This window comes from Pectobacterium colocasium (assembly GCF_020181655.1).
GTDB classification, from domain to species: domain Bacteria; phylum Pseudomonadota; class Gammaproteobacteria; order Enterobacterales; family Enterobacteriaceae; genus Pectobacterium; species Pectobacterium colocasium.
Genome location: NZ_CP084032.1, coordinates 1,842,544 through 2,303,916, shown reverse-complemented (window position 1 = coordinate 2,303,916; position 461,373 = coordinate 1,842,544). Strand labels below are relative to the sequence as shown.

Sequence of the window (461,373 nt, the reverse complement as noted above, 5' to 3'; positions counted from 1 at the left end):
ATCGCCAGCCCGTTACTGCTGTTGACCGTCATCGAACTGGCCGATCACAAGCAATCAGAATCCTGGGCACATTACGCCGCGCAACTGGCGGGCGTTCTGTTTGAACAACATTTCCATCGTGGGCTGTTTGTTCGCTCCTCAAAGCATCGTTATGTTCGTCTGGATGATACCTATCCGCTGGCTTTACTGACTTTCGTTGCCGCTTGTCGCAACAAATTAAACGATATCCCGCCGTATCTGACACAGGGTGGATATGTTCACGGTGATTTTCACGTTAACGGGGAAAATAGAATTGTTTATGACGTGGAATTAATTTATCCAGAGTTATTAACAGCTTAATTTTATATTTTTTTAATGGTTCACAATTAATCAATAGGTAAGCATTATGAATGAAAACAGAATGCTGGGGTTAGCCTATATCTCCCCCTATATTATAGGGCTGATAGTTTTTACCGCTTTCCCCTTTGTTTCGTCATTTATCCTCAGTTTTACTGAGTATGATTTGATAAATTCGCCTGAATTTACGGGGCTAGAAAACTATCACCGTATGTTCCTGGAGGATGACCTTTTTTGGAAATCAATGGGCGTTACCTTCGCCTATGTATTTCTGACCATTCCATTGAAATTAATCTTCGCACTGTTAATTGCGTTTGTACTTAATTTCAAATTACGTGGTATCGGCTTCTTCCGTACTGCTTACTATGTGCCTTCAATTTTGGGCAGCAGCGTGGCAATCGCCGTACTGTGGCGTGCACTGTTCGCTATCGATGGCTTGTTAAACAGCTTCCTCGGTGTGTTTGGCTTTGACGCTATCAACTGGCTGGGCGAACCGTCGCTGGCACTGATGTCGGTAACCCTGCTGCGCGTATGGCAGTTTGGTTCAGCGATGGTTATCTTCCTGGCTGCATTGCAGAACGTTCCGCAATCACAGTATGAAGCGGCAATGATCGACGGTGCATCCAAATGGCAAATGTTCCTGAAAGTAACGGTACCACTGATTACGCCGGTTATTTTCTTTAACTTTATCATGCAGACCACTCAGGCATTCCAGGAGTTTACGGCACCTTACGTCATCACTGGCGGCGGTCCAACGCACTACACCTACCTGTTCTCGCTCTATATCTATGATACGGCGTTCAAGTATTTCGATATGGGCTACGGTGCTGCCTTGGCATGGGTTCTGTTCCTGGTTGTTGCGGTATTTGCGTCTATTTCCTTTAAGTCGTCGAAATACTGGGTGTTCTACTCCGCTGATAAAGGAGGAAAAAATGGCTGACATGCATTCAAATCTGACGACAGCACAAGAAGTTGCTGCTGCAGAAGTACGCCGCACGCTGCGTAAAGAAAAACTCAGTGCCGCTATCCGCTACGTGATACTGCTGTTTGTTGGTTTACTGATGCTTTATCCATTAGCGTGGATGTTTTCGGCGTCGTTCAAACCGAACCACGAGATCTTCACGACGTTGGGTCTGTGGCCTGCCCACGCCACCTGGGATGGTTTCGTTAACGGTTGGAAAACCGGTACGGAATACAATTTCGGTCACTACATGATTAACACTTTCCAGTATGTGATTCCGAAAGTGGTTCTGACCGTCATCTCCTCGGTGATTGTGGCTTATGGTTTCGCTCGCTTTGACATTCCGTGGAAGAATTTCTGGTTTGCCACGCTGATTGCCACCATGCTGCTGCCAAGCACCGTGTTACTGATTCCTCAGTACCTCATGTTCCGTGAAATGGGCATGCTGAACAGCTATCTGCCACTGTACTTGCCGGTCGCGTTTGCAACACAAGGGTTCTTTGTGTTCATGCTGATCCAGTTCCTGCGTGGTGTACCACGTGATATGGAAGAAGCGGCCCAGATCGATGGCTGTAACTCTTTCCAGGTTCTGTGGTATGTGGTCGTGCCGATTTTGAAACCAGCCATCATCTCTGTTGCGCTGTTCCAGTTCATGTGGTCAATGAACGACTTCATCGGTCCACTGATTTATGTTTATAGCGTGGATAAATATCCGATTGCGCTGGCGCTGAAAATGTCTATCGACGTTACTGAAGGCGCTCCGTGGAATGAAATCCTGGCCATGTCCAGCATCTCCATTCTGCCATCCATTATTGTTTTCTTCCTGGCACAGCGCTACTTCGTACAAGGCGTGACCAGCAGCGGAATTAAAGGTTAATAGAGGATTTATCATGGCTGAAGTTATTTTCAATAAACTGGAAAAAGTATACTCCAACGGTTTCAAAGCCGTTCACGGCATCGACCTGACGATTAAAGACGGCGAATTCATGGTTATCGTCGGCCCGTCTGGCTGTGCGAAATCCACCACGCTGCGCATGCTGGCAGGCCTGGAAACCATTAGCGGCGGCGAAGTTCGCATCGGTGAACGCGTTGTTAACAATCTGGCGCCAAAAGAGCGTGGGATTGCGATGGTGTTCCAGAACTACGCCCTCTACCCTCACATGACGGTAAAAGAGAACCTGGCGTTTGGTCTGAAGCTGAGCAAAATTCCTAAAGAGCAAATCGAAGCGCAGGTAGCAGAAGCGGCCAAAATCCTGGAGCTGGAAGAACTGATGGATCGTCTGCCGCGCCAGTTGTCTGGTGGTCAGGCACAGCGTGTGGCCGTAGGCCGCGCCATCGTTAAAAAGCCAGATGTGTTCCTGTTCGACGAACCGTTGTCAAACCTGGATGCCAAACTGCGTGCTTCCATGCGTATCCGTATTTCCGACCTGCACAAACAGTTGAAGAAAAGCGGTAAAGCGGCAACCAGCGTATATGTTACCCACGATCAGACTGAAGCCATGACCATGGGTGACCGTATCTGCGTGATGAAACTCGGTCACATCATGCAGGTTGATACGCCGGATAACCTGTACCACTACCCTGTCAACATGTTCGTTGCTGGCTTCATTGGTTCACCAGAAATGAACATCAAGCCATGCAAACTGGTTGAGAAAGACGGTCAGGTTGGCGTTGTTGTGGGTAATAACGCACTGGTGTTAAGTGCTGAAAAACAAGATAAAGTCCGCAGCTATATCGGACAAGACGTATTCTTCGGCGTTCGTCCAGACTACGTTTCCGTGTCAGATACGCCATTTGAAGGCAGCCACTCACAGGGTGAGCTGGTTCGCGTAGAAAACATGGGCCACGAATTCTTTATGTACATTAAAGTCGATGGCTTTGAATTAACCAGCCGTATTCCTTATGACGAAGGTCGGCTGATTATCGAGAAGGGACTGCATCGTCCGGTATATTTCCAGTTTGATATGGAAAAATGCCATATTTTTGATGCAAAAACAGAAAAAAATATCTCTCTTTAACAGGAGTAGTAACCGATGAAAAAAGCGATCCTACACACGTTAATAGCTTCATCTCTGGCGTTAGTGGCAATGCCGTCTTTGGCCGCTGATAATGTGGAATTGAGAATGTCATGGTGGGGCGGCAACAGCCGTCACCAACAGACGCTCAAGGCCATTGAAGAGTTCCATAAGCAGCACCCAAACATCACCGTGAAAGCGGAATACACTGGCTGGGATGGTCACCTGTCTCGTCTGACAACACAGATCGCCGGTAATACCGAGCCAGACGTGATGCAGACCAACTGGAACTGGCTGCCGATTTTCTCTAAAAACGGCGATGGTTTTTACGATCTGAACAAAGTGAAAGATTCTCTGGATCTGACCCAGTTCGAAACCAAAGAGCTGCAAAACACCACGGTCAACGGCAAACTGAACGGTATTCCAATTTCCGTTACGGCTCGCGTGTTCTATTTCAACACCGAAAGCTGGAAAAAAGCCGGTCTGGAATATCCGAAAACGTGGGACGAGTTGCTGAACGCCGGTAAAGTGTTCAAAGAAAAACTGGGCGACCAATACTATCCTATCGTGTTGGAACATCAGGATTCTCTGGCGCTGCTGAACTCTTATATGGTTCAGAAATACAACATTCCAGCGATTGATGTAAAAGCTCAAAAATTCGCCTACAGCGATGCGCAATGGGCTGAATTCTTTGGCATGTATAAGAAATTGATCGACAGCCATGTCATGCCTGATGCGAAATACTACGCCTCTTTCGGCAAGAGCAACATGTATGAAATGAAGCCATGGATCACAGGCGAATGGTCTGGTACTTACATGTGGAACTCCACCATTACCAAGTACTCTGACAACCTGCAACCACCAGCAAAACTGGAATTGGGTAGCTACCCAATGCTGCCAGGTGCGAAAGATGCCGGCTTGTTCTTCAAACCTGCACAGATGCTGTCTATCGGTAAATCGACTAAGTATCCTAAAGAATCTGCCCAGTTGATCAACTTCCTGCTGAACAGCAAAGAAGGTGCTCAGGCTCTGGGTCTGGAACGTGGTGTTCCGTTGAGTAAAGCGGCTGTTGCTCAGCTGACTGCTGATGGCGTCATCAAAGACGATGCACCAGCGGTTGCCGGGTTAAAACTGGCGCTGTCTCTGCCACATGACGTTGCCGTTTCTCCTTATTTCGACGATCCGCAAATCGTTTCTCTGTTTGGTGATACCATCCAGTCTATCGATTACGGCCAGAAATCTGTGGAAGACGCAGCGAAATACTTCCAGCGTCAATCTGAGCGTATTCTGAAACGCGCAATGAAATAATGTAGTACTAGATTTACCCGGTAATTAATCCCTGCCGTACTGACGGCAGGGATTTTTCATTTAAATTAAAACAACCGCTATATTCAATTCGATCTCCCTCACAATTTGAAACCCCATTTTACTTTTTGTCACTCAAGACGATCTCGATCACAGAACGCAGTTTAATAATAAATAAAATAGAACTTGTCCCAAAAAGCATAATGCGCGTTTTTATTAAGCAATATCCAAACCAATAGGGAATATAACAATGAAATTTAAATTACTAGCTCTGGCTGTTACGTCATTAATTAGTGTGAATGCAATGGCTGTAACAATTGATTACCGTCATGAAATGCAAGATACTGTCAAAAACGACCATAAAGATCGTCTTTCAATGTCTCACCGTTTTGCTAATGGTTTCGGTTTATCTGCTGAAGCTAAATGGAAACAGTCTGGTTCAGATAACACGCCAAATAAACCATTCAATGAAACCGTCAGCAACGGTACAGAAGTGGTAGCCAGCTATGTTTACAACATCAACAAAACGTTCTCTCTGGAACCAGGTTTCTCTTTAGATTCAAGCTCTGATTCCAACAACTACCGTCCTTACCTGCGTGGTAAAGTCAATATTACTGACGATCTGTCAACCTCTCTCCGCTACCGCCCTTACTATTTAAGAAAAAGCGGCAATACAAATAAAACTGGCGCTACCAACAGTACTCAAGAGAATGGTTTCAACCTGACTGCAGTTGTTAGCTACAAATTCCTGAAAGATTACCAGATTGATTACGAACTGGATTACAAAAAAGCTAACAAGGCCGGTGCTTTCCAAGCAGATAAAGAAAACTGGAAAATCGAGCATGATGTTAAATTGGCTTATAAATTAGACAAAAACTGGAAGCCTTATATGGCTATCGGTAACGTTGCTGGTGATAAAAACACGGACGAGCGTCAAACTCGTTACCGTGTTGGTGTGCAATACAGCTTCTAATAACGGCCTTATTATTTAAATAAGCGTTATGAGGTAGCAAAAGGGATGTTAGTGTTAATGGATTCACCGGTTTTATTTTTATCATTAACATCTCTTTATTATGTCCGTCGTAGGTTTAGCAAGTTAGTTACGTTTCATTGTTACATGTAGTGTCGTTAGCTGCGATTTAGCTACATACGTTTTAGCTGTTGGAATTGCTGTGTCTGATTTACCCTCTTCGTGTATGAATGTTATTTCTTTATTAAAATTTGCGGTTCAGGGTGGTCATTTTTTCTCCGATGTGATGGCTACCCTATTTTTTTACCACCGCCCAACGATTTCTCCCCTCCTTCCCTTTGTCAGGTGATCTATCATGATTGTTCGTTCTCTGCTTGTCGGGGCCATTATGATGTCTGTAAATGGATTCAGTTGCGCCCAACCTGTTTTTCCTGTCTGGCCACACGGTGAAGCTCCGGGCGCCTCTTCGTCAACGGTACAGCCACAAGTGGTCGAACGCAGTAAAGATCCTTCTCTTCCCGATCGGGCAGCAACCGGTATTCGCAGCCCCGAAATTACCGTTTATCCCGCAGAGAAGCCTAATGGCATGGCATTGCTCATCACGCCCGGCGGTTCTTACCAACGCGTCGTGTTGGATAAGGAAGGCAGCGATCTGGCCCCTTTCTTTAATCAGCAGGGATATACGCTTTTCGTGATGACCTACCGTATGCCCGGTGAAGGCCATAAAGAAGGCGCTGACGCCCCATTGGCCGATGCGCAGCGAGCCATCAGAACACTAAGAGCCAACGCTGAGAAATGGCACATTAATCCACAGCGCATCGGTATTATGGGATTCTCCGCCGGTGGTCATGTTGCTGCCAGCCTCGGAACCCGTTTTGCGCAATCCGTTTACCCTGCGATGGATGCGATTGATAGCGTAAGCGCACGCCCTGACTTTATGGTGCTGATGTACCCCGTGATTTCGATGCAGGCAGATATTGCGCATGCAGGTTCGCGCAAGCAGTTAATCGGCGAACAGCCGACGGAAGCGCAGGTGCTACGTTACTCTCCGGAGAAACAGGTTACCGCACAAACGCCTCCTACGTTTCTGGTGCATGCGGTTGACGATCCATCAGTGTCGGTTGATAACAGTCTGGTGATGTTCAGCGCGCTGCGGGCAAAACAGATTCCGGTTGAAATGCATCTCTTTGAGAAAGGTAAGCACGGTTTCGGCCTGCGCGGTACCAAAGGGCTGCCCGCCGCTGCCTGGCCTCAACTGCTGGACAACTGGCTACGTGTTTTACCGGTAAACAACGAACAGCCGAAAGCCGCGCCATAAAAGGCGTCACACACCCTAGCCGAAATAAATCGTTACGCCGTCACCGCTTCCGCAGGCAGGAATAATCTCTTATACTGTATAAAATAACAGTTTTATTTGAGACGTTTCATGACTGCGGAAGGACACCTGCTGTTTTCTGTTGCCTGCGCGATTCTGGCTAAGAAAGTTGAGCTATCGCCAGCGCTGGCTACCGGAGACTGGTGGCACATTATCCCCGGTGCACTCCTTACTGCGCTACTGCCCGATATCGACCACCCCAAATCCGTCCTCGGGCAGCGCCTGAAGTGGCTTTCCGCGCCTATTGCCCGCCTCTTTGGTCATCGTGGATTTACCCACAGCCTTCTTGCCATCGTCGCCGGTATTTTCTTTATCCAGACGCGCCTACCGCCAGATTGGCCGATTCCGACGGATGCCTACCATGCCATGATCGTCGGTTATCTGAGCCACATTCTTGCCGATATGCTGACACCCTCCGGCGTTCCTCTGCTCTGGCCCTGTCGCTGGCGTTTCCGCTTACCGCTCTTAAACAGCCAAAAAGGCAATCAACTAGAGCGCTTTCTGTGTATTGCCTGTATCGGTTTTTCGCTGTATCAGCCGCAGAAGAATTTAAATTGCTGCACCTACGAGCAGTCATTTCGCTTTTTGCAATCCGCGCAAACCTACCTCTTCCAATACGTGAAATAACCACGTTGCCTAGCGTAATACCCTTGTATCTTGAAGTTTAGATATTATTGACAATGTAAGTTTGGCACGGTTCATGTAGCCTGTTTTACTCTGGGGTTTCTAAGCCCGTTATTTAGCTCATTGCGCATGAACCGCGCCACTCATCTGAAACCCGAACAGTTGTTTGACCTCATTTCGTATTTGCAAGGAGGGGTAAAAATGAGTCTGCCAGATTTACTTCACATCGGTATTGATGTTTCCAAAGCCTCCCTCGATATCGCTATGGGTTCTGCATTGCCGCCCTTTTCCGCCAGTAATGACCTCGATGGCTTTGACGCTATTCAGGCTGAACTGGCAAAACATTCAGTTTCTCTTATCCTCATGGAGGCCACCGGCGGACTCGAAGCTCCACTGGCTTGTTCGTTACAAGCTGCTGGTTTTGAGGTCGTCGTTATCAATCCCCGCCAGGCAAGAGACTTCGCTCGCGCCATGGGATATCTGGCTAAAACCGACCGCATTGACGCCAAAGTATTAGCGCAAATGGCTGAGGTCATTGACCGACATCCTGAGCGTGAACGTTTCATTCAACCCCTGCCAGATATTCAACGTCAGGCTCTGGCCGCTCTCGTCACGCGGCGACGTCAACTCGTTACCATGCTTGTGGCAGAGAATAACCGACTTGCTTCGGCTCACCCTCAGTCCCGCAAGAGCATAAAGACGATCATTAATGCCCTGAAACACGAACTCGCTCGAATTGACCACGACATGAACAAACATGTTCAAAGCCATTTCAAAGCGCTTTCTGATTTACTTGGCAGCGTCAAAGGCATTGGGACGACCACCATCTCTACCCTTCTGGCTGAGTTGCCCGAACTGGGGACACTTTCCCGTCGGCAGATAAGTGCGCTGGTAGGCGTTGCCCCTTTAAACCGGGACTCTGGGAAAATGCGTGGCAAACGGACAATATTTGGCGGAAGATCCAGCATACGTAGCGTGTTGTATATGGCCGCGCTGGTTGCCACACGTTTTAATCCGGTGATTAAAGATTTTTATACCCGCCTTGTGAACGCGGGTAAGCCGAAAAAAGTCGCGCTTGTCGCGTGTATGCGTAAACTTCTGACTATTCTGAACGCGATGCTCAAAACGGGTCAGGCTTGGGACAACGATTTTCATCGAGCTACCCCATGAAAAAATGTTGTTCAAGACAGTTGCTAAATAATTCGAGTTTCATGCAGGCGGCAAGAGAAGGACAAATTCGTCGGGAACGAATTTGACCAGCCAACGGCTGGCCTTCGGTGAGAGACAGGATGTCTCTCATTTCATCCCGATGAGCTTACTTAAGTAAGTGATTCGGGTGAGTGAGCGTAGCCAACGCACATGCGGCTTGAAGTATGACGGGTATAGACATATCTCTGTAACATGATGGCAAAAGACCTGCTATCCTGTGCGCGTTTGTTATTTTTTATCGCAAAAAATCACACTGCCCCTACCGACTTACGCTGCCGTGCTGGGTTGCGGGCAATGTGGCGCGATTCACTGATAGGGAGCAAAGCCGGATGAATTTTCCGCTACTCATAAATATTCTGCTATTTGTCGTATTACTACTCGGGCTTGGTTACGCCAACCGTAATGCCTCCTGGAGTCTGGCAAAGAAAGTGTTGCTGGGTTTGGTTGTCGGGGTGTTATTTGGCCTGGCGCTGCATCTGATTTATGGCGGAGACAACCCGGTCATTAAGCAGTCCATCTCATGGTTTAATATCGTCGGTAATGGCTATGTGCAGCTGTTACAGATGATCGTCATGCCGCTGGTCTTTATCTCCATCCTGAATTCCGTTGCCAAGCTGCATAATGCGTCGTCATTAGGGAAAATCAGTCTATTAACCCTTTCCACCCTATTGATCACCACGCTGATTTCTGCGCTGGTCGGCGTCTTTGTGACTAACCTGTTTGGCCTGACGGCGACCGGGCTGGTACAAGGTGCGCAGGAAACCGCGCGATTAACGGCGATTGAAAACAACTATGCGGGTAAAGTTGCAGACCTTAACGTGCCTCAACTTATCCTGTCATTCATTCCTAAAAACCCGTTTGCTGAGCTGACTGGCGCGAACCCGACATCCATCATCAGCATCGTCGTCTTCGCGGCGTTCCTGGGCGTTGCGGCTCTGCAACTGCTGAAAGATGACGCGGTGAAAGGCGAACGTGTGTTAACCGCCATTGACACGCTGCAATCCTGGGTGATGAAACTCGTTCGTCTGGTGATGAAATTGACCCCTTACGGCGTCATGGCGTTAATGACCAAAATGGTCGCCAGTTCTAACCTGCAAGACATCCTCAAGCTGGGCAGCTTTGTTGTCGCCTCCTATCTGGGGCTGGCGATTATGTTCGGGGTCCATGCACTGATTCTGTCTTTCACTGGCATCAATCCAGCACGTTTTTACCGCAAAGTCTGGCCGGTGCTGACGTTCGCGTTTACCAGCCGTTCCAGCGCGGCGACGATCCCACTCAGCATTGAGGCACAAACGCGCCGTATTGGCGTGCCGCAATCTATCGCCAGCTTTGCCGCGTCTTTCGGTACAACCATCGGTCAGAACGGCTGTGCGGGGCTTTACCCAGCCATGTTGGCCGTCATGGTCGCCCCAACGGTCGGCATTGACCCGTTGGATCCAGTCTGGATCGCAACGCTGGTCGGTATCGTCACCATCAGTTCCGCTGGCGTAGCCGGTGTGGGCGGCGGCGCGACCTTTGCCGCGTTAATCGTCCTGCCTGCAATGGGGCTGCCGGTGACCCTGGTTGCGCTGCTGATTTCCATTGAGCCGCTTATCGATATGGGCCGTACGGCACTTAACGTCAGCGGTTCGATGACAGCCGGTACCGTCACCAGTCAGTTGATGAAGCAGACAGATAAAACGGTTTTCAATGCGCAGGATGACGCTGAATTGACACACCGCTAGGCCACGTTTGTCATACAAAAGAAAACGCCGACTGCTAATGCTGTCGGCGTTTTTTTATGACGGACATCCTGGTTCGTCACCCTACGGGCCGTTGCTACACAACGTTGAAAAACGTTCCCTACGCTTTTTTATGACACTTTTCTAATGACGGTATTGTACAGTCAGGTGACTTAACGCTGTGGGTTAGTGTCGTAAGCCTGACAGCTCTGGAAGCCTTTATTGAGAACATGTCCCGTGTCGTTGTAACTCACAAAATAGTTCTGCGCGGTGCCATCGCGATTTTTCAGCAGATAATCGCTACAGGTTCCTTTGGCATTCACCAGACGTTTTTCCGTACCGCCACTCCCGGCAATTTGGTGAACCTGCTGCTTCGTCATTCCCACTTTCACATCTTTCACCACGGGCTCATTGACATAACTTTCTGCTTTGTTATAAGCCGAACATCCCGCCAGCATGACAGCACCCGCTGCCGCAATACATACCAGTAATCTGTTATTCTTCATTTCATCACCTCATTATTATGGGTCACCCTAAGGCTAGTAGGCAGCGACCACTTTTTCAAATCATAACGCAGGTATGTAACATATTGGTCGATAGTCAAAAACCGGTTATCTATAAGGAAAATGACTACCTGACAGCTTGTTCTTTTTCTTCACACCAATTCGTTTTACACTCAGGTAATCGTAATAATTCTTTTGCAGTATCAATAAGTTCAGGAGGGAGATGGCATGTCATTACAAAACGACATTATCCGTGCGTTGGGAGTGAAAAGCAGCATCGTTCCAGCACAGGAAATCCGCGTTAGCGTTGATTTTTTAAAGAATTATCTGAATGCTCACCCGTTCGTTACGTCGTTAGTTTTGGGCATCAGCGGCGGTCAGGATTCCACGCTGACCGGCAAATTGTGTCAGACGGCTATCACGGAATTACGCAATGAAACGGGGAACGCGCGCTATCAGTTCATCGCCGTTCGACTGCCTTACGGCGTACAAGCGGATGAAGCCGATTGTCAGGACGCCATCGCATTTATCCAACCGGATCGCGTGTTAACCGTCAATATCAAGCCCGCCATTGAGGCCAGTGAGGCCACCTTGCGCGCCATTGGCGTAGAGCTGTCCGATTTTGTCAAAGGCAACGAAAAAGCCAGAGAGCGCATGAAAGCGCAGTACAGTATCGCGGGGATGAACGCCGGGTTGGTCGTCGGTACCGATCATGCAGCAGAGGCGGTCACGGGCTTCTTCACCAAATACGGTGATGGTGGTACTGATATCAACCCAATTTTCCGACTGAACAAGCGTCAGGGCAAAGCGCTACTCCGTGAACTGGGTTGCCCTTCTCATCTTTATACAAAAGCCCCTACCGCCGATCTGGAAGACAATCGACCGTCCCTCCCCGACGAGGTTGCGCTAGGCGTCACCTATGAAAAGATCGACGACTATCTGGAAGGCAAACAGGTCGATGCGAAGGATGCCGCCACTATTGAAAGCTGGTATCGCAAAACCGAGCACAAGCGCCGTCCGCCGATTACCGTTTTTGATGATTTTTGGCGGTAAACCATCGCGGTAAGCACCACCGGACGCGGATAACAGCGTCCGGTTTGCCCTTGGTTTTTTCTGCACAGGCAATGTGAAGGATGACAGGAATAAAGATGACGCCACAACGCGCCACACTCACGGGCTTGCTGGCCATCATGCTATGGAGCACATCCGTCGGGCTGATCCGCAGCTTGACAGAAGCGCTTGGCCCCATCGGCGGCGCGGCGATGATTTATTCCACCAGCACACTCTGTCTACTGGCTTTTTATGGTCTTCCCCGCATTACAACGCTGCCCCGAGTCTATTTGTTCGCAGGCGGTGCGATGTTTGTCTGCTATGAGATTTTTCTGTCGCTCTCCATCGGGTTAGCGGATAGCCGCATGCAGGCGATAGAAATAGGGATGATTAACTATTTGTGGCCCAGCTTGACCATTTTCTTCTCACTTTTTATCAATCAGCAGAAAAGCCGTTTTCTGCTCTGGCCGGGTCTCGCACTCTCGCTGGGCGGCATTGTGTGGATTATGAAAGGCGACAACAACTGGACGCCAGCACTCCTATGGAACAACATTCTTGCCAACCCACTCGCCTACAGTCTGGCGTTTTCTGCGGCTTTGACCTGGGCGCTCTACTGCAATATCACCAAACGTTACGGACAGGGAAAAAGCGGCGTATCGTTGTTCTTTTTCATCACGTCCCTCGTACTATGGATAAAATATGCCTTGAGCGCTGAAAGCGCCATTTCATTCACGTTACCCAGTTCACTGCAACTGCTCTTTATGGGCGCCTCAACGGCTCTGGCCTATTCTGCCTGGAATGCCGGCATTCAGCATGGCAATCTGACGCTGCTGGCAACCGCCTCCTACTTTACACCCGTGCTTTCCACCTTGCTGGCCGCGATCTGGCTCAACATCACGCCCGCTATTTCATTCTGGCAAGGCGTCGCCATGGTCACCGCTGGCTCACTACTCTGCTGGTATGCGACGCGTTCTTCTACTGGTTGAAGGCTGTATCACCCTGATGTGCGATCGCGCTTCCAGGTCAATAAAACCCTAATCTGCGCGCGGTCACATTCTTCGCGCTAACCTGTTATAGTCACATGCACATTTCGTTACCTAAAAAAAGTCACACATGTTAAGGCGTTTCTTTTCTTACTATTCCCCTTACAAAGGGTTATTCGTCCTCGATTTCGGCTGTGCCATTATCGCTGGGCTGCTTGAATTAGGGTTCCCGATGGCGATTAAAGCGTTCATCGACAAGCTGCTACCGGCTCAGGACTGGTCGCTGATCCTGCTAGCGTCGGTGGCGCTATTGGCGGTCTATTTGCTGAATACCGCGCTGATGGCCATCGTCAACTATTGGGGACATGCACTGGGTGTGGGTATTGAAACCGATATGCGGCGGCAGGCCTTTGAGCACCTGCAAAATTTGCCGTTCCGTTACTACGACAATATGAAGACCGGGCATATCATCACCCACGTCACCAAAGATCTGGAGGAAGTCGGGGAAATCGCCCACCACGGCCCGGAAGACCTCTTTCTCGCGATCATGACGTTTATCGGTGCCTTCATCCTGATGGCAACCGTTCACCTGAATCTGGCGCTGTTGACGATCATTATCGTGCCTTTTATGACGTATCTCGTCAGCCGTTATGGCGCCCGCATGACGGAGACATGGCGTCAGCTCTTCGGTCAGGTTGGTAACTTCAACGCCCGCATTGAAGAGAGTGTTGGGGGCATTCGCGTCGTGAAAGCGTTTGCTAATGAAGCACATGAGAAGAAACTGTTCTCCCACGATAACGAAAACTACCGTCGAACCAAATTACAAGCCTATCGCATCATGACCGCCAGCATGACGCTCAGCTACCTCAGCACGCGTCTGATACAACTTATTGTGATGCTGGCAGGTATTTGGTATGTCATTCAGGGAGAACTCAGCTACGGCGGTTTTATCGGCTTCCTGCTGCTAATTGAAGTGTTCTTCCGCCCGGTAGCCAAGATTACTTCGGTGCTGGAAAGTTACCCTAAAGGCATTGCAGGCTTCAAACGCTTTACCCAATTGCTCGATACCGTTCCTGAGATTACCGATGCTCCCGACGCGCACGATGCCGGGCCGTTGAAAGGTGATATCCGGTTCAATCAGGTGAGCTTTGGCTATTCCGCCGAGCGCCCAATTCTCCGTAATATCGATCTATCGATTCGCGCCGGGGAAACCGTGGCATTTGTCGGTCCATCCGGCGCAGGCAAAACCACGCTTTGTTCTCTGCTCCCCCGCTTCTACGATTTAACCCGCGGAGCCATCACCATTGACGGCACGGATATCCGCCAGATGACACAGGCGTCGCTACGTAGCCAAATTGGCATCGTACAGCAGGATGTCTTCCTGTTCGGCGGCACCATTCGTGAAAATATCGCCTACGGCAAACTGGATGCCAGCGATGACGACATCATGGACGCAGCGCGACGCGCACGGTTAGATGAACTGATCGAGAATCTGCCCGATGGGCTGGATACCGTGGTGGGTGAGCGCGGCGTTAAACTGTCGGGCGGGCAAAAACAGCGTTTGTCTATTGCGCGCATCTTCCTGAAAAACCCGCCGATTCTGATTCTTGACGAAGCCACATCCGCGCTGGATACGGCAACGGAGCAGGCAATACAACAGTCGCTCAGCGAACTTTCCGCAGGGCGTACCACACTGGTCATTGCTCACCGGTTGGCAACCATACAGAATGCCGGGCGCATTGTGGTGGTAGATAACGGCACCATCATTGAGCAAGGTAGTCATCAGGTACTATTAGAACAAAGCGGCATCTATGCCCGGTTACATCAGGCACAGTTCGGTCAGGCCTGATTTTTCTCTTCCTTCGGCGAGGTTTACCCTCGCCTTTTTCTTTCCGTTTTTCTCTCTCTGCCTTTTGCGCATAGATGTGACTTCAGTGGTTCCCCTTGCAATAAATTGTATTTAAAATACATCTATTATGATTTCATCAGGACATGTCGCACATGGCGAGAAAGCCCCTGGGAAAATACCGACAGCGGGAGATCCGTACCGTCGGATTGATGATCGAGTTGTATGAAAAGCATCATCCTGAAACTGGTGATAACGTGCAGTATAAAGACTTAGTCAACTACGCCATCAAGCGTCTGGAACGCTGTCATTTCGGTGAAGATAAACCCGCCTGCAAGCATTGCCCTATCCACTGCTATCAACCCGCCAGACGCGAGGCGATAAAAGCGATTATGCGCTGGTCAGGGCCACGGATGCTGTTACGTCACCCAATTCTGGCAATACGCCACTTGATTGACGATCATCGACCAGTGCCGGATTATCCAAAAAAAGAAACCGCGTCAAAAACGCCAACCGAGCGGGCAACCCGCTTAGCCGCACAGCAAACTGCCCCCGCGGATACCGACCCAACGTTGAAAGAGATAAAATGAAGACGAATTCAATAGGAAAAGGCCGCTTGCGCGGCCTTTTTGGGTGACACGATTACTCTTTGGGAGAGGCGTTCTCTACCCTGCTTTTTAGCTTTTGCCCCGGACGGAACGTGACCACACGGCGCGCCGTAATCGGAATATCTTCGCCAGTTTTTGGGTTACGTCCCGGACGTTGGTTCTTGTCTCGCAAATCAAAATTGCCAAAACCTGACAACTTGACCTGCTCGCCATTTTCCAAAGCGCGACGAACTTCTTCAAAAAACAGCTCGACTAGCTCTTTGGCATCCCGTTTGCTCAGCCCGAGCTTCTCAAACAGGTATTCTGACATTTCAGCTTTAGTAAGCGCCATAGGTTCAATCCCTCAAGGATGCTTGGAATCGCTGTTTTAATGCTGCTACGCATTCTGCAACGGTAGCGGCAATTTCCTCTTCTGCCAGTGTACGCGTGGTATCTTGCAGGGTCAGACTGATAGCCAGACTCTTATAACCTTCCGCTACGCCCTTCCCTCGGTACACGTCGAATAAGTTTACGCCAACTAACTGATTTGCGCCAACTTTCTTACACTCGGCCAAAATATCTCCTGCGGGGACATTTTCAGCGACCACAACGGCAATATCACGACGGTTCGCTGGGAAGCGGGAAACCTCGCTCGCCTCAGGCAATACGCGGTCTGCAACCTTGTCCCACAACAGTTCGAACACCACGGTGCGCCCGTTAAGATCCAACTTGCGCTCCAGTTCTGGATGAATAACGCCAATAAATCCAATACGTTCGTCGCCCAGATAAATAGCAGCACTTTGTCCCGGATGCAATGCCGGATTATTTTCGGCTTTGAATTCGATTTCAGACAGTTTGCCCGTCAATGCCAGTACCGCTTCCAAATCGCCTTTTAAATCATAGAAGTCAACAGCCTGACGCGCCAGATCCCAATGCTCTTCATAGCGAGTGCCGGTAATGACCCCCGCCAGCATCAGATCCTGACGAATACCCAGGTCAGCACTGCTGTCCGGTACAAAACGCAGGCCGCTTTCAAACAGACGCAGACGACTTTGCTGACGGTTTTGGTTATACACCGCCGCGCTCAGCAAGCCACTCCACAGCGACAAACGCATCACCGACATCTCTGCGGAAATGGGGCTCGGCAAACTCAACGACGCTTCATCAGGGTGGATTAATCCCTGAATTTTCGGGTCAACAAAACTGTAAGTAATTGCTTCCTGATAACCGTGATCGACTAATAAGGTCTTCACACGCTTCAATGACAATGACGCTTCGCGATGCGCAGTCATGACCAACGGTGCCTGAGTCGGAATATTCGGAATGTTGTTGTAGCCGTAAATACGCGCGACTTCTTCAACCAAATCCTCTTCAATTTCCATGTCGAAACGCCAGCTCGGTGCCGTCGCTTGCCAACCTGCGTCGGTTTTCACGACGTTACAGCCCAGACGTTGCAGGATATCGCTAACCTGCTCATCGGCAATCACATGTCCAATCAGACGATCCAGCTTCTCACGACGCAACGTAATCGTTGCACGCGTCGGCAGGTCTGCTTCGCTGGTCACATCAACGACCGGGCCCGCTTCACCACCACAGATATCGATCAGTAAACGAGTCGCGCGCTCAATGGCTTTGTGCTGCAACGCCGGATCGACGCCACGCTCGTAGCGATGAGAAGCATCGGTGTGCAAACCGTGACGACGTGCGCGTCCGGTAATCGACAGCGGATTAAAATAAGCACATTCCAGCAGGACGTTTTGCGTCGCTTCATTGACGCCAGAATGCTCGCCGCCAAAGATACCGCCCATCGCCAACGCATTCTGCTGATCCGCGATCACCAGCGTATCCGCATTCAGCTTTGCTTCGTTGCCATCCAGCAGCGTCAGCGCTTCGCCCTCTTTCGCCATCCGCACGATGATGCCACCATTCAGGCGGTCGAGATCGAACGCGTGCATCGGCTGTCCTAGTTCCAGCAGAACGTAGTTCGTCACGTCAACAACCGGATCGATAGAGCGAATACCACAGCGGCGCAGCTTTTCACGCATCCACAGCGGCGTTGCCGCCTTAACGTTGATGCCTTTCACCACACGGCCTAAGTAACGCGGGCATGCCTGCGGCGCATCAACCTGAATCGGGAACGTATCCTGAATAGTGGCAGTAACGGGTTCAATCGCTGGTTCATTCAACGCCAGTTGGTTCAGCACCGCCACATCACGCGCCACGCCGATGATACCGAGGCAATCAGCACGGTTTGGGGTCACGCTGATTTCAATCGCGTTGTCATCCAGCTTCAGATAGTCACGAATATCCGTGCCAATCGGCGCGTCTGCTGGCAGTTCGATGATGCCATCGTGATCGTCGGAAATACCCAATTCGGAAAACGAGCACAACATGCCTTCAGACGGCTCGCCACGCAGCTTGGCGGCTTTGATTTTGAAATCGCCCGGCAACACGGCTCCCACCGTCGCTACCGCCACTTTCAGGCCCTGACGACAGTTCGGCGCACCGCACACGATGTCCAGCAGGCGATCGCCGCCTACATTAACTTTCGTCACACGCAGTTTGTCTGCGTTCGGGTGCTGTCCACATTCAACCACTTCACCCACAACCACACCGTGGAATGCGCCAGCAACTGGCTCAACACCATCCACTTCCAGCCCTGCCATCGTGATTTGCTCGGATAGCGTTTCACTATCAACCGCCGGGTTTACCCACTCGCGTAACCAGAGTTCACTGAATTTCATGATGTATACCCGCCTTACTTAAACTGTTTGAGGAAACGCAGATCGTTTTCGAAGAATGCACGCAGATCGGTCACGCCATAGCGCAGCATCGTCAGGCGCTCCATACCCATACCGAACGCGAAGCCGGAATACACTTCCGGATCGATACCGACATTACGCAGGACGTTCGGGTGCACCATTCCGCAACCCAGGACTTCCAGCCATTTGCCGTTTTTACCCATCACATCCACTTCAGCGGACGGCTCGGTAAACGGGAAATAAGACGGACGGAAGCGAACCTGCAAATCTTCCTCAAAGAAATTACGCAGGAAATCATGCAGCGTACCTTTCAGGTTGGTGAAGCTGATGTCTTTATCGACGATCAACCCTTCCATCTGATGGAACATTGGCGTGTGGGTCTGATCGTAATCGTTACGATAAACACGGCCTGGCGCAATGATACGAATAGGCGGCTGCTGCTTTTCCATCGTACGAATCTGCACGCCAGACGTCTGCGTACGCAGCAGGCGTGTCGCATCGAACCAGAACGTGTCGTGGTCAGCTCGCGCAGGGTGATGCCCTGGGATATTCAGCGCATCAAAGTTGTGATAGTCGTCTTCGATTTCTGGTCCGGTTACAACGGAGAAACCCAGCTCGCCGAAAAAGGTTTCGATGCGATCGATAGTGCGCGTCACTGGATGCAAGCCACCATTTTCAATCGTGCGGCCCGGCAGCGAGACATCGATGGTTTCTTGCGCCAGACGCGCATTCAACTCGGCGGATTCCAGCGTTTGCTTACGGGCGTTCAGCGCGTCCTGAACGTCTTGCTTCGCCTGGTTAATGACAGCACCGGCAGCAGGGCGTTCTTCAGCCGGCAACTCGCGCAGCGAGGTCATCTGAAGGGTTAAGTGACCTTTTTTACCCAGATATTCGACACGCACATTTTCCAGTGCGGTAACATCCTGGGCCTCTTCTATAGCTGTTCTGGCTTTAGCAACCAGCTCTGCGAGATGTGGCATTGTGTTCCTCTTTTTCTGCCTAAGTGGCCAACGGTCATGATTGAAGAATATCGTTTTACTAAAGCGATAAATATTACTAAAAACAATAGCAAAAACCGATTGTCGTAAACAAAAAAGCCTCCCTAAGGGAGGCTTAAGCGCTACTTTTCGTTTCTTTTCTTACGCGCAAAGCCCCCTGAGTTCAGGTGCTAAAGTAAAAAAAGAAACGGAAAATAGCAGCATTCATGCTTGCGTTACCTTGTTTTAAAAGTCAACGTTTTGAGAATCACAAGAAGCCTTGTGAATAAAAAAGTGTTGAGAAAAATAAAAAATCTGTGACGTTGGACGAAAAGAGGGAGCCAAAGCTCCCTCTCTCAACTGACTTACGCCAGTGCTGCTTTCGCTTTTTCGACCAGAGCGCTGAACGCTAATTTGTCGAATACAGCGATATCAGCCAGAATCTTACGGTCAATTTCAACAGAGGCTTTTTTCAGGCCGTTGATGAATTTGCTGTAAGACAAGCCATTTTGACGGGCTGCTGCATTGATACGTGCAATCCACAGCTGACGGAATTGACGTTTACGTTGACGACGGTCGCGGTAAGCGTACTGACCAGCTTTGATTACTGCCTGGAAGGCAACACGATAAACGCGCGAACGGGCACCGTAGTAACCTTTCGCTTGTTTCAGTATTTTCTTGTGACGTGCACGGGCAACTACACCACGTTTTACGCGAGCCATATGCTCTCTCCTAAAGTCTTATTCTGAATTAAAAAAAGGTTACTTATGCGTACGGCAGACATGCGACAACCAGGCCCAGATCTCCTTTGGAGACCATGCCTTTCGGACGCAGATGACGTTTACGTTTAGTCGACTTTTTGGTCAGAATATGACGCAGGTTGGCATGCTTACGCTTGAAACCACCACCGGCAGTTTTTTTGAAGCGTTTAGCGGCGCCGCGTACTGTTTTAATCTTTGGCATTTTTATTTCCACTTCGCATTGTTAATAAAACGAATCAGATAAGGCGAACAAAACCGCACAGTTTTTTGCTTAACGCAAAATAAAAGCAGCGCGGTTCTGTTACTTGAGTGCCTTACTGTTTCTTCTTCGGTGCTAGCACCATGATCATCTGACGGCCTTCGATCTTCGTTGGGAAGGATTCGACGACAGCCAGTTCACTCAGATCGTCACGAACGCGGTTAAGCACTTCGATACCAATCTGTTGGTGCGCCATTTCACGACCGCGGAAACGCAGTGTGATTTTGGCTTTGTCACCATCTTCCAGAAAGCGAACCAGGTTGCGTAGTTTGACCTGATAGTCGCCATCATCGGTACCAGGTCGGAATTTGATTTCCTTGACCTGAATAACTTTTTGCTTCTTCTTCTGTTCCTTTGTGGCCTTACTCTTCTCATAGAGGAACTTGCCGTAATCCATGATTCGGCAAACCGGCGGCTCGGCGTTCGGACTGATTTCAACTAAATCAACACCTGCTTCCTCGGCTTTTTCTAATGCTTCATTCAGACTGACAATGCCAAGCTGTTCGCCTTCGACGCCTGTCAGGCGTACCTCATGTGCGCGAATTTCTCTGTTGATGCGATTAGGACGCGCCGGTTGAACTCGTTTTCCGCCTTTAATACCTTATTCCTCCAATTGATGAAGACTACGGCTGCGAATCTCTTGCTGCAGCTTACTGATGACTTCACTGACATCCAGACTCCCCAGGTCTTTACCGCGACGAGTACGGACAGCAACTTTTCCTGCCTCAACTTCTTTGTCGCCACAAACCAGCATATAGGGAACACGCCGTAAAGTGTGCTCGCGGATTTTAAAGCCTATCTTCTCATTTCTCAAGTCTGCTTTTACGCGAATGCCCGCTTCTTGCAATTTTCGGGTCAATTCGTTGACATAGTCAGACTGGGTATCGGTGATATTCATAATCACCACTTGAACCGGAGCTAACCAAGTTGGGAAGAAACCGGCGAATTCTTCGGTCAAAATACCGATGAAGCGCTCCATTGATCCCAAAATAGCCCGGTGAATCATAACCGGCACCTGACGTTCGTTGCTTTCACCAACGTAAGACGCATTCAGGCGACCCGGTAATGAAAAGTCGAGTTGCACCGTACCACACTGCCACGCACGATCCAAACAGTCATGCAGGGTAAATTCAATTTTTGGACCGTAGAACGCCCCTTCACCCGGCTGATAGTCAAATTCGATGTTATTTTCAGTCAACGCTGCGGCCAAGTCGGCTTCAGCGCGATCCCACATCTCATCGCTACCGATACGTTTTTCAGGACGCGTAGACAGTTTCACCACGATTTTTTCAAAACCGAAGGTGCTGTACATGTCATACACCATCTTGATGCAGCTGTTCACTTCATCACGAACCTGCTCTTCCGTACAGAAGATGTGCGCATCGTCCTGAGTAAAGCCACGCACGCGCATTAAACCATGCAGAGAGCCAGATGGTTCATTACGGTGACAGCTACCGAACTCGGCCATACGCAGCGGCAGATCGCGGTATGATTTCAATCCCTGATTGAAAATCTGTACGTGACCCGGGCAGTTCATCGGCTTGATGCAGTATTCACGGTTTTCTGATGAGGTCGTGAACATCGCTTCTTTGTAGTTTTCCCAGTGACCGGTTTTTTCCCACATCACGCGATCCATCATGAATGGACCTTTGACTTCCTGATACTGGTACGACTTCAGCTTCATGCGCACAAAGGCTTCCAGCTCGCGGAAGATCGTCCAACCGTCATTGTGCCAGAACACCATACCCGGCGCTTCTTCCTGCATGTGATACAGGTCCAGCTGTTTGCCGATTTTGCGATGGTCACGCTTCGCCGCTTCTTCCAGACGTTGCAGATAAGAAGCCAACTGCTTTTTGTCCGCCCACGCTGTGCCGTAAATACGTTGCAGCATTTTGTTTTTGCTGTCGCCACGCCAGTAAGCGCCCGACGTTTTCTGCAATTTGAAATGGTGGCAGAAACGCATATTCGGTACGTGCGGGCCGCGGCACATATCGATGTATTCTTCATGGTGATACAGACCCGGACGATCATCGCGGCTGATGTTCTCATCCAGAATCGCCATTTTGTAGGTCTCACCGCGCGCAGCGAACGCATCGCGCGCTTCCTGCCAACTGACTTTTTTCTTAATGACGTCATAGTCAGTGTCAGAAAGCTCGTGCATACGCTTTTCGAGCAGCTCAATATCTTCCTGAGTCAGGGTACGGTCGATATCTACGTCGTAGTAAAAACCGTTATCGATAACCGGACCAATCGCCATTTTGGTATCTGGCCACAGTTGCTTGATCGCATGACCCAATAAGTGCGCACAGGAGTGGCGAATAATTTCCAGACCCGCTTCATCTTTGGCAGTGATGATAGCTAACTGCGCATCGGTATCGATTTTATCGCTGGCATCAACCAGCTCGCCATTGACGCGTCCGGCGATACAGGCTTTTGCCAGACCGGGACCAATATCAAGTGCAACATCCAGGGGAGAAACGGCGTGGTCGTAATGACGCTGACTTCCATCAGGAAGGGTGATAACTGGCATTATAATTCCCTTATTTACAGTGGTGAGCCACACGAAAGCTCACATGCAAAAAATCGTCTATCAATTGAAAATCAAAAGTGTTAACCGTGCTATTTCTCTGTACTCTGTGAAATATATACACATGGTGCACACGACTAAAGGCGTGCACTAGCGTGACATGGATAACGTCGGGGACAATAATACACCTTATAAGTGGTGTATTAAAGCTGGATGGGTAGCCTGAACATCGTTACCGTATGATGAACAGGCCACGGGCATGTTTACTGTGTTTGCGTCAACTTCAGCGCCGCGTTATTTTTACGGGAAAGTCTGAAACCCAGCCAAATAACGGCAATCCAGAATGGAATTAAAATGACCGAAATGCGAATACCCGGCGACAGCAGCATAATCACCAAAATCCCCGCCAAAAACGCCAGACACAGGTAGTTGCCCCACGGATACCAGAAGGCTTTGAAGGCAGGAACAATGCCCTTCGCCATCATCGCCTGACGGAAACGCAGATGTGCAAAGCAGATCATGATCCAGTTAATCACCAGCGTCGACACCACCAGCGCCATCAACAGCTCAAACGCTTTGCCTGGCATCAGGTAGTTGATTGCTACACCGAACGATGTCGCTAAGGCTGACAACGCAATAGAGCGGACAGGTACACCGCGTCCGTTAACCTTCGCGAGAGATTTCGGCGCATTCCCCTGCTTTGCCAAACCGTACAACATCCGGCTATTACAGTACACGCCGCTGTTGTAAACCGATAACGCCGCCGTGAGTACCACAATGTTCAGTACGTTTGCCACCAAATTGCTATTCAGCGCATGGAAGATAAGAACAAACGGGCTACCGCCATCAACGACATTTCCCCACGGATAAAGCGATAACAAAATAGACAGCGCGCCGATATAGAAAATCAGGATGCGATAGACCACTTGATTCGTCGCCTGAGGAATAGAACGTTTCGGATCGGCAGCTTCTGCCGCGGTGATACCGACTAATTCCAGACCGCCGAATGAGAACATGATCACCGCCATGGCCATGATCAATCCACTTGCACCATTCGGCATGAATCCGCCATGAATCCATAGATTACGTATCGTTGCCGTTTCGCCGCCATTACCACTCAGCAGCAGCCAACTGCCGAAGACAATCATCCCGACGATGGCCAGCACTTTGATAATGGCGAACCAGAATTCCGTCTCCCCAAACATCCGCACATTCACCAGATTGATCAGGTTAATGAGCACGAAGAATATCGCGGCGGACAGCCAGGTTGGCGTCTCGGGCCACCAGTATTGGATATAAATCCCCACTGCCGTCAGTTCAGCCATCCCTACCAGAATAAACATCGCCCAGTAGTTCCAACCGGCCAGAAAGCCCGCAAAGTCGCCCCAGTATTTATAGGCAAAATGGCTGAACGAACCTGCTACTGGCTCTTCCACCACCATCTCGCCCAGTTGTCGCATAATCAGAAACGCAATCATTCCGGCAATCGCGTAGCCCAATAAAACGGACGGCCCAGCCATTTGGATAGTCTGCGATATCCCTAAAAACAAGCCAGTACCAATCGCGCCACCCAACGCTATCAGTTGAATATGCCGGTTTTTTAACCCTCGTTTTAAAACCAGTTCCTGTTGATCGCTTGCTCTATCTTTTTGATTGCTTGCTATGTTGTTTTGCGCATTTGCCATGTTGTTTTTGTGCTTCCTGTAAAGCCTTCTTCATTTTTATAACTATGCCTGCTCACGCCATCAGTATGAAAAATGACGTGAACAGGCAAAGAGATCGGGGTTAAACGCGACACAGTGATGGCGTATTAACGTTCAGGAATGACACTTTTAAACGTTAACTCCACGTCATCACGCTCTAACTCGGCGGTAAGCGTTTCAGGCTCACTTTTCTCTGCATTCTGGGGCAGCAATTTTTTCAATAATGCTAACTGCTGGCGTTGCTGCTCTACGATCTCTTGCAGCAATTTCACTTGCTCATTGGCTCTGACGCTCGCCCGATTAACAAAAAACCAGATCAGCGCGGCTAGCAGCACAACCAGAAAGACAAAAACCACTTCTAATATGTTCACAACGACTCCACTTATAACCACTTATGACAGAACCTGTGGGCTATCTTAACACCGTGACGTAGCCAAGTTCGATACCCAACCCTCTCCGCTCCCCATATCGTATTGATATGCAGCGCTATCGTATTGGTGCAAAAATAAAAAAACGTGGGGAGCATTTTTCAACATCGCTGGCGACGGCCCGAATGGTGGCGGACAGAGATGGATGACCATAAAAAAAGCCTGTCGGTCAGGACAGGCTTAGGTATCGATAGAGAATATCAGAACGGGTAATCGTGGTAGCCCATTTGCTCAGAGATATTTCTGGCGGCCGTATGCAGCGTAGCCACATATTCGTGTTTGTTTTCTTCCGAAAAACGAATTGTCGGGAAAGAAATACTGAGGCCAGCAATCACCACGCCAAAGCGATCGAATACTGGCACAGCGATACAACGCAACCCTTCTTCCTGCTCTTCGTTGTCTTCTCCGTAACCTTGTCCGCGGACAACGTCTAATTGATTGAGAAGATCTTCAGCAGTACACAGCGTGTGTGGCGTACTGCGGGTGAATTCAACCGTCGACAGAATCTCTTCTACTTCGCCACGATCGCGCCATGCCAACAGCACTTTACCAATTGCAGTACTGTGCAGCGGATTACGGCGACCAATACGCGAATACATCCGCAGGTTATACATCGAATCAATCTTGTGGATATAAACGATGCCGTCTTCATCCAACGCACCAAGGTGGATCGTTTCCCGCGTCAGGGCAGACAACTCACGCATCTGTATATCCGCACTGCGGATTAAATCGACGTTCTGCAATGCTTTTGCACCAAGTTCAAATAACTTGAGCGTTAACGAATATTTCTCTGATTCACCTTCCTGCGCGACATAGCCCAGGGATTTCATCGTCTGCAAGAAGCGGTAAACGGTACTCTTGGACATCATGACTCGCTGAGAAAGCTCGGTAATACCAATTTCTCTCTCTTCACCTAATGCCTGCAAAATACCAAAAACCTTTAAAACGGACGACACGGAATCGGGTTGTTTATCTAAATCTGCAATAGCCATTTTTGTGGTTACCCTACTCAGGTTTTTTTGTTTTAAAAAAAATAGAACAATGGTTTTAGTATAAAGGGAACGCTTTGATTATGGCAATGGAGCAACAACGATAATCAAGTTAAGTTTGAGAAATAACCGCGTCAGAGACTTAATAAAATAATATGTAAGTAAATATTTTAAAATAATCCGCGCCATAAAATGTGACGCGGATTTATTAGTATTATTAATTCCAGACGGAATCAGGAACCTTCGCCAGATACAGCGCAGGTTTGCCATCTACGTCAGAAGTAAACAGGACTTGTTTATTATCCGGCGTGAAAGAAGGATGTGGGTGAGTCACCTGACGGTCCCCTTCCAACACTTCCCAGGATGTATTGTGCTGTGCAATACGATGTTCTTTGCCCGTTTTCAGGTTGAAAACATACAGGAACGGATCGTTCTCGATTTTATAGCCGCCATCGTCCTGCACGTCGACCGGCGCATCGGAACCATCACCGACCAACAGCGTGCCATCATAGTTACTCATCAGGTGAGAACACGGCGGCATGACGCGCAGTTGACGATCTTCAAGCGTAACCGGATCGATGCTGCGGATATAGCGATTGCTATCGTCTTTCAGGTAAGAGACGTAAATCATCGCTGAACCATCCGGCACCCAGAATTCGTGGGTGCAGCTTTCGCCTTCAGCATGCTCTTTCACTTTACGCATGTTGGTCCCATCTTCGTTGATAAACCACATACGGGCATCAACCAGGTCATGCGGGCCTTCGTGGCAGAAAGCTACGGTGTTGTCATCACCCGGACGGTAGATTGGGTGACCCAGCCACTGGTTTTCCTGAAGGATAGTCTGCGCTTCGCCCGTGACCAAATCGACACGAATCAGGCGACAGCAAGGATTAGTGAAGTAGAATTCCTGGAATTTTTTCCAATCGGTCAGTGGTTTCCAGTCTTCTTTTTTGATCTCAATACCGACCATTTTGGTGCAATCGGAGTTGGCGACCCAGGTACCGTAGCCGACCCAGTCGTCAGGCACCTGATAAATCGTTTTCTCTTCCAGTGTCTCCAGATCGACACGCATCAGATTACGGGTATTTTTAACGTAATACAGCGCATCGTCATTCGGGGACAGGAAGCCACCGAAGGTGTTGTCGCCTTTGCCTTCCGTCAACTGTGTGGCGCTCTGCTCTTTTAAATCCAGCAGATAGTAGTTCCACGGGCCATCAAACGCAGCGCCAAACAGCAGCTTGCTGCCGTCATTGAAGAAACACTTCTGGTAGAAATAGTTGCGATGGCAGATAACATCGGGCGGGGTTAAACGCACAACTTCGGTGCCGGTTGCTGAATCCTGGTAGGTATGAAACGTTAGGGGGATCTTGTTACCTTTGGCCATCCGTAAATCCTTAGAACTTATCATGAAGAATCTGACGCCACACGCGCATACTCTTCGATAACCTGACATTCCGATCGCCCAGCAAGCGGGTTACCCCGACACCGGTTGTTCAAAAGTCAGGCCACCAATCTCACGCGAGACGCCTGTTATATCGGCATTATAGAAACAATGTTTCATTTTTCCGTGATCGTGGTTTTATTTTATAAAACATTCTTCCTATTTTCACCACCTGTTTCAGATCTAATGAAAACACACGAACGGAGAAAACGCAGGTTTGTTGGATCAAGAAACGCAGAAATAACAAAGGCCCGAACGGGCCTTTGGGAAGAAAATATCGTGAGTTACTTCAGGTAATCGCCGGAGCGCAGCGCTTCAATGCGCTTATCCAACGGCGGGTGAGACATAAACAGTTCGCTGAAGGATTTCGATTTTCCGTTAATGCAGAAAGCCATCATGCTGCTCTCTTCCTGCGGTTCATAGCTGGTCTTCAGGCGTTGCAGTGCAGCGATCATTTTCTCACGCCCCACCAGCTTGGCTGACCCCGCATCCGCGTGGAATTCACGGTAGCGTGAGAACCACATGGTGATAATGCTGGCGAGAATACCAAACACCAGTTCCAGCACGGTCGCGACAGCAAAATAAACCAGCGGGTTGCCGTTACTGCTTTCCCCTTCATCACGGTTGCCGGACAGGAACCCGGAAACAACCTGAGCGATCAGACGGGAAACGAAGATAACGAAAGTATTCACTATCCCCTGAACCAACGTCATGGTCACCATGTCGCCATTCGCAATGTGGCTGATTTCATGCGCGATAACGGCTTCTGCTTCGTCACGACTCATGTTTTGCAACAAACCGGTACTGACCGCCACCAGCGATGCATCACGACGAGCGCCCGTCGCAAAGGCATTGATGTCCGGAGCATGGTAGATAGCCACCTGCGGCATCGCGATCCCCGCCTGCTGTGACTGTGTACGAACGGTTTCCATCAGCCAGCGTTCGGTTTCGTTACGTGGCTGTTCAATGACTTCACCGCCAACGGACCGTAACGCCATCCATTTAGACATCAGCAGTGAAACAAACGCACCGCCAAAGCCAAACAGCCCAGCCATAATCATTAAGCCCTGGACACTGCTGGACTGAATTCCCGTCAGGCTGAGTACCAGCCCGAAAACCAACATCACCGCCAGGTTGGTGATCAGGAAAAGCGCAATACGCATCATAAAGGTCTGATTTCCTCTCGCAGAAAGATAAAGTTTGCAACACATACATCGTATGGGTTGCCGTGGCATTTTCAAGCATTCTTAACTTTTCAGTTACTAAATCCACATAACTTTACACTTTTCAAAAGGAAAGCGGCGTCCTATCTGATGTTAATCCTGCTGCGTTATCACAACAGCGTTGATCGAAAATCGATAAATGCGTCGACGTGATCGACCTGAATCGCGCCCGCCCCAGCACGAATTAATGCTCCCCATACGGCGTCAGGATCCGCTAAGGCGTGCGTATCGCTATAGTCGAGAGAATGCGAGCAATCCAGCGTGTTCACCCAAATCCGCACCCCAAGCCGTTGAAACTCGGCATACGCTTCGGTCACCGCATCAATATGATCAAAATTAGCTTCCACAATGGCGATGCCAATATCATCAACCTGCCGCAGAATATCGACGGTTTCCCCCCGTTTGAGATGGACCATCGGCATATAAGGTATCTGGGTATCCCACGCTGGGGAAGCAATAGGAAAATGAGTAGCCGCAAGATCAACGGGACTTTTCATGATCGCGCCCGCGCTTAGACCTTTATCGCGAATATCGCGGGCGATCACGCCAAATTCACGTTCATGTTTTACATCTACGTTGATGACAACCCGCCCTCGCGCCTCTTCGAGGATTTCATACAACAGCGGCACCTTTTCATCACCCAATGGCCATGCCGAGCCGCCGTCACTCCCGCGCAAACGCGCCTGACGGATTTCCGCCAGCGTCATCTGGCTAATGCGACCGCGCATATCGCTCGTGCGATCGAGCGTATCATCATGAATCACGACAACGTGGCTATCTGCCGTCAATTGCGCATCAATCTCCACAACATCAACGCCCAGACGAATCGCCTCGCGTAACGCCGCTAGCGAATTCTCTGGTGCCGATGCCCAAACGCCGCGATGTGCCACAGCCAGAACCGTCGCGTTTTGCGTCGCGATCACGTCCTGAACCCTACCTTTATTTTGCTTTGTCATCAGTCGAAAGCTCCAAATAAACGGGGAATATCACGAATGACGGGAAACCGACTGCGCGAAATGCTGCAACAGGCGATCGCCCCGCGAAACCACATTGTCCAGCGCCTGCTGTGGTGTTTCCTGTTCTGCCCAGACCTTCTCCAGCTCTTCATCCATGATGGTGCGAATTTGCGGCATATTACCCAAACGGAAGCCGCGCGTATAAGGCAGTGGCGGTTTGTTGGTGAGCTGTTTCATAGCGACATCGCTACCGGGGTATCTGACATAAAACCCTTGCTCGCGCGTGAGTTCGTAAGCGGGTTGCGTCACCGGCAGATAACCTGTCATCTGATGCCATTCAGCGGCATTTTCTGGCAGCGTCAGGAAATGCAAGAATTCAGCAATACCTTGATAATGCGAGGCCGCTTTGCCTTTCATGACCCAGAGGCTTGCTCCTCCGATGAACGAATTCTGCGGCGCACCTTTGGCCTCTTCGCTGTAAGGCAACATGCCGACACCGTAGTGAAATTTGGCATAGTTCTGAATCTTGCGTAATCCACCCGATGAGGCGGTCAATATGCCGCAGTCGCCGTTATAAAAGCGGGCGGTGCCTTCATCATTGCGGCCGAAATAACTGAATTCATTCTTTTTCATCATCTGCGCAAGCTGGGCAATGTGTGCGACCTGCAACGGACCGTTCACCAACAGATGCGCATCGACACCGTCGAAGCCATTGTTTTTCGTCGCGATCGGCAGTCCGTTCCACACGCTAAACGCTTCCAGCAATATCCAACCCTGCTGCCCTGCGTTCGTATAGCCGCACGTCATTCCACTCTGACGCAGCCGCGCCGCGTCGTACGCCAGCTCCGTCCAGGTCCGTGGCGGCTTATCAGGATCGAGCCCTGCCTTACTAAATGCATCTTTGTTGTAGTAGAGAACGGGGGTTGAGCTGTTAAATGGTTGGGAAATCAGATGTCCGGTCTGGCTGTCGCTGTAAAACAGCGCCACCGCGGGCAGAAAGGCCTTTTCGTCATTCTCGATACCAACCTGCTTGAACAGCTCGAACACCGGGATGATCGCCCCGCTATGTATCATATTCGGTGTACCGACATCATAAACCTGCAAAATATCCGGTGTGTTACCAGTGCGATACGCGGCAATTCCCGCAGCCAGCGTCTGCTCATAGCTGCCTTTATAGATGGGTTCAACGTGGTATGTCGTCTGAGATTCATTAAATCGGTTAACCAACCGAATCAGTTCCGTATTCAAATTGCTGTCCATGCCATGCCAGAACGTCAGTTCAACGGCCGCTCTGGCAGACAGCGGGACGAACAAGAGCATATTTAACAGCAGCAGAAAAATAGACGTGAACCTAAACCGAATTGTCATGATGTTTTCTCCGGTACAATTTTTAGGAAAAAATCGTGGCGTTAAGGAAAGCCTCGTTTGGGAAAACGTGTTTTAGGAAAACGCAGTACTGGTAGCGACGCTAGGATTCGCCTGTGACACGTTGATGACCGGAGAAGTGATGAACTGTATCGCGATATTTCAGCAGAGAAGAGAAAGGGTGTATGTCAGCACAATCTTGTGGCGAGCAGAACATCGGCTGCCCGCCACGGTATTCGATTAGCTTTGAGCGTGAGCCATATCTGCACGCAGTGAAGCACTAACCGGTTGATGTTTAGGTGGCTTGACCCACAGAGTAATCAGCAGCGAAACGACAGACATGATGATGATTGCCGTAAATGTGGCCTGGAAGCCTCCAAGCTGCGCCGCGATAAACGAACCCGACAGCGCGCCAATGCCGAATCCCTGATAAATGACGCCATAGTTTTTGCTGTGATTTTTCAGGCCAAAGAAGTCACCAACAATCGCTGGGAACACGGTGATATTGCCACCAAAGCAGAAAGCAATCGCGCTGACACAGATAAAGAACAGCAGCGGATTCAGCGGCAGGAACGTCATTACGGAGACCGCAAGAATCGTCACGAACAGCGTAAAGCTGATGACCCGCATACGCCCGACACTGTCGGAAAGCGCGCCAAGGACTATGCGGCCCACGGTATTAAAAATCGCAATCGCCGACACCGCATTGGCCGCCATCGCCCTATCCATTCCGGCCATTTGCACGCCGATATCTTTCACAATACCGATCAAATACAGCCCGCTCATGCACGCGGTGAAGAAGATAATAAACAGCAAATACGACTCTTTCGTTGCCAACATTTCAGCCAGCGAGAAATCACGTGTCTGCCCCTGAACCGCAGTCTGCTGAGCTGGCACCGCAGCAGGCTCTTTCAGCAATGAACTCCCGACCAGAATCATCGCCATGACGATAACGCCCCAGTAGAAGAAGGCTTCTGACACGCCCACTTCCGCAATCAGAAAACTGTTGACGTACTTGAACAGCAAGCTGCCGGTACCAAAGGCACCAACAGAAATGCCTGCTATCAGCCCTTTACGATTCGGGAACCATTTGATCAGATTGGATAACGCCGTGATATAAGCCGTACCGTCAGCAAAACCGACAACCACGCCCATCAGCAAATAAATCAGGGTCAGCGACGGGCTCACCGCACTCGCCATCAGCCCCGCGCCCAATGCGATACCGGCAATCATGGTCAGGCGGCGCAGGCCAATCCGCTCCTGAAACTTACCGGCAAACAACGTAGCAAAGGCCAGGCAGAAACTGGTGATGGAAAACGTCGTCGCCACTGAACTCAGCGTCCAGCCAAATTTGTCCACCAGCGGCTGGTTGAACAAACTCCAGGTGTAAATCGTGCCGAGTCCCATTTGGGTGATAATGGTACCGAGAACGATTAATCCCCGATTAGCAGGTTTGGTATTCATGGGTTTTCCCCTACATCAAAAAGTGGTCCGATTCACTCGGTACGCTAAAAAATATAAGCTGATGTGGAGAAGGAAAAATCCATCAAAACACTGTCAGCTTATGGGCTGAAGCCAGTATACAAGCGGGCTGACAGTGATTGATCGAATGGGGAATGAGATGCCTGAAACGCGGAATGAAATGCCTTTAAAGGCGCATCAATGACCTGAACGCCTTTATCTTGCTCCGGCTTACCGGCACTTCAAAATCCAGGTCGTTCAATCGCAGAATATAGGTGTTGTTAAACCACGGCACAATTTCACGGATTTTTGTCAGGTTGACGCAATAAGAACGGTGACAGCGGAAAAAGTACTCTTCCGGCAAACGGCTACAAAACTCCGTAATATTCATCGGCATGATGAATTCCTCACGTCGGGTATAAACCAGCGTGACCTTTTCCTGCGCCGCGGCATAGTAGATATTGTTGATATCCGTGACGATAATGCGTTCGTCTTTCATCAGGTTAATGGTGTGCTGCGCACTTCTCGGCGCACCAGAAGACGCGCCAGTGTCGACAGCGGGAGCCATTTGCCGCTGTTGCCAGGTCGCTTCCAGCTTACGCAGCATCGTGACGATGCGTGATTCATGATACGGCTTAAGAATGTAATCAAAGGCTTCGACTTCAAAGGCCTCCACCGCATGCTCTTTGTACGCCGTAATAAAAATGATGTAGGGCTTATGCGCAAATTTGCTGATATTTTGCGCCAGCCAGACGCCGTCCAACGAGGGAATATTGATATCCAGGAAGATCGCATCGACCTCGTTATGCTGCAAATACTTCAGTACATCCAGCCCGTCATCAAATGTCGCCTCAATCGTAATATTACTGTGTTGTTTGATGAGATAACTCAGCTCTTGCTGCGCGAGGAACTCATCTTCAACAATAATGGCTTTCATGGGTTGCCTCCGGTTTGTTCAGCAGCAGAATATCCCGACGACGGCACCTGAATGGTATCCGGCAAGGCCGACGGTATTTTCTCTTCTCGTGGAATGTAGAAATAAATTTCAGTGCCGGGTTCCAGACGACGAATATGCAGGCCATCGCCATAAAGCAGGCGAACCCGGTGATGGACATTCAGCAAGCCAATTCGATTCCCCGGTAACTCATTACGCGCCACGCGATCCATCGTTTCCTGACTAATACCGTGCCCCGTGTCTTTTACCGCCACCAGCAGCCTATCACCCTGCTCTTTCACGGATAGCACCACCGTGCCTTTCCCTCGACAAGGCTGAATACCATGCACAATCGCGTTTTCCACCAGTGGCTGAATTAATAAGCTGGGAATCTTATACGCCAGATCGTCATCGATATCGTAAATCACCGTCAGCTTGGCGCCAAACCGCGCCTGCTCAATCGCGATATAATCCTGTATCTGGTACAGCTCTTTTTTTATATCGATCAGCGCATCATCATTAAGCTCGAGGTTATAGCGTAAATAGCGTGACAGATTGATCACCAACTGACGCGCGGTATCGGGATTAATACGAATAGACGAGGAAATCGCATTCAGCGCATTAAAAAGAAAGTGTGGGTTGATTTTACTTTGCAGCGCTCTCAATTCCGCCTTATTTGCCATATCACGTAGCTGTTCGGTGCGGGATACTTCAATTTGCGTTGACATGATTTGTGATAAACCGACGGCCATCACGCGTAATGAATAGGTAATTTTGTGGGCATGGCGATAATAGATTTTTAGCGTACCCGTCACCTGCCCGTGCTCCCACAGCGGAATGACAATCATCGAGTGGATTTCCGGCGTCAGGTGCTGTTCATCATTATTTTTAATGATGATTTTTCCGTCATGAATCGCCTGTTGCGTCATTGGGCTGATAATGTCGTGGCCAATATTATATTTTTCTTCCCCAATCCCCACATAAGCCTGAATATGCTGCGTATTCGTTATCGCCACCGCGTCCGCATTAATTTCAGTACGAATGATGCGACAGATAGCCGTCAGCGAATCACTGTTGATATTGCGGAAATACGGCAGTGTTTTATGTGCAATATCCAACGCAAGCTTGGCCTGTCTGGCCGCAATCACCTCTTTTTCATTCGCCACACTCTGCACCAGCAACACAATCAGGCCAATACAGACAGAACCGAGAATCATCGGCACCGCAATTTTTGAAACAATATCCAACCCTAACGCGATCGGCGTCGCCCATGCTACCACCAGCAACATCGTTAACGATTCACACAGCATCCCCCCCAGGATTCCAATGCTCCACTGCTGCTCTTTTTTGACTTTCTTATTGATGTAGCCAGAAGTGATACCGGCGATGATGCTGGTAATCAGGCAAGGTACGGAGGTGATGCCATCAATATCAATGAGATAGCGGTGCACTCCCGCAATGATACCCGTCGCAATTCCCACCCAGGGGCCGAAGAGAATACCGCCAGACATCACGGCAATGACGCGCACGTTGACGAGCGACCCTTCAACATTAATACCGGAGTAAGTACCAAACAGCGCAAACAGTGAAAAAATGGCTGTCACCGTCGCACGCTCTCCCGGCGAATGCTGCTCTTTTTGCAGCAATTGCCGGAACTGACGTGTTCGGGTCAGGAAAAACAGGCAAATCAGCATCAGTGCGGCGCGGTCGAAGACTGCAAGGAGCATCTCAAATATTTCGTGCACGGGACATCCGGTACAGGTTTACAAGCCTGCACTATAGAAAAAATGTGATCCGGATTCCACTTTTTAGTCTGTTAGCCGCGTGTACCGTACGGAATTATGAAAGCCAGCGGACGCTGGCCTTTAAGAAAGAAAGACATACCACAACCGTTATCCGTCTATTTACTACCTTAAACGTCTATGGGCTTATTCAATTTCAGTAGCTGAGTAAATTCCTCCGCAGGCATCGGATGCCCAAACAGGTATCCCTGCGCTTCCTCACACCCTTTACCCCGCAGTCGTTCGCTCTGTTCTAATGTTTCTACCCCCTCTGCAATCACGCCCAGGCCAAAACTTTTCCCGAGATACAGGATCGCCCGGACAATCGCCGCGTCCGGAGGAGATTCACACATGGTTCTGACAAAAGTCTGATCGATCTTCAACCGAGTCACCGGGTAATTTTTCAGCATACTCAGCGACGCGTAGCCCGTTCCATAGTCGTCAAAAGCAATACCGATCCCCGCTTCGCGCAGCGCCTTCAGCGGTTGCAGCATGTTTTCATCGTAACGTAGGATGATATTTTCCGTGATTTCCAGCTCCAGCGAGCTTGGCTGCAATCCTGTACGCGCAAGAATATCCATAATCTTCTGCGCCAACATACCGGTACGAAACTGTGCGCTGAAAAGATTAATGCTGATGCGAAAATAGCTGTCGTTTTCCCGACACCATTCCGCCGCCTGCCGACATGCCGTTTCGACGATCCAATCACCGACTCGCTCAGCCCACGGGCCATTTTCCAATGCGGTAAGAAAGGCAGCAGGACCAAGTAACCCTCTTTCCGGGTGACGCCAGCGCAGCAGCGCTTCTGCACCAACGATCTCATTTGTCGCCAGTTTTACCTGTGGCTGGTAGAACATCTCAAATTCATTCTGCTCATAAGCGCGCACGAACTCTAGCTGAAAGGCATGTTTGGCCTGAAAGACTTCAAGCAACTCGCGCGTAAAAAAGCGGTAACAGTTTCGACCTTCGGATTTCGCCTGATACAGCGCTAAATCCGCGCTGGTCAAAAGATCCTGCACAGTCAGGCCATATTCTGGGTACAGCACCGCCCCAATGCTGGCGCTAATATTGATTTGATGATCGTCAATAATCATCGCCTGCGAAATTTCATGGATAATTTGCTCAGCAATTTTTCCCGCGACTTTTTTATCATTCAGGCCGGGAAACAACAGCGCAAACTCATCTCCACCCATGCGTGCCACAACATCACCGGAGCGAACCGTGGCTTTTATTTTTTTAGCGACGTGCACCAGAATATTGTCGCCACTGGAGTGCCCCAGGCTGTCATTCACATCTTTAAACCCGTCCAGATCGACCATCATGATGCAGACCGCGGGTTCATTCTTTAGCGCCGTTTCCAGATTGGATGTCAGTAACGTCCGATTTACCAGCCCGGTTAGCGGATCCAGATGCGCCAGCAAAAACAGGCGTTCTTCATTGCGCCGCCGCTCTGTAATGTCGCGCAATATTGCGCCATAGCTAACATTGTTGTTGTCTTCCCACATCGAAACTGACAGTTCGACCGGAACTAGGCTACCGCTTTTGGCTTGCACGTTCAGTTCCAGCGTCACGCCTTTCATCAGCGAATCACGATCGGCAACCAGGTGATTAAGCTGTACAACAAAGGCATCGGGTACAATGGTATTAATACTGCGGCCAATGATTTCCTCATCAGTGTATTCCAGCATATGCTCCGCGGCAGTATTCCAGAAGGTAATCATCCCCTTCTCATTAACGCACAGAATGGTATCAGGCGAGGTATTGGCAATATTTTCAAAACGAACCTGACTGGCTTTACGCGCCAGTTCCAAACGCCGCATTTCCAGCTTATCCATCACTAATGAAGCCAGATCCTGCAAATTGTGCTCGTCACGTTTGCTGAATGTCGCTCTGGGTTTCAAATCGATAATACATAAGGTACCAATGGCATGTCCGGACGGCGTAATTAAGGGAATACCGGCATAAAAACGAATGTAGGGAACCCCCACAACCAGAGGATTATTTTTAAAACGCGCATCCTTGAGTGCATCAGGCACTACCATGATTTTTTTCTTCAGGATCGTATGCGCGCAAAAAGAGATATCACGAGGGGTTTCGCAAAAAGGAACCCCCACGCTGGCAGCAAACAGTTGGCGCTCAGCCTCCACCAACGACACCAAAACGATAGGTACGCTAAAGATGTTAGCGGCCAGACTAATCAGGTTACTCAAACTCGGGTCAAATAATACGTTCTTAATTCCATACTCACGAAGAGCAGCAAGACGTTTGTCTTCATCTTTGCTTACCGGGGCACGGCTCATGGGTTCCCCCCTCCCATCGTATTTAATGTTCAGATTAGACAAAAATTTAGCTATAAATCCAAAATGTTGCAGCAATGAGCACGATAAGAACAGCGGGCCAGCGTTATCAAACCAAAGCCCCTTCTCTTGCCTAGAATCACGACACATGGTGGCTGAGTGTTGAGTATGGCAAAAGATCCAGACTCTATCATCCCTGCAAATCATTAATAATAACAAGTGGAAGTATCAATTAAGATGATAGATGAAAAGCGAAATAGAAAGATAGCGACGCACTCACAACGTTGCAGGATGGAAGCAAAAAAGAAAGGGGGACGGTTGGTATATTCAAACTTTCACGACTGGATAACGAAACATATTATCAAGTTATTAACAGAATATAACCAACCGGGAAATCATCAGGCAGGAAAATAGGTTATGGAATGCTCAGGCGTGTCGTTTTTTGCTCGGATGACGACATCCCAAATCCCGGTATAAGGCACCGTTAAATACACCTCGCCTTCCGCATGACGACAAATAGAATCCTGCGTAGCACTATTCTCTTCAGCCAATGCTTCCTGTTCACCATTGCTCATTTGCACTTCAAATGTATTTGCACACCGAACTATTACCGTATCACCACCAAACAGACTTAAACACGTGCGAATTACAGACATACATCCTCCGCGACACGCAGTCATGCGCATGCTTAATGAAACGAATTTATTGGTTATATTTCCCACAACGGGATTTCCATAAAAGCAAAATGCATACCGTCGGATTGTGATTTAGATCAAGTGACACACACGTTTAGAGTAAATCAGGGGGTGGAATAAGATGATACTATGACCGCCTGATACTTATTAGGATTTTTGATAGTCGATCAATCGCACTTCTGTATGCCGACGTTATCTCACCTATTCAAATGGGCTTGCCGCTATAGATAACAACTTAAATCGTTTTCAAAGTTGTATTCATGCGTGTTTTTTGCGCACAGCAAGGAAAGATAACGGGAGCTTTTTTTAAACAAGATTAATACGCGCTTGATAAGTGACAACCTAAGTTGTACATTGAACGGATGAAAACGACACTTGCAGAACGATTAAAGACCGCCAGAATCGCACAGGGGCTTAGCCAAAAAGCGCTTGGCGACATGATTGGCGTATCTCAGGCCGCCATACAGAAGATCGAGGTGGGGAAAGCGTCGCAGACAACCAAAATTGTTGAGCTTTCCAATGCACTACATGTTCGCCCTGAATGGTTGGCAAACGGCGAAGACCCAATGCGTAGCGACGGGGTGACTAGACCTGTCCAGGAATCGAGCATTCCGCCAAAATCAGAATGGGGCACCGTATCAGCTTGGGACAGCACGACAGAATTATCAGAGGACGAGGTGGAAGTGCCCTTTTTAAAGGATATTGAGTTTGCCTGCGGCGACGGACGCGTTCAGAGCGAGGATTACAACGGCTTTAAGCTCCGTTTTTCTAAAGCTACGCTGCGTAAGGTTGGCGCAAATACGGACGGTTCAGGGGTACTTTGTTTCCCGGCAGCGGGCGACAGTATGGAACCCATCATCCCTGATGGAACCACCGTCGCGGTTGATACCAACAACAAGCGCATCATTGATGGAAAGCTCTACGCCATCGCTCAGGAAGGTGGCGGTAACGATAAGCTCAAGCGAATCAAGCAGCTTTACCGCAAACCAGGCGGCCTTCTCGTCATCCATAGCTTTAATCGCGAGGCTGACGAAGAAGCGTACGAATCAGAAGTCGAGATCATTGGCCGCGTGTTCTGGTATTCGGTTCTGCTGTAGTCCCGATACTGGCGATATCCCGGCCATAGCCGTCTTCATCAAAACCGGTGGGCCGATACGGACACCGTTTTTGTGTTGGTGTTGCGGTTCGCCACGTTACGAATAAACCCTGCGTCGCTAAAAAACGTTTACCCTCGCCCAAATAACCTTACCCACGCGCCACAGTTTTATACAATCACCATGCTATTGTTTCATCAACCCTTGTTGATGTTGTGTTATTCATCCTGTCTATGTGTTCCTTTCCCGCCCTATGGCGGGATTTTTTTGCCCTTCATCTGGCCTCTTCTGCGCGCCGCCCCGCAGGTTGTCATTTCTTTTTACAACCAAAAACAACCCAAATTAAAACTAAAGATGTTGACACGAAAACAACTATAGTTTTAAATAAACCCATAGCAGCAGAGCAATCTCTGCAAAGGTAACAACCCAGTTTTCACGTCAGTAACAACACTCATGCATAACAATAAGGTGATTTATGACTGAACCACAATTTCGCAGTAAAGGTCCTGAGCTTCTGGTCGAACTTTCTCAACACGTGGCCGATACGGTCAAAAACGTCACCGAGCTCGATCCGCAAACAGCCGAGTTAGTCGGTAATGCCGTTGCCAAACATATGATGACCGTATGGGGCGGACAAAACGTTTATTTCCCAATGGGGATATCCTGGCGCGCTTCTCAACGCGATCTTCAAATCTATGAAGAATTTGACGGACGCAATCACAGCGCGTTGGCTAAAAAATATAATGTCTCGCTGCAATGGATTTATAAAATTGTCAGAACAATGCGAAAAGAGGAGTTACAGGCAAAGCAACACTCTCAGGCATAATGCCAAACGTCATAAATTAACAACCAGGTGGTAATTAAAGGAACAGACTAAAAATAGATAATTGACTAACAGCGATAACCTCTGATTTTAATAACATATAACTTAAATCATTCGAGTTGTGGAAAAGCATTCCTCTACGCTGACGCCGACCAACGCACGCCGTTTGAAGTATGATAGAGAAAATAAAAGATAATACCATCTGGCAATTAATATAATGGGTACGCTTTTGTACCCATTATTTCTATATCGCTAAGGCTTTATTCTTAGACATCGCTCTTCAGTAAACTATCCCCGATGCGATGAATACCGCGTTATCTCCCCTTCTCTTATTTAAATCGCCCTGCTAAAAAAAACAAAAACATGCATTTACAATGCGCAAATCAATTTTTGACCGCTAAGGGCATGATAACGTAGCCCCACGATCCCTTCGGTACGTTGAAAGCGCCGAATGAAAAAATAAATGGGAGACATTGAGAGCAATGAGTGAGAAAGCAAGAAAGCGGTGGCAACGGCGTCCCGGCACCACCGGAGGCAAACTTCCCTGGAACGACTGGCGCAATGCTCTGAGCTGGCGCAGAGCAACACAAATTCTGCTATTGGCGCTCAACATTTATATCGGCATCACCTTCTATTTTTGGGTACGCTACTTTGAAACTGGCGGTACGAGTCTTTATATGCCGAGACCGGGTGGTATCGAAGGCTGGCTGCCCATTGCCGGATTGATGAACGCAAAGTTCACATGGGAAACCGGCAATTTTCCCCCTATCCACCTTGCGTCAATGCTATTACTTGCCGCATTTATTCTTATTAGCCTGTTGCTCAAGAAATCGTTCTGTTCCTGGCTGTGTCCTATCGGCACGATTTCAGAATGGGTAGGTGCATTGGGGGGGAAAATATTGGGTCGACATTTCATTCTTCCTAAGTGGCTGGATATTCCACTGCGCAGCCTGAAATATCTGTTATTAGGCTTTTTCCTCTATATCGCCTTATCAATGCCGACACAGAGTATTTATATGTTCCTGATGTCGCCCTACGGCCTGATCGCCGACGTTAAAATGCTCGGCTTCTTTCGCAATATCGGCACCATCACGCTGGTCTGCGTGTTTCTCTTCACGTTCGCCAGTCTGTTTGTCCGTCATTTCTGGTGTCGTTACCTCTGTCCTTACGGTGCACTCATGGGGGTCTTTTCGTTGCTGTCCCCCTTCAAGATCCGTCGCAACGCCACCAACTGTATCGACTGCGGCAAGTGCGCCAAAGCCTGCCCATCTAACATCCCAGTGGACAAGCTGATTCAGGTGAGAACGGCGGAATGTACGGCCTGCATGACCTGCGTCGAATCCTGCCCGGTGGCCTCAACGCTTTATTTCTCCCTGACGAAACCCTCAGGCTCGCAGGCAAAAGTCAGCAAAACAACCAAACCACTATGGCGACAAACTGCGTTGTCCGGTATTGCGATGACGATACTGGTACTCTGCATTCTTTTTGGCATGATCGGCTTTGCGATGTACATCGGTGGCTGGAACAGCCCGATTCCCGACCACATGTACTTCCGACTGATTCCCGGTTCACAAAGCATTGGTCACCCATAAAGAAAAAGGGGCCAAATTGGCCCCTGATACTCATCTGCATTGAATAGCAGATTACATATTATCGATGATGTCCTGCGCAAACTCACTACATTTCCGTAGCTTAGCGCCTTCCATCAGACGTTCAAAATCGTAAGTCACGGTCTTGTTCTTGATCGCACCCTCAACGCCCTTAACAATCAGGTCAGCCGCTTCGAACCAGTGCAGGTGACGCAGCATCATTTCAGCAGACAGAATCACAGAACCTGGGTTCACTTTATCCTGACCCGCATATTTCGGTGCCGTACCGTGCGTGGCTTCAAACAGTGCACATTCGTCACCAATGTTCGCGCCAGGGGCGATACCGATACCGCCAACCTGTGCCGCCAGGGCATCAGAAATGTAGTCACCGTTCAGGTTCATACAAGCGATCACATCGTATTCAGCAGGGCGCAGCAGAATTTGTTGCAGGAACGCATCGGCGATTACGTCTTTTACTACGATCTCTTTACCGGTGTTCGGGTTCTTGATCTTCACCCACGGGCCGCCATCGATCAATTCACCGCCGAATTCTTCACGCGCCAACTGGTATCCCCAGTCTTTGAACGCGCCTTCGGTGAATTTCATGATGTTGCCTTTGTGCACCAGCGTGACGGAATCACGGTCGTTGGTAATCGCGTATTCGATTGCGGCGCGAACCAGACGTTTAGTGCCTTCTTCCGAACACGGCTTCACGCCGATACCACACTGCTCAGGGAAACGGATTTTGTTAACGCCCATTTCTTCACGCAGGAACTTGATCACTTTGTCTGCTTCAGCAGAACCCGCTTTCCACTCGATACCTGCATAAATGTCTTCGGCGTTTTCGCGGAAGATCACCATGTCGGTCAGCTCAGGCTGTTTAACCGGGCTAGGTGTACCTTCGTAGTAGCGTACCGGACGCAGGCAAACATACAGATCCAGCTGTTGACGCAGTGCAACGTTCAGAGAACGAATACCACCGCCGACTGGCGTTGTCAGCGGGCCCTTAATCGCCACACGGTATTCACGGATCAAATCCAGCGTTTCGTCTGGCAGCCAGACATCTTTACCGTATACCTGCGTGGATTTTTCACCCGTATAGATTTCCATCCAGGAAATCGCGCGCTTGCCCTGATAGGCTTTCTTCACGGCGGCGTCAACGACGTTGATCATGGCAGGCGTTACATCGATACCAATGCCGTCACCTTCGATAAACGGGATAACCGGATTGTTTGGAACAACCAGTTTACCTTGAGCATCAACCGTGATTTTCTGACCTTCTGTCGGTACAACTACTTTGCTTTCCATTAACCTCTCCTTCGAGCGCAATTTTGTTAATGACTTGTAAGATGCGTGTCAATACTACTTGAATATTTAGCCCGCGCCAATCGCAAACCATTTCGAGTATAATGCTTTTGTTTTCCGCGACTATAAAGATGATGAATAAATTCCCTGTTAAAAATCACAAAGTTAAACGATTCAGCTCACAGCCGGCAAGAAAAAGGCAACCTGACAATGCGCCGCGCCGAATCGTTTTGTTCAATAAACCCTTCGATGTCCTGCCACAATTCACTGATGAAGCCGGGCGCCGCACGCTAAAAGACTACATTCCGGTTAGCGGTATTTATGCCGCCGGTCGTCTGGATCGCGACAGCGAAGGCCTGATGATTCTGACCAATGACGGCAAACTTCAGGCTCGACTGACTCAGCCAACGCAAAAAACAGCCAAAATTTATTATGTTCAGGTCGAGGGTATTCCTGACGATGCCGCCCTGATGCGCTTTCGTACCGGTCTGGATCTGAATGACGGCAAAACGCTGCCCGCAGGGGCGGAAATCGTACCGGAACCCAACTGGCTGTGGCCGCGTAATCCCCCCATACGCGAACGTAAAAGCATTCCTGACTGCTGGCTAAAAATCACGCTGTATGAAGGGCGTAATCGGCAAGTCCGTCGTATGACGGCGAATATCGGGTATCCTACCTTGCGTCTGATTCGATACGGTATGGCCAATCAGACGGTAGAAAACCTGTTACCCGGAGAATGGAAGGAGATAGCGGATGTTTAAACCCCATGTGACAGTCGCCTGTGTGGTACAGGCCGAAAACCATTTTCTGGTCGTCGAAGAATTAATTAACGATAAATTATTGTGGAACCAACCCGCAGGGCATCTGGAGGCCGACGAAACGCTGATTCAGGCGGCGAGCCGTGAACTGTGGGAAGAAACCGGTATTCAGGCCACACCGCAGAGTTTCTTGCGTCTGCACCAATGGATCGCACCTGACAGCACGCCATTTTTACGCTTTTGCTTCGCGCTCGATCTGCCTGCGCGGGTCGCTACCCAACCGCACGACAGCGATATCGAATGCTGTCGCTGGTTGACCGCCGAGGAAATTCTGCATTCTCGCCAGCTTCGTTCGCCGCTGGTGGCCGAAAGCATTCGCTGCTATCAGCAGCCAGAACGCTATCCGTTAACCGTACTGGGTGCGTTCAACTGGCCTTTCTAGGCATCCTGTTATTCCTGCCATACGTGAGCGAAGCACCGCACAGCAGGAATAGCGATGCAGCCCGCGGTTCAACATGCTAAAATATGCCGCTTGTTTTTCGCATCAATGCGTCAGTAAATTTCAGTTCGTGAGACTTCCATGTCAGATAACAGCCAGAAAAAAGTGATTGTCGGTATGTCCGGCGGTGTCGATTCCTCCGTTTCCGCTTACCTGTTACAGCAACAGGGCTATCATGTTGAAGGCCTGTTCATGAAGAATTGGGAAGAGGACGACGACACGGAATATTGCTCGGCAGCCACCGACCTTGCCGATGCGCAAGCCGTTTGCGACAAGCTGGGTATCGAATTACATACCGTCAACTTTGCCGCTGAATATTGGGACAACGTTTTTGAACTCTTCCTTGAAGAATACAAAGCGGGCCGTACCCCCAATCCCGATATCCTGTGCAATAAAGAAATCAAATTCAAAGCCTTCCTGGAATTCGCCGCCGAGGATCTCGGTGCAGACTATATCGCGACAGGCCACTATGTTCGTCGCCATGACGTCGACGGCAAGAGCCGTTTGCTGCGCGGCATGGACGGCAACAAAGACCAGAGCTATTTTCTTTATACGCTGAGCCACGAGCAGATCGCACAAAGTCTGTTCCCGGTCGGTGAGCTGGAAAAACCACAGGTGCGCAAGATCGCCGAAGAGCTTGAGCTGGCAACCGCCAAGAAGAAAGACTCTACCGGTATCTGCTTTATCGGCGAGCGCAAATTTACTGATTTTCTGGCGCGCTACCTGCCCGCACAGCCGGGTCCGATTCTGTCCGTCGACGATAACAAACCGATGGGACAACATCAGGGGCTGATGTACCACACGCTGGGGCAGCGTAAAGGTTTGGGCATCGGCGGCGTCAAAGACGGCGGCGAAGATCCCTGGTACGTGGTGGATAAAGATGTCGCTAATAATATTTTGTATGTCGCGCAGGGGCACGAACACCCTCGCCTGATGTCCTACGGCTTAATAGCACAACAGTTGCATTGGGTTGACCGTCAGCCGCTCACCGCTGAATTACGCTGTACGGTGAAAACCCGTTACCGTCAGGCGGATATCCCTTGCACCGTTACGCCACTTGGCGACGATCGCATTACCGTACGTTTTGATGAGCCCGTTGCAGCCGTGACGCCGGGTCAATCCGCCGTTTTTTATCTGGACGACGTGTGCCTTGGCGGCGGCATCATTGAAGAACGCTTACAGGAGTAAACGTGGCTAAGAATTATTATGAGATTACGCTGGCGTTAGCGGGTATTTGCCAATCAGCGCATGTCGTCCAGCAGTTGGCCCATACGGGTCAGTGTAATAACGCTGCACTGCACACCTCGCTAAACAGTGTATTGAACCTCAACCCGGCATCCACGCTGGCCGTTTACGGCAATGACGAGCAAAACCTGAAAATTGGGGTGGAAACGCTGTTAGGTATTCTGAACACCAGCAGTAATAAAGGTGCCGGTGCAGAATTATCACGCTATGCCTTCAGCCTGATTGCGCTAGAGCGCAAGCTGAAAGCGAAGCCTGCCGCGCTTGATGAATTAGGTAAACGCATTGGACAGTTGGAGCGCCAACTGGAGCATTTCGAACTACTTTCCGAAACGATTGTCAGCGCGCTGGCGGCAATTTACGTGGATGTCATCAGCACACTGGGTCCGCGTATTCAGGTTACCGGTTCGCCGGAAGTGCTGAAAAACAGTCAGGTGCAGGCAAAAGTGCGTGCTGCTCTGCTGGCCGGTATCCGCTCTGCGGTACTCTGGCAGCAAATTGGCGGCGGACGCCTACAGCTGATGTTCTCACGCGGCCAGTTGGTTAAAGAAGCGAAACAGATATTGGCGCGTTGCCCATCCGTTTGATGCTATTCTTGCCGCTATGACTGACGCTGGTGTGATTCACGCCAGCGTCACAAAATCGGTTGCCGTTATTTAAGTCATTGTTTTTATTGAAATTAATCGTTATTGAAACCAATCTCAGGAGTTGCTTGCGATGGAATTATCCTCACTGACCGCCGTTTCCCCAATTGATGGACGCTACGGCGATAAAGTCAGCACGTTGCGCACCATTTTCAGCGAATTCGGTTTGCTGAAATTCCGTGTGCAGGTTGAAGTACGTTGGCTGCAAAAACTGGCAGCCTGTGCAGAGATCCAGGAAGTTCCTGCATTTGACGCGGACGCAAACGCTTTCCTTGATAAAATCGTCGCCGAATTCAGTGAAGAAGATGCGGCCCGCATTAAAACCATCGAGCGTACGACCAACCACGACGTGAAAGCCGTTGAATACTTCCTGAAAGAAAAGGTGGCCGCCATTCCTGCGCTGCACGCCGTCAACGAATTCATCCACTTCGCCTGTACGTCAGAAGATATCAACAACCTGTCTCACGCGCTGATGCTGGACAGCGCTCGCCGCGATGTCATCCTGCCGCACTGGCGTCAAATCATTGATGCGCTGAAAACGCTGGCGCAGGAATACCGCGATATCCCGCTGCTTTCTCGCACACACGGTCAGCCCGCTACGCCCTCCACCATCGGTAAAGAGTTCGCTAACGTAGCCTATCGTATGGAGCGCCAGTATCGTCAACTGCAACAGGTTGAGATTCTCGGTAAAATTAATGGCGCCGTCGGTAACTATAACGCCCACCTGGCTGCCTACCCGGAAGTGGACTGGCACCAGTTTAGCGAAAGCTTTGTCACCTCACTGGGCATCAACTGGAACCCGTATACCACGCAGATCGAGCCGCACGATTACATCGCCGAGCTGTTCGATTGCATCGCGCGTTTCAACACGATTTTGATCGACTTTGATCGTGATATCTGGGGCTACATCGCGCTGAATCACTTCAAACAGAAAACCATTGCAGGCGAAATCGGTTCCTCCACCATGCCGCACAAAGTGAACCCGATTGACTTCGAAAACTCAGAAGGCAACCTGGGTCTGGCGAACGCTGTTCTGGCGCATCTGGCCAGCAAGCTGCCGGTTTCTCGCTGGCAGCGTGACCTCACCGACTCCACCGTGCTGCGTAATCTGGGCGTAGGCGTGGGCTATGCACTGATCGCCTATCAGGCTACGATGAAAGGCATCAGCAAACTGGAAGTGAACCGCGATCGTCTGGCAGATGAACTGGATCACAACTGGGAAGTTCTGGCAGAACCGATCCAAACGGTCATGCGCCGTTACGGGATTGAAAAACCGTACGAGAAGCTGAAAGAGCTGACGCGTGGTAAACGCGTTGATGCCGCGGGCATTCAGGAATTTATCGATGGTCTGGCATTACCAGAAGCAGAAAAAACGCGTCTGAAAGCCATGACGCCAGCCAATTACATCGGCCGCGCTATCGCTATGGTCGATGACCTGAAATAACCGTTCTTGAATCCTATCACGACCTCTCTCTGGCGGGTGTCCTGCCCGCCAGTTAACTGCCATTTTCAGACCGTTTAAACCCGGTTTATGCTCCCTGTGGATAATTTAACAAATAAAATAAATCACTTTCTCTGCGTATAATGTTGATACGCGGGAGCGATATACGTGACAGATGAAAGATAGGATATATAAAAATATTTCGATAAATATGCCCCCTATCTATTCGACAGAGGATATAACGATGCGGATTCTGGTCATTGAAGATAATGTATTACTGCGCCATCACTTAACCGTTCAGATGAACGAAATGGGGCATCAGGTTGATGCCGCGTCTGACGCCAAAGAAGCGGATTATTTTCTGCATGAGAATATGCCGGACATTGCCATTGTCGACCTCGGGTTGCCTGATGAAGATGGTATGAGCATGATCCGTCGTTGGCGTGCGCATCAGGTCAAACTCCCGATTCTGGTGCTGACAGCGCGTGAAGGCTGGCAGGACAAAGTGGCGGTGCTGGAAGCCGGTGCAGACGATTACGTGACTAAACCATTCCATATGGAAGAGGTCGTCGCGCGGTTGCAGGCGCTGATGCGGCGCAATAGCGGGCTGGCCTCTCAAATCATCAGCCTGCCACCCTTTGAGATCGATTTGTCACGCCGCGAGCTGGTGATCCACGGCGCGCCTATCAAGCTCACTGCGTTCGAATACACCATTATCGAGACGTTGATTCGTAACAAAGGAAAGGTCGTCAGCAAAGAGTCGCTGATGCTACAGCTGTACCCCGATGCAGAACTGCGGGAAAGTCATACTATTGACGTGCTGATGGGGCGACTGCGTAAGAAAATTCAGCAGGCAGAAGCACCGGATGTGATCACGACCGTGCGTGGACAAGGATATCGTTTTGATATTGATACACCTTCAGGCTCAGTATGAGCGATAAGAAGCCCCCCTTCTCGCTTCGCATTCGTTTTTTACTCGCGACAGCGGCCATCGTGTTGGCGTTGTCGCTAGCCTATGGCGTCGTCGCCATTATCGGTTACAGCGTCAATTTTGATAAAACCTCATTCCGCCTGCTGCGCGGCGAGAGTAACCTCTACTACAGCCTTGCACAGTGGCGCGATAACCAACTGAACATCATCACGCCGCCCGACGTTGATATCAACTTTCCTACGCTGGTGTTGATATACGATGAGCATGGCAACATGCTCTGGCGTGAAAAGCACGTTCCCGAGCTGGAAGCGCTGATCAATCCGGAATGGCTGAATAAGACGGCCTATCATGAATTGGATACCGACACCGATACCAGCAGCGCGGTATTAACGGGCAATACCTTGTTACTGGGCAGCCTGCGAGCACTGAATGGCGCACACAGCAATGCGTTAACGCATTCCATCGCCGTGAACGTTTATCCGAAGACCGAGCATCTCCCCTCCATCACGATTGTTGTCGTCGATCGCATTCCACAGGAGCTCCAGCAGGAAGACGTCGTGTGGGAGTGGTTCAGCTATGTTCTGATCGCCAACCTTCTGCTGGTGCTTCCTCTGCTGTGGCTGGGCGCTCACTGGAGCCTGCGCCCTATTCAGCATTTGGTAAAACAGATCGCCGAGCTGGAAAAAGGCACGCGTGAACAGCTGGATGAAAATCCGCCGCGCGAGTTGTTCAGTCTGGTGAAAAACCTGAATATCCTGCTGAATAACGAACGCCAGCGCTACCATAAGTACCGCACGACGCTCACCGACCTCACGCACAGTTTGAAAACGCCGCTGGCCGTCTTACAGACCACATTACGTGCGCTGCGTACCGGTAAAGAGATCACTATCGATCAGGCTGAGCCTATTATGCTGGCCCAGATCAGCCGCATCTCGCAGCAGATTGGCTATTACCTGCATCGCGCCAGCGTACGCTCCGAACATAATTTACTGATACGCGAAGTGCACTCGGTTCCGGCGCTGCTGGATGGCCTGTGTTCCGCGCTGAACAAGGTGTATCAACGCAAAGGCGTGGTACTGACGCTCGATATTCCCCCCGAACTGACCTTTGTCGGTGAGAAGAATGATTTCATGGAAGTGATGGGCAATATTCTTGATAACGCCTGTAAATACTGTCTGGAGTTTGTCGAGATTAGCGTGCAGTACTCCGATCACAAGCTGCATCTGATTGTTGACGACGACGGCCCCGGTATCCATGAGAGTAAGCGCGAAATGATTTTCCTGCGAGGGCAGCGTGCCGATCGCATGCGCCCTGGGCAAGGTATCGGCCTCGCCGTGGCCGTCGAAATTATCGAACAATATCAGGGCGAGATCCTGATCAGCGACAGCGCACTGGGCGGCGCCCGAGTCGAAGCTATTTTCTCCCGCCAGAACCTGAGCCAGAATGAGGGGTGAAAGGCAGTACAGCGCGTGATGCTTCCGCTATACTTATTGCCACAATGCGGATTGTTTTAAAATACTGATTATTTCAAGAAAAATCATGTCTTCAAGAACAGTCATTTCCTCAAAAACGAGTTTCTGGAAAACGGTATGGACTATCAGCTCAATCTCGACTGGCAGGATTTTTTAGCGAACTACTGGCAAAAGCGCCCACTCCTGATTAAAGGCGGCTTCACGCATTTTATCGATCCGATTTCACCTGACGAACTCGCCGGTCTGGCATTGGAAAACGAGGTCGATAGCCGTCTGGTCAGCCATCAGAACGGGCGCTGGCAAGTCAGCCACGGCCCTTTCGAGAGCTACGATCATCTGGGGGAAAGCAACTGGTCGCTGCTGGTACAGGCCGTCGATCACTGGCATGAGCCCTCTTCCGCCTTGATGCAGCCATTTCGACAACTGCCGGACTGGCGTACTGATGATTTGATGATTTCATTTTCCGTTCCCGGCGGTGGCGTAGGGCCGCATCTGGATCAGTATGATGTGTTCATCATTCAGGGTACGGGGCGCCGCCGCTGGCGCATCGGTGAAAAAATACCGATGAAACAGCACTGTCCGCACCCAGACCTGCTACAGGTCGACCCGTTTGATGCCATTATTGATGAAGAGCTGGAACCGGGCGATATCGTCTATATTCCACCGGGTTTCCCACATGAAGGCTATTCGTTGGAGAACTCGCTGAACTACTCGGTGGGTTTCCGTGCGCCAAATGCGCGCGAGCTGGTTAGCGGTTTTGCAGATTATGTGCTTTCCCGTGAACTCGGTAGCCATCGCTACAGCGATCCCGATATTCCCTCTCGTGAACATATCGCTAGTGTGCTGCCGCAAGAACTGGATGCGCTGCAAAAAATGATGCTGGATCTGGTACAACAGCCGGAACATTTCCAAAATTGGTTTGGTGAGTTTATTTCCCAGTCCCGCCATGAGCTCGATCTTTCACCGCCGGAACCACCTTATCAGGCGGGCGAAGTGTATGAATACCTGCAACAGGGTGAGCCGCTGCGCCGTTTAGGCGGCCTGCGAGTCATCTGCGTTGGGGATAGCTGCTTCGTTAACGGAGAGAAAGTGAACAGCACGCACAAGACAGCGCTGTTTGCATTGGCTGAGCATCCTACCATTGATGCGGAACAGTTGGGCGATGCACTGGAAGATCCATCCTTCCTCGCGCAGCTCACGGTACTGATCAACAGCGGCTACTGGTACTTCGCGGATTAAGGCCAAGCCTGAATAATAGTTAGCACAATAATAAGGCGGGAATGTCCCGCCTTATTCATCTCTTCAGGATAGAAGCTATTACGGCTTCACACGCAGCGCCGTCAGTTCAGCAATACGCATAATCACAGAGACCGCCTTTTCCATACCTTCCAGCGTGACAAATTCATGTTTGCCATGATAGTTGTAGCCGCCGGTAAACAGGTTCGGGCACGGTAACCCCTGAAATGACAGGTGTGCGCCGTCAGTGCCGCCACGAATCGGTTTCATATTCGGCTCAATATCGCAATCCCGCATCGCCTGCTGCGCCAGTGCAATAATGTGCGGATGCTGCTCAACTTGCTCACGCATGTTGTAATAGGTATCGGTAATCGTGACTTCAATGTAGCAATCTGGGTGCAGCCCCGCGCCGACCTTTTCCGCAATATCCAACATCGTCTGTTTACGCTGCTCAAAGCCGTTGCGATCAAAATCCCGAACGATGTAATGCAAATCCGCACGCTCCACAGAGCCTTTCATGCTGTGAAGGTGGTAGAACCCCTGATAGCCGTCCGTTTGCTCCGGCGATTGGCTCTCCGGCACGTGCTGATGATAGCGTGAGGCGAGCGTCAGCGCGTTAACCATCACGCCTTTGGCGCTACCGGGGTGCACATTGTTACCCACAATTTTCACCTGAACTGACGCGGCGTTAAAATTTTCATACTCCAGTTCGCCAACACCGCCGCCGTCCACGGTATAGGCCCACTGCGCATTAAAGGCTTTAACATCAAAAAACTGTGCGCCCTTGCCAATCTCTTCATCCGGCGTAAAGGCAACGCGAATATCGCCATGCGGGAGCTGGCTTTTTTTCAGGCGCACCAACGCGGTCATAATTTCCGCAATGCCCGCCTTATCATCTGCCCCCAACAGCGTTTTGCCATCGGTGGTAATCAGCGTCTGCCCCAGTAACTGGTGCAGCACCGGGAACATCACAGGTGACAACACTTCGTCCCCCACTCCCAGGGCAATATCGCCGCCGCGGTAGTTTTCCAGAATCTGCGGATTAACATTTTTACCGCTAAAATCCGGCGACGTATCCATATGTGAAATGAAGCCGATAGCCGGGACGGGCCAGGCAACGTTAGTCGGAAGCGTCGCCATCAGGCAGCCCTGTTTGCTGAGCACAACCTGTTCAAATCCCAGTTCGAGCAATTCCTGCTGCAACGCACGCGCCAGTTTCAGTTGGCCGTCGGTGCTCGGCACCTGACGGACGCCGGATTTAGACTGTGTATCGAATGAAACGTAGTTCAAAAATCTGTCGAGTAATTTATCCATCTTATTTATGCCCCCTGAACCCTGAAAGGCATTATGGATAGGGCTACCCCGGTAGATATTGCGTCAGGTCAGTTTTTTCCCGATTTAACAAATCGTCATACCAGAATTCAGGCCCAAAAGCGGCAGCGGGGTCACGAAGAATGACCCAATCAGGTAACAATCAAGAAACATTTGTGCTAATTCAGTGACTGAATCACCGCCATTCAGTCGTCAATCGGCCGGAAGTGGAGCCACACAAGTTGGCGTTAAGCAACGTTTCCCGTAAAATGCCGCCCTTAACTGCGCACGCTGTCTGAAAGGTGATAACCCTTGGTGCGATGCAACGGAGATGCCGTTGGTCGGCCAAATCAGGAAATAGAGCCAGACCTTAATGAAAGAAAACGCCCTGACTATGCCGGTCATTGATATGCCGGTCATTGAATTGCTCAACGTCCATAAAAGCTTTGATGGCAAAGACATCATTTCCCATTTTAATCTCACCATTAATAACGGTGAGTTTCTGACGATCCTCGGGCCATCCGGCTGCGGTAAAACCACCGTACTACGCCTGATTGCCGGTCTGGAAACGGTCGATAGCGGTACTGTCATGCTGGAAAAGCAGGACATCACCCATCAGCCCGCCGAGCAGCGGCACGTTAATACCGTATTTCAAAGTTATGCCCTATTTCCTCACCTCAGCGTGTTTGAGAACGTGGCGTTTGGCCTGCGCATGCAGAAAACGCCCGCCGCAGAGATTGCGCCACGCGTGATTGACGCGCTGAAAATGGTGCAGTTAGAGGAACTGGCGCAGCGCCGTCCGCATCAGTTGTCCGGCGGCCAGCAACAGCGCGTGGCCATCGCCCGCGCCGTCGTCAATCAGCCGAAAGTGCTACTGCTGGATGAATCCCTGTCCGCACTCGATTATAAGCTGCGTAAGCAGATGCAGAACGAACTGAAGGCGCTGCAACGTAAGCTGGGCATCACCTTTATTTTCGTCACGCACGATCAGGAAGAAGCGCTGACCATGTCCGACCGCATCGTGGTGATGCGCGATGGACGCATCGAGCAAGACGGTACGCCGCGTGAAATCTACGAAGAGCCGAAAAACCTGTTCGTCGCCAGCTTTATCGGTGAAATCAATATCTTGGATGCCGTGGTACTCGAATCGCTGGACGAACAGCGAGTACGCGCGCAGGTCGAAGGCCATGAGTGCGTTATCACCGCCAGTTTTCCGGTCACCGTCGGCCAACATCTCAACGTGCTGCTGCGACCAGAAGATTTACGCGTCGAAGAGCTGGGCGCTGGTATGCCAGCGAAAGGGATGGTGGGCTATGTGCGTGAACGCAACTATAAAGGCATGACGCTGGAATCCAACATCGAGTTGGAAAACGGCAAAATGGTCATGGTCAGCGAGTTCTTTAACGAAGACGATCCCGACTTCGATCATTCACTCAACCAGAAAGTCGACGTCACCTGGGTGGAAAGTTGGGAGGTCGTCCTGCACGATGAAGAAGTCGCGTAAACGCTTTCAAAACATCATTATCACACTCATCGTTGCCTGGCTGGTGCTGTTTGTTTTCCTGCCCAACCTGATGATCATCGGCACCAGTTTTCTGACGCGCGATGACACGCATTTCGTCAGCCTGGTCTTTACGCTGGAAAACTATACGCGACTGGCCGATCCGCTTTATGCTTCCGTCCTGCTGCATTCGCTGAATATGGCCGTTATCGCCACGCTCTGCTGCCTGCTGCTGGGCTATCCGTTTGCCTTTATTCTGGCGCGCTTACCGAAAAAAATTCAGCCGCTGATGCTGTTTCTGCTGATTGTGCCGTTTTGGACCAACTCGCTAATCCGCATTTACGGGCTGAAAATCTTTCTGAGTACGCACGGCCATCTGAATGAATTCCTGCTCTGGACTGGCCTTATCGATACGCCGCTGCGGATTATGTACACCTCTGAAGCGGTGATTCTCGGTCTGATTTACATCCTGCTGCCGTTCATGGTGCTACCGCTCTACTCCAGCATTGAAAAACTCGATAAATCCTACCTTGAAGCCGCGCGCGATCTGGGTGCCAATAAGTGGCAAACCTTCATTCGCGTCGTCATCCCGCTAACCATGCCGGGGATTATCGCCGGCTGCCTGCTGGTGCTGCTGCCCGCTATGGGCTTGTTCTTCGTTGCCGATCTGATGGGCGGTGCCAAGAATTTGCTGATCGGTAACGTCATTAAAAGCCAGTTCCTCAATATCCGCGACTGGCCGTTTGGTGCCGCCACCAGCATCTGCCTGACGCTGGTCATGGGCGTGCTGCTCTTTATCTATTACCGCACGGCCCGCCTGCTGAATAAAAAAGGAGAGCTGGAATGACCGGACGCTTAATCCGCGGTGGATTTATGTCCATCATTTACGCTTACCTGTACATTCCGATCGTTATTCTGATCGTGAACTCGTTTAATCAGGCGCGTTTCGGCATCAACTGGCAGGGATTTACACTGGACTGGTATCGGTTGCTGATAAACAACGACAGCCTACTTCAGGCCGCGCAACACTCACTGACGATGGCCGTTTTCTCTGCAACGTTCGCCACGCTGATTGGCTCCCTGACGGCCGTGGCGCTGTATCGCTACCGCTTTCGCGGCAAACCTTTTGTCGGCGGCATGCTGTTCGTGGTGATGATGTCGCCGGATATCGTGATGGCGATTTCACTGCTGGTGCTCTTCATGCTGCTGGGCATATCGCTTGGATTCTGGTCGCTGCTGTTTTCCCACATCACGTTCTGCCTGCCGTTTGTGGTGGTGACCGTCTATTCGCGCCTGAAAGGCTTTGACGTGCGGATGCTGGAAGCCGCGCGCGATTTGGGTGCTAGCGAAGTGATTATTCTGCGCAAAATCATTCTGCCGCTGGCCATGCCGGCCGTGGCCGCCAGTTGGCTGCTCAGCTTTACGCTGTCGATGGATGACGTGGTGGTGTCCTCGTTTGTCACTGGGCCCGCGTATGAGATTCTACCGTTGAAGATTTACTCGATGGTGAAGGTCGGCGTCTCCCCTGAAGTCAACGCGCTGGCAACGATTTTGCTGATTCTATCGCTCGTGCTGGTGCTCAGTAGCCAGCTGATTTTACGCGACCGCACCGGAAAATAAGGTTGCGGCTAACATGATTCACATCTGATTTTCATGCCCGCTGAAAACAACGGGTATTTCCTTTGGGACTAGGAGGTAAACATAATGAAAAAGTGGCCACACCTACTGGCAGCCTGCGCAATGGCGTTTGGCATCAGCACCGCCAATGCCGACGACAGCAAAACGCTCTATTTCTACAACTGGACCGAATACGTGCCGCCGGGTCTGTTGGAACAGTTCACTAAAGAAACGGGCATCAAGGTGATTTACTCCACCTATGAATCCAACGAGAGTATGTACGCCAAGCTGAAGACCTATAAGGATAGCGCTTACGATTTAGTCGTGCCTTCAACTTATTTCATCTCTAAGATGAGCAAAGAAGGCATGCTGCAAAAGATTGATACCAGCAAGCTCAGCAATTTTCATAATCTCGATCCGAACCTGTTGCACAAATCCTTCGACCCAAATAACGACTACTCCATTCCCTATATTTGGGGCGCAACGGCGATTGGTATTAATCATGAAATGATTGACCCTGCCAGCGTCACCCGTTGGGCCGATCTGTGGGATACCAAGTACAAAAACAGCCTGCTGCTGACGGACGACGCGCGTGAGGTGTTCCAAATCGCCCTGCGTAAACTGGGTTACTCCGCGAATACCACCGACCCCAAAGAGATTGAGGCGGCCTATAAAGAGCTGCAAGCCCTGATGCCGAACGTGCTGACGTTCAACTCAGACAACCCCGGCAACCCGTTCATCGAAGGTGAAGTCAATCTGGGGATGGTGTGGAACGGTTCTGCCTACGTGGCGCGTCAGGCAGGTACCCCACTGGATGTCATTTGGCCCAAAGAAGGTGGTATCTTCTGGATGGACAGTCTGGCGATTCCGGCCAACGCCAAAAACGTTGACGGCGCGATGAAGCTGATCGACTTCCTGCTGCGCCCGGAAGTAGCAGCACAGGTCGCGGAAACCATCGGCTATCCGACACCGAATCTGGCAGCGAAAAAATTACTGCCGCCGGAGGTTTCAGGGGACAAAACACTATACCCGGATGATGAAACCATCGCGAAAGGCGAATGGCAGAACGACGTCGGCAGCGCCAGCACGCTGTATGAAACCTACTTCCAGCAGCTAAAAGCGGGTCGTTAATCGCGCACGCTATCGCGATGCAGATCGGCTAAGTCACGGCGGCTTCCCTTATCGGAAGCCATTTTTTTCATATCGATTAGCGAGCAATAATATCTCAAGCCCTCAAATTGACAGCTAAAAGCATTATCCTGACGGTATTAGGAAAATAATTATGTTCAGCTTCTTCTATAATGATTCCACACCCACCGGAATCACGATAAGGAGCACCACCATGCTGCAACTCTTCAGCCACAGTTTTCAGGACGGCGACACGATCCCAGGCGAGTTCGCCTTTGCCGTACCGGATGCAAACAGCCACATTGCGCTGTCTTCTAACCATAATCCACACCTTGCCTGGCGCGGCGCTCCCACAGGGACACTGTCTTTCGTATTGGTTTGCCACGATCCGGATGTACCCAGCCGCGGTGACGATGTGAATCAGGAAGGTCGCGAGGTTAGCGCGTCTCTGCCGCGTGTCGATTTCTACCATTGGTTATTGCTGGACATTCCAGCCAACGTCAGTGAGATTCCCGCCGCCTCTCATTCCACTGGCATCACTCCGCGTGGGAAGGCAGGTCCAAATGCCCCCACCGGGCTCCGACACGGCGTCAACGATTACACCGTCTGGTTCGCCAGCGATGAGCAGATGAAAGGTACCTACTATGGTTATGATGGCCCTTGCCCACCGTGGAACGATGCGATCGTCCATCATTACATCTTTACTCTCTACGCTCTCGCGACGCCTGCTTTAACGATAGAAGGTGAGCTTAATGGAGCGAATGTCCGCGCTGCGCTGGCTAGCGCGCCAGTATTGGCAGAAGCGACACTCACCGGGCTGTATACGCTGAATCCCGCATTGTTGTGATAACAATAAGTTATGATGATGACTTGTTATAAGAATGGCTGGCTATGAGCGTGACCGCTTTACGCTCCGCTTCTCCGTCTCTCATTGTAGAGGCGGACTGGCGACTGCCATCAGGCCAGCCGCTGCAACGGTATGGCCTGTGCGCACTCGCTCAGCCCCACTTGCGTACACCGCAGCAGACAACGTGCTTCCATTTCTATGAGGCCACGCTCCTGCTGGTTCTCTCTGGTCAATTAACCATTCTTGAGCAGAGCGGCACGACAGTTATCGACACCCCGTCTCAACTTTGCCTGATTACGCCTGATGCCAGTGCTGATTTGACGAAAACGCCCGGCGGTCATGACGCCGTCTTTCGGTCACTCTTTCTGACATTTTCATCCACGCTTCTGGCGCAGTTTTATCACCGCTATCCCGAAAAATTGGCTCCTGTACATCCTCCTGCGCCTTTCACGCACCTTTTACTGGATGACGATCTGACTCATACCTTGCAGTATCTGGTTGAGGGAATGACGAGCAACACGCTCACTGAATCGCGCCTCGAACTGCGTCTGATGGATATGCTGTTGGTGCTATCGGAACGAGGATACCATTTTGGCGCGCCACCGCAGCCTGGCATTACGGCACAACTGCGTGCGCTTATCAGCGAAGAACCGGAGCGTCACTGGACCGCACAGTCAGCAGGGCGGCAATTGGCGATGAGTGAGGCTACGCTGCGTCGAAGGCTATCTGCCGAGCAGACTCGCTTTGAAGTACTATTACTGGAAACGCGAATGCAACACGCGATGATGCTGGTACAAACGACATCGTGGAGTATGCAGCGTCTGGCTGAAGCCTGCGGGTATAAATCCTCGGCACGTTTTTCGGAACGGTTTAAAACCCGTTTTGGCTGTTCGCCAACCAAGATTCGTTAATTCGTCATTGACGGTACAGCGCGGTCATCCTATAACACTCAACAACAACCATCGTCAAAAACAACGATTATGTTCAAAAAAAGCGCCCTGTCGGATAACCCACAGGGCGCTTAACGATCTCAGACAATCAGAGCGATTTTAGCGTATCAGTCTTTCTGTTCCTGCGCTAAATCGTGAGCGATTTTCACCGTTTCATCCAGATAAGGATCGGGTGCCTGATAGTCTTTCGGCAGATCTTCCAACGATTTGAGCGGCTTTTTACCTTCTCTCGCCAGTCGATCGTTAATCCGCTTCAGACGCATCGCTTCATCATCGTCATTCTCTTTCTCGCGCTGAGCAAGATTGAGCGACACGAGGTTTCGCTTATCCTTCATCGCGTTGTAGCGGGCAATATCCTGCGCCACATACTGGAATTCAGGATCTTTGGCGATACGCTCCTGATGATGTTCATTCAGTTTGCTAATCAGCGCCTTCAGATCGCCGCTCTTCGTGTAGTTGGCCGCTTTGATACTGTCCCACGGTAGCGCGTTGTCTTCAAACTTCTCACCGGTATCTACCGTTTCCGTGCCGGTTGGCATCATCACGTCAGGCGTCACGCCTTTCATCTGCGTGCTGCCGCCGTCAATGCGATAGAATTTCTGAATCGTATATTGCACGGAACCCAGTGCTGGCCAGTCAGGACGCAGCATCTGATCGTAAATTCGATTCAGCGAGCGATACTGCTGCACGGTGCCTTTACCAAACGTCGGTTCACCCACGATCAAAGCGCGGCCATAATCCTGCATTGCCGCGGCGAAGATCTCAGAAGCGGAAGCACTGAAACGGTCTACCAGCACCACCAGCGGGCCTTTGTAATACACAATGCCGTCGGTGTCGCTGTCTTCGCGCACTTTGCCATTGTTATCACGCACCTGAACCACAGGGCCGCCGGGGATAAACAGACCAGAAAGCCCTACTGCTTCCGTCAGCGCGCCGCCGCCGTTAGTCCGTAAGTCAATCACAATGCTGCTGACGTTTTGTTTTTCCAGCTTCTGGAGCTGAACTTTCACGTCATCCGTCAGGCCGACATAGAAACCGGGGATATCCAGCACGCCGACTTTATCCTTGCCGACCGTCTTGACGGACATTTTAACCGCGCGGTCTTCAAGGCGAATGCGTTCACGCGTCAGCGTGACAATGCGGGTTTTCGTCCCCTTGCCAGCAGGCAGGATTTCCAGACGTACCTTACTGCCTTTCGGCCCTTTAATCAGCGCAACGACATCATCCAGACGCCAGCCGATAACATCGACCATCGGTTTGCCGTTTTGGCCTACGCCAACGACACGGTCACCAACGGTGATGTTTTTACTTTTCGCTGCCGGACCACCGGGCACCATGGAATTAATCATGGTGTAGTCGTCATCCATTTGCAGCACCGCACCAATCCCTTCGAGCGACAGGCTCATTTCGGTATTGAATTGCTCGGTGTTACGCGGTGACAGGTAGCTGGTATGCGGATCGATTTCACGCGCGAAAGCGTTCATGATGAGTTGGAAAACATCTTCGCTGTTGCTCTGCGCCAAACGGCGAATCGCAAACTGGTAGCGCTTGGTCAGCGTTTCTTTGATGTCTTTATCATCTTTACCGGTCAGCTTCAGGCTGAGCCAGTCATATTTTACCTTGGCATCCCACAGGCGGTTAAGTTCACCGACGTTCTGCGGCCAGGGAGCTTTGCTACGATCGAGCTCAAACGTATCATTGCCCGTCAGATCGACAGGTTTATCCAGCAGCGACAGCGCATATTGAAAACGCTCAAACCGGCGCTTCTGCGCCAGATTGTACAGCGCGTACGGAACATCCAACTGCCCCGATTTCAGCGCATCGCCCAACTGGGCTTTTTGCCCGGAAAATTGCGCCACATCAGAGGCCAACAGCACATTGTGGCTGTAGTCCAGCATGTTGAGGTAGCGGTTAAAAATTTTCTCTGAGAACTGCGCATCCAGCATAAACTGGCGATAATGCGAACGCAGGAAACGTGAGGCCACCCTGTCGCTCACAGTAGCATGTTGAGGTTCCTGATGTAGCTGAGGGATCTGCTCAACACGCGTAATGTTTTCATTTGCAAAACTAGAGCCCGCCAGCAGTAAGCCTGCGATGGCGGTTATTCTGACTAAGTTGTTCATGCCCAGGTTGGCCTCCGTATCAGAACTGCAAATGTTCTGCGCGTACAATCATCGCCAGTCCAGAAGCCAATTGTACTCTGACTTCGCCTTTGGCAATTTCAAGCACGGTAGCATCCATGGCGTCTTTGCCGGCTCTGACTTTGATTTCCTGACCGATTTGCAGTTTGGAAACATCCGTAACCGCTACCCGCTGACGCTCATTGCTGGCAGGCTTTGCCTGACGAGATTGAGCATTAGCAGATGGCTGCGAAGAGGACTGCGATGGGTCGGAAGAAGACTGACGAGGTTTACGCTGTGCATGGTTTTGAGAAGCACGGTTTTGAGAAGCATCGCGACGTGGCGCGCGTTTCTGAGCGGGACGAGGAGCACGTGCCGCGTCTGCCGATTCTCCGGCTGCTTCACGTTTTTTCGCCTGCTGCTCAGCACGCTGAGCCTGAACTCGCGCTTTCGCTTCTTCCAACTGCGTGCGAGCATGATCGACATGCTGCTGTTCCAACTCGCCACACGGATTACCATCCAGATCGACACGTTGGGCACCCAATTTTACACCGTACAGATAGCGCCAGCTTGAGGTGTACAGACGCAGCGCAGAGCGTAATTGCGTCTTACTGACGTTATCGGACTCCGGTACACGCTCAACAAGATCCTGAAAAATACCGATCTTTAACGGACGCGTTTCACCTTCAGTGGTGAAACAAAGCGGGAACCGCTCTGCCAAAAAGGCAATAACTTCTTTACTACTGTTCAACTTAGGTTGATTTTCCATGAAATTTCCTGATTACAACGGGTTTGCCAACCGGCGCAGGCATGAACAGGCGTCATTATAATGACGCCATCGGCAATTGCCACGTTAACCTTGTCTCAACATGAGAGAATTGATGAATGTCATCACATCGCTCGCTTCCAGTTGAGCACAAAGTACGCTAACTACGGCCTTCAGTCCTTCTTCATCATCCGCGTCAAAACGCCGATAAAGGGTGCTGTCAATATCCAGAACGCCAATCACTTGCCCGTTCACGACAAGCGGTAGCACGATTTCCGCGTTACTCGCGGCATCACAGGCGATATGACCGGGGAACGCATGGACATCATCCACACGCTGAATGCGATTTTCAGCTATCGCCGCACCGCATACACCTTTGCCAACAGGAATACGCACACAGGCAACCTTGCCCTGAAACGGCCCCAGGAAAAGCGTGTCGTTATCCAACAGGTAAAACCCTGCCCAGTTAACCCCATCCAAACGCTCAAACAGCAGCGCACTACTGTTTGATAAGATCGTAATAAAACGGTTTTCATCCGCGATAAGCGATGACATGTCGCGAACGAGATCCTGATAAAATTCTTGTTTATTCATAACGTATTATTCATAACGTATAGCGTTGTCTTTTCAAAACCGTGCGAACAATTCCCGCACAGACTGCATTAGCATCGGTTACAGAATGCCATAAGATTAGCGCCTTCGCGCGAAGAATCCTTCGCTTTACTGTACTGCTGTCACGCATATCGTGCTATTTCCACCAGAAAAATAATATCGGGCAGAGATCAGAGCCTTATTATGAATTTATCATTCGTTGAGCCTTCAGTTACACTAAATAGCTGTGAATACGTTATCTATCGTGAATATAACGGAACTCAACACCTTCTACCGGATCGCAGGGAAAATGAAAATACATAATATTGCCAGTCCTGCGCCGTTTCCCTCTCCCCGACCGCCGTTAACCGAGGGGGCGAAAAGTGCCATTCCCGCGATCGATCGTTATCATCGCTGCCCGGAATGTGATGCCTTTTTTGCTCTGCCGCCGTTGAAGCGGAACCAGACAGCGAACTGCCCGCGCTGCGATGCCAGAGTCAGTTCAGGCAGAGACTGGCCCATTTCCCGGCTTGCTGCGATGGCCGTTGCCATGCTGGTATTGATGCCGTTTGCTTTCACGGAACCGTTAATCAGCATTCGTCTTCTGGGCGTCACCATCAATGCCAGCCTGTTTGAAGGCATTTGGCAAATCACCCGTCAGGGGCATCCACTCACGGCAAGTATGGTCGCCTTCTGTACCGTAGGCGCACCGCTCACTCTGGTCTTTTCGCTGTTATATCTGTTCTTTGCTCCCCGCATCGGCATGAATTTGCGCCCCATCCTGCTCATGTTGCAACGGTTAAAAGAGTGGATGATGCTGGATATCTATCTGGTCGGCATGGCCGTCGCCGCGATCAAAGTTCGTGAATTCGCGGATGTTCAGGCGGGTATCGGGCTGGTCGCGTTTCTGGCGCTGATGAGCTTAAGCCTGCTGACGCTGATTCATTTAAATACCGACCAACTGTGGCAGCGGTTTTACCCGCGCATGAGGCCGTTGATTGCACCGGATCGCTATCGTATCTGTCTTTCCTGCCATTTCACCAGTTCGCCCGACAATCGGGGGCGCTGCCCTCGTTGTCATATTCCGCTCCGCTTACGCCAGCGGCACAGTCTGCAAAAATCCTGGGCAGCACTGATTGCTTCCATCATTTTACTGTTCCCCGCTAACCTGTTACCGATATCAATTATTTATGTCAATGGTGCCCGCACAGAAGACACGATCTTCTCCGGTATTCTTTCGCTCGCATCAGGCAATGTTCCTGTTGCGCTGGTGGTATTTATTGCCAGTATTCTGGTGCCGTTTACCAAAGTGCTGGTGTTGTTCGGGCTGCTGGTGAGTATCCATCTCCGGTCAGAAGGCAATATCATGATGCGCATGAAGATGCTGCGTATTATCCGCTGGATTGGCCGCTGGTCTATGCTCGATTTATTTGTGATTGCCTTGACGATGTCGCTCGTCAATCGCGATCAACTCCTCGCTTTCACCATGGGGCCTGCTGCCTTTTACTTTGGCGCGGCGGTGATTCTCACTATCCTTGCCGTTGAATGGCTGGATAGCCGACTGATGTGGGATAACACTGATGTGGAATAACAATGCAAGATAATACGTCCGGGACACCAACCGAAGCGACGGTGAAAAACAAGCGTCGCCTGTCGCCATTCTGGCTGCTGCCGCTGATTGCGCTGATGATTGCCGGCTGGCTGATCTACACCAACCAGCAGGAACGCGGTACCACGGTCACCATCGATTTTGTCTCCGCTGACGGTATTGTCGCCGGGCGTACGCCTGTGCGCTATCAGGGCGTTGAAGTCGGCACTGTGCAAAATATCAAACTGAGTGAAGATCTGCGCACCATACAGGTCGAAGCCAGTATCAAAAGCGACATGAAGGAAGCGTTGCGCAGCGGCACGCAGTTCTGGCTGGTTACCCCGAAAGCCTCTCTCGCAGGCGTTTCTGGGCTGGATGCACTGGTGGGCGGTAACTACATCGGGATGATGCCCGGTTCCGGCGAGGCGCAAGAGCACTTTTCTGCATTGGATACACAGCCCAAATACCGCGTGAATACCGGGGAACTGCTGATTCATCTCCATGCGGACGATCTGGGTTCACTAAATACCGGCTCACTGGTTTACTACCGTAAAATTCCAGTAGGGAAAGTCTACGATTACACGGTTTCTCAGGATCGCCGCGGTGTGATGATTGACGTGCTGGTGGAACGCCGTTTTACCCATCTGGTGAAGAAGAACAGCCGCTTCTGGAACGTGTCTGGCTTTAATGCGGACATCAGCGTCAGCGGTGCGAAAATTGAGATGGAAAATCTGGCGGCGTTGGTGAACGGCGCGATCGCGTTCGATTCACCGGAAGAGAGCGAGGACGCAAGTGCCGAGCAATCTTATCGCCTCTATCCCGATCTGGCACAGAGCCAGCGCGGAGTGAAAATCGCGCTGGACTTACCTTCCGGTGACAGCCTCTCCGAAGGCCGTACCCCACTGATGTATCAGGGGCTGGAAGTCGGTACGCTAAATAAAATCACGTTAAATCCAGACGACGGCAAGGTCAGCGGAGAGCTAATCATCGATCCTTCCGTCGTGTCGCTGATGCGTGAAGGCACACGTATCGAACTCAGCAAACCCCAGCTTTCGCTCAGCGACCTGAATGTGTCACGCCTGCTGAGCGGCCCAACGTTGACGCTCATCCCCGGCGAAGGCGAACCGCGCCAGCATTTTACCGTGCTGGATAGTGGACAACAGCAGCTTAGTCAGCCCGGCGCGCTGTCTATCCAGCTCACGGCGGCACAGAGCTATGGCATTGATAGCGGTCAACCCGTGCTGCTGCACGGTGTGCAGATCGGTCAGGTGGTGAAGCGCACGCTGGATGAACAAGGCGTCAGCTTCATTTTGGTGATCGAGCCACGATATCGTCAGTTATTGCACCGCGACAGCAAATTCATCGTTAACAGCCGCGTAAATGTGAAGATGGGGCTGGATGGAATTCAAGTGCTGGGTGCCAGCGCGCAAGAGTGGGTCAGCGGCGGTATTCAGGTTTTACCAGGCAGCAAAGGCGACGTGCAAACCCGTTACCCGCTGTTCAGCGATCTCGAAAAAGCCGAAGAAGGTATTCGTGGTTCCACCCCCTCACCGACCCTCACCTTAGTGACTGATAGCCTGCCGGATATTCAGGACGGTTCCATCGTGCTGTACCGTAAATTTCAGGTAGGTGAAATCATGCGGGTGCGGCCAAAGGCAGATACCTTTGAGGTTGACGTTTATATTCGTCCCGAACACCGTAAGCTGCTGACGGAAAACAGCGTGTTCTGGGCAGAAGGCGGCGCCCGTGTGCAGTTGAATACCTCAGGCTTGACCGTGCAGGCTTCCCCGTTGAATCGGGCACTTAAGGGCGCGATCAGTTTTGATAATCTGGAAGGCGCACCGGAAATTAAAGGCGGCAAGCGCGTCCTGTACAACAACGAAACGGCGGCGCGCGCCGTGGGAAGCCGTATCATTCTGCGCACCTACGACGCCAGTAAACTCGCGCCGGGCATGCCGATTCGCTACCTGGGCATTGATATCGGTCAATTGGATTCGTTGAAGCTGTCCGAGCAGCGTAACGAAGTGCTGGTACAGGCCGTGCTCTATCCTGAATATGTGCGTAATTTCGCCCGTGCCGGAACGCGTTTTTCCGTCGTCACACCGGAAATTTCCGCCGCTGGCGTGAACCATCTGGAAACACTATTCCAGCCTTATATCAACGTCGAACCGGGTAACGGCAGCGTCACACGTAATTTTGAGTTGCAACAGGCCACGATCTCCGATTCTCGCTATCAGGACGGCTTGAATATCAGCGTTGACGCACCGGAAGCTGGCGCGTTACAGGTCGGTACGCCAGTGCTGTTCCGCGGCATAGAAGTGGGTACGGTAACTGGCCTGTCGCTGGGTACGCTTTCCGATCGTATCGCGGTGTCGCTGCGGATCAGCAAGCGCTATCAGCATCTGGTGCGTGACAATTCCGTCTTCTGGCTCGCTTCTGGCTACAATCTGGAGTTTGGCCTGACGGGCGGCGTCATCAAGAGCGGAACCTTCCAGCAGTTCATCCGCGGCGGTATCGCGTTTGCCACACCGCCCAGCACGCCGCTCGCGCCTAAAGCGCAGGAAGGGAAACATTTCCTGCTGCGAAACGAGGAACCCAAAGAGTGGCGGCAATGGGGTACGGCGATTCCGAATCCTCCCAATAATTAACGCTCATACCCGACAGGGCGGCAACGATCGCCCTGTCGTTTTCACGCGCCATCTTGTCGTTTTCGCATGATGCATGAAAGAACCGTGCTACACTTCGCCGCTTCTTCCCCTCGTTTTACTGAATAAACTGTACGGAACCACGCCGTGGCAAAATTTACCCCAGCCAGCCTGCCAGCTGAATTTCTCGAAACGATGCGGGACATCATGCCTTCATCGCTTTCGATGGACGATTTTATTTCCGCCTGCCAGCGCCCACTGCGCCGGAGCATCCGCGTCAATACGTTAAAAATCAGCGTCGATGCCTTCTTGCAGCTCGTACAACCCTATGGCTGGCAGCTCGAACCGATTCCCTGGTGTCAGGAAGGCTTCTGGCTGCTGAATGCGGAAGAGGAAAACACGCGGCTAGGCAATACGCTGGAGCACCTAAGCGGGCTGTTTTACATTCAGGAAGCCAGCTCCATGCTGCCCGTCAGCGCTCTGTTCCATTGCAACGATACGCTGGAAACGGTGTTGGACGTCGCGGCCGCACCGGGTTCTAAAACCACGCAGATCGCAGCACGGATGAATAATGAAGGGGCCATCATCGCCAACGAGTATTCGGCCAGTCGGGTAAAAGTGCTGCATGCCAACATCAGCCGCTGCGGCGTCAGCAATACCGCGCTGACACACTTCGACGGGCGGGTTTTCGGCGCAGCGCTGCCGGAATATTTTGATGCAATACTGCTCGATGCCCCGTGTTCCGGTGAAGGCGTGGTGAGGAAGGATCCGACGGCGATGAGCAACTGGTCTCAGGAGAGCATTACCGAGATAGCCGCCACGCAGCGCGACCTGATTCTGAGCGCATTCCATGCCCTGAAGCCCGGCGGCGTGATGATTTACTCCACCTGTACGCTGAATCGGCAGGAAAATCAGCAAGTTTGCCATTGGTTACAGACACAGTTTCCCGAGGCGTGTGAATTTGAATCGTTACGCGACCTCTTCACCGATGCCGAACGTGCCACAACGGAAGACGGTTTCCTGCACGTCTTCCCACAAATTTATGACAGCGAAGGCTTCTTTGTTGCCCGTTTGCGCAAGACGGCCAGCGTGCCGCCGCTGCCGCGCCCGGGTTATAAAGTCGGTAAATTCCCGTTCTCTCCGGTTGCCCCCAAAGATTGCACACCACTCATACAGGCGGCACGTAAGCAGGGCATTTACTGGGATGAGACGTTACTGCAACTGTGGCAGCGTGATAGCGAGATCTGGCTTTTCCCTGCGGCGCTAACCTCTGCTTTTGGCAATATCAAATTCTCGCGGATTGGCCTTAAACTCGCCGAGCGCTTCCCTAAAGGTTTCCGCTGGCAACATGAAGCGATTGTCGCGCTGGCCGATCCACACGCAGACAATGCCTACGCGCTGACCGATAACATCGCCTGCGAGTGGTTCCAGGGCAAAGACTGTTATCCAGAACAGATCCCTGCTGCGGATGAGCTGATTTTAACCTACCAGAACACCCCCGTCGGTCTGGCCAAACGCATCAATAGCCGGATAAAAAACAGCCTGCCACGCGATTTAGTGCGGGATGGCGCCTCTTCTGCTCAACCTTTGGCTAAAGAATAAATACGGTTTCTGCATCAGGTGGCGATAAAACCACCTGATGAACCATGCGTTCCCTCTTTCCCCGCGGATTTTAATCTATCCTCTCTAGAGAGGATCAGTAATGTCTGGAGAACAGCATGTTTGCGTTAGTGATATTTGTTTGTTATCTCGGGCATGGCTGTGACGATGTGGTCGTCGGTGCCTACAATACCGAAGCGCAGTGTCTGCAAGCGATGGATGAACAACGCCTGCGCCGCGCGGGCTGTTTCCCCATCGAAGAGTATATCGATGGCTTCTGGATCCCCGCTCAAGAGCATGCTGATTTTTAGTTTTCCCATCTGCGTTTTCTCATCGACACACGCCAAAACCGCGCATACCAAAGTGAAAGTGATTAGCGTGTGCGGCGTTGTATTCCGGCCCCAGCGAGTTATTGAAAAATAGCGATTCTTTTCTCCTGAGTAATATTATGCTATTAGCGTAAACTCAGCCGGATTCATCCCCAGAGAGACACCCGCCTCCACAATTTTCTGCCACTCCTGATCGGACAGATAAATACCGTCTGCGTGGCGCTGCGCCTGAGAAATACGTTCTGGTTCACCAGCCATTAAAATGGGCTGTGCCGGATCGGGTGCCGTTGAAGAACGAACATAATCCAGCATCGCATCATATTCTTTTTGCAACCATGCCATCGACACCATGCTGGCTGGGTCGATAACAATCGTCGTCATGTTATTGACGATCGCCCCCTGACGTTCGTTCTCCGGTTGAATGGTTCCACCACCGGAGAGTAATCCCGCCAGCATTTCAGCCGCTAAAATCAATCCGCCACCTTTATGTTTCGCAATCGGTTTTAAGGCCCCGTGCTTCTCGCCTTCCCACATGACTTTAGGATCGTTAGTAGACACGCCGTTGCAATCCAGCATGACCTCTTCATCAAAGGTTTTACCTGCCAGATACGCAACACGGGTTTTCCCCAACGCCACCACGCTGGTGGCGAAATCCAGAATAAAGGCCGCATTATGCGCCGTGGGCGGAAACGCAATGCAGATAGGGTTCGTCCCAAAACGCGCCTCACTGCCACACCAGGGCGCCACAATCGGGTCAAGATCGTTGACGTTGACAAAATGTATCGACACGAGCCCGGCGTCCGCCGCCATTTCCCCATAGGTACCGATGCGTCCCAAATGGCAGGTAGACGACAGCGTCATTAAACACACGCCCGTCGTTTTCACTCGGTCAATGGCCGCCTGCATCGCTTCTTTACCTGTACGCTGACCAAACCCACGATCGCCAGTAAATTGCAGCACCGCTCCGCTGTCGCGCAGTAAACGCGCCGGGGTATTCGGGTGCATGATGCCTTTCCCGATAAACTCCACATAGTGTGGCAACATCCCCACTCCGTGGCTGTCATGCCCTTTCAGATTCGCGCTCACAAGGTGTTCGGTGACAATACGGGCTTCGTTTTCTTCACATCCTGCTTTTTGCAATACGCTTTGCATCGTCGCCATCAGACGATTGGCTGAAATCTGCATATCTCTTCCCTTTATCTACTGATGAGTATTCACAGGTTTCATCCTACTGCGGAACGGGAATGAATGGCACAGCCAATAAAGAACAATATTTTTGAAATAGAATAGCAAATCTATCTGGTATTCATTGCCAGAACATGGCGCTATCATTTCTCACATCAAGGCAAATCGCCTAATTAACATCATAAAACGTGAAGGAATGAATCATGAAAACCATCAAAAATTTTATCGCAGTTATCGCACTTTCTACTTTGTCTTTCGGCGCTTTTGCAGCACAAGAAATCGCGACGGTTTCCGTTAGCGGTGCAAAAACGTTAGACGGTTTCGAAGCACAGGTTGCGCAAAAAGCCAAAAAAGCGGGTGCATCGTCATATCGCATCGTTTCTGCTACCGGTAACAATCAATTACGCGGCACCGCGATTCTGTATAAATAAACCGTGCCAGACGTCAGGGAGCCTCAGGGCTCCTCTGTCGCATCGCTTTCCCCATCTTGCGCCCACTTGCCGATTCCCCCTCCCATTTTGAATAAAATACAAACAAATCAAGCGCGATACCAATCAGTGCGATTGCTTTAACCATCTGGTGAAGGATCTCCCCCAGCAGTACCATCCCCGACGTTGTAAGACGTACACAGAGACGGCTGACATAGATAGGGTTTTGCCTGCTCATCGGACATAGATAATATGGATTTTATTTAAATGAAAAAGACATCGCGTTTTCTTCTGGCGCTTGCCGGATTATGGTTTTCCGCTACGGCTTATTCGGCTGCGCCTCCTTCGACTCACGCTGAGGAAGCACGGATACCGGCCATCAAACTAATCAATACACCCGACAATCACTCGGCCTTCGTGACAGGCAGCGTGCCCGCGCTGGAAAAAATCACCGCGCAGAAATTTTGGCTCAGTAATGCCACTGAAGCCTGGGAAATGAATGTCCACCCAGCACCGCGCAAGCAATATGTCATCACGCTGAAAGGCACGCTGAAATTTCGGGTCAGCGATGGTTCTACTTTCCTGCTTTCTCCCGGAACGGTTTTGATTGCCGCCGATACGCAGGGGGAAGGACATAGCTGGGAGATGGTTGAAGGCACCGAGTGGGTCAGAATTTATATTCCGATTGTCGACGACAACGATTATTTCACCCCTGACGCATTGGGTGCTGCGACGGCCAAAACGCACTGATTCTCTTTTCCGCATGACATTGGCGACAGAAATCTGTCGCCAACCTATTAATCCTTATTCGCATCAAACGGATCTTCAACATCGTCTTTGCTGTCATCGCGTTTGCGAGGAATCTCTCCCCGATCTTTCGGCGCCTCTTTTGCCGGATGATCCTTTTCATCCTTATGTTTGGTGTCTGCATTTTTCTCAGTCATCGTTTCCTCCTATCACGTCGTGTTTTATTAACGTTGTCTTCTATTAACTTAGTCGATAATCGCTACAAACGGGGCATGAATCTTCCGATTCCGTTGTGACAAAGATATTTTATATAAGAGAGAACAATTATTTTCGCTATTTATAAAATAGCTAACGAAGGGGAATATCTGTAGGTGATACGAAGCAAGATATATTTTCCGATGATTTCTGAAAATAACATCTGCTGAAGATACAGTATGAGGTTTAAACAAAAACCCCCAGCTTCACGCCAGGGGTTCTTTATTACTTCTCTTGACTGCTCCGGCTTAAACCATCATCGCTATCGCAAGAAAAGCATCACTTCAAATTTATAGTGCAGCTTAGTGTAGCTTTATTACGGCGCGGCGTCTTACAGTGCGACAACGTTGCCAGCTGCTGGGCCTTTCTGGCCATTTTCAATGGTGAACTCAACCTTTTGGCCTTCGTCCAGCGTTTTGAAATCATTGCTCTGAATAGCAGAGAAATGTACGAATACATCTTTGCTGCCGTTGTCAGGAGTAATGAAACCAAAACCTTTACCCGCGTCAAACCATTTTACTAAACCAGTCATTTTATTAGACATAGAGATTACCTTAATTTGTATAGCGCCTTCCGGCAAATAGGGCCTGTGCACAGAATTTAATTAGCAACGAGAAGGAGGCTCAAAAGAAGGGATATCTATGGATAACACTTGGAGATGAGAACTGCTTTACTAAACTGCTTTTAGGTCTGCGAATCAAACCGACGAGCTATTAACGCACGTCTAACAATCTTTAGCAAGATATTATTTTCAGGCATGCTATAAAACAGCCCCGTTGCAGCCAATTTTTCTCTTTTTTAAAGAAAAAACAAATCAGAAAATAGACGACTGAACGCCGTTTTTCATTCATTAGGGTTTTAAACCAAAAAAAAGACCGAATACGATTCCTGTATTCGGTCTAGGGAAATGGCTCTTGGGAGAGCCGTGCGCTAAAAGTTGGCATTTATACAAGCTGTGCTAGCCCTGTAGATTTAAGCTTAGCCAACTCCCCCACGTTTTCCAGCCTCAACCCGCGCGTAATTATCACAAATGGAACAGATTTCACACTTTGTTTTAACCATTAAGAAGTAACTGGTTAACATCAATAGATAAATCAATTACTTCATGGTGTCGCCTCTGGCTGACACAGTTGTTCTGCACGCTCGATAAATGGCTGAAGACTTTTCTTCTGGCCGGGATGTTTAGGATCGTCCAACCAGATTGCATCTATCGGCTGTGCACTCACCTGCCCGGACTTCATCTGTGCGATAGCAACATCGTTCAGCGGATACTGCATCAGCGTCCCGGTGTGTAAGGCGTACAGAGCATTACCTGGGCGGCAAATCAGTTGAACTTCTTCACGGGTGAAAGCCCAACGATCGCCGTATTCCAACCGGCTGATATTGGCCAGTTTCGCAGCAGCAAAAGCATTCACAGAAAGTGAGGTAAGCACGATAGATAGCAAGAGTTTCTTCATCATGGTATTCCCGACATGGCGTATTCAGACAATGATGTGTGTAAGTTTTGCAGTCTTATCTAACTCAGAGAAAGACGGCACAAACCTTATAAAACAGAATGTTGTATATCACTACTGAGGCGATCATAGCGACAGAGGCAGATGAAGTCGAGCGCGACGTCAGGAATAACATCGGCGGTTTGATACCGGCAGAAAGGTCGTTCAGAAGGGGAAAATTGCGGGATAAAGAGAACAGTATCCCGCATCATTCAAGTCATCATTGGCCGACAGAAGCGTCGCTTGTCGTTAGGCTGACGGTGCCGCCGCAGACATTTTTTTCAGGTCCTGATCGATGAAGAACAGGCCGCCTTCGCTGGCTTTGACCAGAGCCAGTTTGTCCAGAATGGAACGGAACAGTTTCTCTTCTTCGTGCTGTTCAGCAACGTACCATTGCAGGAAGTTAAATGTGGAGTAGTCTTGCAGCGCCATCGCCTCATGCGCCAGCTCATTAATTTTTGCAGTGATCAGTTGTTCGTGTTCATAGGTCAGCTTGAAGACATCAGCCAATGAATCAAAATCAATCGGCGGTGCAGCAATCGCGCCTAATACAGGCAGGCTTCCGGTGTCGTCCAGATAGTCAAACAGGCGCTGCATGTGCTGCATTTCTTCCTGAGAATGCGTCTTCAGGAAACTGGATGCGCCTTCAAAACCTTTGTCACCGCACCATGCGCTCATCTGCAGATACAAATTTGCGGAATAAAATTCCAGATTAAGTTGCTCATTCAGCTTCTGAATCATTTCTTTTTTTAACATATTAACTCCCTATTTTCCCGGCAGGTGAAATTATTCAGGGCATTATGCCTGAAAAAATAAAATAAAAAACACTTTATTAACATCACAAGTTAATTAATAAAATAAACAACAAAAACAATGCATTACGAATATTGTTATTGATATTTATTATCAACTACCTCTTAGGGGAATATATTATTGCGAATCATTTTTATTATCAAAAATAACAACCGCGTTTTATATCACTTATGAAATTTCCGTATTAAAAATGATTCCTATTTCGTAATAAGAATAATAAACATCCACATGATAAGGCGAACACTTGCCATTTTCCTGCCACTACTTTACCGTGGCGCACATCAGTCTGTGATCAATCGGCAGGAGAAAATGGTATGGGCTATAGTCTGGCGGAGTTGTCCAAAGAGGAGATGGATAAAGTTAACGTGGATTTGGCGGCATCAGGCGTTGCCTTCAAAGAACGTTACAATATGCCGGTCATTCCAGAGGCCGTTGAGAGAGAGCAGCCCGAGCACCTACGTAACTATTTTCGCGAACGCGTAATGTTTTATCGCCAGCGCTCACTTCAGTTCTCGCGTTTACCCTACGAGCCCAAGGCTAAATAGCCTTACCTCCTCGTTCCTGTCTATGCCGTCTGTACCGTGGAAACCATCCCTTTCCACGGTTTACATTCTTACAGAGCAAAAACCATTTTCTACTTGCATATCGGCCCGCACAGGAGGTTAATGGAGTGGCAACCTAACCTTTTATCAAGCGAGGCAAGATATGAGTAAAGGACTGGATAGCAAAAAAAACAGCAAGAAGAAACCGCTAAGAACAGCCGCCGAAAAGCGGGCTGACAAAAAAGCGAAAAAAACGCAGGCTGATATTACCTAGGTATTCATTGATAACCTAAATTTTGGTAACCGAAGTAATGCACCGTGCCAATCGGGTAAACCCGAGATTGGGTTTACCCTCATAGCTACGCTTTATCTCTTATCCACGATCGCCCTCAGGTATTTCAAGCACCATCAGCAGAAAAGCATATTCCAACGCGATATCATCATAGCGTTTAAAACGACCAGATTTTCCGCCATGCCCGGCATCCATGTCGGTGTACAGCAACACCAGACGATCGTCGGTTTTGACCTCCCGCAATTTCGCGACCCACTTCGCAGGTTCCCAATACTGCACCTGAGAATCGTGCAACCCGGTCGTCACCAGCAAATGTGGATAACGCTGTGCGATAACACCGTCATAGGGGCTGTATTGTTTGATGTAGTCATAGTAGGTTTGCTCATTCGGATCGCCCCACTCGTCATACTCGCCGGTCGTCAATGGGATAGACTCATCCAGCATCGTCGTCAGCACATCAACGAATGGAACCTGAGCGACAACGCCTTTAAACAGTTCAGGCGCCATATTCACCACCGCGCCCATCAATAATCCTCCCGCACTGCCTCCCATTGCGAACATGTTTTTCCTGTCGCCATAGCCTTTTGCTATTAATGCCTGCGATACATCGATGAAATCCGTGAAGGAATGCATTTTATTGAGCAACCGGCCATCGTCGTACCACTGTTGCCCCAGCTCACCACCGCCGCGAATGTGCGTTAAGGCGAAAATGAACCCTCGGTCCAACAGGCTCAAGCGACTCACACTGAAATCCGGATCCAAACTATGGCTATAAGCGCCGTAGCCGTAGACCAGTATCGGATTCTTACCTGGGCTGAAATGATCGCGATGGTAAACAAGAGAAACAGGAACCTCGACGCCATCTCGAACTGTGATCCATACGCGTTCGCTCCGGTAATTGTCCGAAGAGAAGTCTTTCACTTCAGCTTGTTTAAGTAACTGCTGTTCGCCCGTATCCAGATTCAATTCATATTGCGTGCTGGGGGTTGTCATTGACGAATAGCCATATCGCATCAAGGCCGTGTCTGGCGTCGGGTTGTAAGACAGCCATGTCACATAACTCGCGTCATTAAAGGCGATCGTTTTTTCTTCCTGCGTATGCCAGTGAATCTGGCGCAGGCTGGTCAAACCGCGCTCCCGCTCTTCGACCACCAGCCAGTCACGGAACAGCTCAAACCCTTCCAACACACGGCTTTCACGTGGTGCAATCAGCGTTTCCAGCGTCTGCTCATCGGGTTTGTCCGAACGGTAGAGACCAAAGTTTTTACCTTCCCGATTAGAACGCAGATAAAACTGGCCCTGATAGTGGTCGATACCATATTCATGATCTCTCCGGCGTGGAATGCAGACCTGCGGCACAGCATCCGGGTGCGTCGCATCGAGCAACAACACTTCCGTCGTCGTCGTGCTGCTGAGATAAATGGTGATGTAGTGCTCTGATGTCGTTTTACTCAGGCTGACATAATAGGTGTCGTCTTTCTCTTCATATACCAGCTCATCCTGTGCCGGATCGCTCCCCAGACGATGACGATAGACCTGATACGGCAATAACGTTTGCTCATGCTTGCGCACGTAATACAGAACCGTCGAATCCGCCGACCATTCCGCCCCCGCCGTGACATTTTCGATCACATCCGGCAGCCACTCACCGCTGTTCAGATCGCGAAAACGAAGCGTGTACTGCCGACGGGATAAAAAATCCTCCGAAAGTGCCAGCAGCGCATTGTTCGGGCTAACTTCAAGCGCTCCGAGGCTATAAAATTCGTGCCCTTCTGCTCGTTGATTTCCGTCCAGCAGCGTTTCCCATCCGTCTGTTGCCTGCTCGGGCTGGCGCAGATAAATGGCGTACTCTTTGCCCGGCTCATAACGACTTTGATAGCGATAACCCTTTCTGACATACGGCACAGACATATCCGTTGACGGGATACGCTTAACCATTTCGTCATACAGTGACCGCTTGCGCGCCTCATGAGGTGCCATTACCGCCTCGCTATAGGCATTTTCCTGTTCCAGATAGGCCAGCACCTGTGGATCGGCACGCTTGTCATCACGCAGCCAGTAATAATTGTCGATACGCGTATCGCCATGCGTGCTCATCACATGGGGGCGTTTTTCAGCTTGCGGTGTCTTCATCGTGTCGGATCTCGTTGTCTTAACATAAAATTTTCACTCTGCAAGAAGAGTGGCACGATTGCCCAGTAATGCCAAGCCACCGCCTTATCTCTTGGTGCGCTTTTGCGCACCGCATTCCAATGCACGCCCTCTTTAATGCGCACGCAAACGTTTTCGTTTATACTGCGGCCATTTTTCACAACCCGATCAGGTATAAGGTTATGTTAACGATTGGAACCGCCCTGCGTGCGGATGCCACACGAGTGATGCTGCTTGGCTCCGGTGAATTAGGCAAAGAAGTGGCGATTGAATGTCAGCGTTTGGGAATCGAAGTGATTGCGGTCGATCGCTATGCCGATGCGCCAGCCATGCAGATTGCGCATCGCAGCCACGTCATCAATATGTTGGATGGCGATGCATTGAAAGCGCTGGTTGAAGCCGAACGTCCTGATTATATCGTGCCGGAAATTGAGGCTATCGCCACCGACATGCTAGTCACGTTGGAAAAGCAGGGTCACCATGTTGTTCCCTGCGCCGAAGCCACACGCCTGACGATGAACCGTGAAGGTATCCGCCGTCTGGCAGCCGAAACGCTCGGCGTTCCTACCTCCACCTACCGTTTTGCCGATAGCGAAGAGAGTTTTCGTCAGGCAGTAGATGCGATTGGCTATCCCTGCATTGTGAAACCGGTCATGAGTTCATCCGGCAAAGGGCAAAGCCTGATTCGCTCTGCGGAACAATTAGCGCAAGCGTGGAACTACGCCCAACAGGGCGGACGCGCAGGCGGTGGGCGCGTCATCGTGGAAGGGTTGGTGAATTTCGATTTTGAGATCACGCTGCTAACCATCCATGCGGTTGACGGTATTCATTTCTGTGCGCCTATCGGGCATCGTCAGGAAGATGGCGACTATCGTGAGTCCTGGCAACCGCAGCAGATGAGTGCACTGGCGCAAGAACGCGCGCAAAAAATGGCAAGCGATGTTGTGAAAGCGCTCGGTGGCTATGGTCTCTTTGGTGTTGAACTGTTCGTTTGTGGCGATGAGGTCATCTTCAGCGAAGTGTCCCCTCGTCCGCACGATACTGGCATGGTGACGATGATTTCTCAGGCTCTCTCCGAGTTTGCCTTGCACGTTCGCGCGTTTCTGGGGTTACCCATTGGCGCAATTCGTCAATATGGCGCATCGGCTTCTGCTGTGATTTTACCGGAACTCGATAGCAATAATGTGCGCTATCAGCGGCTGGAAAGTGCACTACTCCCTCATACGCAAATTCGCCTGTTTGGTAAGCCGGATATTAGCGGTAAACGTCGCATGGGCGTCGCATTAGCCAGCGCAGAAACCACGGACGATGCAGTGGCAATCGCTAAGCGCGTCGCGGCAGGTGTAAAAGTCAGCGGCTGATAGACTGCCACCAACCGGGTAAGGCATGAGATAAAAAAAGGCCACTCACTACGAGTGGCCTTTATCATTCAGTCACGAGCAAACTTAGGCTTTTGCACCTGCAACGGCTTCACGCGCCAGTTCGGTAATACGCGCGTAATCACCGCTTTCCAGCGCATCGTTCGGCACCAGCCATGAACCACCCACGCACAGCACGCTCTTCAGCGCCAGATAATCGCGGTAGTTATTTGGCGTAATGCCACCGGTTGGACAGAAACGGAGCTGAGCAAACGGACCCGCGATCGCCTGGAGGGCTTTCACACCACCGTTAGCTTCCGCAGGGAAGAATTTGAACTCACGCAGGCCGTAATCCATACCCAGCATCAGTTCAGACACCGTGCTGATACCTGGAATCAACGGGATGTTGCCTGCTGTCGCCGCTTTCAGCAACGGTTCAGTCAAACCAGGGCTGATGGCGAACTGGGCACCGGCTTCCACTACGGCCGCCAGTTGTTCAGGGTTTGTTACCGTACCCGCACCTACGATGGCTTCGGGTACTTCTTTCGCAATCGCGCGGATCGCGTCAATGGCGCAGTCGGTACGCAATGTCAGTTCCAGAACGCGAACGCCGCCCGCGACTAACGCTTTTGCCATCGGCACCGCGTGTTCCAGTTTGTTGACTACAATAACAGGAACAACGGGACCCGTTGTCAAAATCTGTTCCGCGCTCGTTTTCCAGTTTTTCATCAAAAGTTATCTCCAGTCATGCCCGAAGGCATCATTAATTATATAGCGCGCCCCTGCCACAGGGATCTGCGTCACCGCAGATGTCCGACCGCACCGTTAGCCATACATTAAAACTGTGAGATGCCGAGCGATCTCGGCATCTCAATTACTGACGCATTATCAAAAAATTATTCAAACTCATTCCAGGAACGGCCATCGCGGGTAATCATCGCCACGGATGCCACAGGCCCCCAGCTTCCCGCCTGATACGGTTTCGGCGCATCGTTGTCCATACCCCATGCATCCATGATGGAATCCACCCATTTCCAGGCTTCTTCCACCTCATCACGACGGACAAACAGTGCCTGAATACCACGCATGGTTTCCAGCAGCAGACGCTCATAGGCATCGGCCAAATGCTGCTGATTAAAGGTTTCCGAGAAGCTCAGATCCAGTTTCACCGTTTGCAGGCGGTGTTTGTGCTCTAATCCTGGGATTTTATTCAGAATCTGGATTTCTACACCTTCATCAGGCTGCAAACGAATGATCAGCTTGTTTTGCGGCAGTTGTTGGTAAGAATCGTGGAACAGATTCAGCGCAGGGTTTTTAAAGTACACGACAACTTCTGAACATTTGGTCGGCAGGCGTTTACCGGTACGCAGGTAGAACGGCACGCCGGACCAGCGCCAGTCGTCAATGTCGACACGAATCGCGACAAAGGTTTCCGTGCTGCTGCTTTTGTTCGCGCCTTCTTCTTCCAGATAGCCCGGCACTTTGTGTCCCTGAACAAAACCAGACGTATATTGGCCGCGCACGGTCGTTTCATGCACGTTGGAACGATCAATACGACGCAGTGAACGCAACACTTTCACTTTTTCATCTCGGATACGGTCGGTCGTCAGGTCAGATGGCGGTGACATCGCGATCATCGTCAAAATCTGTAACAGATGGTTCTGGATCATGTCGCGCATCTGGCCAGCTTTATCAAAATAGCCCCAGCGCCCTTCAATCCCGACTTCTTCCGCTACCGTAATCTGCACATGGTCGATCGTCCGGTTATCCCAGTTTGAGGAGAACAGCGAGTTGGCAAAACGCAGCGCCAGCAGATTCAGTACGGTTTCTTTACCGAGATAGTGGTCGATACGATAAACCTGGCACTCATTGAAGTATTCCGCGACCTGATCGTTAATGACGCGAGAAGACGCCAGATCGGTACCCAGTGGTTTTTCCATCACCACGCGCGCCGGCTCTTTATTCAGCCCAGCGGTTCCCAGCCCTTTGCAGATCGCGCCGAATGTGCTCGGCGGCATCGCAAAGTAGTTAATGGTGGTACGGTTTTTCTGGTCAAGCATCTTGCCCAGTTTGTTGAACGCTTTCGTGTCTTCCACATCAAGATTGCAGAAATCCAGCCGACTGCTTAGCGTCTCCCACAACTTATCGTCGATGGCTTCTTTCATAAAGGTGTCAAGCGCTTCGCGCACGACGCGGGTATACTCCGCTTTATCCCAATCTGCGCGGCCCACCCCGATAATTTTGGTGTCCGCATGGATGTGGCCTGCTTTTTCCAACTGATACAGGGAAGGCAGCAATTTACGGCGCGCCAGATCGCCCTTGGCACCGAAAATAACCAGATCGCACGCTTGGGCTGTTGAAGTTACCGCCATGTTCATCTCCTCGTTGCAGGATGCTGTAATTTTATTACAGCGATAATGTACTCTTTTTGACTACAGCCAGTAAACCCATCATAAAAATGCCAAATAATGGTCGCTATTGGCTGAAAACCACACATAAATCGGTCTGTGCAGCGGCTGAAATCACTTATGCATTCGCCCTAAAGCGAAATTTTTCGTCGTTTCTGACAGTCGATTACTTTTCTGAAAGTTAGACACATGTCATGTTCTGGCAAAAAAAGGACCTAACTTAACGTGTTGCCCGCTGCCAACCAGTACAGGGTCGTAGTATATTTTCACGTAATGCATGCCAGTTGTACCTTTAGTTGAAATTGGAAAAAACTTACATGGCCCTTGTCGTATGAATATGCTGGAAAAAATCCAGAGTCACCTAGAACTCTTGAGCAAATCGGAAAGAAAAGTTGCTGAAGTGATCCTAAGCACTCCGCAGACAGCCATTCACTCCAGCATCGCGACCTTAGCCAAAATGGCCGACGTCAGCGAGCCAACGGTCAATCGTTTCTGTCGCCGCCTTGAAACGAAAGGTTTTCCCGATTTTAAACTACATCTGGCACAAAGTCTGGCAAACGGTACGCCCTATGTGAACCGTAACGTTGAAGAAGATGACAGCGTTGACGCCTACACCAGTAAAATCTTTGAATCCGCAATGGCGGGTCTGGAACAGGTGAAATCCAGCCTGGATGTCACTGCCGTCAACCGCGCCGTGGATTTGCTGACGCAGGCGAAAAAAATCTCTTTCTTCGGTCTGGGCGCCTCCGCGGCTGTCGCACACGATGCGATGAACAAATTTTTCCGCTTCAATATTCCCGTCGTTTATTTTGATGACATCGTTATGCAGCGTATGAGTTGCATGAATTCCAGCGACGGCGACGTGGTGGTACTGATCTCCCACACTGGCAGAACCAAAAGTCTGGTCGAAATGGCACAGTTAGCACGTGAGAACGACGCGACCGTCATCGCGATCACCTCAGACGGCACGCCGCTCGCGCGTGAGGCCTCGCTGGCGTTGCGGCTTGATGTGCCTGAAGATACCGATGTCTATATGCCGATGGTGTCTCGCATCGCCCAGTTGACGCTGATCGACGTTCTGGCGACTGGTTTCACACTGCGCCGCGGAGAGAAGTTTCGTGATAACCTGAAGCGGGTCAAAGAGGCCTTGCGCGAATCTCGCTTTGATAAAGACGAGCGACTGATTAATCCCTTCAGGTGATAGATAAGTTTATGTTGTGCTTTGTTTTTGAGTTATACCTATGAAAAATGAGCGGTATCATCTACCCGCTCATCTTGAATGGCCACAGACGACGGGCATGGAAAGATGACGGGGATTACCTGTACAGTATGATAATCAGACTCAACACGATGTTCGGATAACGCAGGTGAAATAGTTTTGTTGTAAAGTGACATTTTGCACCGTTATTCGACGCTTAATCGCAACACTACAGCTTCACAAGTGAACGGAGTTATACATGTCCAGACGGCTCAGAAGAACCAAGATTGTCACCACCCTGGGGCCCGCTACCGACCGCGATAATAATCTCGAAAAGATTATCAGTGCGGGCGCTAACGTAGTACGCATGAATTTTTCTCACGGCACACCAGAAGATCATCTATTACGTGCCAACAAAGTTCGTGAAATTGCGGCTAAATTGGGCCGCCACGTTGCCATTCTTGGCGATCTACAGGGTCCAAAAATTCGTGTTTCTACCTTCAAAGAAGGTAAAATTTTCCTGAATGTCGGCGACAAATTCTTGCTGGATGCCAACTTAGCGAAAGGCGAAGGCGATAAAGAAAAAGTTGGGATCGATTACAAAGGCTTACCGAGCGACGTCGTACCTGGCGATATCCTGTTACTGGATGATGGTCGTGTACAACTGAAAGTGCTTCAGGTTGAAGGCCTGAAAGTGTATACCGAAGTCACCGTTGGTGGCCCGCTGTCTAACAACAAAGGCATCAACAAACTCGGCGGCGGTCTGTCTGCTGAAGCCCTGACGGAAAAAGATAAAGCCGACATTATTACTGCCGCAAAAATTGGCGTCGACTATCTGGCCGTTTCTTTCCCCCGTACAGGTGAAGACCTCAACTACGCACGCCGCCTCGCGCGCGATGCGGGCTGTCACGCCAAGATCGTATCAAAAGTTGAACGTGCTGAAGCCGTCTGCTCAGATGCCGCGATGGATGACATTATTCTGGCTTCCGATGTGGTGATGGTGGCGAGGGGCGATCTGGGCGTTGAAATCGGCGATCCAGAGCTGGTGGGCATTCAGAAGAAATTGATTCGTCGCGCCCGTCAGTTGAACCGTGCCGTCATTACCGCCACGCAGATGATGGAATCGATGATCACCAACCCGATGCCAACGCGCGCAGAGGTGATGGACGTCGCCAACGCCGTGCTAGATGGTACCGATGCGGTCATGCTGTCGGCAGAAACCGCTGCGGGTCAATATCCGGCTGAAACCGTCGCCGCCATGGCGAAAGTCTGTTTAGGCGCGGAGAAAATCCCAAGCATCAACGTCTCCAAACACCGCCTTGATGTGCAATTTGATAACACGGAAGAATCCGTCGCGATGTCTGCGATGTATGCCGCCAATCACCTGAAAGGGGTGACGGCGCTGATCGCTATGACGGAGTCAGGCCGTACCGCGCTGATGATGTCTCGTATCAGTTCCGGATTGCCGATTTTTGCCATGTCTCGTCATGAACAAACGCTGAACCTGACGGCATTATATCGTGGCGTTACTCCCGTGCATTTCGATAGCTACACGGATGGCGTGGCTGCCGCTAACGATGCGGTGATTCGCCTGCGCGATAAAGGATTCCTGATGTCTGGGGATCTGGTTATCGTCACACAGGGTGACATCATGGGTACCGTAGGCACGACCAACACGATCCGCATCCTGCGCGTGGAATAATCGTTACCATAGCCGTCCGCTAGCAGGCAGACAGTTCATTCCAGTAAAAAGCCGGACGATTTCTCGTCCGGCTTTTTTATCTATGCGGCCAGTGAGTAAGGGGAGCCAACGCACAAGCAGCTTGAAGTATGACGGGTATAAGCTAGTTGCGGTATAAATCATCCCGACAGTACGGTTCAATCTCTCCCGGCTTGCGGGTTTTCAACAGTTTCAGAATCCAGGTGTACTGCTCAGGATTCGGCCTGACCAGAATTTCCACCTCTTCATTCATGCGTCGAGCAATATAGGCGTCATCTGCTTCAGCCAAATCATCCATCGGCGGGCGAATAAACACATCCAGACAGCCGTCTTTCGCGTTATACACCGGAAACAGCGGAATGATATCAGCACGGCATACTTTCATCAGCCGTCCGACAGCAGGCAGCGTGGCTTTATAAGTCGCAAAGAAATCAACAAATTCGCTGTGTTCAGGGCCGTGATCCTGATCGGGAAGGTAATAACCCCAGCACCCAGAACGCACGGAGCTGATAAACGGCTTAATGCCGTCGTTACGCGCATGGATACGACCACCAAAGCGACGGCGTAACCGATTCCACCAATAATCCACCAGCGCATTTTTCTGATTGTGGAACATGGCTGCCATACGCTGCCCGCGCGAAGTCAGCAGCATCGCCGGAATATCTACGCCCCATCCGTGCGGCACCAAAAAGATCACGTTCTTATCTTGTTCTTTAATACGATCCAGAATGTCTTCACCGTGCCAGCGAACATATTTCTCGATTTTCTTTGGGTTACGAATCCCGACTTCCACCATCATGATCATCGACTGAGGCGCTGTCGCAAACATGTCATCGATGATGGTTTCACGCTGTGCTTCCGTTAACTCCGGCATGCAATACAGCAGGTTAATACGGGCACGGCGGCGGGCGCCTTTTGATATTCTCCCGACAAAACGCCCTAACCCACCCAACACCGGATTTCTCAATCGCGCCGGAATATAGGCGGCGAGCGCCATTACGCCAACACCTAACCAAACGCCCCAATAGCGCGGATGAAAAAAGGCGCGTTGAAACTGGGGAACAAATTCAGCGTTCGATTTTTTTTCTTTTTCCATGCCTAAACTCTTCAGATCAATCAGTAAACATCATCATCGTTGCCGCTTAGCGTTTAGCAAACTCGCCGACAATACGTAAAAGCTCGCCCGCTTAGCAACAAAAATCAGGAGACCGCGTTCTATAACATGAACCTGTTTTATAAATGAAAATGCCGGCAGCAAGCCACCGGCATAATATGCAGTCGATATCGTTAATCAAACTTAAGCTGCGGCACGACTTCTTTCACCTGCGCCAGATAATCACGACGCTCTTTGCCCGCAAGTCCTTCAGAACGCGGCAGTTTAGCCGTTAGCGGGTTTACTGCCTGCTGGTTAATCCAGAATTCATAATGCAGGTGCGGGCCAGTTGAACGCCCGGTGTTGCCAGACAATCCGATACGATCGCCACGTTTCACTTTCTGACCGGATTTCACCAATATACGATTCAAGTGCATAAAGTGAGTGGTGTATTGACGACCATGACGGATGACAACATAGTTACCCGCCGCGCCACTGCGTTTGGCAATCACGACTTCACCGTCTCCGACGGCCAGAACCGGTGTACCGACTGGCATAGCAAAGTCGACACCGTTATGCGGCGCAACGCGCCCTGTCACCGGGTTCAAACGGCGCGGATTAAAGTTGGAGGAAACACGGAATTGTTTCATCGTAGGGAAGCGCATAAAGCCACGCGTCAACCCTGAACCTTCACGGTCGTAGAATTTTCCGTCTTCAGCGCGAATGGCGTAATAATCTTTGCCTCCGGTATTCAAACGAACGCCGATCAGCTCACTCTGTTCACTTTTACCATCGAGTATTTCGCGAGACATCAAAACAGAAAACGTGTCGTCCTTGCGTAACTTACGGAAATCCAGTTGCCATTGCAGCGCTTTGATGACGTCACGCACTTCTGCGCTGGTCAAACCGGCATTTTGCGCACTGCTGACAAAACTGCCCGTGACTCGGCCATTCAGAACGCTGTTACGCCACTCACCTTTCAGCGTTTCAATGCGTTCTTTGAAATCGTCACCGACGCGCTCATAAATGCGCGTTTCACGGCGAGACATCTGCCAGGTCAGGCTTTGCAGATCGCCATTTTCACCCAGTGACCATGAAATTTGCTGACCAATTTTCAGGTTACGCAAATCTTTATTCTGATCGGCGAGTTGGGTAACGTCCGCCATATCGATACCATATTGCGTTAAAATGCTGCTTAAGGTATCGCCCGTAGACACCACATACTCATGTGAACTGCCTTCATCGGCAACTCTATCATCCAGCTCATCTTGTGGAATATCGTCATCTGGCGAGGGCTGGTCTATAGGTTCACTGGCTTCTGGCGTCAGCGTACGGAGTTGGTTAGTTTCCAGATCGATATCTTTCACGATCACAGGAGCATCATCGACGTGGGGATAAACAAAAGGTCGCCAAACAGCAACGGCCAATGTCACAACGGTAAGCGACCCCAGCATGACGCGATGGGGCCGAGGTAAGCTGTTATACGCCAGAGCGATAGTTCGGACTATCTGCTGCACTTATTCGTATCCTCATGATTTTTCCTCCAGACAGCTCACATACTGGTTCGATAGCTGCAACAAGAAATCGGCATAGCTATCTCTACCCAGTGCAATATTGCTTCCCAATGGATCGAGCACACCCGAGCGCACGTCGGTTCCCTTGGCAACAGCATTAATAACGGCTGGCCTGAATTGTGGTTCAGCAAAAACGCATACGGCTTTCTGCTCAACCAACTGTGTTCGTATTTGATGTAAACGCTGTGCTCCAGGTTGGATTTCGGGGTTAACCGTGAAGTAACCCAAGGGGCTTAATCCGTAGTGTTTCTCAAAATAGCCATAGGCATCATGGAACACGAAATAGCCTTTACCCTGCACAGGCGCTAGCATCTTAACAATTTTTTCATCTGCTTGCGCGATTTTATCCGTGAAATAAAGCAGATTCGCGTCTAGTTTGTCCTTATTCTGAGGCATAAGTTCCAATAATTTTGCATGAATGGCAATTGCCGCCTGTTTTGTCATCTCCGGCGACAGCCAAATATGCATATTGAATTCGCCATGATGGTGGCCATCGTCGCCGTCATCATGGGCGGCATGGCTGTGATCGTGGCCTTTTTCATGGTCATCATGCACCTGTTCATGCTCAGCCTCATGATCGTGCCCAGCCTCTTTTTCCAGCTCAGATTTAATGGCAGGCAACTCGGAAAGTGCAATCTGCTTTGCGGGTGGAATTTTCGCTAACGGTTTTCCAAGGAAGGCTTCCATTTCCGGACCAACCCAAATCACCAGATCGGCGGACTGTAAATGCTGGACATCAGACGGGCGCAAGGCATAATCGTGGGGCGATGCGCCATCAGGTAACAAAACCTCCGTTGGCGTTACGCCATCGGCAATCGCCGACGCAATGAATCCCAAAGGACGAATTGACGTAATAACCGCCGCGGATGCCGCACTAATTGACATCCCGCTCGCGAATAGCGCGCTGGCAACAAACACACTTTTTAACCATTTTTTTTGCTGAATAGCTTTTTTTTGTTGAATAGATTGCTGCATGAAAATCGCTCCCATCGATTTTTATCGTGTTACCTGTTATAATATAACGTTACATGGGTTGTGCAAGCCGAATTATATGTCCACATTGGTATCACTTAATAATATTTCCGTTACATTTGGCAGCCGAAAGGTCTTGTCAGATATTTCTCTTACCTTGCAGGCAGGTCGAATTCTGACACTGCTGGGGCCGAATGGCGCAGGGAAATCGACACTGGTGCGCGTCGTTCTAGGGTTACTGTCCCCCACTTCCGGTTCGCTGACCCGGGATCCCGCACTGCGTATCGGCTACGTTCCGCAGAAGCTGCATCTGGATACCACGCTGCCGTTGACCGTCAGCCGCTTTATGCAACTGCGTCCTGGCGTGAAAAAGCAGGATATTTTACCTGCCCTTAAGCGCGTACAGGCAGCACACCTGCTGGAACAGCCGATGCAGAAACTTTCCGGCGGCGAAACCCAACGTGTGCTATTAGCGCGCGCACTGCTCAATCAACCTCAGCTTCTGGTGCTGGATGAGCCGACACAGGGTGTCGACGTCAATGGGCAATTGGCGCTGTACGATCTCATCAATCAACTACGGCAGGAATTCCACTGCGGTGTGCTGATGGTCTCGCACGATCTGCATTTGGTGATGGCAAAAACTGATGAAGTTCTGTGCCTTAATCAACATGTTTGCTGCTCCGGCACGCCTGAAGTGGTCTCCCTTCATCCTGAATTTTTAGCGATGTTTGGCCACCGCGGCGCGGAGCAATTGGCGATTTATCGCCACCACCATAATCATCGTCACGATCTACAGGGACGTATCATTCTGAAAAGACAAGGTGGAAACGACGCATGATCGAACTGCTGTTTCCCGGTTGGCTGGCGGGGATATTACTGGCTATTGCGGCAGGTCCGCTGGGTTCGTTCGTCGTCTGGCGGCGAATGTCTTACTTCGGCGATACGCTGGCACATGCCTCCTTACTTGGCATCGCTTTCGGCCTGCTGCTGAACATTAATCTGTTTGCTGCCGTCATCGCCGTGACACTCATTCTGGCTCTGGGGCTTGTCTGGCTGGAGCGGCGTCCCTATCTGGCCGTCGATACCTTACTCGGCATCATGGCACACAGTGCCCTGTCGCTGGGGTTAGTTGTGGTTAGCCTAATGAATAACGTGCGCGTGGATCTGATGGCTTACCTGTTTGGTGATTTGCTCTCCGTCACGACAGAGGATCTGTGGGTCATCGGTGGCGGTGTGATTGTCGTTGTGGCCATTATGCGCTGGCAATGGCGCGCGCTGCTTTCGATGACGATTAGCCCGGAGCTGGCGCACGTCGACGGCGTGAAACTACAGCGTACCAAGCTGCTGTTGATGCTAACCACTGCGCTAACCATTGGTATTGCCATGAAATTTGTTGGTGCGCTGATCATTACGTCGCTGCTGATTATTCCCGCCGCAAGCGCCAGACGATTCGCGCGGACACCAGAACAAATGGCAAGTATCGCAATGATTGTTGGCATGATTGCCGTGACGGGTGGTTTGGCCTTCTCGGCTGGCTACAATACGCCGGCCGGACCATCAGTGGTGCTGTGCGCATCGCTGCTATTTATTATCAGCCTGCTGAAGCGACAACCCGTCTAACAGACGTACAAGATGAAAAAAGCCCTTCTGAAATAGCATTCAGAAGGGCTTTTCTTTTTGCCGTGAGGGAGAACCGTGTTTATTGCCGGTTCGCCATATCGGGAATGATTAAATCACCCCGCAAGACATACGAACCCAGCACGTCCTGTGTTTTCTCATTGAGCCAGGACACGATTCTCGCCGCCACCGCATCCATCGAATATTCAATTGCCGGTATCGCCGGAATGCCCGGAATATCGAGAGATCCCGCCAGGCTGAATACCATGATGTCTTTTGGCACAGATTTATTAAACGCCTGAAGCTGCGTAATAACACGTTTGGCTTCCAGCTCATCCGCCACCAGCAACGCATTGAAGTTCAGCGTCGTGCTGTTATTGAGCAATACTTGCAGCGCCACCGACGACGATGAAGACGCATCCATAAAGATCAGGTTACGGTTAAACGGCAAGAAGTTATTTTCCAGCGCCCGTTTATATCCTAAGAGCACCTGTTCCGCGGAACTGCTGGCGGCGGGATTAATCAGCGCGATTTGCCGTCTTCCTTGTCTGATCAGGTAATTGCACGCCGTTTCTGTGGCAAAAGCGTGATCGAATTGCAGACTGTTCGCCGTGTCCGTCTCCATGCAATCGATCAGAATGATATTCTTATCGGACAGATTCAGCGGAAAACGCGCGCCGATGATTAAGATGTCATCGCACAGGCCGCTGGTCAGTTCATCCAGCACGCTCATGACTTCTGCTCTGCTGCTGGCAAACCGCAACAAGAGATGCTTTTGATGCCGGCTAAAGTGTTTTTCCAGCGCATAAAGATAGCCAGTCGTCTGGTTGATGTTGTCCTGAGCACAAATGACGCCAATACAGCCAGTTGACTGACTCAGCAGCGATTGAGCGATGACGTTCGGCCGATATTTAAGCTCATCAACCGCTTTTAACACCGCGAGACGGCTGGCTTCCTTTACGCCGCGCGAACCGCTCAACACCCGGGAGACTGTGGCTTTAGACACCCCAGCTAAACGCGATACATCGTTGATTGTAGACATCATTTGCCCCTGGAAAACGCTAAATCCGACTTAAAACCCTGAACACCAACAGCGCTTTGTATTGTCCGGCAGTATAACCCTTTCTATCCGGCATGGAAACCGATTATCCGTTTCACATCCAATAAGTATTTCTACCCATAAGATATGATGTAAATCTAATTAATACCGCCAGAAATCATCACACATTGACCGCCATCACACTTTCTTTTCTTTGTATGGAAAACGGTTTCCATATGATATCCAATCATCGTGGCAATAACTTTTTACATTCTGCTTGGCAGAAAATGCGGTCCGCCGCGGAAAAAATAACGGGTATAGACTCACGTTCATAACAGGCGGCCATTCGCGATATCGCCGTAACGCATTGAGATACCATGCATCACGGCATAAAACGTGGCGATAACATACTTGGTGACGATCTGCAGCTGCTGCGGCGACACACAAGAAAGGTGTTCACATGGGTTCCTTATATCAATCAACGATTGCTGCGATCGAACAATCGATTACCCCGCTGGCCGGGCGTTTAGGACAACAAAAATATGTGATCGCTATCCGCGATGGCTTTACCGCCGCACTCCCCTTTATGATCATCGGCTCATTTATGCTGGTGTTTATTTTCCCTCCCTTTTCCGCCGATACCACCGTCGAATTTGCCCGTACCTGGCTCGATTTTTCTATCACCTATCGCGCACAGCTGATGCTGCCTTTCGAACTGAGTATGGGGCTAATGACATTTTTCATCTCCGTAGGTGTGGGTGCCAGCCTGGGACGACAGCTTAATCTCGACTCCGTCATGTCCGGTCTATTGGCGTTTATGGCTTTCCTGCTCGTCGCCGCCCCTTACGCCGATAACAAAATTTCTACCGAGTACCTGTCAGGACAAGGGATCTTCACCGCCTTACTGACGTCCATCTACGCCACCCGTGTTTATGCGGCGCTGAAGCAGCACAAGATTACCATCCGCTTGCCAAAAGAAGTGCCGACGGGGGTCGCCCGTTCGTTTGAAATCCTCATTCCCGTGTTAGTGATTGTCGCGACGCTGCACCCGCTCAATCTTTTCATTGAAGCAAAAACAGGCATGATCATTCCCGAAGCGATTATGCACCTGCTGGCACCGCTGGTGTCCGCCTCCGACTCGCTGCCTGCCATTCTTCTGTCTGTGCTGCTGTGCCAGCTTTTCTGGTTTTCGGGGATCCACGGTTCTCTGATTGTCACCGGCATCATGAACCCATTCTGGATGACCAATCTGGCCGTGAATCAGGCCGCGCTGGCAGCTGGCGACGTCTTGCCACATATCTATTTACAGGGCTTTTGGGATCACTATCTATTGATTGGCGGCGTCGGTTCAACGCTACCGCTGGCCTTCCTGCTGTTACGTAGCAAGGTAACGCAGCTGCGAACCATCGGCAGAATGGGCGTCGTTCCGAGCTTCTTTAACATCAACGAGCCGATCATGTTTGGCGCGCCCATCATCATGAACCCAATGCTGTTCCTCCCCTTTGTTTTCGTACCGATGGTCAATGCTGTACTGGCTTACACCGCAACCAAAATGGGGTGGCTGGCACAGGTGGTATCGCTCACGCCGTGGACAACAAAAAAATAGGTCATATGATGATTACATTAGAAGATGCAGTAATGGAAATTATCGTCAATGCTGGACAGTCACGCAGCCTGTGTTTTGAGGCGCTACACGCTGCGCGTAAAGGCAACATTGATGAAGCCAAAAATCTGCTGAAGGAAGCCGATAGTTACGCGCGTAAGGCTCACCAGATGCAAACTCAGCTGATCGAACAGGATGCAGGAGAAGCCAGACAACCGATTACATTGATTATGGTTCATGCTCAAGACCATTTAATGACATCCCTGCTCGCCCGCGAATTATCAGAAGAGATTATTCATTTATACCAAAGAAGTGACAATAAAGGATGGAAACTGACGCTTTCCCAGAATGTCTCGATCGCGATGGGGCCGGAATTCAGACCGATGCTACGCTTCTATGTCACTGGCGGAGAAGTGGATAACAAACACACCGCGCGGACAACCACCGGCGTCAACACGAAGCTCGATTCGTTCAACGTTGGGGCAATGTGGGAAGCCTGGTTCTAGTCCCATAAACTCAGGGAGACCATATGGTCTCCCTGAATGTGGGCAATGTAGGAAAACGTGCGCAGATGACGCTACTCCTCGCGCGTTAAGCCAAAGTGCCGATAGGCATGCTGTGTCGCCATCCGACCGCGCGGCGTACGCTGAATGAACCCTTGCTGAATCAAAAACGGTTCCAGCACGTCTTCAATCGTTTCACGTTCTTCGCCAATAGCGGCTGCTAAGTTGTCCAGCCCAACGGGGCCGCCCATGAATTTATCGATGATCGCCAACAGCAGCTTGCGGTCCATGTAGTCAAAACCTTCGGTATCCACCGCCAGCATATCCAGCGCCTGCATCGCCACGGTTCCGGTAATTGCTCCTTCTGACTTAACCTCGGAGAAGTCTCGCACCCGACGCAATAATCGGTTGGCAATACGCGGTGTACCACGCGAACGACGCGCCACTTCAAGTGCCCCATCCGACGTCAGATCCAACCCTAAACACTGTGCACTGCGGCCAACGATATACTGGAGATCGGTGACGTTATAAAACTCCAAACGTTGCACAATGCCGAAACGATCGCGCAGCGGCGAGGTTAACGAGCCAGCGCGCGTCGTTGCACCAATCAGCGTAAAAGGCGGCAAGTCGAGTTTAATCGACCGAGCAGCGGGCCCTTCACCGATCATGATATCCAACTGGTAATCTTCCATCGCCGGATACAACACTTCTTCCACAACGGGCGACAAACGATGGATTTCATCAATGAACAGCACATCATGCGGTTCGAGGTTGGTCAGCAGCGCGGCAAGATCACCGGCTTTTTCCAGCACCGGGCCTGACGTTGTGCGCATATTTACGCCCATCTCATTGGCGACAATATTCGCCAGCGTCGTTTTCCCCAGACCAGGAGGACCAAAAATGAGCAGATGATCAAGCGCATCCCCGCGTTTACGGGCCGCCTGAATAAAAATTTCCATCTGTTCACGCACCTGCGGCTGCCCCACATATTCGGTCAGCAGCTTGGGTCTCATCGCACGGTCAAGAAACTCTTCTTCTGGAACGGCGTCAGCGGAAATTAAACGATCGGCTTCTATCATGAATACCTCACAGCGCCGCGCGCAGTGCATCCCTGATCAGGGTTTCACAGTCAGCGTCGGGACGCGCAATCTTGGAAATCATGCGGCTGGCTTCCTGCGGTTTATAGCCCAACGCAACCAATGCGGCGGCGGCTTCCGCTTCAGGATCGCTGGTGCGGCTCTCTGCGCTCGCAGGCGACGCCAGCGGAATATCACTGACAGGATTAAACAGATCGCCGCTCAAGCCCTTGAAGCGATCTTTCATTTCAACAACCAGTCTTTCCGCCGTTTTCTTACCGACACCAGGGAGCTTAACCAGCGCACCGATTTCTTCACGCTCAACCGCGCTGACAAACTGCGTCGCGGACATGCCTGAGAGAATCGCCAGCGCCAGCTTCGGCCCAACGCCATTCACTTTGATCAGCTCACGGAACAGCGCCCTCTCCTGCTTATCATTAAAACCGAACAGCAGTTGCGCATCTTCACGGACAACGAAGTGGGTAAAAATAATCGCTTCCTGATTGAGCTCAGGGAGTTCGTAAAAGCACGTCATCGGCATATGGACTTCGTAACCCACGCCGTTAGCTTCTATCAGCACCTGCGGCGGCTGTTTTTCCAGGATAATGCCTCTGAGACGACCTATCACGTTGCGCTTCCTTTTACTTAGGGAATGAATGGCTTGAAGTATGACGAGTATATAACATAAAAAAGGCTGGATGAATATCCAGCCTCCTGTTTCAGCGCAGTCGTCCTGCCAGCGGATTCGCTTTCGCCGCCGATGTACGCAGCAGACTTTGACTAAAGTGGCAATGGGTGATGGCAATCGCCAGCGCGTCGGCGGCATCCGCCTGCGGGCTGGCCGACAATTTCAGCAGCGAGCGAACCATATGCTGCACCTGCTTTTTATCCGCCGCACCCGTCCCTACCACGGTTTGTTTAACCAAACGCGCGGCGTACTCAAATACCGGCAGATCCTGATTCACCCCTGCGACGATAGCCACACCGCGCGCCTGCCCCAGTTTCAAGGCCGAATCTGGGTTTTTCGCCATGAAAACCTGCTCAATCGCCATACAGTCTGGGCGAAATTGCGTGATGATTTCACTGACGCCAGCGTAAATCAGCTTCAGTCGCGTGGGCATATCATCCACCACGGTACGGATACAGCCGCTGCCGAGATACGTCAGATGACGCCCCTGCTGACGAATAATGCCATAGCCCGTCACGCGCGAACCGGGGTCAATGCCGACTATTATTGTCATCGTGCCGCTCCGCCGATTCGCCCGTGTAGATAGCCGTTGCTACTCTGCATTACCGACCTGCCATTACAGCAGTTCAGCCACCTCATCGGAGATCTCACCGTTGTGGTAAACCTCCTGCACATCGTCGCAATCTTCCAGCATGTCGATCAGACGCATCAGCTTCGGTGCCGTTTCCGCATCCATATCCGCTTTGGTGGACGGGATCATGGAGACTTCAGCCGACTCCGCTTTCAGACCCGCCGCATCCAGCGCATCTTTCACGTTACCGAACGTTTCCCACGGCGTGAAGACGTCAATTGCGCCGTCATCGTACGTCACGACATCGTCCGCGCCCGCTTCCAGCGCCGCATCCATCACCGCATCTTCATCCAGACCTGGCGCGTAAGAAATAACGCCTTTCTTGGTGAAAAGGTACGAAACGGAACCATCAGTTCCCAGGTTACCACCGGTTTTTGTAAACGCATGGCGTACTTCGGAAACGGTGCGGTTACGGTTATCACTCAGGCACTCCACCATGACAGCCGTGCCGCCCGGGCCGTAACCTTCATAAATGATGGTTTCCATGTTGGCATCTTCGTCACCGCCGACGCCACGGGCAATCGCGCGGTTCAGGGTATCGCGCGTCATGTTGTTGGACAGTGCTTTATCGATCGCGGCGCGCAGACGTGGGTTAGAACCCGGATCGCCACCGCCCAGACGGGCTGCGGTAACCAGTTCGCGGATAATCTTGGTAAAGATTTTACCGCGTTTGGCGTCCTGTGCTGCTTTACGATGCTTTGTGTTAGCCCACTTACTATGACCTGCCATAAAAATCTCCGAAAAAAGCCTGTTCAGGCCGGATAAATAACAAATTCCTCAATCGCCTGCCGGTTGCTCCAGGACTTGGTCAACTGTGCCGCGTGGGGCACATCCAACCACAGGTAGGCAAGATGCTCGGATAATTGCACCTCGCGCTCAGCAGGTAACGCCAGACAAAACCAATATTCGGTATTGTGCGTTACTCCCGGCGCATAGCGACGTCTCAAATGAGCAAATAGCTCAAACTCAATACAGCGCTGACAATCAAAGAGTGATAACGCTTCTGCGGATATATCAATGTTAACTTCTTCTTTGACTTCACGCTGTGCGGCATACGGCGCACTTTCCCCTTCTTCTATGCTGCCGGTTACCGACTGCCAGAATTCAGGATCGTCACGCCGCTGCAACATCAGCACCCGCCCAGTGTCACGGGCATAGATCACCACCAGAACCGAAACGGGTCGCTTATATACCATCTTATTCGTTCTCGGATTTTCCATCCTGAGCCGCTTTCCCTTTTACGACAACCGCAATGGCAAGCTCTTCCAGCGAGGCCGGGTTGGCGAAACTTGGCGCTTCCGTCATCAGACAGGCGGCTGCCGTTGTTTTCGGGAAGGCGATAACATCACGAATGTTATCGGTGCCCGTCAGCAGCATCACCAGGCGGTCAAGACCAAACGCCAGACCGGCATGCGGCGGCGTACCATATTTCAGCGCGTCCAGCAGGAAGCCAAATTTCTCACGCTGCTCTTGTTCGGTAATGCCCAGAATGCTGAACACGGTTTGCTGCATGTCACCGTTGTGAATACGCACAGAACCGCCGCCCACTTCATAACCGTTAATCACCATGTCATAGGCGTTGGCAATCGCCGAAACTGGGTTAGCAGCCAGTTCAGAAGGCAACATGTCACGCGGTGCAGTAAACGGATGGTGCATCGCAGCCAGGCCGCCTTCGCCATCTTCCTCAAACATCGGGAAATCGACGACCCACAGCGGTTCCCAGCTATTGTCTTTCGTCAGGCTCAAATCGCGGCCCAACTTGAGACGCAGCGCACCCAGCGCATCGATCACCACTTTCGCGCTGTCTGCGCCAAAGAACAGGATGTCGCCATCTTGCGCCGCGGTACGATCCAACAGCGCAGACAGGATGTCTTCATTCAGGAATTTCGCGACGGGGCTTTGAACGCCTTCCAGCCCCTTGGCGCGCTCGTTGACCTTAATGTAAGCCAGGCCTTTCGCACCATAGATTTCAATAAACTTGCCGTATTCATCAATCTGCTTACGACTCAACTGCGCGCCGCCCGGAACGCGAATAGCGGCAACGCGGCCTTTGGCATCGTTTGCCGGGCCGGAGAACACTTTAAAGTCGATGTCTTTCACCAGATCGGCGACGTCAACCAGCTCCAGCGGGTTACGCAGATCGGGCTTGTCGGAACCGAAACGGCGCATCGCTTCTGCGAACGTCATGATCGGGAAATCGCCCAGATCGACGCCTTTCACGTCCAGCCACAGTTCACGCACCAGTTTCTCCATCACTTCACGCACCTGAGGCGCGGTCATGAAAGAGGTTTCCACATCGATCTGGGTAAATTCTGGCTGTCTGTCAGCTCGCAGGTCTTCGTCGCGGAAGCATTTGACTATCTGATAGTAGCGGTCAAAACCAGACATCATTAGCAGCTGTTTGAACAGCTGTGGAGACTGCGGCAGCGCATAAAACTTGCCTTTATGTACGCGGCTCGGCACCAGATAGTCGCGCGCGCCTTCCGGCGTCGCCTTCGTCAACATTGGCGTTTCGATATCCAGGAAGCCGTGATCGTCCATAAAGCGGCGAACAAAACTGGTGATACGTGCGCGCGTTTTCAGGCGCTGCGCCATTTCAGGGCGGCGCAAATCCAGATAGCGGTATTTGAGACGGGCTTCTTCGGTGTTGGTTTGATTGGAATCCAACGGCAACGCTTCAGAGCGGTTAACAATAGTCAGCGCACTGGCAAAAATCTCGACTTCACCCGTCGCCATATCTTTGTTGATCTGGCTTTCTGGACGGGCGCGTACCACACCGGTAAGTTGGATGCAGAACTCGTTACGCAGCTCGGATGCCAGTTTAAATGCGTCCTGACGATCCGGATCAAAAAACACCTGAACCAGCCCTTCACGGTCACGCATATCAATAAAAATCAAACCACCCAGATCGCGGCGGCGGTTAACCCAACCGCACAATGTCACTTCCTGGCCCACATGGGACGAATTCAACTGCCCGCAATAATTAGTACGCATCACGATGTCCTTTTACTCATCCGCCAGCTCACACGTTTTCACGGTAGATCACAGTGCAAAAACAGTGGCATTTTCGCTGCACGGCATGGTTTTTCTGGGTTACTGTCCGATGAAAAAAGGCGGCTATTATAAAGGATATTCGCCCGAACGATAAGCATGAAGGTAACGCTCTGCGACGCTGCCGCCTACTCTTTTTACGAAATTTCCGTTCCGGTTAACGGAATGTTCATCAATCAGCATAAAGTTGTTGCAAAAGTGAGCAAAAGAAGAAGCCCGAGTCATCAGCTCAAAGCGGTAAAATTTGCCAGTGTGCATCACATGAGGATTTAGGGAAACCGACCTTCCTTTTTAATAAAACCTGCTAGAATTACCAAGTAATTGCTGATTTTTATAAAAATTTTAATAAAAAGCGCTTTCCACTACTGGCAAATGCGTATGATTTACATGGAGAACAGCTATGTATTCATTTGTTGCCCGTCAACCCATTTTAAATAGCCATCTTCAAACGGTCGCCTACGAGCTCCTTTTTCGCATGGACATCACCAATAAATTTCCTGACGTCAGTCCTGAATTTGCGACCGCACAGCTTATTTCCGATCAGTTCTTAACCAACCCACTAACAAAATCCGTGGTTGAACAACCTTACTACATTAATTTCCCCCATCAACTGCTGATCAATGGTCAGGCAGAGGTCTTGCCACAAGAAAAAGTCGTTATCGAGATTCTTGAAAATTCGCCCCCCAACAACGATCTCTTGGTGGCCGTAAAAAAGCTAAAAAGAAAGGGCTTCAGAATTGCACTGGATGATTTCTCGATGGATTCAGAGTGGGATCGTTTTTTACCTTACGTTGATATCATCAAATTCGATTTAACCCTGTCGACGTTTGATGATATTGAAAACTTCATCAACAGAACCTCGCAGCGTAAATTAACTTATCTGGCCGAAAAAGTAGAAACACATGAGCAATACCTGCAAAGCAAAAAGCTGGGGATCTCACTTTTTCAGGGATATTTTTTCAGCCGTCCTGAAATGATTAAATCGAAGAAGCTGGCCAATAACTCCAGTAATACCATCAGATTACTGAGAGAAGTCAATAAGCCCGAAATCAACTATGCCACGATCGAGGAATTAGTGTGTGCGGATCTGTCGCTTTATTATAAATTGATGCGCCACATCACCAACATCAAATACAACACCCGTTTTGGCATCACCGCAACCTCAATGTCGTTCCGTTCTATGGCCATGCTGCTTGGGCAACGGGAACTCAAACGTTTTGTCTCGTTAATCAGCATTACCAACAGTAATGAAAATAAACCCAGCGAGCTTTATCGAACCAGTTTAATTCGCGCCAGATTCTTCGAATTATTGTATGCCTCTTTTAATGTAAAGGAGGATACCACCGAGGCATTTTTGTGCGGATTATTGTCGCTGCTTGATGCCGTATTAGACTCGCCAATGCCCCTGCTGCTCTCACAAATCGCGCTATCCGAAAAAATTAACCAAAGTTTATTGGATCATACTGGCGAACTCGCACCTTATCTGACGCTAATTTCTAAATATGAACAGCAAGAATGGGAAGAACTTGAACCGCTTTTAACGCAATTAGGTCTCAATGAAGAAGACTTCTTTACCATGATAAGAGAAGCAACGCAGTGGGCCGATGAGATTTTATAAACGATGTCTCCAGCTCACTCGCACGGTGCTGACAATTGCGCGATAATCAGCGCCATTCTATTGAGGTTTAATGACGTGATGGTGCGATGATGTACATCGGATTACCGCAATGGCAGCACCCGGCATGGAGTCGGTTAGGACTCAACGATCTTGCCGATTACAGCCGCTACTTTACCTGCGTTGAAGGCAATACGACCTTTTATGCGTTACCTTCACGTGAGATCGTCGGGCGCTGGCGTGATATGACGCATGACGATTTCCGCTTTTGCTTTAAATTTCCTTCAACGATCAGCCATAAAGCCGCCTTGCAGAACTGTGACAGCGATGTCGGCCTTTTTTATCAATGCATTGAACCCATTGCACACCGTATCGGGCAGCTCTGGCTGCAACTCCCTGCCGCTTTCGGCCCTGCGCAACTCCCCGTTCTATGGCGTTTTCTCGATGCCTTACCGCAGGGATTTGGCTACGGCGTGGAAGTGCGTCACCCGCTATTTTTTGCCAAAGGTGATGAGGAGCGCGCGCTGAATCAGGGATTGCAGCAGCGCGGCATTAACCGCGTGATTCTCGACAGCCGTCCGGTTCACCATGCCGCGCCAGACAGTGCAGCCATGCGTGAGGCCCAGCGTAAGAAACCTCGCGTGCCAGTACACGCCGTGCTCACCGCCACACAGCCGCTTATCCGCTTTATCGGTAGTGAAACGCCGGAAGAAAATCTTCGCTGGTTCGAGTCGTGGCGTAACAAACTGCCGCAATGGAACGAGGCCAATCCCTTCTTCTTCATTCACACACCGGATATTGGTGATGCTCCTCCACTGGCGCAACAGCTTTGGCCGCTACTCGCTGAGATCGACCCAACCTTGCCGCCCCAGCCGGATTGGCCACAGCAGGCAACGCTCTTTTGATCCACCCGCTCAGGCAGGTGTTAGCCCGTTTGGTTATAAACCATTTGGCAACGCAACGCATTTCCGCTAAAAAAATCGGCCTTTATAGGCGACAGTTGCGTTAGGTAAAGCTATTATTCTGCAAGCCGTTTTCGGTTAGGTTACGGAGTAAAACATGGTAAGTGCGCTCTATATCGTGCTTGGCGCAATCTTGTTGATAAAGCTGTCTATTGATGTTGTGAAACTCAGAATGCAGTATCGCGTGGCCTATGGCGACGGCGGATTTTATGAATTGCAAACCGCCATCCGAGTACATGGCAATGCGGTTGAATATATCCCGATTGCGGCGATTTTGCTGGTGCTGATGGAAATGAACGGCGCCCTTGTCATTATGATCCATTTCTGCGGCATCTTATTGATTACCGGACGTTTAGTTCACTATTACGGCCTTCGGCACCGCGAATTTCGCTGGCGGCGTTCAGGTATGGCGGCAACGTATGCCTCGCTTATCCTGATGATTGCAGCAAACCTCTATTACCTCCCCTGGGATCTGGTTTTCACGCTGTATTGATGGCGCGAAACAAGAACGCCAACTGCCTTCCCGGTCGCACGAACATTCCTGCGCCCGGGAATCAAAAGCCGCGTCCATAATCCTACGCCGACACAATGTGAAAGGTGAAGGCTACGGCGTATTCTGCTAGAATACGCGCCTCTTTATTACTCTCAGTACAACTTTCCGCCATGCCAAACCGCGATATGCTTTTTTCTGTGCCAATTGCCAATTTAGGCGACTGGACATTCGACGAACGCGTTGCTGACGTATTTCCCGATATGATCCAACGTTCTGTTCCCGGCTATTCCAACATCATCTCGATGATTGGCATGCTGGCAGAACGCTTCGTCCGTCCAGATAGTCACGTCTATGATCTGGGATGCTCGCTGGGCGCTGCGACGCTGTCCATGCGACGCAATATCTCTGTTCCCGGTTGCAAAATTATCGCGGTCGACAATTCTCCGGCCATGGTGAAACGTTGCCGTAGCCATATCGACGCTTTTCGTTCCGATACGCCCGTCGAGATTATCGAAGCCGATATCCTGAACATTGATATCGAAAATGCGTCGATGGTGGTGCTGAATTTTACGCTTCAATTTCTGGAACCTTCTCAGCGCCAGGTACTTATTGAACGTATTTATCAGGGATTAAATCCCGGCGGTGTGCTCGTCCTCTCTGAAAAATTCAATTTTGCAGACAAAGACGTCGGCGAATTGCTGTTCAACATGCACCTCGATTTCAAACGGGCAAATGGCTACAGCGAGTTAGAAATCAGCCAGAAGCGCAGCATGCTGGAAAACGTCATGCTGACCGATTCGGTAGAAACTCATAAGGCTCGGCTGGCGAGCGCCGGTTTTGAGCATAGCGAAACGTGGTTTCAATGTTTTAATTTTGGTTCGTTATTAGCCGTGAAAGCAGAGGAAAAGGCGTGATCGATTTCGGCAATTTTTATCAGCAAATCGCAAAAGGCCCGCTCAGCCACTGGCTTAACACGCTGCCTTCACAGCTCAGCAGTTGGCAGCAGGAATCCTTGCACGGTAAGTTCAAACTCTGGTTTAACTCGCTGGAACATCTCCCCTCGTTGACGCCAACCGCCCTGGATTTAAACGACAGTGTCACCGCGCGCATGGAACCCGATATTTCCGAGGGGCAACGTGAAGGTATTGAAAAGCTGCTGCGTAACCTGATGCCCTGGCGTAAAGGGCCCTTTTCGCTTTACGGCGTAGATATCAACACAGAGTGGCGCTCTGATTGGAAATGGCAGCGCGTTTTGCCACATATCAGCCCGTTGAAGAATCGTCTGATTCTGGATGTGGGCTGCGGCAGCGGCTATCACCTGTGGCGGATGGTCGGTGAAGGCGCCACGATGGCAGTCGGCATCGATCCGATGCAGCTATTCTTATGTCAATTTGAAGCCGTACGTAAACTGCTTGGTGACGATCAGCGGGCGCACGTTCTGCCACTCGGCATTGAACAACTCCCCGAACTTGCCGCTTTTGACACCGTGTTTTCGATGGGCGTGCTGTATCACCGTCGTTCCCCACTCGATCACCTGTGGCAATTGAAGAATCAATTGGTAGCGGGCGGTGAACTGGTGCTGGAAACCCTCGTCATTGAAGGCGATGAAAACCAGGTGCTGGTGCCAGGAGAACGCTACGCGCAAATGCGCAATGTGTATTTCATCCCTTCCGCGACTGCCTTGACCACATGGCTTGAGAAATGCGGATTTGTTGATGTCCGCGTCGTCGATATTTGCACCACGACAACGCAGGAGCAGCGTCGGACAGACTGGATGATCACAGAATCGCTGGCTGAGTTCCTCGATCCTGAAGATCCGACCAAAACGGTGGAAGGCTACCCCGCACCGGTACGAGCCGTACTGGTTGCTCGTAAACCCGGTATCTACCAGCCCTAAATTACTGTGCTCGACAAAAAAAGCCCCAACAACACGTTGGGGCCTGGTACTTGCCATGCAAACCGAAGGGTATGCTGCGCGGCAAAATTGAAGAATGATGATGCCGTGTTGATTGCGATGCTGTTTACACACTACGTCTATCGCCACCCCACGACATGCCTGAGGTTATGACACGTACTGCATTTCACGATCCGGACTGACCGCCCGTTTCATTGCAGCCACTACATCGCCATCCACGCAATACAGGCTAAATTCATCTAGCTCTGTATCAGAACACATCGACACGCCAATTTTTCGGTAGCGCATAGGGGATGGGGTCCATTGACCAGCGGAACTGTGCAGTTCGCGAATACCGGCCTGCTGAAATTTGTGCAAGTTAGTCAACCGCACGCCAGAGCCCGCCATAATAATTGGACCGCGACTGGCCTGTGTTAGTTCACGCAATAGCCGCAGCCCATTCTCCGCCGTCTGCTGCTGTCCGGAGGTCAATATGCGCGATACGCCGAGTTCAGTGAGTTGTTCCAGCGCAATGTAAGGGTTCAGGCACATATCGAACGCGCGATGAAAGGTTACTGCCATGCCTTGCGCTACCGCCATGATTTCACGCATTTTGGGCAAATCAATATGTCCTTCCTCATTCAGCACACCGACAACGACGCCGGGGAACCCCATTTCGCGAATCTGCTCAATGTCGTATTTGATGGCAGCCAGTTCTGTCGAACTGTAGCAAAAATCACCGCCTCTCGGACGCACAATCGGGTGCACGGGAATCGCGACCTTTTCACGAGCACCACGCAGCGCACCATAGGAGGGGGTTAATCCGCCTTCCCGTTGTCCTGCACAGAGTTCAATCCTGTCAGCCCCAGACTGCGCTGCTGTTATGGCACAATCAACGCTATAACAGCATACTTCCAGTTTCGTCATCGCTGCTCCTCCATGTAAACTCCCAGACTACTTTTCTTAATTAGCGAAGAATCGGCGAATCATCAGGCCGATTAAAGTAATAACTATGGCATTCACATCCATATCGTGAGGAGACAGGAGTCACAATGAGCGCGATAGATTGCCGAAATAAACATGACATAAACCACAGTTTTATTAATCTGTTCTATACCCGTCATACTTCAAATTGCAGGTGCGTTGGCTACGTTCACTCACCCGAATCACTTACTTGTGTAAGCTCATCGGGATTCACTCGCTTGCCGCCTGCCTGAAACTCGAATTATTTAGGGTATACAGTAAAAGAAAATGGCATGAATAACGTGACATGCCATTTTAACTTTCAACCAATGTTATCTTTCTGATTACTCTACGTACACATTCTTCACTATTTTCATTGTGAAGACATTTCGCTCGCGACAACATCGCGTATATCAAATGGATGGAATTTTATTGTCACTTTCCCATTGGTTACCGCCAGCGTCGGATTAGGTATTCGTTCTTTTTCACCTTGTGGAGAACTGAATTTCAGCTTGATACCCGGCGTACGCAGCGCATCATCAGACAAACAGGCCAGCGCACGCTGATGCAGCGTTTCCGCCTCCCCAGGCAGCACCAGTTCTACATGCTCCCATCCTTCATGCGGATAATGTTTTTTCCCCGGCCACGGTAGCTCGATACACGTCATTTCCCAAGGGCCGACCGATATAGCCTTATCCAGTATAAACAAGCAGATTGGGCGACCATTGATCTGGTTTTCAGACAGTAGGCGGCCCGTCTTTAGCAGCGCCGCTTTCCAGGATTCAGCCGTCGTATTTTGGTTACAGCGCAGAGAAATATGGTCAGCATGAAATGCGCCTAAATCCAGCTGTAGTACATCGGCCAATTCCTGCAACGCGTGCTCAAAACGCGCTAAATCCGTTATCAAATCATTGGGTAACATATCGGGTAAAACTCCTCGCGGCATCTCACATTATCACTAACCATTCGCGCGGTGAGAATATCACACCCGTGACACATTCTAATTAAATTCTACTTTTCTTCCTGTACATTTATTTACACCTCCGTTACGTGAAACGCATTAAATGCAAAGAAAAGACAACCATGCTGCTTGATTAATAAACGGAAATATTTTTTACCCGGCGTTAATCTGCGATACTTCTCGCAATCTATTCTGGGAGGAATCTTAAATAAGAGTTACCCCATTGAACGCCTAAAAGAAAACGTATAAATTAAGAAAACAAATAATAACGCAGAGATATCATCATGGTTTTACTCATTATATCCATCGCGCTTATCGCTATTGCGGCATACGCTATTTTTCGTCATTTTAAAACCAGAGACTCACATAAAATTGGTGTAAATAATCGTTCAAGAAAACGTTAAGATCGTAATTTTTATTTATTTTAATTCTACCTCAAGCCACATTTTCTTTTTTGTCGTGTTCTCCTTATCTCTTTTTTCCTTCTCATCGTTCCCTTTTCCTATCCCGCCAGGCGGGCATTTTTTCGCCTGAACATCCCGCTCCCCCTCCCCGTCTGCTGACGAAGAAAGGCAAATATGGTATAAGCAAGGCTTAATTTTTTATTTAAGGTAAACCGGTGAATATTCAGGCTCTTCTCTCCGAAAAAGTCAGCCAGGCGTTAACCGCCGCGGGCGCGCCAGCAGACAGCGAAGCTCAGATTCGTCAGTCGGCAAAAGCACAGTTTGGTGACTATCAGGCCAATGGCGTTATGGCCGTGGCAAAAAAACTGGGCATGCCGCCGCGACAATTGGCCGAAAAAGTCGTCCAGCTTTTGGCGCTGGAGGGCATTGCAGAAAAAACAGAAATCGCAGGCCCGGGATTTATTAATATTTTTCTCGATAAGCAGTGGGTTGCGAGCCAGGTTGAGAACGCCCTGAATGCACCAAAACTGGGTTTAACGCAGGTTGAACCACAAACGATCGTGATTGACTATTCTGCCCCCAACGTCGCGAAAGAAATGCACGTCGGCCACCTGCGTTCGACCATCATTGGTGACGCCGCGGCCCGTACGCTGGAGTTTCTGGGTCACAATGTCATTCGTGCCAACCACGTCGGTGACTGGGGTACGCAGTTTGGCATGCTGATTGCCTATCTTGAAAAAATGCAAAACGAAAACGCCAGCGAGATGGATCTGTCCGATCTTGAAGCCTTCTATCGTGAAGCGAAGAAACACTACGATGAAGACGCCGATTTCGCCGAACGCGCACGCGCTTACGTGGTAAAATTGCAGGGTGGCGATGAATATTGCCGCCAGATGTGGCACAACCTCGTCGATATCACCATGACGCAAAACCAGATCAACTATGAACGCCTCAATGTCACGCTGACCAAGCAGGATGTGATGGGTGAAAGCCTGTATAACAGCATGCTGCCGGGTATCGTCGCCGATCTGAAGGCCAAAGGTCTGGCGGTAGAAAGTGAAGGCGCTACGGTGGTTTTCCTTGATGAATATAAAAACAAGGAAGGCGAACCGATGGGCGTCATCATCCAGAAAAAGGATGGCGGCTACCTCTATACCACAACGGATATCGCCTGCGCCAAATACCGTTATGAAACCCTGAACGCCGATCGTGTGCTTTACTACATCGACTCCCGCCAGCATCAGCACCTGATGCAAGCCTGGACCATCGTGCGTAAAGCGGGCTATGTGCCTGATTCCGTCAGTCTGGAACACCATATGTTCGGCATGATGCTGGGCAAAGACGGTAAGCCATTCAAAACGCGTGCAGGCGGGACGATTAAACTGTCCGAGTTGTTAGATGAAGCCTACGATCGTGCTCTGAAGCTCATCGCAGAGAAAAATCCACAAATGGAAAGCGATGAGTTAACCGCGCTGGCGAAAGTGGTTTCCATCGGTGCGATCAAATACGCCGATCTGTCGAAGAGCCGTACCACGGACTACGTTTTCGATTGGGACAACATGTTGGCGTTTGAAGGCAATACCGCGCCTTACATGCAATACGCCTACACCCGCGTCGCGTCTATTTTCAAGCGTGCAGGCATACAGGAAGACAGCTTAACGCAGCCGATTACGCTGAGCGATGAGCGCGAATTTGCCCTTGCCACGCGTCTGCTGCAATTCGAAGAAACTATCACCACCGTCGCCCGCGAAGGCACACCGCATGTAATGTGTAGCTACCTGTATGATCTGGCAGGTCTGTTCTCTGGTTTCTACGAGCACTGCCCGATTCTCAATGCCGACAGTGACGACGTGCGTCAAAGCCGTCTGAGACTGGCGCTGCTGACGGCGAAAACGCTGAAGCAAGGTCTGGATACGCTGGGCATCGAAACCGTCGAGAAGATGTAAGTCTCCATCGACTGAAAACGGATGCATTGAAACACAAACGCCATTGGTGCTGCCACCAATGGCGTTTTGCGTTACAGGCAAAGACAGTCACGCGGCGATAATGGATAGATCGTAAAGACGCTGTAAATACATCCCTGTACGCTCGGCTTGCGCCATCCATGGCGCAAACGCTTTACTCTTCTATTCCATTATCACCGTTGTATTCAATAACGTTGTTACACGCTACGGCGGGCAAAATCCCGCGGACGGAATCCCAACAGCGCCAGCGTGGCAAAATAAGAGCCCGCCCCCGCGACCACCACCAGCAGCAAACGCAAGATTCGCATCGTCATATTGCCGTCATCCCACGCGGGCATCCACCACAGCATCCCCAGTAAAACCAGCGACATCACGATAACCGCGGCCAGCAGGCGTATCAGAAAACGCCGCCAACCTGGCTGTGGCTGGAAAATATCCTGCTTACGCAGTTGCCAGTACAGCAGCCCTGCATTCAGGCAGGAGGCCAGACCGATGGACAACGCCAGACCGGCGTGTTGCAGCGGGCCGATAAAGATCAGGTTCATCACCTGCGTCAGAATCAGCGTGACTATCGCGATTTTGACTGGCGTCTTGATATCCTGTCGGGAATAAAAGCCAGGTACTAACACTTTAACGACAATCAATCCCATCAGCCCAACCGAGTAAGCTATCAGCGCCCGCTGGGTCATCAGCGCATCAAAGGCGCTAAATTTGCCGTACTGGAACAGCGACACCGTCAACGGTTTAGCCAAAATACCTAATGCGACCGCACTCGGCAGCGCTAACAGGAAACACAGGCGAAGCCCCCAATCCATCAGACGGGAGTATTCATCATGGTTACCACTGGCAAAACTCTTCGCCAGAGACGGAAGTAAGATCGTTCCCAGCGCCACGCCCAGAACACCGGATGGGAACTCCATCAGGCGATCGGCGTAATACATCCATGACACCGCACCTTCACTGAGGAAGGACGCGAAAATGGTGTTGATGATGAGTGAAATCTGGCTTACCGAGACGCCCAGAACCGCAGGCCCCATCAGCTTCATGACTCGCCAGACGCTCGGTTCCCGCCATTTCAGACGTGGCAATACCAGCATGCCAATCTTTTTCAGATGCGGTAGCTGGTAGCCGAGTTGCAGTAAACCGCCAACCAACACCGCCCAGGCCAACGCCATTACCGGCGGGTTAAAATACGGGGCGGCAAACAGCGAGAAGCCAATCATGCTGACGTTAAGCAATGTCGGAGCAAACGCCGGTACCGAGAAACGGTTCCAGGTATTTAGCACCGACCCCACCATAGAGGTCAGCGAAATCAGCAGGATGTAGGGGAACGTGACTCTTAACAGATCCGAGGTAAGTTCAAAGCGCTCTGGCGTCGCGGCAAAACCGGGAGCGGTCACCATAATAACCCAGGGTGCGGCAACCATTCCCGCAACGGTGACCAACGCCAGAATCAGCGTCAGCATACCGGAAACATAAGCGAGGAACGTTCGCGTGGCTTCTTCACCCTGCTGGCTTTTATATTCAGCAAGAATAGGCACAAATGCCTGTGAGAATGCGCCTTCCGCGAAAATCCGCCGGAGCAGGTTAGGCAGTTTGAACGCCACAAAGAAGGCATCCGTCGCCATGCCGGCACCAAAAATACGGGCGACGATCGCATCGCGCACGAATCCTAAAATGCGCGATAGCATGGTCATGGAACTGACGGCAGCCAGTGATTTAAGTAAATTCATCCGATTATGTTCTGAATGGTTCAGGACCGATTAGTAACCCGTTGAGGTCATCCTGATTGCGAGGTGCGACTAGTCTACGCATTGCGCGAGCAATAGCTACCGCGCATTGTCATAACCGCTGAACTTTTCAGCTTTTTCCCAGCAATTTTTCAATCATGCGCTGGGACAGCAACGCCTGGTTACCGGATGTTTCCGCTGGTTTCCGTTGTTCAATCGCCGCCATAAAATGCTGCACCGCACCGACAAATCCGCGCTGTTCCAGCGTGGTTTGCCAGGATGGCACGGCAGGGCGGAGCGTCACACCGTCGCGGTCTTCACGCCATTCACGCATCTCATCCACCTGATAGAGACCGCCATGGGTAACGGCCTGAACCCATTCCCGCTGGCTGCCAGCCTGACGATGCATGCTGGTCGTTACCTGACAGCTACCACTCTGGAAATGGTGCTCGGCATACAGCAGTTGGCCTTCCGCATTCGCATGCAAAACGCCATCAATCAGTTGGACCTCGCCTCCCGCCAGCCAGAGCGCCGTATCCACCACGTGCAGGTAGTCATCCAGCAGAGTAAAACGCACATCCTGCGGCCCAACACCATTAACCCGATGTTTATCCATGCGTAGCGATGCGGGCTGATCCAGCCGCTGTTTTAGCTGCTGATAGCACGGCGCAAACCGACGATTAAAGCCGACCATCAGAATTTTTTGTCGTTGCTCTGCCAATTCAACCAACGCTTCCGCCTGCTCCAATGTCTCTGCCAGCGGTTTATCCACATAAACATCGACGCCAGCTTTCAGCAGTTGGCTCACAACAGAAAAATGGCTGGCGGTGCTGCTGTGCACGAAAACGGCATCACATTGTGCAGCCAGCACGTCCAACGCAGAGAAACTCGTCATCCGATAGTGCTGACAAATCCGCTGTGTCTTTTGCTGGTCGGGAGAAAATGCGCCAACCAATTCCCAGCGTTCGGCTTGGCTAAGAATCGGCAAATACGCTTTCTGCGCGATAGAACCCAGCCCGACAACGCCGATACGGGGACATTGGCTAACACCGCTATTCTCCGAGACGCTTTGCGCAGACGTAAGCTGAGGCTTCATCATTGATTTTTCTCCCTGATACCGATTGATTACGCTAACAGCGCGGCAAGCTGACGTTTGAGTTCAGCGACCTCTTTTTCCAACGCCTCAACCCGTTCGGTCAGCGTATGTGAATCATCGTTTGCGCTTTCCGCATCAAGCGTCGCCGCATCAGTGGCTTCACCGCTGAAAAGGTGTCGATAGCGGCTCTCTCGCTTACCCGCTTCCCGCGCCAGTCGGACGACAAACGGCCCATCGTCGCGCTGCTGTAGTTGTTCAAGCGTGGATTCAGCCTCGCTGACATCTGAAAATTCATACAGTCGGGCCGCGCGCGTACGCAGTTCACCTGGCGTCTGAGGGCCTCGCAAAAGCAGCGTTGTCACCAACGCCACTTCCGCTGGTGACAGTTTCAGGTCGCCAAATTCAGAATTGCAAAAACGATGTTCATACTTCACGACACGATTACCAAAACCGCTGAGCGTGCGCAGAAAATGCTTCTTCACGAGTAAATCCAGCGTTTGCTGCACCTCGCTTTCACTCAGTTCCATCACAGGTTCGCGGTTGGTTTTCTGATTACAAGCCGTGGTGATGCCGTTTAACGACATCGGATATTGATCCGGCGTGGTGATCTGCTTTTCCAGCATGCAGCCAATCACGCGGGCTTCACGAGCATCCAATTGGAATTTCATCATTTTTCCTTAACGCGGAGACTTCCACTCGGCGTTGGTCAGCGCGGTTAATACATGATCCTGCCATTTGCCGTCAATCAGCAGATAATCCTTCGCATAACCCTCACGTTCAAACCCCAAACGTGCCAGCAAATTCCCACTACGCTGGTTATGCGGCATATAGTTAGCCATGATGCGGTGCATATGCTGCTGACGCTGCATATAACGTATTGCCGGTTGCAGCGCTTCGTACATCAGCCCCTGTCCCTGCCATTTTTGGCCAAGCGAATAGCCCAGATAGCAGGCATGAAACGATCCCCGTAGCACGTTGCTGAAATTCGCCACGCCGTACACTTCGTTTTCATTCGGATCCAACAGGAGGAAGTAATAGGCGCTGCCCTGCTTATGCATATCGTTAATCACGCTCAGCCGCGCCTGCCAGCCTGATGGATAGCAATGGCTGGCGTCTCTCACGGGTTCCCACGGCTTAAGGAAATCACGGTTTTCAGAATAGTATTCAGCCAGACGCCATGCATCACGTTCATGGGCCAGACGCACCACCAGCCTGTCGGTTGTCAATTGCACTCTTGCTGGCGTTGAACGATAGCCAAACATTTTTCCCCCTGCCTCTCCATGTTATCGATAAGTAAAATTAATCGCCGCTGAAAAAATCACTATTCCACATAAGCAGAAAATATCGGCATTTCCGATAATCCTTACTATAACCACATAAATTCAGAGACGTAAAATCCTCGTCGCCGAGTTATTGCGCAGTTGAATCAGGAAAGCCATTTTTTCTCGCCGAAATGCTACTCGGATAACGTTAAATCGATAAAAAAATATTATCCAACAATAGGCTATACCAAAGTCGAATTAGAGTACAAAATAGTCACGTCTGTTATTTTCCTCCTTTCTTCGTTGTGGTGAAACATGCCTCTGATGTCGCAAGCTCGGAGCTTGGGTAAATATTTTTTATTACTCGATAATATGCTGGTGGTTCTGGGATTCTTTGTTGTCTTTCCCCTTATTTCCATTCGTTTTGTCGACGATCTCGGCTGGGCGGCATTATTAGTCGGTATCGCGTTAGGATTGCGCCAGTTTATTCAGCAAGGGCTCGGTATTTTCGGCGGGGCCATTGCTGACCGTTTTGGTGCCAAACCGATGATTATTACCGGGATGCTGCTACGCGCCTCCGGTTTTGTGTTCATGGCAATTGCCGACGAGCCTTGGCTACTCTGGCTGTCTTGCGCACTGTCCGGTCTCGGCGGCACGCTCTTCGACCCGCCGCGCACCGCACTGGTTATCAAACTGGTGCGCCCGCAGGAACGTGGCCGTTTTTACTCGCTGTTAATGATGCAGGACAGCGCAGGTGCCGTTATCGGCGCCCTTATCGGCAGTTGGTTGCTCCAGTACGATTTTGAGATCGTCTGCTGGGCGGGTGCCGTCATCTTCGTGCTCGCGGCAGCGCTCAATGCCTGGCTGCTGCCAGCCTATCGCATCTCAACGGTCAAAACGCCGATAGTGGAAGGTTTGACGCGCGTTATTCGCGACCGTCGTTTTCTCATGTATGTATTAACCCTAACAGGCTACTACATGCTGGCCGTGCAGGTGCTGTTAATGCTGCCGATTATGGTCAACGAAATCGCCGGAACGCCGTCTGCGGTGAAATGGATGTACGCCATTGAAGCAACGCTGTCGTTGACGCTGCTGTACCCTATCGCCCGCTGGAGTGAGAAACGTTTCCGGCTGGAACAACGTCTGATGGCGGGGCTTTTTATCATGTCCGTCAGCATGTTCCCCATTGGGATGACAACAGAACTGCAAACCCTGCTGCTGCTAATCAGCCTGTTTTACGTTGGTTCGATTATCGCCGAACCCGCGCGTGAAACCTTGAGCGCCTCGCTGGCGGATTCCAGAGCCAGAGGGAGCTATATGGGGTTCAGTCGGCTTGGGCTGGCGCTCGGTGGTGCGATTGGTTATAGCGGCGGCGGTTGGCTGTTCGATACCGGACATGCGTTGAACCAGCCGGAACTGCCGTGGTTCATGCTCGGTACTATCGGGTTCCTGACGTTAGCCGCCCTGTATTGGCAGTTCAATCAACGCCGCATAGAGCCTGCGATGTTGGGTGGTCATTAGTCTGAATTTTACCGGCGAGTTTGATCTCGTCGGTAAAGCCCTCCTATACTTTCCTAATACATTCAAACAATTGTTTCGTCGCGAGCCTTCTCGCACGTTCGGTTCACCTTGTTTGATGATGGGTTACACGCGTGGCCGCCCTGCGGTCTTTGTCTAAAACCTGTAATTTAGGAGACGACGTATGAAGCTCTACATTTACGATCACTGTCCCTACTGCGTTAAGGCGCGCATGATCTTCGGCCTGAAGAATCTCCCTGTCGAACTGCAAATACTGGCGAATGATGATGCCGCAACACCAGAGCGGTTAATCGGCCAAAAAATGGTGCCTATTCTGCAAAAAGACGATGGCAGCCACATGCCTGAAAGCATGGACATTGTTCATTTCATTGATCATTATGACCGCAAGCCGCTGCTGACCGGTTCCACCAACCCCGCCATCGCCGCATGGCTGCGTAAAGTTACCGAATATACGCCACGCCTGATTATCCCCCGCTTTGCTCAGGCAGCCTTTGAAGAATTTGCCTCCGCTTCCGCCCGGCAATACTTTATTAATAAGAAGGAAGCCCAGCTAGGCAGTTTTGCCGATCACCTGAGCCATTCTCAGGGGCTGATTAAGAAATTGAACAATGACTTACAGGATCTGGATCCGCTGATTGTCCAACCAAACGCCTGTAACGGCGAGCTATCGACAGATGATATCGACCTCTTCCCACTGCTCCGCTCGCTGTCTATCGTGGCGGGCGTCACGCCTCCTTCGCGCGTTGCAGACTATCGGGATAACATGGCGAAACAGACTCAGGTAACGCTGCTCAGCAGCCTGGCAATCTAATCCTTCGATTTACTCCGCCGCTTCGTCCTGAAGCGGCGTTTCTCTGCTGTTTCAGTGCTATCCTATTGTTTACCCTGTGCATCAGGCGCACGCTGCCGATGCGTAATCGTGTTGGTTGCTAACACAAATAGATTGCCCGTATGAACACACGCCACCGATGGGTGGGTTGTGCGCGTCAATAGCATTAAGAGGTCAGAATAATGAAAAAATCAGGATGGATGGCCGCGGCCGCAGTGCTGCTGGCTTTTACACTCAGCGGCTGTAATAAACTCACGCAATACACGCTCAGTGAACAGGAAGTGAATGAGTACCTGCAAAAACACAATGATTACCAGAAAGAGCTGGGCGTGCCTGGCGTGGTGGATGCGCATATCGTTTTAACCGAGCTATCCAGCCAGATTGGTCGGGCAGAACCGGGGAAAGTCACGTTAGCGGGCAATGCAAAGGTCGATATTTCATCCCTGTTGGGCAATCAGGCCGCCGATATGAAACTGACGCTAAAAGCGCAGCCGGTATTTGATAAAGCGCAGGGCGCGATTTACCTGAAAGACATGGAATTGGTTGATTACACGGTACAGCCTGAAAAAATGCAGACGATAATGAAAACGCTAAGCCCTTACCTCAATCAATCGCTGAAAAGCTATTTTGACCAAAAACCGGCTTACGTGTTGAATGCGGATAAGAGCACAACAGAATCACTGGCGAAGAAGATGGCGAAAGGCATCGAAATCAAACCTGGCCAGATCGTTATCCTGTTTACTGACTAATGCCTACTCGCCGATAGCACACATCGTGTCTGCTATCGGCGTACTCGTTTTCATACTGCGAGGTTTCATACCCGCGGATTATTCTTCTGCTTCCGACTCGTCTTCTTCTTCATCGCTTTCACCCAGTTCATCTCGCATGGCTTCCAGCGCTTCACGGCACACTATTGCCAGCGTACGATAAAATGCGGTGGTGGCGTGGCTTTCCACTTTCCCGAGAAAACGATCGCTCCACGGCAAGAGATACTCATCAAACAGGGTAATCTGCGCCGCCGTTTCGTCTTCTTGTGCCTGATCTTCCAGCCATGACGCCGCAAGAAGCAAGCTGCCGAAATGACCAACCGCGCCGTCATTTAACGGCATACCGCGCTGTTGTAGAAAAGTACGAATTTCCGCATCATCCGCATCGCTGTCATAGGATGAGCGCAGCGGCGACACCGAGCCGTTTTCACTATCAAACAGTGCCTGATAATCCGCCGCCATTGCGGGTAAATCCAATCCCTTTTGCAAACGGGCCAACAAGGCATCCTGCTCCAGCGGCCAATGCTGCGCCAATTTCCCCTCTTTAATCAGCGTGAACAGCGGCGTCAGCAAAGGATCCTGCGGCTGGCGATAAAACAGCGTGCCCAATAGGCGGCACACAATAGAAAACTCGTTCATTGATAACCCTATTTATTTTTAAGTGACGATGCCTTTATGTGACGATCCCTTTAAGTGACAGCGTCACAAATCAGCAAGCTCAGCGATAACCGGCATTCCACGCTGTTCGAGGAAATCCAACACGCGCCGAGGGCTTACATTCAATATCCGATCCTGCGGGAAATTCACTTCCTGCAAAATACGTTCACAGTGGGTAAAGTCTCCCAGAGAAAACGCAATATGGGAATCAGAACCTAAAGAAAGTAATCCACCTGCATCACGAACGGCTTCCGCAATCGCCCGACAGTTTGGTTCACTGCCTTTGCGCGAATGCATGAAAGAGGAGTTATTCAGCTCCAGTGCCACATTGTATTTCGCCGCGGCTTCCGCAATTGCGCGGATATCGACAGGAAATTTTGGGTTACCGGGGTGGCTAATGATATGTGCGTCGCCGCGTGCCATAGTCGCGATCATCGCCGTAGTGTGCGTATCTTTATCCTGTGGTGGAAAAACCGGCTCATGAAAGCCCGCGATAATCACATCCACCTGATCCAACATGGGGCCGGTGCAGTCGATCTCACCTTCAATGTTTTTAATATTCGCTTCGATACCGCGCAGGATACCTACGCCATCAACCAGACGAGGCCAAACGCGCATATTCATGAAGTGCCAGTAATGCGGTGCATCCGCCATATCCGGGCCATGATCGGTAATGGCGAACAGGCGGATATTCTTCTGCTGAGCTTCAGCAATGTAATCATGCAGGGTACTGTAAGCGTGCGTACTGGCAACGGTGTGCATATGTAAATCGACGGGATACATAGATTCTCCTGAGTCAACGTTTGCAAGGCAGCATACCATTTTCAGGGATATTCCGCAGCCAGTGAGCGAAATTACAACGCATGATTAACACAAATGAAACATCAGTTTTTTGCGTCACGACGGGGAATGAATGGAAGGCGAGCGCAAAAACGGTGAGCAAAGCAACAAATTGCGTTAACTTTAGCTAATTGCGCGCATTGAATGCAGAAGTTTGTTGACGCTGTTCGGCAATTTACCTACATTAGCGCCGTCCGCTGAGATGTAAGACGGCGAGACCCCGGTGAGGTGTCCGAGAGGCTGAAGGAGCACGCCTGGAAAGTGTGTATACGTGAAAACGTATCAAGGGTTCGAATCCCTTCCTCACCGCCATATAAAAGAAAACGCCCTTGACGCAAGTTAAGGGCGTTTTCTTTTATGGTGCTGGAACGGATGAGAAGCCTTGACAGGGTTCGACAAAACGACAGGATTGGCGTTTTGGACCGCCACCGGCGGCCCGCAGGGCGAGCGGCAGGACGCCGCGAGTCAATCCCCCCAATATACTCATCCCAAACGCCCTTGACGTAAGTCAGGGGCGTTTTCTTTTATGGTGATGGGACGGATGAGAAGCCTTGACAGGGTTCGACAAAACGACAGGATTGGCGTTTTGGACCGCCACCGGCGGCCCGCAGGGCGAGCGGCAGGACGCCGCGAGTCAATCCCCCCAATATACTCATCCCAAACGCCCTTGACGTAAGTCAGGGGCGTTTTCTTTTATGGTGATGGGACGGATGAGAAGCCTTGACAGGGTTCGACAAAACGACAGGATTGGCGTTTTGGACCGCCAACGGCGGCCCGCAGGGCGAGCGGCAGGACGCCGCGAGTCAATCCCCCCAATATACTCATCCCAAACGCCCTTGACGTAAGTCAGGGGCGTTTTCTTTTATGGTGATGGGACGGATGAGAAGCCTTGACGGGGGTCAGCCGGATACCTGAACCCCGCCAGTTTATGGCAACTATCTTGCCCCCAACGCCAGATAGCTGCCTGCGGATTCATCAACGCGGAACTGTTCAACGGTGCGTGACAGCTCCTGCGCCTGTTCACTCAGCGATCTCGCTGCGGCCAGCGCTTCTTCAACCAGTGCCGCATTCTGCTCAGTGCTTTGATCCATCTGCGATATCGCGAGATTGACCTGTTCAATCCCAGAGCGCTGTTCTGCGCTTGCCACACTGATTTCGCCCATCATAGACGTGACGCGATGCACGCTTTCAACCACCTCATTCATCGTATCGCCCGCCTGCTTCACGAAATCCGTGCCCTCGCCCACCTTGGCCACAGAGTCATCAATCAGGCCTTTAATTTCCCGGGCAGCAGATGCTGAACGCTGTGCCAGCGTGCGAACCTCACTCGCGACCACGGCGAAGCCCCGGCCCTGTTCACCAGCGCGTGCCGCTTCTACCGCCGCATTCAACGCCAGAATGTTGGTCTGGAAAGCTATGCTGTCGATAACACCGATGATATCCACAATTTTGCGTGATGATAGGCTGATGGAATCCATCGTCACGACAACGCGGCTGACAACGTCACCACCGCGCACAGCCACATCCGACGCCGATACCGCGAGTTCATTCGCATAGCGTGCATTGTCCGCATTCTGTTTCACTGTCGCGGTCAGCTGTTCCATTGCCGCCGCCGTCTGTTCTAATGCGCTGGCCTGCGATTCGGTACGAGCAGACAAATCGCCGTTACCTGATGCGATCTGCGTTGAAGCGGTAGCAATGGAATTGGTACTGCTGCGCACCTGATTAACCAAATGAGACAGGTTGTCGCGCATCGCGCGGATAGCGTAAAGAATACTGGTTTGATCGCCCGGCTTTGTTTCAACATCGACGCGTAAATTACCTTCCGCAATTTCGCGTACAACATCCACGGCATACTGCGGCTCACCGCCGAGCTGGCGCATCAGCGTACGCAACATGTTCCACGCAAACGCAGAGATGATTAACAGCAGAACCAACCCTAAGGACAACAGGATCAGTGCATTACGCCAGAATGTTTGCTGGATATCGTCAATGTAATCACCGTAGCCAATCGTCCAATCCCACGGCTCGAATTTCATGACGGCATAAAGTTTCTCAACCTTATTCTGCTGCCCCGGACGCGTTCCTTCTGCAATCACGGTGCCGATCGTATTGCCCTGAAGCGAAGCGCGGTAGCGTTCTCCTGCTTCTTTGCCGCCATTGGCGTCGACGATGCCAATACGTTTAGGGTTAGGATGAACGTAGTTCACATCATTCGTATAACCGCGCACAAAGAAATAGCGATCGCCCTGATGGAAACGGCCGATCGTGCGCTTGGCCTCTTTTTCCGCTTCCTCATGCGACAGTTGACCGCTTTTCTCAAGATCATACGCCTTTTGTGCCGCCGAATGAGCCAGTTCAACTAAGGTAGAAAGCTGACCGATGCGTTCGCTCATCATCGTGTTATAGAGCGTATTCAGCGCTACCGCAGATAAAATTAACATCCCTAATAAGGTTGTACCGCATAGCAGTGCAATTCTGGTTCGTAATTTCACTATATATTTCTCCCTAACCGCTTTTCAGAAAATTCCGAACAAAAAATTACACTACATTGCCGTCCTGAACCATACCATCCAGAGAGTAATGATAGATTTTTTAACAATAAATAATGAAAAATTATCCTATTCGCTCAATTTAAAGACGATATCGAGCAGTAAAGACAGAAAAAAGTGATAAAAATGATCGAAATCGAAATTAACAGGTAAATAACGTTACAGAAATGACCAACGCCCCAGATTGTTATCTGAGGTCCCATCGGTTTGCCGATCGTGTTTATCTATCGCGTTCGTTGATGGTGTTCATGAGTCGTATCTATCGATGGATCGACATCGATGAACAGAGAGAAGAAGAATCAGCGTATTTCGCCGCTAAAAAACAAAAGCCTCCGCAAAAGCGGAGGCGTTCCTTCTAATGACAAGGCGCGCTAAGCGGTAACAGCCCTGTCTTCCATGGCTTTTCGCCAGCCTCCCAACCAGTAAGACCGGGCATTAATAGATTGATAAGGACAAAATTCCTTCGGTCTACCGACAATACCTGCTTGATAACCACGTGAATGAGCCCGTTCCAGGCGATCGCGTTTCTGTCTCTTCATGCCTTATTTCCCTCATTATTTATCTGGTGGAAAGAAAACAATGATTACTTTATAAGCAACCACAGACTATCAATACCGATTCTGTCGCCAAAGGTCAAGGCGCAAAATTCACGCCAGTGTCATATTTGTGATCCAAAATAGGAATTTTCCTCACTCAACAGTAGAAAATCGTAACTAATTGAAAATAATAAAAAACCTCTAAAAACGTAATGCAATCACAGCATTACATCTTTAGAGGCCTGCTTTTTTAGAAACGCCGCTGTTTCAAATTATGATCGGACGATACCGAGCACCTGCAACGATTATTGCCAAGTAACAGCTAGTTCAGCGTCGCGGCCTGCTGGGCAACCGACTGAGAAACCTGCTGCCAACCTTGCGCCAACGTTCTGACCAGCGCGTCATAACCGTCTTCCGTTTGTGGCAGCACGACGCTAAAGGGGCGCTTAACCACTTTCCCCTGATAGGTCAGCATCCACTCTCCACGCACGATGACATTGCCATCATAACGACCGTGAAAGCCCGTAACCGCAACGTTCAGCACTGCCTGATCGCTTCCCTGCGGCTGTGTGGTCACGACCCAACCGGGCAGTTTATGCCCCAGGTTCGTCACCAGTGCCTGCTGTAATTGCTGATCCAGAGGGCTGGCCCACAGGTTGTTGCTGGCAATGACATACTGCACATCGTTAGTCTGGTAGACCAAGCCTGCATTGACGAGATAGTCCGCCACGCTGACATGTTCAACCCAAAGCGGGTGTCCCTGAGTCACCGCAGCCTGCGTCGTGTTGGTATCTGCTATTGTCGGTAGCTGATAATACGTTTTCTGGGTATTGCTACTGCTGCACGCGCTCAATACCAGCGCCAAAGCCAGTGTCCATGCTTTCATCATTATTTTGCCCTCTTCGGCTGAGGATCCTGACTACCCGAGGCTTCAAACACCAACGCGTTACTTTTCTCATTCAGGGTGCGTAGCACAGGCTGTAGCTCCCGTAACACCTGATCCAAGCGCTGCATATCCGCCACCATCTTGTTATACGCCGGCGAGCCGGGTTGGAAGCCTTTCATACTGCGATTCAGTTCAAGCAGCGTTTTTTGCATGTCTTCAGGCAGATCCTGCATCGCTTTGCTGGACGTCAGCTTGTTTAACGTCGCCAGCGTTTTCTGCATTTCACGCAGCGTGGCCTGACTTTCCGTCAGTGTCTTCGTCGCTTCATTGACCATCGGATTCAGCGGTAGGTTGTTCACCTTATCTAACACCGCCATAAGCTTCTGCTGAATCTGCGACAGGCCGCCGTCAATGGTCGACAGAACCGGGTAGCCATCCATAACGAACAGCGGTTTATCCCCTTTCTCTTTTGGATAAAAATCGAGATCGATATAGAGCGCTCCCGTGAGGAGGTTAGCCGACTTCATCGAGGCGCGTAGCCCCAGCGATTGCGCCTGCTTCAGATGCTGTTCAAAGTCGAAAGAGCCACCAATCTTCTTCTCGAAGCGATCAGGTTCAATACGAATCAGTACCGGAATACGATAATCATCATCCAGATCCTGCTTCATATTTTTTGGGAAAAATGGCGCTTCGGCAACCGTGCCCAGACGAATACCACGAAATTCAACCGGCGCGCCCGCCTGTAGACCACGAATCGATTCGCTGAAGAACAGCAGATACTCTTTATATTCGGTGTATAGCGAGTCCTGAATGCTGCGCTGGCTATCAAACAGTCGATACTGCGCCATGGTCTGGGCTGCATCGCCCAGTTCCCATCCAGCAGGCACGTCAAAACTGACGCCCCCGCTGAACAACGTGGTCAGCGAGCCCATTTCGACACGCATTCCCTGTGCCGACATATCAAACGCGACGCCGCTGTCTTTCCAGAAACGAACATTGGTCGTGACCAGACCGTCATACGGTGCAGAGATAAACAGCTGATAGCGCATCTTACGCGCTTTCGGATCAAATGCGCTGGTTTCCACCGACCCCACCCGATAGCCGCGGAACAGAACCGGATCGCCCGCATTCAATTGCCCGGATTGTTCACTGTCCAGTATCACCCTGATGCCTTTCGCATCCGGCGAGGCCAGCGGCGGAGCATCCAGCAGGGTAAACTCGCGTTTATCTTCCTGATGGACTCCGGGCTGCAACTCGATATAAGCGCCGGATAACAGAGTCCCTAAACCGGAAACCCCTTCGCTACCAATTTTCGGTTTCACCACCCAGAAAGCAGAGTCCTGCTTTAACAGTTTCTCCATGCCGTCATTCAGACGAGCTTTAATCTGTACCCGATGAAGATCGTCGCTCAGCACCACGCTTTCAACCACCCCAACATCTACGCTACGGCTCTTGATCGCGGTTTTGCCCGCTTCAATGCCTTCAGCGTTGCTGGTAATCAACGTAATTTGCGGCCCCTGATGACTGAAATGGTAAAACAGTATCCAGGCGCCGATCAGCACCGTGACAATCGGCACAATCCAGACCGGCGACCAGCGTTTAATCGTTTCTACATCCGCAACGGCATGATTATTTTTCGCCAACGGCAGGCTCCTTATGAAGAACATCATTGCGACGATCCCACAACAGACGGGGATCAAACATCATCGCGGCAAACATGGTCAAAATGACCACGGCCGCAAACAACACCGCCCCAACGGCGGGATAAATACTCATCAGTCGACCAATCCGCACCATCGCAGACAGGACGGCAATCACGAACACATCAATCATCGACCAGCGTCCGACAAACTCAACCATCTCATAGATGACATGCATCCGCTCGCTGTCCTCCGTGTTTTTGGTTTTGCCGTTGGCCTGCCAACAAAGCCAACCTAGCGCCAACATTTTTAGCGATGGAACCATGACGCTAGCGACAAAAATGACCATTGCAACGGGGTAAGACCCCATCCCCCACAGTAGGATGACGCCCGACATGATCGTCGATCCCATGCGATCGCCGAAGGCTTCGGTCACCATAATCGGCATCAGATTAGAGGGGATATACAACATCACAGATGTGATCAGCAGAGCCAGTGTCCATTGCAGGCTATGCTTCTTACGAGCATGTCCACGTGAGTGGCAGCGCGGGCAAGTTAACTGGTTGGCTGGCAGGATAGCGGTGCAGCATGAGCACGAACGCAGCCCTTGTGACAGCCCACTTTCCCCCAAGACAGGGGGCGCAGGCAAGGAAGGAGGCGGCACGATGTCATTCCATAACCAGCGACGGTCGAGACTTTGGAAAGCCAGCAGTTGCAATACACAGAACAGGACAAAAGGCATAAAACTGGTGCCGATACCGATATCGCCATAGGACATCAGTTTAACAAAACTGACCAGCACGCCAGCCAGAAAAATCTCCGCCATACCCCAGCTCTTAAGATGGAATAGCATCTTGCCCATGCTTTTTTTCAACGCCAGCGGCAGCGAGGCATGCAAGCAAAGCAGAATAAGGGTCGCCATACTTAAGGCCGGAACCAGTTGCACAAATAGCATAAACAGCGTCGCGACGCTGGCATAATTTTCTGCCACCATCACTTTAGGAATCTGTATCAGGGTAATTTCGCTAGTGATGCCCGCCACGCGCATAGAAACGAAGGGAAAGAGGTTTGCCAGCAATAGCATGAATAGCGCGCTCAGCGCGTAGCCAACCGGCCGTTTGCGCGGTTCCGTCTGTCTGCTGGTTAGCGCCGTTTTACAACGCGGACAGGTCGCCTTCTGACCGTGCAAAAGTTCAGGCAACTCCACCAGCAGGTCACACTGCGGGCAAAGCATATAGTCATCATGATGAGGATCGTGTTGAAGATGACAGTCATGCCGATCGTGATGGGAACACATACATCCTCTCCTTCAAAACTCGTCAGCTTCTGACTGAAAGCATCGTCACCAATGCCATAAGTGCACAGGTAAAGTACATCGTGCGGTGATAATGGGTAGATCGTAAAGACGCTGTAAATACGTCCCTGTACGCTCGGATTGCGCAGATATGAATCTCATCCCTGAGATTCACCCTTTTAGGGCCGTCGCTAGCGACGTTCAAAAACGTTCCTGACGTTTTTGTCCCTGGCGCAAACGCTTTACTCTTCTATCCCATTATCACCGTTCTCGTTCGAGAAATAAGCTTGCCAGAAATCTGAATGAATTAGCCGTTTTTCTGTGCTTCCAGCTCTTCCCAACGTTCGAAACAGGTTTCCAACGCGCTTTCCGCTTCCGCCAGCGCGTTTAAGACTTGCTGTGTCTCTTCACGTGGACGGCTAAAGAAACCCGCATCATTCATCTGCGCCTGTAGCGACGCAATGTCCTGCTCCAGTTGCTCAAGGCGCTGTGGCAACTGCTCTAATTCGCGCTGCTGGTTATAACTTAATTTTCCCGTGCTTCGTTTAGCGGACGGTGCGGTGCTCGTTGCCGTCGTGCTTGCCGCTGGCGTTGGCGCTGCTGCCGTTCGCAGTGGCGTTGCTGTGGCACGCTGCTGCTGTGCATCGTAATACCCGCCGACAAAACGAGAAATCTTGCCTTCACCTTCAAAGATCCAGCATTCGGTCACCGAGTTATCAACAAACTGACGATCGTGGCTGACCAGCAAAACGGTTCCCTGATAGCTTTCGATCAACTCTTCCAGCAGTTCCAGCGTTTCCACGTCCAGATCGTTGGTTGGTTCATCAAGAATCAACAGGTTGCTGGGCTTGAGGAACAAACGCGCCAGCAGCAGGCGGTTACGTTCCCCACCCGACAACGCTTTTACCGGCGTCATCGCGCGTTTCGGATGGAACAGGAAGTCCTGTAAATAGCCCAATACATGACGTGAGCGGCCGTTGACCATCACTTCTTGTTTGCCTTCCGCCAGGTTGTCCATCACCGTACGTTCTGGATCGAGTTCGGCACGGTGCTGATCGAAATAGGCCACTTCCAGCTTCGTGCCACAGTGCACGCGTCCACTGACCGGTTCCAGGTCACCCAGCATCAATTTTAGCAGCGTGGTTTTACCGCAGCCATTCGGCCCCACCAACGCAATTTTGTCGCCGCGCTGTACCTGAGCGGAGAAATGGCGCGTCAGGACTTTCTTATCCCCCTGCGCACCCTGATCGACATGATAGTTCACGTCTTCCAGCTCAAACACAATCTTGCCAGAGCGGGCGGCCTCTTCAACCTGCATTTTCGCCGAGCCCATCACTTCGCGGCGCTGTGCGCGTTCCTGACGCATGGCCTTCAGCGCACGCACACGGCCTTCGTTACGGGTACGGCGGGCCTTGATGCCCTGACGGATCCACACTTCTTCCTGCGCTAGCTTGCGATCGAATTCCGCATTTTGCAGATCCTCCACCCGAAGCGCTTCTTCTTTTCCTTCCAGATACTTATCGTAGTTACCCGGCCAGGAAACCAGCTTGCCGCGATCGAGATCGACAATACGAGTCGCCATATTGCGAATAAACGAGCGGTCATGGGAGATGAAGATAATGCTGCCCTGGAACGTTTTCAGGAAAGTTTCCAGCCAGTCAATCGTCTCAATATCCAGATGGTTAGTCGGTTCATCTAACAACAGTACACGCGGCGAACTCACCAGCGCTCTGCCGAGTGCGGCTTTACGCAGCCAGCCGCCGGAAAGTGACGCCAGCGGCGCATCAGCGGACAGGCCAAGCTGTTCCAGCACTTCGTGAATGCGACTTTCCAATTGCCACAAACCCTGATGCTCCAGAACGTCCTGTAACTTAGCCAGTTGATTCAGGTTCTTTTCGCTCGGGTCGCTTTCTACCAAACGCAGCATGGCGTGATAATTTTTCAGGTAGTCAGCCTGTGCAGCGACCCCTTCGGCGACAAAATCAAAGACGCTGCCCGCGACATCACGGGGAGGATCCTGTTGTAAACGTGCAACAATCAGATCCTGTTCATAGGTAATGCGGCCATCATCCAGCGGAATCTCTTTGGCCAGAATTTTCAGCAGGGTTGATTTGCCCGCACCGTTGCGCCCAACCAGACAAACGCGCTCATTCTCTTCGATATGGAGTTCGGTGTTATCCAACAGCGGTGCATCGCTGAACGACAGCCACGCACCTGAAACACTGATTAAAGACATCGGTTACTTTTCCTCACCGGCGTGCGTCAGCAGCCAGCAGTTATGAATTTGACGATTACGGGCAAAATCCTGTGACTGGGTCTGCGCGGTGATTTCTTTCGCGCTCAGCCCCAGCGCGGCCAAACCAGCGCTATCCATCTGGAAGCCACGTTTATTATTCGAGAACATGATGGTGCCGCCACGACGCAGCAGACGTTTGAGATCCTTCATCAGCGCCAGATGATCGCGCTGGACATCAAACGATTCTTCCATCCGTTTTGAGTTAGAAAAGGTCGGCGGGTCGATGAAGATCACATCAAACTGTTCATTCGCATTATGCAACCATGACAGGCAATCCGCCTGAATCAGGCGGTGCTGACGTCCGGTCAGGCCATTCACCCGCAGGTTTTTCTCCGCCCATTCCAGATAGGTACGTGACATATCGACAGTGGTCGTTGAACGTGCGCCGCCCAATCCGGCGTGTACGCTCGCCGTGCCGGTGTAGGCAAACAGATTGAGAAAATCTTTGCCACGGCTCATCTCACCCAGCATTTTACGGGCGATACGGTGATCGAGGAACAAACCGGTATCGAGGTAATCGGTCAGGTTGACCCACAGCTTGGCGCCAAACTCTTCCATCAGCAGGAAGTCGCCTTTCTGCGCCAGCTTCTCATACTGGTTTTTGCCTTTCTGACGTTCACGCGTTTTCAGCACCAAACGGTTTGACGGCAATTCCAGCACGCTCAGCGTCGCGTTAATAACATCAAACAGGCGCTGACGGGCTTTTTGCGCATCAACGGTTTTCGGTGGCGCGTACTCTTGTACAACCACCCAACTGCCATAGCGGTCAACCGCCACATTATATTCAGGCAAATCGGCATCATAGAGGCGATAGCATTCAATACCCTGCTGACCCGCCCATTTCTCCAGCTTACGCAGGTTCTTACGCAGGCGGTTGGCAAAATCTTCCGCGATTTGCCCTGCGGATGCACTTTGCGTTTCTGCCAGTTGATAATTTTTCTGTACGCAGTCTAACGGGCCATTTTTCGCCTTGAATTGGCGTTCAGCACGCAGTTGCAGACAGCTCAACAGCTCCGGCGACGCACTGAACAGCGAGAGCTGCCAGCCGCCAAAATCACTTTTCATTTTACGACCAAGCATATTATGCAGGGCAATCAGTGCGGGTTCACTTTCCAGACGCTCACCGTAAGGCGGGTTACTGATGACCGTACCTTTAGGGCCTTCCGGCAACGGGTTATGGAGCTGTGCCGCATCTTTTACACCGAAAGAAATCAGTTCAGCTACGCCTGCACGACGTGCATTGGCCTTAGCGATATCAATCACCCGGCGGTCATTATCCGATCCGAAGAAGCGTGAGGTCGTTGCCTGCAAGCCTTGACGGGCGCGCACTTGTGCTTCCGCCGTCACCTCGCGCCAGAGTTCGGCGTCGTGTTTTAACCAGGCGTTAAATCCCCAGTGCGTACGGTGTAAACCGGGTGCACGATCGGCAGCTATCATCGCCGCTTCGATCAGCAACGTCCCGGAACCACACATCGGGTCGACCAACGGCGTGCCGTTTTGCCAGCCGGAACGTAACACAATCGCCGCAGCCAGATTTTCTTTCAGCGGTGCCAGCCCCGCGAGATCGCGGTAGCCACGTTGATGCAACCCTTCGCCGCTTAAATCCAGCGAGACACTCGCTGTATCACGCTGTAAAAAGACGTTAATACGAATATCCGGCTGCTGCTTTGCCACATCGGGCCGCTGTCCGGTTTTGCGCGTAAAGCTATCCACAATCGCATCTTTGACTTTTAACGCGCCGTACTGGCTGTTGCGGATATCTTCATTGGTGCCGGTAAAATGGACGGCAAAGGTTTTATCGATGCTGAAAACCGCTGACCAGTCAATCGCCTGCACGCCCAGATACAAATCCAGGTCGCTGTGTACCTTGAATTCATTCAGCGGTAGCAGAATGCGCGACGCCAGACGGCTCCACAGCAGGCTCTGGTACATCAGGCGGTTATCACCCTCAAAATGGACACCACCCTGCACCACTGTACAGGACTGCGCACCCAATGATTCGAGTTCGCTTTTTAATAACTCTTCCAGTCCCCGCGCCGTGCTGGCAAACAAAGCATTCATGTCGTCACTATCACCAAAAATAGATTCATAAAAGAAATTGAGGCGCATTATAGCTAATCCGAGACGCTTGTCATAAAGTTGCCGTTTTACTTTGGCGAGGAACAGGTCAGTGATTGGCGTAACGCGGCTTTATATTCATCCGGTAAAATCAATGCGAGGGCTACAACTGTCCCACGCGATGGCATCTGTCAGCGGGTTGGCGAACGATCGTGCCTTTATGATTACCGAACTTGATGGAACCTTTATTACCGCTCGCCAGTATCCACAAATGGTGTTGTTTACACCGGCGCTGCTGCCGGACGGGCTGTTTATTGCCGCGCCGGATGGCCAAACCGCCACCATACGTTTTGCCGACTTCACCGCAGCACCGCAGCCGACAGAGGTGTGGGGAACGCACTTTACGGCACTCGTCGCTCCTGATTCCATCAATGTCTGGTTAAGCCACTATTTTCAGCGCGCCGTCCAACTGCGCTGGGTGGGCAATGAACCGTCGAGACGGGTTAAGCATTATCCAGAAGTGCCTTTGGCATTTGCTGACGGCTATCCGTTTCTGTTAATCAATGACGCCTCATTTCAGGCGTTACGCCAGCGTTGCCCCGCCGGCATTAAAATCGAGCAATTTCGCCCCAATCTGGTGGTGACAGGCGCGGACGCCTTTGCCGAAGATAGCTGGAAGACTATTCGTATTGGCGAGGTTATTTTTGACGTCGTCAAACCCTGTAGCCGCTGTATTTTCACCACCGTCAGCATCGAACGTGGCCGTAAGCACCCATCAGGAGAACCGCTGGCAACGCTGCAATCGTTCCGCACTGCGGAAAACGGCGACGTTGATTTTGGACAAAATCTGGTCGCCAGAAATACGGGCATCATTCGCGTAGGTGACACGCTGGAAGTCTTAGCCACCAAACCGCCACGTCCTTACGGTTCAGGTCAGGTGGTCGAAAGCCTTGCGGTTCCCGAAAAAAGTGAACAGGCTGTCACCCTTCACTATCAGGGAAAAATATTACAAGGGAACAATCAGCAGATTTTGCTGGAGCAGTTGGAGCAACAGGGCATTCGCGTCCCCTATTCTTGCCGGGCAGGACTATGCGGGTGCTGTAAATTGACGTTAGTCAGCGGGGAGGTTTCCGCACTGAAGCAAAGCGCTATCAAAGGAAACGGCGAAATTCTTAGCTGTAGCTGTATTCCGCAGAGTGACCTTCATTTGCAATAGAAAAGCATCTGTACTGCAATAACCTCTGTACTGTAATAACCAAAGACAAGCCAACGCACATGCAGCGTGAAGTATGACGGGTATAGCCGAGGGTTTAGACGACCTTGGCGTACTCAAATGCCGACGTGCCTTCACCCAATGTGGTTTCCCACTCAACGCTATTCTGCACAGCGGCAGGCATTAATCTGTCGTGCATGATTTTTATGGCATCACCCAACCCCATCGCCTTCCCATTTAATGACAGTTGTTCTTGCGCCAGCAAGCAGAGACAGGCTTTATCTCCTGCTTCCGCCACCAGAAAACAGGCCGTTTCATGGGTCTCAGTGAGCTGTACCTGCACAATATCCCCCGCCTGCGGCGAATGGGTCACAGCATCCGGCTGTTGGATGAAGTGCCAGCTTTTCGGCATTAACGGTTTGAGGAATCGGGTCGCCACCAGCGCGTTCAAGACTAATTCGCCTTGAAGGTCGCGGTGCAACGCCGCTCTCTGGCATTTGTCGTTATAAGTAAAAAATAACGCGGCGTCGTCAACGCAGAAAGCACATTCATTGAAAGCATCCGGCGTTAACATTTTAGAGGGAAAACGAGAACGGAATAACATGCCGTTAGCCAGATCCAACATCAGGCGATCGTGTTCGGTATCAAAATACCAGCGCCAGTTATCGTCAGGTTTTAACTTCATATTATTTACCCTTCGTCTTCACAGTAGAAATATCAGAAATGGCTGATTGTGTTTTCTTACACTTCATTAAGTGTTCATCGACATAAACGTCGCGGTAAGAAAATCAGACATCGGTTGATAGATTATTTACGCAAACGGATAAAATATAGACTAGCTGGGGGGATAAATAAACCCCCAGCTAAAAATGAAAGGAATGTCGGATTAAATATGTGTAACGATATCTTTAATCAGACGAGGACCGTGGAAAATAAAGCCAGAATATATCTGTACCAGCGATGCACCAGCCGCCATTTTTTCACGTGCGGCGACCAAAGAATCAATTCCGCCAACGCCAATAATCGGTAAACGTCCGGCTAATTCCTGTGACAAACGGCGGATAATTTCCGTGCTGCTGGTCTGCAATGGACGACCGCTTAATCCCCCGGTCTGCCCACAGTGGTTTAATCCCTGAATCAGTTTTCTATCAAGCGTGGTATTCGTGGCAATCACCCCGTCGATGTTATGCCGAACCAGACTATCGGCAATTTGGATCAATTCTTCTTCAGAAAGATCCGGCGCGATCTTTACCGCCACGGGGACATATTTCTGATGTCTCTCTTTTAATTCCGCCTGCTTGTTCTTTATCGCCAGCAAAAGATCGTCCAGCGCTTCACCATATTGCAGGCTGCGTAACCCCGGCGTATTGGGTGACGAAATATTGATCGCGATATAGCCAGCGTGGGGATAAACCTTATCCATGCAGATCAAATAATCGTCTTTACCTTGCTCAACCGGCGTATCTTTATTCTTGCCGATGTTGATCCCTAATACACCGCCAAAGCGCGTTTGCTTTACATTCTCAACCAGATAATCCACGCCTTTATTATTGAAACCCATCCGGTTAATCAACCCTTCCGCTTCCACTACGCGGAATAATCTCGGCTTATCATTACCAGATTGTGGGCGCGGCGTTACCGTCCCTACTTCAATAAAACCAAACCCCATTGCGCCTAATGCATCAATACATTCGCCGTCTTTATCTAATCCCGCCGCCAGACCAAGTGGGTTTTTAAAAGATAATCCCATGCAGGTAACCGGCTTAGTCGGAACAGACTGACGGACGAGAAATTCAAAAGGCGTGTTGGTAATACGGCGTAATTGTTGGAAGGTCAGCTCATGTGCACGCTCTGGATCGAGCTGAAACAGGGCTTTTTTGATAACGGGATAGAACATATTGTCTCCTGAGATCCCTATCGCAAAGGTATCTTGCCTACGCTGAAAGTAAGCAATAGTGGATTAGCGCTTGATAATAACGTTACGTCACGCTGTGGTAAGGGATAGATCGTAAAGACGCTGCAAGTACATCCCTGTAAGCTCGAGCCGCGCCATCCCTGGCGCGGACGCTTTACTCTTCTATCCCCTACCACCGTTATCATTCCGCAAAAAATAATCGTCACAATCTAAGATTATGAATTCACGGTCGGTGATGGTAGTGCCATCTCTGCGGAAAGTAAAACGTTTGCGGAAGTGAGAAATGGCATAAGAGAGAATGCCACACCCGGCAGGATACCGCGTGTGGCTGTGCTAATAGCGTGGCAGGATTAGTCTTGCAGTGCCTTGCTGATCTTCTCGAACAAATCACCGGACAGATTTTCCAACGTCTTCAGTTGCTCCAGCGCCTGACGCATTTGCGCCTGACGTTTAGCATCATAGCGTTTCAGGCGGATCAACGGTTCGATCACCCGAGCCGCGACCTGCGGATTGCGGGTGTTCAGATCGCTCAGAATCTCCGTCAGGAAGCGATAACCACTGCCGTCTTCAGCATGGAAAGCCGACGGATTAGCGGCCGCAAACGCCCCTACCAGCGAACGAAGACGGTTAGGGTTATTCAGGCTAAATGAACGGTGTTGCAGCAACTCACGCACGCGGGTCAGCACATCGGCGGCCGGGCTAGTGGCTTGCAGCACAAACCATTTATCCATAACCAAACCATCCTGATGCCAGCGGTTGTCAAACTGCGTCAGCAATTCATCACGCACTGGCAACTGTGCCTCAACCGCCGCCGACAGCGCGGCCAGCGAATCAGTCATGTTATCCGCCTGACGGAACTGCGCCTGCACCAGTTTATTCGCCTGCGCTTCATCGCTAAATGCCAGATAATGCAGGCAGACGTTGCGCAGCGCACGTTTACCCATATCCGCGTGCTCGATGCGATACTGTGGTGCCTGATTGGCGTGATACACCGCCAGCCACTCATCCGCCATCTCTTTCGCTATTGTGCGCGTCATGCTCTCACGTACAGCGGCGATCGCCGTCGGATCGATGACGTCAAACAGCTCGGCAATCTCATTTTCGCTTGGTAATGTCAGAATCTGAGAGGCCAGCATCGGATCCAGTTTTTCATCCAGCAGTACGCCACGGAAAGCATCGACGACATGCATCGGCACGGAAAGCGGCTGCTTCTGCTGATAACGGGAAACGTTCAGACGGATATAGTTAGCCAACAGGCTCTGTGCTGCATCCCACCGTGAGAACGCATTGCTCGCATGACGCATCAGGAACGTCAGCTGTTCATCGCTCCAGGCATAGTTCAGTTTTACTGGCGCAGAAAACTCACGTAATAAAGAAGGAATCGGACGGCAAGGCACCTGATCGAAAATGAACGTTTGCTCGGATTCGGTGACATTAAGCACCGACGCCAGCAGTTGGCCGTCTTTCTGTAACGGAATCACCTGCCCTTGCGGATCGTACAGTTCGATATCCAGCGGAATGTGCAGCGGCAGTTTGGCTTGTTTATCGGCACCAACGGGCGTCATTTGGCTCACGCTCAGCAGATATTGTTGCGTCTGCGGATCGTAGTCATCACGCACGGTCAGCACCGGCGTACCTGACTGGCTGTACCAACGGCGGAACTGCGTGAGATCGACACCGGAGGCGTCTTCCATTGCCTGCACAAAGTCATCACAGGTTGCCGCACTGCCGTCATGACGCTCAAAATACAGACGAATACCTGCCTGGAAACCGTCTTCACCTAATAAGGTGTGCATCATGCGGATCACTTCCGATCCCTTTTCATAGACCGTCAGCGTGTAGAAGTTATTCATCTCGATCACCTGATCGGGACGAATCGGATGCGACATCGGGCTGGCATCTTCGGCAAACTGCGCGCCGCGCATGACACGCACATTATCAATACGATTCACCGGACGCGATCCCAGATCGGAACTGAACTCCTGATCGCGGAACACCGTCAGCCCTTCTTTCAGGCTAAGCTGGAACCAGTCGCGGCAGGTCACGCGGTTACCCGTCCAGTTGTGGAAATATTCATGGCCGATCACCGCTTCAATGTTCAGATAATCTTTATCCGTCGCAGTTTCTGCCTTGGCCAGCACGTATTTAGAGTTGAATACGTTCAGCCCTTTATTTTCCATCGCCCCCATGTTGAAGAAATCAACAGCAACGATCATATAAATGTCGAGATCGTATTCCAGGCCAAAGCGCTCTTCGTCCCACTTCATCGCATTCTTCAACGAAGTCATCGCCCAGCCGGCACGATCGAGATTGCCACGGTCAACGTACAGCTCCAACGCCACATCACGGCCAGAACGTGTCGTGAAACGATCCTGAAGGACATCAAAATCGCCGGCAACCAGCGCGAACAGGTAGGCCGGTTTCGGGAATGGATCCTGCCACTCAATCCAATGGCGGCCGCCTTCCAGCTCCCCTTGCGCCATGCGGTTGCCGTTAGAGAGTAAATAAGGATAGCGTGCTTTATCCGCCGTAATGCGCGTAGTGAATTTTGCCAGCACATCCGGCCGGTCAAGATAGTAGGTAATATGACGGAAACCTTCGGCCTCACACTGCGTACACAGGGCTTCACCGGATTGATATAGCCCTTCCAGCGCGCTATTGGCGATGGGATTGATTTCCGTTTCGATGCTGAGCGTAAAACGCGCAGGGAGTTGCGTCAGGATCAGGCCATCGTCCTGCTGCTGATAATGTGTCCACGGCTGCCCATCAACGCTCAGCCCGATCAGAACCAGCCCTTCCCCATCCAGCTTCAACGGCGCGCCAGCCTCCCCTTGCAACACCACCTGACTCACGGCTTTTACGCGCGTTTTCTCGGCATGGAGATCGAAATCCAGTGCAATATCGGTAATGGTATAATCCGGCGCACGGTAGTCATGGCGATATTTTATTTGCGGCTGTTGATTCATATAAAGTTTCCACCTCGTCATAAGCATCAAAGATCAAGTCTAAGCCTGTTATCTTAATGTTACCACGACAAAATAATGAGGATAATCATCGTACCGTGGTTCGCGCCCGCACGTCTCGCTATGTTGTCGTAATGTAATAAACGGATAATCAAGGTATACTGGCCGGACATTGCTGATTGTCCCGATGGTGGATATGCATCTTACGAGGATGCTGTAACGCATTATGACTTTGCACACTTCCCCGATTCTACACGCATTGCTGGATACCGACGCCTACAAGCTGCACATGCAACAGGCGGTGTATCATCACTATTATGATGTTGACGTTGCAGCTGAATTTCGCTGCCGCGGTGATGAGTTATTAGGCGTTTACGCCGACGAAATAGCCCATCAGGTCGATCTGATGCGCTTCTTGTCATTAAGTGATGACGAGTTTACCTATCTTTCTTCTCTGCCGTTCTTTAAGCCGGATTACCTGCACTGGCTGCGAGGCTTTCGCTTTAATCCGCGGCAGGTTTCGATCAAGAATAACGCTGGCAAGCTGGATATCCGCATCACCGGACCGTGGCGTGAAGTGATTTTGTGGGAAGTTCCCCTGTTGGCGGTCATCAGTGAAGTCGTGCATCGGCATCGCTCGCCCGACGTCACAACCGAGCAGGCTCTCGCCCGACTCTCCGCCTCGCTGGAGAGCTTCCGCCAAAACAGCGCGGATGTGGATCTCAGTCGCTTCAAGCTGATGGATTTCGGCACGCGTCGGCGTTTCTCTCGTGATGTCCAGCAGACGATTGTGACGGCACTGCAAGCTGATTTCCCTTACCTCATCGGCACCAGTAATTACGATCTGGCACGCCGTTTGGGTATCACACCGGTCGGCACACAGGCGCACGAGTGGTTTCAGGCTCATCAGCAAATCAGCCCAACACTGGCCAACAGCCAGCGCGCCGCACTGCAAATGTGGCTGCATGAATATCCCTCGCATTTAGGCATCGCATTAACCGACTGCATCACCATGGACGCCTTCCTGCGTGATTTCGATTTGCCGTTCGCTGAAGCCTATCAGGGGCTGCGTCACGATTCCGGCGATCCGGTCGATTGGGGAGAGAAAGCCATTGCACATTATCAGCGCCTGAATATCGACCCAATGAGCAAAACGCTGGTCTTCTCCGACAATCTGAATCTGGATAAAGCGCTGACGCTGTACCGTCATTTCGGGCAACGCGTGAATCTGGTGTTTGGTATCGGCACGCGCCTGACATGCGATATCCCCGGCGTGAAACCGCTGAATATCGTCATCAAACTGGTGGAATGCAACGGCAAACCGGTGGCAAAGCTCTCCGATAGTCCGGGTAAAACCATCTGCCAGGATCAGAACTTCGTGTGTGAGTTACGCAAAGCGTTTGACCTGCCTCGTGTGAAAAAGGCCAGTTAAGCTTTCCCGTATACCCTAAATAATTCGAGTTTCAGGACAAAACGAGTTCGTTTTGAATAACGCGAAGCGTTAGCCCTTTAGGGCGATGCTCATTTATGAGCATCGTAACGCGGCAAGAGAGGGAATCCCGACGAGCTTACTTAAGTAAGTGATTCGGGTGACTGACAAATCTGCCAGAGGCAGATTTGAACGCTGCTTGCAGCGGCCCCAACGGGGCGAGGTACACGTTAGTGTGCCGAGTAGCGTAGCCAACGCACATGCAACTTGAAGTATGACGGGTATTTGACCAACTTTGCAGCAGATTCACTGTGATACGCGAAAACTTCGCGCCATTCCGGTGATTTCTGCTTGTGTCCTGTTGCATCGCAAGTAACATAGCAAATGGCTCGGATTGGGCCATTTGGCGTTTTAACCACGATATATTTCTTAAACACGATTAATTAAAGAGAGAATTTTATGAGCGTAGTGCCTGTAGTCGATGTACTGCAAGGCCGTGTCGCCGTTGACAGCGAAGTCACCGTGCGCGGCTGGGTACGTACCCGGAGAGATTCTAAAGCCGGTATCTCCTTTATCGCCGTTTATGACGGCTCCTGCTTTAATCCGTTACAGGCTGTCGTTAATAATAATCTCTCCAATTATCAGGATGACGTACTGCGCCTGACCACCGGTTGCTCCGTAGAAATCACCGGTAACGTCGTCGCCTCTCCGGGTGAAGGACAGAGCTTCGAGCTGCAAGCCACCCACGTCAACGTCGTCGGCTGGGTTGACGATCCCGATACTTACCCGATGGCGGCAAAGCGTCACAGTATCGAATACCTGCGTGAAGTGGCGCATTTGCGTCCACGCACCAACCTGATCGGTGCCGTTGCGCGCGTTCGCCATACGCTGGCACAGGCCATTCACCGTTTCTTCCATGAGAACGGCTACTTCTGGGTATCTACCCCGCTGATTACCGCATCCGATACCGAAGGTGCGGGTGAAATGTTCCGCGTTTCTACCCTCGATCTGGAAAATCTGCCGCGTACTGAACAAGGCAAAGTGGATTTCAGCGAAGATTTCTTCGGCAAAGAAGCGTTCCTGACCGTATCTGGCCAGTTGAATGGCGAAACTTACGCCTGTGCGCTGTCCAATGTGTACACCTTTGGCCCAACGTTCCGCGCGGAAAACTCAAACACCAGCCGCCATCTGGCTGAGTTTTGGATGATCGAACCGGAAGTTGCTTTCGCCACGCTGGATGATGTAGCCGGTCTGGCTGAAAACCTGCTGAAATATGTTTTCCAGGCCGTACTGAACGAGCGTGCCGATGATATGGCGTTCTTTGCCGAGCGCGTCGATAAAGAAGCTATCACCCGTCTGGAAAAATTCGTCAGCTCCGATTTCGCTCAGGTGGATTACACCGATGCCGTCGAAATCCTGCTGAACTGCGGAAAACAGTTCGAGAACCCGGTTTACTGGGGTGTTGACCTCTCCTCCGAACATGAGCGTTATCTGGCGGAGCAGCACTTCAAAGCACCGGTTGTGGTTAAAAACTACCCGAAAGACATCAAAGCTTTCTATATGCGTATGAATGACGACGGTAAAACCGTTGCCGCGATGGATGTTCTGGCACCGGGCATCGGTGAAATCATCGGCGGCTCTCAGCGTGAAGAGCGTCTGGCGCAGTTGGATAGCCGTCTGGAAGAGATGGGTCTGAATAAAGAAGACTACTGGTGGTATCGCGATTTACGTCGTTACGGCACCATTCCCCATTCCGGTTTCGGTTTAGGTTTTGAACGACTGATTGCCTATGTTACCGGTGTACAAAATGTGCGCGATGTGATTCCTTTCCCGCGCACACCGAGGAACGCCAGTTTCTAAATAAAAATTTAATATAAGTAAAACAAATATGTAGAAAAGAAGAGTCGGGTTTTCCGGCTCTTTTTTTTTAATTTTTGTTATGTCTCACAAAGTTCCCTGAAATTTACATTTAGACACACATTATTTCCATTTATTACGTGATTACGAAGTTTGTAGCATCTTTAGGGTGGATTAACGGACGTGTGAATGGAAAACTGCGTTCAGACACAGGAAGACACCAAACTTTCAGGAATAGTTCCGTAAAGAATTATTTATGGCAGTGGCAGGTGTCTAAATAACACCAATGAGGGTAATAATGATGAAACGCAACATTCTTGCAGTAGTAATCCCAGCTCTGTTAGTCGCGGGCACCGCCAACGCAGCAGAAGTTTATAACAAAGACGGCAACAAGCTGGATCTGACTGGTAAAGTTACTGCTAAACACCTGTTTTCTGATGACAAGAATAACAATGGTGATGACACCTATGCTCGTCTGGGCTTCAAGGGTGAAACTCAAATCGCGAGTGGCTTGACTGGCTTTGGTCGTTATGAAGCGCAATTTGCGGGCAACAAAGAAGAAGGGCAAAGCACCAGAACGCGTTATGCGTTTGCCGGCCTGAAATTCGCTGATTACGGTTCTTTCGATTATGGCCGTAATCTGGGCATTGCATACGATGGTATCGCTTATACTGACGTTCTTCCTGAATGGGGTGGCGATCAGTCTAACTCCGATAACTTCCTGACTGGCCGTTCTACTGGTGTTGCTACTTACCGTAACGCTAATTTCTTCGGTCTGGTTGATGGTTGGAATTTTGCTGTTCAATACCAAGGTAAAAACGATTCTGATACCTTGAACGAAGGTAACACTCGTAAACTGTCTCGTCAGAATGGCGACGGCTGGGGTATTTCTTCCTCTTACACATCAGATATCGGTTTAGGTGTTGTTGGTTCTTACGCTGCAATTAACCGTACTGCTGATCAAAATGCTACCATTACAGGTAAAGGTAAAAAAGCAGAAGCTTGGGCTACTGGCCTGAAATATGATGCAAACAGCATCTATTTAGCAGCAACATATGGCGAGTACCGCAATGTCAGTTTCATTGAAGATATCCCGGTTACCGGCGGTACAATCGACACATTCGCTGACAAAACTGAAATTTTTGAAGCCGTCGCTCAATACAATTTTGATTTTGGTCTGACACCTTCTCTGGGCTACGTTCAAGCTAAGGCAAAATCATCTAACGGCGCAGCTAGTGTGAATGACTATATCAATAAATATGTTAGCTTGGGTGCAACCTATGCATTCAACAAAAACATGTCTGTTTACACTGAATACGACATCAACCTGATCAAGTCTGACAATGTTTACGGCATCAACGACGACGATAAAGTTGCTCTTGGCCTGACTTACCAGTTCTAAGTTGGCATCGCATAACGTAACGAGTTAATCGTTCGTCTTGCATGAAAAGACAGAGCTTCGGTTCTGTCTTTTTTATTGAGTGCCAGATAACCCTCCTTCGGTGTCCTCACTAGCAATGTTGAAAAACGCTTACCGCGTTTTTTTGGTTCCAGCTTTACGCCACGCTGCGCCAATTATTCTCGTCTAACCAGTCTTTTATTTCGTCTCTTTCCTCCTCCCTGTTATTTCCCTTTCTTTTTGACATCAACGGTTGGCAAAGCCTTTTACTGACGGTACTCTGAGAATTCTTATTTCATCTCAGTTATGGAACATTCTGGCAATGTTTGAAAATATCTCTGCCGCACCGGCCGATCCTATTCTCGGGCTGACCGATCTTTTCCGCGCCGATGACCGCGCGAATAAAATCAATCTGGGTATTGGTGTCTATAAAGATGAAACCGGCAAAACGCCGGTTCTGACCAGCGTCAAAAAAGCAGAACAGTATCTGCTGGAAAATGAAACCACCAAAAATTATCTGGGCATTGACGGTCTGCCAGCATTCGGTCAGCGCACGCAGGAGCTATTGTTTGGCAAGCAGAACGCCATCATTGCAGACAAACGTGCCCGTACAGCGCAAACCCCAGGCGGAACGGGCGCGTTGCGCGTAGCAGCCGATTTCATTGCCAATCAGACGTCTGCAAAACGCATTTGGATCAGTAATCCAACCTGGCCAAACCACAACAACGTCTTCTCTGCCGTCGGTTTGGAAGTGTGCCAATATGACTACTACGATGCAGCGAACCACGCGCTGGATTTTGATGGCTTGCTAAACAGCCTGAACGCTGCCCAAGCGGGTGACGTGGTGCTGTTCCACGGCTGTTGCCATAACCCAACCGGTATCGACCCTACCGCTGAGCAATGGGCTACGCTGGCTGAACTGTCAGTAGCGAAAGGCTGGTTGCCGCTGTTTGACTTCGCCTATCAGGGCTTTGCGCGCGGTTTGGAAGAAGATGCGGAAGGCCTGCGACTCTTCGCCGCGCAGCACGATGAGCTGATCGTATGCAGTTCGTACTCTAAAAACTTCGGTTTGTACAATGAGCGCGTCGGTGCCTGTACGCTGGTTGCTGCCGATGCCGCAACGGCAGATAAAGCATTCAGCCAGGTGAAAGCCGCTATTCGCGCAAACTACTCTAACCCTCCGTCACACGGTGCGACCGTTGTAGCGACCATTCTGGGCAACGACGCCCTGAAGACCATTTGGGAGCAGGAATTGACGGCGATGCGTGAGCGCATCCAACGCATGCGTCAGCTGTTCGTGAACACCTTGCAGGAAAAAGGCGCGCAGCAGGATTTCTCCTTCATCATCGACCAGAATGGAATGTTCTCATTCAGCGGTTTGACTAAAGAGCAGGTTCTGCGTCTGCGTGACGAATTCGGCGTTTATGCGGTGAACTCTGGCCGTATCAACGTTGCAGGAATGACGCCGGAAAACATGGCACCGCTCTGCGAAGCGATTGTTGCCGTACTCTGATGCATTTAGCGATCAAAAAAGCCGACACAAGTGTCGGCTTTTTTATTTCTGTTCTTTACTGATAAAGGGAGCTGAAATTACCAAATCGCCGCATCTTCACGCAGGAAAGGATTGGTTTTACGCTCATGTCCTAAGTTCGACATCGGGCCGTGCCCCGGAATAAACGTCACATCGTCACCCAGCGGTAGCAGTTTATTTTTGATAGACGCAATCAGCGCCTGATGATTCCCCTGTGGGAAATCGGTGCGACCCACGCCGCCGTTAAAAATAACATCGCCCACCTGTGCCAGACGCGATTCCGCATCAAAGAAAACAATATGGCCGGGGGTATGACCAGGGCAATGAAAAACGGCCAGCGTTGTCTCCCCCACCGTCACTTCATCCCCTTCCTGTAACCAACGTGATGGCGTCAGCGGTGCACACTCTTCCAGACCAAACATCCGGCTTTGTGCAGGTAACCCTTCCAGCCAGAATGCATCTTCAATCTGCGGGCCAATAATCGCGACCTGATAGTGTTCAGCCAATTCGGCAGCCGCGCCCACATGATCCAAATGACCATGTGTTAACAGAATCTGCTTAACCGAAATCCCTGCGTCCGCAACGGCACGTTTAATTTTCTCTGCATCACCACCGGGATCGACAATCGCCGCGTCATTCGTTTTTTCACACCATAACAACGTGCAGTTCTGGCTAAATGCCGTCACTGGGACAATTTGATATTTCATATCACTCCATGTTGAATAAACTGAGCGGCTCGCGATGTCTTCGCGAGCCGAATCAAAAAAGTGTAGCGCTGCGTAGCGAATTACCAGGTGCGGACTGGGCCGGTATCGATGTGAACGAAATCGCTACGTGGGTAGTAGCCCACCCCACCTGCACGCATCTTCATCGCTGCTTTACGAATGTTAGCCAGTTGAACGCCTTCAATATGGAAATCCATCGCCTGCCCTTTCGTGTGGTAACTCTGCTTTGCCACACCCCTGCTATGCGCACGTAATTCATTATTCGTATCTATCGCGCGATAACCGGAAATCAGCTGTACGGGCTTATTGGTGCCCAGCATGACCTGTAAACGATAGAGCTGATCGAAAAGCTGGGGGTCAATCGTTTTGACTTTATTGGCGCGATAATCGCGGAAAAAGTGATTCAGGCGGGAGAGTTCTGATTTGTTATACCGTTTGCCATCAAAAAATTCCGTTTTTAGCCGTTCTCCGGTATTCAGATTGTCCAGCGTCAAAATTCGTGGTCGGGGCGTAGATAACGTTGCAAATGCCTGACCGGGAAGCAGTGCGATACCAAACGCGGCACCACCCAGTGCAAGCCACTTACGGCGATGATTGTCAATGTGATCCATAGAACAAGTACCCTGGCTAAAAAACGGTAATAAGTATAAAAGGGGGCGCAAAACGCACCGCCTTGAACCTTAACTGCCAGAGAAAAGTGAGTCAACCCGCTTTGCTTACGGGTTTGCGGGAGATCGCATCGATCCCCCGCAAAACGATAAAATACCAATACCACTAATGTCCGTATTTTCAATACTTACTGAAGCAACAACCCAGCTCTGGAGAGCACTTTCGTCCCGGCTCGGGCAGTATCATCATAATTGTAAATATCTGTGCGGAACTGCGGCCTGCCATCTTCCGCTACCCACGCCGTCAGATAATAGAGATTGACTGGAATCCGGTGTTTCATTGAAACAAAGGTGGTATTCCCCTGATCCAAGGTGGAAGAAATACGACTATTATTCCATCCCGCATCCTGCAATAGCATGCTAGCCAATTCCGATGCCTTATTGACCCGAACGCAGCCGGAGCTCAGCGCCCGAATATCACGTTGGAACAGATTGTGATTAGGCGTGTCGTGCAGATAAATGGCTTCCGAATTTGGCATATTGAATTTATAACGTCCCAGTGAGTTATTCGCCCCAGGCGCCTGACGCAGGCGATAAGGGAAGCGCTCTGGTGACACAACTTGCCAATCGATCATTGAGGGATCAATCACTTCTGCATCCTGACTCCAGCCGGACAACACCGTATAACCATGCCGCTGTAGGTAACCGGGGTCGCGCACCACTTTAGGAATGATATCCTGTCGAATCAGCGTCGTCGGGACATTCCACGGCGGATTGACCACCACGTTATACAGCGAGCTGCTCATCAACGGCGTCTTACGCTTAGGTTGCCCAACAATGACACGCGACGATAAACGCTCAGCACCATCCTGATAGTAGATCAGCGAATAATTGGGGATATTCACCATAATCCCGGTGTGCACATTATCCGGCAGCAGGCGCAGACGCTGAATATTCAGCGCCAGCAGCGTCGCACGCATTTGCGGGGACACATTGAGCCAATCACGCGTACGCTTACCAATGACGCCGTCGTCCTCCAGCCCTTGCCAATGCTGGAAACGTTTCACCGCCTCAACCAGTTCTCCCGAGTAGAGATCGCCACCCGCCGCATCGCTATACGCCAGCGGAGCCTGCCCGTTTGCTACCGTTGTCGCGGCGGCATTTTCGTTAAACAGCGTAATACTCTCCGTTGACGACAGCATACCGGTACGTTGCAGAATTTCACGCAGTACCGCCAGCTCCCGGCTCTGTTGTTCCGGACGCAGAGACTCCGTCATATTCAGGCTCGGCCACGGACGATTATCCGTCAGCATCGTTTTCAGCGCCTCATGCATTTTGGCGTACTGCGAGTGCTGCGGTGCCAGCGAAACCACATAGGCGGCGCTGGTACCGGATTTAACGGCCTGTTGCCACTGAGACACAATATTGATTGCTGGCGATTGCAAACGATAAGGCACACTGCTGTACAACCAGTCATTGCCGTTGCGTTCGACGCCAGAGACGAACTGCAAATAGCCCAGCATCGCATCGGATAAAACAGCATCACGCGCAAACCCGGTCAATTGCGGATCGGTCAGCCAGGTCACCCACGTGGTGAACTGCGGTTGTACGCCCGCGATCGCTACTTCAGCAAGCTGCTGTTGAAACTGTTGTACCGCGCGGTTATCCGCCCACATCGGTTGCATCTGATGTTGGGCATAAAGCGATGATAAATCAGAGAGATAATGTAACGTCATACCGTGCGGCAGCGCTGACAGAAGCCCTGCACGACTATTTTCGACGGACACCACGCCTGAGCTTTGTGCTAAGCCAGATACCACCGTCGGAGATGCTGCCAGCACCGAAAACGAAGGAGACAGGCTTCCGACCCAAATACAACCCACGCGCAACAGCAGCCTGACCATTTTTCGTTTATGTAACAACAACATCCATTTATCCCCTGTACTTATTAATCACTATACCCGTCATACTTTAAGCTGCTTGTGCGTTGGCCGCCCTTACTCACCCCAGTCACTTACCTGTGTAAGCTCCTGGGGATTCGCTCGGTTGCCGCCTTCACGCAACTCGAATTATTTAGGGTATATGCTTTTACGACAATCCACATTGAACATGGAAATAACAAACCGAATTCGCTCGCACTGGCGTAAGCTCATTTTTTCGTTTCCTATTGTAGAAAACGATAAAGAATGAAAGATGATCGTTTTTTATATAGCGCCCGCTATTCATGGTCGCAACGGTACAATATACAACCGCAAATCCTTCTACAGCCTGCACTCGTTTTATCGTCAGTATATAAAGAGAAAAATATTTTTGCTTCTTCTTCTGGTTATTATCTTACGAGTTTGATGCACCTATTCGCTGGCAGCATTTTCTTTACGTAGGTTTTTATGAAAAAAATAAAGCCGCTTAAAAAAGCGGCTTTATCATTATAGAGGAAAAGTGCTGCCACGTTGGCAACGATAAACGTTATTGCGCTTCACTACGAGGCTTGCTCTTGCGTCTCAGGCGCGTCTGCGCCAAAACCACGCAGCCCGACCACATGGACGTGCTCGTTGTTTTGGTAGACTTTACGCACCAACTTATACGTCGTCCCTTTTTCGGGGCTGATATTTTCCGGTGCTGCGATAACCAACTGCATCTCCAGACGATCGCAAAGCTCGAATAGCGTGGCAATCGATTTGGCATCCAGACGTGCCGCCTCATCGAGGAAGAGCAGACGGCATGGAATAATATCTTTGCCACGCAGGCGCTTAGACTCTTCTTCCCAGCTCTGCACGACCATGACCAGAATTGACATCCCGGTACCAATCGCTTCCCCGGTAGACAGCGCCCCACTTTCCGCTCGCAGCCAACCATCCGCACCACGGTTTACCTCAACTTCCATTTCAAGGTAGTTTCGGTAGTCCAGCAGCTCTTCACCGATCGTTTGCGGCGTGCGCTGTCCCATATCAATTTCAGGATTCAGGCGCTGATACAGTTTTGCCAACGCTTCCGAGAAGGTCAGGCGATTGCTGTTAAACAGATCCTGATGCATTTCCTGCTGTTCGGACAACACATTAAGCAGCGTAGTATGCGTTTCCCGCACGTTGACGTTGAGACGAACACTCTTCACCTGACCAAACGCCACCGCTTGCAGCCCCTGATTCAGCATCCGAATGCGGTTCTGCTCACGCTGGATCGTTTTACGGATGATGTTTGCCACGCTGCGTGAGCTGATTGCCAGCATCTGCTCACGCGCCGTCAGCTCTTCAGTCAGACGATTAAGTTCAATCTCCATCTGCTCAATCGCTTCTACCGGATCATCAGTGCGGATAATATCCTGACGGATACGCTCGCGCAGATGCTGGTAAACGGCAATGTAGAACTGGATTTTGCGCTCTGGCCGTTTCGGATCTTCCGAAAGCCGCAGCACATCGCGCAGATGTTCGTTATCCGCCACCGCCAGACGCAGCGCACCCAGCGCCTTATCCGACATGGAACGTAATTCATCGCCTTCCATATACGCCAACTCGCGGCGGTGTAGGCGGCGTTCGACGCCGTTATCTTTCACCAAACGCATGACCGCACACCAACCGGCTTTCGCGGTGACAACCTGCTCGCGCATCTGGTGATAATCACGCTCCAGCTTGCGCAGTTTCTTCTGCAAGCTGTCCATTTCGGCTTCACAGAACGTAATCTGTTTTTCCAACTGGTTACGCCGCGAACGGTTAGTGCTTAATGCCGCATGCAGTTCATCACGGCGCTGGCGGGCACGTTCTTCGGCGTCGGCATCCGCACGTACGCCGATATCCTGAAGCTCTTGCGTCAGCTCCTTCAGCATATCCTGCTTGGCATCGTAAGAACTTTTCAGCGACGCCTGAACCTGACTGTACTGCGTCAACTGTGCCTGATGCTGGCGGAGCTGTTCGCGCGCTTTTGTCCGTTCCGCCTCAGCCAGTTCCAGACGATGGCGCAGCTTGTCATTCAGGCCGGCATTTTCACCCAGCATGCCAGCCGAATCGGCATAGCTGAAATGCGCACGACGCTGTACCACTTCAGTCAGCGCAAACGCCTGCTGTTTTGCCTGCCGCTGTGCGTTCTGTGCCTGAGTATAATCTTCCTGCAACTGCTCATGCTGCTGCGGGTCGCTTTGTAAGACAGAAACAAGCGGTTCCAGCTTAGCCAGCGTCGCACCATGCTGTTGAATGAACCGGGCAGATTCTTCGGTTTCATCCAGCTCGGCACGAATCTCTTCCACGCGATCCTGCAACGTCTCGTCGCAAAGCAAGCTAATACGCGGAATCAGTTTATTCAGCTGTGCGCTGGCCTCTTTCGCTTGATCATACTGCTGGCGCTGCTGCTGGTTCTCGCCGTCAAAGTTGGCAATGGCGCGATCCAGCTCGCCGCGGCGGGAACTGAGCGTACGAATTTCCGCTTCGGGATCTTCATCAAAAACGACAGCCAGATGCGTACCGATGAAACGGCTGAAGGACTGGTGCAAGCGCTGCGTTTTCTGCACGTCAAACGACAGCGTCGCATACTGTTCGGCCAGTGCTTCTCGCTCATCACGCAGGCTTTCCAGGCGCATTTCTCGCGCGGCGCGGCCAAACAGCGGCACTTCCGGGAAGCGCGAGTAACGCCATTGGCGCTCCGCGACTTTTACCACCACGGCACGTTCCAATTCTTCAACGGCAAACACGCTGTCATCAAACGACTGCGGGTCGCCTTCGATCAGATACAGATCTTCCGGGCAGTCTTCCAGGCCAGCAAGCTGTTCACGTACTAGCGAGAGATCGGCGACCACAATGGCATGGCGAGAGGGGCCATAAAGCGCCGAGAAGTACGGCGCATCATCCAACGTGACATCATCATAAATTTCAGACAGCAGCACCCCACCAAAGCGTTCCGCCAGCGCATTCAGGCGCGGATCTTCGGAACCACCGGGCTGGCTCAGCCGCTCAATCTGCGCTTCAATTTGCCGTTTGCGGGTAGCGATGTCATCACGCTCAACCGTAGTTTCACGTTCACGCTCCAGCAACTGCTGCATGAATTCCGTCACCTGACGGCTATCTTCAAACGTTTCGCCGCTTTGCTCGCTCAGTTGCGTCAGCATTTCCTGTGCCGCCAGCCAGACTGGCGCACGTACCGTCAATTTCTGAATGCGCTGCTGGATTTGCTCCAGTTCCTGACGCAGCGCCATGCGGCGCTCACCCGCTTCCGCCACCAGTGATGACAGGGTTTCAATGCGGGCATCAAGCTCTTGCAGGAGTGATTCCAGCTCTTCCGGTTGATAATCCTGACCGTTACGTTTGCTGAAATCCTGCAATAGCCGCTCAGCATCCTGTTGTTCACGCAGGCGTTGCTCCAGCTCAGACAGTCGCATCCGCAGCGGCTGTACCCGCTCCGCCTGATAACGTTGCGAAGAACTGTCGCGCAGCAAATCGCGCGCGACCTGCCACGCCTCGTTGCGATTAACGGCACCGGCAATCTTGCTAACCAGCTGATAGGCTTGCTCAAACTGGCCGTGCGCCGCATCCGCCACACTCAGTTTCTGCTCCAGCATCAGCAGAATTTCTGTCGCTTCCTGCTCTTTCGCCTGATAGCTATCCAGCCATTCGTCCGCGTTATCCGCCGTTAAATCCGGCAACTGGCACAGCGTGCGGGCGCGTTCCAACGCCTGCTGTGCCTGCTGGTACTGAATAGCACGGGTTTGCTGTACGTCCAGCGCCTGCTGATAATCGGCAAGCTGGCTTTTCAGTTCATCCACTTCCAGCTCGGCAGCATCGGCACGCTCTTCGTTCTCCGCCTGCTGCTCTCGCGCCTCTTCCACCACCTCGTTCTGCTCTTCAAGGCGATAGCTCAATTCTTCCAGATCGGCGTTATAACGCTCGATTTTTTCCTGTTGGCGCATCGCGGTTTGCACCAGATTCAGGTGGTCGCTGGCCGCCTGATAATCCGTTTCCAGATCGCCTTCCGCACCGCTCTGTTCCGCCAGTTCCCGCGCCATTTCCACATGACGATACTGTTCGCTCGACAGTTGCTTACGGCTGGAGAACAGATCGCGGCGCAATTCCAGCGCGCCATCCAGATGAATACGACGCTCATTGGCGTGCCGCATGTAGTCAGCGGCAACATAGGACGTCGCTTCAGAGATCAGGTGTTTAAACAGATCGCGATCGGACTGGGTGACGCGAATCGCTTCCAGCGTCATGCGGTTTTCACGCAGCGCCGCTTCCATATCCTGAAACGCTTTACGCACGCCGCTGTTTTCCGGCAGCAGGTAGTCACGCAGCGAGCGAGTAATCGCGCTGGAGATCCCACCGTACAACGAGGCTTCGATCAGGCGATAGAACTTGCTGCGATCGGAAGCAGAACGCAGGCGACGCGGCACCACGCCTAAATCGAACATCAGCGAGTGATAGTCGGTAATGGAGTTAAACTGTTTGAACTGAACGCCTTCCATCTCCTCGACGCGATCTTTCAGCTCTTGCAATGACAGCACGCGCGCCTGACGATCGCCGACTACCTGCGTCAGAATTTGTGTCGGCTGTATCGCCGTCGGTAATCCCTGAATGGTGAAAGGTTTGATATCGACTTTGCGGTCACGCCCCGCAACCTGCTGGAGGCGAACCCCAACCAGTACGCGTTGATGGCGCGAGTTAACGACATCCAGCGTCGAGTAGCAGACGCCCGCACGCAATTTACCGTGCAGACCTTTATCGCGTGAGCCGCTAGTGGCACCGGCTTCGGTGGTGTTTCTGAAGTGCAGCAGCGTCAGGTCAGGGATCAGCGCCGTAATAAAGGCGGCCATCGTGGTGGATTTCCCGGCACCGTTACCACCGGATAGCGTGGTAACCAGTTCATCCAGATCGAAGGTGCGGGCGAAAAAGCCGTTCCAGTTGACCAGCGTTAGTGAGCGAAATTTACCGCGTTCAATCATTCCTGTTCATCCTCAACACAGAACCTACCCCAATAGGAATGGGATACGCTCTTATTCATCCTCGCCCGTTTCTGGCGCGGTATCATCGGTGCGATCGTTATCGTCGCTGTCATCTTTCAGCGACAAACTACCTTCAACAGGCATCGCTTCACCATCACGAATCATGCGCAACTGCGCTTCGCGGGCATCATCGCCGCTGCGTACATCAGCGCCGAAGCGGAACACCGACTCGGTAATTCTGAATTTGCTGCTGTCATTGCCCATAAAGTAGATCATGCCTAGCCGACGTAAACGGTTCAGCGAGGTTCTGACTTTTTCCTGTAGCTTTTGGCGATCCAGATCGGAACCGGTAGAACGCTGGTTAACCAGCTTCAACAGCTTGCTTTCATCTGCCAGACTCAGCAGCTCTTCATAGAGCTCCTGCTGGCTGAAAATGCCTTCGTGCGCTAACCGCTCTGGGCTCAGGTAGAGATAGCAGAGAATTTTCCCTACCATCATATCCAGCTCAGACAGCACCGAGCGAGGGATAAGCGTAGTGGAACGCGGACGCAGATAGAAAAAACCTTCCGGCGCGCGAATCAGCTCCACGTTGTAGCGGCTGTAGAATTCCTCCAGCACTTCCTGGAAATCCATCAGAAAGACGTGGTTCTCCAGCTCTTCAATGCCAATATGACGCCCGGCGCGCAATTGGCTGTCCAGCGCAGGAAAGAGGTTATTCGACAGCGCGGTTGCCAGCTTCACTGGCATAAATTGTTCAATATTTGTCGATGACATGGGCCTGCACCTTGGCTCCGTAATCATTGATTGCCCGCCACAATGCAGGTAATCCGGTGAAATCAGCTTCGGCTACGCCCAGGCGTACTGCCTGGTCGACCACGATTCGGGCAACATCAAAATGCCGCGAGCGAGGATGCTGCGCGAGGTATTCACGCATCACTTCCCCCAAATCCAGCGGAATCTGTTGCGCTTTATATTTATGCAGCGCCTGCTCAACCAGCGCGATCAGTTGCTCGCGCATTTCACTAAACTCTTCATATTCCAGCTCCGGCGGCAGTTCACCGGTGACTTCTTCACTACGCAGCGTCAGTTCTTCGTCACGCATATCCAACAGACGATCCGCATTGGCGAACGTCAGCGCCCAGGGGCTATCAAAATAACTCTGCACCGACTGACGCAGGCGTTGAGCAAAGACGCGGTTTTTATCCATATCAATCGCGGTACGGATAAACTTATGTACGTGGCGGTCATAACCAATCCACAGATCTATCGTCTGCTGTCCCCAGCTCACAATGCGATCGAGTTTGTTTTGCAAGTCGAACACCAGCTTGTCGACAAACTCCAGGTTATGCTGATTATTCATAATCGCATCCTGAATGCTCAACAGGCTCGCCTGCAACTTGTCACCAGCGGCTTCCAGCGTGTCCTGCAATTCACGCAGCGTAGACGACGTTTCCGTCAGCAGTTGTTCACAGCTGCTGATCGCTGCCCGCCAGTCCTGATTTAACAGCGCCGCGATATCGTCTTTCACGCCCTGCTGCTGCTCATCCATTACGCGCTGTGACAGGTCGATACTGTCAAAAATTTCAGCTACGGAATATTTCAGCGGCGCAAACACGTTGCGATGCCAGTGAAACTCATCGCCGCCTTCTTCCGCCGCATCGGCCGCTCGACTCAACTCCTGCGCCACAATAGAGAGCTGCATGGAAAGCCGTAGCGTCGAGAACTCACGCTGCCGAATGTAATAATCGGTAATGCCGATCCCCAGCGGCGTCAGACGATAAATCGCATTACCTTCCGCCTGTTCGCTGGTAAAGCGGTTCAGCAACCGTTGGCGTACCAGATCGTTAATCGCGTTATTGGCGCGGATAGTAATGGTTTCGTTCGTCTGATCAAATCCCTGACTCACATGGCGGAAGGCATCAATCAGCTCCCCTTCACTCATTTCACCATCCATGCGTTCGCCGTTAAGCGTGGCGATCGCCATCAAAAACGCCAGACGTTCAGTAGGGAGGGAAATGGAGAAATCGTTTTTTCGTGCCCAGGCGACCAGTTCGGGTACAGTCTGGGAAAAATCACTCATAATGCATCCTTCAAATGGGGTTTATGCGCCATGACATGGATATAACGGCCCAAACTCACAAAAGGCTCTTGCCGACAATACCGCTGCTCGAGCTCCAGAATGTCGTCAAATTTATCAATTTGCTGCTGCTTATTCTGTAGGTAGTCATGAAACACACGCACGCCAGTTTTTCCGCTAATGGTCAGCCCCATTTCATCAAGCCAGCCGTACACGGCTTGCGGATCCAGCGGGTGATCTGGCGATAGCGAGCGCCGTTTGTTCTTCGGCATTCCGGCCTGAACATAATCAAAGTTGCCCAGCACCATGTTACGCATCAACAGCCCATGATGGTTATAAAACATCAAAGACAGCGCGCCACCCGGCGACAGGCAATCATACAATATTTTCAGCATCTGCTGCGGTTGCGCAACCCACTCCAGCACCGCGTGGAACAATATCAGATCGGCAGGGCTTTCCATATATTGCGCGATATCCTGTGCGGCACACTGCACAAAACGCATATTATGGTCGACGCCCTGCGCCGCTGCCGCACTTTTGGCGCGCTGAATCATCTCATCGGAAACATCGCACAACAATACCTGATGTCCTAAAGCCGCCAGCCGACACGCCATTTGACCTTCACCGCCTCCCGCATCAAGGATGCGTAATGGTCGTGCTGGAAGCTGGGTCAAAAGATCGCTAAGATCCTGCCACAATACCGCCAGCCGAAGTTTCCCCTTCGTTGTGCCATAGATATTCTGAGCAAATTTTTCGGCGATATCGTTAAAATTGCGATCCTGCATCAGTCATTGTTCCGCATCATATAAACGGGGCTTTCGTGCAGCACATGTCTGCACGATGCGATTTTTCCAGCCTGCCATTTTGGCACAGGCTGGCTTAGAATAAATGGCCTTACCGCATGATATCTTCCCGGATGCGGTTTTTTCACTCAAAAGGAATGCAATTTTATGCTTTTCGCACTCAAAAAGTTCGTCGGCGGCCTTCTGCAGCCTCTGCCATTGCTCTTGCTTCTGATGGGTGTTGGCCTGCTGCTGCTCTGGTTTACCCAACGGCAGCGTACGGGAAGAACGATAATACTCGTCAGTTGGCTGGCGCTGATTCTGCTCAGCCTGCAACCTGTCGCCGATAGGCTGTTGCTACCACTGGAATCACACTATCCAACCTGGCGGCAAACGCCGCAAGCGAGCAAAGCCGACTATATCGTCGTGCTAGGCGGGGGGTATACCTATAACGCGGAATGGGCGCCCAGTTCCAACCTTATCAGCAATAGCCTCCCGCGCGTAACGGAAGGCGTTCGCCTGTATCATGCCAACCCCGGCGCAAAATTGATTTTTACCGGTGGGGCGGCGCAGGGCAACCCTGTCAGCAGTGCGAAAACCGCGGCGCTGGTAGCTGAAAGTCTGGGGATTCCGCAGCAGGACATCATTATTCTGGATACGCCAAGGGATACGGAAGAAGAAGCGGCGGAAACCGCGAAGATTGTTGGCGATCGCCCTTTCTTGCTGGTGACCTCGGCCAACCACCTGCCTCGCGCCATACGATTCTTCCAGGCTCAGGGGCTTGCGCCCATTCCGGCTCCGGCGAATCAGATGGCGATCACGTCCGCGCTCAACCCGTGGGAGAAGATTTTTCCATCCGCGTATTATTTATCGCACAGCGAACGCGCCTGGTATGAAACGCTGGGTCGCCTATGGCAATCGCTGAAAGGAACGTCAATACCACCGCACAACGCCGAACAACCGCAGGCTCATTCCAGCCAAGGGGACAGCTCACGGGAAGCCACATCAAAGAGCTGACGGTCTAGTTGCCCCGTGTGGATATAGCGGGCCACGGCTTCCCAGATAGCATACAACCAGCGCCGGTAGACAAAGGATTCCGCTACCGGTGCCTGTTTCAGATAGTGATACAGTAACTGTTCTGGCATGCCAGATTCACAAAGCCGGAAGAGTTCATACTCTCTCGGTGCCCACAACATCATGCCCGGATTAATCATCGCCAACAGTTGATCGCTACGCGCATCCTTCAACATACTGCGCAGTGAAAGATTACCGTGTACCAGCACACAGCCATCCTCGAAATCTTCAAACAGCATCGCCAGACATTGACGAGAGCGATAAAGCACGCTTCGATCCTGTTGCGTCAACTGTGGCGCACTGACATTCAGCAATGTCGACCACAGGACTTCCACACGCTGTTGATACCAGCTCACCCAATCGTTGTCCTGTGTGCTATCGACAGAACCGACGCAACCATGACTATCAATGCGGTGCCAGGCCAATACGCTCTCAACAATTTGGTCCATCAACAACGTCCAGCGCTGACCGCTTCTTGGTGGCGCCTCCACCGACACGCCGCGTAAGCGCTCAATTAGCAACAGTTCCCGATAAGGCTGCTGTTGCGTCAACACCAGCCCGTAAACGGTGGGTAAACGGACATCCCCCTCACGCGCCAGCATCGAGAGTTTGTAGGCCTCCTGCTGCGCTACCCCCTGGCAAATATAGCTCTTAGCCAACAAAGGGATGGCGTTACCTTCTTTATCATATAAGGCATACAGGTCCGCATAGGGCTGTTCGCTTATGCACTCAAGCCGGCTGAGGCTTTCCCCCAACACCGTACTGAGCTCCGATTTCAACTGTTCCATAAACAGCTATACCTCCGTTGAGTCAAATGACTCCACCCACCATGATGCGGCGAGCAGAAGACAAATACTTCAACGTAGATCAAATAAAAGGGGATCAATGACGGTAGAGAACGCGCCCTGCCGGAGTTGTTGCAGCGATGTTCTCTGCTGACGAGCAGAGAACATCGTGAGTGACAGCCTAGTGAATTAACACACCGCCATTATTCGCGTTCAAAAGCGCCCAGATCGGGCGCTGAACCTTTGTAAGGCAGTTTGACATCTCCACCCTTGTTGATCAGCGCGCTACCCGCTGCAAGATGCAGGCTTTTCAGTACTGGCAAGCTGCCATCTGCCTGGCGCGGCGCATCCCACCCGGTGACGGCAACGCTCTCGAAATCTGAATCCGATACCGCAATTTTCAGATCCCATGAGTTATAGCGCATATTCGCGCCATCGGAGAACGACAGGTCTTTACCGCCATGAGAAACGTTATTGCGTAGCGTACCCAACCCAATCGCTTTCCCATTTGCATCAATACCGCGGATATTAAAGTTAGGGTTATTTTTATAGCCGGTGTTATTAAAGAAATCGTTCGCTACCGGATGGTGATTGGCATAAAAACCGGCCGCTTTATTTAAAAACGCAACCGAGTTACGTACGGTATGTTTCACCGAATTTGCCACATAAACGCCACCGTAGCCACCGATTTTAAAACCATTACCATTACCTGCTGGCAGCGACTGCGTCGTCCCTGGCAAATAACCGTGTGACCAGGCCCAGGAGTTTTCAATCAGCACCGGAGAATAAGCATTAATTAAATCGAAGCCATCATCCGAGTTTGACCATGCGCGGCAACCGCGGAAAATATTACCTGGCTGATTAGCCGGAATATGCGCACCAAATCCATCTCCACTTTGGCCTGCACCATTCGATGTCAGCGGATCGTAATTATGGTGAGAGTCGCTATTCAATACCAGATTGTATCCCCCACGCTGGATAAACAAACCCGTCCCCATAATATGGTGAATATTTAACTGCTCGAATATATTATTGCTACCCCGTATCCATACCCCCCAGGATTCATGGTTAAGGTTATTCCGCTGCGGAACACCGGTTATTTCCAGTCCTTTCAGAGAGATCCAATCTGCCACAACGTTGAAGCCTTTGACGCGGCAATCATCCTGCATCTGGCTGAAATCAAACACGGGCACTTCGCCACTGTATGCCCAATACTCAATGCGCTTCCCTTCAGTACCGCTCTTATTCAGCGTAATCGCGTTCACCACATCCGTACGCGTGGCACAAACGTTTAGCCCCTTGGTAAACTCGTATTTACCGCCACGGATCCACAGACGATCGCCGGGAGTTAATGTTTTCTGCGCACGATCGATGGTTTTCCAGGGGGAGCTTTTACTGCCATTATTTGCGTCATCGCCGTTGGGCGCCATGTAATACACCGCCGCGCTGCTGCTCGCCGCAGCCCCCATCAGCATACCGCCGAGAAAAATTTTTGCGATATAACGTTTAGCATTCATATCATTACCGTCCTTAGTTGAAATAACAAAAACACCATGCAAAAAACATGGCGAATTGATAGTAGCATTTAACTATGAAAATAAAAGTTCCACTCGCTATTCATCAATTCGGAAGGGAAATAAATCACCCGTGAAATAAGAAAGCGATACAATTTGAGAATTTTTAAGAATACTTATCTAAATAAGTGCTAAATAATTTAAAATATAATATGTCGTATAAAGAAAAAACGTCATGGAGAAAATCCATTCCGGTAAGAATAGATTCCCCATGACGTATTCATCGCAGCATAGCGTGATAGATCTTACTGATTCGCCATGACGTGACGCACGCGAGCCAGATCTTCTGGCGTATCAACGCCGACGCTCGGCACCGCTTTCGCAACCGCAACGTGAATCTTCTCGCCGTACCACAGCACTCGCAGTTGCTCCAGTAATTCGATTTGCTCCAGTTGGCTCGGTGCCCAACTGACATAACGGCGCACAAAACCTGCACGGTAGGCATAAATGCCGATATGACGCAGGAAATGATCGCCAATAGTTTCTTTAGACTGAGCAAAACGCTCTCTGTCCCAAGGGATCGTTGCTCGGGAAAAATACAGCGCGTATCCCTCAGCATCGGTAACCACCTTTACGGCATTCGGGTTGAATGCTTCTTCGCTGGTTTCAATCGGCACCGCCAGCGTTGCCATTCCTGCTTTACTGGCTGCAAGGTTCTCGGCCACCTGACGAATGATCACGGAAGGAATGAGTGGTTCATCGCCTTGAACGTTAACGATGATGTCATCGTCGGTAAAACCATAGCGCTCGATGACTTCAGCCAGACGCTCTGTACCGGAATTATGATCGGCGCGGGTCAGGCACACTTCACCGCCCGCTTGCTGCACAGCCGTTTCAACATCCGGATGGTCAGTGGCGACAATAACGCGCTGCGCCCCCGATTCCAACGCTCGCTCCATCACATGGACGACCATCGGTTTGCCGTTGATGTCTGCCAGCGGCTTACCAGGCAGGCGACTTGACGCAAAACGCGCAGGAATGATCACGGTAAAGGTCATTGTGTTATCTCATCAGCGCCGAGTTTACGCGCCTCATTTTCCAGCAACACAGGGATGCCATCACGAACCGGATAGGCCAAACCGTCGACCTTGCATATCAGCTCCAGTTTCTCTTTATTAAAATATAACCGACCATTACAAACAGGACAGGCAACAATCTCAAGTAAACGGTGATCCATGCTTCCTCCATCTTTGGCCGATCGATGATCGGCATGTTCTTTCTCGCTATGGCAGCGATCTACCAGGGCGATATCTTTAAGAGATATCTAAAAACGCGGTACGGCGATTTACGTTCCGCAACCAGAACGCTGCTTAAGCACGTTTTCCAATTTATCGAGCAACTGCGTGCCGTGGGGCTCAGCGAGCACGGCATCGACTGGCAGATACCACCAGTTACCCTGAGCGAACGCCTTACATTTCACAGCATCTTTTTCCGTCATTAGCAACGGCTGTGTCGCATCCTGAGTCAGCGATTCGAGCTGTTCTGGCTGATACGATTGATGGTCAGCAAAGGCAATTTCACGTGCAATGCTGACGCCAGCCTCACGCAGCGTAGCAAAAAAACGCGGGGGATGTCCGATACCCGCCATCGCGACCACATCCTGTAACTGACTCAGCGGTCGGGACTCACCAGAAAGTAAGTTAACCGCCATACCTGCGGTTAATGTCATGCCTATCTCGTTTGTTCGCGGCGTACCGCCGTTAACAATGACAGCATCCACCGAGGCCAGACGGCTTTCTCTTTCCCGCATTGGACCTGCGGGCAGCCACCATCCGTTGCCAAAGCGACGCACACCATCAATCACAACCAGCTCAATATCTCTTTCCAACGCATAGTGCTGTAATCCATCGTCGGTGATCACGACATCTAGCGTGTGCTGTGCCAATAATGCACTCACAGCCTCCCGACGACGAGGGGCAACCGCAACAGGCGCGCCAGTACGTTGAAAAATCAGCACTGGCTCATCGCCTGCCTGCGCCGTCGCCACCGACTCATCCAGTAACAGAGGATAGCGTTCAGCTTTGCCACCGTAACCGCGTGACACCACGCCGACCCGATAACCTCTGCGCTGTAGGTGCTCGACAAGCCAAATGACCACAGGAGTCTTTCCATTGCCGCCTGCCGTCAGATTTCCGACAACCACGACAGGAACAGGTGCTCGCCAGCTTTTATGCCACCCGAACTGATAGCTCTGGCGGATCAGAAACGTGACGAATCCGTATAGCCACGAAAGCGGCAGCAACAACCAGTAAAGCCGCGAGCGACCAGACCAGATACGTTCAATCATTCGCCAAACTGCATTCTGTGTAGCTGCGCATAAGCACCGTTTGCCGCCAGTAATGCAACATGGTTACCACGCTCAATGATTCTGCCATCTTCAACCACCAGAATTTCATCCGCTTTTTCAATCGTGGAAAGGCGGTGTGCAATCACCAGAGCAGTACGATCTTTTTGCAGTTCGTCTAATGCCGCCTGAATCGCGCGTTCCGATTCCGTGTCCAACGCAGAGGTGGCCTCATCCAATATCAGGATCGGGCTGTCGCGCAACAGCGCACGGGCAATCGCAATACGCTGCCGCTGTCCGCCAGAAAGCATTACACCATTTTCACCAATCACCGTATCCAGACCATGTTCCATCTTGTTGATGAAATCCATCGCATGCGCCATTTTCGCCGCGCGCTCAATTTCCTCACGGCTATAGTGCTCATTGCGGGCATAGGCGATATTGTTCGCTATCGTATCGTTGAACAGATGCACGTTTTGAGAAACCAGCGCGACCTGATTACGCAAGGAGGACAGGCGGTATTCACGTAGATCGTGGCCATCAAGCAGAATTTCACCTGATTGAATGTCGTAAAAACGTGTAATCAAACTGGCAATCGTTGATTTACCCGAACCGGAACGCCCCACCAACGCCACCGTTTTACCTACGGGGATATGCAGATTGATATTGTTCAGCGCCAGATTTTCTCTGCCCGGATAAGCGAAACTCACCTGACGGAATTCGAGTTCCCCTTTCGCTCGTTCGATTTCACGTTTACCCGTATCGCGCTCCAGTTCCATGTCAAGAATCGCAAACAACGTCTGGCATGCCGCCATCCCACGTTGGAACTGCGCATTCACGTTGGTCAGTGATTTTAACGGGCGCATCAGCGCGATCATGGAAGAGAACACCACCGTGATCGTCCCGGCAGTCAACGTTTCCATCACGCTAGGGAAGCTGGCGGCATACAGTACAAATGCTAACGCCAGCGAAGCGATTAGCTGGATGATAGGATCGGAAATCGATGAAGCGGATACCATTTTCATGCCCTGCTGGCGCATCCGGTTACTGACCTGATCAAAACGCTTGGTTTCAACTTCCTGACCGCCAAACATCAGCACTTCTTTATGGCCTTTCAACATTTGCTCGGTGCTGGTGGTGACGTGCCCCATCGTGTCCTGCATGTTCTTACTAATATTTCTGAAGCGTTTGGACACCATGCGCATGGCGATAGATACGATCGGCGCAATCACAATCAGAATGATGGACAACTGCCAACTGTAATAGAACATCAGAACAAACAGCCCGATAATCGAGGCACCTTCCCTGACGACGGTAATCAATGCACCAGATGACGACGCAGCAACCTGCTCTGAGTCGTAGGTAATACGGGAAAGCAGCGTTCCGGTTGACTGCTGGTCAAAGAACGCAACTGGCATCCCCATAATATGGGAGAAGAGACGGCGACGCATATTCATCACCACCTTGCCTGAAACCCAGGCGACGCAGTAGCTGGACACGAAGCCCGACGCCCCTCTTACTAACATCAAACCAATGACGACCAGTGGCATCCAGAGCAATACAGAACGTTCCGCTTTACCAAATCCTTCATCCAGTAAGGGCTTAAGCAGGGAGAGCATCAAGGTATCGCCGGCTGCGTTAATGATGAGTGCAATTGCTGCGGCAGCAAGCCCTGCCTTAAAAGGAGAGATCATCGGCCATAGGCGGCGAAAGGTCTGCCAGGTGGAGAGATCTTTATCATTCAGCATGTAGTAAACCTGAAACGGGAAGAAATAGCCGCCCATTTTACTCATTATACCGCCCTACGCCAAACCACTGATGATACCAACGAGGCGATATGTGATCCCTGAACCGTAGAATGTGCCATGAATCGCTGAAAAAACGAGCACTTAGCTGACCAAATGACGCAGTATCAAACCATGAGTAACCATATTGCTGGTATCGTTCAACAATCTTTACTGAAGGCAGTCGCCACGGGTTATAGCGTGCCGCCGAGGCGATAACGAACTCGGCATTCACCGCACGAATGAAGGGAGGGGAGGAGGATGTCTTACTGCCATGATGAGGGATTTGTAACAAATTCGCACGCAGCGCGCTACGCTCTAGCTGAATCAATGCCCTTTCCGCATCCGATTCCAGGTCGCCCGTTAATAAAACCCGGTGTTTACCATCATCAACGCGGATCACACAGGAGTCGTTGTTCTCCGCTCGTTCAGCGAGCGCTAACGGCCACAGCACGGTAAACGTCAGATCCTGCCAGCGCCAACGCTCACCGCGTAGACAAGGACGATGATTCATCGCGTTGGTGGCGCTATATATCGTTGCTTCAGGGTAGGCTGTCTGTAGCGTCTCCAGCCCCCCGATATGATCCATATGACTATGGCTCAGGATAATGCTTTCCACATCAACGCCTCGCCAGCGTAAGTAAGGCAGAATTTCTCGCGTCGCCATATCGCCCCCTTCCCAGCGGTTTCCCGTATCGTACAGCACCGCCTTTCCACGTTGCTCAATCACGATGGCCAGGCCGTGGCCGACATCCAACATGTCCACACGCCAATCCGGTTCATCGCTCTTTATACGGAAAGCGAGTAAAACCAGAATCAGCACGCCGACACTCATCGGATAAATTCGCCACCAGCGAAAACGCCATATTACAACCGCCCCCCATCCCGCGACGCTCCCTAGCAGCAGCGATGCATCGAGGTATACCCAGCCTGTTTGCAGATACGTCAGCGGTGCAAACACCACTCGCAGCGAAACATCCGCCAGCCACCAGAGCATGCCGCTCAGCGGCGCAGATGCCATCGTGCTCAACGCCAGCAAAATAAGCGGCGTTGTCACGAAAGACACTAAAGGCACCGCCCATAAGTTGGCTGGCAGAGAGGTGATGCTAAAGCCGTGGAAAATATGAAGCTGCAAGGGCATCAATAGTAGAGTGATTCCCGTTTGCAGATGAACCCAACGTAGCCAGAACCATCGGTGCCGCGTCTGTAATCGATGAGGAAGCGGCGCCCACTGAAACCAGAAAATGAGCGATGCCACCGCGAGACAGGATAGCCAGAAGCTGTCTGACAGCACGCTTAACGGATCGCTGACCAGAATCAGCGCAACGCACCATAGCCAGACCTGCCAGGCTGAGCAGTTAACGCCCCAGATTTTCAGGCAGAGCCATACGCTAAGCGCCAGCGCCGATCGCACCGCCGGAGGGTTCCCCCCAGCCAGCCAGACATATCCCCAGGCAACCAGAACACTCGCGATCAATGGGAAACGATAGCCAATCCACTGCACGGGAAAGCCATACTGCAACGCCCGCGCCATTCCCCATCCAACCAGCCCCGCAAGCACAATATGCAGACCGGAGATCGCCATCAGGTGCATCGTACCGGTATTCTGAAGGAGCGCCTTGAGCTCTGAGCTAACCGTTTTCATCTCGCCAAACGTCAGCGCCAGCAAAATAGAACGCCACGCTAACCCCTGTAGTTGCTGTTCCGCCTGAGTGATCGTGCGCTGGCGGAAATCACAGCGGCTATCAGCGACCTTTGCCGCGAGTACACGGCCTGATAACGGTTGTCGTTTGGCTATCGCCCAGCGCTGGCTATCAAAGCCGCCTTCATTTAGTCGACTATGGATAGGACGAAAACTGGCGGTTATCGCCCAGCGTTGGCCGCCGCACCAGTTTTCCATCGCCGATGACTGGGCCAGTTGAGCATATAGCGGTGGGAAGATCCGTTGCTGGTCTATCTCTTCCAGCCGAACCGTAATCCCCTCATCAGCGTGTTCGCTGAACCGTATGCTGCTTACTGTCACGACAGCATTAACCGGATCCTGCGTGAAGCGTTCGATTTGTAGCAGCAGGGTTTGCGCATTCAACGCTGCCCAACAAAAACTCACGGCAACAAGAGCGACAAACCGTATCCTTGTGTGACCATATCCGCCCAGAGCCACACAGGTCGATAGCCCAACGCCCCACCACAACAGCGTTGGCGCTGGCAGTTGCGGCAAAAAAAACAGCGGTAGGATACCCAGCACGCTGGCCCACGCCAGACTATTTACCGACATCATCACTTTTATTGATATCGTCCATTACCATGACATTACCTTCCCTCTTTCCCCGTTGTTCGCGCCAGAATGTTGCAATAACTCAAGCTCATGCGACAGAACGAAACACTCAGGTAGGAAAATGCCTCGCAAGAAAGCGGCGACATTGCAAAGAATGACATTCGGTGTGCGAGCTGGATTCCTGTTCTCACAGCGTTTGGCATCATCAGCGACAAAATCATTAACGGCCGCCACCGATGCTCAAACAAGTGGGTAGGTAAAAAGGCAGGATGTGGCGTAAAAGCCAAAAGAAAAAGGACCGCAGAAGCGATCCTGTTACAGTAGAAAACAATTGACAGTAGAAAGCGGTTTTATCGTAAAAACGGGACTTAGGTTACTTAACTTCGCCCATCGCTTTCAGCTTTTTAGACAGATCACGGCGTTCTTTCGACAGATCCGCGTTCTTGATGATGTAGTCATCAACGCGATCTTCATAATCACTGCGCATATTGGCGATGATATTTTGCACGTCCTCAATGGACATACCCGGTTTCAGATATTCGCTCAGGTTGTCCAGCAGCAGAACGCGCTTCTGGTTATCGCGAATTTTCTTTTCGTTGTCGACGATTTCACGCTGAAGTTTGTTTTTACGACGAAACATGCGCACGAATTCCAGCACATCCTGGAAACACGGCTTAGTGTCCTTATCCATCTTTTACCCTTACCTTAAGTCATACATAAATTCTTTATGCATTCACCATACAGGTTATACCCAGCGTCTTTCAAGCGGTGCTTACACCCTTTGCGCAAACGCCCCGCCGAGCGGATAATCTGTCATCAAACCATTAACGGTAATATACCGCGATACGCTGATTATGAACCTCTTCAATGGCCACTTCAGTATCGAAAATATCTTCCAGAACGTCGGACACCATGATGTCCTCCGGTTTTCCCGTGTAGATGATCTGCCCTTTACGCATCGCAATAATGTAGTCTGAATAGGCAGAAGCAAAGTTGATATCGTGGATAACCAGCACAATGGTTTTGCCTAGTTCATCCGCCGCCCGGCGGATCTGCTTCATCATCGCCACGGCGTGTTTCATATCCAGATTATTCAGTGGTTCATCCAGCAGCACGTATTCCGTGTCCTGACACAGCACCATCGCGACATAAGCACGCTGCCGTTGGCCGCCGGAAAGCTCATCTAAAAAACGATCTTTCAATTCGGTCAGATTGAGAAACGCCAACGCAGCGCTGATGCGCTCACGGTCATCAGCGTTCAGCCGCCCTTTGGTGTAAGGATAACGGCCAAAACCTACCAGTTCGGCCACCGTTAAGCGGCTGGTAAACTGGTTTTCCTGCCGCAGCACGGACAAACAGGTGGCAAGCTTATCGCTTGGCGTTGTCATCACATCCATGCCGTTAACTTTTACCTGTCCACGATCCGCTTCCAGTAAACGGCTAATGATGGACAATAATGTCGACTTCCCCGCACCGTTCGGGCCGATTATCGACGTGACGCCGCCGCGAGGCACCGTCGCCGTGACATTATTTAATACCGTCACGCTATTATACGTTTTGGTTACATTGCCGATCTCAATCACACGGAAACCTTTTTCAGTAGCAACACAATAAACAGCGACCCACCGATAAATTCGAGGACGACAGAGAGCGCACCAGCCATGCCAAGCAGATGCTCCAAAATCAGTTGCCCCCCCACCAATGCGATAATGCCAAGTAAAAACGCCGTTGGGAGAAGAATACGATGTTGGCTGGATCCCGCGATCAGATAGGCTAAATTCGCAACCATGAACCCTAAAAAGGTCAGAGGCCCCACCAATGCCGTCGAAATAGCGACAAGTATGGATACCAATAACAGCACGATGGTGACATGGCGCTTGTAGGCGATTCCCAGATTAATCGCCGTATTTTTCCCCAACGCCAACACATCTAATTGGAAACGCAACCGCCACACGAACAGAGCCACAATCAAGATGATGACCGCTGATAGCGCAATTAATTCTGGGGCTGCTCGAGTAAATGTGGCGAACATTCGCCCCTGTAACACGGCGAATTCACTGGGCGTTAAGAGACGTTGCATCAGGCTTGACGCACTGCGAAACAACGTACCGCAAATGATCCCGACCAGCAGAACCAAATGCAGATTGCTGTGGCGACCGGTGAACAACCAGCGATAAAGTAGCGAGGAGAACAGAACCAACAACAATGCTTCGAAGACAAACTTACCACTGACGCCAACCGCTGAAATACCTTGCACGCCGAAAAAGAACAACACCATCGTTTGCAACAGGACAAACAACGCTTCAAATCCCATGATTGATGGGGTCAGAATGCGGTTACTGGTCACCGTCTGGAACAATACCGTTGATACACTGGCAGCAAACGCCACCAATATCATCGTAGATAAAATCTGCCCTCGGTGTATCAGGATATAGCGTAGGTTCCCCCCCAGATTGATGGTCATGAACACGACGATTATCGCTAATGCTCCCGCACTCAACCACCATAAACGCCGATAAGGCGCGGCGCTGGGCTCGACTGGCGCTGTTGCAGGGCGGGTATCAACCTTAAATTCATTAACTGACATGGCGTTTCTGACTCAACAACAGGGTAAGGAACACGACAGCACCGATCACACCCAGAATGACGCTCACTGGAATCTCGAACGGGTAACGCACCACACGACCAATGATATCGCATAGCAGCACAAGCCCACCGCCAAGCAAACACACCCAGGGGATAGTTTTCCGCACATTATCGCCGATGATCATGCTAATCAGGTTTGGCACAATCAGTCCCAAAAACGGTAATGCGCCGACGACAACGACGACGACACCGCTGATCACCGCAATGATAGAGAGCCCCAGCAACATAACCTGCCGGTAATTCAGGCCAACATTGACGGAGAACTCCCGCCCCATTCCAGCAACAGTAAAACGGTCTGCCGTCCAACACGCTAATAACGTCAGGATTCCTACCAGCCAGAGCAACTCATATCGGCCTTGCAAAATTCCGGAAAAATCCCCGGCTTCCCAGCTACCGAGCGACTGTAACAAGTCATAATGCATGGCACCGAATGTCGTTACCGCACCGATGACAGCGCCAAACATGATCCCGACCAGCGGCACAACCAACGCTGATTTGAGGACAATACGACGCAACAGCATCATAAACAGCAACGTACCAATCATGGCAAACACGCTGGCGACGACCATCTTCACCATCAAGGACGCAGATGGCGCAACCACCATCACCACCAGCAAGCCAAACCCCGCAGACTGCGTTGTACCAGCCAGTGAAGGTTCAACAAAGCGGTTCTGTGTCAGCAGTTGCATGATTAACCCAGCAACGCTAATGGCGCTTCCCGCCAATAACAGCGCCAGAGTACGTGGGACACGACTGATAAAGAAAATGTCACGCATCATCGGGTCGGTCCATACTGCATCCAGCGTAACTTGTCCCGCACCAATAAATAGACTGCAGGTAATCATCCCCAACATGAGGATGGTACCTGCCGAAAAATAAAACGCTTTCATTACTGAAGTCACGATGCAGTCTTAAGGTTTCGCATCAAGTGCTTTATTGACATCGTCGATCAGGCGCAGATAACTTTGCAGCCCACCCGCGATATAAATCGAAGAAGAGTCCAGGTAAATCACGCGATTATTCTGCCAGGCATTGGTTTTATTCACTAATGGGTTATCCAAAACCTGCTTCGCTGATTGCCCTTCCTTCTGATTGCCAATCGCGCTGTCACGATCGAAGACGAATAACCAGTCCGGATTGACACTCAACAACAGTTCAGATGTCACCACATTCCCGTGGCGACCGGACTCTGGAAATTCTGTCGCGGGTTTAAATCCCAACTCATCGAAAACGAAGCCGAAACGGGATTTCGGGCCATATGCCGACATTTTCCCCCCCGTCACCATCACCAATAACGCCGACCCAGCTTTATCGGCTTTTTCACGCGTTTGAGCGATACGATTTTTAAAATCATCCAGTTTGGCTTTAGCTTCATCCTGCTTGCTAAAAATCTCACCCAGTTGTTCCACTCGCTGTGTAAAACTGGTCATAAATTGACGATCATCGATATCTAGCGCAATCGTTGGTGCGATAGCATTTAATTTGTCATAAGCATCACGAGCGCGACCGCCACCAATAATCAAATCCGGCGCAGCACTGCTGATAGCTTCATAATTAGGTTCAAACAACGTGCCAGCATTCAGGTACTTACTGTCCCGGTATTGCGCGAGAACATCTGGAAATATTTTTGCGTCGCCTTGTGGCACGCCAGCGACATCGATGTTCAGCGCGGTCATCGTATCCAGAATGGCGGTATCAAACACAATGACTTTTTTCGGATTCACGGGAACCTGCGTGACACCTTTTGTATGTTCAATCGCCACAGTTTGGCTTGCCGCAGATGGTGAATCAGCCTGATCGCAGCCAGCCACCACTAACGCGGAAGCCAGCAGCGTCATTTTAATCATTGAGGGAAACCGCATTCCTTTCTCCTTATTTCGGCATTAAGCAGTGCGAATTACATCGCAAAGTATCGAATTTAATTATCATTCGCATTAAAACGAAAATTGTAACCGAATGGACACACTCATGCCTAGCGATTATGTCTACCCTTCTTTTGATGTAAGTCAGAGAAGTGATGTAAGTCAGAGAAATGATGCACATCAGGAAAGCACCACAGAAAAGCCGATTCAATGGTATCCTTGCCACTTTCCAGTCTGTTTGCCTGACGTCAGGCTCAGCGCATACACGTAGCTAAAGCTAACTGCATATATGGCCGAGAAAACACAACCCACTTTTTTCATTCACGACTACGAGACATTCGGTAAACATCCGGCGCGCGATCGCCCCGCGCAGTTTGCGGGTGTCCGTACCGATATGGATTTCAATATTATCGGTGAGCCGCTGGTCATTTATTGTCGTCCGGCCGATGATTACCTGCCGGAGCCGGAAGCGGTGATGATCACCGGAATCACGCCACAGGTCGCGCTGACAAAAGGCGTCAATGAGGCAGAATTCGCTCGTCAGATCCACGACGCATTCAGCGTGCCCGGCACCTGTATTATGGGCTACAACAACATACGTTTTGATGATGAAGTCAGTCGGAACATTTTCTACCGTAACTTCTACGATCCTTACGCTTACAGCTGGCAAAACGGCAACTCTCGCTGGGATCTGCTGGATGCGTTACGTGCTTGCTATGCCCTGCGCCCGGAAGGCATCGTCTGGCCCGAAAATGATGACGGCCTCCCCAGCTTCCGCCTTGAGCACCTGACGAAAGCCAACGGCATCTCGCATGAACAGGCGCATGATGCGATGTCCGACGTTTATGCCACCATTGCGATGGCAAAACTGTTTAAGCAGGCGCAGCCCAAGCTGTTTGAGTATTTGTTCACGTTGCGCAACAAAAATAAAATTTCTGCACTGATCGATATCCCCCAGATGAAGCCGCTCGTACACGTGTCTGGCATGTTTGGCGCAGCAAGGAGCAACACCAGTTGGGTGGTGCCGCTCGCCTGGCACCCGGACAACCGTAACGCGGTCATCATGTGCGATTTGGCTGGCGATATGACACCGCTGCTAGAGCTGGACAGCGAGACATTGCGTGAACGGTTATACACCCGTCGGGATGCGCTGGAGGCCGGTCAAAGTGCGGTTCCACTCAAGCTGGTGCACATCAATAAGTGTCCGGTCTTAGCGCCTGCCAATACCTTACGACCAGAAGATGCGGAAAGATTAGGCATCGATCGTCAACGCTGTCTGGACAATCTGGCGCTGCTGCGCAACAACGCGAGCGTCAGGGAAAAAGTGGTGGAACTGTTTGCGGACGAGCCTGCTTTTGTCGCGTCTGATGATGTCGATTTACGCCTTTATGATGGCTTCTTTGGCGATGCCGATCGCATGGCGATGAAGATTATTCAGGAGACCGCCCCGCAGAATCTTCCCGCGTTGGATCTCACGTTTGCCGATAATCGCCTGGAACCGCTATTTTTCCGCTATCGCGCTCGCAATTTTCCCGGCACGCTGGACGACCGCGAACAGCAACGGTGGTTGCAACATCGGCGTATGGTATTTACGCCAGAACGCTTGCAGGATTATCTGTCAGAACTCAGCAATTTGTATCAGTTGCATGAAGACGATAAAGAGAAGATGGCACAGCTAAAAGCGCTGTACGCCTATGCGCAGGAACTGGTGGGATAAGTCATAAAAAAGTGGAGCACATTGGCTCCACTGGAGATTACTGACAAAGTCTGTTGAGCGTGAGTAACGGATAGATCGTAAAGACGCTGTAAATACATCCTTGTACGCTCGGATTGCGCCATCCCTAGCGCAAACGCTTTACTATTCTATTCCGTTACTCCCGTTCTCGTTCAGAAAATAGGCTTCTCAACAGCCTGAAACGGAGCACATCGGCTCCGCTTTTTCTTTCATGCAAGTTGTCGGTGGCTTACACCGGTTCTTCACTGCATTGCGGTACTGGCTGGCGGAAACTGCGCGTCACAAACGCCAGATAGAGCAGCCCGATCGTCGCCCATACCAGACCCAGCGCCATTGAGCTGGCTTCCAGATTCACCCACAGCGCCCCGACAGTCAATGCGCCCAGTACGGGCAGCACGAGGAAGTTAATGGTGTCTTTCACGGTACGGTTACGACGTTCACGAATATAGAACTGTGAAATAACCGATAGGTTCACAAACGTAAACGCCACCAGTGCACCGAAGTTAATCAGCGCCGTTGCCGTCACCAGATCGAACGACACCGCAGACAGTGCAATCACACCAACCAGCAGGACGTTCAGCGCTGGCGTGCGCCATTTCGGATGGATATAACCGAAGAAGCGCTCAGGGAATACGCCATCGCGCCCCATCACATACATCAGACGAGAAACACCCGCGTGAGCGGCCATACCCGATGCCAGCACGGTAACGCAGGAGAACACCAGAATAACGGACTGGAAGAATTTACCCGCAACATACAGCATGATTTCTGGCTGAGAGGCATCCGGCTCTTTAAAGCGGGAAATATCCGGGAAGTACAGTTGCAGGAAGTACGCCACGGCAACAAAAATCACGCCGCCGATCAGCGCCGTCAGGAAGATGGCTTTTGGAATCACCCGACCGGCATCCTGTGTTTCTTCCGACAGAGAACTAATGCCGTCAAAACCCAGGAACGAGAAACAGAGAATAGTGGCTCCGGTAATCATCGGCACCACATGCGCGTTCTCAGACCAGAATGGACGTGTGCTGGTCAGCGTACCCGCACCTTCACCCAGATAAACACCGTGGATCACCAGACCCAGGAACACCGCCATGATAGCGACCTGTACTACCACGATAATGGAGTTCAGGTTAGCAACCAGATTAATGCCACGCAGGTTAAACAACGTCATCAGCCCAACCAGCGCCGCGACAAAAATCCATGACGGCACGCCGGGGAAGATGGCTTCCAGATAGATTTTCGCCAACAGAATGTTGATCATCGGCATGAACAGATAGTCCAGCAGTGATGACCAGCCGACCATAAACCCAACGTGCGGGCTGATCGCTTTCTGCGCATAGGTATAAGCCGATCCCGCAGACGGGAAACGTTTTACCAATTTACCATAACTCAGCGCCGTGAACAGAATAGCAACCAGCGCAAACGCATAAGCAGTCGCCACATGGCCATCGGTCAGGCCAGACACGATACCGAAGGTATCAAAAATGGTCATCGGCTGCATGTACGCCAGCCCCATCATTACGACAGGCCACAGCGTGAGCGTTCTTTTTAGTTGAGCACGTTTGGCGCCAGCATTAGGCAGTTGAGAATCAAGCGACATGACGCGCACCTCCGTTCATCACGGCAAGCGCATACGCACCGGAAACAAATGAATGGATACAGGGCTCGCCTGAATCACGATGAGAAGAGGTAGCTGTAACAGCACCAGAAATAACTTGCGACGGCGTCGCGCCATAACCAATACCTTTGCAGCCCAAACCGGCGGGCACCGGTGCGAAACTTACTGATTGCCCCATCTTTCCTTTCCTCACAGTGCTCACAGGCACACACAAAATTATCTATCCGGATCGTTGTCCGGCCTCTTTGGTTGAAGACCCTATACCCAGCAAACCTGGGCGACAGAGAAGGCAATAAACCACACCAATACCCCTGTAACCTGAAGGTTGACGAGCATAAATGTAAAAAAATAACCGACGCTATTAGACGTCGGTTATTTGCAAGGCGCGTATTCTGCACCAGACGATCTCTTCTGACAAGGCTCTGAGAACGTTGGAAACAATTTATTTATCGCCGTTATACATCAAGCAACCGACACATGGTTTTTGTACATGTAAAACAGTCATGTTTTGTTCTACAGCTTGAAATATTTAGGGTAAATACGTTAATACTTATTATGAGAAACGTTGCTGCTCTGTGTGAAGCCTACACAAAACGTTGTGCTTAAAAATTACAACTCCTGGAACCGCTTTTTCTTTTCGTTTTGTAATCTTTCCAGCTCAAAAATCACCTGCTGAAGATCCCGCTCTTGTGCCGCATTCAGTGACGGGAACTTGAAGCTCAGACGCTGTGTGAGTTTCACTTCGCCTTTATTATCGACAACTTTCACCATTGCCTGACCGACGAACTGCAAATCGACGCAGAAGAAACCGTGGTCAGCAAGATCCATCTCCACGCTCTTGATAATGTCGCCTTCGGTCAACAACCCTGTCGTATCACGGTCGGTATACAGACTCAACCCACCCAGAGAGAGGTCTTTAATCGTAAACAGGAAAACACTCTCATCCGGCAGCTCGCCACGGCATGTCAACGGCGGCCACAGCGGTGTGTTGATGCGGAAATAGGTTCTGCGTTGGATAAGATAAAGCAGCTCAGGAATTTGCGCGCTGAAGGCAGGCAGACCGTCATACGTCACCGTTTTCGCGATTTCGGCATTAAATTCGACTTTTGCACCAGCAGGCTCTGCGACGAAAGACAGCGAACCTGCACACAGTGCGAGGTTGTTTTCACGCTCAATACCGCCTAAATCGAAGACAAACAGGTTGTTGTCAGGGACAACGTCAAGAATTTTACTGATGAACTGACCGTGAGAATGATGAACCATCAGAGATGTGTCATTATTCTTTAATTCGCGTAGCGTTGCACAGATAGCCAGTTTGTTGCGCTTAACAAACTGCTCTTTCAAATTTTCATTCACCGCTTTCATCCCCACCATTTTTACATGACTATGTGCCAATGGCTTATATTGATGCACGCCTCTCCGTTACCTTTCAAGTCACATGTGTGCCACCACGATGCCACCGTACTGGCTGCATATTGAAAACGTTCGGAGTGCCTGAAATCATACGATATAGATTTGTGCAAACGGTATCGGCAGTTTGCCAAACTACTTTAGCGGATTAATAGAAAAAAAGTGAGCAGAAGCGACCAGATAATGGCGTTTTTCTATACCACACTGCCAGTAAACTTTTCTTCTGCTCTGATGTATGAGTACCGTTACGCTATGATCAGCGATGTGCGTGACAGCGTGGACAGCGTGTCCGCCTCTGCGGCCAAGATTGCCGCCGGTAATAGCGACCTTTCTTCGCGTACCGAGCAGCAGTCTACCGCCGTCGTGGAAACCGCCGCCAGCATGGAAGAACTGACATCGACCGTAAAAAACAATGCCGAGAACGCCAAACAGGCGAGTCAAATTAGCACGGAAGCCTCACAAAATACGCACAAAGGCGGCGAAGTGGTACGAGATGTGGTGGATACCATGTCAGGCATTTCAGACAGTTCACGCAAGATTGCCGATATTACCGCCGTTATCAACAGCATTGCTTTCCAGACCAATATTCTGGCACTTAACGCCGCCGTAGAAGCCGCAAATTACCATAAAACACTATGCATTTGCACAGCCCGCCTTGATACCCATCACAGAATGTTATTATCCCCTACGTTGACACTAACATCGCGATAACACAGCCCGATAACTCATGTAGTGAGAAATGAAATTGGGTAGTGAGACATGAAATTGTCGTTCACAGTTAAATAGCAATCAACAGCGAAATAGCAGTCAGCAGTGAAAGCGTGGTTAGCAATAAAACATAGTTATTGTTTTTACTAAAAAGCGTCATACATGGAGAGTTATAATGCAGCACCTTGCCAGTCGAATTCGTAACACAAAAATTGCTCATAAGCTGTATGCGGGATTTGGCATTATTTTATTACTCGTGATTATTGCCTCATCACTTAGTACAAAAAGATTCAAAGACATTAAAGATATCTATGAAAAAACCAATCTTATTTACAGCGTAAACATTGAGGTATTTCAGGCAAAAATAAATCGTGTTAAATATTTCTACGTACCCGATGAAAAAACAAAAGATATTCTGGCAAAATTTGTTAAAAGCGCGACCGATTTAACAGACAGTGCAAAAACGCTGGCCTGGAGCGCCGACGAATTATGCCATATCAATAGCTTAAAAGAAAATTTAGAGGGTTTTCAAACCTCAGTATCCGCCATGTCCGTTGCGACACAAAAGGCCGTTGGGATTCAGAAAAAGTTACCCAACTGCATACACAAGCCACGCTGGAGCCTTTTGCACAGGCCATTCATAGCACCAGTTCATTCCCCGATAACGATGCCTATTACGCTATTAGCAAGTTGGCTTTCCTGTTAAGTGAAGTACAAAAGCTGAGTTATGAACTGCAAATAACCAAAGATGAGAAGACATTAACGGCACTGAATAACCGTTATGCAGAAACAGAATCAGCCTATCAGGCATTGCCGATTTTACCTGCCGACCTGAAAAGCCAGGCTGATGCATTACGAAATAACATTAAGCAGTACCAACAGCTTAATGCAGACTATTACAACGCGTTCGATGACGTGAAAAAAGCAGAATATCTGGTCATGAGAGCTGGCACGAAAAGCAGCGCAGATATCAACGCGCTGACGGCTATTATCAAAGCGAAAAACGATGAACTGGCCTATCATTCTGCCACCGTTACGATGATTATCGGCCTTATCGCCGTCATCATCGGTATCATGATTTCAATCTACATCACCCGAATTATCACCAGACCGATCATTCATAACCTGTCGCTGGCGGAACGTATTGCCAGTGGCGATCTGACCACCTCGATTAATACTAATCGCCACGATGAACTCGGTCGGCTTACCCTCGCGATGGGCACGATGAATGAGCAACTGCGTCACGTTATCTCCGAAGTGCGGGACAGAGTCGGTAGCGTCAGCCAATCGGCAAGCAAAATCGCCACAGGCAATAGCGATCTTTCATCACGCACCGAGCAACAGTCAGCCGCCGTCGTGGAAACCGCAGCCAGCATGGCGGAACTGACGTCTACGGTGAAAAACAACGCCGATAACGCCAAGCATGCCAGCCAAATCGCTGCCGATGCTTCCAAAAATGCCCTTAAAGGCGGCGAGGTTGTGAAACAGGTTGTGACGACCATGGACAATATCGCGGCCAGCTCCAAAAAAATCGCCGATATCACCACCGTCATCAACAGCATCACCTTTCAAACCAATATCCTGGCGCTGAACGCGGCGGTAGAAGCCGCACGCGCCGGTGAACAAGGGCGTGATTTTGCCGTTGTGGCTGGTGAAGTCCGCAGTTTGTCGCAGCGCAGCTCTCAGGCAGCCAAAGACATTGAGGCACTGATCGCAGAGTCGGTCGAACGTACCAATGCAGGTAGCCATCTGGTTGCCGTTGCCGGAGAAACCATGGAGCAAATCGTTGCTTCCGTATCGCGCGTGAACGACATCATGGGGGAAATCTCATCCGCCTCCGAAGAACAGAGCCGGGAAATTGGGCAAATCGCACAGGCCATCAGCGAGCTGGACACCACGACACAACAGAATGCCTCGCTGGTGATGGAGTCTTCCACTTCTGCCAATTCGCTGGAGGAACAGGCGGTGCTGTTAGAGAAATTGCTCGAACATTTCCGTGTTTCCCAATCGGACAACCATGCCGCGTCACGTGCACTATCCGCTACGCCACGGCATGCGTTGCCAAAACGTATATCAACGGCGGACAAAAAAGTCGCCTCGTCAGAAAGTGATTGGACCTCGTTTTAACTCCTCACGCTCGGATAAACTCATGTGCATCCGAGCGTATCAAGTACCTTATTCATCGTGTCAAATTCGTCGTATCAAGAGCCGTGATATCAAAAGCCCTAAGACACATTGCCGTTAGCGCTGCGAACCTTCATTCAGCGGCATTGTTGAAGGATCAGGATACTGATAGTCAAACCCTAATTCATGACAGATGCGTTGCCCATCAACAATCCGCCCCTGACCGTTCTCGGTTACGGGGGCAAACTGCGGCGGAGACAGGTGCAGTCTGCGCGCCTGTTCGGGGTAAAAATCCTGTCTGGCCGGATGCTCTGGTGCGCACAAGTTATAAATATGCCCACTATTTGGTAGCTTAAGCAGCAACAGAATAGCCGTCAGCACATCTTCCTGATGCACCAGGTTCACACCGTGGTTGCCGCGTGGCAAATTGGTTTTACCAGCAAGGAAACGTCCGGGATGGCGATCGCCACCGACTAACCCAGAGAGGCGCAAGATATCCACGGAAGTATCGGGCAAGTGCTGTAACCACTGTTCAAGAGACGCCAGCGTCTTCCCAGCCACGGTGGTCGGCTGTAGCGGCGAGCTTTCTCTTACCGTGCCGCTGCCATCACCATAGACCGAGGTTGAACTGGTGAAGATGATGCGCGGGACATGAAACACGCGCGCCATATTCACCAACTGCTGTACTGCCTGCGCATATCCTTCGCCCCCTTCCGCCGTTCGGCTGGCGGGCAGCGTCACGACTAATACGTCAGCCTGTTGTAGTAAAGCGTTAAGCTCCTCAGCGTCGCATTCCAGTTCCGGCGTCAGCGCCAACTGATAGCACTCAATCCCACTCATACGCGCGGCCTCGGCGCCGTCCCGCGTGGTTTTCGTTCCCGTTACGTGGTAGCCGTGCCCATTCAATGCCAAAGCCAGCGGCATGCCCAGCCAGCCCAACCCCACAATCGCTACTTTTTTCATCAACCGTTCTCCCAGCAAGGAGCCTATAATTACCCCTACTCTATCCCTACAGAGTAAACGGCTTTGACGCGCATCGCTATAGAACCCGCCCAGTTTTAGCCGGTCTTTATGCCTATAAATCGCCAATATCCCATGCGATTATGCTGGCGCATTCCTCAACCCAAACGAACTTCCCACATCTGCTAAAAAAATGTTGCACAACAGCCCGAACATGGTTTAGGTTATTCGACAGACAAATCGTTACTGATTTAATAAATACTGACACAACAACATTTGTACAACAAAGAGACAACTTATGACACGCGTTCTGTTTAACCACCATCATCACCATCATCCTGATTAGTCTTTCGGGCAGTTGGTGCTGGAAGACGTGCAGATCTTCCAGTGGCGCAGAACACAAAGAGAGCCCTCGGAAGATCATCTTCCGAGGGTTTTTTTATGCGCGCTATCCGTGCGCGCACCTTGCAGGCCGTTGCTATGCAACGTTAAAAAACGTTCCAGACGTTTTTTTATGGCCCAATGTTTCTAGAAATTTTAAATTTGACAGGTTAATGAGGTTTCCATGCTGGATAAAACACGTTTACGGATAGCAATGCAGAAGTCAGGCCGCCTGAGCGACGATTCACGCGAACTGCTGGCACGCTGCGGGATCAAAATCAACTTACAGCAACAGCGTCTGATTGCGTTCGCAGAAAATATGCCGATTGATATCCTACGCGTGCGCGATGACGATATTCCCGGTTTAGTGATGGATGGCGTAGTCGATCTGGGCATCATCGGCGAAAACGTGCTGGAAGAAGAGCTGTTAAACCGTCGCGCTCAGGGCGAAGATCCGCGTTACTTCACGCTGCGCCGTCTGGACTTTGGCGGCTGCCGCCTGTCGCTGGCGATGCCGCTGGACGAAGCCTATACCGGCCCGGAATGCCTGCAAAACAAACGTATCGCCACCTCTTATCCTCACCTGCTCAAACAGTATCTCGACAGACAATCTGTCAGCTTCAAATCCTGTCTGCTTAACGGTTCCGTCGAAGTTGCGCCACGTGCCGGTCTGGCTGATGCCATCTGCGATTTGGTATCGACCGGTGCCACGCTGGAAGCTAACGGCCTGCGCGAAGTGGAAGTGATTTACCGCTCAAAAGCCTGCCTGATTCAACGCGATGGCGAGATGCCCGCGGAGAAACAACAGTTAATCGATAAACTGCTGACCCGTATGCAAGGCGTGATTCAGGCGCGCGAATCAAAATACATCATGCTGCACGCGCCGAGCGAACGTCTGGAAGAAGTCATATCCCTGCTGCCCGGTGCCGAACGCCCTACCATTCTGCCGCTGGCTGGTGACCAAAGTCGCGTTGCCATGCACATGGTCAGCAGCGAAACGCTGTTCTGGGAAACCATGGAAAAACTGAAATCGTTGGGTGCCAGCTCCATTCTGGTTCTGCCTATTGAAAAAATGATGGAGTGATGACGATGGCTGATAACACCAACGGCACCGGCAGTTTCAGCACGCTCGTCGACTGGCAACGCTGTTCAGCAGAAGAGCAGCGCCAGTTACTGACTCGCCCGGCCATTTCCGCGTCAGACCGTATTACCGCCATCGTGAGCGATATTCTGGCAAACGTGAAAAGCCGCGGTGATAGCGCGCTGCGCGACTACAGTGCCCAGTTTGATAAAGTTCAGGTGAATGCCATTCGCGTCACCGATGCCGAGATCGCCGCTGCCGCAGCGCGTCTGGGTGATGACGTCAAACAGGCGATGGCGATCGCCGTGCGTAATATCGAAACATTCCACAACGCGCAAAAGCTGCCGACTGTCGATATCGAAACGCAACCGGGCGTGCGTTGCCAGCAGCTCACTCGCCCTATCGCGACGGTCGGTCTATACATTCCCGGCGGTTCAGCGCCGTTGCCGTCAACCGTGCTGATGCTGGGAACGCCTTCACGCATCGCTGGCTGCGGTCGCGTCGTGCTGTGTTCGCCGCCGCCGATTGCCGATGAAATTCTGTATGCCGCTCAACTGTGCGGTATTAAAGAAGTCTTTCAGCTCGGTGGCGCGCAAGCGATTGCTGCGATGGCGTTTGGCACCGAGAGCGTACCGAAAGTGGACAAAATTTTTGGCCCCGGCAACGCCTATGTCACGGAAGCCAAGCGTCAGGTGAGCCAGCAGCTTGATGGCGCAGCCATTGATATGCCCGCCGGCCCCTCCGAGGTTCTGGTGATCGCCGACAGCGGTGCGACGCCAGCATTTGTCGCTTCCGACCTGCTGTCGCAGGCAGAGCACGGCCCGGATTCACAGGTCATCCTGCTCACGCCAGACGCGGCGATGGCCAAAGCCGTGGCGGATGCCGTTGAAGAACAACTCACGCAACTGTCCCGGGCGGACATCGCGCGTCAGGCGCTTGCCAGCAGCCGCGTCATCGTCGCGCGTGATTTGGCGCAGTGCGTTGAAATTAGTAACCAATATGGCCCGGAGCACCTGATCATCCAGACGCGCGACGCCGAATCACTGGTTGATAGCATCACCAGCGCAGGTTCCGTATTTCTGGGCGACTGGTCACCGGAATCCGCTGGCGACTACGCCTCCGGCACTAACCACGTTCTGCCGACCTATGGCTATACCTCAACCTATTCAAGCCTGGGTCTGGCCGATTTCCAGAAGCGCATGACCGTACAGCAGCTCACGCCGCAGGGGTTACTGCAACTGGCACCGACGATCGAAACATTGGCACAGGCCGAACAGCTGACTGCCCACAAAAACGCCGTTACCCTGCGTGTTGCAGCACTGAAGGAGCAAGCATGAGCAGCATTGAAGAACTGGCACGCGCCAACGTCCGTGCGTTAACCCCCTACCAGTCAGCCCGTCGTCTGGGCGGCAACGGGGATGTTTGGCTGAACGCCAATGAATACCCGGAAGCACCGGAATATCAGCTGACGTTGCAGACGCTGAACCGCTACCCGGAATGTCAGCCAGCGCTGGTGATCAACCGTTACGCCGAGTATGCCGGTGTACAGCCAGAGCAGGTTCTGGTCAGCCGCGGCGCAGACGAAGGGATTGAATTACTGATCCGCGCATTCTGCGAGCCGGGGAAAGACGCCATCCTGTTCTGTCCACCAACTTACGGTATGTACGCCGTCAGCGCCGAAACGTTCGGCGTGGAACGCCGCACCGTAGCCAGTAAATCAGACTGGCAGTTGGATCTCGATGCGATTGAAGCACAGTTGGACGGCACCAAAGTCGTTTACGTTTGCAGCCCGAATAACCCAACCGGCAATCTGATTGCACGGGAAGATTTACGCCAGTTGCTCACGCTGGCACAGGGGAAAGCGCTGGTTGTTATCGATGAGGCCTACATCGAATTCTGCCCGCAGGCGACCACCTCGGTCTGGCTGGACGAATTCCCCCATTTGGTGATTCTGCGTACCTTGTCCAAAGCCTTTTCGCTCGCCGGATTGCGCTGTGGCTTTACGCTGGCAAACCCTGAAGTGATTCAGCTTCTGTTGAAAGTCATTGCACCTTATCCGCTGTCCACCCCTGTGGCAGATATTGCGGCGCAGGCGCTGAGTCGTGAAGGCATCGCCAAAATGAAGGCAAATGTTGAGGAGATTACGTCCGCTCGCCGCTGGCTGAGTGATGCCTTGAAAGACATTCCCTGCATTGAAGAAGTCTTCCCCAGCGAGAGTAACTATCTGCTGGTGCGCTTTACCGCCTCCCCTTCGGTATTTAAAACGCTGTGGGATCAGGGCATTATTCTGCGTGACCAAAATAAGCAACCGAGCCTTGCGGGCTGTTTGCGCATTACTATCGGCAACCGCTACGAATGTGAACGCGTTGTTGCTGCATTACAATCATTGCCGGGCATCAACGCTTAATTTTAAGGAGCTCACGTGGGCCAGAAATACCTCTTTATCGACCGTGACGGAACACTGATTGCTGAACCGCCTGAGGATTTTCAGGTTGACCGTCTGGATAAACTGGCGCTGGAACCAGATGTCATTCCCTCGCTGCTGGCACTGCAAAAGGCCGGTTATACGCTGGTGATGATCACGAATCAGGATGGGCTGGGAACCGAGAGCTTTCCGCAGGAAACCTTCGATCCACCGCATAACCTGATGATGCAGATTCTGACATCGCAAGGCATCCAGTTTGAACAAGTGCTGATCTGTCCACATTTGCCAGCGGATAACTGCGCTTGCCGCAAGCCCAGAACTGAGCTGGTAACCCGCTATCTGAATGATGGCCTGATGGATGTGGCGCACAGCTATGTCATCGGCGACCGCCAGACCGATATCCAACTGGCGCAAAACATGGGCATTACTGGCCTGCTCTACCAGCGCGGCGGGCTGAACTGGCAAGCCATTACCAATCAGCTAACCAAGCGTAACCGTCATGCCCACGTTAACCGTGTTACGCGTGAAACCGCGATTGATGTGAACGTCTGGCTGGATCAGGAAGGCGGCAGCAAAATTAACACCGGCGTCGGTTTCTTCGATCACATGCTGGATCAAATCGCCACTCACGGCGGCTTCCGCATGAATATTGAAGTGAAAGGCGACCTGTATATTGACGATCACCACACGGTGGAAGATACCGGTCTGGCGCTGGGCGAGGCGTTGAATAAAGCACTGGGTGACAAACGCGGTATCGGTCGTTTTGGCTTTGTCCTGCCAATGGATGAGTGCCTGGCACGCTGTGCGCTGGATATTTCTGGGCGTCCACATCTGGAATACAAAGCGGAGTTCAGCTACCAGCGCGTGGGCGACCTGAGCACCGAAATGGTCGAACACTTCTTCCGTTCACTGTCTTATTCCATGGCCTGTACGCTGCACCTGAAAACCAAGGGGCGTAACGATCATCATCGTGTGGAAAGCCTGTTTAAGGTCTTCGGGCGTACGCTGCGGCAGGCAATCCGCGTCGAGGGTGATACGCTGCCGAGCTCGAAAGGAGTGCTCTGATGAAGGTCGTCATTCTTGATACTGGCTGCGCCAATCTCTCTTCGGTGACCTATGCCGTGCAGCGGCTAGGATATACACCTGTTGTTAGCCGCGAGGCCGAGATTGTCCTACAGGCAGACAAGCTGTTTCTGCCGGGCGTTGGCACCGCGCAGGCGGCGATGAATCAACTGGAAGAACGCGACCTGATTGCGCTGATCAAAGCCTGCACCCAACCTGTTCTCGGTATTTGCCTTGGTATGCAGTTACTGGGCACAAACAGCGACGAAAATGGCGGCATTTCCACGCTTGGCATTGTTGATTCGCCGGTGAAAAAGATGGTTGACCACGGCTTGCCGCTGCCGCACATGGGCTGGAATCAGGTGATTCCGAAGGCCGGACACCGTTTGTTCCGCGATATCGATGACGGCGCCTATTTCTATTTCGTTCACAGCTACGCCATGCCGGTCTGCGAAAATACGATTGCACAAGCCAACTATGGTGAAGCGTTCACCGCCGCGCTGGAAAAAGATAACTTCTTTGGCGTGCAGTTCCACCCTGAGCGTTCTGGTGCTGCGGGCGCGCAGTTGCTGAAAAACTTTCTGGAGATGTAGAGCGTCATGATTATTCCCGCATTAGATCTGATTGATGGACAGGTTGTCCGTCTGCATCAGGGTGATTATGGCCAACAGCGCCAGTACGGCAGCGATCCGCTTCCCCGCTTGCAGGATTACCAGCAGCAAGGGGCTGGCGTGCTGCACTTGGTGGATTTGACTGGAGCCAAAGATCCCTCTGCCCGCCAGATTCCGCTATTAACCACGCTGTTGGCTGGCGTGAGTGTACCGGTTCAGATCGGCGGCGGCATCCGCACCGAGCAGGACGTGGAAGCGCTATTAAAAGCCGGAGCCAGCCGTGTGGTCATCGGTTCCACCGCCGTGAAACAACCCGAACTCGTTCAGCAATGGTTCACTCGCTACGGTGCAGAAGCGCTAGTGCTGGCGCTGGACGTGCGTATCGATGCCAACGGCACGAAATTTGTCGCCATCAGCGGCTGGCAGGAAAACTCTGATGCCACGCTTGAGCAGGTCGTCGAACAGTATTTGCCGTTCGGTCTGAAGCATGTTCTGTGCACCGATATTTCCCGTGACGGTACGCTGAGCGGTTCCAACGTCGAACTCTATCGTGAAATCAGCCAGCGCTACCCGCAGATCGCCTTTCAGGCATCCGGCGGTATCGGCAATCTGGAAGATATCGCCAATTTACGCGGTAGCGGTGTGCAGGGCGTTATCGTGGGTCGTGCGCTGCTGGAAGGTAAATTTAACGTCGCGGAGGCTATTTCATGCTGGCAAAACGGATAATCCCCTGTCTGGACGTGCGTAACGGCCAGGTCGTCAAAGGCGTGCAGTTCCGCAATCACGAAATTATCGGTGACATCGTGCCACTGGCCCAGCGCTACGCGCAGGAAGGCGCCGATGAGCTGGTTTTTTATGACATCACCGCCTCTTCCGATGGCCGTGTGGTCGATAAAAGCTGGGTATCCCGCGTTGCGGAAGTCATCGATATTCCCTTTTGCGTGGCGGGCGGCATTAAGAGCGTGGAAGAAGCAGGCCAAATCCTCTCTTTCGGCGCGGATAAGATTTCCATCAACTCGCCGGCGCTGGCTGACCCAGAGCTGATTACCCGACTGGCTGACCGCTATGGCGTGCAGTGCATCGTCGTTGGGATTGATACCTGGCATGATGCCGCGACGGGTCGCTATCACGTCAATCAATACACGGGCGATGAAGCGCGCACCAAGGTTACGACCTGGGAAACGCTGGATTGGGTAGAGGAAGTGCAAAAGCGCGGTGCGGGTGAGATTGTGCTGAACATGATGAATCAGGACGGCGTGCGCAACGGCTATGATTTACACCAGTTAAATCTGGTGCGTGATGTCTGTCATGTTCCACTTATCGCTTCCGGCGGCGCAGGCACCATGGAACATTTTCTGGATGCGTTCCAGACCGCCCACGTGGATGGCGCGCTGGCAGCATCGGTGTTTCACAAGCAAATTATTAATATTGGCGAACTGAAACAATATCTTAAGCAACAGGGTGTGGAGATTCGAGTGTGTTAAGCGAAGCGGTTTTTCTAAACGACGAACAACGAAACCAACTCGATTGGGAAAAAACGGACGGTATGCTGCCTGTTGTCGTGCAACACGCGGTATCCGGTGAAGTATTGATGCTGGGCTACATGAATCAGGACGCCTTACAGGCTACGGAAGAAAGCGGTAAAGTCACGTTTTTCTCACGTACCAAGCAGCGGTTGTGGACCAAAGGCGAATCTTCCGGCCATTTCCTGAATGTCGTCTCGATTACGCCAGACTGCGATAATGATACGCTGCTGATTCTGGTTAATCCTATCGGGCCAACCTGTCATCTGGGAACCAGCAGCTGCTTCTCGCCTGCCGCCAGCGACTGGACGTTCCTTTATCAGTTGGAGCAACTGCTGGCCGAGCGTAAGCACGCTGACCCGGATAGCTCGTATACCGCACGCCTGTACGCCAGCGGCACCAAGCGCATTGCGCAGAAAGTGGGGGAAGAAGGACTGGAAACCGCACTCGCGGCAACGGTGCATGACCGCGAAGAGCTGACCAATGAAGCCGCGGATTTAATGTACCATCTGCTGGTGCTGTTGCAGGATCAGGATTTAGATCTGGCGACCATCATCAATCGTCTGAAAGATCGCCACAATAAATAAAAGTAAGCCTTTCCCCGCGTTATCGGTCAATGATAACGCGGGGTTTTAGCATGACACATCGTGACGTTAAGAGTGCTCCGCGCCTGAATGCACTTTACGTCCCCCTTTCCAGGTTTCCAGAACCGAGATATGACGCATATCGTTGACCGGGTTATTCTTATCTGCTGAGTCATAGGTCAGCGGAGAATCCGCCAGAATCACAAAGTCAGCACATTTACCTGCGACGAGCGAACCTACCCACCGATCTGCATGACATTGCCAGGCGGCATCATAGGTCGCGGCTTTAAGCGCTGCGAAACGGGAAATCCGTTCTTGATCGCGCAACACAGCAGGAGTCGCCTGTTGAGGTGCGCCTTCCATCACCCGTGAAATAGCCTGTTCCATCATGCGCAGTGGGCCAAGTGGCGTAACACCGTTATCGCTGTGTAGCGTAATCTTCATGCCGTGATCAAGCGCGGATTGGCAGCGGTCGAGGTGATCGGCCCGCTCCTCTCCCAATATGGTTTGCTGAAATGCCCAGCCCCAATACCCCACATGACCAATTAAGAAGCTAGGTGAAATACCGCGTAGCTTCATTTCAGACAGATGGTCATCAGTCAGCAGGGACGCATGTTCCAAACGATCGCGGCGCTGTTCATAAGTTGCCGATGTCACACCCGCCTCTTTAAATGACGCTAACGTTAGCCTAATGGCTTCATCGCCATTCGTATGAATCATCAACGGCCATTTATGTTGCACAACGCTCCCCACCAGCGTATTGATGCTCGTGAGAGGATCGAAGTTGAAAGCCCCCACATTTGTTTCACTCGGTGCTTTTTCATAGCGGCTGTTACAGCAATATGGAGAAGATTGATATCCCGTCAGTCCTTGATTAGAGCCATCCGAAATAATCTTGATATACGGTAAGTGAAAATGTTCATCGCCGTATCCTGGGGAGTAAGAATCAACCACGTTACTCTTAAAATCACTATCACTCGTCACGAGCAGCGCGCCACCAATCCGCACCGGACAGCCCGGCAGATGCGCCCATTTATTCAGCAAGTTCACTTGATCAAAAGCAGCCTGCTCACTTTTGGGTTCAACGCCCGCATCAAGCATATAAGTCACACCGCGCTGACTCGCCACACCAAACAAATGGTGCACTGCGGCAACTAACTTCGCCGCCAGTTCTGTTTGGGGGTAACTATTGGTCATGACGTCCACAACGGGCTTTATACCCACGATTTCTTTCAGAATGCCGTCTGATGGCGCATCAACACCTTTGGTTTTGACAAGTTTAATGGCACAGGTGTTGATATAGGCAAGGTGCATCGAGGCATTGATGACAAAAACGGGTATTTTATCCGTCACATGCTCATCAAGAATGTTGGCATTGAATTCCTTCTCTCCACCAATAAACAAGGAAGGGTCGGCACCAAAGCCAATAAGCCAGTCCGAATCGGACTTTCCCACCACCTTCTTAGCCAGATTGGATGTCACCCAGTCTCTATTATAATTTTTGCGCAATATCTGTTCTTCAAACGGGCTAACATCATTGCCGATAGCAGATAACATCGCCGTATTGATGATATGTACATGCGGTTCAATCAGACCCGGCAACAGTGTTTGCTTACCTGATAATAGGTGCTCCGATGTGTTTTTCGGCATTTTGGCCTTCACATCCTGGTATGAACCCGCTGCAACCACCCGTCCGTCATGAATTCCCATTGCTTCAACCGCAACGTCCCGCCCGTCCTCCAGCGTCAGAATCGCTTTTCCGGGGCTACCGTCTTTATTTGGCGCAGAACGGAATAATTTCGTTTCGGTAAACAGACTATTTTCTTCTTTCGGGATCTCAATTGACGTTTTAGGGAGGAATGATTTCCACAGAGGACTGCAACAGGAACAGTTTATGCTGCTGGAATGACCACACGCTTCACTCATACACTTTCCTTATTTAGAGATAACGCATTAGAAATGTTAATGTACCGAATGAAAAATAGGCAACAACCATCAAAACATCAACACCCACACAGTTGAAAATAAAAAAATTCATGTTTCGTGTGCGAATGGTCACTGAGTTGATCAAATAAGCAGGAAAGGAGAGGCGTACAGCGTAGGATAGCCCCTGATTGATCATCAGTCTAAGGCACCTATCGCGTAGCATTTTGGAGACAAGAAGAATAACGATAAACATAAAAAAAGCACCCAATAAAGGGTGCTTCTATAAGGCTGGCATTTATGATTAGCGATTAACCATAAATGTTAGCGCGGTCGCGGAGTTCCTTGCCCGGCTTAAAGTGAGGGACATACTTGCCTTCCAGCTCAACTTTGTCACCCGTCTTCGGATTACGACCTACACGCGGTGCACGGTAGTGAAGTGAGAAGCTGCCAAACCCACGGATTTCAATACGGTCGCCTTCGGCTAACGTAGAAGCCATTTGTTCAAGCATTTCTTTCACTGCATCCTCAACCACTTTGGCCGGGATATGAGATTGCTGTCCAGCAAGCCTTTCAATAAGTTCAGACTTGGTCATAGCTCCTCCAAATGCGTGGCTATCAATAACCAGGATAACTGACTACCGTTACAAGAATGAGCAACTCGCGTTGCTCATTCTACCGTTGTGATTACTCGCCTTTAGCTGCTTTGAACGCTTCTGCCATTGCGTTGGAGAAATTGCTTTCTTCAGGCTTGTTGTTGACAGTTGCGATTGCATCTTTCTCGTCAGCTTCGTCTTTCGCACGAACAGACAGGCTAACAACGCGGTTTTTACGATCAACACCGGTGTATTTTGCTTCAACGCTGTCGCCAACGTTCAGTACCAGTGTTGCGTCTTCAACGCGGTCACGAGACGCTTCAGAAGCACGCAGGTAGCCTTCTACGCCGTCTGCTAATTCAACTGTAGCACCTTTGGCGTCAACTGCTGTAACTTTACCAGTAACAATAGCACCTTTCTTGTTAACAGACAGGTAGTTATTGAACGGATCTTCAGCCAGTTGTTTCACGCCCAGGGAGATACGCTCGCGCTCTGCGTCAACCTGCAGAACAACAGCGGCGATTTCATCACCTTTCTTGTATTCGCGAACGGCTTCTTCGCCAGCCACGTTCCAGGAGATGTCGGACAGGTGCACCAGACCATCGATGCCGCCGTCCAGGCCGATGAAGATACCGAAGTCAGTGATAGACTTGATTTTACCTTCAACGCGATCGCCCTTGTTGTGGGTTTCTGCGAACAGCTGCCATGGGTTAGATTTGCACTGTTTCAGGCCCAGAGAGATACGACGACGTTCTTCGTCGATATCCAGAACCATCACTTCCACTACGTCACCAACGTTAACAACTTTGGATGGGTGGATGTTTTTGTTGGTCCAATCCATTTCGGAAACGTGTACCAGACCTTCAACGCCTTCTTCGATTTCAACGAAGCAACCGTAGTCAGTCAGGTTAGTCACGCGGCCAGTCAGACGCGTGCTTTCTGGGTAACGTTTAGCGATAGCAACCCATGGATCTTCGCCCAGTTGTTTCAGGCCCAGAGATACACGAGTACGCTCGCGGTCGAACTTCAGCACTTTAACAGTGATTTCGTCGCCCACATTGACGATTTCGCTTGGATGTTTAACACGTTTCCAAGCCATATCAGTGATATGCAGCAGGCCATCAACGCCGCCCAGATCAACGAATGCACCGTAGTCAGTAAGGTTCTTAACGATACCTTTAACTTCCATGCCTTCCTGCAGGTTTTCCAGCAGTTGATCGCGCTCAGCGCTGTTTTCAGATTCGATAACTGCACGGCGGGAAACAACAACGTTGTTGCGTTTCTGATCCAGCTTGATAACTTTGAACTCAAGCTCTTTGCCTTCCAGATGCAGCGTATCGCGAACCGGACGAACGTCTACCAGAGAACCTGGCAGGAACGCACGAATGCCGTTCAGCTCAACAGTGAAACCGCCTTTAACTTTACCGTTGATAATACCGGTAACCGTTGCAGCTTCTTCGTAGGCTTTTTCCAGCGTCAGCCATGCTTCATGACGTTTAGCTTTTTCGCGAGAAAGCAGCGTTTCACCGAAGCCATCTTCGATAGCGTCCAGAGCAACGTCAACTTCATCACCAACCTGAATTTCCAGTTCGCCTGATGCGTTCTTGAATTGCTCTACCGGAATGGCAGATTCAGATTTCAGACCGGCGTCAACCAGTACGACATCTTTGTCAATAGCAACAACAACACCGCGTACGATGGAACCAGGACGGGTTTCGATTTCTTTCAGGGATTCTTCAAAGAGTTGAGCAAAAGATTCAGTCATGTTGATAATCTTAAGGGTTTCAATTTAACGTCCATCTGGCATCCTGCTCGATGGGGTTGTTTAACATGCCCCGCTGTGCATCCTTACAGCGAGGTAAAAATTCTGTGTTCTGTGATTACGCTAAAATTTCGCGGGCATAAGCCAACGCGCGCGCTATCACTTCATCGATTGTCATTTCCGTTGAATCCAGCACCAACGCATCAGCAGCCGGTACTAACGGCGCAACAGGACGGTTGCGATCGCGCTCATCCCGTTCTTTTATCTCAGACAAAAGACGTTCAAAGTTAACATTAAAGCCTTTCCCCTGCAACTGTAGCATGCGACGTTGTGCGCGTTCTTCCGCGCTGGCATCCAGGAAAATCTTCACGGGCGCATCAGGAAAAACGACAGTACCCATATCACGACCATCGGCAATCAGCCCTGGGGCTTCACGGAAAGCACGCTGCCGACGTAATAATGCTTCACGAACACGAGGAAACGCCGCAGCCTGAGAAGCCGTATTACCCACCGCTTCTGTCCGAATTTCGTGGCTAACGTCCTCGCCTTCCAGAATGACTTTTAACTGCCCGTCTTCTGCCACAAAGCGCACATCAAGATGAGAGGCCAGCGGGACCAGTGCGTCTTCCGAACTGATATCGACATGGTGGTGTAACGCCGCCAGAGCCAAAACACGATAGATAGCTCCCGAGTCCAGCAAATTCCACTGTAAAGCTTCAGCCAATGCCTTACACAAGGTACCTTTGCCTGCGCCGCTCGGTCCGTCAACCGTAATTACCGGTGCCATCACCGTCATTTCTCTCTCCTTTAATACTGGGAAGTTCCGCTTATGCCGTTTTATGGCATCACGGAGCCTCATTATACGCATCAATGCAGAGAAAGGTTACCCAAATGCCGGAATGGTGGGAAAAATAAGGCATTCTCTGAATACAGTGCGCAATTCAGGAAGAAAACCCGAGCGCGGTTAGAGAGAAACAGGACGCGGTTAGAGAAAAACAGAGAGAAAAAAGGCACGGAGACCGTGCCTTAGAGAGAAATCAAGCCAGTTCGCTAAGGCGTGCCAACTGTTCGAAGTAGTCGGGGAAAGTTTTAGCGGTACATTTCGGATCAAGAATGGTGACCGGCGTATCCGACAGCGCCACCAGCGAGAAACACATCGCCATACGATGATCGTTGTACGTCCCGATTTCTGCCGCTTTCAGCGTGGTGGGTGGCGTAATGCGGATATAGTCGTTACCCTCTTCCACTTCCGCGCCCACTTTACGCAGTTCAATCGCCATAGCAGCCAGACGATCGGTCTCTTTCACGCGCCAGTTATAAATATTACGCAGCGTAGTCGAACCACCCTGTGCGAAAAGCGCCGTCGTCGCGATAGTCATCGCAGCATCAGGAATGTGGTTCATATCCATGTCGATCGCGTGCAGTTCACCGCGCTCACATTCGATATAATCATCTCCCCAACGCACGATCGCCCCCATTTTTTCCAGCACATCGGCGAAACGAATATCGCCCTGCACGCTATGACGGCCTACACCGGTCACGCGCACCACGCCACCTTTAATCGCCGCGGCCGCCAGAAAATAAGAGGCTGATGACGCATCGCCCTCCACCAGATAGTCACCCGGAGAGCGATACTGCTGGCGACCCGTAATAAAGAAGCGTTGATAATTCTCATTACGTACGTCAATACCAAACGCTTTCATCATATGCAGCGTGATATCGATATACGGTTTAGAAACCAAATCGCCCTGAATGCTGATTTGCGTATCCTGCGCAGCCAGAGGCGCGGTCATCAACAGCGCCGTCAGGAACTGGCTGGATACGCTACCATCGACACTGATTTCGCCGCCCTGAAAACCGCCGTGCAGACGCAGCGGCGGATAGTGTTCCTGCTCCAGATAGTCGATTTTCGCCCCGCCCTGACGCAGTGCGTCGACCAGATGCCCGATTGGCCGTTCTTTCATACGGGGCTCCCCCGTCAGCACAATATCGCCATCCGTCAGGCACAGCGCAGCGGCCAGGGGGCGCATCGCTGTACCGGCGTTCCCTAAAAACAGCTCCAGCGGTTGCGACGCCGTAAACGCCCCACCAAGCCCCGTAATCTCACAGACTGTCCGCTCAGATGACAGATGATATTCCACGCCCAGCGCGGTTAAGGCGGTCAGCATATGGCGAACATCATCACTGTCTAACAGGTTAGTCAGTCGCGTCTTTCCTTCAGACAAGGCGGCCAGCAACAGCGCACGGTTAGAGACGCTTTTTGATCCTGGAAGGTTAAGGGTACCGTTAATCAGTTTGATGGGTTGTAGGGTCAGGGATTCCTGCATGTGAAGCCTATTCTTTCAACGTGGACATAAAAACCCCGGTAAGCCCGGGGTTTATCAAAATGTATATACCCGTCATACTTCAAGTTGCATGTGCGTTGGCTACGTTTAGTCACCCGAATCACTTACTTGAGTAAGCTCATCGGGATGCCTTCTCTTGCCGCCTGCCTGAAACTCGAATTATTTAGGGTATAGCGAGGTCGTATTAATCAACCGTGGCGACGTGCGAAGTCAGCCATAAATTCAGTCAGCGCTTTCACGCCTTCCAGTGGCATGGCGTTGTAGATAGACGCACGCATGCCGCCCACTACGCGATGGCCTTTCAGCGCATGCAAGCCCGCAGCGACGGATTCTTCCAGGAAGACTTTATCCAACGCAGCATCTGCCAGCAGGAACGGCACGTTCATACGAGAACGGTTCGCTATAGCAACGTCATTACGATAGAAATCATTACCGTCAATGGCGCTATACAGTAGATCGGCTTTCTCCTGGTTGCGTTTTTCCATTTCAGCCAGCCCACCATGCTCTTTCAGCCATTTGAAGACCATACCGGACAGATACCAGGCAAAGGTCGGTGGCGTGTTGAACATGGAGTCATTGTCCGCCAGAATCTGATAATCCAGAATCGATGGCAGCTCACGGCGCGCTTTACCCAACAAATCGTCACGCACGATCACCAGCGTCAGACCCGCAGGGCCAATATTTTTCTGCGCACCCGCATAGATCACGCCATAGCGGCTGACGTCAATACGACGAGACAGGATGCTGGAAGAATAGTCAGCGACCACAATTTTGTCGCCAAAATCCGGCTCTTCTTCAATCGCAATACCGTCAATGGTTTCATTCGGGCAGTAATGGACAAATGCCGCGTCATCAGACAATTGCCATTCGCGCATCGGTTTAATACCGCGCAGGCCGTCTACGCGCGTTTTTACGTCAATCACGTTAGGCGTGCAGTACTTTTCTGCTTCATTAATTGCGCTGTGTGCCCAATATCCACCGTCGATGTAGTCCGCGGAGGTACGTTCACCCAGAAGATTTAACGGGACAGCCGCAAATTGCGCGCGAGCGCCGCCGTGGCAAAAAAGTACTTTGTAGTTGGAGGGGATTTTCAGCAAATCACGCAGATCTTGTTCGGATTCAGCGGCAACCTGCATAAACTCTTTACTGCGGTGGCTGATTTCCATGACCGAGGTACCCAGGCCATTCCAATTACACAATTCCTGTTCAGCACGACGCAGTACTTCAACCGGCAGCATTGCTGGACCGGCGCTAAAATTAAAAATCTGAGTCATTTCCCCTCACCACACCTGAAAAATAGCGGCTGTTTTATCACCGTTGTTACAAATACCATTTTTATAAACCTGTCGGTTATAAAAATACCGCTGTTACAAGATAGTAGTTATAACGGAACGACCGCTATAACCACACTACTTTTACCCTGCTATCGGTTTTATCACTCGTCAATCGCGGCTGCAACGCTTATTGCGCTTTCATTATGCAAAACGGCACGTTACGCCGTCTGTTCTTTTTCACCATTGCCGATCTGTTATGAATAAATAGAGTCTGGACAGAAAAATCCGTATCATGCCGCTTCCGTTAATCTCGATAAGAGTGAACTCCATGACTCAAACGTTTATCCCAGGCAAAGACGCCGCCCTGGAAGACTCCATCGCCCGTTTTCAACAACAGCTCCAGGACCTGGGGTTTAACATCGAAGAAGCGTCATGGCTGAACCCGGTGCCAAACGTCTGGTCTGTCCATATTCGAGACCGCGATTGCCCGCTCTGCTTCACTAACGGCAAAGGCGCCAGTAAGAAAGCGGCACTGGCTTCCGCGTTAGGCGAGTATTTCGAGCGTCTGTCTACTAACTATTTCTTCGCTGATTTCTATCTCGGCAAGACAATCGCCAACGGTGATTTCGTTCACTACCCGAATGAAAAATGGTTCCCAATCCCGGCAGATGACACATTGCCGAAAGGCATTTTAGACGCCCGCCTGCACAAGTTTTACGATCCCGAGCAGGAGCTGAGCGCGAGCGATCTTATCGATCTGCAATCTGGCAATGCCGACAGAGGCATTTGCGCACTGCCGTTTACCCGCCAGTCCGATCAGCAAACCGTGTATATTCCGATGAATATCATCGGTAACCTGTACGTTTCTAACGGGATGTCCGCCGGGAACACCGCCAACGAAGCCCGCGTTCAGGGGCTGTCTGAAGTGTTCGAACGCAGCATCAAAAACCGCATCATTGCCGAGTTGATCAGCCTGCCGGAAATTCCGCAAGCGGTGCTGAATCGCTACCCTGGCGTGGTCGAAGCGATTGCGACGCTGGAGAAAGAAGGCTTCCCGATTTTCTCTTACGATGCCTCATTGGGCGGAAAATACCCGGTTATCTGCGTAGTCCTGTTTAACCCGGCTAACGGCACCTGTTTTGCCTCCTTCGGCGCGCACCCGGATTTCGGTGTAGCACTGGAGCGTACCGTCACCGAACTGCTGCAAGGTCGCGGTCTGAAAGATCTGGACGTCTTCACCCCACCGACGTTTGATGATGAAGAAGTGGCCGAACACGCCAATCTGGAAACCCACTTTATCGATTCCAGCGGCCTGATCTCCTGGGATATGTTCAAGAAAGACGCGGATTATGAATTTGCCGACTGGAGCTTTAAAGGGTCGACGGAAGAAGAATTCGCGACGCTAATGGCGATCTTCAAACAAGAAGATAAAGAAGTTTATATTGCCGACTATGAGCATCTTTCTGTTTATGCCTGCCGCATCATCGTGCCAGGAATGTCAGACATCTATCCTGCTGATGATCTGTTATTGGCCAATAACAGCATGGGTGCTCACCTGCGTGACACGCTGCTGGCGCTGCCTGACAGCAAATGGGAGAAAGAAGACTATCTGGCTCTGTTACAACAGCTGGATGACGAAGGGCTGGATGACTTCACCCGCGTACGCGAACTGCTCGGCATTGCTACCGGTAAAGATAATGGCTGGTTTACTCTGCGCGTTGGCGAATTGAAAGCGATGTTGGCACTGGCCGGCGGCGATCTGGATCAGGCGTTAAGCTGGACAGAGTGGACTCAGGACTTCAATGACTCCGTCTTTACAGCGCAGCGCAGCAATTATTATCGTTGCCTTCAGACACTGCTGTTACTGGCACAGGAGCCTGAACGCGACCCGGCAGAATATTACGACGCCTTTACCAAAATGTACGGCAGTGAAACGGTTGATGCCGCCAGTGCCGCCGTGGCTGGCGAAGCTTGCTTCTACGGCTTGTTTGCCGTGGATGACACCTTTGCCACGTTGCCTGCACACCAGTCACTGCTGGCTGCCTATGAAAAACTGCAGCAAGCTAAACGCCGTTACTGGCAAGCAAAATAATGTCTGATGGCGGCAGCCCGCGCGTCTTATATTGATAAGTACACGCTATGGCAAATAGCAATCTGCCGCTAGTCATCTTAAATAGCTCTTTATCTTAAAGGGCTATTTTATTATCTACAGGACGAATATTTATTATTCGTAATGCATAATCAGAACATTGTTATTGAATGGTGAATTTTTAATTAAATTACGTCGACAAGGTGGTACTGAAATTCTACAAAACATGATTTTTATTAACGCTAAATCGGTAGGTTTAACGCCTCCTCTTCAACTCTTTTTGCAAAATTTAAAATATTTTTTATCATAATATTCAAATAGTTAACCTGAAAAACACGGTATCCCACCCTCTTTGCCACCTTGTTAGTTTCTTGCAATATGATCCACGTCAAATTTTACCGTATACTGCTTTGTTAGTATCTCAATGCTGATAATTTTTAAGAGAGAGTTAGTGTGAAAGCTGACAACCCCTTTACTCTATTACTCCCGGCTGCAATGGCAAAAGTTGCTGAAGACGCCGGAGTTTATAAAGCTACCAAACAACCGTGTACAACGTTTTATTTGGCGATAACCGCGGGTGTATTTATTTCGATCGCCTTTGTCTTTTATATTACCGCCACCACAGGAACCTCAACGATTCCTTTCGGTATCGCGAAACTGATCGGTGGTATTTGTTTCTCCCTTGGTCTCATGTTGGTTGTCGTCTGCGGTGCGGACTTGTTCACCTCAACCGTTCTCATCGTGATTGCCAAGGCCAGTGGACGTATTACCTGGAAGCAACTAGCCTATAATTGGGCAAATGTCTATGTCGGCAACCTGATTGGCGCACTTTTCTTCGTTGGGCTTATCTGGTTCTCGGGAGAGCACATGGTCGCGAACGGTGCGTGGGGCCTCAACGTCCTGCAAACGGCAGAACACAAGCTGGAACACACATTTGTTGAAGCATTGTGTCTAGGTATTCTGGCTAACCTGATGGTTTGTCTGGCCGTGTGGATGAGCTACTCCGGCCGTACACTTACCGACAAAATGTTTGCCATGATCCTGCCTGTCGCCATGTTCGTTGCCAGTGGCTTTGAGCACAGTATCGCGAACATGTTCATGATTCCTATGGGCATCGTTATCAAAAATTTTGCGACCCCAGAATTCTGGAACGCCATTGGAATGGTGCCTTCTCAATTTGAACATTTAACCGTTAGCCACTTCATTACCGATAACCTGATTCCCGTCACGCTTGGGAACATCATCGGCGGTGGTGTCCTGGTCGGTTTGACATATTGGGTAATTTATTTGCGCGGTGGAGACAAGCACCACTAAGGTGCAATCGGCCGCAACGTCGGGTTTTAAGAAATCCATATCAAAGGTAGGTGTAAAATGACCGAGCTGAATGAAAAATTGGCCAATGCATGGCAAGGCTTTAGCAAAGGTGAATGGCAGGATAACGTCAATGTTCGTGACTTTATCCAGAAAAACTACACGCCGTATGAAGGTGATGAGTCTTTCCTGGCTGGCGCAACCAAAGCGACGTCTGCCCTGTGGGACAGCGTCATGGAAGGCATCAAGCAGGAAAACCGCACTCACGCCCCTGTTGATTTTGATACCAATGTTGCCGCAACTATCACGTCTCACGACGCGGGATATATCAACAAAGGTCTGGAAAAAATCGTTGGTCTGCAGACTGACGCTCCGCTGAAACGTGCGTTGATTCCGTTCGGCGGCATCAAAATGGTTGAAGGTTCATGCAAAGTTTACGGCCGTGAACTGGATCCTCAACTGAAAAAGGTCTTCACTGAATACCGCAAAACGCACAACCAGGGCGTGTTCGATGTTTATACTCCAGACATCCTGCGTTGTCGTAAATCTGGCGTTCTGACTGGTCTGCCAGATGCCTACGGCCGTGGCCGTATCATCGGTGACTACCGTCGCGTTGCGCTGTACGGTATCGACTACCTGATGAAAGACAAGTTTGCTCAGTTCACTTCTCTGCAAAGCAAACTGGAAAACGGCGAAGATCTGGAAGCGACAATCCGTCTGCGTGAAGAAATTGCCGATCAGCACCATGCTCTGAGCCAAATTAAAGAAATGGCCGCTAAATATGGCTGTGATATTTCTGGCCCAGCCACAACGGCTCAGGAAGCGGTTCAGTGGACTTACTTCGGCTACCTGGCTGCGGTGAAATCACAGAATGGTGCAGCCATGTCCTTCGGACGTGTATCCACCTTCCTGGATATCTACCTTGAGCGTGATCTGAAAGCGGGCAAAATCACCGAAGAAGAAGCTCAGGAAATGATTGACCATCTGGTCATGAAACTGCGTATGGTGCGTTTCCTGCGTACTCCTGAGTATGATGAACTGTTCTCTGGTGACCCAATCTGGGCAACCGAATCTCTGGCTGGTATGGGTCTGGATGGTCGTACACTGGTAAGTAAAACCAGCTTCCGTTTCCTGAACACCCTGTACACCATGGGGCCGTCTCCAGAACCAAACATGACCATCCTGTGGTCTGAAAAACTGCCACAGAACTTCAAAAACTACGCGGCTAAAGTCTCCATCGATACCTCTTCTCTGCAATACGAGAATGACGATCTGATGCGTCCTGACTTTAACAACGATGACTACGCGATTGCTTGTTGCGTAAGCCCAATGATCGTTGGTAAGCAAATGCAGTTCTTCGGTGCGCGTGCAAACCTGGCAAAAACCATGCTGTACGCCATCAACGGCGGCGTGGATGAAAAACTGAAAATGCAGGTTGGCCCGAAATCAGAACCGATCAAAGGCGACGTTCTGAACTTCGACGAAGTGATGGATCGTATGGATCACTTCATGGACTGGCTGGCAAAACAGTACGTTACCGCGCTGAACATCATTCACTACATGCACGACAAATACAGCTACGAAGCGTCGCTGATGGCACTGCATGACCGTGACGTGTTCCGTACTATGGCGTGTGGTATCGCGGGTCTGTCTGTTGCTGCTGACTCCCTGTCAGCCATCAAATATGCCAAAGTGAAGCCAATTCGTGATGAAGACGGCCTGGCTATCGACTTTGACATCGAAGGCGAATATCCGCAATTCGGTAACAACGACGCCCGTGTAGATGAACTGGCTTGTGACCTGGTTGAACGTTTCATGAAGAAAATTCAGAAACTGGCTACCTACCGTGGCGCAACCCCAACTCAGTCTGTTCTGACCATCACCTCTAACGTGGTATATGGTAAGAAAACGGGTAACACGCCAGACGGTCGCCGCGCAGGTGCGCCATTTGGACCAGGTGCAAACCCAATGCACGGTCGTGACCAGAAAGGTGCGGTGGCCTCTCTGACTTCTGTTGCTAAACTGCCGTTTGCTTACGCGAAAGATGGTATTTCTTATACCTTCTCCATCGTACCTAACGCGTTAGGTAAAGATGACAACGTGCGTAAAGCTAACCTTGCCGGTCTGATGGATGGTTATTTCCACCACGAAGCCAGCATCGAAGGCGGTCAGCACCTGAACGTCAACGTCATGAACCGTGAAATGCTGCTTGATGCGATGGAAAACCCAGAGAAATATCCGCAGCTGACTATCCGTGTATCTGGCTACGCAGTGCGTTTCAACTCACTAACGAAAGAGCAGCAGCAAGACGTCATCACCCGTACTTTCACTCAGTCAATGTAATTTCCATGACTGTCTGAAAAGGCGTAAAATAAAGGCTCCACGTCAGTGGGGCCTTTTTCTCACCCCCGATTGTCGTCCAGGTTGTTAGCCTGTTTTGCCAGCCCGCTATATTGCCCTCACCCTGTGGATGGCTCGCAAAACAGATTCGACGCAGCATCTGTCCTACGGTGTTTTTCTGTCAGCAATCCCTGCCAGATTGACACCTGCTTTCTTATGACTGCGCTCATAAAGACCGCTATTGTTCGGTCAAATTTGGAGAAAACCTCGCAATGTCAGTAATCGGTCGCATCCACTCCTTTGAATCCTGCGGCACTGTCGATGGCCCAGGCATCCGTTTCATCATCTTCTTCCAGGGTTGCCTGATGCGCTGCCTGTACTGCCATAACCGTGATACCTGGGATACGCACGGCGGCAAGGAAGTGACGGTGGAAGAACTCATGAAAGAAGTCGTGACCTACCGCCATTTTATGAATGCATCTGGCGGCGGCGTAACCGCATCCGGCGGCGAGGCCATCCTTCAGGCCGAGTTTGTACGCGACTGGTTCCGCGCCTGCAAGGCAGAAGGCATCAACACCTGTCTGGATACCAACGGGTTTGTACGCCGCTATGATCCCGTCATTGACGAGCTATTGGACGTCAGCGATTTAGTGATGCTCGATCTGAAACAAATGAACGACGATATACACCAGAATTTAGTTGGCGTATCGAACCACCGTACCCTGGATTTCGCTCGCTATCTAGCAAAACGCAACCAGCGTACCTGGATACGTTACGTGGTCGTCCCCGGTTGGTCTGATGACGATGCGTCCGCACACAAACTGGGCGAATTCACCAAAGATATGACGAACATCGAGAAGATTGAGCTTCTTCCCTATCATGAGCTTGGCAAACACAAGTGGATAGCGATGGGTGAAGAGTACAAATTGGATGGTGTTAAACCACCGAAGGCCGATACCATGGATCGCATTAAGTCGATTCTTGAAGGCTACGGCCACAAGGTCATGTACTAACCTCTGATAGGGTTTGAAAAAATAGCGCGCTGATGGCGCGCTGTTTTCATGGTAGCGGAGAGATATTCTTACCTCGTTAAGCACTGCGCTAAGCCAGATTTCCTGCTGCCTTGATTTTCACCTGTACCGCATTCCCCGGCAAATAAGCCAACGGAATTTCCTGGTAATCGATGATTTCAACGCTGCCCGGCATCGCTCCCGTTTCTTCTGCAAGGCAAATAGTTTGTTGCTGCAGTTCGCTTTTTATCTTTTCGCGATCGTTATCCGGCATTTTCACTACGCGTTCAATCTGTGCGCCAACCTTCCCTAACGCCACACCAACCGCATTTGCCGCATCGAAATTCTGCGGACGCATAACCTGACTGATACCAGATAAAATGTCAGGCAGCAAAATACTGCCGCCACCCACAAGCACAGCGGGAATAGCTGCACTCGACGATTTGATCCGATCGATAGCACTTTCCACTTTATCAATCATCTGGCGATAAGCCTGCTGGCAAAGCGCTTTATCCAGTTCGGGCAACGGACGAGGAAGCTCGGATGCCCATCGCTCACGGTAGAGTTGCAGCATGATATCGCTGAGCGTTAACGTCTGCCCGCCAAAGCTGACGCCCTGCTCAAGCAGGCGATAGCCGACGCTGTCAGGCCCAAGAGTGAGTTTTCCATCCTGCGACTGCCGCACACAGGTTCCACCACCAATGCCGATAGAGATAATATCCGGCATTCTGAAATTCGTCCGCACATCGCCCACCTCAACGGCGATGGCAGATTCACGCGGAAAGCCATTCACCAACACGCCAATATCTGTCGTTGTGCCGCCGACATCGATAATCAATGCGTTATCCAGTCCAGAAAGGTGACACGCTCCACGAATCGAGTTCGTTGGCCCGCAGGCCATCGTCAGAATGGGGTATTGCTTCACCATACTTTCGGACATCAATGTACCGTCGTTTTGCCCGAAGAACGGCGTAGCCTTAATACCATGCCGGACTAACGCTTGCGTAAAGCCGCTAACAAACCGGTTGGCGGTGCTTTGTAACGATGCATTCAGGATGCTTGCGTTTTCCCTTTCCAGTAGTCCCGTGCTGCCGATCCGGTGGGATAACGACAGGGAGATTTCAGGTAATGCTGCATTTACCCATTGGGCAACCTGCATCTCCTGCTCATTATTAACGGGAGAAAATACGCCGCAGATCGCCACGCTATCCACATGACCGCGCATTCTGTCACAGGCTGCCAAGACCTCATCTCGCACTACGGGATGAATCTCACGGCCATCAAATTCATAGCCGCCATGAATTTGGTAAAAATGCTGACCTAACGTTCTTTGCCACTCGTCATCCCAGCCAAATAGCGGCGGGACGCTATCGCTGCTTGGCAGACTCAGGCGTAATAATCCAACGCGATCCAGCCCTTTCCGCTCAACAATCGCATTGGTACATTGCGTTGTGCCCAACATCGCATAGCGAATATGTTGCGGCTCAATACCTGACTGTGTCAGAACGTCTGCAATAACTCGTTCGATGCCGCTATAAATATCCAGGCTGGTAGGAAATTTGGCCGTCGCAATACAGCGCAGATCTGCATCTAAAATTGCTGCATCCGTGTTGGTGCCGCCGACATCAATCCCGAGTCGGTAATTATTTTTATGTAACATCGGGAAAGCCTCAGCGATTTGCAAGCTGTTCTATCGGCACATACTGCACCGGATAACCGAAATACTCCGGCCCCGCAACGTCAATCCCTCTTGGCGTTCGCCACTTTTCATTACATGGATAGGCAATGACATCAACTCGCTGCCCATAACGTAAATGTTCCGTAATAATCGGACGTCCGGTTTCACTGTCTACGATGGAGATTAAATCAGGCACAACAGCCAGCAGATTATCCTGCGTAGGATCTGTCACCTGTGAGGAGCGATAAGCAAGCAATAGCTCATTCTGGAAAAGCACCGTAAACGACTCACCCTTGTCGTTCCCCATGCCATCCAACACCACTTTGCCCCGAGCGAAACCACCCGTTGTGCGCCGTACCACATCAACAATTTTGCCCGATGCAACGATATAACCATTGAGTACCGTAAGCAGAGACTGTACCGGGTGACTGCCCGACTGATGAGCCTGACGCAGCATTCTTCCAATATCCTGCGCCAGAGTAAGCGTCCCCTTAATGGCGCTGCGCTTAAGTTCGCTACCGCGCAACGGATAATCGCACATGGCGCATGCGGCGCCCATTTGCTCCACAATTGAGCGTGCTAGCCGCTCCGACCATATACCATCGATAGGATTAAGAATGACAGCGTTGCCCTTCTCATCCGCCAATGTATTTGGAGCAGAGGTTAAATCATCGAGAAAAAAGGTCACCATCTGCGCTTCGGGGAACGCTCTGCCCATTGCATCACAATCAATAACAGGCAACCCTTTCGCAGCCGCAACAACTAGCGGTATTAACGAGTTAATACCGCCGACTTCGATAGAAAAAGTTCCAGAGGCTGACTCAGTGAGGTAATTCTCCATGGTTTCAAATGCCAAGAGAATTTGCCGCGGTGAAATGATTTTTTCGACAGAGACAGTCGGCGCTCCCATCGTACTACACGGGATAAAGAGCGCATTGTCATTGACATCATCCAGGTTGCACAATGTGACAGGCTTCCCATGACGCAAAGCATTTTTCGCAATTAGCGATCCTAAATAAGGATCCCCGCCACCGCCAGTACCAAGGATTGAAGCACCTAGCGCGATGTCGTCTATCATTTCAAAATCAATATATCGGACCATTACTTACCCAATAACCACCGAACAACCTAGGATTTAGAGAATCAATGGACAGACTCTGCCAACTGCGGGAACATTTTCCGCATTGCGATATACATCACCAAACTGATTATTATGCCATCCAACGTAGAAACGGATGTGATCGTAAACAAATCAAAGAAATCTGTAGCGGTTAATAAGCTTACAAAACTGCCGGATAACCACGCGATAGAGGCACAAATATTCAGTAATGGCGGTTGCGATGCATCCTGCGTTAAACGCGAAGAGTCAAAAAAGTAATATTCAGCAAGGTAAACCCCTGCAATAGGGGAAATTAGGACACCTAGTAACGACAAAAACTGGGTGAAGTTATTAATCATGCCGTTATAGGCCAAAAAAAGACCAGCAAATGCCATCAACACAACGAGTATTGGCCGGGATATTGCCCTGACAACAACCGAGAGTCCTAGTGAGGCTGAAATTAAATTAGAGCTATTCGTTGTCCATTGAGCAAAAATCAAAATCACAATCGCTGAAACACCGAGTCCTATGGTAAAAAATATTTCAACCAAATCGTCACTGCCAACCATATGGGTCAATATGAGCGCAACAAGAATCGTTGCGCTATTTCCTAGTAAGAATCCCAAGCCTGAGCCTAATATGGCATCTTTACGTGTTCTGGAATAACGAGCGATATCAGGTGACATGATACTTGCCGCTACTATCCAGATAGAAACCACGTAAGAAATAGCACTCCCTAAACTTATCGGTTTTTTAATAACCACTTCAGCAGGGGAAGCATGGCCATTAGCAGCCAGATAGATTCCTGAGATAATGAGTATAAGCATTAGCGGGACACTTAATGCGCTGAGTTTACCTAACGCACGAACGCCCCAAATGGCCGTCGATGCCATGAGAGCCATACCAAAAAGCAGAATAAAAAAGCGTCCAGGTTCAAGCTGATAATGTAGCAATGCTTTTTGCAGCATCACACCAAAGAAATCGAGTTGAAAGGCAAACCATCCAACAAGTGAAACAGCGGAAAACACGCCGATCACTTTCCCACCTAGCCGCCCAAAAACAGAAATACTGAGTAACGTTGTTGACAGCCCGCAGCCATAACCAACGTTCGCACACAATGCAGCAAGGACACCCAGTAACGCAGATCCAATAAGCGTGGCGATAACAGCTTGAGAAAAAGGTAATCCACTACTTAGAAAAGAGCCGAGAAATAGGCCAGAAATATCGATCCCGATAGCCAGCCATATCAAGGCAATGACATACCAGCTTTTTCTGGCTTCTACAGGAACCTTTTCGTATTCGTAATCATAGATCTGCCGCTCCTGTTGTTCTTTTTCAGGTACAGCTTTCCCTTGAGACATATTCCCTCCATTAAATAAGCAGCAAATAATTATTGTATCGTTGTGATATTTTATAGAGGTTGCCTGACGGCGTATAGAACAATGGTGTCGTCAGCAAGCTAACAACACCATTGTGCTTATGAGAGACCCTGATGTGACGCATAAAACCACACATTTTGTGGCAACCACATCAACGATGTGGCGTGATGACAAGATAAATGGGTTTCATATCGATTAATACAGATATATTTTGATGTTAACATTCAGATATGTAATGTATGCGAAGGAAATGCTATGCGCTTAGACAAACTGGAGATTCGCTGGTTAAAACTCTTTTGTAAAATTGTTGAAAAACAAGGGATTACTAACGCACAAGATGCAACGGGCTTAAGCCAACCCGTACTAAGCCACTACCTCTCTCGTCTTGAGGATACGCTCGGACTGGTGCTGTGCGAACGTGGTCGTGGCGGCTTTGCCTTAACAACCGAAGGTGAGGTGGTCTATCAAGAAGCTAAATCTGTCATTTCCACACTCGATGACTTCGCAAACAGACTGGCTCGTATCAAACATCAACTTATAGGTAAGGTAAAACTAGGCTGTCTGGATAATATCGCAACACACCCCAACAACGTTGTATCACAAGCGATATCCCATCTTTATGACCAAAGCCCTGAAGTTAATGTCGAAATCGAAATTATGGAATACCTTCCTCTGATGGAGAGGCTAAAAAATGGACACCTTGATATTGTTCTCAGCGCCCTACCCGATGACATTCCTGCGGACATTTTTTATCAGCCCGTCTTTGTCGAACACAGCTATTTTTATTCTCTAGCAGAAAATGCTGAAATGATCGAACATGAATGGCTCAATGGTGAATTAAATCCTCGCCGGCTATTAATTGGCGGGCATGCCGTCAATGAAATATCTAAACAGCTAGGTTCGGTATCAAAACAGGGTTATCACCAGACCGCCTGGCATCTTGAAGGAAGTCTGTTGCTATTGCTGGCAGGAACACATATTGGTTTTCTCCCCGATCACTATGCCGCTCCTTGGGTTGAAAAAGGCAAACTCACCGCAATTGCGCCAGATCGTTTAAAGCTAACCAGCATATTTTATCTGGTGCGAAACGCAAAACAGCGCCTTAGCCCGGTAGCCGAAGCGCTGTGGAATAACATGGTCGAAGCAGGACAAAGCTCGTTGGCCAGCCTCGATACCGCTAGCTCAAGCAGCAGCTAATGGCGTTGGATGGTGATCGACTTTTCTGAGCAACATCGTCAGATAAATCATGGCAATAACCGCGATCAAGACAAACAGCAAGCGATCGGAGTAGCTCTGCATCAATACCGCAGCAACGCTTGGCCCGCAAAGACTGCCAAGCGTATAGCTGAGGAGCAAGGCCTGATTCATCGCTACCAGTTCATCAGGACGTACTTTTTCACATGCCCACGACATGGCAACGGGATACAGCGTAAACCCTGCACATCCCAACAGTAACAATGACGGCGCCATGGCATAGTGACTAATGCTTAACATGGCAATACAGCCAATAATAACAACAAAGACCAATACGCGGAGAACCAACAGGCGTCCATACCGATCTGCCATACGCCCAATCGGCCATTGACCGATAATCCCTGAGCTGATCAGCAGTGCCATCCAGTATCCAACCTGCGCGTCATTCATTCCCTGATGAGAGAGATACAGCGGCATCAAACCATACAGCGAGCCTAAAATTGCACCGGAAATAATACAGCCGTGTACGCCTAAACGTGCACTGCGATACGTCAGCATTTTCAACATACTGACCGGTTTTTCTTGCTGTTCTGGCGGTGTGGGAAGGCGAGTAAACAGCAAGGGGAATATCGCTAAAATAACCAGTGCGACCATCCACGGCAGGACGCTTAACAATGCTGTCGGCAATACGCCAAGCAGGAGTTGTCCAATCACGCTACCGAGGTAATAGGCAATCATATAAGCAGCCAGCAGTTGCCCACGTTGCGTCGGCGTTCCACTGCATAACAACGCGCTTTCAACCACGACCCAGATTAACGCACAACCGACCCCGGCAAGAAAGCGCCAAAATAGCCAACTGCCAATATCGGCAGAAATACCGAGACCAGCAATCGCGATGCCAAATACCAGAGCGGCCAAATAATAGCTGCGGTTAAACCCATAAAGTTTGATTAATTTACCGGCTAATAGCGTTCCAACCAGATTGCCGCCGAAATAGGATGAGCCAACGAGGCCAACCTGCCAGACGGGAAGAGATTGATAACTCAGCCAAAGTGGTACCAGAGTATTTAATACCGCGATACAAACTGTTAGCAGTAAGAGTCCGCAGAGCAATAGCAGCACTGGGCGGGAATAAGCAGACATAGCGAAGTGGATAACCAAACAACCGGAGAAGAGTGAGCGCATCATGCCACTGCGTATATAAAAGTCAATCCGGGCAAAAAGTGCTAAAAGTCCTTTCTCAAATGATGGATTGAAAGAATTCATCAACACATACAGGGATGCCGTTACACTTGAAAACAGAAGCAACCTATTCCCCTGATTTTAAATTATTTTTAGCTTTAAAATTCAGTCACACAGGTTGTTTAAGGTAGAGAAGCTATTTTTACGATGAAAAAATATTACCGAACAGGAGGCGTAAAAAAAGCGCCTTTAAACGGGCGCTTTTTTCAGATAGCAGAAATTAGCCAATAAATTCCAGCCCGCCCATGTATGGACGCAGCACTTCAGGAATTTCAATACGGCCATCAGCCTGCTGGTAGTTTTCCAGAACCGCTACCAGTGTACGACCGACTGCCAGACCAGAACCGTTCAACGTGTGAACCAGACGGGTCTTCTTGTCGGACTTGCTACGGCAGCGAGCCTGCATACGACGCGCCTGGAAATCCCACATGTTTGAGCAAGAGGAGATTTCACGGTACGTATCTTGCGCCGGCAACCAGACTTCGAGATCATACGTTTTGGTGGAGCCAAAGCCCATATCACCGGTGCACAGCAAGACCTTACGATACGGTAATTTCAACAGTTGCAGTACCGTTTCGGCGTGGGTCGTTAATTCTTCCAGCGCCTGCATAGAATCTTCAGGGCGGACGATTTGTACCAGTTCGACCTTGTCAAACTGATGCATACGAATCAACCCACGCGTATCTCGACCATACGAACCTGCTTCAGAACGGAAGCAAGGCGTGTGGGCAGTCATCTTCAACGGCAAGGATTCTTCATCAAGAATCTCGTCACGCACCAGATTGGTCAACGGAACTTCAGCCGTCGGAATCAGTGCATAGTTGCTGCTTTCCGCTTCTTCACTCAACGGTCGGGTATGGAACAGATCTTCGCCAAATTTAGGCAACTGACCAGTACCGTATAACGTGGCATGATTGACCAGGTAAGGCACATAGACTTCCTGATAGCCATGCTGTTGCGTATGCAAATCCAGCATGAACTGGGTAAGTGCACGGTGCAGACGAGCAATTTGCCCTTTCATCACGACAAAACGCGCACCGGTCAATTTCACCGCCGCGGCAAAATCCAGCCCGGCAGCCATCTCGCCGAGTTCAACATGATCGCGCACGGGGAAATCATATTTACGCGGTTCACCCCAGCGAGTCACTTCCTGATTCTGCGTGTCGTCCTTTCCAAGCGGCACCGAGTCGTCCGGCAGGTTCGGGATCGTTAACGCCAGATCGCGAATTTCATTCTGCAACTGATCCAGCTCGGCTTTCGCGGCATCCAGTTTTTCGCCTAATGTGTTAACTTCACGACGCAAAGGCTCGATATCTTCACCGCGTGCTTTCGCTGCACCAATCTCTTTCGATCGGGAGTTACGCTCTGCCTGCAGGCTTTCGGTTTCTACCTGCAATACTTTACGACGTTCTTCCTGCTTACGCAGGGTCTCAACATCCAGCTTAAAGCCTCTGCGAGCCAGTAACTTTTCGGCGACTGCGTCTAGCTCATTGCGCAGTAAATTGGGATCGAGCATGCTAATCCTGTGCTTATGATTATCAAATGAAATGGTTGCTTACACGGCGCGCTACGCGGCCGATTTCAGAAAATACCGCAATAACCTTACCGCAACGCTTAGTTCAACGGTAGCGTTTTGTCGGGCTATTTTGATCCTGAGTGGCAAGCCAGGCGAGCTTTTCACCAATTTTGCCCTCAAGGCCGCGTGAGGTCGGCGCGTAATAGTGCGTATCGGCCATTTCCGGCGGAAAGTAGATCTCACCGGCCGCATAGGCATTGGGTTCATTGTGTGCGTACCGATACTCTGCCCCAAGCCCCATTTCTTTCATCAACCCGGTCGGCGCGTTGCGCAAGTGCTCGGGAACATCATAGTCTGGCTTCTCGCGCGCATCCTGCATCGCCGCTTTGAACGCGCTATACACAGCATTACTTTTGGGGGCGCAGGCCAGATAAACGATCGCCTGAGCAATGGCGCGCTCCCCTTCCGCTGGGCCAACGCGAGTGAAGCAATCCCAGGCGGAGATCGCCACCTGCATCGCACGCGGGTCGGCATTGCCGACGTCTTCCGACGCAATCGCCAGCAATCGTCGGGCAACATACAGCGGATCGCCACCGGCGGTGATAATTCTGGCGTACCAATAAAGCGCCGCATCCGGCGCAGAGCCTCTTACCGATTTATGCAGCGCCGAAATCAGGTCGTAATAGCGATCGCCTTTATTATCAAAGCGGGCACTACGCTCGCCAGCAATTTCGTTAAGAAGCGCAGGCGTCAGGACTCGCATACCCTGCGCGTCAATTTCCGCCATATCCGCCATCATTTCCAGGCTATTCAGAGCACGTCTGGCATCACCATTGACCAATTCAGCCAGCATCCGCGCGGTGTCGGCAGGCAGGACAATATTCTGTCCGCCGAATCCCCGCTCGCTGTCGCTCATCGCCTGCTGCAATACCTGTTCGATATCTTCTACCGTCAGCGCTTTTAGCAAATAGACACGGGCACGAGATAACAACGCGGAATTGAGTTCGAAAGAGGGATTTTCCGTTGTTGCCCCAATGAAGGTGATCGTTCCATCTTCGATATGTGGCAAAAACGCATCCTGCTGGCTTTTGTTGAAACGATGGACTTCATCGACAAACAAAATGGTACGACGCCCCGCATTGCGGTTTTGTCGGGCACGTTCAATCGCTTCACGAATTTCTTTAATGCCAGACGTCACGGCAGAAATGCGTTCTACATCAGCCTGCCCGTAATGCCCAATCAATTCTGCCAGCGTGGTTTTTCCCGTTCCTGGCGGTCCCCAGAGAATCATGGAGTGCAACTGCCCTGCCTCGATTGCCCGTGGCAAAGGCTTACCGGCGCCTAACAGGTGCTGTTGACCAATATACTGCGCCAACGTCGCTGGCCGCATACGCGCGGCCAGGGGCTGGAATTCGTTGTGGGAAAAATCAAGGGACAGGTTGCTCACTCTGGCCTCACTGACGCTGGTCATCCAGCGTGACGCCTTTCGGCGGTGTGAACGTGAATTGCGCGGCATCAACAGCGGTATTTTGCTGGTTCTTCAGCACATAAGTGCTTCGCTGGCCATCCTGTTCCGTCGCGGTAAACTGCTTGATTGTGCCGTTGGTCGTCACATTAATCGCGAACTGTTTCAGGTTGCCGCTCGCAGATTTCGGCGTAAGTTCAAAGTCATCGCCTTTCTGACGCACATTGTATTTATTCCAGTCGCTGGCATCGTTACGCGTAATCAGAATGAACGGCGTATTTCCTGTTGCATCCTTCAGCCAGGTTGCCGTGACTTGCTCCACAAACGGATTGTAGAACCAGAGCGTTTTTCCGTCAGAAATCAGCGTACTTTCATCAGGTGATGTGGTTTTCCAGTTAAATAAGTTAGGGCGCTTCAACCACAGTTCACCTTCCCCTTCCTGCACGGCTGCGCCATCGGCGCTGGTGACTTTCTGGCTAAAATTTGCATGGAAACTGTTTACTTTATTGAGGCGACCCTGCAAATCTTTTGCCGCGTCCGCATAGACAGCGGTTGAGGTCACACCTGCAATCAGGCAACTGATAGCTAACCACTTTTTCATACGCATAATCCTTTGAATTTCCTGATATAACAACCTTCACATATTGAGGTCAGATGTTTTGCAAGAGACCCATGTGATTTGTGGAACGGTGTTATTTGTCGATCGACGTTATCTGTAGATCCACGTTACCTATATAACTATGTTATCTGAACCCACTCGGGCGGTGATAGGTGAATTATCTGCTTATCACCGCTTTTACGCTTCTTTGCATAAGGGCTGCACGCGCAGCCCTTATAGTGGAGTGAGGTCAATCAATACAACGCACTTATTCCATTGATGGCGGTGCCAATACCTCGCGATTGCCATTGTGCCCAGGGGAGCTGACAATGCCCTGTGCTTCCATTTGCTCAACGATTCGCGCGGCACGGTTATAGCCGATTCGGAACTGTCGCTGTACACCGGAAATGGATGCACGACGCTTATCGACCACAAACTCTACTGCCTGATCGAACAGAGGATCGAGTTCTTCATCGCCATCAAGGCCGAGGCTTCCACCTTCACCATCATCGCCACCACTGACAATATTATCGATATATTGAGGACGCCCACGCGCTTTCCAGTCCTGAACGACAGCGTGCACTTCCTCGTCGCGGACAAAAGCGCCATGAACGCGGACAGGTATCGAGGAGTTAGGCGCCATATACAGCATATCCCCCATCCCCAATAGAGATTCTGCACCGCCTTGATCGAGGATAGTCCGTGAGTCGATCTTGCTGGACACCGTAAACGCGATACGCGTCGGAATATTCGCTTTGATCAATCCGGTGATAACATCAACGGAAGGACGCTGCGTTGCCAGTACCAGGTGAATACCCGCAGCACGCGCTTTTTGCGCCAGTCGGGCAATCAGCTCTTCAACTTTCTTACCCACCGCCATCATCAGGTCAGCAAATTCATCGACCATCACCACAATATACGGCAGTTTTTCCAGCACTGGCGGCGTCATATCCATACTGTCGCCCGGCTTCCAGAACGGATCGGGGATCGGGCGTCCCATCGCATTTGCTGTCATCACCCGTTCGTTGTATCCCGCCAGATTACGCACGCCAAGCGCCGACATCAGCTTATAGCGACGTTCCATTTCACCGACGCACCAACGCAACGCATTTGCCGCATCCTTCATGTCGGTCACGACTTCCGTCAACAAATGCGGAATACCTTCGTACACCGAAAGTTCCAGCATTTTCGGGTCGATCATGATAAAGCGCACGTCTTCCGGCGTGGCTTTATACAACATACTGATAATCATGGCGTTGACGCCGACCGATTTCCCCGACCCTGTCGTACCCGCAACCAGCAGGTGCGGCATTTTCGCCAGATCGGCAACGACAGGATCGCCTGCAATATCTTTACCCAGCACAATCGACAGCGGCGACGGATTATCGCGGAATTTGTCGCAATCCAATACTTCACGCAGATAAACCGTCTGACGATGCGCATTCGGCAGTTCCAGACCGACATACGGTTTGCCTGGAATCACCTCAACAATACGCACTGCAACAACGGACAGAGAACGCGCCAAATCGCGCGACAGATTCGAGATACGTGCGGCTTTAACGCCCGGTGCCAGATCCAACTCAAACCGCGTGATCACCGGGCCTGGCGAATGATCGACCACATCTGCTTTTACCCGGAAATCAGCCAAACGCGCTTCGATCAGTCGCGCCGTCTGTTCCAATGCGAAATTATCAATAGGCGCTTCGCTAGCCGGCGGCGGAGTCAACAAATCCAACGTTGGCAGCGGCGTAGTTGGCTTCTGCAGCGGTTGTTCATTACGCATCAGGAACGGGTGAATCAAGCCATCCATTGCCGGATGATGCGTTGGTGTTGCCACCGTTTCCTGTTTCGCGGCCTCAACAGGCGCTGACGTTGGTTGCGCTGGCTGACCAAACATCAACGGGTTGCGCTCATCCTCATCATCCTCATGTTCACCAGCATGCATCGGCGGAAACTCGGGTTCAGAACGGTAGGACGGCGGTGTATACGTGGACTCGCTGAACGTAGGCGGCTCAGGCTCGCGCTCACTCTCCGCGCTAAACGGCGAGAATGAAAAAGCGTTATGCGATGTGACAGAATTTGGCTGAACAGGCGCACTGACCACACGCGGTGCTATCGGAGCAGGGATTTCCTCATCGCGCTGCAATGCGCTGGCATCATAACGTGACTGCTGCTGTGCCGCGAAATCCCTGGCGAGCTGCGCTTGTAGAAGCGCGTCTTCATCGTCTTCCTGTGACGGATATTCATCACCGTAACGCTGGCGTTGCTGATCCAGATACGCTTGCTGCAATGCGGCTTCCTGCTGGGCGATATCATCCGGCGTCTCTTCCTGATACACATCATTCGCCAATTCCGTTTCTGCACTACCGCTCTGCGCCTGCAACCTTGCTTGCTCTTCAGCCAGCCGCTGCGACGGCAGTTTGATTCCGTAGGACGCCAGCTCGCGGCGAGTAGGAATACGCACCGGATTAGGGCGCGGCAGTTCCGGTCCAACGCCGCGTTTAATCTGCGGGTTATCATCCCCATCGGCGCTGAACGCTGGCATAAAGGTGTTGTTCGCGTTGAAATCCGTACCACGCTCAGGCTGTGGTGCCTCAGCAAAGGGCTGAACCGCCGCTGCCGTTACGATCGGCGGTACGGTACTCTCTCCGTAACTATTCCCGTAAGGTGCATACGCGCTGCTATGGAGTTCAGGCGAGCTTGCGATCTCTGGCATTGCCGCTGGCGTTTCAGGGATTTCAAACGAATACAGCGGCGGATTTAGCGACGGCGTCTTATCGATCGTTGATGGGACAACAGGTGGCACAATACCAGACGATGTGTCAGGCAACGCCGAATCAGACGCGGCCAGTTCAGGGAATGTTGCCCCCGCAACTGACGCCTCTGCTGAGAGAACTGGCTGTGTCGCTGTCGGTGCGTTCTCAGCTAACGGTGATGACTCGTCTATCTTATTGTCTGCCGTCGTGTCGTTTACCGCATCAGCCACGGAAGGCTCAGAAAACAGAACATCATCGTCATCACGCTGTTGTGTGACTGCCTCACCCGACGCCTCATCGTGACGCAGATTAAGCGCATCGCGCTCATCCTCTTCACGATCGTGTTCTTCGCGATAGTCCTCGTCGCGGCGTGAACGGTTTGACATAAACGTCAGACAACCCAAGACACCTGCGCCAATTTTTTCAGCGATCGTTAACCATGACCAGCCGGTAAACAGTGTTAACCCTGCCCCCCACACGCACAGCAGAATCAGCGTCGCACCCATGCTGTTGAAACGCGGGATCATTGAGCTGCTCAACAGGCTTCCCAACACACCACCGGAAGCAAAATAGTAGAGATCGTCAATATTCAACGCAGCCAAACCGCAAGAGGTCAGGATCAGCGCCAATGTCCCAATCAGGCGAAGTGAAAAGGTAAAATAGTCAATAGTCTGGTTGTTATCACGCTGGCGGAAAGCGACCCAGCACAGGGATAACATAATCGGTGGAATGGCGTAGGCCAGCACACCAAAAATGAAGAACAGCGTATCCGCCAGCCATGCACCTGCTACACCACCGAGGTTGTGAATCGGTTCGTGCCATGCAGTCTGTGACCAACTGGGGTCGGAAGGGCTGAAACTGAGTAGTGCGACACTAAGATAAACCGCAAAAAGTGCCACAACGATTAAAATCGCTTCAAGCAAACGACGTGTTCCACTGAGTTTTTTCAGGGTAACGTCTTTATCTTCTGTATATTCCTGGCTCAAGAGTCTCTCCAGGGGCCTGTAAGGTTTATGACAAAGCGCCGAGAAAACCCGGCGCTGGGACTGTATAAATTCACAGGAGTGTAGCTGAATTTATCGGGTTTTGCACCCACACGTTTATCGCGTCTTAATAACCAGACGGTTGCTTTGCTTCACTTCTTCCATCACCACGTAGGTACGGGTGTCGTTTACGCCCGGCAAACGCAGCAGCGTTTCACCCAGAAGCTTACGGTAAGCAGACATATCCGGCACGCGCGTTTTCAACAGGTAGTCAAAATCACCAGAAACCAGATGACATTCCTGAATTTCTTCCAGCTTCTGCACCGCAGCATTAAACTGTTCAAACACATCAGGCGCGCCGCGGTTTAGCGTTATTTCAACAAAAACCAGCAGTGACGCATCCAGATAATGCGGGTTTAGCAGTGCTGTGTAACCGTTAATGAAACCCTGTCTTTCCAGACGACGCACGCGCTCCAGACAAGGTGTTGGCGACAGCCCAACACGTTTGGACAGCTCGACATTGGAAATACGCCCATCTTTTTGCAATTCGTTCAGGATGTTACGATCAATACGATCGAGATCTTTTCCTGGCCGTTTTTTAGTGTCTACCATTATTATTGTCTCTCTTCACTTTTCCCTGCACCCGCTTACCCCGATAGACCTCATGTATCAGAGCTACCCTTAAAGAAGACACGCTGCCTATTTTGTATATCAAAAGTCATTAACTTCTCGTTCTCGCCCCACGTATTGCTCACCCGCGAAAAAGACCATCACGTCATATCCGTGGCCCAGAGGCCTACTACCTGCGCAAAAACGAATAAAAAACCGAGCTTTTAACTGTCCACATACAAAAAATTTCCTCTTACCCAGATGTTTTCGCAAATGCACAGCCGATTGTCAAAGCAAAACAACGAAAATCAGAAGAAACTGCCAGATTGGATAAGCCAGAGCCATTCGCCAAGGTGACTTCAATCATTTTACTTATGAATGTGGCTGATTTTTCAGCTATTTGTCATCACCATCGCCATTAACGATTAAACAAATAGCCAGCAACTTTTCTGCATACTTTTTTTACTCCTGTAATTTCCTTACAATCGTTCTCATTGTCCGTGGTAGAGACTGTTCGTAATAAGTCAGCGTGTTTGTCGTAGAGACCGTTCATATGAACATTATCCGCCGTAATGAAATGAGGAAAGCATGGGTACCGTTAAACATCACAAGTTATTGATTCTGGGTTCAGGCCCGGCTGGCTATACTGCCGCAGTTTATGCTGCACGGGCGAACTTACAGCCAGTATTAATCACTGGTATGGAAAAAGGCGGTCAGTTGACGACCACGACCGAAGTCGAAAACTGGCCGGGCGACGCCGATGATTTAACAGGCCCACTGTTAATGGAACGCATGCACGCACATGCAACCAAGTTCAATACCGAAGTGATCTTCGATCATATTGAACGTGTTGATTTACAGAACCGCCCCTTCCGTTTATTCGGTGATAGCGACGAGTACACCTGTGACGCGCTGATCATCGCCACTGGGGCATCGGCTCGCTACCTTGGTCTGCCATCTGAAGACGCATTCAAAGGCAAGGGCGTTTCCGCCTGTGCAACCTGTGACGGATTCTTCTACCGTAATCAGAAAGTTGCCGTGGTGGGTGGCGGGAATACCGCTGTTGAAGAAGCGTTGTATCTGTCTAACATCGCTGCGGAAGTGCATTTAATCCACCGCCGCGAGACGTTCCGTTCGGAGAAGATTCTGATCGATCGTCTGATGGACAAAGTCAAAAATGGCAACATCACCCTGCATACCAACCGTACGCTGGACGAAGTGCTAGGCGATGATATGGGTGTGACCGGTGTTCGTATCCGCGATACGCAAAGCGATGCAGCGGAAGAGCTGGAACTGGCTGGCGTGTTTATCGCTATCGGTCATAGCCCGAATACGGCTGTGTTCGGCGGTCAGTTGGAACTGGAAAACGGCTATATTAAAGTGCAATCCGGTATTCACGGCAACGCGACACAGACCAGTATTCCTGGCGTCTTTGCCGCAGGCGACGTTATGGACCACATTTACCGTCAAGCTATTACCTCCGCAGGTACTGGCTGTATGGCGGCACTGGATGTAGAACGTTACCTGGACGGATTAACCGTCAGCAAGTAATACGCGATTAAGAACGGAGCGGCGATAGCCGTTCCGTTTCTTCCCTCTGATTACCTCACGCAACACAAAAATTGATCGTCTCCCACATTTCATCTCTCCTTTTCGTTTGCAGCGCGTCCCCGTCGCGGTAACATGGCATCTATCTGCCTGATAGAAGATAATTTTGTTAACTAACAGTTACATAAGAGTTATTTTCTGTTAAGTCCATTTCTGCAATATAACGAACTGGTGCCTGATGAAAAAAACCAGACAGCAAGAACTGACCGCCTGGCTGAAACAGCAGAGTAAGCTGGCGCAACGTTGGCTACGGATTTCACTGCTGCTTGGATTCCTGAGCGGTGCATTAATCATCGCACAAGCCTGGCTATTAGCTACGCTGCTTCATGCCCTTATCATTGAGCATGCCCCCCGAGAATCCCTGCTCTCCCCGTTTTTTCTACTGATCGCGACCTTCATTCTACGTGCGCTCAACAGCATGTTACGCGAGCGCGTCGGTTTTCTGTGTGGGCAAGCGGTTCGACAGCAAATTCGTAAACTGGTACTGGACCGACTGCAACAGCTTGGTCCTGCGTGGGTACAAGGCAAACCCGCCGGCAGTTGGGCAACGATGATTCTTGAGCAGGTTGATGATATGCAGGATTATTACGCCCGCTACCTGCCACAAATGTATCTTGCCGCGCTGATTCCGTTACTTATCTTAATCACGATCTTCCCGCTCAACTGGTCTGCTGGCTTGATTCTGTTTTTGACTGCCCCGCTCATCCCGCTTTTTATGGCGCTGGTCGGCATGGGCGCGGCGGATGCCAACCGACGAAATTTTCTGGCGCTGGCTCGCCTGAGCGGACATTTCCTCGATCGCCTGCGCGGAATGGAGACGCTACGCCTGTTTCATCGTGGCCAGGCCGAAACCGAACAAATCCGCCACGCTTCCGAAGATTTCCGTAGCCGTACGATGGAAGTCCTGCGCATGGCGTTTCTCTCCTCGGGTGTACTGGAGTTTTTTGCCTCCATTTCGATCGCCGTTGTCGCCGTCTATTTCGGTTTCTCTTATCTCGGGGAACTGGACTTCGGCCATTACGGAATGGGGGTAACGCTCTTTGCTGGTTTTCTCGTGCTCATTCTGGCGCCGGAATTTTTTCAGCCTCTGCGTGATCTGGGTACGTTTTATCATGCCAAGGCTCAGGCTATCGGCGCAGCAGAATCGCTAGTGACCTTTTTAGCCGAGGAAGGTGAAACGGTAGGCTTTGGCACTCAAATATTCAGCAGCGATACCGCCATTGCTATTCGGGCGGAAGATCTGGTTGTCCTCGCGCCAAATGGCACACCGCTAACTCAACCGTTGACGTTCGATATTCACGCAGGCGAGCGTATCGCGCTAGTCGGCCTCAGCGGCGCAGGAAAAAGTTCGCTGCTTAATGCGCTTCTAGGATTCCTGCCCTATCGCGGATCACTGACCGTTAACGGTCAGGCCTTAAACACGCTAACCCCTGAATCATGGCGTAAACAACTGAGCTGGGTTGGGCAAAATCCCCATTTACCGGAGCAAACGCTGCGCAGCAATATTCTGCTGGGCAACCCGCAGGCCAGTATTGTGGAGTTACAGCAGGCGATTGAGCGTGCCTATGTGCAGGAGTTTTTACCACAGCTTCCACAAGGGCTGGAAACCACAATCGGTGACAGCGCGGCGCGCTTATCCGTCGGGCAGGCACAGCGCGTCGCCGTTGCCCGCGCGCTGATCCATCCTTGCCAATTATTGTTGCTGGATGAACCTTCAGCCAGTCTCGATGCCCATAGCGAAGAGTTGGTTATGGCGGCGTTGAACGAAGCCGCACGCCACCAGACCACACTACTGGTCACGCACCAGCTCACGGATATCACCGAATATGACGCGATTTGGGTCATGGACGGCGGTCAGTTAGTCCAACGGGGTGATTATCAAACACTCCGCGCCGAAGTTGGTGGCCCCTTCGCGGCGCTGCTGGCACAACGACAGGAGGCGCTGTAATGGCTCAGAGAAAAACGATGCAGGTATTAAAACCGTTTCTGGCACTCTACCGCCAACACATCTGGCGCTTAAGCCTGGGCATTGTGCTGGCTATCGCTACGCTACTTGCCAGCATCGGCCTGCTCGCGCTATCCGGCTGGTTTCTGGCGGGTGCTGCACTGGCAGGCATTGTTGGGCTACTCACCTTCAACTATATGCTGCCAGCCGCCGGCGTGCGGGGTGCGGCGATTGCACGTACGGCCGGTCGCTATGGCGAACGAGTCGTCAGTCACGATGCCACCTTCCGCGTTCTGCTGCGCTTGCGTGTTTTCACTTTTTCTCGCATTTTGCCGCTCTCTCCGGGTGGGCTGGCGCAATTTCGTCAGGCTGAACTGCTCAACCGGCTTGTGGCGGACGTGGATACGCTCGACCACCTCTATCTTCGTGTGATTTCCCCCATCGTTAGCGCATTCGCCGTCATTCTTATCGTCTGTTACGGTCTGAGCTTCATTGATGCCTCATTGGCGTTAACGCTTGGTGCCATCATGCTGGTGTTGCTGCTGTGTCTGCCGGTTCTGTTTTATCGGGCAGGAAACGGTATCGGGCAGGATTTGACCGCGCTGCGGGCACAGTACCGCCTCCAACTGACCACCTGGCTGCAAGGTCAGGCGGAACTCACCGTCTTCGGCGCACTCGATCGCGTTCGTCAGCAGTTGGCGCTGGTGGAAATTAACTGGCTGCGTCGTCAACGCCAACAGGCCAATCTTACCGGCCTGTCTCAGGCGGTGATGATTCTGTGCAGTGGGCTGACCGTTACCCTGATTCTGTGGCTGGCAGCAGATGGCGTTGGTGGTAATCCGCAGCCCGGCGCGTTGATTGCCCTGTTCGTGTTTGCCTCGCTTGCCGCCTTCGAGGCGCTAGCTCCCGTCACGGTGGCTTTTCAGCATATGGGGCAAGTGATTGCCTCCGCTGCTCGGGTCGATCAAATCATTCGTCAGCCCGTTGACGTCGCATTCCCGGACCATGGGCCAGAAACGTCACGCGAGGCCTCACTCGAACTCTCGCATGTCGGGTTCACGTACCCCGGTCAGCCCCAGCCTGTGTTGCAGAATATTACCCTTTCCATTCAGCCGGGCGAGCATCTGGCGCTGCTTGGGCGTACCGGATGCGGGAAATCGACGCTATTGCAGTTGCTGACTCGGGCATGGAATTGTGAATACGGCGAGATTACGCTGAATGGCCATTCTCTTGCCGATTGGCGGGAAGCCGATCTCCGTGCAATGATGAGCGTGGTACCACAACGCGTACATATTTTTAGCGCAACGCTGCGCGACAACCTGCTGCTGGCCGCCCCCACTGCGCGGGACGAAAAGCTGTCCGAGGTATTACATCAGGTCGGATTAGAAAAACTGTTGGAAAATGAAGGGCTGAATGCCTGGCTGGGAGAAGGCGGTCGCCAGCTCTCCGGCGGCGAACAGCGCCGTATCGCTTTAGCTCGTGCCTTATTACACGACGCGCCGCTGGTTCTGCTGGATGAACCCACCGAAGGGTTGGATGCGGAGACGGAACAACGTATTCTGCAACTGCTCCGCCAGCACTGTGCTGATAAGACGCTAATCGTCATCACTCACCGGTTATACGGCTTAGAATCCATGGATCGCATCTGTATTCTGGACGACGGCAAAGTGATCGAGCAGGGTAGCCATCAGATGTTAATGGCAGAAAAAGGGCGTTATTGGCAATTCCGCCAACACGTTTGAGGCAAACTCAGTTGAAATACAACGTTTGAAAAACATGCGCCTATATCAGCTATCGTCCCAATCGCTTCAGTTTCCTGATCCGAATCATGCGCTGGATGACCCCAACGGTCTGCTGGCCGTTGGCGGCGATCTCTCCGTTGCCCGGTTAACAGCGGCTTACCGACAGGGCATTTTCCCCTGGTTTTCCCCCGGTGAGCCTATTCTATGGTGGTCTCCGAATCCGCGTGCAGTGCTGTTTCCTGATGAACTCCATGTCAGCCGCAGTATGAAAAAATTTCTGAAGCGCCATACGTTTCAGGCTACCCTGAATCAGGCCTTTGATGATGTCATTCACGCCTGCGCGAATGAACATCAGGACGGCACCTGGATTACGCCGGGTATTATCTCAGCCTATCGCCAACTTCATCAGGTTGGGAAAGCCCATTCCGTCGAAGTGTGGCAGGATGACAAATTGGTTGGTGGATTATATGGCATTGAGCAAGGAAGAGTATTTTGCGGTGAATCCATGTTCAGCCGCACGGATAATGCCTCAAAATACGCACTGCTGGCGTTTCAACAACATTTTACCCGCCACGGTGGTCATTTGATTGATTGCCAGGTGTTAAACGCCCATACCGCGTCGCTGGGCGTGAGTGAGATCCTCCGCGATCGCTTCCTGCAACTGCTTTCTCAGTGGCAGGATCTCGCCGTCGACGACGGTTGCTGGTTACCACAACCACTCGTCGAACCCGTACTATGACAGAGAAAAGCGAGTAAATAACGTCCCAAACGTGAACGCTTCTTTACATAATGGCGGTTTTTCGGCATTATCTCGCGGTTAAAAAAATAAAGGTAGTGAGACCTAGAGGATTCGATGGCCAAAGAAGACAATATTGAAATGCAAGGCACCGTGCTTGATACGCTGCCCAACACCATGTTCCGCGTTGAATTGGAAAACGGGCACGTGGTTACCGCTCATATCTCCGGTAAAATGCGTAAAAACTATATCCGCATCCTGACGGGTGACAAAGTCACTGTAGAATTAACCCCGTACGACCTGAGTAAAGGCCGCATTGTCTTCCGCAGCCGTTAACCGGTTTGCTCATCGCTAAAAACAGCGATATATGAGGATGTGACTCCCTCCCCAGCCCTTTCCTTCATGGCAAGGGCTTTTGTTTTTGGAAAACGTCTGGCAAAGGGATGTAAAAAAGGGATGCCTCAGCATCCCTCTTAGATAACACACGATATTGATTAATTAACGCTTTCCGCTTTCCGCTTCTGCGCGCTCACGAAGCCATACGTCAGCTGTTGCGTTTCTTTATCCAGCTCCACCGTCACAGACCCCCCATCCACCAGCGAACCAAACAGCAGCTCATTAGCCAGCGGTTTCTTGAGGCTTTCCTGCATCACACGTGCCATCGGTCGGGCTCCCATAGCTTTGTCGTAGCCTTTTTCTGCCAGCCAGTTACGTGCTTCCTCACTGACTTCCAGCGATACGCCCTTCGCATCCAACTGCGCCTGAAGTTCCACGATAAATTTATCGACAACCTGCTGAATGACGTCGGTAGACAGATGGTTGAACCAGATAATGCCATCCAGACGGTTACGGAATTCAGGCGTAAATACCTTCTTGATCTCTTCCATCGCATCACTGCTATTGTCCTGATGGATGATACCAATAGATTTACGCTGTGTTTCTCGCACGCCTGCGTTGGTGGTCATGACGACAATGACATTACGGAAATCCGCTTTGCGGCCATTGTTGTCCGTCAGCGTCCCGTTATCCATCACCTGCAACAGCAGATTAAAGACATCAGGATGCGCTTTCTCGATCTCATCCAGCAGCAGTACCGCATGAGGATGCTTAATGACGGCATCCGTCAGCAGGCCGCCCTGATCGTAGCCCACGTAGCCCGGAGGCGCACCAATCAAGCGGCTAACCGTATGACGTTCCATATATTCGGACATATCAAAGCGCAGCAGTTCAATATCCAGCGCTTTAGCCAGCTGTAACGTCACTTCCGTCTTACCAACACCAGTTGGACCAGCGAACAGGAAGGAACCGACCGGTTTACGCTCCTGCCCCAGCCCTGCACGGCTCATCTTGATAGACTCAGACAGCGCTTCGATAGCCTTGTCCTGCCCGAACACCAGCATTTTCAGGCGGTCGCTGAGGTTCTTCAGCACATCACGATCGCTGGCGGAGACGGTTTTTTCTGGAATACGGGCAATACGCGCGACAACGGATTCGATGTCACTCACATTAACCGTTTTCTTACGCTTGCTGGCTGGCACCAGACGGCTGCGAGCGCCCGCTTCATCGATCACATCGATCGCTTTATCCGGCAGGTGACGATCGTTGATATATTTCACCGCCAGCTCTACCGCTGCGCGAATTGCTTTCGACGTATAGCGAACATCATGGTGAGCCTCATACTTCGGCTTCAGGCCATTAATGATTTGTATGGTTTCTTCCACGCTGGGTTCAGTGATGTCGATTTTCTGGAAACGACGCGCCAGCGCCCGATCCTTTTCAAAGATATTACTGAATTCCTGATAGGTGGTTGAACCGATGACGCGAATCTTGCCGCTGGAAAGCAGCGGTTTAATCAGATTAGCGGCATCAACCTGACCACCGGACGCGGCACCCGCGCCGATAATCGTGTGAATTTCATCAATGAACAGAATACTGTTTTTATCCTGTTCGAGCTGTTTCAGCAGCGCCTTGAAGCGTTTTTCAAAGTCACCGCGATATTTCGTGCCTGCCAGCAGCGCACCGATGTCCAGCGAGTACAGCGTGCACTCTGCCATCACTTCCGGTACATCCCCCTGCACAATACGCCAGGCCAGCCCTTCAGCAATCGCGGTTTTCCCCACGCCGGATTCGCCGACCAGCAGCGGGTTATTTTTACGACGGCGGCACAATACCTGAATCGTGCGTTCCAGTTCTTTATCCCGGCCAATGAGCGGATCGATACCGCCAACACGAGCCAGCTGATTCAGATTGGTGGTGAAGTTTTCCATACGATCTTCCCCTCCGGCCTGTTCTTCATTGACGGGATTTTCAGGGTTCGGCGCCTGATCGGTTTCTTCTTTACGCGTGCCGTGAGAAATAAAGTTCACGACATCCAGACGGCTGACGTCATGCTTACGCAGCAGGTAGGCGGCCTGAGATTCCTGTTCACTAAAAATCGCGACCAGAACGTTGGCGCCGGACACTTCGCTGCGGCCGGAGGACTGCACATGGAAGACAGCGCGTTGGAGTACGCGTTGGAAGCTGAGCGTTGGCTGAGTTTCTCGCTCATCGTCACTCTGCGGTAATGTTGGTGTGGTCTGCTCAATGAACGCTTCCAGTTCCTGGCGCAGCGCAGCTAAATCTACCGTGCAGGCTTCCAGTGCTTCACGGGCGGCTGGGTTACTGAGCAGTGCTAACAGCAGGTGCTCCACGGTCATAAACTCGTGTCGGTGCTCACGCGCTCTGGCGAAAGCCATGTTGAGACTGAGTTCCAGTTCTTGATTGAGCATAGGCACCTCTCCCAATAAATCGCCTGACTTCAGGCTTTTTCCAGCGTACAGAGCAGCGGGTGCTCGTTTTCTCTGGCATAACGATTGACTTGTACGACCTTGGTCTCAGCCACTTCAGCACTGAATACGCCACAAATCGCTTTACCCTGATAATGCACGGTTAACATAAGCTGCGTGGCACGTTCAATATCATAAGAAAAGAACTTTTGCAGAACGTCAATAACAAATTCCATCGGGGTGTAATCATCGTTATTTAACACCACGTTATACATGGAAGGCGGCTGCAATTTTTCTTTCTGCTTATCGGCGGTCAGGTTCTCAGATTGTGACCACGTACTGTTGTTTCCCATTCTCTATCCACATCATGTAACGAATATCGCGACCCGCGACATTGGTCTGTTATTCCCAATAGATTCGAGAAGCAGGAAATGAAGCCTGCAACTTGAAAGATGACGGGTATCTCTGTATTTACAGTATCACGTCTACTTTTTATTTTACCACCTGAGGGATTAAATGGTTCCTGGAAAGCAAAATTCAAGGCCTGTAACCGATATCTTGAGTGCGCAACGGAATAGTGGATTCATCAATAGCGTTACCTGCATCAAACTTTGACAAACTCCCCTCAACACCTCGCCGTGGATCGCTTGACGCCGGGATCGATTTCACTAAAGTGTACGGATGAATTGATGGGGTTTTAATCAATTCGTATTCGTAGTAACCAAATAACCACACCTTACTGAAAAGAATACTCTTGCGAAGGATGTCAATGCATGGAGACAGGTACTGTTAAATGGTTCAATAATGCCAAAGGGTTTGGTTTTATCTGTCCAGAAGGGGGGGGTGACGATATCTTCGCACACTACTCTACCATTCAAATGGATGGCTACCGGACTCTGAAAGCCGGACAGGTTGTCAGGTTTGATGTTCATCAAGGGCCGAAAGGTAATCACGCCTGCCTGATCGTCCCGCAAATCGCCGAGGTCGCATCCTGCCCCCCTTCTATACCCTAAATAATTCGAGTTTCAGGAAGGCGGCAAGGGAAGGAATCCCGATGAGCTTACTTGAGTAAGTGATTCGGGTGACTGAACGCAGCCAACGCACATGCAACTTGAAGTATGACGGGTATACACCCTACACGTTTACTCAGAATACCTACGCTAAACCGTAAAATGACTATAATGCGACAAATGCCGTTCAGCACCACGAACGGCATTTTTTTATTGATATATACCGCTAATCCGCCCGCCCGCGAGCCAGCCACAGCACGCGAGAGAACATAGTGCGAATCAGTGGCGGAATAGCATCGCTTCCCATCGCCGCGGCTTCCATCGCCACTTCAATCGCCAGGTCGGGTTTGGATGAACGATGGATCGCTTTGATGATGATTTTATGCATCGATAGTGGCACCTTCTCCGGTAGTTGCGCGGTGCGGTGGTAAACGTGGCTGAACCCCTCACGGTACATATAGTGTTCCATGTCCGATGCGGGCAAGACGGTCAGGTGATCGCGTTCACTCTCGTCCTGAGCAGTTAGCATGCTTTTCGCCGTTGCGGCATACTTTTTCCCCGCGTCGTCGCCATCGACCAACACATGCCATTCAATCCCCATACGTCGTGCGAACCTCAGTAATGGCCGAAGTCCGGACTGGGCAAACTCAATAACCTTCACGCCTTCCGCTTCAAAATGATGCCCGCATTGGCGTGCCAGTTCATTTAGCATCCAGACTTCTGTTTCCCCTTCCACCAGCAGCCAGCAGCGCGCGAAGAGTGAAGAAGGCCGATTCATGCGAATATGAAACGCAATGCGCCGGCTGTCTTCCGCACTCATGCCCTGACGACCAATACGGTATGTCGCAACCCGTGAAGACTCTCTCACCAGACGGCACACCTGCTCCATCGGTACCAGCGACAGCAGCTCTCCTGAATTCGTTGTCGTGACTTTCTGGAGCGGCAACTGCACCAGAAGCCCCCAGGCGACGGACAGCATAATCGGATGCAGGCGGGTTTCGGGGTCTTCAATCAGCAAGAGCGGACGGGCATGCGCATCCAGCACCACCGATCCTTTCGCCTGCAACAGCGTAGAAAACAACTCCAGCAGGATAATGCGGCGACTGCGGCTATTCGGGTCAGCAATCAGGCGGTTGATGTTGTCTAGCGATCGCCACGATTTACCGTTGTGCGCTCGGGCATGACGATGGTGGCGTCGATCGTTATCCGTGGCATTCTGCTCGGAAAAATAGTGCTCCAGCAGTTGCCGCATCGCCACCAGACCATGACGTAACTCTTTATCCGTCAGCTTCTGCGGATTTTGCGCCAGTTCACGCATCAGTTGCTCAAACTGCTGAGCCAGTTTTTCATTACTGTTATCTAGCGTCGCCGCCAGCGTCCCGGAACGCAGGCGCCGCATAAAACGCGCATCGCGCAGCCGCAGCACCGGATGTAAACGAATAATCTCTCTGGCTAGTTCATCAATATCATCCAACGGTATCGGGTGCCCGTCGGCGTCCAGAAAGCTGCGCCAGGTGAAAACCGACTGGCTTTCGTCCACTTCACCTTCCAGTCGATAGAAAATGCGATACAGCGATGCCTCGCCTTCCACCCACACAGGGCTAAGCGAGCGGTAACGCGGGGATAAATGGTGGCCGGGTGCGGTTTCACAAAAGGTGAAAATAATCTGAAGATGCTTTTCCCGACTATTTTCATCCCCCGGCGTGAAGTGAAAATCCTGCATATCAAAATGATAAAGCGGCAACGTCGGTGCCAGCAGCAGTGAGAGCGCGTCCAGCAGGCTTGATTTCCCCCAGGCGTTCTCACCAATCAGCACATTATTCTCGTCCAACATCAGCGACAGACGATTGATTCCCCGAAATCCCAGGATTTCAATACTTTCCAGATGCATCCTTCTCTCCTGTAGCGGCTGCCTGCGGTTTTCTGCTGCCATCGCGTGTTCTGCTGTCATCGCGAGTAGTGTAGATCATCTGACTACCGCGCATGTTGTCGCATTCCACGAGAAAACATTATTTTACTCAATGGTCACATTTTGTTCCTTAATTGAGAGTGATTTTCATTGCTCATCATCAAAATTGCGCTAAATCAAATTTACCTAAAGTTGCAGTAAAAAAACCTTTTTACCTGCCTCGGCTGACACTATGCTTTAAACAAGCATTTTAAATGCAACTTAAAAAAAGGACATCATTATGTTTTGTGTGCAATGTGAACAAACGATTCGTACCCCTGTTGGAAACGGCTGCTCTTACGCGCAGGGCATGTGCGGTAAAACCGCAGAAACCTCCGACCTGCAAGACCTGCTGGTCGCTGTGCTGCAAGGGCTTTCTGCCTGGGCGCTGAAAGCGCGCGAGCTGGATATCATCGATCACGAGATAGACAGTTTTGCGCCACGCGCCTTTTTCTCTACGTTGACCAACGTAAATTTCGATTCCCAGCGCATTATTGGCTACGCACAGGAAGCCATCACACTGCGTGAGTCTCTGGCTGTTCGCTGCCGTCTGCACGATGCCACTGCGACGGTGGATCACCCAATGGCAGCGCTGCAACTGGCTGGCAACGATATTCCGACCTTGCTGCAACAGGCGGCGGATTTTGCGCTGGACAGCGATAAAGCTATCGTCGGCGATGATGTTCACGGCTTGCGCATGCTCAACCTCTACGGCCTGAAAGGTGCCGCAGCCTATATGGAGCACGCTCACGTTCTCGGTCAGTACGATGACGCGATCTATGCCGAATATCATGCCTTCATGGCATGGTTGGGCACACAGCCATCCGATGTTGATACCCTGCTGAACAACGCAATGGGCATCGGTAAAATGAACTTCAACGTCATGGCGATCCTCGACCGGGGCGAAACCGACGCTTACGGTAACCCACAGCCGACCGCCGTTAACGTCCGTCCGATTGCAGGTAAAGCCATTCTGATTTCCGGCCATGACCTGAAAGATCTACGCATGTTGCTGGAGCAAACCGAAGGCACGGGCGTCAATATTTATACCCACGGCGAGATGCTGCCTGCGCACGGTTACCCAGAACTGAAAAAATTCAAGCATCTGGCAGGCAACTATGGCAGCGGTTGGCAGAACCAGCAGACCGAATTCGCCAAGTTCCCTGGCGCAATCGTCATGACCTCTAACTGCATTATCGATCCAAACGTCGGTAACTACGGCGATCGTATCTGGACGCGCAGTATCGTTGGCTGGCCGGGTGTGAACCATCTGGAAGGCGACGATTTCAGCCCGGTCATCGAACAGGCACAGGGCCTGGCGGGTTTCCCATACAGCGAAATCGAGCACATGATCACCGTTGGCTTTGGCCGTGAAACCCTGCTGAGCGCTGCTGATACCGTGATCGATCTGGTTGCACAGAAAAAACTGCGTCACGTCTTCCTGGTTGGCGGATGTGACGGTAGCCGTGAAGAACGTAGCTACTTCACTGACTTTACGCTGAACGTTCCGCAAGACTGCCTGATCATGACGCTGGCCTGCGGTAAATACCGTTTCAACAAACTGGATTTCGGTACGCTGGAAGGCCTGCCGCGTCTGCTGGATGTCGGCCAATGTAATGATGCCTACTCCGCCATTATTCTGGCCGTCAAACTGGCAGAAAAACTGGGCTGTGGCGTGAACGACCTGCCGCTGAGTCTGGTGCTGTCCTGGTTTGAACAAAAAGCGATCGTCATCCTGCTCACCCTGCTGTCCCTCGGCGTGAAGAATATCTACACCGGGCCGACGGCGCCGGGCTTCCTGACGGACAACCTGCTCGCCATTCTGAACGAGAAATTCGGTATGCGGGCGATTACCACCGTTGAACAGGACATGAACACCATTCTGGCTGCGTAATGAATTAAGACGGACGACGTATCGACAGTCATCACATGACGTCCCGGCGGCGCACTTCCCAATGCGCCGCAAATCCGTTTCTTTTGGAGAATAACAATGACAATGCCGACACCGCTTTGTTCTAACCGCATGCAGGTGGATTCCATTACTCAGGAAACGCCCGATGTCTGGACGATTTCACTAGTTAATCATGATTTTTATCCGTACCAGCCGGGTCAGTATGCGTTGGTCAGCATTGCTAACAGCGCGGAGACGCTGCGGGCTTATACGATTTCTTCTTCACCGGGGCTCAGCCGCTTTATTACCCTGACAGTAAGAAGGCTGGACGACGGTATCGGTTCCCGCTGGCTGACCCAAACGCTGAAAGTCGGCGATTACCTGTGGCTGTCCGATGCACAGGGCGAATTTACCTGCACCAACGCGGTCAGCGATCGCTATCTGATGGCGGCGGCAGGCTGTGGCGTCACGCCGATTATGTCAATGTGCCGCTGGCTGCTGGCAAACAAACCGCAAACTGATATCCACGTCATTTTCAACGTGCGCAATCCGTTGCAGGTGATTTTCGCCAGCGAATGGCAAGAGCTGGTGCAGCGTTATCCGCAGCAGCTACATCTGACGCTGATGGCGGAGTTTGACGCCGTGCCCGGTTTTCTCGCCGGACGTATCAGCGGCGATCGGTTAGTCGAACAGGTGCCGGATATCGCCAGCCGTACCGTGATGACCTGCGGCCCGGCTCCGTACATGAACCAGATTGAAGCCCTGAGTCAGCAGCTTGGCGTTGCCTCAAACCGCATCTTTAAAGAACAGTTCCGTCCAGCAGATGAAGCGCTGGATGAAGATGCCGATCGGCTCACGTTGACCATCAGCCGTCCGCTGAAAAACCTAAGCGTGCCGGTCGGTCTCAGCCTGTTGGCCGCACTGGAGGCCAATAAGGTGCCGATCGTCGCCGCCTGCCGCGCCGGGGTTTGCGGGAGTTGTAAAACCCGCGTGCTATCCGGTCATTACACCACGACCAGTACCATGACGCTAACACCAGCCGAAATCGAACAAGGCTATGTTTTGGCCTGTAGTTGCCAGTTGCAAGGCGACACCGTTCTGGCCTGATACGCCCCTTGTTTTACCCCCTTCTGCCCGGTAGCGTCTGCTATCGGGCAGGTAGGCTTATCGTCAATTACCCCTTGTTATCGCAGACTTTTCGCTGTTTCCCCGTTTCCCCGTCACGAATTATTTAGGATATAGTAAGCCATGGTTATATTTTGCTGTGGAGCCGCTGGCACATGACATCCCCCTCTGCCCCGATCCTGATTCTGGGCGCAACCGGCTACATTGGCCGCCATTTAACCGAGCGCTTAAGCAAGCAAGGCAATCGGGTTATCGCGGCGGGTCGTCATACCGAATCCCTCGCGTCACGGCATTGGCCGGGTGTCGACTGCCAACAGGTGGATCTGACCAAGCCAGAAAGCCTGCCCGATGACTTGTGGGGCGCGGAAACGCTCTATTATCTGGTGCACAGCATGGGCGACGGCGCGGACTTCGTGGCAAGGGAGCGGATGGCGGCCATGAATCTGTTGCTGGCACTGGCCTCCAGCCGTGTAAAACAGATTATCTATCTGGGCTCGCTTCAGGCGAAAGATGACACTTCACCGCATATGCAGGCGCGCCAGATTACCGGTGATATTCTGCGCAGCAGCGGCATTCCCGTTACGGAGCTGCGTGCGGGCATTATTATCGGCGCGGGTTCCGCGGCGTTCGAGATCATGCGTGATATGGTCTATAACCTGCCGGTGCTGACACCGCCGCGCTGGGTGCGCTCTAAATCATCCCCCATTGCGTTGGAAAACCTACTGGTTTATCTGATCGACATCATGCAGCACCCTGCAACAGAAAACCGCATCATGGACGCCGCAGGCCCCGAATACATCAGCTACCAGACGATGTTCGAGCGTTTCATTCAGATTAGCGGCAAGCGCAGAGTGCTGATTCCCGTTCCGATGCCAACCCATCTGGTGTCCGTCTGGTTCTTGCATCTGGTGACCTCGGTTCCTCCCTCCATCGCCCGCGCGCTGATTCAGGGGCTAAAACACGATTTACAGGCCGATGGCCGCGAACTTCAGGCATTGATTCCACAAACGCTGATGAGCTTTGATGACGCCGTGCGCCTCACGCTGCAAAGCGAAATGGAGAGCGTACAGCAGGCCGACTGGGGCGATGACACTGAGGTTCGCGCGCGCTGGAAGCCCAATTACGGTTTTTACCCCAAGCAGGCGGGTCATACGATGGAGACGACCGCCTCCAGTCAGGCGCTCTGGCAGGTCATCCAGCAGGTCGGAGGCAAGGAAGGCTATTTTTACGCGAATACGTTGTGGAATATTCGCGCCCGACTCGACGATCTTTGCGGTAACAGCGTCACTTATGGACGCCCTGAGCGCCCGACGCTGGAAGTGGGTGACAAGATTGACGGCTGGAAGGTCATTTCGATCAAACCACAACGTCAGCTGGTGCTGCTATTTGGTATGAAAGCGCCGGGGCTGGGTAAACTCAACTTTACTATCACGGACAAAGGCACTCATCGCACCGTGGACGTCCGCGCACGCTGGCACCCTTCCGGGTTCAACGGGCTGGTTTACTGGTTTCTGATGATGCCCGCTCACCTGTTTATCTTCCGTGGCATGGCGGCGCGTATTGCGAAACTGGCAGAGAAGGAAGCGATTTAGCGGCTGCCGTATTTCTCCAGCAGCGCATCAACAATCGCCTCACTCTGCGCATCTGGCTGGCCTTGATAGTTTTCAGGGCGGAAATGCATCTGGAAAGCGGCAATCACCTGCCGCTTCTCACGCGCGGTCATCGTTTCCTGCACCGCATAGCCATAGCGCCCCAATTTTTCCAGCAGAACCGCTTCATCCACTGGCTGTATCGCGGGTCGTCCGTTCAAATAAAATGCGACCCGCTGTGCATCCGGCCAGGCACCGATTCCCGCCTGTGCCAGCGCCCGCCAGGGGAATAGCGGCCCGGGATCTTGTTTTCGCTGTGGGGCAATATCGCTGTGCGCGACGACATTCTGTGGAGCAATCTGGTAGCGATCGACAATGTCACGGGCGAGAGCAGTCACAAGTTGAATCTGCGAGGCGGTGAACGGTTCCCACGTATAGCCCGTTAGCGTTCGCTGATAGCCCGTATTTTCGATCTCAATACCAATCGAGGAATGATTCAATCGGCTAAACCCACGCCAACTGCTGGCTCCCGCATGCCAGGCAGCCTGAGATTCCGGCACCAATTGCCAGGCAAGCGGTTTGCCCCGCCGCAAGGGTGGATGTGCTGGAATGAGATAATGCGCACTGACGTGTTCATTCGTCAGAATATTCAGCGAGGAGGCAAAGTCTTCTGCCGTGTAGTGAATCACCAAAAAGCGGATGCGAGATTCCTGCGCACGCGACTGCAATGCGGTCTCCAGCACATAATTATTCTGTTCCTGCAACGAGGAAGCCGATTGGCACCCCGTCAACAGCCCCAACGCTATGCAGACCATCCATTTTAACATCGTTATTCCACTATATTTGCTATTTGCGCTTTTCACTACATGCCTTCGCCAACCCACACGCGATCACTCACCTTCGCGCACCATTATTTGAAGCCATTCGCCGCTATCTGAGAAATTTTACTGTTACTGATTATCAACGTGCGGCACTGCTGGCAACCCACGCTGGGAAAGCATGGCTCCAAGCTGTAAGCCGTTATTTTGTGCTATTGTTTAACCAACAAATCGCTTATTGGCAAATTTTACCCCACGGTGATTGCATAACTATTCTGCCAACGTTAACATTCGCCGCATCAATGTCTATTCAATTCTTACGCATGAGTATTCAACTAAACGGCATTAACTGTTTCTACGGCACATACCAGGCGCTATTTGACATCACCCTCGATTGTCCTGCGGGTGAAACGCTGGTGCTTCTTGGCCCCAGCGGTGCGGGAAAAAGCTCGCTGATACGCGTTCTTAATCTGTTGGAAATGCCACGCTCTGGCACGCTTTCCATCGCCGGTAATCAGTTTGATTTTCAGCGCACGCCATCCGACAGCGCGATCCGTGAGTTGCGTCAGAACGTTGGGATGGTGTTCCAGCAATACAATTTATGGCCGCACCTGACCGTGGTGCAAAACCTGATTGAAGCGCCCTGCCGCGTGCTGGGGCTGAGTAAAGAAGAAGCCAAAGCGCGAGCAGACAAACTGCTGACGCGTCTGCGCCTCAATGACTTTGCCGATCGCTTCCCTCTTCATCTTTCTGGCGGACAACAACAGCGTGTCGCGATTGCCCGTGCGCTGATGATGGAACCTCAGGTTCTACTGTTTGATGAACCGACTGCCGCGCTGGATCCAGAGATTACCGCTCAGGTCGTCAACATTATCCGTGAATTGTCAGAAACCGGCATCACGCAGGTGATCGTGACTCACGAGGTTGAATTTGCCCGTAAAACGGCCAGCCGTGTGGTGTATATGGAAAACGGCCGCATTGTTGAACAGGGGGATGCGACGCACTTTACCCAGCCGCAGACGCCTGAATTCGCTGGTTACTTATCACATTGATTACTATCAGGAAAATGATAATGAGAAAATTGATTGTTGCAGCCTTATTCGCCATGGGCGCCGCCTCTGCTAACGCTGCGGATACCATCCGTTTCGCGACAGAAGCCTCCTACCCTCCGTTCGAATTTGTCGATGCCAATAACCAAATTCAGGGTTTTGATATCGATCTGGCCAATGCACTGTGCAAAGAAATGCAGGCAACCTGCACGTTCAGCAACCAGGCTTTCGACAGCCTGATCCCCGGTCTGAAATTCCGTCGTTTTGAAGCGGTCATCGCGGGAATGGATATTACCCCAGAGCGTCAGCAGCAGGTGTCATTCACCCAGCCTTACTATGACAACTCCGCGCAGTTTATTGCCCAGAAAGGGAAAGTGGCCGATATCGCCGCACTGGCGGGAAAACGCGTTGGCGTACAGAACGGAACCACGCATCAGAAATACCTGATGGAAAAGCATAGCGATATCAAAACCGTGCCTTACGACAGCTATCAGAATGCCGTGCTGGACCTGAAAAATGGTCGTCTGGATGCCGTATTCGGTGATACCGCCGTCGTTAACGAATGGCTGAAACAAAACGATACGCTGAGTACCGTGGGCCAGAAAGTGACGGATAAAGGTTACTTCGGTATCGGTCTGGGCATCGCCGTGCGCCAGAACAACGATGAGTTGCTGAAAAAATTCGACGATGCGCTCAACAAAATCAAGCAGGATGGTACTTACGAGACCATCTACAAAAAATGGTTCCAGCAGTAATCTGACGCTCAATGATTGAATTTCAACCTCTTGCAAGCGCCGCCGGGATGACCGTCGGCCTTGCTGTTTGTGCACTGGTGCTCGGCCTCGTGCTGGCGATGCTGTTTGCCGTTTGGGAAACCGTCCGCTGGAAAGCCGTTAGCTGGACGGGAACGGCGGTCGTCACGCTGCTGCGCGGCCTGCCAGAAATTCTGGTCGTGCTGTTTATCTATTTCGGATCGTCCCAGCTGCTGCTGATGTTGGCAGACGGTTTTACCCTGAATCTCTTCATCGTGCAGATCCCAGTAAAACTGGATATCGGCATGTTTGAAATCAGCCCCTTCCTGTGTGGCGTGATTGCGCTGGCGCTGTTGTATGCCGCCTATGCTTCCCAAACGCTGCGCGGCGCGCTGAAAGCCGTCCCTCAAGGGCAATGGGAATCGGGTCAGGCTCTCGGGCTCAGTAAATCCGCCATCTTTTTCCGTCTGATTATGCCGCAGATGTGGCGTCATGCCCTGCCGGGTTTAGGCAATCAGTGGCTGGTATTGCTGAAAGATACCGCGCTGGTGTCGCTGATTAGCGTTAATGATTTGATGCTGCAAACCAAGAGTATTGCGACACGAACGCAGGAGCCTTTTACCTGGTACGTAGTCGCGGCAGCAATTTACTTGATTATCACGCTGTTAAGTCAGTATGTGCTGAAACGCATTGAACTGCGCACTACGCGTTTTGAGCGGAGACCTTCCTGATGCTCGCTTATTTACCTGAGCTATTAAAAGGCCTGCATACCAGCCTGACCCTAACGGCCGTCTCCATCGTCGTGGCACTGGTGTTATCACTGCTGCTGACCGTCGTGCTGACGCTCAAAACCCCTGTCGTGTCGATGTTGGCGAAAGGCTACATTACGCTGTTTACCGGCACGCCGCTGCTGGTGCAAATCTTTCTGATTTACTACGGCCCTGGGCAATTTACCTCTATTCAGCAAATTCCCTGGCTGTGGAACCTGCTTTCACAGCCGTGGCTGTGTGCGATGGTGGCGCTGGCGCTCAATAGCGCGGCCTATACCACGCAGTTATTCTACGGCGCAGTAAAAGCGATTCCCGCCGGACAGTGGCAATCCTGTGCGGCGCTGGGAATGAATCAGAAGCAGACATTGCGTATTTTGTTGCCGTTCGCGTTTAAACGCGCGCTGTCTTCTTATTCAAATGAAGTGGTGCTGGTGTTTAAGAGTACGTCGCTGGCGTACACCATCACGCTGATGGAAGTCATGGGCTATAGCCAACTGATGTACGGCCGGACGTATGACGTGATGGTATTTGGTGCCGCGGGGATTATCTATCTTTGCGTCAATGGGTTGCTGACATTGTTGATGCGTTGGGTTGAGCGCCGTTTGCTAGTATTCGAACGTCGTAACTGATGCTTTTCACACCGTAGTGACTTACCTAAAAGCAGGCTTTGATAGCCTGCTTTTTTTATGGTGTGCCATCCCTGCCCGTCTTCCTTACGGGCCATTGCTGACGCAAGGTTAAAAATTTCTCCCGGAAATTTTTTATTGCCCGCTGATGTAAAAACACGCAATAAATCGACTTATTAATCATATTAATTGCATATAAATTCACTTAGTGGCATGGTAACGACCATGACGCTGGAATCCTTCCGCGCAAGTATATTTATCAATATAAGAAAAACAGGAGTAGGTAATGAAAAAATTAGTGCTCGCCACCTTGCTGGCAGGAATCGCCTTCAGCGCCACCGCCGCAGACACCATCCGTTTTGCCTCATCAGCCACCTACCCGCCGTTTGAATCACTGGATGCCAGCAATGAGATCGTTGGCTTCGATATGGATCTGGCGAAAGCGCTGTGTAAACAAATGCAGGCGACCTGTACGTTCACCAATCAGGCCTTTGACAGCCTGATTCCTGCGCTGAAATTCCGTCGCTATGACGCGGTGATTTCCGGTATGGACATCACGCCAGAACGCAGCAAGCAAGTGGCATTCACGCAGCCTTACTACGCCAACTCAGCCGTGGTTATCGCGCAAAAAGGGAAATTCAGCGATTTTGCGGCGATGAAAGGCAAACGTATTGGGATGGAAAACGGCACGACGCACCAGAAATACATGCACGATAAGCACCCGGAAGTACAAACGGTCTCTTATGACAGCTACCAGAACGCAGTACTGGATCTGAAAAACGGCCGTATTGATGGCGTATTCGGTGATACCGCTGTCGTCAACGAATGGATTAAGACGAACCCTGAACTGGCAACGGTTGGTGAACACGTGACTGACGCAGAATACTTCGGTACCGGATTAGGCATCGCCGTTCGTCCTGATGACAAGGCGCTGCTGGAAAAACTGAATAACGCGTTGGACGCCATCAAAGCGGACGGCACTTACAAAACCATTAACGACAAGTGGTTCCCGCAATAAGGTTCACGTATCTTAACGCGGTGTAATGCTGTATGAAGTCATACATATTAACACCGTTTTTTTGTCGTTCAGGCGTACAAAATTGTGCTGAGGTGGGCGTGACCGCCGGGTGAGCGGCAGGACGCCGCGAAAGACAGTGCCGCGTCGGGAACGCGTCACTGGCGGCCCGAATAGCGGCCACGAACGCCGAAGGCACCGCGCAGCGGCACAATTCACGCCAAAAGCCAGTGGTCAAGGAGCTGCGGCAATTGAGCGCTCCTTGTCGGGCGTGTGATGAAATCATAGAAACACACCAGCATTGACACGCCCGAAACTTTCACACTGTCGAACATGAAACTTAGCATTTTTCTTCCATACCTTTATCGCTTATCAAGCGCGTTTCAGTAACGTCAGCACTTCGTAGTGCGCCGTATGCGGGAACATGTCGAATAGCTGTACGCGTAGCGCGCGGTAATTCGCCAATTCCGTCATGTCTTTTGCCATGCTTTCAGCGTTACAGCTGGAGTAGAGAATATAGTTCGGAGCCATGCGGCTCAGATAGGCACACAGTTCACTGCCGATACCGCGGCGCGGCGGGTTGACTAGCACCAGATCGGGGATTTCCGCTTTCCCTGTCGCGAACTGCGTTGAATCCAGCGCCTGAAACTCCACCTGTTTCAGCCCAAGCTGCTCCGCAGAACGACGCGCGCAGGCTATCGCCTCAGCGCTGATTTCAATGCCCGTCAAACGCATCTCGGATGACGCACAATGCAGGCCAAAACCCCCTACTCCGCAGAACAGATCCCACATGCTGGTGATATTCAGCTCTGCAACCCAGTCGCGAGCTGTTGCATACAGCGTGGCAGCCACCTGTGGGTTCGTCTGGAAAAAACTTTGCGGACGGATATACAGCGGCACCTGATTGAACTGTTCGGCCAACGCGGCCGCCTCACTCAGGATAATTTCTGTTTTCCCTTCCATAATCGCCTGATGTACCGGCTGAATGTTGGCCGATATCACCTCAAGCTGCGGCAACTGCTGCTGTAGCCAGGGCAATGCGGCACGCAACTGCGCCAGTTTGGTTTCCGAACGTAAAACAAAGCGCAGCATAAACGTACCGCGCTGCGTACTTTCCGTCAGAAGCAGATATTTCAGCTCCCCGCGGCGTCGTTCTACGTTATAAGGCGTCAGCCCCGCTCGGGCGATGAAGACTTTGAGCACATCGAAAACCGGCACGAAACTCGATGGATAAAGCGGGCAATCGCAGAGATCCACCGCCGTTCCGTCACGATGTAACATCCCCAGTAGCGGGCGTTCCACACTGCCGCTCACCACCATTTTGGCTTTATTACGAAAGGCGGACTGCGCAGAGGGCTGCACCGGTAGCCAGTGCTGCACCGCGTGTGGCTGTAGCAAGCCTTCGAGATGCTGCTGCTTATCGGATAGTTGCTGGGGATAGGCTTTTTCCAGCCATTGGCAGGAACGACAGGTTCCCGTGCTGTAGCGGGCACAATGCATAAAAAATCTAACTATTAAAAATAATACGGAATGAGAGGATTATAACACCCAGATGGCGTCACCCTGCGATCTTTCCGCGTAGTCATGGGCAACGCCAGCAGCCAGACGCGCTCAGGAGGGATCAATGTCTATTTCTGACGCATAAAAAAACGCTTACTGCGCCGTGGCAGAAACAGTAAAACAATCACCAGCAGATCCGGGATCTTTTGCAGCAGGAGCTGATGCAGCACAGCAGCATTATTCTCTCCTGAAATATGGAATATCGCTGGCATAAACTCACTGAACGACGCCAGCAACAGATAACACACCACCACACCCTGGCAGGCTACATAGCCCCATCGGCCCCAGTTCACACCGGCCAAAACAGCAAAGCCGCAGCGAATCTCAACGCCAACAACAAAAAGTGATAACAGTAACACCAGCGTCGAATCCCAGGCTTCCGCATTGCTGCCAATCCAGCCGCTAAAATCGCTGAGCCCTAACTCCCACACCAGCAGCAAAATCCCCAAAAAACGGGTCGCAATAATCGCAATCCCCGCCACCATGACGGGTACCGGGGCATAAACTTTGCGTTGTGTCATTTCCTTCTTTGTATACAGAATTTCAACGCTCTCCCTTCATGCGGCCAGTTATCCGCCAAAAATACAACACCCACATAAAATAGGGTGCAGAGATAAAACTTAATGCGAATATAAATCTTAATCGGAATATAAAACAACAACGCCCCCATACTCTGGCGGCGTTGCTGGAAATTTTCGCTAGGCTAACAAATTACGATGAGAGATCGAATCAGCCGCGTCTCGCTTTTTGCATATCGCGATAGCGCTGTTTCTCTGCTCTCGCCATAAACCACCAGGCGATAAAGCCAATAATACCAACGACTAACAATATCAGGGAAGCCAATGCGTTAATTTGTGGATTAACGCCCATTCTGACGCTGGAGAACACCAGCATCGGTAGTGTTGTTGAACCAGGCCCTGCCACGAAGCTGGCGATAACCAGATCGTCCAGCGACAGCGTAAACGCCAGCAGCCAGCCGGAAAGCAGCGCAGGGGCTATCATCGGCACCGTGATAATGAAGAACACCTTGAGCGGATTCGCGCCCAAATCCATCGCCGCCTCTTCAATAGAACGGTCAAGTTCACGCAGGCGCGCGCTGATCACCACGGTGACATATGCGGTACAGAATGTGACATGCGCCAGCCAGATCGTTAACATCCCTCTTTCCGCCGGCCACCCAATGGCATGCCCTAACGCCACAAAGAGCAACAGCAGCGACAAACCGGTAATCACATCTGGCATAACCAGCGGCGCCGTCAACATAAAGGCAAATCCGTTGGAGCCACGAAAGCGGCCAAAACGCACCATCACCACGGCGGCGATCGTTCCAAGAATCACCGCCATCGTGGCCGAGGCGGCAGCAATGGTCAGACTCAGGAGCACCGCGCTGATCATCGCCGTATTGTGGAACAGTTCAACATACCAGCGTGCCGACCAGCCAGCCCATACGGTAACCAGCTTGGAGCTGTTGAACGAGTAGATCACCAACATCAGCATCGGTGCATAGAGGAACGTAAAGCACAGCACCAAAATCACAATACGCCACGGTGAGCGAACAACAGGTAAATTATTCACGCTTCACCCTCCGCACTTTTGCTCTGATGTTTGTGGAACCAGATAATCGGCATAATCAACAGCAGCAGCATGACGACAGCAACGGCAGACGCCACTGGCCAGTCTCGGTTATTAAAGAATTCCTGCCACAAAATACGGCCAATCATGATGCTGTCCGGCCCGCCGAGCAGTTCTGGGATGACGTACTCCCCCACCGCAGGGATGAAGACCAGCATCGAGCCCGCGATAATTCCGCCTTTCGTTAACGGAACAATCACGCTGAAGAAGGTTTTCAGCGGCCGCGCGCCCAGATCCAACGACGCTTCCACCAGCGAGTAGTCCAGCCGCATCAACGCGGTATAGATCGGCAGCACCATAAATGGCAGATAGGAGTACACGACGCCAATATAAACCGCCAGATTGGTATGCAGAATGACCAACGGTTCATCGATCACGCCCAGCCACAGCAGGAAGTTATTCAGGATTCCGTTGTTTTTCAGAATTCCCATCCATGCGTAGACGCGAATCAGGAATGACGTCCACGATGGCAAAATCACCAGCAGTAACAGGATGTTGCGCGTTGACGGTTTACTATGTGCCACCGCCCAGGCCAGTGGGTAGCCGATAAGCAGACAGCACAGCGTCGACACGGCAGCAACCTGAAGCGATTGCATATAGGCATCGAAATACAGCGGGTCGTCCAACAAATGCAGGTAATTCCCAAGATTCAGGGAAATATCCAGCTTGTCGTCCATCCAGGAAACCAGATCGGTATACGGTGGGATCGCCCGCGCCATCTCTGCCAGGCTGATTTTGAACACGATCAGGAACGGCAGCATGAACAGCAGCAGCAGCCACAGATACGGCAGCGCGATGACGAGCTTACGTCCGTGCTTTTGACGCCAGCGCGCCATCAACACACGGAGCCAGAGTCTGGCCTTGCCCGGTGGTTCCGCCGTGTTATGTTCGGGAAATAAAGTCATGGCATTCTTCCTCGCTACACCGTCAGAACCACACAGCTATCCGCATCCCAACACAGCCGAACCTCATCTCCCCAGGTCGGCGCGCCTTTGCGATAGCGGTAAGCATTTTGTAATTGCGCGCTGATGGTTTGCCCGCTGTTGAGCCTGACGTGGTAAATCGACAAGTCGCCCAGATAGGCGATATGCACCACTTCCCCTACCGCGAAGTTACAGCCGTCGGCCGGAACCTCTTCACACAGCATGATTTTCTCTGGACGCAACGCGATGTAGACCGGAACGCCATCCACCACCGAGACATCCGAATCCACCTTCAGCGGATGCACCAGTCCGGGGCTTTTGATGATCAGCGCATCGTCCTGACGTTCCTGCAAAATCCCTTCAAACATATTGACCGAGCCGATAAACTCCGCGCTGAAACGCGTGTTCGGGTGCTCATAGATCTCTTCCGGCTCGCCAATCTGTACGAATTTGCCGCGGTTCATAATGGCGATACGACCCGCCATGGTCATGGCTTCTTCCTGATCGTGCGTTACCATCACGCAGGTCACGCCCACGCGTTCCAGAATATCGACAACTTCGAGCTGCATGCGGTCACGCAGTTTCTTGTCCAACGCGCCCATCGGTTCGTCTAACAGCAGCAGCTTGGGACGCTTCGCCAGACTACGAGCCAGCGCTACACGTTGACGCTGACCACCGGAAAGCTGATGCGGTTTACGATTAGCAAACTCCTGCATATGCACCAGCGATAGCATCTCTTCCACACGATCTTTGATTTCCGCGCGCGGTAGCTTGTCCTGCTTCAGGCCAAACGCGATATTCTTTTCCACCGTCATGTGTGGGAACAGCGCATAAGACTGAAACATCATATTGATGGGACGCTGGTAAGGCGGCACCAATGATAAATCCTGACCATCCAGAACAATCTGTCCCTGCGTCGGGAGTTCAAAACCGGCCAGCATGCGCAGCAGCGTGGATTTCCCACAGCCAGATGCACCCAGCAGAGCAAAAATTTCGCCTTTATAAATCGTCAGGCTGACATCATCGACGGCGGCCTGACCATCGAACGACTTCGTCAGGTTGCGCACTTCCAGCAGCGGCGTGGCCGCTTTTTGAGGTTTTGATTGAGGGCGGGGGATCGCGTCATTCACTTCGCATTGCTCTCCGGCAAAAGCAGAACAAGCCACATCGCCAATGCCGCCATTCGGCACTTTTTGCATTCAGCGGTGTGACACAATATAGAGCGCGAACAGGCGGGTTATCCGCCTGTTCGCCACATTTTATACCCATCCATTATCGGGTTGCCGCAACCAGCAACCGTCAAGCTCTTGGGCAACTATCCAGATCCAAGAGGCTATTTGCCGCTTTTAACCTTAGTCCATGCACGCGTACGCGTGCGGTCAATCTGAGGAGACTGCACCTTAAGGGTAAACAGCTTGGCTCGCACATCCGCTGGCGGATAGACACCAGGGTTGTTACGAATTTCTGCGTTGACCAACGGCAAGGAGGACAGGTTACCGCTCGCGTAATACACGTGGTTACTGATTCCCGCCATCACTTCCGGCTTCATCAGATAATCCAGAAACGCATAGGCTTCATCCAGATTTTTAGCATCTTTTGGAATCGCGAGGACATCAAAGAATGCCAACGCGCCTTCTTTCGGAATACTGTATTGGATATTCACCCCGTTCTTCGCTTCTTTCGCACGATTTCCTGCCTGCAGAATATCGCCAGCCCAACCTACTGCGACGCAGATATCGCCGTTTGCCAGGTCGTTGATGTACTGCGATGAATGGAAGTAGCGAATGCTCGGACGCAGCTTCAGCAGCAGGTCGGTTGCCGACGTGGTGTAATCACCCGGTTTGGTGCTGTTCGGATCTTTACCCTGATAGTTCAGCACGGTTGCAAAGATCTCTTCCGGTGCATCCAGGAAGGAGACGCCGCAGCTTTTCAGTTTTTCCAGATTCTCTGGCTTCAGTACCAGATCCCAGCTGTCAACCGGCGCATCGGCACCCAGTGCAGCTTTGACTTTCTCAACGTTATAGCCGATGCCCGTGGTCGCCCACAGGTAAGGCAGGGCATATTTGTTACCTGGATCGTGCTGCGCGATCAGCTTCATCAGCTCAGGATCCAGATTTTTGTAATTCGGTAGTTTGCTCTTATCTAATGGCTGAAAAACGCCCGCAGAGAGCTGACGCTCCAGAAAACTGGCAGAAGGCACGACCAGATCAAAACCCGTGCTGCCTGCCATGAGCTTGCCTTCCAAGACTTCGTTGGAATCAAACACGTCATAGACGACCTTAATACCGGTTTCTTTCTGGAAATTGGCTAATGTGTCCGGCGCAATATAATCGGACCAGTTATAAACATGCAGCGTTTTCTCTTCCGCAGATGCGGTGACGGACGCGGCCATCAGCAAGCCGGTAACAACACCCGATAGCCATTTTTTACGTTGGGTGAACATCCGTTCCTTCCTCCATATAAGGGGGTGATTCATGGAAATAAGCCTGTATCGTTCCGATACAAAATATGTCCTGCCGCGCTCTCCAACCGATGAATGAGTATGCACCGATTTTTATTCGCTCAAACACAGACATAGCCCTGATTCAGCTGTCTGTGTCTTACAGGAATAAAGCATAACCCCACAACATCCTGTGCACCATACTTGAACGTAAAAAATGGGTTTTAACGATTATTTATTCACATTTTATCGATGTGATGCAGGCGTTTAGCGACAAACAAAGAGAAATATCTGGCAATAATACGAAATAACCAGAATAAATGTCGGTAAGAGGAAAATAAGTAAAACCAATTGCTGCCTTTGGCAGCAACCGTATCAATGCAGATGTGAGGTTGTGACTCTTGCAGCAGAGCCCTCTTCTTCCTCGCCGATAAACAGCAGATTATTAGCGCCAGCCTCAAGGATCACCATTGAGATCTGTTCTTCGGACTGCTGCATGAAATGTCGGAACTGTTCCAATGTCATGCCGGCGGCAACGCTGAATGACTGGCAGACAATCAGTTTCGGCAGATTATCGTCCTGAACGTCGATAAACGCCTTGACGGTCAACGAACTGGCGTTGATTTGGCTCAGATCGCCAACCAGAGGAATCAGCGCGCTGGGCTTCACTTCAGCCAGTGCGGAAAACAGGATCACGTTATCTACCAGATCAACTTTCGCATCAAACACGCCATCAAAATTTTGCATATGAGGAAGATGAAGCGCCTGACAGGAATCACATTCGAAATACAGAATATTCAGTTGGTCCAGCCACCGCCGTAGCATAGCCAAATCCGGGACGATGAGTGAATCCATCATGTTTGCCTCATACCTGTCGCCGTAAAAACAGCGTTGTTGAAAAGAAAGCACCGCTCACACCAGAGCGATGTTAAAACGTAAACCAGAAGCTGCCGTAACGAAAGAAACATCGTTAAAAACGGCACATAGCTTACGGAATATTGCACAACGATGCCATGATAAAAGCGTGTCATCACCCGCTTTCCTCATTCCACTGCGCGGCAATGTGCTGAATAGCGCCGTGGCACGCTGCCCACACACCAATGGGGATCGCCGTATTTTACGGCGCAGCCCCTGTTTCAGAAAGCTAACTTTTACTTATTGTTGCCGATGTTGCGAAGCGTCTCTGAGTATTTTGTTCAATAAACTCAATCATCATGCCAGCAATATCGAACCCGGTCGTCGTTTCAATCCCTTCCAACCCCGGTGAGGCATTGACTTCCATCACCAACGGCCCTCGGTCGGCGCGCAAAATATCAACGCCTGCGACATTCAGCCCCAGCGTTTTCGTCGCCTTGATGGCAATCGCACGCTCCTGTGCCGTAATTTTCACGTTATTCGCCGAGCCACCGCGATGCAGATTTGAACGAAACTCCCCCGCTTTCGCCTGCCGTTCAATCGCCGCAACAACCCGATTACCGATCACAAGACAACGAATATCTTTACCCTGCGCTTCACGCACGTATTCCTGCACCAGAATATGGGCATTCAGCCCGCGAAAGGCATCAATTACGCTTTCCGCTGCCTGACGCGTCTCGGCCAATACCACGCCAATCCCCTGCGTGCCTTCCACCAGTTTTACGACCAGCGGCGCGCCACCTACCATCGCGATCAGGTCACCGGTATCATCCGGCGAGTGGGCAAATCCGGTGATTGGCAGGTCAATGCCTTCGCGGGCTAGCAGTTGCAGTGAATGCAGTTTGTCGCGGGCGCGGATTACCGCCACAGAATTATTCAGCGGGTAGCTTCCCAGCATTTCAAACTGGCGCAATACCGCCGTGCCGTAAAACGTAATCTGTGAACCAATGCGCGGAATCACCGCGTCATATTTATCCAGCCGACGACCACGGTAATGCACCGACGGCGCCGCTGAATTGATATTCATGTAGCAGGAAAGCGGATCGATAATCTCAACGCTGTGCTTGCGCGCCTCAGCCGCTTCACGCAGGCGTTTACAGGAATATAACGCCCCATCACGAGACAGAATGGCTATCTTCATAAATATCCTACAGATACTAGCGTATCGCCCATCCTTGTTGATGTAAGTAGTCCAGCATGAATGGACGTAACTCTTTTTTCAGCGTCCGTTCGACGTGCTCACTCCAGCTCTCGCGGCGGCTACCGGTACGTTGCAGATAATATTCCACCATGTGCTGGTCGTATTGCGCCAGCACATCACGATCGAGCGGCTGATAGATATTTTCATGCAGCATCATGGCGGTTGGCATGCGCGGCTTCAGCATCGGTTCCGCGTCCGGGTATCCCAGACACAGCCCAAACAATGGTATAACCAGCGGCGGCAATTGCAGTAACTGTGTCACATCAGCAATGCGGTTACGGATTCCGCCGATAAATACCCCACCCAACCCCAGCGACTCCGCGGCGACCAGTGCATTCTGCGCCATGAGGGCGGTATCGACACAGCCAATCAGCAACTGCTCGGCCAGCCCGGTTTCAGCCTGTGGAAAGATCTCCACATGGCGGTGGAAATCGGCACAAAAGACCCAAAATTCTGCCGCTTGCGCCACATAGCCTTGCTCGCCGGTATAGTGAACCAGCGTTTCACGCACGGCAGGATCGGTGATACGAATAATGGCGCTGCATTGTAAAAAGCTGGAGCTGGACGCGCTTTGTGCGGAGGTAATAATGGCGTGGCGTTGCTCATCCGTCACTGCCTGAGACGTAAACGCGCGGATAGAACGATGGCGCTGTAGCAAATCAATGGTTGGTGTCACACTGGCATCCTTCAGTCGATAAAGTACATCTAATAGGCAGCTTGAAGTATGGCGGAATTATATCGTAGCTCAGGCAGAAGCTGCATTACTCCACTGCCTAATAGCTTCAGCAAATCGTTGTAACAGGTAATGACGACTATTTTTCATCAATGAATACGGGCATAGTATTGATAAATGTCGGTATAGTAGCGTAATTCGCAGTAACCTCATTAACCGTAACACTTTTAGTCGTGATCTTGTCTGCAATAGACGTCACGCTATGCGTTTCAGGAATGAGAACATTTTCTAATTTTACAAAGGAGTTTACATGTTCGCTGTAATTTTCGGGCGCCCAGCTTGCCCTTATTGTGTACGTGCGAAAGAACTGGCAGAAAAACTGGCCGAGCAACGTGATGACTTCAGCTTCCGCTATGTGGACATCCATGCAGAAGGCATCTCAAAAGAAGATTTGTCCAAGACGGTAGGAAAACCAGTTGAAACCGTACCGCAGATTTTCCTGGATGAAAAACACATCGGCGGCTGCACCGATTTTGAAGCCTATGCCAAAGAGCACCTGGCTCTGTTCCAGTCATAATATCGAACTGGCAGGACAATAGCGCGGCGAAAGTCCGCGCTTTTTTATGGCGATGCGTTTATGGTGATGAAATAAGCGCTTAGCGAAGATAGCGTCGATAAACACCGCGTAAACACAGCATACCCAACGCGCCCAGCACACACCAAAAGACCGCACTCATCACGTAGGCCAGCTCTTGCCAGAAAGAGCGCATCGGCGTATTCCACAGGTGAAGCACCAATAAGCATACGGGCATCGCCGCCAGCGCACCAAACAGCGGGTAAAGCAAGCGACCACGCGCGGAAAGAAAACAGGCTACCATGCCGGGCAGCAGAAAAAGCAACATCCCTGGGCTGCCACGCAACCCGTCATTCACCGCGACATCCGATACCTCAAATTTTTGGCTCAGAAATACAACGGTGAACAAGAGAAAACAGCAGATCGCGCCCACCCAACCTTTATTTTTTGCCATAAATCGCCCCTTTCAATATGCCTCCCAACCTGCATCCACCAGATACCGCAACATGCGAGAAAACATGCGGCATGGTAAAAATGATGGGTATCGTATTCCCCGATATGAAAAACATGAGGCTTCGCTACGATTTATTCGATGCGCAGATTATCCGCAGAAAAAGACAATAACCTGCTACATACCTTCAACAGCGACACCACAATCATTAAATTAAACAATAATTACACTGAACAATTTTATCGGATAAATTATACTGAACGAGGCTGATTCCTTTCAGCTGAAGCGTATTGATACCGTCACGGGAATTCATGCATTTCATGGCTAAATCTAGCCGCTATAATGAATAACATCAAGCACTTACTGGTAAACAACAAGTTACATTCCATGAATATAAACGTCGCTGATTTGTTAAATGGGAATTACATTCTGCTGTTATTTGTGGTTCTTTCATTAGGACTCTGTCTGGGGAAATTACGCCTCGGGCCAGTACAACTCGGTAATTCTATTGGCGTTTTAGTTGTTTCTTTATTACTCGGCCAACAACATTTTTCGATTAATACCGAAGCGCTGAGCCTCGGTTTTATGTTATTTATTTTTTGTGTGGGAGTGGAAGCCGGCCCCAATTTCTTTTCTATTTTCTTCCGTGACGGGAAAAATTATTTCATGCTGGCGTTGGTAATGGTTGGTAGCGCAATGCTACTGGCGCTGGGGTTAGGTAAATTATTTGGTTGGGGGATTGGTCTGACGGCGGGGATGCTGGCCGGTTCCATGACATCGACGCCCGTGCTGGTCGGTGCGGGCGACACGCTGCGCAATACCGCCAGTATGGGAAGCCAGCTCGGTATTGAGCAAGATCACCTGAGTCTGGGCTATGCGTTGACGTATCTGGTCGGGCTGGTCAGCCTCATTTTCGGTGCCCGCTATCTGCCCAAACTCCAGCATCAGGACCTGCCCACCAGCGCACAGCAGATTGCACGCGAGCGCGGGCTGGACGCAGACAGCCAGAGAAAAGTCTATTTGCCCGTCATTCGCGCCTATCGCGTCGGGCCGGAGTTGGTCGACTGGGCGGACGGCAAAAATTTACGCGAGCTGGGAATCTATCGCCAGACCGGCTGCTACATCGAACGCATCCGCCGCAACGGAATTCTGGCCAGCCCCGACGGCGACGCCGTTTTGCAAATCGGTGATGAGATCGCGCTGGTCGGCTATCCAGACTCGCACGCTCGCCTGAACTCCAATTTCCGCGACGGCAAGGAAGTTTTCGATCGTGACTTGCTGGACATGCGCATTGTGACGGAAGAGATCGTCGTCAAGAACCACAATGCCGTCGGCAAACGCCTGAGCCAATTGAAACTCACCGATCACGGCTGTTTCCTGAACCGTATTATCCGCAGCCAGATTGAAATGCCGATTGACGATAGCGTCGTGCTGAATAAAGGGGATGTTTTGCAGGTCAGCGGCGACGCCCGTCGGGTAAAAAGCATTGCTGACAGAATCGGATTTATTTCTATTCACAGCCAGGTTACCGACCTGCTGGCCTTCTGCGCGTTTTTCGTCATCGGTGTAATGATCGGGCTGATCACCATCCAATTCAGCAACTTCACTTTCGGCATCGGTAACGCAGCCGGGTTGCTATTCGCTGGCATCATGCTGGGGTTCCTGCGCGCCAACCACCCGACCTTCGGCTATATCCCGCAAGGCGCGCTCAACATGGTCAAAGAATTTGGCCTGATGGTCTTTATGGCAGGCGTTGGCCTGAGCGCGGGCAGCACAATCAACAGCAGCCTGGGAGAAGTCGGTATTCAGATGCTGGCTTCGGGGCTTATTGTCAGTCTGGTTCCGGTGGTAATTTGTTTCCTGTTCGGTGCCTATGTATTGAAAATGAACCGGGCGCTGCTGTTCGGCGCGATGATGGGCGCACGAACCTGCGCCCCCGCCATGGATATTATCAGCGATACGGCTCGCAGTAACATCCCTGCGCTCGGCTATGCAGGCACCTATGCTATCGCTAACGTACTGCTGACATTAGCGGGTTCACTGATCGTGGTTATTTGGCCTGAACTACCCGGCTGAAAAAATGTAAAAAATCGTCATTATTTTCCAGATAAGCGAGAACTTTTTCTTTGCCCTAAAGTCTGAATAAGTGCCACTGCTTTTCTTTGATTCCCCTTATTGAGGAGCCCATCGTTCCCGCCTTTCAGGTTCAAGAACGATGGGCGTTTTCTTTTCTACCTTGCGCTATCCACTCTCTTTCCTATTTCTTGATTGTCATACATCTGTAATCACATTCATTTCATGAAATGTTATTTAAATAACAAAAATTAATTTTATTGTTATTTTTGTGACATTAAAATCATTGAGTGTCATAATCACGCTCTCTGATCTCTTATCGATATCATCAAGGATTTACCATGACTGACTACGCACGCTATATCGACCACACACTGCTGGCCGCCAATGCTACCGAACAGCAAATCATCACGCTGTGCGAGGAAGCGATAGCACACCGTTTTTATGCTGTTTGTGTGAATTCAGGCTACGTTCCCTTAGTCGCCGAAAAGCTGACAGGCACTGACGTTCAGGTGTGCTCTGTTATCGGTTTCCCTCTCGGTGCAGGCCTGACGGCCAGCAAGGCTTTTGAAGCCAAAGCGGCAATTAATGCCGGTGCTCAGGAAATCGACATGGTAATTAACGTCGGCTGGCTGAAAAGCGGGAAGATTGACGCCGTCAAAGCGGATATTCAGGCCGTGCGCGAGGTTTGCGCCGCTATACCGTTGAAGGTAATATTGGAAACCTCTCTGCTTGATGACGAACAGATTGTACTGGTGTGTGAAATGTGTCGTCAGTTGGATGTCGCGTTCGTCAAAACGTCTACCGGTTTCAGCACCGGCGGTGCACGCGAAGAACACGTTCGACTGATGCGTAACACCGTCGGCAGCGAGATGGGTGTCAAAGCATCTGGCGCGGTTCGCGATCGCCAAACGGCACAGCGTATGATTGAAGCAGGCGCCACACGCATCGGTACCAGCTCAGGCGTCGCTATCGTTTCAGGCGAAGCCGCCGCAGCAGGAAACTACTAACAACAAAAATAGCTTACGAGCTGGGAATTTTATGGAAACGCGGCGCGACGAACGAATCGGCAGACTGGCTCAGGCATTAAAGAAAACCGATAAACTCCATCTGAAGGACGCCGCACAGCTACTCGGCGTGTCCGAGATGACCGTTCGCCGCGATCTGAACGCAGATTCCAGCTGCGTCATACTGCTCGGCGGCTACGTCGTGAGCGACCTGAAGAATAACGGCGTCACAAACTATTTCGTCTCCGACCAGCAGACCAAACAGGTCAGGGAAAAGCAGGCTATCGGTGCGGCGGCTGCGCATCTCGTGGAAGCAAACGATACCGTTTTTTTCGACTGCGGCACCACTATCCCCTTCATCATTGATGCCATTCCTGATGAACTGCCTTTTACCGCGATTTGCTATTCCCTGAATACCTTTTTAGCACTACAGGAAAAAAAGGCGTGCAGAGTGATTTTGTGCGGCGGGGAATACCATCCCGATAACGCGATTTTCACTCCGCTCAACCAGCGCAGCGAGCTGGACAACATCTGCCCGAATAAAGCGTTTATTTCTGCGGCGGGTATCGAACTTAACGCAGGCGCGACCTGTTTTAATTTTGCCGAGCTGGGTATGAAGCAACGCGCCATGGCAACCGCACAGCGCATCATTATCGTGGCAGACAGCAGCAAATTCGGCCAGATCAAGCGCGCCTGTATCGGCCCGATCACGCTGTTTGATACGGTCATTTCCGACAGCGCACCGGGCGAACCATACCTACGTTACTTCGCCAACAACGGCATTCAGTTAATCCACGCGGGGAATTAACCGAATAACCCACCGAACCACTGCTGCATCTTCATCATTACCGTATCCCAGAGGCGGCTAAAGAAACCGGCCTCTGGGATATCATCCATCGCCACCAGTTCACGCTGACCGATGCTTTTACCATCCAGTTGAAAATCAATGGTGCCGACAACCTGATTTCTGGTTAGCGGCGCGGAAAGCTGCGGCTGATTGAGCGTAAAGCTGGCTTTCAGGTTCTTCATTTGCCCTTTCGGTATGGTCAGCGCGGCATCCTGTGCGACGCCAAGTCGCGCTTCTGTCTCAGTGCCAAACCAAACCCGCTGCGTGGTAAAGGGGGCATCCGCCTTAATAGGCGTTACCGTTTCAAAAAAACGGAAGCCCCACGTAAGCAGCTTTTCGCTTTCACGGAAACGGATGGCATCGGTTTGCGCACCCAGCACCACGGAGATCAGGCGCATATTGCCTTCCGTTGCCGAGGCCACCAGATTATGCCCCGCACCGTTGGTATGGCCGGTTTTCACGCCGTCCACATTCAGATTCGTGCTCCACAACAGGCGGTTGCGGTTAGGCTGGCGGATATTATTGAAGGTGAACTCTTTTTCCTTATGCAACGCATACTCTTCCGGCACGTCGCGGATCAGCGCCTGCCCTAACAGCGCCATATCACGTGCAGTGCTATACTGCCCTGCGGCATCAAGCCCGTGCACGGTGAGGAAGTGCGTATTCGTCAGGTTAAGCGCCTTCACATAATTGTTCATCAGGCTGACAAACGCATCCTGACTGCCCGCGACGTAATCCGCCAGCGCAATGCTGGCATCGTTACCGGACTGAATGACAATGCCTTTATTTAGCTCAGAAACGGGAATACGGTCACCCGGCTTAAGGAACATCAGCGACGAACCACGCAGCGCTGGATTGCCGGTTGCCCAGGCATCTTTGCCGACGGTCACTTCATCAGTCGGACTAATTTTACCGGATTTAATAGCCTGACCAATGACATAGCTCGCCATAATTTTTGTCAGGCTGGCAGGGTCAAGGCGCTCATCGGCATTGCTCTCAGCCAGCACTTTGCCGCTATGATAATCCATCAGAATAAAGGCTTTGGCTTCGATCTGCGGCACCGCAGGCAGCTGTTCCGCATAGGTGAAGGGCACCAAACCAACAAGCAATACCGTACCTACAGAGAAAGACGTGAGTCTGGTCAGGAAAGGGGTTGTTTTCATGAGTTCGCCGCAATGTCCATCAGTCGTTAAAAATTCTTAATTTTCAATATGTTTTGAAAACTTTAGTAACACATAAAGGTAACGCGTCATCTCTGGGATGAAAACCGTTCCTTCTGTAAAGATAGTCAAAGAAATGAAAGCGTCTCAAAAAATGCTGATAAAAAAAGGACTTAGGAAAAATAAGGAATATCTGAAAATGTAGGTATCAGGTAATCAGAGGACATAACGGATGGCACGAGGAACATGGCAATCCAACCCCGTGCCAGTGCATGGAAAACCCTTAACGGCGTTCGCGCTTATCTGCACGCTTTGACAGCCAGTCACCCAGCGTCTGTACCACCTGCACCAGAATAACCAGTGCAACCACGGTGATCACCATCACCTCGGTTTCATAGCGGTAATAGCCGAAGCGGATCGCCAGATCCCCCACGCCACCGCCACCGACAATACCCGCCATCGCCGAATAGCCGATGAGGCTCACCAGCGTAATCGTGAGGCCGCGCAATAATCCTGCTTTCGCTTCTGGCAGTAGCACCGTGCCAATAATACGCATCGGGCTGGCGCCAAATGCTTCGGCCGCCTCCACAATGCCGGGGTCAATTTCACGCAGTGCGCTATCCACCAGACGCGCATAGAATGCGATGGCTGCCACCGACATGGGCACCGCCGCTGCCACTGGGCCAATCGTATTCCCCAAGAGAAACTGCGTGAGCGGTAACAGCAAGACCAGCAGAATCACGAAGGGAATTGAGCGGATAATATTCACCAGCACGGTGCCAAACAGATAGACGGCACGATTTTGCCAGAACAGATTCCTGTCCGTGACATAAATCAGCAGCCCCAGCGGTAAACCGCCGATGACGGCAAGCAGCGTAGAAATTCCCACCATCTGGAACGTTTCACCGAACGCCGCGACCAGATCGATCCATAAATCAGCCATGCAGCACCTCCACGTTCGCCGTCCTTACCTGAATATGCTCCACCGCTTCCGTCACTTTTACGGGGTTGGATGGATGGGTCAATAGCGCCACGAGGATGCCTAGCGCACGATTGCCGATGTATTCGATCTTACCGTGCAGGATATTGACGGATACGCCAAAGCGCGTCGCGACATCCGACAGCACAGGTTGCTCCGCCGATTCGCCGACGAACAGAATCTTCAATAATGTGCCCTGCAAATCCTTCAGCAAGCGCGGCGGCAGCGCCAAATCGAGCGTGTGGGACACAAGTTGACGCGTGAACGCGTGTTGCGGCGTCGCGAAAATATCAAAAACATCGCCTTCTTCCACAACCCGACCGCCCGTCATCACCGCCACCCGATCGCAAACGGCCTTAATCACGCTCATTTCATGAGAAATCAGCACGATGGTGATGCCCAGTTTGTCGTTAATCTCTTTCAACAGCGCCAGAATGGCAGCGGAAGTTTCCAGATCGAGCGCCGACGTAGGCTCATCGCACAGCAAGACTTCGGGATCGTTGGCAATCGCTCGGGCAATGCCTACGCGCTGTTTCTGACCACCGCTGAGCTGTGCCGGATAAGACGATGCTTTATCTGCCAGCCCCACCAGATTCAGAATTTCCGGCACGCGCGTCGCGATATCCGCGTTGGATTTCCCGGCGGCTTTCAAGCTAAATGCCACGTTTTCCGCCACGGTACGCGTCTGCATCAGATTGAAATGCTGAAAGATCATGCCGATTTTTTGCCGCTGTTCCCGCAGAGGATGTCCTGACAGCTCGCTGATGAGCACGCCATTGACGCGCACACGGCCTGACGTCGGCCGCTGCAAGAGATTGATGGTTCGCAGCAGCGTACTTTTTCCCGCACCGCTGGTGCCAACAATGCCGTAAACTTCCCCGCGCTGGATGTGCAGCGACACATCGTCTACCGCGCGGTTTTCTGGCTGCTTCCCGTGAGAGAAGTCAACGCTTACCCCTTCTAACTGAATCATTATCCGCAAACTCCTGGCCTGAGCGGAAAAGAAGAAAGCCGGTCATAGACCGGCCAAATGGTATTCTGTGTAAGCCTGACGCTTACTGTGCGGGCGCTGGCGTTTTTGCCTGCATCCACTCAGGTTTCTGGAACTGGCTATACATCAACGCCGGATCGTTGATCACCGCGGCATAAGCGGGTGATTCCACAATCGCCTTAGTATCTTTAACAAAGGGTTTATCGAGATCGTCGGTGCGCACGGCAATAACGTTCTTCAGGTTCTCATCCAGCGTTTCAAGCTTAATGGCTGATGACAGTTTCAGACCGGACGCCAGCGCGAAATTACCGTTCACCAACGATGCCGTCACGCTATCCAGCGTGCGGGGCAGTTGCGCCGCTTCCATCGGTTTGAAGACCAACCCGCGCGGATTTTCAAGAATATCCTTCTCGGAAGCCTTCGTCGGATCGATGTCCGACTTAATCGTAATCAGACCCAGCGATTGCAGGAAACGCAGGCCACGCGCCAGATTGGTGGCGTCGTTAGAAAGCGTGACGACATCTCCTTTTTTCAGCTCATCCAGCGATTTGATTTTCTTCGAGTAGAAGCCCATGCTGGCTGTCGGAACGGTAATCAGCGGGGAAATTTTTAACCCTTTATCGGCGGCGAATTTTTCCAGATACAGCGTATGCTGGAAGAGGTTGGCATCAATACTACCGTTGGCCAGCGCCAGATTAGGCTGAACGTAATCGCTGAATTCACGCACGACGACCTTGTAGCCTTTTTTCACCAGCTCAGGTTTGATGGCAAGATTCACCATGTCGCCATACGGCCCTGGCGCCACGCCAAATGTGATCGTCTGAGGATCGCTGCTGGCCATTGCCAGTTGCATACCAGCAGCCAGCAATGTGATGCCCAACACGGCGCGAACAGAATGCGTCAATTTCATTGTGTAACTTTCCTGTCTGAATGTAACTTGCTGTCATTATTAAGAATGACAAGTTAAATCATAAAGACTAAAAAGGCATATCATTATTTCTCATCGGCTGTCGCGGATGACCGGGGCAAGCTTCACGAAGAAAGAGGGGCAGGTATGATAACGATTTGGGGTCGTGATAATTCGACCAACGTAAAGAAAGTCCTGTGGTGCGCGGAAGAATTGGCGCTGCCTTATCAGCATATTGCGGCGGGTGGGCAATTCGGCCTTAACCATGAAGCCGATTATCTGGCGATGAATCCGAATGGCCTCATCCCCTGTTTGCGGGACGGCGATCTGGTGCTGTGGGAGTCCAACACCATCGTTCGTTATCTGGCGGCGCAGTATGGTCAGGATTCGCTGTATCTCGCGGATCCCGGCAAACGCGCCAGTGCTGAAAAATGGATGGACTGGGCCAGCGCCCTCGCCGTTTCTTTCGGGCCAGTGTTCATCAATATGGTGCGCGTCGCGCCGGAAAAACGCGATATGGCGTTAGTACAAAAAGGCATCGCCGAATGCGAACGCCTGTTCGATATTGTCGATACCGTTCTGGCTAATCAGCCGTGGCTATCCGGCGAACAGTTTGGCGTTGGCGATATTCCGCTAGGCTGTATTGTTTACGGCTGGCTGAATATGCCGATTGATCAGCAGTCGCACCCGCATCTGGAACGCTGGTATCAGCAACTCACCGAGCGCCCGGCGTATCAGAAGCACGTCATGATTCCGCTGTCTTAAATGAAACAGGCACCGTAAGGTGCCTGATTTCTTACTCCAGTCCGACTTTCAGCAATTTGCCATTGTCGTGATCGGTCAGCAAATAGAGGTAACCGTCAGGCCCCAGCCTTACGTCGCGAATGCGTTCATCGCGGTTGCTCAGCAAGCGCTCTTGTGAAACGACTTTGTCGCCATCAAGCGTTAGACGAATCAGGTTCTTCTCTGCCAGTGCGCCGATAAAAACCGAATTTTTCCACTGCGGGAAACGATCGCTGTTGTAGAAAGCCATTCCGCTGATGCCCGGTGATTTTTCCCAATAGAAATCCGGGTTCGCCATCCCTGCAATCTCTTTTCCTTTCGCTTCTGGGATCTTCAATCCGGAATAGTTAATGCCGTGTGTCGCAATCGGCCAGCCGTAATTTTCGCCGGCTTTGGGGATATTGATTTCATCACCGCCTTTCGGGCCATGTTCATTTTCCCACAGTACGCCAGACCACGGATTAATCGCCAATCCCTGTGGGTTCCGGTGCCCATAGGACCAGATTTCCGGCCGCGCATTAGGGGTATTCACAAACGGGTTATCGGACGGCACCTTACCCTCGGCCGTCAGACGCACAATTTTGCCCTGTAATTTATCCAGATCCTGTGCGGTCGGGCGCTCATTGTTTTCACCCAGTGCGATAAACAGGTGACCTTGTCGATCAAACGCCAGCTTGCCGCCGAAGTGGTTACCCGTCGATAGCTTCGGTTCCTGACGGAAGAAGACCGTGAAGTTCTCCAACCGCTTATTGTCCTCGGAGAGTTTACCATAGCCGACTGCGGTTCCCGCTTTACCATCACTGCCCTCTTCAGCAAAACTCAGGTAGATGCGTCGATTCTGCGCAAAATCCGGCGATAGCGCGACCTCCAGCAGTCCACCCTGTGATTTAGCGAAGACCTTCGGTACACCCCCTATCGGCGCAGACAGCGCACTGCCCGCTTTCCATAAGCGTAGATTCCCGGCGCGTTCCGTAATCAGGATTCCCTGATCTTCCGGCAAGAATGCTAATGACCACGGGTGATCCAGCTTATCCTGCAATTCCGTCACCTTCGGTTCCGCCGCCAATAACGGGCTGGAAAACAGCAGCATCGCGCTAAGCAGCAACCAATGTGGCGCAGCAAGAAATCGTCGTAACAGGGAGGGTGAAACCGAATTGCGAGGCATCAGGCAATAGGACATAGCGTTGTCTCCATCCAACAAAAAGTCCTGTAAATTTAGGCGGCAGGTAATGTTTGTGCAAAAAAAAAGTTACGACAAGCCAGTGAGTGGAAACTTTTGACCTCATATCTACACGCTTCTATTTTTCTCTTTACCATCTTTCTAAAATTATAATTATTTAGAATCCAGCTCCTAATATTGTGTGAAATATAGAAACCATTTCTAATTCAATTAAAAACATGCCAATACTCATAAATGTGCATAAAATGCGGTTGTTGAAATTTTCATTTGCAACAAACATTAGCATAAGATACGATTCTTTTCATATTAAATAACTTCGCACATTGATGCTTCACTTCTCATCGTGCGACGCAAGTGCTGACGGGATGCCGTCCTCAGCGAGTGTAGTGCTATTATGAAAAGCTATTTAATATAAAAATAAATAAATCAAACTCACATAATCAAACATAAAAAAAACACAACAAGCCATTTATACAATGGTTATTCTTAAATTAAAAACAATAATAAAAAAACACACCATTATTAATAGCGTCAACAAAAGAAATAAAAAACCTCATCACCATACAACCCAACACATTAAAGATTAATTTAATAAAAAATCAATAACTTATAAATTACAATCAGCATAACTCAAGCATCACACGCAATGCTTAATGTTTTGACTGCTTGATCCAGAAAAATCTATTTTAACAAGCATTAAAAACACATCCATTAATAATGGTAAATAGTAAGTCGTTCATTAACTTGACGAGTCTGTGACGTACATCGCATCAAAATCCTAATAGCAAGGAGTGCATATATGGATCAAAAAGGCCAAGATTTACTTATTCCACACGATAGTTTATTACCACATACCCGAGAAAATATTAGAATAGAACCAGCTATTCACCCTGTAAAAGAATTTTATTCCATTACACAACCAATTCAGGATATTCACTCGGAAGTATTTAAAACATTGCTCAATAGACATGATGCAAAGGAAGTGATTGAAATAATACGGCAGAGAATGCCAGAACTGACTTTAGCTCATGTGTCAGCCCACTATTTACAACTCTGCCTGATGTACGGTGCCGATCATGGTGTGGCCAACCTGTTTCAAAAGATCAGAATGCGCTACAACCGAAGCACTCATCATAATCTTGTTAATGTCGCAACACGTTTGATTAACAACAGTTTCATGAACGAGGCTAATACGATTATTTTGCACTTATCAGAGTTCGCTAGTCGGCATCCAGCTCAACGTATTTTGCGCTTAAAATACCTGTTTGCCCTCGAAAAACTTGATGAGCTGAGCGAGATGTTTAAAGACATCCCATTAAGGGATTACCAAACCTCGGACGAACTGATTGCACTTCGAGTCAAATATGACTGTGTCATGGGGAACCCATCTGCTGGCCTGGAATGGTTAATCGCATTAGCACCTCTCGACACACTTCCTCCCCGCTTGCTCCAGTGGGCGGTGGACTGCATGACGACACTAGGACGGTACGAGGAGGCGGTCCCCTTACTGGAGGCGTGGTTTAGCCTTGATTTCTCTTATCGGAGAGATACCAAGCGCGTACTGCGGGTGGCAGAAAAAACGGGGGAAACACCCAGATTGGTGCTGGCTATCGAACGCCTCCATGGCTGGTTTACCTGCCCTGATTTGGTCCGCTTACGCACGACCCTGCTTCAGGCTTATTCCCCTACACACCCCGTTCAAATTAGCGGGATCTCTCCAACAGTCAACGGCCCGACATGCGAAGATGCCGCGCTACAGCCAACGAAGCCTCTCTCTGAATATGCCATATTTTTCTGTACTGACGCCGACTTTAGTCTCCCAGCCGTTGTGGCATTAACATCGCTGGCGATGTCGATAGGTGGTGCCAATAATCTCCCCGACATCTATATTTTTGTTCCGCCTGAAATTCGCCCGCTTTGGGAACGTATTGCCGAGCGATTCACTTCAGCATTTCCAATTATAACGCTACGAATTGTTTCGACCTTACAGATGGATCTGGATGAAGTCAGTGCGCAATTTGGTTTCTATAACGTTGGTGAGACGTTGAGCACAACCACCTACACGCGACTCTACGCGAGCCGCTATTTACACTATATCGGCGTGACCCGTGCGCTTTATCTCGACTCTGATATTGTGATCCTGCATTCGCCCTTATCCCTGCTCTATGAGGATATGCAGGGGTTCCCATTGGCTGCGCGTACTGACCGAAATACTCCGTTGATAAAGCGCGCTATCCGGCTACATCGGATCCCCAATGAACGTTATTTTAATGCTGGAGTGATACTGTTTGATCTGACACATCCCGCCATGCCCTCTACCATCAACACTGCAATTACGTATAGCAAACAAGGAAATAGCCCGTTACTTTTTCTCGATCAATGCGCGTTGAATAAAGCCATTTCAGGGCTTTATCTGGCACTGGATGAGCGCTACAACAGGTTCATACCACCAAGTAGCGCTACACAAGTGGTAGAGGACAACACCGTCATTATGCACTTCATTGAAACCCCTAAGCCCTGGCAAGCGGGCTACGCTGGCCAAGGACTCACGATATGGGGTGAATACCAACGTCACGCAATACGCATAATCGGCGATGAAATTTTTTGTTCTAGCCCGGTTTGTCCCTCATGAAAGGAGAGAACTTTTAATAAAAATAAACATTCAGGAACACCAGTGCGCTTCAAATATTCTATCGAGGCAATAGGTGAAATCCCATCGTGATTTCACCTGATTAACGATACAGGTAATACAACTGCGCGCGGATAGCGCTAGCCATCATTTCATGAGGCGGCTGTACCAATTCACGATATCCGCAAATTAAGGAGTGCAGAGATGGCGGCACAAGAAAAGGATTTTGTTTCCTCACATCATACCGGAGGGCCCGTTGTACCGCCCTTTGTTTCAGATCATTTACCTGCTAACCGAATGGCCGGGCCTACGGCTAGCAGTGCCATAACCGATGCCTATTTCGGTACTGAGATAGGCAGAATATTACTTAATCTGCACGACGCCAGCATCGCATTTGCTGCGCTGCAACAGAATAATACAGGTTTTTCTCAGGTTACGTTGACAACCGGTTACCTACAACTATGCCTCCGTTATGGTGCCGATCAAGGTGTCGCCCGCTTGCTAAAGAGCGTGCAAATGGCATACGTGCATAGCTGTTATCACGCGCTGATCGGTGTCGCAACTCGTCTCATCAATGCAGGTATGATGTCCGACGCCGAATCGGTCATTGCACACTTATGTAAGTTCACGGGGCAGACTGCAGAGATTAGGATTCTCCGTTTAAAATTCCTGTTTAAGGCTGCACAGTTCGACGAGTTGCACAAACAATTTGCCCGTATTCCGTTACGGGATTATCGGATCAATGCGGAACTTCTTATGCTGCGTGTTCGATACGAGTGTATTACAGGAAGACCCGATGCCGGGCTCACATGGCTGGACGAGTTCGGCCCTCGCAACACGCTACCTGTCGATCTCATGTGGTCAGCGGCACAATGTCTGAACGAACTCGGCAAATTTGAAGATGCCTTAGCTTTAATTGAGGTGTGGATCAGCCTCGATTTCTCTTTTAAGGATCACGCGGAACTGGTGCTGAATATCGCGTCAAAAAGCAGTGGCACCTTGAGGCTCGTGCGGGCTATCGAGGCATTACATGGCTGGTTCACTTCGCTCGACCTGTTACACCTGCGTACCGCATTACTCCAAACAATTGAAGCACGCCATTCTGCTCATGCAAAAGTGACTTCTGTTGATGAAAAGCAGAGCATCAGAGAGCTCGACTTCCCCTACGCCAACGGCATGATATCCATGACGACCCCAAGGCAAAGACACGCTATTTTCTTATGTGCTGATACCGCATATAACGTTCCAGCGCTGGTAGCGCTAACCTCGTTGGCAATGTCGATTGCACAGGCTAATCCTCCCCCCGACATTTATATGTTTGTTCTGCCTGAAACGCATGAAATCTGGAGCCAGATCGCACATTGTTTTGCCAAAAAATTTCCTCTGACAGTAAAAATTCTATCGACATTACAGATGGATCTCGATGAAAGCCGAGCGCACTACGGGTTTCAAAACTACGGAAAAATGCTGAGCATCACCGCGTACGCCCGGCTTTATGCAAGCCGCTATTTGCAAGGACTTGGTATTACACGCGCACTGTATTTAGACTCCGATGTTGTTATCCGCCGTTCACCACTTGGTTTGCTGCATATGGACATGGGAGGGTATCCCCTAGCAGCACGTACTGAACGTGCACACCCAAGAATCAGCCGCGCGATTAAGCTGCACGGTATTCCCAACGGCCGTTATTTTAACTCTGGTATTTTGCTGCTTGATTTCCAGCATCCGGCAACGCAATCAACGCTAAATACGGCCATCGCTTATAGCGAGCAACTCGACAACAAGCTGCTCTATCTAGATCAATGTGCGCTGAACAAAGCCATTCAGGGGCTGTATCTGGATTTGGATGAAAAATTTAACTGGTTCATTGTTCCTGACGATACTGCCCATCCTCAAGACAAGGATGCCGCGATCATGCATTTTATCAGTACGCCGAAACCCTGGGATCTTAACTACAGCGGGCGAGGATCAACACTTTGGGCCGACTACAAACATCATGCAATACAGGTGATCGGCGAGGGTATTTTTTACGCCATAAGCAAGGTGGCATGACGATGAGCAGATATTGACTGCCGCCAATGAATCATGTGTTTGGTATCGATTTTGGAAAACCAACAACGCAAGGAACGCAGATATGCCTAAACAAGATCGGAACTTAGTACTTTCAAACCATACACCGCAGCCAGAGAGACAATCAATGGTGGCAGCATCTTCTCTTGCCAATAGCACACTGCGTGGCGATATTCATGCTGAGATATTCAAAACACTTCTCAACCAGCATGATACTGACGAGGTGATGTTTGCACTACAGCAACAAATGCCGCTTTCATCAGGTATTCTGGCTACCCGTTATGTGGAAATCTGCCTGCAGTATGGTGCTGACAGTGGGGTAGCCAGGCTTTTTCAGCGCACACCCGTCGCCTACTCATCTAGTCACTACTACAGCCTTGTCGACACCACAAACCGCCTGCTCGATGCCGGACAATTAGAAGAAGCTAATGCCATCATTTCACATTTATCAGAGTTTGCTAGCCAGCATCCAAATACCCGCATGCTTCACTTAAAGTACCTACTTAAAGGCCGGCGTTTTGAGGAACTTCGCCAGCAGCTCGAGAGCATTCCCGCTCGAGATTATAAGATGTCGGAAGCACTCGTAGCGCTTCGTACCCGCTATGAGTGCACTATAGGCAATCCAGAAGCAGGGCTTGCATGGTTGGCCGACTTTGGCCCACTTGAAACGCTATCGGCTAACCTTATTCATTGCGCCATCCAGTGCTTGATCAGTTTAGCGCGTTACAACGATGTTATACCTTTGCTCGAAGCATGGTTTAACCTCGATTTTTCTTATCAGGAGGCCGCTAAGCGTATTTTGCTGGTTGCGACCCAGACTGGAGAAACCATCAGGCTGATACGCGCTATAGAGCAGTTACACGGCTGGTTTACCTCACCTGATCTGATCCGATTACGCATCGCGCTAATAACATTAGATGCTACACAACGACGCATTCAGCGTGAGGACGACAAGGGGGATGAAACCGAAAGCACAAGCTTGACTGCATACTATCCGCTTGGCGTTTCTCTCTCACCACCCCATCCCGTTTCTGAAAATGCCATTTTCTTCTGTGCCGATACGGCGTACACGGCTCCGGCTATCGTCGCCCTCATCTCGCTGGCAATCGCCATCGAGCGTAGCGAAAATTTACCTGACATCTATATTTTCGTGTTGCCGGAAGCACATGGTCTATGGGGACAACTCGCCAGCAGCTTCAACAGAGAATTTCCGTCTTTGACGCTACGGGTAGTCTCAACGTTGCAAATGCAACTTGATCAGAGCCGGGCACACTACGGGTTTAATTCCATGGGAGATATGCTGAGCACCATGGCATACGCTCGACTTTATGCCAGCCGTTATCTATCCCAATGTGGTGTAGCACGGGCCCTATATCTTGATTCCGATGTAGTTATCCAATCTTCACCGCTGCCACTGTTGTATATGGATATGGAAGAATTTCCGTTGGCTGCGTGCCATGACCAGATGGGCCCTCTGGTTGACCATGCAGTCACACTGCATGGTATCCCTAATGGCCGCTATTTTAACTCTGGCGTGATGCTATTGGATTTCCATCACCCAGCTACATTACCCGCAATAGAAGCTGCGATTGCCTACAGTGAAGACACAGATAGCGTCCTTATTTTTCAAGATCAGTGCGCATTGAACAAAGCGATTCGTGGTCTCTATCTGACGCTGGATGAAAAATATAACTGCTATATGCCTCCAGGTCGACCAATGAGCGCTATGTATGAAAACGCGGCTATCGTCCATTTTGTCAGCACGCCCAAGCCGTGGCACCTGGCCTATTTAGGTCAAGGGACGGCACTTTGGTCTCGTTTTTATGACCATGCCGTGCGAATTGTCGGAAAAGATATTTTTCTCTCCCTCTAGGCCCCAGCTCTAAGCACGGTCTACCAGATTGAGCATAAATATAAACATTCACGGGTTATCGCTAAATGCGGCTGAGTATGTTCTGGATGGAATAGTAGAACAGGCCGCTTTCTTCAGGGAAGAATATACAAGGGGTTAGATATGCTTTATCGTCGATTTGAGCAACTGATTACTATATTTCGCGATGCACCAGCAGATATACCACCAAATAGATTACGACCATTTTATTTTCACTATCTATATCAGGTATGGCCAAGCTTCACTGCGCTGTTAGTCGTAGGGGGGATTACTGCGCTCATTGACGTGGTTATACTCAGTTATTTAGGCCGTATCATCGATCTCATCCGCATTACCCCCAGTAACCACTTCTTCAGTGAACATGGTAATGAACTTCTCTGGATGGCTGCCCTTACGCTCATCATTCAGCCCTTCTTCCTTGGATTACGAAATTTACTCACTAATCAATCAATTAACCCTTGCATGACAAGCATGATTCGATGGCAGCACTACAATACCGTACTCAAGCAGAGCCTAAATTTCTTTCAAAGTGATTTTGCCGGACGTATCACACACCGCATTATGCAAACAGGGAATGCCTTACGTGACTCTGTTGTTCAGGCTGTATCGGCCATTTGGCATGTGCTGATTTATGTATTAAGTACGCTGTTCGTGCTTTCAGAAATGGACTGGCGTTTAATGGTAATACTTATTATCTGGGTGGTGCTATACATCAGCTGCCTGCGCTATTTCGTGCCACGGGTGAAAGCACGATCCATTGAATCAACAGAGGCTAACTCAAAACTCATTGGGCGTATCGTTGATGGCTATACCAACATTTTCACTTTGAAGTTGTTTTCTCACACCATGCTTGAAGCACGCTACGTTAGGGACGCTATAACAGAACATACGCATAAAATGCAGATGGCCAACCGTATACTCACCAGTATGGACCTGACAATCATCATGCTGAACAGTCTGCTGATCGTCGGTAGTATCGGTTTTGCGCTATGGCTCTGGACGCACTCGTTACTAAGCGCTGGCGCAATCGCAATAGTGACAAGTTTGGTAATTCGTATCACCAATATGTCAGGGTGGATCATGTGGGTGGTGAATAGCATCTTCGAAAGTCTTGGCATCGTACAAGAAGGCATGAAGACGATTTCTCAGCCGATCAGTATTACCGATAAATTAAATGCACCAGCCTTGAAGGTACAACATGGCGCCATCACTTTTGAGCAGGTTAGTTTTTGTTACAACACATCACATCACATCATTGAAGGATTAAATTTTTGCATCAGGCCAGGGGAAAAAATCGGTCTCGTCGGACCTTCTGGAGCAGGAAAGTCAACGTTGGTCGGATTGCTTCTTCGCCTTTATGACCTGCAAAGTGGAAGTATCCTCATCGATAACCAGAATATTGCCGACGTGACACAAGAAAGTTTGCGGGAGCAAATCGGGATGATTACACAAGATACCTCGCTGCTGCACCGCTCGATACGCGATAACCTGCTGTACGGTAAATACAACGCCACTGATAAAGAGTTGATGCAAGTGCTGAGGAATGCACAAGCAGATGAATTCATCATGCAAATCTCCGATTCTCAAGGCCGTTCAGGACTAGATGCACATGTAGGAGAACGAGGTATCAAATTATCGGGAGGCCAGCGTCAACGTATTGCCATCGCACGCGTTTTACTGAAAGACGCCCCTATTTTGATTATGGATGAGGCAACGTCAGCACTGGACTCGGAAGCCGAGGCCGCTATTCAGGATAATCTGGATATTTTAATGAAGGGAAAAACCGTTATCGCTATCGCCCACCGACTATCGACCATTGCCAAAATGGATCGTCTGGTGGTAATGCAACAGGGAAGAATTGTCGAAGTAGGAAACCATAGAGATTTATTGGCACAAGAGGGGGTATATGCCCGTTTGTGGCGGCATCAAACGGATGGGTTTGTCGGGATAAGCTAGATCTGGCGTAAAGCACAACCGGAAGGCATGGCCACTAACAGACATCGCTTCTACCATCCACACTTCCGACTACTAATCTTAATGATTCGCTACAATTTGGCCGGAAAACGGAGAAAGTGAGTCCTACCGTTCATGCTTATCACTTAAAGCCATTTTTAAGATAAATAGGGGAGAGGTTCTCAGGAACACCTCTCCCCGTGGTTTCGCTGAGCCTATCAATGCTTAAACGTGCGGTATTAGCCCCTACGTCCCGTGGATAAAAATACCCATTGTTATCACTTTCTCCCTCATCTTCTTATAGGCATTTGATGTTGACATCGGTACAATCGCTGCCCTAACGAACATAACTTTGACTATTTTTTATCCTTATGAGCAATATCGCCCCCCCACAACCACGTATCGGCTTTGTTTCCCTCGGCTGCCCGAAAAACCTCGTCGACTCCGAGAGGATTCTGACCGAACTGCGTACTGAAGGTTATCAGGTCGTCCCGCGCTATGACGACGCTGAACTGGTGATCGTCAATACCTGTGGTTTTATTGACAGCGCCGTACAAGAGTCGCTGGAAGCCATCGGCGAAGCGCTGAATGAGAACGGTAAAGTTATCGTCACAGGCTGTCTGGGTGCCAAAGAAAATCAAATACGCGAAGTGCATCCAAAAGTGCTGGAAATTACCGGCCCGCACAGCTACGAGCAGGTGCTGTCGCACGTGCATCAATATGTCCCTAAACCAACGCACAACCCGTTTACCAGCCTGGTTCCCGAGCAGGGCGTGAAACTCACGCCGCGCCATTACGCGTATCTGAAAATTTCAGAAGGCTGTAACCACCGCTGTACATTCTGCATCATCCCTTCCATGCGTGGCGATTTGGATAGCCGCCCGATCGGCTCGGTGCTGGATGAAGCGAAACGTCTGGTGGATGCCGGCGTAAAAGAGCTGCTGGTGATTTCTCAGGATACCTCGGCGTACGGCGCAGATGTGAAGCAGCGTACCGGATTCTGGAACGGGCAGCCGGTCAAGACCAGCATGGTCAGCCTGTGTGAGCAACTGGCGTCTCTCGGTGTGTGGGTGCGCCTGCACTATGTCTACCCTTACCCGCACGTAGACGATGTGATTCCATTAATGGCGGAAGGCAAAATCCTGCCTTATCTGGATATCCCGCTCCAGCACGCCAGCCCGAAAATTCTCAAACTGATGAAGCGCCCCGGCGCAGTAGAAAGAACGCTGGAGCGTATTAAGCGCTGGCGCGAAATCTGCCCAGATTTAACGCTGCGTTCTACCTTCATTGTCGGTTTCCCTGGCGAGACGGAAGAAGATTTCCAAATGCTGCTCGACTTCCTGAAAGAAGCCAAACTCGACCGCGTGGGCTGTTTTAAATTCAGCCCGGTCGAAGGCGCAGCCGCCAACGCATTGCCGGATCCGGTGCCGGAAGAGATCAAGGAAGAGCGCTATCATCGTTTCATGCAGCTTCAGCAGGCCATTTCTACCCAGCGTTTGCAGGATAAAATTGGCCGTGAAGTGCTGGTGTTGATCGATGAAATCGACGAAGAAGGCGCGATTGGCCGCAGCATGGCCGACGCTCCTGAAATCGACGGCGCGGTTTACCTGAACGGAGAAACTGGCGTGAAAGTCGGCGATATCGTTAAGGTCAAAGTCGAACACGCCGATGAATACGATCTGTGGGGTAGCCGGATTTAACACGCCCATCACGCTTCATGCCGATCGGTTAGGAGCGAGACCTGTATGCCCACCACGCCAGCTTTTCTGCCCGAAAGGCTGGCGTTTTACTTTCACGCCCTTTCACCTTACGCTGAAAATTCAATCAATAGACAACCCGTTCCTCGCCTTCGCCTTGCGTCCCCCAGTCAGGTAAAGTAGCCTTGAGGCATGATTAGTCGACTAGCCTTACCCGAGGCATAAGCATGTGGAAACGCCTGACATTCGGTTTGTTAGCCCTCATTGGCGTGCTGCTGCTCTCTGCTTTTGCCCTCGATCGTTGGATCAGCTGGAAAACTGCGCCATTTATTTACGATGAACTTCAGACCTTGCCAAAGCGTCAGGTTGGCGTCGTATTGGGGACGGCGAAATACTACCGCACCGGCGTGATCAACCAATATTATCTGTTCCGTATGCAAGGGACGATTAACGCTTACAACAGCGGTAAAGTCAGCTATCTGCTTCTCAGCGGCGACAACGCGCTGCAAAGCTACAATGAACCGATGACAATGCGTCGCGATTTGATCGCCGCGGGCGTTCCGCCTTCGGATATCGTGCTCGACTATGCGGGGTTCCGCACGCTGGATTCCATCGTCAGAACACGCAAGGTGTTTGATACCAACGATTTCACCATCATCACCCAACGTTTCCACTGCGAACGCGCGCTATTCATTGCGCTGCACCTCGGGATTCAGGCGCAGTGTTACGCCGTGCCTTCGCCCAAAAATATGATGACCGTGCGGGTTCGTGAGTTTGGCGCTCGTTTGGGTGCGCTGTTCGATCTGTATATCCTCAAACGCGAACCGCGCTTTTTAGGGCCGCAGGTGCCGATTCCCGCAGAACATACCATTCCAGAAGATGCCCCGGATTATCCTGCCGTTCTGCCGGAGCAGGTGCTGCCCTCGCCCGTTCATCAGGCTAAACCTGACCAACCAGCGAAAACCGAGCCCGAATCCAAACCGCAGAACGAGCACGCCGCACCTTAGGGGCTTGTTCTACTCGGTTTTCCCTATCGCATGGGTGAGTTTGCGCCATAGCCATTCCAACGGTCCCTGACGGAAATAGCGCAGCCAGTAGTGAGAAAAGACCAGATTGGCGATCCAGATAATGGGAACCAGCGCCAACAATTGCAGGCGGCTGAAAGCCATAAACAGACCGAGCTGGTTAAACAGCAGCACACAAATCAGCGTTTGTAGCAAATAGTTGGTTAACGCCATGCGCCCAACATCCGTAATCCAGTACGTGATGCGCCATTGGCACAGCGTGCCCCAAAAACCGTAGCAAAACGCCAGATAACCTATCGCCTGCAAGGGTGAACTCAGCTCGCGTGGAATTTGCAATAACAGCCCGCTCCAGCGATATTCCCAGTCCACCAGCCACTGCCCCACCACGCCGATACTGTTAATCGCCACACCCAGCGGAATCAACCACAGTGCCACCTTACGATAGTGCGCCGTGCTGAATTCCCCTTTCAGCCAGCCGCTGCGCATCAACCCGGCGCCTAATAGCATCGATCCCGCCAGCAGCCAGCCGTACTGCACGCCCAGCGACAACAGGCTTTCCGTGAGCAGATCGACGCGATTACTCCACGCTTCCGGCCCGCCTAACGCCCGCCAATAAGCCTCGTAGGTGACATCCGCCATACCCGGCAGCCAGAATCGCCCCGGTTGCAGGCTCAGAATCTGACTCAGTACAAACAGCACGCCGATTCCCACCAGATACAGAACCGCCCCCGAGCGCATTAGCAACTGGCTGCTTTCTGCATGGTGAATCATGCCGTAACACACCAACCCTATCAGCGCATAGTCGAGCAAAATGTCACCATCCCACAGAAAAATGGCATGAATTAGCCCGATGATCATCAGCCAGAAAAGACGCGCATGTGCCCAGCGTTTCCCTCGCGGCAGCAATAGCTGTAGCCCCGCACCAAAAAGGAGAGAAAACAGTGTCAGGAATTTTGCTTGCGCCAGCAGATCCATCGCCGCCCACGTCAAGGCATCGGACAACGTGGCTTCTCCTTGCCAGGCTGGATTGAGGTATGCCGCATGCGGTAAACCAAACGCCGTAATATTCAGCAGTAAAATACCCAGGATGGCGACGCCGCGTGCGAAATCCAGCGTAACTATCCGTGAAGGTGGCCGCGAAAGTGGCAAATGAGGTGATGGTACAGTGTGAGAAGGCATACAAATTACATTTTCAAATCATCGAAGTAGCGATTGTATGCACAGAAAGGGAAAAAGCGAAGATGCTTACTGATTTGACGATAGCCGATGTGGCGATGACGAGAGGGAACTCCTTCATCATCACCAATCAGAGCGGGCTTAATTGTGGTGGCGAACCGCGCGCAGGAATTCCTGACGCGTGTTCTGGCTGGATTTAAACAGCCCGCCGAGCGATGTCGTAGTTGTGGCGCTGGTCGCATCACGAATACCGCGCGCCTTCACGCAGTAATGCACCGCATCGATCGAAACGGCAACGTTATTGGTTCCCAATAACGTTTGCAGCGCGACGAGAATCTGCTGCGTTAAGCGCTCCTGCACTTGCGGGCGCTGAGAGAAAAACTGGACGATACGGTTGAGCTTCGACAACCCAATGACGCCATCTTTCGGAATATACGCCACCGTCGCTTTCCCATCGATCGTCACGAAATGGTGTTCGCAGGTGCTGGTCAGCGTGATATCGCGCACGGTAACCATTTCATCGACCTTCATTTTGTTTTCAATGATGGTGATTTTGGGGAAATTGGCGTAGTCTAGGCCGGAGAATATTTCATCAACGTACATTTTGGCGATACGAGTCGGTGTTTCAGCCAGACTGTCATCGCTCAAATCGAGACTCAGCAAATTCATAATTTCCGTCATATGCTCGGCAATACGTTGCTTACGCGTATCCCGATCCAACAGCGCCCCGCGCAGCGGCGTTTCCAGGCCGCGTGCCAGTAGTGCTTCGTGCACCATAACGGCTTCTTTACTTAGTGATGACATTATTATTCTCCTGCAGGTGTAACTATGCCTATCGCACTATCACGGCCTTGATCAGACCCTAGCGCCGTCAACACTCTAGTTGAGAGAGTTACGATTATCCAGTGATTGTACGTCATGATTGTTGAAATAGATTCAGGTTATCACCCGCATTGGGTGTACCACTGTGCCGTAACGGGGGGTGAAATCTTGTGCACAGGAAGACCACGATTCCGCCATCAATGTTCCATTGATAAACAAAAAAAGCACCGGGAAAATCCCAGTGCTTTTAGCGATAAATCATCTGACTTTTGCAGGCGTCAGCGCGCTGACGCCGCGTGTCGTAGGGCTATCAGAAGGTTTCCCAGTTGTCGTTAGCATTGCCTTTTCTACCACCTGTGGCCGCTAATAACATCGGCTTCTCCACCGCTGGCGCTTTCTCTGCCAGACGCTGCTGAGGGCGACGATGCGCCTCTGCGGCCGACAGCTGGAATACCGATACAGCCTCAGTCAACTGGCGAGCCTGATCTTCCAGCGATGCAGCGGCAGCGGCAGACTCCTGTACCAGCGCGGCGTTCTGCTGTGTCACGCCATCCATCTCGGTCACCGCCTGACCAATCTGAGTAATACCGCGGCTTTGCTCATCTGATGCCGATGCGATTTCCCCCATCAGGTCGTTCACCCGGGTGATGGCAGAAATGATGGAATCCATCGCTTCGCCAGTTTGCGTAACCTGATTTGACCCCGTGTTGATACGTTCAACCGATTCCGTAATCAGGCTTTCAATTTCTTTCGCCGCCTGAGCACTGCGCTGCGCCAGATTACGCACTTCACCCGCCACCACTGCAAAACCACGCCCTTGTTCACCGGCTCTGGCTGCTTCCACTGCCGCGTTCAACGCCAGAATGTTGGTCTGGAAGGCAATGCCGTTAATCACGCTGGTGATATCAGCAATTTTCTTCGAGCTGGTCGTAATGCTTGCCATCGTCGCCATCACATCTGCCGTGACGTCGCCCCCTTTCTTCGCCGCAACGGAAGCATCCTGCGCCAGCTTGGTGGCCTGATGAACGTTATCAGCATTCTGTTTCACCGTCGCACTCAGCTCTTCCATACTGGCGGCCGTTTGTTCCAGTGCCGCAGCCTGCTGCTCGGTACGTGCGGACAAATCGTTATTGCCGCTTTTGATTTCACTGGAACCCTGATGAATGGAGGCAGAGCTGTCGCGGATAATGGACACCGTATTAACCAGACTGCCCTGCATCTCTTTCAGATAAGGAATCAACTGCCCGGCACAGTTACGACCAAACTCGTCAATCGGGTGGTTAAGTTGCCCGGCAGCCAGCAACTGAAAATACCCTTTGATTATATTCAACGGCTTAACCAGGTAGTGAACCAGATAGCGATCCGTCAACAGCAGGATGAGCAATCCAAGAATGGCCGCGCCCAACAGTATATGATTACTCCAGTTAGCCAGCCCATAGACCTCGCTCATTGACGCCTGTGACGAGGAAAGGAGCGCCGTCTGGTATTTCTCCATATTAGCGCCGAATGCCACGCTCAACGGCGGGTAGGTTTTACGGAAAAGCTGACGGAACTCCTCCTGACGATTCTCACGCGCAGCATTCAGCATCGGCGTCAACCCGTTATCCAGTAGCTGGGTCCACGCGGCGATCATATTATCTACGGTTGCTTTATCAACGCCGACGTGCTCAACGGCTTTAAAAGCAGCCAGTTGATCTGACGTGATTTTAAATGCCGCAGTGGCAGACGTGAATACTTTTTCCGCATCAGCGACATCACCCGTTTGCTGGAAATCCATCGAGCGAACGACACGAGTAACCGTACGAAAATATTGGTCATTGCCTTTTGCCAGCATCTCTACGTTTTTACGTTGAGTTTCACCGGATTCTAATAACTTGGTCATGCTGCTTAATGAGGTGGTAGTAAAGAAAGACGCGCCTCCCCATACAACCAGAAACAGACCCAATATTGTTAAAAGCATTGCCCTGATGGTAATATTTTTAAAAAAATTCACAGAAGACTCCTATAAATTATCTGGCGACTTTCCTCTGCGCTTTCTGCAACATAGCTGCACATTTTTAATTGGAAATACGCCTGGTGTTACGTCATTTAATGAAAAGCAGATGCTCTCATTAGTTAGAGTTATTTTCCTTTAATGACCAAAAGATACACTTCCTTACAATAATGATAAGATATTCCTACCATACATTAACATTATCGGCACTTCTGGCAGGCACTTTACGTCATTTCATTAGTAAATGCGATCAAAACAATATATTGCGATAGTTTTTGGCTATTGTTTTGATACGATAATTTATTTATACATTTAACTATTTATTTTAATTATATATTTACTTCCTGCTTCACTATTGTGCGAGGGTAAAACACAGGTTTATTTTCCTGTGATTATTCTTATTTTCCATTCTGGTCTTATTCTCTGAAAAATATGCCCCTACTCGTTATAAAGTTGATTGTGGAGCTATTAATTCAGGTCGTGATCGTTTTATCTCTTTCTAAGCCAAAATATTAATTCTGATGATAATTACGCCCGTCATTTTCATCATTCAGCGCACATTTCATCACGTCGGGTTTACGTAACGTTCACATCAATGTGGCCTAAGCCAGTTGCGAAACGCGCAGCTTGTCGCTACACTTCACAAAAAATGAATAATCAAACACCAGTTCATTACAAAAAGAGAAAGATATGGATTTGACCCAGCTCCGCATGTTCTGTCTCGTTGCTGAAACGGGCTCCGTCGCACGCGCCGCGGAACAGCTTCATCGGGTGCCCTCAAATCTGACCACGCGGTTACGCCAGTTGGAACAGGAATTGGGTACCGACCTGTTCATCCGTGAGAAACAGCGCCTGCGCCTGTCACCGATTGGGCACAATTTCTTATGCTATGCCCAGCGTATTCTGGCGCTTAGCGAAGAAGCGATCAGCATGACGCGTACGGGCGAACCCGCAGGTAATTTCGCGCTAGGCTCAATGGAAAGCACGGCGGCAACCCGTTTACCTACGCTATTAGCGGCTTACCATCAGCGTTACCCCAGCGTGTCGCTGTCTCTGAATACCGGTACTTCCGGGGAAATCATTGAGCGCGTACGTGCAGGAACGCTGGCAGCAGCGTTAGTCGATGGCCCCGTCGTTTACGATGAGCTGAATGGCTGTTCATGCTTTACGGAACGACTCGTGCTGATATCCGACACGACGCACGCGCCGATTAGCCATGCGCGGGATGCCAGCCACGATACGCTGTTTGCTTTCCGCCCCAGTTGTTCCTATCGAAAGCGCCTTGAGAGCTGGTTCCAGCAAGATGGCGTAGTGCCCGGTACTATCATGGAAATTCACTCATACCATGCCATGCTTGCCTGTGTAGCCAGCGGTGCTGGGCTCGCCATGCTCCCGTATACCGTCCTTGAATCGTTGCCCGCTGGTGCGCGCGTTCAGGTACATGAATTGCCGCTCGACATCGCCACCGCGTCTACCTGGCTCGTCTGGCGGCGCGACGCCTTCGGCCCCAATGTTGAAGCGCTGAAAAAACTCATTATTGAACAGTGCAGCATGATTGAACCACCTACTCAGCAGGAATAACCCTTATTTTCCCTGAGTAACCCTTTTCGAGACAGGACGACACAGCGATGAGTACCCCGTCCTCTCATACAATTTACAACCCATAACGGAATGCCATTAGGAGTCTCCACCATGCAAATGATTAAAACCCGTGCCGCCATCGCCTGGGGTCCCAACCAGCCACTGTCGGTTGAAGAAGTGGATCTGATGCCACCACAGAAAGGTGAAGTCCTGGTACGTATCGTCGCAACCGGCGTGTGCCACACGGATGCCTACACGCTGTCGGGCAAAGATCCTGAAGGCGTATTCCCGGCGATTCTTGGCCATGAAGGCGGCGGGATTGTCGAAGCCATCGGGGAAGGCGTCACCAGCGTTGCCGTTGGCGATCACGTGATTCCGCTTTACACGCCAGAATGTGGCGAATGTAAATTCTGTCGCTCCGGCAAAACCAACCTGTGTCAGGCGATTCGTTCCACGCAGGGTAAAGGCCTGATGCCAGACGGCACCACCCGTTTCTCTAAAAATGGCCAGCCGATTTTCCATTACATGGGCACATCTACCTTCGCAGAGCACACCGTCGTGCCTGAAATTTCGCTGGCGAAAGTGAATAAAGAAGCACCGCTGGAAGAAGTTTGCCTACTGGGCTGCGGCGTCACCACCGGTATGGGTGCCGTGTTGAATACCGCCAAAGTGAAAGCGGGCGATACGGTTGCGATTTTCGGTCTCGGCGGCATTGGTTTGTCGGCGATTATCGGTGCGCAGATGGCGGGTGCCGGACGCATCATCGGGATCGATCTCAACACCAGTAAATTCGATCTGGCGCGTAAACTGGGTGCCACCGACCTGATCAACCCGAAAGATTACGATAAGCCGATTCAGGACGTCATCGTTGAACTGACCGATGGCGGCGTGGACTTCTCCTTCGAGTGTATCGGTAACGTCAATGTCATGCGTTCCGCGCTAGAGTGCTGTCATAAAGGCTGGGGTGAATCCATCATCATCGGCGTCGCAGGTGCAGGCGAAGAAATCGCCACTCGTCCGTTCCAACTGGTGACCGGTCGCGTATGGCGCGGTTCTGCCTTCGGAGGCGTAAAAGGCCGTAGCGAACTGCCAGGCATTGTCGATCGTTACCTGAAAGGTGAGTTCCCGCTGAATGATTTCATCACCCACACCATGGGACTGGATGACATCAACACCGCATTCGATTTAATGCACGAAGGCAAATCGATTCGCTCAGTGATCCATTTCGGTTAATTGCACACCGTCAGGAACAGAAAAAGGAGGCTGTACAGCGATGACTTCATCACTGGAACTGCTGGAAGAACACCGTATGTTTGGCGGCTGGCAACAGCGCTACCGCCATGTGTCAGACACGCTGAACACCGCGATGACGTTCAGCATCTATCTGCCGCCGACGCAGGATGATACACCGCCGCCCGTGCTTTACTGGCTGTCCGGGTTAACCTGCAACGACGAAAATTTTACGACAAAAGCGGGCGCGCAGCGCATTGCTTCCGAGCTGGGTCTGGTGCTGGTCATGCCGGATACCAGCCCACGCGGCGATGGCGTAGCGAACGATGCAGGGTACGATTTGGGTCAGGGTGCAGGGTTCTACGTGAATGCCACGCAGGCGCCTTGGTCGGCACACTACCGGATGTATGACTACATCAGCAGTGAACTGCCAGCACTGATTCAGCAGCATTTTAACGTGAATAGTCGTCAGTCCATCAGCGGGCATTCGATGGGCGGACACGGCGCGCTGATGCTGGCGCTACGCAACCCGGAAAAATTCCTGTCTGCATCGGCGTTCGCACCGATCGTTAACCCAAGTCAGGTTCCCTGGGGACGCAAGGCGCTGACTGCCTATCTCGGCGAGGATGAAACGCAGTGGTTGCAGTATGACAGCTGCCATTTACTGGCAAATAGCCAGAAGAAGCTGCCGATGCTGGTCGATCAGGGCGATTGCGATCAGTTCCTCCCCGATCAGTTGCAACCGGCGAAGCTGGAAGCGCTGGCAAGCCAGTATGACTGGCCGCTGACGCTGCGGACACAGTCTGGCTATGACCACAGCTATTTCTTCATCGCCAGTTTCATCGAGGATCACCTGCGCTTTCACGCCCGCTATTTATTGGAAGACTAGCTGTCCGAATAATAGTGCTATGCTTACCTCGTTGAGCGCCGCGCTCAGGAATCTCCTGAGCGCGTTTTCTCTCCCAATCGTCATAATCCCTGAACAACATGAACGCGCCTACCGCGTGCAGCATGACGGATAAAAAAAGAAAAAAAGGAAACCTTGATGATACACGTTCATCACCTCGAAAAATCCCGTTCGACCCGCGTGACCTGGCTGTTGGAAGAACTGGGCGTTGATTATGAAATCATTCGCTACACGCGTGACCCAAAAACGTTTAGTGCTCACGCATCGCTCAAACAAATCCACCCGCTAGGTAAATCACCGGTCATTACCGATGGTGACCTCACGGTTGCCGAATCCGGGGCGATTGTGGAATACCTGATTGAGACTTACGGCAACGGCAGGCTTCGTCCGCAGAGCGGACAAGCGCTATTGGACTATCGCTTCTGGTTACATTTTGCTGAAGGATCGCTCATGCAGTTGCTGGTGATGCGTTTGGTATTAGCGAAAACAGAGTCCGCGCCAATGCCATTCTTCGTCCGCCCCGTGGCACGAAAAATTGTGCACAGTATCGAACAGGCTTTTATTGTGCCGAGGCTAACGACGCAACTTCAGTTCATCGAACAGCATTTGAGCACAAAAGACTGGTTTGCAGGAGAGTCGCTCAGCGGTGCCGATATACAAATGGCCGTCCCGCTGGTGCTGGCGAAAACGCGTCTGGATTTCAGCCGCTATCCGCATATCCAGCAATACATTGAGCGGATAGAGAGCCAGCCTGCTTTTCAACGGGCTATCGCTCAGGATTAACGAAACAATAAGGCCATCATCTTATCAGCGATAAACAACAAACCGTTAGAGGAACGACAGAGATAGAATTCTGTGAGCGTTTACTGATTATTCATGATCTAATAACGATATGCTGCTGTTTACCCGCGATATATTTCGAGCTATAACACTATTCTTAAGGTTATAACACAATATAGCTAGAGAACTCGAAAGAGGGTGGTATACCGTCAGGATGCGGCATTGACACGTTGGGAGTGATTAATTTTGCAGAGAAAACGCGTTTCATCAACAGAATTGTTTTCCGTCGGATACGATGCAGAAAAAAGCCAATTGGAAGTCGAATTGCTAAATGGGAGCATCTATCTCTACAGCGGCGTAGCACGCATGATTTATGAAGAGCTGATGGCCAGCAAGACGAAGTACCGTTACTACGCCAGCTACATCAAAAATTCATTCCCTTACGAGAAAACACAATAGCCATTTAACTATAACACGCTGTTTTTAAAAATAAAAATCATCTTTAAGGGCGGAAGGTACTCTCCGCCCTTTTCTTACCACCGATTTATTCTTCGGCAAACTCAACGGTATTAAAAGCCGCCAGCAGAACGTCTTCATTCAGTACCAACGGCAGATAATGAATGGATTCCCCCTCCTGCAAGGTGCGGGCAATAACAGCCTGAAGCGACGCGCGATCGTGAATATCTACATCCAGCGCGGCCAGTGAGGTTGGCAAACCGAATGCCTTAAATGCCGCCTTCAGTTGACGCAGCGTCTCACGATCCCCCAGCAAAGCACTCTGCACCAGAATGCCATAAGCCACTTTAGTACCATGCAGGAAGCGTTCCGTTTGCGGCAACACCGTCAAACCGTTATGAACCGCATGCGCCGCTGCCACACGCGTGTAACGCTCACCCAACCCGCCAACCATGCCGCCGCCAGCAATGATCGCATCGACCACATCCAGAAAGTCCTGCGTCAGTTCACCATGTTTGACAGCTTCCAGTGCCGCCTCACTTTGTTGCAGCAACACATTGCGGATATCCAGTGCAGCCTGTAAGCCCAGTCGGACAGAAAGCGGCAGCGTTTCTGGCTGAGGGCTAAGGACGACGGCTTCATACCATTTCGCCAAGGTATCACCGACGCCAGCCAGCAGGTATTCCACCGGCGCTGCCAGCAAAATCCGCGGCTCCACCAGCACCAGATGGTTAGCATCGGTGAAAATCTCGAAGCGCAGCGCCTGTCCGGCATCGTTATACCAGACGGACAGCGGCGTCCAGGCCGCACAAGTCGCCGCAATAGTCGGAATCGCCACCAGCGGCACGCCAATGTGGCGCGCCGCGACCTTCGCGGTATCCAGCACCGCCCCACCGCCGACGCCAATAACAACCTGACAGTTATCGCCCGCCTGTGCCACCAGTTTTGCGACTTCCCCCTCACTGCAATGCGCGCCAAACTGAACGCGTCGGGCTGAAGGCGCATCGAATTCGGCGGGCAAATACGGCCGCGCCGCAGCCATCGCCCGCTCACCGTAGATCCACAGTGCGTTTTTCAGCGCCTCCGGCGGATAAAAATCCAGCAGCTTATCGATAGCGCCAGAGAAAGAAAAATAGTTGGCGGGACCAACCTGTACGCGGACTGCCGTTGTGTGCATGTTTGAATCTTCCTCGCCGCGCCCTTTCTTGAGCACGGCTCTTATCGTATGTTTTTTTGACAGCCGAATATGCTGCGCTACCCTGTTGATAATCCCATCTTATTCACTTGCTTGCGGCAGATTAAGAACTTTTTTGCTTAATTTATACTTTTTCGTTCATAGCCAAACCGGCTCAAACACTTGAAGCTGTATTAAATGCTCTGAGATATGTGCTACCTTTCTTTTCCGTTATTTCATGACCTGACCGCCAAGAGCGTTACCGACCATGATTCCTACCCCCCAAAGCCGACTGGAAATGCACAATATTTCCATCTCCTTTTCTGGTTTCCACGCCCTCAAGCAGGTTAATTTCACACTGGAAGGTGGTTCGATTCATGCCCTGACTGGCGCAAACGGCGCGGGTAAATCCACGCTAATGACGATCTTATCAGGCGCTTACGATCACTATCAGGGCGATATTCTGATTAATGGCAAGCAGGTCGACGTCCATTCACCGCGTGATGCCAAGCAGTACGGTATTCATCTGGTACAGCAGGAAGTCGATGCCGCGCTGGTTCCCACCCTGTCCGTGGCGGAAAACATTATGTTGGATACGCTGGCGCAGGATGGGCATCTGCTGAGCTGGTCGCAGATATACCGTCAGGCGCAGACGCTGCTCGATCAGCTTGGCGTTCACCTGAATGTTCGTCAGCGACTGGATACCTGTTCGCTGGCCGAGAAGCAGCAAATTCTGCTCGCCCGCGCCTTGTCACACGAATGCCGCTTCCTGATTTTAGATGAACCCACGGCCCCGTTGGATCAGGCTGAAAGTGCACGACTCTTTCAGGTCGTGCGCCGTTTACAGGCCGACGGCATCGGGATCGTGTTTATTTCCCACCGTATTCATGAGCTGAGTGAGATCTGCGATACGTTGACCGTGCTGCGTGACGGCGAATTTGTCAGCAGCGGCGCAATGCAAGGGCTTAGCGGCGAAGAGATCGTGGAGAGAATGCTGGGGCATCGGCTTGATGACATTTTCCCACCGCGACGCACTGCACCTACTGACGAGACGCTGCTTCAGGTCACGGGTTTGCACGACGAAACGCTGCTGCACAATATTTCTCTTACGCTACGCAAAGGGGAAATTCTGGGCATTGCCGGGCTGGCGGGCGCAGGGAAAACCGAGCTGTGTAAGGCGCTGTTCGGTGCGGAACCCTGCCAGATCGCACAAGGCGAATATCGCGGCAAACCCTGGCGACCACATTCGCCACACCAGTCCGTCGAACAGGGTCTGGCGCTGGTTCCTGAAGAGCGGCGCAAAGAAGGCATTTTTATTGATGAATCCGTCACCATGAATCTGAGCATCACGGCCACCGACAGTTTTTCCCGCTGGGGTTTCTTCAGCCGCAGTAAGGCAGTGAGCTGGGCGAAACGGATCGTTGAACAGCTTGCGGTTCGCACCACCGGCCCGGCACAAAAGCTGGCGCGTCTGTCGGGTGGGAATCAGCAGAAAGTGGCGATCGGCAAGTGGCTACGCAGTGAAGCACAGGTGCTGATTTTTGACGAACCCACCAAAGGCGTGGATATCAAGGCCAAACAGGACTTGTTCACGCTGATTGACGGCCTCGCCCGTCAGGGAAAAGGCATTATTTATGCCTCGGGCGAGTTTTCCGAACTGGTCGGACTCTGCGATCGCATCTGCGTGCTCTGGGATGGCCGCATCGTCGCAGAGCTGAGTGCCGCCGAAATTGACGAAGAAACCCTACTTTTATATTCAACTGGAGGAACTCCCGCGTGAGTCACCCACTTTCATCTAACGGGGCGCTCCCCTTCCGTCACCACGTTTTCGAGTTTCTCTATAAATGGGGCATGTTGATCACGGTTGTCGCGCTGATTGCCCTCTTCGGATTGGCCTCGGATAACTTTCTCGATCCCTATAACATCATCAATATTCTGCGCTCTATCGCTATCGTCACAGTGATTGCCATTGGTGTCTCGATCTCGCTGTCCGTCGGCGGGTTTGACCTTTCCGTGGGATCGACCGCCTCGCTAGCCAACGCGCTGGTTATCTCGCTGTTTGTCTGGTACGGATTCGGCACTACAGGTGCGATCATTCTGACGCTACTGCTGTGTACGCTGGTCGGGCTATTCAACGCTTTCCTCATCGTCGTGCTGAAGATTCCCGATATGCTGGCGACGCTTGCCAGCCTGTTCGTCATTCAGGGCGTTGCGATGACGTACAGCTATGGCGGCTCCATCACGCAGAACATGGTGTTGCCCAGCGGAGAGATGGCGGAGGGCATCATTCCTGAGTTCTTTGCCACACTGGGCCAGGTACCGGTCATTGTCGTCATCATGCTGGCGGTAACGGTACTGGTGCAGTTGTACCTGTCCCTCACCAAACACGGTCGCCGGATGTACGCCATCGGCGGCAACCCCGAGGCGGCAAGACTGGCAGGGATTCGCACGGCGCGTTATCGAGTACAAGCGTACGTGTTCTCTTCATTACTTGCGGCGCTGGGCGGCATTTTACTGGCATCACGCATCGGCTCTTCTCAGGTCAATGCCGGTGGCGGCTATTTGATGGATGCCGTTGCCGCTGCCTACATCGGTTTCTCGCTGGCAGGATCCGGTAAACCGAACGCACTGGGTACGTTGCTCGGTGCCGTTATTCTTGGCGTCTTACAGAATGGGCTGGTAATGCTTTCCGTGCCTTACTATGCCATGGATATCATTAAAGGTCTGGTTCTGGCACTCGCGCTGGCAATGACGTATATCCAGAAACGCTGATTCACACTAACTTCCGCCCCGTGTATCTGGATTCGGGGCGGATTCACTACTCAGCCCACGACAACCCTCCGTCATTAAGTCGGATTTATCCCACAAAAATATATCACCACATCCGTTTTATTATTCACTCCCGTTATTATTAAGAAATAAATATTCCCTCACACAACAAAGAGAGTAATCAGAATAATCACAAATAATAACGTTTCGCTTTAGGTTTGATGTGAAGCATTTTCATTCTCTCGCAGAAATCTTTCATTCCTGAGTGGAGATATTCCTTCACGGATATAATGCGTCTGGCGCAGATAATCGATGACAAAAGATTCAATCTGATGAAACGTTCAATTTTAGTAATCAATTAAAATTGATGAATATCATATTTTCGCTGCCGGGCAATATTCCTTTATACCCGGCGAAATCAAACTATATCCTACGAAATCAAACCGCATCCTGCGAAATCAAACTACAGCTTATTTGTATCCGTTCTGCTGAGCATACTCATCAATATTTTCAATCGTCTTTTCCATCAGTAGTTGCAGCGATGACGCAGACGTCCAGGCGATATGCGGCGTAATCAAAAGGTTCGGCAGGGTTTTCGCCGCGACCATCAATGGATTGTCTTTTTGCGGTGGTTCCTGCGTCAGGCAGTCCAGCGCTGCGCCGGCGATGATGCGCTGCTGTAATGCCTCTGCCAGCGCGTGTTCATCAATCAATCCGCCTCTGGCGGTGTTAATAATAAACGCGGTGGGCTTACACAGCGCGAGCGTCTCCGCATTAATCAGATGCTGCGTACTTGTATTGAGCGGGCAGTTGAGTGAAATCACATTCGCCAGCCGCAGAACGTCTTCAAACGGCAGATAGCCGGCACGACACTGTGCGGCCCCTCGGTGCTCGGCAAAAATCACCTTCATCCCCAGCGCCTGAGCCAGACGTGCAACCTCCCGCCCAATCGTACCGGCCCCAATGATGCCCAGCGTCGCGCCCGCAATGTCTTTGACGGGATGATCAAAATAAGCAAACTGCGACTGGCTGGCCCAACGATCGCTCAGTTGATCGCGATACCACGCCATCAGGCTGTGCTTTAGCGCGAAAATCATGGCTATCACGTGTTCGGATACCGCCTGCGCTGAGTAGCCCGGTACATTTTTGACCGTGATACCCAGCTCTTTGGCCGCAGCAAGATCGATATTGTCGGTTCCCGTTGCCGTCACGGCAATCAGCTTCAACTCAGGCAACGCGGCCAGGGTGTCTCGCGTTAATAGGGTTTTATTCGTGATGATAACGTGGGTGTCTTTTGCTCGGGCGATAACGTGATCGGGCGAGGTGTGGTTATATTCAATCCATTCATGGCGACATTGGGGCCGCCTAAAACTCGTCTTTTTCAGGAAAATGGTTTCAGGCAGTGAGCCTTTATCCAAAAAGGTAATTTTTAACATCATCGTGCCCTGGTTGCTATTCATACACTGACTGCCGATTGCAGATATCGAGTGCTCCGCAATCGGCAATCACGACAGGTATTCTCATACAAAAATAATGAATTAAATTCTCTGTACGACACAAGACAACGAACGTATTAATAACGTTACACTTCCTGCCTCATCGGGAATCCATCACTCCGTAAGGTGAAGCGTAGTCAGCATTAAAGCAATTAACAATACCTAATATAATGAATTCCATTCATCGACGTTGTTAGCGACGATATTCAGAAATATCACAAAAACAATGAAACACCGCGGATAGTTGCGTATTACTCCCATGTCATCAGCAAAGAGATGGCGGCAATAAAGGATGATGACGAATCCCGTCGTTAATCAGAAGGCATAACTGTGCGAAAAAAACCGTAGAAAGGGTGCTATGTGGCTGGAAAGGGAAAGCGAGCGGAGGGCATCCTCCCCGGAACACATTTGACATTCCGGGGAGATGTTGCATCAGAAGTTGACGTTAACTGATAACCAGTAATTACGTCCTGGCATTACATAACCTGTCGTAAAAGCACTGTTTCCGAAGTAATCACCCGCATAATATGAGCTATCAGTTGACTCATAGCGCTGTACTTGAGAGAAGTCCTTATCCAATAGATTGTTTACCGTGCCGTTCAGCGTAACATCCTTCGTTACTTTATACGAAGTGCCCAGATTCACTACCGTCCAGGATTTCAGGTCGGCACCACGATCGTCATACACCAATTTTTGAGCCGTATTCAGATTCGCATAATTGGCAGTGAAACGTGGTGTCTTCGCTCGGTATTCCGCTGCCAACCAGCTATTCCATTGCTCATCGATCTGCCAGTTCAAACGGGCATTCGCCATGTGTTTGGCCGTCGTTGTCAATGCTGCGCCAGGATTCTTTCCACCGATTTGTTCACTATGCGTATAGGTGTAGTTCAGCGCCAGAGTGACATCCGGCACGAATACTGGGAAAGATGTCGCGAGTTCCACACCTTGTGTTCTGGCTTTGCCAATATTGCGATACGTGCTCGTTGAGCTATTGAGTTCAACCGAGTCAATCGCATTTTTATAATGGTTCACGAATCCTGTGATATTCGCTTTTACATTCGCATCGTTTTCATAATACACCCCCGTCTCAAAATTGGTGCTTTCTTCAGGCTTGAGATTTGGGTTGCCGATGGTCGTTGCAGCGCCATTTCTGGCTACGCCACTGACACCATTATGCAATTGCGCAAGAGAAGGCGTTTTGTATCCGGTACTCACACCACCTTTTACCGTCCAGTCATCCGCGACATTCCATACCAGATAGGCACGCGGGCTAACATGTCCACCGAAGCTATCATGTTTCTCATAGCGGGCACCTAACGTCAGTGACAACGGATCGAGTAGCTGCCAGTCGTCTTCTGCATACAGTGACCAGCTTTTTTGTTCAAACGTTTCACCGCTGTTTGCCAACACAATGCCATCTTTAAGGCGTGAATCCCAGAATTGCCCACCAACCGTTAGCAGATGATCCTCCCCGATTGGCGACACGAGCATCGTATCGAAAATAGTGTTGGTATTCTTCAGCTCGCGGTCGCGACCAGACAGGCTTGCATTGGCGGTATTCAATACGCGTGGTGTTAGCAGTCGCCCCTTGTTCTCGGTCACTGCATATGACAAATTTGAGCTCCAACGACCAAACGAGAGGTCGGTGTCATGGCCAATTGCCAGTTTATTACGCTCAAAGCGCAATTCATCGCGGTATCCACCGCCACTAACACCAATCGGGCCCAGTTGGCTACTGCGGTTATCGTAAGTCTGACGTGACACATCGCCATCAATCCACAGGGTATTCGCTTCGCTGGTTTTAAAGCTCAGTTTCCCACCGACAGTGTAGTTATCAGTCTTGGTCGGGAACGGAACACGCGTGTCACCCGTCCCGCTCAGTGAGGTGACGCTTGATCCCTGACGATGCTCCACATTACCGCGCAATGCCAAACTAAATTGATCGTTCACCAACGGGCCGGAGGTATAGAACCCCAGCGTTGAGCTGTCACCCCATTTACGGTGTTCTTGCACCGTATGTGACAGATTAACGCTGCCACTCCACTGTTTACTGTTTTTCTTCGTAATAATGTTGACCACACCGCCAATCGCATCAGAACCATACAGCGTCGACATAGGCCCACGGATCACTTCAATACGTTCAATGGCTGACAATGGCGGCATCACCGCCGTATTCATGGTGTCAAAACCGTTCGGCGTTGTATCTCCACTGGCATTCTGACGTACTCCATCGATTAGAATCAGGGTATAACTGCTCGGCATACCACGAATACTGATGTCCAGACCACCCGTTTTACCCGTACCGCTGCGCACATCAACCCCTTCCACGCCACTTAACGCTTCTCCCAGATCGTGATAGTTTTTCTGGGAAAGCGCCTCTTCACTAATGACAGAAATCGATGCAGGTGCGTTCGTTAACTTTTTCTCATAACCACTCGCGGTGACAACTAAAACATCATCACTATCTGCCGCTATCGCGACATTTGTTGCTGTTGCCGCCAGAGCCAGTGCTACTGCATTCTTGAGATTAATCAGAGAATTTGCTTTCATGATTCCTCGTTATTTTATTGAGTTTTTTTGCAGGAAAGAGTGTAAAGGAATGCATTTAAACGTAAATGATAAGTATTAGCATTATTTATTTCGTTTAACTACGGTTTAGAAATGCCAGTTTTCGTAGCACGAAAGCACTTACCAGGAAGAATGAAAACGGTCAGGAAGGACTTTACAAGAATAATTAAACTCAAAATATTTGATATAAAAGTGATAGTTTTATCAAATAAAAACGCCGCTGATCACATGTCATCAGCGGCGTGAAAGGCGATACGCTAAAGTAAAAAGCAGCGATAGTTAACCACGCGCTTACACTTTAGTCTTTATGATCGGGGTACGTCATATCCTGATATTTGATAAAACGCGTTCCACGGCACAGCTTGTAGCCGAACCAAATCAGCAGGAACAGCGGAATACCGATGTACGTTGCCGTCACGCCATACCAGTCGATTTTGTCTTGCAGAAACGCCTGATAGTTCTGTCCCAAAGTGATAATCAAGCAGAGCACAAACGCAAATATCGGCCCCAACGGGAAGAAACTTGATTGATAAGGCAGGCGGTTCAGATCATGCCCCTGCATAACGTACCCGCGACGGAAGCGATAATGGCTAATAGCGATCCCCAACCAGGCGATAAAGCCGGTCATACCCGACGTATTCAGTAGCCACAGATAAACCGTTTGATTGCCATACAAAGAAGACAGGAAACACAGTGCCGCTACTACAGTGGTGGCATACAGCGCATTACGCGGTACACCGCCTTTTGACAGCTTAGCGAACATGCGCGGCGCTTTGCCTTCCGATGCCAGCGTAAACAACATACGCGTAGAGGCGTACATCCCCGAGTTACCCGCCGACAGCACCGCGGTCAGGATGACCGCATTCATCACCGCAGCAGCAGACAGCAGGCCCGCGTTCTCAAACACCAGCGTGAACGGGCTTACCGTAATGTCTTTGACGTCATTACGCAGCAGGTTCGGATCGGTATAGGGAATGATTAAGCTGATAATCAGAATCGCGAAGATGTAGAACAGCAGGATACGCCAGAAAACCTGACGGATGGCACGCGGAATGTTTTTGCTTGGCTCCTGAGATTCCCCTGCCGCCACGCCGATCAGTTCCGTTCCCTGAAAAGAGAAGCCCACGATCATCGCCACACCTATCATGGCAGAGAAGCCACCGGCAAACGGCGCATCGCCAATTTCCCAGTTGTGGAATCCGGCATTTTCCGCACCGCTCATGATGCCCGTAATCATCATCACGCCAACGGCGATAAAAATGATGACCGTCGCCACTTTAATCAGTGAGAACCAGTATTCCGCCTCGCCAAACCCTTTCACGGAAATGTAGTTAAGCAGGAACATCAGCGCCAGGAACAGCGCACTCCAGATCCAGCCGGACACCTCTGGGAACCAATATCCCATCACCAGTTGCGCCGCCACCAGATCGACCGCGATGGTCACCGCCCAGTTGTACCAGTAGTTCCAGCCCAGCGCGAAGCCGAATCCTTCTTCTACATAACGGGAACCATAGCTGGAGAATGAACCGGAAACTGGCATGAACGCCGCCAGTTCACCCAGGCTGGTCATCAGGAAGTAAACCATCAGGCCAATCAGGGCATAAGACAACAGTGCGCCACCCGGGCCTGCTTGTGAAACCGTCGCACCAGACGCGACAAATAATCCGGTGCCAATCGATCCGCCAATGGCGATCATCGTTAAATGCCGTGCTTTCAGTTCACGGCGCAGGGTCGGTGCGCCCTGTGTAGTTTGTTGAATATCGTGCTGAGCCATTGTCATCCCGCGTGCTCGTGCTAAAAATCGAGGCGGGATTGTAGCAAATCGCGTTGTGCGGGATAGTTAAGATCGTCGAGTTATAAGAGAGCTTAATAACTCACGTCCGATTATTAGCAGCAGAAAATATTTTCGCTATGGCGTTTCACAGCAATAACTCAGGAAACGTTGCAGCACATTTGACAGATGTTTCTGCCGGTGATGTACCAGATACAGCGTCCGCGTGAGTTTAGGCAGCGGCACCTTCAGTTCCACCAGCGAACCTGACGCTAGCTGTTCGGCAATCACATGTCGTGACAGGCAACTGATACCAATCCCGTGGCGAACCGCATGTTTAATCGCCTCCGAGTTGCCTAATTCCATCACCAAATGAAAATGCGATAGGTGTGTCAGTAGCAGATGATCCAACACCTCACGCGTGCCTGAACCTCGTTCACGCAGGATCCAATGTGCATCTGCCAGCGCCGCTAATGATACCGTACCCCGGCTGAGCGGATGGTCGGGAGAACAAAACACCACCAGTTCATCTTCCAGCCAGGGCTGCGTAATCAAATCAGGATGATGGCAAGGCCCTTCGATCAACCCCAGGTCAACACTGAATTCAGACACCCGGGTGATCACATCTTTCGTATTGCCTACATGAAGTTCCAGCGGTATATCAGGGTAGTCATGGCGATAGCGGGCAATCATCGCGGGCAGCAGGTAGTTGCCGATAGTACTGCTGGCATAAATGCGCAGCGCCCCATTATCACGGCGGAAAAGCTGTTCAATTTCCATTGACTGTTCAAGTAATGCCAGCGCTTTGGGGTACAACAGGCGGCCATGTTCATTAACCACCAGACGCTTGCCCACGCGATCGAAAAGTTGAACACCCAACTGCCCTTCTAAATCCGCCAGAGCCGCGCTGACGGCCGATTGAGACAGGGCAAGCACAACGGAGGCCTGTGTCGTTGAACCGCTTTTCAGGACTTCGGCAAAGACTTCCAGTTGACGTAACGTGATATGCATAGTGCGCTCTTTATCTAAAATACTTATAGGTTATAAATATATAATCAATTTCTCTTTTAATCTTGTGGATTATAAGCTGGCTTCTCAATTTTCGGTACGGTCAGAATAGGCACTAAATCCATGGCTCTTCCTGCGACATTACCTACGATAGCCCCACCCGATGGAGCAAAAGCGCGATTGCCCGGTCTGCTGTTAGTAAGTTTAATAACTTTTTCGCTCCTCTGGCTGGCAAATATTCCGAAAATCGCCCATTGGGGACCCGGTTCACTGACATTGGCGATCCTGATTGGGATCGTTCTGGGAAACAGCGTTTATCCGCGTCTTCATCCTCTGTGCGATCCGGGCGTGCAGTGGGCCAAACAGCATTTACTGCGCTGGGGCATCATACTTTATGGTTTTCGCCTCAGCTTTCAGCAGGTTGCTGCCGTTGGCTTTACCGGTGTCGCGGTCGATCTTACCGTCGTCACGTTGACGTTTCTACTCGCCTGCTGGATAGGCAAACGCTGGCTGAAACTCGACGATGAAACCGTAATGCTCATCGGCGCTGGCAGCAGCATCTGCGGTGCGGCGGCGATCATGGCAACAGCCCCCGTTGTCAAAGCGTCCAGCAACGCCATTGCCGTCGCCGTTTCCACCGTGGTGATTTTCGGTACGACGGCGATGTTTTTGTATCCGTGGCTCTATCAGCTCAATCTCGATCATCACTGGATTGACATCACACCACAGATTGTCGGCCTGTACTTTGGCTCAACGATACACGAAGTCGCTCAGGTTGTTGCCGCAGGACATGCCATTGATGGTGCAACAGAGAACATCGCCGTCATCAGCAAAATGCTGCGCGTGATGATGCTGGCCCCTTTCCTTCTCATTCTTGGGTTTTACCTGAAAAAAGCGACGCAAAAAAGTGACGCGGAAGACGCGATTCCACTGATGTTTCCGTGGTTTGCTCTGGGGTTTATCGCCGTTGCCGCCTTCAACTCTTTCTCACTCCTCTCTCCGACACTCGTCACGCAGTTAGTTCAACTTAATAATATTCTGCTGACCATGGCAATGGTTGCGCTGGGGCTGACGACCCGATTTAGTGCCATTCGTCAGGCAGGTGCAAAGCCGCTGCTGCTGGCACTTGTTCTGTTTCTCTGGCTGGTCGTTGGCGGTGCGGGCATTAATCTGTTCTTCGAACATTTATTCGGCTAACGATAAATTATTTACCTGTTAACGTCTCATTAACCTGCATAATGTCTCCGTTATCAGAGGAGACCAACATGAAATACATCGGGGCGCACGTTAGCGCATCTGGCGGAGTCGATCAGGCCGTGATTCGCGCACATGAGATACAAGCGACGGCTTTCGCTTTATTTACCAAGAATCAGCGCCAATGGCAGGCCGCGCCGCTCAGTACAGAGGTCATCGACCGTTTTAAAACCGCCTGTGAGCAGTACGCCTATACGCCAGCACAGATTCTGCCCCACGATAGCTATCTGATTAATCTGGGTCACCCGGACGCCGAAGCGCTGGAGAAATCTCGCAGCGCGTTTATTGATGAAATGTCCCGCTGCCAGCAGCTTGGGCTAAGCCTGCTGAATTTTCACCCCGGCAGCCATCTGAAACAGATAAAGGAAACGGACTGTCTGGCACGTATCGCCGAGTCTATCAATATCGCGCTGGCGGAAACGGATGGCGTCACCGCCGTGATTGAGAATACCGCCGGGCAAGGCAGTAATTTGGGTTTCCGCTTTGAGCATCTGGCAGCCATCATCGACGGCGTAGAAGATAAAGGCCGCGTCGGCGTCTGTATCGATACCTGCCACGCTTTCGCCGGTGGCTATGACCTGCGGACAGAAGCCGATTGCGAAGCCACTTTCGCTGAATTCGATCGCATTGTTGGGTTTCGCTATCTGCGCGGAATGCATTTGAATGATGCCAAAAGCGCGTTCGGCAGCCGTGTTGACCGACACCATAGCCTAGGGGAAGGCAATATTGGCAAAACCGCTTTCAGCTATATCATGAAAGATGCCCGTTTTGACGGCATCCCGATGATTCTGGAAACGATCAACCCTGATATCTGGGCTGACGAAATCGCCTGGCTCAAATCCGAAGCGCAGCGCTAGTTAGCTTCTTGACTCCATAATAGTAAAAAGCGCCAGTTGGTTTACCCAACTGGCGCTATCTCATCCACATCCTTGTGTTATGGCATGATTTTTTAATGACGATAATCAGACTTACGCGACTTTCGCCAGTTGTTCATCAGAGCGTTTCAGCAGCGCGTACAGCACGCCAGCCACTGCGGTTCCCGCAATGATCGCTAACAGGTAGCCAATAACCGGGGTAATCGCGCCAGGAATCAACAGCACGAACAGACCACCGTGTGGTGCCATCAGCTTAGCGCCCACCGCCATCGACAGTGCACCAGTCAGTGCGCCACCGATGATACAGCAAGGCAGAACGCGCATTGGATCACGCGCCGCGTAAGGAATCGCCCCTTCGGAAATAAAGCACAGGCCCAGTACAAACGCCGCTTTACCGCCTTCACGTTCGGTCGGGTTGAATTTCTTGCTTGCCAGCACGGTCGCCAGACCCATTGCCAGCGGTGGCACCATACCGGCTGCCATAACGGCGGCCATCGGTGCGTAAATCTGGCTACTGAGCAAGGTCGTACCGAAGACGTAAGCCACTTTGTTAACCGGCCCGCCCATGTCCGTACACATCATCGCACCCAGGATCGCACCCAGAATCACCGCATTCGCCGTGCCCATGGATTGCAGCCAGCCTGTCAGGCCAGTCAGGATTTTCGCCACCGGCGTACCGACGACATAAATCATGATAAGACCGGTGATCAGCGTAGCAAATAGCGGAATGATCAGAATCGGTTTTAGCGCCGTCAGACTTTGCGGCAGGATCAGCTTATTGTTGATCGCTTTGGCCACATAACCGGCCAGAAAACCCGCGATGATCCCACCGAGGAAGCCCGCACCCGTACTCACCGCTAACATCCCGCCAACCAGACCCGGCGTTAATCCCGGACGATCCGCAATGGAGAAAGCGATATAGCCCGCCAGCACTGGCACCATCAGTGCGAAGGCAGAACCGCCACCGATCTTCATCAGCGCCGCGGCCAGCGTACCTTCCTGTTTAAAGGCCTCAATACCAAAGACAAACGACAGGGCGATACACAGACCACCCGCCACCACCATCGGCAGCATATAGGATACGCCGGTCAGCAGGTGACGATAAGGACCCGTTCCGCCTTTCTGAGCAGACTCGCTCGCGCTTGAGGCATTGGTTTGCCCAGACGGCTGATACACTTTCGCTTCAGCCTGTGCTTTATCCAGCTCCTGCGCCGTTTTCTTCAGCGCCAGCCCTGTAGAAGTGCGATACATCTTCTTGCCCGCAAACTTCGCCAGATCGACTTCAATATCCGCAGCAACGATCACCAGATCGGCCTGTTCCACTTCTTCTGGGGTAATCGCGTTGCCCGCGCCAACGGAGCCGCGCGTTTCCACTTTAACCCACCAGCCGCGTTTTTTAGCTTCACTTTCAATCGCTTCTGCTGCCATAAACGTGTGCGCGACGCCAGTCGGACACGCCGTTACGGCAACAATGCGCTTGGCAGCAGCGGGTTGCTGAACGGAAGCTGACGCGACAGCCTGATACGTCGTTGCTTCAGCCCGCGCCTTTGCCAAAAAGGCTTCCGGCTGCGAAACAGCCAGCTCAATGTCACCGACATAAACCTGCTTGCCATTCAGTGCGCTGTCCGCCGCAGCGGATGCACCCAGAACGATCGCCAGTTCAGCGTCGTTAGCCTGTTCTGTAAACGTCACCCCTGCTTTCGCAGCGGCAGCGCCGAGTAGGTTCTTCACCAGTTGGCTTCTCGCCAGGCCCAGTGATTTATCCAAAATCAGCAGCGTTTTCATTGTTTATCTCCTGCTGTATCAGTTAAAGGGTTTCAGGTCGACGCGCGCCATCATCGCGGCCAACTGAGGACGATCGGTAATACCAACATTACTTTGGCTCACGGCCAGAGCCGAAACTGCCGTCGCCAAACGCAGAGTGTGCTCACTGGACTCACGCATTAATAAGCCATAAATCAACCCCCCAACCATGGAGTCGCCCGCACCTACCGTACTTACCACATCACAAGCAGGTGGTTTAGCCAGCCACGCACCCGATGCATTCACCCACAGCGCACCTTCCGCACCCAGTGAGATCACAACATGTGCAATACCCTGTTCACGCAGCGCGTGAGCGGCATCCACCACATCAGCCAGCGTAGGTAATTTACGCCCAGCCCATATCTCCAGCTCCCGACGGTTTGGTTTCACCAACCAGGGAGAGGCTTTCAATCCCGCCACCAGCGCTTCACGGCTGCTGTCGAAAATAATGCAAGGACACTGCGTACGCAGACGAGACATCCAGTCGGTAAATGCATCAGGATCGACGCCAGCAGGCAGACTGCCGCTTACCGCAACCATGTCGAACTGCCCCAGCCAGCTCAGCGAATCATTGACGAAACGCTGCCAGTCCTGCTGTGTCACTTCAAAACCGGAAAAGTTGAAGTCGGTGACGTCACCATCTTTTTCGGTTAATTTGACGTTAATGCGCGTACGTCCTGGCACAACCTGGAAACGGTTAGCAATGCCCAGCTCGCTGAACAGTTGCTGAAAACCATCCTGATTGTCTTTGCCCAGAAAGCCACCTACCGTGACATCAATCCCGAGATCTTTCAGCACCTTGGCAACGTTAATGCCTTTGCCTGCGGCGTGCAGACCCGCTGTCTGAACCAGATTGACTTCGCCTTTCTCAACTTCCGGGCAATAGCCAACCAGGTCATAAGCTGGATTCAGGGTGATTGTGGCTACTCTCCTGCTCATGCTGCCCCCTCGCCCAAACCGGACGTAATCGCGTCGCCAATGGCGGCCAGTGCTTGTTCCGCATCGCTACCGCTGGCGGTGAAGCGCAGTTTATGGCCTTTCTTCACGCCCAGCGCGACGACTTTCATCAGGCTGCGGCCATTTGCCGGTTTGCCTGTGCCATCCAGATTGGTGACGGTAATATCACTGCTGAACTGTTTGATCACATTCACCAGCATAGTGCCCGGACGCGCGTGCAGACCGTGCTCGTTGCGAATGGTAAATTCTGCCGTCAGCACTTCGCTCTCTTCCGGTACGTCGCTGGTCAAAAGTGCCAGCAGCGTCGGCGCATCAGCCGTCAGCAGACGTTCCGCTTTTTGTGCAATCAGCAGGTTGCTCAGATAATCGATCGGCGCAAAAGCCTGATCGTCAGCCGCAGCTACCGTGACCAATAACGCCACGTTTTCACCATCAACGCTGAAAGGCGTAGCCGGACGCGCCACTGCGGCTGCGCTGCTGAGGTTACCCACCGCGCTATCGCTGAACCACACACCTTGCCCCAGATTCAGCGGCTTGTTGCTGACCGCGGTGCTGACAAAGCTGGCGTCGGCTGCACCGACCTGCTGAAGACGACCGGCATTCAGCGCCTGAAGCGTCAGCAGATTATCGGTCGCCACATCCAACGCAATCAGCGAGGTATCAAAGCGGAATTCCGCCAGTTGTTGCTCGCCCATCAGCAGGCTACGCAGTTCTTCCGCTGACTTTGTGCTTGCCAAGCGAGCCGCTACGCGATCGTCGCTCAGAACGTGGGTCAGTTGACGCAGCAGCGCAAGGTGTTCATCAGAACGGGCTGCAATACCGAGTACCACATAGGCGGTTTGATCTTCACCCCAGGCAATACCCTGAGGAAACTGGAATACTTGAACCCCGGTCTTCAATACCAGATCGCGGGTATCAGTGGTGCCATGAGGGATAGCAATGCCGCTTCCCAAATAGGTGGATGTTTGCTGTTCGCGCTGGAGCATGCCGTCGACATACCCTGCGTTAACGCACCCGGCATCGGTCAGCGCTGAAGCAACAAGCTGGATAGCTTCCTGCTTGTTGCTGGCCGCTGCGCCCAAATGAATATCTTGCTGTGACAACTGGAACATGGCTCTCCTCTCTTGCTGAAAGTTGAATCGTTTCAGCTTTTATGAGAAAAAAATGTGTCGATTGTTAGGGCGTTTCAAAAAAAATTCCGCTGAAACGTTTCAAAAGTCTCATTCTATTACGCCATTTATGCAAGCTTTCTGCGCTGCTGACGTAACAGAATTTTGACATCACGCACATTTTAACGTGGATGACGCGCTGCCCGCCAACAAAAATCACCCAATGGCTGAAGCCGTGCTGACGAAAAATAATGAAACAAGATTTCTGTTTCATTATAAACCCGAGTACTATGTCGCGCTCGACAGCCTCTGCCTATTTTCCAAGCGCTATCAATTTATGTTCACTCCTGCAAACACAACACGACGCCCGCTTGATCTGACATCGTCAGCATTCCTGGTTATTGCCTTTCTGACCGGAACAGCCGGCGCCCTGCAACTTCCTACGCTCAGCCTCTTTCTTTCCAGTGAAGTACAGGCTCGCCCTTTTCTGGTGGGGATGTTTTATACCGGCAGTGCGGTTATCGGTATTGTCGTTAGTCAGATGCTGGCTACGCGTTCGGACCGTCAGGGCGATCGCAAATCGCTGATCTTCGTGTGCTGCCTGCTGGGCGCACTGGCCTGCATGCTGTTTGCCTGGAACCGTAACTACTTTATTCTGCTTTTTATTGGCGTTCTGCTGAGCAGTTTTGGCTCCACCGCCAACCCACAGCTCTTTGCGCTGGCACGGGAGCACGCAGATAAAACAGGTCGTGAAGCGGCGATGTTCAGCTCCATCCTCCGCGCCCAAATTTCTCTCGCCTGGGTTGTTGGCCCGCCAATCGCTTTTGCGTTGGCGCTAGGGTTCGGCTTCACCACGATGTACCTGACTGCGGCGGCCGTCTTTATTTTGTGCGGCATTCTGGTCAAACTCTTTCTGCCCTCCATGCCCAAAGCGGTGGAAAAGACCACCTCAACGCTGGAATCACCGCGTCGTAATCGCCGAGACACGCTCTTGTTGTTCGTTGCCTGTACCTTGATGTGGACCTGCAACGGGATTTACCTCATTAATATGCCACTGTATCTGGTGCATGAACTGCATCTACCGGAAAAGCTGGCGGGGATCATGATGGGCGTGGCGGCCGGGCTGGAAATTCCGGTCATGCTGATTGCGGGTTACGTCGCGAAACGCTTCGGGAAACGTTTCCTGATGCGGCTTGCCGTTGCCTCCGGATTGCTGTTCTTCGGCGGCTTGCTGGTTCTCGATGGGGAAATTGCGCTGCTGGGATTACAAGCGCTGAACGCGATCTTTATTGGCATTCTGGCCGGAATCGGCATGCTCTATTTTCAGGATTTGATGCCCGGACAGGCCGGTGCTGCCACCACGTTGTTCACCAATACCACCCGCGTTGGCTGGATCATCTCTGGTTCACTGGCTGGGATCGTTGCGGAAATCTGGAACTATCACGCCGTTTTCTTCTTCGCCCTGCTGATGATCGTCGGTTCCATCTATTGTATGTGGCGTATCAAAGACGCCTGATGGTCGCACGTTAAGGTGCCGTATCGGCTTCCAGTTTGAGCAAGTAAATCATCGCCTCATCCCGATGGCTGAAACACATATCTGCGCGCGGCTGTAGCCCTGCGCAGACCGCGGGTCGCAACGGTGAATGAAATAATCCGCAGCGCATCGCGTCATCAAGATGGATACAGGGCGTGTTCGCGGGCTTGCCGTGCGGCAGGCCCGGCATTGGCGTTGAAATCGATGCCGCGATGCAGCAGGCACCGCAATGGGGGCGACAGTCCATCAGCAGGCTCTCCGGTGGGCTGACAAGAAGTAGAGAGCGCCACCATAACAGCCCTTCTACCAAAAACCAATATAAGACCACGTATCTTATGCTTGCCTGAATTCTCCGGCGCGAGTAACGTGTCGCCACAAAAATCACACTCCTTTATAGCAGGTAATTTTTATGGCAAGAGCGAACGAGATTAAACGCGGAATGGTCGTTAACTATAACGACAAGTTATTGCTGGTAAAGGACATCGACGTCCAGAGCCCTAGCGCCCGCGGAGCCAGCACGCTGTACAAAATGCGTTTTTCTGATGTCCGCACGGGTTTGAAAGTGGAAGAACGTTTTAAAGGCGACGACATTATCGATACCATCACGCTGACGCGCCGCACGGTTACTTTTTCCTATATTGACGGCGATGAGTATGTCTTTATGGATGATGAGGACTACACTCCTTACCTCTTCAAAAAAGATCAAATAGAAGAAGAGCTGCTGTTTATCCCTGAAGGCGGCATGCCGGGGATTCAGGTATTGAGCTGGGACGGCCAAATCATCGCGCTGGAACTGCCACAAACGGTCGATCTGGAAATTATTGAGACGGCACCGGGCATTAAAGGTGCTTCAGCCAGTTCGCGCAACAAACCTGCGACCATGAGCACAGGTCTGGTTATCCCTGTTCCAGAATATCTGAGCGCAGGTGAAAAGATCCGCATTCATATTCCAGAACGTCGCTATATGGGTCGCGCAGACTAACAGTCTATATTGTGCTTTCCGCACAATACTTGTCGCCGGATGACCAATCCGGCACACGTCACCCCTCCCCCGCATTAGGAGCCTGCCATGCTAACGAAAGTCAATTTGATTACGGGATTTCTGGGTAGTGGAAAAACCACCACGATTCGTCATCTTCTGTCGCAAAAGCCTGAGGACGAAGTCTGGGCGGTGCTGGTCAATGAATTCGGCGAAGTGGGCATTGACGGTGCGTTACTGGCGGACAGCGGTGCCGTCCTGAAAGAAATTCCCGGCGGCTGCATGTGCTGCGTGAACGGCTTGCCGATGCAGCTTGGCCTGAATATGCTGCTGCAACAGAAAAAGCCTCATCGGTTGCTCATCGAACCCACGGGGCTCGGCCACCCGAAACAAATTCTCTCCTTGCTGACGAGTGATATCTATCAGCCCTGGCTGACATTACAGTCCACGCTGTGTCTGCTGGATGCACGCCAGTTAAGTGAAACACGTTACACAGTAAATGAGAACTTCCGCGATCAGCTTGCCGCCGCTGACATTATTATCGCCAACAAGCGCGATACTTATACCGCCGACGATCTCGCGGCCTTACAACAGTGGCAGCAGGCAAGCGGCGATGGCCGGCAAATTATCGAGGCTAGTCAGGGAAACGTTGACCGACAACTGCTGGATCAGCCTAGATATAACATGCGTGAATTGCCGGACGGTGCGCATCACCATGCGCATCAGCCAAAAAATGGTCTGGCCGCGCTGCAATTACCGGGTGGACAATCCTGGCGCCGCTCTCTCAATCAGGGACAAGGCTACCACGCCTGCGGCTGGATATTCGCACCTGAAACCGCTTTTGATACCGCCGCGCTGCTGGACTGGGTTCGTCTTTCTCCCGTAAGCCGGGTTAAAGGGGTGATGCGTATAAAGGAAGGGACACTCGTCGTGAACCGTCAGGGACACGATCTTCACATAGAAACCCGATCGGCGGCACCGATTGATAGCCGTATCGAAATCATCAATGAAACACCAGCAGAATGGAATACGTTACAAGCCTCATTGTTGAAGGCTCGTTTAGCTAACGTAGACTAAACTGGAGTCTTTTCGTCTTTATTTGGATGCTTTGCCTTATGTCTTTTGCTCGTCTTTCTTCTATTTTAGTGCTCAATGCCTTGGGCATGGGTTTGTTCTTATCCTGGTATTTGCTGGAAGATCATGGTTTTTGGCTCACGCTCGACAGCCATATCTTTTTCTATTTCAACCGTCTCTTAGTCGATAGCCCGGCATTTTTACATCTGGTTGCCATCACCAACAATCGCGCCTTTGACGGCTGTGCGCTCATGGCGATGGGCTTGTTGTATCTGTCATTTTATCTGAAAGCCACGCCCACAGAGCGCCGCCGTTTGCTGATCATTGGCTTTATCATGCTGCTAACCGCCGTGGTGCTGAATCAGGCAGGACATTTATTACCCGTACAACACGCCAGCCCGACGCTCTATTTTAGCGACGTCAACCGCGTTTCAGATTTAACCGGTATTCCGACCAAAGATGCTTCATCAGACAGTTTCCCTGGCGACCACGGCATGATGCTGATGATCTTTGCCGCTTTTATGCTGCGCTATTTCACCCGCACCGCTTTTGTTATCGGTCTGGCCATCATGGTAATTTTCTCATTACCTCGCATCATGATTGGCGCGCATTGGTTTACCGATATTGCAGTCGGTTCGCTCTCAGTTGTTCTGGTCGGCCTGAGCTGGTGGCTATTAACGCCAGCAAGCGATGCCGCTATTGCCCTGTTAAACCGACTATTACCTAAAAAATCGACAGTATAAATTCCTATGATTTCAGATTTTTTACATCGACATTTTTTAGCTGAACACATCATTAAATCTTATAAATAAAATAGTTAAAACTTCTCGCAATCCTGCTGCTGTTGCGGTAGTCTCGTTCAAGTTTGCTTTTTAGCACATACTGAACTAGCAGCGGCAAGAGAAATAATGTGCATTCCGACACATTTTCGCCGATGAGTGTTTGGCTAAGAAGAAACTCTGTTTTAGTCTGAGTCTCGTTTTCGTTTGGCATTTATACCCCAGTGAAATGGGGATACTACATAGCGATATTTATCGTTAAGGACAGCAAGGGAACATAACAATAATGGTCAAGTCTCAACCGATTCTGAGATATATCTGGCGGGCAGTGCCTGCCGTCGCGGTGGCAATGATGCTCTCCGCATGTGGAAGTAACAGTGCGTACAACCATAAAGCTCAAACTGATATGCGTGCAGTTAATGACAAAGATAGTCTTTTACTGCAAGCCTCTCAGGATGAATTTGAAGCATTAGTGCGTAATGTGGACATCAAGTCCAAATTACTCAACCAATATGCCAGTTGGAAAGGCGTTCGTTATCGCTTAGGCGGTGATAGTCGCGGTGGCATTGATTGCTCAGCTTTCGTTCAGCGCACCTTCCGCGAACAGTTTGGTATGGTTCTACCGCGTTCAACCTATGAACAGCAAGAGATGGGCCAGAAAATTCAGCGTAATAAACTGCGCGTTGGCGATCTTGTTCTGTTCCGTGCGGGTTCAACCGGACGCCACGTTGGTATTTACCTCGGCAACGATCAGTTCGTCCACGCTTCAACCAGCAGCGGCGTCATCATTTCTAAAATGACGGAAGACTACTGGAATAAGCGTTATCAGGAAGGACGCCGTGTTCTGAGTAAAGGAACGACGACCAGCTAATCAATATCCGCTCCCTTGCTGTAGCCAACGAAACGAGACGACATGAACGCCGCTATAATAAGCGGCGTTTTTTTATGATGGACATCCTTGTCCATCACCCTACGGGCCGTTGCTGACGCAACGTTACAAATTTCTCCCGGAAATTTTTTATGCCTGTTTTGCCCGAATCCTGCTCACATTTGCCCCCTTTTGCGGCGCACTGCGCAAAATATGACTCACTCAACAACCTGAAACATTAACAAGCCGTGATTAAAGTAGGTTTATCACCTGATTTCATGATAAAAAGAAAACACACCGCTTCCCGATGGGAATGTTAATTATTTCAAGAACTTTATGCCGAGAAAATCGGCGTTGTTGACGTTACGGTATGGCACGTCTGCATCAGACGATCCCCAACCCGATAACATCCGCTCGCAGGAGATTACCGTCAGATGTTAAAACGCGTTATCGCTGCCGTATTGCTTTGCACAACCCATTTTGGGCTGCATGCCGAAACGATTGAAAACAGCACAAGCTTTGCACTTTTGGGGGAGCCCAAATACGCCGAGAACTTCCGCCATTTTGATTATGTGAATCCCGATGCGCCCAAAGGCGGTAGCATCACGCTCAGCGCACTAGGAACCTTTGACAATTTCAACCGCTACGCGCTACGCGGCGTGGCAGCGGCGCGCACTGAACGCCTCTATGATTCGCTCTTTGTTTCCTCTGATGACGAGCCCGGCAGTTATTATCCACTGGTTGCCCTGACAACACGCCATTCAGCGGATTTCCGCTGGATTGAGATCGAGATGAATCCCAAAGCCCGCTTTCACGACGGGTCACCGATCACCGCAGCCGACGTCGCGTTCACCTACAATATGTTTATGACGCAGGGCGTGCCGCAATTCCGCATCTATTTTAAAGATGTCACCGCGAAAGCCGTTGCACCGCTAACCGTACGCTTCGATTTTCCGGTTTCCGACAAAAACCGCATGTTCAGTTTGATGACATTGCCCATCATGCCGGAGAAGTTCTGGAAGAATCATAAACTCAGTGAGCCACTATCGTACCCACCACCCGCCAGTGGCCCTTACCGCATCACCGCCTATCGTACCGGCCAATATGTCACCTATTCACGCGTGAAAGATTATTGGGGTGCTGATCTACCGGTAAATAAAGGTCAGTACAATTTCGATAGCATTCGTTACGACTACTATCTGGACGACAGCGTCGCGCTGGAGGCCTTTAAAGCCGGAGCCTTCGATCTGCGCGAGGAAGGGTCACCAAAGAATTGGGCGACGCAATATCAAGGCGGCAACTTTGCACGCGGCTATATCATCAAACAGGATCAGGTAAATCAGTCCGCACAGGATACACGCTGGCTGGCATTCAATATCCAACGGCCGCTGTTTCAGGATCGCCGAGTCCGTCAGGCGCTAACGCTGGCCTTTGACTTCAATTGGATGAACAAGGCGCTGTATTACAACGCCTATCAACGTACCGACAGCTATTTCCAAAACACCGACTATGCCGCCAAAGGCGAACCCAGCGCAGAAGAACTCGCCTGGCTAACGCCGCTTAAGGACAAGGTGCCTGCCGAAGTCTTTGGTCCCAGCTACCAACCGCCCTCCTCCGACGGCAGCGGCTATGACCGCCAAAACTGGCTTAAGGCACTCAAGCTGCTGGAAGAAGCCGGTTGGGAATTGAAAAATCAACAACTGGTGAATCGCACAACTGGACAACCCTTTGCGTTTGAACTGTTGCTGCCAAGCGCGGGCAATTCACAGTACGTCCTGCCGTTTCAACAGAGCCTGAAGAAACTGGGCATCACCATGAACGTGCGTAATATCGACAGCACGCAGTTCAACAGCCGTATTCGTAAGCGGGACTTCGATATGACGGCAACGGTTTACAGCGCGTTTCTCTACCCCAGTGACAACCTGCAAATGTTCTGGAGCTCACAATACATCGACTCGACCTATAACAGACCTGGCGTCAGCGATCCCGCGATTGATGCTCTCGTTGAGGAAATCGTTAAGCATCAAGGGCAGAAAGCGCCGCTGCTCTCGCTGGGGCGCGCGCTGGACAGAGTACTGACCTGGAACCAGTTCATGATTCCGATGTGGTATTCCAATCATGACCGCTTCGCCTATTGGAACAAATTTGCTATGCCCGCTGTGCGCCCGGCTTATTCGCTGGGCTTCGACGGCTGGTGGTTCGATAACCAAAAGGCGGCTACGCTGCCCGCAGAGCGACGTTAAGGAATCAAAATGGGAACGTATCTATTACGCCGCCTCCTGCTGGTCATTCCAACCCTGTGGGCGATTATCACGATTAACTTCTTTATTGTACAAATTGCCCCCGGTGGGCCAGTCGATCAGGCCATCGCAGCCATTGAAATGGGGCACGGCAGCGGTTTTACCGCCAATAGCGGAATGGATGCCGGTATGGCACGTACTGGCACCGGCGGCGCACCCAATATCGAGAACGCCTACCGGGGGGCTCGTGGGCTCGACCCGGAAGTGATCGAAGAAATCACCAAACGCTATGGCTTCGATAAACCGATCCATGAGCGCTATTTTAAATTGCTGTGGGATTATGTCCGCTTTGACTTCGGCGACAGCCTGTTTCGCGGTTCTTCGGTGATGCAATTAATTAAAGAAAGCATGCCGGTTTCCATCACGCTGGGGCTGTGGAGTACGCTGATCGTCTACCTGATTTCCATTCCCCTTGGCATCAAGAAAGCCGTAAAGAACGGCACGCCGTTCGATACCTGGAGCAGTACGTTAATCATTATCGGTTATGCCATTCCGGCGTTTTTATTTGCGATCATTTTGATTGTGCTGTTCGCGGGGGGCAGTTATCTGGACTGGTTCCCACTGCGCGGGCTGGTTTCCAGCAATTTTGATACCCTGCCGTGGTACAGCAAGATTACCGACTATTTGTGGCATATCACGTTACCGGTTCTGGCTTCCGTGATTGGCGGTTTTGCCACCTTAACGATGCTCACCAAAAACTCGTTTATGGATGAGATTCGCAAGCAGTATGTGGTTACTGCACGCGCTAAAGGGCTGGATGAAAAGAGCATTCTCTACCGCCATGTGTTTCGTAATGCGATGCTACTGGTGATCGCCGGTTTCCCTGCCACATTTATCAGTATGTTTTTTACTGGTTCGCTGCTGATTGAGGTGATGTTCTCCCTCAACGGGTTGGGTCTGTTGGGCTATGACGCGACGCTGCAACGTGACTATCCCGTCATGTTCGGTACGCTGTATATCTTCACGCTGATCGGCCTACTGCTGAACATCGTCAGCGACATGACTTATACGCTGGTGGATCCGCGTATCGATTTTGAGGGACGCCAATGAGCCGCTTAAGCCCGATTAATCAGGCGCGCTGGGCGCGTTTTAAAAGTAATCATCGCGGTTACTGGTCGCTGTGGGTTTTCATGGTGCTGTTTATCGTCAGCCTGTTTTCCGAACTCATTGCCAATGATAAACCGCTGCTGGTGAAATATGACGGTGAGTTCTATACGCCGGTTCTCATTGATCACAGCGAGAGGACGTTCGGCGGACAGTTAGATACCACCGCTGACTTCCGCGATCCTTATATCGCCGAGCGTATCAGCAGCCACGGCTGGGCTATCTGGCCGCTAATTCACTACAGCTACGACACCATCAACTATGCCACGACGGCATCTTTCCCGTCTGCGCCAGACTGGCAGAACTGGCTGGGCACAGACAGCCAGGGGAAAGACGTGGTTGCACAGGTGCTATATGGCTTCCGTATCTCACTGCTGTTCGGTCTGGCGCTTACGATCCTGTCCAGCGTGATTGGTATCGCCGTCGGGGCGACACAGGGCTATTACGGCGGGCGTCTCGACCTGTGGGGACAACGCTTTATCGAAGTCTGGTCAGGTATGCCGACATTGTTTCTCATCATCCTGCTGTCCAGCGTGATTCAGCCAGACTTCTGGTGGCTATTAGCGATTACCGTCCTTTTCGGTTGGATGAGCCTGGTTGGCGTGGTGCGAGCAGAGTTTTTGCGTACCCGAAACTTTGACTATATCCGCGCGGCGCAGGCGATGGGCGTCAGCGATCGCGCCATTATGTTCCGCTGTATGCTGCCAAACGCGATGGTTGCCACGCTGACTTATCTGCCCTTCATTCTCTGCGGCTCAATTACCACGCTGACATCGCTGGACTTTCTCGGCTTTGGTCTGCCGATGGGCTCGCCGTCATTAGGCACCTTATTGCTGGAAGGAAAAAATAACCTTCAGGCACCGTGGCTGGGCATTACCGTGTTTATGGTGCTTTCCATCGTGCTTTCCTTACTCATTTTTATTGGCGAAGCGGTGCGCGACGCCTTTGACCCCAGCAAGGCGCATTAATATGTCCAGTTCACCTTTATTGCAGATAGATAATCTCAGCATTGCCTTCCGCAAAGGCGATCAGGAGCAACGCGTCGTCGATCAGTTGTCGCTGGCGGTGAACGCGGGTGAGACGCTGGCGCTAGTCGGTGAATCAGGTTCGGGTAAGAGCGTCACCGCGCTGTCGGTTTTGCGTTTGCTCCCTTCCCCGCCCGTCATCTATCCACAGGGGGATATCCGCTTCGCCGGACAATCGCTGCTGCATGCTGATGAAAAAACACTGCGTCAGATACGCGGCAACCGGATCGCAATGATCTTTCAGGAGCCGATGGTGTCGCTGAATCCTCTGCAAAGCATTGAGAAACAGCTGATTGAAGTGCTGTCGCTCCACCGTGGGATGCGTACCGAGGCAGCCCGCAGCGAAGTCATCACCTGTCTGGATCGCGTAGGGATTCGGCAGGCGAAAAGCCGGTTGAATGACTTTCCGCACCAGCTTTCCGGCGGGGAACGCCAGCGCGTCATGATTGCGATGGCGTTGCTGACACAGCCGGATTTGTTGATTGCCGATGAGCCCACAACGGCACTGGACGTGACCGTTCAGGCGCAAATATTGAAATTGCTGAATGAGCTGAAACAGGAGTTGGGGATGAGTTTACTGTTCATCACCCATAACCTGAATATTGTCCGTCAGTTAGCGGATAGCGTATCGGTCATGAAAGCCGGTCAGGCCGTGGAGCATAATCGCTGTCAGCAGCTTTTCAGCGCACCGCAACACCCTTACACACGCCAATTGCTGGATGCAGAACCATCAGGCGAACCGCTTCCAGTCGAGGATGACGGTGAGCCACTCCTGCGAGTGGAAAAACTACAGGTTTCGTTTCCCATCAAACGCGGCCTGTTGCGCCGTACCGTTGACGAAAAGCAGGTAGTGAACAATATCAACTTCACCTTGCGACGCGGCGAAAGTCTCGGTCTGGTGGGAGAATCCGGCTCCGGTAAAAGCACAACCGGGCTAGCACTGCTGCGCCTGATTCACTCACGTGGTGATATCTGGTTTGACGGCCAGCCCTTACAAGGACTCACCCGCAAGCAGCTATTACCTTTCCGCAGCCGGATCCAGGTTGTCTTTCAGGATCCGAACTCCGCGCTGAACCCACGGCTGAATGTGGAGCAAATCATTGCAGAAGGCTTGACCGTCCATCACAAGTTAAGCAAAGAGGCGCGAGACCAGCGCGTGGTTGAGGCGATGCAGGAAGTTGGGCTGGATCCTGCGACCCGTTACCGCTATCCCTCCGAATTTTCTGGCGGTCAGCGTCAGCGTATCGCTATCGCTCGCGCCCTGATACTGCAACCGGAGCTGCTGATCCTTGATGAACCGACATCATCACTGGACAGAACGGTTCAGGCGCAAATTCTGGCGTTGCTGAAGTCATTACAGGAAAAGCACAAAATCGCCTACCTGTTTATCAGCCATGATTTGCAGGTTATCCGCTCACTGTGCCATCAGGTTATTGTGCTACGACAAGGCGAAGTGGTTGAGCAAGGTGAATGTAAACAGGTATTCACGCACCCTGCCGAACATTACACACGGGAATTACTACAGTTTTCATCCTACACAACGGAAACACCGTCGGCATAATGCGGGAATACCGCAGCGCCAGTCTGCTGACGCTGCGGTTTAAAAGGGATATTGTGCCGATACGGACTCAGCGATAGCGACACCGACGTTTTTCAGACGGCACATTGCCGTACTTTCATCATTGCGATGTAAAAACAGGCACGGTTCGCCTTCCCATTCCAGAACGGCGCATTCAACCTGAATTTCAGACAGAGACTGATGCAACTGGTGCATGATTTTCCATGCAATATCGCCGTCATGGCTCAGCAGCTTGAGGCCAATCAGGTTATTCTCTTCTTCTCTGCCGCTCAGCGGAATCGGTTCAACATTGACACCTGCAAAACCCGATAACCAGCGATAACTTTGCGGCAAACGATGAACTACCGAAAGTTGGAAACTGTCCACTACTGTTTTCCTCAGGTAATAATTCACAAAATAGTAACATATTTATCATAGTAGCGTGTTCACACCATTTCTTGCCACCTTTCGTGAACAAAAAAACAACAAACACACCTTTTTCATATCGTGTTAGTGGCTAACAAGCCTGATTGCAAGCATTATTAATGCCAAATTGATCACGAATCTTTCTTCTTTTCCGGCTATATGTAACCTTTTCCATTTAATATCTCAACCCTTTTTAACCCGCTCGTTCACTTTTGGGTCAAATATTTTACATTCGCAAAACAAAAAACCATAACAAGGTATCGCCGTCAGAAAGAAAACAGGGAAAGAAGAAACAGACTCAGATGCAGGAACACCTTTCCTGCATCTGATAAGAAGGGAGAATCAGGACGCAGCCGAGCGGCTTGCGTACAGGTACAGCAGAAACGCACCAATCGAACAGAGGGCCATCGATAGCACCATCGGCCAGGCGCTGTTGAATGAGGCCAGCGATAGGATAACGCCTACCATCGCGCCAAGACCGAAGCGCAGCGTGCCCGCGAGCGACGACGCCGTCCCTGCCATGTGAGGGAAATCATCGAGGATAACCGCCATCGCATTCGACGCAACCATGGCAATACAGCCGACAAACAGCGCGACACCAAATACCAGCGGTAAGAACCCGAGATCAAACAGGCAGACAATCACTAACCATATTCCCATCGCAAACTGGATCACCAGCCCCGCACGGAACATCGCTAGCGCGCCTAGCCGACGCACATTACGGCTATTAAACAACGTCACCACAAACAGAAAGACGACGTTCAAAGCAAAGTAATAGCCGAAATTCTGAGGCGATACGCCATGCAGGTTGATATACACAAATGGCCCGGCGCTCAGGAAGGAAAACATACCGCAAAACGAAAAGCCGCTTGCCACCATATAGCTGAATACCCGCTTATGGCGGAACAGGATGGCAAAATTCCCGATAGTGGTACGCAGATGAAATTTTTGCCGCTTCGCAGGCGGTAACGTTTCTTTGATAAAAAAGAAAATTAGCGCGGCTGCCAGAAACGCTGCGCCAGAGATCGTCCAGAAAATGGAATGCCAGCTAAACCACAGCAGCAACCAGCCACCAGCAATCGGCGCAATGAGCGGTGCGACCGTCATCACCAGCACGACGAACGACATCATGCGAGAAAAATCATCCCGCGAGAACATATCGCGCATCAGGGCATTAATCACCACCGCAGCGGCCGCGGCAGAAACCCCATGCAGGAAGCGCATGTAGATAAGCTGCTCGACCGTTTGCGCTAACGCACAGGCCACGCCTGCAAACGCAAAAACCAGCGTCCCCCCGAGGATCACAGGCTTGCGTCCCAGGCTATCCGCCATTGGTCCGTAGAACATCTGGCCAATCGCAAAGCCCAGCACATAGGTACTGAGCGTCATTTGAACGTGCCCGTCCCCCACGCCAAACTCGTTAGCAATGGTTGGTAATGCAGGCAAATACATATCGATGGCTAACGGCATTAGCATCGAAATCAGGCCAAGAATAAAGATCAGCCCAAGATGAGAAGAGCGGCGTAATTGCACTAATAACTCCAGAGTAGAAAGAAGGTCGTTCTGAGCAAAATCATGTCACGCTGGCGATCTCATCATCGCTTAATTCGCGGAATTCCCCCGGTTCCAGTTCGCTATCCAGCCAGATGTCGCCGATACGTTCGCGATGTAATTCCACGACCCGGTTCCCCACCGCAGCAAACATCCTTTTCACCTGATGATAGCGACCTTCGCTAATCGTCAGTCGAACGACATGATCCGTCACTTTCTCAAGCGTAGCGGGTTTAGTGAGGCTCTTCTCGTTATGCAACTGTACGCCGGCGGTAAATTGCGCGGCGGTATCCTCGGCCAGCGGCTGCTCCAGCGTTACCAAATAGGTTTTTTCACACTGATGCTTAGGCGAGGTAATACGATGCGACCATTGTCCATCGTCCGTTAACAGCACCAGCCCCGTGGTATCAATATCCAGTCGCCCCGCCGCATGCAGTTTGTGCGCCACCGGAACATCCATAAAATACAGAATGGTCGGGTGATCGGGATCGTCCGTTGAACAGACATAGCCCTGAGGCTTATTTAACATGAAATAGCGCGGACCGTTCTGCTGCTCTAGCGGATTGCCATCAAATTCAACGTTATGCTCGGGGGAGAGTTTGAAAGCACCGCTTTTCACCACGTCGCCATCGACGGTAACACGCTGCGCGCGCAGTTCACGCGCCACCAGCGAACGGCTGATTCCCAGATGCTGGGATAAAAATTTGTCCAATCGCATTAAAACTCACTACCTGTCTCAAATACTGCCAGTCTCAAATCATGAGACCACAAATGATGAGATCGTAGTATAACGGGGGTTTGTTCGCGCGTCCTGCAATTCACCGCCCATAAGTGGCTCTTTTAGCCCACCTTCGGGTTGCACATTCTCGCACGGTGTATTGTCAACAGGCATAATAGGGGCAATTTCTCTCTTTTAAGGGCAACGCTATGTCATCTATTCACGGTCATGAAGTTTTGCAAATGATGCTCGCGTCCGGTGAGTCGTTTACTACCGAACAATTGATTAGCACGATAGAAGCGCGCTTTGGCAGCGAGGCGCGTTTTCATACCTGCTCCGCCGAGAATATGACGGCCCCGATGCTGGTACAGTTTCTGGCTGAACGCGGAAAATTTATTCCGCACGATGCGGGCTTTACCACCAGCGCCAGTAAAATCTGTCAGCACTAATTATGTCGTTCACACCGTCTGTCTCGTTCACACTACGGCCTTACCAGCGTGAGGCCGTTTCCGCCACCCTCGACTATTTTCGCCGCCATACCCAACCAGCCGTTATCGTTTTACCTACCGGTGCGGGGAAAAGCCTGGTCATCGCCGAACTGGCGCGACTTGCTCGCGGTCGTGTTCTGGTGCTGGCGCACGTTAAAGAACTGGTCGCGCAAAATCATGCCAAATACTGCGCCTGGGGGCTGGATGCGGATATCTTCGCCGCCGGGCTGCAACAGCGAGACAGTCAGGGGAAAGTGGTTTTTGGCAGCGTACAGTCTGTCGCACGGAATCTCGATCAGTTCGATAATGCGTTCTCTCTGTTGATCATTGATGAGTGTCACCGTATTAGCGATGACGATAACAGCCAATATCAACAAATCATCCAGCATCTGCAAAAAACCAATCCACAGCTGCGGCTACTCGGCTTAACCGCCACGCCTTATCGGCTTGGCAAAGGCTGGATATACCAATATCACTATCACGGTATGATACGTGGCGACGAGCGCTGTTTATTTCGCGACTGCATCTATGAGCTACCGCTGCGCTATATGATCAAACATGGCTTTCTGGTGCCGCCTGACAGGCTGGATATGCCGGTAGTGCAATATGATTTCAGCAAGCTCGTCGCCCGCAGCAACGGGCTATTCAGCGAAGCTGACCTGAATCTTGAACTCAAACGTCAGCAACGCATTACGCCGCACATCATCAACCAGGTCATTGATTATGCGCAAACACGGCGCGGTGCGATGATTTTCGCCTCCACCGTCGAACATGCCAAAGAAATTACGGCCTTGTTGCCGGCTGGCCAGGCGGCATTGGTCAGCGCCGATACGCCAGCAACCGAACGCGATGCGTTGATTGATGCCTTTAAACAGCAGTCGCTGAAATATCTGGTCAATGTGGCGGTGCTGACAACCGGTTTTGACGCCCCGCATGTTGACCTTATCGCCATCCTTCGCCCGACAGAATCCGTCAGCCTGTATCAGCAAATCGTCGGACGCGGTTTACGCCTCTATCCAGGAAAAACGGACTGCCTGATACTGGATTACGCTGGCAACCCGCACGATCTCTATACGCCGGAAGTCGGCAACAGCAAGCCGCATACGGGTAGCCAGCCAGTGCAAGTTTTCTGCCCTGAATGCGGCTTTGCTAACCTGTTCTGGGGCAAAACCACCCCAGACGGCGATATCATCGAACACTATGGCCGTCGCTGTCAGGGTTGGGAAACGGCGGAAAACGGCCAGCGCCAGCAGTGTGATTTTCGGTTTCGGTTTAAAGTCTGCCCGCACTGCGGCGCAGAAAACGATATCGCGGCGCGGCGCTGCCACCAGTGTAACGAGGTGTTGGTCGATCCCGACGATATGCTGAAAGCGGCGCTGAAGCTGAAAGATGCGTTGGTTTTACGCTGTAGCGGCATGAGCTTCGAGCCGGGGCAAGATGCAAAAGGAGAATGGCTGAAAATCATCTACCACGATGAGGATGGTGCCGAAGTGAGCGAACGTTTTCGCCTGCATTCCACCGCGCAGCGCCACGTTTTCCTGCAACAGTTTTTGCGCGTTCATCAGCGCGCACCGGGAACGCCGTTTAACTGGCAGCATGCCGACGACGTTATCACGCAACAGGCGTTATTGCGCCCCCCCGATTTTATCGTCGCCCGCAAACACGGAAAATTCTGGCAAATCCGTGAAAAGCTCTTTGACTATCAGGGGCGCTTCCGCCGCGCCAATGAGCTACGCGGCTAAGTAATTCCGAGATTCATTTGCCCGCAGAGCCATATTCCGCTAGAATTCAGCCCGCTTTTGTTCGCAAAAGCTGAATAACCCCGCCTGCTGCTGGGTCGCCTGTAGCAGGGTTACTTTATATAAGTAGAGAATAAAATGATTACTATCAAAGCAGAAGTACGTAAGGATCAGGGTAAGGGTGCGAGCCGCCGCCTGCGTTCCGCTGGTAAATTCCCAGCCATCGTTTACGGTGGTTCAGAAGCACCAGTTTCTATCGAACTGGATCACGACTCAGTGAAAAACCAGGAAGCGAAAGAAGGCTTCTACGGTACTGCACTGACTCTGTCTATCGATGGCAAAGAAGTACAAGTTAAAGTTCAGGCTGTACAACGTCACGTTTACAAGCCAAAACTGACTCACATCGACTTCGTTCGCGTTTAGTTCGCGCTGAAGTTGTTTTCCGGGACGCCGGAAAAGAAGAACGCCGCTTATGCGGCGTTTTTTTTATAAAAATTAGCTAATTCGCAAAGGAATGTGAACATGTCTCGTGATATCCCACAGCGGCTTATCGCTATTGATGCCCTACGCGGTCTGGTGATGGTGCTTATGCTGCTAGACCATGTGCGGGAAACCTTTTATCTGCACCTGCAACTCACCGATCCGATTGATGTAACCAGCACCGACCCCATGCTATTCATCAACCGTACGCTGGCACATCTGTGTGCTCCCGTGTTTGTCTTTTTAACCGGGCTCTCTGCCGCGCTTTACCATCAGAAAGTACAAGATCGCCGACAAACAGCCCTCTTTCTGTTCCAGCGCGGCTTAATTCTTATTCTTCTTGAACTCACGTTGATCAACTTCGCGTGGACGTTCCAGTTCCCGCCACAGGTTATCTATTTACAGGTCATCTGGGCCATCGGCATGAGCATGCTCGCTCTCAGCGCGCTAATCTGGTTACCTGTCAGCTTGGTTTTCATACTCGGCATCGTTATCGTGGGCGGACATAATCTGCTGGATCCTCTGCACGCTTCCGCAGACTCCATCTGGTCCATTCCCTGGGCGATTTTGCACGATCGCGGTTGGATAGAAATTGGCGAAACTTTCCGTATACGCACTTCCTATCCGGTACTTCCCTGGATTGGTGTCATTTCACTTGGTTATGCGACTGGCGCACTATACCGGAAAGGCATTTTTCCGCTTCAGCGTCAGAAAGTCTTGTTCATCGCGTCGGGTATCACGCTGGCGCTGTTCTTCGTTCTGCGCAGTATCAATCTGTATGGTGAAAAACCCTGGCAGCGGAGTGATGTCATCACGCAGACACTCATGAGCTATTTCAACATCACGAAGTATCCACCCTCGTTGCTATTTCTCTGCCTGACGCTCGGTATCGGGCTTTGCCTGCTTGCAGTGTTTGAACGTCAGCAGCAGAAACATTGGCTTATTATGCTGGCAAGCTTCGGTGCCGCTCCGATGTTTTTCTACCTATTGCATCTGTATGTTTTAAAAGGCATGTATTTAACCGCCGTCGCAGTCTGGGGGAAAAATCAGGGAGAGTGGTTCGGCTTTTCCGCCGTCTGGCAATTGTGGGGGTATACTCTGCTGCTAATGATCGTATTATTTTCGCCGGTTCAAGCGTTTGCCCGCCTAAAAGCCCGTCGCCGAGACATCCGCTGGCTTAAATATTTCTAACCATTATCGTTTCCTGACATCAACCGTCGTTGCCCTTTTCCTGGTGATAAGAAAAAGGGCAACGTCGTTTTCTGGAACGAGGTTTACTGCTTGCCGCTGCTCGTCCGGCGCTGTAGCTGATCGCGCAGATTTGGCGGTGTGCCTTTAATTGTCAACGTATCCGTCGCCGGATCCCAGAAAATCCGCTCACCGAGCAATAGCGCATCAAAATTCAGGCTGATGCCACCGCCGCTGCCGGCAAATTTGGTCAACTGACGCAATGTCCCACGATCGGCAGGGAAACTTTCTTCCAGCTCATAACCCTGCTCGGCTGAAAACTGCTGAAAAGTTTTCTCACCCAGCGGTGGTAATTCCTGTGACAGCGACGCCAGTTCGATTTCCTCACCGGACTGCAATTGCTCATTACAGTAGCTATACACCTGCTGACGGTAATTCTGACGCTCGTTTTTATCTAACTGCGCTTCATCACAATACTCATCGACCGCTTTCAACAAGACACGGTTTTGCGCTTTCGTGTCCAGCCCTTCCGAGGCAGCCAGAAAATCCATGAAGAAATCAGACACTTTACGCCCAACGCGCCCTTTCAGGAAAGTCAGATAGCGGGTAGATTCTGGGTTGGTTTCCCATTCGGTCAAATCGATACGTGCGACGATATCGGCATGATTGATATCCAGATAATGCGTGGTGCTGATATCCAACTGCTCATTAACCCGCATGCTATTGCAGCTATTAAGCACCGATATCAGTAAATACTCGACCGCCAGATAACGGTACTGGCAAAACAACACAATACCGCCCTCGGCAAACGGGTACTTCGCCAGCTCGTCACGCAGGCGCCCGGTGGCAGCGCGTGAGAAACTCAGAAAGTCCTCATCCCCTTTGCGACAGGCTCGCAGCGCATCCGCCAGCTCGCTTTGCTCATTAAACAGCCCATAGGCCTTACTCTTGGCGCTGTATACGCGATGCAGCTCAGCCATCATCTCTTCGACTGCCGCATTGGTCGACAGCAGGGAATCACGCAACACCATTTCCAGCGTTTGTTCGTCACGTTTAATTAGCTGATGCAGGGCAATCTGGGCGATATCCAGACTCATGATAAACTCTCCTTTTAGCAAGGAGCGTATTCAAACACTGATGCGGACAGCCCGCAACACATAAAGCCGCCCTTCATACCTTACACGCGCTAAGCGTCTACACTACTTATTGATAAAATTCCGTTTATTGATAAAAGTCCGTTTGGGATAAAAGTACGGTAATGATAAAAGTGCGGAAAAGCATAAGCCTATACGGTAAGATAAGCGACTTTACCAGCTTGAGATACGCCATTTTATGCCACAATCATCCCGTTATAGTGACGAACACGTTGAACAACTGCTTTCTGAGATGGTCAATGTTCTGGAAAAGCACCACGCCCCGACCGATCTTGCTTTGATGGTGCTCGGTAATATGGTGACAAACCTGATTAACACCAGCATCGCGCCTGCGCAACGTCAGGTTATGGCGCGTTCTTTCGCTGAAGCCTTACAGGCTTCGATTAAAAAAGCCGATAAAGCTCACTAAGTTTTGACCAACGTATGGTAACCAACCGTCAGCGCTACCGCGAAAAAGTCTCCCAGATGATCAGTTGGGGACACTGGTTCGCCTTATTCAACATTTTGCTCACTTTGGGGCTGGGTAGCCGCTATCTGTTTGTTGCCGATTGGCCGACCTCCCTGTTCGGTCGAATTTACGCGCTAGTTAGCTGGCTCGGTCATTTCAGTTTTATCGTCTTTGCCGCCTATCTGCTGGTCATCTTCCCGCTCACATTTATTGTGATGTCGCAGCGCCTGCTGAGGTTCCTGTCTGCGGCGCTGGCAACGGCTGGGCTGACGATACTGCTAGTGGATGTTGAGGTCTTTACACGTTTTCACCTGCACCTCAACAGCACCGTCTGGGAACTTGTCGTCAACCCGGGGCAAGGCGAAATTGCCCGCGACTGGCAGTGGATGTTTATTGGCATTCCATTGATTTTCATGGTGGAAATGCTGTTCGGCACCTGGTGCTGGCAAAAATTACGCAGCCTGAATCGCCGCCACTTTGGCAAGCCGCTGGCAGGCGTTTTCATCTCGGCGTTCTTTGCGTCGCACCTGATGTACATCTGGGCCGATGCCAATTTCTATCGCCCGATTACGATGCAACGCGCCAATCTGCCGCTGTCTTATCCGATGACAGCCCGCAAGTTTCTGGAAAAACATGGTCTGCTGGATGCACAGGAATATCAGCGTCGGCTGACGCAACAGGGTAATCCTGAAGCCATAACAGTGGAGTACCCGCTCAATAACATCACCTTCCGCGATAACGGCAGCGGCTACAATCTGCTGATGGTGATGATCGACGATACCCCACCTGATGCAATGCAGAATCGCATGCCTAACCTGTCACGCTTCGCCGCAGAAAATGTGCGCTTCAGCGATCATTATGATTCAGGTTCGCAGCCAGATGCCGCCTTGTTTAACCTGTTTTACGGCCTCTCGACGACCTATATGGATGGCGTACTGAGCGCACGTAAACCGTCAGCGTTAATCACCGCATTAAGCCAGCAGGGCTATCAGTTCGGGCTTTTTTCGGTGAACGGTTTCAACAGCCCGCTCTATCGCCAGGCGCTGCTTTCTGATTTCTCCTTGCCTGCACCACAGCAGCAAAACGGCGATGTCATCATCACGCAGTGGCAGGAGTGGCTCAACCGCGATAATAACCCTGCCCCCTGGTTCTCTTACATTGAACTCAGCAGTGCGCCGAAAACCGCAGATGGCAAAATTACAGACACCAACGCCCGTGTAAATATTCAGGACGTTGACCGCCAGATTGGCCAAATTATTCGCACCCTGCAGGAAAAAAACATTCTGGATAATACCGTCGTCATCATAACAACGGCACAAAACCAGAATGCCAACACCAGCAATGCGGCACGTTTTGTGCGAACCCAGTGGCAAACGCCGCTCATTGTTCATTGGCCGAATACCCCTGCGCAGACTATTACGAAAATGACGGACAACAAGGACGTCATGACCACCCTGATGCAGCGTCTGCTTCATGTTAAAAACAGCACGGATGATTATTCACAGGGCGAAGACCTCTTCTCTGCCCAACGACGCTCCCCGTGGTTGATTAACGGCAATGGCGGCACGCTGATAATCACAACGCAGGATCAGCTCATCGTGTTGGAAGGCAACGGCAACTACCGAGCTTACGACATGGCGGGAAATCGGCTGAATGATGAAAAACCACAGCTTGCCCTGCTCTTGCAGGTACTAACGAACGAAAGACGCTTTATTGCCAACTAACTGCCTAAATCTAAAGCAGTCGTTCCATCAGGCTATTGCAATAAGGTCAGGAAAAGGTAGTATAAATGCCCATAGCATCGGCACGTAGCGCAGCCTGGTAGCGCACCGTCATGGGGTGTCGGGGGTCGGAGGTTCAAATCCTCTCGTGCCGACCAAATACAACTTCGGTTAGTATCGTTTACTACCGGAAACCCCACAGAAACCCGCATTCTCACTGAGTTTGCGGGTTTTTCGTTGCCTGTTATCTATCGGGATACCCCGTTTACAGCCGGAAAGTTTAGTTATACGCTTAGTTATACCGCCCCATATAACTACAAAAGCGTATAACTACGATGGCTCGTATAACTACCCCACTGACCAATACCGAGATCAAAGCCGCCAAACCTGCCGAGAAGGAATACACGCTACAGGACGGGGATGGGTTGTATCTGCTGGTGAAATCGAGCGGCTCTAAAATCTGGCGCTTTAACTACTACCGCCCCGATACGAAGAAACGTGCGTTAATCAGCTTTGGTTCATTCCCTGCGGTTTCGTTGGCCGAAGCTCGACAACGACGTGAGGCGGCAAAGGCGCTTATCAGCAAAGGAATCGATCCACAATTCCACCAGCAACAGCAGCGCGAACAAGAGCAAGCCATCAACCTGAACACGTTCGCCAAAGTTTCCGCCGACTGGTACGAAGTGAAAAAGTCTCAACCGCTGGCCGAGAACACCATTAAAGATATCTGGCGTTCGCTGGAAAAATACGTGTTCCCGTTCATCGGAACCTTACCGATCACCCAGCTTACCGCTCGTCACTTCATCACCGCGTTGGAACCGATACAGGCCAGCGGCAAACTGGAAACCGTCAAGCGGGTAAGCCAGCGAATTAACGAGGTGATGGATTATGCAGTTAACTCTGGGCTGATTCCCGCTAACCCCGCCGCCAAGATCCGCAAAGCCTTTCAGACGCCGGTGAAAACCCATATGCCAACTATCCGGCCAGAGGCATTACCTGGCTTGATGAAAACGCTATCGGTCGCCAGCATTGAGTTACAGACCCGCTTATTGATTGAATGGCAGCTACTCACCGTTACCCGCCCTGCCGAAGCCGCTGAAACCCGCTGGAGCGAAATAAACCTGACGGAGAACACCTGGACGATCCCCGCTGGCCGTATGAAGATGCGTCGTGATCACGTTATTCCCCTACCTCCGCAGGCATTAGCTATTCTGGACGCCATGAAGCCCATCAGCGGACACCGTGAATACCTGTTTCCTTCCAGTAAAGACCCTAAGCAGCCGATGAACAGCCAGACTGCTAACGCCGCATTGCGCCGTATGGGTTACAAAGGTGTGCTGGTGTCTCATGGCCTGCGCGCCATATTCAGTACAGCGGCCAATGAAGAAGGGTTCCCGCCAGACGTGATCGAAGCCGCCCTCGCCCATGTAGACACCAACGAAGTGCGCCGCGCCTATAACCGATCCACTTATCTGGAACAGCGCAAAATATTGATGTGCTGGTGGGGTGAATTTGTCGAAACAGCCGCAACGGGAAAAGTCATGGCGTCAGAAGGAGCCAGAGGTTTGCGCATCGCCAATGGCTGATACTGTGTTTATATATGGGATAATAAACTAAACCAGAAAAAACGCGTGGAATATGTAGCGCATATAGTCGGTGATGTTCTCAGTGAGAACACGCAGAATAAGAATGAATTCTTTCATAAACTGGCTGTAAGGCAGCGTTCAGTTATCAGAACCATTATTTCAAGAATTTACTTAATTTTCCCAAATTTAAACCTAAATTATCATACTCCTCCCTCAAGAACCGTTTAACTATCTGCACTGACCGGACAACGCCGGTTTCATTGGAGATAAAGACGTATGAATCTGTTAGACAGAAAAATCCTGTTAAAGAAAGAAGTGAAAGCCATTCTGCGCGTTAGTTCAGACAGCAGCTTTCAGGAAATGATCAATGCCGGAGAATTCCCCAAAGGGTTTCGGGTTGGCTTACGGCGCGTAGGCTGGTTCGAGGACGAAGTTAGCGATTGGTTAAGGCAACGCATTGCCGAACGTGACCAGCAAACCGAAACCGCATAATCCGACACCTTCATTTTTATTGCCGCGCTAGCGGTATATCGGAATCAAAAAATATGATGATCCAAAAATCTGGCACTGTCTGGAACGGGCATTGCTACGCCCAAAATCAGGAAACAGCCTTTTTTATACACAATAGCGAGTTCATTTTTCTCTCTCTGAAAAATGCGCAACACTTAGCAAACCCAATACAAAACGTATTGACGCTGGCGGGGCATCTGGCTTATCGTTTCACCGTTGCCGCAAAATCGGCGACCAGGTTTAGCAGCCTGAATGTACAAGCGGACGACCGCTTTAGTTTCATGCGGTTTTTTTACGTCCGTAAACCAAGTTATGCCCAAATTATGGTGGGGCGTAATGGGGGAGCCTTCGGGCTCGCCGGTTTCTTGTACGCCGGTCTGCTAACCCTGTTACGTCCCACCACCCTGTTTAGCAGCGGTGTGGTGGGGTTTTCAACCCCGTACAAGAGGCCGCCGCTATGGTTGCTACCCCTACGCTGTTTCACCCTCATTTTACCTTTCTCTTTCTGGCGGTCTACCGCACAGCGCCGCACGGAAAACCGCACCGTAAAACCATTATTGCGCCGAATGAGCGATCCGCACGTCAGCATTTTGAGCCCGATTTTATTCTGTTCTTTGCTGGCCGCCTTCCGATTCAGGAGGTGCGCCATGTTTGATAACACGCCGCTGGAACAGGAAGAACTGATCGATCAGTGCCGTGCGCTGGCTTATGCCATCGTGGAGTTAAGGGAACCGCAGGCAAAAGAGATCCTGATGTTCATTCTTGCCGAACGGCTCGATGCGCTCCACCGCGCGCAGGAGGACGAGGCCGCATGAGCAACACGTTTATTCAAGACGTGCGGACAAAAGCCAACGGTCATTGGGAGGGAATTTTGCAGCGGTTAGGCATCCCGACCAATCGGCAGGAAAGTGAATGTCCCAACTGTGGCGGGAATACCCGCTACCGTTTTGACGATAAAGAAGGTCGTGGCACCTATTTTTGTTCTCACTGCGGCGCAGGAACCGGACTGGATCTGGTGATGAAAGTGAACAAGTGTGACGCATGGCAAGCAGCGGAACGGGTCGCCGAAGTGCTGGCGCTTCCGTTGCCAGTCGTTCCCCCCGCCAGTGAAAAGCCTGAACATCGTCTGATTGCCGAGCGGGTAAATTCGCTGGTGGCGAAAGCGGTATCGGGTCAATCTGACTATCTGCTGAATAAGGGGCTGCAACGCCCCTCACTACTGCTGGATGATGGTTCCCTGTTGCTGGCACTGCAAAACATGAACGGCACCACCACTGGCGCACAGCTAATCAAACCTAATGGCGAGAAAAAGCTGATTGCCGGTAGCCGCAAGAAAGGCGCATTCATTCCCGTTAGTACCCTACCCAAACACACGGATACAGTGATCATTGCCGAAGGTTACGCCACAGCAATTACGGCATCGTTACTGATACAGGGTGTCGCTATCAGCGCGTTAGATAGTGGGAATCTGATTCACGTTGCACGGTCTTGCCGTGCTATCTGGCCGGATGCCAAAATCATCCTTGCTGCGGATAATGACCATAAAACCGATGGTCGCAACACCGGAAAAATCGCGGCTGAAAAAGCGGCACTGGCGGTAAACGGTTGGGTAGCGCTCCCGCCTACCACTGAAAAAGCCGACTGGAATGATTACTACCAGCAGCATGGCGCGGCAGTATCAACATCGGCCTTTGCTGCCTCACTTTATCAGCCAGGACAAAAGCCGCTACCGTCTTCCAATTCCCCCTTAAAACCTTACGCAGACATTCGTAATGGCGGGCTGTATTGGGTAGAGCCGAAGACTGACCATGACAGCGGCGACATTATCGAGCGTGAAAGCTGGCTGTCTGATCCTATTACGGTGGCGGGGATTGGATCGGATGAGTCAGAGCGTTATCTGGTTTTAAGCTGGACGCCAAGCGGTGAAAGCCAGCCCCGCACCGAAGCCATTCCAATGCGCGATATTGGCGAACGTGAAGGCTGGGCGCGATTACGTGCGGGTGGGCTGGCAGTCACGGCCAAAGGCGGGTTACGGGCAATACTGGCCGATCACTTGTGTCGCAGTCATGCGGGTTGCCGCTGGGCAATCGCCAGCGCGACCGGCTGGCAACATGGAGCGTACCTAATGCCGGACGGTTCTGTTATCGGCACACCGAGCATTCCTGTCTTGTTCAACGGTAAATCGGGTGCCGCCAAAGGTTATGCCACCAGCGGAACAGAGCAAAGCTGGCGCGAAAACGTCGCAGCGCTGGCACAGGGTAATCCCTCCATGATGTTGGGGGTCGCTTGTGCCTTTGCTGCCCCGCTTATCGGGCTGGTAAACGCGGACGGATTCGGCGTCCATCTATTTGGCGGTTCCTCTGCGGGTAAAACCACCACTGGCAATATCGCATCTTCTGTCTATGGCGATCCTAATGCGCTTAAACTAACGTGGTATTCCACTGCGCTAGGGCTGGTGAACGAAGCCGCCGCCCACAATGACGGCTTTATGCCGCTGGATGAAATCGGGCAAGGCAGCAATCGCAAAGCCGTGGCCGATGCCGCCTATGCGCTATTTAACGGCGTGGGTAAAATTCAGGGAGCCAGAGAAGGCGGCAACCGAGAGCTAAAACGCTGGCGAGCAATGGCGTTCAGTACCGGCGAGATCGATCTGGAAAGCTATATCCGCGCTGACGGTGGACGGGTAAATGCTGGTCAATTGGTGCGCCTGCTGAATGTCCCGATCACCAAAGCGACGGTATTTCATGGCTATCAGGACGGCAAAGCCCATGCCGACGCGATCCGTGATGCCAGTAACGCCCATTATGGAGCAGTTGGCCGGGCGTGGATCGCTCACCTTGCCAGCCAGAAAGAAAACGCGCTGGCAACCTACCGCGAAACAGAGCGTCGCTGGTTATCACTCTTGCCCGATGATGCCAGCGAACAAGTGCGGCGTGTAGCATCACGTTTTGCCGTGTTGGAAGCCGCTTTATTACTTTCTGCCTCTTTTACTGGCTGGACGGCGCAGGAATGTCACGATGCGTTACAGCATAGCTTCTATGCCTGGGTAAATGAATTTGGCATGGGCAACCGTGAAGCCAAAGCCTGGGTAGAACAGGCCGATGCCTTTTTGCACCAGTTCGGCTACAGCCGTTATTTACCACACCCCAATCCTGATCCACGCGATTTACCCATCAAGGATTTGGCAGGGTATCGGGTGAAAAAACCTGGAGCCGATACGCTGGTGTTTCACACCTTCCCCGCCGTGTTCAATAACGAAATTGCCACTGGTGCCAATGCCACAGCATTTGCGCAAGTGCTGGCCGATGCTGGAATGCTGGACAAACCCGCCAAAGGCATCACGCGTAAATCACTGCGTATTGACGGCAAGCAGCCACGCTTTGTGGTGCTCATGACGCTCGACGACGAGGAAGAGTAAATCACGCGTAAGGTAAAATAAGGTCGGTTCGGTAGGTTCAGTCGGTTCATTATTTTAATACATTGATTTATGGTTATTTTTATTTGAATAGTGAACCGACCTTGAACCGACTTTAGCTATTTTGAACCGACCTAACCAAACGCCTCTTTTCTGGCTGGCTTGATGAACCGACCTACACACCGCGTGAACCTACCCATAAGTCGGTTCAATTCTAAAAATAATTACCCTATCTATCAATCAGTTGACTACGTGAACCGACTGAACCTACCGAACCGACCCACTTTTGCCTATCTATAAGAATTTACGCACACAAAAAATCATGATGGGTTAAACCATTGCCAGCACGAAAGTGCGCAAACCGACACTGAGCGGTTACAGAAAAATTCGCAATGTGGTACGCAGTTGTACGCATTACTGTACGAACTGCGTACCTCGCTGCAACCCGCACCACACCTCATTTTATTCAATTTGAAATCAATTTTTTGGTCGGTACGCATGTATAGAAATGCTATGGTTTTTGCGATGTCGGCGCGACGGGGAATGTGCTTGAAATGGTAGATTAGGGACGGTTTCGATCTATGGCCGAGTAAAACAATACTGAGATTGGCCAAGCTCGACAGTCTGCTGTGTGCTGTGAGTTCAACGGGTAGCAGGTCACCGGACTGGCCACAATGAAGGCAAACTGACTGCAGAGGACATCGACGCTGCGGCCAAATCGGCGGGGATGGGAGAGAAACTGGAGGCAGATTACAGCAGCCACCTGTAGAAAAATAATCAACTGGCGCAGACGCTGGGTCTCACAGGCACGCCGGGCCTGATCGTGATGCTGGTGAGCAATGCCATGCCAAAAACCATTACGGTCTCCCGGGCGCGGCGACCGCAGAGCAAATCCAGACTGCTAGCCACTGATACCAGAATGAATCACATCCGGTACGGCATCCCGCCAGAACCGTACCGATCAAACAAGAAACCATCCTGACGCGACCGGCACACCTGGCTTGTCCGCTCCCCATCATCCTACATTCGAGGGGTAGTGTGTTAACTAGATTTGCAGTTCAATCGTTACAGTCTCAAGCTGAGTATATTCTTCACAAATAATATCAGCTTCAACAATGTGCTTTCCCGTATTTAAAGGCACAATCATGTACTCATCACTAAACCTTCTTAACCTTGTATGAATTAAGTTATCAAGTTTAATAGTGATAGTGTTGTCTCTCAGTACGGTATAAAACAAGGTATCAGCCAGTTTGGTGTTTCTGAAAATATTTGTGTCGATGAAATCATTCGTTACGGTTAACCCACGCATAGACATTGGGTTATAAATAGAAAATGATTTCAGGGAATTCAAATCATCCTGCTTTTTTTGGTAAAGCGCTTGCGCCCTGATTCGTGGATCAAAAGGGACCGGAGATTTCGGTTTTTCTGGCTTTTTATCAATTTCATATATGAGAATTTCTGGAGGAAAGGTCAGTTCTATAAATATGTTATTTGCTTTGGCAGTTCCTTTGTTGGAAACTTCAACTCTTAAAGCGGTAGAGTAGTTTTCTATTTTGAAGTGTTTTTCGCTTTCAATGTTAAACTGTTCAAGCTCAAGCTCACTAGGGATGAGGCTATTATGCTGCTCAATATCATCTTCTGAAATAAATTCAATGAGGTGTGGGTTGATGTCATTTATATTTAATTCTTCAGGCATGCTGACTTTTGCAAATGAATTGAATTTTTCATCAACAGACGGATGATTTATGAATAGTTTGATATCTGGTTTTTTAATTTCTATTTTTGACTCAAGCAATGTAATTTTTTCTCTTAACTCTCTGTTTTCTTTACTTAGAACTGATAATTCGTTGGATAGAGACTCACTGACAAAAGTATTGTCTCCGCGTATCCATCCTATCCCAGGTTTTTGCATAATCTGCTTCATTAAGGAAACTGAAACATTTTTTATTAATTGGTCTTTTGTGTCCCAAAACTGTGCCATTTTGGAATTTGTTAGAACAGTATTGCGGAATTTTTTAATGTCAGTGAGATCGTCATCTCGTTTATCTCCAGATAAAGCCACAGTGTCATTCATTAAGAATGCAAGAACAGGGATTTTTTTGTCTAAGGCATAATTATATTCTTTATGGGTGAAACTTATCCCACCGGACGTTTTTGAACCATATCTTAACCCTAACACTAAGATGTAATAATCACTTACCTCTATGGTTCTTCTTATTATTTCCCATTGATCTTCATCTTCTGCACTGAACATCTCCATTCCAATCGGGATATGATACAATTCTAGGACTGCTTTAATGATACTTTCCCTCTCCTCCACCAAATCTGTATAGGTGGAGCTCAAAAATACCTGATATTTTTTTTCCATAATACCTTCTGTAAATTAGAATAGGTTGGTAGTGAGATTAGTTCTACAGGGTAGTCTTGGCCAAGAGACCACTCTGTCGGATTACAATGTCGCTGTGCATACTACTTTCTCAAAATATACACAGCAGAATTCCACTTTATAGACCATTTAGGAGCAAGACGATCTTTTCGACAACTCTCTAAGCATACAGAGACCGACGTTGGCCAAAGAACGGCTAAGTCCGCGCTTACTGCTGCACCCGTTTGACCTGCTCCCACTTTATTGATAAACAGCGAAGTTAGTGATACCTCTATCTGACTGTAAAACAGTATGAATTTCCGCTCCTCGCTCATGGTTGACCTTCAACCTTTACAGGTACGATATGAAAGTTCACGGACATTAACTTTATCGCCAGTAAGTCTCTCAACGACCTCAATTGCGTCTGGATCACCATGCCAAGCCATGCAACTTAAACAATCGCCACCACAATCAAAATTAAGTGTTTCTGGCGTTTTGCTCATTGGCTGGCTACAGGTCTGACAATTGTTCACCGGAAGTGACATCCTTTTTAGGTTTTCAGTTCTAGGTTGCCTAACATACCACGGTTCAGCTCACTGCACTCTCTTAACAGACGCCAGCTGCTAATCCATACATGCATAGAGAACAACATCCCGAATACCATTAAGTAGTAGCTTGCCTCCTATATCCCTAGTAACTACAATGTATACAAAACACACAATGTAGTGAGGTGGCGTATGGGTGTCATGTCCGTTCGATTAAATGATGAAACAACCGCGCAGCTTGATGCGCTGGCTAAAGCTACGGGACGTACCCGCTCTTTTCTGGCTGGACAAGCTATTGAAGACTATCTTGCGCGGGAAGCCTGGCAGATAACAGAGATCGAGCAAGCTATTAAAGAAGCCGATGCAGGCGATTTTGTCTCATCAGATGAGATGGACAATCTGTTTAAAAAGTTAGGTACGGCAAGACATGGAAATTAAATGGCTGCGTAAATCTGCGGCCAATTTGGAAGCCGAGTACCGCTATATCGCGCAGGACGATCCACAAGCCGCCAGCCAATTCATAGATGAAGTCCAAAGGTTGACGGAATTACTACCGCAACAGCCAGCAATGGGAAGACCTGGCCGTGTACTTGGAACGCGTGAACTTGTGTTAACTCACTATCCCTACATCATCCCCTACCGCGTGAAAGATAATATGATCCAGATTCTACGCGTCTTTCATACACACAGACGTTTACCCGCAAAATGGTGAACAACGAACCTTCACAAAAGTAAACCTAAGTACACCGGTGAATATGATGGGTAATGTTACTTTCCGTATCGATGACGATCTTAAAAGGCGCTCTTATGCAGCACTGAAGAAACTGGGTATTACACCTTCTGAGGCATTGCGCCTTACGTTGGAATACGTTGCTGAAAATGAAAGACTCCCATTTAAACAAAAGTTACTCAATGATGAAGACGTAGAATTAGTTGAAGTTGTCCGTGAACATCTTCACAACCCCAAGCCAGTACGCATGACGCTGGATGATCTTTAGTGTTTTACTTTTTGGGTTTTGACGAACGCACATCCACTAACTAATCGCCACTCAGCCATGAAAGACAACAAAAAACACGACCAACAATCAAGATCGTCCGGCTGGGGCGGTAAACGTATCGGTGCAGGTGCTCCCGTAGGTAACACCAATGCAGTGAAACATGGGGAACGCAGCCGCCAGGCATTCTTTCCTTTGGCGGGTGATGATGGGCGATTCACGCCGTTGCAATTGCTACGAGTAAGAAACCTACTTCTTGCTGAACGTGTCGGCGAGTTGATGCACAGATCTCTTTCTTTGGGTACAGCCGAATGGCGTGAGTTTATGTTGCTCGATGGGATTTTATGGCAGCACACACGCAAAATGATGGTGTTGGAGCGTCGTAAGGCAAAATTAAATGTACATCGCACCCAGCACTAAAAATCAGCGTATCAAACGAAACCTTACTGTCATGCGCAGACTATTTTTCAGGATGACTTTTCGTTTTAGTTATACGTTTAGTTATATGAACAAAAAACGAATCATAACATGAACAATAAAAACAGGTTGTTATAATGCAAATTCAATTTCTCTCGTGCGGTTAGTATCGTTTACTACCGGAAACCCCACAAAAACCCGCATTCTCACTGAGTTTGCGGTTTTTTTGTTGCCTGTTATCTATCGGGATACCCCGTTTACAGCCGGAAAGTTTGGGACTACATTTGGGACTAAATCAGCGTAGTCCCATAAAACCGTAGTCACAAAGATAACGATCATGGACATTCAGGCAAAGCCCCTCACAAACACGGAAGTCAAAGCCGCTAAAGTAATAGACAAAGAATTGTCGCTACATGATGGTGGCGGGCTGCTATTGTTCGTCAAACCTTCCGGCACAAAGACATGGCGTTTTCGCTATTACCACCCACAAACTAAAAAGCGCACTACGTTGACGTTTGGCAGCTATCCGGCAATTTCTTTGGCTGATGCCAGACAAATGCGGGAAGCCGAGTACCTCTATATCGCGCAAGACGATCCACTGGCAGACAGCCAGTTCGTAAAGCTAGTGGAATGACTACCTCAGCGACCAACAATCGGAAGCCCGCCCGTGTATCCGGAACACGTGAGCGGGTGTTAACGCACTATCCCCACATCATCCCCTACCGCGTGAAAGACAACATGATCTAAATTCTATGCGTCTTTTATACGCACAGGCGTTTTACTGTCAAAATAGTGAATGATAAGACCTACCTGCAATCCTAAAAATATCGGTTCCCTTCCAGCAGTAAATATCTCAGATAACAAAATCAATAACACAACGTTACGCAAAGCAGGTTGAGAATATCAGAGCCATTGTGCGGTTTGCGCTGACCGTTCATCGCTATAACAGGCTCATCCATCAGGAAAGTCTGCCTTGGATAAATATTAAAACGAATTTAAATGAAGCATCGAGGATTTGCGAGATCATTGCTCAACGTGAATCGGTCGTCAGTACTATTAGGTGCAGCCTATTGTCGGTTCGATTACACGTGATGCTTACGTGCTAGTGCAATGTCCATTGATATTTTCGTGGGCTAATTACTAACGAACTGGCAAACGTAAAATAACATCAATGAATTCCCCATAATCGTGGGATTTTTATATTAAGAGGACGTGAAATGAAAAAATATGCAATTGCATTAATGTGCCTATTATCAGCTTCAGCCTTTGCAGAAACCTATAAAGGTTATCCCGATATTCCGGGTACCGCAGTGGGTTTTGCCACGGAAATCGTAAGCTATACGCCCGGCCCTAATGTATCTTCAAGTTATAAAGTGCCCGAAAGAATACTTGGCGAACCTAATCGCTACAGCACGAATGAAAATATACTTTCTCTCGGTGCAGCAGGTAGCGTTGTGGTTCGCTTTACCCCGTACGCGATTAAAAAGAGCGGTACTGCCGATGCGGATTTCTACGTCTATGAAGCAGGAACCTATGAATCGTGGGATGCCTATGTATCCAATGACGGCAGTGAATGGATCAAGGCCACACCCGTGTTTCAGGCTATTAATCCTGCATCCGCTCAAACGACAACCAATCGTGGTTCTGTAATTGGGTATGACGTTGACGTAATTGATTCAGAGTCTGATTCATTTACCTATCTGAAAATCGTCGACACCAGCCTGTCGAAATATGCCGATTCGCCGGGTGCCGACCTTGACGCAATTGTTTTGACGAGTGCAAAAGCGCTGGGAACGGAGGTATTTATTGATACCGATTCTCGTAACGGAAAAATCTATAACCTGTATCAGAACGACATTACTGGTGCTGTAGGTGTCAAAATGATTAGCAAGGATAATACTATTTCGTATATTCCTTTCTCTACCGATGATTCGCTGAAAGCCATCGCGCTGTCGCTGCAAGGTGATTTCAATTGCGATGATGAAAAGGATATTAATGTATTAGCCACACGAAAATCTGACGGCGTTCAGTTAAACATTATCAAACAGCAGAATGGGACAGCCATTAAGACTATCGATAACTCAGTGACTAAGTGATGCATTACAACAGGCATTCATTGAGTGCCTGTGATAATGCAAAATAACCTCAATTGCCAGAGATATACCATAATGTAATATTTTTACGGCGTATAAGTATAAATAGTAACGATGCAGGCTGCTCCAATACATTTTATTTTTTCGTTACTTCCTATGAACAGGCTTACTTCACCTCTTCAACCGACTGCCATATTTCAATTTCCCAGTTGCCATTACTGCCATCGCACAAATAGCTTTCATAGCATATATCACCTGCCGGACGGTATCCCTGAGCATCGATCGCTTTATAAAAATCATTCCATGCTTGCGCAAAGTCACCATTTTTCACAATGGTGTGCGTTACGGCATAAAGTCCACCGGGAATGATTTCCCTGCGTATTTCCGTACCGTCCAGCAACGTTGATGGCATCGCTTGCACGTAATCGCCACATCCGCCCGTAATTCATCCGCTTCTACTCGGCTGGGGTCATCCCAGTAAAACGCCAGAGATTTATCAATGGAGAGATGGTGTTCCTTTGCCCATGATAATATTTCATTAAATCCCTGCGGTATTTTCTCGTAATAGGGACCAACGACCCGAAGACTCAGCACTTCCATTGGTTCTGCAAGTTCAATCCTGATAGACATGTTCATACACTCCTGAGTTGTGTAGATGATAAACCCCGCACCATTAACCTCTTTAATTGTATGGTTATGTGCCGATATCGACAACAGAATTAGAAGCGCATTGCTTACGTCACTACCAATGGATTGAATTTTCTATACGGACGTTTACTGACATCGACGAACGCGATCTCAGGTAGGGTAAGTTAGCTAATCAAGGGCTAATCGCCGTACTCTGATTTCCGTACTCTGGGTTAGCCCCTCACCTCAATCCACAACAAACAGCTTCGCACCCGTCTCAGTGTAAGAGCGATGGGCTTCCGCGTTATCCGCGACCTGATAACTCATTCCCGGTTTGAGGACAAAAACACGACCATCATCTAATTCCGTATGAAGCTCGCCTTCAAGGCACAGCAGAATATGCCCTTTTGAGCACCAGTGATCGGCGAGATAACCAGGCGTATATTCCACAATACGAACCCGAATATTATCAAAACGCTGCGTTCGCCAGTAGGCGATCCCCGTTTCCCCTTGATGCTCGCTGGGCTCTATTTGCGACCAGTCAGTCGTACCAAACGGAATGTTCTTCATATCCATATTACTGCTCCTGTTTTTAGTGGTTAACACCCCGCTTACGGTTTCAGCCAGTCATCCCGGCCAATCAGCGTTGAGTTGCACGGTTCCACGGCATTCTCCTTAACAGCTTTGCCATACCGCAAAATCCGGTAACACCAGCAAACAGCAACCCTGCTCCCACAAAACCAGACAGCAGGAAGAAAGCACTGTTTACGCTGTACCCCAGTAATACACCACTCAGAATCAGTACGCCAGCGGCGATTTGAACCTGCCGCATGAGGTCAATTGGCTGCTTATGATTCACCTCTGTCGGAAATCCCGCCTTTTTCCATGCCGTCATTCCCCCTTGCAGAAGAAAAACCGCTGCGGGTGAAGCAGCCTGTGCCAGCAGGCCAGCATTCTGTTCCGAACGCATGCCGGATAAGCAGTGGAAAATCACCGTTTTTCCTTCCCTAGCATCGTTAGGGAGGACATACCCGGCGGAAGAATTCAGCGGATGCAGTTTCGCCTGCACAATATGCTCGCGGGCGAACTCTTCAGGCTGGCGAATATCAATGAGTATCGCACCTTCATCTAACAATTTGCGGGTCTGGGCGGGTGAGATAGCAACTGGCGTTGACATGATCGTGATCCTCTTTTGAGCCGCTGAAACCCGGCATAATGCGGCTGTGTTCAATCGGCAAGGAAGGTGATACCGCTGGTTGTATGTGCCTTACTTTTAATTTAGAAATAACTAATAAAGAAAAATCTAAATTAATTAATAAAAACATGCAACAACTTTCCATGCGGGGACAGCAATCCAGGCTGGACATCGATTTGGCGGCTGATACTCTGTAAATAGGAACGCTATTTTAAAAAACAGCCATGCTGTCGCGATTGCACAAATGGATATCATGATACCGTGCAAAATGATGCTATTTGCGAGCCACCACTTTGTGGCTCTGTTTACCGTACTGACAGGGAAACTTGAGATACTTCCAAGACCGTTTCATGAAAAAATTAAAAGACACAGACTGGTATAAAAAGCGTTACTCCAACCGCGTTCTCTTCTGGAGAGAAATCTCACCGCTCGCCTTCCCTATCTTTATTGAAGGCCTTTGCGTCGTGCTGATGGGGGTTTTCAGCACCTTCCTGGTCAGTTGGCTGGGGAAAGAAGCCATGGCAGCCGTCGGTCTGGCTGATAGCTTCAATATGGTCATCATCGCCTTCTTTACCGCCGTCGCGTTGGGGACTGCCGTTGTTGTCGCGTTCAGCCTGGGGCAACGCAATAGAAAGCAAGCGAGTTCTGCGGCTCGCCAGTCAATGTCATTACTGGTTCTGTCATCGTTTCTGCTAGTCGCGCTGGTTGAATTCGCCGGTTCAGCGATTATCGATCTGATCGCAGGACAGGCCGACGCACAGGTTAAAGCATTAGCCCTCACGTTCCTGCGCTGGACGGTGTGGGGGTATCCTGCCGTCGCCATCGCGCTGGTCGGCTGTGGCGCGTTGCGGGGAGCGGGTAATACCAAGTTGCCCATGGTCATCAACATTGGGATGAATATCCTCAATATTGCCATCAGTAGCCTGCTGATTTACGGCGCCTTTTCCTGGGATGGTCTTGGCTTTATTGGTGCTGGCATCGGGATCACTATTTCACGCTATATCGGCGCGGTCTTCGTGATTTTGACGCTGATGCACGGTTTTAACGGCGCGTTGCGTATTCCCTTCAAGTCTTACTTTGCACCTTTTACCCTGACGATTCTCTATGAAGTGCTCAGTATCGGTATTCCCGCCAGCATAGAATCGGTGATGTTTAACATCGGTAAGCTGATCACCCAGCGTTTTGTCGCGGGTATGGGAACCGAAGTCATTGCCGGAAATTTTATCGCGTTCTCCATCTCCACGCTGATCAACCTTCCCGGCAATTCACTCGGCGCCGCCGCTACGATCATCGTTGGTACACGACTGGGGAAAGGCCAGATCATGCAGTCCACTCGCCAGTTGAAGTACATCTTCTGGCTGTCCAATATTGGGCTGTGTGTGCTTGCTGTACTGTCGGTGCCCAGCGCCAGCTTTTTGGCATCGTTTTACACCAATGAGCCGGAAGTGATCGAAGTAGCAAAACATCTTCTGTGGCTCAACGCGCTATTTATGCCAATCTGGGCGGCGTCCTGGGTGCTCCCTGCCGGTCTGAAAGGCGCTAAAGACGCCAGCTACACCATGTGGGTGGCAATGGCAGGTATGTGGGGATGTCGGGTCATCGCGGGATATATCCTCGGCGTGATGCTCGGTTTTGGCGTAATTGGCGTGTGGATGGGGATGTTCTTTGACTGGATTGTACGCGGCTTCTTCTATTACCGCCGTCTGATGAGCGGGCGCTGGCTATGGCGCTATCGCCCCCCCGCAGACCAATGATAGCGAACGGGTTTCCGCTCGCTTATAACACCACAAATGGCTTAGCGGCTAGGGCTCTTCAGCGGAGCAAAACGGGTCGCCATCAGAATCAACACGATCACACCAACGGTCATAATCATCCAGGCCTGCTCCAGCCCCGCCGTATGCTGGCGTATAAAACCAGCCAGCAAAGGCATCAGGCTGGCAAGGATGTAGCCGCCGCCCTGCACAAAGCCCATCACTGAACCGGTCTTATGTGACTCCGTCACCTGATCCAACGCCACAATCAGCGACAGCGGAAACAGTGCGCCAATGCCAATCCCCAGCATGATAATAATGGGGTACGTGAACGTCAGCGGCGCGACGATCAGCCCAATCATTCCTGCCAGCATCACAATCAGGATAGGGATAAGTAGCCTGCGCCGATCGGGAAAACGGTTGATAAACGTGGACACTAACAGGCCGGAAATCACCTCCGTCAGCGTTAATCCCCCTAACATCAAGCCACTTTGCGTCGCATCTAGCCCCAATTGAATGTAATACGGCGGCAGCCAGGCCAGCACCAGCGTATACGCACCCGTACCAATACCGAAGAACACCATCAGCAGCCAATCCATCCCAGTTCTGCGCGTAGCCAGAACGGTCGCAGCCGCCTGTTTCGCGGTATACGCTTTAGGCACACAGCGCCAGGCCACCGTGGCAACCAACGCCACGATCCCCCAGCAGGCCAGCGCGCTTTGCCAGCCCCACGCATTTGCCAGCGGAGAAACCGATGAAGCCGCAAACGCCGCGCCCGTCATAATCGCCGTGGTATAAAAGCCCATCAGGAGACTGCTATGACGGCCAAAATGGAGCTTGATAAACGATGGCACCAGCGCCTGAATTAAGGCAATCCCGACCCCGGCAAGCGCAGCGCTCACCAGCAGAGCAATGCCACTATTAAGCCACCAGCGCGCACCGCACGCCAGGGCAATAACCACAATACCCAATGTGATTCCCCGATACTCTCCAAGACGTGCCTGCAACTGACCGCCATATAACGCACACCATCCCATCGCGAACACGGGGAGCGTGGTTAACATACCTGCCATGCTGTCATCCAGACCCGTTGCGGCCTGAATCTGATTCAGCAACGGGCCAATTCCCGCCAGAACGGGGCGTAAATTCAATCCCAACAGGATAATCGTGAAGAAAAGAAAAGCCCGCGTACGAGCTGTTGATGTCACTACCATGTCTAACCTCAATAACTTGAGCCAATCATTGCTGCTTGATGGTCAATATCTTCACATAAAGAATCTTAACGTCAAGATAAAATCTTATGACAGACTCACTCTGCTGCTTTTGCTCAATCGCAGTAAGAACGGCCAGATATCGATCAATGGGAAAGTGACTGACTAAATGACGGGCGAAACTCGTCACAGCTTTGACAAACAGACATAAAAAATGCCGCCTGCGATGACCCACAGGGTGGAGGGCAGGAAGAAGCTCCCCATAAAAAAATCCGCCCTGAAAAGAGCGGATTCTTCCGACACATCTAACAACCAACGCTGAGGGTAAATAACCCCTACAGGGTTAGATTAGAAGCGGTAACCTACGCCAACAGCCCAGGCACCAACGTCAACACTGCGGATACGGCTTTGTTCGTAACCGACATCCAGAGCAACGTCCTGAATTGGGTTGAACTGAACACCAGCACCGTAGGTGAAGCCGTAATCGTCGTTGCTAGCATTATCCTGACCATTGGTATTGTTGCTTGTAACTTTACCATGGCTGAAACCAACAACACCGTACAGGCTTGCCCAGTCATTCAGACGGTAAGCAGGACCAGCAGTAAAGCCCATGTATTGGCCTTTGTTGTAGAAACCGTCATCGCTACCATTTTTTTCCAGGTAGGTGAAAGAGCTAATAACGCCCAGTGGGTTATTATCTTGCTCATAACGATATTTCAGGTTAAAGCCTTTAACTTTATTTTGTACGCCCTGAGCATCACCTTGAGCATAACCAGCAGTTACAGTGCTTTGACCAGCAAATGCAGAACCTGCGCCAACGGCTAATACACAAGCCAGAGCGGAAAGACACGCGATTTTTTTCATATTTACAGCCTCAAATTCATTTTATGAAAGACTAACTAACGCTGTAAATATAACAAAGAAGTTCGAGGCTTGCCGCCCTATAAATATTTATCAATTAGCCTTTAGATGTAACAAATATTGTCATAATCAAGCTATAGCACTAATTATATTAGCTTTTTTATTGTGACAATTAGATTAAAAATAAATTCACCGTAAGGCCAAAAAACAGATAATTCCTAATTTACCGCTCAGTTTGTATGCTAACTGAGTTGAGCAAAAATAAATCAATTAAATAATGCGTAAATAAAGGTCAATAAAAGTCAATTCATACCAGACAAATTGTTTACAATTGGATATAATAGCAACGGAATGTTATACCTGTTTTAAGGCCAAAAGCATGACCTTATTTTCCCACCGCTCATCAACATTTGTACCCGTATTCCTCATCATTATCTCAATGCTTTCTATCCAAAGCGGTGCGGCTCTGGCCAAGAGTCTGTTTCCACTCATTGGCGCAACGGGCGTAACCGCGTTACGCCTGGGAATAGGTACGATCATTCTGTGTATCATCTTCAAGCCGTGGCGGATGCGCTTTAGCAGTAACCGCCTGCCACTGCTGGTTTATGGCATCACACTGGGCGGGATGAACTTCCTTTTCTATCTCTCATTGCAGACGGTGCCACTCGGCATTGCTGTCGCACTGGAGTTCACCGGCCCGCTTGCCGTTGCCATGTTGGCCTCGCGCAGACCAATTGATTTTTTATGGGTTTTTCTGGCCGTTGCTGGCCTGTGGTTCTTACTACCGCTGGGCCACAATATCGGCAATGTTGACTTGACAGGTGCCGCTTACGCCGTGGGTGCAGGTGCTTGCTGGGCGTTCTATATTCTGTTTGGGCAAAAGGCGGGAGCAAATCATGGGCCGGGAACCGTCGCTATCGGATCCTGCGTTGCCGCGCTGATTTTCTGCCCTATCGGTGCGTATTACGCGGAGAGCACGCTATTTTCGTTGTCAATACTCCCGCTCGGTATTGCCGTCGCGATTCTGTCCACCGCGCTCCCCTATTCTCTGGAAATGGTGGCATTGACTCGCCTGCCAGCCAGAACATTCAGCACCTTGATGAGCATGGAACCCGCGATTGCCGCCCTATCTGGGATCCTCTTCCTCAGTGAGCATCTCTCGTTCATACAGTGGATGGCGCTGATCTTTATTATCATCGCATCAATAGGGGCAACGTTGACAATAAAACCCGCGGGTGCGGCCAAAGTGACGACTCAAACAGAATGAATACGTATTTCTTCGGGAAAATGTTGCAGAAAAGTGTCACATTCCCGAGGAGAACGCAGAGTAATAAAACAAATATGACGATAGCGCGGGTCGGCTAAATCCGCTAAATACCGTTTCCGGTTTTTTGAATAGGTTTTTATTGTCCAGAGGATAATGGAATCCCGGCTAAAGAAACTGCGGAGAAAAGATTCTTTATTTCCCGTACCGCTCCATAGCTCTTCTTTGCGCCATGCTCGAACATAGGCACGCCGTATTGCCTGAAACAGCGTGCGGGTAAAGCAGTAATCGACCCAAATCACAACATCAACATTGCGCCATTTGATCTCACGCGTTCGATTATAGTTACCATCCAGTACCCAGCTTTCAGGCTCCAGCGCCTTTTCAAGCCGTTGAAAAAAATCAGCATCGCCCCGCCCCTGCCAGTCCTTCAGCCAAAACAATGCATCCATTTCAATGTACGGAATAGCCAGTTTTCCAGACAAGCGGCGAGCAAGCATCGATTTGCCACTTCCACTGGTACCAATAATATTTACTCTCATTCTGCACGACTCCCTTTACTCCACATCATATGTTTTAAGGAGAAAACAACGAGGACATTCTATTTCAATCAGGATAGCGGGCGAATAATAACTATTTTCACCTAAGTGACGATGATATTTATCAATATATGAGATGATGTTTCAAGCGTAATTAAAACATTGCACTTACATGCCGGGTTACCGCATTATCGATATCAGATAAATCCTGCCTACAAATACCCCAAACATCGTTATGCTAGAGCTATTCATTTGATAGGCAATTCTTTTCAATATTAATTTTTATCGCTGCTATAATTAATCACATTGAACAGTAAGACTATGAATAATTAAAGAGAGGATAACTATTATGTCTACCGCCAAACTCGTGAAATCAGCACCGTCCGCACTGCTTTATACTCGCAATGATTTGGATGATAGCGTTAAAACCTCGACGATCGCACTGTTAAACCAACTGGTTGTTGATTTCATCGACCTGTCGTTGATTACCAAACAAGCGCACTGGAACATGCGGGGTGCAAATTTTATCGCCGTTCATGAAATGCTGGATGGCTTCCGCACCTCGATTATTGACCATCAGGACACCATCGCCGAGCGCGTGGTGCAGATAGGCGGTGTGGCGCTGGGTACCGTGCAAATTGTGGGTAAACAAACCTCGCTGAAAAGCTATCCAACCAACATCCATAGCGTTCAGGATCACCTGAAAGCCCTGGCGGAACGTTATGCGATTGTCGCCAATAATGTACGCAAAGCAATTGGCAAAACGGAAGATGAGGCCTCTGCGGATATCCTGACCGCTGCATCGCGCGATCTGGATCAATTCCTGTGGTTCATCGAATCAAACATTGAATAATCGGCGTTATCATCTGACGAACGCTTTAAAGGCTGCTTAGGCAGCCTTTTTACTGCGATTTCCCCCGCTCAAGCCGCCCCCTTTTTGGTACAACCTGCACAAACCACGCATTTTATCCGTTAAGACGCTCAAAAAATTAGCTTTTGCCTGCACTAATTGGACATAACACCAATCAACGGTTGTTTCCCTCGTATAAATCAGTTAATCATAGCAGCGCCTTGCCTGAGCGAATCGGAGGTGAAAATTTCACCGCTGGCAGGGCAATGAATAAAAGCAACAGGTTAAGCACAACGCAGGGTAACTGGCTCAGGCTTCATTTTTGTGCGATGTACTATGCTTAAAATACCTGTAAAACAAAGCTTAAAACGCCTGTAAAACAAAAAGCTCCCACAACTGCTAATAGGAAGGATTTAATGAAATCACTACTTAAGGCCTCTTTGGCTGCACTGACACTGATGATGAGTGTATCTAGCTATGCTGCTGAGAAAGAACTGATTGTCGCCACAGACACCGCTTTCGTCCCTTTTGAGTTCAAACAAGGCGACAAATATGTCGGTTTTGACATCGACCTCTGGGATGCCATCGCTAAACAGCTCAACCTGAAGTACACCCTGAAGCCAATGGACTTCGGCGGCATTATTCCTGCACTGCAAACGCGTAACATCGATCTGGCGTTGGCAGGCATTACCATTACTGAAGAGCGCAAAAAAGCAATCGATTTCTCTGACGGCTACTACAACAGTGGCCTGCTGGTGATGGTCAAAGCAGACAACAACGACATCAAAGGCGAGCAGGATTTAGCGGGTAAAGTGCTGGCGGTGAAAAGCGGCACGGGTTCTGTTGATTACGCGAAAGCCAATATCAAAACCAAAGATCTGCGCCAGTTCCCAAACATCGACAACGCCTATATGGAACTGGGTACCAACCGTGCTGACGCCGTGCTGCACGACACGCCAAATATTCTCTACTTCATCAAAACCGCGGGCAACGGCCAGTTTAAAGCGGTAGGTGATTCCATTAAAGCCCAGCAATACGGCATCGCGTTCCCGAAAGGCAGCAACGAACTGCGTGAAAAAGTGAATGGCGCCCTGAAAACACTGCGTGAAAACGGCACTTATGCTGAGATCTACAAGAAGTGGTTTGGCGTAGAACCTAAGTAATTGCCGATTTAATCTGGAGATATTCCATGCAGTTTGACTGGAGTGCCATTTGGCCTTCTCTGCCCCTCCTGATGGAAGGGGCAAAAATGACGTTGTTGATTTCTGTTCTGGGTCTGCTTGGCGGCCTGGTGATTGGCGTGGTCGCGGGTTTTGCCCGCGCCTACGGCGGCTGGTTTTCCAGCCGTATTTCGCTCGTTTTCATTGAAATTATTCGCGGTACCCCGATTGTTGTGCAGGTGATGTTTATTTACTTCGCCCTGCCGATGATTTTCACGTCCGTGCGGATTGACCCGTTTGCCGCCGCTGTGGTGACCATCATGATTAACTCCGGTGCTTACATCGCGGAAATTACGCGTGGTTCGGTGTTGTCAATTCACAACGGCTTTCGCGAAGCGGGTCTGGCGCTGGGGCTGTCTCGTCGTGCGACGCTACGCCATGTGATTGCTCCGCTTGCTCTGCGCCGCATGCTGCCGCCGCTGGGTAACCAGTGGATTATCAGCATCAAAGATACCTCGCTATTTATTGTTATCGGCGTGGCTGAATTGACACGTTCTGGGCAAGAAATCATCGCGGGTAACTTCCGTGCGCTGGAAATCTGGACTGCGGTTGCCATTATTTACCTGTGCATCACGCTGATCCTCAGCTTTATTCTGCGTCGTCTGGAAAGAAGACTTAAGATTATATGATTGAATTTAAAAACGTATCCAAACACTTTGGCAAGACACAGGTCTTACACAATATCGATCTCACTATCGGCCAGGGTGAAGTGGTGGTCATTATCGGGCCTTCCGGTTCGGGCAAATCTACCCTTCTGCGCTGCATCAATAAGCTGGAAGAAATTACCAGCGGCGAATTGATTGTTGACGGCCTTAAAGTGAACGATCCTCGCGTTGACGAGCGTTTGATCCGTCAGGAAGCCGGGATGGTATTCCAGCAGTTTTATCTGTTCCCGCATCTTACCGCGTTGGAAAACGTCGCATTCGGCCCTATTCGGGTACGCGGCGCGAATAAAGCCGATGCCGAGAAACTGGCGCTGGAATTGCTGGCGAAAGTGGGTCTGTCAGAACGCGCGCATCACTACCCTTCCGAGCTTTCAGGCGGTCAACAGCAGCGTGTCGCCATCGCCCGCGCTTTAGCAGTTAAACCGAAGCTGATGCTGTTTGATGAGCCGACGTCAGCCCTCGACCCGGAACTGCGTCACGAAGTGCTGACCGTCATGAAAGATCTGGCTGAAGAAGGCATGACGATGGTCATCGTCACCCACGAGGTGGGCTTTGCCCATAAAGTGGCTTCACGCCTTATCTTTATTGATAAAGGCCGCATCGCAGAAGATGGCGACCCAGAAACGCTGATTACGAATCCACCCAGCGATCGCCTGCGTGAATTCCTGCAACACGTATCCTGATCAACAAGGGGGCTTTCGCCTAATGCCGGTCACTTAAGGTGACCGGCATTGTTTTTTAACGGATATTTCGCTCGTCTTCCCCTGATTTCTCGGGGGTAACTTCGCTCCCTTCTTAACGGCAATACCAGATAGATTGCCTGCTCATAAAAATGCTTCAGATGTCCTGGTATCGCACCCGGTGATGAACCCGGCAGACCGATAAGTAATCGCCAGATTTCCGTCAGGGCGCCGCTGAAGCTCAACTGATACGGCAGGTAATCTCCTTTCAGCGTAAACGCCATTTTCACCATCTGATAACGCACCAGATTGTACGTCAGCAGCACGCCCCACAACTCCTGCCTCACCATTTCCGGCAGTCTGCTCCGTAAATGCCACCTGTTACCCAGCAAGCCTTGTTTCGCCTCGCGATATCCCAACTCGATTTCCCATCGGTGAGCGTAAAGGGCGTTCACCTCCGCCGCCGGATAACGCATCGGGTCCGTCAGTGACGTCAGCACCTCTCGCGTTTTTCCTTCTATCGTCTTCGTTAACAACCGCGCTGTGATGCTCTCCGGCAGCGTCGCCCATTGTTTACGCGCCTGCGGCGATGTCTTTATCCGTACCAGTCTGTCTTGCCTGCCCAGCTTGCTTATCACTTCGTATTGCGTATTTTTCTTCAACGGCAGCAGCCAGTGCCGATTTTCCCCCGCTGTTCGCCAGTGATGCAGTAAACCGACGGAGTAAAACCCTTTGTCGAACAGGGTAATGCTGTTATCGGGTGTTTTTCCGGTCAGCTCTGCTGCCAGCCGCATCTCGTTGACATCGTAGCGGCCGAACGCACTGGCGGTTATCAGATGACTGCTCAGTTCCATCAGGCAAGCCATTCTCACCTGCGGGTAACCCTTGTCGCCGTGCTGATTGGAGGCCTTGCCGAAGGCCGCCTCATTTTCCGGTGTATCCTGCGTTTGCCAGACCACACCGTCGACGGCAAAGAGGTTAAGCCCATGCCATTGTGGGTGCTGAGCCTGTTCGTTCCAGTGTCGTTGTGTGATATCAAACAGTTCTCTGACAGCAGCCTCACCGAGCGTCTGCCGCCGTTGTATGACTGAACTGGGGGCGATGAACGGGGTGCCGGAGCGATCAGCGATATCCATGAGATTAACGATGTGGGAAAGAGGGCGCTGATTGAATACGGCCATGCCAATAACCAGCCACACCATGGACTCAAGGGAGAGTTTTCGCTTGCGCAGCGTGACGGTATCAGTGAGCGTTAATGCCTGTTCAATCATGCTAACGGGTAGGAGATCAGCCAGAGTGTGAATCTGTTCCGGCGCAGTAAGATTGATAATGCCAAGAGCCTGAGAAAGTTGCATAAAAAAAGGTCCATGAATGTCATGAACCTTTTTTACACCAACGGCTGGATCGTTCAACTAATCCTTAAACGATCGGCATTAGGCTTTCGCCCCCTTTTTCTTACTCGCTATGTTAGCGAACATTATGCCTCTGAACGCGGATACGCTTGCTCAATAAACGCCGCAAAATCCTGACACATCTTCTCATCCCCTTGCGCATTATCCGCCAGCACGCGGCTACCATCGACCACGCGAATACGAGCTGACAGATCGAAATCCGCTGCAGGCTGAGGACGCGCAGCAGCCTGTGCCATCGTGCCCTGCGCCTGTTGCCAGGCTTCATCGACCGTCAGATTGCAGGCCTGCGCCAGATAAGCGGGGTTGAACCCCTCACCAGTCAGACTACGCAGCGTATCATCATGGCTGACGCTATTACCCGGTTTCCAATAGTGCTGTGCCAAATCGGGGCCAATCGCCGGGTTATCCGTCAGATAGCCGTCGCGTTGCAGGAAATAGCTGCGCGTCTGCTCCACCGCCATCAGCGCCAGCAGATAGCCCTGATAAGAGCACGCCGACTCCATAGACAACAAATGGGGGATCGCCAGCGTCGGACGCGGACTACCGCTAATACCCAAAATACGCTGTTCGGTATCGCGTGCCAGTTTTGTCATGGCTTCCGGCGTACGCGCTTCGTCATCCCACGAATAGAGTTGCCACTCGAAATACGGCACCAGCAGGATGTGTCGCTCATTGAAAGCGCGCATCGGCTGCTGTGTACTGATATCCGCGCGGATCAATTCATCAGGAATCGTCTCTCCCTGCGCATTCTTTGCATAGCGTTTTAACCAGTCAGCGTCACCCAGCAGACTGTCACAGAACATGGACTGTGTTTCCGCATACGCCATTGAGGTAGGCGGGAATTCCTGTGAAAAACAGGGCGCATTCTGCCGGATATTGGCGAAATGCGCCGCGTGTCCACCTTCATGAAACAGCGTATTAATGCCGCTGGATCCGCTGCCAATTTGATCCGGCTTTGCCAGGCTGGTGAAATTGATCCGTGCCGGCACCCATTTTCCTTCCTGAACAAACGGCGGTACCGGGCCGTGCATAAAGCCATTCTCGTATTTACCTTTACGCACCAGCAAATCAAGCTGCATTTCTGCACCGTTAAACCCAATGCGCAAACGTTTAAAACTGTTGATCCAACGTTCCAGCGACGCCGAGAAAGGGAAATAGGGATCGAGCTGGCGCGTTACATCACCCGCGCTGGCATAGCGAATATTCCACGGTTGCAGCGCATCGTCGCCCTTTTCGTTCGCCAGATTTTTCAAGCTGCGGGCATTCGCGTCGCGGGTCTGTTCTTCGAAAGGATCGAGGATGGCAAAAAGCTGCTCCGGCGTCATCCGCTCCGTTTTATTAACCTTGTAGTCAAAATAATTCCGGTAGCCCATCTGACGAGCAAAGCGGTTACGTAGTGAAATCAGCTCGGGGAAGCCGTTCTGCAACAGCCACTGCTCCAGATCGCGCAACGCCTGCTGAGAACTCTGACGATAGGCTTCGGTATCATTGGTCGCCTGATTGGTCAGCAACTCCCCGAGCGAAGCGGAAACACGTTCACCCTTCGCATCCAGATGCGTCATTTCATAGGATTTACGCTTGGCGTATAGCGCACTTTCGGCGGCAATGATCTCATCCATCAGCGCCTGAGCCTGTGGATCTTCAATCACATTACAATCGAAAAACCGATACCAACCTTGCAAACCGTGTAACAGCACCTGCTGTTGCTCATTACGCGGACAGTTTTCCAGTGTTGCGATATGGGTTCTCAGTTCAGCCAGACGCTGCGGTTGAGAAATAAAGCGCTTATACGCACTCTCTGCCGCCGAGAAACGCTCGGACACCTCATCGTTGCCCGTTCCCATATACAGTTGCCAAAACAGCTCTTCTTTCGCTTGATGAACCGTAAGATAGTCGCGATTCAAAGCATTAAAATAGTCCGCTACCTGTTGCATGCTATTCCTTCTTTCTTCCAATGACAGCCGTCTGGCTGTGTGAAGTAACGCGATAAACCGTGGTCGAATAATGCGCTCCAACCAATCAGCCAAGACGCTTCTTGATCGTGGCGACCGCCTGTTCCATTGTCGCCGCTTCGCCAGCAGCCACCAGGCAGCACGCCAGTTGCAGACGAATCGCCTGCGGTATGGCAATTTCACCCGTCAGGCACTGCACCGTCCAGCGCGCGGTAGTGACGGCATCCTTTGCAATCGGCAAAGCATTGGGTGCGACGCTGATATCCTGCCGCAGTTGCAACACGTTAGTATGTTGCTGATGAATAAAATGAATCTCCGGGCAGCGCTGCGGGTTGGCATAAACCTCCCCCTCCGTGCCGTGCATCAAAAGCGCACGCCCGTTGATATCGTTAAAAAATGTTCCCACGCGAGAAACATATTCAGGGTGAGAAACGCTGGCGACGCGCAGCGCGTCGCTTTCACCAAACGGCGTCGCCACCTTGGCCAGCGTGTGGCTGCTGTTACGCACGCCCATACGCCAGCGTAACTGTAACTGGCGATCGATGGCAGGGCATAATGTCGAGACAGGGATAAATACTGGACTACCGTTATCAAGCTCCTGTTGAGCCTGTTCAGCGTTCTCTGCAATCGTCACGCCGAGGTTACGCAAAATCTCCGCGCTGGTGACGCGAGTCGGGTCCTCGCTCACGCCATGTACCAATACCGGAAAACCCAGTTTTGCCAGCAGCAGCGCTAACAGAGGGGTCAGGTTCGCCTGCTTGCGCGCTCCATTATAGCTGGGAAGCACGATGGGCATAGGAAAGCCAGCAGGCGGAGTCAGACGCAATACCTGTTCGTTCATCGCCTGATAAAAACCCAACATCTCGGCTTCTGATTCACCTTTGATACGAAACGCAATCAGCAGTCCACCGAGTTCCAGATCTGGCACGTCACCGCGCAGCATCGCGCTATACAGTTCATAAGCCGTGGCCTGATCGACATCACGCGCATGATTCTTCCCGCGCCCCACTTCTTTGATAATTTTGGTGTAATCCATGCTGGCCTCTCATTTTCGGCGACACAGTAAAGAACTTATCAATGAAAATAACATGTTTGGTGGGGTTCTGGTGATTCTGGCGCAAAGGAAATTGCTATTGCGCCGCGTTTTAGCCAACAGCAGGAACGTCGCCCTGACTCCGAGCGGGAAAGTATTTATAGATGGTTTTTTCTGATACACCGACGATATTCGCCACCTGAAGGCGCGTGGCTCCTGTCGCCAACATCGCTTCAGCCTAGAAAAGCACATCTGACGTCATCAACCGCTTCCGTCCACCAATACGTCCCTGCAAACGTGCAGTATCAAGGCCAGTTCTCGCTCCATCTGCACCAGCAAGCTCATTATATGAAAGAAAAAGCGACCTGCGGGCGTCGAAGTATCAATTACGTAATGAGATATACCCAATAAAACTCAAGACGCAGGTTTGAGCACCTGAAAGAGATCGTGAATTCTGGACGTCAGCGCGTCCGCTATTTCTGGCAGCATGGTTGAGAAAAAGTTGAATATGGTATCCCGAAAATCGCGCGTATCTTCAAAATAGCGATTATTCCTTGCATGCTCGTTCATCACTTTCCATAAGCACTCTATCGCATTCAGATTCAGACTGTAAGGCGGTAAATAGTGAAGCCCTATTTATGGAGTATGCCTGCGTTTTTTTGTAGATGAAACTATACCGGACCGGTACAACCACTTATTTATGCCGGGAATACTGAACCGGATAGCCCAGTGCTGTTCGACATAAAACACAATATCACGGGTATAGTTTCATTTTCTGTAGCAGATACCAATATTGTTAGTACTCATGATACAGAGATGGAAACCATTATAACTTACGATATAGAATAAAACTTAAAACTATTTATTTTAATGGTGGCCCATAAGGGCCACCTATTAAAGTGAATTAGCAATTACATGATAATATAAACTTTTCTTATTCCCTCCTCCATTCTCATTAAATCGATCCCAATAAACAGAAAAACCAGATTCAGTTACATTATAAGGTCTTACCGTATAGGCATTTGGACCCGAATATCCGCCGAAGTCATTTGCTAAAATGAAAATCACCCCGTTAGTTTTTACAGGAAAAGAAATGGTTTGATTCGTTCCTGTAATAACATCTACTCTCGCAAAAATTTCTATCACTCGATCTGAGTATTTTCTCCAATAGAATCCTGAACCAGAACCAGTTTCAATGATTTCCCGCAAACCAAGGTTTGCGGGAGTTAAAGTAATATCCGCCGAACCATCAAATACCACACCGTTGATTTTACGCGGTGTGGCTAATTTTGTAGCTGCAACAGCAGTTCCTGCGACAGGTAGCGCTCCAATGTCAGCAGGAGTCGGTTTATTTTTTGAGCTATAAACTCGAGCCCCTTTTTCTGAAAGAATGCCTTCAACCTCAACATTCTGGGACATTTGAACGTCACCTGACTCAAGGTGAATTCGAAATGGTCTCAGGGCATTGTAATTGCCATATGGATCTCCCTTATTTGTTAGCAGGGTATAAAAAGCCGCACCATCATTACGCATATAAACGCCATAATCACCGTAACTGATGCGATAATTATCAGGCTTAGCGGATGTGAGTTCCCCAGTTAATGTACCGCCGGAAAATGGTATCGCCCCCACATCTGCAGCAGTAGGCAAGTTGCGTGTATTATAATCCCGCCGCCAGCTTGGGGAATAATTATCACCATGATTAATATAGGTAAACTGCGCATTGGGTATTGCCCCAGCGGCAGTCACTGTAGAAGGCGTAGTGATACGAATAGTCATCGCCGCTTCTGTTCCAAACACTTCAATAACCGCGCCAGCCAATTGAATATTACCGACGCCCGTATCGGTAATAATTTTATTCCCTGCGTAATACCATCCACCTTTACAAACCCAATAGGGATGGTTGAATGCCTCCTGACTCTTCAACCAAGCAATAAAATCAGAAGTTTTCCACGCACCATTATCACCGCCAATGTTTATCGCTCCGTGAAAAGCACGGGCAGCGCCAATATTTTTAATAAACAGATTCTTATCCGCAATATCCGCACCGTTCTGATCTTTTGCCAGTTTTCCCGCTAATGCATTCAACACCGTCGTTGAGAACTTCGGATCGTTGCCCAATGCATTGGCCAGTTCCTGTAAGGTATCCAATGCTGCTGGGGAACCATTCACCAATGCGGTAACAGCCGCTTTAACAAATGCGGTTGTCGCAACTTGTGTATCATTCGATGTTTGTGCCGCCGTTGGTGCCGTCGGCTTACCCGTCAATACTGGGCTCGCTTTTGGTGCATATTGCGTATGTGGATCAGCCGCTGCATTGTGTGCATTCAGTTTATTCGCAGCCTCGGCTTTTACATCAGCGATAGCATCCAGCACCGTCGCCGAAAAATTTGGATCGTTACCCATCGCTTTCGCTAATTCCTGCAATGTATCCAGTGCCGCTGGCGCACCATTCACCAACGCCGCAGCAACAGATTTCACAAACGCCGTCGTTGCCACTTGCTGACTATTACTATCCGTTGCAGGCGTTGGCGCTTTTGGCGTGCCGGTAAAGGTTGGGTTCTCCTTCGGCGCATATTGCGTATGCGGATCGGCGGCGGCGGCGTGTATCGCCAGATGGCTGCCCGTTTTTTCCTGCTCTTTTTTCAAATAGCGGGTACGACTGGCCAATTCTTTAGCCTGTCGGTTTGAGACGCCGTCCGGTCCACCCACGACCGGATCCGACGTTTCGATTTGGTAAATGCCGTCAACCCATTGCGGGTTCTCTGACAAATTCGCCATGTTCAAGCGCTCCCATGATTGTAGTTACTGTCGTATGTCGCCGTCCGGTTGTAGCGGATAGGCACTTCCCAATATTCGATGCTGGCCAGGTGACACCGTGCTGGGGCAAACATCCCAATGGCATTGCGTAACATTCTGGCCTGATCGTTGGTGATCGGTTGTTTTAGCAGCACGCGATAGACCGCCCACGCCGCTTTGTCGCCGTGTACATAAAGGTTCTTGTAGGTGGTTTCCCCGTCGTAACTCAGGCGACCGATGTTCTCAATCAGCGTGCTCTCGCCGAAGCCGAAACGGCGGATGATCTCTTTAATGCTCCACGGCGTTCCTTTGCTGCGATGCAGATCGATAGCGGCCTTGATCAACGCACGTTTGGAATCATCCGATTCCGCCAGTTCCCATCCGTCGCCAAACAGCGAGAACTGTTCGGCTAGCCAAGGCAATGCGCTGCTATCGGCAATATCGATCAGATAAACCAGTAAGGTATTCAGATCGATGTCATCGAAGCGGTCGGCTAACTCCGCCAACGAGCGAAAGCGGGCGTCGGCAGCAAGAGGCGGTGGCAGCAGTCGTAGTGAATCAGCCATTCGACACCCCGACGACGCTGACATTGATGCCCGTGCAGTTCGCCCATTCGCTGTCATCAAGCACCATCAATGACGGTGAAACGAGTTCCACCTGATACACGCCGGGAATGGAAAGCGTGGCGATAATCTGGCTCGGAACAATATCGCGCCCCAATGTGGCGGTACGGGTTTCAACCCAGGCTTGCACGGCTTTCTCCGCCGCAGTCTGAACGACACTAGCCTGTTCACCGTTGAACAGCGTCAATTTGGCGTTGATGGCGTAATCCACCTGCGTGGGGGATTTAGCGGAGACAAAATCCGTCAGCGGGCGCACCTGCTCGTCGGAGCAAAAGCTTTCCACCAGCGAGAGCAGGCTGCTGTCCGGCAGACCAGTGCTGAGCAACGGGTACAGCACCACCTCACCCGGTTCCGGTGACATCACCGCGACATCAACAATGTTTTGGTGCGCCCGCATCGCATGGAAGCGATACGCCAGTTTCGATCCCGCGGTGCTAAACGACTCCGGCGCCAGTTGAACGCGTTCCCGCAGGCGATCGTCATCCTCTTCCGCAGACCCACCGCTGCTTTTGGTGATATTGACGACACGTAAATCGCTGTCGCCAATCTCATCCAGCAGCGTACTGATCTGGGCTGGCAGCCAGTCATTGCCCACTTCGCCACTTTCGGTACAGGTCGCCATTACAGTGACGCCGCTGCCGTTCACTCTCAGTAGCGCATCGCTGTCGGTGGAGAACATTACGCTGTCCGATGCGCTAACGCGGGTGCCTGCTGGAATCAGCAAATCGCTGACTAACGGCGCTTCGGGGGTAAAACGCAGCTCTGCACGCGCCGGCTGCGCCGCCAAACGGGAGACGCCGACCAGTTCTGCCAGATAATCCAGCATCGGCGCACGAGCAAACGCGACCAGGTTCTGCTTGGCGGCTTCCTGGACCGCGCTACGCAATAAAGTTTCCCGGTAAGCAAAGAGGTTGATCAGCAGGCGTTCGGCCTGCGCTGGATAGAGTGTTTTCCCTGAGTCAGCTTCATATTTCGCGATCATTTCGGCGGTAATCTTCGCCGCGTCGCGTTCAATAAAATTGGGTTCTGTCAGCGCCATAACAACTCCGTGGTCTGTGTCGCGCCGTTAGCGGTTTTCCAGCTAACGTGCAGCGTCAGGTGAGCCCCATTCACAGAAGGTTTAACCGCCAGTAACTGGCAGCGAGGTTCCCATCGTTTGATCGCTTCTACCGATTCCCTGACGACATGCGGGATCGCACGATCGATCGGATAATCGAGATACAGATGTAGATTGCTACCAAAGTCAGGCCGATGTGGGTCGCTGCCGCAGGGTGTCCGCAGGATGATGTGAATCGCCTGCATGATATCTGCCGTTCCTTCGACGATTTCGCCAGAACGTTGCAGCGCCGGTTGCCAAAAAACAGATTGAGTTTTCATAGGGGGCTATTGTCGCCCCCGGTGAGAGGAAGGAATTGTAAAACGGTTTAGAAAAATACTAGTGCGAGTGATGGTTGGAGTTGCCACCCGCGTCCATCACACTGCCGCTGGCGCTGACGTTGCCGGAGATATTGACATCACCACTGAGGCTGGCGCCACCGGAACCGGACATCCCGCTCTCGTAGGTAAGCTGTCCTTGTACCAGCAGCTTACCCGTCACCGTCGTCTCTGGCGCATTGATAGTGACTTTCTGAGCGTTAACCACCACGTCAGTGCCGCTGCTAATTGCAATATGCTGCACGCCGCCGTTGATCGTTAACGTATGCGTTCGGCGATCATATTCAATGTGCGCGCCGTCAGCGAACGTTACCGCCCTTTTGTCCTTATCTGCCAGCGTTGGCACATCAACAGCGGAGTAAATCGCCCCCAGAACCAGACCATCTTCGCCGTTGCCGTCCAGCAGAACTTCGACCTGTTCGCCAATATCTGGCAACCAGTAATCCTTATTATTCTGCGTATTGCGCTGTAATACCGGTAGCCAGGCCGTTCGCAGATTGTCGCACTCAGGTAAACGGACGCGCACCATAACGCGAACCTCATCCAGCGCACTGATCGTGCCAATTCGACGAGATAAACTCATAACCCCACATCCTTTTTACTCTTAACCGTTTGTGTTGTCTGGCTGCCATCAGGATGGTAAGTCACCAGCGTTTTTCCGCTGTCCGACTTACGCTTACCTGCCGTAATCGGTCCGCGCGTCACACCGATCTCGGAGGTATAACCACTACCCCGTTCCAGAACATGGCGAGCCGATTCGATCAACCACTGACCAGAAAGCTGGCCGAACGACACCAGTTCAACTTTATTCCCCGCCGCCAACTGTGGGCTGCCCATCAGCGTCATCGATCCCGTTTGCTGCTTTTCGTTATGCGCATCCAACGCGGCATCCGTTTTCATCCGCACGCCAGAGGCATCCGCCGCGCGGGCGTTAACTTTCAGCGTATCCGCACTGGTCTCGGCGCCAGCAGACTTCATTTCGCTTTTCACGCCTCCGTCAGCTTCATAAACCATCAGTTTCTTTTCACTCCCTTTCTGATATTTCGTCTTGGCGTTTTTATAGACGTGGCTGATGGTGTCGCGCAGTGAAAAACGCGCGACATCCGTTGGCTTGATTTGTCGAACAGGCGCCTGGCTGCGCAGCGTTGCCAGATGGGAAAAAATCAGTTGGTCGCTGACCACTTTCACAACATAGCCATATTCGCTGGCGAGCCGCTTTAGAAAAGCGACATCAGTTTCCGCATATTGCGTAACACGATCGATCTTGATGATTTGAATCTTGCCTACCAGCATCAACTGATGCTTTTTCGCGATGCGTGTCGCAATGGCGGCTAGCGTCGTATCTTCAAAACCGCGGTTTGACTTGGTTCGCAATGCACGGTTGACCGATGTCGCGACGCCGCGAATCATCACTTCGCTGGGCGGTGCGCTAACCTCAATTTCATCTATCGAGAACGTGCCGCAGTTAAACAGCGTTTCACCGCGGTAGCCTAGCTTGAGCGATAACGTATCGCCCGTACCGGGATACCACTTATCCATCCAGCGGCCATCGGTATCGTCGAGCCTGACCTCGATCGAATCCGATTCATTCTTGATGCTGTCGGTATACGTCACGCTGGTGACATACGGCGCGATATCATTGGTAATGTCTTTCTGCTGATACCACAGGGTGAACGCGGGTTGCAGCACGTCCGACACGGCGGGCGAGAGCAAGGTTAATTCTTCCGTTAACGCAGCCATGGTGGGGTATCCTCCGCGTTGCTGGCTTCTGCCTGTTCAATAATCGGAATCAGAACCACTAGGCCTGATGGCAACAGCGGCACAATCGGAATATGCGGGTTCGCGGCAATGATCCGCGGATAGCCGAGCGGATCGCCGTAATACCGATAGGACAAGGTATCCCAGCGTTCGCCTTGTGTAGTGATATGTTCAAGGTGCATATGCTTCAACCCTCTTCACGATTTCCGCCGTCAGTTTGCTCAGCGCAGGTTCCGCGCCTTTAAACGTGTCGCTAGCTGCATCAACATGTTTACTGATGGCTTCCACCCTTTCGATGACGTTTTTACTGTCGACGCCCTGCAACAAGTCGGCAACTTGCCTGATCTGTTTCAGCACATCATTCGCCGCTTTATTCACCGCCGTAATTTCAGGCATCATCTTCTCTGCCTGAACGGCGGCATCAGAAATGGCTTCTGCCGTTTTTTTAAACGCAGGCTCCACCTCACTTAACGGCGTCAATACATTTCCTACTTGCGTTAACAGCCCGGGAACTTGCAACAGCGCCGTTTCGGGATTTTTCTTCATCCGTTTGACAATCTGCACCGTGGTTTTCGCCGCTTTAAAGGCAGACTGCGCCTTCTTGGCATACGTAACGGCCGTACGTAACGAGGTCGCAAAGTCGTTCACTTTCTCAACAGCCTTGGTGATTGCGCTGACGTTAGGAACAGGCGTCTGTATCGCCGGCGGCTTGAGCGGATTCTTCGGATCGCCAATGTATTCGCGCAGCGTCAGTTCAGCATTCATTGCCAATACGTTGCCCTTCGCGTCGGTATGCTGGCTGGTCGAGGTCAGAGCAGTAATCACAAACCAGCCGCGATAGTCCCCATTACCGAAGACCAGCGCCATCGCCTGATGCGCTCGCATCGCCTCATTCAAGCGCTTCAGTTCCACATCCGGCGTGCAATATTGCTGGTGAAACACCAGGCTAATGCGAATCTCGTCCAGCTTCGCGCCGATGAATTGCAGACCGGGTTTACCTTCAATACGGCTATGTTCGGCGTAATCTGCCCCGAATGACGTATTAAAGCCGTCCCAATAGGCGGTTACTTTAAATTCAATATCTCCTAATACCGCAAACATCAGGCATACCCCCTGCGCTCACGCTGAGTGAGCAGCTTGTTCAACATATTTTCCAGTTCATTCATGCTAAGCGTCAGCGTCTTCGTCATTTCAGGCGTTGGCGCAGCCTTCTGGCCGTTGAGATAAATGGTGGGTGAGAAAGCAACCTGAACACGTTCGGAAGGGGCTGCGCTGACTAACTTACCTTTCGCTCCACCGACAGATGATGTCATTGCAACCCGCTGTTGCGGCGTTGGCATTGCGTCCTCAGTCTTAGGTAATTCAACATGCTGCGTCGGCTGTAGCGACAATGCAGATACTTGAGTGGGTTGCAGAACGGGTGGAGTCATAACACTGGCAGCCACAGATTGACCGCTGGCTTCTACAGACACTTTCTTCGAGCCGATACCCAGAAAGTCTTTAACGCTATCGGGAATAAACTCATCGATCGTTTTCAGGACATTTTTTAGCTCAGGGAAATAACTGACCAGCCCCTTAACCAGGGAATCAATAATCACGCCACCGAGCTCACTGAGGCTGCCGGGAAGCTGAATCCCCAGTTCGCTAACAGTATCAGCAAAGATGGAATACAGCACACCGTAGGGTGACCAATCGAGCAGTAAAGCGGTAATACCTACTACGCCACCGGATACCGCATCACTGAGCGCTTCCAGACCCGCATCGAAAGCATTGCCAATTTTTGAACCGAGATCTTTGAAAAATGCAGCGATTGGATCAAAGTAGTAGTAAATCAAAGCAACTGCCCCCACAATCGCGGTAATTATCCAGCCAATTGGTGTTGTCAGCAGCAAACGCCCCAGCACCAATATTGCTCGGCCTGCCATCATCAAGCCGCTGCGTAACACACCGCCAAGCATGCGCCCTAATGTTCCGGCTCCGCCAACCAGCCAGTTCAGCGCCGCTCCCACACCTTGTAATACGCCCGTCGTTCTTAATCCCGCATTGAACAATTGCCAACCGCGCTGAACTTGCAAAATACCGCCCCAAACGCTCTGCAAAGGCGATAACAGCGTGGTCATCCCCAACTTCGCCCCGCTCAATGCCATTCTGAACGCGAAGAAACCGGCAACGGCCATCACGATCCCGCGAACCAGTTCAGGGTTCGCTGCCGTCCAGGTCACCAATTGATCCAAAATAGGAATCAGTATGTCGCTCAAGGAAACCAATACCGGCGTCAGTGCTTCTCCCACATTGAGCGCAATGTTCATCACTGACGTTGTCATTTGATTCCAGCGCGCGGTCAATGTGTCATTCTGTCGGGCGAAGTCGAGACCCAGCGTTTGCGTGGCCGCCGGGCTATTCATCCGCTGCTGGTTTGCTTGATAGCTCTGCCAATTCTGTTTCATCGACATCGCATGATTGAGCGCTTCTGGTGTTCGGAACACCTCCTGCAAGCCGTAACGCTGCATTAAGCTTTGCTGTGCGTCCACGTTACCCGCCGCCATGTCCCAGCGTTTCTGGAATTGACTGCCTTTGCTGTCGATCAACTGATTGCCAATCAGAACCGCTGCGTCGTACTGTGAATATCCATCTTTCATATGGCTTTTCAGCAACGCGTTGTAATTCACGCCCGCTTTGCCGTAACTGTCAGCAATGTCGGTTCGCCCCACGGCATTCATAAAGCTCTCCAGCCGGGCAGCCGTGTTCGCTTCCGTATCCGTGCCTTTTGTCGCACTCAGACTGGAAACTAACTGACTCAGCGCTTGATTACCCGTCGCCCCCATCGCCGTAAATCCTGGAGCCAGCGCCGTCGCGTATTGCGCCATCGACGCCATGGAAAACCCTTGCTTAGTCCCCGCCAGCATGCGGGAGAAGGATTCCTCCAGCGCTTTCGCTCCTTTCAGGTTAAACACGCCATCCAATGTGGCCGAAAGCGCGGTAAGATCGGACAGCGCCGCGCCAGAGGCCGTTGACGTTTTCCCCAGCACCTCGGCTACATCCGTTACCTGCTCTTTTGACATACCGCGAGCAAGCAGCTGTCCGGTACTGCTAAGCAGCGCATCCGGCGTTTGGTTTACGCGTTGAGAAGATTGACGTAGCTTCTGCCCCATCAACTTTTCCTGCTCGCTCGATATCCCATGAGCAACGCTGATGTCGCGCAACTGCGCCTCGAACGACGCATAGCGTGTAACCGACGCCACAATTGGCTTCATGACAGAACCGAACTGTTCGCGCTTAGTCTTAAAGTCACTAGCGAGTTCACTTCGACGGCTACGTAGCGTTTCCTGACGTGACTGGCTACTCTCCAGCCGTTCCTGATTGGTTACCAATTTACTTAATGACTGGCTCAGTCGGGATGTCACTTGTGTGCTGCGCAAACTGACATTGCCAAAACGTTCTAGCGACTGATTAAACAGACGCTGCCACTCCTCAGCTTGTTTGAGTTTATCGCTAAGTGGCTGCAGGGATTTTTTTGTGTCATCCAGCGTGGCGCCAAACGCCCTGCCCAGCATGACACCGTTTAAAAGCATATCCACGGTTCACTCTCATTTAGAAAAACCCCTTACGGGGCGGATCGGAGACGGCGGCTTGCGCCGCTCCAGCTTGGTTTCCCCATCACAAACCGGGGATAAAACGAGGAAAAGGGCGGTAATCAGCAGGAGAAGAAGACAGGTGGTGAGGGAGTAAAACGGCCAGCGTCCTATCGCTGGCCGGGTTAGGGTGGATGGTGGACTCAGTAATCATGTCAGTTATCAGTCTTCCTCACCGTTCTCACGTTTTATCTGTTCGCTGGCTTCATCCAACCAGCGTTCAAAATCGTCCAGTTCCAGCGCATCAATTTCACTCGGCTGAAAGCGAAACCACCTCGCCAGTAGCGCCTGCGCTTTCCACAGCAGCGCCGGCTGCGTTATCCAACCCAAGTAGCTGCTGAAATCGTTTTTGCAGCGCCATATAGTCCTGCGCGTCCATCTCATCGATGTCTTCCGGCACCAGACCGGTCATGCGCGACAGCAGTGCGTCGTCCCAGTTGCTTGGGTCATCGCTGATTTTTTTTACCGCTTTGATGTCTTTGACTTTCAGACGCTTGAGCGAAATGGACTCCACGCGTTGGCCAGCAGAGGTGGTGTAAGGGAATTGCAGAGAATAGGTTTCAGTGTGCATAACGGCTCCTTAGTAAATGTCGGGAGCAGTATCGCGTGCAGCGAGGAATAACGATTTTAAAGTGAATTAGAAAACGAAAATGGCGGGCATAAGAAAGGGGCCGAAGCCCCTCTCATTACGATAACGCGAACATTGATAATTAATGATGCAGCTCATCTTCTGCATAGAAGCGAACAACACAATTGCTTAGCGGGTAAGAGGTATCCGTCAGAAAGAAGCCGGCCGCTTTCTGGTTGTCATCTAAATAGGAGCCATCACTCTGATCAACCTGGCCAGAGATCAAACGGGCTACAGATGTCGAGTCCGCACCAGCACGACTTGAATAGGGTAAAGTAAAACCCGCCTCTTCCCCCGCATCCAAAATGTAGACATCTTCACGGCATTGAAAGTGAATATTATTTTCTAAGTCAATAATATCAAATACTTTTTCTGACATGGTCACCTTATTGATTGATAGAAACGCCCGCCCTGACAGCGGGCCTGGAAGATAAATTAACCGCCGATATTGGCACGGTAGCTGTTCAGTTGATCCACGCCGCCCACCATGAAGATGTTGGACATATAATCCAGCTCCAGCAGGTCTTCACCGTTCATCACCTGCTTGATGTAGGTGCAGTTGAATGCGCTGCTGAAATCCGGGTTTTCATGCTGCTTGAACGTACCCAGCGGATTCTTTTTGAACATGATGGTCATGTACGTCACCAGCGGCACTTCTTCGATACGGCCTTGAGAGCCGTAGCGTTCCACGCTGGAGCGGCACTGTAGCGCCAGCGACTGGTACGGGTTCGCCGCCGCCAGCATTGCTTCGCGGTAGAAGGAGTTCCATTTGATCTCACCTTCCAGTTTGTCGAAGCCCGCAGGCAGTTCGATCTTACCGACCATACCCAGCGCCTTGTGCTCCTGCATGATCATGGAGACATCCGGCAGTTTGATTTCCTGCGCACGCCCCAGCAGGTTGGTGCCGTTGATGTAGATGTTGGCGTTGGTAATACGGTTTACTTCAATTTTCCCGGCCATCAGTTAGTGCCCTCCAGCGTTACCAGGTATTCCGAGGTGATCTCCGTCTCAAAGGTCAGACGCTCAAGCGGTGGCGGCGGAGTGAATTTGTAGTTAAGCAACAGGTGCCCTGCCGCCAGCTCGGTTTGCTCGTTACGCGCGGCATCGAACCAGCACTTAAAGCCCAGCAGCGCACCATCGCCGATCAGCTTGCGACCATAGGCGTTGACCGATTCCACCAATGCGTCGATCAGTGCCTGGTTGATCGGCATGTCGATGTACTGCTGGCTGAAATAGCGGATGGATTCGTTAATCACATCGCCAGTACGACGCACGTTTTCGAAGTTCTTCATGTGCGTCACGGTTGGCCAGGCGGCGGTGCGGTTACCCCACAGACGCAGGCCGGAGCCGTAGCTGTTGAAAATGGTGCTGATGCCCTGCTCGTTCAGCAGGTTCACTTCACTCTGCGGATCGTCAATCATCGCGGACAGCTGGCGCTCTACACCGGTGATCCCTTTGATTTCCTGGTTGGACGACGACCACCAGAAACCTTTTTCCAGATCGACTTTGGCACGCAGGCCGGCAGCACGCGCCGATAGCGGTTCCAGACGTTCGCTGTTGGTTTCCGCGTCGTACACTTTGACGTGCGGATAGCACAGACGAGCGCGTTCAGAGCTGGTGTTGAAGTTGATCGTGCCTTCCGGGCCACGGCCGCTCAGCGCCTGCGCAAAAGTGGTACCGATTGGCGCATCGATGTAGGCAATCGCGCCCAGTTTGTCCGCCAGTGCGATCAGCTCGGTCGTTACGCTATTTTGCGTACAGAACACCGGCGAAATCAGAATCTTGGCAAAGAAGCCGTACAGGTTGTAGGTATCGTTCAACAGCTTCATACCGGTACGTTTGCCCGCGGCGTTGATGCTGCCGATGATGTCGGCGGCAGTCACTTTCGTGACATCAGCAAAGTCATAAGACGCGCTAACCACAGCGGCGGCATCGATATTTTTGCCCAGGTTTTTCAGGACGCCAGTTTGTGCATCCAGCGTATAGTCCTGACCTTCGACAAACGGCTGACTGCCTTCCGCCGCCATCAGCACCAGTTTGGCAACCACACGGTTCGCCAGTTGCGCCGTACCGGTCGCTTTGTCAAACGTGACTTTTTCTGCGCTCACCGACGATTTGTGTTTCGCCGGATCCAGCACGTTGATGACCAGAACCGTACCTGCGCCGTGATCGTAAATGGCATCCAGCGCCTGCGGGATGGTATAGCCGCTGAACTGGCTACCAAACTGTGCCGCATCTTTTTCGGACAGACACAGCGTGACATCATTTACCGCACCCTGCGGCGCCGTACCAATCAACCCGATCACCGCAGATTTGACGGTTTTCACCGGACGAGCACCGGTTTCAACTTCAATGGTTTCTACACCGTGTAAATAATTAGCGGCCAAGGGTCACCTCCGTTGCGCTATCAGCCAGAACCTGACCCGCGACAGGCAGCAAATAGCCCAGCGCGATCAGCGTTTTCACGTACTCATGATCTGCCGGCAGTTCAGTCACCTGAGCAGGCCAAAGCAGGATTTCCTGACCATCTGCCAGCGTGACGCCGCTGGCGGGGCCGGTATAGCGATACTTCATGCGTCTTTCTCCTCATAATTAACCGTGGTAAGCAGCGGACCATCCGTCTGCTCGCGGTCTTCGATAAAAAGGGTTTCTGTGGTGCAATCAATGGCGTAGTGCCAGCGTCCTTCGGTGTAGCCAACATAACGGTCACGAACTAACCGAATACCGCGATGGCAGTCAGGCAGTCGGTATCCCCCCAGCGCCTGACGGACGGTATCGAGCGTGGCCAGCACGCCGTCTTCGCCATCCAGCTCGGGCAGCAACACAGCGACCATCAGCTGTGGCCGCTGCGTCTGAACCGGAGAATCCGCATCTTCCGGTGCGGAAAACTCGGAACCGCGATACCCCACCAGCACATCGCCAGCCGTCAGAAGCTCTGGCCCGGTCAGAATGTTTTCTGGACAGGACGCAATCCGCCGTGCCGGTAAGTGCTGCTTGAGGCGGGCTATCACCGCATCGATAATTGGTCTGGTATTCATATCCGTTCACCCGCTGTGTTGATGGCGTCCTGTTTTGGTGACGCATCATGTTGATGGCGCTAGTATCCGGATAACGGTTGGCGGCGGCTTTTAATCTGTTTTAGAAAAAACAGCGACGTGATTTATTTGAAAAATAACGGCTAATACCATGAAAAATAAAAATTATTTCGATAAAAAAAACGCCAACACAATCGTGCTGGCGCAGAGAAATATGGCGACACTGACAACGCGCAAAGGCAGAAGCGCAAGCCATGCAATGGGATTACCGATCCCAGTATTTTTCAGGCCGGGCGATGCCAACCATACAATCCACCGCATATTCCACGACATCCACGCCAAGACGGGTGAGATTCGCCAGCCAGACGCCGCTCACCTCCTTGGTTAATACCGCCATCTTGCGATCGGCCAGGTAATCCAGCGCATGACGTAGCTCCAGCGCAGAGGCATCGGCATACAGCCGCTGCATCAGCGCCAGCAGGAACATTTCATTCGCGGTGTAAGGGCGTGTTTTATTTAATGCGATCAGCAAATGCCAACGCATCGATTCCTGCCGAATACGCTGCGTGTCAGCCATGATTGCCTCCCACATGCCGCTGCTGCACTAACTCCAGTTTGTTGTAAAGCGCATCCAGTTTGGCTTCGATGACCGTTTGACCACGGATGTAATCCTCACGCCGCACGTAAATCAGCGGTAAATCAGCGCGAAATTCCAGAAACTCACGCTCCAGCCGCGTCCATCCTTGCTCGCTCTTTTGGCGCGCATTTTCCAGCGCGGCAAAACGCTCGTTCAGCCGTTTTTCAATCTGGGTAAGCAGAATCCGCCCAGCGGCAAACAGGAAGCTCATAAACGACAACAGCAGGCCGACCAGCGACCAGAACTCCACTTCAATCTTCACGTGTTACCTCCCTTGCCTGTTGTAACGCTTCGATGTAATCCAGCAGTGCGTTAACCTGCGCGCTTAGCGTCTGGTAGCGTTCTCCGTTGTCGCTGATGTTGGCGAGGATATCGCGCTGGGAGATGCCTGAAGATTGTAATTCGGCGTCAGCGGCTGCGCCGGAACCGGGCGCTGCGCCAGTGCGGCGGGCAGCGGCGGTAATGCCTGTGGCACCGTCGGCGGACAGACCGAAAGCGGCGTTGTAGTGCTGCACGAAGCCACGAGTAAACACGCACTGCACAGGCTGAATTTTTCCTTTTTCGTCAATATATTGCTGAGTAACATAATCGATCTTCCGTTGCAGGGCGGCGTTATCCGCCGCCAGTTGTTGACGCGCAGCGAGATAGCGCTGTTCGAGTTGATTCCCACGCGCTACCTGCTGCTGATATTGCTCTGCCGCCGCACGTAATAGCTGGTTGTGGGTTTCAGCCTGCTGCTGCTGTAGCAAGTTGAATGCCGCCTGCTGTTTCGCCAGCGCGGCATCCCCCAGTGCTTGTGCCAGTTGATAACCCTGATTACGCCCCGTCAGATAGACCGCGAGTAGCAACACAACAGCAAACAGAACGGTGACCACACGTGGCGAAAGAAAGGATTTCAGGCTATTGAGAAACAGACTATTCCACACAGCTCGCCCTCCCCCAACTCAAATACCGTGGTGCCAACTGATGCAAAATGCGGTCGGGATAATGACGGTTCTCACGCCAGTTGGCGGCACTGCGCCCGGCATTGACGGTTTCCACATGGCCAAACCAGCGAAGGATGTCCTTCTCGGCAATTTTCGCGCGCTGTTTATCACGCTGTAACCAGCCAAGTCCGCCGTTGTAGGACGACAAGGTCATTGCCATGCGTTCGCAATCATTGCGGGCACTGATTCGTGTCCACAGCCAGCGGTCATAACCCGTCAGCGCGCGGATAGCCCAGGCCGGATTAAACGGTTGGTTTGCCCGAAGCTCAGGAACGATACCGCTAAACCAGTCAGCGGTTGTCGGCATAAACTGCGCCAGCCCTTGTGCACCGACGGGCGAGACGGCCCGTGGATTCCAGCCGCTTTCCTGATGAAGTTGTGCCGCGAAGTCCGCAATCGGGGCATTCATGCCCCAATCCAGCCGTGCGCTGCGGATGACATCACTACGGTACACCTGCGCGGCACGAGGGATCGTGTCGGCGCAGGCCACCGCGCTAAAAAACATCGGGCTAACAAGCAGCGTGATGAGAAAGTAGCGCATATCACAACCCCATCGCTACGCCGATGCAAACGGCTGACACAATCAGCGCACGTCGTAACATCGCGGCGGCAAATACAGTGTGGTGACCGTCCCGAACAGGGAAACGTCCACGCGGCACCGGCTCATCGCCTTGTTCGAGGAACAGACCGGGACGCGCTTTAGGAAACAGCGAGCGATCCAGCCAATAGCCTAATACCGCAGCGAGTGAAATAAGCGAGAGCTTATAGACGGTGACGGGAAGCTGTTGTGGTGAAATCAGCCCGATAACAGCAAAGAGAAAAGCGGATGTCACAATCCAGCCGGTAAGACGCGGTTTTTTGATTTTTTTCACGATAAAGCCTCCTGATAAGAACGGAGGCCATTATGCAAAATGAGGATGTTTGATGATTTTAAAGGAGTTTAAGTATTACTGAGGCACAATATCCTACAGAATTGAACCATTTATCGTCGTCCTGTACTCGCCCTACTTCATGATGCATGTACGTAAACGTTGCTGCTGACAAAAACCTTATCCGATTATCCGTAGATAATTTTGTCATCTGCTTTAGTTTGTGATGGTCTTGCCGTTGCCCCATGGATCCGTTGCTGGTTGAAACCAGGCCGCCAGTTCCAGAATATCTTTCTCGTTCAGCGTCCCTGCGGTATAGCGCAGTAAGAGCCATGCCTGAAGCCAGCTGTATTTCGCTTCCGCCAGCTCTCGTCGGGCGTTATACCAATCCTGTTCGGCCAGTAGAATATCCAGATTGATACGTTCGCCGCCCGCGACGCTTAATCGCGTGGCGTTGACCGCTTCTTGTGCCGACGAGGCGGTCATTTGCCAGGCCTTAATTTTCGCCGACCCGTTGTTGTACAGGTTGTAGTATTTTTTCAATTCCGCCAGCGTTTGTTTGGTTTGATCGTCCAGTTCCGCCTGAGTTTGCTGATATTGCGCTGCGGCCTGCCGCATCGATGCCGAGACGGAACCGCCGGAATAAAGCGGCACGTTCAGCTGCAAGCCGACACTCTGCGTGTCGTATTTCTGATTGTAGTTGTATTCACTTTCCGAACGGCTATTGCGCGACGATGCCACCAACGACAGCGTGGGTAAATGTCCGGCGCGGCTGCGTTCAATTTCATAACGACTGACCGTCAGCCCCTCGCGCTGCGTCGCCAGTTTGGCATTATGCTGCACGGCAAGATCGCGCCACTGCGCCAGCGTCTGCTTGCCTGATTCCGCAGGCGGCAGTTGAGTGAGCGTCAGAGGATGCAGCGCCGTGATATCCAGCGCTGTACCCGTCATATTTTCCAGATCGGTGATCGCGGCATCCAGATTGTCCTGCTGCTCAATCCGCTGTGCTTCCATCAGCGTAAAGCGCGCTTCCGTTTCCCGCACATCCGTTAGCGTCCCTTCGCCCGCAAGTAAGAGACGTTTATTCAGCGCCAACTGCTCCTGATACGCCCGCTGTTGCGCATCCAGCAATTGCAGTTTTTCCTGCGCCAGCAGCGCGCTACTCCAGGCTTTATATAACCGTACCATCAGATCCTGACTGCGATCGCGAAAACGCTGGTCGGCCATTAGTGTGCGGGCAACGCCCTGCTGATAGCGCGCCCAGGCTGCATAATCCAGCAGCGGCTGGCGCAGCGACAACGTGGACGTGTAGCTGTTGTAATCACGTTTTAGCGTGTTATTGGTGAAACTATCCGTTTGGGTGACTTTGGAGTGGCTGCGGTTAGCGCTATAGCCATACTGGAGGTTGGGGAGCAGATTGGCACGCCCGATGTTTTCCTCTTCCTGACCTGCCGCACGTTCAAACCCCGCCGCACGAAACTGAGCGTCGTTACGCAACGCCAACTCCCAGGCATCAAGCAGTCCTAATGCGCTCGCGCCCGAAGAAAGCAGCCCAAACAGCATGATTATCGCGATCCTTTGCATGATTACTCTTCCGTTAATGCCAGATGCAGGCGATCCATTAAAGGCTTAAATAGATAATTGACGAACGACCGCTCCCCAGTACGCACAAACCCTTGTACTGGCATGCCGGGTTTGATTTCCAACCCCTCCAGCTCACGTTTTCCTGCATCATCCACCATCACGCGCAGGCTGTAATAAGGAGAACCGTCTCGCTCATCCAGCAGGCGGTCGGCGGACAACAGCTCGACCGTTCCCGCTACGCGCGGCGTTGTGCTTTGGTTAAACGCGACGAACTGCAACTCGACGGGTAGCCCCGGCCAGACCTTATCCACCAGCTCCACGGGAAGGCGCGCATCCACCAACAGCGGCTGATCGTCCGGCACAATCTCCAGCAGCGTCTGCCCCGGCGCAATCACACCGCCTTCCGTAAACACTTTCAGCCCGACCACCGTGCCGGAAACAGGCGCGCGCATCTGGATATTCGCCAAATTGAAATCGGCTTTTTCCTTCTTACTGCCCACATCACTCAGCAACGCCTGCACTTCCGCCAGCTCGCTGTTCACTTCCTTGTCGTATTCCTGCTGACGCTGTGCTATCAGCAGCGTTTGTTGCTCAATATCACGGCGGATACGGTTCGTATCCCCCGCCAACTGGGCGATGTCGCCGTTAAGCTGCGCCAGCAAACGTTCGTTCTCCAGCATTTTGTTACGCGGTACATAGTTTTCCGCCGCCAGTGAACGCAGCCCTTGTAGCTGCTGTTCCAGCGTCTCCCGCTGCTTCTGCTTACTGGACATCACCTGACGTTGGGCGCTGAGTGACGCCTCCATGCCTGCAATACTGGAACGCATTCCTTCAGCTTCAAGCTTGAGTGATTGCTGACGGCTGCGCAGTAAATCACGCTGCAATGCCGTAATTACGTTCATCTCCGGCCTTTCAGCGAGAAGTTGCAGGCGGGGCGTCATCACCATATCGTTCAGGCGCTGCTGCTCGGCAAGCAGTCGACCTTCCCGTGCCACCAGCTGTAAATACTGACCATCCAGCCCTTCACTCGCCGAACGCGCATCAACCTCATTCAGCGTGAGCAGGATCTGGCCGGCCTCGACTCTGTCGCCGTCTTTCACCTGAATTCTATCGACAATGCCGCCTTGATTGTGCTGCACAACCTTGCGGTTACCGGAAATCACCACGCTGCCATTCACCATCACGCCTTTATCCAAGGGGGCAAACAGTGCCCACAGGAGAAAGCCACCAAACCCGGCAAGCACCAGCAGCCACCCCAGACGCACGGCACGTTTTTCATCGCGCTGCGCCGTCTGGTTCATACTCTCTTCGCTTATTTCTGATGCGGACATGTCTTTCCCTGTTGTCGTCATTCCGTGTTACCGCTGGACAGCGGCAGAAGGTGTCATTTGTGCCTGATTGGCGGCACGTCGCGGTTGCAGTTCGCTCAGAATATCGCGCGCAGGGCCAAAGCGTTGCTGCCTCCCCTGATTGAGCACCAGAATCTTATGTGCCAGCGTGGTTAACGCAGGACGATGCGTAATCAGTACCACCGTCGCCCCCCGCTTCTGAAGATGCGAGATCGCCTGTGCCAGTGCCATTTCACCTTCGTTATCGAGACTAGAGTTCGGCTCATCAAGCACCAGCAGACAGGGGTCACCATACACTGCACGCGCCAGAGCAATGCGCTGCCGCTGCCCGCCCGACAGCCCGTTGCCGTCAGCGCCGAGCGGGGTGTCGTATCCCTGCGGTTGGCTAAGAATCATGTCGTGGACGCCAGCCAGCTTCGCCGCCGCCACAATTTTTTCCGCATCATGTTCGCCAAAGCGGGAAATATTCTCCGCCAACGTGCCCTTAAAGAGCTGCACATCCTGCGGCAGGTAGCCCATCGCCGGGCCAAACGCGGTTTTATCTACCTGGTTGAGATCGGCGCCATCCAGTCGAACCTTGCCGCGCGTTGGTGTTTGCGTCGCCACCAGCAGGCGTGCCAGTGTCGATTTCCCCGAACCGGAGGCGCCCAGAATCGCCAGCGTTTCCCCCGCCTGAAGCGAGAAATGGATGTCCTGCAACCTGGCCGCCCCTTGTGGCGTCTGCAACAGCACATTCTCGACGCTGAGCTGGCCAACTGGCGCAGGTAACGCCATCGGCACCGCTTTAGGTGGATACGCGGCCATGATACGACTCAGTCGATGCCAGGCCTGACGGGCGCTGCTTAACGGTTTCCAAATACCAATAAACTGATCGATAGGACTCAGCACACGCCCAACAAGAATTGACCCCGCAATCATCATGCCTGGCGTAATCTCGCCCTTAATCGCAAGCAAGGCACCCACGCCGAGCATCAGCGATTGCAGAAAAACGCGTGCATGTTTGGATGCCGCGCCGACAACCGCAGCCCGTTCACTTGCCAGATTTTGCAAGGTAATAAAGCGGTAGTGTTGCCCCAGCCAGCGGCGGCGCAAGTTAGGCAACATTCCCATCGATTCAATAACTTCCGCATTGCGCAGTTGCGTATCCGCAAGATGGGTCGCCTGTAGCGCTTCATGGTTAGCCTCTTCCAAAGGCGACGTGGTGAGATACTGATTCAGCCACGCCAGCAGCACCAGCACCACCGTCCCTCCCAGCGCCAGCAGGCCGAGAACCGGGTGGATCAGGAACAGCACCAATAAAAAGAAGGGAAACCAGGGAATATCAAAGAAGGCAAACAGTGAGTTGCCCGTAATGAACTGCCGCAAGAGCGTGAGATCGTTCAGTGCCTGACCCGCTTTGGCCTCACCGGCTTCCAGATTGCGCTCAAACGCGGCGTTGAAAACCTGTTGATTCAGCTGTAGGTCGATACGGGTGCCGAGTCTCACGACCACCAGACTTCGCACCCATTCGAGTGCCGCCATGAATATCCCCAGACCGGCAATCAGCAGGGTGAGCATCAGCAACGTGGTGCCATTCCCCGACGCCAGTACGCGATCGTAAACCTGCAGCATATAGATAGAGGGCGACAGCATCAGTAGATTAACGATGGCGCTGAAAATCCCAATGCTCCAAAAGCTGCGCCGGAAAGGACGCAGTATACTCAACAACGAACGTTCCTTATTTGCTAGTTGACTCACTGCGTTTGCCTCTCCTGTCAGGGCTGTTTATGCAACGTCCGTGTACTGCCATCAGGCAACGTCAGCGTATAGCCCTCTTTTTCCTTGCTAAAAAACGCGACGGACTGACCCTGCGCTTTCGTCAGCGTGATACCGTCCGGCGTCGGCCGCCATCCGGCGGGCACATCCGGCAGCAGCGCTTTTAAACACGCTACATCACCCTCAAGACGCCAGATGTTATCCACTAACGGCGTATTGTGCAGCACAACCTCGCACTGCTGTTCTCCGCCACGCAATTGCCATACGCCGCTTAGCTCACTTGCTGAAGGTAATTTCAGACTACTTGCCATACATCCTCCGCTTATTGCACTTAACAACGCCGCGATGATTAACTTTTTCATAGTGGCCCCTAGTAGATAACAGAAAAGGACGGGGATTTCCCCGTCCTTGCTACATCACACGATAAAATCGGTTGCCGCAGACGGCTGACCAACAATATGCACAAGAAAGTCTGGTGTGGTCTGACCGGCAAAATTCAGCCACAGATCGGTGGTATTACTCTCTGCATCCCAGTTAAGCAACGCTTCATTGCCACGTCCGGTGAAAGCGTTGACGAACTGCAAATCACCTTTTGGATTCAGCGCTGACAGATCGATTTTGTCGATGCCGCGTTGGAAGTCCGTAATGGTGTCATAACCGTTCTTATAGGAAGAGTCGCTCGCGCTGGCGTAGACAAAAATATCTTTGCCCGCACCGCCCGTCAGCGTATCTGCCCCGCCGCCGCCGTAAATGACGTCATTGCCTGCACCGCCGTTCAGAATATTATTCGCGTCATTGCCGATAATAATATCGTTGCCGGAGCCGCCAATCGCGTTTTCGATAGTGACGCCGTGGGCGATAGAAACGTTACCTTTCAGACCGCCAACATCAGAGAATCCGCCTTCATTCAGGTTGATACGCTGATCGTTTCTGTAACCAGAGAAATCAAACGTATCGTTACCGCCCGCATCCCAAACGGAGAAGATCAGTTTGTCACTGCTGCTATTCGCGGTATAGAAATCACGGCCGGTGTTGGAGTTGAAACCGTATACCGTGTCTCCGGTACGCGTGTTCATGTTCGCACCGTACAGATATTGGATTGCCGTGATGTCATCGATCAACGGACCAGCAGCGTAGTGCCCCTGGAAATCTCCTCCGGTGTTCTGCTCACTCCAGTAACTCATCAGGCTGAACTGGCGCGTATCTTCCGCATAGGTCACATCGCGGTAGGTCGGGTTACCTTGGCCAGCGTTGTAAGACCCTGGATGGTTCAGACCCAGCGCATGGCCAATTTCATGCGTCAGCGTCTGGCGCCCATACTCCATCGTATCTGGGTTACGGATATTGTCGACGTTGTAGTTGTACCAGGTGCTGCCGGCCGCCGAGTGGTTACCCGGCATATAGCCATAGGCCTGGGTACTATTGTCCAGTCGACCGCTTGAATCACGGGTGTAATTACCAAACGTGATGTTGGCTTTCTGGCTTGGATTGACCTCGGTAAACGTGATGTTAGCGACATCTGACCACGATTGCAGAGACAGCTTAGCTTGCTGAGTCTGAGCGGCGTTAAACTTCACAAAGCCCTGATCGCCAGAAGGGATAGACCGCACGTTCTGTAAGAACGAATAGGTCAGATTAGCGGATTTGCCGAATACGTTCGTGCCATTCCAGGTCAGACCGTCGCGGACAATTTCCTTCGCTGCCAAATCGCTTGTGAACGAGGGTTTGCCATTAAGCTGTCCATCGCCACGTGAATGGTAATTATACAGATCGTACACATCGCTATACCCCGTTCCCGCTGCATGCAATGCCGATTCAGCGGTATCCTTATCTTCATCTCGTAAAGCCATCTTTTCTTCTCCATAAGTCTGATCGGGATGATCAGAATCCTAAATCCCTCCATGCAATGGCTATATTGCATGTACCGCGCGTGGTCGCGTGCTAATCGTCTCCTGGGTAGATAATGCTCACTAAGAAATATTTATATAAAAAACGCATATAAATAAAAACCACCTCAATAAGGAAATAATTAATAAAGCAAATTATTTTCGTTATTATCAAATGATAAATAATAAGATCACAGTGACTATTTTTATTATTAGTATGGATATGAACAGCTAGAAAGACAGATACCAAGTGGTATTAATTTTTGAAAAATAAGAATTTTTATTAATTGCGTTAATTCTCATCGTGACACCTTTCCATGGTTGACAAAAATCGCGCCGAGCAATGACATATTTTGTCACACGTATTAACGGCATCCTTGCTGTTCGGAGACAAATCTAACAAATAAGAATAAAAAAATATAGCGCTAAATAGGGATTAGTTACCCCTTTATTCAGCGAACGCATAGAGAGTAATTTATTATGGCATATCTCGCTGTTCGATCGGGAAAACGGGCAACGCCGCCAACAGCTGTGCGCCATAGCCTTTGCTCAACAGGCGGCGATCGTAAATGACGATTTCACCAAAGCAATCATGGCTGCGAATCAGGCGTCCAACCTGCTGGATGAGGTTAAACGAGGCGCTGGGCAAACTTTGTACGGTAAACGGATGCCGTTTGAGGCTTTTTAGCCACTCGCCCTCCGTCAGAATCACCGGGCTATCGATGGGCGGAAACGCGATTTTATGGATATGCACCTGAGAAAGGAGTTCCCCTTTGAGATCCAATCCTTCTGCAAAGGATTGTAAGCCAATCAGTACGCTAGTCTGCCCTTCCTGTACCCGCTGACGATGCAGTTCAACCAGCCTGTAGCGCGGCTTATCTCCCTGAACCAGCAGCATCAGACGCAAATCGGTAACCTGTGTCAGAAACAGCTGCATGGCACGTTGACTGGCAAACAGCATCAGTATGCCTTTATGTTTATCCTGCTTTAGCTCCGCCCGGAAAAACTGCGCCATTTCAGCAATATGCTGCGCTTCAGATTCGATCAGCGGTTCATACCGCATTTTAGGAATCACCAGACGCCCCTGTTCACGGTGGTTGAACGGCGAATCCAGCGCGATAAACGTGTCCCCCTCTTCCTCACCGAGACCAGACAGTTCCTGAATACGCGCAAAACTGTTCAGCGAACGCAGCGTCGCCGAGGTCACCACGACGTGCGATACCTTACTCCACAGCAGTCTTTCAAGCTGCTCGCAGACGCGGATCCCCGCGCAGTGAAGGTGAAGATGCGGCTGGTTATCACGCGTTTCCCTGGTGATCCATTTGGAAACTGGCGCATTTGAAGATTTCTCCATCGCGGCCAGCCGCCACAGTTTACTCATAGACTCAAGGTAGCCCTGCTGGCGGCTCATTTTCAACAAGGCATGATAGACCCGCACCACATCATGCTTCCCGGTTTTCTCACTCAGGTCGTTAAGCATATACTCCGCTAGCGCCCGCAGCGTATCGGTCAATTTGAACAACCGAACGCAGAGTTCACGCATTTCATCCGGCATTTTGCCCATCGCAAAGCGGTACTCGGTTTCCTGCCCATCATGCGGAAGAAACAGCCCGCACATTTGCGAGAAAGACAGCACGCACTCGCGGATCTCCTCACAGTGGCTGGTTAACCGTTCACTATTAGCGAGTCGCGGCGGTGATTTAGGGGCAAACTGCGCCATACATTGCCCGATGAGCTGCACCAGTTGTTCCAGTTGCGCCATCATATAAGCGGGATGAATATCACCGGACATCTCCAGCGTATCGCGGGCAACGTCAGGAATATGGTGCCCTTCATCGAGCACCAGCAGGAGATTCTTAGGGGGAGGCAGTACCGACTCGCTTTCCATCGCCGCCATTACCAGCGCATGGTTGGTGACGACCACATCGGCCTGTTCGATCTCACGCCGTGCGATGAAGAACGGGCACTCACGATAGTAATGGCAGTTGTGCGCGAGACAGTTCGCTTTGTCAGTACTCAGCTTCTGCCACAGGCTATCGTCAATCGTATCCTGATAATGGTCGCGTAGTCCGTCCCAGGCGTAACCTTGCAGCGCCTTTTCGAGCCGTACGCAGGTACGCTTTTCCTCCTTGCTGGCGGACATCAGTTCGTCATCCAGAAAGAGCGGTAAATCCCCCTGCGCATCGGGATCGGTTGCCAACATCGCCAGATTGCGCGGGCAAATATAACGACGACGGCCAAATGCGGCGGTAAATTTTAGTTCGGGAATAAACTTCTGCAACAGCGGCAAATCTTTGCTGTAAATCTGATCCTGCAATGCCACATTCGCCGTGCTGACCACCAGTGTTTTATCCTCCGCACGCCCCACCGCAATACCCGGAATCAGGTAAGAAAGCGTTTTCCCGACGCCGGTTGGCGCTTCAATAGCCAGATGGCGCGGGTAATCACCCGCCAGCGTTTTCGCCACTTCGGCAATCATCTGTCGCTGGGGAACGCGGGAAATAAAATCCGGGATTTGTTCTTGCAGGGCCTTATACCATTGACCAATCTGCAATTTTATTGCGGGGGACAGCGTCATGCATACTCTGTATTTGTGTAATCTGGCCGCCATTGTCCCACAGACGCCCGGCGACGTCAGCCGATATCACGTGTGCGATGCTTCTGACCTCGACAATCTTCCGCCCAACGATTAGGGTAAGTTATTCTTTTTACCAGACACATCTGTTTATCAAACACGACCTTTATCGCGAGCGGTAAACGCTATTTCCGTAAACAATAGCTTCGGTAAATTATGTCCTCAGTCCATGCCATTAACCAATCGTACTGGTTTTCACCACACTTACCGCACGTTGAAGGCCGCAGCACGCGCAACAGCAGTCATGCCTATAAAACACACAGCCATGCGCAATTCTCGATTGGGGCGATAGAACACGGCGAAACGCTATGCCATTACCGCAACGACACTCACCACTTACAGGTTGGCGATCTGATCTTTATCGATCCCCAACAGCCGCATAGCTGTAACCCGCTGCCCGGCAAAACGCGTAGTTATCACATGCTGTATCTGGATACCGACTGGTGTCTCGCTCAAATCGCTGCGCTGTGTGGTTATCAAGTGGACACCCTGCGTTGCAACTGCGTCGTCTTACGCGATCCCGAACGGTTTAGACATTATCAGCACATCATTGCCCTGCTGTATCGGGGAGACAGTGCAGCGGCAGATAACCAGCTCAAAGCGATGCTGGCACCCATCTGGCAACAATATTGCCTTCCCGCCCCTTCCGGTTTGCCAGCATTACCGCATCAGGCATCGCAAATCACGACACGCCATGTACGCGAACGTCTGTTGAATAATTTGCAAGAAGCCCCCTCGCTGGAAACGCTGGCGGAGGAGTTAAACCTGAGACGTGAAACCATCGTGCGACAGTTTCGTCACGATACTGGCATCACGCCGATGGCATTCCTGAATAATGCCCGTATTGAGTATGCCAAATCGCTGCTGAAACAAGGCACACCGCTGGTTGATGCTAGCTATCAAAGCGGCTTCTGCGATCAAAGCCATTTTCACAAAACGTTTGTGCAATACACCGCCGCGACGCCGGGTCAGTACGCGCGATCAATATTTGACAATAAATAGCGGGACGCCTTGTCTAGACTGGCCTCGATTACTTATTGAGGTCAGACATACCATGTTCATCAATGCGCCGTTTATCAATACCCTGTTTTCCGCCGAGGCTCTCTTTCCCACTCACTTTCCCGCTCTGGCGCTGGCACATTTTGTGGCGCTGCTGAGTCCAGGCCCGGACTTCTTTTTGTTGACAGCTTACGCCATTCGTTACCAACTGCGCGGCAGTGCGGGGATTTGTCTGGGCATCGCGCTGGGTAACGGCATTTACATTCTGCTGGCGGCGATTGGCTGGGCAGGCATTCAACATTCGCCCACGCTGTTTACCCTCATCGAGTTAGGCGGGGCAGCTTATCTGCTCTGGGTGGGCTATCAGTTAGTGAAAAGCCGTTCAGTGCTCTCATTACAGGCGGAACAACCGTCCGACCACTGTCCGACGCTGCGTAAACAAATTTTGCTGGGACTCGGCTCGGCGCTACTGAATCCCAAAAACATGCTGTTCTACATCAGCCTGATGACCAGTATTCTTGGGCAAAATGTGACACCCACGCAGCAATTCGTCAGCGGTAGCTGGATGTTTTCTGTCGTTCTGGTGTGGGATCTGCTGATCGCCGCACTGATCGCTCGTCCGTTGATTCAGCAGCGTTTAACGCGTTGGCTTAACCCGATTGAACGCGGTGCTGGCGTCATTCTGATGTTTTTTGGTGCGCTGCTTTTATTTCGCTAATGCGGTTTATTTAAAAAGCGCGGAGCGTTTCGATCTTGTTTCACGGGTGGAAGGCTTTATAATTCGGGGCAATTAACAAAAGGATAACCTGATGACTCTTCAAAAAATCGGTATTATCGGCCTCTTTGCCCTGCTTGCCTTAGGCGGCATCTCCGGCATGATGCTGGTGGGTTACATTATTATCGTGCACTCAGGCTGAAGCATTCGACTCGCAGGGTTACCTCTATCCCTACGGCACAAATTTACGGTAAGAATGCACGAACAGTGCCGCATGGAAACGCGGCAATTAACACAGTGGTGTAGCTAACACGGCCGTTCTGACTAACGTGATTGTTCAAACAGAAACGTCTGCCAGTACTCAGGAATACGCGCGAAGGTCAGTTGGAACCAAGCGGTAAACTGTTCGGGCGTCGCCGTCATCCGCCGTGCAATATCGTCCATTGATTGGTATTCATAGCTCGATACCTCATCAGGATTTATCTGCGGAAGGTCATCCGTTACGCCAAAATACACATGCCCCAGCTCATGCTCAATCAGCCCGTTATCCAGCGGCAGGCGATAGGTCAATGTGAACATCGGCGTTAGCACACAGCGTAATCCCATTTCTTCATACAAACGGCGGTGTGCCGCCTGTAATGTCTCTTCACCGGGCGCAGGATGGCTGCAACAGGTGTTACTCCATAAACCGCCGCTGTGGTATTTCTCCTCCGCACGCTGCTGCAATAACAGTTGCTGGCGAGAGTTGAAAATATAGACGGTGATCGCACGATGTAATGCCCCTTTTACATGCGCTTCCTGCTTTTCCATTACCCCCGTTGGCTTGTCACTTTCATCAACCAGAACCACTTCAGTCAACGGCATACCCTTCTCCTGCAATACCTTACTCTCCCGCAATACCCTACTTTCCCGCAATCACGCGGTATGACGATAATCACCCTTCGTATTAACTCACCGCCGGCACTTGCTCCCGGCGGCGAGACAACCATCATTATAGCAGGGTGAAACTCTCGCTCTTCACACGCTGTGAATCCAGACCAATCATCACGTCAAACTTGCCAGGTTCCACCACCTGCTGCATGCGGGCGTTGTAGAACTTCAGCGCATCCTGATCGAGCGTGAAGGTAACCGTGCGTGACTCTCCCGGCTGGAGCATCACTTTCTCAAAACCACGCAGCTCTTTCACCGGACGGCTGATGGAAGCGACCACATCGTGCACGTATAGCTGCACAACGGTTTCCCCTGCGCGGCTGCCGGTGTTTTTCACCGTCACGCTGGCGTTGATCGTTCCGTTACGCTTCATCGTCTGGCTGGACAAACGCACATCCGACACGCTGAAGGTGGTATAGCTCAGACCGTAACCAAACGGATAGAGCGGCCCATTGGCTTCATCGTAGTAGTGAGACGTATACTTTCCTGGGTTTTCCGGCGTGTAAGGACGGCCTGATGGCAGGTGATTGTAATAAATCGGGATTTGGCCGACGGAACGCGGGAAGGACATCGGCAGTTTGCCGGATGGGTTATAGTCGCCAAACAGCACATCGGCGATCGCATTACCACCTTCCGTGCCGCTGAACCAGGTTTCCAGTAGCGCATCGGCCTGCTGATCTTCACGCACCAGCGCCAGAGGACGACCATTCATCAGCACCAGAACCAGCGGTTTACCCGTCGCTTTCAGCGCGGCGATCAGGTCACGCTGGCTTTGCGGCAGATCGATGTTCGAGCGGCTGGAGGCTTCATGCGCCATACCTGCCGCTTCGCCGACAACCGCAACCACAACATCCGCCTTCTTCGCCGCGGCAACGGCTTCATCGATCATCACCTGCGGTGGACGTTTATCCACTTGCACAGCATCTTCATACTGGTTCAGGAAGTCGATAATGCCTTTATGATTACTGACGTTGGCGCCTTTGGCATAGAGAATGGTGGCTTTGTCGCCGACCGCATTCTTCAGCCCCTGATAAACGGTAATCGTCTGTTTCGTCACGCCCGCAGCAGACCAGCTTCCCATAGTATCCCGCTGGCTGTCAGCCAAGGGACCAACCACGGCGATCGTACCTTCTTTTTTCAACGGCAGCGTTTGCAGACGGTTTTTCAGCAATACCAGACTTCTCCGCGCCACATCGCGCGCATCCAGACGGTGCAAACGACTTTCCGCATTGGTATCCACCGGATCGGAACCTACTGGCCCCAGATGACGATACGGATCGTCAAACAGCCCCATATCATATTTTACGTTCAGCACCTGACGGCAGGCATCGTCGATCTCCTGCATACTCACCGCCCCGCTTTTCACCAGATCGGGCAGATAACGGACGAAATACTCGTCGCTCATGCTCATGCCGATACCGGATTTCACCGCCAGACGTGATGCATCACGCGGATCGCTGGCCACGCCGTGCTTAATCAGCTCTTTAATCGCACCGTGATCGGTAATGGTGATGCCTTTGAAATTCCACTGATCGCGCAGCACATCTTTCAGCAACCAACTGTTTGCAGTCGCTGGCGTGCCGTTGATGGAGTTCAGCGCCACCATCACACCGCTGCTGCCCGCGTCGATCGCCGCTTTATAAGGCGGCATATAGTCCTGGAACATGCGCTGAGGGCTCATGTCCACGGTGTTATAGTCGCGCCCGCCTTCCACCGCGCCGTAGAGCGCATAGTGTTTTACGCTGGTCATCAGCGAGTGGCGTCCGGTGACGTCATCGCCCTGAAAGGCTTTCACAACCACACCGGCAATTTTGCTGGTCAACCAGGTGTCTTCACCGAAACCTTCCGACACACGGCCCCAGCGGGGGTCGCGGGTGATATCCACCATCGGCGCCCAGGTCATGTTCAGCCCGTCTTCCGTCGCTTCATAAGCCGCCACGCGTGCGCTTTTCTCAATGGCGCTCATATCCCAACTGGAAGCCAGCCCCAGTGCGATAGGGAAAATGGTGCGCTGGCCGTGTACCACATCGTAGGCAAAAAATAGCGGAATCTTCAGGCGGCTGAGCTGCATGACCTGATCCTGCATTGCACGAATATCCGGACGGGTTACCGTATTAAAAATCGCGCCAACCTGACCGTTTCTGATCATTTCCCGAATGGCTTCTTTCGGGTTATCCGTCCCGACGCTGATCAGTCGAAGCTGACCGACCTTCTCTTCCAACGTCATTTTCTTCAGCAGATCCGTGACAAACGCGTCGCGTTGCTGGTGTGAAGGCGATATTGATGCCGGCGCAGACGTCAATTCCTGCGCAAACGCCGGATTACAAGCAAGTCCAATTGCTATAGTCAGTGAAGTAAGCCATTTCATTCGTTATAAAGACCCAGTCAATCCAGGCGTCAGAGCAAAACAGAATAAGGCGCTGAAGCACAAGACAGGTTGAAGATTCCGACGGTCACATCCCTTCTCTGACAAGGCGAAAAACACCTTCTCCTGCCTTAAGCGAATAAGGCTTCCCGATAGTGGCTGCCGCACCGACGCACTCAAATGCACAGCGCGTAATATAGTGCATTTATTGAGATTTCATTTAATAAAAACTGCAAGAATAATGCTAGACGATACGCAAAACGAACATTCTGCCTGAGCAGCGGCGAGAAAAGATGGACAGCATGAAGGCGCATGAAGCGAACAACGGTCGCCACATGCGCATGTGGGAAGATTAACGCCGCGATGATTGCAAACGCAAAGCCCGATCGAGCGCTCCAACCAGCCAGTCAATATCGTGCTCCTGAAACGCCAGCGGCGGACGCAGTTTCAGCACATTCCCATGCGGCCCGGCCACCGACGTGAGCACCCGTTCGGCACGAAGTTGTTCAACTACGTCCAGCGCCAGTGCTTTATCCGGCGTTTTTGTTTCTCGATCGCTGACCAGCTCAAAGCCGATAAACAGCCCCGCGCCGCGCACATCACCGATGCACGCATGGCGATCGGCAAGCAGCGCCAGCTCACGCTGCAATTTTTCCCCGACACAGCGGCTGTGTTCCTGCAACCCCTCTTCGCGAATCACGCGCAATACCGCCTGCGCAGCGGCGATCGACACCGGATTCCCACCGAAGGTATTAAAATAGGGAATTTCATCGCTGAATGCCGCCAACACATCGGCTTTTGCCAACAGCGCCGACACCGGTATGCCGTTGCCCATGGGTTTACCCAGCGTGACGACATCCGGCACAATACCGTGCCGACCAAATCCCCAAAAATGCTCGCCCGTGCGGGCAAATCCAGGCTGTACCTCATCCGCAATGAAAATTCCCCCATTCGCGTGCACCACATCAATGGCCGGTTTCAGGTAGCCAGCCGGTCCCGGTAAGACACCATCCGAGGAAAAAATGGAATCCGCCAGAAAGCCGGCAAATTTAATACCGTTCGCAGCCATGTCATCAATTTGCCGTTGAATTTGCTGCGCAAACCACACGCCCAGATCCGGCGCATTGACCCGATAGCGGTCAGGCGCGGGCACAAGACGCGTTGTCGCCGCCAGAGTCTGTCCGCTTCCGAGAGCCGGTGAGGCGCCGGAAGTGAGTTCACTGGTCCCGTGGTAAGCCTCGCGGCTCACAATAATCCCTGTCCCACCGCTGTAGGCGCGCGCTACGCGAATCGCCAGATCGTTGGCCTCCGACCCGGTACACATATACATCGCCTTGTTAATCGCCGCAGGCACCGTACTGAGGATATCTGCAGAGTAATCCAGAATACGCTCGTGCAAATAACGGGTATGTGTGTTGAGCAGGCGCATTTGTTCGTTAACAGCGTCAATGACCGCAGGGTGACAGTGTCCAATACTGGCGACATTGTTGTAGACATCCAGATACTTATGCCCGCTGGCATCCCACAGGTATTGCCCAGCACCGCGAACCAGATGTACCGGATTACGGTAGAACAAACGATAGGAGTCCCCTAACACCTGAGTACGCTTATTCGTCAGCCTGCGTGTATCCTCATCCAGCGCATCCGCATGTTCAGCGCGAAAGCTATTGGTATCCATGATGGTTGAGCGTGTCGCCATAATCACTCCTACATAAGGTGGTGGCACGACTGCGTCACACAGGGATAAAACGCATCGTGCAGGTTCAGATGACACTCACCCTACACTAAAAGCAACAAAATACACAAATACAAAAAAATGCACTTTTTTGATGCACAAATATGCCAAAAAAGTGCAATAAATCCGTCATATCACATCACGCACGATGCCATGCATCCGTTATGGGATTGGCCCACGTGTAGGAAAAAATACCTAATCTACTTATTTATATAAGTATTTTAACAAGCATTTCTCTCAAATCAGAAAATGGCACGATTAGTGCTAAAACCTCACACCACTCGCAATAAACACAAAAATACACAGAGCGTGTTACGCACCGTTCAACGCGAGAGGAACACTGATGCCAACCTTTTCCACAACCGTAGGGGAACGTTTATGAACCGATTTTCATTGCGCCGCACCAGTCTGATCGCTGCACTCATCGGTGCCACACTGGCGAGCGCTGTCGCACAAGCAGGCACCATCACGGTCTATACCTCATTGGAAGAAGATGAGATCAAAGATTACGTCGCACAGGCCAAAAAAGACTTACCCGACCTGACAATCAACGTACTGCGCTTGTCCACTGGCGATCTCGGCCCACGGATTCTGGCGGAATCCAAGAATCCGCAACATGACGTCATTTGGGGATGGGCCGTGACCAGCGTGATGGATCCACGCTTGTCCGCCTTATTGGAGCCCTACGATGCCAAAGGGAGCGATAGCCTTGCCGCCACCTACCGCGCCCCGGATCACAAATGGTTTGCAGCAACAGGCTATATGGCTGCCTTTTGCGTCAATACCGAAGCGTTAAAAGCTAAGAATCTGCCTGTTCCCGCATCCTGGCAGGATCTGACCAACCCGGTCTATAAAGGGGAAATCGTGATGCCCAATCCGGTTTCCTCCGGCACAGGCTATCTGCAAATCGCGGCGCTGCTGCAATCTAAAGGGGATCAAAATGGCTGGGCATTCCTGAAGTCGCTGGATGGCAACATCGCCCAATACACCAAGTCCGGCTCACGTCCGTGTAAAGCGGCACGGACGGGCGAATATGCGATTGGCGTATCGCTGGCTTTCGCCGCGATGCAATCGATTGAAGAAGGCTACCCCATCAAGATGGTGATCCCAAACGATGGGGCTGGCTATGAATTAGAAGCCTCCGCCCTGATGAAGGCAGCCAAAAACAAACCCGACGCGAAGCGCTTTCTTGACTGGACGCTCTCCAGCCATGCCGCCACGCTCTACACCAAATATAAAGAGATCGTGACAATACCTGGCGTTGAACAGTCAAAAGCCGCGCAAGTGGCTGGCCTGCCCGCCGATCTCACACAGGTGCTCTATCCCGTGGATTTCACCAAAAGCGCCAGCGATCGTGACGCCACACTGGCAACCTGGCAAAAAACCATCGGCCGATAGTGGTCTGTATTCGCTGTAGAGGCTGCCGCACAGCGTATTCCAACTGCGCGGAAGCCGTCATTAAGAGGTCGCATTCATGGCACTGGTTATTCAAAATCTTTATAAAAGCTTTGAGGGTTATGTCGCTCTCGACCGTATCAATTTGTCGATTGAAAATGCCGAATTTGTCTGCCTTCTTGGGCCAAGCGGCTGTGGCAAAACGACATTGCTGCGCATCATTGCCGGATTGCTAAGCTGCGATGGGGGGAAAATCACGCTGGATGACCGCGATCTGGTCAACGTGCCCGCGAGAGAGCGAGGCTTTGGCATCGTATTTCAGTCTTATTCACTCTTTCCCCACATGACGATTGCACAAAACATTGGCTACGGTCTCAAAATTCGCCAGACGCCTGCCGAGGAAGTTGCCGCACGCGTCAGCGATCTGCTGGACACCGTACGCCTTAGTGGATTCGGCGATCGTTATCCTGCCCAGCTTTCAGGCGGGCAACAGCAGCGTGTTGCGATTGCCCGCGCACTGGCGGTCAATCCCTCCCTGCTCTTACTGGATGAACCGCTTTCAGCACTGGATGCACGCGTGCGTGCTGGGCTGCGTCAGGAACTGCGTGACGTGCAACAACGTCTTGGCATTCCGACACTGATGGTCACGCACGATCAGGAAGAGGCAATGAGCATGGCGGATAAAATCATCTGCATGCACGGTGGACGTATTGTTCAGGAAGGCACACCACATGAACTCTATACCAGCCCACGCACACGCTTCGTGGCCGAATTCATGGGGCACAGTAATTTGCTGTCACGTGATGTCGTCACTGCATGTATGCCCGAGCTGCTTCCTTCCGCGCAAAATACTGTGCTACCGGAAGACGCAGAGCTGTTTATTCGCCCGGAACGCATCGAATTACATAAAGCAGAAGGCGCGGAAGGTCGGGTTATCAACACCAGCTTCCTCGGCAGCATTCAACGTGTTCAGGTGATGTGGAAATCGCAACCACTGCTGGTCGAAACCAGCAGCGCCGTTAACTGGTCCTCTGGAGACCCCGTTCATCTCTCAATTCGCGCAGAAGACTGCGCCTGGGTGCAAGCATGAGCCATTCACTTCTCCCTCCGCAAACGGCCAGTGACCGCTGGCTTTCACGTCTCTGTCTGTGGCTTCCACTGATGGCGCTGCTGATGTTTTTCGGCATCCCCATGCTGAGTATCGCCTGGCACAGTCTGCTGGACGATCAAAACGGCACCGTTGGCTTATCCAACTATCTGGTGCTGATGGATTCACCCGGCATCTGGCGGGCAACAGCAAACAGTTTGTTATTAGGCGTCGTCACCACATTGGTCACGCTGTTACTGGGATTCATTGTTGCCTATGGGCTGGAATGTACCGCCATGCCCGCGAAACGTTTTATCGCCTTTGCGACCGCACTTCCTATACTTGCGCCTTCGCTGGTGTTGGGCTTGGGGCTGATTTTTCTGCTGGGAAGAAATGGCATCATCGGTAATCTGCTTGGTGTGCGGTTGGATATTTATGGCTTTTGGGGGCTGTTGATTGCCAACGTTCTGTACGCGCTGCCGCAGGCCATTTTGATCATTCGCACCACCCTGCGCCATAGCGATACCCGCCAGTATGAAGCCGCCAATGTGCTGGGCGCGTCCGACTGGCGACAGTTTCTGGATATTACCCTCCCAGGCCTGCGATACGGCCTGCTGAGTGCCGCCTTTGTCATTTTTACCATTACCATCACGGACTTCGGCAACGCGATTGTGATCGGCGGCAACTTCTCCGTACTCGCCACCGAGATTTACAGCCAGGTCAGCGGCCAGATGAAATTCGGTATGGGTGCGGTCGTGGGGATTTTACTGCTGCTGCCTGCGGCGGCGTCTATCTGGATAGAGCGCGCCGCGGCAAGACGGCAAAAAGCAATTGGCACACACGCGGCTATCCCGCATGTGCCGCAACCTTTGCGTACTCGCGATATGTCATTCTATCTGGCCACCATGACGATCGCGTTCACCATTATCGCCGTCATTGGCACTGTTATTATCGCCAGCATGATACGCCTATGGCCGTACCGTCTGGACCTGACGCTTAAGCATTATGATATCGACCTCGCGGGTGGCTACACCCCGCTGTGGACATCGGTGTGGATTTCGGCGCTGGCGGCTATGGTCGGCACCGTGCTGTTATTCCTGCTCACTTTCGGTATTCATCGGCAGCCGGGCAAAGTCGCCAACGCCGCCGTACTGCTCAGCGCGTTGCCTGTTGCCGTTCCCGGTCTGGTATTAGGGTTATCTTACGTGTTTACGTTCAATACGGCCGATCTTCCCTGGGGCATGCTGTACGGTTCAGCCCTGCTGGTGGCACTGTGCAATTATTATCACTACCACACGCAAGGCTACACTACGATGATGATGGGAATGCGTAACGTTCCACATGCAATGGAAGATGCCACCACGGTGCTAGGCGGCGGTGTGGTACGTATTTTACGTGATGTTTATCTGCCAGCCATGCGTGTCACGCTGATTTCGGTCGCCATGTTTTTATTCATGCGCTCAATGGTTACACTATCGGCCGTGATTTTTTTGGTCACGCCGTCATTGCCGTTAGGTGCCGTTACCGTGATGCGGCTGGATGAAGCCGGCTTTACCTCACAGGCTGCCGCCTTTTCTACGTGTATTATGGGGATTGTCGCCATGACAGCCCTGCTTCTGCATCTTGTGACAGAGAAACGGCAAACGGTGTAGCCGGTGTCAGAACCTCAAAGAATGGAAAGCTATGTTAGAAGAAACGCGGTTACATCGCATACAGGCACTGCTCTCGACATTAAACCAGGTGAGCACCGAGAAAATCATTCAACATCTTGGTGTGTCACGCGAAACCGTACGACGCGATATCGTGAAGCTGGAAGCCGCAGGCGCGTTGCGCCGCGTTCACGGCGGGATTGTGGCAACAACACAAGAACCGGAACTGCCGCTGTCCGTTCGTAATACCGTGCGCGAAAAAGAAAAGCAGGCCATTGCCCGCGCGGCCGTACAGCAGTTAAAAGCCGGGCAAACCCTGTTTATCGACGCGGGCAGCACGACTTCTCTGTTAGCCGATGAGTTGCTCTCCATGCCGGGAATGACGGTCATTACCAATAGCCTGACCGTGGCACAAAAACTCACCGCGACGGAATCCGTTGCACAGCATAGCGTGATATTACTCGGTGGCTACATGGGCGCATCGGCACAGGCAACCAGCGGCGACATCACCATCAATGAACTACAACGCTATCGCGCCGATGTCGCACTTCTCTCTCCGGTGGGGGTAGTTGCCACTTCCGGTGCCAGCAGTTTTGCTCACCATGAAGCGGCTATTGCCAGAGCCATGGTGCAGTATGCACGAACGCGAATTATCCTCGCGGACCATAGCAAGATTGGCACCACCAGCCGCGTGGTCTATGCCACCCTGCCGGAAATCGATATGATCGTGACCGATGCCGCCAGTGCGGACAACCCCGAACTGGCATTACTACAGATGCATTGCCAACAGGTGATCATAGCCTGACCACGCACGATAATGTTTAGTCTCGTAGCACGATTACGCACACCAGGCTGGCAGAGAAGTGGAGGATGATTTCTCCCTCCTTTCGTGCTAATGCTAAGGCTTCGTCAACACAAGGAGCATCAGACATGTATCAGTTGTATATCGCCAATAAAAATTATTCGTCCTGGTCACTGCGTCCGTGGGTGCTGTTGAAAACACTGTCGATTCCTTTCGAAGAGAAACTGGTTGTTTTTGCACCAGGCATGGCACAGCCGGCGTTTAAGGCCTTTTCACCGACGGCAAAAGTCCCCTGCCTGATCGACGGCGATATCACCGTTTGGGATTCATTGGCGATTACCGAATACCTGGCTGAGAAGCATCCCGGCGTCTGGCCTGCCGAGGCCAAAACCCGCGCCTGGGCACGCTGTGCCGCGGCCGAAATGCATTCTGGTTTTACCGCCCTGCGCAATACCTGTTCCATGAGCTGCGGCGTGCGCGTCAAAATGAACGAAATATCTCCCGCCCTCAGCAACGACATTAACCGCATCTGTGAACTCTGGCAGGAAGGGCTAACGCGCTTTGGCGGGCCGTTTCTGGCAGGAAAACAGTTTTCAGCAGTAGACGCCTTCTTTGCGCCAGTTGTGTTCCGTATCAAAACCTATCAGCTTCCCGTATCGCCGGAAGCCACTGCCTATTGCGACCATCTGTTAGCGCAGCCTGCTATGCAGCGCTGGCTGGAAGATGCTTTAGCGGAAACCTGGCGTGAAGATGAACATGACGAAGAAGTGAGAAAAGCGGGAGAAGTGATAGAAGATCGGCGCGCTCGCGCGTAGCGCTGTAGAAGCGGTGGCCCGTTCGGCCACCGTTAATATTCCCTTCTCAAGCATCAGAAAGAAGGAACCGTTATTCGGTTTCTATGCTCGCCATGCTCTGCGGTTGGCGGGAAGCCAGCGATTTTTGTTTCTTATAGCTCAGCGCGGCGGCAGGCACCTCGCTGACCTTGCCGGTTTCCATCCACTTACGCAGGCGGTTAGCATCGGCAAAGTGCGTGTATTTACCGAATGCGTCCAGCACCACCAGCGCCACAGGCCGCTGATTAATGACCGTCCTCATCACCAGACAGTGTCCCGCCTGATTCGTGAAGCCCGTTTTGGTCAGTTGGATGCTCCAGTCAGCTTTATAGACCAGATGATTCGTGTTTCTGAACGGCAGGCTGTACGTCGGATTAGAGAACGTCGCCGTTTTCTCCTGCGTGGTGCTCAGTTGACTCAGCAGCGGATATTGCTTGCTGGCGATCAGGAGTTTAGTGAGATCGCGGGCGGTCGAGACGTTATTGATGGACAGCCCGGTCGGCTCGACATAGCGCGTGTGAGCCATGCCTAGCGCACGGGCTTTGGCATTCATCGCGCGGATAAACGCCTGATAGCCGCCCGGATAGTGGTGCGCCAGACTCGCCGCGGCCCGGTTTTCTGAGGACATCAGCGCCAGTAACAGCATGTCATGGCGGCTGATCTGACTATTCAGACGAACGCGCGAGTACACCCCTTTCATTTCTTTCGTCTGGCTGATATCCACAGAGATGATTTCATCCAGCGGCTGATTGGCATCCAGCACCACCAGCGCCGTCATCAATTTCGTCACCGAAGCAATCGGCACCACCACATCTGGGTTACTGGAATACAGAATGTGGTTATCACGCAAATCCACCACCATAGCGCTACCGGAAGCAATTTCCTGATGCGCAGTGCCGGCGGAGTACGTCGGCGCTTTCGCCACAGCCTGAGGCAACATCACAGCATGGGTTGACAGCAGCAACAGGCCACAAAGAGAAAGCTTAAAATTTTTAGTCATTCTTCAATAACTTAAACAGTATTCTGTTAAATGAAAGGGATAGGCATCGGCATTATAATTTACCGCCCTTCCCCACGCACTCATGCAGCAGAAAAAGCTTTGTGACAAATTTTGACAAACGGTTTTGTCAACCCACTGTTTTTTATAGCATTACGTCAGAGACGGTTTTATTTTGCGCATCTGGTTGAGCAAACACAGGCTGACACCGCTAAATATTCCAGCGGTAATTCCACCTACCGCGCCGGACAATAGACAGAATACAAGGTCATGTGCCAACGCGGGAAACCGAGCCAGTTGGACGGAAAAATAGAAACGAGAACAAAACGTCAGCAGCATCAAGCCCAGCGGCCACCATGACCCCGTGCGCTGAAAAACACGTGATTCCGGCAGATAAGCGCCTGACGTTTTCCCCAACATCCACCCGATGCCCAGCCCAACGAGTAACGCCAGCAGAAATCCTCCTGCCGCCGCAAGCGGGAACAGCAGCGTATGAAAAATGGCGCTAACGCCCCACACCATGAAAACAATTGGCACAACCAGCATCCGCGTCAGCGATTGTCGCCTCGGCTGGCTGGCTTTTATTCCGGCATAAATCAGGTAACCCAAAACAATCCACACCCAGTAAGGTGTATGACGCAGAATAATCAGCAGGTCTTCCACGGCAGTAGATTCCTTCCTCAACGGTAACAGTGACGATTACGGCGTGACTTTTGCCTGTTCCAGTGCCTGCTTCACCGCGTTAATCACCCCATGACTCGATAACGTTGCCCCTGTTACCGCATCCACCTTGTCAATATCCTGCTTCTCAATGAGTTCCGGCACGATTTGATCCGTCGCGCTCAGCATCATGGCTTCGGTATCGCCGTGCTTCAACACTTCAGCATTAGCGATCTTTCCGTCTTTAATGCTGACCGTAACCTCAACGTCTGCCGCCTTACCCTGCGCTTTTCCGATATAGCTGCCATCTTTATATTGCGCCACATCGCTACCATGAACAGGCAGAGAAAACACCATCACTACCGTGGCCAACGCCGCCGAAATAGATTTTTTCATCATTTCCCCGTGTGTAAATCGAACACTAAAAACAACAATTCAATAACCAGAAAATAACAGTTAGTTAAAGCCTAATAATTGATAATAGGATTTCGTTTCAATATTATCCAATGACAATTGAAGTCGTATCGCACACTCTATACACCTATCCCTGAGTGCTTTCAACTGGGTTTCATCATCGGTCATTACCGATATTTCTACGAAATAACCCAAGGTCTCAATATAATCGAGCGTAATATGGAAGGCGTCTAAAAAGTAGATGCTGCGGATTTTATGAATTTCAAAAAGGGGCTGATACCCTAACGTCTGTAGCATGCTGTGGGTTTTTTCAAAATCTTCGACATTAACCGCTTCGCAGCGATCGACGCCCGGCCCTTTCACGATCCAGAGCTTAATCCCCGATGGCTCCATGCGGCGCACCCGCATTTTGATATTTTGCTGCCGCAGGCGATTCTCTGCATCATCGTAATAAACGTCGTGCTCTTTATTTTCAAAGACAAAAGCCTCAGGATGAAGGCTAAAAAGCGTATTCCTGAAAACGGCTATATCGTCAATGCGGAATTTAAGTTCAACTTCATATTTCCCTGTGAAATGTTCAACCATGTTCTTTCCCCTCACTGGACTCCCTGAAATAGCATTGAATATCCGCCATATAGAACAGTGTTTTATTACGCTGCCATACGGAAATTCAAGATAATAATGATTCAGTCATCCGCAAAATAGATAATACAGGTAACATAATATGGCTCAGTGGCCGTCCTCTTATCCTCCTTGATTCACGCCTTACGTCCTGTCACAGGCTGTCACCGCGATAGCAATGCCGACCTTGATAATAAAACCGCATTATTACCTTACAACGTCAGATATCCTGAGAGCAATGTCCTGTCAGAGCATACTCATTGACGAATACCTTCGGATATTTCCCAACAAAAAAGCGGTCAGTGCCCTTACTGGACGCTGACCGCCGTTAATAGTAGCTGAGAAGGCAAAAACCGCTAGTTCTTCACGCAACAACCTCAGGTAATAGCAAAATCAGTGCAGAATCGAAGCCGTGATGGTGCATAAACTCACGCAAAATCAGCAACCGGGCAGAGAAAGCGTTCTCAAGCGAAATGCCCTCCCAGACAGCCGGACTCCCCAACATGACACGTTCCAGACGTTTAAATGTCCGTTCCATGTCATCCTGCGGCAGGCGCCAGCCAGCGTCCTCTTTTTCTGCTCCAGAAATCTGAGCGATAGTCACCAAGGCGGGATCAAAAGCAAACAGAGCGGAACCCGCTGGGATATCGTGGCGAATGCGCGTCACTTCATCTTCGACCGCCATGATCGCCAATTCCATTTCGTCTGGCGTTGGAGGAAGGTGCCTGAAAAACGTCGCCGCCGTTTTATCAAAACCGATGGTCAGTTGCAGGGTTATCGATGGGTGTGATGCCGTTCCGCAGACAACCGTCGTCTGCTGTTCGCCAATGCACAGCACCGTTACCGGCGCATCGGGCGCGACGCGCTGTCTGGCAAGCGAGTACACCTGTTGCAGGTTCACCTCATTTTCCATCTCAGCATCCCCTTATTTAGTGCTGATGCCCATGCTGGCAGCAGCGTGCAATACCAGCAATATCAGCGGGTGTGGTGCGACAGCAGCCGCCAATCAGACGCGCCCCTGCCGCTTGCCACTCGGGCAGATACGCCGTCAGCGAGCAGGCCGCATCGTGAGCGCTGCTCCATGTTTTCGTTACCGCATCATACTGCTCGCCGGAATTGGGATAAACCACCAACGGCAAATCTGTCAGTGAAGACAGATGCGTCAACGCGGGCGTCACGTTTTCCAGCGCAATGCAGTTGAGCCCCACGGCAACCACCTGCGCACAGGCATTAACCCACGCCAGCACCGTGCGCAATGGCGTACCGTCGCTGAGGTGTTCGCTGTCACGCAGCGTGAAGGAGAGCCACGCCTGTGCCTGCGGGAACTCCGTCAGTAACGCAATCAGCGCCTCGATTTCCGCAAAAGACGGCAGCGTCTCACAGGCCAGAAGATCCGCTCCCGCCGCCAACAGCGCCGCCATACGCGGCCGATGGAACGCCATCATGTCAGTCTGCGGCAGCTGATAATCACCGCGATACTCCGAGCCATCCGCCAGATAGGCGCCGTATGGCCCGACTGACCCCGCAACCAGCAGCGACCCAGCCTGTGGATTGTCGCGCCAGTAATCATCCCGCGCCTGCGCCGCAAGCTGCACGCTCTTGGCAATTAACGCCAACGACGCCGCTTCACTATAGCCACGCGCCGCAAACCCTTGCGGCGTCGCCTGATAGCTGGCCGTAATCGCGCACTGCGCCCCTGCCTTGAAATAGTCGAGATGAACCTGATAAATCAGCGCCGGGTTTTCAACCAGCACTTTCGCCGACCACAGTGGATCCGTTAAATCACAACCGCGCGCTTCCAGTTCGGTCGCCAGCGCGCCATCCAGCACAATCGTGGGTGCCGTCGCCAGCAGTTCGGTAACCGTATTTTTACGCAATGTCTTCCACTCCCGTTAATCCACGCTTCTTCATTGACTGCGTGAAATAATAAGCACCGTAGCACAGCGCGACAAACGGAATTCCACACCACAGCGCAATTCGCTGGCTGGGATCAAACGCCAGTCCGACGCAGGCCAGTAAGCACAGCAGGAAGCCAAGAATCGGCGTGATGGGGAACCAGGGCGCACGATATTGCAGGTCGGACAGCGGTTTTCCCGTACGGATATGGTGGCGGCGGAACATATAGTGCGAGGCGCAGATGCTCAGCCACACCGCCACCACGGCAAAGCCGGAAATCGCAGACAGCGCCACGTAAACGGTATCCGGTGCGACCACGCTGGAAAACAGCGCCAGCAGCCCGCCCAACATACTGACGGAAATGGCAAAGAGCGGAATGCCACGGCGCGTCAGACGAGAAAAACGGCGCGGCAACGTGCCTTCATTGGACAGCGACCACAGCATACGCCCCGAGGCATACAGCCCTGAGTTAGCGGCGGACAGAATCGCCGTCAAAATCACGAAATTAAAAATATCGGCGGCGTAAGGAATACCAATCTTTTCAAACACCAGAACAAACGGGCTTTTCGCGATACCGGCCTCTTCCATCGGGATTATCGCCGCCAGCACCAGCACCGTCCCCAGGAAAAAAATCACCAGTCGCGCAACGGTCGTACGAATCGCCATCGGCACAACTTTCTGTGGATTCTCGGTTTCCCCTGCCGCAATACCGATCAGCTCCGTACCGGAGAAAGCGAAGTTTACTGCCACCATCGTCATCAAGATCGGCAGGCCGCCGTGTGGGAACCAGCCAGACGCGGTAATGTTCTGGAAGAACGGCGCGGGAGAACCATCCTGCATGGGAATAAAGCCAAACATCGCGCCAGCGCCGAGCACGATAAAAGCAAGGATCGTGACGACTTTAACGATCGAGAACCAAAATTCCCCTTCAGCAAAGAAGCGGGACGACACGATATTCAACAGGTAGATCAGCACACAAAACAGCAGACACCAGGTCCAGACCGGCACCTGCGGGAACCAATACTGCATGCAAAAACCCGCAGCAGTCAGGCTGGAACCCAGCGCGACCGTCCACGTCAGCCAATAGAGCCACGCCACGGTATAGCCCGTAGCCGGGCTAAGATAGCGGGATGCATACACATGGAACGCCCCGGTTTCCGGCATCGCGACGGACAATTCCCCCAGACTCAGCATCACCAAATACACCACCAGCGCACCGATCAGATACGCCAATAGCGTCCCGGCGGCACCCGTCGTGGAAATAATGTAGCCCGTATTAAAAAACAGGCCGGTCCCGATGACGCCGCCGAGCGAGAGCATCACCAGATGGCGAGCTTTCATGGTGCGCTTAAATTGCCCTTCCGAGCCTGGTGCGTGTTGTTCCATGATGACCTTTTATTATAGACGTCTAAACTTCCAGACAGATAGAGTGTTATACCGTCAACCGATTCGTAAAGTAAAGTGCAGGCCGGAAGGGGAGCGATGAAGTGCGTTAAATCTGAACAGCGTGATGAAAACACGAAGAGTGGGAAGGCAAAAGTGGGGAAACGGTGAGCGCCTACGGCTCACCAATCACACGCGCGATGTCTGCCGATGTTTTCAAGGTACGGATCTCGCTGAATAACTCGGTGGCGTCGTCGTACTCTTTACGCAAATAGCCCAGCCACTGTTTGATGCGTGCGACGTGATACATTCCCGTGTCGCCCTGTTTTTCCAACTGCACGTATTTTTGTAGCAGCAGCATGACCTCCGGCCACGGCATACGCGGTTCGTTATACTTAATCACGCGGCTCAGGTTCGGCACATTCAGCGCCCCTCGCCCGATCATCACTGCGTCGCAACCCGTTGTCGCCATGCAGTCCTGCGCACTCTGCCAGTCCCAGATTTCGCCGTTGGCGATCACCGGAATCCGCAATCGCTGGCGGATTTTCCCTATTGCCTGCCAGTTAATGCATTCGGCTTTGTACCCGTCCTCTTTGGTGCGACCATGCACGACCAGTTCGCTTGCGCCCGCTTGTTGCACCGCGTCGGCGATTTCAAACTGGCGATCGCCGGAATCCCAGCCCAGCCGTATTTTCACTGTAACCGGCAGATGAGCTGGCACCGCCTCACGCATCGCTTTCGCGCCCTGATAAATCAGCTCGGGATCTTTTAACAGCGTCGCCCCGCCACCGCTGCCGTTCACCAGCTTGGACGGACAACCGCAGTTGAGATCGACGCCATACGAACCTAGCTCAACGGCCCGCGCCGCATTTTCCGCCAGCCACTGTGGATATTGTCCCAGTAGCTGCACGCGCACCAGCGTGCCGGACGGCGTGCGACTGGCGTGGTGCAATTCAGGGCAAAGGCGATAAAAGGACTTCACCGGCAGACACTGATCCACCACGCGTAAAAACTCGGTGATGCACAGGTCATAATCATTTACTTCAGTCAGCAGTTCTCGCACTAATGAGTCGAGAACACCTTCCATCGGGGCAAGCAGAACACGCATAACGCTACTCGGTAACCATTTTATCGTTAATCACAGCCATTCATTGCACGGCTAAAAAAGCAGGCAATCTTAGGGGGTATTGTACGAGGAACGCAACGGGAAAGATAAGGCAGGACGGGCGCAGAGGTTGCCTCTTGTGAGTATATCATCAATAATTCGTGACGAATTTGAGCCGACACTGTCCTAACGGACCACAACGAAGTGACTATTTATTATGTCGAACATCAAAACTATGCAGAACGTCAAAACCGCTGCGCTGCAACGCCCGCGGCTTTCTCTGCCGAATAATGCCGACAAGCTGCTGCTGCACTCCTGCTGCGCGCCCTGCTCTGGTGAAGTCATGGAAGCCATCACCGCTTCTGGCATCGACTACACCATTTTCTTTTATAACCCTAACATCCACCCGCAGCGTGAATACCTGATCCGCAAAGAGGAAAATATCCGCTTCGCCGAACAGCATAACGTGCCGTTCATCGATGCCGACTACGATACGGATAACTGGTTCGAGCGCGCCAAAGGCATGGAGTGGGAACCCGAACGTGGCATTCGCTGCACCATGTGTTTCGATATGCGCTTCGAGCGCACCGCGCTGTACGCCGCAGAAAACGGTTTTAGCGTCATTTCCAGTTCACTGGGAATTTCCCGCTGGAAAAACATGCAGCAGATTAACGAATGTGGCCAGAACGCCGCGCAGAAATATCCCGGCATCACCTACTGGGATTACAACTGGCGCAAAGGCGGCGGTTCATCGCGCATGATCGAAATCAGCAAGCGCGAACGTTTCTATCAACAGGAGTATTGCGGCTGCATTTATTCTCTGCGCGACTCCAACAAGCATCGAAAATCACAGGGACGCGATATTATTCGCATCGGTAAACTGTATTACGGCGACGAAGCCGAATAACCGCACCACACCAGAGCCCGTAGAGCGGTAGTAACGGATAGATCGTAAAGACGCTGTAAATACATCCCTGTACGCTCGGATTGCGCCATCCCTGGCGCAAACGCTTTACTCTTCTATTCCGTTACTACCGTTTTCGTTCGACAAATAAGTTTGTCAACGGTCTGAGTCCGGCACAGCACGTGCCGGACTTTCTGCGTCTTACTTCTTCACATCGACCTGATAGAAAATATGCTTCCCGAATGGATCGATTTCATAGCCGGTCACTTCCTTGCGGACTGGCTCAAAGATGGTGGAATGCGCAATCATGACGGCCGGAGCCTGATCGTGCATCATCTGCTGTGCCTGCTTGTACAGGGCAATACGCTGTTCATGATCCTGCGACGCCCGCGCTTCGGTAATCAGTTTATCAAACGGTGCGTAACACCATTTTGCTGAGTTGGAACCGCCGTTAGCAGCTGTGCAGGTAAAGAGCGGTCCGAAGAAGTTATCAGGATCGCCCGTCGCCGTTGTCCAGCCCATCAACGCGGCCTGATGCTCTCCTCCTTTCACTCTTTTCAGGTATTCCCCCCATTCGAAGGTGACAATTTTGGCCTGCACGCCCACCTTCGCCCAGTCAGCCTGAATCATCTCCGACATCCGGCGGGCGTTCGGGTTATACGGGCGCTGTACCGGCATCGCCCACAGTTCGATCGTGGTGCCTTCCGCCAAGCCCGCTTCTTTCAGTAATGCTTTGGCCTTCTCGGGATCGTAGTCATAATCCTTCAGTTCACTATCCGCACTCCAGACGCCCGGCGGCAGCAGGTTTTTCGCCGCCGTGCCCGTTCCCTGGAAAACGGCTTCGATAATCGCCGGTTTATTAATCGCCATCGTTAACGCCTGCCTCACTTTCACGTTATCCGTCGGCGCTTTTTGGGTGTTGAACGACAGGAAACCGGTGTTCAACCCGGCCTTTTGCATCAGCACGATATCCTTGTTCTCTTTCATGCGCGGCAGGTCGGCAGGATTAGGGAACGGCATCACCTGACATTCATTCTTCTCCAGCTTGGCATAACGCACGGAGGCATCCGGCGTGATGGTGAAAATCAGCCGATCCAGCTTCGCTTTGCCTTCCCAATAGGCGGGAAACGCCTTAAACAGAATGCGGGAATCTTTTTGATACTGCGCTAATTCAAAAGGCCCAGTACCAATCGGCTCCATATCCACACGCTCCGGCGTCCCGGCTTTGAGCATCGCGTCGGCATATTCCGCAGAGAGGATAGACGCGAAGTACCAGGCTAAATCGGCCAGAAACGGCGCTTCTGCATGGGAGAGCGTAAAGCGCACCGTATGGTCGTCCACTTTTTCGATGCTCTGAATCAGCGAGCCAAAGGCCAGACTTTCAAAATTGGCATAGGTGCCTTTCGAGACGCTGTGATAGGGGTGTTGCGGGTCTTTTTGCCGCATGAAGGAGAAAATCACGTCGTCGGCGGTAAAATCACGTGAGGGTTTGAAAAATTTGTTGCTCTGGAACTTCACGCCTTTGCGCAGATGAAAGGTATACACGCGTCCATCGGCACTGATGTCCCAACGCTCTGCCAGACTCGGTATCAGCTCCGTAGTACCCACTTTAAAATCCACCAGGCGGTTATAAATCGGTACCGCGCTGGCATCCACGCTGGTGCCGGAGGTGTAAAGCTGCGGGTTAAAATTTTCCGGCGATCCTTCAGAGCAGTACACCAGCGTATTCGCCGAGGCCGCTGAGGCGAGCGCCAGCGTCAACGCTGCCAGCGTAAATCGTATTCCTGTTTTTTTCATTCCAGTCCTCACTTGTAGTGTCATTCGTTTCCCATTTAGTGTTGTTCGTGCCCCGTTTACTGCATTTGCTTTCTGACTGCCACTGTCTGAAATAGAAAAGCATGGCAATAAAATGACAAATAAAACCCTCGAATGAAATAATTTCTACGTTAGGATAATAATCAACGCTATTACTGAATAAACGTACTGAATAAAAAGGATTCGTTATGACAGACAGTCTGGCTCATCAGCTCAGCACGCGTTTTTACCGTTACCTCGCCGTCACCAGCCAAAGCGATGCCAGTTCGACAACGTTGCCCAGCACCCCAGAGCAACATGAGATGGCGCGACTGCTGGCAGACGAACTGCTTGCGCTGGGTCTGCAAGACGTAGTGATTGATGAGCATGCCACCGTAACCGCCGTGAAGCCGGGCAACTGTCCGTCCGCCCCGCGCATCGGTTTTATTACCCATATCGATACGGTGGACGTCGGCCTGTCGCCGCATATTCATCCGCAGACGCTGCGCTTTACCGGCGAGGACCTGTGCCTGAATGCCGAACAGGACATCTGGCTGCGCACGGCGGAACACCCGGAAATTCTGCCGTATGTCGGGCAGGACATTATATTCAGCGATGGCACCAGCGTACTCGGCGCGGATAACAAGGCTGCCGTTACCGTGGTGATGACGCTCATGGAGAACCTGACCGACACGACGCCGCACGGCGATATCGTAGTGGCCTTTGTGCCGGACGAAGAAATTGGGCTGCGTGGTGCGAAAGCGCTCGATCTCAAACGCTTCGATGTCGATTTTGCCTACACCATCGACTGCTGCGAACTGGGTGAAGTAGTGTATGAGAACTTCAATGCGGCCTCGGCGGAAATTCGCTTTACCGGCGTGCCAGCGCACCCGATGTCGGCAAAAGGCGTGCTGGTCAATCCGCTGCTCATGGCGCACGATTTTATCAGCCAGTTTGATCGCCAGCAGACGCCGGAGCACACCGAGGGGCGTGAAGGCTATGTCTGGTTTAACGATCTGACGGCAAATGCCAATGAAGCGAAGCTCAAAGCGTCTATCCGCGATTTTGATTTAGCCACGTTTGAACAACGTAAACAGCAGATCGCCGCAATTGCCGACAAGATTGCTGCCCAATATCCGACGGGCAGCGTGACCTATACCCTCACCGATATCTACAGCAATATCAGCAACGCCATCACTGACGATCGCCGGGCTATCGACCTGCTGTTTGCCGCACTGGACACACTGGGCATTGAGCCTAAAGTAACGCCGATGCGTGGCGGCACGGACGGCGCTGCGCTGTCCGCCAAAGGGTTGCTGACACCGAACTTCTTTACCGGCGCGCACAATTTCCACTCGCGGTTTGAGTTTTTACCCGTGCCGTCATTTGTGAAATCGTATGAAGTGGCATTGCATTTATGCCTGCTGGCGGCGAAATAATCACGTTCAGAAAAGAACGAGGCGGACACCTGTCCGCCTCGGTAAAACATACCTATTTCTGCGCCAGCCGCAGCACCGACGGCGCCAGGCCGTATTCCTTATTTACGATCAGGCTTTAGCCGACTATCAAACTGGAACGGTATAGATTCTGCCCTCTGAATGATCCCGTAGAAATCTGGGTGTTCTGGGTTCAACAGGTAGTTATACTCCACGGGCGATAGCGCGCTGGGGACTCGCAACGCTATCGAACCTTTGGTAAAGATCCACGCATCACCGTATATAGCCAGATCTGGCGGCGCTTCTTCAGCAGCCCAGTTGTCTGGCAATTCGTCCATATCGGCACTCTGAATCTGATCTTCAGGCACCTCGATACGCATTAGCGTGTAATAATCCAGGATCTGCGCTGCATGCAGATGTACCAGCGTCTCCAGCATCGTAAGCGATGCGGTTTCTGATACATAAACCATTGAGGTGCCAACACTGTTCCAGAGGCCTCCAGCCTCTTTTGCTCCGTATCCCGTCCAGGCTGTAGAAAGATACTTTGTCTTTGTAAGCCGATAGAGAATCAAGAGAATGAGATGAACGCATCCCAACTATTTGACGAGTAGCACAGAGGCTGAAAGACGGGGTGTGGAGCCTCGCAGATTTCCGGCATCATCGTGCCTATAACGGGATACTCATCGTTCCCCTGACTGGAGACTCCACACATGAATAACTATACCCCTGTTGGCGTTGATATCGCAAAACACCTGATTCAGGTTCACTTCATCGACAAACATCGCGGCGAAGTGGTGGATAAACAGCTGCGACGTCAGGATGTTCTGACCTTCTTCAGCAACCGTGAACCCTGCCTGATTGGTATGGAAGCCTGTGGCGGCTCTCAGCACTGGGCCCGGGAGTTGAAGAAACCTGGTCATCAGGTTCGCCTGCTTCAGGCGAAATTCGTCAAAGCCTTCCTGATGGGCAACAAGAACGATGTCATGGACTCCCGCGCCATATGGATGGCGGTCCAGCAACCGGGACGGGGGATAGCCGTAAAGAGCGAAGAGCAGCAGGCCGTTCTGGCACTGCATCGCATGCGCCGCCAGTGGGTGAAGTTCCGCACCGCGCAGACCAATGCCCTGCATGGCTTACTGCTCGAATTTGGTGAAACAGTACGCAAAGGACGTACCGCGCTGGACAAGGCTCTGCCCGTGGCGCTGGAGAGGCTGAAAAACCGCCTGCCGCTGTTCCTCATCGCCCAGATTGAAGAGCAGCACCGTCGCTTGAGTGAGCTGGATGCTCAGATTAACGGCATTGAGCAACAACTGACGGCGCTGGCGAAACAGAACGAGACCTGCCGACGGCTGATGGCTATACCCGGCGTAGGGCCACTGATAGCCACGGCGGCGGTGGCTACGATGGGCGAGGCTCATGCGTTCCGGTCGGGACGGGAGTTCGCGGCCTATGTCGGACTCGTCCCAAAACAGACCGGCACTGGCGGCAAGGTTCGCCTGCTGGGGATAAGCAAACGCGGTGACACCTACCTGCGTACGCTGTTTATCCATGGAGCGAGGGCAGCGAGCCTGTTGGCGAAAGAGCCGGGACCGTGGATAACGGAGTTAAAGAAACGGCGGCCTGGCGCAGCGATATTCTATCGTCTACGCCGTCTGACCGCACAGCCAGCCACGGCAAAATAACGCGATAAAAAAGGAGCCGCTGAAGCTCAACTGATAAGGCAGGTAATCTCCTTTCAGCGTAAACGCCATTTTCACCATCTGATAACGCACCAGATTGTACGTCAGTAGCACGCCCCACAACTCCTGCCTCACCATTTCCGGCAGTCTGCTCCGTAAATGCCACCTGTTACCCAGCAAGCCTTGTTTCGCCTCGCGATATCCCAACTCGATTTCCCATCGGTGAGCGTAAAGGGCGTTCACCTCCGCCGCCGGATAACGCATCGGGTCCGTCAGTGACGTCAGCACCTCTCGCGTTTTTCCTTCTATCGTCTTCGTTAACAACCGCGCTGTGATGCTCTCCGGCAGCGTCGCCCATTGTTTACGCGCCTGCGGCGATGTCTTTATCCGTACCAGTCTGTCTTGCCTGCCCAGCTTGCTTATCACTTCGTATTGCGTATTTTTCTTCAACGGCGTGCCGGAGCGATCAGCGATATCCATGAGATTAACGATGTGGGAAAGAGGACGCTGATTGAATACGGCCATGCCAATAACCAGCCACACCATGGACTCAAGGGGAAGTTTTCGCTTGCGCAGCGTGACGGTATCAGTGAGCGTTAATGCCTGTTCAATCATGCTAACGGGCAGGTAAGGTATTTAGTAACGAATTAAACGACATAACATTAATTCGCGAATTCATATTAAACGTCTGGCGAGAAAAAAATCCATTTTTTTGTTCATATTAACGACATGAAAACCCATCATTTATTATATTAAAATAAATTTTTTATAACTAATCATTATAAAATTATATTGTTTTTATTTATAAATTTCTCTTTGTTTTGAGGGAACTTCTTCAGATAAAAAACCACCTAAAATTAGGGTGGAAATAAAAAACACTCTAACATTAAACATTGAAATTAATAGTTAAATTAAAAATACACCTACGGAGTTACATCATGCCCATGAAAATTAACAATACGGTAATACAAAATAAGAATATAGAGTTGAGTACTGGAGGGGAAAAAGAAATAGAAAAAAAAGATGTTGGGAATCAAAAAAAAGATGCATCTTCTTCTCATTCTGGGCAGATTACCCCTTGGCCTGCACGTAATCCTAATATAAAAAATGCAACCCCGGATGATATAAAAAGAAAGTCATTGAATCAAACGAATTTTCAACAGATTACATATCCAACTGATCTAAATAAAAAAGCTGACCCCAATATTATTAGTGCAAAAAATTATGGACAGAAAGCAGATGATACTCAGTTTTCACTAAGACAAAAATTACAAGAAAAAGAGGCAACTGGACTATTCAAGAATGCAGTAGATATTGTAATGAATCGCAATATGGAACTGGAGCGTCTTGGCGCCTTTACAGCAACATCCAATATGAATTCGCCTCACAATGGAGCACATTTCTGGAGTGGTAGCAGCATGCAGGACGGTAAAGTTGTGCATTCTGCAATGCTGACGGCTCAGGAGATGGCAAAAAAGACGGGGGGAGTGACGTTAGAAATGACGGAAGGAGGCCATGCATTGCATAACTATAGCGGTGAGGAAGATAGCTTTTCTTTTATAAAAGAAAGATTTAAATATACTGATGGGACAGCATCAAGCAATGATAGTTATTCAGTCAAAAAGGATATTATAGAAAAAGGTGTCAATAGCACTGGAATTGACATGATGGCAGAAACGGGACTAAACAAGACAGATGCTAAGGAGTACATCTCATCATCAAAACATTCCACTCCACATATTCTTTGGGACATAATGTCAATGCGTTATGCAGATAAAGTTACAGGGGAAGCTACATCGATACATGCTGTATCAGAAAACGATCCCTATGTTCAAAGTGATGCTTTCCAGAAAAATACATGGAACGCTAAAGAGCGCCCTGCATTGGAAAAAAACAATATTCCAATAAAAGAGTTATTTTCTGAACAATTGCAAGGTGAATTAGTGGAACCTTATGAGGTTAAAAAAACAAATTGGTCAAACACTGGTGGGTTCATTGGGAATATAAAAGATGATGGAAATAATAAGTAAATAAACGCTAGACTCTAAATAATCCAGTATATACCCGTCATACTTCAAGTTGCATGTGTTGGCCGCGTTCAGTCACCCGAATAATTTACCCGTGTAAGCTCATCGGGATTCCCTCGCTTGCAGCCTTCCTGAAACTAGAATTATTTAGGGTAGAGTGTTCATTCCATTAAAGGTGATCGTTCAGGCGATCACCGGAAATGCTAATAATAGCATTAAGAGTTTGTTGTCAAATAATTTTGCATAATAGTCGAACTGTTGAAGGGAATTATTGGCTGGCGAAGCTATTGAGTAGCCAGTTATCTCTACATTATGTGATGACAGTCGATGGGCAACAAAAATAGTAGACTGGACAAATTATGAGCATTGTCATTTCTGTATTTCTCGATTATGAAGAAAAATGATTAGGTGGAACATGTTCAACAATGCTCTTAGTTTGACAATAATTCTGTTTATTTAAGTGTGGATTTAGAGGGAAACACAGTGATGAGGTCCCCGAAGGGATACCTGTCACCGTGGTACCCCTCGGTATCTTGATTCTTAAACGTTCGGCATTAGTCGTCTGGCTCCCTATCGTTTTTACTTGTCCGCTGGCTTACTGCGATTTTGCGGACGTGGCGCACGGCGTTGTCCTTCGCCATTGCCCTTATTACTTTTATTGCCGCTATTACCACCCCAAGGGCTGTCGCTATTGCCGCCTGCTTTACGCGACTGACGATTGCCATCGGCCGAGCGGCGTTCACTCTGACCTTGACTACGCTCAGACTGCCCGGACGGCGCACCAGACTGCGCACGAGGAGACCCGTTACGCGCTCCACCGCCGCCACGGTTGCCCTGACGGCCATTCACAATCGGCTCGGCCTTGATAGACGGATCAGGCTCATAGCCCTCAATAGCGATACGCGGAATCTCGCGCTTTAGCAGGCGTTCAATGTCACGCAACAGCTTGTGCTCATCCACACAGACCAGCGACAAGGCTTCACCCGTCGCTTCCGCACGACCGGTACGGCCAATACGGTGAACATAATCTTCCGGCACGTTTGGCAGCTCATAGTTCACCACGTGCGGCAGTTGGTCGATATCCAGACCGCGTGCGGCGATATCCGTGGCAACCAGCACGCGAATACTACCATCTTTGAAGTTCGCCAGCGCACGCGTACGCGCCCCCTGACTTTTATTACCGTGGATAGCCGCAGCGGTAATACCGTCTTTTTCCAGCAGCTCAGCGAGGTGGTTAGCGCCGTGTTTAGTCCGGGTAAAGACGAGTACCTGCTGCCAGTTGTTTTCACCAATCAGCTGTGACAGCAGTTCACGCTTGCGGCGCTTATCGACAAAATGCACGTGCTGCGTCACCAGTTCAGACGGCGTATTACGACGCACGACTTCAACCGAGGCGGGATTGGTCAGCAATTTGTTCGCCAGCGCTTTGATCTCATCAGAGAAGGTGGCGGAGAACAGCAGATTTTGGCGTTTAGCTGGCAGCTTCGCCAGTACACGACGAATATCGTGAATAAAGCCCATGTCCAGCATGCGATCCGCTTCATCCAGCACCAGAATTTCAATCTGTGACAGGTCAACGGCGTTCTGATGCTCCAGATCGAGCAGACGCCCCGGTGTCGCCACCAGAATATCCACGCCGCCACGCAGTTTCATCATCTGCGGGTTAATGCTCACACCGCCAAATACGACCAGTGAACGCAGGCGCAGATACTTGCTGTACGCCTTCACATTCTCATCAATCTGCGCGGCCAGCTCACGGGTTGGCGTCAGGATCAGCGCCCGTACCGGACGGCGGCCTTTCCCTTTATGCAGCGCTTCACGGCTGGTCAGCAGTTGCAATAACGGCAACGTAAAGCCCGCCGTTTTACCCGTACCCGTTTGTGCGCTGGCCATTAAATCGCGTCCTTCCAGCACCACAGGAATCGCCTGACGCTGTACAGGGGTAGGATCGCGATAACCCTGCTCTTCAATCGCGCGCAGAATATCGGCACTCAAGCCGAGAGAATCAAATGACATAAAAAGAACAACTCCAGATCCGCTCTGACCGGACAGCAGCCGGTGTAGTTTTCAGAGGGTCAGTAAGGCGGGTTTGACGGGCCACTATTAACGTAACAACTCATATAACCATTTACGTAAAACAACGACATACGCAACAACCACGATGAACGGGCACAACTACGGTGCATGACTGCCGACGATTGTAGCAGAGATTATGAGCACTAAGGGATTTTTATCTACGGTAGTGCACTTTTTCGCTATCGGCAGCCCGTCACCGCGGCAAGAGTATGAATGAGCGCGTTAAATGCGCTTTTGCCCGCGCTTCTCTGGGCGCAATAAGGGGCAATTTTGGCAGTATTCCTGTGGCTGCGACGCCTTGTAATAAAAACAGCAGGTGCGGCGAAAGCGCACGTCACGAAAGCTCACCGAGCGCCCCGCCACCGGAACCCGCGTTTTCGCCCGAAAGAACGGTCTTAGCGGATTCTCATCGCAGCCGAAACGTTCACCGGGCGCAGCCAGTAAGGCGTCAAAGTCCTGCTGCACCTGCTGTGCCAGCGTCATTCCCGGTGCACACATCGCCGCCGGATCGTCCCACTCAATACGCTGTTCATATAATGAAAACACCCGCACCGCGACGTTCTCCCACAAGATGCGCAGCGGCGCGCCCGACACCGTCGACAGCGTATGCAGAATCGGTGACAAATGCTGAGCAAACAGCGTGTCGAACAGGCTATCGCGCCATGCCTCCCGCGTTCCCCACTCCGGCTGGGAGACGGTGAGATCGTAAAGCGGCATGGTCGACGTCCACAGGCGGTCGTGCCCGAATTCCAGCACGCTGTTATCCAGCGTCATATTCAGCCCTTTGTTATATACCGACAGGGCGTACAGACTGGAGGCCGTGGTTAAGAACCCGATGCGCTTTGCCAGCAGCGAGGCAGCAATCTTGTGTGATGGCGACAGCAGTAACGGCGTCAGCGTTGCCAATAACCCGCGGCAATAATCAGGATCTAACACTCTGCGACTCGGGCAGCTCTCCTGCCCTGTCCGCTGTGTGGCATCCGTTAATTGCAGTGTGCCGGAGAGCATCGTCCACTGCTGCGGCGTCAGACGATTAGCCGACATCGGCTACCGTATCCACCGCTTCACGCCCAAACGGAATACACAGCGGCGTACCGAAGAACGGATCGTCAATGATGCGGCAGTTCAGGTTAAACACCGTTTTTACCGTGGCTTCGGTGAGAATGTCACGCGGATTGCCCTGCGCAAACACCGTTCGATTATGGACGGCCACCATGTGATGCGCATAGCGACACGCCAGATTCAAATCATGCAGCACCATCACGATGGTTTTCTGCTGTTGAAGGTTCAACTCCCGTAGCAAGTCCAACACCTCCATCTGATGCGCCAGATCGAGATAAGTCGTGGGTTCATCCAGCAGGACGATATCCGTATCCTGCGCCAGCGTCATCGCGATCCAGACGCGCTGGCGCTGCCCGCCAGACAACGAATCCACCGCACGATCCTTTAATGCCAGCACGCCGGTGCTGCGCAACGCCTGCAGCACTTTTTCTTCATCCGTTGTCGACCACTGCTTCAGCCACGACTGGTGTGGGTAACGCCCCATTTTCACCAATTGATAGACCGTCAGACCTTCGGGCGCGGTCGGCGTTTGCGGAAGAATCGCCAGTGATTTCGCTACCTCAACGGTGGATTGCCGATGGATATCCGCTCCGTTGACAATAATCGTCCCGCTCGCGGGTTTCAGCAGACGGGCAAACGACTTCAATAGCGTGCTCTTGCCGCAGCCGTTGCTACCCACCAGCACCGAAATCTTCCGAGCTGGCAGCGTGATATCCAGCGCATCGATCACAACCTGCTTTTCGTAGCTCAGCGTCAGCGACTGGCTGGCAATCGCCTCGCAGTTAGTATGGGGGATGCATGTTGGCTGCACATTCTCTGGCATAATCTTGCAATCTCAATAGCGTTGCCGAAGCAATAAATAGATAAAGAAAGGCGTCCCAAGTACGGAGATAAAGATGCCGGCAGGCAGATCCAACGGCAGGAATGCCGTACGGCCAAGTAAATCAGCCACCATCACTAATAAGCCGCCCGTCAGTGCCGATACCAGCGCCAGACCGGGAAATGAACGGCTCGCCAGCTTTTTCGCAATATGCGGTGCCAGCAGGCCGACAAACGCCATCGCGCCCGCATAGGCAATCGCCGCGCCTGCCAGCGCGACGCTCAGCGTCAGCAACGCCAGCCGAATGCGTCCGACAGACTGACCGACACCGCAGGCCAGCGCATCATCCAGCTCATGCACGTTAACGTGCCGCGCCAGCCCCACCAGAAACGGTGCACCGAGCAGCAGCCAACCCGCCAGTGCCGATACCTGCTGCCACTGCGCGCCATAAATACTGCCCGTCAGCCACACGTAGGCTGTCAGCGTGGTGCCTATCGGGCTAAACACCAGCATCATCGTCACCGCCGCACCCATAATAGCGGACAGCCCAACGCCAACCAGCACCAGCCGCAGCGGCGAAGCGCCCTGCTTCCACGCCAGCAGATAAATAGCGACAGCAGTGATCCACGCCCCGCCCATTGCTGCCAGCGGCAGCCAGCGCTGGCTTACCGCCGTCGCCAGGAACGAGAGGAAGAATACCGCTGCTGCCGATGCGCCGCTGGTAATCCCCAGAATATCCGGCGAGGCCAGCGGATTGCGTACAATGCTTTGCAGAATCAAGCCGGATATCGCCAGCGCGCCCCCCACCAACAGCGCTAACAGCACACGCGGCAAGCGCAGGTCGTTGACGATAAAGTGCACGCCGCTGTCTGCCTTTCCCAGCAGCGCCGACGCCACCTGCGCAGGAGACATCACCACCTCACCCAGCGACAGCGAGAGAAACATGACGGCTAACACCACCAGCAGGAGCGAGAGCGCCACCGCAGAGGTACGGCGATCAATCTGGCGCGAAATATTGCCCACACGCATGGTCCACACCTTACCCATGTCGCATCCCCTTTCTCGCCAGATAAATGAAGAACGGTGCGCCTAGCAGCGCCGTCATCGCGCCGACTGGCACTTCCTGCGGCACGATCAGTAAACGTGCAACAACATCGGCCAGTAGCAGCAATGAGGCACCAAAAATGGCGCAACCGGGCAACAGCCAGCGGTGATCGGTTGACAGCACGCGACGCACAATATGCGGCACAATCAGCCCGATAAAACCAATATTCCCGGCTATCGCCACCGCACCACCTGCCAGCCCGATCACGCACAGCCCGGACAATCCTCGCACCAGCGCCGTTCGCTGCCCCAATCCTTTGGCAATCTCGTCGCCCGCCACCAGAATATTCAGGTGACGCGCCAACAGCAGCGTAAGGAATAGCGCGATGACAAAGTACGGCAGGAGCGGTAACAGCATCGACAGGTTACGACCGGACACTGAACCGGCCAGCCAGAACAGCATGCTGTCCAGTCCGTCCTGATTGATCACCAGCAGCGCCTGCGTGAACGAAATAAACAGTGCGCTAATCGCGGCACCGGCCAGCACAATGCGTAAATGGCTGGAACGCGCATTGCCCAGCGTTCCCAACACGTACACCATCACTCCAGCAACGGCCGCGCCCAGATAGGCCGTCCACGCCAGCGCGATCTGCGAAGAAAAAGTCAACAGCGAAGACAACAGAACAACAGAAAACATGGCTCCGGCGTTAATACCGAATATCCCCGGCGAGGCCAGCGGATTACGCGTCAACGCCTGCATTAAGGCTCCCGCTACGGCAAGGCTGGCACCGACGACGATGGCAATCACCGTTCTCGACAGTCGCGTCGTCAACACCAATATCTGGTCGATCTGTTGCGGATCGTAATGGAACAGCGCGTTGAACACCGCCCTGAACGAAATCGTCGTTTGCCCCAGCATCAAGCTGGCGATGATACTCAGCAACAGTAATGCAATACCCGCTGCCGTCACGATGCACTTTCTCATCGCGTCTGACTCTCCTTTGTGCCATCGGTTTTTTTGCCAGCAGGCTCCATGTTGCCAGCGAACTGCCGCTCAATATCGTCCAGCATGTTATTCGCGCCCAAAATACCGCCAGACAGGCTCCAGGCTACGTTATCCACCGGATACACCTGTTGCTGCTGAAGCGCATGCAGCCGTTGCCAAAGCGGGTGCGCCTGCCAATCCCGGTAATTCTGCTCGACCGCGGGCTTGCCTGAACGCAGCAGCACAAAGAACAGATCGGCATCCACCACCGGAATGCTCTCTTTACTGGTGAGCTTTTGCATCACACCTGCTGTGTAGCTTTCCGGCCGCGACCAGACAAAGCCGATCTCCGACAGCACCGATCCGGCAAAGCTGGCGGGCAGGTAGCTGCGCATGTGATCTTCACGGAATTCGAGAATGGAAACGCTGAGCGGCCAGCGTTCACCGAATCGCGCTTTTAGCCGATCGCGCAGCGCATCCACGCGCTGATTCCAGTGGGATAAAATCTCGCGCGCCTTATCTTCCCGGTTCAACGCCACGCCCATCATCTGTACCGTTTCTTTAAATTCAGAGACCTTATCCAGCGCAATCGTCGGCGCGATCTGCGCTAGCAGGCCGTAGATCTTCTCATGCCGAAACGCCGATGCCACAATGAGATCGGGCTTGAGTAACGCGATGGTTTCCAGACTGGGCTGCGTTTCCAGCCCAACCAGCGTCACGCCCTGCAATGCGGGGCGAAGGTAGCGATAAATCGGTTTCTCCGTCCACGATTCCACGACGCCAATCGGTTGGATTCCCAGCGCCACGGCAGAATCCGTCGCCCCCTGAAACAGCGTCACGACACGTAGCGGCGTCCCCGTCACGGTGGTCACGCCCAACGCATGGCGAATCTGACGCGGCGGTTCAGCCGCTTGTACCAACGCCACCAACAGAAAGCACGACAGGACGGCCAGCGTAAGACGCTGCCTTGTTGCTGAATGGAGGACGTGATTAAAGTAGTTACGCTTAGAAATCAATCGAATAACCCAGTGTCACCGTACGACCGCGCCCGGAGAAATAGCGCGTGTTGTTATTAAGTCCAGCCTGCGAATAGTAGGTGATGTATTGCTTATCCAGCAGGTTAGCCACCGCGACATTGAGGCGGCCATATGGCAATTTATACCCCACCGCCGCATCCATCAGCAGGTAGCCGTCAAACGCCAATCCCGCATCGTCAAAGCTGCGACTGAAAGCATAATTCGCCTGTACAAACGAGCTCCATTGATCATTCCAGTTCGCCGACCAACTGGCGATGACCCGATCCGGCGCAATATTCAGGCCGTTGAATTTTGTATCCACTTTGCCGTCTTTATTGTCGTCATATTTTCCTTCGCTGTGCGCATAGGAAGCATTAACTTTGTGCTGTTCGTTGATCTGATAGCCCGCGGTCACTTCAACACCACGAATCTGTGTGCGCTGGCGTTCGGACAAAAATACGCCACCACTCTCCGTCACGTTTTCGCCCAGTTTCGATTTGGACTCATAATAGCTGGCTTCAAAATCAAACTTATCCCGCTTAAAACGGAACCCTGTCTCTACATTATCCGTCACAATAGGCTTAAAACCGTCAAAGTTTTTCAGACTAACGCCTGAACGTTTGATGGTCCGCAACGCACGACCCACATCCGGCATACCGAACCCTTCCGAGTAGTTGGCAAACAGACTCAGCGAATCTGTCGCCGCATAGATGATACCCGCGTTATACAGCGTTTCATTAAATTTCGGACTACCGCCTTGTACCGTCACACCATTGTTAGACGCTAGCGTTTGGTAGTCGCCGACCTTCAGTTTGGCGATTTCATGACGAATGCCAGCATGCAGCGTGACATTATCCAGCAGTTGATACTCCCCCTGAATAAAAGGGGAATAGTTGGTGTATTCTGTTTCCGGTACATAGGTACGCTGGGTCAGGTAGAGATCCTGCTTCCCTTTATCGTACAGGGTATCGAAACCGACCGTAATTTTCAGCGTATCGTCCAGTAAATCGTCCTTGGTCAACGCCAGCTTGGTGCCGTACTTATTGGCGACGGAGCGAGATTGATCATACAGCGACCCTCTAGGCGCTATCGCAGGATCTTGAAACGTACTCGAGTTCGTCGCACCAAATAATGCTTCATAGCGCTGGTTAAAAAGCAGAGCCGACAGTTTCATTCCTGCAAGATCATGGTTTTCGTAAGTAAAGCCGGTCGTCCATATGCTGTTATGGGGTGCTTCACCCCGTGGAGTACCCCGAACTGACGTCGTCGGGAGCCCCTGGCTACGGATACCATCCACGCTCAGATAGTTATTCTCATTTTTAATGTTATAGCGGTTCACGCTCAGTTGGATACGTTGATAGTCATCCAGCCAGTAACCCACTTTCCCCATAAAATCGTAGGCTCGCGAATCCATCGTGTCGCCCTGTGTGTTATCCACGCCGACAGGCCGATTATTGCCGTCCAGATACAACCCCTGATTCTCATAGCCAATTGAGAACAGGTAGTCGAGATAGTCCTCGCGTCCATCGACTCGATAAGTGGTTTTATAGCTGGCGGTTTCGCCACGAATCTTTTCCGTTGGAAGCGTAGTCTGTACGTTGACATGTTGATTAAATGAACCGTTTTCCGGCCGACGGGTAATGATGTTGATTACCCCGCCCGTCGCGCCCATCCCGTTGGTGGCGTTCGCGCCGTGAATCACTTCTACGCGTTCAACCATCGAAAAATCGATAGTGTGCATTTCACGCCCAGTCGGACGCAGCGGGTTGGATTGCGGAATACCGTCGATCATTACCAGCGGCGCACGGCCGCGGAAGGTTTCACCGCTGCCGCTCATTTTCTGACGGCTGGGGGAGAATGAAGGCAGTAGATTGCTCAGAATTTGCGACGAGTCAGAGGTGACCTGCATCTGCTGCTCAATTTGCTCTTTGGTAATCACCGTGACCACCTGCGGCGCTTTCTGCTGCTGGATGCTCGAGCGTGAAGCGGTAATCACCATCTCATCACCGCTCGCCTCATCCTTTTTCGTCGTGTCATCCTGTGCATACGCCGGAGCAATCAGCACGCATGGCATCAATGCGAGTAAAGTGCGCATCTGGTTCACTGTCCTTCCCCTTTGGTTATGTATCCAACCGTCAATAAAAGTCACCGCCTGTGCCGAGATGCTTAACTGGAAACGACCACCTCGGCACAGACAAAAAAATGCCAAAATGCTGCGCTTCACGCGAAACATCTTGGCGGGTTATTACCGGCTCAGGCATTAAACACAGAGGTTTTCCACCCTGTGCACTGCATCAATGCCGCCAGCTCGCTATGTAATTGCTAATAACAATTATTATCATTCAATAAAATAAATTACAATAGCGCCGATTTATTTTCACTTTTTTAACAAAATGAAGGTGTTGTGCCAGATAGGGGCGGGTATGTCTGACGGTATTCGCCGGATGCCGTGCATTTTTGTGAAACAGATCACGCTAAATCACCATAAAGACCTGTAACTCGTCATATTATTAATCACTTAGATCAATAAGAGACTCCGACACCGCTTAACGGCCTGCGGGATCGCTGCTGCCGTATCCCCTGCCGCTGACCAACAAAGGAATCATGCGTGATGAAGAAGAGAAAACTGGCGTTCGCTGCCCTCGTTCTTGTCCTGCTCGGTGCAGGTTATGGCTTTTATCACCACCAGCAACAGCAGGAAAAACCGTTAACGCTCTACGGCAATGTGGATATCCGTACCGTCAATCTGGCCTTCCGTGTTGGCGGCAGAGTGGCCGAGTTGAACGTTGATGAAGGTGATACGGTGCAGGCAGGCCAGCCGCTGGCAACGCTTGATGCCGCGCCCTATCAGAATGCACAACATCAGGCGCAGGCGAACCTTGCCAGTGCTCAGGCACAGCTCCAACTGGCGCAGGAAGGTTATCGACAGGAAGAGATCGCGCAGGTGCGCTCTCAGGTTGCCCAGAGTCAGGCTGCCTATGATTACGCCAACAGTTTCTACCAGCGTCAGCAGGGGCTGTGGGATAAACGCGCTATTTCTGCCAACATGCTGGATGATGCCAGAACGTCACGTAGTCAGGCGCTGGCGACGTTACAGGCGGCAAAAGACAAGCTGAGCCAGTTCGAGCGTGGCAATAGACCACAGGAAATCGCCGCCGCGCAGGCAGCGGTGGCGCAGGCCTCAGCCGGACTGGCACAGGCGGAATTGGATAAACAGGATACCGAATTGCTGGCGCCGTCTCCCGGCGTAATCCTCACCCGCGCCGCTGAAAAAGGCAGCATGCTGGCGGCGGGCAGTACCGTTTTCACCCTTTCTCTCACTCGCCCGGTTTGGGTACGCGCCTATGTGAGCGAGAAAGATCTCGGCCGCGTCGTACCCGGTAGTCAGATGCTAATTTACACCGATGGGCGCCCCAATCAGCCCTATCGTGGCAAAGTCGGTTTTGTTTCACCCAGCGCCGAATTCACGCCGAAAAGCGTCGAAACCGAAGATCTTCGCACCGACCTGGTTTACCGCCTGCGCATCGTCGTTAACGATCCCGATGACGGGTTACGTCAGGGGATGCCGGTTACACTACGCTTTGAAGAGGTGGCGGAAGAGGCCAATCGCACTCAAGAGCCCGTGCGCCATGACTAACGCTCCCGCGCAGATCGCGCTGGACGGGCTGGAAAAATGCTTTGCCGGACAGGAAAAGCCCGCACTCGCCAGCCTTACTGCCGAGATACGCAGCGGTGCCGTAACCGGATTAGTTGGCCCAGACGGCGCAGGTAAAACCACACTGCTGCGTATGCTGGCGGGATTGTTAACCCCCAGTAAGGGTACGCTGCGCGTCGCGCATCTGGATCCCATCAAAGACGATCGCCAGCTCCATGCCATTTTGGGCTACATGCCGCAAAAATTCGGCCTGTATGAAGATCTGACGGTCATGGAAAACCTGACGCTGTATGCCGACTTGCGCGGTATTATCGGCGGGGTACGCAAAGAAACCTTCGATCGCCTGCTGTCGTTTACCGACTTGACCCGCTTTACCGACAGACTGGCAGGCAAACTCTCCGGCGGCATGAAACAGAAACTGGGGCTGGCCTGTACGCTGCTCGGGCAGCCTAAGGTGCTTCTGCTGGATGAACCGGGCGTGGGCGTCGACCCCATTTCTCGCCGTGAGCTGTGGCACATGGTGCACGAACTGGCTGACGACGGCATGTTGATCCTGTGGAGTACGTCGTATCTTGATGAAGCGGAACAGTGTCGTGATGTGCTGTTACTGAACGAAGGCGAGCTGCTGTATCGCGGCGCGCCACGCGATCTGACCGCGCGCATGGCGGGGCGCTGTATCCTGATTGATACCGGCGATCGCCGACATCGGGATGTATTGCAGGACGCGCTGCGTTTACCACAGGTGAGCGACGGTGTGATTCAGGGGCAATACGTCAGGCTGATGCTAAGACCCGACGCGGATCGAGCATCGCTGCTCTCCGCTTTGCAACTGGAAGCAGGGTGTCTGCACGACACCGATCCGCGCTTTGAAGATGCTTTTATCGACCTGCTGGGTGGCGGTCCGGCCAGTGATTCATCATTGGCAAGCATCATGCCGCAGATTGACGTCAGCGGTGGTGAAACGGTGATTGAAGCTCAGGCGCTGACGAAAAAATTTGGTGACTTCGCTGCGACCGATCATGTCAGTTTTCAGGTGAAACGCGGAGAAATCTTCGGTCTGCTTGGCCCAAACGGTGCAGGAAAATCGACCACCTTCAAGATGATGTGCGGCCTGTTGGTGCCGACTGACGGCAAAGCGCTGGTGCTCGATATGGATCTGAAAACCAGCTCCGGTAAAGCCCGCCAGCATTTAGGTTACATGGCGCAGAAGTTCTCGCTGTACGGCAATCTGACCGTCGAACAGAATCTGCGGTTTTTCTCCGGCGTCTATGGTCTCAGAGGCAAAGCGCAGCGCGATAAAATGGCGGGGATGACCGACGCCTTCAACTTCAAGCCCATTTATCGCCAGACGCCGGATGCCCTGCCGCTGGGGTTTAAGCAGCGGCTGGCGCTGGCCTGTGCGCTGATGCATGAACCCGATATTCTGTTTCTCGACGAACCCACCTCCGGCGTCGATCCACTGACCCGGCGCGAATTCTGGATTCACATCAACGGCATGGTCAATCGCGGCGTCACGGTAATGGTCACCACGCACTTCATGGATGAAGCAGAATACTGCGATCGCATCGGGCTGGTGTACCGTGGCAAGCTGATCGCCAGCGGCACGCCGGACGAACTGAAGCATCAGGCGGCCAGCACACAGACGCCCTCACCCACCATGGAAGAAGCGTTTATCGCACTGATTCAGGCGTACGACGGGGAGGCGGAACATGGTTGAACAGAATAGCGTTGAGCAAGATAAAACCAACCAGCACGGCAGCACACATTTCTCCACGCGTCGCCTGCGGGCGCTGTGCCTGAAAGAGACACGCCAAATCTTGCGCGATCCCAGCAGCGGGCTGATCGCGTTCGTGATTCCGCTGCTGCTGCTGTTTATCTTCGGTTACGGCATCAATCTGGATTCCAGCCGTCTCCATGTTGGCATCCTGCTGGAGCAGCAGAGTGAAGACGCACGCGATCTGGCGAAGACCTTCGCGGCCTCGCCGTTTATTGAACCGACCATCAGCAATAATCGTCAGCACCTGATTCAACAGATGCAGGCTGGCAGCATTCGCGGTCTGATCGTCATCCCTACCGATTTTGCCGAACGGCTGGCGCGGCCGGGCGATCGCGCGCCGATCCAGGTCATCACCGACGGCAGCGAACCCAACACGGCGAATTTTGTGCAGGGATATGCGGAAGGCATCTGGCTGCTGTGGCAGCAGCAGCGGGCGGAAGATCGCGGCGGCACGTTCGAACAACTTATCAAGGTGCAATCGCGCTACTGGTTTAACCCGGCCGCCATCAGCCAGCATTTCATCATTCCCGGTGCGATTACCATCATCATGACGGTGATTGGTGCGATTCTCACGTCGTTGGTCATCGCCCGCGAGTGGGAGCGCGGGACAATGGAGGCGCTGCTCTCTACGCAGGTCACCCGTGCCGAGTTGCTGCTGTCCAAGCTCATCCCGTATTACTTTCTTGGCATGATCGCCATGACGCTGTGTATTCTGGTCTCAACCTTCATCATGCAGGTGCCCTATCGCGGCTCCTTGCTGTTGCTGTTTGTGATCAGCAGTTTGTTCCTGGCCAGCACGTTGGGTATGGGGCTGCTGATCTCTACCCTCACCCGCAACCAGTTCAACGCCGCGATGGTGGCGCTGAATGCGGCTTTTCTGCCAGCCATCATGCTGTCCGGCTTTATTTTTGAAATCGACAGCATGCCGGAATTTGTCCGGGGCGTGTCATACATTATCCCGGCACGCTATTTCGTCAGCACGCTGCAAACGCTGTTTCTCGCGGGAAATATCGGCACGGTGCTGATCACTAACCTGCTGTTTCTCATTCTCTCCGCGATGGTCTTTATTGGCCTGACGGCCTGGCAAACCCGGCGCAGACTGGATTAGGGAGCGACTATGCTGCATCGTCTGTGGACGCTGATTATTAAGGAACTGCAATCGCTGCTGCGCGATCCACAAACGCGCGCTATTCTGGTGTTGCCCGTTATCCTTCAGGTTTCCCTGTTTCCTTTCGCCGCAACGCTCGACGTGACCAACGCGACCATTGCCATTTATAGCGAAGATAACGGCCCTCATGCGATTGAGCTGACGCAGCGCTTTGCCAAGGCGAAGTCTTTTTCTCACGTGCTGATGCTGCATAACTCGCAAGACGTGGCTCCGACGCTGGATAATCAGCGTGCGCTTCTCATCCTGCGCTTCCCGCCGCAGTTCTCTCGCGATATCGCTAGCGGGAACACCACATCGCTTCAGCTTATTTTGGACGGCAGACGTTCCAACAGCGCGCAGATCGCCGCCAACGATGTGCAGCACATCGTGCGGGATTATCAGTTGGCATTGCTGGCGGCCAGACCCACTCAAAACACCACCAGTCAGAACTATTCAAATTCAAACAATAGCGAGCTGGTGGTGCGCCATTGGTATAACCCGAATCTGGACTACAAATGGTTTGTGGTGCCATCGCTGATTGCCATGATTGCCACCATCGGCGTGCTGATTGTGACAGCGCTTTCTGTGGCGCGCGAACGGGAACAGGGTACGTTGGAACAACTGCTGGTTTCGCCGCTGTCCACCAGCCAGATCTTCATTGGCAAAGCCGTCCCCGCGCTGATTGTCGCCACGTTTCAAGCCACGATCGTGCTGCTGGCGGGCATATTGATTTTCCATATCCCCTTCGCCGGATCGCTACTGCTGTTTTACACCACGCTGTTGATTTATGGCCTGTCGCTGGTGGGCTTTGGGCTGCTGATTTCCTCGCTCTGCGCCACGCAGCAGCAGGCGTTTATCGGCGTGTTCGTTTTCCTGATGCCCGCGATTCTGCTTTCTGGCTATGTTTCACCGGTTGAGAACATGCCGATTTGGTTGCAGGATCTGACCTGGATTAACCCGATTCGCCACTTTACCGACATCACCAAACAGATTTACCTCAAGGATGCGGACTTCAGCATTATCTGGGGCAGTCTATGGCCGCTGCTTATCATCACGCTAACCACCGGCTCGGCAGCCTACGCCATTTTTAGGCGAAATATTGCGTAATAGCAGGTAAGGAGATGTGGGTGGGGAGATGTCTGGCGCGGGGAACCCGCACCAGACAGGGGAAATAAATTAACGACGATTGCCGAAAATACGCAGCAGCATCAGGAACAGGTTGATGAAGTCAAGGTACAGGGTCAACGCGCCAACGATGGAGTATTTGCGGAAGCTGTCTTTGTCATCAACGGACAGTTGCTCGCCGATGTTTTTCAGCTTCTGGGTGTCATATGCCGTCAGACCGACAAACACCACCACACCGATATAGGTTACTGCCCACATCAGCGCTTCGCTCTTCAGCCACAGGTTCACCAGCGAAGCCAGCACGATACCGATCAGCGCCATAAACAGCATACTGCCGAAACCGCTCAAATCCCGCTTTGTGGTGTAGCCGTAGAGGCTCATCGCCCCAAACATCCCCGCCGTAATCACAAAGGTGCTGGCGATGGACTCACCGGAATACATGATGAAAATGCTGGAGAGCGTTAGCCCCGTCAGTGCCGAATAAAGCATAAACAGCGATGTGGCGACCGCACCGCTCAGGCGCTGCACCATGCCGGAAATGACAAAGACTAGCCCCAGTTGGGCGATGATCAGGCCGAAGAACGTGATCTGGCTGGAGAAAACAAAATTCAGTACAGCAGGCGTATTCGCCGCGTACCAGGAGACGAACGCCGTCAGCAGCAAGCCGCAGGTCATCCAGCCGTATACCTGCGCCATATAGGCCTGGAGACCAGACTGCGAGCGCTCAACGATTGAACCCGAGCGTGGATATCTGTCCATGATGTTACCTTTGCATAAAGTTGTCTGATTAACGCGGCGCGAACCGCCTGATTGGGGGATCGAGACTGAATATTCTCTCCCCGCCATGCTTTTATCCTAACACAGAAATGGACTACCAGCGCTGCGCGGCCTGTTTATCACTGTCGCGTGATTCCACCCAACGTTCACCTTCCGATGTCGCTTCGCGCTTCCAGAACGGCGCGCGAGTTTTCAGATAATCCATAATAAATTGGGCAGCATCAAACGCCGCGCTACGGTGGGCCGCACTGACGCCAACGAACACAATTTCATCGCCCGGATAGAGTGCGCCCACACGATGAATCACGCTTACCCGCGGCAGGTCCCAGCGCTCGCGGGCCAACTCGACAATCTCCGCCAGCGCCTTTTCCGTCATGCCGGGGTAATGTTCCAATGTCAACGCGCTGACGTCTTTCGCCAGATTGTGATTACGCACCTTACCGGTGAACGTCACCACCGCGCCGTCTTCATCACACTGTGCCAGCCACTGATATTCATCCCCAACGTTGAAGCTCTCTTCGCCAACTCGAATACGCGTTTCTGTCACGATCAGCCCCCTGTTACCGGAGGGAAAAACGCCACTTCATCGCCGTCCTGTAGCGAATGAGTCAACTCAACCAGCGACTGATTAACCGCTGCTAGCAGCTTGCCCGATTCCAGCGCCAGCGCCCAGCGCGCACCGCGCTGGCACAGCGCCTGTCGCACGTCTTCTACGGTGGCATACTCAGCAGGCAGCGACAGGCTGTCTGTCTCAATCAGTTCGCGCACTTGCGCAAAAAACAGAATCGTAATCATGCGCCCTCCGCCGTAAAATCGCCGGATTTGCCGCCGCTTTTCGCTAGCAGGCGCACCGGACCAATCACCATATCTTTCTGCACGGCCTTGCACATGTCATAGATGGTCAGCGCGGCGACAGAGGCTGCCGTCAGCGCTTCCATCTCCACGCCCGTTTTCCCCGTCAGGCGACAGAGGGATTCAATACGTACCCGATTGTGCTCCGGCTGTGCTTCCAGCTCGACAGCCACCTTACTCAGCAACAGCGGGTGACAAAGCGGAATCAGTTCCCAGGTGCGTTTCGCGGCCTGAATGCCGGCAATGCGTGCGGTGGCGAACACGTCCCCCTTGTGATGGCTACCGGCAATAATCATCGCCAGCGTCTGCGGTGCCATTTCAACAAAGGCTTCCGCGCGGGCTTCACGCACGGTTTCCGCTTTGGCGGAAACATCCACCATTGCAGCTTCGCCTGCGGCGTTAATGTGGGTCAACTGTGGCGTAGAGGATGGCGCCATGGATTTAGAGGATGACATAGTGAATAAGACTTATCGTTAAGAGGATTTTTTCAAGTGCGGGTAAAAATTGCACGGCTGCTGGCGCGCATCCAGCTGTTCCTGAATGATGCGTTCCCATGCGGTTCGACAAGCGCGTGTCGAACCTGGCATCGCGAAAATCACCGTCTGATTCGCCAGACCGGCAAGCGCGCGAGATTGCAGCGTCGCCGTACCAATATCTTCATACGACACCATGCGGAACAGCTCGCCGAAACCTTCAATTTCCCGATCGAACAAAACACTAATGGCTTCCGGCACCACATCCCCTGCGGTAAAGCCCGTTCCACCGTTAATCAGAATGCCCTGCACGTTGTCACTGGCAATCCACGCCGAGATCCGTGCCCGAATCTGGTACAGGTTCTCTTTCACAATGGCACTCTCGACAATACGATGCCCTGCTGACTGCGCCGCTTCGCGCAGATAGTCGCCGGAGGTGTCATCTTCCGCCGTGCGGCGCTCGGAAACGGTCAGTACCGCAAGGTTGAGAGAAACGAATTCGCTGCTGACTTTGCTCATGTCAGGCTCCTTTAAGAATCAGTGATGTCGCGGATTAACCGCCGATAAATGACAGGTTTTGCGTGATGCCGCTATTCCCTTCATGCAGGAAATGGGTCTGTTTCTTCGCCAGCAGCCCGCCCGAAATGCGCATTTTCAAATCATCGAGATGGCGATCGTCAGCCAGTAAATCGCGCAGTGGAATCCCCTGTTCGCCAAAGAGGCACAGATGAAGATTCCCCACGGCAGAAACTCGCAGACGGTTGCAGCTCAGGCAGAAATCTTTCTCATACGGCATAATCAGCCCGATCTCGCCCTGATAGTCTGGGTGGCAAAACACCTGCGCCGGGCCATCACTGCGAGCACGCTGCTGCTGCTGCCAACCTTGTTGCAGCAATTGCTGGCGAATGACCTCACCGGAAACATGGTGACGACGAAACATATCGCCCCCTTCTCCCGTTTCCATCAGTTCAATAAAGCGTAGTTGAATCGGGCGATGCTTAATCCAGTCGAGAAAGGTTTGCAGGCTACCTGCGTTCACATCGCGCATCAGCACCGTGTTGACTTTAACCTTGGCGAAGCCGCACTCAAAGGCGGCATCAATGCCGTCCATCACCTGGCGGAATTTATCCTGCCCGGTAATCGCATGAAACTGGCGTGCATCCAGACTGTCCACGCTAACGTTCAGCGCCGTTAGCCCAGCATCACGCCACCGCGCGACATCCCGCGCAAGACGGTAGCCGTTGGTGGTCACTGCCAGCGTGCTAATTGCAGGATTTTCGCGGATTGCGCCGATGATATCGACAAAGTCACGACGCAGAGACGGTTCACCGCCAGTCAGGCGGACTTTTTCCGTCCCCAATTCGGCAAAAGCGCGGCTGACGCGACGAATTTCATCAAGTGACAAAAAGCGATGCGGATTGGTGCCATTGGCCTGATAGCCATCCGGCAGACAGTAGGTACAACGAAAATTGCAGACGTCTGTGATAGACAGACGCAAATAGTAGAACTTGCGCGCAAACGCATCAGTCAGTTGACTCACCATAAACACCTTTCCAAATACGGGAGATGCAGGCATTTCTACCTCGCACCCTGGTGACCGCGAAGGCCACGGCCAGGGCACCGTATCACGCGCACGACGCGCATCACTTAGGCACCAAGGCTAGGAGTTTGATTCTTATCGGTTATCCGTCAGACAACGACAAAACCACCGATAAAGAATCGTGATTTCATTGAACAGTCTACTGCGAAAAAGCACAGTCAACCACTCTCAAAATCGGTATGTAATTAAATACATAACGAATATTCAATACCTTATGATGCACAGCATACGGAAAAATGCGCGACGAAAATTGTCTCAGGTCATGCGCGTGTGAGGATTTTTCGCGTTTTAAGCTGAAATCAGCTACCTTAGCGACGATTGTCACACGTAGTTCATATTTCTCTGGCTCATTCATAAGGTTCTCTATGCGCAATCGCACGTTGGCCGACCTCGACAGGGTTGTCGCACTAGGAGGCGGACACGGCTTAGGTCGTGTGATGTCTTCACTCTCTTCCCTGGGTTCACGGCTAACCGGCATTGTCACGACGACGGATAATGGTGGCTCTACTGGCCGCATTCGGCGTTCCGAAGGTGGCATTGCCTGGGGCGATACCCGCAACTGCCTGAATCAACTGATTACTACGCCCAGTGTGGCATCTGCGATGTTTGAGTATCGGTTTAACGGTAACGGTGAACTTGCCGGACACAATCTGGGCAACCTGATGCTAAAAGCGCTCGATCACCTGAGCGTGCGTCCGCTGGAAGCCATCAATCTGATTCGCAATCTGCTCAAGGTCGATGCCTTCTTAATTCCGATGTCCGAACATCCGGTTGATTTGATGGCGATTGATGAACAGGGCAACCCCGTTTATGGCGAAGTCGAGATCGATCAACTGGCGGCTTTACCGCAAGATTTGATGCTGTACCCGACGGTGCAGGCCACACGCGAGGCAATTGATGCCATCGCCAAAGCCGACCTGATTTTGATTGGCCCCGGTAGTTTCCTGACCAGCCTGATGCCGCTACTGCTGCTGGACGATCTGACACAGGCGATCCGGCGCACGCCCGCACCGATGGTCTACATCGGCAATCTGGGCAGCGAGCAGAGTAATCCCGCCGCCCGTCTGACATTGGCGGAGAAACTCGCCTGGATTGAACGCAAAGTGGGTAAATCGGTGGTGGACGTGGCGATCGTCGGCCCGAAAGTCGATGTTAGTCAGATCGGCGACCGCCTGATCGTGCAGCAAGAACTGGCCGCCGCAGATGTGCCTCACCATCATGACCGTGAGCTACTGCGCCAGGCTATCGATCGGGCGCTACAACTGCTGGGTTCTCAATCCCGCAGCCACGGCGTATAAGTCACGCCAATCAGAATCCCTTCGGGACTCAGGAAACGCGTGACCTGCTGTCCCCAGGGTTCAAGGCGGTTCTCGACCAGCAGCGCATAGCCTTGCGCTTTTAGCGTACCGGTCGCTTCTGCCATATCCGCCACTTCAAATTCCAGCCAGCTTTGCGGTTCAGGCAGATCCGTAGGCCAGTTCTCATTCCCGAAGCAGGATTCGCTGGCCTGTGATAGCGGCCACAGCGCGAAATGTTTTACGCCACCCATTTCATCGCTCACCAGATAGTCGCTCCCTTCCGCAACAGGCTTCAGCGGTAACTTCAGCGTATCGACATAGAGCGCATGGCTAGCAGACAGCGATTTCACGATCGGCCCGAAACCTGCCACAAACAGCACTTCAACACCCGGTATAATAGGGTCGATCATTGATCCTCCGTGAGTGCTTGCATCGTTAGGATGCAGCGATAAATTGTGCACGTAGTGCCTGCACCTCGTCGCGCAAAGCCGCAGCCTCTTCAAATTCAAGATTCTGCGCATGTGTCAGCATCTTGCTTTCCAGTTCGCGAATTTTCAGCTCCAGCGCCTTCGGCGTCATCAGCTCATAAGGTGCGGCCGATTCTGCTGCTTTACGGTTGCCTCGCCCTTTGCCTCTGTTCGTCGGCTGCCCCAGTTGCAGAATATCGGAAATTTTCTTATTGAGCCCCTGCGGCACAATCCCGTGCTCGGTATTGTAGGCTTCCTGCTTCTCACGACGGCGTTCCGTTTCACCAATCGCTTTTGCCATGGATGGCGTAATTTTGTCACCGTAGAGAATCGCTTTGCCACGCAGGTTACGTGCCGCACGACCGATCGTCTGGATCAGGGAACGTTCGGAACGCAGGAAGCCCTCTTTATCGGCATCCAGAATCGCTACCAGCGATACTTCAGGCATATCCAGCCCTTCACGCAACAGGTTGATCCCCACCAGCACGTCGAACTCGCCAAGGCGTAAATCACGGATGATTTCGACACGTTCGACGGTATCAATATCCGAGTGCAGATAACGCACCCGCTCGCCGTGTTCTTCCAGGTATTCCGTCAGGTCTTCCGCCATTCGCTTGGTCAGCGTCGTGACCAGCACACGTTCGTTAACCGCCGCACGCTGACGAATCTCGGACAGCAGATCGTCCACCTGTGTCGCAACAGGCCGAACTTCAATAAGCGGATCGAGCAACCCGGTAGGACGCACCACCTGATCAATCACTTCACCGCCCGATTTTTCCAGTTCATAGTTACCCGGCGTCGCAGACACGTAGATCGTCTGCGGAGCCAGCGCTTCAAACTCTTCAAATTTCATCGGACGGTTATCCAGCGCCGAAGGCAGCCGGAAACCATATTCGACCAGCGTCTCTTTACGCGCGCGGTCACCGCGATACATCCCCCCGATCTGCGGCACGGTCACGTGGGATTCATCAATGACCAGCAGCCCGTCCGCTGGCAAATAATCAAACAGCGTCGGCGGCGGTTCGCCGGGGCCACGGCCAGAAAGGAATCGCGAGTAGTTTTCGATACCGGAGCAATAGCCCAGCTCGTTCATCATCTCCAGGTCAAACTGCGTGCGCTGACTCAGCCGCTGCTCTTCCACCAACTTATCATTCGCCAGCAGCATTTTCCTGCGATCGGCCAGTTCCACCTTGATCTCTTCCATCGCCTGTAAAATACGCTCACGCGGCGTGACATAGTGCGTTTTCGGGTAGATGGTATAGCGCGGCACCGTCTGGAGCACGTGCCCTGTCAGCGGGTCAAACAGCGACAGCCGCTCCACTTCTTCATCGAACAGTTCAACACGCAGGGCGATTTCGTCAGATTCCGCTGGGAAGATATCGATCACCTCACCGCGCACGCGGAACGTACCGCGCTGGAACGCCTGATCGTTGCGGGAATATTGCAATTCCGCCAGACGCCGCAAAATAGCACGTTGGTCAATCAGCATCCCCTGCGTCAGGTGCAGCATCATTTTTAGATAGAGATCGGGATCGCCCAAGCCATAGATAGCGGATACGGAAGCCACGACGATCACATCACGCCGCTCCAGCAGCGCTTTTGTCGCGGAAAGACGCATCTGTTCGATATGTTCGTTAACTGATGCATCCTTTTCGATGAAAGTGTCGGAACTGGGGACATAAGCTTCCGGCTGATAATAGTCGTAGTACGAGACGAAGTACTCCACGGCATTATCGGGAAAGAATTCTTTCATCTCGCCGTACAGCTGAGCGGCCAGCGTTTTATTTGGCGCCAGCATCATCGTCGGCCGATTGAGGTCGGCAATCACGTTGGCGATCGTGAACGTCTTACCTGAGCCAGTTACCCCGAGCAGCGTTTGGTGCGCCAACCCGTCTTCCAGCCCCTCTTTTAAACGACGAATGGCCTCAGGCTGATCGCCTGCCGGTTTAAAGTCGGAATTCAGTGTAAATACTTTACTCATCGTTAAGCACGCTACTTAGTCGTTAATTACGTATTAGTCGTTATTACGCATCGCTCAAGACGATGGCCGTGGGTGGATGCTCGGAATGTTATTCTGAATGCCAATGACGAAATTCGCCACCGCAATGATACTGGATATAAAAACAGCATCAAGAAAATTATCGCTGGATCGGATGATTAATCGACAAATGAATTTGCTAGCACATTCATGTTCAATCTACCAGATAAAATCATCATGATTTATCCCCAGATTGGGTAAATACGTAACATGCAGGGACACGCGGTGACGTTAATTTATGCAACTACGCACCATTGCTGCTTAAGACGCTTGATTTTACTTAAGCATATGATAACAAATAGATTAGCAAAACCGTGGAGAATAGCGCCAACCTGGCGAAAACCCGCGCCAGCTCTCGGTTAGGGCGCGTTGTCTATCCATAATACACATAGTTATCCACAGAAATGGTGGATAACTCCCACAACCCCGCATCAGCACTGAGTTAGAGAAATACCCGCTTCATTCGTGATTCCCTCTGATATGGATTTTCTTCACACTCTTTCTGTGATTTATCGCATAAGTATTAGACGGAAAAAGACTAAAAACAGCAGAGAGCTAAATCGCAACAATTCAGGCATGGAGGGGAGTTAGGGGAAAATTCAAGAAGGTTTTAGCTATTAATAAGCATGAAAATGTAGGTTTTACATTCATAAAACAAATGCGGGTAAAAAACAATAAAACCTACTGCGATTATTAAAAACAGTCTAGGGTTAGAAAAATGACTATCCCGCTAATAACCCAATATCAATATATTGCCCCAGATCATGTTGATGAAGATCCGATAAATAAGGAATTTCGCCCAGCATCGGGGCGGGCAGGCGCTGTTGCAGCGTTTGCAGATACGGCTGGTGCCATTTTCCTGGTGGCGTGATGTCGTTTGCGATCCAGCCAGCCAGGCGCAGGCCAGCGTGTTGAATCGCGTGGGCGGTCAACATTGCGTGATTAATACAACCCAGCTTGATGCCGACGACCAAAATCACGGGAAGCTGTTCCTGTACCACCCAGTCGGCGAACGTCTCTTGCGCCGACAGCGGCGTAAACCATCCGCCCGCGCCTTCGACCAGCAGCCAATCCGCCTGCGTTTCTAATGCCCGTAGACCGGTAGATAGCGTAGAGAGATGAATAGGCCGCTGCTCTACCGCACTGATAATGTGCGGCGAGGTCGGCTCCATAAACGCCAGCGGGTTCACCGCCTGATAATCCAACCGGACGCGGCTATTGGCCTGAAGCGCCAACGCATCGCTGTTACGAATGCCATCGGCCGTCATTTCACAGCCAGACGCCACAGGTTTATAGCCTGCGGTACGGTATCCAGCCTGACTCGCCGCCTGAAGCAGCGCCGTACTCGCGACCGTTTTCCCGACTTCGGTATCCGTACCTGTCACAAACCAGCGCTCAATCACGATAAATCACTCCATAAACCAGTTGATAGCTGAGCGGGTAGCCGCCCTGCTCTTGCGGATAGTGGGCAGACAGCGCCGCCAGACGTGCCCGGCTCAACAGCCCCGGCGTTCGCCCTTCGTGCAGCCAGGTCGCCCCAATTCCCTTCAGCGATTTCATTAACGCCAATACATCGGGGAAAAGGCAGACTTCACGTTCTTGTACCAGATGATGCCGATAAGGCTGACAAGCCGCGTCAATGGCGGAGAGTGGCAGAAAGCGATTTGTCCGCTGTGTGCCGTCCAGCCGCTGCCACGCCCGCGACAGTTCGCTTAAGGAGCCGTCCGCCAGCGTCGCAAAGGCAATCACGCCCCCCGGTCGCGTAACCCGATACAGCTCTGCCAGCGCACGCGGTAACGAGTCGCACCACTGTATGGCCAGATTGCTATAGCTGATGTCTACACTGCAATCCGCCAGCGGCAGGTTTTCGATGTCCCCTTCCTGATAGCGATCGGCAGCGTGCTGCTCACGGGCATACGCCAGCATGTCCGCCGACAAATCCAGTGCAGTCACCGATTTACCAGCCTGGCGCCAGCGGCGGCTAAAGTGCCCAGTTCCGCAGCCCGCATCCAATACCTGTAAACCGCTGTGCGACGGCATCAGCGCCAGCAGGCGTTCTCCGCTAGTGCGTTGCAGTTCGGCAAAGCGGTCGTAGCACCCTGCCGCACGCCCAAACGCCTGCGCAATCGCCTGCTTGTTATAGTTTTCTGTCAGCATGGTGTAATACCGTAAGCAAGCGGCTGATATCTTCCGGCTGGTGTTCCGCCGTTAACGTAATCCGCAGGCGTGCGCTGCCGGGCGGCACCGTCGGTGGTCGCATGGCGCTAACCCACACGCCCTGTTCACGTAGGTGGTTCGTTAGCGCCAGCGCTCGTACGTTCTCGCCAACAATCAGCGGCTGAATCGCGCTCTGTGAATCCATCAGTTGATAGGACGAGTTGGAAAAGCCCGCGCGGAACTGCGCAACGTTACGCCGTAGTGCCTCACGCCGCGCATCGCCCTGCCGGACACAGTGGAGTGCCGCGCTCAGCGCACAGGCCTGCGCCGCGGGCATTGAGGTGCTGTAAATCAAATGACGGGCAAATTGCAGGAAGTATTCGGCCAGCGCTTCAGCGCACAGCACCGCCGCGCCGCTCACGCCAAACGCTTTGCCAAACGTGACAATCAGCAGCTCAGGTTTAATGCCTTGCTGCCAGCAGCTCCCACGACCTTCCTCACCCAGCACGCCAATCCCGTGTGCATCGTCCACCATCAGCCAGGCATCGTGCGTTCTGCACTGAGCCTGTAGCGCCGCTAACGGCGCAGTATCGCCATCCATGCTGAAAACACCTTCGGTCACGACTAGCGTCTGGCCGTCGGCAGACTTTTCCAGCAGCGTTTGCAGGCTATCGGCCTGATTATGTTTAAAACGTCGCAAGGTAGCAGGTGACTGTGCCGCGGCTTCCAGCAGCGACGCATGGCTGAGTTTATCGGCCAAAATACGGTCTTCCGCCTGCGCCAGTGCAGCGACGACAGCCTGATTCGCGGCATAGCCGGAAATAAACAGCAGCGCACGCGGATAGCCCAGCCAGTCGGCAAGCTGACTTTCCAGCATGGCATGGGCATCGGTGTACCCCGTCACATGCCCGGAACCGCCGCTACCAATGCCGTATTGCTCTGCCCCCTGCTGCCAGGCACGCACAATCTCCGGGTGGTGACTCAGCCCCAGATAGTCATTACTGGAAAAGTTCAGATAGCAGCGATCGCCCTGCATCAGCCAGCGCCCGCTGCCGCCTTGATTCGCCAACCTCACGCGATAAGCATCATCACGCTGGCGTTGTGCCAGCGCGTCTTCAATACGTTGCTGCCAACTCATGATGCAACACGCCTTACCTGACGGCACACGCGCAGGGCGTTATACCGCAGCATTATAAAACTGCTCGCTATCGGCATTAATCAGCTGTTCTGCCAGCCGCTGCTGCTGTTGGTTATCCCCGTATTCGGTCGCCGTCTGCTGCGGGTTCAAACCTAATTTGAGGAACAGCGCCAGATCTTTGTCTTCTTTCGGGTTGGGTGTGGTTAACAGCTTACAGCCGTAGAAAATAGAGTTCGCGCCGGCCATAAAGCACATCGCCTGCGTTTGTTCACTCATCTGCTCGCGTCCGGCGGACAAACGCACATAGGAAGCAGGCATCATGATGCGCGCCACGGCAATCGTACGGATGAAATCAAACGGGTCAACATCTTCATTCTCCGCCAGCGGCGTTCCTTTCACCTTAACCAACATGTTGATCGGCACGCTTTCCGGCGGCGTCGGCAAGTTAGCCAACTGCACCAACAGCCCGGCGCGATCGCGTACGGTTTCCCCCAACCCAACGATACCGCCGGAACAGACTTTAATGCCCGCCCCGCGCACTTTATCCAGCGTATCCAGACGTTCCTGGTAGGTACGAGTCGTGATGATGCTGCCGTAAAACTCCGGCGAGGTATCGAGGTTATGGTTATAGAAATCCAGCCCGGCAGAGGCCAGACGCTCGGCCTGATCGTTATGCAGCGTTCCCAGCGTCATGCAGGTTTCCATCCCCATCTCTTTGACGCCTTTTACCATCTGTTCCAGATACGGCATATCGCGCTCGTGCGGATTTTTCCACGCTGCGCCCATACAAAAACGCGTCGATCCTGCCGCTTTCGCCTGACGGGCCGACTCCAGCACCTGTTCAACCTGCATCAGGCGTTCGGTGTCAATCCCGGTACGATAGCGGGAGCTCTGTGGGCAATATTTGCAATCTTCAGGACAGGCACCGGTTTTTATCGACAGCAGCGTGCTTACCTGCACCTGACGGGGGTCAAAATGCTGGCGGTGGAGCTGCTGCGCTTCAAACATCAGTTCCAGAAAAGGTTTATTAAATAAGTCTTGCGCTTGCTCAAGCGTCCAGTAAATGCGGTCAGCCATCTCGGCATCTCCAAACTAAAAACGTTTCGCCAGTGTAAATTAACCCGATATACTGTCAACCAAATATAAGCCATTTTAGTTTACGAAAGATCATCATGAGCCCGGAAGACATCACTTTTGACCAGTGCCATATTTGGCACCCCTACACCTCGATGACCGAGCCGCTGCCTTGCTATCCGGTGGTAGCCGCAAGCGGCGTCGAACTTCATCTGGATGACGGACGTCGCCTGATCGACGGCATGTCATCATGGTGGGCGGCGATTCACGGTTACAATCATCCGGCAATCAATCAGGCGGTACAGACCCAGCTCAGCCAGATGTCGCATGTGATGTTCGGCGGCATCACCCATCCGGCAGCCGTAGCGCTGTGCCGCCAACTGGTGGACATCACGCCGGATGCGCTGGAATGTGTTTTTCTGGCGGATTCCGGTTCAGTGGCTGTCGAAGTGGCGATGAAAATGGCGCTGCAATATTGGCAGGCACGTGGTGAGTCCCGTCAGCGCTTTCTCACCCTCCGTCATGGCTATCACGGCGACACCTTCGGGGCGATGTCTGTGTGCGATCCGCAAAATTCGATGCACAGTCTGTATCAGGGCTATCTGCCCACCCACCTGTTTGTCGATGCGCCGCCCTGCGCCGCTATCAACGAAGGCGCTTTTGCCGACGAGTGGCAGGAAGCCGAGATCGCGCCGCTACAGGCGATGCTGTCAGCGCACGCGCATGAAGTCGCTGCCGTGATTCTGGAGCCCATCGTGCAGGGCGCTGGCGGAATGCGCTTTTACCACCCAACCTATCTGCGTCGGATACGGAAATTGTGCGACCAATGGGGTATTCTGCTGATTGCCGATGAGATCGCGACCGGATTTGGCCGCACCGGCAAACTGTTTGCCTGCGAACACGCGGGAATTTCGCCCGACATTATGTGTCTGGGCAAAGCGCTTACCGGCGGTTATATGACGCTCTCAGCCACGCTGACCACCCGGGCGGTAGCGGAAACCATCAGCAACGGCGAAGCAGGCTGTTTTATGCACGGCCCCACATTTATGGGTAATCCGCTTGCATGCGCGGCGGCCAGCGCCAGCCTGTCGCTACTGGCGGAGAACCGCTGGCAGCAGCAGGTACAGCAGATTGAGCGGCAGTTGCGAGAAGCGCTGCAACCCTGCGCAGATTCTCCGCTGGTGGTGAACGTTCGCGTGCTGGGCGCTATCGGCGTAGTGGAAACAAAGCGTCCGGTTAATATGGCGCGACTACAGCGTTTCTTCGTCGAGCGCGGCGTTTGGATTCGTCCCTTTGGCCGGCTCATTTATCTGATGCCACCGTTTATCATTCAGCCTGATGAACTGCATAAGCTGACCGAGGCCGTCTGTTCCGCTATCCGTGACGAACAGCTATTTAACTAATCGACAGTTATTTAACTAATAGACAACTCAAGGCGCACACTTCCGTGCGCCTCAGCATCATTTTCCCTATTTTATTTCGTATCACCACTATTTATTACCGCTCTTATAATTATTTCATGAATAAGATTTTCATTTTATTCATGAGTGATGCGTTGAATTATTCTGGTATCGGATGAAATAACAATAAACTGTTAAGTACACCACAGTTTATATTTAATCAGCCATAGACACTGACTCAATACGTGCTAAATTTCAGAGTGCAGCATCCAGAGCATATATTAAAAGGAGATTTATTATGCTTATTATGAATACCCGTCCATCGCATACATTCCGCACATGGTTCCCCGTACTCTTATCTGCTTTATTACTCGCCCCATTAACGGTTTCTGCCGCCAGTTCCTCAAAGGACGCAGATAAACTCTATTTTGAGAATAATAAATATTATGTATTCAATAACGTCTGGGGAAAAGATGAAGTAAACGGATGGAAGCAAACCGTTTTCTATAATAGCCCAACCAGCATGGGGTGGAACTGGCACTGGCCAAGCAGCTCCTCCAGCGTTAAAGCCTATCCGTCACTGGTGAGCGGCTGGCACTGGACTGCGGGCTATACGGCAAATAGCGGATTGCCAATAAAATTATCCAGCAATAAAAGCATCACCAGCAACGTCACCTATTCCATCAAAGCCACGGGGACGTATAACGCGGCCTATGATATTTGGTTCCACACTACCGATAAAGCCAGTTGGGACACCACCCCTACCGATGAATTGATGATCTGGCTAAATAATACTAATGCTGGCCCCGCGGGGGATTATATTGAAACGGTTTTCCTCGGCGGCAGCAGTTGGAACGTATTCAAAGGTTGGATCAATGCGGGGAATGGTAAAGGCTGGAATGTCTTTTCTTTTGTTCGCACGTCCAATACCAATAATGCCTCGCTCAATATTCGCCATTTCACCAACTATTTGGTGGGAACCAAGAATTGGATGAGCAATACAAAATATATCAGCAGCGTTGAGTTTGGCACCGAGATCTTTGGCGGTGACGGGCAGATCGATATTACCAAGTGGAGCGTCGACGTCAAATAACGCCTCAGTCGTCGCCTTCATTCCTTCCGGTTCAGCCCCGACACTCGCTCTGGCGCAGGGCTGAACCGAATTTATTCCACGCGACACGTCTTTCATTTTCAGTCTGGACGGTTTCGTTCATCCTTTAAGCAAGCAACCCTTCCCTTCCTCAACAAGATTCGTGAGCTGTGGCACGCCAATTCCATTAGCGTTATGATAATCCCCTCAGCTAATCAGGAATTTCCCATGCGTAATACGTTCATCGTTTGCTGGCAGTATTTACGCGCTTTCGCATTGATTTATCTCTGCCTACTGGCAGGCAATGCGGTATCCGCGTTACTTCCGTTCACTATCCCCGGCAGTATTATCGGTATGCTGGTCTTGTTCACCCTTCTCGCCTCGCAAATCCTGCCCGCGCAGTGGGTGAAACCGGGCTGCCATCTTCTTATTCGTCATATGGCGCTGCTGTTCGTCCCTATCGGCGTCGGCGTGATGAATTATTACGATCTGGTCAGCCAACAATTTGGCCCCATCGTGGTTTCCTGCCTGATCAGTACCTTTATTGTAATGTTGGTTGTGGGTTTCAGTACCCAGATAATGCAGCGTGAACGCGCCATGGCTGGCGATCGCACGCCGCCGAAGGATAACGAATAATGTTCAGCTATTTGTGGTGGTCTCTGCCTCTCACCCTGATTGTCTTTTTCGCCGCGCGTAAACTGGCCGTGCTGACCAGGATCTCCCTGTTGAACCCGCTGCTGGTGTCGATGGCGATTATTATTCCGCTGCTGCTGGTGTTGAAGATTCCCTATGAGCACTATTTTCAAGGCAGCAAAGTCCTTAACGATCTACTGCAACCGGCGGTGGTCGCACTGGCGTTCCCACTTTATGAACAGCTGCACCAAATTCGCGCCCGCTGGAAGTCGATCATCAGCGTGTGCTTCATCGGCAGCCTGACCGCCATTATCTCCGGCACGCTGGTGGCATTATGGATGGGTGCCTCACCGGAAATCGCCGCCTCCGTGCTGCCGAAATCGGTCACCACCCCAATTGCGATGGCCGTCGCCAGTTCTATTGGCGGTATTCCGGCTATCAGTGCTGTCTGCGTGATTTTTGTCGGCATTCTCGGTGCCGTATTAGGCCACAGCCTGTTCAACCGCGTGGGCATCAAAACCAAAGCTGCTCGCGGGTTGTCGATGGGCACCGCTTCGCATGCCCTCGGTACGGCACGCTGCGCGGAGGTCGATTATCAGGAAGGCGCATTCAGCTCGCTGGCACTGGTCATCTGCGGAATCATCACGTCGCTGATTGCGCCGTTTGTTTTTCCCGTACTGCTGCACATCGTTAGTTGAGATCAGAGAGGGACGGTGTGTATCTCGCATCGTCCACTATAAAATTGAGATACATCTCGCATTTAGAAGTTAATTTGCAGCCATTTCACCCCAAAAAGAGATTTTGATCACAAATTATTGCTACTCTGCTACCTAACATGACGTTATTGACGGGTAAAGAGAGTAAGCCACTATGCATCCACGTTTTGAAAACGCCTTCCAGCAATTACCTGCCAGTCTGCAAGCTGCGGTCCGCCCATTGCTCGATAAAGCAGATTTCGCTGCTATGTTAACCGCGGACGAGGTGAATGCCGTCTGTGAAGCCAGCAAGTTAGACACCGATGCCTTAGCCTTTGCGCTATTGCCACTGGCAGCCGCCTGCGCACAAGCGCCTATCTCTCATTTTCAGGTTGGCGCGATTGCGCAAGGGCTGAGCGGCAATTTCTACTTTGGTGCCAACATGGAGCTCAGCGCCGTTCAGCTTCAGCAAACGGTACACGCCGAGCAGAGCGCGGTCAGCCATGCCTGGCTGCGCAATGAGCGCGGATTACAAGCCGTCACCGTGAACTACACACCATGCGGACACTGCCGCCAGTTTATGAACGAATTGCGCAATGCGGCATCGCTGCGGATACAACTACCGGGTCGCCAGCCCGCCGTGCTCAGCCACTATCTGCCGGATTCTTTTGGCCCCGTCGATCTGCACATCGATACTTTACTGATGGATGACATCAACCACGGTGCAACCTTGCAGAATGTGAATGCACTTGCGCGTCAGGCGCTGGATGCCGCCAACCGTAGCCATGCGCCCTACAGCAAAGCCATTAGCGGTATTGCGTTGGAGACATCAGGCGGCAACACCTATACCGGCCGCTATGCAGAAAATGCGGCGTTCAATCCTAGCCTGCCACCTCTGCAAGCTGCGTTAAATCTGATGAACCTTGCCGGCGAAGATCTGTGCACGGTGAAACATGCCGTTGTCGTTGAACGTCGCAATGCGGTTGTCAGCCACTGGGCAATTTCGCAAATTATGCTGGCCGAATTGGGCTGCACCGATGTTGAACACCACTTTATTGAGGAATAACAACAGCCGTAAACGCAGACTTTCAGCAAAGGGAAGGATGAAAAACGAGAGGTGAATCGATAAAGCCTGCATTTCACCTAAGATGCAAGCCATCTGTAACTATTTTAATTAACAATTTCTGTACATATTCTCTGGGTAATTTAAGATTCGCAGCAGTTTCTTATCGACAACACCTGAGTTTCTTTTTTTGCTATCCGAAGAGTAAAAAGCCATGGAATTAGAATACGAAAGCAAACGTCCTCTCCATATTCCCTACGCTGGTCCAATCTTGCTTGAATTCCCCCTGCTGAATAAAGGCAGCGCATTTACCGAAGAAGAACGCGCTAACTTTAACCTGCATGGTCTGCTGCCTGAAGCCGTCGAAACCATCGAAGAACAGGCAGAACGCGCCTGGCGTCAGTATCAGGAATTCAAACACGATATTGAAAAACACGTTTACCTACGCAACATTCAGGATACCAACGAAACCCTGTTCTACCGCCTGTTGGACGCACACCTCAGTGAGATGATGCCTATCATCTACACCCCAACCGTTGGCGAAGCCTGTGAACACTTCTCCGATATCTATCGTCGCGCCCGTGGCCTGTTTATCTCCTACCCTAACCGCGCACATATCGACGATATGCTGCAAAACGCCACCAAGCAGAACGTGAAAGTCATCGTTGTGACCGACGGTGAGCGTATTCTGGGTCTGGGCGACCAGGGCATTGGCGGCATGGGGATTCCAATCGGTAAACTTTCTCTGTACACCGCGTGTGGCGGTATCAGCCCGGCCTACACCCTGCCAGTGGTTCTGGATGTCGGCACCAACAACCCGCAGCGCCTGAACGATCCGCTGTACATGGGCTGGCGTCATCCACGTATCACCGATGACGAATACTATGCGTTCGTTGATGAATTCATCCAGGCTGTTAAGCGTCGCTGGCCAAACGTGCTGTTGCAGTTTGAAGACTTCGCGCAGAAAAACGCGACGCCACTGCTGAACCGCTATCGCGATGAAATCTGTAGCTTTAACGATGACATTCAGGGTACCGCGGCGGTTGCGCTGGGCAGCCTGATTGCCGCCAGCCGTGCAGCAGGCACACAGTTACGCGATCAGACCGTGGCCTTCCTGGGCGCCGGTTCCGCAGGCTGCGGTATCGCTGAACAAATCATCGCCCAGATGAAATCTGAAGGGCTGAGCGATGAAGAAGCGCGTGCACGTGTCTTCATGGTTGACCGCTTTGGTCTGCTGACGGACAAACTGCCGAACCTGCTCGATTTCCAAAGCAAGCTGGTGCAGAAAAGCGAACTGCTGGCGGGCTGGGATTGCAACAGCGACGCCATTTCCCTGCTGGAAGTGGTACGCAATGCCAAGCCAACCATCCTGATCGGCGTATCCGGCCAACCGGGTCTGTTCACGGAAGAAATCATCCGTGAAATGCACAAACACTGTGCGCGTCCTATCGTGATGCCGCTGTCTAACCCGACATCCCGCGTGGAAGCCCGTCCGGAAGACATCATTCGCTGGACGGAAGGTGCTGCGCTGGTCGCAACCGGTAGTCCGTTCTCTCCGGTTAACTATCAGGATAAGGTCTTCCCTATCGCGCAGTGCAACAACTCCTATATTTTCCCAGGTATCGGGTTAGGGGTACTGGCGTCAGGCGCCAAGCGTATCACTGATGGTATGCTGATGGCCGCCAGCCGTGCGCTGGCTGACTGTTCACCGCTGGCGAATAACGGTGAAGGCGCTCTGCTGCCGGATCTGGCCGATATCCAGCAGGTGTCCAAACGTATTGCACTGGAAGTGGGTAAAGCCGCACAGCTGCAAGGCGCTGCCGTCGTGACCTCGTCGGATGCGCTGCAAAAGGCGATTGAGCACAACTTCTGGCAGCCGCAGTACCGCAGCTACAAACGCACATCGTTCTAAGCATTAACGGCTTACAGCTGAAAAGCGCGGCACGTGTTGCCGCGCTTTTTTTATTCAGCTTTTCAATTTCGGGTCGAGTGCATCGCGCAGGCCGTCGCCCAATAAATTAAACGCCAGTACCGTCAGAAAGATTGCCAAACTTGGGAATATCGCAACGTGCGGTGCGATCACCATATCCGATCGCGCTTCATTCAGCATCGCTCCCCACTCCGGCATCGGCGGCTGTGCGCCAAGCCCTAAAAATGACAAGCTGGCTGCCGTGATGATCGACATTCCAATGCGCATCGAGAAAAACACCACGATGGAAGACACCGAGCCGGGAAGAATATGCCGAAACAGGATCGTCCAGTCGCTGGCGCCAATACTGCGGGCGGATTCAATGTAGGTCAGCTGTTTCAGCACCAACGTATTGCCTCGCACCAAACGAGCGAACGCCGGAATGCTGAAAATCGCGACGGCGACAACCACATTCGCCATGCCACTGCCCATAATTGCCACAACAGCAATCGCCAGCAAAATACCGGGAAAAGCAAACAGCACATCGCAAATGCGCATGATAATACGGTCTGTCCACCCTTCGTAGTAGCCTGCCAGCAGGCCCAGCATCGTGCCGATAATCATCCCCACCAGCACCGAGAGGATGCCCGCAGCCAGCGAAATGCGCGTTCCCATCAGGATCCGGCTGAAAATATCACGTCCTAATGAATCCACCCCCAGCCAGTGTGCCGACGACGGACCTTCATTCAGGCGATCATAATCGAAATAATTCTCGGCATCATAGGGCATCAGATACGGTGCCAGACACGCGATCGCAACCAGCAACAGTACAAACACGCCCGCGGTGACCGCAACGTGCTGCCGAAGAAAGCGCCGCCAGAACTCACGCCACGGCATACGCACAGGTTTATCCCTCATGACAGGGAGCGTCGCCAGCATCGCTTTACGTCGCCAGTGTCTCATTCCCTTTCCTTATTTATAACGAATGGCTGGATTAATCGCGGCATACAGCATATCCACCAGCAGATTGATCAGAATAAACTCCAGCGAAAACAGCAGCACCTCGGCCTGAATCACCGGATAGTCACGCATCTCCACCGCATCCACCAGCAGCCGCCCAAGCCCTGGCCAGTTGAAAACCTTCTCCACAACAATGGAACCGCCGAGCAAGAAACCAAATTGCAACCCCATCATCGTCACCACGGGAATCAGCGCATTGCGCAGCCCATGCTTCACCACAACCAACGATTCACGCACGCCTTTTGCCCGTGCCGTGCGCATGTAGTCTTCCTGCAACACATCGACAAACGACGCGCGGGTAAAACGCGCCATCACCGCCGCCACCGCCGCGCCCAGCGTCAGCGAAGGCAAAATGTAGTGCAGCCAGGTATCCGCTCCCACCGTCGGCAGCCACCCCAGTTCGACAGAAAAAATCTGCATTAGCAGCATGCCGAGTGCAAAAGCGGGAAAAGAGAGGCCAGAGACCGCCAGCGTCATCCCGATTCTGTCCGGCCAGCCGTTGCGCCACACGGCCGATACGATGCCGATCGCCATACCAAAAATCACCGCCCACACCATGCTGCATACCGTCAGCCAAAAGGTCGGCATAAAGCGCATAGCGATCTCTTCGGTGACTGGGCGTTTCGATACGATCGATGTACCAAAATCCCCTTGCAAGACATTGGTAAAGAAGTGCCAGAATTGGTGTGGCAGCGGTTTATCCAACCCCAAATCCTGCCGAACCATCTCGATAACGGCAGCATCCGCTTCCCGCCCGGCGGCTAAACGCGCCGGATCGCCGGGTAGCAGATGAACGAACAGGAACACCAGCACCATCACAATCAGGAGCGTGGGAATCAGTCCCAGTAGTCGTTTAATAAAATAATTCAGCATGAACGGTTTTCCACAGACATGCGTCAGACTCCCTATAAGTGGACGAGTATTGACCACTGCGGGCAGCCTTACGGCCACCCGACTCCCTGGTCATTCTTTTGCGGCGAATTATTCCTTGAGATCGGCCTCTTCAAAACTGAACAAGGTATCCGGCATCACGTAAAACCCGCTCAGTTTTTTGCTGTTGGCCGAGACTAAACGCTCTGTCGCCAGGAAAATCCACGGCGCGTCCGCCCAGATTTTGTCCTGTGCATCCTGATACAGTTTCTGCTTTTCCGTCCGATCCGTGGTTTTCAGGGCATTCGCCAGATCCGCATCAACCTGCGGGTTGCTGTAAAACGCCGTGTTGAACTGTGCGGGTGGCCAGGAAGCCGTCGCAAACAGCGGCGACAGCGCCCAATCCGCCTCCCCCGTCGAGGCTGACCAACCGGTATAGAACAGACGAACACCCGTTTCTTTCACGCCTTTGCCTTCCACTTCCGCAGCGCGTTGCCCCGCATCCATGGCGGTCACCTGCACTTTCACGCCAACTTGCGCCAGCTGTTGCTGTGTGAACTGCAAGACTTTCTGCGCCGTACTGTGGTTATGTGACGACCAGAGCGTTGTAGTGAAACCGTCAGGGTAGCCTGCTTCTTTCAGCAGTTCGCGCGCCTTCGCCGGATCGTAAGGCCACGGTTGGTATTTTACTGAATAATCAATGCTGCCTGGCAGTGGCCCTTCGGCTGGCGTCGCATAGCCGGAGAACGCGACTTTAATCAACGCCTCTTTGTTGATTGCGTAGTTCAGTGCCTGCCGCACTTTCGGGTTATCAAACGGTTTCTGCGTCACGTTCATGCTGATGTAGCGGTGCAGAATCGACGGCGATGCCACCAGCGTCAGCTTGTCATTTTTCTCCAGCACCTTGGCTTGCTCGAACGGTATTGGATAAGCAAACTGTGCTTCGCCGGTTTGCAGCAGTGCCGCGCGCGTGTTGTTATCCACTACCGGACGCCAGGTAATGCTGTCCAGCTTCGGTAAACCCGCCTTCCAGTAGCCGCTGAATTTCTCGACTTTAACAAAATCGGTCTGATTCCAGGTCACAAAACGATACGGTCCAGTGCCTACCGGATGGAAACCAATTTCCTTGCCGTACTGCGTTAATGCCGCCGGTGAGATCATCACCGCCGCCGGATGCGCCAGATTGTTAACGAATGCCGAGAATGGCGTCTTCAGTGTGATTTTCACCGTTAAATCGTCAACCACATCGGTTTTTTCGATCATTTTGAACAGGTTATATCGCTTCAGGCGGTTGTCTGGATTACTGGCGCGATCCAGATTCACTTTCACTGCGGCGGCGTTAAACGCCGACCCATCGTGAAATTTGACGCCAGGATGCAGCTTAACGGTATACGTCAGGCCATCTGGGCTTACGTCATAGCTGTCCGCCAGCACGTTCACCAGCTTCATGTCTTTATCAAAGCCAAATAGCCCCTGATAGAAGGACTTCGCGACCGTTTGCGATAGCGAATCGTTGGCATCGTACGGATCCAGGCTGGTAAAAGTGGAACCCACGGCGATCACCGCATCTTTGGCTGCCCAGACGGGTGACGCCGCCATAGCAGCGGTTACCCCTGCGGCGACGAACCAGCGCCGTTTTATCGTCATTACGCTCATGCTATGTTCTCCTTGTGAATCCCTGTCAATAAGCGCCGGCTATCGGATGGTGCGCAACAAAGTGTCGAACACCTACCTGCACCAGTGGCGCCGTGATCGGCTCGTCGCCAAGTGCCCGAATCGGGCTGGGTATTTCATCAACCAGCAGCACCTGCTCACGCTGGCGGCATGAGGGATCGGCAATCGGGACTGCCGACATCAGCTTGCGGGTATAAGGATGGCGAGGCCGCTCGAAGACGTCTTGCCGTGAGCCAATCTCGACAATCTGCCCCATGTACATCACCGCCACGCGATGGCTGATACGCTCGACCACCGCCATATCATGTGAAATGAACAAAAACGCGATGCCGAATTCACGTTGCAGTTCCAGCATCAGATTGATGATTTGAGCCTGAATCGACACGTCCAGCGCGGATACCGCCTCATCCGCAATCACCACTTTCGGGTTCAACGCCAGCGCTCGGGCGATGCAAATGCGCTGGCGCTGGCCGCCGGAAAACTCATGCGGATAGCGCCGGGCGTGTTCCGGTTCTAACCCTACGCGCGCCAACAGCCATTCCACCCGCTTCTCCGCTTCCTGCCGACGGCAAATGTTGTGCACCAGCAGCGGTTCCATAATCGAAAAGCCGACCGTCAGACGCGGATCCAGTGACGCATAGGGATCCTGAAAAATCAGTTGAATATCACGCCGCAGGCGCTGTAGCGCCGCCCCTTTCAACTGATGAATAGGCTGCCCATTAAAGATAATGTCGCCCTGCTGGCTTTCAACCAGCTTGAGCAGCGCACGGCCAGTCGTGGACTTGCCGCATCCCGATTCACCAACCAGCGACAGCGTTTCGCCCGGCCAGAGATCGAAGCTGATGTTTTCCACCACATGTACCTGCCGCGTCACGCGATTCAACAAACCGCTACGAATCGGAAAACGCGTCACCAGATGGCTAACCTGTAAGATCGGAGCCGCATCCACGAGCACCGTATCCTGCGGCAGGTTATCCGCAATACGGACTGCGTTTTGATCCAGCAACGGAAATTTTTCCGGAAACGGCTGACCGCGCATAGCCCCTAATGTGGGTACCGCGGCTAATAACCCCTGCGTATACGGGTGCTGCGGCGCAGTAAAAATCTGCCCAACGCTTCCCGCCTCGACGCTTTCTCCTCGGTGCATGACTAATACGCGTTCGGCCACTTCCGCCACCACGCCCATATCATGGGTGATGAAAATGACGGCCATTTCCATTTCACGCTGTAGCACGCGAATCAGTTGCAGAATTTGCGCTTGAATGGTGACATCCAGTGCGGTCGTCGGTTCATCGGCAATCAATAAGGACGGTTTACAAGAGAGCGCCATCGCAATCATCACTCGCTGTCGCATACCGCCGGACAACTGGTGTGGGTAGCGATCCAGCACGTTGCGCGCTTCCGGGATTCTGACCAGATCCAGCATGCGTAACGTTTCTGCACGCGCGGCACGCCTGTCCATCCTCTGATGCAAACGAATCGACTCGGCTATCTGTTCGCCGACGGGAAAAACCGGGTTCAACGACGTCATCGGCTCCTGAAAAATCATCGCCAAATCCGCGCCACGCAATGTGCGCATCATCCGCTGGCGCGCGCCGCGCAGATCCAGCACTTGCCCATCACGGCGGCGGAAGAGCATATTTCCCTGATGAATCACGCCGCCCGCATGCTCAACCAACCGCATCAATGCCAGCGACGTCACTGATTTACCCGACCCGGACTCCCCGACGATGGCCAGCGTTTCGCCCCGATCGACAGAGAACGTCAAGTTACGCACCGCGTCCGTCCGCTGCCCCTGCTGTTCGAAATACACGCTCAGGTTGCGTACTTCCACCACCCGTTTTTCAGGCAAAACAAGCCCCGGAATGGGGGAAGACAGCGAGGCATAATGATCCTGTGTGGGCGACATGAACGGCGAATCTCCATATAAATGCGGCTGGAATCAGCGCAACGCGGTCAGGGACAAATTATCAGCGATTTTCGACTATATTTAGCGCAAGGTATGATGTAAAGCGGAAACTGAAATCAACACAGTGAAAAATTTCTTTTATAACATCAAGTTAATTGCAATAAAGACGTGCAATCAGGCATGATATTCCATGCAAATTCGCCCATTTCTGCCCGAAATGGTTCGAGTTGTGGGCAGAAGGCCTCTGTTTTTCACCATGACCCTGCCGTTCCGTGCCTAACGAGGATTCATGCGCCAAAAGGCACATTCCTTGACCTGCATACATTCACCCCCGTTACGAACTCTGACATAATTAATAGTGGCATAGGAAACAGGTTTTCGCCCATGAACGACATCTCGGCAGAATTTTTTTATTAATGAAACCAGACTCATTAATGAAACCGGCCTTATTGATAAAACAACGGTATTGATGAAAAAACGGTGGAGTAAAGATGGAAAGCGTTAACGCAGGTTTACTGACTCTTGAACACGCTCTGGAAAACATGTTTTCTCAGGTTACGTCCCTCACCGAGACAGAGCGCGTATCCCTGTTCGACGCCACAGGACGGATCACCGCCCATGCCATCGCCTCTCCGATTAATGTCCCACCTTTCGCCAATTCCGCGATGGACGGTTATGCCGTACGCTGTGCGGATTTGGCCGTTGCCACGACGCTGCCGCTGGCAGGAAAAGCATTCGCTGGCACCCCATTCACTGGTGAATGGCCTGTCGGAACTTGCATTCGCATTATGACCGGCGCGCCGATTCCCACAGGCGCCGACGCCGTCATCATGCAGGAAGAGGCTGACGTTAGCGACGGTGGCATCCGTTTCCCCCACAAGGTCAAACCCGGTCAGAATATTCGTCTGGCGGGAGAAGATATTCAGTCGGGTGCCAGCGTGTTGCCTGCGGGCTGCAAGCTGGGCGTGGCGGAGTTGCCGCTGCTGGCCTCGCTGGGGATTGCGCAGATTGATGTAGTACGCCGTCTGCAAGTCGCGGTGTTTTCTACCGGTGATGAGCTGCAACCTGTCGGCAAACCGTTGGAAGACGGCCAGATTTATGACACCAACCGTTTCGCCGTCCGCCTGATGTTGGAACAACTGGGCTGCGATGTGCACGATCTGGGAATTATTCGTGACGATCCGGCGGCCTTGCGTGCCGCGTTCCATGAGGCTGACCGGCTGGCCGATCTGGTGATTAGCAGCGGCGGCGTTTCCGTTGGCGAAGCGGATTACACCAAGCAAATGCTGGATGAACTGGGCGATATCCATTTCTGGAAACTGGCGATCAAACCCGGCAAACCCTTCGCCTTCGGTAAATTGCACCACGCCTGGTTCTGCGGCCTGCCGGGAAATCCCGTTTCCGCTGCGCTGACATTCTATCAACTGGTTCAACCGCTGCTGGCGCGCCTGTCTGGCTATACGCAGTGGCACCAGCCGCCTCGCATTCGCGTCAAAACGACCAGCGCCCTGAAAAAGACGCCGGGGCGCACCGATTTCCAACGCGGCATTTTCAGCCGTAACGCTCTGGGTGAGCTGGAAGTCACAACCACCGGGCATCAGGGTTCGCACGTTTTCAGCTCTTTCAGCCTCGGTAACTGTTTCATCGTGCTTGAGCAGGATCGCGGCCATGTCGCCGCAGGCGAATGGGTCGACATCGAGCCCTTCAACGCGCTGCTGGGACACTGAGTATGTTGCCGGAACTGAGCGATGAAGAGATGCTGCGCTACAATCGACAGATTGTGCTGCGCGGCTTTGATTTTGACGGACAGGAAAAGCTCAAAGCGTCACGCCTGCTGATTGTCGGGCTGGGTGGGCTAGGCTGTGCCGCCGCACAGTATCTGGCCGCCGCTGGCGTGGGCCATTTGACGCTGCTGGACTTTGATACCGTCTCTCTGTCTAACCTGCAACGCCAGGTGCTGCATCGTGATGCCCGTATCGGCATGGCAAAGGTCGAGTCAGCGCGTCTGACGCTATCCGATATGAATCCGCATCTTTCGCTCGATACCGTTGATGACGATCTTGATGACGAGACGTTGAGCGAACTGGTCAGCCAACACGACGCCGTGTTGGACTGTACCGACAATGTCGCTATTCGCAATCGTCTAAACCGCATTGGCTTTCAGCTTAAGAAGCCGCTGATCTCCGGGGCAGCGATTCGGATGGAAGGCCAACTCAGCGTCTTTACCTATCATCCTGGTGAACCTTGCTATCAGTGCCTCAGCCGTCTGTTCGGCGCCAATGCGCTAACCTGCGTCGAAGCAGGCGTGATGTCGCCGCTGGTGGGCACCATCGGAAGTTTGCAGGTAATGGAAACCATTAAACTGCTGACTGGTTACGGCAAGCTGAGCGTTGGACGACTGCTGATGTTCGATGCGATGACGCTGCAATTTCGTGAAATCATGCTGCCGAAAAACCCGCACTGCGAGGTTTGCGGCGAGCGAGGCGCAGAAGGAAAAGATACGACTCCGGCACGATAAGCCATTGAACACAGGAAAAATCGGTGACACAGTATTAAGGTTAGTCATCACGTAAACTGAGGAACACACCATGAGTAATGCTTTTTTGCAGTCAATCAAGGCTCGTCGTTCAATCTATGCCATCGGCAATAAATTACCGATATCAGAAGATCAGGTTACCGCCCTCATTACCGAAGCCGTTAATGAAAGCCCCTCCTCTTTTAATTCGCAAAGCTCACGCGTTGTGATTCTGTTCGGCGAGCAGCATCACAAACTGTGGGATATTGTTAAGCAGCAGTTGAAGAAAATTGTGCCTGCGGACGCCTTTGCTCCGACAGAAAATAAACTGGCCTCTTTCGCTGCTGGCGCGGGGACCGTCCTGTTCTTTGAAGACACCGCCGTGATTGAAGCACTACAGGAAAAATTCGCACTTTATGCCGATAACTTCCCAGTCTGGTCTGAACATTCAACCGGTATTGCGCAGTTTGCCGTGTGGTCTACGCTGGCACAGGAAAAAATTGGTGCCTCTCTCCAGCACTACAATCCGCTGATTGACGATGATGTGAAAGCACAGTGGAAGCTGCCAGCCAGTTGGAAGCTGCGTGCTCAAATGCCATTTGGCTCCATCGAGCAACCAGCTGGTGAGAAAACCTATATTTCGTTTGAAGAACGTTTCCGCGTATTTAAATAATTCGCTGACTCATTCTTTATAAACAAACAGGGACACCATGCGGTGTCCCTGTTTCAAACTGCTGACAAACCTATTTATTGAACGAGAACGGGAGTAACGGAATAGAAGAGTAAAGCGTTTGCGCCAGGGATGGCGCAATCCGAGCGTACAGGGATGTATTTACAGCGTCTTTACGATCTATCCGTTACTACCGCCATACGGACTTTGCCAGCAACCTCAAATTTTAATCAGGCACCGGTGGCGCAAAAACCTGAATCGCCTTTTCTCTGATTCCGAATACCGCTGGCGTTTTGCCAATCAGCTCGCCATCCGCATTGATATCGTGCGGCTTCGGGGTACTTAACGTCAGCTGTCTGGCGGAAAAGGCGCGAACCTTGCGCCAGCGGCCATGCGTTCCCTTGCGGATAAAAGGAATCAGCGCCACCATTTCCCACCAGTGAGACACCTCCAGGCTGTACACATCCAGCCGACCATCATCGGGCGCGGCACTGTCTGCTACCGCCATACCACCACCATAGAAACGGCCGTTCCCCACCGACACCTGCACGGTTCTCACCCGTTCTTTAATGCCGTCATGCTCGATCTCAACGCGGAAAGGACGGCTTTGCTTCAAGAGCTTAAAGGCCGCCAGCGCATAGCCTAATGTTCCCCAGCGTTTCTTGGATTTCGCCGACAACCCGCGTGCCAATGCCGCAGAAAACCCAATACTGGAAACGTTAAAAAACAGATGTCCGTTGACCTCGCCTAAATCAACGGCGCGCCGCTGTCCGTTGGCAATAACCTGAATCGCCTGCCGGATCTCTCTGGGGATCCCCACCGTACGGGCAAAGTCATTCGCTGTCCCTAACGGCAGCACACCCAGCGGCAAGCCGGTATCCACCAGACCGGGCGCGGCGGAGTTTAACGTCCCATCGCCACCGCCGATAATGACAAAATCCACCCGATCCGCATATGCGCGTATCATATCGCTGCATGAACCCGACGCGTTTTCATCCGGTTCGACGATGCTAATCCGGCTTTCCTGTAATAGCTGTTTCACATAGCGCGCAGAGGAATCGCCATTCCGCGCCTGCTTATTAATCAATAAAAGCGCTGTTGGGCCTGATTCCTTCACTGCTGAATAATGGCTCATGGTCATTCACCCAACGTTATTTTTTGATGAAATTTGTTTGATGAAATCTAACCATAGGGGTAATCAAACCGACAAGGGAGCTTTAACAAGCCCACAATAAAATACAAAACATTACGTTCTAACATTCTGCGCTAATACTTCCACACTGAAACCACTATACTGAACCCTACGAGTCAGCAATACCTTTGCCCGTTTTGTTAAGCCGTTATTCCAGTAACACAGGCACCACTATTAAGTGGTAAGCACACAGTAGCCACAAGGCATGTGCCTGCCTTCATCATGCAGGCACATGTCGACAGGAAATAGTCACCGTCAATCAGGCATTGACCGGATTATGCTCAGTTTCGTGTTTGGCGTTTCAGCGTAATAGAACAGGTATATCGGTCCGCCGGATGAATCGATACCGTGGTTTCAAAGACGTTCCCCGAGCGGTCCAGATAATGGCGAACTATTTTTAATGCCGGATAGCCTGCGTCAACACCCAGCGTTTTCGCTATCTTGGCCGGCACGCCAACAGCAGAAATCGTCTGGCGCACTTCTTCACCCTGCACGCCGTAATGCTTTTCAATCAAATCGCTAATCAGAGCAAACGGATCGCTGCGTACCAGACTTTTGACCTTGGCATAATCCGGGCTAACGTAGCTGTCAGTCCAGCATATTGGGGCGTCTTTTTTCTCGCTGTCTTCACGAATGCTGGCAATATGCAGCCAGCGATCGCCCGGTTTGCCACCAATAATCTGTGCCAGCTCGACATCCGCCACGACTTCATCAATCTTCTTCACTACGCGCAGGTTGGTTTTTGCCAGCACGAACAAATCTTCAAGACTGGCCAGAGGATGATTACGTTCACGCTTTTCATCATTATCGACCACAACGGAACCGACCCCCTTGCGACGAGAGACTAACACCGCCTACGTCAGATCGCGCAGTGCCTACCTGACAGTATGTCGGCTCACTTGATACTGCTCACAGAGCTACAGCTCGGAGGGGATCAACGACCCCGCCGGATATTTGCCTAATGTAATGTTTTGGCTGAGTTCACGGGCAATGCGCTTATACAAGGGTTCTTTCATCGGCTCACGCTCTTAATCAATATTGATGCCCTGCATCACAAAATGACATTCAACCGCCCCCTAACTTGTCCGTACATGTTGTTATATGCACGGCATGTACGGACATTTAAACATGTCCATATATTTGACCTTTCAGGCCATGCCGCGACAAAGGTAAGCTCGTTTTATCTTATCGCGGATATGGTCTGCATCTTATCACTAATACTTTCGCTTCAGGCTGGCCTGCGCCAAAGGTGTTCGCCAACAGGCCGGGTTGATGCTGGATGCAATGGTGCAGGACCTGGAACGCGCTACAGGCCCCTGGCACGCAGAGTGGATTGCCATCCCGGAAAGTTTCCTTCTTTCCGCGGGTGCGCTCAATCAGGCCAAATTCATGTTAAACGGTCTGATTGTCGATGAGAAAATGATGCTGAAAAACCTCAACATGACCAACGGCCTGATTGTGGCAGAAGCCGTAATGATGGGGTTGGCACCCTATATTGGTCGTCAGGAAGCACACGACATCGTCTACGATGCCTGCCGCATCGTAAATGAAAAAGGCGGTACGCTAGCCGATGTTCTCAATGCCATGCCCAGCGTCGCCAGCCGCCTCGATCCTAAATTAATCAACGACCTGACTAACCCCGTCAATTATTTGGGGAGCGCCCCTGAAATGGTGGATCAGGTATTAAATAAAACGGAAAGAAAATAATAATCACCGGTGATTATCCGGTATCACCCTTATTAACAGACTGAGTTCAAGACGTTCCCAGACGCTAGATAATAGCGCGTCTGGGCAGGCCCTCTGTTGCCGGGAATGATGGCGGATAACCATGATTTGCACGATTAAGGAGGCATTATGTCATCCGAATCATCCACCAAGAAAAAAATAGTCGCGTCTATTATTCCTCTCCTGCTGGGCCTGATTATCTGGTTTTCTCCGGTTCCCGGTGGCCTTACGCCACAGGCATGGCATATGTTCGCGATTTTTGCCGCCACCATTGCCGCAATACTGACGCAGCCGCTGCCGTCGGGCGCCATTATGCTGCTTGTCCTTTGCGTGACCATCTTCACCGGCACCTTAACCGAAGCCAAAGCGCTGGCCGGTTTTTCCAGGGGCATCGTCTGGCTCATCTTTTGTGCCTATATTCTTTCTCTGGGTTTTGTGACATCTGGATTAGGAAAACGCATCGCCTACAAAATGCTGTCGCTATTCGGCGGAAGCAGCCTGGGGATCGCGTATTCACTGGGCGTTTCCGATCTCATCATGGCGCCCGCCATGCCATCCGTCACGGCGCGTTCGGGGGGAATTATCTTTCCTATCGCGCGTTCCATTAATGAAGTATTAGGCTCAACACCCGGCGTTAGCGGTAAAAAGATCGGGGACTTCCTGATCATGGTCTGCTTTCAGTTTACCCCGATCACCGGTGCAATATTCCTCACCGGCATGGCCGCCAACCCGCTCGTTGGCAGCCTGGCGAAAACCTCACTAGGCGTGGATATCACCTGGGGCGGCTGGTTTGTTGCCGCCGTCGTGTCCGCCATGTGTTGTTTCTGCCTGATGCCGCTGCTGGTTTACAAAATACTGAATCCGGAACTGAAAAAAACGCCAGAAGCCAAAGAGATGGGACGTCGGTCACTGGCGGAATTGGGAAGCATGAAACCAGCAGAGAAAAAAGTAGCCTTTGGCTTTGTTCTCGCGCTACTTGGCTGGGGAACCAGCCTTGTCACCGGTTTCTCTGCCACTTCCGTCGGGCTGGCATTGGTCGCCTACCTGTTCGTGACGCAAGCCGTACAGTGGAAAGAGGTTCTTAACGATCGCGCCGCCTGGGATACCGTCATCTGGTTTAGCGTCATTATCAGCCTCGCCGCAGGGCTGTCTGACCTTGGTTTCATTAAATGGATGACCGTTAAGTTGGGTAACTCCATACAAGGTTTCGGCGCGATGGAAACCTTTGTGATTCTTGGCATCCTGTATATTTATGTGCACTATCTGTTTGCTACCGCCTCTGGCCACGTGGCCGCACTCTATGCGCCCTTCGCCGCCACTGCGATAGCCGCGGGTGCACCGCCCATGATGGTCGCCATCTGTTTTGGCATTTTTAGCAACCTGATGTGGGGAAATACCGAGTACGGCGGCGGCCCTGGCCCTATCTATTTTGCTCAGGGATATTTTGAGCGGCATCGTTTCTATAAAATCAACTTCTGCATCGTCACGTTTAATGTCGCCCTGATCTTTATCGTCGGCTTAGCGTGGTGGAAACTGATTGGCTATTATTAATCGCCTGCCCTACCCATACGCAAAAAATCAGGGGAGGCTCGTTGCCTCCCCCGTTATTTCATCATAATCGTCGGTCAGACTCTCCAGCCATTACAGGCCATCGTCTTTCGTCTGAACCCAAAACGCATGCACCAGCCCAGGAAAATAGCCTAACAGCGTTAGGATAATGTTCAGAATAAATGCCCCACCAATACCTTTCCCCAATAACACGCCCAGCGGTGGAAGAACAATAGTAAAAACGATGCGCCAAAATCCCATATCAACCTCCGTAACGTGATGATTACTTATGAAACTAGCTCAGGGTCCGGGATTTGTCAGTATTCACCAAAACAATTGAGATTAATCTTTGCTGAGAAAATGAAGGCCTGTGCTTCAGAACACCAGAACCGCACTGTCATCCATCAGAGCATTGTCTCATGATACTTACTCATGTTTGAGTCCATGGATAAGATGACCGAACACGCTACGCCACGTATTACCTCTCCTCATTATTAATTCAACCAATTATTCATAATAATAAGAAAAACCTTCAAGATATATTTATTGAAATACATAGCAGAGAAAAAACAACTCTATTAATAATTAATCACGCTCTGGATTTATATTTCCTGAATACCTTGAAAAACCGATTTAACTTTCTAAACTTAATCGCGATGCAAGGACTTGCATCTAAAAACAGCAATTAACATTGGAGATTGTTATGAAAAAGAAATTTGCATTTCCTTTATTATTTTCACTGACTACAATTTTCAGCGCGTATGCTTATTCAGAAACATCCAGCCTTAATGATAAAGAAGGCCCGCCAGTTAAACTTACCGAAACAGCCTTCGCCCAACTTGATGGAAGCAACAGCGTATTATCCATTTCAGAAACAGGAGAGGCCCCCACACAAACCGGTGCACTGCGGGCACCAGCGCCACCGCTGAGCCGGCTTGCTATCTATGCTGTCGGTTCATCAAACTGCAATTGGGAATATATGACCACTGTTGGTCAATTTTCAACAACGTGCGATCACGGAGGAGCACAGCTTCGCGTTGCCGTACAGGAAATTGGCTATGGCGGTAATGCGATTGCCTGGATGAACTCTGGCCAATTAGCAAATTCTAAAAATTACCAGAATGATTCTATTTGTGTCGTAGGGACATCTTACGTTTTCCCTTGTCCCGTTGGTGGCACAGTGGTTGGTTGGATGAAATATTACAACCTTGACGGCTCGCAGAACGGTATATTTAAATTCCAGGACACCTCAATCAATGCTCCCTAGAATACACTGTACACTCAGATCAGCATTAAATAATCTCTTTTCGTTCCCATCAATACGTCCCCATCAATAAATAAAGGCCAATTCACACTTGGCCTTTTTCATTACGCGAACATATTAACCTTTACGGCTTTATCCTGAAAACGAAGCAACGCATCAGCAGCGCGTTGCAGGTTTTCTGCGCTCGCCATTTCATTACGTGATAGCGCGCCATCAATCCCTTCCTGAATTTTGGAGAACACGTTCATAGGCTGCTGCGATGAAGCGGGCGCGGTGCCATCGTAAACGACTTTAGACAGCGCGGTAGGAGCCATGAATCCCAACAATGGTGACGATTCGTCGAGATCCATCTGTCCACTTTGGATCAGGTTATTTACAACCTCGGTCAACGCTTGTGGCGTCATATTCGTGAAATCGTATTTCTTAATCTGAGCAGCAGAGGCAGCAGCGTTATTGGCTCTCACTTCCTGCGTTTTTTCAGCTAAAACAGCAGCAAACGAGGCTTGATTACCAGCCTGAGCCGTTGAGTTGGCGATCGAAGCGCGATGCGCAAAGAGGCCATTCTCTCCAGTCTCAATTTTCATATCCTTCCCTCCCGGTCGTAGTGAATAGTCAATGCATCCAAGCAAACGATATGTCAGCGCATTCAGTATAGGATTGTCGATGAAAATATCCCTATTTGATCGGAGGAATATCACCGTAAACGTCAACCTGCTCAAATGTTCAGCGATACCGTAGCGTCCTCCCCACTCAGTTTATATGCAGCGAACAGCATGGCTGGATATAATCAATATTCATGCGTAGTGTCTGTTTATAAAGGATAAAGAATGAAAAAATTCGCTATTGCCCTCTTTGTTCTACTGCCCCTGGCTCAAGCCGCGGCAGCAGACTGTGACAACGCCAGCACACAGCTAGACATGAGCCAATGTGCGGCTGATGAGTATAAAAAAGTGGATGGCGAACTTAATCGACTCTATCAGTATGTCGTCAAACGCCTGGTGATTGAAGAACACAAGGCATTGCTCAAGTCAGCCCAGAGAAAATGGATCGCGTACCGCGACGCTGACTGTGAGTTTCAGACCTTCCCGACAACCGGAGGATCGGTGCATGGCATGGTGTATTCCCAGTGCCTGACGCAGAAAACCGCCGAGCGCGTAACAGAATTCAAAAGCATGCTACGTTGTAAAGAAGGGGATTTGAGCTGCCCACTTTAAGCCACTGCCAAGTGTGGAAAGCGTCACAGACTAAACGCGCGGTAAGTGTTTGAATAGTGGCGGAGAGAGGGTCCATTTTTTTAGTGTTCAGCTACGTCCGAAGAAGTCTATTTTTTATATATAAAACAATATATTGTCATTTAATTATTGTTCGATAATGTATTGCTATTTCCGACGCAATCAGCGATTTTATGCAGTACCGTATGCATGGCGGGTTGTATGACAGGATTATCGATATGCCGAAGAAGGCCAAAGAACTCTCAGGGCTTGCCGTATCAAGATTAAAAACAGAAGGCTCTTTTGCTGTGGGTGGTGTTGACGGCCTATATCTCCGAAACAGAGGCCAGTCCCGATCATGGATTCTTTGCGTGGCTATGGGAGTCAGAGTTAATGCCAGAGGTAAGACCGTTCCAAAACGCTTGAACTTGGGTCTTGGCCCCTACCCCGAAGTCTCCTTGGCAGAGGCCCGTGAAAAGGCTCGTGAACTCCGCAAGCAAATCAGGAATGGAATTAACCCGCTACAAGAAAAACATGAGCGCACTACCCAACAAGTAGAATTAGCCCGTAAACAACGGTCGTTTGCTCAATGCTGTGAGGACGTATTGGCAATCAAAGCCAGCGAGTTGAAGAACAAGAAACATGTCGCTCAGTGGCGAGCTACCTTAGAAACATACGCCTATCCGTTTATTGGTCAGAAAGCAGTAAATGAAATAACAAAAACCGATCTTTTAGCCATCCTTGAACCCATTTGGCTGATAAAGAATGAAACAGCAAGCCGCCTTCGCGGGCGTATTGAAGCCGTTCTCGACTATGCCAAAGCAAAAGAATATTTTGAAGGGGATAACCCTGCAGCATGGAAAGGAATGTTAAAACCCCTTCTCCCCTTACCCAGCAAAGTTCAAAACCAAAAACATCATGCCGCCCTTCCCTATGGTGATATTGGGACATTTATGGGCGAACTTCGTCAACGTCAGGGTATTTCTGCCCGCGCTCTTGAATTTGCCATTCTCACAATCGCTCGCTCTGGTGAAATACGCGGTGCAGAGTGGAATGAAATCGATCTTGCGGGGAAAACATGGACCATACCCGCCAGCCGAATGAAAGCAGCAAAAGAGCATCGTGTTCCTCTATCTGATGCTGCCATTGCGCTGCTAAAGGAATTACCACGCTTTAAGGACAATAATTTTGTGTTCCCTGCCCAACGTAAAGGACAACTATCTGACACTGCATTACTGGCAGTGCTAAAGCGCATGGGATATACCGACTTAACGCAGCATGGATTCAGATCAACTTTCCGTGATTGGGCTGGCGAAACAACATCGCATCAGCGTGAAGTTATTGAACATGCTCTGGCACATCAACTGGCTGACAAAGCAGAGGCGGCTTACCAGCGTGGGACGTTATGGCCTAAACGGGTTGCGTTGATGGATGACTGGTCGGGGTATTGCTTTGCCAACGTTTAACTGTTCTGTTTGAAAGCACCACACAGGGCATCTGTGGTCATGGTTTCCACATACTGGCCCCATCGCCCTGATTCAGTCTGGGTTATGGTCAGAAGACGCTGTAGAGCGTCAGATGAGCCATAAAGAAAGCAATAGTGTCCGTGCTTACACTCACAAGGCCAAGCATCTTGACCAGCGCCGCCTGATGCTTCAGTGGTGGGCTGATTTTTTGGATGAGAACCGGGCAGGCAAGGTCAGGCCGTTTTAAGTTTGCGCAGAACGGGTAGAGTTACAGCCAAGTATGACTTGATTAATTTAGACCCAGTGTTAGCATAATTTAAATATTCAACCAAATTGTTCATGATGGAATAAAAATAAAATGACATTACTATTGTCGGAAGTAAAATATCATGGAGTAGGCCAAGGACTATTCATTTCTGGAGAAATAACTTCAAATGAAAGGTCTTTCAAATGGGTTTATGATTGTGGATCAAGTTCAAAATCAGGTAAACTAATATTAGAGAGGAAAATTAAAAATCTATTTAGACAAAGAAATGAACCTATCGTTATAGATATGCTGGTTATTTCTCATTTTGACAAAGATCATATAAATGGATGTGAGTTATTACTGAAAAAATTTAAAGTAAATAAAGTAATACTTCCATACATCCCACTTTGGAAAAGGATCCTATTAGGATTAGAGCAAAAAGTAGGTATTACTGGAAAGTATATTGATTTTTATATAAATCCTACCACATACATTAATAAAATATCAGAAAATAAAGAAATTCAGATAGAGTACATAGATTCACAACTGTTCAACTCTGACGAAGAAAATATCTCACCCGCCAATGAGTCACAATACATCCCACCTCATGAAAACGAAAGTGATTTATTTAACTCATCTAATGTTAAATTAATTAAGAATGGCGGTGTTTTTATTGAAAAAAATGTTATCAGTTGGGAGTTTGTATTTTATAACGACGAGGCCATGAAAGGACACCTCGATAAAGCAGCAATAGACGATATAAAAAAATTATGTACAGAAATAAACAAAGACAAAAAAACAATAAATAAAATAAAAGAAAAGTATGAAGAGAAATACAAAAACAAAGAAGAAAGAAATATGATTTCCTTGTTTATGTATGCTGGGCCAACAGATATAGAACGTAGTATCGAAGAGATATATACCCATTCGTACTCATCGGCAAGCGTGAAAAATCACGATATAGTTTACCTGCACTCATCAAACCAAAAATCAGGGTTTCTATTTACTGGTGATGGATACTTAAATACTCAGCACAGATTCCAAGCACTTAAAAAATCAATTACAGAAAAAAGAATTAATAATATATTATCCTTTCAAATAATGCATCATGGCTCAAAAAACAACTGGTTTCACGGTATTGCAAATGAAATATGCCCCTTTTTTAGTGTATTTAGTTCTAATCCCGAAAGATCTAAAAGAGACAGATCTGGGAAATCTAAATCATGGAATCATCCAGATCCTGAAGTTGTAATGGACTTCTATAGATACAATCCTATTCAGGTCGATCTGAAAAATTCTTTTTATATACATTCTCGTTACTTTATTTAGTTCTAAATAAATATGGAGAAAAATAATGAATATTTTATTTTGCAATATTGGGTGGATGGATAAATATGATGGGATTGATGGGGATTCAATCAACCGAGGTGGGTCCTACAATAAAACAGCCACAGGCCATGAAGTTTGTAATTTTACGAATTCTGATGGGTATGTATATGGATATGTACAACCAACAGGGCAGATAAAAATAGAAAAGTTAGGTGCTAACAGGAAGGACGAAAAAATTGATGGTATAACTGTTGTTTGGCTTGCTGGCCCTGAGTCTGGCGGTACTGCTGTTGTTGGTTGGTATAAGAATGCGACAATATTCCGCGAGCCACAAGAGCTAATATATCCTTCATCAACACATCGAAAGAATGGCATAACTACTTTTAGAATAAAAGCGTTGTGGAAGGATGCTTTTTTATTACCATCTGATAATAGAAGCTTAATGATCCCCAGAGCAGTCAAAGGAGGAATTGGACAAAGTAATGTTTGGTATGCAAATACTCCAGAAAGTGATGAACATGTCACCAAAGTTAAAAATCTGATTGCTAATTTTGACGAAAACCTTCACATACCAGATATAGACCAAGAAGCGATGGGTGCTGAAGGCAACCCGAGATTTAGAGCACATATACAAAGAGAAAGAAACTCAAAAATTGTTAAAGAAAAAAAACGAATTACACTAAAAGAAAAAGGTCATTTGAAATGTGAAGTATGCAGCTTCGATTTTTTCGAATTTTATGGTGAGGATGGATATGGTTTTTGCGAAGTACATCACTTAATACCATTACATAAATCAGATGGAGTAATTATCACCAAGTCATCAGATCTTGCAATAGTCTGTTCTAATTGCCATAGAATTATACATAAAACAACGCCAATGATTTCAATTAGCGAATTATCTAAAAAAATAATAAGAAAATAAAATTTGAAACTGAAATTAAGATGACTCGCATTTAGATGAAATATGGTTTTACAGTAGCAAGAAAAGGGCCGTAAGGCCCTTTCATTTTCCATAAAGATAACTCTCCATTGGAGAGAATGCATATCCCCACATTGGGGTAACTCAATCAGCCCATTGGGCTGTAAACAGCTCCCCATATATGGAACAATCAAACAGAATATTCTCAAGAAATACTTGTTAGATATAATATTAAATATCTATTGCCAAGTATATTTACCTGTTTTTGAAAAATATTATCTATAGCCACCAGCTACGAATAAATTTAATCCTCCATAAAAAGCCTGAGGATTAAACTAAGTTCCTCACGCCTTATCTATATCAATATTTGATGCTATCTTTTCGAACATTATGAAAAGACATATAGTCAACTAGAATAAAAGACCAGAGACACTCCCTGTCCTTGCAGATATATAGAAACCATTATGAACTATGCCAAAGTAACAGAATACCTTAAAGGTAATCTGCAGCATAGGAAGAAACGTTAAAACCTTTCCTCCCTATACCAGCAAAATTAAAACCAAAAATCATCAATCCATGGCTATGATTTTTACCCTACCTACAATTTTACTATCAATGGGTAGCAGTTTTTGTCCCATATTTGTGGGTATAAGGATTATAGTTCCCTTTCGTTTCGAAGTTATTATACTGAGTCGAGTCTTTAGAAGTTCTTGTATAAGGAGGGACATATTTACCTTTTGTCGTGGTATAACCGCTGACCTTATCGTGATTCAGGCTACTCCCTGTCCCGTAGCCATACGTTTTAGATGCTTTGTATCCACCTCCCAAAGATGAGTGATACCCACCCCCCTTGGCAAAAACGCCTGTTGTAAAAAACAACACAAATAATGAAATAATTATCATTCTCATAATTCCCTCACAGAACAAAATAAAATAAGAAAATTAATAGTGGCGTTAAAATTAGCATAAAACAGGCACCAAACAAGATCTTATAGAAAAGATCACCTGAATCGTATAAATAAAATGAGAATCATTGCTGGCAAGTATAAAAACATATCACGAAGTTTCAAAGAAAATTATACACCAGACACAATATAAATTTATTACCATATAGTTATAGCTCTAACCCCTTAATCAAAACAAGACGATCTTGCCCATGTAACAACACCTGCTTTCCAACTTGTAACCCTCATTTCTAACATCCATATGTCGCCTGAACGATAAACAATAGAGTGTTTAGTTGCCATATCAGTAGATTGATCTCCTGAAAAAACACAAAGGAGGTGTTGTCCAAGATTTAATGATTTATAAACATCACCAACTCCATTGCTGGAAGATTCAAACACAACACTGTATATCTTTTCATTAAATTTAAATTTTGCCCATAACCCATTAACACAACTTAATGCCGAACCTTCAGCATCTCTCCCTTGTAAACCATTAGGTGAGCAACCACTGCCAGCGGATGCTTGTCCGTTTATATAAACAAACTCACCTGCATTTACCCTTCCATCAGCATTAATACTCCCGTTTGAATGAATGTAATTAGAATTAATATTTCCAGAAGCCCATACATATGATGTATTAACAGTTCCTGAATTAGCATATATGTCTCCATCGGTTACAAAAGCTTTTTTTGCGTATACTGTGCCATCCGCATTCAAAGCAGCAGCCATCTTTTTATTGCTATCAGCTGCAACCCCTATATTTCCAACCGCATACATGTTTTCTCCTGCATTTACAGATTTTTTTACATACGCAATACCATCTGTAGAAAAATCTCCTTTGGCATAAATATAGCTATTGGAAATAATACCTTTACCTGAGTTTATTACACCCCCAACTGTTAAATCTTTAGAGACATTCAAGTTATTGTCGAAATTGCCGGTTCCTGATACATATATGTCTTTTATATTATTAATATTATTACCTCCCATATTCAGATCACCTGTCATAGGTAAAGTTCCATCACGACGCAGGTAAACAGAATACATAGCGGAATCATATCCGATACGATATGCCATAAGACCTGCACTGGTGATATTACTGTAATCTGTTGATGCTTCTTTCCATGCACCCTGCAAACCTGATGCTAACGTTGCTGATTGCGTCATACCACTATCAATACCTGCCGCTTGCATCGCTCGACCCAATAAATCGTAACGATACTTATCCCCTTCCATCCAAGGCAAAGTCGTTGTAATAAGACCATTAACTACATAGTTAGGTGATATTCCTGAACGTTTTAATATAATTTTATATGAAGATTTTTGTGCATTAATACCGGTGTATGACGCAGGTAATAACCCTTCATTAACCAGTGTCTGGTATGTAATTTCGCAGCCAGAAGCATTACAGATACGGGGACCCGGATCGCTTGACTGACTGCTGCTTGAAGTCAGAGTGGAAAGTTTATCATATCGGATATTAATATAACCATTAACCGCCTCCCCGACCTGTTTAATTTGCTGACCAACAGCATTAGCTATAATCGTTTCCTGTTCATTTTTCATATCCTGAAAACGCATAAATGCCATCATGCTACCCACACCCAGCACCAATACGAGTTCTAACAGGGAGAACCCTTTCTTATTTTGTTTTTTCATTTTCATCGTCCTTTTTTATTTCACGTATTAATTAATTATCAAAAATAAACAAGAGGTCAAGACCGATGAATATATAATCAATGAAAAGATTAATAACAAAATTTCAAATGAGCCGATTTTATCTCTCTCTATCCGGTTTGTGGTATCATTACAATGATTTTATACATTCAGGATAAAAGAGAATGACAGACGCTATTAAAACACTTAATAACATCCGTACCCTTCGCGCTCAGGCACGAGAAACAGATCTGGCTACACTTGAAGAGATGCTGGAGAAATTAACTTCTATTGTCGAAGACAGACGCCAAGAGGAAACAATCGCAAAGCAACAAAATGCTGAACGTCAGGGCAAAATCGAAGCCCTGCGTGCGCAACTGCTTGAAGATGGCATTGACCCGTCTGAGCTGCTGGGTAATGTTAAATCATCACGTCCTGCTGCTTTACGCGCTCCTCGTCCTGCAAAGTACAAATACATCGACGAAAACGGCGATGAGAAAACGTGGACAGGTCAGGGTCGAACACCAAAAGTGATTGCAGCTGCACTGGAAAGCGGTAAGGTTCTGGAAGATTTTGCCATTTGATTAAGAGTTTTAATTTGCTGCCAAGGATGGTGGTAAAAATTGGCTACCGCGCCCTCTGGGGCTTGCTCAACAGCTCCCCAGCCTAAAACAAGTTTTAAGCCGAAGAGCTGTTCGGACGTGAAATGATTTTATGGTCTGAATTTCTTGAGAACTCTTTCAATGTAGATTTGTCCATTAACTTTATACCGTTCGATATCGTGTGTATGTAACGATGGAACTTCTAACAACAAACCAAAGAGTAATTGCTTATCTACCTCACTTATATCACAGTTTAAAACCTTGGCAACCTCTGCACCAAGAATTATTTTTTGTCGCGTATTTTCTTTTTTGCTGTCTCTTTTTTCTTTTGCTTTAAGGTAATTTAATTTATTTTGCGCTCCAGCAATTTTCTGCTCAAGTGTTTTCTTAATTTCAGGTCTGTTTCTATCATTCTGAAAAACATTGCCAGTCAGATAGGTGTTTTTTATTTCATTATCATTCATTCTTTTCTCCACTGATGCCTATGATTGTAAGGAATATTACTTCTGAACTCATCATCTGAAAGTGCTCGTTTGATTGATTTAATCCGGGAACGGAACTGTTTCTTTTCCTGTTTCTTTTTAAATTCAACTCTTACTTCTGTGATTATCTTTTCTGCTTCTCTATACGCTTTTTCCAGATCGGTATAGATTCCATTATCAAGTAATCGTTTTGCTTCAAGATCGATGGCTTCATCGTTATTTTTATACATAAAACCTCCTTGTCTTTATTTCCTTAACACCAATTAGCATAATTAATAAATTAATCAATAGTATACAAGAATTATTTTATTATATATCTTCAAGTCTTTTAATGGACTTTAAAATTATCTCTATAACTAACTACATTCCGAAGTAATCATGGTAAGCGCAGTAAATAGTAAGAAAGGGCCAATAGGCCCTTTCTTTAACACTTATGCGCACTCAGGAAGACTCAAAAGGTTATTAGGCTGTTCGCCATCATTTTGTGTTTTTAAGTATTTGTTACCAGAAGCGCTAACAGCAACAATCACCCACACTGAATGTCCTCCTGCATTAACATAAAATCTCCATTTCCCAGATTCTATTCCGCTTATAGCCTCTTGCTGTGTGAGCTTCCATCTGGTGCCATCAGCATTCTTACCGCCAATATGAGTTATCCTTTCATGAGCACTCTGGCGATTGCTTTTATTGATACATAATACTTGATGTTCGGACATTTTAGCCTCATTATAATTGCTGTATGTAATTAATAAACTGATCATCATTTTCATTGCATTAAATTGCTTTAATAAATGATGCACACTGAGTTTAGGTCATATCCTCACGATTTCCAGTCAACAAGAACCTAAATCGCGCGCTTTGTAATTTGTGCAACACAAGTGATAGCAATTACTAACTTAAAATATCTAATACTCTCCGCGTTACTTATTTTTGCTTATATGTTATTTTCATTTCACCTTTCCGTTTCCCACCTTATTTTTTGATCTTCACCTGTTAATTCTATAACGGAGAATTCTTCACTAAATCTAACTGTTTTATTTATTTTTTAGTGTTCCCCCGCCTTACGGCGGGATAAATTAATACTCTTCCTGTCCTTCGGACGCTATCAAAGCCCAATCCGTGTAATATCGCGGAATACTTCGTCCTTTCATCCATATAGCGCCGCTTAATTCGGCGGTTTGTTTTACAGACATTCATATATTTAGTATTAATTAATAAAGGCAAGCCTTATACATTGCCGTTATTTTTGAGCCATTTATGGCGATAAAAAATAAAGCAATGCCCACTTACGCATTATCGCTTCGCTCTAATGCCGTGGGGTCTACCGACGGTTGCCGCCGCAGGCTAAAACCGTTTCCTTCGGAAACAAAATCAGGGTCAACGTCAATCTCGGCGTTTACCTTACGTAAAACGAAAAGCAGCATTTGGCATTGAGGAATATTTGGATGGCGATATACAGTTTTAAAATGGAGAACATCAGCAGAGGCGAAGGTCACTCTTCGGTTAACTCTGCTGCATATCGTCACCGTAAAATTTTCTTCGATAACAGAACAGGTGAAGTGTGTGGTCGCAAAACAGCACATAAAAAGGACCTTGCCTTTGCGCAGATTTTTGCACCTGAAAATACTCCACCTGACCTGATTGTTGACAGTGAAACACTCTGGAATGCTGTTGAAGCCTCAGAGAAGAGAAAAGATGCCCGTCTTGCCAAAGAATTTAAAATTGCCCTCCCCGCAGAGCTAACACCAGAACAGAACATTGAACTCACTGCAGCTTTTGTTCTTGAGCACTTTACCAAGCAAGGCATCATCGCCGATGTTGTTATCCACGATATCACTGGTCATAACCCGCATATCCATATAATGGGAACAACCCGTGAAATTCTTTCTACCGGCTTTGGTAAAAAAGTCCGTGAGTGGGACAAACCTGAGACTCTCGATAGCTGGCGTAAAGGCTGGCAGAACATCTGTAATGGGTTCCTTGAGCTGTATGGTCAGGATGAACGCGTTGATCACCGTTCTATCAGGGTTCAGTATGAAGAAGCCCTTGAACAGGCTATCGCTGCCGCTACCAATGAAGAGAAAGCAATCTGGCTGGCTAAAGCTATTGAAACGAACCGCGATCCAATACTTCATATTCCTCGTGACCGTTGGGGAACTGTTGCAGCTCAGGAACAACGTGCTGCAGAGCAAGCCATACGTGATAAGCTGAAAAAAGAAGCAGGCGAAGCATACTTTACCTTTAAAGATCTTCCATTGGACATCGTTGTTGATGTTGCCAGCTTTAGGGTTCATGCACTGGCTGAACCGGAAGAAATTGTTATCCCGGATAACACAGGCAGAGCTTCATCTACAGGCTCGCAGAAACCTGTTCTGGTTGCTCCTGCGCCTCATACATGCACTACACTGAAAACCCCATCCTCTTCAACAGCAAGAGCACTTAAACGCGCTCCTGTTAAAGTTAAGAGGAAGAAAGTTGAACCTCGTCAGAGCGGTGTGTTTAAGCGTTTCACGCTGTTGGTAGTAGATTATATAAGAGAGAAATTCGTCTGGGCCAAGAAGAAGCCAGCCCCTGTTTCAGTCGATGCTGAACATGATAAGCGTATAGCTGAAAACTATGTCTTTGATGAGGTTCTGGGCATTTATGTTTCACGCTCTGAGCATGAAAGACGTGCAAGATTTAACAAGGATGACTACAAACCAACATCTGATGAAATTAGGCGTTTTCCAAGCCGTCCGGTTAAACCAGCACAGCCTGATAGCGATCTTGACTATATACCAACACTTGCTACAGACAGGAAAAACACAGTGCCTAAATTGAGACCTCCCGGTTATCGAAGTAGAGAGTGATGAGTAAACAGTCCATGTATTGCCCATACGCAACATGCCGCCCATTGGTAAACGTTAGGTATAGCGGTATTCGTCGCAGCTATTTAAGAACATCTGTATATTAAAACATTTTCTTAATGATGTTTTTTTCATAATCTATTAATTCATTATAATCATACAATTTTTTATTTGATATCAACCGAACAACTTCATCATCAGCTAGGTGATCAGGTATAAATTTCGCAATTTTTTGTATTGCCGACTTAGGAACCCCATATTCTATAAGGATATTTAAATGTTCTGGTATGAAATCATTCTCTATTATGGATGAATAATACAGATAGTTTCCGGGTACTAAACCCAAAAGCTTGCAGACATATGTTTGTAATTCATTTAATACAGATAACAACTTTGGAAGTTTATATTGAAACCAATGACGTAATATATAAAAAGAATCTTTTATCGATTCATCTATTATTTTTATTGTTTTTTCATCATTCATCTTTCCTGACTTGCTTAAATTATAGTTATATGTATTTTTTACTAACTCTAATATATTTTTGGAAAAGCCATAATCAAAAGTAACCTTAGTTAATCTTTCGGCGGACATTTGATTACTTTTCTCATTATCTTTTAATAAATACTCCCAACACAAATGTATACAAAATTTTAACTGTTCATATTTTGGTGTTGAGGACCATGCAACTAGTGCATAATTATCCCGTATGTTGGTCTTTAAATAATCAAGAAGTTTTTTTTGTCCACGGATGTTTATAGAATTATTTTTAAATAAAACACTTTCATCGAAGGATAATGATGATATGAAATTATATTCGATTGTATTTTTATTTTTTATATCAGCATCATCAAGGTTGATTAAAATTTCCTCATTAATCGGATTTTGTTCGAAAAATGGTATATCAATGTATATCACCTCTTTTTCTGGAGGAGGATTAAAATTAAATATATTTCCTGAATAGTGCTCCATCAATCTTCCAGCCCTACCTTTGATATTTGAATAATCAAAGTAGTCGATACTCAAATCCTTCCCTTTTTTTTCATCAAAATAGACAATGTTTTTAGCGCTAGTATTTACTCCCTCAATTATTGTTGAAGTACAAAAAAGCACCTTTATCAAGCCTTCATTAAAATAATCTATTATAGATGAAGTAATATGTCTAGGTAGTGCTCCATCATGAAATGCCACGCCATGTTTTATTGAATCAATTAATGACCACCTCTTAGAGATATTTTTCTCGATCCATTCTATCAGCGGAGGATTATGAGTTAGCTCTCTAGATTTATTTTTTTGAATAAAATCAGCAAACTCCCTTGAGAGTCTTCTAGCTTTACTCGGAGAGGCACAATAAACAATTGTTTGTTCATCGCAACGTCCAGAAATCAATTTAAATAAAACACCTTCTTTAAACCTTGCCTTATTTCCACGAGAGCCAAATAAATCAACATAATCTTTATATATATTAAAATCATTACATCTAACTAGACTATATTGGCTTTGATAAAAGACAGCATTATATTTATCAGCAAACCCCGGAGTTATTCCATCAATATTTGGCCCCAAAAAATAAAATTTTGGCGTGCTGTTTTTAAATATTTTTATAAATGCATTATTTAAAGACTGATGTCTTTCATCATCCCTCTTAGAGCTAAGTTTATAAAACTCATCAATAATTAGATAATCTACTTTAGGAAGGTCTTTATACTCATTCACTCGCTCAGATGTTAGCAGAAAAATATTGCCCTTTCCTTCTGAACAAAACTCCTGACTTGTTCTTACGATTAATTTATAGTCATTGGAATATTTTGAAATCTTTTTTCTCGTCTCATCGAGTAAAGCTAGAGTTGGCTGAATAATAATGATGTTTTTGTATTTTTTGGATGCTACTATTTCCTCTATTAAGAGACTTTTCCCAAAACTTGTAGGAGCACTTGCAATAACGTTTTTTTCTGAATTGATTAGATCCAGTAAATATTTTTGTTCATCATGAAATACTTTATCTTTGATATTTATTGACCTGTTATTTTCAAACCTTATTTTTTGCGATGATGAGGATAGTGGTAAATCATTTTTTATGATATAAGGATAAAAACCTGCAGACTCGATTAGATCTGCTAAAACACCATCTAATATTCGCGAATAATCATTCTTCTTATCTAAAATTTTTATTAATTCATCTCTCCCCTGATTCTCATCTGATATTAGTAATCTAGCACATTTTTGATACTCACTAAAAGTATATTCGAACAGGGTGTCACTTCCACTCCCAATATTCTCATTCATATATCAACCACCAATTTGTTGAATCAATGATAGTTTTTGATGAAGTTTTTTTACTAACTCTATTTTATTACTCACGGGAAAAAGCATAAGAATAATATTTAAATGATTTTTTAAAGGGTGTTTGTAATTTTCATCAAAATGTTTTTTTAGCATAAGTATTTGGTAATGCGTCCAATTAGTAGAACATGTGTTTTTCAATGAATGCCCCGATGACTTTTTCATGCAATTCTATCGAACGCGAGAAGCAGATTGTTTTACGGGCCAGACGTTTAATACGTGTCCTCAGTGTCAGGTTGTTACGCTCAATACGCTGAGTGAAGATTTTTCCTGTCAGATGCTTATCTTTCGGGAGTTCTCTGGCATAACTGCCCCAGTCATCGCTGGTTATCATACCGATGTTAAACGGCGTCAGCAGAGCCAGAAGTTCACGGCAGGTGTTATCCGTGCGCGGTCCAAACGTGTAAGCCAGAACGCCACCTGTTTTGGTGTTGTATGCATACCAGAGCCAATGCTGCCGGGCTTTATTGCCGACAAAGCTCCATTGGTCATCAAGCTCACAGATAAGTGCTACATCGGCATGAGCGACCGGAGAGGAAGTTATTCGCTTCGGCGCGAGTTTTTTAACGTGCGAATGACGGTGTTAATACCGATTTTCAGTGTTCTGGCTGTATCACGAACGCCGGCGCCGTTGAATGCCATTTCGGTAATTTGTTCTTTGACACCGGGCTTACGCGCTTCATAGGTATAGGTGAGCAGAAACACGCGGTGACAGTCACGACAGCGAAACCGGTCACGACCTTTAGGGTTCTGTCCATGACGGTAAACCTGAACAGACTGACAGCGAGGACAATGAACATTAACGCTGGCCATGAGCAAACCTCAAAGCAGTCATTATATATCAATTCAACTAATTAGAGGCACCACCAAGTATTTTATTTTTATAATAATCAGAAAAATCCGGTGATTTTTCGTCATCATATTTTAAAAATGAATCACAGCTATAGGTACATAGCAGCGGAATGTTAATTTTTGTAAGCTTATCTGATAGTTTCCCTCCTGCCGATAAAACATCCAACCAATATTCTAATTCTGGAGAGTTTTGTACATGACGTATTTTTTTCGCTATCAAATTAAATTCAGAATTTAAATAATCAGCTTTGAAATGCTCTTCAACATCATTGATTAAATCACCAATACCTTTCTTTGGATCAATATATAACTTAGATTCACCTAGCCAGAGGGTTTTATTGACAGGATCTATATGCACGGCATCAAAACCGTGAACGGTATGCCCGATAGAGTCTTTGAAATAAATTTTTGAAAGAAGTGGGATTGTATTATGAAAATCTCTCAAAATCAGATGAAGAATAAGTTCACCAAATTCACCTCGCTTAAGGTATTTATTAGCAACATCGTCAGTCAATTCACCGGAATTCAGATAAATATCTTTAACCTTCTGGTATTCATCAATTTTATAGATTGAACGAGCGGCATCTATTATTTTAGATAATGTTTGCGTGTTATCTGTCTGCTCTCCTTCGTGAAACCCATAAGCGAACTCATGCAGGGCCGATAAAACCTTCATGACCAAAGGATCCATCCTATAGTAGGATACACCTGTGTCATTAATATCAAAACCTACCAAGTAACTACATAAAGCTTGATCTCTCATTCTTTCTTCAATCACTTCATGCGCTTTGAATGGTCCCATTATTTGTCCATGTTATTTATTGCATAGAAATAATTTCATTCGTTAATTTTTTAACATATTGAATAGTATAACTAAAAACGCGCCACACAAATACTGTTTATTTTCACAGCAATCATGCAGTACAAGCTTCAATCTATAAGTTTAATGGTATGATTTGTATCGATGTTTTATAATTGAGAATTTGCAGATCTGAGACGATTGAAAATCGAATATCGGCCACCTAAAGTATAGGTGAAACCCGGAACAGTTTGAAACAAGACACTCGCTTAGGGCGGTGTCAACATTTCGTAGGTAGGATCATGATTCGCAAAGGCTGAGTTCACGGGCTTCGGCGGTTACGCCCGGCCAGTTTAAGGGCTTCATCGCGGAGTTCTGGTGTGTATTGCTTACAGGGTTTCTTACTGGTTCAGATGGGTTTTGTCATATGAGCTACTACTGGTTCAGAATTTACTCACTTTGTCGCGTGTCCACTATTGGCGGGTAAGATAAATCGAGGCAAAGGGTAATCTCCATAGATTAAACTTTAACTAAAAGAATACATTTATGTTTTATTCCTAACGATGGTCATAAAAATACTTTATCTTAAAATCACTTAAAATTATACTAAAAACGCATCATCAACTCAATTAACACCCATGGCATATTAGGACGCACGTTATGAATAATAAAAATGAAGTCTCCTTAGAAGATATTTATAAGTCAATGCTGGACTATGTTGTAGATAATGAATTCACTGGTGCCTGCCATTCAACTTCTGCAGCTATGTTTGTATTACTATCCGAATTAGGAATGAATCCAAAATTAAAAATTGGTGAAGTTTATTCATTATCTAACAAAGTATGCTTTGATCATTCATGGATAGAAATGGATAACCAAATATTTGATGTTGCAATAGGTTATCCTCAACCCCCTGAATTAGGCGGGCAATCTGTATGTGGTCCTATATTTAATAGCATTGATCTTAATACGGATCAAGATGCTGATATTTGTTTTAGATATAAAACCGTTCAAGGACTCGGTGAACCCGCTCTAAGCGTATCGGGATGGACATTACAGGAATATAACGATAATGAGGATACTGGTATTGACATTTGGGACTTTACTATTTTAATAGGTTCAAAATGTAATTTGAATTTAAATCGTCATTCCCTTATAGAAAAATATGGAAGTATACGGCGTGAATTAGTTATTATTGAATAGATAATAATTTAAACCACGCCTATGATGTCCATATGGGCGTGGTTATCTATGAGATAATTACATCCTTCGCCTGAACACAACATTATCAGAAAAAATAGCCTTACCAGCCACAAACCCAACAACAGCGATTATAGGCATGCTGATAGTAGCCCCCGCTATACCTGATGACATACCAATCAGTGCTGACAGACCAAAGGAGAGGAAGATAACCACAAGCGCATACCACTGCGGATAGGCTCCATATAAAACAGTCGCCATGCAGCCGGTGCAGACATGAACACCGCGCTGGCTCTCTTTCAAGCAAAACGGACACTGAATTGTATTATTTTCCATGATAGACCCCTTAGAGCGCTTTCCAGCCATTGCTGGTTTTAACAAGATTAATTTTGCCGTCTTCAGGTTCATCCATACCCTTGACGCTGGAGAACGCTTTCTTGTCCACCCATGAAGGAACATCCGCCAACTTCCATGTATATGACACGCGAACAACTTTCTGATCACCGTTTCCCGGTTCGGTCCATTCCTTTATCTCAGAAACTTCCCGATGACCAACACAGGCACCTTTCTCACGGTCCCAAAACTCAACCTCTTGGCCCTTGTCCGTGACTTCCAGAACATCAACACTGCTAAAGCCGTTAGACTGTTGTGAAACAGTGAGCAGCCCTTGTTCAACAAGTCCTCTAAGGATTTCATCACTGGCACTGTATCCAGCAGAACGGTAGCCACGGTTAACCTTAATTGGAAAACCTTTGTTGAATACAATGTCATTGTCTTGCAGGGAGTAGCACAGCTTCGATTGTGATATTTTCGCGTTGATCGCTTTCTCAAAATCGCCTTTTTCACCGCATCCCGATACAAGAGCAGCAAGACCCGCCACGAGTAAAATTTTACGCATAGTGTTATCCCGGAATTAATGATTGATTGTGCCGTTTCTCAGTACAACCAGACGAACTGGCATATCGGCGTTGTTGACGGTAGCGAACCCACGGACTTCGAAATTGTTTACCGTTCCGGTGACGCTGACTTTCTGGCCTTTCTTATAGGTAAGAACGCCATCATTAATACCAGAGTAGTAATCCAGCCAGACCATCCCGCCGCAGTAGCTCGTATCAGAGGTTTTAAATAAAAGGTAATAGTTAGGTGCTGATTTGGGCATTCCCGTCATCATGTCGCTGGCACTTCTGCCCTTCGTAACTTCCAGAACAGTGGCATTGGTGATAGAGATCCTTTTGCCTGTCCATTTCTTTTCTGATGCCATTGCATTTTCTTCATAGTCTTTGCAGACAGCACCAAGGCCAGATACAGACGATACTGGGCCAAGACTTTGAGGGGTGGCAGTTCCTCCCAGCGCTTTACCTACTGAAGACATCGACGAGCTGATTGCTCCATTAACTGTATTCACGCCATCGTTGAGCTGCTGGCATCCTGTCAGTGCGGCAGCAGACAGAACCAGTGGCATCACTATCCGTAATTTCATATCTATCCCCAATGTGTGGAAACTTTATGTCAAAGACAGCCCTACCCATAGGTTGGTCTCTCTGGGCTGTAAAAAAGCATTAATCAATTGATAGGATTCAATTTATTTTTCTGTTCGTCATATCGTTTGTATCGATCGAATTCAAATCATTTGATAGATTAAAACCATCACAAATAAATAATCGATCGATATCACCAATTAAAAAACCGATCAATTAATCTCAATTGATAGATTTTAACTATCAAATATACTTTATAGATCTTTGGTAACGATCAATTGAAAATACCTATCGTAATATATGAATCAGGAGAGACGGCGTAAAACGTCGTTCATTCAAAGGTTAAAGCAGGTAGAGTGATGAGGATAGTTTCATCCCTGCGCAAGCACAGGGCACTACACCACGAGTGGCTGAATGGAAAGAGGAGGCAGCAAACTGAGTGTTGAAAACCGGACAGTGATCTTACGGCAATCACCAGTGCGCTGATGCTCAAAAGAGTTATCAGCCTTAGACTGCCTGCGTGGAAAAGGTTTATCTACTCGATATTTCATACACCTGCACTAAAAGTGGTAACGATAGTTGACAGCACGAATTTAATTGGTTACTATTGTTACCAGTTAGTTCCTTTGACTAACTGTGTTCTTTAATAATGTGAGACTTACGGGAAGGAGATCGTCTATCGCGTATCATAAAAACAAGCATATTGATGCGGCAATTGCATATGCCGTGTCCAAAGGCTGGACCTACGTTACACGCAAAGGGAAAGGTCATGCAGTGGGAATTTTGAGATGTGGTGGCAAAGATAAATGTCATCAAAAATCAGTTTGGGGAACGCCTGAAAGCCCTGAAGACCACGCGAAGGACATAATCTCATTAGTAGATAAATGCAATTAAGCTCAAGGCCACTTGAGGTGGCCTTTTCTAAAGTCTCACACAATATAGAGGTGATTTATTATGAAAAAATATAGTTTTGATATTGTGGTAGGCGGTAAGAAGATTACTAATGATGAGGATTTATTTGAAGTTTCAGATGCATTATATGAAGCTGGCTGTGCGGATGCTCATCCGGCAGCATATAACGGTACTCTTTATATAAATTTTAACAGAAAAGCAGATGGGTATGAAAAGGCGGTGTTATCAGCAATTGCTAATATTGAATCAGTCGAGGGATTAAAATGCCTGTCTGTGGATATTGGTGATATGGTTAGTTTAAGTGATGCTGCAGAGTTAGCAGGTACTACCAAGGCTTCTCTTTCAAGATATAGTAATGGAAGCAGAGGTAATGGGAATTTTCCGACCCCAATCCTGCGCGTAGATAGTAATCGTCCACTATGGGCGTGGAGTGATATAGCTGATTGGTTAGAGAGAAATAACTCCATTGATAAAGACATTGTAAAACAAGCTCGTATTACTAGTGCTATCAATACAGCTTTATCTATTAGACATGCGCAATCAATGGAAAATGTTTCACATTATTTAGATGTATTCAATAATAGTCATGATGCAATGACCGCATGACAATACCTTCCAAAGTCTCACTTTAGCCATCCACACAGGATGGCTTTTTTTATAAAGTTTATTTTTTCTAGATGGCTTTTGACCTGTACTTTGGATTTGTCCTATTTAGGAAGACGCTCTTGAACATCATCGTTACGAACAAATCCTAGCCCTGAATATTATCCCAATCTAACGGTTCTTCTTGCGGTAGAAGCATTTCTCCCTTGGTAGCAATAGCTCTATCCGTGCTTTTATTCATCATTTTCTTTTGATATTTTTTAGCTTGTAATCTTGCGATTAACAAATCTATATCTTCTTGGCTATTTACGTCTTCTATGACTGCCTCAATAGTTATACCTTTTTCCTTAATACTTTTATTCCTTCGGTCAGTACTGGCAACGCTTTCGGGTTGTTCTTCCATTACTTCTTTCTTTTTTATAATCTCTGAAACAAAGCGAGCACGATCACCATTGAACACAATAGCAGGATTTATAAAATACCAGTTTTTTTCATTCGTTTTAGCAATAATACATTTCTCAATAAGTTCTTTTATGCCTCTGTAAAAGATAGATTCAGACAAGACGAAGTGATCTATCTTTTCCGCAAGCGACATTGCTTTTTTACAGCTCAGGTAAAAGTGATCTTTACCTATCGCATCCTGATAGATACGGAGAAATATGAAAAACACCTTGTACGCTGTTTTCGTTAAATCAAAATATGCTTTTATCTGGGAAGTGTAGAGCTTAATGAACTCTTCTTTATCGACCTCTTGTGTATGTACTATATTGGCAAAATAAGATTTGCTGGCATCTTTCCTTTCAATAAGTTCTGTTCCTCTTAAAACAGTCAGGTTCTTCTTTCTTGTTTCAATCTTTATCTCTGTCTCAAAGCAAAAAGGATTTAAGCCTAAATCTAAATCAACTTCTATTTCATCCATCACGACATTACCTCTTATTGTTTTATTTATAATTAAGAGCCTATCCCAATAGGAATTGTTAGAATATAAGTAACTGAGAATTTTTGAGGACGTAGCATGACTGGCAGCAAGTGGCGGATTAGTGATGAACTCTGGGAAAAAATAGCGCCGCTTATTCCTGAACATAAAACTAACCATCCACTGGGAACGCACCGAAAACGGGTTGATGACCGAGTGGCTATGGACGCCATTTTCTTTGTTCTTCGCACCGGATGCCAATGGAACGCACTAAATGAAACAGGGATATGTTCATCGAGTTCTGCACACCGCCGCTTTCAGGAATGGCGCGCGGCGGGGGTTTTTGAGCGTTTCTGGCAGAACGGATTGATGACCAGCGAGCAACTGAAAGCCATCGACTGGTCATGGTTGTCGATGGACGGCTGTATGACAAAATCCCCGCTAGCAGGCTCAAAAAAACAGGCCGGAACCCCACGGACCGGGGGAAACAGGGGGTAAAGCGTAGCCTGATGACCGATGCGAACGGGCTGCCGCTCTCAGTGGTTGTCGCAGGGGCAAATACCCACGATATCAGGTTAGTCACAGAGACCCTTGATGCGCTTCAGACGGGGAGGCCGGGCAGAAGGCTGAATATCTGTCTGGACAAGGGGTATGACGCGGAATGGCTGGAAAGTGAACTGAAAAATCGGCGTTATGAACCGCATATCCAGTCGCGTAAAGAAGAATCCGATGCCAGCAAAGAGAATATGAATTACAAAGCCCGTCGGTGGGTAGTGGAGAGAACGCACAGCTGGATGAACCGCTTCCGTCGGCTTCTGACTCGTTGGGAGAAAAAAGTCGAAAACTATGAGGCGATGCTGCATTTTTCCTGCGGCATTATTGTCTGGAATAAAATCCTATTGGGATAGGCTCTAAATACCATGCACAAAATAGATATCAAGTTTTTTGCATATTTTTTTGCGAAAATATTTTAGAAATCGCAAGTATTCCAGTGACGATAATTTAAAGCACTGTCATTTTTAGTCTATAAAATGACATAGAAACTGACTACAGAGTCAGGAAAGCTCACTGTACAGTCAGGAATACTGACCACAGAGTCAGGAACACTGACCGTACAGTCAGTCCCGTTTTTTTGTTTAATCCCTTATACAGCAAGGGCTACAAGCCGATTTTGTCTCAATTTAATTTTGCAAGAAGTAAGAGATAATACTTAAGAGGATAAACAGAAACCGGGCGATTTTTATGATCGCCACATGGGGTTTTAACCTTAAAATGATTAACAATTTTCGGGTTGCATTTTTTATTGCAGAGCTTTCCTTTTTATTCCATTAAAATCCTTTTTTGAAAATCACCACCATCTATGAGCTGACGCTCATGTGCTGAAGCACGGCTTCGCCCTGACGCTGACATTAATATATTTTTATCTTGATACGGTAGTTTCAATATTTTCCCGCAAAGACGAAAAGGATCGTATTTAGATCGTTACATCATTCAGTTTTAAAAAAGATCCCATAATCGAGTTTTGTGTTAACTCTGTAAAACAGGCTATTTACTCTTCAATGTATGAAAGATATTCACAGAAGCAGCACTTCGTGATTGTTAAAGACAATCACATTGCTGAAACAGGGTTCATCCCTGTAATGATGGATTTATCCATAAATAATTGCGGCGATAGCCGCTATGTATTAAAAGGAAAAAATAACATATCCCTATAACCAAGCAGCGCTTAGTGATTGTATAAAACAATCACTTGCTGTCTATCATTCAAAGTAAAGATATGACAGAAGATAAAACGGAACGAGTTGGCTGGCGCACTCCAAGTTAAAATCATTATATTAAATATTTTTACGGTGAAGTTTTTCTGTACTGAAACCAAACATCTTTCTTTGAAAACTCTGTTATATTTAAAAACCACCGAAATCAGTGAACATAATCTCACAAAAGTATATTTTATTTCATTTTTTCACATTTATTTTTGACAATGACATGTTCTGCATTATATAAATACAAACAATAATAATAATAAAAGGAAAAACACATGAAAATTGATTACACCAAAATAATGGCACCAGCTGTAGTAGCAGGCCAGCTCATCCGCTGGGTGTATGTGAACGGGGATAGAAACAGAGGGCGGAAAAATCGCCGTGCGCTGGATTGGTCTAACTGCGTTAGCGCTCAAAGCCTTAAACGCATGATAGACAAATAGGCATGGCTATTCAGTCAGGTAAGCGGAAACGGCTTGACGACGGGTTTAGAGCTTCAGGTTACGGTTTCCGATGCGAGGTATGAGAGCGTGGAGATAAACAATGAATACTACAAATCCATTTGTTTTGTATTAATTTAATAAGTAGAATACACATTATGAAGCCATATGATAAATAACTGCAATTAATCATCTACATAAGGGTTTTGACTTGAAATTAATACATTTGGAAATAAACAAACTATTTGGTCTCCTTGATTATGAAATCCCCTTGGATAACCATGAAATTACTATGCTTACAGGTCCAAATGGATACGGTAAGACGATGATTCTTAAGATAATCAATGGTATCCTTGCAAATGAATTAAATATCCTATGTAAACTTAAGTTTGATTTAATTAAGATTGAATTTCAAGGTGGCTCAGTTTCAATTACTCATGATACTAAGAAAGATGGCTTAATACTGAATCATATAGATAATAATTTGGGAAGCATCGCAACTGAAAAACTCAAGTTACAAAAAGATGAATCCAGTACGGAAGAAGTATTTTATATAAGCTGGCATGGGAGGGAAGCTAAACCAAAACAAAAACCACAACTGGATAAGCCATTATCTTCGAAGGTATTAAGTCACATTACATCGAAAGAAGACGTATCTTTTATATGTGCAGATCGATTACAAGTTAGGGCTGATGATGAAACAGTCATTGATTTATGTGCAAGAAAATTAAAAGATTTGATGGAAAGCGCACAGGATGATTCCGCTGCATTATCACAAAGATTAGATGCTACATTTCCTATCCGGTTATTTGAGCGTTTAGAACAACAAAAACGATTTTCGTCAGGAAATATTCAAGCGCGCTTAAATGGCATTCAAGATAAACGTCGTCATTACATGCGGTATGGTCTTATTCAGGCTGAAAATGATCTAATGCCTGAAAAAAGCACAAGTCTTTATAGTAGTAATGAATATCTAGGTGTCTTGGATCTATACATTGAAGATGCCCTTGGGAAACTGTCCCCCTTTCAGACATTGCATCAAAAGATTGATTTATTTGAATCAATTTTGCAAGAAAAGATTTTAGCTTTTAAAAAAGTGATGATTGATAGAGATAAAGGATTTTATTTCGAAAGTTTAAATGGTGATATCATTGATCGTAATATGCTTTCATCGGGAGAACAAAACCAAATAGTTCTTCTTTTTAATTTGATTTTCGATCTGGTTTCACAAAAAGTAATTCTTATAGACGAGCCCGAGATATCATTGCATGTCGCTTGGCAACAAACTTTCTTAGATTCTCTCAAAAAAATACAAAAAATTAACGAGTATGAAAAGGTCATTATTGCTACTCACTCACCACAAGTAATCAGTAAGAATTGGGAATTAACATACGATCTTTATGAAATGATTAAAAATAGAAATGAAAGCCAACAGTCTTCAGAAGGAAAAGAGTGAATGATGTCATTACGCGATGCTGTTAGCGAAGATGATTGGCTGAGTAGTATGATGCTTTTATTCAGAAGCGAAATGAATCGACGTCGTATATTGATTGTAGTTGAGGGCATTACAGATATCCGATTTTTCAATGCATACCGGCTTGATAATAGGATGATTTATGAATCGCCAGAAAATGGGAAACGTGAGGTAATATCGGCTGTTAGTCAATTACGTCATGCTGGGAATGATGCTGTGTATGGTGTATGTGACGCTGATTTTGATGAGTTAAGTGGAA

General features: G+C 50.8%; 401 protein-coding genes, 2 tRNA genes, 14 pseudogenes, 1 riboswitch and 2 other annotated features (2 of these 420 cut by a window edge). Of the genes and pseudogenes, 187 read left to right on the top strand and 230 right to left on the bottom strand.

Going from position 1 to position 461,373, the window contains the following annotated elements; translation table 11 throughout:
* The 10 genes from pelW to LCF41_RS10325 all read left to right on the top strand — a co-directional run.
* Positions 1-339 carry the 3' portion of a pectate disaccharide-lyase PelW gene (pelW, locus tag LCF41_RS10370; protein ID WP_225087975.1) on the top strand. Its footprint begins 1,293 nt before the window's first position, so the window shows 339 of its 1,632 coding nt (coding positions 1,294-1,632); its start codon lies off the left edge, out of view; the stop codon is at positions 337-339.
* 46 nt (positions 340-385) lie between these two features.
* Positions 386-1,276, top strand: a complete 891-nt coding sequence (locus LCF41_RS10365) for a carbohydrate ABC transporter permease (RefSeq protein ID WP_180741115.1) — start codon at positions 386-388, stop codon at positions 1,274-1,276.
* Complete coding sequence (locus LCF41_RS10360; RefSeq protein ID WP_010299968.1) at positions 1,269-2,174, top strand: carbohydrate ABC transporter permease; 906 nt, start codon at positions 1,269-1,271, stop codon at positions 2,172-2,174. The genes LCF41_RS10365 and LCF41_RS10360 overlap by 8 nt, the downstream gene beginning before the upstream one ends.
* Positions 2,175-2,187: 13 nt before the next feature.
* On the top strand, positions 2,188-3,315 hold the full coding sequence (locus tag LCF41_RS10355) for an ABC transporter ATP-binding protein (RefSeq protein ID WP_015840145.1): 1,128 nt from the start codon (positions 2,188-2,190) through the stop codon (positions 3,313-3,315).
* Positions 3,316-3,330: 15 nt separating this feature from the next.
* Positions 3,331-4,620: an ABC transporter substrate-binding protein gene (locus tag LCF41_RS10350; protein ID WP_225087974.1), complete on the top strand. Its 1,290-nt coding sequence runs from the start codon at positions 3,331-3,333 to the stop codon at positions 4,618-4,620.
* Between the two features lie 247 nt (positions 4,621-4,867).
* Positions 4,868-5,590: an oligogalacturonate-specific porin KdgM family protein gene (locus LCF41_RS10345; protein WP_225087973.1), complete on the top strand. Its 723-nt coding sequence runs from the start codon at positions 4,868-4,870 to the stop codon at positions 5,588-5,590.
* 352 nt (positions 5,591-5,942) lie between these two features.
* Positions 5,943-6,905, top strand: coding sequence for a pectin acetylesterase PaeX (gene paeX, locus LCF41_RS10340; RefSeq protein WP_225087972.1), 963 nt, complete (start codon positions 5,943-5,945; stop codon positions 6,903-6,905).
* Positions 6,906-7,013: 108 nt separating this feature from the next.
* Entirely contained in the window at positions 7,014-7,589 is a 576-nt protein-coding gene (locus LCF41_RS10335) for a metal-dependent hydrolase (protein WP_225087971.1), read from the top strand.
* Between the two features lie 198 nt (positions 7,590-7,787).
* The gene (locus LCF41_RS10330) at positions 7,788-8,756 is read left to right on the top strand and encodes an IS110 family RNA-guided transposase (protein ID WP_225087970.1); all 969 of its coding nucleotides are present in this window, start codon (positions 7,788-7,790) and stop codon (positions 8,754-8,756) included.
* A gap of 368 nt (positions 8,757-9,124) precedes the next feature.
* The gene (locus LCF41_RS10325; RefSeq protein WP_225087968.1) at positions 9,125-10,519 is read left to right on the top strand and encodes an L-cystine transporter; all 1,395 of its coding nucleotides are present in this window, start codon (positions 9,125-9,127) and stop codon (positions 10,517-10,519) included.
* Between the two features lie 170 nt (positions 10,520-10,689).
* Here the strand turns inward: LCF41_RS10325 and osmE are convergent, their stop codons facing one another.
* Positions 10,690-11,022, bottom strand: coding sequence for an osmotically-inducible lipoprotein OsmE (gene osmE / locus LCF41_RS10320; RefSeq protein ID WP_225087967.1), 333 nt, complete (start codon positions 11,020-11,022; stop codon positions 10,690-10,692).
* Between the two features lie 225 nt (positions 11,023-11,247).
* Between osmE and nadE the strand changes: the two genes are divergently transcribed.
* From nadE to LCF41_RS10300, 4 genes are all read left to right on the top strand, one after another.
* Positions 11,248-12,072: an NAD(+) synthase gene (gene nadE, locus LCF41_RS10315; protein ID WP_225087966.1), complete on the top strand. Its 825-nt coding sequence runs from the start codon at positions 11,248-11,250 to the stop codon at positions 12,070-12,072.
* 95 nt (positions 12,073-12,167) lie between these two features.
* A complete protein-coding gene (yddG, locus tag LCF41_RS10310) occupies positions 12,168-13,055 on the top strand; it encodes an aromatic amino acid DMT transporter YddG (protein ID WP_225087965.1) in 888 nt (295 codons plus the stop codon).
* 127 nt (positions 13,056-13,182) lie between these two features.
* Complete coding sequence (locus tag LCF41_RS10305) at positions 13,183-14,901, top strand: ABC transporter ATP-binding protein (RefSeq protein WP_225087964.1); 1,719 nt, start codon at positions 13,183-13,185, stop codon at positions 14,899-14,901.
* Between the two features lie 152 nt (positions 14,902-15,053).
* Positions 15,054-15,488, top strand: a complete 435-nt coding sequence (locus LCF41_RS10300; RefSeq protein ID WP_225087963.1) for a nitrous oxide-stimulated promoter family protein — start codon at positions 15,054-15,056, stop codon at positions 15,486-15,488.
* Positions 15,489-15,540: 52 nt separating this feature from the next.
* Here the strand turns inward: LCF41_RS10300 and ihfA are convergent, their stop codons facing one another.
* From ihfA to LCF41_RS10200, 20 genes are all read right to left on the bottom strand, one after another.
* Positions 15,541-15,837, bottom strand: a complete 297-nt coding sequence (gene ihfA, locus LCF41_RS10295) for an integration host factor subunit alpha (protein ID WP_009112984.1) — start codon at positions 15,835-15,837, stop codon at positions 15,541-15,543.
* A 4-nt stretch (positions 15,838-15,841) separates the two neighbouring features.
* Positions 15,842-18,229: a phenylalanine--tRNA ligase subunit beta gene (pheT, locus tag LCF41_RS10290; protein ID WP_225087962.1), complete on the bottom strand. Its 2,388-nt coding sequence runs from the start codon at positions 18,227-18,229 to the stop codon at positions 15,842-15,844.
* A 14-nt stretch (positions 18,230-18,243) separates the two neighbouring features.
* Positions 18,244-19,227, bottom strand: coding sequence for a phenylalanine--tRNA ligase subunit alpha (gene pheS / locus LCF41_RS10285; RefSeq protein ID WP_225087961.1), 984 nt, complete (start codon positions 19,225-19,227; stop codon positions 18,244-18,246).
* Between the two features lie 107 nt (positions 19,228-19,334).
* Positions 19,335-19,458: a sequence feature (Phe leader region), on the bottom strand.
* Complete coding sequence (gene pheM, locus LCF41_RS10280; protein ID WP_001386830.1) at positions 19,409-19,453, bottom strand: pheST operon leader peptide PheM; 45 nt, start codon at positions 19,451-19,453, stop codon at positions 19,409-19,411. It overlaps the preceding feature by 45 nt.
* 131 nt (positions 19,459-19,589) lie before the next feature.
* Positions 19,590-19,946, bottom strand: a complete 357-nt coding sequence (gene rplT / locus LCF41_RS10275) for a 50S ribosomal protein L20 (RefSeq protein ID WP_005968887.1) — start codon at positions 19,944-19,946, stop codon at positions 19,590-19,592.
* Positions 19,947-19,989: 43 nt separating this feature from the next.
* A complete protein-coding gene (gene rpmI, locus LCF41_RS10270) occupies positions 19,990-20,187 on the bottom strand; it encodes a 50S ribosomal protein L35 (RefSeq protein ID WP_004263702.1) in 198 nt (65 codons plus the stop codon).
* A gap of 112 nt (positions 20,188-20,299) precedes the next feature.
* Positions 20,300-20,842: a translation initiation factor IF-3 gene (gene infC, locus LCF41_RS10265; RefSeq protein WP_072034236.1), complete on the bottom strand. Its 543-nt coding sequence runs from the start codon at positions 20,840-20,842 to the stop codon at positions 20,300-20,302.
* A gap of 3 nt (positions 20,843-20,845) precedes the next feature.
* Positions 20,846-22,774 (bottom strand): threonine--tRNA ligase, encoded by a 1,929-nt coding sequence (gene thrS / locus LCF41_RS10260; protein WP_225087960.1) that lies wholly within the window; start codon positions 22,772-22,774, stop codon positions 20,846-20,848.
* Between the two features lie 260 nt (positions 22,775-23,034).
* A complete protein-coding gene (locus tag LCF41_RS10255) occupies positions 23,035-24,456 on the bottom strand; it encodes an amino acid permease (RefSeq protein WP_225087958.1) in 1,422 nt (473 codons plus the stop codon).
* 125 nt (positions 24,457-24,581) lie between these two features.
* Positions 24,582-24,845 (bottom strand): YebO family protein, encoded by a 264-nt coding sequence (locus LCF41_RS10250; RefSeq protein ID WP_225087957.1) that lies wholly within the window; start codon positions 24,843-24,845, stop codon positions 24,582-24,584.
* Positions 24,846-25,102: 257 nt separating this feature from the next.
* Positions 25,103-25,894 (bottom strand): DNA-binding transcriptional regulator KdgR, encoded by a 792-nt coding sequence (kdgR, locus tag LCF41_RS10245; RefSeq protein WP_180741133.1) that lies wholly within the window; start codon positions 25,892-25,894, stop codon positions 25,103-25,105.
* 214 nt (positions 25,895-26,108) lie between these two features.
* Positions 26,109-27,275 (bottom strand): oligogalacturonate lyase, encoded by a 1,167-nt coding sequence (gene ogl / locus LCF41_RS10240; RefSeq protein ID WP_225087956.1) that lies wholly within the window; start codon positions 27,273-27,275, stop codon positions 26,109-26,111.
* 341 nt (positions 27,276-27,616) lie between these two features.
* Positions 27,617-28,498 (bottom strand): protease HtpX, encoded by an 882-nt coding sequence (gene htpX / locus LCF41_RS10235; protein ID WP_225087955.1) that lies wholly within the window; start codon positions 28,496-28,498, stop codon positions 27,617-27,619.
* Between the two features lie 167 nt (positions 28,499-28,665).
* Positions 28,666-29,511: a glycerophosphodiester phosphodiesterase family protein gene (locus tag LCF41_RS10230; protein ID WP_225087954.1), complete on the bottom strand. Its 846-nt coding sequence runs from the start codon at positions 29,509-29,511 to the stop codon at positions 28,666-28,668.
* Positions 29,512-29,541: 30 nt separating this feature from the next.
* Positions 29,542-30,879: a sn-glycerol-3-phosphate ABC transporter substrate-binding protein UgpB gene (ugpB, locus tag LCF41_RS10225; protein WP_225087953.1), complete on the bottom strand. Its 1,338-nt coding sequence runs from the start codon at positions 30,877-30,879 to the stop codon at positions 29,542-29,544.
* A 237-nt stretch (positions 30,880-31,116) separates the two neighbouring features.
* Entirely contained in the window at positions 31,117-32,340 is a 1,224-nt protein-coding gene (locus tag LCF41_RS10220) for an L-lactate MFS transporter (RefSeq protein WP_225087952.1), read from the bottom strand.
* 184 nt (positions 32,341-32,524) lie between these two features.
* Positions 32,525-33,274, bottom strand: a complete 750-nt coding sequence (locus LCF41_RS10215; protein ID WP_225087951.1) for a LytR/AlgR family response regulator transcription factor — start codon at positions 33,272-33,274, stop codon at positions 32,525-32,527.
* Positions 33,271-35,016, bottom strand: a complete 1,746-nt coding sequence (locus LCF41_RS10210; RefSeq protein WP_225087950.1) for a sensor histidine kinase — start codon at positions 35,014-35,016, stop codon at positions 33,271-33,273. The genes LCF41_RS10215 and LCF41_RS10210 overlap by 4 nt, the downstream gene beginning before the upstream one ends.
* Before the next feature lie 167 nt (positions 35,017-35,183).
* Positions 35,184-37,352, bottom strand: a complete 2,169-nt coding sequence (locus LCF41_RS10205) for a sensor domain-containing phosphodiesterase (protein ID WP_225087949.1) — start codon at positions 37,350-37,352, stop codon at positions 35,184-35,186.
* Positions 37,353-37,747: 395 nt separating this feature from the next.
* Positions 37,748-38,005 carry a hypothetical protein gene (locus LCF41_RS10200; protein WP_225087947.1) on the bottom strand — a complete coding sequence of 86 codons (258 nt, stop codon included), beginning with the start codon at positions 38,003-38,005 and terminating at the stop codon, positions 37,748-37,750.
* Positions 38,006-38,406: 401 nt separating this feature from the next.
* Between LCF41_RS10200 and LCF41_RS10195 the strand changes: the two genes are divergently transcribed.
* The 3 genes from LCF41_RS10195 (at position 38,407) to LCF41_RS10185 (ending at position 41,553) form a co-directional block, all read left to right on the top strand.
* A complete protein-coding gene (locus LCF41_RS10195; protein ID WP_225087946.1) occupies positions 38,407-39,141 on the top strand; it encodes an XRE family transcriptional regulator in 735 nt (244 codons plus the stop codon).
* 472 nt (positions 39,142-39,613) lie between these two features.
* Positions 39,614-39,964 (top strand): Mor transcription activator family protein, encoded by a 351-nt coding sequence (locus tag LCF41_RS10190; RefSeq protein ID WP_180776898.1) that lies wholly within the window; start codon positions 39,614-39,616, stop codon positions 39,962-39,964.
* Positions 39,965-40,443: 479 nt separating this feature from the next.
* Entirely contained in the window at positions 40,444-41,553 is a 1,110-nt protein-coding gene (locus LCF41_RS10185) for a 4Fe-4S binding protein (protein WP_225087945.1), read from the top strand.
* A gap of 51 nt (positions 41,554-41,604) precedes the next feature.
* On the opposite strand, the gene icd is transcribed toward LCF41_RS10185, so the two are convergent.
* Positions 41,605-42,858, bottom strand: coding sequence for an NADP-dependent isocitrate dehydrogenase (gene icd / locus LCF41_RS10180; protein WP_225087943.1), 1,254 nt, complete (start codon positions 42,856-42,858; stop codon positions 41,605-41,607).
* 131 nt (positions 42,859-42,989) lie between these two features.
* Here icd and rluE point away from each other — a divergent pair, with 131 nt between their 5' ends.
* The 8 genes from rluE (at position 42,990) to LCF41_RS10140 (ending at position 51,081) form a co-directional block, all read left to right on the top strand.
* A complete protein-coding gene (gene rluE / locus LCF41_RS10175; RefSeq protein ID WP_225088146.1) occupies positions 42,990-43,616 on the top strand; it encodes a 23S rRNA pseudouridine(2457) synthase RluE in 627 nt (208 codons plus the stop codon).
* Positions 43,609-44,055, top strand: a complete 447-nt coding sequence (locus LCF41_RS10170) for an NUDIX hydrolase (RefSeq protein ID WP_225087942.1) — start codon at positions 43,609-43,611, stop codon at positions 44,053-44,055. The genes rluE and LCF41_RS10170 overlap by 8 nt, the downstream gene beginning before the upstream one ends.
* Before the next feature lie 138 nt (positions 44,056-44,193).
* Positions 44,194-45,300: a tRNA 2-thiouridine(34) synthase MnmA gene (mnmA, locus tag LCF41_RS10165; RefSeq protein ID WP_010275749.1), complete on the top strand. Its 1,107-nt coding sequence runs from the start codon at positions 44,194-44,196 to the stop codon at positions 45,298-45,300.
* Positions 45,301-45,302: 2 nt separating this feature from the next.
* Positions 45,303-45,941, top strand: coding sequence for a high frequency lysogenization protein HflD (hflD, locus tag LCF41_RS10160; protein WP_180741147.1), 639 nt, complete (start codon positions 45,303-45,305; stop codon positions 45,939-45,941).
* Positions 45,942-46,071: 130 nt separating this feature from the next.
* Positions 46,072-47,442: an adenylosuccinate lyase gene (purB, locus tag LCF41_RS10155; RefSeq protein ID WP_015840110.1), complete on the top strand. Its 1,371-nt coding sequence runs from the start codon at positions 46,072-46,074 to the stop codon at positions 47,440-47,442.
* 241 nt (positions 47,443-47,683) lie between these two features.
* Complete coding sequence (gene phoP / locus LCF41_RS10150; protein WP_225087940.1) at positions 47,684-48,373, top strand: two-component system response regulator PhoP; 690 nt, start codon at positions 47,684-47,686, stop codon at positions 48,371-48,373.
* Entirely contained in the window at positions 48,370-49,824 is a 1,455-nt protein-coding gene (phoQ, locus tag LCF41_RS10145; RefSeq protein ID WP_225087939.1) for a two-component system sensor histidine kinase PhoQ, read from the top strand. The genes phoP and phoQ overlap by 4 nt, the downstream gene beginning before the upstream one ends.
* A gap of 135 nt (positions 49,825-49,959) precedes the next feature.
* Entirely contained in the window at positions 49,960-51,081 is a 1,122-nt protein-coding gene (locus tag LCF41_RS10140) for a ribosomal protein uL16 3-hydroxylase (protein WP_225087937.1), read from the top strand.
* A gap of 78 nt (positions 51,082-51,159) precedes the next feature.
* On the opposite strand, the gene pepT (LCF41_RS10135) is transcribed toward LCF41_RS10140, so the two are convergent.
* Positions 51,160-52,392, bottom strand: coding sequence for a peptidase T (gene pepT, locus LCF41_RS10135; RefSeq protein ID WP_225087935.1), 1,233 nt, complete (start codon positions 52,390-52,392; stop codon positions 51,160-51,162).
* A 370-nt stretch (positions 52,393-52,762) separates the two neighbouring features.
* On the opposite strand from pepT (LCF41_RS10135), the gene potA reads away from it, so the two are divergent.
* The 6 genes from potA to LCF41_RS10105 all read left to right on the top strand — a co-directional run bounded on the left by potA (position 52,763) and on the right by LCF41_RS10105 (position 58,393).
* A complete protein-coding gene (gene potA, locus LCF41_RS10130; RefSeq protein ID WP_225087934.1) occupies positions 52,763-53,893 on the top strand; it encodes a spermidine/putrescine ABC transporter ATP-binding protein PotA in 1,131 nt (376 codons plus the stop codon).
* Positions 53,877-54,737, top strand: coding sequence for a spermidine/putrescine ABC transporter permease PotB (potB, locus tag LCF41_RS10125; RefSeq protein ID WP_225087933.1), 861 nt, complete (start codon positions 53,877-53,879; stop codon positions 54,735-54,737). Before potA ends, potB begins: the two co-directional genes overlap by 17 nt.
* On the top strand, positions 54,734-55,510 hold the full coding sequence (gene potC, locus LCF41_RS10120) for a spermidine/putrescine ABC transporter permease PotC (protein WP_010309753.1): 777 nt from the start codon (positions 54,734-54,736) through the stop codon (positions 55,508-55,510). Before potB ends, potC begins: the two co-directional genes overlap by 4 nt.
* 84 nt (positions 55,511-55,594) lie before the next feature.
* Entirely contained in the window at positions 55,595-56,638 is a 1,044-nt protein-coding gene (gene potD, locus LCF41_RS10115; RefSeq protein WP_039537322.1) for a spermidine/putrescine ABC transporter substrate-binding protein PotD, read from the top strand.
* A gap of 211 nt (positions 56,639-56,849) precedes the next feature.
* Positions 56,850-57,482 (top strand): YbhB/YbcL family Raf kinase inhibitor-like protein, encoded by a 633-nt coding sequence (locus tag LCF41_RS10110; RefSeq protein WP_225087932.1) that lies wholly within the window; start codon positions 56,850-56,852, stop codon positions 57,480-57,482.
* A 44-nt stretch (positions 57,483-57,526) separates the two neighbouring features.
* Entirely contained in the window at positions 57,527-58,393 is an 867-nt protein-coding gene (locus tag LCF41_RS10105; protein WP_225087931.1) for an AraC family transcriptional regulator, read from the top strand.
* 146 nt (positions 58,394-58,539) lie between these two features.
* Here LCF41_RS10105 and prc read toward each other — a convergent pair whose 3' ends face one another.
* The 3 genes from prc to LCF41_RS10090 form a co-directional block, all read right to left on the bottom strand.
* Positions 58,540-60,555, bottom strand: coding sequence for a carboxy terminal-processing peptidase (gene prc, locus LCF41_RS10100; RefSeq protein ID WP_225087930.1), 2,016 nt, complete (start codon positions 60,553-60,555; stop codon positions 58,540-58,542).
* A gap of 19 nt (positions 60,556-60,574) precedes the next feature.
* On the bottom strand, positions 60,575-61,321 hold the full coding sequence (gene proQ, locus LCF41_RS10095; protein ID WP_225087929.1) for an RNA chaperone ProQ: 747 nt from the start codon (positions 61,319-61,321) through the stop codon (positions 60,575-60,577).
* Positions 61,322-61,405: 84 nt separating this feature from the next.
* Positions 61,406-61,912, bottom strand: coding sequence for a GAF domain-containing protein (locus tag LCF41_RS10090; RefSeq protein ID WP_225087928.1), 507 nt, complete (start codon positions 61,910-61,912; stop codon positions 61,406-61,408).
* A 307-nt stretch (positions 61,913-62,219) separates the two neighbouring features.
* On the opposite strand from LCF41_RS10090, the gene yebS reads away from it, so the two are divergent.
* From yebS to LCF41_RS10070, 4 genes are all read left to right on the top strand, one after another.
* Entirely contained in the window at positions 62,220-63,500 is a 1,281-nt protein-coding gene (gene yebS / locus LCF41_RS10085; RefSeq protein WP_225087927.1) for a membrane integrity lipid transport subunit YebS, read from the top strand.
* Positions 63,501-63,502: 2 nt separating this feature from the next.
* On the top strand, positions 63,503-66,145 hold the full coding sequence (locus tag LCF41_RS10080; RefSeq protein ID WP_225087926.1) for a PqiB family protein: 2,643 nt from the start codon (positions 63,503-63,505) through the stop codon (positions 66,143-66,145).
* Between the two features lie 144 nt (positions 66,146-66,289).
* Positions 66,290-67,744, top strand: coding sequence for a 16S rRNA (cytosine(1407)-C(5))-methyltransferase RsmF (gene rsmF, locus LCF41_RS10075; protein ID WP_225087925.1), 1,455 nt, complete (start codon positions 66,290-66,292; stop codon positions 67,742-67,744).
* A gap of 116 nt (positions 67,745-67,860) precedes the next feature.
* Positions 67,861-68,052: a YdfD/YebW family protein gene (locus LCF41_RS10070; RefSeq protein WP_225087923.1), complete on the top strand. Its 192-nt coding sequence runs from the start codon at positions 67,861-67,863 to the stop codon at positions 68,050-68,052.
* Between the two features lie 19 nt (positions 68,053-68,071).
* Here the strand turns inward: LCF41_RS10070 and LCF41_RS10065 are convergent.
* Both LCF41_RS10065 and LCF41_RS10060 read right to left on the bottom strand, forming a co-directional pair.
* Positions 68,072-68,164, bottom strand: a pseudogene (locus LCF41_RS10065) (extensin family protein); the annotation flags it as partial.
* A 23-nt stretch (positions 68,165-68,187) separates the two neighbouring features.
* On the bottom strand, positions 68,188-69,255 hold the full coding sequence (locus LCF41_RS10060; RefSeq protein ID WP_225087922.1) for a malate/lactate/ureidoglycolate dehydrogenase: 1,068 nt from the start codon (positions 69,253-69,255) through the stop codon (positions 68,188-68,190).
* Positions 69,256-69,458: 203 nt separating this feature from the next.
* On the opposite strand from LCF41_RS10060, the gene LCF41_RS10055 reads away from it, so the two are divergent.
* Together LCF41_RS10055 and LCF41_RS10050 are read left to right on the top strand one after the other, a co-directional pair.
* The gene (locus LCF41_RS10055) at positions 69,459-69,686 is read left to right on the top strand and encodes a YdgH/BhsA/McbA-like domain containing protein (protein ID WP_225087921.1); all 228 of its coding nucleotides are present in this window, start codon (positions 69,459-69,461) and stop codon (positions 69,684-69,686) included.
* A gap of 264 nt (positions 69,687-69,950) precedes the next feature.
* On the top strand, positions 69,951-70,433 hold the full coding sequence (locus LCF41_RS10050) for a cupin domain-containing protein (RefSeq protein WP_225087920.1): 483 nt from the start codon (positions 69,951-69,953) through the stop codon (positions 70,431-70,433).
* Between the two features lie 47 nt (positions 70,434-70,480).
* On the opposite strand, the gene LCF41_RS10045 is transcribed toward LCF41_RS10050, so the two are convergent.
* The 4 genes from LCF41_RS10045 to ftnA form a co-directional block, all read right to left on the bottom strand.
* A complete protein-coding gene (locus tag LCF41_RS10045) occupies positions 70,481-70,627 on the bottom strand; it encodes a hypothetical protein (RefSeq protein ID WP_225087919.1) in 147 nt (48 codons plus the stop codon).
* 389 nt (positions 70,628-71,016) lie between these two features.
* On the bottom strand, positions 71,017-71,229 hold the full coding sequence (gene cspG / locus LCF41_RS10040) for a cold shock protein CspG (protein ID WP_010275831.1): 213 nt from the start codon (positions 71,227-71,229) through the stop codon (positions 71,017-71,019).
* A gap of 559 nt (positions 71,230-71,788) precedes the next feature.
* Positions 71,789-72,145, bottom strand: a complete 357-nt coding sequence (locus tag LCF41_RS10035; RefSeq protein ID WP_225087917.1) for a YebY family protein — start codon at positions 72,143-72,145, stop codon at positions 71,789-71,791.
* Between the two features lie 282 nt (positions 72,146-72,427).
* Positions 72,428-72,934 carry a non-heme ferritin gene (gene ftnA / locus LCF41_RS10030; protein ID WP_225087916.1) on the bottom strand — a complete coding sequence of 169 codons (507 nt, stop codon included), beginning with the start codon at positions 72,932-72,934 and terminating at the stop codon, positions 72,428-72,430.
* A 371-nt stretch (positions 72,935-73,305) separates the two neighbouring features.
* Between ftnA and LCF41_RS10025 the strand changes: the two genes are divergently transcribed.
* A complete protein-coding gene (locus LCF41_RS10025) occupies positions 73,306-73,536 on the top strand; it encodes a DNA polymerase III subunit theta (protein ID WP_225087915.1) in 231 nt (76 codons plus the stop codon).
* A gap of 370 nt (positions 73,537-73,906) precedes the next feature.
* Here the strand turns inward: LCF41_RS10025 and LCF41_RS10020 are convergent, their stop codons facing one another.
* Complete coding sequence (locus LCF41_RS10020) at positions 73,907-75,958, bottom strand: S9 family peptidase (RefSeq protein ID WP_225087914.1); 2,052 nt, start codon at positions 75,956-75,958, stop codon at positions 73,907-73,909.
* A gap of 200 nt (positions 75,959-76,158) precedes the next feature.
* Between LCF41_RS10020 and purT the strand changes: the two genes are divergently transcribed.
* The gene (gene purT, locus LCF41_RS10015; protein ID WP_225087913.1) at positions 76,159-77,337 is read left to right on the top strand and encodes a formate-dependent phosphoribosylglycinamide formyltransferase; all 1,179 of its coding nucleotides are present in this window, start codon (positions 76,159-76,161) and stop codon (positions 77,335-77,337) included.
* Positions 77,338-77,421: 84 nt separating this feature from the next.
* Here the strand turns inward: purT and LCF41_RS10010 are convergent, their stop codons facing one another.
* Positions 77,422-78,063 (bottom strand): bifunctional 4-hydroxy-2-oxoglutarate aldolase/2-dehydro-3-deoxy-phosphogluconate aldolase, encoded by a 642-nt coding sequence (locus LCF41_RS10010; protein WP_225087912.1) that lies wholly within the window; start codon positions 78,061-78,063, stop codon positions 77,422-77,424.
* 167 nt (positions 78,064-78,230) lie between these two features.
* Positions 78,231-79,706 carry a glucose-6-phosphate dehydrogenase gene (gene zwf, locus LCF41_RS10005; RefSeq protein WP_015840076.1) on the bottom strand — a complete coding sequence of 492 codons (1,476 nt, stop codon included), beginning with the start codon at positions 79,704-79,706 and terminating at the stop codon, positions 78,231-78,233.
* Positions 79,707-80,073: 367 nt separating this feature from the next.
* On the opposite strand from zwf, the gene LCF41_RS10000 reads away from it, so the two are divergent.
* Both LCF41_RS10000 and pyk read left to right on the top strand, forming a co-directional pair.
* Complete coding sequence (locus LCF41_RS10000) at positions 80,074-80,943, top strand: MurR/RpiR family transcriptional regulator (protein ID WP_010275858.1); 870 nt, start codon at positions 80,074-80,076, stop codon at positions 80,941-80,943.
* A gap of 256 nt (positions 80,944-81,199) precedes the next feature.
* Positions 81,200-82,642: a pyruvate kinase gene (gene pyk / locus LCF41_RS09995; RefSeq protein ID WP_180741176.1), complete on the top strand. Its 1,443-nt coding sequence runs from the start codon at positions 81,200-81,202 to the stop codon at positions 82,640-82,642.
* Positions 82,643-82,784: 142 nt separating this feature from the next.
* Here pyk and lpxM read toward each other — a convergent pair whose 3' ends face one another.
* The 3 genes from lpxM to znuA all read right to left on the bottom strand — a co-directional run bounded on the left by lpxM (position 82,785) and on the right by znuA (position 86,302).
* The gene (gene lpxM / locus LCF41_RS09990; protein WP_225087911.1) at positions 82,785-83,756 is read right to left on the bottom strand and encodes a lauroyl-Kdo(2)-lipid IV(A) myristoyltransferase; all 972 of its coding nucleotides are present in this window, start codon (positions 83,754-83,756) and stop codon (positions 82,785-82,787) included.
* Between the two features lie 191 nt (positions 83,757-83,947).
* Positions 83,948-85,270 (bottom strand): murein DD-endopeptidase MepM, encoded by a 1,323-nt coding sequence (gene mepM, locus LCF41_RS09985; RefSeq protein ID WP_225087910.1) that lies wholly within the window; start codon positions 85,268-85,270, stop codon positions 83,948-83,950.
* Between the two features lie 12 nt (positions 85,271-85,282).
* Positions 85,283-86,302 (bottom strand): zinc ABC transporter substrate-binding protein ZnuA, encoded by a 1,020-nt coding sequence (gene znuA, locus LCF41_RS09980; protein ID WP_225087909.1) that lies wholly within the window; start codon positions 86,300-86,302, stop codon positions 85,283-85,285.
* A gap of 76 nt (positions 86,303-86,378) precedes the next feature.
* Between znuA and znuC the strand changes: the two genes are divergently transcribed.
* Positions 86,379-87,137, top strand: coding sequence for a zinc ABC transporter ATP-binding protein ZnuC (gene znuC / locus LCF41_RS09975; protein WP_225087908.1), 759 nt, complete (start codon positions 86,379-86,381; stop codon positions 87,135-87,137).
* Complete coding sequence (gene znuB, locus LCF41_RS09970; protein WP_225087907.1) at positions 87,134-87,919, top strand: zinc ABC transporter permease subunit ZnuB; 786 nt, start codon at positions 87,134-87,136, stop codon at positions 87,917-87,919. Before znuC ends, znuB begins: the two co-directional genes overlap by 4 nt.
* 79 nt (positions 87,920-87,998) lie before the next feature.
* Here the strand turns inward: znuB and LCF41_RS09965 are convergent, their stop codons facing one another.
* Complete coding sequence (locus LCF41_RS09965; protein WP_225088145.1) at positions 87,999-88,958, bottom strand: LacI family DNA-binding transcriptional regulator; 960 nt, start codon at positions 88,956-88,958, stop codon at positions 87,999-88,001.
* A gap of 457 nt (positions 88,959-89,415) precedes the next feature.
* Here LCF41_RS09965 and LCF41_RS09960 point away from each other — a divergent pair.
* From LCF41_RS09960 to LCF41_RS22190, 3 pseudogenes are all read left to right on the top strand, one after another.
* Positions 89,416-90,552: pseudogene (locus tag LCF41_RS09960) on the top strand (PTS sugar transporter subunit IIC); the annotation flags it as partial.
* Positions 90,553-90,569: 17 nt separating this feature from the next.
* Positions 90,570-90,869: pseudogene (locus LCF41_RS22195) on the top strand (PTS lactose/cellobiose transporter subunit IIA); the annotation flags it as partial.
* Between the two features lie 3 nt (positions 90,870-90,872).
* Positions 90,873-91,064 (top strand): annotated as a pseudogene (locus tag LCF41_RS22190) (carbohydrate porin); the annotation flags it as partial.
* 71 nt (positions 91,065-91,135) lie between these two features.
* Here LCF41_RS22190 and ruvB read toward each other — a convergent pair.
* The 6 genes from ruvB to aspS form a co-directional block, all read right to left on the bottom strand.
* Positions 91,136-92,140 (bottom strand): Holliday junction branch migration DNA helicase RuvB, encoded by a 1,005-nt coding sequence (gene ruvB, locus LCF41_RS09950; protein WP_225087905.1) that lies wholly within the window; start codon positions 92,138-92,140, stop codon positions 91,136-91,138.
* A 7-nt stretch (positions 92,141-92,147) separates the two neighbouring features.
* Positions 92,148-92,765 (bottom strand): Holliday junction branch migration protein RuvA, encoded by a 618-nt coding sequence (gene ruvA / locus LCF41_RS09945; RefSeq protein WP_225087903.1) that lies wholly within the window; start codon positions 92,763-92,765, stop codon positions 92,148-92,150.
* 91 nt (positions 92,766-92,856) lie between these two features.
* Positions 92,857-93,378 carry a crossover junction endodeoxyribonuclease RuvC gene (ruvC, locus tag LCF41_RS09940; RefSeq protein WP_225087902.1) on the bottom strand — a complete coding sequence of 174 codons (522 nt, stop codon included), beginning with the start codon at positions 93,376-93,378 and terminating at the stop codon, positions 92,857-92,859.
* A 63-nt stretch (positions 93,379-93,441) separates the two neighbouring features.
* On the bottom strand, positions 93,442-94,185 hold the full coding sequence (locus LCF41_RS09935) for a YebC/PmpR family DNA-binding transcriptional regulator (protein ID WP_015840062.1): 744 nt from the start codon (positions 94,183-94,185) through the stop codon (positions 93,442-93,444).
* Between the two features lie 23 nt (positions 94,186-94,208).
* The gene (nudB, locus tag LCF41_RS09930; protein WP_225087901.1) at positions 94,209-94,652 is read right to left on the bottom strand and encodes a dihydroneopterin triphosphate diphosphatase; all 444 of its coding nucleotides are present in this window, start codon (positions 94,650-94,652) and stop codon (positions 94,209-94,211) included.
* A 1-nt stretch (position 94,653) separates the two neighbouring features.
* Positions 94,654-96,450, bottom strand: a complete 1,797-nt coding sequence (gene aspS / locus LCF41_RS09925) for an aspartate--tRNA ligase (RefSeq protein WP_225087900.1) — start codon at positions 96,448-96,450, stop codon at positions 94,654-94,656.
* A 457-nt stretch (positions 96,451-96,907) separates the two neighbouring features.
* On the opposite strand from aspS, the gene LCF41_RS09920 reads away from it, so the two are divergent.
* From LCF41_RS09920 to cmoB, 5 genes are all read left to right on the top strand, one after another.
* Positions 96,908-98,125, top strand: a complete 1,218-nt coding sequence (locus LCF41_RS09920; RefSeq protein ID WP_225087899.1) for an EAL and HDOD domain-containing protein — start codon at positions 96,908-96,910, stop codon at positions 98,123-98,125.
* Between the two features lie 89 nt (positions 98,126-98,214).
* Positions 98,215-99,027 carry a DUF72 domain-containing protein gene (locus LCF41_RS09915; protein WP_225088143.1) on the top strand — a complete coding sequence of 271 codons (813 nt, stop codon included), beginning with the start codon at positions 98,215-98,217 and terminating at the stop codon, positions 99,025-99,027.
* Positions 99,028-99,181: 154 nt separating this feature from the next.
* The gene (locus LCF41_RS09910) at positions 99,182-99,577 is read left to right on the top strand and encodes an MAPEG family protein (protein ID WP_225087898.1); all 396 of its coding nucleotides are present in this window, start codon (positions 99,182-99,184) and stop codon (positions 99,575-99,577) included.
* Between the two features lie 170 nt (positions 99,578-99,747).
* Positions 99,748-100,491, top strand: coding sequence for a carboxy-S-adenosyl-L-methionine synthase CmoA (cmoA, locus tag LCF41_RS09905; protein ID WP_225087897.1), 744 nt, complete (start codon positions 99,748-99,750; stop codon positions 100,489-100,491).
* Complete coding sequence (gene cmoB / locus LCF41_RS09900; RefSeq protein WP_225087896.1) at positions 100,488-101,474, top strand: tRNA 5-methoxyuridine(34)/uridine 5-oxyacetic acid(34) synthase CmoB; 987 nt, start codon at positions 100,488-100,490, stop codon at positions 101,472-101,474. The genes cmoA and cmoB overlap by 4 nt, the downstream gene beginning before the upstream one ends.
* A gap of 165 nt (positions 101,475-101,639) precedes the next feature.
* Here the strand turns inward: cmoB and cutC are convergent, their stop codons facing one another.
* On the bottom strand, positions 101,640-102,398 hold the full coding sequence (cutC, locus tag LCF41_RS09895) for a copper homeostasis protein CutC (protein ID WP_225087895.1): 759 nt from the start codon (positions 102,396-102,398) through the stop codon (positions 101,640-101,642).
* Between the two features lie 409 nt (positions 102,399-102,807).
* Positions 102,808-103,356, bottom strand: a complete 549-nt coding sequence (locus LCF41_RS09890; protein ID WP_225087894.1) for a VOC family protein — start codon at positions 103,354-103,356, stop codon at positions 102,808-102,810.
* A gap of 658 nt (positions 103,357-104,014) precedes the next feature.
* Here LCF41_RS09890 and argS point away from each other — a divergent pair.
* A complete protein-coding gene (gene argS, locus LCF41_RS09885; RefSeq protein ID WP_225087893.1) occupies positions 104,015-105,745 on the top strand; it encodes an arginine--tRNA ligase in 1,731 nt (576 codons plus the stop codon).
* Between the two features lie 215 nt (positions 105,746-105,960).
* Here argS and murJ read toward each other — a convergent pair whose 3' ends face one another.
* The 4 genes from murJ to rimJ form a co-directional block, all read right to left on the bottom strand.
* Entirely contained in the window at positions 105,961-107,496 is a 1,536-nt protein-coding gene (gene murJ, locus LCF41_RS09880; RefSeq protein WP_225087892.1) for a murein biosynthesis integral membrane protein MurJ, read from the bottom strand.
* A gap of 127 nt (positions 107,497-107,623) precedes the next feature.
* Positions 107,624-108,589 (bottom strand): Gfo/Idh/MocA family protein, encoded by a 966-nt coding sequence (locus LCF41_RS09875; RefSeq protein WP_225088142.1) that lies wholly within the window; start codon positions 108,587-108,589, stop codon positions 107,624-107,626.
* A gap of 29 nt (positions 108,590-108,618) precedes the next feature.
* Positions 108,619-109,257, bottom strand: coding sequence for a YceH family protein (locus tag LCF41_RS09870; protein ID WP_225088141.1), 639 nt, complete (start codon positions 109,255-109,257; stop codon positions 108,619-108,621).
* A 9-nt stretch (positions 109,258-109,266) separates the two neighbouring features.
* Positions 109,267-109,851 carry a ribosomal protein S5-alanine N-acetyltransferase gene (rimJ, locus tag LCF41_RS09865; protein WP_225087889.1) on the bottom strand — a complete coding sequence of 195 codons (585 nt, stop codon included), beginning with the start codon at positions 109,849-109,851 and terminating at the stop codon, positions 109,267-109,269.
* A 315-nt stretch (positions 109,852-110,166) separates the two neighbouring features.
* Between rimJ and mdtH the strand changes: the two genes are divergently transcribed.
* From mdtH to LCF41_RS09850, 3 genes are all read left to right on the top strand, one after another.
* Entirely contained in the window at positions 110,167-111,372 is a 1,206-nt protein-coding gene (gene mdtH, locus LCF41_RS09860) for a multidrug efflux MFS transporter MdtH (protein ID WP_225087888.1), read from the top strand.
* Between the two features lie 181 nt (positions 111,373-111,553).
* A complete protein-coding gene (gene grxB / locus LCF41_RS09855; protein WP_225087887.1) occupies positions 111,554-112,201 on the top strand; it encodes a glutaredoxin 2 in 648 nt (215 codons plus the stop codon).
* A 200-nt stretch (positions 112,202-112,401) separates the two neighbouring features.
* Complete coding sequence (locus LCF41_RS09850) at positions 112,402-112,968, top strand: lipoprotein (RefSeq protein WP_225087886.1); 567 nt, start codon at positions 112,402-112,404, stop codon at positions 112,966-112,968.
* A gap of 78 nt (positions 112,969-113,046) precedes the next feature.
* On the opposite strand, the gene LCF41_RS09845 is transcribed toward LCF41_RS09850, so the two are convergent.
* Together LCF41_RS09845 and LCF41_RS09840 are read right to left on the bottom strand one after the other, a co-directional pair.
* Positions 113,047-113,625, bottom strand: a complete 579-nt coding sequence (locus tag LCF41_RS09845) for a TorD/DmsD family molecular chaperone (protein WP_225087885.1) — start codon at positions 113,623-113,625, stop codon at positions 113,047-113,049.
* A 63-nt stretch (positions 113,626-113,688) separates the two neighbouring features.
* Positions 113,689-114,426 (bottom strand): phosphatase, encoded by a 738-nt coding sequence (locus tag LCF41_RS09840; RefSeq protein WP_225087884.1) that lies wholly within the window; start codon positions 114,424-114,426, stop codon positions 113,689-113,691.
* A gap of 279 nt (positions 114,427-114,705) precedes the next feature.
* On the opposite strand from LCF41_RS09840, the gene LCF41_RS09835 reads away from it, so the two are divergent.
* Positions 114,706-114,795 (top strand) — tRNA-Ser (locus LCF41_RS09835).
* A 623-nt stretch (positions 114,796-115,418) separates the two neighbouring features.
* Here the strand turns inward: LCF41_RS09835 and LCF41_RS09830 are convergent.
* From LCF41_RS09830 to rlmKL, 7 genes are all read right to left on the bottom strand, one after another.
* Positions 115,419-116,978, bottom strand: a complete 1,560-nt coding sequence (locus tag LCF41_RS09830) for a methyl-accepting chemotaxis protein (protein ID WP_225087883.1) — start codon at positions 116,976-116,978, stop codon at positions 115,419-115,421.
* A gap of 428 nt (positions 116,979-117,406) precedes the next feature.
* Positions 117,407-117,574, bottom strand: a complete 168-nt coding sequence (rmf, locus tag LCF41_RS09825) for a ribosome modulation factor (RefSeq protein ID WP_010276992.1) — start codon at positions 117,572-117,574, stop codon at positions 117,407-117,409.
* A gap of 319 nt (positions 117,575-117,893) precedes the next feature.
* The gene (gene pqiC / locus LCF41_RS09820) at positions 117,894-118,460 is read right to left on the bottom strand and encodes a membrane integrity-associated transporter subunit PqiC (protein ID WP_225087882.1); all 567 of its coding nucleotides are present in this window, start codon (positions 118,458-118,460) and stop codon (positions 117,894-117,896) included.
* Complete coding sequence (gene pqiB, locus LCF41_RS09815) at positions 118,460-120,100, bottom strand: intermembrane transport protein PqiB (protein WP_225087881.1); 1,641 nt, start codon at positions 120,098-120,100, stop codon at positions 118,460-118,462. The genes pqiC and pqiB overlap by 1 nt, the downstream gene beginning before the upstream one ends.
* A complete protein-coding gene (gene pqiA, locus LCF41_RS09810; RefSeq protein WP_225087880.1) occupies positions 120,087-121,394 on the bottom strand; it encodes a membrane integrity-associated transporter subunit PqiA in 1,308 nt (435 codons plus the stop codon). The genes pqiB and pqiA overlap by 14 nt, the downstream gene beginning before the upstream one ends.
* A 304-nt stretch (positions 121,395-121,698) precedes the next feature.
* Positions 121,699-123,627 (bottom strand): ABC transporter ATP-binding protein, encoded by a 1,929-nt coding sequence (locus LCF41_RS09805; RefSeq protein ID WP_225087879.1) that lies wholly within the window; start codon positions 123,625-123,627, stop codon positions 121,699-121,701.
* A 3-nt stretch (positions 123,628-123,630) separates the two neighbouring features.
* Entirely contained in the window at positions 123,631-125,748 is a 2,118-nt protein-coding gene (gene rlmKL, locus LCF41_RS09800; protein WP_225087878.1) for a bifunctional 23S rRNA (guanine(2069)-N(7))-methyltransferase RlmK/23S rRNA (guanine(2445)-N(2))-methyltransferase RlmL, read from the bottom strand.
* A gap of 109 nt (positions 125,749-125,857) precedes the next feature.
* Between rlmKL and LCF41_RS09795 the strand changes: the two genes are divergently transcribed.
* Positions 125,858-126,961, top strand: a complete 1,104-nt coding sequence (locus LCF41_RS09795) for a YcbX family protein (RefSeq protein WP_225087877.1) — start codon at positions 125,858-125,860, stop codon at positions 126,959-126,961.
* A 94-nt stretch (positions 126,962-127,055) separates the two neighbouring features.
* Here the strand turns inward: LCF41_RS09795 and LCF41_RS09790 are convergent, their stop codons facing one another.
* From LCF41_RS09790 to pepN, 3 genes are all read right to left on the bottom strand, one after another.
* The gene (locus LCF41_RS09790; protein WP_225087876.1) at positions 127,056-127,643 is read right to left on the bottom strand and encodes a cell division protein ZapC; all 588 of its coding nucleotides are present in this window, start codon (positions 127,641-127,643) and stop codon (positions 127,056-127,058) included.
* Positions 127,644-127,844: 201 nt separating this feature from the next.
* The gene (gene pyrD / locus LCF41_RS09785; protein ID WP_225087875.1) at positions 127,845-128,855 is read right to left on the bottom strand and encodes a quinone-dependent dihydroorotate dehydrogenase; all 1,011 of its coding nucleotides are present in this window, start codon (positions 128,853-128,855) and stop codon (positions 127,845-127,847) included.
* Positions 128,856-129,223: 368 nt separating this feature from the next.
* On the bottom strand, positions 129,224-131,839 hold the full coding sequence (gene pepN, locus LCF41_RS09780; protein ID WP_225087874.1) for an aminopeptidase N: 2,616 nt from the start codon (positions 131,837-131,839) through the stop codon (positions 129,224-129,226).
* A 223-nt stretch (positions 131,840-132,062) separates the two neighbouring features.
* On the opposite strand from pepN, the gene pncB reads away from it, so the two are divergent.
* The 4 genes from pncB (at position 132,063) to LCF41_RS09760 (ending at position 138,034) form a co-directional block, all read left to right on the top strand.
* Entirely contained in the window at positions 132,063-133,268 is a 1,206-nt protein-coding gene (pncB, locus tag LCF41_RS09775) for a nicotinate phosphoribosyltransferase (protein WP_225087873.1), read from the top strand.
* A 456-nt stretch (positions 133,269-133,724) separates the two neighbouring features.
* Complete coding sequence (gene asnS / locus LCF41_RS09770; protein WP_102116306.1) at positions 133,725-135,125, top strand: asparagine--tRNA ligase; 1,401 nt, start codon at positions 133,725-133,727, stop codon at positions 135,123-135,125.
* A 295-nt stretch (positions 135,126-135,420) separates the two neighbouring features.
* Entirely contained in the window at positions 135,421-136,524 is a 1,104-nt protein-coding gene (locus tag LCF41_RS09765; RefSeq protein WP_284144956.1) for a porin, read from the top strand.
* 319 nt (positions 136,525-136,843) lie between these two features.
* Complete coding sequence (locus LCF41_RS09760; RefSeq protein ID WP_225087872.1) at positions 136,844-138,034, top strand: amino acid aminotransferase; 1,191 nt, start codon at positions 136,844-136,846, stop codon at positions 138,032-138,034.
* A 77-nt stretch (positions 138,035-138,111) separates the two neighbouring features.
* Here LCF41_RS09760 and LCF41_RS09755 read toward each other — a convergent pair whose 3' ends face one another.
* From LCF41_RS09755 to cmoM, 7 genes are all read right to left on the bottom strand, one after another.
* Positions 138,112-138,759, bottom strand: coding sequence for an MBL fold metallo-hydrolase (locus LCF41_RS09755; protein WP_225087871.1), 648 nt, complete (start codon positions 138,757-138,759; stop codon positions 138,112-138,114).
* Positions 138,760-138,839: 80 nt separating this feature from the next.
* Entirely contained in the window at positions 138,840-139,388 is a 549-nt protein-coding gene (gene mepK / locus LCF41_RS09750; protein ID WP_225087870.1) for a peptidoglycan L,D-endopeptidase MepK, read from the bottom strand.
* A gap of 185 nt (positions 139,389-139,573) precedes the next feature.
* On the bottom strand, positions 139,574-141,313 hold the full coding sequence (gene ldtD / locus LCF41_RS09745; protein WP_225087869.1) for a L,D-transpeptidase: 1,740 nt from the start codon (positions 141,311-141,313) through the stop codon (positions 139,574-139,576).
* 551 nt (positions 141,314-141,864) lie between these two features.
* The gene (gene mukB, locus LCF41_RS09740; RefSeq protein WP_225087868.1) at positions 141,865-146,304 is read right to left on the bottom strand and encodes a chromosome partition protein MukB; all 4,440 of its coding nucleotides are present in this window, start codon (positions 146,302-146,304) and stop codon (positions 141,865-141,867) included.
* Positions 146,305-146,355: 51 nt separating this feature from the next.
* Positions 146,356-147,078 (bottom strand): chromosome partition protein MukE, encoded by a 723-nt coding sequence (mukE, locus tag LCF41_RS09735; RefSeq protein WP_010277044.1) that lies wholly within the window; start codon positions 147,076-147,078, stop codon positions 146,356-146,358.
* Positions 147,059-148,384 (bottom strand): chromosome partition protein MukF, encoded by a 1,326-nt coding sequence (gene mukF / locus LCF41_RS09730; protein ID WP_225087867.1) that lies wholly within the window; start codon positions 148,382-148,384, stop codon positions 147,059-147,061. The genes mukE and mukF overlap by 20 nt, the downstream gene beginning before the upstream one ends.
* Positions 148,381-149,166 carry a tRNA uridine 5-oxyacetic acid(34) methyltransferase CmoM gene (cmoM, locus tag LCF41_RS09725; RefSeq protein WP_225087866.1) on the bottom strand — a complete coding sequence of 262 codons (786 nt, stop codon included), beginning with the start codon at positions 149,164-149,166 and terminating at the stop codon, positions 148,381-148,383. The genes mukF and cmoM overlap by 4 nt, the downstream gene beginning before the upstream one ends.
* Positions 149,167-149,331: 165 nt before the next feature.
* Between cmoM and elyC the strand changes: the two genes are divergently transcribed.
* Complete coding sequence (gene elyC / locus LCF41_RS09720) at positions 149,332-150,180, top strand: envelope biogenesis factor ElyC (RefSeq protein WP_225087865.1); 849 nt, start codon at positions 149,332-149,334, stop codon at positions 150,178-150,180.
* On the opposite strand, the gene LCF41_RS09715 is transcribed toward elyC, so the two are convergent.
* The 12 genes from LCF41_RS09715 to LCF41_RS09660 form a co-directional block, all read right to left on the bottom strand.
* Positions 150,132-151,025 carry a YcbJ family phosphotransferase gene (locus tag LCF41_RS09715; RefSeq protein WP_225087864.1) on the bottom strand — a complete coding sequence of 298 codons (894 nt, stop codon included), beginning with the start codon at positions 151,023-151,025 and terminating at the stop codon, positions 150,132-150,134. The genes elyC and LCF41_RS09715 overlap by 49 nt on opposite strands.
* A gap of 200 nt (positions 151,026-151,225) precedes the next feature.
* Complete coding sequence (gene pelN / locus LCF41_RS09710; protein ID WP_225087863.1) at positions 151,226-152,539, bottom strand: pectate lyase PelN; 1,314 nt, start codon at positions 152,537-152,539, stop codon at positions 151,226-151,228.
* Positions 152,540-152,841: 302 nt separating this feature from the next.
* Positions 152,842-153,594: a 3-deoxy-manno-octulosonate cytidylyltransferase gene (gene kdsB / locus LCF41_RS09705; RefSeq protein ID WP_225087862.1), complete on the bottom strand. Its 753-nt coding sequence runs from the start codon at positions 153,592-153,594 to the stop codon at positions 152,842-152,844.
* On the bottom strand, positions 153,591-153,773 hold the full coding sequence (locus tag LCF41_RS09700; protein ID WP_005967647.1) for a Trm112 family protein: 183 nt from the start codon (positions 153,771-153,773) through the stop codon (positions 153,591-153,593). Before LCF41_RS09700 ends, kdsB begins: the two co-directional genes overlap by 4 nt.
* Before the next feature lie 108 nt (positions 153,774-153,881).
* Positions 153,882-154,883: a tetraacyldisaccharide 4'-kinase gene (lpxK, locus tag LCF41_RS09695; RefSeq protein ID WP_225087861.1), complete on the bottom strand. Its 1,002-nt coding sequence runs from the start codon at positions 154,881-154,883 to the stop codon at positions 153,882-153,884.
* Complete coding sequence (gene msbA, locus LCF41_RS09690; protein WP_225088139.1) at positions 154,880-156,628, bottom strand: lipid A ABC transporter ATP-binding protein/permease MsbA; 1,749 nt, start codon at positions 156,626-156,628, stop codon at positions 154,880-154,882. The genes lpxK and msbA overlap by 4 nt, the downstream gene beginning before the upstream one ends.
* A gap of 37 nt (positions 156,629-156,665) precedes the next feature.
* Positions 156,666-158,939, bottom strand: coding sequence for a ComEC family protein (locus tag LCF41_RS09685; protein WP_225088138.1), 2,274 nt, complete (start codon positions 158,937-158,939; stop codon positions 156,666-156,668).
* Between the two features lie 373 nt (positions 158,940-159,312).
* Positions 159,313-159,630 carry a PTS system regulator TmaR gene (tmaR, locus tag LCF41_RS09680; protein ID WP_180741225.1) on the bottom strand — a complete coding sequence of 106 codons (318 nt, stop codon included), beginning with the start codon at positions 159,628-159,630 and terminating at the stop codon, positions 159,313-159,315.
* A gap of 133 nt (positions 159,631-159,763) precedes the next feature.
* Positions 159,764-160,522, bottom strand: coding sequence for an iron ABC transporter ATP-binding protein (locus tag LCF41_RS09675; RefSeq protein WP_225087859.1), 759 nt, complete (start codon positions 160,520-160,522; stop codon positions 159,764-159,766).
* Positions 160,519-161,526 (bottom strand): iron chelate uptake ABC transporter family permease subunit, encoded by a 1,008-nt coding sequence (locus LCF41_RS09670; protein ID WP_431191557.1) that lies wholly within the window; start codon positions 161,524-161,526, stop codon positions 160,519-160,521. Before LCF41_RS09670 ends, LCF41_RS09675 begins: the two co-directional genes overlap by 4 nt.
* Entirely contained in the window at positions 161,516-162,475 is a 960-nt protein-coding gene (locus LCF41_RS09665) for an ABC transporter permease (protein WP_225088136.1), read from the bottom strand. The genes LCF41_RS09670 and LCF41_RS09665 overlap by 11 nt, the downstream gene beginning before the upstream one ends.
* Before the next feature lie 21 nt (positions 162,476-162,496).
* On the bottom strand, positions 162,497-163,447 hold the full coding sequence (locus LCF41_RS09660; RefSeq protein WP_180741229.1) for a siderophore ABC transporter substrate-binding protein: 951 nt from the start codon (positions 163,445-163,447) through the stop codon (positions 162,497-162,499).
* A 289-nt stretch (positions 163,448-163,736) separates the two neighbouring features.
* Here LCF41_RS09660 and sbcB point away from each other — a divergent pair, with 289 nt between their 5' ends.
* Entirely contained in the window at positions 163,737-165,164 is a 1,428-nt protein-coding gene (sbcB, locus tag LCF41_RS09655) for an exodeoxyribonuclease I (protein ID WP_225087858.1), read from the top strand.
* 247 nt (positions 165,165-165,411) lie between these two features.
* Here sbcB and LCF41_RS09650 read toward each other — a convergent pair whose 3' ends face one another.
* The 3 genes from LCF41_RS09650 to LCF41_RS09645 all read right to left on the bottom strand — a co-directional run bounded on the left by LCF41_RS09650 (position 165,412) and on the right by LCF41_RS09645 (position 168,165).
* The gene (locus tag LCF41_RS09650) at positions 165,412-166,782 is read right to left on the bottom strand and encodes an APC family permease (protein ID WP_225087857.1); all 1,371 of its coding nucleotides are present in this window, start codon (positions 166,780-166,782) and stop codon (positions 165,412-165,414) included.
* Positions 166,772-166,978 carry a hypothetical protein gene (locus tag LCF41_RS22335; protein ID WP_347880990.1) on the bottom strand — a complete coding sequence of 69 codons (207 nt, stop codon included), beginning with the start codon at positions 166,976-166,978 and terminating at the stop codon, positions 166,772-166,774. Before LCF41_RS22335 ends, LCF41_RS09650 begins: the two co-directional genes overlap by 11 nt.
* 431 nt (positions 166,979-167,409) lie before the next feature.
* Positions 167,410-168,165 (bottom strand): flagellar brake protein, encoded by a 756-nt coding sequence (locus tag LCF41_RS09645; RefSeq protein WP_225088135.1) that lies wholly within the window; start codon positions 168,163-168,165, stop codon positions 167,410-167,412.
* 297 nt (positions 168,166-168,462) lie between these two features.
* Here LCF41_RS09645 and LCF41_RS09640 point away from each other — a divergent pair.
* Positions 168,463-168,828 (top strand): annotated as a pseudogene (locus tag LCF41_RS09640) (methyl-accepting chemotaxis protein); the annotation flags it as partial.
* A 265-nt stretch (positions 168,829-169,093) separates the two neighbouring features.
* Positions 169,094-171,045 (top strand): annotated as a pseudogene (locus LCF41_RS09635) (methyl-accepting chemotaxis protein).
* Positions 171,046-171,159: 114 nt separating this feature from the next.
* On the opposite strand, the gene LCF41_RS09630 reads toward LCF41_RS09635, so the two are convergent.
* A complete protein-coding gene (locus tag LCF41_RS09630; protein WP_225087856.1) occupies positions 171,160-172,005 on the bottom strand; it encodes an SDR family oxidoreductase in 846 nt (281 codons plus the stop codon).
* Positions 172,006-172,300: 295 nt separating this feature from the next.
* Between LCF41_RS09630 and hisL the strand changes: the two genes are divergently transcribed.
* From hisL to hisIE, 9 genes are all read left to right on the top strand, one after another.
* Positions 172,301-172,348, top strand: a complete 48-nt coding sequence (gene hisL / locus LCF41_RS09625; RefSeq protein ID WP_106389040.1) for a his operon leader peptide — start codon at positions 172,301-172,303, stop codon at positions 172,346-172,348.
* Positions 172,324-172,445 (top strand) — a sequence feature (His leader region). It overlaps the preceding gene by 25 nt.
* Positions 172,446-172,567: 122 nt before the next feature.
* Entirely contained in the window at positions 172,568-173,467 is a 900-nt protein-coding gene (hisG, locus tag LCF41_RS09620) for an ATP phosphoribosyltransferase (protein ID WP_225087855.1), read from the top strand.
* A 5-nt stretch (positions 173,468-173,472) separates the two neighbouring features.
* Positions 173,473-174,801, top strand: a complete 1,329-nt coding sequence (hisD, locus tag LCF41_RS09615) for a histidinol dehydrogenase (RefSeq protein ID WP_225087854.1) — start codon at positions 173,473-173,475, stop codon at positions 174,799-174,801.
* On the top strand, positions 174,798-175,871 hold the full coding sequence (gene hisC, locus LCF41_RS09610; RefSeq protein WP_225087853.1) for a histidinol-phosphate transaminase: 1,074 nt from the start codon (positions 174,798-174,800) through the stop codon (positions 175,869-175,871). The genes hisD and hisC overlap by 4 nt, the downstream gene beginning before the upstream one ends.
* Before the next feature lie 15 nt (positions 175,872-175,886).
* Positions 175,887-176,954, top strand: a complete 1,068-nt coding sequence (gene hisB / locus LCF41_RS09605) for a bifunctional histidinol-phosphatase/imidazoleglycerol-phosphate dehydratase HisB (RefSeq protein WP_225087852.1) — start codon at positions 175,887-175,889, stop codon at positions 176,952-176,954.
* Entirely contained in the window at positions 176,954-177,544 is a 591-nt protein-coding gene (gene hisH, locus LCF41_RS09600; protein WP_225087851.1) for an imidazole glycerol phosphate synthase subunit HisH, read from the top strand. The genes hisB and hisH overlap by 1 nt, the downstream gene beginning before the upstream one ends.
* A gap of 6 nt (positions 177,545-177,550) precedes the next feature.
* The gene (gene hisA, locus LCF41_RS09595; RefSeq protein ID WP_127156802.1) at positions 177,551-178,288 is read left to right on the top strand and encodes a 1-(5-phosphoribosyl)-5-[(5-phosphoribosylamino)methylideneamino]imidazole-4-carboxamide isomerase; all 738 of its coding nucleotides are present in this window, start codon (positions 177,551-177,553) and stop codon (positions 178,286-178,288) included.
* Positions 178,270-179,046: an imidazole glycerol phosphate synthase subunit HisF gene (gene hisF, locus LCF41_RS09590; RefSeq protein ID WP_010277156.1), complete on the top strand. Its 777-nt coding sequence runs from the start codon at positions 178,270-178,272 to the stop codon at positions 179,044-179,046. The genes hisA and hisF overlap by 19 nt, the downstream gene beginning before the upstream one ends.
* 62 nt (positions 179,047-179,108) lie before the next feature.
* The gene (gene hisIE / locus LCF41_RS09585; protein ID WP_250160554.1) at positions 179,109-179,672 is read left to right on the top strand and encodes a bifunctional phosphoribosyl-AMP cyclohydrolase/phosphoribosyl-ATP diphosphatase HisIE; all 564 of its coding nucleotides are present in this window, start codon (positions 179,109-179,111) and stop codon (positions 179,670-179,672) included.
* A 66-nt stretch (positions 179,673-179,738) separates the two neighbouring features.
* Here the strand turns inward: hisIE and LCF41_RS09580 are convergent, their stop codons facing one another.
* The 6 genes from LCF41_RS09580 to serC all read right to left on the bottom strand — a co-directional run bounded on the left by LCF41_RS09580 (position 179,739) and on the right by serC (position 187,569).
* Entirely contained in the window at positions 179,739-181,379 is a 1,641-nt protein-coding gene (locus LCF41_RS09580) for an amidohydrolase (protein ID WP_225087849.1), read from the bottom strand.
* A gap of 524 nt (positions 181,380-181,903) precedes the next feature.
* Positions 181,904-182,188 carry an integration host factor subunit beta gene (gene ihfB / locus LCF41_RS09575; RefSeq protein WP_005967571.1) on the bottom strand — a complete coding sequence of 95 codons (285 nt, stop codon included), beginning with the start codon at positions 182,186-182,188 and terminating at the stop codon, positions 181,904-181,906.
* Positions 182,189-182,279: 91 nt separating this feature from the next.
* Complete coding sequence (gene rpsA / locus LCF41_RS09570; RefSeq protein WP_180741250.1) at positions 182,280-183,953, bottom strand: 30S ribosomal protein S1; 1,674 nt, start codon at positions 183,951-183,953, stop codon at positions 182,280-182,282.
* A gap of 115 nt (positions 183,954-184,068) precedes the next feature.
* On the bottom strand, positions 184,069-184,746 hold the full coding sequence (cmk, locus tag LCF41_RS09565) for a (d)CMP kinase (protein WP_225087848.1): 678 nt from the start codon (positions 184,744-184,746) through the stop codon (positions 184,069-184,071).
* A gap of 241 nt (positions 184,747-184,987) precedes the next feature.
* Positions 184,988-186,277 carry a 3-phosphoshikimate 1-carboxyvinyltransferase gene (aroA, locus tag LCF41_RS09560; protein WP_225087847.1) on the bottom strand — a complete coding sequence of 430 codons (1,290 nt, stop codon included), beginning with the start codon at positions 186,275-186,277 and terminating at the stop codon, positions 184,988-184,990.
* A gap of 206 nt (positions 186,278-186,483) precedes the next feature.
* Positions 186,484-187,569, bottom strand: coding sequence for a 3-phosphoserine/phosphohydroxythreonine transaminase (gene serC / locus LCF41_RS09555; protein ID WP_225087846.1), 1,086 nt, complete (start codon positions 187,567-187,569; stop codon positions 186,484-186,486).
* 328 nt (positions 187,570-187,897) lie between these two features.
* Here serC and ycaO point away from each other — a divergent pair, with 328 nt between their 5' ends.
* From ycaO to pflA, 4 genes are all read left to right on the top strand, one after another.
* On the top strand, positions 187,898-189,661 hold the full coding sequence (gene ycaO, locus LCF41_RS09550; protein WP_225087845.1) for a 30S ribosomal protein S12 methylthiotransferase accessory factor YcaO: 1,764 nt from the start codon (positions 187,898-187,900) through the stop codon (positions 189,659-189,661).
* Positions 189,662-190,111: 450 nt separating this feature from the next.
* On the top strand, positions 190,112-190,972 hold the full coding sequence (gene focA / locus LCF41_RS09545; RefSeq protein ID WP_225087844.1) for a formate transporter FocA: 861 nt from the start codon (positions 190,112-190,114) through the stop codon (positions 190,970-190,972).
* A gap of 57 nt (positions 190,973-191,029) precedes the next feature.
* Entirely contained in the window at positions 191,030-193,312 is a 2,283-nt protein-coding gene (gene pflB / locus LCF41_RS09540; RefSeq protein ID WP_225087843.1) for a formate C-acetyltransferase, read from the top strand.
* Positions 193,313-193,581: 269 nt separating this feature from the next.
* Positions 193,582-194,322 (top strand): pyruvate formate lyase 1-activating protein, encoded by a 741-nt coding sequence (gene pflA / locus LCF41_RS09535; RefSeq protein WP_039349119.1) that lies wholly within the window; start codon positions 193,582-193,584, stop codon positions 194,320-194,322.
* An 88-nt stretch (positions 194,323-194,410) separates the two neighbouring features.
* Here the strand turns inward: pflA and LCF41_RS09530 are convergent, their stop codons facing one another.
* From LCF41_RS09530 to LCF41_RS09520, 3 genes are read right to left on the bottom strand one after another with little or no spacing between them, the layout of a single operon-like run.
* Positions 194,411-195,979, bottom strand: coding sequence for a hydantoinase/oxoprolinase family protein (locus LCF41_RS09530; RefSeq protein ID WP_225087842.1), 1,569 nt, complete (start codon positions 195,977-195,979; stop codon positions 194,411-194,413).
* Between the two features lie 10 nt (positions 195,980-195,989).
* A complete protein-coding gene (locus tag LCF41_RS09525; protein ID WP_225087841.1) occupies positions 195,990-197,099 on the bottom strand; it encodes an S-methyl thiohydantoin desulfurase family protein in 1,110 nt (369 codons plus the stop codon).
* A 41-nt stretch (positions 197,100-197,140) separates the two neighbouring features.
* Positions 197,141-198,457 (bottom strand): cytosine permease, encoded by a 1,317-nt coding sequence (locus tag LCF41_RS09520; protein WP_225087840.1) that lies wholly within the window; start codon positions 198,455-198,457, stop codon positions 197,141-197,143.
* Positions 198,458-198,730: 273 nt separating this feature from the next.
* On the opposite strand from LCF41_RS09520, the gene LCF41_RS09515 reads away from it, so the two are divergent.
* Positions 198,731-199,672, top strand: a complete 942-nt coding sequence (locus tag LCF41_RS09515) for a LysR family transcriptional regulator (protein ID WP_225087839.1) — start codon at positions 198,731-198,733, stop codon at positions 199,670-199,672.
* Here LCF41_RS09515 and LCF41_RS09510 read toward each other — a convergent pair.
* The 6 genes from LCF41_RS09510 to lrp all read right to left on the bottom strand — a co-directional run bounded on the left by LCF41_RS09510 (position 199,658) and on the right by lrp (position 208,841).
* Complete coding sequence (locus LCF41_RS09510) at positions 199,658-200,812, bottom strand: MFS transporter (RefSeq protein WP_225088134.1); 1,155 nt, start codon at positions 200,810-200,812, stop codon at positions 199,658-199,660. The genes LCF41_RS09515 and LCF41_RS09510 overlap by 15 nt on opposite strands.
* 319 nt (positions 200,813-201,131) lie before the next feature.
* Positions 201,132-202,427, bottom strand: a complete 1,296-nt coding sequence (gene serS / locus LCF41_RS09505) for a serine--tRNA ligase (protein ID WP_225087838.1) — start codon at positions 202,425-202,427, stop codon at positions 201,132-201,134.
* A 103-nt stretch (positions 202,428-202,530) separates the two neighbouring features.
* Positions 202,531-203,874: a replication-associated recombination protein A gene (locus LCF41_RS09500; protein WP_225088133.1), complete on the bottom strand. Its 1,344-nt coding sequence runs from the start codon at positions 203,872-203,874 to the stop codon at positions 202,531-202,533.
* A gap of 7 nt (positions 203,875-203,881) precedes the next feature.
* Complete coding sequence (lolA, locus tag LCF41_RS09495) at positions 203,882-204,493, bottom strand: outer membrane lipoprotein periplasmic chaperone LolA (RefSeq protein ID WP_225087837.1); 612 nt, start codon at positions 204,491-204,493, stop codon at positions 203,882-203,884.
* Positions 204,494-204,758: 265 nt separating this feature from the next.
* Entirely contained in the window at positions 204,759-208,232 is a 3,474-nt protein-coding gene (locus LCF41_RS09490) for a DNA translocase FtsK 4TM domain-containing protein (protein WP_225087836.1), read from the bottom strand.
* 114 nt (positions 208,233-208,346) lie between these two features.
* Positions 208,347-208,841 (bottom strand): leucine-responsive transcriptional regulator Lrp, encoded by a 495-nt coding sequence (gene lrp, locus LCF41_RS09485; protein ID WP_010277211.1) that lies wholly within the window; start codon positions 208,839-208,841, stop codon positions 208,347-208,349.
* Between the two features lie 585 nt (positions 208,842-209,426).
* Between lrp and trxB the strand changes: the two genes are divergently transcribed.
* From trxB to infA, 5 genes are all read left to right on the top strand, one after another.
* Positions 209,427-210,389, top strand: coding sequence for a thioredoxin-disulfide reductase (trxB, locus tag LCF41_RS09480; RefSeq protein WP_225087835.1), 963 nt, complete (start codon positions 209,427-209,429; stop codon positions 210,387-210,389).
* Between the two features lie 235 nt (positions 210,390-210,624).
* Positions 210,625-212,394, top strand: coding sequence for a heme ABC transporter permease/ATP-binding protein CydD (cydD, locus tag LCF41_RS09475; protein WP_225087834.1), 1,770 nt, complete (start codon positions 210,625-210,627; stop codon positions 212,392-212,394).
* Positions 212,394-214,133 carry a heme ABC transporter ATP-binding protein/permease CydC gene (cydC, locus tag LCF41_RS09470; RefSeq protein ID WP_225087833.1) on the top strand — a complete coding sequence of 580 codons (1,740 nt, stop codon included), beginning with the start codon at positions 212,394-212,396 and terminating at the stop codon, positions 214,131-214,133. Before cydD ends, cydC begins: the two co-directional genes overlap by 1 nt.
* A gap of 34 nt (positions 214,134-214,167) precedes the next feature.
* Positions 214,168-214,872 carry a leucyl/phenylalanyl-tRNA--protein transferase gene (gene aat / locus LCF41_RS09465; RefSeq protein ID WP_225087832.1) on the top strand — a complete coding sequence of 235 codons (705 nt, stop codon included), beginning with the start codon at positions 214,168-214,170 and terminating at the stop codon, positions 214,870-214,872.
* Positions 214,873-214,986: 114 nt separating this feature from the next.
* Positions 214,987-215,205 carry a translation initiation factor IF-1 gene (gene infA / locus LCF41_RS09460; protein WP_002211347.1) on the top strand — a complete coding sequence of 73 codons (219 nt, stop codon included), beginning with the start codon at positions 214,987-214,989 and terminating at the stop codon, positions 215,203-215,205.
* Positions 215,206-215,363: 158 nt separating this feature from the next.
* Here infA and clpA read toward each other — a convergent pair whose 3' ends face one another.
* Both clpA and clpS read right to left on the bottom strand, forming a co-directional pair.
* Positions 215,364-217,637 carry an ATP-dependent Clp protease ATP-binding subunit ClpA gene (clpA, locus tag LCF41_RS09455; protein WP_225087831.1) on the bottom strand — a complete coding sequence of 758 codons (2,274 nt, stop codon included), beginning with the start codon at positions 217,635-217,637 and terminating at the stop codon, positions 215,364-215,366.
* Positions 217,638-217,666: 29 nt separating this feature from the next.
* The gene (clpS, locus tag LCF41_RS09450) at positions 217,667-217,987 is read right to left on the bottom strand and encodes an ATP-dependent Clp protease adapter ClpS (RefSeq protein WP_005967385.1); all 321 of its coding nucleotides are present in this window, start codon (positions 217,985-217,987) and stop codon (positions 217,667-217,669) included.
* A gap of 420 nt (positions 217,988-218,407) precedes the next feature.
* Here clpS and cspD point away from each other — a divergent pair, with 420 nt between their 5' ends.
* Complete coding sequence (gene cspD, locus LCF41_RS09445; RefSeq protein WP_225087830.1) at positions 218,408-218,647, top strand: cold shock-like protein CspD; 240 nt, start codon at positions 218,408-218,410, stop codon at positions 218,645-218,647.
* A 223-nt stretch (positions 218,648-218,870) separates the two neighbouring features.
* On the opposite strand, the gene LCF41_RS09440 is transcribed toward cspD, so the two are convergent.
* Complete coding sequence (locus tag LCF41_RS09440) at positions 218,871-220,535, bottom strand: ATP-dependent endonuclease (RefSeq protein WP_225088132.1); 1,665 nt, start codon at positions 220,533-220,535, stop codon at positions 218,871-218,873.
* Positions 220,536-220,833: 298 nt separating this feature from the next.
* On the opposite strand from LCF41_RS09440, the gene hcp reads away from it, so the two are divergent.
* From hcp to LCF41_RS09425, 3 genes are all read left to right on the top strand, one after another.
* Positions 220,834-222,486, top strand: coding sequence for a hydroxylamine reductase (gene hcp, locus LCF41_RS09435; RefSeq protein ID WP_225087829.1), 1,653 nt, complete (start codon positions 220,834-220,836; stop codon positions 222,484-222,486).
* 96 nt (positions 222,487-222,582) lie between these two features.
* On the top strand, positions 222,583-223,590 hold the full coding sequence (hcr, locus tag LCF41_RS09430) for an NADH oxidoreductase (protein WP_225087828.1): 1,008 nt from the start codon (positions 222,583-222,585) through the stop codon (positions 223,588-223,590).
* Between the two features lie 173 nt (positions 223,591-223,763).
* A complete protein-coding gene (locus tag LCF41_RS09425) occupies positions 223,764-225,200 on the top strand; it encodes a DUF2867 domain-containing protein (protein WP_225087827.1) in 1,437 nt (478 codons plus the stop codon).
* On the opposite strand, the gene LCF41_RS09420 is transcribed toward LCF41_RS09425, so the two are convergent.
* A complete protein-coding gene (locus LCF41_RS09420; protein WP_225087826.1) occupies positions 225,197-226,024 on the bottom strand; it encodes an N-acetylmuramoyl-L-alanine amidase in 828 nt (275 codons plus the stop codon). The two genes, LCF41_RS09425 and LCF41_RS09420, sit on opposite strands and share 4 nt — an antisense overlap.
* A gap of 314 nt (positions 226,025-226,338) precedes the next feature.
* Here LCF41_RS09420 and artP point away from each other — a divergent pair, with 314 nt between their 5' ends.
* The 5 genes from artP to artJ (LCF41_RS09395) all read left to right on the top strand — a co-directional run bounded on the left by artP (position 226,339) and on the right by artJ (LCF41_RS09395) (position 230,230).
* The gene (gene artP, locus LCF41_RS09415) at positions 226,339-227,067 is read left to right on the top strand and encodes an arginine ABC transporter ATP-binding protein ArtP (protein ID WP_225087825.1); all 729 of its coding nucleotides are present in this window, start codon (positions 226,339-226,341) and stop codon (positions 227,065-227,067) included.
* A 20-nt stretch (positions 227,068-227,087) separates the two neighbouring features.
* The gene (gene artJ / locus LCF41_RS09410) at positions 227,088-227,819 is read left to right on the top strand and encodes an arginine ABC transporter substrate-binding protein (protein ID WP_225087823.1); all 732 of its coding nucleotides are present in this window, start codon (positions 227,088-227,090) and stop codon (positions 227,817-227,819) included.
* A gap of 11 nt (positions 227,820-227,830) precedes the next feature.
* On the top strand, positions 227,831-228,547 hold the full coding sequence (gene artQ, locus LCF41_RS09405) for an arginine ABC transporter permease ArtQ (RefSeq protein WP_180741276.1): 717 nt from the start codon (positions 227,831-227,833) through the stop codon (positions 228,545-228,547).
* A complete protein-coding gene (gene artM, locus LCF41_RS09400; protein WP_225087822.1) occupies positions 228,547-229,215 on the top strand; it encodes an arginine ABC transporter permease ArtM in 669 nt (222 codons plus the stop codon). The genes artQ and artM overlap by 1 nt, the downstream gene beginning before the upstream one ends.
* Before the next feature lie 283 nt (positions 229,216-229,498).
* On the top strand, positions 229,499-230,230 hold the full coding sequence (gene artJ / locus LCF41_RS09395; protein ID WP_225087821.1) for an arginine ABC transporter substrate-binding protein: 732 nt from the start codon (positions 229,499-229,501) through the stop codon (positions 230,228-230,230).
* A 369-nt stretch (positions 230,231-230,599) separates the two neighbouring features.
* Here the strand turns inward: artJ (LCF41_RS09395) and rlmC are convergent, their stop codons facing one another.
* The 9 genes from rlmC to nfsA form a co-directional block, all read right to left on the bottom strand.
* The gene (gene rlmC / locus LCF41_RS09390; protein ID WP_225087820.1) at positions 230,600-231,727 is read right to left on the bottom strand and encodes a 23S rRNA (uracil(747)-C(5))-methyltransferase RlmC; all 1,128 of its coding nucleotides are present in this window, start codon (positions 231,725-231,727) and stop codon (positions 230,600-230,602) included.
* A 128-nt stretch (positions 231,728-231,855) separates the two neighbouring features.
* A complete protein-coding gene (locus tag LCF41_RS09385; RefSeq protein WP_225087819.1) occupies positions 231,856-232,308 on the bottom strand; it encodes a YbjO family protein in 453 nt (150 codons plus the stop codon).
* A gap of 208 nt (positions 232,309-232,516) precedes the next feature.
* The gene (gene potI, locus LCF41_RS09380) at positions 232,517-233,362 is read right to left on the bottom strand and encodes a putrescine ABC transporter permease PotI (protein WP_010277277.1); all 846 of its coding nucleotides are present in this window, start codon (positions 233,360-233,362) and stop codon (positions 232,517-232,519) included.
* On the bottom strand, positions 233,359-234,324 hold the full coding sequence (gene potH, locus LCF41_RS09375) for a putrescine ABC transporter permease PotH (RefSeq protein WP_194430074.1): 966 nt from the start codon (positions 234,322-234,324) through the stop codon (positions 233,359-233,361). The genes potI and potH overlap by 4 nt, the downstream gene beginning before the upstream one ends.
* Before the next feature lie 14 nt (positions 234,325-234,338).
* Entirely contained in the window at positions 234,339-235,472 is a 1,134-nt protein-coding gene (potG, locus tag LCF41_RS09370) for a putrescine ABC transporter ATP-binding subunit PotG (RefSeq protein WP_181829136.1), read from the bottom strand.
* Positions 235,473-235,675: 203 nt separating this feature from the next.
* Positions 235,676-236,785 carry a spermidine/putrescine ABC transporter substrate-binding protein PotF gene (gene potF, locus LCF41_RS09365; RefSeq protein ID WP_225087818.1) on the bottom strand — a complete coding sequence of 370 codons (1,110 nt, stop codon included), beginning with the start codon at positions 236,783-236,785 and terminating at the stop codon, positions 235,676-235,678.
* A gap of 372 nt (positions 236,786-237,157) precedes the next feature.
* Positions 237,158-237,637, bottom strand: coding sequence for a type III secretion system chaperone family protein (locus LCF41_RS09360; protein ID WP_039275494.1), 480 nt, complete (start codon positions 237,635-237,637; stop codon positions 237,158-237,160).
* Positions 237,638-237,926: 289 nt separating this feature from the next.
* A complete protein-coding gene (gene rimK / locus LCF41_RS09355; protein WP_225087817.1) occupies positions 237,927-238,838 on the bottom strand; it encodes a 30S ribosomal protein S6--L-glutamate ligase in 912 nt (303 codons plus the stop codon).
* Between the two features lie 16 nt (positions 238,839-238,854).
* Complete coding sequence (gene nfsA / locus LCF41_RS09350) at positions 238,855-239,574, bottom strand: oxygen-insensitive NADPH nitroreductase (protein ID WP_225087816.1); 720 nt, start codon at positions 239,572-239,574, stop codon at positions 238,855-238,857.
* A gap of 307 nt (positions 239,575-239,881) precedes the next feature.
* Between nfsA and LCF41_RS09345 the strand changes: the two genes are divergently transcribed.
* Entirely contained in the window at positions 239,882-240,148 is a 267-nt protein-coding gene (locus LCF41_RS09345; protein ID WP_010277298.1) for a GrxA family glutaredoxin, read from the top strand.
* Between the two features lie 79 nt (positions 240,149-240,227).
* Here LCF41_RS09345 and LCF41_RS09340 read toward each other — a convergent pair whose 3' ends face one another.
* Positions 240,228-240,599 carry an inner membrane protein YbjM gene (locus tag LCF41_RS09340; protein WP_225087815.1) on the bottom strand — a complete coding sequence of 124 codons (372 nt, stop codon included), beginning with the start codon at positions 240,597-240,599 and terminating at the stop codon, positions 240,228-240,230.
* Between the two features lie 384 nt (positions 240,600-240,983).
* On the opposite strand from LCF41_RS09340, the gene LCF41_RS09335 reads away from it, so the two are divergent.
* The 3 genes from LCF41_RS09335 (at position 240,984) to deoR (ending at position 244,484) form a co-directional block, all read left to right on the top strand.
* Positions 240,984-242,672 carry an aspartate:alanine antiporter gene (locus LCF41_RS09335; RefSeq protein ID WP_225087814.1) on the top strand — a complete coding sequence of 563 codons (1,689 nt, stop codon included), beginning with the start codon at positions 240,984-240,986 and terminating at the stop codon, positions 242,670-242,672.
* A gap of 338 nt (positions 242,673-243,010) precedes the next feature.
* The gene (gene deoC, locus LCF41_RS09330; protein ID WP_225087813.1) at positions 243,011-243,679 is read left to right on the top strand and encodes a deoxyribose-phosphate aldolase; all 669 of its coding nucleotides are present in this window, start codon (positions 243,011-243,013) and stop codon (positions 243,677-243,679) included.
* A gap of 31 nt (positions 243,680-243,710) precedes the next feature.
* Positions 243,711-244,484 (top strand): DNA-binding transcriptional repressor DeoR, encoded by a 774-nt coding sequence (gene deoR / locus LCF41_RS09325; RefSeq protein WP_225087812.1) that lies wholly within the window; start codon positions 243,711-243,713, stop codon positions 244,482-244,484.
* Here deoR and LCF41_RS09320 read toward each other — a convergent pair.
* The 4 genes from LCF41_RS09320 to LCF41_RS09305 all read right to left on the bottom strand — a co-directional run bounded on the left by LCF41_RS09320 (position 244,481) and on the right by LCF41_RS09305 (position 248,563).
* On the bottom strand, positions 244,481-245,686 hold the full coding sequence (locus tag LCF41_RS09320; protein WP_225087811.1) for a serine hydrolase: 1,206 nt from the start codon (positions 245,684-245,686) through the stop codon (positions 244,481-244,483). The genes deoR and LCF41_RS09320 overlap by 4 nt on opposite strands.
* Positions 245,687-245,966: 280 nt before the next feature.
* On the bottom strand, positions 245,967-246,626 hold the full coding sequence (locus LCF41_RS09315) for a methionine ABC transporter permease (RefSeq protein ID WP_180777004.1): 660 nt from the start codon (positions 246,624-246,626) through the stop codon (positions 245,967-245,969).
* Entirely contained in the window at positions 246,619-247,635 is a 1,017-nt protein-coding gene (locus LCF41_RS09310; protein ID WP_225087809.1) for a methionine ABC transporter ATP-binding protein, read from the bottom strand. Before LCF41_RS09310 ends, LCF41_RS09315 begins: the two co-directional genes overlap by 8 nt.
* Positions 247,636-247,717: 82 nt before the next feature.
* Positions 247,718-248,563, bottom strand: a complete 846-nt coding sequence (locus LCF41_RS09305; protein ID WP_225087808.1) for a MetQ/NlpA family ABC transporter substrate-binding protein — start codon at positions 248,561-248,563, stop codon at positions 247,718-247,720.
* 144 nt (positions 248,564-248,707) lie between these two features.
* Here LCF41_RS09305 and LCF41_RS09300 point away from each other — a divergent pair, with 144 nt between their 5' ends.
* Complete coding sequence (locus tag LCF41_RS09300) at positions 248,708-249,325, top strand: glutathione S-transferase family protein (RefSeq protein ID WP_225087807.1); 618 nt, start codon at positions 248,708-248,710, stop codon at positions 249,323-249,325.
* A 31-nt stretch (positions 249,326-249,356) separates the two neighbouring features.
* Here LCF41_RS09300 and LCF41_RS09295 read toward each other — a convergent pair whose 3' ends face one another.
* Positions 249,357-250,523, bottom strand: coding sequence for a PQQ-dependent sugar dehydrogenase (locus LCF41_RS09295; protein ID WP_284144955.1), 1,167 nt, complete (start codon positions 250,521-250,523; stop codon positions 249,357-249,359).
* Between the two features lie 799 nt (positions 250,524-251,322).
* Here LCF41_RS09295 and LCF41_RS09290 point away from each other — a divergent pair.
* The 6 genes from LCF41_RS09290 to sanA all read left to right on the top strand — a co-directional run bounded on the left by LCF41_RS09290 (position 251,323) and on the right by sanA (position 261,770).
* Entirely contained in the window at positions 251,323-253,155 is a 1,833-nt protein-coding gene (locus LCF41_RS09290) for a glycosyltransferase family 8 protein (protein WP_225087806.1), read from the top strand.
* A 201-nt stretch (positions 253,156-253,356) separates the two neighbouring features.
* Positions 253,357-255,204: a glycosyltransferase family 8 protein gene (locus LCF41_RS09285; protein WP_225087805.1), complete on the top strand. Its 1,848-nt coding sequence runs from the start codon at positions 253,357-253,359 to the stop codon at positions 255,202-255,204.
* A gap of 82 nt (positions 255,205-255,286) precedes the next feature.
* Positions 255,287-257,095, top strand: coding sequence for a glycosyltransferase (locus tag LCF41_RS09280; RefSeq protein ID WP_225087804.1), 1,809 nt, complete (start codon positions 255,287-255,289; stop codon positions 257,093-257,095).
* 141 nt (positions 257,096-257,236) lie between these two features.
* Entirely contained in the window at positions 257,237-259,069 is a 1,833-nt protein-coding gene (locus LCF41_RS09275) for an ABC transporter ATP-binding protein (RefSeq protein ID WP_225087803.1), read from the top strand.
* A 368-nt stretch (positions 259,070-259,437) separates the two neighbouring features.
* Complete coding sequence (gene rimO, locus LCF41_RS09270) at positions 259,438-260,766, top strand: 30S ribosomal protein S12 methylthiotransferase RimO (protein ID WP_225087802.1); 1,329 nt, start codon at positions 259,438-259,440, stop codon at positions 260,764-260,766.
* 224 nt (positions 260,767-260,990) lie between these two features.
* Positions 260,991-261,770 (top strand): outer membrane permeability protein SanA, encoded by a 780-nt coding sequence (gene sanA, locus LCF41_RS09265; RefSeq protein ID WP_225087801.1) that lies wholly within the window; start codon positions 260,991-260,993, stop codon positions 261,768-261,770.
* A gap of 9 nt (positions 261,771-261,779) precedes the next feature.
* Here sanA and yeiB read toward each other — a convergent pair whose 3' ends face one another.
* The 3 genes from yeiB to LCF41_RS09250 all read right to left on the bottom strand — a co-directional run bounded on the left by yeiB (position 261,780) and on the right by LCF41_RS09250 (position 265,779).
* Positions 261,780-262,967 (bottom strand): DUF418 domain-containing protein YeiB, encoded by a 1,188-nt coding sequence (gene yeiB / locus LCF41_RS09260; protein ID WP_225087800.1) that lies wholly within the window; start codon positions 262,965-262,967, stop codon positions 261,780-261,782.
* A 138-nt stretch (positions 262,968-263,105) separates the two neighbouring features.
* Complete coding sequence (folE, locus tag LCF41_RS09255; RefSeq protein WP_005967317.1) at positions 263,106-263,768, bottom strand: GTP cyclohydrolase I FolE; 663 nt, start codon at positions 263,766-263,768, stop codon at positions 263,106-263,108.
* Between the two features lie 328 nt (positions 263,769-264,096).
* On the bottom strand, positions 264,097-265,779 hold the full coding sequence (locus tag LCF41_RS09250; RefSeq protein WP_225087798.1) for a methyl-accepting chemotaxis protein: 1,683 nt from the start codon (positions 265,777-265,779) through the stop codon (positions 264,097-264,099).
* A gap of 690 nt (positions 265,780-266,469) precedes the next feature.
* Between LCF41_RS09250 and ptrR the strand changes: the two genes are divergently transcribed.
* The 5 genes from ptrR (at position 266,470) to LCF41_RS09225 (ending at position 270,736) form a co-directional block, all read left to right on the top strand.
* Positions 266,470-267,360, top strand: a complete 891-nt coding sequence (gene ptrR / locus LCF41_RS09245; protein WP_225087797.1) for a putrescine utilization regulator PtrR — start codon at positions 266,470-266,472, stop codon at positions 267,358-267,360.
* Between the two features lie 111 nt (positions 267,361-267,471).
* Positions 267,472-268,593 (top strand): S-(hydroxymethyl)glutathione dehydrogenase/class III alcohol dehydrogenase, encoded by a 1,122-nt coding sequence (locus LCF41_RS09240; protein WP_161529211.1) that lies wholly within the window; start codon positions 267,472-267,474, stop codon positions 268,591-268,593.
* A gap of 40 nt (positions 268,594-268,633) precedes the next feature.
* Positions 268,634-269,479: an S-formylglutathione hydrolase gene (fghA, locus tag LCF41_RS09235; RefSeq protein WP_284144954.1), complete on the top strand. Its 846-nt coding sequence runs from the start codon at positions 268,634-268,636 to the stop codon at positions 269,477-269,479.
* Positions 269,480-269,635: 156 nt separating this feature from the next.
* Positions 269,636-270,280: a glutathione S-transferase family protein gene (locus LCF41_RS09230; protein WP_225087796.1), complete on the top strand. Its 645-nt coding sequence runs from the start codon at positions 269,636-269,638 to the stop codon at positions 270,278-270,280.
* A 243-nt stretch (positions 270,281-270,523) separates the two neighbouring features.
* Positions 270,524-270,736 carry a KTSC domain-containing protein gene (locus LCF41_RS09225; protein WP_039350901.1) on the top strand — a complete coding sequence of 71 codons (213 nt, stop codon included), beginning with the start codon at positions 270,524-270,526 and terminating at the stop codon, positions 270,734-270,736.
* Positions 270,737-270,821: 85 nt separating this feature from the next.
* Here the strand turns inward: LCF41_RS09225 and LCF41_RS09220 are convergent, their stop codons facing one another.
* Positions 270,822-271,910 (bottom strand): oxidoreductase, encoded by a 1,089-nt coding sequence (locus LCF41_RS09220; protein ID WP_225087795.1) that lies wholly within the window; start codon positions 271,908-271,910, stop codon positions 270,822-270,824.
* A 265-nt stretch (positions 271,911-272,175) separates the two neighbouring features.
* Here LCF41_RS09220 and LCF41_RS09215 point away from each other — a divergent pair, with 265 nt between their 5' ends.
* Both LCF41_RS09215 and LCF41_RS09210 read left to right on the top strand, forming a co-directional pair.
* The gene (locus LCF41_RS09215) at positions 272,176-273,687 is read left to right on the top strand and encodes a sugar ABC transporter ATP-binding protein (RefSeq protein ID WP_225087793.1); all 1,512 of its coding nucleotides are present in this window, start codon (positions 272,176-272,178) and stop codon (positions 273,685-273,687) included.
* A 71-nt stretch (positions 273,688-273,758) separates the two neighbouring features.
* Positions 273,759-274,679: an ABC transporter permease gene (locus tag LCF41_RS09210; RefSeq protein WP_225088129.1), complete on the top strand. Its 921-nt coding sequence runs from the start codon at positions 273,759-273,761 to the stop codon at positions 274,677-274,679.
* Positions 274,680-275,146: 467 nt separating this feature from the next.
* On the opposite strand, the gene LCF41_RS09205 is transcribed toward LCF41_RS09210, so the two are convergent.
* The 4 genes from LCF41_RS09205 to yieE all read right to left on the bottom strand — a co-directional run bounded on the left by LCF41_RS09205 (position 275,147) and on the right by yieE (position 281,522).
* The gene (locus LCF41_RS09205) at positions 275,147-276,136 is read right to left on the bottom strand and encodes a 2-hydroxyacid dehydrogenase (RefSeq protein WP_225087792.1); all 990 of its coding nucleotides are present in this window, start codon (positions 276,134-276,136) and stop codon (positions 275,147-275,149) included.
* Between the two features lie 468 nt (positions 276,137-276,604).
* Positions 276,605-278,722 carry a TonB-dependent receptor gene (locus LCF41_RS09200; RefSeq protein ID WP_225087791.1) on the bottom strand — a complete coding sequence of 706 codons (2,118 nt, stop codon included), beginning with the start codon at positions 278,720-278,722 and terminating at the stop codon, positions 276,605-276,607.
* 316 nt (positions 278,723-279,038) lie between these two features.
* Positions 279,039-280,514 (bottom strand): amino acid permease, encoded by a 1,476-nt coding sequence (locus LCF41_RS09195; RefSeq protein ID WP_225087790.1) that lies wholly within the window; start codon positions 280,512-280,514, stop codon positions 279,039-279,041.
* Positions 280,515-280,649: 135 nt separating this feature from the next.
* Positions 280,650-281,522 (bottom strand): DNA-binding transcriptional regulator YeiE, encoded by an 873-nt coding sequence (yieE, locus tag LCF41_RS09190; protein ID WP_225087789.1) that lies wholly within the window; start codon positions 281,520-281,522, stop codon positions 280,650-280,652.
* Positions 281,523-281,642: 120 nt separating this feature from the next.
* Here yieE and LCF41_RS09185 point away from each other — a divergent pair, with 120 nt between their 5' ends.
* Together LCF41_RS09185 and nfo are read left to right on the top strand one after the other, a co-directional pair.
* Entirely contained in the window at positions 281,643-282,716 is a 1,074-nt protein-coding gene (locus tag LCF41_RS09185) for a YeiH family protein (protein ID WP_225087788.1), read from the top strand.
* Positions 282,717-282,784: 68 nt separating this feature from the next.
* Entirely contained in the window at positions 282,785-283,630 is an 846-nt protein-coding gene (gene nfo, locus LCF41_RS09180; RefSeq protein ID WP_225087787.1) for a deoxyribonuclease IV, read from the top strand.
* A 111-nt stretch (positions 283,631-283,741) separates the two neighbouring features.
* Here nfo and fruA read toward each other — a convergent pair whose 3' ends face one another.
* Genes fruA through fruB form a run of 3 tightly spaced genes read right to left on the bottom strand, consistent with a single transcriptional unit; the run spans position 283,742 to position 287,520 of the window.
* A complete protein-coding gene (gene fruA, locus LCF41_RS09175; RefSeq protein WP_225087786.1) occupies positions 283,742-285,433 on the bottom strand; it encodes a PTS fructose transporter subunit IIBC in 1,692 nt (563 codons plus the stop codon).
* Positions 285,434-285,451: 18 nt separating this feature from the next.
* Positions 285,452-286,390: a 1-phosphofructokinase gene (fruK, locus tag LCF41_RS09170; RefSeq protein WP_005967280.1), complete on the bottom strand. Its 939-nt coding sequence runs from the start codon at positions 286,388-286,390 to the stop codon at positions 285,452-285,454.
* Positions 286,387-287,520 carry a fused PTS fructose transporter subunit IIA/HPr protein gene (gene fruB / locus LCF41_RS09165; protein ID WP_225087785.1) on the bottom strand — a complete coding sequence of 378 codons (1,134 nt, stop codon included), beginning with the start codon at positions 287,518-287,520 and terminating at the stop codon, positions 286,387-286,389. Before fruB ends, fruK begins: the two co-directional genes overlap by 4 nt.
* 334 nt (positions 287,521-287,854) lie before the next feature.
* Here fruB and setB point away from each other — a divergent pair, with 334 nt between their 5' ends.
* Entirely contained in the window at positions 287,855-289,033 is a 1,179-nt protein-coding gene (setB, locus tag LCF41_RS09160; protein WP_225087784.1) for a sugar efflux transporter SetB, read from the top strand.
* Between the two features lie 10 nt (positions 289,034-289,043).
* On the opposite strand, the gene LCF41_RS09155 is transcribed toward setB, so the two are convergent.
* Positions 289,044-289,298, bottom strand: coding sequence for a YkgJ family cysteine cluster protein (locus LCF41_RS09155; protein ID WP_225087782.1), 255 nt, complete (start codon positions 289,296-289,298; stop codon positions 289,044-289,046).
* 162 nt (positions 289,299-289,460) lie between these two features.
* Here LCF41_RS09155 and yeiP point away from each other — a divergent pair, with 162 nt between their 5' ends.
* The 8 genes from yeiP (at position 289,461) to yejF (ending at position 298,741) form a co-directional block, all read left to right on the top strand.
* On the top strand, positions 289,461-290,033 hold the full coding sequence (gene yeiP / locus LCF41_RS09150) for an elongation factor P-like protein YeiP (RefSeq protein ID WP_039300896.1): 573 nt from the start codon (positions 289,461-289,463) through the stop codon (positions 290,031-290,033).
* Positions 290,034-290,120: 87 nt separating this feature from the next.
* Positions 290,121-291,107, top strand: coding sequence for a CobW family GTP-binding protein (locus LCF41_RS09145; RefSeq protein WP_225087781.1), 987 nt, complete (start codon positions 290,121-290,123; stop codon positions 291,105-291,107).
* 38 nt (positions 291,108-291,145) lie between these two features.
* Positions 291,146-291,847 (top strand): phosphatase PAP2 family protein, encoded by a 702-nt coding sequence (locus tag LCF41_RS09140; RefSeq protein ID WP_225087780.1) that lies wholly within the window; start codon positions 291,146-291,148, stop codon positions 291,845-291,847.
* Between the two features lie 322 nt (positions 291,848-292,169).
* Positions 292,170-292,754, top strand: a complete 585-nt coding sequence (gene mepS / locus LCF41_RS09135) for a bifunctional murein DD-endopeptidase/murein LD-carboxypeptidase (RefSeq protein ID WP_225087779.1) — start codon at positions 292,170-292,172, stop codon at positions 292,752-292,754.
* 431 nt (positions 292,755-293,185) lie between these two features.
* Positions 293,186-294,994, top strand: a complete 1,809-nt coding sequence (locus LCF41_RS09130) for an extracellular solute-binding protein (protein ID WP_225087777.1) — start codon at positions 293,186-293,188, stop codon at positions 294,992-294,994.
* Between the two features lie 9 nt (positions 294,995-295,003).
* Positions 295,004-296,101: a microcin C ABC transporter permease YejB gene (locus tag LCF41_RS09125; RefSeq protein WP_225087776.1), complete on the top strand. Its 1,098-nt coding sequence runs from the start codon at positions 295,004-295,006 to the stop codon at positions 296,099-296,101.
* Complete coding sequence (locus LCF41_RS09120; protein ID WP_225087775.1) at positions 296,098-297,123, top strand: ABC transporter permease; 1,026 nt, start codon at positions 296,098-296,100, stop codon at positions 297,121-297,123. Before LCF41_RS09125 ends, LCF41_RS09120 begins: the two co-directional genes overlap by 4 nt.
* Position 297,124: 1 nt before the next feature.
* Positions 297,125-298,741 carry a microcin C ABC transporter ATP-binding protein YejF gene (gene yejF, locus LCF41_RS09115; RefSeq protein ID WP_225087774.1) on the top strand — a complete coding sequence of 539 codons (1,617 nt, stop codon included), beginning with the start codon at positions 297,125-297,127 and terminating at the stop codon, positions 298,739-298,741.
* Between the two features lie 39 nt (positions 298,742-298,780).
* On the opposite strand, the gene LCF41_RS09110 is transcribed toward yejF, so the two are convergent.
* From LCF41_RS09110 to rsuA, 3 genes are all read right to left on the bottom strand, one after another.
* The gene (locus LCF41_RS09110; protein WP_015839902.1) at positions 298,781-299,125 is read right to left on the bottom strand and encodes a YejG family protein; all 345 of its coding nucleotides are present in this window, start codon (positions 299,123-299,125) and stop codon (positions 298,781-298,783) included.
* 381 nt (positions 299,126-299,506) lie between these two features.
* A complete protein-coding gene (locus tag LCF41_RS09105) occupies positions 299,507-300,697 on the bottom strand; it encodes a Bcr/CflA family multidrug efflux MFS transporter (RefSeq protein WP_225087773.1) in 1,191 nt (396 codons plus the stop codon).
* 40 nt (positions 300,698-300,737) lie between these two features.
* On the bottom strand, positions 300,738-301,433 hold the full coding sequence (gene rsuA, locus LCF41_RS09100) for a 16S rRNA pseudouridine(516) synthase RsuA (protein ID WP_225087772.1): 696 nt from the start codon (positions 301,431-301,433) through the stop codon (positions 300,738-300,740).
* Between the two features lie 209 nt (positions 301,434-301,642).
* On the opposite strand from rsuA, the gene LCF41_RS09095 reads away from it, so the two are divergent.
* The 4 genes from LCF41_RS09095 to LCF41_RS09080 all read left to right on the top strand — a co-directional run bounded on the left by LCF41_RS09095 (position 301,643) and on the right by LCF41_RS09080 (position 305,331).
* Complete coding sequence (locus tag LCF41_RS09095; RefSeq protein WP_225087771.1) at positions 301,643-301,882, top strand: YecH family metal-binding protein; 240 nt, start codon at positions 301,643-301,645, stop codon at positions 301,880-301,882.
* A 2-nt stretch (positions 301,883-301,884) separates the two neighbouring features.
* Positions 301,885-303,663 carry a DNA repair helicase RadD gene (radD, locus tag LCF41_RS09090; protein WP_225087770.1) on the top strand — a complete coding sequence of 593 codons (1,779 nt, stop codon included), beginning with the start codon at positions 301,885-301,887 and terminating at the stop codon, positions 303,661-303,663.
* 135 nt (positions 303,664-303,798) lie between these two features.
* Complete coding sequence (gene rplY / locus LCF41_RS09085; protein ID WP_180741325.1) at positions 303,799-304,083, top strand: 50S ribosomal protein L25; 285 nt, start codon at positions 303,799-303,801, stop codon at positions 304,081-304,083.
* Positions 304,084-304,182: 99 nt separating this feature from the next.
* On the top strand, positions 304,183-305,331 hold the full coding sequence (locus LCF41_RS09080) for an acetyltransferase domain-containing protein (protein WP_225087769.1): 1,149 nt from the start codon (positions 304,183-304,185) through the stop codon (positions 305,329-305,331).
* A gap of 83 nt (positions 305,332-305,414) precedes the next feature.
* Here LCF41_RS09080 and yejK read toward each other — a convergent pair whose 3' ends face one another.
* The gene (gene yejK / locus LCF41_RS09075) at positions 305,415-306,425 is read right to left on the bottom strand and encodes a nucleoid-associated protein YejK (protein WP_225087768.1); all 1,011 of its coding nucleotides are present in this window, start codon (positions 306,423-306,425) and stop codon (positions 305,415-305,417) included.
* 235 nt (positions 306,426-306,660) lie between these two features.
* On the opposite strand from yejK, the gene LCF41_RS09070 reads away from it, so the two are divergent.
* The 7 genes from LCF41_RS09070 (at position 306,661) to LCF41_RS09035 (ending at position 314,165) form a co-directional block, all read left to right on the top strand.
* Positions 306,661-306,891, top strand: coding sequence for a YejL family protein (locus LCF41_RS09070; RefSeq protein ID WP_015839894.1), 231 nt, complete (start codon positions 306,661-306,663; stop codon positions 306,889-306,891).
* A 14-nt stretch (positions 306,892-306,905) separates the two neighbouring features.
* Entirely contained in the window at positions 306,906-308,654 is a 1,749-nt protein-coding gene (gene yejM, locus LCF41_RS09065) for an LPS biosynthesis-modulating metalloenzyme YejM (RefSeq protein ID WP_225087767.1), read from the top strand.
* A gap of 78 nt (positions 308,655-308,732) precedes the next feature.
* Positions 308,733-308,809: transfer RNA gene (locus LCF41_RS09060), tRNA-Pro, on the top strand.
* 177 nt (positions 308,810-308,986) lie between these two features.
* Positions 308,987-310,237 carry an integrase domain-containing protein gene (locus LCF41_RS09055; protein ID WP_225087766.1) on the top strand — a complete coding sequence of 417 codons (1,251 nt, stop codon included), beginning with the start codon at positions 308,987-308,989 and terminating at the stop codon, positions 310,235-310,237.
* Between the two features lie 276 nt (positions 310,238-310,513).
* Positions 310,514-310,729: a helix-turn-helix transcriptional regulator gene (locus LCF41_RS09050; RefSeq protein WP_010286533.1), complete on the top strand. Its 216-nt coding sequence runs from the start codon at positions 310,514-310,516 to the stop codon at positions 310,727-310,729.
* Between the two features lie 53 nt (positions 310,730-310,782).
* Positions 310,783-311,562, top strand: coding sequence for a hypothetical protein (locus tag LCF41_RS22420; protein ID WP_431191568.1), 780 nt, complete (start codon positions 310,783-310,785; stop codon positions 311,560-311,562).
* Positions 311,559-314,165, top strand: coding sequence for a TOPRIM and DUF927 domain-containing protein (locus tag LCF41_RS09035; RefSeq protein WP_225087764.1), 2,607 nt, complete (start codon positions 311,559-311,561; stop codon positions 314,163-314,165). Before LCF41_RS22420 ends, LCF41_RS09035 begins: the two co-directional genes overlap by 4 nt.
* 1,042 nt (positions 314,166-315,207) lie before the next feature.
* Here the strand turns inward: LCF41_RS09035 and LCF41_RS09030 are convergent.
* On the bottom strand, positions 315,208-316,530 hold the full coding sequence (locus LCF41_RS09030; RefSeq protein ID WP_225087763.1) for a DUF4062 domain-containing protein: 1,323 nt from the start codon (positions 316,528-316,530) through the stop codon (positions 315,208-315,210).
* 734 nt (positions 316,531-317,264) lie between these two features.
* Here LCF41_RS09030 and relB point away from each other — a divergent pair.
* The 6 genes and pseudogenes from relB (at position 317,265) to LCF41_RS09000 (ending at position 320,580) form a co-directional block, all read left to right on the top strand.
* Positions 317,265-317,510: a type II toxin-antitoxin system RelB family antitoxin gene (gene relB / locus LCF41_RS09025; RefSeq protein WP_225087762.1), complete on the top strand. Its 246-nt coding sequence runs from the start codon at positions 317,265-317,267 to the stop codon at positions 317,508-317,510.
* Positions 317,500-317,784 (top strand): type II toxin-antitoxin system RelE/ParE family toxin, encoded by a 285-nt coding sequence (locus LCF41_RS09020; protein ID WP_225087761.1) that lies wholly within the window; start codon positions 317,500-317,502, stop codon positions 317,782-317,784. The genes relB and LCF41_RS09020 overlap by 11 nt, the downstream gene beginning before the upstream one ends.
* A 46-nt stretch (positions 317,785-317,830) precedes the next feature.
* The gene (locus tag LCF41_RS09015; RefSeq protein WP_225088127.1) at positions 317,831-318,070 is read left to right on the top strand and encodes a type II toxin-antitoxin system RelB/DinJ family antitoxin; all 240 of its coding nucleotides are present in this window, start codon (positions 317,831-317,833) and stop codon (positions 318,068-318,070) included.
* Positions 318,071-318,127: 57 nt separating this feature from the next.
* Positions 318,128-318,487 (top strand): hypothetical protein, encoded by a 360-nt coding sequence (locus LCF41_RS09010; protein WP_225087760.1) that lies wholly within the window; start codon positions 318,128-318,130, stop codon positions 318,485-318,487.
* A gap of 334 nt (positions 318,488-318,821) precedes the next feature.
* Positions 318,822-319,052: pseudogene (locus LCF41_RS09005) on the top strand (integrase arm-type DNA-binding domain-containing protein); the annotation flags it as partial.
* Between the two features lie 649 nt (positions 319,053-319,701).
* Positions 319,702-320,580, top strand: coding sequence for a cell envelope biogenesis protein OmpA (locus LCF41_RS09000; protein ID WP_225087759.1), 879 nt, complete (start codon positions 319,702-319,704; stop codon positions 320,578-320,580).
* Between the two features lie 163 nt (positions 320,581-320,743).
* Here the strand turns inward: LCF41_RS09000 and LCF41_RS22255 are convergent, their stop codons facing one another.
* From LCF41_RS22255 to LCF41_RS08985, 4 genes are all read right to left on the bottom strand, one after another.
* Complete coding sequence (locus tag LCF41_RS22255; RefSeq protein ID WP_284144953.1) at positions 320,744-320,908, bottom strand: hypothetical protein; 165 nt, start codon at positions 320,906-320,908, stop codon at positions 320,744-320,746.
* Positions 320,909-320,919: 11 nt separating this feature from the next.
* Positions 320,920-321,207 (bottom strand): GyrI-like domain-containing protein, encoded by a 288-nt coding sequence (locus LCF41_RS22250; protein WP_284144952.1) that lies wholly within the window; start codon positions 321,205-321,207, stop codon positions 320,920-320,922.
* A gap of 243 nt (positions 321,208-321,450) precedes the next feature.
* On the bottom strand, positions 321,451-321,780 hold the full coding sequence (locus tag LCF41_RS08990; RefSeq protein ID WP_225087757.1) for a DHCW motif cupin fold protein: 330 nt from the start codon (positions 321,778-321,780) through the stop codon (positions 321,451-321,453).
* Between the two features lie 64 nt (positions 321,781-321,844).
* Positions 321,845-322,381 (bottom strand): rhodanese family protein, encoded by a 537-nt coding sequence (locus LCF41_RS08985; RefSeq protein ID WP_225087756.1) that lies wholly within the window; start codon positions 322,379-322,381, stop codon positions 321,845-321,847.
* A gap of 368 nt (positions 322,382-322,749) precedes the next feature.
* On the opposite strand from LCF41_RS08985, the gene LCF41_RS08980 reads away from it, so the two are divergent.
* The gene (locus LCF41_RS08980; RefSeq protein WP_225087754.1) at positions 322,750-324,153 is read left to right on the top strand and encodes an EmmdR/YeeO family multidrug/toxin efflux MATE transporter; all 1,404 of its coding nucleotides are present in this window, start codon (positions 322,750-322,752) and stop codon (positions 324,151-324,153) included.
* A 41-nt stretch (positions 324,154-324,194) separates the two neighbouring features.
* Here the strand turns inward: LCF41_RS08980 and LCF41_RS08975 are convergent, their stop codons facing one another.
* Entirely contained in the window at positions 324,195-325,364 is a 1,170-nt protein-coding gene (locus LCF41_RS08975) for an MFS transporter (protein WP_225087753.1), read from the bottom strand.
* Between the two features lie 345 nt (positions 325,365-325,709).
* Positions 325,710-326,225 (bottom strand): outer membrane protein OmpX, encoded by a 516-nt coding sequence (gene ompX, locus LCF41_RS08970; RefSeq protein ID WP_205554660.1) that lies wholly within the window; start codon positions 326,223-326,225, stop codon positions 325,710-325,712.
* A gap of 376 nt (positions 326,226-326,601) precedes the next feature.
* Here ompX and rhtA point away from each other — a divergent pair, with 376 nt between their 5' ends.
* Positions 326,602-327,489 carry a threonine/homoserine exporter RhtA gene (rhtA, locus tag LCF41_RS08965; RefSeq protein WP_225087751.1) on the top strand — a complete coding sequence of 296 codons (888 nt, stop codon included), beginning with the start codon at positions 326,602-326,604 and terminating at the stop codon, positions 327,487-327,489.
* On the opposite strand, the gene LCF41_RS08960 is transcribed toward rhtA, so the two are convergent.
* Positions 327,477-328,028 carry a P-loop NTPase family protein gene (locus LCF41_RS08960; RefSeq protein ID WP_225087749.1) on the bottom strand — a complete coding sequence of 184 codons (552 nt, stop codon included), beginning with the start codon at positions 328,026-328,028 and terminating at the stop codon, positions 327,477-327,479. The genes rhtA and LCF41_RS08960 overlap by 13 nt on opposite strands.
* A 346-nt stretch (positions 328,029-328,374) precedes the next feature.
* Here LCF41_RS08960 and dps point away from each other — a divergent pair, with 346 nt between their 5' ends.
* The 4 genes from dps (at position 328,375) to glnQ (ending at position 331,443) form a co-directional block, all read left to right on the top strand.
* Complete coding sequence (dps, locus tag LCF41_RS08955; protein ID WP_015839848.1) at positions 328,375-328,878, top strand: DNA starvation/stationary phase protection protein Dps; 504 nt, start codon at positions 328,375-328,377, stop codon at positions 328,876-328,878.
* 413 nt (positions 328,879-329,291) lie between these two features.
* A complete protein-coding gene (glnH, locus tag LCF41_RS08950; RefSeq protein WP_010294862.1) occupies positions 329,292-330,038 on the top strand; it encodes a glutamine ABC transporter substrate-binding protein GlnH in 747 nt (248 codons plus the stop codon).
* Between the two features lie 26 nt (positions 330,039-330,064).
* Complete coding sequence (gene glnP / locus LCF41_RS08945) at positions 330,065-330,724, top strand: glutamine ABC transporter permease GlnP (RefSeq protein ID WP_015839847.1); 660 nt, start codon at positions 330,065-330,067, stop codon at positions 330,722-330,724.
* Positions 330,721-331,443, top strand: coding sequence for a glutamine ABC transporter ATP-binding protein GlnQ (glnQ, locus tag LCF41_RS08940; RefSeq protein WP_039351001.1), 723 nt, complete (start codon positions 330,721-330,723; stop codon positions 331,441-331,443). Before glnP ends, glnQ begins: the two co-directional genes overlap by 4 nt.
* 29 nt (positions 331,444-331,472) lie before the next feature.
* On the opposite strand, the gene LCF41_RS08935 is transcribed toward glnQ, so the two are convergent.
* The 33 genes and pseudogenes from LCF41_RS08935 to dinG all read right to left on the bottom strand — a co-directional run bounded on the left by LCF41_RS08935 (position 331,473) and on the right by dinG (position 361,390).
* On the bottom strand, positions 331,473-332,795 hold the full coding sequence (locus tag LCF41_RS08935; protein ID WP_225087748.1) for an IS4 family transposase: 1,323 nt from the start codon (positions 332,793-332,795) through the stop codon (positions 331,473-331,475).
* A 122-nt stretch (positions 332,796-332,917) separates the two neighbouring features.
* A complete protein-coding gene (locus LCF41_RS08930; protein ID WP_225087747.1) occupies positions 332,918-334,786 on the bottom strand; it encodes a M3 family metallopeptidase in 1,869 nt (622 codons plus the stop codon).
* Positions 334,787-334,871: 85 nt separating this feature from the next.
* Positions 334,872-335,840 carry a DNA-binding protein YbiB gene (gene ybiB, locus LCF41_RS08925; RefSeq protein ID WP_180741340.1) on the bottom strand — a complete coding sequence of 323 codons (969 nt, stop codon included), beginning with the start codon at positions 335,838-335,840 and terminating at the stop codon, positions 334,872-334,874.
* Positions 335,841-335,949: 109 nt separating this feature from the next.
* Positions 335,950-336,224, bottom strand: a pseudogene (locus tag LCF41_RS08920) (helix-turn-helix domain-containing protein); the annotation flags it as partial.
* Positions 336,225-336,251: 27 nt separating this feature from the next.
* Positions 336,252-336,473, bottom strand: a pseudogene (locus tag LCF41_RS08915) (transposase); the annotation flags it as partial.
* A gap of 258 nt (positions 336,474-336,731) precedes the next feature.
* Positions 336,732-338,618, bottom strand: coding sequence for a phage tail fiber protein (locus tag LCF41_RS08910; protein ID WP_225087746.1), 1,887 nt, complete (start codon positions 338,616-338,618; stop codon positions 336,732-336,734).
* 2 nt (positions 338,619-338,620) lie between these two features.
* A complete protein-coding gene (locus tag LCF41_RS08905) occupies positions 338,621-339,202 on the bottom strand; it encodes a phage tail protein I (RefSeq protein WP_225087743.1) in 582 nt (193 codons plus the stop codon).
* Positions 339,195-340,298: a baseplate assembly protein gene (locus tag LCF41_RS08900; protein ID WP_225087742.1), complete on the bottom strand. Its 1,104-nt coding sequence runs from the start codon at positions 340,296-340,298 to the stop codon at positions 339,195-339,197. Before LCF41_RS08900 ends, LCF41_RS08905 begins: the two co-directional genes overlap by 8 nt.
* Entirely contained in the window at positions 340,289-340,636 is a 348-nt protein-coding gene (locus LCF41_RS08895; protein ID WP_181847671.1) for a GPW/gp25 family protein, read from the bottom strand. Before LCF41_RS08895 ends, LCF41_RS08900 begins: the two co-directional genes overlap by 10 nt.
* Positions 340,637-340,694: 58 nt before the next feature.
* Complete coding sequence (locus LCF41_RS08890) at positions 340,695-341,276, bottom strand: phage baseplate assembly protein V (RefSeq protein WP_225087741.1); 582 nt, start codon at positions 341,274-341,276, stop codon at positions 340,695-340,697.
* The gene (locus LCF41_RS08885) at positions 341,273-342,433 is read right to left on the bottom strand and encodes a phage late control D family protein (RefSeq protein WP_225087740.1); all 1,161 of its coding nucleotides are present in this window, start codon (positions 342,431-342,433) and stop codon (positions 341,273-341,275) included. The genes LCF41_RS08890 and LCF41_RS08885 overlap by 4 nt, the downstream gene beginning before the upstream one ends.
* Positions 342,421-342,633: a tail protein X gene (locus LCF41_RS08880; protein ID WP_180741347.1), complete on the bottom strand. Its 213-nt coding sequence runs from the start codon at positions 342,631-342,633 to the stop codon at positions 342,421-342,423. Before LCF41_RS08880 ends, LCF41_RS08885 begins: the two co-directional genes overlap by 13 nt.
* The gene (locus tag LCF41_RS08875; RefSeq protein ID WP_225087739.1) at positions 342,623-343,552 is read right to left on the bottom strand and encodes a phage tail protein; all 930 of its coding nucleotides are present in this window, start codon (positions 343,550-343,552) and stop codon (positions 342,623-342,625) included. The genes LCF41_RS08880 and LCF41_RS08875 overlap by 11 nt, the downstream gene beginning before the upstream one ends.
* Positions 343,552-346,023: a phage tail tape measure protein gene (locus LCF41_RS08870; protein WP_225088126.1), complete on the bottom strand. Its 2,472-nt coding sequence runs from the start codon at positions 346,021-346,023 to the stop codon at positions 343,552-343,554. The genes LCF41_RS08875 and LCF41_RS08870 overlap by 1 nt, the downstream gene beginning before the upstream one ends.
* Before the next feature lie 85 nt (positions 346,024-346,108).
* Entirely contained in the window at positions 346,109-346,237 is a 129-nt protein-coding gene (locus LCF41_RS22245; protein ID WP_263059357.1) for a hypothetical protein, read from the bottom strand.
* An 8-nt stretch (positions 346,238-346,245) separates the two neighbouring features.
* Positions 346,246-346,389: a GpE family phage tail protein gene (locus tag LCF41_RS22330; RefSeq protein ID WP_094431851.1), complete on the bottom strand. Its 144-nt coding sequence runs from the start codon at positions 346,387-346,389 to the stop codon at positions 346,246-346,248.
* A complete protein-coding gene (locus LCF41_RS08865) occupies positions 346,334-346,654 on the bottom strand; it encodes a phage tail assembly protein (RefSeq protein ID WP_225087738.1) in 321 nt (106 codons plus the stop codon). The genes LCF41_RS22330 and LCF41_RS08865 overlap by 56 nt, the downstream gene beginning before the upstream one ends.
* 139 nt (positions 346,655-346,793) lie before the next feature.
* Positions 346,794-347,090, bottom strand: coding sequence for a 2Fe-2S iron-sulfur cluster-binding protein (locus LCF41_RS08860; protein ID WP_225087737.1), 297 nt, complete (start codon positions 347,088-347,090; stop codon positions 346,794-346,796).
* A gap of 56 nt (positions 347,091-347,146) precedes the next feature.
* Entirely contained in the window at positions 347,147-347,671 is a 525-nt protein-coding gene (locus tag LCF41_RS08855; protein ID WP_005972713.1) for a phage major tail tube protein, read from the bottom strand.
* On the bottom strand, positions 347,671-349,098 hold the full coding sequence (locus LCF41_RS08850; RefSeq protein WP_225087735.1) for a phage tail sheath subtilisin-like domain-containing protein: 1,428 nt from the start codon (positions 349,096-349,098) through the stop codon (positions 347,671-347,673). Before LCF41_RS08850 ends, LCF41_RS08855 begins: the two co-directional genes overlap by 1 nt.
* Entirely contained in the window at positions 349,088-349,285 is a 198-nt protein-coding gene (locus tag LCF41_RS08845) for a hypothetical protein (RefSeq protein ID WP_107167957.1), read from the bottom strand. The genes LCF41_RS08850 and LCF41_RS08845 overlap by 11 nt, the downstream gene beginning before the upstream one ends.
* Positions 349,282-349,749 (bottom strand): Gp37 family protein, encoded by a 468-nt coding sequence (locus tag LCF41_RS08840; RefSeq protein WP_225087734.1) that lies wholly within the window; start codon positions 349,747-349,749, stop codon positions 349,282-349,284. The genes LCF41_RS08845 and LCF41_RS08840 overlap by 4 nt, the downstream gene beginning before the upstream one ends.
* 262 nt (positions 349,750-350,011) lie before the next feature.
* Positions 350,012-350,323, bottom strand: a complete 312-nt coding sequence (locus LCF41_RS08835) for a hypothetical protein (protein ID WP_225087733.1) — start codon at positions 350,321-350,323, stop codon at positions 350,012-350,014.
* Positions 350,316-350,645 carry a hypothetical protein gene (locus tag LCF41_RS08830; RefSeq protein WP_180741352.1) on the bottom strand — a complete coding sequence of 110 codons (330 nt, stop codon included), beginning with the start codon at positions 350,643-350,645 and terminating at the stop codon, positions 350,316-350,318. The genes LCF41_RS08835 and LCF41_RS08830 overlap by 8 nt, the downstream gene beginning before the upstream one ends.
* The gene (locus LCF41_RS08825) at positions 350,635-351,309 is read right to left on the bottom strand and encodes a hypothetical protein (RefSeq protein WP_225087732.1); all 675 of its coding nucleotides are present in this window, start codon (positions 351,307-351,309) and stop codon (positions 350,635-350,637) included. Before LCF41_RS08825 ends, LCF41_RS08830 begins: the two co-directional genes overlap by 11 nt.
* A complete protein-coding gene (locus tag LCF41_RS08820; RefSeq protein ID WP_225087731.1) occupies positions 351,299-351,910 on the bottom strand; it encodes a transglycosylase SLT domain-containing protein in 612 nt (203 codons plus the stop codon). The genes LCF41_RS08825 and LCF41_RS08820 overlap by 11 nt, the downstream gene beginning before the upstream one ends.
* A 1-nt stretch (position 351,911) precedes the next feature.
* On the bottom strand, positions 351,912-352,241 hold the full coding sequence (locus tag LCF41_RS08815; RefSeq protein WP_010281025.1) for a putative holin: 330 nt from the start codon (positions 352,239-352,241) through the stop codon (positions 351,912-351,914).
* Positions 352,242-352,454: 213 nt separating this feature from the next.
* The gene (locus LCF41_RS08810) at positions 352,455-353,822 is read right to left on the bottom strand and encodes a TolC family outer membrane protein (protein ID WP_225087730.1); all 1,368 of its coding nucleotides are present in this window, start codon (positions 353,820-353,822) and stop codon (positions 352,455-352,457) included.
* 2 nt (positions 353,823-353,824) lie between these two features.
* Positions 353,825-355,153 carry an HlyD family type I secretion periplasmic adaptor subunit gene (locus LCF41_RS08805; protein ID WP_225087729.1) on the bottom strand — a complete coding sequence of 443 codons (1,329 nt, stop codon included), beginning with the start codon at positions 355,151-355,153 and terminating at the stop codon, positions 353,825-353,827.
* 27 nt (positions 355,154-355,180) lie between these two features.
* On the bottom strand, positions 355,181-356,908 hold the full coding sequence (locus tag LCF41_RS08800) for a type I secretion system permease/ATPase (RefSeq protein WP_225087728.1): 1,728 nt from the start codon (positions 356,906-356,908) through the stop codon (positions 355,181-355,183).
* Positions 356,909-356,925: 17 nt separating this feature from the next.
* A complete protein-coding gene (locus tag LCF41_RS08795; RefSeq protein WP_317630320.1) occupies positions 356,926-357,237 on the bottom strand; it encodes a protease inhibitor Inh/omp19 family protein in 312 nt (103 codons plus the stop codon).
* A 105-nt stretch (positions 357,238-357,342) separates the two neighbouring features.
* Entirely contained in the window at positions 357,343-358,776 is a 1,434-nt protein-coding gene (locus LCF41_RS08790; protein WP_225087726.1) for a serralysin family metalloprotease, read from the bottom strand.
* A 514-nt stretch (positions 358,777-359,290) separates the two neighbouring features.
* Positions 359,291-361,390: an ATP-dependent DNA helicase DinG gene (gene dinG / locus LCF41_RS08785; protein WP_225087725.1), complete on the bottom strand. Its 2,100-nt coding sequence runs from the start codon at positions 361,388-361,390 to the stop codon at positions 359,291-359,293.
* 213 nt (positions 361,391-361,603) lie between these two features.
* On the opposite strand from dinG, the gene LCF41_RS08780 reads away from it, so the two are divergent.
* The 3 genes from LCF41_RS08780 (at position 361,604) to LCF41_RS08770 (ending at position 363,363) form a co-directional block, all read left to right on the top strand.
* A complete protein-coding gene (locus LCF41_RS08780; RefSeq protein ID WP_225087724.1) occupies positions 361,604-362,449 on the top strand; it encodes an AraC family transcriptional regulator in 846 nt (281 codons plus the stop codon).
* A gap of 52 nt (positions 362,450-362,501) precedes the next feature.
* Positions 362,502-363,164 (top strand): LysE family translocator, encoded by a 663-nt coding sequence (locus tag LCF41_RS08775; protein ID WP_225087723.1) that lies wholly within the window; start codon positions 362,502-362,504, stop codon positions 363,162-363,164.
* A 91-nt stretch (positions 363,165-363,255) separates the two neighbouring features.
* Complete coding sequence (locus tag LCF41_RS08770) at positions 363,256-363,363, top strand: membrane protein (protein ID WP_039493465.1); 108 nt, start codon at positions 363,256-363,258, stop codon at positions 363,361-363,363.
* 122 nt (positions 363,364-363,485) lie between these two features.
* Here the strand turns inward: LCF41_RS08770 and idi are convergent, their stop codons facing one another.
* The 3 genes from idi to LCF41_RS08755 all read right to left on the bottom strand — a co-directional run bounded on the left by idi (position 363,486) and on the right by LCF41_RS08755 (position 368,155).
* The gene (gene idi / locus LCF41_RS08765) at positions 363,486-364,025 is read right to left on the bottom strand and encodes an isopentenyl-diphosphate Delta-isomerase (RefSeq protein ID WP_225087722.1); all 540 of its coding nucleotides are present in this window, start codon (positions 364,023-364,025) and stop codon (positions 363,486-363,488) included.
* A gap of 127 nt (positions 364,026-364,152) precedes the next feature.
* Positions 364,153-366,459 carry a beta-glucosidase BglX gene (gene bglX, locus LCF41_RS08760; protein WP_225087721.1) on the bottom strand — a complete coding sequence of 769 codons (2,307 nt, stop codon included), beginning with the start codon at positions 366,457-366,459 and terminating at the stop codon, positions 364,153-364,155.
* A gap of 349 nt (positions 366,460-366,808) precedes the next feature.
* Positions 366,809-368,155, bottom strand: a complete 1,347-nt coding sequence (locus tag LCF41_RS08755; protein ID WP_225087720.1) for an aspartate aminotransferase family protein — start codon at positions 368,153-368,155, stop codon at positions 366,809-366,811.
* Positions 368,156-368,569: 414 nt separating this feature from the next.
* Here LCF41_RS08755 and LCF41_RS08750 point away from each other — a divergent pair, with 414 nt between their 5' ends.
* From LCF41_RS08750 to LCF41_RS08730, 5 genes are all read left to right on the top strand, one after another.
* Positions 368,570-369,589 carry an ABC transporter substrate-binding protein gene (locus LCF41_RS08750; RefSeq protein ID WP_225087719.1) on the top strand — a complete coding sequence of 340 codons (1,020 nt, stop codon included), beginning with the start codon at positions 368,570-368,572 and terminating at the stop codon, positions 369,587-369,589.
* Between the two features lie 76 nt (positions 369,590-369,665).
* A complete protein-coding gene (locus LCF41_RS08745; protein WP_225087718.1) occupies positions 369,666-370,676 on the top strand; it encodes an ABC transporter ATP-binding protein in 1,011 nt (336 codons plus the stop codon).
* Positions 370,673-372,325 (top strand): ABC transporter permease subunit, encoded by a 1,653-nt coding sequence (locus tag LCF41_RS08740; protein WP_225087717.1) that lies wholly within the window; start codon positions 370,673-370,675, stop codon positions 372,323-372,325. The genes LCF41_RS08745 and LCF41_RS08740 overlap by 4 nt, the downstream gene beginning before the upstream one ends.
* A 31-nt stretch (positions 372,326-372,356) precedes the next feature.
* Positions 372,357-373,127 (top strand): DeoR/GlpR family DNA-binding transcription regulator, encoded by a 771-nt coding sequence (locus LCF41_RS08735; protein WP_225087716.1) that lies wholly within the window; start codon positions 372,357-372,359, stop codon positions 373,125-373,127.
* Between the two features lie 125 nt (positions 373,128-373,252).
* Positions 373,253-373,939 (top strand): glutathione S-transferase family protein, encoded by a 687-nt coding sequence (locus LCF41_RS08730; protein ID WP_225087715.1) that lies wholly within the window; start codon positions 373,253-373,255, stop codon positions 373,937-373,939.
* A gap of 70 nt (positions 373,940-374,009) precedes the next feature.
* Here LCF41_RS08730 and pbpG read toward each other — a convergent pair whose 3' ends face one another.
* The 8 genes from pbpG to dusC all read right to left on the bottom strand — a co-directional run bounded on the left by pbpG (position 374,010) and on the right by dusC (position 381,036).
* On the bottom strand, positions 374,010-374,957 hold the full coding sequence (gene pbpG / locus LCF41_RS08725; RefSeq protein ID WP_225087714.1) for a D-alanyl-D-alanine endopeptidase: 948 nt from the start codon (positions 374,955-374,957) through the stop codon (positions 374,010-374,012).
* 150 nt (positions 374,958-375,107) lie between these two features.
* Complete coding sequence (locus tag LCF41_RS08720) at positions 375,108-375,617, bottom strand: DUF6622 family protein (RefSeq protein ID WP_225087713.1); 510 nt, start codon at positions 375,615-375,617, stop codon at positions 375,108-375,110.
* A gap of 36 nt (positions 375,618-375,653) precedes the next feature.
* Positions 375,654-376,010 (bottom strand): FMN-binding protein, encoded by a 357-nt coding sequence (locus LCF41_RS08715; RefSeq protein ID WP_347880995.1) that lies wholly within the window; start codon positions 376,008-376,010, stop codon positions 375,654-375,656.
* Positions 376,011-376,070: 60 nt separating this feature from the next.
* A complete protein-coding gene (cyaB, locus tag LCF41_RS08710; protein ID WP_225087711.1) occupies positions 376,071-376,613 on the bottom strand; it encodes a class IV adenylate cyclase in 543 nt (180 codons plus the stop codon).
* 400 nt (positions 376,614-377,013) lie between these two features.
* Positions 377,014-377,562 (bottom strand): hypothetical protein, encoded by a 549-nt coding sequence (locus LCF41_RS08705; RefSeq protein ID WP_225087710.1) that lies wholly within the window; start codon positions 377,560-377,562, stop codon positions 377,014-377,016.
* A 16-nt stretch (positions 377,563-377,578) separates the two neighbouring features.
* Complete coding sequence (gene mmuM / locus LCF41_RS08700; RefSeq protein WP_225087709.1) at positions 377,579-378,526, bottom strand: homocysteine S-methyltransferase; 948 nt, start codon at positions 378,524-378,526, stop codon at positions 377,579-377,581.
* Complete coding sequence (gene mmuP / locus LCF41_RS08695) at positions 378,519-379,931, bottom strand: S-methylmethionine permease (RefSeq protein ID WP_225087708.1); 1,413 nt, start codon at positions 379,929-379,931, stop codon at positions 378,519-378,521. Before mmuP ends, mmuM begins: the two co-directional genes overlap by 8 nt.
* A gap of 172 nt (positions 379,932-380,103) precedes the next feature.
* Positions 380,104-381,036, bottom strand: a complete 933-nt coding sequence (gene dusC / locus LCF41_RS08690) for a tRNA dihydrouridine(16) synthase DusC (protein ID WP_225087707.1) — start codon at positions 381,034-381,036, stop codon at positions 380,104-380,106.
* Positions 381,037-381,268: 232 nt separating this feature from the next.
* Here dusC and LCF41_RS08685 point away from each other — a divergent pair, with 232 nt between their 5' ends.
* Positions 381,269-381,940 carry an epoxyqueuosine reductase QueH gene (locus tag LCF41_RS08685; RefSeq protein WP_225088125.1) on the top strand — a complete coding sequence of 224 codons (672 nt, stop codon included), beginning with the start codon at positions 381,269-381,271 and terminating at the stop codon, positions 381,938-381,940.
* A gap of 198 nt (positions 381,941-382,138) precedes the next feature.
* Here the strand turns inward: LCF41_RS08685 and LCF41_RS08680 are convergent, their stop codons facing one another.
* Positions 382,139-383,734, bottom strand: coding sequence for an ABC transporter substrate-binding protein (locus tag LCF41_RS08680; protein WP_225087706.1), 1,596 nt, complete (start codon positions 383,732-383,734; stop codon positions 382,139-382,141).
* A 206-nt stretch (positions 383,735-383,940) separates the two neighbouring features.
* Between LCF41_RS08680 and pepT (LCF41_RS08675) the strand changes: the two genes are divergently transcribed.
* Positions 383,941-385,170: a peptidase T gene (gene pepT, locus LCF41_RS08675; RefSeq protein WP_225087705.1), complete on the top strand. Its 1,230-nt coding sequence runs from the start codon at positions 383,941-383,943 to the stop codon at positions 385,168-385,170.
* Between the two features lie 98 nt (positions 385,171-385,268).
* Here the strand turns inward: pepT (LCF41_RS08675) and LCF41_RS08670 are convergent, their stop codons facing one another.
* Positions 385,269-385,739, bottom strand: coding sequence for an RES family NAD+ phosphorylase (locus tag LCF41_RS08670; protein ID WP_225087704.1), 471 nt, complete (start codon positions 385,737-385,739; stop codon positions 385,269-385,271).
* Positions 385,740-385,877: 138 nt separating this feature from the next.
* Here LCF41_RS08670 and LCF41_RS08665 point away from each other — a divergent pair, with 138 nt between their 5' ends.
* Positions 385,878-386,849 carry an IS110 family RNA-guided transposase gene (locus LCF41_RS08665; protein ID WP_225087702.1) on the top strand — a complete coding sequence of 324 codons (972 nt, stop codon included), beginning with the start codon at positions 385,878-385,880 and terminating at the stop codon, positions 386,847-386,849.
* A gap of 21 nt (positions 386,850-386,870) precedes the next feature.
* Here LCF41_RS08665 and LCF41_RS08660 read toward each other — a convergent pair.
* Positions 386,871-387,299: pseudogene (locus tag LCF41_RS08660) on the bottom strand (transposase); the annotation flags it as partial.
* A gap of 57 nt (positions 387,300-387,356) precedes the next feature.
* A pseudogene (locus LCF41_RS22185) lies at positions 387,357-387,461 on the bottom strand (transposase domain-containing protein); the annotation flags it as partial.
* Positions 387,462-387,784: 323 nt separating this feature from the next.
* Here LCF41_RS22185 and LCF41_RS08650 point away from each other — a divergent pair.
* A complete protein-coding gene (locus LCF41_RS08650; RefSeq protein ID WP_225087701.1) occupies positions 387,785-388,876 on the top strand; it encodes a hypothetical protein in 1,092 nt (363 codons plus the stop codon).
* A 576-nt stretch (positions 388,877-389,452) separates the two neighbouring features.
* Here LCF41_RS08650 and rhlE read toward each other — a convergent pair.
* The 7 genes from rhlE to LCF41_RS08615 all read right to left on the bottom strand — a co-directional run bounded on the left by rhlE (position 389,453) and on the right by LCF41_RS08615 (position 397,971).
* A complete protein-coding gene (rhlE, locus tag LCF41_RS08645; protein ID WP_225087699.1) occupies positions 389,453-390,889 on the bottom strand; it encodes an ATP-dependent RNA helicase RhlE in 1,437 nt (478 codons plus the stop codon).
* A 282-nt stretch (positions 390,890-391,171) separates the two neighbouring features.
* Positions 391,172-391,993 (bottom strand): IucA/IucC family C-terminal-domain containing protein, encoded by an 822-nt coding sequence (locus LCF41_RS08640; RefSeq protein ID WP_225087698.1) that lies wholly within the window; start codon positions 391,991-391,993, stop codon positions 391,172-391,174.
* The gene (locus tag LCF41_RS08635) at positions 391,983-392,834 is read right to left on the bottom strand and encodes an ABC transporter ATP-binding protein (protein ID WP_225087697.1); all 852 of its coding nucleotides are present in this window, start codon (positions 392,832-392,834) and stop codon (positions 391,983-391,985) included. The genes LCF41_RS08640 and LCF41_RS08635 overlap by 11 nt, the downstream gene beginning before the upstream one ends.
* A 12-nt stretch (positions 392,835-392,846) precedes the next feature.
* The gene (locus LCF41_RS08630) at positions 392,847-393,878 is read right to left on the bottom strand and encodes a FecCD family ABC transporter permease (RefSeq protein WP_225087696.1); all 1,032 of its coding nucleotides are present in this window, start codon (positions 393,876-393,878) and stop codon (positions 392,847-392,849) included.
* A complete protein-coding gene (locus tag LCF41_RS08625; protein WP_225087695.1) occupies positions 393,871-394,860 on the bottom strand; it encodes a FecCD family ABC transporter permease in 990 nt (329 codons plus the stop codon). Before LCF41_RS08625 ends, LCF41_RS08630 begins: the two co-directional genes overlap by 8 nt.
* The gene (locus LCF41_RS08620) at positions 394,857-395,876 is read right to left on the bottom strand and encodes an ABC transporter substrate-binding protein (RefSeq protein ID WP_225087694.1); all 1,020 of its coding nucleotides are present in this window, start codon (positions 395,874-395,876) and stop codon (positions 394,857-394,859) included. Before LCF41_RS08620 ends, LCF41_RS08625 begins: the two co-directional genes overlap by 4 nt.
* On the bottom strand, positions 395,866-397,971 hold the full coding sequence (locus LCF41_RS08615) for a TonB-dependent receptor (protein ID WP_225087693.1): 2,106 nt from the start codon (positions 397,969-397,971) through the stop codon (positions 395,866-395,868). The genes LCF41_RS08620 and LCF41_RS08615 overlap by 11 nt, the downstream gene beginning before the upstream one ends.
* Before the next feature lie 516 nt (positions 397,972-398,487).
* On the opposite strand from LCF41_RS08615, the gene hlyD reads away from it, so the two are divergent.
* The 4 genes from hlyD to LCF41_RS08595 are packed head-to-tail and all read left to right on the top strand — an operon-like array spanning position 398,488 to position 403,562.
* Positions 398,488-399,513 carry a secretion protein HlyD gene (hlyD, locus tag LCF41_RS08610; protein ID WP_225087692.1) on the top strand — a complete coding sequence of 342 codons (1,026 nt, stop codon included), beginning with the start codon at positions 398,488-398,490 and terminating at the stop codon, positions 399,511-399,513.
* The gene (locus LCF41_RS08605; RefSeq protein ID WP_225087690.1) at positions 399,506-401,248 is read left to right on the top strand and encodes an ATP-binding cassette domain-containing protein; all 1,743 of its coding nucleotides are present in this window, start codon (positions 399,506-399,508) and stop codon (positions 401,246-401,248) included. Before hlyD ends, LCF41_RS08605 begins: the two co-directional genes overlap by 8 nt.
* Positions 401,241-402,416 (top strand): ABC transporter permease, encoded by a 1,176-nt coding sequence (locus tag LCF41_RS08600; RefSeq protein ID WP_225087689.1) that lies wholly within the window; start codon positions 401,241-401,243, stop codon positions 402,414-402,416. Before LCF41_RS08605 ends, LCF41_RS08600 begins: the two co-directional genes overlap by 8 nt.
* Before the next feature lie 9 nt (positions 402,417-402,425).
* Positions 402,426-403,562: an ABC transporter permease gene (locus tag LCF41_RS08595; protein WP_225087688.1), complete on the top strand. Its 1,137-nt coding sequence runs from the start codon at positions 402,426-402,428 to the stop codon at positions 403,560-403,562.
* A gap of 69 nt (positions 403,563-403,631) precedes the next feature.
* Here LCF41_RS08595 and LCF41_RS08590 read toward each other — a convergent pair whose 3' ends face one another.
* The 6 genes from LCF41_RS08590 to moaA form a co-directional block, all read right to left on the bottom strand.
* Complete coding sequence (locus LCF41_RS08590) at positions 403,632-404,339, bottom strand: Bax inhibitor-1/YccA family protein (RefSeq protein WP_010280929.1); 708 nt, start codon at positions 404,337-404,339, stop codon at positions 403,632-403,634.
* 112 nt (positions 404,340-404,451) lie between these two features.
* Positions 404,452-404,904 (bottom strand): molybdopterin synthase catalytic subunit MoaE, encoded by a 453-nt coding sequence (gene moaE, locus LCF41_RS08585; RefSeq protein ID WP_225087687.1) that lies wholly within the window; start codon positions 404,902-404,904, stop codon positions 404,452-404,454.
* 2 nt (positions 404,905-404,906) lie between these two features.
* The gene (gene moaD, locus LCF41_RS08580) at positions 404,907-405,152 is read right to left on the bottom strand and encodes a molybdopterin synthase sulfur carrier subunit (RefSeq protein ID WP_225087686.1); all 246 of its coding nucleotides are present in this window, start codon (positions 405,150-405,152) and stop codon (positions 404,907-404,909) included.
* The gene (moaC, locus tag LCF41_RS08575) at positions 405,149-405,664 is read right to left on the bottom strand and encodes a cyclic pyranopterin monophosphate synthase MoaC (protein ID WP_225087685.1); all 516 of its coding nucleotides are present in this window, start codon (positions 405,662-405,664) and stop codon (positions 405,149-405,151) included. The genes moaD and moaC overlap by 4 nt, the downstream gene beginning before the upstream one ends.
* A gap of 18 nt (positions 405,665-405,682) precedes the next feature.
* Positions 405,683-406,201 carry a molybdenum cofactor biosynthesis protein B gene (gene moaB / locus LCF41_RS08570; protein WP_225087684.1) on the bottom strand — a complete coding sequence of 173 codons (519 nt, stop codon included), beginning with the start codon at positions 406,199-406,201 and terminating at the stop codon, positions 405,683-405,685.
* Between the two features lie 34 nt (positions 406,202-406,235).
* Positions 406,236-407,225, bottom strand: coding sequence for a GTP 3',8-cyclase MoaA (gene moaA, locus LCF41_RS08565; RefSeq protein WP_225087683.1), 990 nt, complete (start codon positions 407,223-407,225; stop codon positions 406,236-406,238).
* Positions 407,213-407,361, bottom strand: a riboswitch (molybdenum cofactor riboswitch). Its footprint overlaps the gene before it by 13 nt.
* Before the next feature lie 286 nt (positions 407,362-407,647).
* On the opposite strand from moaA, the gene yvcK reads away from it, so the two are divergent.
* Complete coding sequence (yvcK, locus tag LCF41_RS08560) at positions 407,648-408,580, top strand: uridine diphosphate-N-acetylglucosamine-binding protein YvcK (protein ID WP_225087682.1); 933 nt, start codon at positions 407,648-407,650, stop codon at positions 408,578-408,580.
* Here the strand turns inward: yvcK and LCF41_RS08555 are convergent.
* The 6 genes from LCF41_RS08555 to bioB form a co-directional block, all read right to left on the bottom strand.
* On the bottom strand, positions 408,556-408,987 hold the full coding sequence (locus LCF41_RS08555; protein WP_225088124.1) for a VOC family protein: 432 nt from the start codon (positions 408,985-408,987) through the stop codon (positions 408,556-408,558). The two genes, yvcK and LCF41_RS08555, sit on opposite strands and share 25 nt — an antisense overlap.
* A 28-nt stretch (positions 408,988-409,015) precedes the next feature.
* Entirely contained in the window at positions 409,016-411,028 is a 2,013-nt protein-coding gene (gene uvrB / locus LCF41_RS08550; protein WP_225087681.1) for an excinuclease ABC subunit UvrB, read from the bottom strand.
* Between the two features lie 779 nt (positions 411,029-411,807).
* A complete protein-coding gene (gene bioD / locus LCF41_RS08545) occupies positions 411,808-412,488 on the bottom strand; it encodes a dethiobiotin synthase (RefSeq protein WP_225087680.1) in 681 nt (226 codons plus the stop codon).
* Complete coding sequence (gene bioC / locus LCF41_RS08540; protein ID WP_225087679.1) at positions 412,481-413,242, bottom strand: malonyl-ACP O-methyltransferase BioC; 762 nt, start codon at positions 413,240-413,242, stop codon at positions 412,481-412,483. Before bioC ends, bioD begins: the two co-directional genes overlap by 8 nt.
* The gene (gene bioF / locus LCF41_RS08535; protein WP_225087678.1) at positions 413,223-414,380 is read right to left on the bottom strand and encodes an 8-amino-7-oxononanoate synthase; all 1,158 of its coding nucleotides are present in this window, start codon (positions 414,378-414,380) and stop codon (positions 413,223-413,225) included. The genes bioC and bioF overlap by 20 nt, the downstream gene beginning before the upstream one ends.
* 39 nt (positions 414,381-414,419) lie before the next feature.
* On the bottom strand, positions 414,420-415,457 hold the full coding sequence (gene bioB, locus LCF41_RS08530; protein WP_225087676.1) for a biotin synthase BioB: 1,038 nt from the start codon (positions 415,455-415,457) through the stop codon (positions 414,420-414,422).
* A gap of 95 nt (positions 415,458-415,552) precedes the next feature.
* On the opposite strand from bioB, the gene bioA reads away from it, so the two are divergent.
* The 6 genes from bioA to LCF41_RS08500 all read left to right on the top strand — a co-directional run bounded on the left by bioA (position 415,553) and on the right by LCF41_RS08500 (position 422,247).
* On the top strand, positions 415,553-416,857 hold the full coding sequence (bioA, locus tag LCF41_RS08525) for an adenosylmethionine--8-amino-7-oxononanoate transaminase (protein WP_225087675.1): 1,305 nt from the start codon (positions 415,553-415,555) through the stop codon (positions 416,855-416,857).
* 295 nt (positions 416,858-417,152) lie between these two features.
* Positions 417,153-417,947 (top strand): GH12 family glycosyl hydrolase domain-containing protein, encoded by a 795-nt coding sequence (locus LCF41_RS08520; RefSeq protein ID WP_225087674.1) that lies wholly within the window; start codon positions 417,153-417,155, stop codon positions 417,945-417,947.
* Positions 417,948-418,172: 225 nt separating this feature from the next.
* The gene (locus tag LCF41_RS08515) at positions 418,173-418,580 is read left to right on the top strand and encodes a CidA/LrgA family protein (RefSeq protein ID WP_015839768.1); all 408 of its coding nucleotides are present in this window, start codon (positions 418,173-418,175) and stop codon (positions 418,578-418,580) included.
* The gene (locus tag LCF41_RS08510) at positions 418,580-419,275 is read left to right on the top strand and encodes a CidB/LrgB family autolysis modulator (RefSeq protein ID WP_225087673.1); all 696 of its coding nucleotides are present in this window, start codon (positions 418,580-418,582) and stop codon (positions 419,273-419,275) included. The genes LCF41_RS08515 and LCF41_RS08510 overlap by 1 nt, the downstream gene beginning before the upstream one ends.
* Before the next feature lie 172 nt (positions 419,276-419,447).
* Positions 419,448-420,338 carry a cytidine deaminase gene (gene cdd, locus LCF41_RS08505; protein ID WP_225087672.1) on the top strand — a complete coding sequence of 297 codons (891 nt, stop codon included), beginning with the start codon at positions 419,448-419,450 and terminating at the stop codon, positions 420,336-420,338.
* A gap of 211 nt (positions 420,339-420,549) precedes the next feature.
* Positions 420,550-422,247, top strand: coding sequence for an NAD-dependent malic enzyme (locus LCF41_RS08500; protein ID WP_225087671.1), 1,698 nt, complete (start codon positions 420,550-420,552; stop codon positions 422,245-422,247).
* Between the two features lie 54 nt (positions 422,248-422,301).
* On the opposite strand, the gene gsiD is transcribed toward LCF41_RS08500, so the two are convergent.
* The 4 genes from gsiD to LCF41_RS08480 form a co-directional block, all read right to left on the bottom strand.
* Complete coding sequence (gsiD, locus tag LCF41_RS08495; protein WP_225087670.1) at positions 422,302-423,207, bottom strand: glutathione ABC transporter permease GsiD; 906 nt, start codon at positions 423,205-423,207, stop codon at positions 422,302-422,304.
* 9 nt (positions 423,208-423,216) lie between these two features.
* Positions 423,217-424,137 carry a glutathione ABC transporter permease GsiC gene (gene gsiC, locus LCF41_RS08490; protein WP_039506845.1) on the bottom strand — a complete coding sequence of 307 codons (921 nt, stop codon included), beginning with the start codon at positions 424,135-424,137 and terminating at the stop codon, positions 423,217-423,219.
* Between the two features lie 108 nt (positions 424,138-424,245).
* Positions 424,246-425,790: a glutathione ABC transporter substrate-binding protein GsiB gene (gene gsiB / locus LCF41_RS08485; protein ID WP_225087669.1), complete on the bottom strand. Its 1,545-nt coding sequence runs from the start codon at positions 425,788-425,790 to the stop codon at positions 424,246-424,248.
* A 25-nt stretch (positions 425,791-425,815) separates the two neighbouring features.
* Positions 425,816-427,717 carry a dipeptide ABC transporter ATP-binding protein gene (locus LCF41_RS08480; RefSeq protein WP_225087668.1) on the bottom strand — a complete coding sequence of 634 codons (1,902 nt, stop codon included), beginning with the start codon at positions 427,715-427,717 and terminating at the stop codon, positions 425,816-425,818.
* Positions 427,718-428,208: 491 nt separating this feature from the next.
* Here LCF41_RS08480 and moeA point away from each other — a divergent pair, with 491 nt between their 5' ends.
* From moeA to LCF41_RS08465, 3 genes are all read left to right on the top strand, one after another.
* Entirely contained in the window at positions 428,209-429,444 is a 1,236-nt protein-coding gene (gene moeA, locus LCF41_RS08475; RefSeq protein ID WP_225087667.1) for a molybdopterin molybdotransferase MoeA, read from the top strand.
* A gap of 2 nt (positions 429,445-429,446) precedes the next feature.
* Positions 429,447-430,235, top strand: a complete 789-nt coding sequence (moeB, locus tag LCF41_RS08470; protein WP_225087666.1) for a molybdopterin-synthase adenylyltransferase MoeB — start codon at positions 429,447-429,449, stop codon at positions 430,233-430,235.
* 70 nt (positions 430,236-430,305) lie between these two features.
* A complete protein-coding gene (locus LCF41_RS08465) occupies positions 430,306-430,905 on the top strand; it encodes a nitroreductase family protein (protein ID WP_225087665.1) in 600 nt (199 codons plus the stop codon).
* Between the two features lie 223 nt (positions 430,906-431,128).
* On the opposite strand, the gene LCF41_RS08460 is transcribed toward LCF41_RS08465, so the two are convergent.
* Together LCF41_RS08460 and LCF41_RS08455 are read right to left on the bottom strand one after the other, a co-directional pair.
* Positions 431,129-432,043 (bottom strand): lipid kinase, encoded by a 915-nt coding sequence (locus tag LCF41_RS08460; protein ID WP_225087664.1) that lies wholly within the window; start codon positions 432,041-432,043, stop codon positions 431,129-431,131.
* A 332-nt stretch (positions 432,044-432,375) separates the two neighbouring features.
* Positions 432,376-433,110 (bottom strand): annotated as a pseudogene (locus tag LCF41_RS08455) (GntR family transcriptional regulator).
* A gap of 217 nt (positions 433,111-433,327) precedes the next feature.
* Between LCF41_RS08455 and LCF41_RS08450 the strand changes: the two are divergent.
* Positions 433,328-433,801, top strand: a pseudogene (locus tag LCF41_RS08450) (lyase family protein); the annotation flags it as partial.
* Positions 433,802-433,948: 147 nt separating this feature from the next.
* Positions 433,949-435,370 (top strand): DASS family sodium-coupled anion symporter, encoded by a 1,422-nt coding sequence (locus LCF41_RS08445; protein ID WP_225087662.1) that lies wholly within the window; start codon positions 433,949-433,951, stop codon positions 435,368-435,370.
* A 90-nt stretch (positions 435,371-435,460) separates the two neighbouring features.
* On the opposite strand, the gene LCF41_RS08440 is transcribed toward LCF41_RS08445, so the two are convergent.
* Positions 435,461-435,628 carry a YqaE/Pmp3 family membrane protein gene (locus tag LCF41_RS08440; RefSeq protein WP_225087661.1) on the bottom strand — a complete coding sequence of 56 codons (168 nt, stop codon included), beginning with the start codon at positions 435,626-435,628 and terminating at the stop codon, positions 435,461-435,463.
* 442 nt (positions 435,629-436,070) lie between these two features.
* Here LCF41_RS08440 and LCF41_RS08435 point away from each other — a divergent pair, with 442 nt between their 5' ends.
* Complete coding sequence (locus LCF41_RS08435) at positions 436,071-436,634, top strand: YolA family protein (RefSeq protein ID WP_225087660.1); 564 nt, start codon at positions 436,071-436,073, stop codon at positions 436,632-436,634.
* Positions 436,635-436,735: 101 nt separating this feature from the next.
* On the opposite strand, the gene LCF41_RS08430 is transcribed toward LCF41_RS08435, so the two are convergent.
* A complete protein-coding gene (locus LCF41_RS08430) occupies positions 436,736-437,215 on the bottom strand; it encodes a hypothetical protein (RefSeq protein WP_225087659.1) in 480 nt (159 codons plus the stop codon).
* 243 nt (positions 437,216-437,458) lie between these two features.
* On the opposite strand from LCF41_RS08430, the gene LCF41_RS08425 reads away from it, so the two are divergent.
* From LCF41_RS08425 to LCF41_RS08405, 5 genes and pseudogenes are all read left to right on the top strand, one after another.
* Positions 437,459-437,845 carry a lysozyme inhibitor LprI family protein gene (locus tag LCF41_RS08425; RefSeq protein WP_225087658.1) on the top strand — a complete coding sequence of 129 codons (387 nt, stop codon included), beginning with the start codon at positions 437,459-437,461 and terminating at the stop codon, positions 437,843-437,845.
* 236 nt (positions 437,846-438,081) lie between these two features.
* Entirely contained in the window at positions 438,082-439,308 is a 1,227-nt protein-coding gene (locus LCF41_RS08420) for a tyrosine-type recombinase/integrase (protein ID WP_016243621.1), read from the top strand.
* A 14-nt stretch (positions 439,309-439,322) separates the two neighbouring features.
* Positions 439,323-439,555: pseudogene (locus LCF41_RS08415) on the top strand (tyrosine-type recombinase/integrase); the annotation flags it as partial.
* A gap of 111 nt (positions 439,556-439,666) precedes the next feature.
* A complete protein-coding gene (locus tag LCF41_RS08410) occupies positions 439,667-440,884 on the top strand; it encodes a ComEC/Rec2 family competence protein (protein WP_225087657.1) in 1,218 nt (405 codons plus the stop codon).
* Between the two features lie 25 nt (positions 440,885-440,909).
* The gene (locus LCF41_RS08405; protein WP_016243623.1) at positions 440,910-441,806 is read left to right on the top strand and encodes an HNH endonuclease; all 897 of its coding nucleotides are present in this window, start codon (positions 440,910-440,912) and stop codon (positions 441,804-441,806) included.
* A gap of 1,127 nt (positions 441,807-442,933) precedes the next feature.
* Here LCF41_RS08405 and pilV read toward each other — a convergent pair.
* On the bottom strand, positions 442,934-444,409 hold the full coding sequence (gene pilV, locus LCF41_RS08400) for a shufflon system plasmid conjugative transfer pilus tip adhesin PilV (RefSeq protein WP_225087656.1): 1,476 nt from the start codon (positions 444,407-444,409) through the stop codon (positions 442,934-442,936).
* Between the two features lie 182 nt (positions 444,410-444,591).
* Between pilV and LCF41_RS08395 the strand changes: the two genes are divergently transcribed.
* Positions 444,592-444,990, top strand: a complete 399-nt coding sequence (locus tag LCF41_RS08395; RefSeq protein WP_225087655.1) for an H-NS family histone-like protein — start codon at positions 444,592-444,594, stop codon at positions 444,988-444,990.
* A gap of 128 nt (positions 444,991-445,118) precedes the next feature.
* Here the strand turns inward: LCF41_RS08395 and LCF41_RS08390 are convergent, their stop codons facing one another.
* The 3 genes from LCF41_RS08390 to LCF41_RS08380 all read right to left on the bottom strand — a co-directional run bounded on the left by LCF41_RS08390 (position 445,119) and on the right by LCF41_RS08380 (position 446,260).
* Positions 445,119-445,472: a conjugal transfer protein TraD gene (locus LCF41_RS08390; protein ID WP_191233074.1), complete on the bottom strand. Its 354-nt coding sequence runs from the start codon at positions 445,470-445,472 to the stop codon at positions 445,119-445,121.
* On the bottom strand, positions 445,469-445,720 hold the full coding sequence (locus LCF41_RS08385) for a hypothetical protein (protein ID WP_023302090.1): 252 nt from the start codon (positions 445,718-445,720) through the stop codon (positions 445,469-445,471). Before LCF41_RS08385 ends, LCF41_RS08390 begins: the two co-directional genes overlap by 4 nt.
* A 201-nt stretch (positions 445,721-445,921) precedes the next feature.
* Entirely contained in the window at positions 445,922-446,260 is a 339-nt protein-coding gene (locus tag LCF41_RS08380) for a DUF3892 domain-containing protein (RefSeq protein WP_225087654.1), read from the bottom strand.
* A 675-nt stretch (positions 446,261-446,935) separates the two neighbouring features.
* Between LCF41_RS08380 and mobQ the strand changes: the two genes are divergently transcribed.
* Positions 446,936-448,339: a MobQ family relaxase gene (gene mobQ, locus LCF41_RS08375; protein WP_225087653.1), complete on the top strand. Its 1,404-nt coding sequence runs from the start codon at positions 446,936-446,938 to the stop codon at positions 448,337-448,339.
* A 100-nt stretch (positions 448,340-448,439) separates the two neighbouring features.
* Here mobQ and LCF41_RS08370 read toward each other — a convergent pair whose 3' ends face one another.
* The 3 genes from LCF41_RS08370 to LCF41_RS08360 all read right to left on the bottom strand — a co-directional run bounded on the left by LCF41_RS08370 (position 448,440) and on the right by LCF41_RS08360 (position 452,331).
* Positions 448,440-450,620: a DEAD/DEAH box helicase gene (locus LCF41_RS08370; protein WP_225087652.1), complete on the bottom strand. Its 2,181-nt coding sequence runs from the start codon at positions 450,618-450,620 to the stop codon at positions 448,440-448,442.
* A gap of 175 nt (positions 450,621-450,795) precedes the next feature.
* A protein-coding gene (locus tag LCF41_RS08365; protein WP_225086940.1) for an IS1 family transposase occupies positions 450,796-451,490 on the bottom strand; the annotation gives its coding sequence in 2 pieces (ribosomal slippage) (positions 450,796-451,244 and positions 451,244-451,490; 696 coding nt in all).
* A gap of 37 nt (positions 451,491-451,527) precedes the next feature.
* Positions 451,528-452,331 (bottom strand): HamA C-terminal domain-containing protein, encoded by an 804-nt coding sequence (locus tag LCF41_RS08360; RefSeq protein ID WP_225087651.1) that lies wholly within the window; start codon positions 452,329-452,331, stop codon positions 451,528-451,530.
* Positions 452,332-452,988: 657 nt separating this feature from the next.
* Between LCF41_RS08360 and LCF41_RS08355 the strand changes: the two genes are divergently transcribed.
* Positions 452,989-453,531: a hypothetical protein gene (locus tag LCF41_RS08355; RefSeq protein ID WP_225087650.1), complete on the top strand. Its 543-nt coding sequence runs from the start codon at positions 452,989-452,991 to the stop codon at positions 453,529-453,531.
* Between the two features lie 57 nt (positions 453,532-453,588).
* On the opposite strand, the gene LCF41_RS08350 is transcribed toward LCF41_RS08355, so the two are convergent.
* Genes LCF41_RS08350 through LCF41_RS08340 form a run of 3 tightly spaced genes read right to left on the bottom strand, consistent with a single transcriptional unit; the run spans position 453,589 to position 455,008 of the window.
* Positions 453,589-453,864 carry a hypothetical protein gene (locus LCF41_RS08350; RefSeq protein WP_225087649.1) on the bottom strand — a complete coding sequence of 92 codons (276 nt, stop codon included), beginning with the start codon at positions 453,862-453,864 and terminating at the stop codon, positions 453,589-453,591.
* Between the two features lie 10 nt (positions 453,865-453,874).
* The gene (locus LCF41_RS08345; RefSeq protein ID WP_225087648.1) at positions 453,875-454,426 is read right to left on the bottom strand and encodes a membrane lipoprotein lipid attachment site-containing protein; all 552 of its coding nucleotides are present in this window, start codon (positions 454,424-454,426) and stop codon (positions 453,875-453,877) included.
* Positions 454,427-454,441: 15 nt separating this feature from the next.
* Positions 454,442-455,008 (bottom strand): hypothetical protein, encoded by a 567-nt coding sequence (locus LCF41_RS08340; RefSeq protein WP_225087647.1) that lies wholly within the window; start codon positions 455,006-455,008, stop codon positions 454,442-454,444.
* A gap of 952 nt (positions 455,009-455,960) precedes the next feature.
* Here LCF41_RS08340 and LCF41_RS08335 point away from each other — a divergent pair.
* On the top strand, positions 455,961-456,524 hold the full coding sequence (locus LCF41_RS08335; protein ID WP_191120803.1) for a helix-turn-helix transcriptional regulator: 564 nt from the start codon (positions 455,961-455,963) through the stop codon (positions 456,522-456,524).
* 145 nt (positions 456,525-456,669) lie between these two features.
* Here LCF41_RS08335 and LCF41_RS08330 read toward each other — a convergent pair whose 3' ends face one another.
* Positions 456,670-457,440, bottom strand: coding sequence for a hypothetical protein (locus tag LCF41_RS08330; protein WP_225087646.1), 771 nt, complete (start codon positions 457,438-457,440; stop codon positions 456,670-456,672).
* A gap of 96 nt (positions 457,441-457,536) precedes the next feature.
* Here LCF41_RS08330 and LCF41_RS08325 point away from each other — a divergent pair.
* The 4 genes from LCF41_RS08325 to LCF41_RS08310 all read left to right on the top strand — a co-directional run.
* Positions 457,537-458,345, top strand: a protein-coding gene (locus LCF41_RS08325) for an IS5 family transposase (RefSeq protein ID WP_225085541.1) whose coding sequence is annotated in 2 segments (ribosomal slippage) — positions 457,537-457,887 and positions 457,890-458,345 — 807 coding nt in all. Because the reading frame shifts where the segments join, the coding sequence is not laid out codon by codon here.
* 1,130 nt (positions 458,346-459,475) lie between these two features.
* Positions 459,476-459,643: a hypothetical protein gene (locus tag LCF41_RS08320; protein ID WP_225087645.1), complete on the top strand. Its 168-nt coding sequence runs from the start codon at positions 459,476-459,478 to the stop codon at positions 459,641-459,643.
* Between the two features lie 208 nt (positions 459,644-459,851).
* A complete protein-coding gene (locus tag LCF41_RS08315; RefSeq protein WP_225087644.1) occupies positions 459,852-461,096 on the top strand; it encodes an AAA family ATPase in 1,245 nt (414 codons plus the stop codon).
* Positions 461,097-461,373, top strand: the 5' portion of a protein-coding gene (locus LCF41_RS08310) for a DUF4435 domain-containing protein (RefSeq protein WP_225087643.1). 581 nt of this gene lie beyond the right edge of the window; the window shows 277 of its 858 coding nt (coding positions 1-277); its start codon is at positions 461,097-461,099; its stop codon lies off the right edge, out of view.

Bases quoted from the DNA above. Each gene is read 5' to 3' on its own strand.
- LCF41_RS10365 (WP_180741115.1), top strand. From the start codon at position 386: ATGAATGAAAACAGAATGCTGGGGTTAGCCTATATCTCCCCCTATATT.
- LCF41_RS10360 (WP_010299968.1), top strand. From the start codon at position 1,269: ATGGCTGACATGCATTCAAATCTGACGACAGCACAAGAAGTTGCTGCT.
- LCF41_RS10355 (WP_015840145.1), top strand. From the start codon at position 2,188: ATGGCTGAAGTTATTTTCAATAAACTGGAAAAAGTATACTCCAACGGT.
- LCF41_RS10350 (WP_225087974.1), top strand. From the start codon at position 3,331: ATGAAAAAAGCGATCCTACACACGTTAATAGCTTCATCTCTGGCGTTA.
- LCF41_RS10345 (WP_225087973.1), top strand. From the start codon at position 4,868: ATGAAATTTAAATTACTAGCTCTGGCTGTTACGTCATTAATTAGTGTG.
- paeX (WP_225087972.1), top strand. From the start codon at position 5,943: ATGATTGTTCGTTCTCTGCTTGTCGGGGCCATTATGATGTCTGTAAAT.
- LCF41_RS10335 (WP_225087971.1), top strand. From the start codon at position 7,014: ATGACTGCGGAAGGACACCTGCTGTTTTCTGTTGCCTGCGCGATTCTG.
- LCF41_RS10330 (WP_225087970.1), top strand. From the start codon at position 7,788: ATGAGTCTGCCAGATTTACTTCACATCGGTATTGATGTTTCCAAAGCC.
- LCF41_RS10325 (WP_225087968.1), top strand. From the start codon at position 9,125: ATGAATTTTCCGCTACTCATAAATATTCTGCTATTTGTCGTATTACTA.
- osmE (WP_225087967.1), bottom strand. From the start codon at position 11,022: ATGAAGAATAACAGATTACTGGTATGTATTGCGGCAGCGGGTGCTGTC.
- nadE (WP_225087966.1), top strand. From the start codon at position 11,248: ATGTCATTACAAAACGACATTATCCGTGCGTTGGGAGTGAAAAGCAGC.
- yddG (WP_225087965.1), top strand. From the start codon at position 12,168: ATGACGCCACAACGCGCCACACTCACGGGCTTGCTGGCCATCATGCTA.
- LCF41_RS10305 (WP_225087964.1), top strand. From the start codon at position 13,183: ATGTTAAGGCGTTTCTTTTCTTACTATTCCCCTTACAAAGGGTTATTC.
- LCF41_RS10300 (WP_225087963.1), top strand. From the start codon at position 15,054: ATGGCGAGAAAGCCCCTGGGAAAATACCGACAGCGGGAGATCCGTACC.
- ihfA (WP_009112984.1), bottom strand. From the start codon at position 15,837: ATGGCGCTTACTAAAGCTGAAATGTCAGAATACCTGTTTGAGAAGCTC.
- pheT (WP_225087962.1), bottom strand. From the start codon at position 18,229: ATGAAATTCAGTGAACTCTGGTTACGCGAGTGGGTAAACCCGGCGGTT.
- pheS (WP_225087961.1), bottom strand. From the start codon at position 19,227: ATGCCACATCTCGCAGAGCTGGTTGCTAAAGCCAGAACAGCTATAGAA.
- rplT (WP_005968887.1), bottom strand. From the start codon at position 19,946: ATGGCTCGCGTAAAACGTGGTGTAGTTGCCCGTGCACGTCACAAGAAA.
- rpmI (WP_004263702.1), bottom strand. From the start codon at position 20,187: ATGCCAAAGATTAAAACAGTACGCGGCGCCGCTAAACGCTTCAAAAAA.
- thrS (WP_225087960.1), bottom strand. From the start codon at position 22,774: ATGCCAGTTATCACCCTTCCTGATGGAAGTCAGCGTCATTACGACCAC.
- LCF41_RS10255 (WP_225087958.1), bottom strand. From the start codon at position 24,456: ATGGCAAATGCGCAAAACAACATAGCAAGCAATCAAAAAGATAGAGCA.
- kdgR (WP_180741133.1), bottom strand. From the start codon at position 25,894: ATGGCTATTGCAGATTTAGATAAACAACCCGATTCCGTGTCGTCCGTT.
- ogl (WP_225087956.1), bottom strand. From the start codon at position 27,275: ATGGCCAAAGGTAACAAGATCCCCCTAACGTTTCATACCTACCAGGAT.
- htpX (WP_225087955.1), bottom strand. From the start codon at position 28,498: ATGATGCGTATTGCGCTTTTCCTGATCACCAACCTGGCGGTGATGTTG.
- LCF41_RS10230 (WP_225087954.1), bottom strand. From the start codon at position 29,511: ATGACAAAGCAAAATAAAGGTAGGGTTCAGGACGTGATCGCGACGCAA.
- ugpB (WP_225087953.1), bottom strand. From the start codon at position 30,879: ATGACAATTCGGTTTAGGTTCACGTCTATTTTTCTGCTGCTGTTAAAT.
- LCF41_RS10220 (WP_225087952.1), bottom strand. From the start codon at position 32,340: ATGAATACCAAACCTGCTAATCGGGGATTAATCGTTCTCGGTACCATT.
- LCF41_RS10215 (WP_225087951.1), bottom strand. From the start codon at position 33,274: ATGAAAGCCATTATTGTTGAAGATGAGTTCCTCGCGCAGCAAGAGCTG.
- LCF41_RS10205 (WP_225087949.1), bottom strand. From the start codon at position 37,352: ATGAGCCGTGCCCCGGTAAGCAAAGATGAAGACAAACGTCTTGCTGCT.
- LCF41_RS10200 (WP_225087947.1), bottom strand. From the start codon at position 38,005: ATGTCTGTAATTCGCACGTGTTTAAGTCTGTTTGGTGGTGATACGGTA.
- LCF41_RS10195 (WP_225087946.1), top strand. From the start codon at position 38,407: ATGAAAACGACACTTGCAGAACGATTAAAGACCGCCAGAATCGCACAG.
- LCF41_RS10190 (WP_180776898.1), top strand. From the start codon at position 39,614: ATGACTGAACCACAATTTCGCAGTAAAGGTCCTGAGCTTCTGGTCGAA.
- LCF41_RS10185 (WP_225087945.1), top strand. From the start codon at position 40,444: ATGAGTGAGAAAGCAAGAAAGCGGTGGCAACGGCGTCCCGGCACCACC.
- icd (WP_225087943.1), bottom strand. From the start codon at position 42,858: ATGGAAAGCAAAGTAGTTGTACCGACAGAAGGTCAGAAAATCACGGTT.
- rluE (WP_225088146.1), top strand. From the start codon at position 42,990: ATGAATAAATTCCCTGTTAAAAATCACAAAGTTAAACGATTCAGCTCA.
- LCF41_RS10170 (WP_225087942.1), top strand. From the start codon at position 43,609: ATGTTTAAACCCCATGTGACAGTCGCCTGTGTGGTACAGGCCGAAAAC.
- mnmA (WP_010275749.1), top strand. From the start codon at position 44,194: ATGTCAGATAACAGCCAGAAAAAAGTGATTGTCGGTATGTCCGGCGGT.
- purB (WP_015840110.1), top strand. From the start codon at position 46,072: ATGGAATTATCCTCACTGACCGCCGTTTCCCCAATTGATGGACGCTAC.
- phoP (WP_225087940.1), top strand. From the start codon at position 47,684: ATGCGGATTCTGGTCATTGAAGATAATGTATTACTGCGCCATCACTTA.
- phoQ (WP_225087939.1), top strand. From the start codon at position 48,370: ATGAGCGATAAGAAGCCCCCCTTCTCGCTTCGCATTCGTTTTTTACTC.
- LCF41_RS10140 (WP_225087937.1), top strand. From the start codon at position 49,960: ATGGACTATCAGCTCAATCTCGACTGGCAGGATTTTTTAGCGAACTAC.
- pepT (WP_225087935.1), bottom strand. From the start codon at position 52,392: ATGGATAAATTACTCGACAGATTTTTGAACTACGTTTCATTCGATACA.
- potA (WP_225087934.1), top strand. From the start codon at position 52,763: ATGAAAGAAAACGCCCTGACTATGCCGGTCATTGATATGCCGGTCATT.
- potB (WP_225087933.1), top strand. From the start codon at position 53,877: ATGAAGAAGTCGCGTAAACGCTTTCAAAACATCATTATCACACTCATC.
- potC (WP_010309753.1), top strand. From the start codon at position 54,734: ATGACCGGACGCTTAATCCGCGGTGGATTTATGTCCATCATTTACGCT.
- potD (WP_039537322.1), top strand. From the start codon at position 55,595: ATGAAAAAGTGGCCACACCTACTGGCAGCCTGCGCAATGGCGTTTGGC.
- LCF41_RS10110 (WP_225087932.1), top strand. From the start codon at position 56,850: ATGCTGCAACTCTTCAGCCACAGTTTTCAGGACGGCGACACGATCCCA.
- LCF41_RS10105 (WP_225087931.1), top strand. From the start codon at position 57,527: ATGAGCGTGACCGCTTTACGCTCCGCTTCTCCGTCTCTCATTGTAGAG.
- prc (WP_225087930.1), bottom strand. From the start codon at position 60,555: ATGAACAACTTAGTCAGAATAACCGCCATCGCAGGCTTACTGCTGGCG.
- proQ (WP_225087929.1), bottom strand. From the start codon at position 61,321: ATGGAAAATCAACCTAAGTTGAACAGTAGTAAAGAAGTTATTGCCTTT.
- LCF41_RS10090 (WP_225087928.1), bottom strand. From the start codon at position 61,912: ATGAATAAACAAGAATTTTATCAGGATCTCGTTCGCGACATGTCATCG.
- yebS (WP_225087927.1), top strand. From the start codon at position 62,220: ATGAAAATACATAATATTGCCAGTCCTGCGCCGTTTCCCTCTCCCCGA.
- LCF41_RS10080 (WP_225087926.1), top strand. From the start codon at position 63,503: ATGCAAGATAATACGTCCGGGACACCAACCGAAGCGACGGTGAAAAAC.
- LCF41_RS10070 (WP_225087923.1), top strand. From the start codon at position 67,861: ATGTTTGCGTTAGTGATATTTGTTTGTTATCTCGGGCATGGCTGTGAC.
- LCF41_RS10060 (WP_225087922.1), bottom strand. From the start codon at position 69,255: ATGCAGATTTCAGCCAATCGTCTGATGGCGACGATGCAAAGCGTATTG.
- LCF41_RS10055 (WP_225087921.1), top strand. From the start codon at position 69,459: ATGAAAACCATCAAAAATTTTATCGCAGTTATCGCACTTTCTACTTTG.
- LCF41_RS10050 (WP_225087920.1), top strand. From the start codon at position 69,951: ATGAAAAAGACATCGCGTTTTCTTCTGGCGCTTGCCGGATTATGGTTT.
- LCF41_RS10045 (WP_225087919.1), bottom strand. From the start codon at position 70,627: ATGACTGAGAAAAATGCAGACACCAAACATAAGGATGAAAAGGATCAT.
- cspG (WP_010275831.1), bottom strand. From the start codon at position 71,229: ATGTCTAATAAAATGACTGGTTTAGTAAAATGGTTTGACGCGGGTAAA.
- LCF41_RS10035 (WP_225087917.1), bottom strand. From the start codon at position 72,145: ATGATGAAGAAACTCTTGCTATCTATCGTGCTTACCTCACTTTCTGTG.
- ftnA (WP_225087916.1), bottom strand. From the start codon at position 72,934: ATGTTAAAAAAAGAAATGATTCAGAAGCTGAATGAGCAACTTAATCTG.
- LCF41_RS10025 (WP_225087915.1), top strand. From the start codon at position 73,306: ATGGGCTATAGTCTGGCGGAGTTGTCCAAAGAGGAGATGGATAAAGTT.
- LCF41_RS10020 (WP_225087914.1), bottom strand. From the start codon at position 75,958: ATGAAGACACCGCAAGCTGAAAAACGCCCCCATGTGATGAGCACGCAT.
- purT (WP_225087913.1), top strand. From the start codon at position 76,159: ATGTTAACGATTGGAACCGCCCTGCGTGCGGATGCCACACGAGTGATG.
- LCF41_RS10010 (WP_225087912.1), bottom strand. From the start codon at position 78,063: ATGAAAAACTGGAAAACGAGCGCGGAACAGATTTTGACAACGGGTCCC.
- zwf (WP_015840076.1), bottom strand. From the start codon at position 79,706: ATGGCGGTAACTTCAACAGCCCAAGCGTGCGATCTGGTTATTTTCGGT.
- LCF41_RS10000 (WP_010275858.1), top strand. From the start codon at position 80,074: ATGAATATGCTGGAAAAAATCCAGAGTCACCTAGAACTCTTGAGCAAA.
- pyk (WP_180741176.1), top strand. From the start codon at position 81,200: ATGTCCAGACGGCTCAGAAGAACCAAGATTGTCACCACCCTGGGGCCC.
- lpxM (WP_225087911.1), bottom strand. From the start codon at position 83,756: ATGGAAAAAGAAAAAAAATCGAACGCTGAATTTGTTCCCCAGTTTCAA.
- znuA (WP_225087909.1), bottom strand. From the start codon at position 86,302: ATGCAGCAATCTATTCAACAAAAAAAAGCTATTCAGCAAAAAAAATGG.
- znuC (WP_225087908.1), top strand. From the start codon at position 86,379: ATGTCCACATTGGTATCACTTAATAATATTTCCGTTACATTTGGCAGC.
- znuB (WP_225087907.1), top strand. From the start codon at position 87,134: ATGATCGAACTGCTGTTTCCCGGTTGGCTGGCGGGGATATTACTGGCT.
- LCF41_RS09965 (WP_225088145.1), bottom strand. From the start codon at position 88,958: ATGTCTACAATCAACGATGTATCGCGTTTAGCTGGGGTGTCTAAAGCC.
- ruvB (WP_225087905.1), bottom strand. From the start codon at position 92,140: ATGATAGAAGCCGATCGTTTAATTTCCGCTGACGCCGTTCCAGAAGAA.
- ruvC (WP_225087902.1), bottom strand. From the start codon at position 93,378: ATGACAATAATAGTCGGCATTGACCCCGGTTCGCGCGTGACGGGCTAT.
- LCF41_RS09935 (WP_015840062.1), bottom strand. From the start codon at position 94,185: ATGGCAGGTCATAGTAAGTGGGCTAACACAAAGCATCGTAAAGCAGCA.
- nudB (WP_225087901.1), bottom strand. From the start codon at position 94,652: ATGGTATATAAGCGACCCGTTTCGGTTCTGGTGGTGATCTATGCCCGT.
- aspS (WP_225087900.1), bottom strand. From the start codon at position 96,450: ATGCGTACTAATTATTGCGGGCAGTTGAATTCGTCCCATGTGGGCCAG.
- LCF41_RS09920 (WP_225087899.1), top strand. From the start codon at position 96,908: ATGTATTCATTTGTTGCCCGTCAACCCATTTTAAATAGCCATCTTCAA.
- LCF41_RS09915 (WP_225088143.1), top strand. From the start codon at position 98,215: ATGTACATCGGATTACCGCAATGGCAGCACCCGGCATGGAGTCGGTTA.
- LCF41_RS09910 (WP_225087898.1), top strand. From the start codon at position 99,182: ATGGTAAGTGCGCTCTATATCGTGCTTGGCGCAATCTTGTTGATAAAG.
- cmoA (WP_225087897.1), top strand. From the start codon at position 99,748: ATGCCAAACCGCGATATGCTTTTTTCTGTGCCAATTGCCAATTTAGGC.
- cutC (WP_225087895.1), bottom strand. From the start codon at position 102,398: ATGACGAAACTGGAAGTATGCTGTTATAGCGTTGATTGTGCCATAACA.
- LCF41_RS09890 (WP_225087894.1), bottom strand. From the start codon at position 103,356: ATGTTACCCAATGATTTGATAACGGATTTAGCGCGTTTTGAGCACGCG.
- murJ (WP_225087892.1), bottom strand. From the start codon at position 107,496: ATGAATTTACTTAAATCACTGGCTGCCGTCAGTTCCATGACCATGCTA.
- LCF41_RS09875 (WP_225088142.1), bottom strand. From the start codon at position 108,589: ATGAAGCCTCAGCTTACGTCTGCGCAAAGCGTCTCGGAGAATAGCGGT.
- LCF41_RS09870 (WP_225088141.1), bottom strand. From the start codon at position 109,257: ATGAAATTCCAATTGGATGCTCGTGAAGCCCGCGTGATTGGCTGCATG.
- rimJ (WP_225087889.1), bottom strand. From the start codon at position 109,851: ATGTTTGGCTATCGTTCAACGCCAGCAAGAGTGCAATTGACAACCGAC.
- mdtH (WP_225087888.1), top strand. From the start codon at position 110,167: ATGCCTCTGATGTCGCAAGCTCGGAGCTTGGGTAAATATTTTTTATTA.
- grxB (WP_225087887.1), top strand. From the start codon at position 111,554: ATGAAGCTCTACATTTACGATCACTGTCCCTACTGCGTTAAGGCGCGC.
- LCF41_RS09850 (WP_225087886.1), top strand. From the start codon at position 112,402: ATGAAAAAATCAGGATGGATGGCCGCGGCCGCAGTGCTGCTGGCTTTT.
- LCF41_RS09845 (WP_225087885.1), bottom strand. From the start codon at position 113,625: ATGAACGAGTTTTCTATTGTGTGCCGCCTATTGGGCACGCTGTTTTAT.
- LCF41_RS09840 (WP_225087884.1), bottom strand. From the start codon at position 114,426: ATGTATCCCGTCGATTTACATATGCACACCGTTGCCAGTACGCACGCT.
- rmf (WP_010276992.1), bottom strand. From the start codon at position 117,574: ATGAAGAGACAGAAACGCGATCGCCTGGAACGGGCTCATTCACGTGGT.
- pqiC (WP_225087882.1), bottom strand. From the start codon at position 118,460: ATGATGAAAGCATGGACACTGGCTTTGGCGCTGGTATTGAGCGCGTGC.
- pqiA (WP_225087880.1), bottom strand. From the start codon at position 121,394: ATGTGTTCCCATCACGATCGGCATGACTGTCATCTTCAACACGATCCT.
- LCF41_RS09805 (WP_225087879.1), bottom strand. From the start codon at position 123,627: ATGTCTTTAATCAGTGTTTCAGGTGCGTGGCTGTCGTTCAGCGATGCA.
- rlmKL (WP_225087878.1), bottom strand. From the start codon at position 125,748: ATGAATGCTTTGTTTGCCAGCACGGCGCGGGGACTGGAAGAGTTATTA.
- LCF41_RS09790 (WP_225087876.1), bottom strand. From the start codon at position 127,643: ATGAAGTTAAAACCTGACGATAACTGGCGCTGGTATTTTGATACCGAA.
- pyrD (WP_225087875.1), bottom strand. From the start codon at position 128,855: ATGTTCTATCCCGTTATCAAAAAAGCCCTGTTTCAGCTCGATCCAGAG.
- pepN (WP_225087874.1), bottom strand. From the start codon at position 131,839: ATGAATCAACAGCCGCAAATAAAATATCGCCATGACTACCGTGCGCCG.
- pncB (WP_225087873.1), top strand. From the start codon at position 132,063: ATGACTTTGCACACTTCCCCGATTCTACACGCATTGCTGGATACCGAC.
- asnS (WP_102116306.1), top strand. From the start codon at position 133,725: ATGAGCGTAGTGCCTGTAGTCGATGTACTGCAAGGCCGTGTCGCCGTT.
- LCF41_RS09765 (WP_284144956.1), top strand. From the start codon at position 135,421: ATGATGAAACGCAACATTCTTGCAGTAGTAATCCCAGCTCTGTTAGTC.
- LCF41_RS09760 (WP_225087872.1), top strand. From the start codon at position 136,844: ATGTTTGAAAATATCTCTGCCGCACCGGCCGATCCTATTCTCGGGCTG.
- LCF41_RS09755 (WP_225087871.1), bottom strand. From the start codon at position 138,759: ATGAAATATCAAATTGTCCCAGTGACGGCATTTAGCCAGAACTGCACG.
- mepK (WP_225087870.1), bottom strand. From the start codon at position 139,388: ATGGATCACATTGACAATCATCGCCGTAAGTGGCTTGCACTGGGTGGT.
- ldtD (WP_225087869.1), bottom strand. From the start codon at position 141,313: ATGTTGTTGTTACATAAACGAAAAATGGTCAGGCTGCTGTTGCGCGTG.
- mukB (WP_225087868.1), bottom strand. From the start codon at position 146,304: ATGATTGAACGCGGTAAATTTCGCTCACTAACGCTGGTCAACTGGAAC.
- mukE (WP_010277044.1), bottom strand. From the start codon at position 147,078: ATGTCATCGACAAATATTGAACAATTTATGCCAGTGAAGCTGGCAACC.
- mukF (WP_225087867.1), bottom strand. From the start codon at position 148,384: ATGAGTGATTTTTCCCAGACTGTACCCGAACTGGTCGCCTGGGCACGA.
- cmoM (WP_225087866.1), bottom strand. From the start codon at position 149,166: ATGCAGGATCGCAATTTTAACGATATCGCCGAAAAATTTGCTCAGAAT.
- elyC (WP_225087865.1), top strand. From the start codon at position 149,332: ATGCTTTTCGCACTCAAAAAGTTCGTCGGCGGCCTTCTGCAGCCTCTG.
- LCF41_RS09715 (WP_225087864.1), bottom strand. From the start codon at position 151,025: ATGGAACAGTTGAAATCGGAGCTCAGTACGGTGTTGGGGGAAAGCCTC.
- pelN (WP_225087863.1), bottom strand. From the start codon at position 152,539: ATGAATGCTAAACGTTATATCGCAAAAATTTTTCTCGGCGGTATGCTG.
- kdsB (WP_225087862.1), bottom strand. From the start codon at position 153,594: ATGACCTTTACCGTGATCATTCCTGCGCGTTTTGCGTCAAGTCGCCTG.
- LCF41_RS09700 (WP_005967647.1), bottom strand. From the start codon at position 153,773: ATGGATCACCGTTTACTTGAGATTGTTGCCTGTCCTGTTTGTAATGGT.
- lpxK (WP_225087861.1), bottom strand. From the start codon at position 154,883: ATGATTGAACGTATCTGGTCTGGTCGCTCGCGGCTTTACTGGTTGTTG.
- msbA (WP_225088139.1), bottom strand. From the start codon at position 156,628: ATGCTGAATGATAAAGATCTCTCCACCTGGCAGACCTTTCGCCGCCTA.
- LCF41_RS09685 (WP_225088138.1), bottom strand. From the start codon at position 158,939: ATGTCGGTAAATAGTCTGGCGTGGGCCAGCGTGCTGGGTATCCTACCG.
- tmaR (WP_180741225.1), bottom strand. From the start codon at position 159,630: ATGGATAAGGACACTAAGCCGTGTTTCCAGGATGTGCTGGAATTCGTG.
- LCF41_RS09670 (WP_431191557.1), bottom strand. From the start codon at position 161,526: ATGTCAGTTAATGAATTTAAGGTTGATACCCGCCCTGCAACAGCGCCA.
- LCF41_RS09665 (WP_225088136.1), bottom strand. From the start codon at position 162,475: ATGAAAGCGTTTTATTTTTCGGCAGGTACCATCCTCATGTTGGGGATG.
- LCF41_RS09660 (WP_180741229.1), bottom strand. From the start codon at position 163,447: ATGCGGTTTCCCTCAATGATTAAAATGACGCTGCTGGCTTCCGCGTTA.
- sbcB (WP_225087858.1), top strand. From the start codon at position 163,737: ATGGCCGAGAAAACACAACCCACTTTTTTCATTCACGACTACGAGACA.
- LCF41_RS09650 (WP_225087857.1), bottom strand. From the start codon at position 166,782: ATGTCGCTTGATTCTCAACTGCCTAATGCTGGCGCCAAACGTGCTCAA.
- LCF41_RS22335 (WP_347880990.1), bottom strand. From the start codon at position 166,978: ATGGGGCAATCAGTAAGTTTCGCACCGGTGCCCGCCGGTTTGGGCTGC.
- LCF41_RS09645 (WP_225088135.1), bottom strand. From the start codon at position 168,165: ATGAAAGCGGTGAATGAAAATTTGAAAGAGCAGTTTGTTAAGCGCAAC.
- LCF41_RS09630 (WP_225087856.1), bottom strand. From the start codon at position 172,005: ATGAAAAAAGTAGCGATTGTGGGGTTGGGCTGGCTGGGCATGCCGCTG.
- hisG (WP_225087855.1), top strand. From the start codon at position 172,568: ATGCTGGATAAAACACGTTTACGGATAGCAATGCAGAAGTCAGGCCGC.
- hisD (WP_225087854.1), top strand. From the start codon at position 173,473: ATGGCTGATAACACCAACGGCACCGGCAGTTTCAGCACGCTCGTCGAC.
- hisC (WP_225087853.1), top strand. From the start codon at position 174,798: ATGAGCAGCATTGAAGAACTGGCACGCGCCAACGTCCGTGCGTTAACC.
- hisH (WP_225087851.1), top strand. From the start codon at position 176,954: ATGAAGGTCGTCATTCTTGATACTGGCTGCGCCAATCTCTCTTCGGTG.
- hisA (WP_127156802.1), top strand. From the start codon at position 177,551: ATGATTATTCCCGCATTAGATCTGATTGATGGACAGGTTGTCCGTCTG.
- hisF (WP_010277156.1), top strand. From the start codon at position 178,270: ATGCTGGCAAAACGGATAATCCCCTGTCTGGACGTGCGTAACGGCCAG.
- hisIE (WP_250160554.1), top strand. From the start codon at position 179,109: ATGCTGCCTGTTGTCGTGCAACACGCGGTATCCGGTGAAGTATTGATG.
- LCF41_RS09580 (WP_225087849.1), bottom strand. From the start codon at position 181,379: ATGGGAATTCATGACGGACGGGTGGTTGCAGCGGGTTCATACCAGGAT.
- ihfB (WP_005967571.1), bottom strand. From the start codon at position 182,188: ATGACCAAGTCTGAACTTATTGAAAGGCTTGCTGGACAGCAATCTCAT.
- rpsA (WP_180741250.1), bottom strand. From the start codon at position 183,953: ATGACTGAATCTTTTGCTCAACTCTTTGAAGAATCCCTGAAAGAAATC.
- cmk (WP_225087848.1), bottom strand. From the start codon at position 184,746: ATGACGGTGATGGCACCGGTAATTACGGTTGACGGACCGAGCGGCGCA.
- aroA (WP_225087847.1), bottom strand. From the start codon at position 186,277: ATGCAGGAATCCCTGACCCTACAACCCATCAAACTGATTAACGGTACC.
- serC (WP_225087846.1), bottom strand. From the start codon at position 187,569: ATGACTCAGATTTTTAATTTTAGCGCCGGTCCAGCAATGCTGCCGGTT.
- ycaO (WP_225087845.1), top strand. From the start codon at position 187,898: ATGACTCAAACGTTTATCCCAGGCAAAGACGCCGCCCTGGAAGACTCC.
- pflB (WP_225087843.1), top strand. From the start codon at position 191,030: ATGACCGAGCTGAATGAAAAATTGGCCAATGCATGGCAAGGCTTTAGC.
- pflA (WP_039349119.1), top strand. From the start codon at position 193,582: ATGTCAGTAATCGGTCGCATCCACTCCTTTGAATCCTGCGGCACTGTC.
- LCF41_RS09530 (WP_225087842.1), bottom strand. From the start codon at position 195,979: ATGTTACATAAAAATAATTACCGACTCGGGATTGATGTCGGCGGCACC.
- LCF41_RS09525 (WP_225087841.1), bottom strand. From the start codon at position 197,099: ATGGTCCGATATATTGATTTTGAAATGATAGACGACATCGCGCTAGGT.
- LCF41_RS09520 (WP_225087840.1), bottom strand. From the start codon at position 198,457: ATGTCTCAAGGGAAAGCTGTACCTGAAAAAGAACAACAGGAGCGGCAG.
- LCF41_RS09515 (WP_225087839.1), top strand. From the start codon at position 198,731: ATGCGCTTAGACAAACTGGAGATTCGCTGGTTAAAACTCTTTTGTAAA.
- LCF41_RS09510 (WP_225088134.1), bottom strand. From the start codon at position 200,812: ATGTCTGCTTATTCCCGCCCAGTGCTGCTATTGCTCTGCGGACTCTTA.
- serS (WP_225087838.1), bottom strand. From the start codon at position 202,427: ATGCTCGATCCCAATTTACTGCGCAATGAGCTAGACGCAGTCGCCGAA.
- lolA (WP_225087837.1), bottom strand. From the start codon at position 204,493: ATGAAAAAGTGGTTAGCTATCAGTTGCCTGATTGCAGGTGTGACCTCA.
- lrp (WP_010277211.1), bottom strand. From the start codon at position 208,841: ATGGTAGACACTAAAAAACGGCCAGGAAAAGATCTCGATCGTATTGAT.
- trxB (WP_225087835.1), top strand. From the start codon at position 209,427: ATGGGTACCGTTAAACATCACAAGTTATTGATTCTGGGTTCAGGCCCG.
- cydD (WP_225087834.1), top strand. From the start codon at position 210,625: ATGAAAAAAACCAGACAGCAAGAACTGACCGCCTGGCTGAAACAGCAG.
- cydC (WP_225087833.1), top strand. From the start codon at position 212,394: ATGGCTCAGAGAAAAACGATGCAGGTATTAAAACCGTTTCTGGCACTC.
- aat (WP_225087832.1), top strand. From the start codon at position 214,168: ATGCGCCTATATCAGCTATCGTCCCAATCGCTTCAGTTTCCTGATCCG.
- infA (WP_002211347.1), top strand. From the start codon at position 214,987: ATGGCCAAAGAAGACAATATTGAAATGCAAGGCACCGTGCTTGATACG.
- clpA (WP_225087831.1), bottom strand. From the start codon at position 217,637: ATGCTCAATCAAGAACTGGAACTCAGTCTCAACATGGCTTTCGCCAGA.
- clpS (WP_005967385.1), bottom strand. From the start codon at position 217,987: ATGGGAAACAACAGTACGTGGTCACAATCTGAGAACCTGACCGCCGAT.
- cspD (WP_225087830.1), top strand. From the start codon at position 218,408: ATGGAGACAGGTACTGTTAAATGGTTCAATAATGCCAAAGGGTTTGGT.
- LCF41_RS09440 (WP_225088132.1), bottom strand. From the start codon at position 220,535: ATGCATCTGGAAAGTATTGAAATCCTGGGATTTCGGGGAATCAATCGT.
- hcp (WP_225087829.1), top strand. From the start codon at position 220,834: ATGTTTTGTGTGCAATGTGAACAAACGATTCGTACCCCTGTTGGAAAC.
- hcr (WP_225087828.1), top strand. From the start codon at position 222,583: ATGACAATGCCGACACCGCTTTGTTCTAACCGCATGCAGGTGGATTCC.
- LCF41_RS09425 (WP_225087827.1), top strand. From the start codon at position 223,764: ATGACATCCCCCTCTGCCCCGATCCTGATTCTGGGCGCAACCGGCTAC.
- LCF41_RS09420 (WP_225087826.1), bottom strand. From the start codon at position 226,024: ATGTTAAAATGGATGGTCTGCATAGCGTTGGGGCTGTTGACGGGGTGC.
- artP (WP_225087825.1), top strand. From the start codon at position 226,339: ATGAGTATTCAACTAAACGGCATTAACTGTTTCTACGGCACATACCAG.
- artJ (WP_225087823.1), top strand. From the start codon at position 227,088: ATGAGAAAATTGATTGTTGCAGCCTTATTCGCCATGGGCGCCGCCTCT.
- artQ (WP_180741276.1), top strand. From the start codon at position 227,831: ATGATTGAATTTCAACCTCTTGCAAGCGCCGCCGGGATGACCGTCGGC.
- artM (WP_225087822.1), top strand. From the start codon at position 228,547: ATGCTCGCTTATTTACCTGAGCTATTAAAAGGCCTGCATACCAGCCTG.
- artJ (WP_225087821.1), top strand. From the start codon at position 229,499: ATGAAAAAATTAGTGCTCGCCACCTTGCTGGCAGGAATCGCCTTCAGC.
- rlmC (WP_225087820.1), bottom strand. From the start codon at position 231,727: ATGCATTGTGCCCGCTACAGCACGGGAACCTGTCGTTCCTGCCAATGG.
- LCF41_RS09385 (WP_225087819.1), bottom strand. From the start codon at position 232,308: ATGACACAACGCAAAGTTTATGCCCCGGTACCCGTCATGGTGGCGGGG.
- potH (WP_194430074.1), bottom strand. From the start codon at position 234,324: ATGACTTTATTTCCCGAACATAACACGGCGGAACCACCGGGCAAGGCC.
- potF (WP_225087818.1), bottom strand. From the start codon at position 236,785: ATGTTCACCCAACGTAAAAAATGGCTATCGGGTGTTGTTACCGGCTTG.
- LCF41_RS09360 (WP_039275494.1), bottom strand. From the start codon at position 237,637: ATGGATTCACTCATCGTCCCGGATTTGGCTATGCTACGGCGGTGGCTG.
- rimK (WP_225087817.1), bottom strand. From the start codon at position 238,838: ATGAAGATAGCCATTCTGTCTCGTGATGGGGCGTTATATTCCTGTAAA.
- LCF41_RS09345 (WP_010277298.1), top strand. From the start codon at position 239,882: ATGTTCGCTGTAATTTTCGGGCGCCCAGCTTGCCCTTATTGTGTACGT.
- LCF41_RS09340 (WP_225087815.1), bottom strand. From the start codon at position 240,599: ATGGCAAAAAATAAAGGTTGGGTGGGCGCGATCTGCTGTTTTCTCTTG.
- LCF41_RS09335 (WP_225087814.1), top strand. From the start codon at position 240,984: ATGAATATAAACGTCGCTGATTTGTTAAATGGGAATTACATTCTGCTG.
- deoC (WP_225087813.1), top strand. From the start codon at position 243,011: ATGACTGACTACGCACGCTATATCGACCACACACTGCTGGCCGCCAAT.
- deoR (WP_225087812.1), top strand. From the start codon at position 243,711: ATGGAAACGCGGCGCGACGAACGAATCGGCAGACTGGCTCAGGCATTA.
- LCF41_RS09320 (WP_225087811.1), bottom strand. From the start codon at position 245,686: ATGAAAACAACCCCTTTCCTGACCAGACTCACGTCTTTCTCTGTAGGT.
- LCF41_RS09315 (WP_180777004.1), bottom strand. From the start codon at position 246,626: ATGGCTGATTTATGGATCGATCTGGTCGCGGCGTTCGGTGAAACGTTC.
- LCF41_RS09310 (WP_225087809.1), bottom strand. From the start codon at position 247,635: ATGATTCAGTTAGAAGGGGTAAGCGTTGACTTCTCTCACGGGAAGCAG.
- LCF41_RS09305 (WP_225087808.1), bottom strand. From the start codon at position 248,563: ATGAAATTGACGCATTCTGTTCGCGCCGTGTTGGGCATCACATTGCTG.
- LCF41_RS09300 (WP_225087807.1), top strand. From the start codon at position 248,708: ATGATAACGATTTGGGGTCGTGATAATTCGACCAACGTAAAGAAAGTC.
- LCF41_RS09295 (WP_284144955.1), bottom strand. From the start codon at position 250,523: ATGTCCTATTGCCTGATGCCTCGCAATTCGGTTTCACCCTCCCTGTTA.
- LCF41_RS09290 (WP_225087806.1), top strand. From the start codon at position 251,323: ATGGATCAAAAAGGCCAAGATTTACTTATTCCACACGATAGTTTATTA.
- LCF41_RS09285 (WP_225087805.1), top strand. From the start codon at position 253,357: ATGGCGGCACAAGAAAAGGATTTTGTTTCCTCACATCATACCGGAGGG.
- LCF41_RS09280 (WP_225087804.1), top strand. From the start codon at position 255,287: ATGCCTAAACAAGATCGGAACTTAGTACTTTCAAACCATACACCGCAG.
- LCF41_RS09275 (WP_225087803.1), top strand. From the start codon at position 257,237: ATGCTTTATCGTCGATTTGAGCAACTGATTACTATATTTCGCGATGCA.
- rimO (WP_225087802.1), top strand. From the start codon at position 259,438: ATGAGCAATATCGCCCCCCCACAACCACGTATCGGCTTTGTTTCCCTC.
- sanA (WP_225087801.1), top strand. From the start codon at position 260,991: ATGTGGAAACGCCTGACATTCGGTTTGTTAGCCCTCATTGGCGTGCTG.
- yeiB (WP_225087800.1), bottom strand. From the start codon at position 262,967: ATGCCTTCTCACACTGTACCATCACCTCATTTGCCACTTTCGCGGCCA.
- folE (WP_005967317.1), bottom strand. From the start codon at position 263,768: ATGTCATCACTAAGTAAAGAAGCCGTTATGGTGCACGAAGCACTACTG.
- ptrR (WP_225087797.1), top strand. From the start codon at position 266,470: ATGGATTTGACCCAGCTCCGCATGTTCTGTCTCGTTGCTGAAACGGGC.
- LCF41_RS09240 (WP_161529211.1), top strand. From the start codon at position 267,472: ATGCAAATGATTAAAACCCGTGCCGCCATCGCCTGGGGTCCCAACCAG.
- fghA (WP_284144954.1), top strand. From the start codon at position 268,634: ATGACTTCATCACTGGAACTGCTGGAAGAACACCGTATGTTTGGCGGC.
- LCF41_RS09230 (WP_225087796.1), top strand. From the start codon at position 269,636: ATGATACACGTTCATCACCTCGAAAAATCCCGTTCGACCCGCGTGACC.
- LCF41_RS09220 (WP_225087795.1), bottom strand. From the start codon at position 271,910: ATGCACACAACGGCAGTCCGCGTACAGGTTGGTCCCGCCAACTATTTT.
- LCF41_RS09215 (WP_225087793.1), top strand. From the start codon at position 272,176: ATGATTCCTACCCCCCAAAGCCGACTGGAAATGCACAATATTTCCATC.
- LCF41_RS09210 (WP_225088129.1), top strand. From the start codon at position 273,759: ATGTTGATCACGGTTGTCGCGCTGATTGCCCTCTTCGGATTGGCCTCG.
- LCF41_RS09205 (WP_225087792.1), bottom strand. From the start codon at position 276,136: ATGAATAGCAACCAGGGCACGATGATGTTAAAAATTACCTTTTTGGAT.
- LCF41_RS09200 (WP_225087791.1), bottom strand. From the start codon at position 278,722: ATGAAAGCAAATTCTCTGATTAATCTCAAGAATGCAGTAGCACTGGCT.
- LCF41_RS09195 (WP_225087790.1), bottom strand. From the start codon at position 280,514: ATGGCTCAGCACGATATTCAACAAACTACACAGGGCGCACCGACCCTG.
- yieE (WP_225087789.1), bottom strand. From the start codon at position 281,522: ATGCATATCACGTTACGTCAACTGGAAGTCTTTGCCGAAGTCCTGAAA.
- LCF41_RS09185 (WP_225087788.1), top strand. From the start codon at position 281,643: ATGGCTCTTCCTGCGACATTACCTACGATAGCCCCACCCGATGGAGCA.
- nfo (WP_225087787.1), top strand. From the start codon at position 282,785: ATGAAATACATCGGGGCGCACGTTAGCGCATCTGGCGGAGTCGATCAG.
- fruA (WP_225087786.1), bottom strand. From the start codon at position 285,433: ATGAAAACGCTGCTGATTTTGGATAAATCACTGGGCCTGGCGAGAAGC.
- fruK (WP_005967280.1), bottom strand. From the start codon at position 286,390: ATGAGCAGGAGAGTAGCCACAATCACCCTGAATCCAGCTTATGACCTG.
- fruB (WP_225087785.1), bottom strand. From the start codon at position 287,520: ATGTTCCAGTTGTCACAGCAAGATATTCATTTGGGCGCAGCGGCCAGC.
- setB (WP_225087784.1), top strand. From the start codon at position 287,855: ATGTTCACTCCTGCAAACACAACACGACGCCCGCTTGATCTGACATCG.
- LCF41_RS09155 (WP_225087782.1), bottom strand. From the start codon at position 289,298: ATGGACTGTCGCCCCCATTGCGGTGCCTGCTGCATCGCGGCATCGATT.
- yeiP (WP_039300896.1), top strand. From the start codon at position 289,461: ATGGCAAGAGCGAACGAGATTAAACGCGGAATGGTCGTTAACTATAAC.
- LCF41_RS09145 (WP_225087781.1), top strand. From the start codon at position 290,121: ATGCTAACGAAAGTCAATTTGATTACGGGATTTCTGGGTAGTGGAAAA.
- LCF41_RS09140 (WP_225087780.1), top strand. From the start codon at position 291,146: ATGTCTTTTGCTCGTCTTTCTTCTATTTTAGTGCTCAATGCCTTGGGC.
- mepS (WP_225087779.1), top strand. From the start codon at position 292,170: ATGGTCAAGTCTCAACCGATTCTGAGATATATCTGGCGGGCAGTGCCT.
- LCF41_RS09130 (WP_225087777.1), top strand. From the start codon at position 293,186: ATGTTAAAACGCGTTATCGCTGCCGTATTGCTTTGCACAACCCATTTT.
- LCF41_RS09125 (WP_225087776.1), top strand. From the start codon at position 295,004: ATGGGAACGTATCTATTACGCCGCCTCCTGCTGGTCATTCCAACCCTG.
- LCF41_RS09120 (WP_225087775.1), top strand. From the start codon at position 296,098: ATGAGCCGCTTAAGCCCGATTAATCAGGCGCGCTGGGCGCGTTTTAAA.
- yejF (WP_225087774.1), top strand. From the start codon at position 297,125: ATGTCCAGTTCACCTTTATTGCAGATAGATAATCTCAGCATTGCCTTC.
- rsuA (WP_225087772.1), bottom strand. From the start codon at position 301,433: ATGCGATTGGACAAATTTTTATCCCAGCATCTGGGAATCAGCCGTTCG.
- LCF41_RS09095 (WP_225087771.1), top strand. From the start codon at position 301,643: ATGTCATCTATTCACGGTCATGAAGTTTTGCAAATGATGCTCGCGTCC.
- radD (WP_225087770.1), top strand. From the start codon at position 301,885: ATGTCGTTCACACCGTCTGTCTCGTTCACACTACGGCCTTACCAGCGT.
- rplY (WP_180741325.1), top strand. From the start codon at position 303,799: ATGATTACTATCAAAGCAGAAGTACGTAAGGATCAGGGTAAGGGTGCG.
- LCF41_RS09080 (WP_225087769.1), top strand. From the start codon at position 304,183: ATGTCTCGTGATATCCCACAGCGGCTTATCGCTATTGATGCCCTACGC.
- yejK (WP_225087768.1), bottom strand. From the start codon at position 306,425: ATGAGTCTGGATATCGCCCAGATTGCCCTGCATCAGCTAATTAAACGT.
- LCF41_RS09070 (WP_015839894.1), top strand. From the start codon at position 306,661: ATGCCACAATCATCCCGTTATAGTGACGAACACGTTGAACAACTGCTT.
- yejM (WP_225087767.1), top strand. From the start codon at position 306,906: ATGGTAACCAACCGTCAGCGCTACCGCGAAAAAGTCTCCCAGATGATC.
- LCF41_RS09055 (WP_225087766.1), top strand. From the start codon at position 308,987: ATGGCTCGTATAACTACCCCACTGACCAATACCGAGATCAAAGCCGCC.
- LCF41_RS09050 (WP_010286533.1), top strand. From the start codon at position 310,514: ATGAATCTGTTAGACAGAAAAATCCTGTTAAAGAAAGAAGTGAAAGCC.
- LCF41_RS22420 (WP_431191568.1), top strand. From the start codon at position 310,783: ATGATGATCCAAAAATCTGGCACTGTCTGGAACGGGCATTGCTACGCC.
- LCF41_RS09035 (WP_225087764.1), top strand. From the start codon at position 311,559: ATGAGCAACACGTTTATTCAAGACGTGCGGACAAAAGCCAACGGTCAT.
- LCF41_RS09030 (WP_225087763.1), bottom strand. From the start codon at position 316,530: ATGGAAAAAAAATATCAGGTATTTTTGAGCTCCACCTATACAGATTTG.
- relB (WP_225087762.1), top strand. From the start codon at position 317,265: ATGGGTGTCATGTCCGTTCGATTAAATGATGAAACAACCGCGCAGCTT.
- LCF41_RS09020 (WP_225087761.1), top strand. From the start codon at position 317,500: ATGGAAATTAAATGGCTGCGTAAATCTGCGGCCAATTTGGAAGCCGAG.
- LCF41_RS09015 (WP_225088127.1), top strand. From the start codon at position 317,831: ATGGGTAATGTTACTTTCCGTATCGATGACGATCTTAAAAGGCGCTCT.
- LCF41_RS09010 (WP_225087760.1), top strand. From the start codon at position 318,128: ATGAAAGACAACAAAAAACACGACCAACAATCAAGATCGTCCGGCTGG.
- LCF41_RS09000 (WP_225087759.1), top strand. From the start codon at position 319,702: ATGAAAAAATATGCAATTGCATTAATGTGCCTATTATCAGCTTCAGCC.
- LCF41_RS22250 (WP_284144952.1), bottom strand. From the start codon at position 321,207: ATGTCTATCAGGATTGAACTTGCAGAACCAATGGAAGTGCTGAGTCTT.
- LCF41_RS08990 (WP_225087757.1), bottom strand. From the start codon at position 321,780: ATGGATATGAAGAACATTCCGTTTGGTACGACTGACTGGTCGCAAATA.
- LCF41_RS08985 (WP_225087756.1), bottom strand. From the start codon at position 322,381: ATGTCAACGCCAGTTGCTATCTCACCCGCCCAGACCCGCAAATTGTTA.
- LCF41_RS08980 (WP_225087754.1), top strand. From the start codon at position 322,750: ATGAAAAAATTAAAAGACACAGACTGGTATAAAAAGCGTTACTCCAAC.
- LCF41_RS08975 (WP_225087753.1), bottom strand. From the start codon at position 325,364: ATGGTAGTGACATCAACAGCTCGTACGCGGGCTTTTCTTTTCTTCACG.
- ompX (WP_205554660.1), bottom strand. From the start codon at position 326,225: ATGAAAAAAATCGCGTGTCTTTCCGCTCTGGCTTGTGTATTAGCCGTT.
- rhtA (WP_225087751.1), top strand. From the start codon at position 326,602: ATGACCTTATTTTCCCACCGCTCATCAACATTTGTACCCGTATTCCTC.
- LCF41_RS08960 (WP_225087749.1), bottom strand. From the start codon at position 328,028: ATGAGAGTAAATATTATTGGTACCAGTGGAAGTGGCAAATCGATGCTT.
- dps (WP_015839848.1), top strand. From the start codon at position 328,375: ATGTCTACCGCCAAACTCGTGAAATCAGCACCGTCCGCACTGCTTTAT.
- glnH (WP_010294862.1), top strand. From the start codon at position 329,292: ATGAAATCACTACTTAAGGCCTCTTTGGCTGCACTGACACTGATGATG.
- glnP (WP_015839847.1), top strand. From the start codon at position 330,065: ATGCAGTTTGACTGGAGTGCCATTTGGCCTTCTCTGCCCCTCCTGATG.
- glnQ (WP_039351001.1), top strand. From the start codon at position 330,721: ATGATTGAATTTAAAAACGTATCCAAACACTTTGGCAAGACACAGGTC.
- LCF41_RS08935 (WP_225087748.1), bottom strand. From the start codon at position 332,795: ATGCAACTTTCTCAGGCTCTTGGCATTATCAATCTTACTGCGCCGGAA.
- LCF41_RS08930 (WP_225087747.1), bottom strand. From the start codon at position 334,786: ATGCAACAGGTAGCGGACTATTTTAATGCTTTGAATCGCGACTATCTT.
- ybiB (WP_180741340.1), bottom strand. From the start codon at position 335,840: ATGGATTACACCAAAATTATCAAAGAAGTGGGGCGCGGGAAGAATCAT.
- LCF41_RS08910 (WP_225087746.1), bottom strand. From the start codon at position 338,618: ATGGCGAATTTGTCAGAGAACCCGCAATGGGTTGACGGCATTTACCAA.
- LCF41_RS08905 (WP_225087743.1), bottom strand. From the start codon at position 339,202: ATGGCTGATTCACTACGACTGCTGCCACCGCCTCTTGCTGCCGACGCC.
- LCF41_RS08900 (WP_225087742.1), bottom strand. From the start codon at position 340,298: ATGGCGCTGACAGAACCCAATTTTATTGAACGCGACGCGGCGAAGATT.
- LCF41_RS08895 (WP_181847671.1), bottom strand. From the start codon at position 340,636: ATGAAAACTCAATCTGTTTTTTGGCAACCGGCGCTGCAACGTTCTGGC.
- LCF41_RS08890 (WP_225087741.1), bottom strand. From the start codon at position 341,276: ATGAGTTTATCTCGTCGAATTGGCACGATCAGTGCGCTGGATGAGGTT.
- LCF41_RS08885 (WP_225087740.1), bottom strand. From the start codon at position 342,433: ATGGCTGCGTTAACGGAAGAATTAACCTTGCTCTCGCCCGCCGTGTCG.
- LCF41_RS08880 (WP_180741347.1), bottom strand. From the start codon at position 342,633: ATGCACCTTGAACATATCACTACACAAGGCGAACGCTGGGATACCTTG.
- LCF41_RS08875 (WP_225087739.1), bottom strand. From the start codon at position 343,552: ATGTTTGCGGTATTAGGAGATATTGAATTTAAAGTAACCGCCTATTGG.
- LCF41_RS08870 (WP_225088126.1), bottom strand. From the start codon at position 346,023: ATGCTTTTAAACGGTGTCATGCTGGGCAGGGCGTTTGGCGCCACGCTG.
- LCF41_RS22245 (WP_263059357.1), bottom strand. From the start codon at position 346,237: ATGATTACTGAGTCCACCATCCACCCTAACCCGGCCAGCGATAGGACG.
- LCF41_RS08865 (WP_225087738.1), bottom strand. From the start codon at position 346,654: ATGCACACTGAAACCTATTCTCTGCAATTCCCTTACACCACCTCTGCT.
- LCF41_RS08860 (WP_225087737.1), bottom strand. From the start codon at position 347,090: ATGTCAGAAAAAGTATTTGATATTATTGACTTAGAAAATAATATTCAC.
- LCF41_RS08855 (WP_005972713.1), bottom strand. From the start codon at position 347,671: ATGGCCGGGAAAATTGAAGTAAACCGTATTACCAACGCCAACATCTAC.
- LCF41_RS08845 (WP_107167957.1), bottom strand. From the start codon at position 349,285: ATGAAGTATCGCTATACCGGCCCCGCCAGCGGCGTCACGCTGGCAGAT.
- LCF41_RS08840 (WP_225087734.1), bottom strand. From the start codon at position 349,749: ATGAATACCAGACCAATTATCGATGCGGTGATAGCCCGCCTCAAGCAG.
- LCF41_RS08835 (WP_225087733.1), bottom strand. From the start codon at position 350,323: ATGGCTGACACGCAGCGTATTCGGCAGGAATCGATGCGTTGGCATTTG.
- LCF41_RS08820 (WP_225087731.1), bottom strand. From the start codon at position 351,910: ATGCGCTACTTTCTCATCACGCTGCTTGTTAGCCCGATGTTTTTTAGC.
- LCF41_RS08810 (WP_225087730.1), bottom strand. From the start codon at position 353,822: ATGCAAAGGATCGCGATAATCATGCTGTTTGGGCTGCTTTCTTCGGGC.
- LCF41_RS08805 (WP_225087729.1), bottom strand. From the start codon at position 355,153: ATGTCCGCATCAGAAATAAGCGAAGAGAGTATGAACCAGACGGCGCAG.
- LCF41_RS08795 (WP_317630320.1), bottom strand. From the start codon at position 357,237: ATGGCAAGTAGTCTGAAATTACCTTCAGCAAGTGAGCTAAGCGGCGTA.
- LCF41_RS08790 (WP_225087726.1), bottom strand. From the start codon at position 358,776: ATGGCTTTACGAGATGAAGATAAGGATACCGCTGAATCGGCATTGCAT.
- dinG (WP_225087725.1), bottom strand. From the start codon at position 361,390: ATGACGCTGTCCCCCGCAATAAAATTGCAGATTGGTCAATGGTATAAG.
- LCF41_RS08780 (WP_225087724.1), top strand. From the start codon at position 361,604: ATGTCCTCAGTCCATGCCATTAACCAATCGTACTGGTTTTCACCACAC.
- LCF41_RS08775 (WP_225087723.1), top strand. From the start codon at position 362,502: ATGTTCATCAATGCGCCGTTTATCAATACCCTGTTTTCCGCCGAGGCT.
- LCF41_RS08770 (WP_039493465.1), top strand. From the start codon at position 363,256: ATGACTCTTCAAAAAATCGGTATTATCGGCCTCTTTGCCCTGCTTGCC.
- idi (WP_225087722.1), bottom strand. From the start codon at position 364,025: ATGCCGTTGACTGAAGTGGTTCTGGTTGATGAAAGTGACAAGCCAACG.
- bglX (WP_225087721.1), bottom strand. From the start codon at position 366,459: ATGAAATGGCTTACTTCACTGACTATAGCAATTGGACTTGCTTGTAAT.
- LCF41_RS08755 (WP_225087720.1), bottom strand. From the start codon at position 368,155: ATGGCGACACGCTCAACCATCATGGATACCAATAGCTTTCGCGCTGAA.
- LCF41_RS08750 (WP_225087719.1), top strand. From the start codon at position 368,570: ATGAACCGATTTTCATTGCGCCGCACCAGTCTGATCGCTGCACTCATC.
- LCF41_RS08745 (WP_225087718.1), top strand. From the start codon at position 369,666: ATGGCACTGGTTATTCAAAATCTTTATAAAAGCTTTGAGGGTTATGTC.
- LCF41_RS08740 (WP_225087717.1), top strand. From the start codon at position 370,673: ATGAGCCATTCACTTCTCCCTCCGCAAACGGCCAGTGACCGCTGGCTT.
- LCF41_RS08735 (WP_225087716.1), top strand. From the start codon at position 372,357: ATGTTAGAAGAAACGCGGTTACATCGCATACAGGCACTGCTCTCGACA.
- LCF41_RS08730 (WP_225087715.1), top strand. From the start codon at position 373,253: ATGTATCAGTTGTATATCGCCAATAAAAATTATTCGTCCTGGTCACTG.
- pbpG (WP_225087714.1), bottom strand. From the start codon at position 374,957: ATGACTAAAAATTTTAAGCTTTCTCTTTGTGGCCTGTTGCTGCTGTCA.
- LCF41_RS08715 (WP_347880995.1), bottom strand. From the start codon at position 376,010: ATGAAAAAATCTATTTCGGCGGCGTTGGCCACGGTAGTGATGGTGTTT.
- cyaB (WP_225087711.1), bottom strand. From the start codon at position 376,613: ATGGTTGAACATTTCACAGGGAAATATGAAGTTGAACTTAAATTCCGC.
- LCF41_RS08705 (WP_225087710.1), bottom strand. From the start codon at position 377,562: ATGGAAAATGAGGTGAACCTGCAACAGGTGTACTCGCTTGCCAGACAG.
- mmuP (WP_225087708.1), bottom strand. From the start codon at position 379,931: ATGGAACAACACGCACCAGGCTCGGAAGGGCAATTTAAGCGCACCATG.
- dusC (WP_225087707.1), bottom strand. From the start codon at position 381,036: ATGCGTGTTCTGCTTGCCCCGATGGAAGGTGTTCTCGACTCATTAGTG.
- LCF41_RS08685 (WP_225088125.1), top strand. From the start codon at position 381,269: ATGCAGAACGTCAAAACCGCTGCGCTGCAACGCCCGCGGCTTTCTCTG.
- LCF41_RS08680 (WP_225087706.1), bottom strand. From the start codon at position 383,734: ATGAAAAAAACAGGAATACGATTTACGCTGGCAGCGTTGACGCTGGCG.
- pepT (WP_225087705.1), top strand. From the start codon at position 383,941: ATGACAGACAGTCTGGCTCATCAGCTCAGCACGCGTTTTTACCGTTAC.
- LCF41_RS08665 (WP_225087702.1), top strand. From the start codon at position 385,878: ATGAATAACTATACCCCTGTTGGCGTTGATATCGCAAAACACCTGATT.
- LCF41_RS08650 (WP_225087701.1), top strand. From the start codon at position 387,785: ATGCCCATGAAAATTAACAATACGGTAATACAAAATAAGAATATAGAG.
- rhlE (WP_225087699.1), bottom strand. From the start codon at position 390,889: ATGTCATTTGATTCTCTCGGCTTGAGTGCCGATATTCTGCGCGCGATT.
- LCF41_RS08640 (WP_225087698.1), bottom strand. From the start codon at position 391,993: ATGTCGGCTAATCGTCTGACGCCGCAGCAGTGGACGATGCTCTCCGGC.
- LCF41_RS08635 (WP_225087697.1), bottom strand. From the start codon at position 392,834: ATGCCAGAGAATGTGCAGCCAACATGCATCCCCCATACTAACTGCGAG.
- LCF41_RS08630 (WP_225087696.1), bottom strand. From the start codon at position 393,878: ATGGGTAAGGTGTGGACCATGCGTGTGGGCAATATTTCGCGCCAGATT.
- LCF41_RS08625 (WP_225087695.1), bottom strand. From the start codon at position 394,860: ATGAGAAAGTGCATCGTGACGGCAGCGGGTATTGCATTACTGTTGCTG.
- LCF41_RS08615 (WP_225087693.1), bottom strand. From the start codon at position 397,971: ATGCGCACTTTACTCGCATTGATGCCATGCGTGCTGATTGCTCCGGCG.
- hlyD (WP_225087692.1), top strand. From the start codon at position 398,488: ATGAAGAAGAGAAAACTGGCGTTCGCTGCCCTCGTTCTTGTCCTGCTC.
- LCF41_RS08605 (WP_225087690.1), top strand. From the start codon at position 399,506: ATGACTAACGCTCCCGCGCAGATCGCGCTGGACGGGCTGGAAAAATGC.
- LCF41_RS08600 (WP_225087689.1), top strand. From the start codon at position 401,241: ATGGTTGAACAGAATAGCGTTGAGCAAGATAAAACCAACCAGCACGGC.
- LCF41_RS08595 (WP_225087688.1), top strand. From the start codon at position 402,426: ATGCTGCATCGTCTGTGGACGCTGATTATTAAGGAACTGCAATCGCTG.
- LCF41_RS08590 (WP_010280929.1), bottom strand. From the start codon at position 404,339: ATGGACAGATATCCACGCTCGGGTTCAATCGTTGAGCGCTCGCAGTCT.
- moaD (WP_225087686.1), bottom strand. From the start codon at position 405,152: ATGATTACGATTCTGTTTTTTGCGCAAGTGCGCGAACTGATTGAGACA.
- moaC (WP_225087685.1), bottom strand. From the start codon at position 405,664: ATGTCATCCTCTAAATCCATGGCGCCATCCTCTACGCCACAGTTGACC.
- moaB (WP_225087684.1), bottom strand. From the start codon at position 406,201: ATGAGCAAAGTCAGCAGCGAATTCGTTTCTCTCAACCTTGCGGTACTG.
- moaA (WP_225087683.1), bottom strand. From the start codon at position 407,225: ATGGTGAGTCAACTGACTGATGCGTTTGCGCGCAAGTTCTACTATTTG.
- yvcK (WP_225087682.1), top strand. From the start codon at position 407,648: ATGCGCAATCGCACGTTGGCCGACCTCGACAGGGTTGTCGCACTAGGA.
- uvrB (WP_225087681.1), bottom strand. From the start codon at position 411,028: ATGAGTAAAGTATTTACACTGAATTCCGACTTTAAACCGGCAGGCGAT.
- bioC (WP_225087679.1), bottom strand. From the start codon at position 413,242: ATGCTGACAGAAAACTATAACAAGCAGGCGATTGCGCAGGCGTTTGGG.
- bioF (WP_225087678.1), bottom strand. From the start codon at position 414,380: ATGAGTTGGCAGCAACGTATTGAAGACGCGCTGGCACAACGCCAGCGT.
- bioB (WP_225087676.1), bottom strand. From the start codon at position 415,457: ATGGCTGACCGCATTTACTGGACGCTTGAGCAAGCGCAAGACTTATTT.
- bioA (WP_225087675.1), top strand. From the start codon at position 415,553: ATGAGCCCGGAAGACATCACTTTTGACCAGTGCCATATTTGGCACCCC.
- LCF41_RS08520 (WP_225087674.1), top strand. From the start codon at position 417,153: ATGCTTATTATGAATACCCGTCCATCGCATACATTCCGCACATGGTTC.
- LCF41_RS08515 (WP_015839768.1), top strand. From the start codon at position 418,173: ATGCGTAATACGTTCATCGTTTGCTGGCAGTATTTACGCGCTTTCGCA.
- LCF41_RS08510 (WP_225087673.1), top strand. From the start codon at position 418,580: ATGTTCAGCTATTTGTGGTGGTCTCTGCCTCTCACCCTGATTGTCTTT.
- cdd (WP_225087672.1), top strand. From the start codon at position 419,448: ATGCATCCACGTTTTGAAAACGCCTTCCAGCAATTACCTGCCAGTCTG.
- LCF41_RS08500 (WP_225087671.1), top strand. From the start codon at position 420,550: ATGGAATTAGAATACGAAAGCAAACGTCCTCTCCATATTCCCTACGCT.
- gsiD (WP_225087670.1), bottom strand. From the start codon at position 423,207: ATGAGACACTGGCGACGTAAAGCGATGCTGGCGACGCTCCCTGTCATG.
- gsiC (WP_039506845.1), bottom strand. From the start codon at position 424,137: ATGCTGAATTATTTTATTAAACGACTACTGGGACTGATTCCCACGCTC.
- gsiB (WP_225087669.1), bottom strand. From the start codon at position 425,790: ATGAGCGTAATGACGATAAAACGGCGCTGGTTCGTCGCCGCAGGGGTA.
- LCF41_RS08480 (WP_225087668.1), bottom strand. From the start codon at position 427,717: ATGTCGCCCACACAGGATCATTATGCCTCGCTGTCTTCCCCCATTCCG.
- moeA (WP_225087667.1), top strand. From the start codon at position 428,209: ATGGAAAGCGTTAACGCAGGTTTACTGACTCTTGAACACGCTCTGGAA.
- moeB (WP_225087666.1), top strand. From the start codon at position 429,447: ATGTTGCCGGAACTGAGCGATGAAGAGATGCTGCGCTACAATCGACAG.
- LCF41_RS08465 (WP_225087665.1), top strand. From the start codon at position 430,306: ATGAGTAATGCTTTTTTGCAGTCAATCAAGGCTCGTCGTTCAATCTAT.
- LCF41_RS08460 (WP_225087664.1), bottom strand. From the start codon at position 432,043: ATGACCATGAGCCATTATTCAGCAGTGAAGGAATCAGGCCCAACAGCG.
- LCF41_RS08445 (WP_225087662.1), top strand. From the start codon at position 433,949: ATGTCATCCGAATCATCCACCAAGAAAAAAATAGTCGCGTCTATTATT.
- LCF41_RS08440 (WP_225087661.1), bottom strand. From the start codon at position 435,628: ATGGGATTTTGGCGCATCGTTTTTACTATTGTTCTTCCACCGCTGGGC.
- LCF41_RS08435 (WP_225087660.1), top strand. From the start codon at position 436,071: ATGAAAAAGAAATTTGCATTTCCTTTATTATTTTCACTGACTACAATT.
- LCF41_RS08430 (WP_225087659.1), bottom strand. From the start codon at position 437,215: ATGAAAATTGAGACTGGAGAGAATGGCCTCTTTGCGCATCGCGCTTCG.
- LCF41_RS08425 (WP_225087658.1), top strand. From the start codon at position 437,459: ATGAAAAAATTCGCTATTGCCCTCTTTGTTCTACTGCCCCTGGCTCAA.
- LCF41_RS08420 (WP_016243621.1), top strand. From the start codon at position 438,082: ATGCCGAAGAAGGCCAAAGAACTCTCAGGGCTTGCCGTATCAAGATTA.
- LCF41_RS08410 (WP_225087657.1), top strand. From the start codon at position 439,667: ATGACATTACTATTGTCGGAAGTAAAATATCATGGAGTAGGCCAAGGA.
- LCF41_RS08405 (WP_016243623.1), top strand. From the start codon at position 440,910: ATGAATATTTTATTTTGCAATATTGGGTGGATGGATAAATATGATGGG.
- pilV (WP_225087656.1), bottom strand. From the start codon at position 444,409: ATGAAAAAACAAAATAAGAAAGGGTTCTCCCTGTTAGAACTCGTATTG.
- LCF41_RS08395 (WP_225087655.1), top strand. From the start codon at position 444,592: ATGACAGACGCTATTAAAACACTTAATAACATCCGTACCCTTCGCGCT.
- LCF41_RS08390 (WP_191233074.1), bottom strand. From the start codon at position 445,472: ATGAATGATAATGAAATAAAAAACACCTATCTGACTGGCAATGTTTTT.
- LCF41_RS08385 (WP_023302090.1), bottom strand. From the start codon at position 445,720: ATGTATAAAAATAACGATGAAGCCATCGATCTTGAAGCAAAACGATTA.
- LCF41_RS08380 (WP_225087654.1), bottom strand. From the start codon at position 446,260: ATGAAAATGATGATCAGTTTATTAATTACATACAGCAATTATAATGAG.
- mobQ (WP_225087653.1), top strand. From the start codon at position 446,936: ATGGCGATATACAGTTTTAAAATGGAGAACATCAGCAGAGGCGAAGGT.
- LCF41_RS08370 (WP_225087652.1), bottom strand. From the start codon at position 450,620: ATGAATGAGAATATTGGGAGTGGAAGTGACACCCTGTTCGAATATACT.
- LCF41_RS08360 (WP_225087651.1), bottom strand. From the start codon at position 452,331: ATGGGACCATTCAAAGCGCATGAAGTGATTGAAGAAAGAATGAGAGAT.
- LCF41_RS08355 (WP_225087650.1), top strand. From the start codon at position 452,989: ATGAATAATAAAAATGAAGTCTCCTTAGAAGATATTTATAAGTCAATG.
- LCF41_RS08350 (WP_225087649.1), bottom strand. From the start codon at position 453,864: ATGGAAAATAATACAATTCAGTGTCCGTTTTGCTTGAAAGAGAGCCAG.
- LCF41_RS08345 (WP_225087648.1), bottom strand. From the start codon at position 454,426: ATGCGTAAAATTTTACTCGTGGCGGGTCTTGCTGCTCTTGTATCGGGA.
- LCF41_RS08340 (WP_225087647.1), bottom strand. From the start codon at position 455,008: ATGAAATTACGGATAGTGATGCCACTGGTTCTGTCTGCTGCCGCACTG.
- LCF41_RS08335 (WP_191120803.1), top strand. From the start codon at position 455,961: ATGAAAAAATATAGTTTTGATATTGTGGTAGGCGGTAAGAAGATTACT.
- LCF41_RS08330 (WP_225087646.1), bottom strand. From the start codon at position 457,440: ATGGATGAAATAGAAGTTGATTTAGATTTAGGCTTAAATCCTTTTTGC.
- LCF41_RS08320 (WP_225087645.1), top strand. From the start codon at position 459,476: ATGAAAATTGATTACACCAAAATAATGGCACCAGCTGTAGTAGCAGGC.